We start from the raw sequence: 460,236 nt of genomic DNA on the forward strand, positions 1-460,236 counted from the left end.
AGCACGACGACGACCGCGGCGAGGACGGTGAGGCCACGGCCCCGCCAGGTGCGGGCGTTCCGCAGGCGTGGACCGGCCAGCAGCAGCCCGAGCATGCCGACGCCGATCGAGGTGTAGAGCGAGATCGGCAGGGGGTCGGGGAACGGTCGCCACACGTCCTCGACGACGTAGCGCAGCAGGAGGGTGAGCACCACGGCGAGGACGAGCACGGCGAGGACGGTGCGGAGCTGGCGGCGGTCCCGGCGCAGCAGGAGCCACCCGAGCGCGAGCACCCCCAGGACCAGGATCACCACGGGCAGCCACCCCGAGATCAACGACAGCTGACCGACCCCGTGCACCACGCGGCTCCTTCTCGACGTCCCCACCCTGGGGCCCACGGGAGCATGGACCCCGGCACCGTGACCGTGCTGAGCACACCCTGTGAACGGCGTGTGGATCCTGGCACGCGCCCTGCGGGCCTCACACCGGGGTCCGGGTGCCCACCAGCCGACCGTCGACGAGCTCGAGGACGCGGTCCACCCGGTCCAGCCCCTCGTCCCGGTGGGCCAGCAGCAGGACGGTGCGGCCGTCGGCGGCGTCCAGCACGTCGGCCAGCACGCGTCGGGCGGTGGGCGGGTCGAGGCCCTCCGTCGGCTCGTCGAGCACGAGCACGGGCGCTCCGGCGAGCAGGGCACGACCCAGGGCGAGGCGGCGTCGCTCCCCGCCCGAGAGGGTCAGCGCACCGTCACCCAGGGTCACCTCGAGGCGCCCGACCCAGGATCCGAGCCCGGCCCGGTCGAGGGCGCGGGCCAGCTCGTCCTCGGTCGCCCCCGGTCGGGCCAGCGCCAGGTTGGCCCGCAGGGAGGCGGCGAAGACGTGGTCGTCGTCGCTGACCCAGCCCACGTGCCGTCGCACCGTGTCTCCGTCGAGCTCACGGGTGTCCGTCCCACCCAGGCGCACCGATCCGGCGAGGGGGTCGAGCAGCCGCAGGAGCACGGCCGCCAGGGTCGACTTCCCGCTGCCCGACGCGCCGAGCACGGCCACCCGCTCCCCCTCGGCCAGCTCGAGGTCCAGACCGCGGACCGCCGGACGCTCACCCCAGCCCGCGTCGAGCCCCTCGACGAGCACCGTCACCGGCTGCCCGGTCGCCGGTGCCGGCACGGGGACCGCGGGCTCGGTGGCCGGAGGTGGGCTGGAGCGCAGCGCGTCCAGCCGGAGGCGGGCGGCGGCGGCCCGCAGCAGCGCGGCCACGGCCACGGGCACCTCGGCCAGCACCTCGCCCAGGGCCAGCGGGGTCAGGACGAGCACGGCCAGCAGGGTGGGGCCGATCCGTCCGGTGGCCAGGGCGGGGGCCGCGACCGCGACGACGGCCAGCGGCAGGGCGGCGAGGGCGGCCGCGCCGAGCCCGGCCCCCACCCCGAGGGCTCCTGCGCGCGAGGTCTGGCTCGTGCGCACCCGTTCGGCGGCCCGGGCGGCCCGGGCGAGCAGGGGGGCGGGCTCGGTGACGTCGCGGGGGCTGCGCAGCACCTCGACCAGCTCCTCGGCCAGCGCCGCCGTCGCCGCCGCACCCGCACGGTCCGCGCGGCGGGTGGCGCGCACGGTGAGCGCCGGCGCGAGCACCCCGGCGACCAGCAGGCCCGCGACGAGGACACCCGCGGCAGCGGGCAGCACCAGGGCGGCGGCGGCCGCGGCGAGCACGGCGACCACCGCGGCCACGGCGAGCGGCTGCACGGCCCGGACGCCGCGGTCGGCCAGCGCGTCGACGTCGTCGACCAGCCCGGTCAGCACCGAACCCGAGCGGGGAACCGCGGGTCCGGGGACGCGGGGCACGAGGGCGGCGTAGACCGAGGCGCGCAGCCGGGCCACCGAGCCCAGGGCCACCGAGTGGGTGGTGGTGCGCTCGAGCCAGCGCAGCACGGGACGGCTGACCCCGAAGAAGCGGGTCGCCACCACGGCGATGCTGAGCTCCAGCACCGGCGGGCGGTCGGCCGCGCGGACGATCAACCAGGATGCCGTGGCGGTGAGCCCGATCCCGGCCACGGCCGCCCCGACGCCGAGCAGCAGACCGAGGGCGGCGGTGGCCCGCACCCGGGGTGCCGTGGCGGGGGACGGGGGCGACTGCGCTGCCCGGGGTCCGACCGTCACTGCGCGGGGCGCGACCGTCACTGCGCGGGGCGCGACCGTCACTGCGCGGGGCGCGACCGTCACTGCGCCAGGTACCGGGTCGGCCAGGCGCACCACCCCGTCGGCCGCCGCCACCAGCGCCGGGCGGTGCGCCACGGCCAGCACCGTGCACGGCTGGTCGTGGCGGTGCGCGAGCGCGAGCAGCGCCGCGACCACCCGGGCCTCGGACACCGGGTCCAGGTGCGCGGTCGGCTCGTCGGCCACCAGCACCCGGGCCCCGCCCCGGACCGCGAGCAGGGCGCGGGCCACCGCCAGGCGCTGGCGCTGCCCGGCCGAGAGCCCTCCCCCCGCCTCGGCGAGCGGCTGCGCGAGCTCGATCTCCCCGTCCAGCCCCACGTCGGCGAGCACGGCCACCAGGTCCTCGGGGCGCGCCTGCGACCACCCGCCGCGCAGCGCACCGGCCACGGTCCGTGCGCCCGGGAAGCCCGGCCGCTGCGGCACCACGGCGACGGGTCCACCCGGCCGTGTCACGGTCCCCGAGCTCGGTCGCCGGTGGCCGAGCACCACGTCGAGCAGGGTGGACTTGCCCACCCCCGAGGTGCCGGTGAGCACCGTGAGCGCGGCGGGACCGGCATCGAGGTCGGTGGCCGCGAGCAGCTCCGCACCGTCGACCAGCACGCGCACCCCGCGCAGACGCACCCCGGCCGACTCGCCCACCCGTACCGGGACGGCACCGTCGAGCACCTCCTCCACCTCGCCGAGCACCGTGGACGCGTCGGCGGAGGCGTGGAAGCGGGCGCCCACCTCGCGCAGCGGCCGGTAGGCCTCCGGCGCCAGCAGGATCACGGTGAGCGCGGCCTGCAGACCCAGCGAGCCGGCCACCAGGCGCAGGCCCGCCGAGACGGCGACCAGCGCGACCGAGATGGTGCCGACGAGCTCGAGGGCGGCCGAGGACAGGAAGGCGAGCCTGAGCACGGGCACGGTCGTGCGCCGGTGCCGCTCGGCCACGTCGGCCACCACCCGGACCTGCCGCTGGGCCCGCCCGTAGGTCCGCAGGGTGCGCAGTCCCGCGACCGCGTCGAGGAAGTGTCCGGTGAGGTCGCCGGTGGCGCGCCACTGGGCCTGCGCCCGCTCCCGGGTGGCCCAGCCGACGAGCACCGCGAACACCGGCACCAGCGGCAGGGTGGCCACGACGATGACGGCGGACTCGACGTCGTGCACGGCGATGACGACCACGACCGCGGCCGGGAGCACGGTGGCGAGCACGAGGGCGGGCAGGTAGCGGCCGAACCACTCCTGCAGGGCGCGGACACCGGAGGTGAGCAGGGTGGCCAGCGCGCCGGCCGGCCGCCCCTCCAGCCACACCGGACCCCGCTGCAGCGCCGCGGCGAGCACGGCCACCCGCAGCTGGGCCTGCACGGCCGCGGCCGTCCGCACAGCCACGACCTCCGCCGCCCAGCCCAGCACCCCCCGGGCCACCACCACGCCGGCCAGGACCACGAGCGGGGTGTGCACCCCGGCCACGCCGGTCCCCCCTACGAGCCGCGCGACGACGGTGGCCAGGGCGAGGGCCTGCACCACCGTCGCCACCGCCGTCCCGAGCCCCACGAGGGCGGCGAGCGCGACACCACCCCGGGCGGACCGCGCGTGGCGCAGCAGCCGGGGGTCCAGCGGCCCCCGCGGGGCGGCCACGGTGCTCACGCCGGCACCGCGACACGCCCGTCGGTGAGGCGGTGGCGGAACACCCAGTAGCTCCACGCCTGGTAGGCGATCACCCCGGGCAGCACCACCACCCCCACCCCGGTGATGAGCTCCAGCGCCGCGGCCGAGGCGGAAGCCCCGCGCAGCGACAACGTGAAGGCCGGGTCCAGCGTCGAGGGCAGCACGTCCGGCAGGTGCCAGCAGAACACCGCCACCACGCCGAGCGCCACGGCCAGGCACGAGCAGGCGAAGCCCCACCCGTCGTGCACGGTGCGCGCGGCGAGCACCGCCCCGACCGCGGCCAGGGTGGCGGCGAGCAGCAGGGTGCTGCCGGTGGACACCGCCACCAGGCCCAGCGCCACGGCCACCGCCGGTCCGACCACCCGGAGCACGTGCTCCGCGCGTGCCCGCAGAGCGCCGGCGGTGCGCAGCCGCAGGAACGACGCGCCCTGCCACAGCACCGCGAGCACCCCGCCCAGTGCCCCGAGGCCCACCTGCCAGTGCCAGAGACCCTCCACCGTGCGGCCGAGACCACCGCCGGTGACCTCCCCGGTCGCTCCGATCGGCAGCCCCCGCACCAGCACCACCAGCACCGCACCCCACACGGCGGCCACCCCCACCGAGCTGATCTCGAGCACCAGCGAGGCGCGCCGCCGCCACACCACGCCCTCCTGCTTCGCCCGGAACTCCAGGGCAACCCCGCGCAGCGCGAGCAGCAGCAGGATCGCGACCATCGGCAGCGCGAGGCTGGACAGCATCCCCGCGTACCAGAGCGGGAACGCACCGAAGGTCGCCCCGATCGCGGCCACCAGCCACACCTCGTTGCCGTCCCACACCGGTCCGATGGTCCGGAGCACGGCCGAGCGGCCCTCCTCGTCGCGGCCGAGAACGCGGTGCAGCGCACCGACGCCGAAGTCGAAGCCCTCCAGGACGAAGAACAGCACCCAGCACAGCACCACGAGGCCGAACCACAGCTGGGCGAGGTCGACCCCGAACCAGGTCACCACGTCGCCAGCTCCCGCTCCGGCTGCTGCTCGGGCACCGGCGCCTCCTCGGGCGCGTCCAGGGCGCTGCGGCTCAGCCGCAGCACCAGGGTCACGTAGGCCACCGCCAGGGCGCCGTAGACCACCGTGAACGCCACCAGGGTCACGATCACCTCGGCCGCGGTGGTGCCCGGCGAGACCCCGTCGGCGGTCTTGTACAGCCCGAAGACCAGCCACGGCTGCCGCGCGGTCTCGGTGAACAGCCACCCGGTGGAGTTGGCGACCAGCGGCAGCAGCGGCAGCACGGGGACGCCGAGGGCGAGCAGCCGGCCGACGGGCAGCCGGCCCAGGCGCGTGCCCCTGGTGAGGGTGCGCCCACCCCGGGTCAGCCAGAGCACCAGCACGGCGATCCCGGCCGCGGCCATCCCGAAGCCGATCATCGCCCGGAAGCTCCAGAAGGCCACCGGCACCACCGGGACGTAGTCACCGGCGCCGTAGGTGGCGCTGTAGGTGGACTGCAGGTCGTCGATCCCCTGCACGCGCGCGGTGAACGAGTCGCTGACCAGGAACGAGAGCAGGTTCGGGACCTCCAGGCCCCACACCTTCCGGCCGCCGCTGAACCAGCTGAACACCGAGAACGGGGCCCCGCTGGTCGTCGCGTACAGCCCCTCCGCGGCGGCCATCTTCATCGGCTGCACCTCGGCGATGAGCTTGCCGAGCAGGTCTCCGGTGCCGGCCAGCGCCGCCCCGGAGGCCGCGGTGACCCACGCCCCCAGGCGCAGCAGCACCCGGGCACCGGCGGCGTCGGCCGAGCCCCGGAACGTGTGGTGCAGGCCGATCGCCAGGAACATCGCCCCGCCCACGAGGTAGGCCCCGGCCACGACGTGCGGGAACGAGTGGGTGTTCACGGGGTTCAGCAGCAGCGCGGAGAAGCTGTCGAGGCGGGCGCGGCCGGTCTCCGGGTCCAGCGTGTAGCCCTGCGGGTTCTGCAGGAACGAGTTGGCCCCGAGGATGACGAAGGCCGAGATCAGCGTCCCGGCGGCGACCACCCAGGCGCAGGCGAGGTGAACCCGTGCGGGCAGCCGGTCCCACCCGAAGAACCACAGCCCCAGGAACGTCGCCTCGAGGAAGAACGCGAGCATCCCCTCGACGGCCAGGGTGGGCCCGAACACGTCGCCGTAGAACCGGGCGAAGTCGCTCCAGGCCAGACCGAACTGGAACTCCTGGACCAACCCGGTCACGACGCCCACCACGAACGTGACCAACAGCAGCTTCCCGCTGAGCTTGGTCAGCCGCAGCAGCACCTCGCTGCCGGTGCGCCGCCACGCCGTCTGCAGCAGGGCCGTGAGCGTGGCCAGGCTGATCGAGGCGGGGACGAAGAGGTAGTGGTAGATCGTGGTGATGCCGAACTGCCAGCGCGCGAGAGCGGTTGCGTCCACGGCGGCCACCTCCAGGGAGAACTCATCTACTACGAACTGTCGTTGACCTCCCCGACGCTAGTACGACAGTTCGTAGTAGTCATCGTGCGGCGGGTCACTACGTCACGTAGTACTCACCGGCTAGAGTGGTGGGCATGGCAGGCATGGGAGAGCTCGAGCGCGCGGTGATGGAGCACCTCTGGGCGTCGACCGAGCCGCAGACCGTCCGGCAGGTGCACGAGGCGCTGGCCGATCGCGGCCTGGCCTACACCACCGTGATGACCGTGCTCCAGCGGCTGGCCAAGAAGGAGCTCGTCAGCCAGGAGCGCGACGAGCGCGCGCACCGCTACGCCCCGGCCCGCGCCCGCGAGGAGCTCGTCGCGAGCCTGATGGTCGACGCGCTGAGCCAGGCCGAGGACTCCGGGGGCCGGCGGGCGGCGCTGGTGAGCTTCGTCGAGCGGGTCACCCCCGCCGAGGCGGCGGCGCTCCGGGCGGCGCTGGCGACCCTGGAGTCCTGATGGACACCGACACCTGATGGACACCGACACCTGATGTCCGCCGGCGCCTGATGGACACCGCACCGGTGGTCGTGCTCAGCCTGCTGGCGCTCGTGCTGGCCGGGCCGGTCCCCGCCGCGCTGGCCCGGGCGCGCTGGCCGCTGCACTCCCCCCGCGCCGCGCTCGCGCTGTGGCAGTCGATCGCGGCGGCGGCCGTGCTCTCGGCCTTCGGCGCGGGCCTGGCCATCGCCAGCCGGCTGCTCGTGCCGGACACCTCCGGGCGCCCGACCACCAGGCCCACCGCCGAGATCGCCGTGATCGGGCTGCCGCTGTGGACCGTCTACGTCGTGGTGCTCGCCCTGACGCTCGTGATCGGGGCCCGGCTGCTGTTGACGCTGGTGCGGGTGGCCGTGCGCACCCGGCGGCTGCGCGAGCGGCACCGCGACCTCGTGGACCTGCTCGACACCGTGCACGTGCCCGAGCTGTGGGGTCGCGCGGCCGACCTGCGCGTGCTCACCGCCGCCGAGCCGATGGCCTACTGCCTGCCGGGTCTGCGCTCCCGGGTGGTGGTCAGCGACGCCACGCTCACCTCGCTCGAGCCGGAGGAGCTCCGCGCCGTCCTCGCCCACGAGCGGGCGCACCTGCGGGCCCGCCACGACCTGGTGCTCGAGGCCTTCCTGGTGCTGCACACCGCGTTCCCGCGCGGCGTGCGCAGCCGTTCGGCCCTGCGCGCGGTCCGGCTGCTGGTCGAGCTGCTGGCCGACGACTCGGCCGTGCGGCGGGCCGGTCCGAAACCGCTGGCCCGCGCGCTCGTCGTCTGTGCCGGTGGTGGCGCCCCGAGCGGGGCCCTGGCCGCCGGAGGGCCGGACACCCTCGCGCGGGTGCAGCGGCTGGCGCAGCCGTGCGGCCCGCGCCGGGCGACCGCGACCGCGGCCTACCTGCTCTCGGTCGCGATCCTGGTGGCGCCCACGCTCGCCGTGGCCGTGCCGTGGCTGACCGAGATCAGCCGGGTCGTCGGCCGCTGAACCGCAGCCCTACCGCGCCGGCCGACGGGAGTCGATCACCCCGGTGTCGAAGCCGGCCAGGTGCAGACCGCCGTGGAAGCGCGCGTGCTCGATCTTCACGCAGCGGTCCATCACCACGTCCATCCCGGCGTTCTCGCCCACTCGTGCGACGTCGTCGCTCCACAGGCCGAGCTGCAGCCACAAGGTCGTGGCCCCCACCGAGATCGCCTCCTGCAGCACCCCGGGGACGTCGTCGATCTTGCGGAACACCTCGACCATGTCCGGCACCACGGGCAGCGCGGCCAGGGACGGGTACACCTCGTGGCCGAGGACCTCGCTGAGCATCGGGTTCACGAAGTACACCGTGTAGTCGGTGCTGGAGAGCAGGTAGGTGGCCACGAAGTAGCTCGCGCGGCTGGGCTTGTCCGAGGCCCCCACGATCGCGATGGTCCTCGTCCGGCCGAGGATCCGCTGGCGCTGCGCAGGCCCCGGTCCGGTCCAGGCACGGTCCGCAGTGGTCATCAGGACTCCAGGGTGTCGTCGGAGGACGCGGTGGCGGTGGCCAGGGCCTGGTCGAGGTCCCACAGGATGTCCTCGACGTCCTCGAGCCCGACGCTGATGCGCACCAGGTCCTCGGGCACCCCGGCGGCCTCGAGCTGGGCTGCGCTGAGCTGCTGGTGGGTGGTGGAGCCCGGGTGGATCACGAGAGTCCGGACGTCACCGATGTTCGCGAGGTGGCTGCACAGCTGGAGCGACTCGATGAACGTCTGGCCCGCGGTTCGGCCCCCCCGCACGCCGAAGCTGAACACCGCCCCAGGCCCCTTGGGCGTGTACCGCAGGGCCCGTTCGTGGTGCGGGTGGCCCGGCAGCCCGGCCCAGTTGACGTAGGTGATGCGGTCGTCCGCCTCGAGCCACTCCGCGACGATCCTGGTGTTGACCATGTGGGCGTCCATCCGCTGGGGCAGCGTCTCGACCCCCTGCAGCAGCTGCCAGGCCGACGGGGCGGCCAGGCTCGCGCCGATGTCGCGGAGCTGCTCGCTGCGCAGCTTGGTGAGGAAGCCGTACTCGCCGAAGTTGCCCCACCAGGTGATGCCGCCGTAGGAGTCGATCGGCTCGGTCATCGTCGGGAACTTCCCGTTGCCCCAGTCGAAGGTCCCGGACTCCACCACCACTCCACCGAGGGTGGTCCCGTGCCCGCCGAGGAACTTGGTCGCCGAGTGCACCACGATGTCGGCCCCGTGCTCGATGGGCCGGCACAGCCACGGGGTGACCGTCGTCGCGTCGACCACGAGCGGCACCCCCGCGGCGTGCGCCACCTCGGCGAGCCCGGCGATGTCCGCGACCTCGCCGGAGGGGTTGCTCACCACCTCCGCGTAGACGCACCTGGTCCGCTCGGTGACGGCCGCGGCGTAGTCGGCCGGATCGGTGCCCGTGACGAAGGTCGTCTCCACGCCGAACCGGCGCAGCGTCACGTCGAGCTGGGTCAGGGTGCCGCCGTAGAGGCTGGCCGCGGCGACGACGTGGTCGCCCTGGCCGCACAGCGCGGCGAACACCAGGAACTCCGCGGCGAGCCCGCTCGCGGCCGCGACGGCCCCGATGCCCCCGTCGAGGCTGGCCATCCGCTCCTCGAAGACCGAGACCGTGGGGTTGGCGATGCGGCTGTAGATCGTGCCGTACTTCTGCAGCGCGAACAGGTTCGCGGCGTCCTCGGTGTTCTCGAACACGAACGCCGTGCTCGCGTAGATGGGCACCGCGCGGGCTCCGGTGGTGGGGTCCGGGCGGGCGCCGGCGTGCAGGGCGCGCGTGCGCATGCCCCAGGTGCGATCGGTCATGGCTGCATCATGGCCTCCCCGGCTCCCGTCCCCGCGGTGAGGGCGTCCCTCAGCCCGGTCAGCCACAGGGTCACCTCGTCCGTCCCCTGCAGCACCACCTCCGCCACCTCGAGCAGCTCCGGGTCGGTCTCCCGTCCGTGCTCGACGACCACCGCGTGGCCGCCGAGCTCACGGGCCACCCGCAGGGCGGGCAGGTCGCCGCGGTCGTCCCCGGCGTAGACCACCGTGCCGAGCCCGGCCGCGATCCGGCGCAGGGCGGTGCCCTTGTCCTGCTCGAGCGGGGGCCGCAGCTCCACCACGAGCTTGCCCGGCTCGGCCCGCAGGCCGGTGCCGGCCACGAGCTCGGCGACGACGGCCGCCACCGCCTGCTCCTGCTCGGGGGCGCGCCGCCAGTGCACGGCCACCGCGATCCCCTTGTCCTCCACGTGCACGCCGTCGGTGTCGCCGAACGCCGCGCGCAGGGCCCCGGCGGCCGTGTCCACGGCCGGCTGCCACCGCCCCACCTCCTCGAGCACGCGGTCCTCGTCGCCCTCGCGCCACTGCACCCCGTACGAGCCGTGCAGCGCCACTCCCCGGACGTCCACCCGCTGCCGGAGGAAGGCCAGCGGCCGCCCGGAGAGCACGGCCACCACCCCGAGGTGCTGCGCGAGCTCGGTGAGGACCGCCGCCGTCCCCGGCTCCAGCGCGCTGGCCGCTGGGTCGTCCCCGATGCGCGCGAGCACGCCGTCGAAGTCGAGCACGAGCGCGGCCCGGGCGGGGTCTGCGGCCAGGGCTGCGGTGAGCGCGTCACGATCCATGCCCCCGAGCGTGCCGCACGTGGCGCTCCGCGTGACCCTACTGGCGAGTAACAACGGTTCGGTGAGCACCGACAGCGACCCGACCACCGCCCGCGCGCTGCAGTCCGTCCTCGACGGTCGCTGGGCGCACGTGCGCGAGGAGGCCCGCCGCGTGCTGGCCGGCGAGAAGTGGGCCCCGGTCTACGGCGAGGACGCCGAGACCGCCCGCGCCCGGATCACCGGCCTGGCCCACGACCTCGCCGCCGCCGGTCAGACCGGGCTCGGCTTCGACACCCGGCACGGCGGCGGCGGGGACCTCGGCGGGTCGGTCGCCTCCATCGAGATGCTGGCCTTCGCCGACCTGTCCCTGATGGTGAAGGCGGGCGTGCAGTGGGGTCTGTTCGGCGGGGCCGTGCAGGCGCTGGGCACCGAGCGCCACCACGCCGCGCTCATCCCGGACATCATCTCGATGGCCGTGCCGGGCTGCTTCGCCATGACCGAGACCGGCCACGGCTCCGACGTGCAGAACCTGCGCACCACCGCGACCTACGACCCGGCCACCGAGACCTTCGACCTGCACACCCCGCACGATGGCGCGCGCAAGGACTACATCGGCAACGCCGCCCGCGACGGCCGGCTGGCGGTGGTGTTCGCCCAGCTGGTCAGCGGCGGGCGGGCCCACGGGGTGCACGCCTGGCTGGTGCCCGTCCGCGACGCGGACGGCCGGCACTGCGACGGGGTGACCATCACCGACGACGGTCCCAAGGCCGGGCTCAACGGGGTGGACAACGGGCGGCTGTCCTTCCACCACGTCTCCGTGCCGCGCGACGCCCTGCTCGACCGCTACGCCCAGGTGGCGGCGGACGGCACGTACACCTCCGCCATCGAGAACCCCTCCCGGCGGTTCTTCACCATGCTCGGCACCCTGGTGCGCGGCCGGGTCAGCGTGGGTGGTTCGGCCGGCTCGTCCAGCGGCTGCGCCGGGCCACCGGGGACCAGGCGTTCGCCGTGTTCAACGCCGCCCAGGACTACGTGCTGCGCGTCGCCCACGCCCACGTGGACCGGGTGGTGCTGGAGGCCTTCGTCGCCGGCACCGAGCGGTGCACCGACCCGAGCGCTCGCGCGCTGCTGGAGACGGTGTGCGACCTCTACGCCCTGAGCACCGTCGAGGCCGACAAGGGCTGGTTCCTCGAGCACGGCCGCCTCACCCCGGCCCGGTCCAAGGCCGTGACCGCCGCGGTGAACGAGCTGTGCGGGGAGCTCCGCCCGCACAGCCGCACCCTGGTGGACGCGTTCGCGATCCCGCAGGAGTGGCTGGCCTGCGCGATCCTCGACGAGGAGGACGTCCGGCAGGACGCGACGCTGGCCGAGGACCTCCGCGTCCACGGTTCCGCCGGGAGCCCGGGCGCGGCCGGCGAGCTGGACACCGCTGCGGCGCAGTGACCTGCGGGTGCCCCAGGACACACGCGTCCACCCGTCCCGGGGCGCCATGAGCGCGTAGTGTCGTCCTCGCCGCACTCGCGGCAGCTCGACCCCCTGGTGCACAGCCCCGGCTCTCGAGGCCGTGGTGAGCGTGCACCTGGCTCGTCTCACTGCGTGCTGCACGACAGCTCCCTCCGCGACGCGCCGATGTCCCGGAGAGGTCTCTTCCGTGCTGTCTGCTTCCACCCCTGAGCTCGACCCCACCGCCCCCGCCGAGGTGGCCGCCACTGCAGCCCCCGCCGAGGTGGCTGCCCCCACCGCCACGTTCGGCGCGCTGGGCCTGCCCGACGCCCTGGTCACCGCCCTGGCGAAGAGCGGGATCACGGTCCCGTCCGACATCCAGGCCGCGGCGGTCCCCGACGCCCTGGCCGGCAAGAACATCCTGGGCCGCGCCCAGACCGGTTCCGGCAAGACCCTCGCCTTCGGGCTGCCGATGCTGGCCCGCCTGGCCTACCACTCCCCCACCTCCGGTGGCCGTCCGCAGGCCAAGCGGCCCCGCGCCATGGTTCTGGTGCCCACCCGTGAGCTCGCGTTCCAGGTGGTCGACTCCCTGACCGGCTACGCCGACGCCCTCGGGCTCAAGGTGCGTCCGGCCGTCGGCGGCACCCCGTTCGGCCGTCAGGCCGACCAGCTGCGCCGCGGGGTCGACGTCCTCGTCGCGACCCCGGGCCGCCTCGGCGACCACCTCCGCCAGGGCACCTGCATCCTCGACGCCGTCGAGATCACCGCGCTCGACGAGGCCGACCAGATGGCCGACCTGGGCTTCCTGCCCGAGGTCAAGGCGCTGCTCGGGCAGACCCCGGCCGACGGTCAGCGGATGCTGTTCTCCGCGACCCTGGACCGCGAGGTGCAGGCGCTCGTGCGGCTGTTCCTGCCCGAGCACGTCGAGCACTCCACCCAGGACGCCACCGCCAGCGTCGACACCATGGAGCACCACGTGCTGCTGGTCGACCGTGGCCAGAAGGACGCCGTGCTCGCCGAGATCGGCGCCCGCGAGGGCCGCACGATCATGTTCGCCCGCACCAAGCTCGGCGTCGAGGGCATCACCGACCGGCTGCGGGCCCAGGGCATCGCCGCGGAGTCCCTGCACGGCGGCAAGGCGCAGAACCAGCGCACCCGCGTCCTGGACCGCTTCAAGTCCGGCCGCGCTCCCGTGCTCGTCGCCACCGACGTCGCCGCCCGAGGCATCCACGTCGACGGGGTCTCCCTCGTGGTGCACGTGGACCCGCCCGCCGACGCCAAGGACTACCTGCACCGCGCCGGCCGCACCGCCCGCGCGGGCGAGTCCGGCACGGTCGTCACGATCGTGCTCCCGAACCAGCGCCGCACGGTGCGCAGGATGACGACCACGGCGGGGATCGACCCCAAGGCCACCGTCGTCACGCCCGGCTCGGCCGAGCTGGCCACCATCACCGGGGCCCGCACCCCCAGCGGCGACGCGCTGCCGGTGCAGGTCAAGGACGTCGAGCGTCCCCGCAACGGTGGCTACCAGGGCAGCAACCCCCGCCCGCGGACCGGCGGCCCGCGTCGCGAGGGTGGCGGCTACCAGGGCAGCAACCCCCGCCCGCGCACCGAGGGTGGCGGCTACCAGGGCAGCAACCCCCGTCGCGAGGGCGGTCCCAGCCGACCGTCCTCGGCCCCCTCGGCCCGACCCGAGCGCTCCGGCGGCTTCCGCAGCCGTACCGCGGGACGGTCCTACGAGGGCTTCACCGGCCCCGCCGCCAGCCAGGCCTGACCGTCCGCGCTCGGTAGGCTCCGCCCGCACCCCATCCAGGAGGACATCGTGGCATCGTCGTTGTTCAGCAAGATCGCGAAGTTCGCGTCCAGCCCGCAGGGCAAGAAGGCGATCAGCCAGGCCAAGGACTTCGCGTCCAAGCCGGAGAACAAGGCCAAGATCGAGCAGGCCGCGCAGAAGCTCCGCGGCAAGGGCAAGGGCGGCGCGACCCCGCCCCGCTGACCGGCTCCACCCGCGCCAAGTGCGGGCTTCTGGCTCTCATTCCACCCGGAATGACGACCAGAAGCCCGCACTTGGCGGTTGTGGGGGTGCTCAGTCCAGGAAGATGTCCGGCACCAGCTGGTCGTCGGTGCCCTCGGAGTAGCCCGACAGGTCCGTGACGCCGATGGTCGCGAGCAGCTCGTCGTCGAGCAGGCTCTGGCCGGTGATCGACCGCCCGGTCGAGGTGAGCACCACGTGCGCGGCGTCGGCGACGATCTCCGGGGTGCGCGAGCGGGCCATGCTGTCGTCGCCGCCCAGGAGGTTCTGCACGGCTGCGGTCGCGATGATGGTGCGCGGCCACAAGGTGTTGGCGGCGATGCCGTCGGCCGCGAGCTCGGTGGCCCAGCCCAGGGTCAGCAGGCTCATGCCGTACTTGGCCAGCGTGTAGCCGGGGTGCGCACCGAGCCACCGAGGGTCGAGGTTCAGCGGCGGGGACAGCGTCAGGATGTGCGCGTTGTCGCTGACCAGCAGGTGCGGCAGCGCCGTCTTGGTGAGCAGCCAGGTTCCGCGCACGTTGATCTGCTGCATCAGGTCGAAGCGCTTGGTCGGCAGCTCCGCGGTGGAGGCGAGGTTGATCGCGCTCGCGTTGTTGAGCACCACGTCGATGCCGCCGAACTCCGCCACCGTCTGCTCCACGGCGCGCTGGACGTCGGCCTCCTCGCGGACGTCACCCACCACGGGCAGGGCCCGGCCGCCGGCTGCGCGGATCTCGTCGGCCGCTGTGTAGACCGTGCCGGGCAGCCGCGGGTCGGGCTCGGCCGTCTTGGCGAGCAGCGCGATGTTGGCCCCGTCCCGGGCGGCGCGCAGCGCGATCGCGAGGCCGATCCCCCGGCTCCCGCCCGACATCAGGATGGTCCTGCCCTGCAACGACCCGCTCACGTGCTCTCCCAGCGTTCGGGGCGGCCGCGTCGCCGCCCGCTCGCGACCGTAACGTCCCACTCGCATCGGGCCGCCGGACGGGCCACTGTAGGAGTCATGACGAACTCCGCCTCAGCACAGATCGGTGTCACCGGCCTCGCGGTGATGGGCGCGAACCTGGCCCGCAACCTCGCCCACCACGGGTACACCGTGGCGGTGCACAACCGCAGCATCGAGAAGACCGACAAGCTCCTCGACGAGCACGGCGACGAGGGCAGCTTCGTCCGCGCCGAGACCATGGAGGAGCTGGTCGCCGCCCTGGAGAAGCCGCGCCGGGTGCTCATCATGGTGAAGGCCGGCGAGCCGACCGACGCGGTCATCGACTCCCTCGTCCCCCTGATGGAGTCCGGCGACGTGATCATCGACGGTGGCAACGCACGCTTCACCGACACGATCCGGCGCGAGGCCGACCTCAAGGAGAAGGGGCTGAACTTCGTCGGTGCCGGCGTCTCCGGTGGCGAGGAGGGTGCCCTGAACGGCCCGTCGATCATGCCCGGGGGCTCCACGGAGGCGTACGAGAGCCTCGGCCCGATGCTCGAGAAGATCTCCGCCCAGGTCGACGGCACCCCCTGCTGCGTGCACATCGGCCCCGACGGCGCCGGGCACTTCGTGAAGATGGTGCACAACGGCATCGAGTACGCCGACATGCAGCTCATCGGCGAGGCCTACCACCTGCTGCGCACGGGCCTGGGGAAGTCCCCCGCCGAGGTCGCCGAGGTCTTCACCAGCTGGAACACCGGCGAGCTGGAGAGCTACCTGGTGGAGATCACCGCCCAGGTCCTGGCGCAGGTCGACCACACGACCGGCGAACCGATGGTCGACGTCATCAAGGACGCGGCCGAGCAGAAGGGCACCGGCCGCTGGACGGTGCAGTCGGCGCTCGACCTCGGCGTCCCGGTCAGCGGCATCGCCGAGGCCGTCTTCGCCCGCGCGCTGAGCGGGCACACCGAGCAGCGCGCTGCCGTGCAGGGCATGAGCGGCGGCTCCACCAGCTGGTCGGTCGAGGACGCCGAGAGGTTCACCGAGGACGTCCGCCAGGCGCTGTACGCGTCCAAGGTGGTGGCCTACGCGCAGGGCTTCGACCAGATCGCCGCCGGCTCCGCCGAGCACGACTGGGACGTCGACCTCGGGGACATGGCGATGATCTGGCGCGGCGGCTGCATTATCCGCGCCACGTTCCTCGACCGGATCAAGGAGGCCTACGACGCAGACGAGCGCCCCGTCAGCCTCATCGTCGCCCCGTTCTTCGCCGAGGTCGTCGAGCAGGCGCAGGACAGCTGGCGCCGCGTCGTGGTGACCGCCACCCAGGCCGGCATCCCGATCCCCGGCTTCGCCTCCGCGCTCTCCTACTACGACGCGCTGCGCGCCGAGCGCCTGCCCGCCGCGCTGACCCAGGGCCTGCGCGACTTCTTCGGCGCGCACACCTACGAGCGCGTCGACGCCGAGGGCGACTTCCACACGCTGTGGGGCGAGGACGGCCGACCCGAGGTGCAGGCCTGACCCGCACCGCCCGGCAACGGGGCCCCGCACCACGAGCTGGCGCGGGGCCCCCGTCGGTCCGGGCTCAGCCCGTGTACGACATGACGTGCTTGATGCGGGTGTAGTCCTCCAGGCCGTACATCGACAGGTCCTTGCCGTGCCCGGAGTGGCCGAACCCGCCGTGCGGCATCTCCGCGACCAGGGGGATGTGGGTGTTGATCCACACGCAGCCGAAGTTCAGCGCCGCCGAGACCCGCATCGCCCGGGAGTGGTCGCGGGTGAACACCGAGCTCGCCAGGCCGTAGGGCACCCCGTTCGCCCAGCGCAGGGCCTGCGCCTCGTCGGTGAACGACTGCACCGTGATGACGGGCCCGAACACCTCGTTCTGGACGATCTCGTCGTCCTGGCGCACCCCGCTGACCACGGTCGGCTCGTGGAAGAACCCGCTCGCCAGGGTCCCACCGATCCGCCCGCCGCCCGCCGCCACGAGTGCGTGGTCGGGCAGCCGGGACAGGAAGCCCTGCACCCGCTCCAGCTGGAGCGCGTTGTTCACCGGCCCGAGGTCGACCTCGTCGGACGGCAGGCCCACGGTGGTGGTGCGGGCGGCCGCGGCGAGCAGGGCGGTGAAGTCCTCGCGGACCTCTGCGGCCACGAGCACCCGGGTCGCGGCCGTGCAGTCCTGCCCGGCGTTGAAGTAGCCCGCTCCGGCGATGGCCGTCGCCGCCGCCTCGAGGTCGGCGTCGGCGAACACGAGCACCGGCGCCTTCCCGCCGAGCTCGAGGTGGGTGCGCTTGAGGTCGCGGGCCGCGGAGCGCGCCACCTCCATCCCGGCCCGGACCGAGCCGGTGATGCTCACCATCTGCGGCGTCGGGTGCTCGACCAGCGCGCGGCCGGTGTCCCGGTCCCCGCAGACCACGTTGAGCACGCCCGGCGGCAGGAACTCCGCGGCCAGCTGCGCCATCCGCACGGTGGTGACGGGCGTGGTGTCCGAGGGCTTGAGGACGACGGTGTTGCCCGCGGCCAGCGCCGGGGCCAGCTTCCAGATCGCCATCATCATGGGGTAGTTCCACGGGGCCACCTGGCCGCACACCCCGACCGGCTCACGCCGGACGAACGACGTGTGGTCGGCCAGGTACTCCCCCGCCGACAGCCCGTTCAGCACCCGCGCGGCGCCGGCGAAGAACCGGAGCTGGTCGACCATCGGCGGCACCTCCTCCGACGCGGTGAGCGCGACCGGCTTGCCGGTGTTCTCGCACTCCAGCGCCACGAGCTCGTCGCCGGCCGCCTCGAGGGCGTCCGCCACGTGCAGCAGCGCCCGTTGCCGCTCCCCCGGCGTGGTGCGGCCCCACCCCTGGAAGGCTCGCGACGCCGCGGCGTAGGCCACGTCCACGTCGGCCGGTCCGCTCAGGGCCGCGGTGCCGAACACCGCTCCCGTGCTCGGGTCCACCAGCTCGGTGGTGCGGCCGTCCGCGGCGGGCACGGACTCCCCGTCGATGAAGTTCTGGATGTCACGCACGGCAGGCTCCTTGCAGGGCGGTCAGCGGAGGACGGACTCGAGTGCGGCGCTGGGCAGGTCCGGGAACGCCTCGGACACCCCGGCGCAGGTCAGCCTCCCGTCGACGACGTTGACCCCGGCCGCCAGGGCGGGGTCCCCGACGGCTGCCTCGACCCACCCCTGGTCGGCCAGGCGCAGCACGTACGGGAGCGTCACGTTGGTCAGCGCGGCGGTAGAGGTGACGGGCACGGCGCCGGGCATGTTGGCCACGCAGTAGAACAGCGCCTGGTGCACGGTGAACACCGGGTCCTCGTGGGTGGTCGCGCGGGTGGACTCGAAGCAGCCGCCCTGGTCGACCGCGATGTCCACGAGCACCGCACCCGGCCGCATGGTGGCCACCATGGCGTCGGTGACCAGCATCGGCGCCTTCGCCCCGGGCACCAGCACGGCACCGATGACCACGTCGCTCTCCGGCAGCACGGTCTCGATCTCGTGCGTGCTGGAGGCGAGGGTGCGGATGCGGTTGCCGAAGATCCGGTCGGCCTCGCGCAGCCGGGCGGGGTTGAGGTCGAGCACGGTGACGTCGGCGCCCATGCCCACGGCGATGGTGGCGGCGTTCATCCCGGACACCCCCGCCCCGAGCACGGTGACCTGGGCCGGGCGCACCCCGGGAACACCGCCCATGAGGACCCCGCGCCCACCCGCGTACCGCTCGAGGAACCGCGCCGCGGCCTGCGGGGCCATCCGCCCGGCCACCTCGCTCATCGGGGCGAGCAGCGGCAGCGAGCGGTCCGGCAGCATCACCGTCTCGTAGCCGATGGCCGTGGTGCCCGAGGCCAGCAGCGCCTCGGCGCACGCCCGGCCTGCCGCCAGGTGCAGGTAGGTGAACAGCACCTGGTCCGCGCGCATGCGGCCGTGCTCCTGCTCGATCGGCTCCTTGACCTTCAGCAGGAGGTCCGCCTGCCCCCACACCTCGTCCGCGGTGTCGACCAGCGTGGCTCCGACGGCCTCGTAGGCCTCGTCGGTGATACCCGAGCCGACCCCGGCGCCGCGCTGCACCAGGACGGTGTGGTCGTGGGCGCGGAGCTCTCGGACCCCGGCGGCCGTGAGCGCCACCCGGAACTCGTTCGGCTTGACCTCGGTGGGGACGCCGATCTTCACGTGGTGCTCCTCTGATGGGCGGTGCCGGGGTCGCCGGTGCCGCGCGTCGACCACCGCGTGTGGTGGCGGTGATCACATGATGGACTCCGTCCGCCTCGGCACCGCACGCAGGACCGGCTCCACCTCGCCGTGCTCGGCCGGGAACAGCCGCCCGGGCTGTAGGGTTGACCTAGGCGGGACCGCGAGGTCCGCCACCGGCGGCACCAGCCGCCCACCCGGGGCCTTCAGCCCCGGACCACCCCGCTGCCGGGCCCCGACCACGGTTGTTTCTCGGCGCGACGTCTCGACGCCACAGTGTTGTGTGCCACCGGGACGTGACCACGTACCGGAGGTACAGCTGTGTCATCCCCCACGTCCAACCCCCGCGGCGGCGGCGCGTCCGCGCCGCGTCGACGCCGCTCCGGCGGCTCCCGCCCGGCCGGCGCCCCCCGCACCACCCCGACCGCCCCCGCCGCCTCGCCGAACGACTCCATCCCGCTGAGCGTCGTTCGCGAGGGCGCCACGTTCGCCGACATCGGCCTGCCGACCGCCCTGGTCAGCGCTCTGCACGACAAGGGCCTCATGGCGCCCTTCGCGATCCAGACCGTGACCATCCCCGACTCCCTCGCCGGGCGCGACGTGCTCGGTCGGGCGCAGACCGGCTCCGGCAAGACGCTGGCGTTCGGGCTGCCGATGCTGGCCAAGCTGGCCGGGGCGAGGTCCGCCCCCAGGGCCCCGCGTGGACTGGTCCTGGTTCCGACCCGCGAGCTCGCCTCCCAGGTGGACGACGCGCTGGCCCCCCTGGCCCACGCCCTCAACCTGCGCGTGGCCACCGTCGTCGGCGGGGTGTCCATGAACCGGCAGATCGACGAGCTCGGCCGCGGCGTGGACGTGCTGGTGGCCACCCCGGGCCGCCTCGCCGACCACGTCCAGCAGCGCACCGTGGACCTCGGCCAGGTCGTCGTCACCGCGCTCGACGAGGCCGACCACATGGCCGACATGGGCTTCCTGCCCCAGGTGACCCGCCTGCTCGACAAGACGCCCAAGGGCCAGCGGCTGCTGTTCTCCGCGACCCTGGACGGCGAGGTCGACAAGATCGTCCAGCGCTACATGACCAACCCCGTCGTGCACTCCACCGCACCGATGGCCGCCAGCATCACCACGATGGAGCACCACCTGCTGCTCATCGACCCCGACGACAAGAAGAACGTCGTCGCCCACGTCGCCGCCCGCGAGGGCCGCACCATCATGTTCGTGCGCACCAAGCACGGGGTGGACCGCCTGGCCAAGCAGCTGCGGGCCACCGGGGCCAACGCCGGCGCCCTGCACGGCGGCAAGGCCCAGAACAACCGCACCCGCACGCTGGACGCGTTCAAGAACGGCACCACGCCCGTCCTCGTGGCCACCGACGTCGCGGCCCGCGGGATCCACGTCGACGACGTCTCCCTCGTGGTGCACGTCGACCCGCCGGCCGACCCCAAGGACTACCTGCACCGCGCCGGCCGCACGGCCCGTGCCGGGGACGACGGCATCGTGGTGACCCTGGTGACCCACCCGGAGCGCCGCGAGGTCGAGGCGATGACGAAGAAGGCCGGTGTCAAGGCCATCAGCACCTCGGTCACCGCCGGTGACACCGAGCTGGCCCGGATCACCGGGGCCCGCACCCCCAGCGGCGCCCCCATCCACGAGCCGGTGGCGCAGGTGCAGGGCACGCCCCGACGCTCCGGCGGGGGCGGTCGCTCCGGCGGCGGACGCAGCACGGCCGGCGCCGCAGCAGCAGGCCGCGGCCGTGGTGGCGGCGGCGCCCGCTCCGGCGGCGGCAGCACCGGTCGTCCCACCGGCGGCCGTGGCCGCAGCTCAGGCTCCGGTGGCGGCTCCGGGGCCACGGTGAAGTGGTCCTCGGGCGGGTCGACCAGCCGCTGATCCCGGACACGGACCCAGCAGGGTCCACCGCAGACGAGCGCCCCGTGGAGATCCTCCACGGGGCGCTCGTCGGCGTCGGTCCGGGTCAGGCGCTGACCGGGTCCTTCGCCCCGTCCGGACTGCTCAGGGCGTCGCCCTCGATGTCCACGTGCGGGACCGCGCGGTCCAGCCAGCGCGGGAACCACCACGCGCGCTCGCCGAACAGCGCCATCACGGCGGGCACGAGGGTCATCCGGACCACGAACGCGTCGATCAGCACCCCCAGGGCCAGCGCGAACCCGATCGGCTTGATGATCGTGTCGTCGGCCAGCACGAACCCGGCGAAGACCGACGTCATGATCAGCGCGGCCGCCGTGACGACGCGGGCAGCGGCGCGGAACCCGGTCCCGACCGCCTCGCGGGCCGGGGTGCCGTGCACCCAGTCCTCCCGCATCCGGGAGACCAGGAACACCTGGTAGTCCATGGCGAGGCCGAACAGGATGCCGACCATGAGCACGGGCAGGAAGCTGATGATCGGCCCGGTGGTGCTCACCCCGAGCGGTCCCGCGAGCCAGCCCCACTGGAAGACCGCGACCACGGCCCCGAGCGAGGCCCCGACGGTGAGCAGGAAGCCCAGCGCAGCCTTGACCGGCACCACGATCGAGCGGAACACCAGGCCGAGCAGAAGCAGGGCCAGTCCCACCACGACCAGCACGAACACCGGCAGGGCCCCGGACAGCGCGCCCGAGACGTCGATGCCCAGCGCCGTGGGCCCGGTCACCGAGATCTGCGAGCCGGTGGCGAGCTCGATGCCGGGCGCGAGGTCGCGGATGCGCCGCACCAGGTCGGAGGTCTCCCGCGAGTCCGGGGCGCTCGCGGGCACCACGGACACGACCGCCAGGGTGTCGCCCGGGATGGGCCGCGGTGGGGTGGCGGCGGCGACGTCCTGCGTGCCGGTCAGCGCCTGGACCAGCGCCTGGCCCGCCGTCGCCGCCGACGAGCCGGAGCCCGCGGTGTCGACGACCAGGGTCAGCGGACCGTTGACCCCGGGGCCGACGCGCTCGGCGATCAGGTCGTAGGCCTTGCGCTGGGTGCTGTCCGGCGCCGCAGTGCCGGCCGAGGGGAGGCCCAGCTGCAGGTCGAGGGCAGGGATGGCCATCAACCCGAGCCCGATCACGCAGGCCAGCAGGGCAGCGACCGGACGACGCGTGACGCCGGCGACCCAGCGGGAGCCCACCGTGGCCCCGCCGGTCTCCCGCCGGGCGGCCCGGGAGCCCGGCTTCGGACGCAGCCGCTCCCCGGCGAAGCCGAGCATGGCCGGGACCAGGGTCAGCGCCACGACCACGGTGACGAGCACCGTGCCGGCCGCCCCGAGTCCCATGACGGTGAGGAACGGGATCCCGACCACGGCGAAGCCGGAGAGCGCGATGATGACGGTGAGCCCGGCGAAGACGACGGCGCCACCGGCCGTGCCCACCGCCCGGGCCGCCGACTCCTCGAGGCCCATGCCCTGGGCGAGCTGGGCGCGGTGGCGGGAGACGATGAACAGGGAGTAGTCGATGCCGACGGCGAGGCCCAGCATCAGCGCGAGCACAGGAGCCGTGGAGGACAGGGTGATGACTCCGGAGAGCCCGGTGAGCCCGGCCAGCCCGATGCCCACGCCCATCAGGCCGGTCAGCAGCGGCATCCCGGCGGCGGCCAGCGAGCCGAAGGTGACGATGAGGACGACGAAGGCGATCGCGATGCCGGCGACCTCCAGCACCGAGATGGCGGTCGAGCCGCCCTGGAACACCTGCCCGCCGAACTCCACCTGCACGCCGCCGGCCCGGGCGGTGTCGGCGGTGGCCTCGAGGGTGGCGCGGTCCGCCGGGGTGACCTGGTCGATGGTCTTGGCCAGGGTCACCTGGGCGACGGCCAGGCTCCCGTCCGGGGCGCCGAGGCCGGTCTTGTCCGGTGGCACCACGGTGGCCCCCGGGATCTGCGCGGCCCTGGCCAGCACGTCGGTGATCACGGCCTGCACCGCGGGGCTCGTGACCGTCTGTCCGGCGGGCGGGGCGAAGACCAGGTCCGCGCCGGCGGTGGTGGCCGCGGGCAGCCGCTGGTGGAGCACGTCCAGGGCCAGCTGGCTCTCGGTGCCGGGGATGGTGAACTGGTTGTCCGTGGTCCCGCGGAAGGCCAGCGCAGCCGACCCGGCGAGCACGAGCAGCAGCAGCCAGGTGGCCAGCACGGCGCGGCGGCGGCGGAACGCGGAACGGCCCAGGCGGGCGAGCAGGGTGGCCATGCGAACTTCTCTCGTCGGGCGGTCGGGGTCAGCGGGCGGTCGGGGTCAGCGGGCGGTCGGGGCGGGCGCAGCGAGGCCCAGGGTTCGGGCGGCCACGGCGAGCAGCGGTCCGCGCAGCTGCGCCGGGTCGGTGTCGGGGAAGCACCGGGCGGCATCGGCGATCCCGGCGAGGGCCAGGTGGACGGCCACCTGGCGCTCCAGCGAGGGTTCCCCGCCCAGCAGCCCCTCGACGAGCTGCTCCACCACCTCGGTCGCGCCCGCCACCTCCTGCAGCAGCTCGCTCTGGCGGACCAGCAGCGCGGCCTCGTGGCGGTGGGCGAGGACCAGGTCCACCAGGCCGGCGAGCCGGGTCTGCAGGTCGGCGTCCGCGGTGGCGGCGACGTGCTCCCGGAGCCGTTGCACCGGGTCGACCAGGGCGGCGGCGAGCAGCGCCTCCTTCGACGCGAAGTGGTAGAGCATCGCCGACTTCGAGTAGCCGACGCTGGCCCCCACCTGGGCGAGGGTCGTGGCGTCGTAGCCCTGCTCCACGAACAGCCGCAGCGCCGCCCCACGGATCTCGGTGAGCACCTGCTCTCGGGTCGGACGGGGCACGTCACCGATCTTCGCTGACCCACGGGTCAGGTTCAACCCGAGCGGTCAGGATGGTGGGATGGCTCACGTGGCCACCACCTCGATCACCGTCGTCGACGCCTTCACCACGACCGCGTTCCGCGGCAACCCGGCGGCGGTGTGCCTGCTGGACGCTCCGGCCGACGTGCGCTGGATGCAGTCCGTCGCGGCTGAGCTGAACCTGTCGGAGACGGCGTTCGCGGTCCTCCGGCCGGACGGGGACACCGACCTGCGGTGGTTCACGCCCGCCGTCGAGGTCGACCTGTGCGGACACGCCACCCTCGCCACCACGCACGTGCTGGGCCGTGGCGCGACCTTCCACACCCGCAGTGGCCTCCTGCGGTGCACGGTGCCCGAGCCCGGCCGGGTGGAGATGGACTTCCCGGCTGCAGCGCCCACCGAGGTGTCGGTACCGGCCGGGCTGGCCACCGCCCTGGGCACCGCGGTGCTCTCGGTGCACGAGGGCGGTGCCGACCTGCTCGTGGAGCTGGGCTCGGTCGAGGAGGTGCGCGGGCTCACCCCGGACCTGGGCGCGCTGGGGCGCCTGCCGCACCGCGGGATCGTGGTGACGGCGGCGGGCGGCGCGGACGGCGTCGACTGCACCAGCCGCTGGTTCGGACCCGCCGTCGGGGTGGCCGAGGACCCGGTGACCGGCTCGGCGCACTGCGCGCTCGCCCCGTTCTGGTCCGTGCGCACCGGGCGGACCACCCTGCGGGGGCACCAGGCGAGTGCCCGGGGCGGCGTGGTGGACATGCGCCTCGAGCTCGACGGTCCCCACGGGGACCGCGTGCACCTCGGTGGCGGCGCGGTCACCGTGTGGCGGGGCGAGCTGCTGGTGGCACCCCCGCCCGGACCGCCGGGGCAGTGACGCTCCACCACACGCCCGACCTCAGTGGTGCCCCGCGCCGCCCACCCCGGCGCGCGGGCGCGCGCGGCTACACGTCGGCGATCACCGAGAAGTCCTCGTCGCCGCGGCCGTCCTCGATGGCGGCCTCCAGCGCGTCGTGGGCGGCCTGGACGGCGTGCAGGCCCAGCGTCGCCGACAGCACCAGGTCCATGTCCTTGATCAGCGCGTTCGCGGTGAACTCGGCGTCGTCGAAGTCCCGCTCGGCGAGCTTGTCCTTCTTGGCGGCCACCACGGGCGCCAGCACCGACCCGGCAAGGATCGACAGCGTGGTGTCGCGGTCGAGCCCGACGTCGGAGGCGAAGGTCAGCGCCTCGGCCACGCCCTGCAGCGCCACCCCGAGGGCGAGGTTCGCCACCAGCTTGCCGGCAGCGGCGTCCCGGGCGGTGGGCAGCTCTCGCACCTTGGCCTCGTCACCCCACAGCAGCACCACGTCCTTGACCGCCGCGACGTCCTCGGGTGCCCCGCCGAGCAGCACGCCCAGCGCACCCTTCTGCGCGGGCGCCATGGATCCGAGCACCGGCCCCGCCACGTACCGGACGCCCTTGGTGGAGGACCACGCCGCCTGGAAGTCCGCGTCCTCGGGGCCCACGGTCGTGACGTCGAGCCACAGGGACCCCTCGCCGAGCAGGTCCGCGTTGATGACGGTCTCGCGGACCGACGGCGGACCGAACAGCACGGTGACCACCAGCTCCGCCTCCGCCACGGCCTCGGCAGGTGAGGCCGCGGCCGCAGCCCCGGCCTCGACCAGCGGCGCGGTGCGGTCGGCGGTGCGGTTCCAGACGGTGAGCTCGTGGCCGGCGTTGATCAGGTGCCGGCCGAGGTGGGTGGCCATGCGGCCCGTGCCGAGGAGTGCGATGCGCATGGCGACGATCCTGCCCGTCACGGCGGTGGCGGTGCGACTCAGGCCGTCCCGGGCTCAGGACGTCAGGGTCACCAGCTTCTCGACGGTGTTCCAGCTCCGGCCGGTCACCCCGACACCCCAGCGCCTCACCAGCAGCCCGCTGACGTCCGGCGCAGCCAGCACCCCGTCCGGGCACCACTGGTAGACCACCCGCTCCCCCAGCACCACGTGGTCGGGGTCGAGCAGACGGGGGTCGTCCGTCGCCAGCTGCTCGGGCGTGGGGTCGGCGGAGGTGAACAGCGCGATCATCCGCGAGCCGTTCGTGGCCAGCGCGGGGAACGGGTGCCCGTCGCGCACGACGGCCAGCTCGGCGCCCGTGCGCACCAGGCAGCGGGCGCGCACGCCCAGCCCGTCGGCCAGGGCGGACTCGAGAACCGGCTCCAGCTCGGCCGGAGTGCGCCCCGTGGTGAACACGGCGTTGCCGCTGTTCAGCACGGTCCGGACGTCGGTGAGCCCCAGTCCGGCCAGCAGCTCGCGCAGCTCGGCCATCACCAGCTTCCTCCCGCCCACGTTGACGCCGCGGACGAGCAGGGCGCACCGCGTCATGGGCCGATGGTCCCACCGCGGCCGAGGGTGCGGGGTCCGAGCGGGCCGTATCGTGGCCGAGCGTGCGCTTCCTCGACGGCCGGACCCCGCCCCACGACCTCACCTACGACGACGTCTTCCTGGTGCCCAACCGCACCGCGGTGACCTCGCGCTTCGACGTCGACCTCGCCACCACCGACGGATCGGGCACCACCATCCCCGTGGTCGTGGCGAACATGACGGCGGTGGCGGGCAAGCGGATGGCCGAGACGGTGGCCCGGCGGGGCGGACTGGTCGTGCTCCCCCAGGACCTGCCGCCCGAGACCGTGGCCGACACGGTCGCGTTCGTGAAGTCCCGCGACCTGGTGGCCGACACCCCGGTGGTGCTGCACCCGGACGACGCGGTCTCCGACGCGGTGGCCCTGCTGCCCAAGCGGTCGCACGGGGCGGCGGTGGTCCTGCTCGACGGACGACCGGTGGGGGTGGTGACCGAGGCCTCGTGCACGGGCGTCGACCGCTTCGCCCGGCTCGCCGACGTGATGGACACCGGGTTCGTGCGGCTGCCGGCCGACACCAGCCCGCGCGAGGTGTTCGACGCGCTGCACGCCGCGCACGCGCGGGTGGCTGTCCTGGTGGCCCCGGACGGCTCGCTGGCCGGGGTGCTCACCGGCACCGGGGCCCTGCGCGCCGGGATCTACGCCCCGGCCCTGGACGCCGCCGGGAAGCTGCGGGTGGCCGCGGCCGTCGGGGTCAACGGGGACGTGGCGGCCAAGTCCCGCGCCCTGGTCGAGGCCGGCGCCGACCTGCTGGTCCTGGACACCGCGCACGGGCACCAGGAGAAGATGCTGCAGGCCCTGGCCGCCGTGCGGGCCCTCGACCTCGGGGTGCCGCTGGTGGCGGGCAACGTCGTCAGCGCGGAGGGCACCCGGGACCTGATCGCGGCGGGCGCCGACATCGTCAAGGTCGGAGTGGGGCCCGGAGCCATGTGCACCACCCGGATGATGACCGGTGTGGGCCGCCCGCAGCTCTCCGCGGTGGCCGAGTGCGCCGCCGCCGCCACCGAGCTCGGTGGCCACGTGTGGGCCGACGGCGGGGTGCGCCACCCGCGCGACGTCGCTCTCGCCATCGCCGCCGGCGCGTCCAACGTGATGATCGGCTCGTGGTTCGCCGGTACCCACGAGTCGCCCGGGGACCTGCAGCGCGACGAGCACGGCAACCAGTACAAGGAGAGCTTCGGGATGGCGTCCAAGCGGGCCGTCGCTGCCCGGACCAGCGCGGACAGCGCCTTCGACCGCGCCCGCAAGGGCCTGTTCGAGGAGGGCATCTCCACCTCCCGCATGCGGCTGGACCCGGAGCGGCCCGGGGTGGAGGACCTCATCGACCACATCTGCTCCGGGGTGCGCAGCACGTGCACCTACGCCGGCGCCCGCACCCTGGCCGAGCTGCACGCCAAGGCCGTGCTGGGGGTGCAGTCCGCCGCCGGGTTCGCCGAGGGACGTCCGCTGCCGTCGGGGTGGTGAGCCCCGGCCCCGGTAGCGTCGACGGCATGCCCAAGGTTGCCACCGCCGACGCCGTGTCCCGCGACGAGCTGCTGGAGTTCGTCCGCCCCCGCCACCACGCGGTCCTCGTGACGGCCCGCAGGGACGGTCGACCCCAGCTGTCGCCGGTCAGCTGCGGGGTGGACCCGCAGGGCCGCATCGTCATCTCCACCTACCCGGGTCGCGCCAAGACGGCCAACGCCCGGCGCACCCCCGAGGTGAGCGTCTGCGTCCTCAGCGAGGACTGGGACGACGCCTGGGTCCAGGTGGACGGCACCGCCGAGGTGCTGGACATGCCGGAGGCGGCCGAGCCGTTCGTGGACTACTTCCGCTCCATCTCCGGCGAGCACCCGGACTGGGACGAGTACAAGGCCGCCATGGAGTCCCAGGGCAAGAGCCTGCTGCGCATCACCCCCACCCGCTGGGGCCCCATCGCCACCGGCGGCTTCCCGCCGGAGGTCGCCGCGCGGATGGGCTGAGCACGAGCGGGGCGCCGCTGCTGCCGTAGGATCGGCCGCGTCGTTGACCCCTGAGGAAGGACCGTGGTGCCTGAGGCACCCTCTCCCGCCGCCCCTGCACCCGCACCGGCGAGCACGCCCGACCACCCGTCCGACGCGGAGTCCGCGAGTACCGGGCCGGGAGGACCTCCCGGCCGCACCGCTGCTCGCCCGACGGGGGCCACCCCGTGAACGTCCTGATCCCGGTCCTCGGTGTGCTCGGCGTGCTCGCGCTCACCGCCGGCACCGCCCTGTTCGTGGCGGCCGAGTTCTCGTTGACCGCGCTCGAGCGCTCGACCGTCGACGCGCACGCCGAGAACGGTGACGCACGGGCGCTGCAGGTGCAGAGCGCGCACCGCACGCTCTCGTTCCAGCTCAGCGGCGCCCAGCTCGGCATCACCATCACGACCTTGGTGACCGGCTACATCGCCGAGCCCGTCCTGGCGGGGTTCCTCCGTCCGGCGTTCGACGCGGCCGGGCTCAGCACGGCGGTGTCGGGCGGCATCTCGCTCGTGCTCGCCCTGGTCATCGCGACCTCGCTGTCCATGATCTTCGGCGAGCTCGTGGCCAAGAACCTCGCCATCGCCCGTCCGCTGGCCACCGCACGGCTCACGGCCGGGCCGCAGGCCAGGTTCTCCCGGGTGTTCCGCTGGGTCATCTCCGGGCTCAACGGGGCCGCCAACGGCATCGTGCGGCGCCTGGGCATCGAGCCGGCCGAGGAGCTCCGCTCGGCGCGATCCCCGCAGGAGCTGGGCTCCCTGGTGCGCACGTCGGCGCGGCAGGGCTCGCTGGACGCCGGCACCGCCGCGCTGCTGGACCGCTCGCTGCGCTTCGGCGAGCGGTCCGCCGACGAGCTCATGACGCCCCGGGTGCGCATCGAGACCCTCGGTGCCGAGGACACGGTCGACGACCTCCTGGCCGCCGCCCGACGCACCGGCTTCTCCCGGTTCCCCGTGGTGCAGGGCGACCTCGACGACCCGCTCGGCGTGGTGCACGTCAAGCAGGCCTTCGCCATCCCGGACGCCCAGCGCGCGAGCACCACCCTCGAGCGCATCGTCCGACGGGTGCCCACCGTGCCCGCGACCCTCGACGGCGACGCCCTGATGGACCGGGTCCGCGGCGACGGGCTGCAGGTGGCGCTGGTGGTCGACGAGTACGGCGGCACCGCCGGGATGGTGACCATGGAGGACCTCATCGAGGAGATCGTCGGTGACGTCCGCGACGAGCACGACGCCGCGGACGTCGACGTGCGACGGCTGGAGGGCGGGTGGGAGCTCTCCGGGCTGCTGCGGGTGGACGAGGTGGCCGAGGCGACCGGGTTCACCGCCCCCGAAGGTGAGTACGAGACGCTCGGCGGGACCGTCCAGGCACACCTGGGCCACGTTCCCGAGGTCGGCGACCAGCTCGAGCTGCACGGCTGGAACCTGACCGTGCAGCGGATGGACGGCCGCCGGGTCGAGTCGGTGCTGCTGCGCCCGGTCCCCGAGCACGCCACCGCCGAGGACACCGACGACACCGGGGGCGGTGAGCACCGTGGGTGACGTCCTCGCAGTCCTGCTCGCGGTGCTGCTGCTGGCCGGCAACGCCTTCTTCGTCGGCGCGGAGTTCTCCCTGATCACCGCGCGGCGCGACCGGCTGGAGACCCTCGAGGCCCAGGGCCGCCGCGGAGCCCGCACCGTCATCGAGGCCGGCGAACAGCTCTCGCTCATGCTGGCCGGGGCCCAGCTGGGCATCACCATCTGCTCGATCCTGCTGGGCCGGGTCGGCGAGCCCGCGGTCGCGAACCTGATCGGGGCGCCGATGGAGCTGGTCGGCGTCCCGGCGGGTCTGCTGCACCCCGTCGCCTTCACCCTGGCGCTGGCGCTCGTGGTGGTGCTGCACATCCTGCTCGGCGAGATGGTGCCCAAGAACATCGCCATCGCCGGTCCGGAGCGCAGCGCGCTGCTGCTGGTTCCCGCGCACCTGGCGTTCGTGCGCGCCGCCCGCCCGGTCATCGGGGTCTACAACTGGGTGGCGAACCGGATCCTGCACGGCTTCGGGGTGGAGGCCAAGGACGAGCTGGAGACGGCCCACACCCCCGGCGAGCTGGCCGGCATGATCGCCGAGTCCCGGTCGGAGGGCATGCTGGACGCCCAGGAGCACCGCCGCCTGACCCAGGCGCTGACGACGAGAGGACGCACCGTGAGCGAGGTCGCCATCCCGCTGGACCGGCTGCGGAGCCTGCCGCACGGCGAGCACGGACCCACCCTCGGCGCGCTCGAGCAGGCGGTGGCGGAGACCGGGTTCTCGCGCTACCCGGTGCAGCTGGCCGACGGTTCGCTCATCGGCTACCTGCACGTCAAGGACGTGCTCGACGCGGTGCTCGACGAGGGTGCCGGGCCGGACACGGTGATCCCCGCCTCCCGGGTTCGGGCCCTGCCGCAGGTGCCCTGCTCGGACCACCTGGACGTGGCGCTCTCCGGGCTCCGCCGGGCCTCGGCCCACCTCGGCCGGGCCGTCGACGGCAGCGGGGCCACCGTGGGCGTGGTGGCGCTGGAGGACCTCGTGGAGGAGTTCGTGGGCACCGTGCGCGACGCGACCCACCGCTCGCCGGACACGGCCCCCGGGAAGTCCTCGTGAGCGTCGCGGTGGTCGGCGCCGGGATCTCCGGCGTCGCGTGCGCCCGCGCCCTGGCCGCGGCCGGGGTGGACGTGGTGGTGCACGAGCGCTCACGGGCCGTCGGTGGTCGGATGGCCAGCCCGCGGCTGCACGAGCGCCGGGTGGACACCGGGGCGGCCTACTTCACCGTCGCGCCCGACGCAGGTTTCGCCGCGGTGGCCGCGGACTGGTCGCACCGCGGCCTCGCCCACGAGTGGACCACCACGATGGGTGTGCACTCCCCCGGGGGCGCCACCACCAAGGACGGGCCCGCGCGGTGGAGCGCACCGGGCGGGTTGCGCTCCCTGGTCGCGGATCTGGCGGACGGGCTCGACGTGCGGCTGGGCAGCGCCGTGTCCGCAGTGGGGCCAGGACTCCTGGTCGACGGCACCACGCACGACGCCGTGGTGCTGGCCATGCCCGACCCGCAGGCCCTGCGCCTGCTCGACCCGACCCACGCCGCGGCGCGGGCCCAGCTCACCGGCCGGGACTGGAAGCCGGTCATCGCGGTGGCCGTGGGCGCCCGGACGCGCACGTGGAGCGAGCTGACCGCCACCTTCGTCAACGACCACCCCGTGCTCGCCCTCGTGGTCGACGACGGCGCCCGCCGGGGGGACGGCGCACCGGTGCTGCTCGCGCACACCACGAACGCCCTGGCCGCCCAGCACCTCGAGGACCCGGACGCGGTGGTCCCTGCCGTGCTCACGGCCCTGGCCGACGTGCTCCCGGGTGAGCTCACCGTCGAGTGGACCCACGCGCACCGCTGGACGTTCGCGCAGCCCGCCGGCTCCCGGGAGGACACCCACTGGCTCACCGACGGGCTCGGACTGTGCGGTGACGGCTGGGGCGCGGCCAAGGTGGAGGCGGCGTGGACCTCGGGCACCGCCCTGGGACGGGCGATCGCAGCCCGGCGGTGACGGTGCTCGACGCCGGGACGTGGGGTGCGCTCGTCGCCGACCACGCCGCCCGGGCGGACGGGCTCACGGCCGCGCACCGGGCCCGCCGGGCGCGCGGCGAGACCCATCCCGTCGAGGACTTCCTGTTCAGCTACTACGGCACCAAGCCGTCGCTGCTGCGCCGCTGGCACCCGGGTGCGGGCGTGGTGCTGGAGCCGGGGGCCGCGGGGCCGGCGCCGAACGCGGCCTGGCGCTGGTACACCACCGACCGGCACGGCGCCGTGGCGCTCGACGCCGACGCGTACCTGGCCGACCGGGCGAGTGCCGTCGCCTTCGTGCACCGGCTGCTCGTGGCCACCGCGTCGAGACCGGCGTTCACCGGCTGCTTCGGGCTGCACGAGTGGGCCATGGTCTACCGGGCCGACGCCACCCGGCACCCGGCCCCGCTGCGGCTGGGGCCAGCCGGGACGGACGCCGTCGTGGAGTCGCACCCGCTCCGGTGCACGCACGTCGACGCCTTCCGCTTCTTCACCCCCGACGCGGTGCCGCTCAACCGTCTGCAGCCCACCCGGGAGACGCAGGTGTCGATGGAGCAGCCCGGCTGCCTGCACGCGTCGATGGACTGCCACAAGTGGGCGGCGAAGCTCGGCCCCGCGGTCCCGGGCACGCTCGCCCTGGACTGCTTCACCCTGGCCGGGGAGGTGCGCCGCCTCGACATGCAGGCCTCGCCCTACGACCTCACCGCGCACGGCCACGAGCCCGTCGCCGTCGAGACCCCGGCGGGCAAGGCGGAGTACGTGGAGCGCCAGCAGGCCCTGTCCCAGCGGGCCGGCGTGCTGCGCCAGCGGCTCGTCGCGGTGTGCGCACAGCTGCTCGAGCGGACCGGCACGCCCGCACCCTGAGCGTGCTCAGGGCCGGCACGCACCCCTGACCAGCGACCCCCGTGCTCGTCCGGCGCGAGCCCGTCCGGGCGGCCCGGGCCCGGGTCGCGCTCAGTAGTGTGGAGTCCAGGACGCCCTCCCGGGGACCGACGACGAGCAGGAGGTGCACCGTGGCACGCCACCGCGACGCAGTGGCCACTCGTGGCATCAGCCGCGGTCCTGTCATCGCCGTGGCGGTCGTGGTGGCGCTGGTCCTGCTGACCTTCGGCTGGTTCCGCCTGCGCGACAACGTCGGCGAGCAGGGCGCCCAGGCCGCCGCCGCGTGCGTCTCGGGCACGTCCGAGGTGACGGTGGTCGCCGACCCGGACGTGGCCGCCCCGCTCACCGAGCTCGCCCGGCGCTACACCGCCAGAACCCCCGTGGTTCGCGACCGGTGCGTGACGCTCACCGTCACCCCGCTGCCCTCCGGCCGGGTGCTCACCGGTCTCCAGAACGGCTGGGATCCCACGACGATGGGGCCGCCACCGGCCGGGTGGATCGCCCAGGACTCCTCGTTCCCCGCCCGGCTGGCCAGCGCCTCCGCCACTCGGCTCAGCGGTGACCCCACCTCCGTGGCGTCCAGCCCGCTGGTGCTGGCCGTGCCGCGGTCGGCGGGGACGACCGTGACCGCGTCGGGCATGCGCTGGGCGGACCTGCCCGGGCTGCAGCGATCGGCCGACGGGTGGACCCGGCTGGGCCAGCCGTCGTGGGGTGCGTTCACCGCGGCCCTGCCGTCCGGCGCCTCCGGCAGCACGCTCACCCCGTCGGCGGTCGAGGCCGTGGTGGCCGGGGTCACCGGTGCTGCCCCCACCCGGGCGGCGCTCACCGACCCCGCCGTCGGTCGGGCGCTGACCGCCCTGGGTCGCGGGCCCACCCCCCAGCCCGACGACACGGCAGCCGCCCTCACCGCCCTGGGTGCGCTCACCACCGTTGCGGGTAGCCCGTACCAGGCGGTGCCGGCCACCGAGCAGCAGGTGTTTGCCGCCGCCCAGGCATCCCCCGGCACGGTCAGCGCCGGTGTCCTCGCCGGCACCGTCCCGACCGAGGACTACCCGTTCGCCCTGCTCTCCGGCCCCGCCGTCGACGAGACGCAGTCACGCTCGGCCGCGGCCTTCGAGGAGTACCTGGCCGGCGACGAGGCCCAGCAGGTGCTCGCCGACGCAGGCTTCCGCACCCGCGGCACCCTGCCCGCAGCCTCGGACGCGGTGGCCTTCGCGCCGCCCGCCGCCACGCTCGCACCCGCGGACCCGGCCGCGACCGACGCGCTGGTCGCGGCCCTCACCACCCCCGTGGTCGCCCCCCGGACCACCGTCCTGCTCAACGTGTCGACCTCGATGGGCACCGGTGAGGGCGGCGGCACACGGCTCGCGGCGACCACCGGTGCCCTGGCGGCGCGGGTTCGGGCGCTGCCGGACGGCACCAGCATCGGGCTGTCCACCTTCGTGCGCGGGCTCGGCGGCAGCGCACCCATGAGCCCGGACGTCCCCGTCGCTGCGCTGACCGCGGACGGTGCCCAGCGCAGCGCCCTGCTGGCCGCTCTGGGAGCGCTGCAGACCCGTGGGGCGACCTCCGTGGACTCGTCGGTGGTGCGCGCCTTCGCCGATGCCGTGGCCGCCTACTCCGCCGCCGGCACCAACCGCGTCGTCGTCGTCACCGACGGACCCAACGACAACGGCGGCACCACCGAGGCGGGTGTGCTGGCGGAGGCCGGGACCGCCACCGATCCCGCGCGGCCCGTCCAGGTCGACGTCATCGCGATCGGCAGCGGCGACATCGGGGCCCTCACGGCCCTGGCCCGGTCCACGGGGGGAACCGTCACCCAGGTCCCCACCGGCGGCTCGGACGCCATGGGTGCCGCCCTGGCCGCCCTGCTCACCTGAGCAGGGCGGCCCACGACCCCTACGAGCTGTAGGCGCTGATGGGCGGGCAGCTGCAGACGAGGTTGCGGTCGCCGTGCACGCCGTCGATCCGGCGCACCGACGGCCACACCTTGGCCCGGGTGTCGAGCCCGCCGATGCCGGCGCCCGGATAGGCGGCCTCCTCGCGGGTGTAGGGGTGGTCCCACTCCCCGATCACGCTGCGTGCGGTGTGCGGCGCTCCGCGCAGCGGGTTGTCCTCCACCGGCCACTCCCCCGCTGCGACCCGGTCGATCTCACCCTTGATCGCGATCATCGCGTCGATGAACTGGTCCACCTCGCCCAGGTCCTCGCTCTCGGTGGGCTCCACCATCAGGGTGCCGGCCACCGGGAAGCTCATGGTGGGGGCGTGGAAGCCGTAGTCCGCCAGCCGCTTGGCCACGTCGTCCACGGTCACACCGGTCGCCTTGGTCATCGGGCGCAGGTCGAGGATGCACTCGTGGGCCACCATGCCGCGGTCGCCGGTGTAGAGCACCGGGAAGTGCTCGTCGAGCCGCCGGGCCACGTAGTTGGCGGTGGCCACGGCGGTGGTGGTGGCGCGACGCAGGCCGTCCGCGCCCATCATCCGCACGTAGGCCCAGCTGATCGGCAGGATCGATGCCGAGCCCCAGGGCGCCCCGGAGACCGCACCGCCGGTGCTGGGGACGTCCCCGCCGAGCCCGGGGGCGAAGGGGTGGCCGGGCAGGAAGGGCGCGAGGTGCGCCCCCACGCCGATGGGACCGACCCCGGGGCCACCACCACCGTGCGGGATGCAGAAGGTCTTGTGCAGGTTGAGGTGGCTGACGTCGGCACCGAAACGCCCCGGCCGGGCGAGGCCGACGAGCGCGTTGAGGTTCGCCCCGTCCACGTAGACCTGGCCACCCGCCTCGTGGACGAGCTGGCAGAGCTGCCCGATCTCGTGCTCGTACACCCCGTGGGTGGAGGGGTAGGTGACCATGATCGCGGCGAGGGCACCGGCATTGTCGGCGATCTTGGCCCGCAGGTCGTCCAGGTCCACGTTGCCCTGGGCGTCGCAGGCGACCACGACCACGCGCATGCCGGCCATCACGGCGGAGGCCGCGTTGGTGCCGTGCGCCGAGGACGGGATGAGGCAGACGTCGCGGTGGGCGTCACCTCGGCTGCGGTGGTAGCCCCGGATGGCGAGCAGGCCGGCGTACTCGCCCTGGCTGCCGGCGTTGGGCTGCAGGCTCACGGCGGCGTAGCCGGTGATCTCCACCAGCCACCGCTCCAGGTCGGTGATGACCTGCTGCATGCCGGCCGCGTCGGCGATCGGCGCGAACGGGTGCAGCCCGCCGAACTCCGGCCAGGTGATGGGTTCCATCTCCGCGGTGGCGTTCAGCTTCATCGTGCAGCTGCCCAGCGGGATCATGGTGCGGTCCAGTGCCAGGTCCTTGTCCGAGAGCGCGCGGAGGTAGCGCAGCATCGAGGTCTCGGACCGGTGCGCGGTGAACGCCGGAGCGGTGAGGAACTCGCTGGTGCGGGCCTGCGCGGGGGGAAGTGCGTCCGGCACGGTCTCGTCCAGGTCCGTGCCGATCCCGAACGCCGCGAGGACGGTCCGCAGGTGCTCCGGCGTCGAGGCCTCGTCGCAGGCGATCCCCACGTGGTCGGCGTCGGCCAGGCGCAGCGAGATCCCCGCGTCGTGCGCGGCGGTGACCACGGCTCCGGCCCGGCCGGGCACCCGGGCCAGCACGGTGTCGAAGAAGGCGTCGTGGACGACCTCGACGCCACCGGAGCGCAGTCCGGCGGCCAGCACGGCGGCGTGCCGGTGCACCCGGGCGGCGATCGTCCGCAGGCCGTCGGCCCCGTGGTAGCTGGCGTACATGGCGGCCACCACCGCCAGCAGCACCTGGGCCGTGCAGATGTTGGACGTGGCCTTGTCCCGGCGGATGTGCTGCTCGCGGGTCTGCAGCGCGAGCCGCAGGGCCGGGTCGCCGTCCGCGTCGACCGACAGGCCGACCAGGCGGCCCGGCAGCTGGCGGGCGGTGGCGGTGCGCACGGCCAGGTAGCCGGCGTGCGGGCCGCCGTAGCCCATGGGTACCCCGAAGCGCTGGCTGGTGCCCAGCACTGCGTCCGCGCCCTGCTCCCCGGGCGGGGTCAGCAGCGTGAGGGAGAGCAGGTCGGCCGCCACGGCGACCAGGGCGCCGCGCTCGTGGGCCTCGGCGATGAGAGCGGTGTGATCGGTGACCCGGCCCGAGGCCCCCGGGAGCTGCGCGAGCACCCCGAAGAACTCGCCGTCGGGCAACCCGTCGACGGCCAGGTCGGCGTGCACCAGCTCGATGTCCAGCGGCTCGGCCCGGGTGGCGAGCACGGCCAGGGTCTGCGGCAGCGCGTCGGAGTCCACGACGAAGCGGTTCGAGCGGGACTTCCCGGCGCGCCGCAGCAGGGTCATCGCCTCGGCCGCCGCGGTCGACTCGTCGAGCATCGAGGAGTTGGCGAGGTCCATGCCGGTGAGGTCGCTGACCATCGTCTGGAAGTTGAGCAGGGCCTCCAGCCGACCCTGGCTGATCTCCGGCTGGTACGGGGTGTACCCGGTGTACCAGGCGGGGCTCTCGAGCACGTTGCGCAGGATCACCCGTGGCGTGAGCGTGTCGTGGTAGCCGAGGCCGATCATCGAGGTGGTGACGGTGTTGCGGGCGGCCAGGGCCTGCAGCTCCGCGAGCGCCTGCGTCTCCGTGGCGGCGGGGGGCAGCGCGGCCAGCGCGCCGTGCGGGTCGAGGATCGCCGCCGGGACGGCAGCGGTGGCCAGCTCCTCCAGCGTGGCGACGCCGATGACGTCGAGCATCCGCTGGACCTGGGCGGCGTCCGGCCCCACGTGCCGGTCGGCGAAGGTGTGCTCCGTCTGGAGCAGCGAGCGGAACGGGGCGGGAGTGGAACCTGACGACATGAGACCTCCGGGGCGGGGCACGGCACGGGACGAACCGGTCCCTCCCCCTCTGTCGTCTGCCCACGATCAGGCGCCTGAGAGATTCACCCCGCCGCAGCCGAGATCACGGCGGCAGGGCTTTCCCCGTGGGCGGGTGGGTGCTCCCACCGCTTTCCAGAGGCGTCGGTGCCCGCGCGGTCCTGGGTGCCTGAGAGGTTGACGGGGAGGTGCTGCTCCTTCGGCGGCTCCGATCAGCTGGACTGTCCGGCTGTCGGAGCTCTCTCCCGCGCGACGTCGACGCACGCTCAGTGTAGGTGCTGCTCAGCCCGTCCGCCGAGACGTGCGGGCGGTGCGCCGACGGGCGAGCTCGTCCTCCGGTGCCTGCTCGACCTCGCCGTCGTCGGCCCGCTCGGACGGGAACTCCGCGATGGTGCCGGACAGCTCGCGCATGGCTCCGGAGACCGCGATGCCGAAGACCCCCTGCCCGCCCTGCAGCAGGTCGACGACCTCCTCGGCGGAGGTGCACTCGTAGACCGTGGTCCCGTCGGAGAACAGGGTGATGCGGGCGAGGTCGGCCACCCCGCGCTGGCGCAGGTGGTCCACGGCCACCCGGATGTTCTGCAACGACACCCCGGTGTCCAGCAGCCGCTTGACCACCTTGAGCACGAGGATGTCCTTGAACGAGTAGAGCCGTTGGCTACCGGAGCCCTTCGCGCCCCGGATGGAGGGCACCACGAGCGACGTCCGCGCCCAGTAGTCGAGCTGGCGGTAGGTGATGCCCGCGATCTGGCACGCCGTGGGGACCCGGTACCCGACGAGCTCGTCGGGCAGCGTGTCGTCGGGGAACAGCCCTGGCTGGACCTCACCGTGGTCCGAGCTGCTGTCCTGCGGTCGGTCGACCACGGCCGTCTCCCCTGCTCGCCACTACCCGCTCGGTGGGGGAACCCCACCGGTGTTGTTCGTCGAGGTGACGGTAGGTGCGGGTGCACACCACGGTCAACGGGACACGCGCAACACTCAACCTCGAGTTGAGGGTGAGACCAGATCGAGACCTTGGGCGGAGGTGCTCAGGAGGAGGGCCCGCCGGTCGCGCCGAAGTCCTCCGGCGAGACGGAGTCGAGGAACTCCTTGAACTTCTCGACCTCGTCCTCCTGCTCGTCGGGGATGAGCAGGCCCGCCTCGGCGAGCACGGCCTCGTCGGCGTGGATGGGCACGCCGGAGCGCAGGGCCAGCGCGATGGAGTCGGTGGGCCGGGCGGAGACGCGCAGGTCGCCGTCGAAGATCAGCTCGGCGAAGAAGGTGCCCTCGCGGAGGTCGACGATCCGCACCTGCTCCAGCTCCCGGCCGAAGGCGGAGATGACGTTCTTCATGAGGTCGTGGGTCATCGGTCGCGCCGGCTTGACCCCCTGCTGCTCCAGCGCGATCGCCGTCGCCTCACCCTGTCCGATCCAGATGGGGAGGTAGCGATCTCCGTCGGACTCCCGCAGCAGCAGGATCGGCTGGTTGTTGGGCAGCTCCACCCTGATGCCGACCACGCGCATCTCGCTCACCGTGCCTGCCTCTCCGACCGTCCTCGTGCTGGTCCACCGATCGTCTCGCAGCCCCTGCGACGCTACACGCGGGCACCCTCCCCCGCGCGGCGCGACGCCGACGGGGATCACCCGCCGAGGGCGTCCCGGAGTGCGGTCCGCACGAGGGCGGAGTGCAGCTGCACCGACAGTCCGGACAGCTCCCGCACGAGCTCCTGGGACCTCGCGTGCGCACCGGCGTCGCGCTGCCGCGCGACGGGCCCCACGATCTGGGCGAGCAGGCCGGCCTCGCGGTCGGCGGAGGCCCGGAAGGCGCGCAGGTGCCGGGGTTCCACGCCGAACTCCGCGAGCGCACCGGCCGCCCTGGCGGTGACGACGGCATCGAGGTCGAAGAAGCCTGCCTCGCCCGGACGCACCAGTCCGTGCGTGAGCAGGGCCGTCAGGAGCTCGTCGTCCACGCCGGACTCGGCCAGCAGCTCCTCCCGGGTCACCCGCACCGTGCCCGCACCGACCGGGGTGCCCGAGGAGGGCTCCGCGGCGACCGCCACCGTGAGGGAGCGGGGCAGACGTGGGAGGGGCGTGGCCGGCTCGAGCCCCCGGTCCACCGCGTCGAGCTGGTCCTTGATGACCTTCAGCGGCAGGTAGTGGTCCCGCTGCGCGGTGAGCACGAAGCGCAGCCGCTCGAGGTCCGCGGCGCTGAACTGCCGGTACCCGGCGGGCGTGCGTCCCGGGGTCACCAGCCCCTCGGACTCGAGGAAGCGGATCTTGGAGATGGTGACGTCGGGGAAGTCGGGGCGCAGGGCGTCCAGCACCGCACCGATCGAGGCGCCCCCGCGTGGTGCGCGGCCGGCGGCGGTCACTGGCCGGCCGCACCTGCCGAGCGCTCGGCGTCGGCCACGGCGCGCGGGCCGGTGAGGAAGACGAGACGGAACTTGCCGATCTGCACCTCGTCGCCGTTGGCGAGGACGGCGGAGTCGACGGGCTCGCGGTTGACGTAGGTGCCGTTGAGGCTGCCGACGTCGACGACGAGGAACTCCACGCCGTCCCGGCGGAACTCGGCGTGCCGGCGGCTGACCGTCACGTCGTCGAGGAAGATGTCGCTGTCCGGGTGCCGCCCGGCCGAGGTCATCGGCTGGTCGAGCAGGAACCGCGAGCCCGCGTTGGGCCCGCGCTTGACGACCAGGAGCGCCGAGCCCGAGGGCAGCGCCTCGACACCGGACACCGGGGCCTCGGCGCTCGCCGTGCCCTCGTTGGCCGCGCGCTCCATCTCCACGAGGAAGTCCGCGCGGAACACGGAGGTGGTCTCCACCGACGGGACGGACCCGCTCTCGTCGTTCTGGCTCACTGCACTCCTCCTCCGGGGGGACCGTCTACCGGTCCCGACACTGCCTGCGCTGTCTCCTGGGTGAACCTACCGTCACCGACGACCGTCAGTGCTCACCCGCGGTCAGGGCCTCGTAGCCCTGCGCGTCCAGCATGGCGGCGAGGGCGGCGTCGAGGGAGGCAGCATCAGGGGCCTCGATCTCGACGAGCCACCCGGCGCCGTAGGGGTCGGAGTTGACCAGCTCGGGGTCAGCGTCGAGCCCGCTGTTCACCGCCGACACGGTCCCGGCCAGCGGGGCGAAGACGTCGGAGACGCTCTTGGTCGACTCCACCTCGCCCATCGCGCCACCCGGCGCAGCCACCGCGCCGACCTCGGGGAGCTGGACGAACACCACGTCGCCGAGCTGGGCCTGCGCGTAGTCGGTGATCCCGACCCGCACGGTGGTCTCGCCGGAGCGCTGCACCCACTCGTGCTCGGCGGTGTAGCTGAGCTCGGCCGGAACCTTCTCGTCAGACACTTCCTGTGAACTCCTGCCCTGTGGTGGTCGAGCGCTGGTTCTCGGTACGACCGGGGCTCACCCCGCCGGGCGAGCGTATTGGGGCTCGCGCGGCACCCGCAAGGCGGCCACCTCCACCCGGTCCTGCTGCTGGACCACGAGCTGCCCGCCCGCCCTGCTCACCGTGTCGACCACGCCGCCGGGGATGTTCAGGGCTGCGGCCAGGGTGGGCGGGTCCCCGATCACGACGAGCGTGTACGGAGCACCGATGCGCGTGCCGTTCACCTTCACCGAGCCCGCCCGCCCGGTGAACGCGGTGTCGATGCCGATGCGAACGGGGTCGCCCGCCGAGCCGACCACCTGCATGGCCTCGGCACCGGCCGCGCGCAGCTCCTGGACCTCGTCGAGCAGCACGTCCGGGCCGACCGCACCCCCGGGGTCGCTGAGCTCCAGCGTCAGGCCGGGCCCCGTCGCGGCCGCAGTGCCCACCAGGACGGCCAGGGACTGCGCCCGCTGCTGGGCCTCGGCGAGCGCGGCCTCCGAGCCCCGGCCCGACGTCTGCAGCGATCCGAGGGTGGCCTGCAGGGTGCCGACCTCCTCGCGCAGGGAGGCCTCGCGCTGCTGGAGGTTGTCCAGCAGCACCACGAGGTCGGCGGGGCGGGCGGAGTCCAGCGAGTCTCCCGAGCCGGTGCGCTTGACCTGGGTGACGATCGCGACCCCGAGGGCGGCGCACAGCAGCGCGACCAGCGCCGTGGACGTCGCGCGCGAGCGTCGCGAGGCGCCGGTCGGGGTGGGCGGCGCCCCGGTCCCGGTCGCCGCGGTCCCGGTCGTCTCGGTCCCGGTCGCCTCGGTCCCGGTCGCCTCGGTCCAGGTCGCCTCGGTCCCGGTCGCCGCTGCGTGGCGGGGGACCGGGGAGGGTCGGTGCTCGTGGTCGGTCACGGGTCAGGCTCCGAACAGGTGTCGGCGGATGGCGGCGGCGTTGCCGAAGATGCGGATGCCCAGGACCACGACCACGGCGGTGGAGAGCTGGGTGCCGACGCCGAGCTGGTCGCCGAGCAGGACGACGAGCGCGGCGGTGACGACGTTGGACACGAACGAGACCACGAAGACCTTGGCGTCGAAGATCCCGTCGAGCCGCGCCCGGAGACCGCCGAACACGGCGTCCAGGGCCGCCACCACGGCGATGGGCAGGTAGGGCTGGAGCAGCTCGGGCACCTGGGGGCTGACGAGCAGGCCCAGGACGACCCCGGCGACGAGGGCGAGGACGGCGATCACGGGGGTCCCTCCGGGACGGCGAGGCGGACGACGGGCGTGACGGCCGCGGGCAGGTCGAGGGTGTCGGCCGCCTCGACGGTGAAACCGATGCCGTAGACCTGCGCAACGGCCGACAGCCGCAGGTAGGCGTCGCTCACCACGAACGAGGTCTGCATCCGGCCGGCCGGGCCCACGGCCTGGACCACGAACGGCGAGGGAACCGGCTGGTCGTCGACCAGCATGGCGCCACCGGCCTGCCGGATGGTGCTCGTGGGCTCCAGGCGCACGCCGCCGACCGCCACCGCCTCGGCCCCCGAGGCCCAGAGGTCGTTGACCACGAGCTGCAGGTCGCGGTCGAGCACCGTGCCGCGCTGCACCCCGGGCGTGCCCGACGGCGAGCTGTTGGTGCTCGTGTCGGTGACGGTGACCACGAGCCCCGGACCGGTGACGGCCGTGGCCCCGGCCGCGGCCTGCAACGTGCGCAGCCGCTGCAGGGCGGAGCGGCCCTGGGCGTCGCCCGCCAGGGCCTGCGACCGGACGGCGTCGGCCTGGTCGGTGAGGGCACCCCGCTGGGACACCAGGTCCTCGGCGGTGCGCTGTGCGTCCTGCACGTCGGTGAGCAGCCCGCTGCGCACCTGTTCCGCGTCGGGCGCGGCGGCGGAGGCCAGGACGGCGGCCACCCCGAGCAGGAGCCCCACGGCGAGGGCCCCGAACACGGTCCACGCACGCTCGTGCGGTCGGCGTCCGGGCAGCCGGGCAGCCGCGGCGTACCCGGGGTCGAGTTGGTCCGACAGCAGGGACGTGAGCAGCGACGGCGCGGGGTCTCGGCGGACCGGTGCGGTCGCGGGATCGGCGGGGGCGCTCACGGGGCTGCGCTCCGGGTGAGCACGGGCAGCCGCGCGTGCACGGCGCGGACCTGCAGGAGGTACAGCACCCCGGCCCACAGGTACATGCCACCGCCCCACACGGTGAAGGCGTAGGCCCACGGCCGGGCGATGGTCGCGAACGTCGAGCTGCTCTGCGCGGCCAGCAGCAGCGGGAACGCGTAGAGCAGGCAGAAGGTGGCGGCCTTGCCCAGGTAGTGCACGGGCAGCACCGTCACACCACGGCTGCGGACGCTGCGCAGGGCCACCGCGAGCACGAGGTCGCGACCCACAAGCACCCCCACCACCCACCAGGGCACCACGTCACGGACCCCGAAGGCCACGAGGGTGGCCAGCACGTAGAGCCGGTCCGCCGCGGGGTCGAGGAACGCGCCGAGCCGGCTGGACTGGTCCAGCAGTCGGGCGAGCTTCCCGTCGAGCCAGTCGGTGGCGCCGCTGACCACCAGCAGGACGATCGCCCAGCCGTCCGCCTGCGGCCCGAGCAGCAGGTAGAGGAACAGCGGGACGCCGAGCAGGCGCAGCACGCTGAGCGCGTTGGGCACGGTGAGCACGCGGTCGCTGACCACGGTGCCGGTCGAGGGTGCGTCGGAGGCGAGCTCCGTCGCATCGCGCGCGGCATCGTCGACCGCCACTGCCACCACCTCGACCTCGACCTCGCACCTGCCGGTCCCAGCCTGCCACAGCGGCACGGTGGCACCCTCGACCCCGGTCTCTCCGACGGCGGGGTCGAGGACCTGGTCCCGACGTCGTGACCGCGGCGAACGATCCTGGCCAGGACGATCGCGGAGGGGCCAAGATCTTTGTGGTGTGGCCGGACCGCGCGAGGTCCGGCCCGAAGGAGGACCAGGACGTGGTCGTGGGTGGTGTGAGGCCGTCCGCGGTGGGCTGGCCCGGCGCCCCCGCGGAGTCAGACTCCGCCCGGGTGCTGCAGCTGCTGTGGACCATCAGCGGGCTGGAGCTGCTGATGGTCACCCGAGCCGAGCCGTCCCGTGACCTGCAGCACGTGCACGCGGCCCTGCTCGAGGGTCGGCTCACGGCCCTGCGCACAAGGTCGTGGTCGGGCTCGCTCTGCGTGCACCTGGCCGCGGGCACCGGACCCGCCGTGGCCCCCGACCTCGCCTCGGTGCCCGTCTACGCCGACGCCCCCAACATCGCGGACGCCGGGCTCGCCAGCTACGTGGGTGCGCTCGTGCTCCGCGCGGACGGAAGCCTGTTCGGCACGGTGTGCGGCTTCGGCCGGACCCCTCGGGGCGAGCAGATGCACGACCTGCTGCCGAGCTTCCGCACCGCCGCAGCCCTGCTGGGCAGCACCATCGCCGCCGCCCACCTCGCCCAGGAACGCCTGACCGACGCCCGGCACGAGCACGACCAGGTGCTCAGGGACGCCCTCACCGATCCGGTCACGGGGCTGCTCAACCGCACGGGGCTGGAGCAGGCGAGCGCCACGGAGGACGCCCGCCACCGGCGCGACGGCCACGTGGTGACGGTGGTCGTCTGCGACGTGGACGGGCTCAAGCGGGTCAACGACACCTCCGGGCACCACGCGGGCGACGCCCTGCTGCACGCCGTGGCACAGCGCCTGCGCGAGACGGTCCGGGCGCGCGACGTGCTGGGCCGTTCGGGGGGTGACGAGTTCGTCGTGCTGCTGCCCGAGGTCAGCACGGACGGGGTGGAGGTGGCGCGGGTGCGGGAGGCGCTGGTCGACCTGCCCGTGAGCGTCGGGGTGGCCGACACCTCCGACGGACGCACCCTCGCCCACGCCCGCGCACAGGCCGACGCCACGATGTACCGGGCGAAGGCCGAGCGCCGACCTCCTCTCGTCCGGTGGGGACCCCGCCGTCCGGGTGCCCTGGTGCCGGGGCTCCCGGTGCTCGACGCCGACGGCTCGCCCCTCGGGACCGTGCACCACGTGTTCCGCGAGCTGGCGTCGGGCACCCCGTCGTGGGCCGCCCTGCGGACGGGGACGGACAGCCGGCTCGTGGCCGTGCCGCTCGACGGGAGCGCCGTCGTGGACAGCAGGCTGGTGGTGCCCCACCCGCGCGAGCAGGTGCTGGGCTCGCCACCGCTGCGCGCGGCACGGGTGATGACCGAGACCGAGCGGCTCGTGCTCGCCGCCTGGTACTCGGCTCCCTCCTCCGAGCACCCCGCTCGCCCCGGCGTGACGACCTGGGCGGCCGGGCTCAGCCCGGGTCGAGGATCCGGCTGAGGAACTGGCGGGTGCGGGCGTGCGCGGGCGAGCCGATGACCACGGTGGGGCTGCCCTTCTCCACCACGTGCCCGCCGTCGACGAAGAGCACCTGGTCAGCCACCTTCTCCGCCAACCGGATCTGGTGGGTGACGATGACCATGGTCCGGCCCTGCCTGGCCAGGTCCTTGATGACGGCCAGCACCTCGCTCACCAGCTCGGGGTCCAGCGCGGAGGTGGGCTCGTCGAACAGCACCTCCGCATCGGCCACCGCCTCGGCCCGGGGACGTCCCTGCACCACCACCGGACCCTCGGTGAGGTTCTCCAGCACCGTCTTGCGCGGGAAGAGGTTGTGGCTCTGGAAGACCGTGCCGCTCCGGGCCCGGTAGCGCGAGAGCACCGCGCGCGACGGCGTGCCCGCGGCGAGGTCGACCGTCTCGGTGCCGATGGAGATGGTGCCGGCGTCGGGCAGGTCGAGCGCGTTCAGCGAGCGCAGCAGGGTGGTCTTGCCCGGGCCGGGCCCAGGACCACCGTGACGGTGCCGGCGCGGACCGTGAAGTCGATTCCCTTCAGCACCCGGTTACCGACGAAGGCCTTCTCGAGACCCTGCACGCGGACCACCACGCCGGAGGTGGTCGGGGTGGTCGGTGCTGAGCTCACGTGGCCACGAACCTGTCGAGTCGGGTCTCGAGCCGCGACTGCGCGAAGCTCGGCACGAGACAGATGATCCAGTCGTACACGGCCGCGACGCCGTAGAGCTGCAGGAACTTGAAGGTGGGGGCCGCGGCCACCTGGGCCACCCGCAGGAGCTCGGTGACGAGGATGGTCGAGCCCAGCGAGGTGACCGTGGCCCGCAGCGGGTGCGTCCGCAGCAGCGCAGGCCGGGCGGGAAGGCAGCCGCGGCCACCGGGGGGGTGTGCGGATCCGCCCCGTGTGTGATGCTTCGCACGTGCACACACGGGGGGTCAGGTTGGGACCGGCGCAGCGCCGGCGGGCGGTGGGTGTCGTGGGCACTGTGCTCGGAGCCGCCCTGCTGGTGGCATCGGTCCCCGCCAGCGCGCGGACCGACCTGCCCGCGTTCGCCGGGACTGCCGGGCTGCCCACCATCGGCTACCAGGTCATCGGGGTCAGCTACCCCACCCCGCTCGGCGGCGGCGGCAGCGGCGACGCGGCCGCTCCCCCGGTCTCCGCCCCGCTCGTCCTACCGCCGGCCCCCGGAGAGCCGGCAACCGAAGCGGCCGCCGGCACGGTCGGTGCCCTCGGCATCCCCGACGTGGCCGTCGCCGCGTACCAGGCGGCAGCAGACAGGCTGACGCGCGACCAGCCGGGCTGCCGCGTGCCGTGGACCCTGATCGCCGGCATCGGTCGCGTCGAGTCCGGGCACGCCCGCGGCGGGCGGGTCGACGCCGCCGGTCGGACCGCACCACTCATCCTGGGTCCGGTGCTCGACGGCACGCTGGCCGGCAACGCGGCCATCCGCGACACCGACAAGGGACGCTACGACCAGGACACGGTCTGGGACCGTGCGGTGGGCCCGATGCAGTTCCTGCCGGGCACGTGGGAGCGGTGGGGCGCCGACGGCAACGGGGACGGGGTGGCCGACCCGCACAACATCCGCGACTCAGCTCTCGGCACCGGCCGCTACCTCTGCTCCGGAGGCGGCGACCTCAGCCAGGACGGTCCCGCGCGCGCGGCCGTCTTCAGCTACAACCACTCCTCCGCCTACGTGGACACCGTCCTCGCCTGGTCGCACGCCTACGCGACGGGTGCCGTGACGATCCCCGCCCTGCCGCCCGCCCCGGCCACCACGACACCCGGGCCGTCCGCGACCACCGCGGGCGCGGCCACCACGACACCCGGGCCGTCCGCGACCACCGCGGGCGCGGCCATCACCGCGGGCGCGACCACCACCAAGGCCACCACGACGCCGGCGGACGCCGGGACACCCGCCGCGGACGCCCCCTCGCCGACCACCGACACCACCACCACCGCCACCGCCACCGCACCGGCAGCCACCACCAGCACCGCCACGCCTCCGAGCGCCGAGCCGGTCCCGTCGAGCGGTCCGGCCCTGAGCACGGGCCCGATCAGCTCGCCCGCCGCCCCGTAGCCCGTTCGACCGGCCAGCGGGCACTCCGTGGGTGAGATAGGCCCGCCGCACCACGGCGAGGCGCCCAGGAGGTGGGACGATGGATGCGTGTCGACACCCGAGGACCTCGCCCGGGCCCGTCGCGCCGAACGTCGTGCAGCCCTGCGACGCGCGCACCCGGACCTGGGGGGATCGTCAGAGGCGCTGCGGCACGTCCTGGCGGCCGACCGTGTCCCGGTGCTCGCGGACGTCGAGGTCGTCTCCACCCGTCTGCGGTCCGTGCGACGCCGCGCCCGGGCCGCCACGACGACCTTGCGCGCACGGCTGCCGCGGCGCGTGCCGGGGGCGTTGCGTCGCTTCACGCTCTGAGGTCCGGTTGCCACCGATGAGTTCACCCCGGCAGGACCGTCCACCGTGCACGGACACACGAGACGGAGGCACGGCATGAGCGGAGCACGGGTCCTGGTCGGAACGCGCAAGGGGGCCTTCATCCTCACCTCGGACGAGCGCAGGGTCGACTGGGAGGTCAGCGGGCCCCACTTCAGCGGGTGGGAGATCTACCACGTGACGGGTTCCCCGGTGGACCCCGAGCTGCTGTACGCATCGCAGTCCGGGGGCTGGTTCGGCCAGCTGCTGCAGCGCTCGACCGACGGCGGTCGCACCTGGGAGCCGGTCGGCAACGACTTCAGCTACGCCGGGGTGCCCGGCACGCACCAGACCTTCGACGGGACCCCCGCGCCGTGGGCGTTCACCCGTGTGTGGCACCTGGAGCCGTCGCCCACCGAGCGCGACACCGTCTACGCCGGCGTGGAGGACGCTGCGCTGTTCCGCTCCACCGATGCCGGGGGCAGCTGGACCGAGGTGCGTGGGCTCCGTGAGCAGGGCTCCGGGCACCAGTGGCAGCCGGGCGCGGGTGGGATGTGCCTGCACACCATCGTGCTGGACCGCAACGACCCGCTGCGCATCCTGGTGGCCATCTCCGCAGCGGGGGTGTTCCGCACCACCGACGGCGGTGAGACCTGGGCGCCGGTGAACGCGGGCCTGCTGTCGGACGGCATCCCCTCCCCCGCGGCCGAGGTCGGGCACTGCGTGCACAACCTCGCGGTGCACCCGGCACGGCCGCGCACGGTCTACATGCAGAAGCACTGGGACGTGATGCGCAGCGACGACGGCGCGGACAGCTGGCACGAGGTGAGCGGGGACCTGCCCAGCGACTTCGGCTTCCCCATCGCCGTGCACGCCCACGAGCCGGAGACCGTCTACGTCGTCCCGATCACCAGCGACTCCGAGCACGTGCCCCCTGACGGGAGGCTGCGGGTGTACCGCAGCCGCACGGGCGGGAACACCTGGGAGCCGCTCACCGAGGGCCTGCCCCAGGAGCACTGCTACGTCAACGTGCTGCGCGACGCCCTGGCCGTGGACTCGCTGCCCTCGTGCGGGGTGTACGTCGGCACCACGGGCGGTCAGGTCTACGTCTCGCCCGACTCCGGTGACACCTGGTCGGCCATCGTCCGCGACCTGCCGCCCGTGCTCTCGGTGGAAGTGCAGACCCTGGTGTGAGTGGTGTCCGGGTCGTGCTGCCGAGGCACCTGCGCACCCTGGCGCACTGCACGGGCGAGGTGGTGGTGGAGGCTGCCCCCACGCAGCGGGCGGTCCTCGACGCGGTGGAGCTGCGCTACCCGGTGCTCCGCGGCACCCTGCGAGACCCGTCCAGCGGTCGACGACGCCCGTTCGTCCGCTTCTTCGCCTGCGATCAGGACCTGTCCCACGACGATCCTGACGCACCGCTGCCCGAACCGGTCGCGGCCGGCTCGGAGCCGTTCCGCGTGGTCGGCGCGATGGCCGGCGGCTGACGGCTCGCGGACGGGCCGGTCAGGACGCGACGAGGAGCTCGGCCAGCTCGACGACGCAGGTGCACCCGCCGTCGACCTCCTCGCACGTGAGCTCGGCAAGGGTGTGCCGGACCCGGTCGAGATCGACGCAGCCGGGCTCCGTGCACTCCACGGCCGCATCGAGGTGCGCCACGAGCGAGCCGTGGCAGTGGTCCAGCTCGGCCGTGCAGTCGGGGCAGGTGGTGACCATGGTGACCTCGCGTTCGTCGGTAATGACAAGCATGTCATTACCTGAGGGGTCCGACAAGAACGCGGACCTCAGCGCGTCGAGCCTGGTCAGGCCTGCGTCGCCGCAGCCTTCTTCGACGCCGCAGCCTTCGTGGCCGGGGCTTTCGTGCTCGCGGCCTTCGTGGCCGGGGTCTTCTTCGCAGCCGGGGTCTTCTTCGCAGCAGCCTTCGTGGCGGCGGCCTTCGCTACCGGGGCCTTCTTCGCGGCCGGGGCCGTGGTGGGCTCCGCGCCGCTGCCCTCACGGGTGCGCCGGCTGGCCTCGATGCTCGCGGTGAGCGCGGACATCAGGTCGATGACGGTGCCGCCGGTGTCGTCCGCGGTCGGTGGCGTCACGGCCTCCTTGCCGGCCACCTTGCGGTCGATCAAGGCTTCCAGCTGGAGCCGGTAGGTGTCCTGGTACTGGCGCGGGTCGAACACCTCGTCGGACATCGAGTCGATGAGCGAGCCCGCCATGGCCAGCTCGGCGTCGCGCACCGGGGGTGCGTCCTCCCGCAGGAACGCGAAGTCCGGCGCCCGCACCTCGTCGGGCCACAGCATGGTCGAGAGGACCAGGCAGTCTGCGTGCACGCGCAGCAGGGCAAGCGACTCCCGCTGCCGCAGCGCGATCTTGGCCACGGCCACGTGCCCGGACTTGTGCAGGGCGTCGCGCAGCAGCAGGTAGGGCTTGATCCCGCCCTTCTGCGGCTCCAGGAAGTAGGTCTTGTCGAAGTAGATGGGGTCCACGGCCTCCAGCGGCACGAACTCCAGCACGTCCACGGCCTTGGTGCTGGGCACCTGCAGGGTGGCGAAGTCCTCGTCGGTCAGCACCACCACCGTCCCGTCGGCGGTCTCGTGTCCCTTCGCGATGTCGTGGTAGGGCACCTCGGCGCCGTCCACGGAGCAGACCCGCTTCGTCTGCACCCGGCCACCGTCCTCGGCGTGCACCTGGTGGAAGGTGACGCTCCGGCTCTCGGTCGCCACGTAGAGGTTCACCGGGATCGAGACCAGGCCGAAGGAGACCGCGCCCTTCCACATGGACCGCATGGGCATGGTGCGCACCTCCTCCGACCACGGCGCGTCGCCGTAGACCAGGGAATCTACGACAGAACCGCTCCGGCGCGCGGAGTCGGCGCGCGGCGGGTCGGCAGCGGGTCCACGCCGGGGTCGCTGGCGAGGGGCACCAGGTATTCCCAGGTCAGGATGCCTCCAACGCCACACCGTCCGAGCCTGCGGAGCTCCTGCTGGCGGCCGACAATCATCCTGTGTCCGTCACCAGCACCCTCCACCGCAACCACCACCACACCGCCGCAGACCGTGACACCGTCCTCATCACCGACGCTCCCGTGTCCTTCACCGAGCAGCACGACGCCCGGGTCCGCAAGTACGTCCTGCTCATGTCGCTGCGCATCCCGGCCCTCGTGCTCGCGGCCGTGCTCTACGCCGCGACCGGGCTGTGGTGGCTGCCGCTGATCGTCGTCGCCGCATCCCTGCCGCTGCCGTGGGTGGCCGTGCTCATCGCCAACGACGGCCCGCCCCGTGCGCGCGAGGACGTCGACCGCTACATCTGGGGCACCGAGGTCCAGGCACCGGCGATCGCGGCGCCCGCACGTCGTGAGCTCGACGCCGCCAAGCACCAGGACTGAGCCCGACGCTGGTGGGTGGGCGCCAGGGCCCTGAGGATCGCTGACGCCCACCCCGGTGAGCGGCGCACGTCGCGTGGCCACCAGGTCCGGAGGACGCCCGCGAGCAGGTCGAGCCGCACCGCGGCGTCCGGGGACCACCAGACCACGTCCGACCCTGCCCGTGCAGAACGAGCTCGCCCGGCCCCGACCCATCCCGAGCGGGGGCCCGTCCGGGACAGGGCTAGCGTGCGACCACGCAGTGCTGCCCCGGACCACTGGCCGGCTGTCGAACACCCCGTGTGGACGACGAGAGGCCGGTGCGAGCGTGGAGCCGTTCCCCGCGGCGGTGCCCGACCACCTGCGCGAGCTGTACCTCGACGCGCTGTCGGGGCGCACGGTGTCCCCGTCGGCCCTGTGCGTGGCGTGCACCCTCGTCCTGCCCGTGCAGGACGCGTCCGTCGTCTCCGTGCTCGGCCACGGCTCCCTCGAGCTGGCCGGTGCGAGCGACGGCGCGGCCGCAGGGCTGGTGGAGCACCAGCTCGGTGCCGGGGACGGACCGACGCTCGAGGCCCTCTCCCGAGGCGGCCCCGTCCTGCTGGCCGACCAGGGCCGTGGCGTGGGCACCACCCGGTGGCCGCTGCTGGCGGCGGCGCACCCCGAGGCGCTGGCCGGAGCCGTCTACGCCCTCCCCCTGCAGCGCGGCGCCATCCGGCTGGGGGTGCTGACCCTGCGCCGCCCGGACACCACGCCGCTGGCGGCGGCCGAGTTCGCCGCCGTGGTCGACGCCGCCGAGACCGTGACGACCGTGCTGCTGCTCGACGGGGTGGCCGCCGCGCCCGGACCACCCCAGGAGCACGGCGGGTGGCCGCACGACAACCCGCTGACCGCCGAGGTGCACCAGGCGACGGGCATGGTGCTGGCCCAGCTCGACGTGGGGGTGCGCGAGGCCTACCTCCGCCTGCGCGCGCACGCCTTCGCCGAGGGGCTCCCGCTCTCGGAGGTGGCGCACGCGGTGGTCGCCCGCACGCTGCGCTTCACCCCCGAGCTCGACCACCCCCGTCCCGACGGCCGGTGACGGTCGTCCTCCGGGCCGGGTCGGTCTCGAGGACGTTGGTGAGCTCCTCGGAGAGGGTGGCAGGGCCGAGCGGACCCGGGGGGAACGGGACCTCCGGCCTGCCGCCCGGGCCCGGTTGGTGGGTGGGTTCAGCCCAGCCGCACCCGCAGGTCGGTGAGCTCGTCGCGCAGCGCACCGGGCAGCCGGTCGCCGATGGTCGCGAACCACTCCTCCAGCAGCGGGAGCTCGTCCCGCCACTGCTCCCGGTCCACGGCCAGCGCCGCGGCCAGGTCGGCCGGGTCGACGTCGAGGCCGTCCAGGTCCAGCGACCCGGGGGTGGGCACGACGCCCAGCGGAGTCTGCACCCCGGACGCCGTGCCCTCGATGCGCTCGACCGCCCACTTCAGCACGCGGCTGTTCTCGCCGAACCCGGGCCACAGGAACTGCCCCTCCGGGCCGCGCCGGAACCAGTTGACGTAGAAGATCTTCGGTGCCGCCGACCCGGCGCGGGCACCCACGTCGAGCCAGTGCTGCAGGTAGTCGCCCACGTGGTAGCCGAGGAACGGCAGCATGGCCATCGGGTCGCGGCGCACCACGCCCACCGCACCGGTGGCCGCGGCCGTCGTCTCGCTGGACAGCGTCGCGCCGAGGAACGTCCCGTGGGCCCAGCTGCGGGACTCGAGGACCAGCGGCACGGTGCTGCGGCGCCGGCCGCCGAAGAAGATGGCCGAGATCGGCACGCCCGCCGGGTCGTCCCACTCCGGGGCGAGGATCGGGCACTGCGCCATGGGTGTGCAGTAGCGGGAGTTGGGGTGCGCTGCCGGGGTGCCTGTCTCCGGGGTCCAGCTCTGCCCGTGCCAGTCGGTGAGGTGGGCGGGCGGCACGTCCGTGGCCCCCTCCCACCACACGTCGCCGCCGTCGGTGAGCGCGACGTTGGTGAAGATCGTGTGCCCGCGCTCGAGGGTGGTCATCGCGTGCGGGTTGGTGTGCGGACCGGTGCCCGGGGCGACGCCGAAGAAGCCGAGCTCGGGGTTGACGGCGTAGAGCCGACCGTCGGCGCCCGGCCGCATCCAGGCGATGTCGTCGCCGAGGGTCTGCACCGTCCAGCCCGGGATGGTGGGCGAGAGCATCGCGAGGTTGGTCTTGCCGCAGGCGGACGGGAACGCCGCCGCGACGAAGTGCACGGCGCCCGCGGGCGAGGTGAGCTTGAGGATGAGCATGTGCTCGGCGAGCCAGCCCTCGTCGCGCCCCATCACCGACGCGATCCGCAGCGAGAAGCACTTCTTGCCCAGCAGCGCGTTGCCGCCGTAGCCCGAGCCGTAGCTGCGGATCTCGCGGGTCTCCGGGAAGTGGCAGATGAACTTGGTCTCGTTGCAGGGCCACGCGACGTCGGCCTGGCCGGGTGCGAGCGGAGCCCCCACCGAGTGCAGGGCCTTGACGAACGGGGCGTCGGACCCCAACGCCTTCAGCACGCGCGCGCCCATCCGGGTCATCACCTGCATGCTCACCGCGACGTAGGCGGAGTCGGTGATCTGCACCCCGAGCTTCGGGTCGGCCGCGCCGAGGGGGCCCATGCAGAACGGGACGACGTAGAGGGTCCGTCCGACCATGGCCCCGCGGTAGAGGTCGTCCAGCACCGCGGTCATCTCCGCCGGGTGCATCCAGTGGTTGGTGGGGCCGGCGTCGAGCTCCAGCTCGGAGCAGATGAAGGTGCGGTCCTCCACCCGCGCGACGTCCGCAGGGTCGGAGACGCACCAGAACGAGCTGGGCTTGGCCTTCTCGTCGAGCCGGACGAACGTGCCGGCGTCCACGAGCTGGGTGGTCAGGCGGTCCCACTCGGCCCGGGAGCCGTCGCACCACACCACGTCGTCGGGCCTGGTGAGCGCGACGACCTCCGCCACCCAGCGCAGCAGCTCGCCGTGCTCGGTGGGAGCGGGGGCGCGGGCGGCGAGATCGGTGGTCACGGTCACGGTGTCTCCTCGGGGTGGGCGGCTGGAGCGGGGGGTTCGGGTGCGGTGCGGCGGTGGCTCACGCACGGGCGGGGTGGAGCTGGGCCTCGACGAGCTGCCGGGCCGCGGTGATCGCCGAGGGGGTGTCGGCGAAGACGAGCCCGTCGGCGCGGAGCTGGGCCCCTACGCCGAGGGTGGCGAGCACCGCGTCGTGGTCGGGGGTGATGCCCGAGATCAGCACGGTGGTGCCGCGGCGCTCGAGGGTGGTGATGGTGTCGCCCAGCACGTGGGCGCCGGTGGCGTCGAGCGCGCTGACCCGCGACATCCGCAGGATGACCACCCGCACGTCGGCGATGTCGGCCAGCTCGAGCAGGACGCGGTGGGCGGCGGCGAAGAACAGCGGACCCTCGAGCCGGTAGGCGACCACGTGCTCGTCGAGCAGGGCGCGCTCCTCGTCGGAGTGGTCACCGCCGTCCACGGGCACCTGGTCCAGCCGTGCGCTGCGGGCCACGGCGCGCAGCGCCAGCACCACTGCCGCGGCGATGCCGACCCCGACCGCGGTCACCAGGTCCACGGCCACCGTGACCCCGAACGTCAGGGTGACGATGACGGCGTCGGTGCGGGTCGAGCGGAGCAGGGCCCGCAGGGAGCTCACCTCGACCATCCGCACGCAGGTGGCGAACAGGACGCCGGCCAGCGCCGCCAGGGGGATCGAGGAGACCAGCGGTGCGGCGAGGAGGACCACGACGAGCAGGACCACGGCGTGGGTCACTGCTGCCAACCGCGACCGTGCGCCGGCCCGGACGTTGACCGCGGTCCGGGCGATGGCTGCGGTGGCCGGGACGCCCCCGAACACGGGGACCACCAGGTTCGCCAGGCCCTGGCCGAACAGCTCGCGGTCCGGGTCGTGCCGCTCCCCCACGGTCATGCCGTCGGCCACGGTGGCGCACAGCAGGCTCTCCAGGGCGGCCAGCGCGGCGATGGCCAGCGCCGAGGTGAGCAGCGCGCCGGCCGCCGAGGGGTGCAGGAACGCGAGGGAGGGCGTGGGCAGACCGGACGGCAGTGCACCGAGCGTGGTGAGCCCCAGCGGAAGCACGGTCGCGAGCAGGGCGGCGAGCGCGACGCCCACCAGCGAGAACGGCACCCCCGGTCGCCACCGCGCCCCGAGCAGCATCACCGCCGCGACACCGAGCGCGGTGAGCGGCGCGGCGGGGTGCAGGTGGGCCAGCGACTGCCGCACCGCGTCGGCGGCCCGCGCCCACACCTTCTCCCCCGCCGGGTCTGCCACCCCGAGCGCGGCCGGGACCTGCTGCAGGGCGATGACGACCGCGATGCCTGCGGTGAAGCCCTCGACGAGCGAGATGGGCAGCAGGCGCACGTAGCGACCCAGGCGGGCCAGCGCCATGGCGATCAGGACCAGCCCGGCCATCGCCCCCACCATGAGCACCCCGGACGCCCCGTAGGTGTGCACGATCGGGATGAGCACGACCGTCATGGCCCCGGTGGGTCCGGAGACCTGCAGGTTGGAGCCCCCGAAGACGGCCGCGACGATGCCGGCGACCACGGCGGTGGCGAGCCCGGCCTGGGCGCCGAGCCCCGAGGCCACCCCGAAGGCCAGCGCCAGGGGCAGCGCGACGACGGCAACCGTCAGTCCGGCGACCAGGTCGCGGCGCGGGTCGCGGCGCACCGCGGTGAGGTCGGCCCGCGCCGGCAGCAGGTTGCGGACCCGGGACGCGTGCTCCAGGAGGAACGTGGCCGCGGGTCCCCTGGCCGTCGTCGCTGGGTCCATGTCCGGACCGTAACCTAATTGACTAGTTCTTCATGTTGTCATGTGACGTGGGGATCACCGGGTGAGGACCTTCGTCCCGACCACGCGGCCCGAGGACCTCGGGGGGACCGGTCGCTCAGTCGGAGGCGGACCGGAGCTCGGTGAGCAGCTCGTCCTGGCCGGTGAGGACCGCGGCGAGGATCTGGCGGGCCGAGCGCAGCAGGTCCGCCACGTCCGGGGTGGCCAGGGTGTAGAGCACGGTCGATCCCCGCCGGGAGGACGACACCAGGCCGGAGCGGCGCAGCACCGCGAGCTGCTGGGACATGTTGGACGCCTCGACGCCCGTGTCTACCAGCAGCTCGCGCACCGGCCGTGGTCCGTCCTGCAGGAGCTCGAGCACCCGGATGCGGACCGGGTGGCCCAGGGTCCGGAACAGCTCGGCCTTGGCCTGGTAGAGCGGCACCGTCCCGCCCGCCCCGCTCACGAGGTGGACGCTACGCGAGGTTCAGGGCGCCGGCGGCAGCCGGAGGGTGCTGCGCACCGACCGCTCGACGAACAGGGGGACGTACGTGCGCAGCCGGCAGCCGTCGAAGCGGCGGTGCGCGCGCAGGACCAGCTCTGCCACCACCTCCGGCCGGACGTCCGGGAACTCCGCGGTCAGCCGGGCGAGGACCCGGTCCAGCTCGTGCTGCTCGAGCTCGTCCGGCCCCGGGGCGAGGAGGGTGTGGGTGGCCAGGTCGGTCAGCGTGCTCATGGCGCCTCCTCGTCGTCACGGGCGCGGCGTGCGCCCGTGGCTGAGCCTGTGCGCTGCCCGCTCGTCGCGGCAGGACCGGGCGACCCCGGCGCCCGGGACGTTGGTCGCTGCGGCCACCGTGGCCCGGCCCGGCCCGGCCCGGCACGGCACGGCACGGCGCGCGGGTGCGGGACGTAGGGCTCTGCCCGTTCCGCCGCGCAGCGGGCAGGATCGGGTGAGCGGCGCCCACCAGGGGGCCGATCACCGTCGGAGGTCCCGTGCAGAAGATGTCGCTCACCGCCCTGTCCCGCAGCCAGCTCGCCCTGGCCAGGGCCGCCACCAGCGGGCGCAGCGCCCACACCGTGATCGGCGGGCACGAGCACACGCTCCGCCAGACGATGATCGCCCTGGCCGCCGGGCACAGCCTCGACGAGCACGAGAACCCCGGCGAGGCCACCGTGCACGTCCTGCTCGGTCGCGTGGTGCTGAAGGCGGGACAGGACAGCTGGGAGGGCTCCCCCGGGGACCTGCTGACCGTCCCCGACGCCCGCCACTCGCTGACCGCGGTGGAGGACTCCACCGTGCTGCTCACCGTGGCCACCCGCTCCTGAGCGGGGTTCAGCGGCGCCCGCGTGGGGTCGGGACCTGGACGTGCTCCCAGCCAGGCCGCTCCGCGCGGGCGCCGAGCGCGACGTCCTTGCTGCGGTAGACGACGTAGGGCCGCCACAGGTAGCCCACCGGAGCGCTGAAGACGTGCACGAGGCGGGTGAAGGGCCACAGCGCGAACAGCGCCAGCGCGGCCAGCCCGTGGGCCTGGAACCCGATCGGCGCCGCACCCATGAGCTCGGGGTGCGGCTGGAGCACGAAGATCCCGCGGAACCAGACCGAGACGCCCAGGCGGTAGTCGTAGCCACCGACGAAGGTGGCCAGCACGGTGTTGGCCAGGCCCAGGGTGATCACCGTGCCGAGCACCAGGTACATCACCTTGTCCATCCGGGTGGTGGCGCTGAACACCGGGCCGACGGTGCGGCGGCGGTAGATCAGGATCGCCATGCCCACGATGGTCGCGGCGCCGGCCAGCGCCCCGAGGCTGAGGGCGAGGAAGTGGTACAGCCCCTCGGAGACACCGACGGCACTGGTCCAGCTCTCCGGGACGCCGAGGCCGACGACGTGACCGAGGAACACCCCCAGGATGCCGAAGTGGAACAGCGGCGAGCCGAGGCGCAGCAGCCGGCGCTCGTAGAGCTGCGACGAGCGGGTGGTCCAGCCGAACTTGTCGTAGCGGTAGCGCCAGAGGTGCCCGACGACGAACACCGCCAGGCACACGTAGGGCACGACGACCCAGAGGACGACGTCGGTGGTGCTGGTCATGGCCGGGCTCCTGCCAGGTCGGGGGGTGCGAAGGGCTCGATGCCGACGTCCTCGCCCGGTGGACCCTCGGCGGCCAGCCGGGCCACCGCGTCGCGCTCGTCCCCGGCCAGCGGCGGCAGGGTCTGGCTGACGGCGGTCAGGGCGAGCGCGTAGGGGGACCCGCTGTCGCGCAGCGCGATCCGGAGCATCTCCAGGCCGGCCCGGTGCTCGAGCAGCAGCCTGCGGCCCTGCTGCAGGTGGGCGGTGGCGGCGAACTCGAGGACCACGCACAGGTGGTCGGGCAGCTCGTTGCCGAGGAGCTCGACCTTCCCGCGCCGGAAGGTCTGCTTGAACGCCAGCAGGGCCATCCCCCGCTTGCGGGTGTCACCGTGGGCGTAGTAGCTCAGGTAGAGGCAGCACCGGCGGCGCAGGTCGAAGGTGGCCACGTAGTCGGCGGCCAGGGTGACCAGCGGAACCGACCCGAGGTGGTCGAGCAGCGCGTCGAGCTCTCCCCGGTGCGCGGCCGGCACTGTCGACAGCGCCGCGCGCAGCAGCGGGAGGTCGGACACGAGCCGGGGGTCGGGGTAGTCCAGCGTCCGGGAGGCGACCAGGTAGACCACGGCGGTCGCCTCGGGGTCGAGGGTGCTCACGGGCCGGCCGGCGGGTCGGCGGGGAACATCCCGCTGGGGCGGCCGTTGCCGTCCCAGTTGAGCAGGTTCACCCGGCTGCTCTTGTCGGCCGGGTCGGCGATCGTGTCGGAGGTCTGCCGCTGCTTGAGGGCGTGGAAGTTCTCCACCGACAGGGCCACGGGGCCGCCGGACCCCTCGCCGAACGGGCCCGACCCGCCCATGCCGGGGCCGCCGTCACGGTCGAGGCTGCACTCGGTGGCCAGCTCCTCCAGGTTGTGCGCGGTCTCGGCGTGGGCGGGGGGGATGACGTAGCGCTCGTCGTAGGCGGCGATGGCGAGCAGCCGGTACATCTCGTACATCTGCTCCTCGGTCATCCCCACCGAGGCGGGGATGCCGGGCTGCGGCTCGCGGCCGAGGTTGATGTCGCGCATGTAGCTGCGCATCGCGGCGAGCTTGCGCAGCACGTCCGAGACGGGCTTCGGGTCGCCGGCGGTGAAGAGCTCGGCGAGGTACTCCACCGGGATGCGCAGCGACTCGATGGCCGCGAACAGGGTGTCCACCTGCTCGGCGTCGACCCCGGTCTCGGCGACCGCGTCGACCACCGGGGACAGCGGCGGGATGTACCAGACCATCGGCATGGTTCGGTACTCCGGGTGCAGCGGAAGAGCCACCTGGTAGGTGGTGATGAGCGCCCAGATCGGGGACTTCTGGGCGGCGGTGATCCAGTCGCGCGCGATGCCCGCGGCCTCGGCCGCAGCGATGACCTCGGGGTCGTTCGGGTCGAGGAACACCGCCCGCTGGGAGGCCAGCAGGTCGGCCTCGTCCTCGACGGAGGCGGCCTCGAGGACCTTGTCGGCGTCGTAGAGGACCAGCCCGATGTAGCGCAGGCGCCCGACGCACGTCTCGGAGCAGATCGTGGGCGTGCCGACCTCGATGCGGGGGAAGCAGAACGTGCACTTCTCCGCCTTGCCGGTCTTGTGGTTGAAGAAGATCTTCTTGTAGGGACAGCCGGTGACGCACTTGCGCCAGCCCCGGCACTTGTCCTGGTCGACCAGGACGATGCCGTCCTCGGTGCGCTTGTAGATCGCCCCCGAGGGACACGACGCGGCGCACGAGGGGTTGAGGCAGTGCTCGCAGATCCGGGGCAGGTGGAACATGAAGGTCTGCTCGTAGCTGAGGGTGATCTCCTCCGAGACCTTCTTGAGGATGGGGTCGTTCTTGGTGAGCGTCGGCGAGCCCCCCAGGTCGTCGTCCCAGTTGGCGCTCCACTCGATCTTCATCGGCTCGCCACTGATCAGGGAGTACGGCCGGGCGACGGGCACGTGCTCCTGCAGCGGCGAGCTCAGCAGGGTGTCGTAGTCGTAGGTCCAGGGCTCGTAGTAGTCGCCGATGCTGGGCATCTTGGGGCTGGAGAAGATCGAGAGCAGGTTCTTCAGCCGGCCCCCGGCCTTGAGCACGAGCCCCCCGCGGCGGGACAGCGCCCAGCCGCCCTGCCACACCTCCTGGTCCTCGTAGGTGCGGGGGTAGCCCTGGCCGGGCCGGGTCTCGACGTTGTTCCACCACATGTACTCGGTGCCCGTGCGGTTGGTCCACGCCTGCTTGCACGTCACGCTGCAGGTGTGGCAGCCGATGCACTTGTCCAGGTTCATCACCATCGCCATCTGCGCCATGACCCTCATCGGAGCACTCCGGACGTCTCGGTCGGCTGCATCAGTACTGAACCTCCTGGGAACGTCGGCGGATGACGGTGACCTCGTCGCGCTGGTTGCCGGTGGGGCCGAGGTAGTTGAAGGCGAAGGACAGCTGGGCGTAGCCCCCGACGAGGTGGGTGGGCTTCACCAGCAGCCGGGTCACCGCGTTGTGGGTACCGCCGCGCTTGCCGCTGGTCTCGCTGCGCGGAACGTCGATCACCCGGTCCTGTGCGTGGTACATGTACACCGTCCCGGCCGGCATCCTCGTCGAGACCACGGCGCGGGCGACGACGACGCCGTTGCGGTTGACCGCCTCGATCCAGTCGTTGTCGCTGATCCCCAGCGACTCCGCGTCCGGCGTGCTCATCCAGATGTTCGGACCCCCGCGGGACAGGCTGAGCATGAGCAGGTTGTCCTGGTACTCGGAGTGGATGGACCACTTGGAGTGCGGCGTCAGGTAGCGGACGGTGAGCTCGGCGGCGCCCCCCTCGCCCAGGCGCGGCTCCCCGAACAGCCGGTGCATGTCCAGCGGGGGACGGAAGATGGGCAACCCCTCCCCGAGCTCGTGCACCCAGTCGTGGTCGAGGAAGAAGTGCATGCGCCCGGTGAGGGTGTGCCAGGGCTTGAGGCGCTCGGTGTTGATGGTGAACGGGGAGTAGCGGCGCCCGCCGTGCTCGCTGCCCGACCACTCCGGCGAGGTGAGCACCGGCACCGGGCGGGACTGGGTGTCGGCGAAGGTGATCCGTCGCCCCTCGTTGTCGGCGGCGAGGTCGGCCAGGGTCACCCCAGTGCGCTCCTCCAGGGCACGGAAGCCCTGGGTGCCCAGGCGGCCGTTGGTGGTCCCGGACAGGGTGAGGATGGCCTCGCACACGTCGGTGTCCCTGGCCAGGGAGGGGCGCCCAGCACCGGGCCCACCGTGCACGGTGCCGTTCGCGTGGCGCAGCAGCTCCACCTCCGGCTCCGGGTGGTACGTGACGCCCTTGGTGGTCATGCCCAGGGTCTCCACGAGCGGGCCCAGTGCGGTCATCTTCGCCGCGACGGCTCCGTAGTCGCGCTCGACCACTACGATCTTCGGCATGGTCACCCCGGGGACGGGTTCGCACTCCCCGGAGCGCCAGTCGCGCACGACGCCGCCCGGGGTGGCGAGCTCGTCGGGGGTGTCGTGCAGCAGGGGAACGGCCACCACGTCGCGCCGGGTGCCCAGGCGCTTCGCGGCCATGGTGGAGAACACCTCGGCCAGGCTGGTGAAGGCGTCGAAGTCGGTGCGGGTCTGCCACGGTGGTGCGATCGCCGGGTTGAAGGCGTGCACGAAGGGGTGCATGTCGGTGCTGGAGAGGTCGTGCTTCTCGTACCAGGTGGCCGCGGGCAGCACGATGTCGGAGAACAGGGTCGTGCTGGTCATCCGGAAGTCCAGCGACAGCAGCAGCTCCAGCTTCCCGCTGGGTGCCTCGTCCCGCCAGCGCACGTGCTTCGGCCGCAGCTCCGGGGGTGTCTGCTGCGCGCGCAGCGAGCTGTCGGCGCCGAGCAGGTGCTTCAGGAAGTACTCGTTGCCCTTGGCGGAGGAGCCGATCAGGTTCGACCGCCACACGGTGAGGATCGTGGGGGCGTTGCCGGGGCCGTCGGGGTCCTCCGCGGCGAAGTGCAGGCGGTCGGCCCGCAGCTCGGCCACGACGTGCTCGGCGGCGCTCACGCCCGCACGGTCGGCCTCGTCGGCGAGGTCGAGGGGGTTGCGGTCGAAGGTGGGGTAGGACGGCATCCACCCCAGCCGGGCGGACTGCGCGATGAGATCGGCGGTGGAGAGCCCGGCGAACCGGCCGGTGGCCAGTGGCGAGGACAGCACGTCGGCCTGGAACCCGTCGTAGCGCCACTGCGCCGTGTGCAGGTAGAAGAACGCCGTGGCGATCATCTGACGGGGCGGCCGCGACCAGTCCAGCGCGTTCGCGACCTGGTTGTAGCCGGTCAGCGGGCGGACCTTCTCCTGGCCGACGTAGTGCGCCCACCCGCCGCCGTTGCGGCCCTGGCACCCGGTCAGCGTGGTCAGGGTGAGGAACGCCCGGTAGATGGTGTCGGAGTGGAACCAGTGGTTGGTGCCGGCGCCCATGAGGATCATCGATCGGCCGCCGGACTCCTCGGCGTTGCGCGCGAACTCGCGGGCGATCTTGGCGCACGTCGCCGCCGGCACCGAGGTGATGCCCTCCTGCCACGCCGGCGTGTACGGCTCGTCGTCGTCGTAGCCGGTGGGCCACTGCCCGGGCAGCCCGTCGCGGGACACCCCGTACTGGGCCAGGAGCAGGTCGAAGACGGTGGTCACGAGGTGGCCACCGACCTCCCGGACCGGGACCCCGCGGTGCAGCACCGCCCCGGTGCCGTCGGCGGCGTCGAAGCGGGGCAGGTCCACCGTCGCGGTGGCGCAGCCGGCGGCGTGCACGGTGAGCAGGGGCTCGACGTCGCCCAGGTCGAGGTTCCAGCGGCCCTTGCCGGCCTCGCCGAAGCGGAAGCCGAGCGAGCCGTTGGGCACCACCGGTGTCCCGTCGGCGTCGAGCAGGACGGTCTTGGCCCCCGACCCCTCGGAGGTGTCCCCCAGGTCGGCGGCCGTGAGGAACTTGCCCGGCACGTGGGCACCGTCGCGCTCGGTCAGGGTGACCAGGAAGGGCAGGTCCGTGTACCGGGTGACGTAGTCGTGGAAGGGCGCCGTCGTCGTGTCGACGAAGAACTCCTTGAGGATGACGTGGCCCATGGCCATCGCCAGCGCCCCGTCGGTGCCCGGGTGCGGGGCGAGCCACTCGTCGGCGAACTTCGTGTTGTCGGCGTAGTCCGGGGACACGACGACCACCTTCTGGCCGCGGTAGCGGGCCTCGGTCATGAAGTGCGCGTCCGGGGTGCGGGTCACCGGCACGTTGGAGCCCCACATGACCAGGTAGGCGGCGTCCCACCAGTCGGCGGACTCGGGCACGTCGGTCTGGTCGCCGAACACCTGGGGGGAGGCGACGGGCAGGTCGGCGTACCAGTCGTAGAAGCTCAGCATCGTGGCGCCGATGAGCGCGTGGAACCGGGCGCCGGTCGCCTGGGAGACCATCGACATGGCGGGGATCGGCGAGAAGCCGGCGATGCGGTCGGGGCCCTCGGTCTCGATGGTGTGCACGTGGGCGGCGGCGATCATCTCCAGCGCCTCGTCCCAGCTCGCCCGGACCAGACCACCCTTGCCCCGGGCGGACTTGTACGCGCTCGCGCGCACCGGGTCGGAGACGATCTCGGCCCACGCGTCCACCGGGTCGCCCAGCCGGGCCCGGGCCTCCCGGTACATGTCCAGCAGCACCCCGCGCACGTAGGGGTATCGGACCCGGGTGGGTGAGTAGGTGTACCAGGAGAACGCCGCCCCGCGGGGGCAGCCCCGGGGCTCGTACTCGGGACGGTCGGGGCCGATGGAGGGGTAGTCGGTCTGCTGCGCCTCCCAGGTGATGATCCCGTCCTTGACGTAGACCTTCCACGAGCACGAGCCGGTGCAGTTCACCCCGTGCGTGGAGCGCACCACCTTGTCGTGCGCCCACCGGTCCCGGTAGAACGTGTCCGCCCCACGACCACCGATCTGGTGCAGCGTGCGCAGGTCCTCGGCGACCTTCAACGGCTGGAAGTACCGGCGGGCCTTCAGCAGTGCCTCCACGGCGGCGCTGTTCACGTGCGGTCCCGGGACGGGCGCCGGGGCGGGGGTGCGGCGGGCTCGGCGCAGGCTCACGCAGGACTCTCTTCCGTGGTCGGGGCGGAGGGGGACGCGTGGGCTGCGGCGGTGCGCCGCACCGGTCCCCAGGTGAGCACCGCGGCGGCGACGGCCACCGCGACGAGGAGGAGGAACCCCACGGTGTAGCTGGCGAACGCGCCGTAGAGCAGGCCCATCACCAGCGGGGGGACGAAGCCGCCGAGACCGCCTGCGGCGCCCACGATCCCGGTGACAGCACCCACCTGGGGTGCGGGCACCACGGCCGCGACCAGGGCGAAGCACGCCCCCGACGCCGCGCCCAGCCCCGCGGCGAGACCGAGGAAGCCGATCGTGCCCACCGGTAGCAGCGGCAGCTCGAGGGCCGCCACCAGCGCGAACACGGCCGTGGTCGCGAAGGAGGCGGTGAGCACCCGCACCGGCCCGACCTTGTCCGAGAGCCACCCCCCCACCGGCCGCGCCACCACCGCCAGCACCACGAACCCCGCGGTGCGGACCGCCGCGTCACCGATCGAGAGATCGTAGACGTTGCGGAGGTAGGTGGGCAGGTACACGCTGAACGCGACGAACCCGCCGAACCCGACCGCGTAGAGCAGGGACAGCTGCACCGTCGACGGCAGCCGCACCGTGGCGACCGTGCGGGCCACGAACGAGCCGTCGGCACGGACACGGTCGGCCGGCGACCGGATCAGTGCGGCCGAGACGACGGCGAACACCGCGAGCAGGACCGCGACCAGGACGAAGGGGGCGCTGCGGCCGAGGTGGTCGGCCAGCCGGACCGTGGTGAAGGCCGAGATCGCCGTCCCACCCATGCCGACACCGAAGACGCCCAGGGCCGCGCCGCGGCGGGCCGGGGGGAACCACGAGTTCACCATCGGCACACCGACCGCGAAGGCCGTGCCGCCGATGCCGAGGAAGAAGCCACCGACCAGCAGCCGTGCGTACGAGGATCCGGCGAGGCCGACGAACAGCACCGGGAGCACGGTCAGCGCGGTGACGACGGTGAACAGCACCCGCGGGCCGTACCGGTCGGTCAGCGCGCCCACCGGGATCCGGCCCAGCGAACCCACGACGACGGGGACGGCCACCAGCAGCGCCTGCTGGAACGACGTCAGCCGCAGCTCGCTCCCGAAGGTGGGTCCCAGCGGGCTGATCAGCGCCCACGCCCAGAAGTTGATGCCGAAGCCGACCGTGGCCAGGACGAGCATGCGGTTCGCGGACGTCGGCGTCGTGACCGGGCTGGGCGGGCGGGGACGGTCGTCGACGTGCATGGGGCCCTTCGGTGCGGTGTCGCAGCGCGCGTCGTCCGGGGTCGGGGACGACGGCCCCCACGTCGAGAAGCAGTCCCGACCACCCTCGGGCAGCCGCGGTCGGGGCGACAGTGCCGTTGGTCCCTGGCGGGAACACGAGCGGTGTGCCCGGTCTGTCGAGCGCGGGCGGCGGACGGACCGGCCGGCACTGCGCAGGGGGACCTTGGGCCCTGCCCGCACGGGCTGCGCGCGACCACGCTGGCGCCATGACCTCGACCACGCGCCGCACCGACGCCGAGCCGAGGCCCGCCGTGACCCAGGAGCTCGACCGGGTGTCCGACCTCGACGCGAACCACGTGGGCGTCTCGGTGACCGACAGGGCCGACACCGTCTCCGCCGAGGTGGGGACCCACCCGGAGAAGGGGCTGGTCGGTGACCGGCCCGGGTGGGGCAGCACGGCATGAGCGACCAGGCCCGCGCCGGGGAGCCCGAGGAGAGGTCGGACGCCGCGCGGGTGCTCCGGCAGGCGGCGGACGAGCGCACCCTGCACGAGGCCCTGGGGCTCGTGAGCGCCCTGGAGCACACCACCGCCGCCCGCGCGAGCGCGAGCCTGCGGGCCGTCGGCCTGTCCACCGGGCACACACCGCTCTGCGTGGCCCGCGAGCTGCTGCACCTGGTCTTCCCCGCGTCCCACCCGCTCCTGCCCGCCGCCCACGCCACCGGGTCGGCGACGCTCACCGAGGCGGTCCAGCGGCGCTGGCGGTGGCCGCTGCACCAGCTCCGCAGCCCCGACCCGACCGCCGGCCCCCGCGTGTGGGACCGCGTCCGCACCCCCGGCGCCGTGGTCGCGAGCCCGCACCCCCGGCTGAACTGACGCCCGCCCGTGAACCCCCTGCCCGTGAACCTCCTGCCCGTGACCCCAAGGAGAAGAACCGTGAACGACCCCCGACCCGCCCAGTACCCGAGCACCGCGCTGCAGGTCCCCACCCCGGCCGACCTGGTGGTGGCCCCCACCCCGCAGGACCGTGCCCTCGTCGTCGCCGAGCACCTCTCCTGCGACTGCCTCCCGGCGGCCGTCCCCGTCGTCGGCCACCTCGACGGCTGCCCCTCCCGAGGCACCCCGTGACCCCGCGCGCCGTCGCCACGACGTCCGCCGGAACCCTCGGCGCGCTGACCGTCCTGGTCCTCTGGGGTGCGAGCGCGTTCCTCGCCGTGCTCCTGGTGTTGGTGACCGTCGCCGTGGTGCACCACGAGCTGCGCCTCACCTCCCCCGCGCAGCAGGAACCGGCCGACCTCGAAGCGCCGCCACCCTCCTCCGAGGTGGTGCTGGCCGGGGGCCCGAGCGGGCTCCCGGTGTCCGGGTGGAGCGACGCAGAGCTCTGCCGCGCCTGGCGGGTCAGCTACGCCCAGCTGCAGACCCACGGTGGCGCGGCCTGGGCCGAGCACCTCGCCGAGCAGCGCCGCACCTACCTCGACGAGCTGCAGCGCCGTTCCCCGGCCGGCTTCGCGGCCTGGATCGCCAGCGGGGCCCGTGCCGGTGGCGACCCCGCGCGCTACCTCTCGCCCGCGCCGCCCGTGGCCCCCTGAGGCCCGTCTCCAGCGGAGCAGCCGCTGGGCCGGGTCCGGTGCAGCGGTCGCACGCCGGCGTCGGCCACGGCGTGCGAGGGAACTACGCGTGGGGTGGTCAGCCCGGCGATGCTGCGCGGGTCGTCACCGACGGCAGGCGGTAGCGACTCCTACTGCGCCAGCACGTCAGGATCGAGGGACGGGGCGCGCAGGCGCCACGGCCAACGTGGGATCGCAGATCACCCTTGGCGTCCGGCGGTGGCCCGCGCCAGCAGCTCGGCCAGGTCACGCACCACCACGTCGGCCCCGGCGGCCTGCAGCGCCGCCCCGGACCGGCCACGACCGATGCCGACCACGTAGCCGAACCCGCCCGTGCGACCGGCACGCACCCCGACCACGGCGTCCTCGAACACGGCCGCGGCTGCGGGTCGGACCCCCAGATCAGCGGCGGCGGCGAGGAAGCCGTCCGGCGCGGGCTTGCCCCGCAGGTGCCGCTCGGCGGCCACCACCCCGTCGATCCTGACCTCGACCAGGGCCGCGAGACCCGCCGCCGCCAGGACCGTCCGGGCGTTGGTGCTGGAGGAGACCACGGCGCAGCGCAGCCCCGCAGCCCGCACCGCACGGACGTAGCCGATGGCCCCGGCGACGACGTGCACGCCGTCGCGGTGCAGCAGTCGGTCCACCTCGGCGCCCTTGGCCGCCCCGACCGCGGCGACGCTGCTCGTGCCCGCGGGCTCTCCGGCGGCACCCTCCGCCAGCACGATCCCGCGGGCCGCCAGGAAGGACCGGGCACCATCGTCGCGTGGTCGGCCGTCGACGAGCGCGCGGTAGTCGAGGACCGGGTCGAAGGCGACGAACGGGGTCCCGTCCCGCTCCGCCCGGGCGCGCAGCACCGCGTCGAGGGCCACCGCCCAGGCGGCGGCGTGCACGCTCGCGGTGCTGGTGAGCACGCCGTCGAGGTCGAACAGGCAGGCCGTCACCGCCGCGGGCAGCCCCAGCGTGCTCAGCCGGGCGGGTGTGGTCTCGCGAGTGGTCACCGGTGGTTCCTCCAACCGCGGGCCGGCACCGGCACCGCACCGGGGCAAGCCTGGCCGGGCCGGGCGCGGCGGGGCAGAGGAGAAGGTCCCGGCCGACCGCGCCACCCCGTCGTCCACCGCGGTGCACCCCTACCTCGGCCGGGCGCGCAGACACCCGGGCGACGGGGACCCGCCCGGACGGGCCGTCGTGGTGGTGGTCGGGTCGGTCGTGGTCACGGTGGTCTCCTCGTCCGCACCCCGGACGGGCCCCGGCCCCCCCGGTGTGGTCGCGGACCCGGGCGGTCGGCCGGGGCACAACGCCCCCGGTCGCCGGGCCGGGGACCTTCGGCCCGGGACAACCGGCCCGCGCGCTGCCACCGTCAGCCGGGTGCGGGCCACCCGTCCGGACGCCCTCGTCCCCAGGAGCAGCCGTGACCTCCACGCCCGCCTCGATCCGGTTCCGACGGCTGTTCGCCGAGTGTCTCGGCACCTACCTGCTGGTCCTGGTCGCGGCCGGAGCGGGGGTGGTCGACGCGGTGTCCCACGGAGCGGTGGGGCGGGTGGCCGCCGTGACGGCCCCCGGACTGGTCGTGCTGACCGTCATCCTGTTCATGGGATCGGTCTCCGGCGCCCACCTCAACCCCGTGGTCACCCTGGCCTTCGCCGCGCGCGGGGACTTCGGCTGGGCCAGGGTCCCGGGCTACGTCACCGCGCAGCTCGTCGGCGCCCTGCTCGCCGCGGCCACGCTGCGCGGGCTGTTCGGGGACGCGGCCGGTGCCGGCACCTCCGTCGTCGGCCCCGGGTTCACCGTCGGCCAGGCCCTGGCCGTGGAGGTGCTCACCACGCTGGCGCTGGTCAGCACGATCCTGGGCTCGTCCTCCAGCGCGCAGAACGTCGGCCCGCTGTCCGCCCTGGCCGTCGGGTCGGCGATCGCCATCGGGGGGCTGTGGGCAGGACCGGTCAGCGGGGCGTCGATGAACCCCGTCCGCTCGGCCGGACCCGCCCTGGTCGAGGGGGACGTGAACGTGCTCTGGATCTACCTGCTCGGCCCGCTGCTGGGGGCGGCTCTCGCCGTGCTGGGCGCCCAGGTGCTGCGCGGACCGGGCGGGGGACCGGTGGGCACGCGCTCGGCCCAGGGTGACCTCGGTCCGCTGCACGGTGGCCGCGGACCCGGTCTGCACGGGCCCGGCGAGAGAGGGCCTGGCGAGCACGGACCGGACGGTCGTTGAGCCGGAGGGCTCAGACCAGCTCCGGACGCGGGCGCTCCAGGGCGGCGTGCTGCACGCCGTGGGGCTCCTGGCCACCTCCTGACGTGGGTACGGCTCAGCGGGGGGCGCCCAGCAGCTCGCGGGCGTCGGCTCCGAGGACCGCGGCCTGGGTGCGCCGCTGCACCCCGAGCTTGGCCAGCACGCCGCTGACGTAGTTCTTCACCGTCTTCTCGGAGAGGAACAGCACGGCCCCGATCTGGCGGTTCGTCAGCCCGTCGGTGATCAACCGCAGCACGGCCGCCTCCCGCTCGGTCAACGACGCCACGAGCAGCGTGAGCTCGGAGACGGCGGTGGCGGCCACCCCGTCGCGCGCGGCGTCCCAGGTGCCGCCCGCCGCGGCCCGCACGAGGGCCCGGACCAGCTCGGGGGGGTGGACGTCCTTGCGGAGGTGCCCGGCCGCCCCAGCGGACGCCGCGTCGGCCAGCCCGTCGCCGTCGGCGGTGAGGAACAGCCAGTGCGTGGACGGCGCCGTCTGCTGCGACCGTCGGCACAGGTCCACCCCGCTGCCGTCGGGCAGGCGCGAGTCCAGCAGGACCACGTCCGGGCACAGCGACCCGACGAGCTGGTCGGCCTGGGCCACCGTGCCCGTCTGGCCGACGACGTCGACAGCGAGGTCTCCGGCGAGGGCGCGGACGATGCCGCGTCGGTAGATCTCCTGGGCGTCGACGAGGAGGACTCGGACGGGGGCGGTCTGCGAGGTGGTGCTCATGGTGACTCCGTGGAGAGGTCACCGGACGTGCCCGGCTAAGAGCAGGCGCTCCCACGGTGTCCGCACCAGGGCGGACGCGGCCGTGGCCCGGGTCTGGCTGGGGTCCCAACGATCTTCACCCTACTGGGTGAGTCCAGCCCTCCCGCACGGGCGCGACCCCGGACCCTGCCCGCGGGCGGCCGCGACGGCCACGGCGGTGCTCACGCCCCTTCGGGCGTCGCCGACCCGAGGCACCCCGTGTCCGCGGGTGATGGCGTCACGTCCGGCAGGGCCAGGTGGGCCACCGTGGGCGGGGTCAGGCCGTCGTCGGTCGGGGGTGACGCACGGTCTCCCCGCCCTTGTCGTCGCGCAGCTTCCCGTCGTGGCTGGTCAGGAGCCGCACGAGCTGGTGCAGCGCCCCCCGGACGGAACCCTCCACCGTGCTCGCGTCCTCGGTGACCACGAGCGGGGAGCGGCCGGCCGGGACGGCCTCCAGGACGCACCGCAGCGCAGCGGGACCCGTCGGCCCGGACTCCGAGCTGAGGTGGGCCACCACCCTGGTCAGCTCGTGGGCGAACCGGTCGAGGCCGGCCCGGAGCTCGTCCTCCCACCCCTGCTGCTCGGGGGCGGACTGCCGGGTGGCGGTGTCGGTGGTCATCATGATGAGCACAGGATCTCCTCGTCGTCAGGGGCCAGGAGCACCCACTCTGGTCCTCCGGCCGGTCGGTCGGCCAGAGTCCTTCGGCCCCAGGGCTCCCCGGTCCGCCTGCGGTGCTCGGACCAGGTCCGGCGGGGTGTCCCGTTCGGATCCACCGCCCGTGGTCCACCGGGCCAGGGCGCTGCGCCGTAGCGAGGTCGGCAGCACCGCACCCAGCCCGGCCACCCGCGCACGACCCGGCCGACGGGGGTCGCGACCCGGGTCTGGCTGGGGGTCCAACCCGGTCGACGCGCCGGCGCCGGCGGCGGGGCGAAGGTCCCCACCGGTCGGGGTCGAGGGTCGCCCGCTCAGTCCGGGTGGGGGCCGCTCCGGACGAGCGAGGCCAGCAGGGCCCGGCCACCGCGAGATCGACGTCCAGGACGACGTCGGCGGGCGGGACCCCCAGGGCCACCGCGAGGTCGGCGGCGAGGTCCACCAGGGCACCTGGCACCCCTGCGAGCAGCACCACCGAACCCTGGGCGCCCAAGGGGATCCGTACGGCTGTCCGCACCTGGTCCTGGGCCGTGCCGTCCTCGACCAGCACGGCCGTGAACGAGTCCTCCGGGGTGGACACCGTGGCGCTGACCCCCAGGAACGACTCGACCGCCACCGCCGCGGCGTCGGCCAGCCCACCGAGGAGCTCGTCGAGGCCGCTCTCGGCGGGCTCACCGCCCTCGGCGAGCCGGAGGAGGTCGGCGGCGAGCGCCGGGGGGATGTTCACGGGTGCCTCAGGGCGTCCCGATCGCCGGGTCGTGGATCCTGGTGCCGCACACGGCGGGGCGCGGAGGCAGGTACGGGGTCGGGTCCCGCTCGCCTGCGCCGCTGTGGAGGACGCTACGCACCGGCGGGTTCGCACGGGTGGGCCAGAGGTCCCGTTTCGTCCCCTGTCGTCAGGCCCGGGCGTGTCGCGCCCGGGCCCGCCGCACGGCGTCGTCGACCAGGCGCTGCGCCACGACGGCCAGCTTGCGGTTCTCCCGCTGGCTCAGCGTGGTCAGCGTGACGAACGCCTCGTCCGCACCCGCCCCGCTCCGACTCATCAGGATCCCCAGGGCCTGGTCGATCACCGCGCGGGTGCCCAGGGCCCGCTGCAGCTGCCCGGCCAGCTCCAGCGCCTGCGCCAGCACGGTCGCGTTCTGCACGGAGACGGCGGCCGGGACGGCGAACAGCTCGCCGAGCTCCACCGCCCGGTCGTCGAAGGCGTGCTCGGCGTGGGCGTAGACGTTCATGGCACCCAGGATGCCCAGCGGCGTCACCAGGGGCAGCGACAGCGCGGAGTGCACACCCATCTTCCGCACGCGCGCCCCGAACCGCGGCCAGGTGGCGTCGGTGCCCAGCGCCCCGGAGCGCACCGTGACGCCCTCCGCGGCCGCGGTGATGCAGGGGCCTTCGCCGATGCCGTACTGCACCGCGTCGACCTCCCGGACGAAGTCGGCGCTCGCGACGATGGTGTCGGCCCGACCCCGCTGCATCAGCGTGACCCCCGCTCCGTCGGCCCCCGGGATGGCGGCCACGGCGAACTCCGCGACGTGCGTCAGCATCGCCGACAGCGTCATCTCCCCGGTCGCCAGGCTCGCGAGCCCGGCCAGGCTCACCCGGAGGTCGGCGTCCTCCTCCGCGGTCGCATCCAGCGCCTCGTCCTGCCCTGATCCCTCGTCCATGATCGTCATCCCCACCGTTGTCGATCACGACCCCTACGAAGGATAGTAGGCGCGTGGCGCGTGCGGGTGATCACCGTCGACGTCGCGGCACGGTCACGCCGTCCCCCGTGCTCGCCCGGCCGCGAGACGGGTGGGCAGGACCGACCCGACCAGGAGCAGCGCGATCTCCAGCCCCGCTGCCCCGGACCCAGGCGCTGCCCCCACCGGGGGACCGGGGACGCTCACCCAGGGTCGACGGCACTGCGCGGGACCACGACGGTCACCGGGTGCGGCGGTGGGACCACGGCGACCGGACACGGCGGATGACCGACCACGGCGAGGCTGACCGACCCCAGCAGGCGGCTGTGGTGCCGGGCGCCGAGCACGAGCAGAGACGCGCCGCGGGCCACTGAGTGCAGGGTGCGCGCGTCGACCCCCTCCACCACCTCGGCGGTGATGACGACGACGGGTTCACCCGCGGCAGCCCGCTCGGCCAGCACCAGCTCCACCGACGCCTGCAGGGCCGCGAGGATGTGCCGGGCCGGCTCGCCGTCGGGCAGGCGCACCCCGGCGTAGCCCCAGGTGGTCGCGGAGATGCCCCAGCTGGCCGGGTGGTGCCACACGTGCACCGCGAGGACGTCGCCGCCGCGGTGCGCGGCCTCCACCGCGGCGAAGCGGAGGGCCGCCAGACCGGCAGGGTCCCCGTCCACCCCCACCACCACCCGCCGACCGAGCTCGACGGGCGCGGGGAACCGGGGGCTGTGCACGAGCTCGGGCACCCGCGTGCTCACGGCTCCCACGTCTCCACCGGCAGGCCCCGCGCACCCCTCGGGACCGGAAACCCCTCCCGCGCGACGCCTTCCGGCCACCAGGGCGTCACGGCGCGCACGGGATCGGACCGCTCGAGCAGCAGCCGCTCCAGCGCCAGCACCAGCACGTGCGACATGCTGACGTCCTCGTCGACGCACAGCTGTTCCAGGCGGGCCCGGTGCTCGCGGTCGAGCAGGACCGTCACCGGCGTCGGTGGGCGACCGGGCACCGGGCCGAAGGCGGCGTCCGCCGCCTCGTCCAGGCCCTGGCTCCGCAGCCACTCCTCGGCGAGCGCCGGCGACACCCAGCGCCACCGGTCGGCGTCCAGACCGCTCGAACCCGCTCCCCCGCTGTCCAGGCCCACCACGTGCTCACCGGAGCCCGTGCGCCACAGCGACTCCCGCCAGGGCGTCGCCGTGGCCCGGCTCGTCCGGAGCCCGCCAGCGCAGTCGAGCACGTCCGGGGAGACCAGCACCGCGGTGTCGAGGTCAAAACCCGCGGGACCCGTCGCGGAGCAGGGCGTCCAGCTCGTCATCGGATGTCGCCGCCGAGCCTGGTGACCGGGGTGCTCACAGCTCGAACACCGCCACGGTCTCGGCCGGTCGACACGGCCGACCTTGATCGAGGGGGACGCGGAAGGCGGTGACGGTGGCTCTCATGGGCACCAGTGGACGCCGGGCGCGCCCGCCGCAGCAGGGCCGGAGGTCCCCCCGGGGCGGGCCCTCGGGCTCTGGGTCGGGCGGGCCCCGGCCGCGACGCTGGGTGCACAGCCCCCGAGCGCAGGAGACCCGCATGAGCACCCAGCCCACCCCCGCCAACGAGCCGGGCCGCGTCGTCGTGGGGGTGGACGGCTCACCCTCCTCGCTGGCGGCGCTGCGCTGGGCCGCCCGGGTCGGCGGGGCGCTCGGACTCGAGCTCGACGCCGTCACGTCCTGGGAGTTCCCGGCGAGCTACGGGATGGCCGGCGGGATCGGTGGCTGGGACCCCGAGGTGGACGCCGGAGCCATCCTCGCGAGCGCCGTGGACACCGCCTTCGGCGGTCCGGGCCCGGCGGGTCTGCGCACCCACGTCCGCCGCGGCCGTCCCGCGCCCGTGCTCATAGCGGCCAGCCACCACGCCGAGCTGCTCGTGGTCGGCAGCCGCGGTCACGGTGGGTTCGCGGGCCTGCTGCTGGGCTCGGTCAGCGCGCAGTGCGCCGAGCACTCCGCGTGCCCGGTGGTCGTGGTGCACGGGGACGAGACCGACGCGGCGGGACCGGCGCCGCGGTGACCTTCGCCCCTACCGTGAGCCCTCACGACCGGTGGACGATCGGAGGTGACCGAGCACGACGGTCCGTGCGCGCGGTGGGGGTTCAGCAGCGAGCCGTCCGCCGCGCCGTGCGTCACGGCGTCCTGCCCGACGGACGGACCGACGAGCAGAGGAGCACGCCGTGATCGACGAGCTGATCGACCGCAACACCCTGCACGCCGCCCTCGAGCTGGCATGCCGCGCACCGTCGGTGCACAACACCCAACCCTGGACCTGGGAGCTGACCGACCACAGCATCTCCCTGCACGCCGACCTGCACCGCTGGCTGCCGGCCACCGATCCCGACGGGCGCGACCTCGTGGTCAGCTGCGGAGCAGCGCTGCACCACCTCGTGGTCGCCCTCGCCTCGGTCGGGGTGCGCGCCTCGGTGCACCGGCTGCCGAACCCCGACGAGCCCGACCACCTCGCGTCGGTGGAGCTGCGCCACGGCCGCGGCACCGACGAGGAAGTGGTGCGGGGTGCCGATGTGGGCCGGCGGTGCAGCGACCGCCGTCCGTTCCGCGCGTGGCCGGTGCCGGCGGAGACGCTGGCCGCGCTGCGGGAGGCCGCCGAGAACCAGGGGGCTCTGGTCCGCGTGCTGGGACGCACCGGGGACCGGACGCGGATGCTGGCCGATGCCCGCGCCGCCGACGTCGCCCAGGCCGCCACCCCCGGCTACGAGGGCGAGCTGGCGCTGTGGAGCGGTCGGACCGCGGACTCAGAGGGCGTGCCCGCGGCCAACCTCACCGGGACGTCGGGGCACCCCCACGGGGTCGGTCGTCGGTTCGCGGCAGGAACCCTGCAGGACACCGAGCACGACGTCGACGGGGCAGAGCTGCTGGTCATCGGCACCAGCTCCGACGACCGCCTCGCCCAGCTCCGGGCGGGCGAGGCCCTGAGCGCCGTCCTGCTCGCCGCCACCCACGCCGGCCTCGCCTCCTGCCCCCTCAGCCAGGTGCTCGAGGTCCCGACGACCCGACGAGCGCTGCGCGACGGTGTCCTCGGCGGCAGCGTCGAACCGCAGGTGGTCGTCCGGGTGGGCTGGGCCAGCAGCGGTCCGGAGCTCCCGACCACCCCCCGCCGGCCCCTCCACGAGGTGCTGACCACGGTCTGAGCCGCGCTCCCCGGACGTCACGGCCGTCGGGGGGCTCCTTCCTCGCGGCGGGTGGGCTCTCGGTCCGAGCTTCGTGGTCCCGTGCAGGGTCGCCAGGCGCCGGGTGAGCTCACCTCGTCGATCTCGCCGCGGGCCAGCCGCTCGGCGAGCACCTGCTGCGCGGAGCGGTTGGGCGGGGACCGGTGCCCCGGTGCGGCTGCCGCAGGAGCATGGTGATCCCGGCGATCACCGGCGCCCAGCCGACGTCGTGCTCAACGACGCCGACGTCACGTTCCTGACCGACACGGACCCGCACCACGCGCAGGCCGTGGACGTGTCCGGGACACCGACGTGAAGGCCCTCGCCACGTCCGTCGTCGCCGCCCAGAACGCGGAGGTCGCGACGATGAACCGCCTGCTCGCCCAGCTCTGAGCCGCCGCGCGGGAACGCGCCCCGTCTCAGCCCCACCAGCCGCTGCACGCCTCCCCCACACCGAGCAGGGGCCTGGCCGTCACCCGGCGCCCGGTGACGTCCTCGGCGCACACGGCCAGCACCTGGTTCTTCAGTCCCGGAGCCCAGGGGTGGGGCGCGGCGCCGTCCGCGGACTCCACCACGGGATCGAGCAGCCGAGCCGTCCCCGTCACGGTCACCGACCACCCCGTGCGGTTGACCTCGTCCATCGCGCTGACACCGATGGTCATCACCAGTCCGTTCTCGGCCGCCAGCACCGCCTCACCAGGACCCGTGCGCACCAGCACGTCCTCGCCGTGCAGCGCCACGTTGACCAGCGTCATCCGCGGTCGCAGCGGTGTGCTGAACACCAACCACCCCGTCGGCGCGCCGGCGAGCATGCGCAGGCACTCCGCCCTCGTCAGGACCTCGAGGCCTGGCACCGTCTCGGTCGTCATCGTCTCTCCTCCTCAGAACTTCCCGAGCTCCGCGAGCCGGATCGGCTCGTGGAGGTGCCCGTTGTCGTGCGTCCCTGTCTCCGGCACCACCGGTGCGGCCGGGGTCACCGGGAGCGCAGCCACCGCGGCCGCCGTCTCGTGGGTCAGGAAGGTGCCGAGCTCGGCGATGGTGCTCATCAGCGGGGCGGGGAACACGACGGTGGTGTTCTTGTCGACGCCGATCTCGACCAGGGACTGCAGGGTGCGCAGCTGCAGGGCCAGCGGGTGGGCCGCCATGATGTCGGAGGCGTCGCCCAGGGCCGCGGCGGCGAGGTGCTCGCCCTCGGCGCTGATGATCTTGGCGCGCTTCTCCCGCTCGGCCTCGGCCTGGCGCGCCATGGCGCGCTTCATGCTGTCGGGCAGCTGGATGTCCTTGAGCTCCACCAAGGTCACCTCGACGCCCCACTCGACGGTGGCGACGTCGAGGATCTGCCGGATGTCGGTGTTGATGCGGTCGGTCTCGGACAGGGTCTCGTCCAGGGTGTGCTGGCCGACGACCTTGCGCAGCGTGGTCTGGGCGATCTGGTCGATGGCGGAGTAGACGTTCTCGATGGCGACCACGGACTTCACGGCGTCGACGACGCGGAAGTAGGCGACGGCGGAGACGTCGACGCTCACGTTGTCCCGGGTGATGATCCCCTGGGACTGGATGGGCATGGTGACGATCCGCAGCGAGACACGGTGCAGCACGTCGACGAACGGGATCATGATCCGCAGCCCGGGGTCGCGCTCGCCGATGACGCGGCCGAGCCGGAACAACACGCCCTGCTCGTACTGCTGGACGATCCGCACGGCCAGCGCCAGGCCGACGAGGACCACCACGAGCACCACCGCGAGGACGGCGAGCACGGTGGTCATCAGCGCTCGACGTGCAGGTGGTCGGTGACCCCGAGGACGCCAGGAGCCGACCAGCACGCCTGCTCGGCCTGGCGGCGCTCGCCCCAGGAGCGCACGGTGCCGGTGAGGGTGACCATGCCGGCGGAGTCCGCGGTGACGGTGACGGTGCGGCCGTCCACCTGGGCGTTGCGCACGAGGGCCTCGCCGATCTCGGCCCGGATGCCGGCCGTCGCGATCCCCGGGCTGATGGTGATGAGGTTGAACACGTCGCGCACACCCTTGAGGTAGTGCACGGCGCGGCCGGCCGCCACCCGCTGGTACTGCCAGGTGACGGCTCCGCTCAGGGTCACCACGTGGTCGTGCACGGCCACCCGCACGGTGGGCGGGACGTTGACGGCCCGCTCGATCGCCTCGCCCGCCTCCCGGGCCACGTCGGTGTCGTTGGCCGCGCCGGAGGTGGTGCGCACGGTCATCTGGTCGGCCACGCCGTTCGCGCCGCGGACCCGCTGGGCGGCCTTCACCGCGAGCCGCTTCTCGGGGAAGCTGCCGACCTCCCCGGAGAGCGTGACGGCGCCCTCGGACGCCGCGACCCCGATGTGGGTGGCGTCGACGTCCTTGACCCAGATCAGCTCGGAGACGACGGCCGCCTGCAGCTCGGCGTCGGTGGGGACGGGAGGGGAGGTGGACTGCGCGGCGGTGGTCATGGGTCGAGCCTGCTCGGCACGCCCGGTGTGCAGCAGGGCCCAAGGTCCCGTGCCAGGGGGTCCTGGGCCTCCCCCGCGGTGCGGGCCGTTCGCCTCCCCCGCGGTGCGGGCCGTTCGCCTCCCCCGCGGTGCGGGCCGTTCGCCTCTGCCGCGGGGCCGTCGCCGCGCCCAGGCTCGGTGCGTGACGAGCACAGAGCAGGACCGGGCCGTGGTGGTGGGCGTCGACGGCGCGGAGAGCGCGGACCTGGCGGTGCACTGGGGTGCGGCCGAGGCCGTCCGGCGCGAGGTGCCGCTCCGGCTGGTCACGGCCTTCCCCTGGCGGCCGGGCGAGAGCGGGCACCTGCAGCACGGTGACGCCTACCGCCGTGAGCTTCTGCACGAGCGTGAGCTCCACCTCGCCCGGGTCGCGCAGGAGGTGGGCGAGGTCGTCCCCGACGTGGACGTGAGCCACCGGGTGGTGGTGGGCGAGCCGATCGCCGTCCTCGGGGCGGAGTCCCGCCGGGCGGGGACGCTCGTGATCGGCGACCGTGGGCTCGGCGCCCTGGCCGGGGTGCTGGTGGGTTCGAGCGCGGTGGCCCTGGCCCGGGGTGCGGGCTGCCCGGTGGTCGTGGTGCGGGGCGACGGTGCTCCGGCGGCCGACCTGCCCGTGGTGGTCGGCGTGGACGGCACCCCGACCAGCGAGGACGCGCTGGCCTTCGCCTTCGACGCCGCCTCCTCCCGCCGGGTGCCGCTGGTGGCCGTGCACGCGTGGTGGGCGGACCTCCACCCCACGCTGCAGCGGCAGTCGGACCTGCGCGCGACCCTGGAGACCGAGGGGGAGCTGCTCGCCGAGCGGCTGGCGGGGTGGTCGGAAAAGTACCCCGCGGTGACCGTCTCGCGCGTGCTGTCGCGACGGCCCGCCACCGAGGTCCTGCTGGCCCAGGGCGCCCACGCCCAGCTCGTGGTGGTCGGCTGCGGCGGCCGGGGTGCGCTGGCCGGCCTGGTGCTGGGCTCGGTGAGCCAGGCGCTGCTGCACCACTGCGCGTGTCCCGTCGCCGTGGTCCGGCCCAGGGGCTGAGCCGTGGTCCGGCCCAGGGGCTGAGCCGTTCAGGTCCGCCGCAGGTCCGCCCCGTAGACGGCGGCCTGCGTGCGGCGCTGCATGCCGAGCTTGGCGAAAAGCCCCGACACGTAGTTCTTGACGGTCTTCTCCGACAGGAACAGGGCGCTGCCGATCTCGCGGTTGGTGAGGCCGTCGGCGATGAGGTTGAGCACCTCCCGCTCGCGGTCGGTCAGGGAGGCGAGGCGGGGATCGCTGGGCTCGCCCTCGCGCAGCCGGGTGAGCAGCCGCTCGGTGACGGCAGGGTCCAGCAGGGACTTGCCCGCGGCCACCTGGCGGATCGCGTCCACCAGCGAGGTCCCGCGGATCTCCTTGAGCAGGTAGCCCGCGGCGCCGGCCATCACGGCGGCGAAGATCGCGTCGTCGTCGTCGTAGGAGGTGAGGATGAGGCAGCGCACCGCCGGGGCGGAGGCACGCAGGTCCCGGCACACGTCGATGCCGGAGCCGTCGGGCAGGCGGGCGTCCAGCAGCGCGACGTCCGGCTGTGCGGCGGGGATGCGGCGGACGGCCTCGGCCGCGGTCGCCGCCTCCCCCACGATGGTGATGCCAGGTTCCTCGGTGAGCAGGTCTGCGATGCCGCGGCGCACCATCTCGTGGTCGTCGAGGAGGAAGACGCCGATGGTCTTCTCGGTGGCGGCGGTCAGGCGAGCGGGATCGTCCACGTCAGCCGGGTCCCTTCGTGGTGCGGTCGGGTGGGGGTCTCGGTGCCGGGCTCCAGCAGGAGGGTGCCGCCGTGCTGCTCGGCGCGACACCGCAGGTTGGCCAGACCGCTGCGGCGGGTCGCACCGCCGAGCCCGGTGCCGTCGTCGAGCACCACGAGGCTGAGCCTGGTGGTGCTGGCGAGCAGGTCGACCTCGACGTGCTCGGCGCCGGCGTGCCGGGCGGCGTTGGTGAGGGCCTCCCGGAGCACGGCGACGAGGTCGTCGACCACCGGCTCGGGGACCACGGCGTCGATCGGCCCCCGGAAGCGCAGGTGCGGCTCGCACCCCAGCAGCGGGCCCACCTCGGCCGCCACGGTCAGCAGGCGGGTGCGCACCGTGCTCGTCGCCGGCCCGAGCGAGCCGCGCAGCGCGAAGATGGACGTGCGGGTCTGCCGGATGGTGTCGTCGATGTCGGTGACCACGCGGTGCAGCCGCTGGGCCCGGGGGTCGTCGTCGAGGCCGGAGGCGACGCTCTGCACGGTGAGCCCCAGGGCGAACAGTCGCTGGATGACGTGGTCGTGCAGGTCCCGGGCGATCCGGTCACGGTCGGTGAGCAGCGCGATGCGCTGCTGGTCGGTGCGGGCATCGGCGAGCTCGAGGGCCACGGCGGCGTGGTCGGCGAAGGTGCTGGCCATCTCGAGGTCCGCGGGGGTGAACAGGTGCCGACCGCGGCGCCGTCCGATGGACAGCACGCCCCGTGCCCGGGCCGGTCCCCCGAGCGGCAGGCACATGCCCGGCCCGACGGTCACCGCGTCGACCACCTGGGCGGTGAAGCGCTCGTCGGTCTGGGCGTCCTCCACCAGCACGGGCGCCCCGGACTCCAGCGTCAGTCCCACCACGCTGCCCTCCAGAGGGAACGTGCGGGCGGTCAGCTCGGCGGCGCCGTCCCCTGCGGCCACCTCGATGATGACCCGCCGCCCGTCGGGGGTCGGCAGCAGCACGGTGACCACGTCCGCGTCGGCGATGTCCCGCGCGAGCCGGGCGATGACCTCCAGCGGGTCCTCCCCGTCCACCGAGAGGAGCTGACGGGTCACCTCGGTGGACGCCTGCAGCCAGGCCTGGCGGCGCTGGGCGTCGGCGTAGAGCCGCGCGTTCTCGATGGCCACCCCGGCGGTGGCCGCGAGCGCGGAGACCAGCTCGGTGTCCTCGGCGGTGAAGTCCCCGTCCAAGCGCTCGGCCAGGTAGAGGTGGCCGAAGACGACGTCGCGGACCCGGACGGGCACCCCGAGGAACGTGCTCATCGGCGGGTGGTGCTCCGGGAAGCCCACCGAGCGGATGTCGTCGGACATCTCGTGCAGCCGGATCGGGCGCGGGTCGTCGATGAGGGCGCCGAGCAGTCCCTTCCCCTCCGGCAGGTGACCGATCCGCGCGACGGTGGCCTCGTCCATGCCGACGGTGACGAACTCCGCCAGCCCGCCGGACGCGTCGAGCACGCCCAGGGCGCCGTACCGGGCCTGCGAGAGCTCGCAGGCGGCCGCGACCACGTGCCGCAGCAGCACCGGCAGGGACAGGTCGGCCACCACGGCCTGGTTGGCCTTGAGCAGGCCACGCAGCCGCCCCTGGGTGGCCTGCACGTCCTGGGCACGGTCGATCAGCTGCACCAGAAGCTCGTCGAGGCCGAGCTTGGACCCGTCTGCGGCCGCGGTCACGCCGTCTCGCTCAGCACGTCGACGAGGCGGCGCCGACGCGTGGCGGGGACCTCACCGGCGCGGCCCACGCGCACCAGCGTCTGCGGGTGCATCACCAGCCCGAGCCCGGCACGCAGCGCGGCGTTGGTCTCCGCCACCTCGATGACCTGCATGAGCGTGCTGGCCGCGAAGCCGGCGACCGTCAGCTCGAGCAGCACCCGCTCCAGCGCCTCACCGGCGCGCAGCCACTCCAGCTGCGACTCGTGCCGCGTCCCCAGCACCATCAGCGCGCCGGTCGTCGGGTCGTCCTGGCCGGTCAGCAGACCCATCCCGCGGGTGTCGGGCCCTCGTCCGGTCCGGGGCGGCAGCGCCGAGACCGGTACACCGTCGGTGCGGCCGACGTCGCCGCCGGTCCACGCCGCGAGCTCGTGGCGGTAGCCGGGCACCGCGTCCTGCACCTCGTCAGCCCGTCGGCTCAGCCGGGAGGCGGTCCGGCCCTGGGCCGCGTCCAGGACCCGGAGCTCGGCCCCCTCGTCCGCGGCCGCGCCCACCAGGCGCACCAGCAGGGCGGCGGGCGGCGGATCACCGGTGAACGGCGTCCGGGTGGTGCGGCGTGCGTCCACGGCGACGTCCAGCCGCGCCAGCGCGTCGGTGGACGGCGCGGACCCGGCCGGCGGCTCGTCGAGCAGCACGACCCGGGCGAGCAGGTCCGGGCGGGCGGGATCGGGCACCCGTTCCACCCGGCACGTCCGACCGGCCGCGGCGATGGCGACCTGGGCGTTGAGCAGGGCGCAGCCGCAGCTCATCAGCACCTGGCGGCCGTGCCCGTCGAGCACGGACAGTCGCCTGCTCCAGTCGGCGTGCACCTCGAGGCTGTCCGGCGTGAGGCGCAGGCGCCACGGCTGGGTGTTGTGCACCGACGGCGCGCGCACCGCCTGCACGGCAGCGCGACGCAGCGCGGTGGTGCGGGCGAGCTGGGGCACCGCGGCCCTCCTGTCGTCCTCGAGTGGTCGGGCACGAGTGGGTCGAGTGTGCGCTCGCCCGGTCAGGCGCCGACAGGGGCGAAGGTCCCGCCCCTGCGGTGGGACCTCCCTCCCGGCCGGCGGGACGAAGGATCCCTGGTCCGGTCGGGCGCGCCCCCAGACAGTAGGCGTCACGGACACCCTCCCGAACCTGCTGGCCGCGGGCTCGCACCGCACCACCGTGCTGGTCGCCCGGTCACCAGGGATCAGCGCGCGGGGCCGAGCACCGCCCGCAGCGCTTCCCGGACGGTGGCGGGCAGCGGCGCGGTCGTGTCGAGCGCCACCGCCTCAGGCCAGGGGTCTGCCGACCGCGCCATGGCCGCCGCGATCTCCGGGGTGGCCTCGGAAGGACCCCGCGGCCGCTGGTGGATCCGCTGCGCCGCCACCTCCGCGGGGACCACGCAGCGCAGCTCGGTCACGTCGGAGGAGCCCTGGAGGGCCAGCGACACCACCCGGGTCCGGTCGGCGGCGGAGGTCCACGAGGCATCCAGCACCACCGAGCGCCCCAGCCCCAGCTCTGACCGGGCGCGGTCCAGCAGCGCGGCGAGCACCCGCTCCTTGGCCCCGGCCGAGTACGCACCGCCGTCCACCGTGCCGCCCTCGCCCGCGATCTCCCCGGCCGCCCGGAGCTCGACGCGGAGCACGTCGCTGGCCAGCACCACCGCCCCCAGCTCGGCCGCGAGCGCGGCGGCCACGGTCGACTTGCCTGTGCCGGGCAGCCCGCCGACCAGCACCAGCCGCACCGTGGCCGCCCGGAGGTGCCGCAGGGCCAGGTCGGCGTAGCCCGCCGCCTGCTCGGCCGCCCCGGCCCGGCCCTGGGTGTGCTGCAGGCCCTCGACCTTGGCGCGGACGAACGCGCGGTAGGCGGTGTAGTGGTGGACGAGGGAGTCCGGTGCCGCCACCGTCTCGCCGGAGGCCAGCGCGTAGTCGTGCAGGAAGTCCGCGGCGAGCCCGGGGCGGCCGAGGTGCTCCAGGTCCATGGCGAGGAAGGCGGCATCGTCGAGGCGGTCGACGAAGCGGAGCCGGTCGTCGAAGTCGAGGCAGTCGAGCACCCGGGGGCCGTCCGGCAGGCAGAACACGTCCTCGGCGATGAGGTCGGCGTGCCCGTCGACGATGCACCCCTGGGCCACCCGCAGGGCCAGCAGCGGACCGCGGCCGTCGAGGAACTGCGCGACCAGCTCCGCGACCTCGTCCAGGACCCCTGCGTCGAGCACCCCCATCTCGCGGGCCTGGTCGACGTTGTCGCCCCAGCGCTCCCGCAGGGCGTCCGCCCCGCCCTCGGCGTCGACCTCGGGCCCTCGGCGGGCGGTGCCGTGGAAGTCCGCCACCAGGTGCGCCAGGGCCACCAGGTGGGCATCGACGGCGCGCCCCTGCGTGACCATCGTGGACAGCCGCAGCTCGTCCGGCATCCGGCGCATCACCAGCACGGGCTCGGCCGCCCCCCCGAGCGGGTCCTCGACGGTCACCACCCCCAGGTAGACGTCGGGCGCGAGGCGTCGGTTCAGCTCGAGCTCGCGGTCCAGGGCCGCCCGGCGGCGGGCCGGGGTGCTGAAGTCCAGGAACGCGGTGCGCACGGGCTTCTTCATCTTGTGGGCGCGGTCGGCCGAGAGGACCAGCACCCCCGAGTGCGTCTCGGCCACGGTGAGGAACGGGGTGCTCCAGGCGCTGCTCACGACTCCCGGACGACCACCAGCGGGCAGTCGACGGACTGCAGCAGCGCGCGGCTCGTGGAGCCCAGCAGCATGCTCGCGAACCCGCCGCGGCCGTGGCTGCCGACCACGACCAGCGCGGCCCCCTCGGCCTCGGCGAGCAGGGTGCGCACCGGCCGGTCCTCCACCACCACCTCGCGGACGACCACCCCGGGGTGCCGCGCGGCCGGGGCGGCCAGCGCCAGGGCGAGGACTTCGGTGTGCCCGGCCTGCAGCAGCGCGGGGTCCAGCACCGCGGCGGAGCTGTCCAGCGCGTAGACCGCCGCCAGGTCGAGGTCGGTCCACGCGTGCACGGCCACCAGGTCGGCACCGCGCAGCGCGGCCTCCGCGAACGCCAGCTCCACGGCCCGGTCGCTGGTGGGCGAGCCGTCCACCCCGACCACGACGGGCCCCTGCTCGGGCGTGGCCACCGCGGCGTGCACCACCACGACGGGGCAGCGGGCGTGGCCGACCACCGAGGAGCTCACCGAGTGCGCCAGCCCACCGGAGCGCTCGCCGACGCCGCGGGAACCGACCACGAGCAGGCCGGCGTCGAGGGAGTGGGCGAGCAGGGCGGTCACCGGCGGGCCCGGGTGCAGCTCGGCGCGCACGTCGGTGGCGCCCAGGGCGCGGGCCTGCGCGGCCGCAGCTGTGAGCACCTCGCTGGTGCGGAACCGGTGGCTGACCGCAGCGTCGGTGAGCACGGTGCTCAGCTCGCCGATCCCGGGACCGGGCAGCGCGGCCACCACCAGCAGCGGCACGTCGCGCAGGCGGGCCTCGGTGGCGGCCCAGGCCACCGCGCTCCCGGCGGCCGGTGATCCGTCGACCCCGACGACGACCGGAGCCGGGGCGGTCGGTGTGCTCACGCCGCGACGACGGCGGCCGCGGGCACGACGACGACCGGGCAGGACAGGCCGTGCGCGGAGTGGTTCAGAACCGTCGAGCTGACCGAGCCCAGGACGCGGCTGTGGTGGCGCGCCCCGAGCACGAGCAGGGCCACCCCGGCCGCCGCGCGGCGCAGCTCGTCGGCGTTGATGCCCTCCACGACCAGGGCCGTGATCTCGACCGCCGGCTCGCCGGCGGCGACCCGCTCGGCGAGGACGCCGTCCACCGTCTCCTGCAGCCCGGCGCCGATGAACGCGGCGGGCTGACCCTCCTCCGGCCACACGGGGAACACGCCCCAGATGCTCGGGTAGTGGAACACGTGCAGCGCCACCACGTCCCCACCACGGTAGGCGGCCTCGGTGGCCGCGAAGCGCAGCGCCGCCACCGAGGCCGGGTCGTCGTCCATGCCGACCACGACACGGGCGGCCAGCGCGGTCGGGTCGGTCGGCAGCGGGGCGGGACCAGCGGTGGTCTCCGGTGCGGTGGTCTCCGGTGCGGTGGTCTCCGGTGCGGTGGTGGGAGCAGCGGTGGTGGTCATGGGTCGACCCTCCCGCGCCCGCACGCCGCGGGACAGGACCGGCGGTCCCGACGTTCTCGGGACCTTGGTCGCTGGCCGGGACAGCGCGGACCGACCACCGTGGCGGGGTGACCGCCCTCCTGCCCCCGCCCGTGCCGGTCGACCTCCGGTGCGAGCCCGCACCGGTGGTGCCCTGACGTGCACGCCGACCGGGTGCTGGTCGTCAACGCGGGCTCGTCCAGCCTGAAGCTGCGGCTGCTCGAGGGGGTCGAGGTGGTGCGCAGCGCGGACCTGCCGGCCGGCGGCGACGCGGGCGCGGCGCTGCGGGACTGGCCGACCCCGGACGTGGTCGGCCACCGCGTGGTGCACGGTGGCACCGAGTTCACCGGTCCGGTGCGGGTCGACGCCGGTGTGCGCCGGGCGCTGGGCGAGCTCACCGACCTGGCGCCGCTGCACCAGCCGACGTCCCTCGCCGCGCTGGACGCGGTGTCCGCGATGCTGCCCGGGGTCCCGGCCGTGACCTGCTTCGACACCGCCTTCCACGCCGACATCCCGGACGCGGCCGCCACCTGCGCCGTCCCGCTGGAGTGGCGCCAGCGCTGGGGGATCCGCCGCTACGGCTTCCACGGTTTGTCGCACGCCTGGGCCGCCCGGCGCGCGGCGGAGCTCGTCGGTCGTCCCGTGGAGCAGCTGCGGGTGGTGAGCTGCCACCTCGGGGCCGGGGCCTCCGTGACGGCGGTGCTCGGTGGCCGCAGCGTCGACACCACGATGGGGTTCACGCCGCTGGACGGCCTGGTGATGGCGACCCGCTCCGGCTCGGTCGACCCGGGGCTGGTGCTGTGGCTGCTGGAGCACGAGCACCTGGCCGCGCACGAGGTGGCCGCTTCGCTGGAGCAGCGCTCGGGGCTGCTCGCCCTCGCCGGGACCGCGGACCTGGAGGAGGTCGTTCGGCGCTCCCGCGTGCGGGACCCGCGGGCCGTGCTCGCGCTGGAGGTCTACCTGCACGCCCTCGTCGCCGGGGTCGCTGCCATGACCGCCGCGACGGGCGGGCTCGACGTCCTCGTGCTGACCGGCGGGGTGGGCGAGCACTCGGCCGTGGTGCGCGCCCGCGCGGCGGCGGCCCTGGCCTTCCTCGGCGTGGTCCTCGACGGCCCGGCCAACGACCGTGCCCATGCCGACGCCGACGTGTCCGCGCCGGGCTCGTCGGTGCGCACGCTCGTGGTCACCGCCCGCGAGGACCTGCAGATCGCCCACGAGGTGCGCACGCTGCCGGGGTGAGCTCAGGCGGTCACCGTGGTCCCGGCCGTCCCGGCGACCACGGCGGCGGCGTCGTCGAGGGCGCCGATCACCGCGGGACGTCCGGTCGCGACCACGAACCGCCGGCACGCCTCCACCTTCGGTCCCATCGACCCCGCCGCCAGCTCCAGAGCGTCGACGTCGACGGTGCGCACCGTCGGCAGCAGGGCCGCCGCCGGGGTGCCGAACCCGCTCAGCACGCCGGCCACGTCGGTCAGCAGCACCAGCCGGTCGGCGTCGAGGGCCTGCGCGAGCAGCGCCGCGGTGAGGTCCTTGTCGACCACGGCCTCGACACCGCGCAGCCCACCGTCGGCGCCCTCCACCACCGGCACCCCACCCCCTCCCCCGCAGACCACGACCGTCCGGGCGTCGACCAGCGCGGCGATGCTCGCGAGCTCCACCACGCGCAGGGGCTCCGGGGAGGCCACCACGCGGCGCCACTGCTCGCCGTCGGAGCGCACGGTCCACCGGTGCTCGTGGGCCTGGCGCACCGCGTGCTCGCGCGTCATCACCGCGCCCACGGGCTTCGTCGGCGCGGCGAACGCCGGATCCTGCGCGGAGACCACGGTCTGGGTCACCACCACGAGCACCGGGCGGCGCACCCCCGCGTCGTGCAGCGCCTGCGCGAACCAGTAGCCGATCATGCCCTGGGTCTGTGCCCCCAGGACGTCCAGCGGGTAGGGCTCGCTCAGCGACGGGTCGGCGGAGCTCTGCACCGCGAGCAGTCCCACCTGGGGCCCGTTGCCGTGCACGAGGACCAGCTCGTGGGACTCGGCCAGCGGGGCCAGGGCGGCCGCCGCGGCCTGCACGTGGTGACGCTGCACGGCGGCGTCGGGCGGCTCGCCCCGGCGCAGCAGCGCGTTTCCGCCGACCGCGACGACGATGCGCACCGTCAGCGACCCAGGGCAGCGACCAGGACCGCCTTGATGGTGTGCAGCCGGTTCTCGGCCTGGTCGAACACGAGGGAGGCGGCCGAGCGGAACACCGCGTCGGTGACCTCGGCCCCGTCCAGCCCGAACGTCGCGTGCACCTTCTCCCCGAGCACCGTGGTGCGGTCGTGCACCGCGGGCAGGCAGTGCAGGAAGGCGACGTCCGGGTTGTGCGTGGCCGCCACCAGCTCGGCGGTCACCCGGTACGGCGTCAGCAGCGGCACCCGGGTGCTCCAGGCGCTCTCCGGCTCGCCCATGCTCACCCACACGTCGGTGTAGAGGAAGTCCGCGTTGGCCACCCCGAGCTCGGGGTCCTCGGTCACCAGGACCCGGGCACCGCTGGTCTCGGCCAGGGCGTGCGCGGTGGCCACGACGTCGTCGGGCGGCCACAGCGCGCGCGGCGCGGCGATGCGGACGTCCATGCCCAGCAGCGCCCCGGCCACCAGCAGGGAGCGACCGACGTTGCCGTGGCCGTCGCCGAGGAAGCAGAGGCTGATCCCGTCGACCGGGCCGGGGTGGTGCTCGAGCATCGTCATCACGTCGGCGAGCACCTGGGTGGGGTGCCAGGAGTCGGTGAGGCCGTTCCACACGGGGACCCCGGCGTGCTCGGCGAGCTGCTCCACGGTCTCCTGGGCGAACCCCCGGAACTCGATGCCGTCGAACATCCGGCCCAGCACCTGTGCGGTGTCCTCGACCGACTCCTCCCGGCCCATGTGCGAGCCGGCCGTGTCGAGGTAGGTCACGTGGGCGCCCTGCTCGTGCGCAGCCACCTCGAACGCGCACCGGGTCCGGGTGGAGCTCTTCTCGAACACCAGCGCGATGTTGCGTCCGGTCAGCCGGGGGACCTCGGTGCCGGCGGCCCGCTCGCGCTTGAGCTCGCCGGCGGTGCGGACGAGCTCCAGCAGCCCGTGGGCGTCCAGGTCGAGGGTGCGCAGCAGCGAGCCCGGGTGGCGCCCGGTGGCCCGGGTGGTCGTCGGCGCGCTCACCGGAGGCCGTCGCGCTCGATCGGCAGGGTCATGCACCGGGAGCCGCCCCGGCCACGGCCGAGCTCGTTGCCCGGGATGGAGAGGACCTCGATGCCGTGCTCCCGCAGCATGGAGTTGGTGACGGTGTTGCGCTCGTAGCCGACCACCACCCCCGGGGCCAGGGCCAGGAAGTTGTTGGCGTCGTCCCACTGCTCGCGCTCGGCGGCGCGGGCGTCCTCGGTGGCCGAGAGCACCCGCACGGGCACGCCCAGGGCGTCGGAGATGGTGTCGACCAGGTCGGTGCGCGCCTCCACGCGCAGCCCGGCGGTGGCGCGCTCCACCACCTCCTCCGGGTCGGCCGCGGTGACCACCCACGTGCGCATCGCCCGCGGGTCCAGGCCCGGGTAGCAGACGAAGGTGTCGAGGTCGATCATCGTGAGGATGGTGTCCAGGTGCATCAGCGCGTGGCTCCGGGGCATCTCGACCGCGATGACCGTGTGCGCCTGCGACGTGCGGAACAGCTCGCGGGCCAGGATCTCCACCGCCATCGGCGTGGTCCGCTCCCCCATCCCGATCAGCACCACCCCACGGCCGAGGACGTGGATGTCTCCGCCCTCCAGGGTCGCCGGCTGGTGGTCGACGTCGTCCGCCCCGTAGTAGACGGGGAACGTGGCGGCGGTGAACAGCGGGTGGAAGCGGTACACGGCCTGGCAGTGCAGCTGCTCGCGGCGCCGCGCCGCCTTGGCCATCGGGTTGATGCTCACCCCGCCGTACACCCAGGCCGAGCTGTCCCGGGGGAACAGGGTGTTGGGCAGCGGGGCGAGCACGAGGTCGTCGAGGTCCAGGGTGGCCAAGCGCAGGCTGTGCACGTGCAGCGGCGAGAGGTCGGCGCGGGTGACGCCCCCGACGAGCAGCTCGGCGAGCGACGCGGCGTCGACCTTCTCGAACAGCTCGCGCAGCGGCGCCACCAGCGTCGGGCCCACCCGCTCCGGGGTGCACACCCGGTCCAGCACGAACGCCCGTGCGTCGGGGAGCTCCATGGTCTCGGCGAGCAGGGTGTCCCAGTGGTGCACGGTCACCCCCTGCTCGCGCAGCACCTGAGCGAACGTGTCGTGCTCCTCGCGGGCCTTCGCCGCCCAGAGGACGTCGTCGAACAGCAGGTCGCGGCAGGTGCTGGGCGTGAGGCGGCTGAGCTCCAGCCCCGGGCGGTGCAGGACGGCCTGGCGCAGGACGCCGACCTCCGAGTGGACTCCGAGCGTGCGGTGCACAGCAGTTCCCTTCCTCGAGCAGGTGCGGGTGGGGCGGGGGTGGGCGGGGATCAGTACTCGATGCGCAGGTGGTCGAGCACCCCGGTGACGCCCGGCGCGGACCAGCTCGCGTGCTCGGCGGCGCGGCGCTCGGCCCAGGAGCGGACGGTGCCCTCCAGGGTGACGACGCCGTCGGCGTCCTCGGTGACGGTGATGTGCTTGCCCTCGAGCTGGGCGCTGCGGACCAGCGCTGCCCCGATGGCGGCCTTGATCCCCGTCGCCGTCGCGGTGGGCCGCAGCGTGATCGTGTTCAGGACCCCGCTGACGCCCCGGACGTAGCGGACGGCGCGGCCGGCGGCCTCGCGCTCGTGCTGCCAGGCGACGGTGCCGGAGAGGGTGACGACGTGGCTGCGCACGGCGACGTGCACCGTGTCCGGGACGTCGACGGCGCGGTGCACGGCCTCTCCCGCCTCGCGGGCGATGTCGGTGTCGTTCGCCGCCCCCCAGCGGGAGCGGACGGTGATCTCCTGGGCGATGGCCTGCACACCGCGCACCCGCGCCACGGCCTTCCCGGCGAGCAGCTTCTCCGGGAAGCTGTCCACCTCGCCGGAGAGGGTCACCGCGCCGTCGGCCACGGCCACCCCGATGTGGGTGGAGCTGACGCTGGGGATCCAGCTGAGCTCGGCCAGGACGGCGCTCTTCAGCTCGGCGTCGGAGACGGGCACCCTGTCGCTCGCGGTCTGTGTCATGTTCCCAGCCTGGTCAGCGCCGACCCGTCCGGGCAGGGCCCAAGGTCCCCCTCGGACGGGGCGGACGCACCGTTGCCGCACACCGGGTGGGGCCGGGCGGTGGCCGGTCCGCGGGTCAGCAACCAGTGGACCTGCGCCCGCGACGGGTGCGGCTGCCGGTCACGACGCGGTGGGCCCTAGGTCCCGACATCCCCGCAGGCCCTGCCCGACTCGGCTCCGGCGGCGCACAGTGGGTCCATGACCACGCCGGAGCCCGTACCGACCACCCCGGAGACCGAGCCGGACGCCGCGCCCACGCCGCTCGCGCACCCGCTGAGCCGTTGTCCACGACCGACGCTCAGGACGGCTGCGGCTGCGCGCCCCCGCGGCTCAGTGGCTGCCGGCGAGGTGCCCGGCCAGGCGGGCGTGACGGTCCTCGCTGAGGGCGTTCATCCCGGTGATCGTCACGGCCGTGCCGCGGGCGGCGTACTTGGTGGTGATCGCGTCCAGCGCCGCCACCGTGGAGGCGTCCCACACGTGGGCACCGCTGAGGTCGATGACGACGGTGGTGGGGTCGTCGGCGTAGTCGAAGCGGAAGACGAGGTCGTTGGAGGAGGCGAAGAACAGGTTGCCGGTGACGGCGTAGACCACGGTCGTGCCGTCGGGGTCCACCACGCGGGCCACGTCGACGACGTGGGCGACGCGACGCGCGAAGGCGATCATCGCGACGAGCACGCCGACCCCGACCCCGTAGGCGAGGTTGTGGGTGGCCACGGTGACCAGGACCGTCGAGAGCATCACGAGGGTCTCCGAGAGCGGCATCCGCCGCAGGGTGGACAGGCGCACCGAGTGCCAGTCGAAGGTGCCGGCGGCGACCATGACCATCACCGCCACCAGCGCGGCCATCGGGATCACGGCGACGACGTCACCCAGGACCACCACCAGGATGAGCAGGAACACCCCGGCGAGGAAGGTCGATAGCCGGGTCCGAGCGCCGCTGCGCACGTTGATCATGGTCTGGCCGATCATCGCGCAGCCCCCCATGCCGCCGAAGAACCCGGTCACCAGGTTCGCCACACCCTGCCCCCAGGACTCCCGTGTCTTGTCCGAGTGGGTGTCGGTGATCCCGTCGACGAGCTTGGCCGTCATCAGCGACTCGATCAGCCCCACCAGGGCGATGGCCAGCGCGAAGGGCGCGACGATCCGCAGGGTCTCCAGCGTCATCGGCACCGCCGGCACGCCGAGCACGGGCAGCGAGTCGGGCAGCGCGCCCTCGTCCCCCACCGTCGGCACGGCCACGGCGGCCAGCACGGTGAACCCGGTCAGCGCGACGATCGCGACGAGCGGGGCGGGCACGGCGGTGGTCAGCCGGGGCAGCAGGACCATCACCGCGACACCGACCGCCGCCAGCACGTACACCGGCCAGGGCACGTCCCGCAGGTAGGGCAGCTGCGAGGAGAAGATGAGGATGGCCAGGGCGTTGACGAAGCCGACCATCACGCTGCGCGGCAGGAACCGCATGAGCCTGGCCACCCCGAGCCCGGCCAGCACCACCTGCATCGCGCCACCCAGCAGCACCGCCGCGACGAGGTACTCCAGCCCGTGCTCGCGGGCGAGCGGGGCGACCACCAGCGCGACCGACCCGGTGGCCGCGGAGATCATCGCCGGACGGCCTCCCACGATGCTGATGGTCACGGCCATCGTGAACGACGCGAACAGGCCCACCCGCGGGTCGACCCCGGCGATGATGGAGAAGCTGATGGCCTCGGGGATCAGGGCCAGGGCCACGACGAGCCCGGCGAGCACCTCCACCCTCGCCACCCGGGGGCTCAACCAGGCGGGGCGGCGCAGCACGGGACGCGGCACGGTCGGACGGGCGCGGGGTGCGCGCACGGCTGAGGTCACGGTGGGGCCATCTCTCCGGGGGTAGCGGGGGTCGACGGGGCCGCACCAGCGGGGCCGCGCGTCAAGTGGGACACTACTCTCACGACAGAGGAGAGTTCGTCCCGCTGTGACCGGTCGGACAGCCGCCGGGACACCCTGGCTCAGAGACACCCCTCCCGCACGCGCTCCCGCGCCCTCGACCCCAGGAGCTCCCACGGCCAGCTCGTCCCCCCGCACCGGCGTCCGGTCCCCCACCGGCTTCTACGGCTGGTGGGTGGTCGCCCTCGCCGCGACGGCCACCATCGCCACCGCACCGGGGCAGACCGCGGCGGTCTCGGCCTTCCTCGACCCCATGATCGCCGAGCTCGGCCTGAGCCGGTCGACGGTCTCCACCGCCTACCTCGTGGGCACGCTGGCCGGCGCGGCGGCCATGCCGTTCGTCGGTCGCACGCTGGACCGGGTCGGCCCACGCCGCACCATGGCCGTCGTCGGGCTCCTGTTCGGGTTGGTGCTGCTGGCGATGTCGGCGGTCAGCGGCGTGGTCGGCCTCACGGCGGGGTTCGTGGGCATCCGCCTCGCCGGTCAGGGCGCGCTGGGCCTGGTGGCCACCACCGTCACCGCCCTGTGGTTCACCCGCCGTCGCGGGCTGGCCATCGGCATCGTCACGGCGACGGGATCGGCCGGCATCTCCCTGGCCCCGGTGCTGCTGGAGCGGGTCATCGCCGGCGTCGGCTGGCGCACGACGTGGGCGCTGGAGGGCCTCGTGGTGCTGGCGGTGGTGCTGCCCGTCGCGGTGCTCGGGCTGCGCGACCGGCCCGCCGACCTCGGCCAGCACCCCGACGGCCGGGTCCCCACCGACGAGGAGACCCGCGCGGCCGGCTCAGGGCTGACCCGCGCCCAGGCCGTGCGCACCCCGTTCTTCTGGACGGTGCTGGCCGGGGTCGCCGCCTCGGGGATGCTCTGCACCGCAGTGGCGTTCCACCAGGTCGCGCTGCTGGGTGAGCGCGGGTTCTCCACCGCGGCCGCGGCCGCCAACTTCCTGCCGCAGACCGCGGCGTCGCTCGTCGCCACCCTCGCCGTCGGGGCGCTCGTCGACCGGGTGTCCCCCCGCTGGCTCACGACCGCGGCGATGACGAGCCTGGTGCTCGGGCTGGTCTGGGGCTCCGTCGTGGCGCCGGGGTGGTCCTCGATCGGGTTCGCCGCGGCCATCGGGGCCGCCGGCGGCAGCATCCGCTCGCTGGAGTCCGCATCGTTCCCCCGGTACTTCGGCACCACCCACATCGGCTCCATCCGCGGCCTCGTGGCGGCGGTGAGCGTGGGGTCCACCGCGTTCGGACCGGTGCTGTTCGCACTGGTCCGTGACGCGACCGGCAGCTTCGCCCCGGCGCTGCTCGGCGGTGCGGTGCTGCCCGCGGCCGTCGCCGTCGTCGCCCTGTTCGTGACCCCGCCCCCGGTGCACGGGTCGCCCGACCCCGGTGAGGACACGTCCGGTCCCCCCGGCGGCCTCGCCCCGGCCGGCGGGGACGTCCAGGTCGGGCTGCCCTCGGCCGGGCGTTGACACCACGTCCCCGTCGGCGCTGCGTAGCATCGGACCGTCCGAGCCGCAGCTCGCCCGCACGGCAGGGCAGGAGCACGGCGGGGCAGGAGCACGACAGGTCGGAGCACGGTGGGCAGGGAGGTGGCGGGTCGTCGTGGGTGAGCTGGTGCAGATCGGCGACGTCGCCGAGGCGGTCGGGCTGAGCCTGCGCACCATCCGCTACTACGAGGAGATGGGCCTCGTCCGGCCCTCCTCCCGCAGCAAGGGCGGGTTCCGGCTCTACACCGACGCCGACGTCGCCCGACTGCTGGTGATCAAGCGGATGAAGCCCCTCGGGTTCTCCGTGGACGACATGCGCGACCTGCTCGCCGTCCGCGATCAGCTCGACACCCCGGCCACCACGGCGGCCGAGCGGGCCGCGCTGCACGAGCGCCTGCAGGTCTTCCGCAGCGCGACCGCGGCACGAATCCTGGCCCTGCAGGACGAGCTGGTCAACGCCCACCGCTTCGCCGACGAGCTGCTCCACGCTGCCGAGGAGCACACCGCGGCCGGAGGGTGACCCGGGACGCTCACAGCCGAGGCTCAGGAGCGCGGGCATACGGTCGTCCCGTGAACCGCTCCCTGCCCCGCCGGACCCTGCTCGCCGTCGCGGTGGCAGCGGTCGCGGCGGCCTGCTCCCGCGCCACCCGCCCCGGTGCTGCCGCACCCGCCACCACTACCGGTACACCGACCGTCCCCGCGCCGACCGCGACGACCCCGCCACCGACCACCCCGGCGGCGGCGACGGGACCAGCCGTGGAGGTGGGCAACGGCCCCCGCGGCAGCACCCAGGTCGCGCTGACCTTCCACGCCTCCGGCGCCGCCTCGACCGCGACGCAGGTGCTGGCCGCCCTCGCCGCGACAGGTGCCCAGGTCACCGTGTTCGTCGTCGGGACCTGGCTGCGGGACAACCCCGCGATGGCCGCCACGATCACCGCCGCCGGGCACGAGCTGGCCAACCACACCTGGTCGCACCCCACGCTGGAGAACCTCGACGAGGCCGGCATCCGCGACGAGCTGCTGCGCTGCCGCGACGAGCTCGCCGCCGCCGGGACCCCACCGCGGTACGCCCGCCAGTCCGGGGCGCAGCACTCCACGCCACTGATCAGGAAGGTCGCCGGTGAGCTCGGCTACCCCACTGTGGTCTCCTACGACGTGGACTCGCTCGACTTCACCGATCCCGGGGCGGCCACCGTCCGCGCCCAGGTCGCCACCGCCACCGGAGGATCCATCGTGAGCATGCACTTCGGCCACGCCGACACCGTGTCCGCCCTGCCCGGGGTGCTGGGCGACCTCGCCGCCCGTGGGCTCACCCCCGTCACGCTCTCGACCATGCTCGGTGCGGCGTGAGGACGCGTCAGCTCCTGGTCGTCGTCCTGGCCGCCACGACCGCGCTCAGCGCCTGCAGCTCCTCGACCACCGCGGCCCCGCCGGCCACCACCACCGACCCGCCGCCCAGCAGCACCACCACCACCAGCGCCCCGGCGAGCACCACCGACGCGCCCAGCACCCTGCTGCCCGGCATGCCCGCGCCCCAGTCACCGACCGACGTCTACGCCGCCGACCGGACGATGAGCCCGGCGGTCGCCGACGCGAAGCCGCTGGTCTACGTGCCCAACACCAAGGACAACACAGTCACGGTGATCGACCAGGCGACGATGGCCGTCACCGGGACGTTCCCGGTGGGACCGGAGCCGCAGCACGTGGTCCCGTCCTACGACCTGAAGACCCTCTACGTCGCCTCGGACCTGGTCTCCGCCGGGGGCAGCCTCACCCCGATCGACCCGACCACCGGCACGCCCGGGGCCCGCATCAAGGTGGCGGACCCCTACAACCTGTACTTCACCCCCGACGGCGGCTCGGCGATCGTGGTCGCCGAGGAGCTCAAGCGGCTGGACTTCTACGACCCCCACACCTTCGTGCTCCAGCAGTCGGTCCCCGTGCCCGAGTGCGCCGGGGTCGACCACATGGACTTCACCGCCGACGGCCGCACCGCGCTGTTCAGCTGCGAGTTCGCGTCGAAGATGATCGTGCTGGACGTCGCCAGCCGCACCGTCGTGCGTTCCATCGCGCTGACCCAGGTGCCCAACGGCAAGCCCCAGGACGTCAAGCTCTCCCCCGACGGCCAGACCTTCTACGTCGCGGACATGAACGCCAACGGGGTCTACCTCATCGACGGGCAGGCCGAGGGTGTCCAGACCTTCGTGCCCACCGGCTCCATGGCTCACGGGCTCTACGTCAGCCGCGACTCGTCCCGCCTGTTCGTGACCAACCGGGGCGAGGGCAGCGTCTCGGTCATCGACCTCGCCACCCGGCAGGTGTCGACGAAGTGGCAGATCCCCGGCGGCGGCAGCCCGGACATGGGCAACCTCTCCGCCGACGGCAGCCAGTTCTGGATCTCCGGGCGCTACGACGGTGTGGTCTACGTCCTCAGCACCGACGACGGGCACCTGATCAAGAAGATCAAGGTGGGCAACGGACCGCACGGGCTCACCGTGTGGCCGCAGCCCGGCCGGTACTCCCTCGGCCACACCGGCATCATGCGCTGAGCCCGGGCGCGCGCGGGCAGGGCACCGGGCGCGCGACCGACGGTGCGCCGCCCTATCGTCGTGGCGTGGGAGGCACCGGGGGAACGGCTGCGGGGGCGGCGGGCGGGGAGCAGGCCGACTGGTACCGGTCCGTGTTCGAGCACAGCCCCGTGGGCATGGCGCTGTCCGACGAGCACGGGCGCTACGTGCTGGTCAACGACGCCTACTGCACCCTGGTCGGCCGACGCCGCGAGGACGTGCTGGGCCACTCTGCGCGGGACTTCCTGCACCCCGACGGCGCGAAGGAGCACGACGAGCTCGAGCACGTCATCGGCGGGACGGCCCTGGGTGCGGGCGGACCCCGGGCCGAGGAGCGCTACGTCCGGCCCGACGGGGAGATCCGGTGGGGGTGGGTCTCGGCCGCCCCCGTCCCCGGTCCGCAGGGGCAGCGCTGGACCATGGCCGCCGTCCAGGACATCACCCTCCGCCGCGACACGGAGAGAGCCCTGCAGGCGGCGGCCGCGCACGACGCGCTGACGGGCGCGCTCAACCGGCGGGGCTGGCACGACGGCCTGCTCGAGCTCGCGGCCACGCGGGCAGCCGTCGAGCCCCTCACGCTCGCCATCCTCGACATCGACCACTTCAAGGCCTACAACGACGTCCGGGGCCACGACGCCGGGGACGCCCTGCTGGTCGACTTCTGCCGCCGCGCAGGGGACGTGCTGCGCACCGGCGACCTGTTCGCCCGCTGGGGTGGCGACGAGTTCGCGCTCGCCCTGCCGCGCTGCACCGCCGAGAACGCCGAGGGACTGCTGGCCCGGCTCGCGACGCTCGTCCCGGGCGGTCAGACCCTCTCCGCCGGTCACGACACGGTGCACGCGGACGAGACCATCGCGAGCTGCTGGAGGCGGGTGGACGCCCTGCTGTTCCACGCCAAGCGCAGCGGGCGCGACCGCGTGGTGCGGCCCGAGCAGTAGCGCGACCGACGACGACCGGCCGACCGCACCGAGCGGTGGTGGTGGCGGCTCAGATGCCGGCAGCACCGACGAGCTGGCCGATGCCGTAGGTCACCGCCATCGCCAGCGCACCGCCCACGACCAGGCGCAGCACGGCCGTCCGCCTCGGCGCACTGCCCAGCGCGGCGCTCAGCAGCCCGGTCAGGGCCAGCGCGACCAGCACCACCACGAAGGTCACCGCCACGCGCGCCCCGGCGGGGGGCAGCATGATCGCCAGCAGCGGCAACAGGGACCCCAGGGTGAACGCGACGGCGGAGGCACCGGCGGCGTGCCACGGGTTGGTGAGCTCGTCGGGGTCGATCCCGAGCTCGGCGTCCACGTGGGCGGCGAACGCGTCGTGCTCGGTCAGCTCCTCGGCGACCTTCTGCGCGGTCTCCTCGCTCAGCCCCTTGGCCCGGTACATCCCGGCCAGCTCCGCGAGCTCCTCCTCCGGGTACTCCTCCAGCTCGGCCCGCTCCTTGTCCAGCATCGCCTTCTCCGTGTCGCGCTGGCTGCTCACCGACACGTACTCCCCCAGCGCCATGGACACTGCGCCCGCGACGAGCCCCGCGATCCCGGCGGTGAGGATGGGCCCCCGCTCCACCGTGGCCCCCGCCACGCCGACGACGAGCCCGGCGGTGGAGACGATCCCGTCGTTGGCCCCGAGCACCCCGGCCCGCAGCCAGTTCAGCCGGGCGGCGAGCCCCTTCGCGTGCGGCTCGGAGCCGTGCGCACCGTCCTGGTCCCGGTGGCCGGTCGGCTCGTCGCTGGTGGTCTCCGGAGTGGTGGTCACGGACGGAGCGTAAGCACGTCGCCGCCCGGCCGCCACGAAGGTGAGGCTGCACTGATAGCGCAGGTCAGAGGCCCGGACACCCCGGTCGCACGCGCCCGTCAGGTCGTCCTCGTCCGCTCGCCCGGCGCGCGGAACGGGGTGGACCGGCCGGGACGGCACGCCTGCGGGAGGCTGGGTGCCGAGGTCCAGGACCGCAGGGTCCCGCCGCACCACCGAGAGGAAGGCCACACCGACATGACCGACTACACGACCTACCAGGGGGTCCTCGAGGGGACGTGCCCCGCCGGCGGCGACACCATCGGCGGCGTCTTCACCTCGAAGCCCACGCTCTCGGACTGGTACCCCGACCGGCTCCGGGTCGAGCAGCTGCACCGCGACGGCGCCGCGGCCAACCCCCTCGCGGACCTCGACTACCCGGCTGCCTTCGCGACCATCGACCTCGCCGAGCTCAAGGCCGACATCAAGAGGTTCCTCACGACCTCCGTGTCGTGGTGGCCCTCGGACTACGGCAGCTACGCGCCGCAGATGGTCCGGATGGCCTGGCACGCGGCGGGCACCTACCGCATCGCCGACGGCCGCGGCGGCGCCGGGCAGGCGATGCAGCGCTTCGCCCCGATCAGCAGCTGGTGGGACAACGGCAACACCGACAAGTCGCGCCGCCTGCTCTGGCCGATCAAGCAGAAGCACGGCAACGCCCTCTCCTGGGCCGACCTCATGATCCTCACCGGCAACTGTGCCCTCGAGGTCATGGGTTTCCCGACCTACGGCTTCGGCGGTGGCCGCCGCGACGCCTGGGAGGCCGACGACGCCACCTACTGGGGCCCCGAGCACATCGACATGACCCACCCGGACTCCTACGACGGGATGGTGACGCGCGAGCAGCGCTGGACCGGCGAGCCCGGCAGCGCCGACTACGAGCTCGAGCAGCCCCTCGCGGCCTCGCACCAGGCCCTGATCTACGTCAATCCCGAGGGTCCGAACGCCGACGGGGACCCGGCCGGCTCCGCCGTGGACATCCGCATCACGTTCGGCCGCATGGCCATGAACGACGAGGAGACGGTCGCGCTCATCGCCGGCGGCCACGCCTTCGGCAAGAGCCACGGCCAGGTCGCGGCCGCCCGGATCGGTGCGCCGCCGGAGATCGCCCCGATGGAGCAGATGGGGCTCGGGTGGCACAACCCCGAGGGCACCGGCAACGCGCAGCACACGATGACCAACGGCATCGAGGGCTCTTGGACGCCCAACCCGACCCAGTGGGACAACAGCTACCTGGAGAACCTGTTCGGCCACGAGTGGGAGCAGACCCGGAGCCCGGCCGGCGCGCTGCAGTGGACGCCGGTCGACCCCACCGCGCCGAGGACCCCCGACGCGCACCTCGCGGGCGTCGAGCACCCGCTGATGATGATGACCAGCGACATCGCGCTGAAGGTCGACCCCGTCTACCGCGCGATCTGCGAGGGCTTCCTGGCCGACTTCGACGCGTTCACCCTGGCGTTCTCCAAGGCCTGGTACAAGCTGACCCACCGCGACATGGGTCCCAAGTCGCGCTACCTCGGACCCGAGGTCGCCGCCGAGGACCTGCCCTGGCAGGACCCGCTGCCCGCCGCGGAGGGCACCGTCGTCAGCGACGCCGAGATCGGCGCGCTCAAGCAGGCGGTCCTGGCCTCCGGGCTCGCCGTCTCCGACCTCGCCTTCACCGCCTTCTCCTCGGCCTCGACCTACCGCGACACCGACAAGCGCGGCGGGGCCAACGGCGCACGCGTGGCGCTGGCTCCGCAGAAGGACTGGGCGGTCAACGCCCGCACCGTCGCCGTCGTGGCCGCCCTGCGCCAGGTGCAGGAGAGGTTCAACGGTGGTTCCGCGAGCGCCGAGGTCAGCCTGGCCGACCTCATCGTGCTCGGCGGCTGCGTCGCGGTCGAGCAGGCCGCCCGGGCAGCGGGCCAGGAGCTCGAGGTCCCGTTCACTCCCGGCCGGGTCGACGCCACCGCCGAGCAGACCGACGTCCCCACCTTCGAGTGGCTGCGGCCGGTCGTCGACGGCTTCCGCAACTTCGTGCAGCAGGGCTACCCGCTCACGTCACGCGTGGCACCGGAGCAGGCGTTCCTCGACGAGGCGGCGCTGCTGAAGCTCACCGCCCCGGAGTGGGTCGCGCTCACCGGTGGTCTCCGGGTCCTGGGCTGCAACCACGACTCCTCCGGCAGCGGCGTCTTCACCGACCGGGTCGGCGTGCTCAGCACCGACTTCTTCACGACGCTGACCAGCATGGACTACGAGTGGCACAAGCAGGACGAGGCCGGCACCTCGTTCACCCTCGACGACCGCGACACCGGCACGACGGCCTACCGCGCCTCCCGCAACGACCTGCTGTTCGGCTCGAACTCCCAGCTGCGCGCCATCGCCGAGGTGTACGCCGGCAGCGACGGTCACCCCCGCTTCGTGCGTGACTTCGTCGCGGTGTGGGACAAGGTGATGATGGCCGACCGGTACGACGTCGCGGGCCGGCAGGCCGACCGCGGCTGACCACTCGGTGAGACGCCCCCGGGTCCGGGGTCCGGGGTCCTCCCAGCCAACCCACAGCCAGGTCCTCAGCACCACCACAGCGCCGAGGCCGACACTCGTGCTCAGCGTCGTCGAGCCGAGGAGGACCCGGATGAACCACCCCGAGCACGGACGGCGCCGCGCCGCGCTCACCACGCGGGGCCTCGTCGTCGCGAGCGTCGCCGCCACGGCCGGCCTGACCAGCTTCGTGCTCGCCGGCACCCACGCCTCGGCGACGGCGGGCACGAGCACCGTCCCCGGTGCCCCGACCACCGCCCCCTCGGCGAGGACCGCACCGGGGGCGACCACCGTGGCGCCGGCACCGCTCGTGGCTCCCGGTCGGCAGGCCGACCCCACCCACGCGACCACGGCCGGCAGCTGATGTCGGAGGCGTTGTGGGCGCTGGGCCGTGGTGCGGGGACGGTGACCCTGGTGCTCATGACCATCTCGGTGCTGCTGGGCGTCCTGACCCGCTCCGGCCGACCGGCTCTGGGCCTGCCCCGGTTCGCGGTCGCCCGGGTGCACCGCGACGCCGGCCTGCTCGTCGTGGCCATGCTGACGATCCACGTGGTGTCGCTGTTCCTCGACCCTTACGCACAGCTGCACCTGGTCGACGTGGTGGTGCCGTTCCTGGCCCGCTACAGCCCGTTCTGGCAGGGTCTGGGCACCGTTGGTCTCGACCTGCTCCTCGCCGTCGTCGTCACCAGCCTGCTCCGCCGCCGCATCGGCCTGCGCACCTGGAGGGGCGTGCACTGGGCCACCTACGCCCTCTGGCCCGTCGCCGTCGCGCACGGGCTCGGGAACGGCACCGACGCCTTCACCACGTGGTTCCTCGCCGTCACGGGGATCTGCGTGCTCAGCGTGGTCGCCGCCCTCACCTGGCGGGTGCAGACCGGTTTCGTCGAGCACCGGCGCCACCGGGTCGAGCCGCTCGCCCCCCGCGTTCCCGAGCGGGCCCGATGACCACCAGCACCGCCCCGGTGGGGGTCACCCCGGTCCGGGGGCGCTCCCCCACGGCCAGGCTGCTCGCAGCCCCCGCCGCCGACCTCGCTGCCCACGTCACCACGCACGGTCCGCTGCCCGTCCTGGGCGGACCGCAGCTGGTCGCCCTGCTGGAGGCGTCCGGGCTCGCCGGGCGGGGCGGGGCCGGGTTCCCCACCTGGCGCAAGCTCGCCGACGTCCCCGCCACCGCGACCGGGAGCACCGTCGTCGTCGCCAACGGGGCCGAGGGTGAACCCGCCAGCAGCAAGGACGCCGTGCTGCTGGCCGACGCCCCGCACCTGGTCCTCGACGGGCTCGTGCTCGCAGGCACGGCCCTCGGTGCCCGCGAGCTGCACCTCTACGCCGGCGCCCACGCCCTGCACGCGGTGCGGACAGCACTGACCGAGCGACCCGGGCTCCGGGTGACCCTGACCGAGGCACCCGACACCTTCATCTCCGGGGAGGAGTCCGCCGTGGTGCGGGCCCTGGCCGGTGGGCCGGCCGTGCCCCACGACCGCACCACCCGCATCACCCGCAGGGGCCTCGGCGGGGCTCCCACGCTGGTGCAGAACGTCGAGACCCTCGCCCACCTGGCGCTCGCCGCCCGACACGGTGCCGCGTGGTTCCGGACCGTGGGTCCTACCGACGACCCCGGTACCCGCCTGGTCACCCTCTCCGGCGACGTGGCCCACCCCGGGGTGCTCGAGGTGGCCTCCGGCACCAACCTCGCCGCGCTGCTCCGCGACGCCGGCACCGATCCCACCACGGTCCGCGCCGTCCTCGTCGGCGGGTACCACGGCGCGTGGGTCCCCGGCCCCGAGCTCTCGCGCACCGAGCTGTCGGTCGCCTCGCTGCACCGGTTCGGGGCCACCCCCGGAGCCGGGGTCGTGCACGTGCTCGGCGTCCACCGCTGCGGGCTCACCGCCGCCGCGGAGATCGCCACCTGGCTCGGGGAGCAGTCCGCCCGCCAGTGCGGGCCCTGCGTCAACGGCCTGCCCACCATGGCCGCCACCCTCACCCGGCTCGCGCGCCGCAGCCCCGACCCGGAGCTCCCCCGCGAGATCACCCGCCTCGCCGCACTGGTCACCGGGCGCGGCTCCTGCCGTCATCCCGACGGCACCGCCCGCATGGTGGCCAGCACCCTGCGCGCCTTCGGCCACGACGTCAGCCTGCACCGGCAGGGTCGCTGCGAGGCCACCCCGGGGCAGCGCCGATGAGTGCACGCCGCACCAGCACGACCCGCCTGCACGTCGACTGGACCCGGTGCGACGGTCGGGGCCTCTGCACCGAGCTGCTGCCCCGCGTCCTCACCCGTGACCAGTGGGGCTATCCCCTGCCCCGCGACGGCGGGCGCGAGCCTGCCCTGCACCGTGCCGAGCTCACCGACGCCCGCGAGGCCGTCGACCTCTGCCCCCGACTCGCGCTGAGCCTGCTCGCCGACTGAGCCCGACGGCGCCGGCGACGGGCTCGGAGTCAGCGCCCGGGGCGCTGCGGCAGGTAGGTGGCCTCGTAGGCGTCGCGGTCGGCGATCCGGGTGGCCTGCGCCTTGGCCGACTCGAGATCACCCGGCAGCCCGTGCGCCTGCAGCCGACGCACACGGTTCTGCTCCATGTAGATCACGGCGTAGGTCAGGCTGAGCAGCAGGGCCAGCAGGAAGGACAGGAACGCCAGCCAGAACGGACCCGGCAGCAGCAGGAGCAGCACGAACACCGGGACGTAGATCACCTGGCTCCGGAGGAGGTGCCGCACGAAGGCGTGCGGCCCCACCAGGTCGTTGCGGACCCAGTCGACCATCGACGCGGGAAGCCGCCGCCCGTAGGCGTACGCGATCCACCGCACCGGACCGGGCCTGCTCGCGCCGTGCGCCACGTCCGTCTCCCTCGTTCTCGTCGGCCCCCTTCGTGTCCGTACAATACGACGGGAGAGATCGGCCGGGCAGAGCAGCTGGTCCTACCTCGCCGCGGCCGTGCCCGAGTATCGTCCGCAGGTGTTCGACGGAAGGGCGGAACCGGTGGTGACCCTCTGGGACGAGCACGTGCTGCCCCGGTTGACCTACCGGCTGCTGAGCAGCAGAGACGTCACGCGGCGCCGGCGACAAGCCGTGGTGGGGCTGCGCGGACACGTCGTCGAGATCGGGTTCGGCGCGGGTCCCAACGTGCCCCACTACCCCGCTGCCGTGACCGCCGTCTCCGCCGTGGAGCCCTCCGTCGTCGCCCGCAGGCTGGCGGCAGGGCGCATCGCGGCCTCGTCCGTGGCGATCAGCCTCGTCGGCCTGGACGGGCAGGACCTGCCGCTGGCCGACGCCTCCTGCGACAGCGCGCTGAGCACCTTCACCCTGTGCACCGTGCCCGACCCGGACCGGGCGCTGCGCGAGCTCCGCCGGGTCCTGCGGCCGGGCGGCGTGCTGCACGTCCTGGAGCACGGGCTCTCCCCGGACCCCCGGACGGCCCGCTGGCAGCACCGCCTCGACCCGCTCGAGCAGGCCCTCGTCGGCGGCTGCCACCTGGTCCGACCCGTCGAGGACATGCTGACCCGCGCCGGCTTCACCCTGGACCGGGTGAGCACCCACGAGCTGCGCGGACCCCGGGTGTCCCGGCCCTGGGGACACCTCACCGTCGCCCACGCCCGCAGCCCAGCAGCACCCGTCGATCCCGAGGAGTCCCCGTGACCACCGGGGACCAGTGCTCGCGCGCCACGGCCTGCCCGCCCCCTGCTGGAACGCGATCCTGTCCGGGCGGGCGTGAGGGGTCCCGTGCTCAGCCGCCGGCGGCCGTGTTGAGGGAGTAGCCCTGCGGGGACCACTCCGCGACCAGGGAGAAGGCGCCGGCCCGGACGAGGGAGCGACGGTGCTCCACCGTGCTCCGGCGCGTCCGGCCGGTGCGCTCGATGGCGAAGCACGCCTCGTGCCGCGGCACGGTCAGCTGCGTGCGCTCCGCGGCGGTGGGGACCACCGCGGAGATCCGTTCGCGACCCTGGGTGATGTGCACGGCGCAGCGGGTGGCGAGCTCGTCGTAGAGGGCGGCATGGGTGAAGTCCGCCTCCATCAGGGGGCTCGCGAGCGCCCAGGGCAGCCACACCTGGTCGTGGGCCAGGGGCGCTCCGTCGGCGCACCGGATCCGCTCGAGGTGGAACAGCTCCGCGTCGTCCGGGAGGCCGAGGGCCACGGCGGACTCAGGCCGCACGGCCCTCTCCTGGGCCAGCACGATGCTCTGCTGGGTCATGCCCTGCTCCTCCACCTGCCGGAACAGGCTGTAGATGCTGCCCAGCGGCTGGACGATGGGCGTGCGGCGAACGGTGGTGCCCCGCCCCCGGGAGGAGTCCAGGACCCCCTCCTCGCGCAAGTGGCGCAGCGCCTCGCGCACGGTGTGGCGGGAGACGTCGTACTCGGCGACCAGCTCCATCTCGCCCGGGAACGCGTCGTGGAAGGCGCCGGCCCGCAGCCTGCGGCGCAGCTCGTCGAGCAGCTGGGCCCAGAGTGGGAGCGCGCTGCCGCGGTCGAGGGGCGCCGGACCGGTCGAGCGGGCCATGGTTCTCCGGACACTCGGCAAGTGTTGTCTTGTTGACCGTACAGGCTGCCGTGACCACCGGCCGGCCGGGCGCCACTTCAGCGGTCGGGTTCCGCACTCGACGGTGAGCCCGGCGGCGACGACCTCGGCGGAGCCGGCGGCGATGCACCGGGCGGCGACCGGTGCGGTCGAGGATGCTCGCCCCGGTCGAGGCCCGGGAGCCGGACTGGCAGTGCACCCGCCCCTCGCCGTCGAGCACCTCGCCGATCCGGTCGACCAGCTCCGGGAGGGGGATGTCCAGCGCCTCGGGGAGTTGCTCGCCGGCGAGCTCGTCGGTCAGCGGGACGGGCACGCCCAGTCAGCCCGACCGAGGCCTGCGGCCTCCGCCGGGCCCACGTGGGCGGAGCAGGTCGGGTAGCCGGCCAGGTCGGCCACGAGGTCGGCGACGAGGGTGTGGCGGCGACCTGCACCGGCCCTGGGTATGTGTACGGTCATTCGGACATTATCGGGTTGACACGATCGGTGATCTCCACGAGAGTTTCATTATCTAGGCCGACCGTTCCGCATCATGGAGTTTGGCTACGATCCATCGAATGGAGTGACATGGAGCAGCGTGTTCAGGTCGGCGGGCTCAGCGTCGCCGAGGTGTTGCACCGGTTCGTCGAGCAGGAGGCCCTCCCCGGCACGGGGTTGGAACCGGCCGCCTTCTGGGACGGTCTCGCCGGCATCATCGACGACCTGGCCCCGCGCAACGCCGCACTGCTGGCCCGGCGCGAGGAGATCCAGGGCTCGCTGGACCGCTGGCACCGTGAGCACCCCGGCACGCCCGATCCCGCGGCGTACGCCGCGTTCCTGCGCGAGCTCGGCTACCTGCTCGACGAGCCGGCCGACGTCACCGTCACCACCTCCGACGTCGACGACGAGGTCGCGCGCACCGCCGGGCCGCAGCTGGTGGTGCCGCTGCTCAACGCGCGCTTCGCCACCAACGCCGTCAACGCCCGCTGGGGCTCGCTCTACGACGCCCTCTACGGAACCGACGTCATCCCCCGCGAGGGCGACCTCGCCCCGGGCGAGGGCTACAACACGGTCCGCGGCGACGAGGCCGTCCGCCAGGGCCGGGCCTTCCTCGACGAGCACTTCCCGCTCGTCTCCGGGTCGCACGCCGGCGCCACCGGCTACGCGGTGGACGACGAGGGCGTCGCCGTCATCGTCGACGGCGCGGTGCACCGGCTCGCCGACCCCACCCAGCTGGTCGGCTTCCGAGGTCCGCGGGACAACCCCGAGGCCGTCCTGCTGGTCCACCACCAGCTGCACGTGGAGATCCAGGTCGACCCGCAGGACCCGATCGGCCGGACCGACGCAGCGGGGGTCAAGGACCTGCTGCTCGAGTCCGCCGTGTCCACGATCATGGACCTCGAGGACTCGGTCGCCGCCGTCGACGCCGAGGACAAGGTGCTCGGCTACCGCAACTGGAAGCGGCTGATGGACGGCACCCTGGCCGAGGAGGTGACCAAGGGGGGGAAGACGTTCACCCGGGCGATGAACCCCGACCGGACCTACTCGACGGTCTCCGGGCAGGACGTGACCCTGCGGGGTCGCTCGCTGCTGTTCATCCGCCAGGTCGGCCACCTGATGACCACCGACGCGGTGCTCGACCGCAACGGCGACGAGGTGCCCGAGGGCATCCTCGACGCGGTGATGACCGCGCTCGGCAGCGTCGGGGACCTGCGGGGGGAGTCGACGCTGGCCAACTCCACCCAGGGCTCGATGTACGTGGTCAAGCCCAAGATGCACGGCCCCGAGGAGGTCGCCTTCGCCGTCGAGCTGTTCGGCCGGGTCGAGGAGCTGCTCGGCCTGCCGCGGCTGACGATCAAGGTCGGCATCATGGACGAGGAGCGTCGGACGACGCTCAACCTCAAGGCCTGCATCAACGAGGCCCGCGAGCGCCTCGCCTTCATCAACACCGGCTTCCTCGACCGCACCGGCGACGAGATCCACACCTCGATGCAGGCCGGCCCGGTGGTCCGGAAGAACGACATGAGGTCGGAGACCTGGATCTCGGCCTACGAGGACCTCAACGTCGACATCGGGCTGGAGTGCGGGCTGCTCGGTCACGCGCAGATCGGCAAGGGCATGTGGGCTGCGCCCGACAGCCTCGCCGCGATGCTCGAGGCGAAGATCGGCCACCCGAGGGCCGGTGCGAGCTGCGCCTGGGTGCCCTCCCCCACCGCCGCCACCGTGCACGCGCTGCACTACCACCAGGTCGACGTGCGGGCCCGCCAGGAGGAGCTGCTGGCCGGCGGCCGGCGGCGCGGCCGGGAGGACCTGCTGCAGGTGCCCCTGGGCAATCCCGCCGACTGGTCCGACGAGGACCGCCAGGACGAGATCCAGAACAACCTGCAGAGCCTGCTCGGCTACGTGGTCCGCTGGGTCGACGACGGTATCGGCTGCTCCAAGGTCCCCGACATCACCGGCGAGCCGCTGATGGAGGACCGCGCCACCTGCCGCATCTCCGCGCAGCACGTCGCCAACTGGATGCACCACGGCGTGGTCAGCGCCGAGCAGGTCGAGCAGACCCTGCGCCGGATGGCCGCGGTCGTCGACGAGCAGAACGCCGGGGACCCCTCCTACACACCGATGTCGCCCGGCTTCGACGGGGAGGCGTTCGCCGCCGCCCACGACCTCGTCTTCGAGGGCCTGAGCCAGCCCAGCGGCTACACCGAGCCGATCCTCCACCGCCGCAGGGCCGTCCAGAAGTCCTCCACCACAGCGAAGAAGGAGACCGCCTCGTGAGCACCCTCGACCTCAAGACCGCCCGGACCGTCATCGCGGCCGCACGCACGCACGGCCGCAGCGCCGAGCTGAAGCCGCTGACCGTCGTCGTGCTCGACGCCGGGGGTCACGTCGTCGCGGCCGAGCGGGAGGACGGCGCGTCGATCAAGCGGTTCGAGATCGCCGTCGGCAAGGCCCACGGCGCCCTCGCGCTGGGGATGGGCTCGCGGGCGATCATGGCCCGCGCGGAGCAGCAGGCGTTCTTCGTCGCCGCGGTCACCGCGGCCGTGGGCGGCTCGCTGATCCCCGTGCCCGGCGGTGTCCTGGTCCGCGACGGCGCGGGCACGCTGCTCGGTGCCGTCGGGGTCACCGGTGACACGTCCGACCACGACGAGGCCGCGGCCGTGGCCGGCATCGAGGCCGCCGGGCTCACCGCCCAGGTCGACTGACCGCGACAAGGCTGGTTCGACCGCTCACCGCTCAGGATGAGCTGGTGCAGCACGACGACGGCGCCCCGCGGTCGGGCATCCCCGTCCCGGGTGGGAATGAGCGCGGAGGACGCACCTGTCGCTCGACCCGCTGTGGTCTTCTCCTCGACCGGGGGTCGTTCCCGCTGGTGCTGCAACCGAGCTCGCACGGGGAGGCCTTGCCCGAGCGGGACGCCGTGACCCTGACCCCGGCCAGCCCGGGGCCCAGGTCAGCGGTCGCAGCACCGACGTCGAGGAGGCGCTGAGCCAGCTGTCCGCACCCGGTGACGCCGCGGTCCGGGCACTCGTCGCCCTCGGCGCCCCGCTCGAGGACGCCCGAACCGTGCCGAGGGCCTGCGGACCGCCGTGCGGCAGGGGTCCACCGAGGACATCACCACTGCGGTGCAGTCGATGATCGCCCCGCGGGCGGCCGGCGTCAGTCCCGGTCGAGCCCCACGGGGTACGCATAGGCCCGGGCCTCGGCGAACGCCTCGCGGATGTCGTCGCGCTGACCGTTGTTGGTGCGCAGCGGGCTCCGCGACTTGACCACCTTGATGTTGGTGCCGACCGCCTTCACCACCTCCTGGGCCACGCTCCCCACCGCGATGATGACGAACAGCCGATCGTGCAGGGCGACGGCGCGCTTGACGTACGCGCGGGCCTTGGCCTTGTCCTGCACCGTGTCCGCCCGTTCCAGGCCGACGGGAATCGCGTTCCACCAGGAGTACATGCCGGGCTCGAGCCCTGCCCCGTCCAGGATGCCGGCCCACTTGCCTGTCCCGGCGTCGTCGGGGGCGCCGATGTTGTCGCCGTGGGGAAACGCCTTCCCACCCTGCTCGACCACCAGGATGCGGGCACGGAGTGCGTCGAGGGCGTTGTACGTGTACGCGATCCCACCGGGGTAGTCGTCGACGGCCGTGGCGGCCAAGGCGTTGATCAGCTCAGACATGGCCCCAGCCTGCCACCCGGCGCCCTGCGCACCTGCCACCGCGATGAGCTGGTCCCGCACACCTAGCACCCTCCAGACCGCGGACACGGTGTCAGTGGTCGCTCCCGCGTCGTCGAACGGTCCGCTCGCGCCGGTGAGCCCGTCGGGCCCCGACAGCCCCCGCCCGCGATCCGGGGACCACCGCCCACAGGGAAGTCGCCTCGACGGCCGGGGTGGGAACGAAAAGTTCTCCCCCGTGCACGGCGGAAATCTGTCGAGAAGCTCGACGCCCAGCGGCCCCGAGACCATCCGGACGGCCCCAGACATGGGAAGACCCGAGGGCGGACACCACATGACGTGGCGCTCACCCTCGGGTTCCTCGACAGCTTCTGTCGGGCTGACAGGATTTGAACCTGCGACCCCTTGACCCCCAGTCAAGTGCGCTACCAAGCTGCGCCACAGCCCGAGAACGCCCGTCTCCAGGCGCTCGCAGAGGTTACCCCAGCGTTCTCCCCGGGGACGAACCGCCTGGTCAGTGTCGGAACCCCGCCCTGGCCACGCCACGGCGCCCCGCGTGTGGGATCGTCGTGCGTACTGACGTCGGACGGCCGTGGTGGCCGTCAGGAAGAGAGAGTCATGCAGCTGGAGCTGTCCCCCGAGGACCAGACGTTCCGGGACGAGATGCGCCTGTTCTTCACCACCAAGGTCCCGCAGTCCATCCGCGACACCGTCGCGGCCCGGCACGAGGTCAAGAAGGACCAGCTGGTGGAGACCCAGCGGATCCTGAACGACGCCGGCCTCGCCGTGCCGCACTGGCCCGCGGAGTGGGGCGGCCGGGGCTGGACCCCGCTGCAGCGCCACATCTGGCACGAGGAGATGCAGCTGGCCTGCGTCCCCGCGCCGCTGGCGTTCAACGCCACCATGGTCGGACCCGTCATCGCGGCGTTCGGCAACGAGGAGCAGAAGAAGCGCTTCCTGCCCGCGACGGCGAACCTCGACATCTGGTGGTGCCAGGGCTTCTCCGAGCCCGAGGCCGGCTCCGACCTGGCCTCGCTGCGCACCACCGCCGTCCGCGACGGGGACGACTGGATCGTCAACGGCCAGAAGACGTGGACCACGCTCGGCCAGCACGCCGACTGGATCTTCTGCCTGGTCCGTACGGACCCGGGCGCGGCCAAGCGTCAGCGCGGCATCTCCTTCCTCGTCTTCCCCATGGACTCCCCCGGTGTCTCGCTGCGACCGATCGAGCTGATCGACGGTGGCCACGAGGTCAACGAGGTGTTCTTCACCGACGTGCGCGTGCCGGCCGAGAACCTCATCGGCGAGGAGAACAAGGGCTGGGACTACGCCAAGTTCCTGCTCGGCAACGAGCGGGTCGGCGTCGCCCCCGTGGGCTGGACCAAGCGCCTCATCGCCCAGGCCAAGCAGCACGCGGCCGAGGTCACCTCTGACGGCGTGCCGCTCCTGGAGGACCCGCGCATGGCGGCCCGCATCGCCGAGCTGGAGAACGACCTGCTGGCCCTGGAGCTCACCGCGCTGCGCGTGGTCGCCAACTCCACCGACGGCAAGCCGCACCCCGCGTCCTCCGTGCTCAAGCTCCGCGGCACGGAGCTGCAGCAGGCCGCGACCGAGCTGGTCGTCGACATCGCGGGGCCGGACTCGGTGGCCTCGTTCGCCGGGGAGGGCTCCGACGTGCCCGACTGGGCGCGGGTGGCCACCCCGTCCTACCTGAACTTCCGCAAGGCCTCCATCTACGGCGGATCCAACGAGGTGCAGCGCACCATCATCGCCGGCTCGATCCTGGGATTGTGAGCTGACCATGGACTTCAACCACGATTCCGAGCAGAACGCCCTCCGTGAGGCCGTTGCTGCCCTGCTGAACCGCTCCTACGGCGACGACCAGCGTCGCAGCGTCACCGCCACCGAGCCGGGCTTCGACGAGAAGACCTGGGCGCAGCTCGCCGAGATGGGCGTGCTCGGCCTGCCGTTCGCCGAGGCGGACGGGGGCATGGGCGCCGGACCGGTCGAGGTGGCCCTGGTGGCCGGCGAGATCGGCAAGGTGCTCGCCCCCGAGCCCTTCGTCGAGACCGTGGTGCTCGCCGGCGGGCTCGTCGCCGACGTCGGCACCGCCACCCAGCGCGCGGAGGTCCTCGGTGCGATCGCCGAGGGCACCTCCGTCGTCGTGCTGGCGCACGCCGAGCCCAAGGTCCGCTGGAGCGCCTCGGCGCACGGCGTCACCGCCACGCCGGCCGGCGACGGCTGGACGCTGACCGGTGTCAAGGAGCCGGTCCAGCACGGCGCCCGCGCGAACCTGCTCGTGGTCAGCGCGGTCGTCGACGGAACCACCCGGCTGTTCATGGTGGCCGGCGATGCCGAGGGCCTCACCCGCACCGGGTACCGCACGCACGACTCCGGCCGGGCCGCGAAGATCGACCTCGCCGGCACTCCTGCCACCCTGCTCGGTGAGGGTGACGACGACCGGACCGGCGCCATCGCGCTCGCCCTGGCCCGCGCCCAGATCGCCTACTGCCACGAGGCGGTGGGTGCGATGGACACGGCGCTGACCATGACGAGCGAGTACCTCAAGGCGCGCAAGCAGTTCGGCGTCACGCTGAACAAGTTCCAGGCGCTGACCTTCCGGGCGGCCGACATGTACGTCTCGCTCGAGCTCGTCCGCAGCGTGGCGCTGTGGGCGACCATGGTGCTCGAGGCCGGCGGCGACGTGCTCGCGGCGGCCGACCGTGCGAGTCTGCAGACGTCCAAGGCCGGTCGCCACATCGGCAAGGAGGCCATCCAGCTGCACGGCGGCATCGGCATGACCGCGGAGTACAAGGTGGGCCACTACACCAGCCGACTCACCGCGCTGGACCACCTGCTCGGCGACGGTGACCGCGCCCTCGGCCACCTGGCGAAGGGCGTCGGCAGCTACGAGACGGTCGAGGCCCTGCGCTGATCGTCACGGCGTGAACGACAGGGGAGCCCCCGACCGCACCTGCGGTCGGGGGCTCCCTGCTCGGGACCTACTTCTTGCGCTCGCGCTTCTCCCGCACCCGCACGTTCACCCGCACCGGGGACCCGGTGAAGTCGAAGGTCTCGCGCAGCCGACGCTCGAGGAACCGCCGGTAGCCGGCCTCGAGGAACCCGGTGGTGAACAGCACGAACGTCGGCGGACGTGTCGCGGCCTGCGTCGCGAACAGCACCCGGGGCAGCCGCCCCCCACGCATGGGCGGCGGCGTGGCGGACACCACCTCGGTCAGCCAGGTGTTGAGCTGGCCGGTCGGGATGCGCTTGTCCCACGACGCGAGCGAGGTGCGCAGCGCCGGCACGAGCTTGGCCACGCTGCGGCCGGTGTGGGCGGAGATGTTCACGCGCTGCGCCCACGGCACCCGGGCCAGGTCGCGGTCGATCTCCTTCTCGAGCTGGTAGCGGCGGTCCTCGTCGACCAGGTCCCACTTGTTGAACGCGAGCACCAGCGCGCGGCCGGCGTCGGCGACCATGCCCAGCACCCGCAGGTCCTGCTCGCTGATCACCTCGGAGGCGTCGATGAGCAGGACGGCGACCTCGGCGGCCTCGATGGCCGAGCGGGTGCGCAGCGAGGCGTAGAACTCGGCGCCCGAGGCGTGGCTGACCCGCTTGCGCAGCCCCGCGGTGTCCACGAAGCGCCACACCTCGCCGCCGAGCTCCACGAGGGAGTCCACCGGGTCGACCGTTGTGCCGGCGACGTCGTGGACCACGGAGCGCTCGTCGCCGGAGAGCCGGTTGATCAGGCTGGACTTGCCGACGTTCGGCTTGCCCACCAGGGCCACCCGTCGCGGTCCGCCACCGGTGTCGTCCTTCTCGCGCGGGGTGTGCGGCAGTGCGGCGAGCACCTCGTCGAGCAGGTCACCGGTGCCGCGGCCGTGGGTGGCGCTCACCGAGTACGGCTGGCCCAGGCCCAGCGACCACAGCGCGGCGGCCTCGGCCTCGGCCCGCTCGTCGTCGACCTTGTTGGCGGCCAGCAGCACGGGGATCTTGCCGCGGCGCAGCACCTTGGCCACCGCGTAGTCGGTGGCCGTCGCACCGACGACGGCGTCCACCACGAGCAGCACCACGTCGGCCTGCTTCATGGCCAGCTCGGCCTGCGCGGCCACGGACTTCTGCAGGCCGCGGGCGTCGGGCTCCCAGCCACCGGTGTCCTGCACGGTGAAGCGTCGCCCGTTCCAGTTGGCGTCGTAGGACACCCGGTCGCGGGTCACCCCGGGCACGTCCTGCACCACGGCCTCGCGGCGACCGATGATGCGGTTGACCAGGGTGGACTTGCCCACGTTGGGCCGGCCCACCACGGCCAGCACGGGGACGTTCTCGGCGGGACCCTCGTCCTCGGCGAGCAGCTCCTCGCCGGCGTTCTCCCAGTCGCTCTCGTCGAGCCAGATGCCGTCGCCGGACACCACGTCGTGGTCGTTCTCGCTCACTGCCGCACTCCTTCCACCTGCTGGACCAGGGCGTGCAGGCGGTCCAGCACCCCGTCCAGGTCGATCTCCGAGGTGTCGACGGTCACGGCGTCGTCGGCCGGGCGCAGCGGTGAGGCCACACGGGTGGAGTCCAGGTGGTCCCGGCGCTGCACGTCGGCCAGGACGGCGGCCCGGTCGGCGCTGCCGTCCTGGTCGGCGCGACGGGCGGCCCGGGCCTGCGCCGAGGCGGTCAGGTACACCTTGAGGTCCGCCGCCGGCAGCACCACGGTGCCGATGTCGCGGCCCTCGACGACGATCCGTCCGGCCTGCTCCACCAGCGCGCGCTGGGCCGCGACCAGCCGCTCGCGCACGGCGGGCACCGCGGACACGGCGGAGACCGCCCCGGTGACGGCCGCACCGCGGATCTCGACCCGCACGTCCTCCCCGGCCAGCTCGACGAGCTCGTGGGTGGGGTCGGTGCCGATCACCAGCGGCAGCTCGCGCGTGGCGTGGTCGACGGCACCGGCGTCGGTGAGGTCGACCCCGGCCCGCAGCGCGTGGAGCGTGGCCACCCGGTACATCGCGCCGGTGTCCAGGTAGGCCGCCCCGAGGGAGCCGGCCAGCCGGCGCGCCGCGCTCGACTTGCCGGTGCCCGAGGGGCCGTCCATGGCGATGACCAGCGGCGCGTCGGTGCTCACGAGGTGGCGTGGCGGGAGGGTCACAGGTCCACCGCCGCGTACAGGCTGGCGACCTCGCCGCGGTTGAGCACCCGGATGGAACCGGGGCGCTGCTCGCCGAGCTTGAGCGGGCCGATATCGGTGCGGACGAGCTTGCGCACCGGGTGACCGACCTCCTCGAGCAGGCGCCGCACCACGTGCTTGCGGCCCTCGTGCAGCACGAGCTTGACCAGCGCCTCGCCCTCCCACACGTCGACCACGCCGAAGCTGTCGACCTTGACGATGCCGTCCTCGAGCTGGACGCCGGCGCGCAGCCGCTTGCCCAGGTCCCGCGGGATCGGCGCGTCCACCGTGGCCAGGTAGGTCTTGGGCACCTCGTAGGAAGGGTGCATGAGCCGGTGGGCCAGGTCGCCGTCGTTGGTCAGCATCAGCAGGCCCTCGGTGTCGGCGTCGAGACGGCCGACGTGGAACAGCCGCTGACCGGCCGCCACGCGCTCGGCCACCAGGTCGCCCACACAGGGACGGCCCAGGTCGTCGCTCATCGTGGAGTGCATGCCCTTGGGCTTGTTCAGCGCCAGGTGCACCAGGTCCTGGGTGATGACGATGCGCTCGCCGTCCACCTTGACCACCGCGGTCTCCGGGTCGACCCGACGGCCCTGCTCGCGCACGACCTTGCCGTCCACCTCCACGCGGCCCTCGTCGATGAGCTCCTCGGAGGCACGGCGGGAGGCGATGCCGGCCTGGGCCAGCACCTTCTGCAGCCGCACCCCCTCGGCGTTCGCGGGGTTGGCGCTGCCCGTGCGCGGCGCCCGGGCGGGCTTCGCCCCGTCACCCTCGGAGGCGGGCTTGGTCGGTGACGGCGAGTTCCGCCAGTCCTTGTCCGGGCGGGGGCGCTCGCGCCGGGCCTTCTCCGCGGCCCGGAACCGGTTGCCGGCGGGCGTCTTCTTGTCAGGCATTCTCGTCCATGTCGATCAGGTCCACCTCGGGCAGGAGCGGGGCCAGCGAGGGCAGGTCCGCCAGTGACGACAACCCGAGGCGCTCCAGGAACAGCTCGGTCGTCGAGTACAGGGTCGCGTGGGTGTCGGGGTCGCTGCCGGCCTCCGCGAGCAGGCCGCGAGCCAGCAGCGTGCGCACCACACCGTCCACGTTCACGCCGCGCACCGCAGCGATGCGGGCACGCGTGACGGGTTGACGGTAGGCCACCACGGCCAGTGTCTCCAACGCGGCCCTGGTCAGGCGGCTGCGGACCCCGTCCAGCAGCAGCTTCTCGACGTAGGGCGCGTGCACGTCGCGGGTGGTCATCCGCCACCCGTCCCCCACCCGGCGGAGGTCGATCCCGCTGCCCCGGGCGGTGTAGCCGACGCTGAGGCGCTCGAGCCCGGACCGCACCCGCGCGACCGGCTGGTCGACCGCGCCGGCCAGCACCTCCTCGCCCACCGGGGCGTCCACCACGAGCATGAGGGCCTCCAGCGCGGCGTCGAGCTCGGTGTCGGCGTGCAGGTCGGGCACCGGCGTCGGCTGCAGCTCCAGCTCGGCGGGCCCGGCGACGTCCGCCGGCCCCTCGCTCACGCCCACTCCTCGTCCGCCACCGCACCCGACACCGCCACCGCACCCGACACCGCCACGGCGCCGGCGTCGCCGCTCACCCGCACCCGGAGAGGGGCCAGCGCCTCCGCCTGGTCGAGGTCGATCGCGGCGTCGCGGAACAGCTCGAGCAGGGCCAGGAACCGTGCGACCACCTCGACGGTGCGAGCGCAGTCGGCCACCAGCTCGGCGAACGACGTCCACTCCCCCGCCGCCCGGTTCCGCAGCGCGGCGAGCACCACCTGCGCCTGCTCGGCGACCGACACCCGCGGGGCGTGCAGGTGGGCCAGGCTCACCTGCGGCGGGGGCGGGGCCGGCCGGAACACCGCGGCGGCAACCTCGGCGAAGCGCTGCACGTCGACCCCGAGCAGCACCTCGGGCAGCAGCGCGGCGAACCGGGCCTCCAGGGACACCGAGCGCGGGTAGCGGTGCAGCGCCGCTGCCTCGAGCTCGGTGAACAGCGTCGCCACCTGCTGGTAGGCCCGGTGCTGCAGCAGCCGGGCGAACAGCAGGTCCCGGGCCTCGAGCAGGGCGAGGTCCTCGGCGTCCTCCACCTCACCCTGCGGCAGCAGCCGCGCGGCCTTGAGGTCGAGCAGGGTCGCCGCGACCACCAGGAACTCGGTGGTCTCCTCCAGGCCCACCGAGTCGCCCATCGCCCGCATGTGTGCCACGAAGTCGTCGGTCACCTGGTGCAGCGCCACCTCGGTGACGTCCAGGCGCCGCGAGCTGATGAGCTGGAGCAGCAGGTCGAACGGTCCCTCGAAGTTGCGCAGCCGCACCGGGAAGCCGGTGTGGGTCCGCTCGTCCTGCGCCTGGGCCGCGACCTGGACGGTCACCGCGCGATGACCTCGCGGGCCAGCGCCCGGTAGGCCGTGGCGCCCGCCGACTTCGGCGCCCAGGTGATGATCGACTCTCCCGCCACCGAGGTCTCGGGGAACTTGACGGTGCGGTTGATGACGGTGTCGTACACCGTGTCGCCGAACACCTCGACCACCCGGGCCATCACCTCGCGGGCGTGCAGGGTTCGGGCGTCGAACATCGTCACCAGGATCCCGGCCAGGCGCAGCCGTGGGTTCAGCCGGTCGCGCACCTTCTCCAGGGTGTCGTTGAGCAGCGCGAGCCCACGCAGGCTGAAGTACTCGCACTCCATCGGGATGATCACGGCGTCAGCGCAGGTCAGGGCGTTGACGGTGAGCAGGCCGAGCGAGGGCTGGCAGTCGATGAGCACGTAGTCGTAGCGGTCGAGCACGGGGTGCAGGACCCGCCCGAGGGTCTGCTCGCGGCCCACCTCGGTGACGAGCTGGATCTCCGCGGCGGAGAGGTCGATGTTGCTGGGCAGCAGGTCCATGCCGTCGACGTGGGTGCGCATGAGCACGTCGTCGATTGAGACCTTCCGCTCGACCAGCAGGTTGTGCACCGTGAGCTCGAGCTCGTGGTGGGCGACCCCGAGACCCGCGGAGAGCGCACCCTGCGGGTCGAGGTCCACCAGCAGCACGCGCCGACCGGCCTCCGCCAGCGCCGCGCCGAGGTTGATGGTCGACGTGGTCTTGCCGACGCCGCCCTTCTGGTTGCACATGGCGATGACCCGGGCCGGGCCGTGGCTGGTGAGCACGGGCGGTTCGGGCACCGGGCGGGGGGCGCGGCCGGTGGGGCCCAAGCCGTCGGCGTCGACCGGGGGTGCGGGCACCTGCGGTGTCGGCAGGCCCTCGAGCGCGCCCTGGCCGCCCGAGGATCCCGACGCGGACGGCGGGGCTGACGACACGTGGGTGCCTCTCTGCTGGGTGCTCGTGCGGTACGGCGGGAACGTCACGAGGGTGCTGGTGTCGAGACTAGGAGTCCGCCCGACCGGGGACCAACGCGCCTCGCCGACACACGCTCGCGCTCACCGCGCTCGGTCACACGCTCGCGCTCACCGCGCTCGCGCTCACCGCGCTCGGGGGTGCGCGCCCGCCCACACCTCGCGCAGGCCCTCCACGGTGACCAGCGTGTACACCTGGGTCGTCGTCACCGAGGCGTGCCCGAGCAGCTCCTGCACCACCCGCACGTCCGCCCCACCGTCGAGCAGGTGCGTGGCGAAGCTGTGCCGCAGGGTGTGCGGGGAGACCGCGACCGTCAGCCCCGCCCCCGTGGCGGCCTGCTGCAGCACCTGCCAGGCGCTCTGCCGCGACAGCCGCCCACCCCGCGCGTTGAGGAACACCGCCGGCGTGCCCCGGGTGAGCAGGGCGGGCCGGCCCCGCACCAGCCACGCGTCCAGTGCCGCGAGGGCCGGACGGCCCACGGGGACCAGTCGCTGCTTGCCCCCCTTGCCGTCCAGCAGCACCGAGCGGGTCACGGCGTCCACGTCGTCGACGTCCAGGCCCACCGCCTCCGAGATCCTCGCCCCGGTCGAGTACAGCAGCTCCAGCAGCGCCCGGTCCCGCAGCTGGCGCGGCCCCGCCGTCCCGGCAGCGCCGCCCGTGGCCTCCAGCAGCGCGAGGACGTCGTGCACGGGCAGCGCCCTGGGCAGCCGCTGGGCCGCCCGGGGCGGCCGGACCTCGTGCGCGACGTCCTCGGCCACCAGCCCCTCCTCGAGCGCGAAGCGGTGCAGGCCACGCGCGGCGACCAGCGCCCGTCCGGCGGAGGTGGCCGCGAGCGGCGCGACCCCCGCCTCCGGGTCCCCCGTGCGCAGGGCCACCACGAACTCCTGCACGTCGGCCTCGGCCACCCCCGCCAGCTGGTGCACCCCGCGTCCGTGCAGGTGCGCGACGTAGCGGCGCAGGTCCCGCCGGTAGGAGTCCAGCGTGTTCCGGGCGGTGCCGCGCTCGACGGTGAGGTGGTCGAGGTAGCCGCGCACCTGCTCCTCGAGCACCCCTGCCCCGGGGTCAGGCGCCGCGAGGTCCACGGGCCACGAACCGCTGGGGCCGGTCGATCCACTCGGCGTCGACCGCGCGGGGCTGCGCCCCGGTGGAGCGCAGGGCCGCCAGGCCGAGCAGCCCGGCGACAGCGGTGCAGCTCCCGATCTCGCCGGACAGCACCCGGGCGACGGCGTCGGCCAGCGGCACCCAGGCGCTGGTGAGGTCGGACTCCTCGTCGTCGGTACCCGTCCCGGAGGCCACGGCGGACAGCCCCTGCGCCAGGAAAACCCGCACGGCCTCGTCGGTGAACCCGGGGGACGAGGCCACGTCCACCAGCACCGACCACCGCTGAGCAGCCAGCCCGGCCTCCTCGGCGAGCTCGCGGGCCGCAGCCAGCACGGGCTCCTCGCCGGCCACGTCCAGCAGTCCCGCGGGCAGCTCCCACAGCCGCCGCGCCACCGGGTGGCGGTACTGGTGCAGCAGCAGCACCCGCCCCTGCTCGTCCAGGGCCACCACCGCCACGGCCCCCTGCTTCTCCACCACCTCGCGGTTCGCGACCCGGCCGCCGGGCATCCGCACCTCGTCCACCCGCAGCGCCAGGACCGCGCCACGGTGCACCAGCTCGGTGCCGACGACCGGGAAGTCGTGGGCGCCGGGAGTGCTCACGAGCTGCGGACCGAGACCGGCAGGCGTTCGGCGGACTCGTAGTCGATGGCGGCCCGGACGAAAGCCGAGAAGAGCGGGTGCGGGCGGGTGGGACGGCTCTTGAGCTCGGGGTGCGCCTGGGTGGAGACGTAGAACGGGTGGACCTCGGCCGGCAGCTCGACGAACTCCACCAGGGTGCCGTCCGGGGACGTGCCACTGATGACGAGCCCGGCTCCGGTGAGCTGGTCGCGGTAGGAGTTGTTGACCTCGTAGCGGTGACGGTGCCGCTCGGAGACGTCGGTGCTGCCGTAGGCGCGGGCCACCACCGAGCCCGGGGTGAGCACCGCGGGATAGGCGCCCAGCCGCATGGTGCCGCCCAGGTCGGCCTCACCGGAGACGGCCGCCACCTGCTCGGCCATCGTGGAGATCACCGGGTACGGGGTCTGCGGGTCGAACTCGCTCGAGCTCGCCCCCTCGAGGCCGGCCAGGGAACGCGCCGCCTCGATGACCATGCACTGCAGCCCGAGGCACAGGCCCAGGGTGGGGATGCCGCGCAGCCGGGCGTGCTTGAGGGCACCGACCTTGCCCTCGATGCCGCGGATGCCGAAGCCTCCGGGCACGAGCACGCCGTCGACACCGCGCAGCGCGGCTGCCGCCCCCGCGTCGCTCTCGCAGGAGTCCGACGGCACCCACACGATCTCCACCTTGGCCTCGTGCGCGAAACCGCCCGCCCGCAGCGCCTCTGTGACGGAGAGGTAGGCGTCCGGGAGGTCCACGTACTTGCCGACGACCGCTATGCGCACGTGCTCCTGCGGGGAGTGCACCCGCTCCAGCAGGTCGCCCCACACCGTCCAGTCGACGTCGCGGAAGGGCAGCCCCAGCCGTCGCACCACGTAGGCGTCGAGGCCCTCCCCGTGCAGCACCTTGGGGATGTCGTAGATGGAGGGCGCGTCCGGGGTGGACACCACACCGTCGTAGTCGACGTCGCACATCAGGGCGATCTTGCGCTTGAGGCCGTCGGGCACGTCACGGTCGGCGCGCAGGACCAGCGCGTCCGGCTGGATGCCGATGTTGCGCAGCGCGGCCACCGAGTGCTGGGTGGGCTTGGTCTTCAGCTCGCCGGAGGGGGCCAGGAACGGCACCAGGGAGACGTGCAGGAAGAACACGTTGTCGCGGCCCACGTCGTGGCGGACCTGGCGGGCGGCCTCCAGGAACGGCTGGCTCTCGATGTCACCGACGGTGCCGCCGATCTCGGTGATGACGACGTCGGGCTCCACGCCCTGGAGGTCGGCGGAGTCCATCGCGATGATGCGGGACTTGATCTCGTCGGTGATGTGCGGGATGACCTGGACCGTGTCGCCGAGGTACTCGCCGCGGCGCTCCTTGGCGATGACGGTCGAGTACACCTGCCCGGTCGTCACGTTCGCCCAGCTGGGCAGGTCGCGGTCGAGGAAGCGCTCGTAGTGCCCGATGTCGAGATCGGTCTCGGCCCCGTCCTCGGTGACGAACACCTCCCCGTGCTGGAAGGGGTTCATCGTCCCCGGGTCCACGTTGAGGTACGGGTCCAGCTTCTGCATGGTCACCCGGAGCCCCCGCGCGGTGAGCAGCTGGCCCAGGCTCGAGGCCGTGAGGCCCTTGCCGAGCGAGGAGGCCACCCCGCCGGTGACGAAGACGTGCTTGGTGGGGGTGGACCGGTCGTGCTGCCGTGACTGCGGCAAGGAGGCTCCCGTGAGGTGCGAAGGGGTTCGAGGTGCTCGACCCACGGGATGTCAGCCTAACAGCGGCCACACCCCACCGAGCTCTCCCGGCGGGGCGCGTCGAGCCCGGCTCAGCCGGCCTGCGGTCCGGACACGGTGATCCCCTGGGCCGAGCTCGCCGTGCCGTACCGCCCAGCAGCACCGTTGAGCTGCTCCTGGAGTCCGAGGACCGTGGTGATCTGGCCGGCTGCGGTGTCGACGTTGTCCACCGTGGTGAGGGCCGCCGTGATGTCGGTGTCGGCCCGGGCCACGCCCACCGGTCCGTTGCCCTCGGCGGACCCCGCGCGCCCGGCCAGCACGGCCCCCGCACCCGCGCGGTCCAGGGCTGCCGCGAAGCGCGCCACCGAGGCGGCCCGGTCGCCCGCACCGGCGCCGGTGACCGCCCCCCCGGTGAGCACCACGGCGAGCTGCCCGGGCGTGACCTTGCCCTGGCTCTGCCCGACGAAGCCACCGGCCTGGAGGGCCTGCAGGGCGACGCTGAGCTCCTCGGGTGTGCTCTGGGGCTGTGCGGTGGTGCCGTTCAGCAGCAGCACCGAGCCCAGCAGCGCTCCGGCGAGGCTGCCCGCGTCCACGGTGCCGGTGGGCAGCTGCACGCCGGCCGGGATCACGTTCGTGACGGTGGAGCGCAGCTGGTCGGCGTTGGAGGGATCCACGAACGCCGCCGTCAGCGACACCTGGCCCGTCACGGTCGCCCCGGCCTGTCCGATCAGGGAGATGATCGCGTCCCGGTCGGCGGAGTCCGCCTCCGGGCCCGTCACCACGACGACGGAGCGCTGCGCGAGGGAGCCGCGCAGCGCGAGCGGTGCGAGCGCCAGGTCGAAGCCGTCCGCGCTCCTGAGCTGGCCGCGCAGGGTGTTGAGCTCGGCCTGCTGGCCGTCGTTCGTGCTCCGCAGGTCGGTGTTGTCCGATCGGAGCCCGGAGAGCAACCCGTCGGAGAGCGAGGTGGAGCCGAGCACGACCCCCAGGGCCAGCGCCAGGAACACGGCGGCGATGGAGATGACGTGGTGGCGCAGCGAGATCACTGGAGAAGGCCTCCGGCCCAGTCGTAGAAGGAGTCCCACAGCTGGCGGCCGCGGTCGAGGTACTCCGGCCCGGCGCCGGAGACGGCCAGCGCGACGGCGATGGCCACGAAGGCGGCCAGCACCAGGAGCAGCACCACCCCGCCGGAGACCCGGCTGCGGTACAGCGTGGCCACGGCCTTCGCGTCCACCAGCTTGGAACCGACCTTGAGCCGGGTGAGGAACGTGGACGGGTTGGAGTCCCGACGTCCTCGGTCGAGGAACTCGTCCAAGGTCGCAGCCGACCCAACGCTGACGATCAACGAGGCACCGTGGTGGTCGGCGAGCAGCAGGGCCAGGTCCTCGCTCGAGCCCGAGGCGGGGAAGGTCATCGCGCCGACGCCGAGGTCCTGGATCCGCTCCAGGCCGGGGGCGTGCCCGTCGGAGTGAGCGGGCAGGACCACTTGGGCGCCGCACTTGAGGGTGTCGGTCTCGATCGCCTCCGGGTCGCCCACCACGAGGTCGGGCTTGTAGCCGAGCCGCCGCAGCGTGTCCGCACCGGAGTCCACCCCGATGAGCACGGGCCGGTACTCCTTGATGAAGGGCTTGAGGCTCTTGAGCTCCTCCTCGTGCCCGGAACCGCCGCTCACGACGACGACGTGACGGCCGTCCATGTCGACGTCCACGTCGGGGACGCCCACCCCGTCCAGCAGCAGCGGGCTCTCGCGGCGGATGAACTCGATGGTGTTGCCCGAGAAGGCCTCGAGGTGGTCGACGAGCCCGGTCTTGGCCTCCACCATCTGGTCGGCGACCGACTCCGGGGACTGCTCGGAGCCCTGGGCCACCTGACGGTCACCGGCGAACACGACCCCCTCGTGCACCCGCAGCCGAGCACCGTCCTTGACCGCCCGGAACACCTCGGTGCCCACCGAGTCCACCAGGGGGATGCCGGCACCCACGAGGATCTCGGGGCCGAGGTTGGGGTAGCGCCCGGAGATCGAGGGCGCTGCGTTCACCACGGCGGAGACCTCGGCGGCCACCAGGGCGTCCGCGGTGGCCCGATCGAGATCGACCTCGTCGAGCACGGCGATGTCGCCGTGGCCGACGCGGCGCAGCAGACGTGGCGTGTTGCGGTCGACCCGGGCGACCCCGCTCACACCGGGCAGGGTCTCCTGGGAGCGGGAGAGCAGGGCGGGCAGCTTCATGGCTCCCATGGTGACCGGCGCGCGAGCCGGTCCGGGGTAGGCGCGCCGACGGCGTGCTACCGGGCGCGGTCCGCCGAGGCCGTCTGCAGCAGCTCCTCCGCGTGCGCCCGACCGGTGTCGGTGTCGTCGAGCCCGGCCAGCATCCGGGCCAGCTCGGCCACCCGTTCCTCGCTGGTCAGCCTGCGGACGCCGCTCGCCGTCACGGCACCGTCAGCCGCCGCCTTGTCGACGACGAGGTGGGTGTCGGCGAAGGCCGCGACCTGCGGCAGGTGGGTGACCACGATGACCTGGTGGGTGCGGGCGAGCCGGGCCAGCCGGCGCCCCACCTCGACGGCTGCGCGACCGCCGACGCCCGCGTCGACCTCGTCGAACACCAGGGTCGCCGTGGTGTCGGCGGTGGCCAGCACCACCTCCAGCGCCAGCATGACGCGGGAGAGCTCGCCGCCGGAGGCACTGCGCCCGACCGGCAGCGCGGGCGCACCGGCGTGGGCGACCAGCCGCAGCTCCACCTCGTCCACCCCGTGGGCACCGGCGTGCAGCAGCACCCCGTCCACCAGCAGCGCCGCGGTGTCCCCGTCCGCTGCCGGCCGGTCGGTCACCGCCACCTCCAGCTGGGCCTGGCCCATCGCCAGACCGGACAGCTCGGTGCTCACGGCGGCGGCCAGCACGGTCGCGGCCGCCTGGCGCGCGGCCCGCAGCGCGCCCGCCGTGGCGGCGGCGTTCTCCGCGAGGGCGTCACGGCGCTGGGCGAGGGCATCGAGGGTGTCCCCGGAGACGTCCACCTCGACCAGCCGCGCACGGGCGTGCTGGGCCCACTCGAGCACCCCGTCGACGTCGGTGGCGTGCTGGCGCACGAGCGTCTTGAGCTCGGACTGCCGGGTGAGCACGGAGTCGAGCGCAGCGCCGTCCGCGGGGAGGTCCGCCAGGTACGCGCTGAGCTCGGCCCCGACGTCGGTGAGCACGGCCACCACCTCGCCGAGACGCTCCTGCTGAGCGGTGAGCGCGTCGTCACCGGCGGCCAGCATCCGGGCCCGGGCCTGCGCCACCAGCCCCAGCGCTCCCCCGGACTCGTCGTCGTCGGAGCCCATCAGGGCGGCCTGCGCCTGGGCCGCCCCGGACCGGAGCGCGTCCAGGTCCCCGAGCCGGTTCACGGTGCGGGAGAGCTCGACGTCCTCGCCGGGCTGCGGGTCCACCGCCGCCACCTCCTCGAGCCCGGCGCGCAGCGACTCGGCCTCCCTCGCGAGCTCGGCCGATCGGGCGGTGCGCTCGGCGAGGTCCCGCGCGGCGGTCTGCCACCGCGCCCGCGCGTCCCGGTAGGCGGCCAGCAGCGGGGCGACCTGCTCGGCCGAGCGGTCGAGGGCGGCGCGCTGCTCGGCCGGCCGCAGCAGGCGCAGCTGGTCGTTCTGGCCGTGCACGGTCAGCAGCGGACCGGTGAACTCGGCCAGGGTGCCGGCGGGAACGCTGCGCCCACCGAGGTGGGCTCGGCTGGGGCCGTCGGCAGAGACGGTGCGCACGGCGATGACCGTGCCGTCCTCGTCGGCGTCCGCACCCGCGGCCTCCACCACCGCCGCTGCCGCCGCACCGGCGGGTCCGTCCAGGGTGAACCGCCCCTCGACGACGGCGCGTCGCGCGTCGGTGCGCACCCGGCTCGGATCGGCGCGGGCTCCGCTGAGCAGGTGCAGACCGGTGACGACCATGGTCTTGCCTGCGCCGGTCTCCCCGGTCAGCACGGTCAGCCCCGCGCCGAGCTCGACGTCGGCCTCGGCGATCACTCCGAGACCCTGGATCCGCATCTCGGACAGCACGGTGGGAACCCTAGCCGGGCCGGCGGACGGTTCCCGCGCGCCAGCGTCAGTGGTGCTTGCCCCGCCAGCCCTGCACCGGCAGGTTGAACTTGCCCACCAGGCGGTCGGTGAACGGCGCGTTGTCGAAGCGGACCAGGCGCACCGGGGTCTCGCCGCGGACCACCTCCACCCGGGCACCGGCCGGTACGGCGACGGTGCGGCGGCTGTCGCAGCTGAGCACGGCGCCCGGCCCGTTGGCGTCGATCTCCACCGCCACCACCGAGTGCGGGCTGACCACGAGCGGCCCGGCGAACAGCGCGTGGGCGTTGCTCGGCACCACGAGCAGCGCCTCGGTGTCCGGCCACATCACGGGACCGCCGGCGGAGAACGCGTAGGCGGTGGAGCCGGTGGGCGTGGAGACGAGCACCCCGTCGCAGCCGAAGCCGGACAGCGGGCGGCCGTCGACCTCCAGCACGACCTCGAGGATCCCCCCGCGGGACCGCTTCTCGACGCTGGCCTCGTTCAGCGCCCAGCTTCGGCCGAGAACCACGTCGTCCAGGGTCACCACCGCGTCCAGGGTCATCCGCTCCTCGACCCGGTACTCGGTGTTCACCACCGCGTCCAGCGCGGCCTCGAGGTCGTCGGGGTCGGCCTCGGCGAGGAACCCCACCCGTCCGAGGTTGATGCCCAGCACGGGTACCCGCGCGGGACGCGCGATCTCGGCCGCGCGCAGCAGGGTGCCGTCGCCGCCGAGCACCAGGACGAGCTCCGCGCCGGCCGCGGCCGCCGGGCTGGCGTCCACCGGGTGCGCCCCGAGCACGCTGGGCAGGGCGAGGTCCTCGTTCTCCTCGACCAGCACCCGCAGCCCGATGCCGGCCGCGGTGAGCCGCGCGGCCACCCGCTTGGCGGGCTCGGCGTTCTCGGCCCGTCCGGTGTGCACCACGAGGAGCACCTCGCGCGGGGGCCCCGACGGGGTGGGAGTGCTCACTGGGGGCCTTCCTGGACGGCGGTGCCGATCATCGACCGGACCTCGTCGAGATCCTGTGCGGCGGCGGTGGCGGGGTCGTGGGTGAGCCAGAGGAAGAACTCGACGTTGCCGGACGGGCCCGGCAGCGGGCTGGCCACGGCACCCCGGGTGCACAGCCCCAGGGCGGCGGCCACGGCGGCCACGTCGAGCACGGCGGAGGCACGCAGCTCGGGGTCGCGGACCACCCCGCCGTGACCGACCCGCTCCCGGCCCACCTCGAACTGCGGCTTCACCATGGGCACCAGGTCCGCACCCGGTGTGGTGCAGGCCGCCAGGGCGGGCAGCACGAGCCGCAGCGAGATGAACGACAGGTCGCCGACCACGAGGTCCACGGCGCCCCCCACGGCCTCGGCGTCGAGCGCACGGGCGTTGGTGCGGTCCAGCACGTGCACACGATCGTCGCTCTGCAGCCGCCACACGAGCTGGCCGTAGCCGACGTCGACAGCCACCACCTCCCGAGCCCCGCGCTGCAGGAGCACGTCGGTGAACCCGCCGGTCGAGGCGCCCGCGTCGAGGCAGCGGCGCCCCTTCACCGCGAGGCCGCCGGGCCCGAACGCGGCCAGCGCACCGAGCAGCTTGTGCGCCCCGCGCGAGGCCCACTGATGCTCGCCGGACTGCTGGGTGACCCGCACCGGGGTACCGGCCTCGACCGCGGTGGCCGGCTTCGTGGCCACCGACCCGTTGATCAGCACCCGGCCGGCCGCCACGAGCTCGGTCGCGTGCTCCCGGGAGCGGGCCAGGCCCCGACGGACGAGCTCGGCGTCGACCCTCGCGCGGCGCGCCACCTCAGACCCTGTCGATGGTGGCGAGCGCGGCGGCCAGGCGCCGGTGCACGCCGTCGAGGGCCGTGGCCTCCTCGGCGAGGTCGCCCACCGGGCGGTCGAGGACGTGGTCGACCTCCGCGAGGACAGCGGCAGGGTCGAGCCTGGTGGGTGCGGCCGGGAGTGGGCCGGGAGTGGGCGTGCTCATCGGGGCGAACGCTAGCCGATGCTGTGGACCCCACCGGGTGGGATGACCGCGGTGCCGCGGTACGCGCGGCGACGACGTCCTCAGCCCGGGTCGATCCCCCACGACCGCAGGGCCGACTCGGCCCCGGCTCCCTCGGCCCGCAGGACGGTCCACCCCGGGTCGTCCCACGCCGGTCGGCAGGCGGCACGCAGACCGGCCACGGGATCCGCGGCCCCGTCATCGCACGCGAGCACCAGGGTCGATCCGTCGACGTGCACGCTCCAGCCGTCCACGTGATCGATCGCGAGCTCCTGCGCCGCACGGTCGAGGCCGCCCAGGTCGGCCGCGACGAGATCAGGTCGCTGCTCCTCGGGCGCGCGCAGCAGCTCCATCGGTGTGCTCACCCCGGTCAGGACGAGCAGCGAGCGGGCACCGACGGCGCGAGCCCCCGCGATGTCGGTGTCGAGCCGGTCGCCCACGACCAGCGGGGCCGTCGCGCCGGACCGGTCCAGCGCGTCCTCCATGAGGGGCCTGGCCGGCTTCCCCGCCACCAGCGGTTCCTGACCGGTGGCGCAGCGAACGGCCGCCACCAGGGATCCGTTGCCCGGCAGCAGCCCGCGCGCGCTCGGCAGCGTGAGGTCGGTGTTCGTCGCCACCCAGACCGCACCCGCCCGGATGGCCACCGTCGCCTCCGCCAGCGCCGTCCACCCGGTGTCCGGGGAGTGGCCCTGCACGACGGCTGCCGGCGTTGGCTCGGACCCGCGGACCGGCACGAGCCCCACCGCGCTGATCTCCTCGACCAGCGCAGGTGCCCCCACCACGAGCACGGCCGCCCTCGGTTCGAGCCGCTCACCCAGCAGCCGGGCCGCGGACTGAGCGCTGGTCACCACGTCCGCGGCGGTGGTCGGGAGGCCGAGCTCGGTCAGGTGTGCGGCCACGGCGCTCGGTGTGCGGCTGGCGTTGTTCGTGACGTACAGCAGCCGCTGGGCGGATCCCGTCAGAGCGGCCAGTGCCCCGGGCACGACGTCCTGGCCCGCGTACACCGTGCCGTCGAGGTCGAGCAGCAGCGCGTCGTGCTCCTCGCGCAGCGTGCCGCTCACGCCTCGACGCCCCCGCCGAGCTCCTCGACGCGCTCCTCCGCGTCGGTCTCCCCGTCGACGTCGGCCTGGGCCGCGTTGAGGAACCACCGCAGCGCGTCGTCCCGCCGGCCCGCCACGACGAGAGCGTCGGCGTAGGCGTAGAACAACCGCGCGGCCGGAGTCCCGGTGCGGGTCGCGTCCAGCTCAGGGGTCTGCAGCATGACCACGGCGGCATCCAGCTGCCCCATGTCCTGGCGAGCACCCGACAGCACCATGCGCAGCTCGGCGGCCTCGTCCGGGCCGAGCGCCCGCGCCTCCTCGGAGCGACCCAGCTCGAGTGCTCGCTCCGGCCGGCCCAGTGCGCGCTCGCAGTCGGCCAGGACGGCCACCAAGCCAGGTCCACCCGCCATCCGCCGTGCCGCACGCAGCTCGGCGATAGCCTCGGCCCACTCACCCGCGTGGTAGGCCGTGATCCCGACCGCCTCCCGGACGGCAGCGATCCGGCCCGCACGGTTGCGGGCGGCGCGCGCGTGCGCGAGGGCGAGCTGGGGCTCCTCGTCGACCAGGGCACCGGCCATGACCAGGTGGCGGGCGACGGCCTCGGCGTTGGACTTGTCCAGGCTCAGCAGGTCACGTCGCACGTCCTTGTCGAGCGCACCCGCCTGCACCTCGTCGGGCAGGTCCGGCTCGTCGGGACGGACACGACGGGGTGCGTCCTCGCCCGAGGGCACCCGCCGCACGTCGTTGCGAGGCCCGTCGGGACGCCAACCACCGCGACCGGCACCACCTCGTGAGGGCGCACCCCGACCGGATCGACGATCGTCCTCAGCCACGATGCACACCTCTCTGACGCTTCTTGCTGTGAACGCAGAAAAGGGGACCCCAACGTGTGGGGTCCCCTTTCTGGGAATGGTGTTCGGCGGTGTCCTACTCTCCCACACCCTGGCGAGTGCAGTACCATCGGCGCTGGAGGGCTTAGCTTCCGGGTTCGGAATGGGACCGGGCGTTTCCTCCGCTATGACCACCGTAACAAGGCGGGACAACACTTCACCCTCCCGACCCGGTGGCCCCTGGGAAGGGTGGGTGGTGCGGTGTGTTGTCTCAGATACCGCACAGTGGACGCGTAGCAGCTTTGTGGTAAGTCCTCGGCCTATTAGTACCGGTCACCTGCACACCTTGCGGTGCTTCCAGTTCCGGCCTATCAACCCAGTGGTCTGCTGGGGGCCTTACCCCCTCAAGGGGGTGGGAAACCTCATCTTGGAACGAGCTTCCCGCTTAGATGCTTTCAGCGGTTATCCCTTCCGAACGTAGCCAACCAGCCGTGCCCTCTGGCGGGACAACTGGCACACCAGAGGTTCGTCCGTCCCGGTCCTCTCGTACTAGGGACAGCCTTCCTCAAGTTTCCTGCGCGCGCGGCGGATAGGGGACCGAACTGTCTCACGACGTTCTAAAACCCAGCTCGCGTGCCGCTTTAATGGGCGAACAGCCCAACCCCTTGGGACCTACTCCAGCCCCAGGATGCGACGAGCCGACATCGAGGTGCCAAACCATCCCGTCGATATGGACTCTTGGGGAAGATCAGCCTGTTATCCCCGGGGTACCTTTTTATCCGTTGAGCGACACCGCTTCCACTTGCCGATGCCGGATCACTAGTCCCGACTTTTCGTCCCTGCTCGACCTGTCAGTCTCACAGTCAAGCTCCCTTGTGCACTTGCACTCAACACCTGATTGCTGACCAGGCTGAGGGGAACCTTTGGGCGCCTCCGTTACATTTTTGGGAGGCAACCGCCCCAGTTAAACTACCCACCAGGCACTGTCCCTGATCCGGATCACGGACCGAGGTTAGACATCCACTCGACCAGAGTGGTATTTCAACGGCGACTCCACCACCACTAGCGTGGCCGCTTCACAGTCTCCCACCTATCCTACACAAGCCGAACCGAACACCAATACCAAGCTGTAGTGAAGGTCCCGGGGTCTTTCCGTCCTGCCGCGCGTAACGAGCATCTTTACTCGTACTGCAATTTCGCCGAGTCTATGGTTGAGACAGCTGGGAAGTCGTTACGCCATTCGTGCAGGTCGGAACTTACCCGACAAGGAATTTTCGCTACCTTAGGATGGTTATAGTTACCACCGCCGTTTACTGGGGCTTAAATTCTCAGCTTCACCACCGAAGTGATTGACCGGTCCTCTTAACCTTCCAGCACTGGGCAGGCGTCAGTCCGTATACATCGTCTTACGACTTCGCACGGACCTGTGTTTTTTTAGTAAACAGTCGCTTCCCACTGGTCTCTGCGGCCACAACACGCTCAGCCCGAGAAGAGCGTCACATGCCATGGCCCCCCTTCTCCCGAAGTTACGGGGGCATTTTGCCGAGTTCCTTAACCATAGTTATCTCGATCGCCTTGGTATTCTCTACCTGACCACCTGTGTCGGTTTGGGGTACGGGCCGTGTGAAAGCTCGCTAGAGGCTTTTCTCGGCAGCATAGGATCACCACATTCGCCTCAGTCGGCTATGCATCAGATCTCAGGCTTCGTGGGACACGGATTTGCCTGTGTCCCGCCCCTACGTCCTTACACCAGTACTACCACTCACTGGCGCGGCTACCTTCCTGCGTCACCCCATCGCTTGGCTACTACCCGGTCGGTTCCCGCGCTCCACACCCCACGCAACCGGCTCGAAAGCCGGCGCTACGAGGCGCTTCGGGCGGTTAGCATCACGGGGTTCGCCATGGGCGCGTTCACACGGGTACGGGAATATCAACCCGTTGTCCATCGACTACGCCTGTCGGCCTCGCCTTAGGTCCCGACTCACCCTGGGCGGATTAACCTGGCCCAGGAACCCTTGGTCATTCGGCGGGGAGTTTCTCACCCCCTTTCGCTACTCATGCCTGCATTCTCACTCGTGCAGCCTCCACCCCTGGATCACTCCGGAGCTTCCCTGGCTGCACGACGCTCCCCTACCCATCCACACGACTGCACCCCACCCCGCAGGGAGAAGTGAATCACAAGTGTGAATGCCACGGCTTCGGCGGTGTGCTTGAGCCCCGCTACATTGTCGGCGCAGGATCACTTGACCAGTGAGCTATTACGCACTCTTTCAAGGGTGGCTGCTTCTAAGCCAACCTCCTGGTTGTCTTCGCGACCCCACATCCTTTCCCACTTAGCACACGCTTAGGGGCCTTAGCCGGTGATCTGGGCTGTTTCCCTCTCGACTACGAACCTTATCGCCCGCAGTCTCACTGCCGCGCTCTCACTCACCGGCATTCGGAGTTTGGCTGGTTTCGATAAGCTTGTTGGCCCTCTAGACCATCCAGTAGCTCTACCTCCGGTGAGAAACACGCGACGCTGCACCTAAATGCATTTCGGGGAGAACCAGCTATCACGGAGTTTGATTGGCCTTTCACCCCTACCCACAGCTCATCCCCTCAGTTTCAACCTAAGTGGGTTCGGGCCTCCACGACGTCTTACCGTCGCTTCACCCTGGCCATGGGTAGATCACTCCGCTTCGGGTCTAGAGCACGCGACTGATTCGCCCTGTTCGGACTCGCTTTCGCTACGGCTACCCCACGACGGGTTAACCTCGCCACGTACCACTAACTCGCAGGCTCATTCTTCAAAAGGCACGCCGTCACCCCCCACACACAAGGTGTGCGAAAGCTCCGACGGATTGTAAGCGCACGGTTTCAGGTACTATTTCACTCCCCTCCCGGGGTACTTTTCACCTTTCCCTCACGGTACTAGTCCGCTATCGGTCACCAGGGAGTATTCAGGCTTATCGGGTGGTCCCGACAGATTCACAGCGAATTTCACGGGCTCGCTGCTACTTGGGTGCTCAACAAGAGAGGTGACAGGTTTTCGCGTACGGGAGTCTCACCCTCTACGCCACGCCATCCCAGGCGACTTCCGCTAACCACATCACTTTCTTACTCTCCACCGGTACAGCAGTCCCGGTACGTTGAGTCCCACAACCCCACGAGTGCAACGCCTGCCAGCTATCACACACCCATGGTTTGGCCTCTTCCGCTTTCGCTCGCCACTACTCACGGAATCACTGTTGTTTTCTCTTCCTGTGGGTACTGAGATGTTTCACTTCCCCACGTTCCCTCCACTCACCCTATGTGTTCAGGTGAGGGTGACCCCACATCACTGGGGCCGGGTTTCCCCATTCGGACATCCTCGGATCACAGCTCGGTTGACAGCTCCCCGAGGCTTATCGCAGCCTCCTACGTCCTTCATCGGCTCCTGGTGCCAAGGCATCCACCGTGCGCCCTTACAAACTTGGCCACAAAGATGCTCGCGTCCACTGTGCAGTTCTCAAACAACACACGGGAAACCCCCACACACACCGCCACCAACACCCACCACACCCACACCACCACCCGAAGGCGACACGCGGGAGACGACAAGCTGATGTGGCCGGCTGCAGGAGCCCGCAACCAAGAGACACACCCAACCAAGCGTGTGTTCTCTCAGGACCCAACAGTGCACCGATGCCCACCACCACCCCCCGACCACACAGGGCCAGAAGACGATGCCGGGACGTGTCAGCGTTCCACCCATGAGCGAACCCCGCGCAAGACGAACGCCTGCGAACGGGGCCACATCCTGCACTCAAGCCCACCACCCGTTCCCTGCCACCACCCACCCCGAGAGGTGAGCACAGCTGGTACTGGACGCGATGGACACCGACAGGCGCTGTGAGCTCCTTAGAAAGGAGGTGATCCAGCCGCACCTTCCGGTACGGCTACCTTGTTACGACTTCGTCCCAATCGCCGATCCCACCTTCGACAGCTCCCTCCACAAGGGTTGGGCCACTGGCTTCGGGTGTTACCGACTTTCGTGACGTGACGGGCGGTGTGTACAAGGCCCGGGAACGTATTCACCGCAGCGTTGCTGATCTGCGATTACTAGCGACTCCGACTTCACGGGGTCGAGTTGCAGACCCCGATCCGAACTGAGACCGGCTTTAAGGGATTCGCTCCACCTCGCGGCTTAGCAGCCCTCTGTACCGGCCATTGTAGCATGTGTGAAGCCCTGGACATAAGGGGCATGATGACTTGACGTCGTCCCCACCTTCCTCCGAGTTGACCCCGGCAGTCTCCTGCGAGTCCCCACCATAACGTGCTGGCAACACAGGACAGGGGTTGCGCTCGTTGCGGGACTTAACCCAACATCTCACGACACGAGCTGACGACAGCCATGCACCACCTGTACACCGACCTTGCGGGGCACCCATCTCTGAGTGTTTCCGGTGTATGTCAAACCCAGGTAAGGTTCTTCGCGTTGCATCGAATTAATCCACATGCTCCGCCGCTTGTGCGGGCCCCCGTCAATTCCTTTGAGTTTTTTAGCCTTGCGGCCGTACTCCCCAGGCGGGGTGCTTAATGCGTTAGCTACGGCACGGATCCCGTGGAAGGAAACCCACACCTAGCACCCACCGTTTACGGCGTGGACTACCAGGGTATCTAATCCCTGTTCGCTACCCACGCTTTCGCTCCTCAGCGTCAGTTACTGCCCAGAGACCCGCCTTCGCCACCGGTGTTCCTCCTGATATCTGCGCATTTCACCGCTACACCAGGAATTCCAGTCTCCCCTGCAGTACTCAAGTCAGCCCGTATCGACTGCAAGCCCACCGTTGAGCGATGGGTTTTCACAGCCGACGTGACAAACCGCCTACGAGCTCTTTACGCCCAGTAATTCCGGACAACGCTCGCACCCTACGTATTACCGCGGCTGCTGGCACGTAGTTGGCCGGTGCTTCTTCTGCAGGTACCGTCACTCTCGCTTCGTCCCTGCTGAAAGAGGTTTACAACCCGAAGGCCGTCATCCCTCACGCGGCGTCGCTGCATCAGGCTTTCGCCCATTGTGCAATATTCCCCACTGCTGCCTCCCGTAGGAGTCTGGGCCGTGTCTCAGTCCCAGTGTGGCCGGTCGCCCTCTCAGGCCGGCTACCCGTCGTCGCCTTGGTAGGCCATTACCCCACCAACAAGCTGATAGGCCGCGGGTCCATCCCCCACCACGTAAAGCTTTCCACCACACACCATGCGACATGTGGTCATATCCGGTATTAGACCCAGTTTCCCAGGCTTATCCCAGAGTGGAGGGCAGGTCACCCACGTGTTACTCACCCGTTCGCCGCTCGTGTACCCCGAAGGGCCTTACCGCTCGACTTGCATGTGTTAAGCACGCCGCCAGCGTTCGTCCTGAGCCAGGATCAAACTCTCCGTAAGTTCTCGAAGAGAACAATCACTGCACTTAAAACTCAACTAGCAACCCCCACACACCCCAAAAGATGCGCAAGAGCCAAATCCAAACAATTGGCACTGACAATCATCGGCACACTGTTGAGTTCTCAAAGAACACACGCACACCAGAAGACCCAGGCCTTGTGGCCCGAACTTCGGGGGCTTGTCGCGCTCTGCTCACTGTACGCGCTCACAACCGAAGTTGCGACCATCGTGTGGAGCAGGTGTCAGGCGGTCCAACCTCGTGACCGTCGTGGTGACCGGTTCGGCGTCCCGCCCTGGCGACAAGGAGAAAGTTACGCAGGTGAGTCCTGGGAGTCAAATCCCCTGCACAGCGCAGGCCACCCGTCGTCTCCACCCCGTGAACCCGCAGGTCGGACGCCGTTCACCTCCGCGCCCCGGGGTCCACGACCTCGGTCTCAGCGGTGCAGGAGCTCCACACCGGTCATGTGACGCCGACCACGTCGGACCACCAGGAGACTGCCGTGCAGAGCGCCCGTCGCCTCGCCGACCCAGTCCTCGCTGGTCACCTTGGTGTTGTTCACCGAGACGCTGCCCTCGGCCACGGCACGGCGGGCAGCGCTGCGGCTGTCGACCAGACCGGTGGCCACGAGCAGGTCCACGATCCCCCGAGGGTCCTCCGGCCCGACCCGCACCAGGGAGGCCTCCGTCAGCGCGGACCGCAGGGTCGTCTCGTCCAGCTCCTCGAGGTCGCCGCGCCCGAACAGCGCGCCGGCGGCGAGCTCGGCCGCCCGGGCCTGCTCGGCCCCGTGCACGAGCGTGGTCACCTCTCTGGCGAGGGTGCGCTGCGCGCCCCGGGCCTGCGGACGCTCGGCGGTCTCCTGCTCCAGCTCCGCGAGGACGGCGCGGTCGAGGAAGGTGAACAGGCGCAGGTACTCACCGACCTTGCTGTCCTCGGCGTTCACCCAGAACTGGAAGAAGGCGTACGGCGAGGTCATGTCCGGATCGAGCCAGACCGTGCCCGCCTCGGTCTTGCCGAACTTGGTGCCGTCCGCCCGGGTCACCAGGGGTGTTGCCAACGCGTGCACACGCACACCGTCGGCCCGGCGGACCAGCTCCACACCGGCGGTGATGTTGCCCCACTGGTCGCTGCCCCCGGTCTGCAGCACGCACCCGTGACGGCGGTGCAGCTCGAGGTAGTCCATGGACTGCAGCAGGACGTAGCTGAACTCCGTGTAGCTGATGCCGGCCTCGAGCCGGGTGCTCACCACCTGACGGTCCAGCATCCGGTTGACCGGGAAGTGCTTGCCCACGTCGCGGAGGAAGTCCAGCGTGCTCAGCCCGGCGGTCCAGTCGAGGTTGTTGACCATCGTCGCCGCGTGCGGTCCGTCGAAGTCGAGGAACCGGGCGACCTGCGCCTGGATGCGGGACACCCATCCCGCGACGACCTCGGCACTGTTCAGGGTGCGCTCCCCGGTCTCCTTGGGGTCGCCGATCATCCCGGTGGACCCGCCCACCAGCGCAAGCGGGCGGTGCCCGGCCAGCTGGAGCCTGCGCACCGTCAGCAGCTGCAGCAGGTTGCCGACGTGAAGGCTCGCAGCGGTGGGGTCGAAGCCGCAGTAGAGGGTGATCGGGCCCGCGTCGAGCTCCTCCCGCAGCGCGTCGGGGTCGGTGGTGTGGGCGAGGAGTCCCCGCCAGGTCAGCTCGTCGAGGATGTGGTCTGGCACGCCGTTGACCCTCCCCCACCGTGGCGATCACCGGCAACCGCAGTGCGGGAGGATGAGGCACGTGACCACCGAGGACGGGATCCACCCCGACGACCTGGCCCGCGTGCTCGAGGTGATGCGTGCCGCAGAGTCGCTGCCCCCCGAGCACCCGGACGTCCTGGCCCTGCGCCGGGCGACCGCGAAGATGTTCAAGGCGGTCAAGGTCAACCGCCGGGTGGTCCGTCGCGACGCCGTGAGCGCCGCCGACCGTGCGGTCGTGGCGGCGACGGCCACCGGATCCCCCGATCGGATCGACGACGAGACCCAAGGCATCCCGCTGGTCTCCAACGCCCCCGGCGCCTCGGCCGGAACGCTGCTGCGGCCCCGACCCTGCTACCAGTGCAAGCAGAAGTACACCCAGGTCGACGCGTTCTACCACCAGCTCTGCCCGACCTGCGCGACGGTGAACCGCGCCCGGCGGGACGCCCGCACCGACCTCACCGGCAAGCGCGCCCTGCTCACCGGCGGGCGGGCGAAGATCGGCATGTACATCGCGCTGCGGCTGCTCCGCGACGGCGCGCACACCACCATCACCACGCGGTTCCCGCACGACGCCGTGCGCCGCTTCACGGCCATGGAGGACAGCCACGACTGGCTGCACCGCCTCCGCGTGGTGGGCATCGACCTCCGCGACCCCGCCCAGGCCGTCGCGCTGGCCGACACCGTGGCCGAGCAGGGCCCGCTGGACATCCTCATCAACAACGCGGCGCAGACGGTGCGTCGCTCGCCGGGTTCCTACGCACCGCTCGTGGCGGCCGAGTCCGCCCCGCTGCCCGCCGGACCGCTGCCCGAGCTGATCACCTTCGACCACGTCAGCGACGCGCACCCCGCCGCGCTGGCCGGCTCGCTGGCGGCGCACCCCACCCCGCACGCCGTGACCGAGCTCGCGATGCGGGCCGGGTCGGCCTCGATGGACCGGGTCGCCGCCGGCACCGCGATCGACGCGGGCGGCCTGGTACCGGACCTGCACGACGTGAACAGCTGGACCCAGCGGGTGGACGAGGTCGACGCGATGGAGCTGCTCGAGGTGCAGCTGTGCAACTCCACGTCGCCGTTCATCCTCATCAGCAGGCTGCGGCCGGCGATGGCCGCCTCGTCGGCCCGGCGCACCTACGTCGTCAACGTCTCGGCGATGGAGGGCGTGTTCAACCGCGGCTACAAGGGCCCGGGACACCCGCACACCAACATGGCCAAGGCTGCGCTGAACATGCTCACCCGCACCAGCTCCACGGAGATGCTGACCGACGGCATCCTGATGACCAGCGTCGACACCGGGTGGATCACCGACGAGCGGCCGCACCCGACCAAGCTGCGCCTCGCCGAGGAGGGTTTCCACGCACCGCTGGACCTCGTGGACGGGGCGGCACGGGTGTACGACCCGATCGTGCGCGGCGAGGCCGGCGAGGACGTGCACGGTGTGTTTCTCAAGGACTACGTCCCCGGGCCCTGGTAGGCCAGCCCCCGGGCCCTGCTGGACCAGGGGCGTGACAACGGCCACCTGCGTGCACCGCGGTGTCGGGGTCCCGTCGTAGGGTCGCAGCCGATCTCCTCCCGTCACCGCAGCCTGGAACGGAGCTCCATGCACTCCCCGAGAGACTTCTATCGCCCGCTCGCCGTCGGCGCCCCGGACCCCGTGCGCGAGATCCCGTTCCGACCGTCGCGAATGATCCACTTCTTCGACCCGAGCAACCCGAAGATGGTGGCCAAGGCGCCCCAGATCGCGGCCGGCGTCGACATCCTGCTCGGCAACCTCGAGGACGCGGTCAAGTCGGAGAACAAGGAGGCCGCTCGCGCCGGTCTGGTGCAGGTGGCGAAGGAGAACGACTTCGGCGAGACCCAGCTGTGGACCCGGGTGAACAGCCTGGACTCCCCGTGGGGCCTGGACGACCTGACGACGCTGGTCACCGAGATCGGCGACAAGCTCGACGTGATCATGGTGCCGAAGGTCGAGGGGCCCGAGGACATCCACTACGTGGACCGCCTGCTCGCCCAGCTGGAGGCCAAGGCCGGCCTCCAGCGGCCGATCCTGGTCCACGCCATCCTCGAGACCGCCCGTGGCATGACCAACGTCGAGGACATCTGCACCGCCAGCCCGCGCATGCAGGGACTGTCGCTGGGCCCGGCCGACCTGGCCGCCAACCGGCGGATGAAGACGACCCGCGTCGGCGGGGGCCACCCGGGCTACCTGGTCCGCCAGGACCCGACCGACGGCGCCATCGACGGGCCGCGGTCGGTGTACCAGCAGGACCTGTGGCACTACACGATCGGGCGGATGGTGGACGCCTGCGCCGCCGCCGGGATCCTGCCGTTCTACGGGCCGTTCGGGGACATCAAGGACGTCGTGGCGTGCGAGGACCAGTTCCGCAACGCCTTCCTGCTCGGCTGCGTGGGCGCGTGGAGCCTGCACCCGGTGCAGATCGAGATCGCGAAGCGGGTGTTCTCCCCGGACCCCGCGGACGTGCTGCACGCGCAGGCCGTCATCGAGGCCATGGGTGACGGCTCGGGCGCGCTGATGATCGACGGGAAGATGGAGGACGACGCCTCGGTGAAGCAGTGCCAGGTGATGGTGTCCCTCGCCCACCAGCTGGCCGAGCGCGATCCCGAGCTGTCGCAGCGGTACGGGTTCACCGCGTGAGCACGCCGGTGATCGTGCCGCGGCGATCGGTTCTCTACATGCCGGGCGCGAACGAGCGGGCGCTGGAGAAGGCCAAGACCATCCCCGCGGACGCCCTCATCCTCGACCTCGAGGACGCGGTGGCACCCGACGCCAAGGCCGCTGCGCGCGAACGGGTCTGCGCGGCCGCGTCGTCCGGCGACTACGGCCGTCGCGAGGTGACCATCCGGGTCAACGGCATCGGGACCCCGTGGCACGACGACGACCTGCGCGCCGCAGCGGCAGCCGGTCCCGCCGCCGTGGTGGTGCCCAAGGTGAACTCCGTCGCCGACGTGCACGCCCTGGAGGCGGCGCTGGAAGCCGGTGGAGCCCCGGACCACACCACCATCTGGGCGATGCTCGAGACCCCGGTGGCGATCCTGCGCGCGCACGAGATCTGCGCGGCCTCCCAGCGGCTGTCGGTGCTGGTGATGGGCACCAACGACCTGGCCAAGGAGCTGCGGGCAGAGCACGTCCCCGGTCGGGCGCCGCTGCTCACCGCGCTGTCGACGGCCGTGCTGGCCGCCCGGTACGCCGGCAAGGAGATCCTCGACGGCGTGTTCAACGACGTCTCGGACCTGGAGGCGTTCACCGTGGAGGCGCAGCAGGCCAAGGAGTTCGGCTTCGACGGCAAGACCCTCATCCACCCCGGGCAGGTGGAGCCGTGCAACACCACCTTCGCCCCCACGCCGGACGAGATCGCACTGGCCCAGGAGGTCATCGCGGCCTTCGAGGCAGCCCAGCGCGAGGGCCGCGGCGTGGTCACGGTGAACGGCCGGATGATCGAGAACCTGCACGTCGAGCAGGCGCAACGGGTGCTGGCGGTGGCCGAGGCGATCGGAGCGCTGCGGTAGGCCTCAGCGGGCGGTGAGGATCTCCGGGCCGTCGTCGGTGACGGCGACGGTGTGCTCCCAGTGCGCCGCGCGGCGACCGTCGGCCGTGGCGATCGACCAGCAGTCCCTCTTGGTCCGGTAACGGCTGGTGCCCTGGTGGAACATCGGCGCGATCGCGATGGCGTTGCCCGCCCGCAGCCGGTGGCGACCAGCCGGGCGTCATCCTCGCTCATCGGCCCCACCGCCACGGTCACGGCCTTGTCGCCGTGCCAGCCGTAGATGATCGCGCGCAGTCGACCGACAGCAGGTCCCCACCGTGCAGGCGACGACCGCTGCACTCGGCGCCCTGCTCCGGCAGGCACGGGGCGAGCGGACCGTGCGCGAGGTGGCGGCCCGGGCCGGGCTGGCGGAGGAGACCCTGCGCAAGATCGAGCGGGGCGCGGTGCCCACCCCCAACCTGTTCGCCGTCGCCGCGCTGGCCCTGGTCCTGGACGTGGAGCTGTCGCATATGGTGCAGGAGAGCACCCTGCGCGCGGGCGACGCTGCCACCCCGCTGACCCGGCCCCGCTGACCCCGCGCCGCTGACCCGGTCGAACCCGGTCGAACCCGGTCGAACCCGGTCGACGATCAGGGGGCCCGGGGTGAGCGGCGGTAGGCCGACACGGCCGGGCTGCCCGGGAGCCAGAACCGCCACGGGACGTCCGCTGCCGTGCTGACCCCGACCCGGGGGCCGAGGGCCACCTCGACCACGGGCTCGTGCAGCTCCAGGCGCACCTCTCCCCCGGCGAGCAGGTCGGTGCCACCGTCGGCGAGGGTGATCCCCAGGGCCAGCGCCAGGTTGGCCGGACCCCGGGCGAGGTCGGGCGGGCGGCGCGCCGTGGGACGACGGGCGGTCGCCGTGTCGACTCCGGTGAGCACCTCCGCGGCCCGCAGGAGCACCGCCGCGGCCTGCCCGTCCGGACCCGCACTGACGTTGAGGCAGGTGTGCATGCCGTAGACGAAGTACGCGTACAGGCGCCCGGCGGGCCCGAACATCACCGCCGTGCGGGCCGTCCTCCCCCGGAAGGCGTGCGAGGCCGGGTCCTGGACCCCGGCGTAGGCCTCCACCTCGACGATGCGGGCACTGACCCCCCGGCCGTGCAGGGTCGCGCCGAGCAGCGCCCGGGCCGCAGCCTCCGCAGTGCCCTCGAGCGCGCTCACCCCGTCCGGGTGGCCCACTCGAGGTGGTCGGCCGCGGTGCGCCGCACGCCCCCGAGCTGCTCGGCCACCCGGACCCCGGCCGTGCCACCCCGGGCGTCGCGGGAGGCGATCGACCCGGTGACGGTGAGCACCCCGCGGACCTCGGGCGTCAGGTGGACGTCCACGGAGGCGAGCTCGGCGTCGGTCAGCTCCGCCAGGCCCACGCCCCGGGCCTCGGCCGCACGCACGCAGCCGCCGGCGGCCTCGTGCGCCACCCGGAAGGGCACCCCCTGCTTGACCAGCCACTCCGCCACGTCGGTGGCCAGGGTGAACCCGGCCGGAGCCAGCTCGGCCATCCGCTCGGTGTGGAAGTCCAAGGTGGCCACCAGCCCGGTGATCGCCGGCAGCAGCAGCTGCAGCTGGGCCACCGAGTCGAACAGCGGCTCCTTGTCCTCCTGCAGGTCCCGGTTGTAGGCCAGCGGCTGAGCCTTGAGCGTGGCCAGCAGACCCGTGAGGTTGCCGATGAGGCGGCCGGACTTGCCGCGGGTGAGCTCGGCGACGTCGGGGTTCTTCTTCTGCGGCATGATCGAGGACCCGGTGGACCAGGCGTCGGCCAGCGTCACGTAGCTGAACTCGGCGGTGGACCAGAGGATGACCTCCTCGGCGAGCCGGGACAGGTCGACCCCGATCATGGCCAGCACGAACGCGGCCTCGGCGGCGAAGTCGCGCGAGCTGGTCGCGTCGATGGAGTTCTCCGCCGAGGAGTCGAAGCCCAGCTCCGTGGCCACCGCCTCCGGGTCCAGCCCGAGCGAGGATCCGGCGAGCGCCCCGGACCCGTAGGGCGAGACCGCGGCGCGGACGTCGAAGTCGCGCAGCCGGGCCACGTCGCGCAGCAGCGGGTGGGTGTGGGCCAGCAGGTGGTGGGCCAGCAGCACCGGCTGGGCGTGCTGCAGGTGCGTGCGTCCGGGCATCACCGCCTCCGGGTGCGCCGCGGCCTGGGTGGCCAGGGCGTCCACGACGTCGAGCACCCCGACAGCAACCACGCGCACAGCGTCGCGCAGCCACATCCGGAACAGGGTCGCCACCTGGTCGTTGCGCGAGCGCCCGGCGCGCAGCCGGCCACCGACCTCGGGACCGACCCGCTCGATGAGCCCGCGCTCCAGGGCCGAGTGCACGTCCTCGTCAGCGAGCTCGGGGGTGAACGCGCCGCTGTCCACGTCCGCTGCGAGCCGGGCCAGACCCTCGAGCATGGTGGCGAGCGCGTCGTCGGTGAGCAGGCCCGCCGCGTGCAGCACCCGCGCGTGGGCCTTGGAGGCCCGCACGTCGTGCGGTGCCAGCACCCAGTCGAAGTGGGTCGACTTGCTCAGCGCTGCCATCGCCTCGGCGGGCCCGCTCGCGAAGCGCCCGCCCCAGAGCGCGCTCACAGCCCGAGGTCGCGCTTGGCCGCCATCTTCGAGGAGAGCCCGTGCAGCGTCACGAAGCCCTTGGCCATGCTCTGGTCGAACGAGTCGCCCTCGTCGTAGGTCGCCAGGTTGAAGTCGTAGAGGCTCTCCGTGCTCCGTCGCCCGTTGACGACCACGTTGCCGCCGTGCAGGACGAGCCGGATCTCGCCGGTCACCCGCTCCTGGGTCTTGGCCAGGAACACGTCCAGGGCGTCCTTGAGGGGCGAGAACCACAGGCCGTCGTAGACCAGCTCGCCCCAGCGCTGCTCGACCTGGCGCTTGTAGCGGGCCAGCTCGCGCTCGACGGTGACGTTCTCCAGCTCCTGGTGGGCGGTGATCAGCGTCATCGCGCCCGGCGCCTCGTAGATCTCGCGGCTCTTGATGCCGACGAGACGGTCCTCGACCATGTCGAGACGGCCCACGCCCTGGGCGCCCGCCCGGGTGTTGAGCTCCTGGATGACCTGCAGGACCGAGAGCTTCCGGCCGTCGATGCTCACCGGCACGCCGGCCTCGAAGGCGAGCACGAGCTCGTCGGGGGCGAGGAAGTTGACGGTGGGATCCTCGGTGTAGCTGTAGACGTCCTTGGTGGGGGCGTTCCACAGGTCCTCGAGGAACCCGGTCTCCACCGCACGGCCCCACACGTTCTGGTCGATGGAGAACGGGGACTTCTTGGAGACGTTGATGGGGATCGCGTTCTCCTCGGCGAAGGCGATGGCCTTCTCCCGGGTCCACGCGTAGTCGCGGACGGGCGCGATGACCTCCAGGTCCGGGCCCAGCGCGCCGATGCCGACCTCGAAGCGCACCTGGTCGTTGCCCTTGCCGGTGCAGCCGTGGGCGACGGTGGTGCCACCGAAGGTCTTCGCCGCCGCCACGAGGTGCTTGACGATGAGCGGGCGGCTGATCGCCGAGACCAGCGGGTAGCGATCCATGTACAGGGCGTTGGCCTGGACCGTCGGCAGGCAGTACTGCTCCGCGAACTCGTCGCGGGCGTCGACGACGACGGACTCCACGGCGCCGCAGTCCAGGGCGCGCTGGCGGATGTCCTCCATGTCCTCGCCACCCTGGCCGAGGTCGATGGCCACGGCAACGACCTCCTTGCCGGTCTCCCTGCCGATCCAGCTGATGGCGACGGAGGTGTCCAGCCCGCCCGAGTAGGCGAGTACGACGCGGTCAGCCATGAGTGCTGTGCTCCTTCTGCTGCAGGTGGGTGATGCGGGTGGCGAGCTCGGCGCCGGTCAACGGTTCCCGGGCGACGACGACGATCGTGTCATCCCCCGCGATCGTGCCGACGACGTCGTGCAGGGCCGCGCGGTCCAGGGCGCTGGCCAGGAAGCTGGCCGCCCCGGGCGGGGTGCGCAGGACGGCGAGGTTGCCGCTGGAGTCGGTGGACACCAGCAGCTCGGCGAGCAGGCGGGCCAGGCGGTCGGTGCCGCCCCCGACGACGCCGTTCACGACCCGCTGCACCGGGCTGCCGTCCTCGGGGACGACGTAGACCCCGGCAGAGCCGTCGACGCCGCGGAGCTTGACCGCACCGAGCTCGTCGAGGTCCCGGGAGAGGGTGCCCTGGGTGGTCTCGACGCCCTCGGCGGCCAGCAGCGCGGCGAGCTCGGGCTGGTTGTGCACCGGGTGGGCGGCCAGCAGCGCGAGGATCCGCCCCTGCCGGGCGACCCGGCTGACGGGACTGCTCGACGGGCCGGCGGTCACGGGTGCTCCAGCAGCCAGGTCAGCAGGGCTTTCTGCGCGTGCAGGCGGTTCTCGGCCTCGTCCCACACCGCGCTGTGCGGGCCGTCGAGCACCTCGTCGGTGATCTCCATCCCGCGGTGGGCGGGAAGGCAGTGCAGCACGACGGGGTCCGCCGCGGCCCGGGCCAGCAGCTCGGCGTTCACCTGGAACGGGCGGAACGGCCGCACCCGGTCGAGCCCGTCGTCCTCCTGGCCCATGGAGGTCCAGGTGTCGGTGACCAGGACGTCCGCGCCGTCGGCCCCGGCGTGCGGGTCGGTGGTGGTGCGCACGCTGCCGCCGGTCAGCTCCGCGCGCGCCCGGGCTGCGTCGAGCACGCCCGGATCGGGGTCGAAGCCCCGCGGAGCGGCGACGGTGACGTGCATGCCGGCGGTGGCGCCCCCGAGGAGCAGCGAGTGCGCCATGTTGTTGGCCCCGTCGCCGAAGTAGGTCATCCGCAGGCCCGCCAGGGAGCCCTTGCGCTCGGCGATCGTCTGCAGGTCGGCCAGCACCTGGCACGGGTGGAAGGTGTCCGACAGCGCGTTCACGACCGGCACCGTCGAGCCCTCGACCATGAGCTCGAGGCGCTTCTGGGCGAAGGTCCGCCACACGATGGCGCTGACGTAGCGGCTCAGCACCCGCCCGGTGTCGTCGATGGTCTCCTCGCGACCCAGCTGCATGGTGCGTCCGTCGACCACCACGGCGTGCCCGCCGAGCTGGGCGATGCCGACCTCGAAGGAGAACCGGGTGCGGGTGGAGGCCTTCTCGAAGATGACGCCCACGCCCTGGGGTCCGGCCAGCGGCGTGTGGCTGCACGGCGCGGCCTTGAGCTCGGCGGCCAGGGCGAGCACCTCCGCCTGCTCGGCCGGGGCGAGGTCGTCGTCGCGGAGGAAGTGGCGGGTCATGCGAGGGCTCCCTGGGCTGAGGTCTCGGCGGCACGGTCGAGGATGGCGGGCAGGGCGTCGACGAACGACTGCGCCTGCTCCGAGGTCAGCACCAGCGGCGGGGCGAGCCGGAGCACCGCCGGACCGGGGGCGTTGAGCAGGAACCCGGCGTCCTCGGCCGCGGCCACGACGGCGGGACCGACCGGCGCGGTGAGCACGATGCCGAGCAGCAGCCCGGTGCCCCGGACGTGGCTGACGAGCGGGTGCCCGAGCGCCTCGATGCCCGCGGAGAGCTCCTTGCCCAGCGCCGCGACGTGGGCCAGGAGGTCGTCGGCGGCCAGGGTGTGCAGGACGGCCAGCGCCGCGGCGCAGCACACGGGGTTGCCGCCGAACGTGGTGCCGTGCTGGCCGGGCTGCAGGAGCTCCCCGGCCGCGCCGATCCCGATGCACGCCCCGATGGGCAGACCGCCGCCGAGCCCCTTGGCCATCGTCACCACGTCCGGGGTGACCCCGTCGGCCTGGTGGGCGAAGAACGTGCCGGTGCGGCCGACCCCGGTCTGCACCTCGTCGAGCACCAGCAGCGCGCCGTGGCGGGTGGTGATCTCCCGGGCTGCGGCCAGGTAGCCGGCCGGCGGCACGACCACGCCCCCCTCCCCCTGCACGGGCTCGAGGAACACCGCGGCCGTGTCGGCGTCCACCGCGGCCTCGAGCGCGGCGACGTCGCCGAAGGGCACGAACTCCACCCCGGCGGGCATCGGCTCGAACGGGGTGCGCTTGCCGGGCTGCCCGGTGAGGGCGAGAGCACCCATCGTGCGGCCGTGGAAGCCGTTCTCCGCGGCGATGATCGTGGGGCGGCCGGTGCGGCGGGCGATCTTGAACGCGGCCTCGTTGGCCTCCGCCCCGGAGTTGCACAGCAGCACCCGGCCCGGGTGGCCCAGGTGCGCCAGGAGCTCCTCGGCGAGCTGGAGCGCGGGTTCGGAGACGTAGAGGTTGGACACGTGCCCGAGGGTGGAGAGCTGGCGGGTGACGGCCTCGACGACCGCCGGGTGGGCGTGGCCGAGGGCGTTGACGGCGATCCCGCCGAGCAGGTCCAGGTAGGTGCGCCCGTCCTCGGCGGTGAGCACCGCTCCGGAGCCGGAGACCAGCCCCAGCGGCGGGGTCCCGTAGTTGTCCATCATCGAGGCCGCCCAGCGCTGCTGGAGGGGAGTGGTCATGAGCGGGTCACCATCGTTCCTATGCCGTCGGAGGTGAACACTTCCAGGAGCACCGAGTGGGCCAGGCGCCCGTCGATGACGTGGGCGCTGGGCACGCCCCCGGTGACCGCGCGCAGGCAGGCCTCCATCTTCGGAGCCATGCCGGAGTCCAGGCGTGGGAGCAGCCCGGCGAGCTCGTCGCTGCCGATCGTGGAGCGCAGCGAGCCGCGGTCGGGCCAGCTGTCGTAGAGGCCCTCCACGTCGGTGAGCACCACGAGCTTTTCCGCCCCCAGCGCCACGGCGAGCGCAGCCGCGGCGGTGTCGGCGTTGACGTTGTGCACCACGCCGTCCACGTCGGGGGCGATGGAGCTGACCACCGGGATGCGGCCGGCACGGACGAGGTCGAGCACCGCGTCGGCGTTGACGTCCACCACGTCGCCGACGAGGCCCACGTCCACCGGCTGCCCGTCGACGGTGGCGGTGCGCCGGGCGGCGGTGAACAGCTGGGCGTCCTCGCCGGACAGGCCCACCGCGTGCGGGCCGTGGGCGTTGATGAGCCCGACGAGCTCACGACCGACCTGGCCGAAGAGCACCATGCGGACGACGTCCATCACCTCGGGCGTCGTGACCCGCAGGCCACCCCGGAACTCCCCCGCGAGACCGAGCCGGGTGAGCATGGCGGTGATCTGCGGACCACCGCCGTGCACGACCACGGGGTGGATGCCGGCGGTGCGCAGGAACACCATGTCCTCGGCGAACGCCCGCTTGAGCCCGTCGTCGACCATGGCGTTGCCGCCGTACTTCACGACGACGACCTTGCCGTGGAAGCGCTGCAGCCAGGGCAGGGCCTCGACGAGGACCCCGGCCTTCTGGGCGGCGGTGACCAGCCGCTGGCTGGCGGTCACGAGCTGTACGCCGAGTTCTCCTCGACGTACCCGTGGCTGAGGTCCGTGGTGCGGATGCTCGCCGTGGCGTCGCCGAGGCCGAGGGCGATCTCCAGGCTGATGCGCTCCGCGGAGAGGTCGGCCTCGCGGGCGCCGGGTGCGCCGACCCCGCCGAGGCAGACCGGGTGGCCGTCGAAGGAGACGTCGATGCGGTCGGGCTCGAGGGCCACGGGCGCCATGCCGACGGCGGCGAGCACCCGGCCCCAGTTCGGGTCGGAGCCGAACAGCGCGGTCTTCACCAGGCTGTCCCGGGCCACCGTGCGGGCGACGGCCACCGCCTCGTCCTCGGTGCGGGCCCCGGAGACGGTGATGGTGACGTGCTTGGTGGCGCCCTCGGCGTCGGCCATGAGCTGGGCGGCCAGGTCGTCGCAGACCGCGGTGACGGCCGCGGTCAGCTCGCCGGCCGTGGGCGTGTGCTCGCTGGCGCCGGAGCCGAGCAGGAGCACCGTGTCGTTGGTCGAGGTGGCCCCGTCGACGTCGAGCCGGTCGAAGGTGGTGCGGCACGCCTCGCGCAGCGCCGCGTCCAGCACGGCCGCGTCGGCCACGGCGTCGGTGGTCAGCACCACGAGCATGGTGGCCAGGCTGGGTGCGAGCATCCCGGCACCCTTGGCGAAACCGCCCACCGTGAAGCCGTCGGCCTGCACCGCAGCCTGCTTGGGCACGGTGTCGGTGGTCATCACGGCGCGAGCGGCGTCGAACCCGCCCCCGAGTCCGCCGGCGAGCTCGTGCACCGCCTCGGACACGCCGGGCAGCAGCTTGTCCATGGGCAGCCGGTCGCCGATGAGACCGGTGGAGCACACCGCGACCTCTGCTGCGCCGGTCCCGGTGCCCCAGCCGCTCAACGTCGCCGCGGTGTGCTCGGCGGTGGCGTGGGTGTCCTGGAACCCGCCGGGCCCGGTGCAGGCGTTGGCCCCGCCGGAGTTCAGCACCACCGCGCGCAGCCGGCCGGTGGTGAGCACCTGCTGGCTCCACAGCACGGGGGCGGCCTTGACCTGGTTGCGGGTGAAGACCCCGGCGGCGGCGTGGTCGGGCCCCTCGTTGACCACGAGGGCGACGTCGAGGTTGCCCGAGGCCTTGAGCCCGGCGGCGACCCCGGAGGCCTTGAACCCCGCGGCGGCGGTGACGCCCTGGTTGCGGACGAGGTCGTCCCGGGCTGGGGCGGGCGGTGTCACGGTGCGACTCCGATCGTGGACAGGCCTGCGGTCTCGGGGAGTCCGAGGGCGAGGTTCATGCACTGGACGGCCGCACCGGCGGTGCCCTTGGTCAGGTTGTCCACGGCCGCCACGACGACGAGGCGCTGGGCGTCGGCGTCCACCGCCACCTGGAGCTGGAGGGCGTTGGACCCGAGCACGGCCCCGGTGGTGGGGAAGCGTCCGGCCGGCAGCAGGTGCACGAAGGGCTCGTCGGCGTAGGCCTGCTCGTAGACCGCCCGTGCCTGCGGCCCGGTCGCCGACGTGCGCGCCGAGCAGGTGGCGAGGATGCCGCGGGGCAGCGGGGCGAGCACGGGGGTGAAGGACACCGTGACCGGTGCGCCGGCGGCGGCGGTGAGGTTCTGCCGGATCTCCGGGGTGTGCCGGTGGGTACCGCCCACGCCGTAGGCGCTCAGCGAGCCCATCACCTCCGAGCCCAGCAGGGTGGTCTTCGCCGCCCTCCCCGCGCCGGAGGTGCCGCTGACCGCCACCACGGTGACGTCGTGGTCGACGATCCCGGCGGCCAGGGCCGGGGCGAGGGCGAGGCTGGCGGCCGTGGGGTAGCAGCCGGGCACCGCGATCCGCCGCGCCCCCACGAGCGGCTCGCGCGCCCCGGGCAGCTCGGGCATCCCGTACGGCCAGGTGCCGGCGTGCGGGCTGCCGTAGTAGCGGGTCCAGGCCTCGGGATCGACCAGCCGGAAGTCGGCCCCGCAGTCGATGACGACGACGTCCTCGCCCAGCTGCCCGGCGATCTCGGCCGAGCGGCCGTGCGGCAGGGCCAGGAAGACCACGTCGTGACCACCGAGGACGTCGGGGGTGGTCTCCTGCAGCACCCGGCCGGACAGCGGCAGCAGGTGCGGCTGGTGCTCTCCCAGGGCCGATCCGGCGTTGCCCCCCGCGGTCACCGCACCGATCTCCACGTCCGGGTGGCCCAGCAGCAGGCGCAGGAGCTCTCCCCCTGCGTACCCGCTGGCCCCGGCGACCGCGATCCGCACTGTCATGACAACATCATGCACTACTCTGCAACTTCATGCGAATGTCTCGAGCCTGACCGGCAGCGCGCGCCACGCCCAGGGGCGGGCGGGCCCAGGCACGGGACGTGCGTCCGGCGCGGACCCGGGAGGGGCTCGCGCAGCCACCGCGACTGTGATGCAGGGCACTGCTACGGTGCCGGTGATCGCGACGCCGTCCTGCGGGTGCCGTCCCTCCTCCGGGGGTCGGATCCCACCCCGGGCCGGAAAGCCGTGAGGTGTGCAGCGGGGTCTCGGCCGACCTCGTCCCGCCCACCCGTACCCGGTGCGGTCACCCACCTACGGAAGGAACAGCCATGGCTGGAGTCCAGTACCTCGAGGCCTCACGGATCTACGCGGGCAACCCCACCCCGGCGGTGAACAAGCTCGACCTGGAGGTCGTCGAGGGCGAGTTCATGGTCCTCGTGGGTCCGTCGGGATCCGGGAAGTCGACCGCCCTGCGCATGCTCGCGGGCCTGGAGGACGTCGACCAGGGCGCGATCCACATCGGCGGCCGGGACGTCTCCCAGATGCCGCCCAAGGACCGCGACATCGCGATGGTCTTCCAGAACTACGCCCTGTACCCACACATGTCGGTGGCCGAGAACATGGGTTTCGCGCTCAAGCTCAAGGGCGTCAGCAAGGAGGACCGTCGCGCCAAGGTCGTCGAGGCCGCCAAGCTGCTGGACCTCGAGGCCTACCTCGACCGCAAGCCCAAGGCGCTCTCCGGTGGCCAGCGCCAGCGTGTCGCCATGGGTCGGGCCATCGTCCGCGAACCCAGCGTGTTCCTGATGGACGAACCGCTGTCGAACCTCGACGCCAAGCTGCGGGTGGAGACCCGCGCCAACATCGCCGCGCTGCAGTCCCGCCTGGGCACCACCACCCTCTACGTCACCCACGACCAGGTCGAGGCCATGACCATGGGCCACCGCGTGGCCGTCCTCAAGGACGGCATCCTGCAGCAGGTGGACACGCCGCGGAACCTCTACGACGCTCCCCGGAACGCCTTCGTCGCGGCGTTCATCGGCTCGCCCGGCATGAACCTGCGCACCGCCCGGCTCGTCGACGGCGGCGCCCAGCTCGGCAGCTCGGTGGTCCCGCTGCGCCGTGAGGTCGTCGAGGCGGCGTCGAGGGCGAACCTGCAGGAGATCACGCTCGGGATCCGCCCCGAGGCGTTCTCGGTCGCCACGGACGGCGAGGGCATCACCGTCGACGTCCAGCTGGTGGAGGAGCTCGGCGCCGACGCCTACGTGTACGGCAAGGTGGTGGGCACCGACGACGACTCGGTCACCAAGCACTTCGTCGTCCGCTTCGACGGTCGGGTCCCGCCCCGCAACGGCGACACGATCCAGGTGGTCTCGCGCCACGGCGACGAGCACGCCTTCCACCCGGAGACGGGCGAGCGACTGGGCTGAGCGACACCCGTGCGGCACGACGGCCGCGGTTCCCTCAGGGGTGCCGCGGCCGTTGCGCGTCCCGGTTCTCGCGCTCCCACTCCGGGTGCTCGTTCCGGGCCCACGCGCGGTGCACCCGACCCGACCTGATGCCCCGCATCGCCTCGGGGTCGCGGAGGGCGTGGTGGAGGTGACCCAGCACGAGCACCCAGACGGCGAGGGCCGACCAGTCGTGCACGAACGTCGCGCCGGTGCGGTAGGCCAGCGGCGCCAGCCCGGTGAAGTACATGATCGTCCCGGTGCCGAGCAGCACGAGGATGGCACCGGTGCTCAGCGCCCCGTTGAGCTTCTGGCCGGCGTTGAACTTGCCCACGCCATCCGCGTCCCGCCTGCCCCGACCCGCCCGCAGCCACGCGCCGTCGGCCGGGGTGAACCGCCCGAGCCGGCGCAGGTCGCTGCGGTAGGCCTTCGACACCGCCCCCGCCACCAGCGGCACGGGCAGCGCGAACCCCGACCACACGTGCACCAGGACCACGATCCGTCGGTTGCCCACCAGCACCGACAGCGGGCCGAGGTAGAGCACCGCCGCGGTGAGGGCGCAGGCAGCGAACAGCACCCCCACCGACCAGTGCACCCAGCGCTCCACCCGGTCGAAGCGGTCGAGCTCGTCACGGGGCGGGGCGGGGTCAGCTGGTCGGCTCATCGCTGCGCCCGTTCGTCGTCCCCACCGTGCCGTCGAGGTCGTAGCCGCGGGTCTCCCAGTAGCCGGGGACCTCGGCGCGGGTGAGCTCGATGCCGGAGAGCCACTTCAGGCTCTTGTAGCCGTACTGCGAGGCGGCGAAGAGCCGAACGGGTCCGCCGTGGTCGTGGGTGACGTCACCGTCGAGCATCTGCAGCGCCACGAGGACGTCGTCGCGCCGCGCGACCTCCAGCGGCAGGCTCTCGGTGTAGGTCCCGTCGAAGGAGGTGAACCGCACTGCCGTGGCGCCGGCTCCCACCCCGGCGGCGTCGAGCACCTCGGACAGGCGCACGCCGCTCCAGCGCACCTCGGGCACCCGCCACCCCGTCACGCACTGGAAGTCGCGGACGATCGTGGTCTGCGCCATGCCTTGGAGGTCGGCCAGGCCCAGGGTCACCGGGGCGTCCACCATCCCGGACACGGCCAGCGAGTAGCTGGTCGCGTCCTCGCGCGGTGCGCCCCGGGTGACGGAGTAGAAGCGGAAGGTGTTGCCCACGGGGATGAGGCCGACCAGCCCCGTCGGGTCGTGGTTGCCGATGGGCCCGAGCACGGCCGCGAGACCCCGCTGGATCGGGCCGCCGGCCAGCACCCCCGCCGCCCCAAGGCCGACGAGCCCCAGGACCAGCCGCCGGCCGACCGGCGCACCGGCCGGTCGTGGGGTGGTCGGGGTCATGCCCCCAGTGTGCCCGTGCACCGGAGCGGTGCTGCCTGGGCCCGCCTGGTGTCACCGGCGTCACCGAACGCGGAACGGATCCGGAGGCCACCCCCGTGGTGGACCCCGACGTCCTCGTCGTCGCCTGCGGGTCGCCCGGCGATCCGGCTACCCGCGCAGCACGGCCCCCACCCGCTCGGTGGCCAGCGCGACCGCGGCATCGCGGGCCGCCGACGCCTCGTCCTCGGTGAGAGTGCGGTCGGTGGCGCGGAAGCGCAGCGAGAAGGCCAGCGAGCGCTTGCCCTGCGCCACCTGGGACCCGGTGTAGACGTCGAACAGCCGGACGTCCTCGACCAGGTCACCGGCCCCGGTGAGCAGGGCCGACCGCACGTCCTGCGCCGGCACGCCCTCGTCGACCACGAGCGCCACGTCCTGCAGCACGGGCGGGAACGGCGACACGGCCGGTGCCGGTCGTGGCTCGACCAGCGGCAGCGCGTCGAGCTCGAGCTCCACCGCACAGGTGCGCGCCGGCAGTCCGAGCCGCTCCACGACGCGCGGGTGCAGCTCGCCCGCGTGACCCACCACGACGCCGGCCACCGACAGCTCGGCGCAGCGACCGGGGTGCCAGGGTGCACGCCGGCCAGCGCGGACGGTGAGCTCCACCCCCGCGGCGGACGCCACGGCCTGGGCGGCCGCGATGGCGTCGGCGGCCTCGGCCGCCCGGCCCGGACCCCACCAGCCGGCGAGCTCGCGCTGCCCCGCGAGCACCGCGGCGACGTGAACGGGCTGGGGCGGCAGGGATGCCTCGATGGCGGCCACCTGCTCGACGGTGGGCCGGCGGTCGACCGGCAGCGCGGCCACCGGCTCGGGGACGTCCCTGCCCGGGAGCACGACCTGGGCCATCCCGTAGAGCGAGACGGTGCGGGCTCCTCGGGAGACGTTGCGGACCAGCGCCTCGAGCAGAGCGGGCAGCAGAGTGGTGGCCAGCTCCCCGCGGTCGGCGTCGAGCGGGTTCAGCACCCGGGCGGTGTGCCGCCTCGGGTCCTCGGCGTCGAGGCCGAAGGCGTCGAACACCCCCGGGGGCAGGAACACCGTGGGCAGCACCTCGACGTACCCGGTGGCGGCGAGCGCGCGGGAGACGGCCCGACGGCGGCGCTGGGCGGGGGTGAGTCCGCGGCCGGCCGGGGCGGCCGGGAGCACCGACGGGATCACGTCGAGCCCCTCCAGCCGGAGCACCTCCTCCACCAGGTCGGCGGGCTGGACGAGGTCGGGCCGCCAGCTGGGCGGGGTCACCGCGAGGCCGCCGTCGACGTCGACGACCGTGCAGCCCACCTCCTCGAGCCGGTGACGGGTGGTCCCCGGGGCGTAGCCGGTTCCGGCCACCCGGTCGGGCAGGTCGACGGCGATCGTGATGGCCGGCCGCACGCCGACGGAGCCGAGCACGGTGCGTCCGGGTGCCACGGAGCCGCCGGCGATCTCGGCGAGCAGGGTGGCGGCGCGCTCGAGGGCGACCTCGGCCAGCGCCGGGTCCACGGTGCGCTCGAAGCGACGGCTGGCCTCGCTGGGCAGCTTGTGCCTGCGCGCGGTGCGGAACACCGACAGCGGGTCCCAGGTGGCGGCCTCGAGGAGCACGTCCGTGGTGGTGGTGGTGACCTCTGTGCCGGCCCCGCCCATCACTCCGGCCAGGGAGACCACGCCGGAGTCGTCGGCGATGACCACGTCCTGGGGGTCGAGGGTGCGGACGGTGTCGTCCAGGGTGCGCAGGCTCTCCCCCGGCTGCGCCCGCCGGACGTGCAGCGCGCCCCGGACCCGCGCGGCGTCGAAGGCGTGCAGCGGCTGGCCGAGCTCGAGCATGACGTAGTTGGTGACGTCCACGGCCGCGGAGATCGGCCGCAGGCCCGAGAGCAGGAGCCGACGCTGTAGCCACCACGGGCTCGCGGCCGAGGCGTCCACCCCGGTGACCCGACGTGCGGTGAAGCGGCTGCACCCGGCGTCGGGGTCCACCGTGACGGGCCACGCGTCCCCCTCGGTGTCCGGCACGGCGACGGCAGCGGGGTCGGTGAAGGGCACCCCCAGGGCAGCGGCCATCTCCCGCCCCAGTCCCCGCATCGAGAAGCAGTAGCCACGGTCGGGGGTGACGGCCAGGTCGAGCACGGCGTCGGTGAGCCCGAGCACGTCGGCGGCCACGGCGCCGGGCTCCGCCGTGCCCGGGGGGAGCACGACGATCCCGGAGTGCTCGGCCCCCAGGCCCAGCTCCCGCGCGGAGCAGATCATGCCGTCGGAGACCTCGCCGTAGGTCGTGCGGGCAGCGATGGCGAACCCACCGGGCAGCTCCGAGCCGGGCAGCGCCGCGACGACCAGGTCACCCACCGCGAAGTTCCGTGCTCCGCAGACGATCCCGCGCGGCTCCGGCTCGCCCACCTCGACCCGGCAGGACCGGATGGGCTTCTTGAACCCGCTGAGCTCGGTGATCTCCAGGACCCGTCCGACGACGACCGGTCCGGCGACCCCGGGCAGCACGTCGATCTCCTCGAGCTCGAGACCCACGCGGACGAAGGCGTCGCCCACGGCCGCGGGATCGGCCGGGAGCACGCCCGCGGGGAGTCCGGAGTCGGCGAGCCAGGTCAGGGGGGTGCGCACGGGAGCCTCGCTTCTGGGGTGTGGAGCTAGAGGGACAGGCCGAAGGGCAGCGTGAAGCGCACGTCGCCCTCCACCATGTCGCGCATGTCGGAGATGCCGTTGCGGAACATCAGGGTGCGGTCCACGCCCATGCCGAAGGCGAAGCCCGAGTACCGCTCCGGGTCGATGCCGCTGGCCCGGAGCACGTTCGGGTTGACCATCCCGCAGCCACCCCACTCCACCCAGCCCGCGCCACCCTTCTTCTCCGGGAACCACACGTCGGGCTCGACGGAGGGCTCGGTGAAGGGGAAGTAGCTGGGCCGGAAGCGGATCCGGGAGTCCGGCCCGAACATCGCCCGGGCGAAGGCGTCGAGGGTGCCCTTGAGGTGGGCCATGGTGAGGCCCTCGGCGATGGCGAGGCCCTCGATCTGGTGGAAGACCGGGGTGTGCGTGGCGTCGAGCTCGTCGGTGCGGAACGTGCGGCCCGGGCACACGACGAACAGCGGCAGGTCGCGGCTGAGCATGGAGCGGACCTGCACCGGCGAGGTGTGCGTGCGCAGCACCTGACGGGATCCCTCCGGGGCGACGTGGAAGGTGTCCTGCATGGTGCGCGCGGGATGGTCGGGCAGGAAGTTCAGCGCGTCGAAGTTGAAGTGCTCGCTCTCCAGCTCCGGGCCCTCGGCAACCTCCCAGCCCATGGCCACGAACACGTCGGCGGCCTGCTCCAGCAGCACGGTGATGGGGTGGCGTGCGCCCGGAGGCACCCGGTTCGCGGGCAGCGTCACGTCGACGGACTCCGCGACGAGGACGGCGGCGTCACGCTCGGCGGAGAGCACGGTGCGCCGGTCGTCGTGCGCGAGCTGGGCGGCCTGGCGGACCTGGTTGACCCGCTTGCCGGCGTCCGAGCGTGCGGCCGGTGGCAGGGCGCCGAGCTCGCGGCGGGCCAGCATCACCGGGGCGCGGTCCCCGAGGTGCGCGGTGCGGGCCGCGGCCAGCGCGTCGAGGTCCCCCGCCGCCGCGAACGCCGCCAGGGCCTGCTCCCCGGCGGCCTCGAGCGCGGCGGGTTGGAGCGTGGCGACCTGCTTGGGGTCGTAGGGGTCGTTGGTCGCGGACACTCTCGCGTGCACCTCTTCCGGTCTGGGTTCGGTCAGGAGCGTAGGCGAGCGCGCTGCACGCGAGCGCTGGCGTACAGGCACACCGCCGCCGCCGTGGCGACGTTCAGGCTCTCCGCCCGCCCGTGGATGGGCACGCGCACCCGGTGGTCGGCCGCGGCGGCGAGCACGGGGTCGAGCCCGTGCGCCTCGTTGCCGAACAGCCACGCGGTGGGAGCGGCGAGGAGCTGGTCGGCGTCGTCGAGGTCGACCTCGCCGTCGGCCGCGGTGGCCAGCACCTGCAGTCCGGCCTCGTGCAGCCGTGCGACCAGCGCGGTGGTGTCACGGTGCCGGGCGACGGGCAGGTGGAACACGCTGCCGGTGGAGGCGCGCACGCACTTGCCGTTGTGCACGTCGACGCTGTCCCCGGCCAGCAGCACCGCGTCGGCCCCGGCGGCGTCGGCCACCCTGACCACGGTGCCGGCGTTGCCCGGCTCCCCCGCGTCCACGAGCACCGCGACCAGGCGGGGTTCGTCGCTCAGCGCGCTGGGCACGTCCACGTCGACGAGCGCACAGACGGCCACGATGCCCTGGGGGGTCACGGTCTCGGCGAGCGCGGCGGCCGCACGGGGCGTGACGGTGCTGACGGTGACGCCGGCGGCCCGCGCCCCGGCCACGAGGACGGTGTGCCTCGCGGCGGCCTCGTCGGTGGCGAAGAGCTCGTGGACCACCCCGTGGGCCAGGGCCTCGGTCACGGCCTGGGACCCCTCGACGAGGAACCGCCCCGCCGCCCGACGGGCAGCAGGGCGGTGCAGCTTGACCGCGGCCACGACCCGGGGGGTGCGCTCGGTGAGCTCCCCCCCGGGCACGGCCACCGGCCCGCGGGCTGCAGTGCTCAGGCGGCGGCCACGGCGACAGGGGCGTTCACGTCAGCCGGCAGGCTCGCCCTGGACAGCTCGACCAGGGTCGCGAACGTGGCAGCGTCGTGCACGGCCAGGTCGGCCAGCACCTTGCGGTCGACCTCCAGGCCGGAGAGCTTGATGCCCTGCATGAACCGGTTGTAGGTCATGCCGTTCGCGCGGGCCGCAGCGTTGATGCGCTGGATCCACAGCTTGCGGAACTCGCCCTTGCGCGCCCGGCGGTCCCGGTACGCGTAGGTCATCGAGTGGAGCATCTGCTCCTTGGCCTTGCGGTAGAGCCGCGAGCGCTGGCCCCGGTAGCCGGCCGCCGAGGCGAGAACGGTCCGGCGCTTCTTCTGGGCGTTGACTGCCCTCTTGACGCGTGCCACTGGTGGGTCCTGTTCGGTGTCAGGGGCGGAGGTCCGCCCGGGTGTTCAGGGGAGCGGCGCGGGCGGTGGCCCACGCGGCCGGGTCGCTCAGATGCCGAGCAGGCGCTTGATGCGGCCGGCGTCGCGCTTGTCGACCTCGGTGGTGCCCTCCAGGCGACGGGTGCGCTTGGAGGCCTTGTGCTCCAGGAGGTGGCGACGGCCGGCCTTCTCGCGGAGCAGCTTGCCGCTGCCGGTCACCTTGATGCGCTTGGCGGTGCCCTTGTGCGTCTTCATCTTCGGCATGAGTGATCCTCTGTGCTGCGTGTCGTGCTCCGGCCCGGCGGGGCGCGGAGCTACTGCTGGGGTGCGGGCGCGGCGGCCGCGGCGGCGGGTGTCGCCTCCACGGCAGCGGGCTCGCTCGCGGGTGCCACGGGCTCGGCGGCCACCGGAGCGGGCTGGTTGCCGGCCTCGACGCCCTGCTGGGCCTTGACCCTGGTCTTCGCACCCTTGTGCGGGGCCAGGACCATCGTCATGTTGCGGCCGTCCTGCTTGGCGGAGGTCTCCACGTAGCCCAGGTCCACCACGTCGGCGCCGAGGCGCTGCAGCAGGCGGAAGCCGAGCTCGGGGCGGGACTGCTCCCGGCCGCGGAACATGATGGTGACCTTGACCTTGTGGCCTGCCTTGAGGAACCGCTCGACGTGACCCTTCTTGGTCTCGTAGTCGTGCGAGTCGATCTTCGGCCGGAGCTTCTGCTCCTTGACCACGGTCATCTGCTGGTTCTTGCGCGACTCGCGCAGCTTCTGCGCGTTCTCGTACTTGAACTTGCCGTAGTCCATGAGCTTGCAGACCGGGGGGCGGGCCTCCGGTGCCACCTCGACGAGATCGAGGTCGGCCTCCACGGCCAGCCGGAGGGCGTCTTCCACGCGAACGATGCCCACCTGTTCCCCGTTGGGTCCGACGAGCCGGACCTCGGGAACTCGGATGCGGTCGTTGATGCGGGTCTCGGCGCTGATGGATCCTCCTCGGTTCGACGGTGCTGTCGTGACCGGTGGAGGGACTCCCACGACGAAGGCCCCTGCCCGCCTTGAGGCGTGCCGGGGCCCGTTGCCGACCGGTCCTGCGCTGCCCGGCTCTCGCCGCGAGCACCCCGGCGCGAGCCGGGCGGACCGGACCTCGAGGACACCGTGTGCCCTGAGGTGGGAGCGGACTCCACTTGCTGCCCCCGTGCATGACGGGGGCGGTCGTGGTGAAAGGGTACCAGGCATGTCGGACGCCCCGGAACTCGCCGCAGATCAATCCTCCCCGGAGCCCGTGTCCCACGGGCTCCCGTCCCGCGAGCTCTCGGACGTGCCCGCCATCGAGGTCATCAGCCGGGCTGCCGTGATGCTCATGAGCTCGGCTGCCGAGAAGCTCGGCCTGGCCGATGCCGACCCCGCGGAGAGCCCGCACCGGGACCTGGACGAGGCCCGGCGGGTCATCACCGCACTCGCAGGTCTGGTCACGGCCTCGACGGAGTACCTCGGGCTGCACGCCGGACCGCTGCGCGAGGGCCTCCAGGCGCTGCAGCGGGCCTTCCGCGAGGAGTCCACCCACCCCGACGAGCCCGGGATGGGCCCCGGCGAGAAGTACACCGGCCCGGTCCACTGACCGGCGGCCAGCCCCTCCCCCGGGCGCGCGCCGGTGACGGTGGCCCCGGCGACGGTCAGTGTGCGGCGGCGGGCTCCTTGGCCCGACGCGGCGCGGGCTTCCTCGCCGGTCCCTTCCGCGGGGCGGCGGACACGCCGGGCGCACCCGGGGCGAGCACGTCCTTGAGGAACGACCCCGTGTAGCTGGCCGACACCGAGGCGATGTGCTCGGGCGTGCCCTCCGCCACCAGCGTGCCGCCGCCGGCCCCACCCTCCGGGCCCATGTCCAGCACCCAGTCCGCGGTCTTGATGACGTCGAGGTTGTGCTCGATCACGATGACCGAGTTCCCCTTGTCCACGAGACCGTTGACCACGAGCAGCAGCTTGCGGATGTCGTCGAAGTGCAGCCCGGTGGTCGGCTCGTCGAGCACGTACACCGCGCGGCCGCTGGTCCGCTTCTGCAGCTCCGAGGCCAGCTTCACCCGCTGCGCCTCTCCGCCGGAGAGCGTGGTGGCAGGCTGGCCCAGCCGGACGTAGCCCAGGCCGACCTCCACCAGCGTCGCGAGGTAGCGGTGGATGGAGCTGATCGCCTGGAAGAAGTCCGCCGCCTCCTCGATGGGCATGTCCAGCACCTCGGCGATGGTCTTGCCCTTGTAGTGGACCTCCAGGGTCTCCCGGTTGTACCGGGCCCCATGGCAGACCTCGCAGGGGACGTAGACGTCGGGCAGGAAGTTCATCTCGATCTTCAGGGTGCCGTCGCCGGAGCACGCCTCGCAGCGGCCGCCCTTGACGTTGAAGGAGAACCGGCCGGGCTGGTAGCCGCGCACCTTGGCCTCGGTGGTGGAGGCGAACAGGGTGCGGATCTTGTCGAACACGCCGGTGTAGGTGGCGGCGTTCGACCGGGGCGTGCGGCCGATGGGCGACTGGTCCACCCGCACGAGCTTGTCCAGCTGGTCCAGGCCGTTGACCCGGGTGTGCCGGCCCGGGACCTGACGGGCACCGTTGAGCTTGTTGGCCATGACGGTGGCGAGGATGTCGTTGACCATCGTCGACTTGCCCGAGCCCGACACCCCGGTGACTGCCACCAGCAGTCCCAGCGGGAAGGCGACGTCGATGCCCTGGAGGTTGTGCTCGCGAGCCCCCACCACGGTGACCATCCGCTTGCGGTCGACCTTGCGGCGGGTGGTCGGCACCGGGATGCTCTCGCGCCCGGAGAGGTACGCGCCGGTGACCGACTCGGGGTTGGTGAGCAGGTCGGCGTAGCTGCCGCTGTGCACCACGCGGCCGCCGTGCTCACCGGCACGGGGGCCGATGTCCACCACCCAGTCCGCGGCCCGGATGGTGTCCTCGTCGTGCTCGACGACGATGAGCGTGTTGCCCAGGTCGCGCAGGCGGGTCAGCGTCTCGATGAGGCGCCGGTTGTCGCGCTGGTGCAGCCCGATGGACGGCTCGTCCAGCACGTAGAGAACGCCGACCAGCCCGGAGCCGATCTGGGTGGCCAGCCGGATGCGCTGGGCCTCGCCGCCGGACAGGGTCCCCGCCGCACGGTCCAGGGACAGGTACTCCAGGCCGACGTCGAGGAGGAACCCGAGCCGCGCCTGCACCTCCTTGAGCACCGAACCTGCGATGACCTCCTCGCGGGGGCCGAGCGTGAGCCCGTTCAGGAACCCCGCGCAGTCGGCGATGGACAGGGCGCACACCTGTGCGATGGACATCTCGCCGCGGTCGTCGTGGGCCATGGTGACCGCGAGGATCTCCGGCTTGAGCCGGGTGCCCCCGCAGGCGGGGCAGGGCACCTCGCGCATGTACCCGTCGTAGCGCTCCTTCATCTGCTCGGACTCGGTCTGCTCCATGCGGCGCTCGAGGAACGGCATGACGCCCTCGAACGCGGCGTAGTAGGACCGGGTCCGGCCGTAGCGGTTGCGGTAGCTGACGTGGACCTGGTCGTCGGAGCCCTCCAGCACCGCCGCGCGGGCCTTCGCCGGGAGTTCGCGCCACGGGGTGCGGACGTCGAAGCCCATGGCCTCCGCCAGACCGGCGAGCAGCCGGGCGAAGTACTCCGCCGTCTGGCCGCTGGACCAGGGGGCGATGGCGCCGTCGGCCAGGCTCAGCTCGTCGTCGGGGACCACGAGCTCCGGGTCCACCTCCTTCCGGATGCCGAGCCCCGTGCACGTGGGACAGGCGCCGTAGGGGGAGTTGAAGGAGAAGGAGCGGGGCTCGAGGTCGTCGATGGACAGCGGGTGGTTGTTGGGGCAGGCCATCTTCTCCGAGAACCGGCGCTCGCGGTCCGGGTCGGACTCCGCACGGTCGACGAAGTCCAGCACCAGGACGCCGTCGGCCAGGCGCAGCGCGGTCTCGACCGAGTCCGTCAGCCGCTGCTTCGCCGTGGCCTTGACCTGGAGGCGGTCCACGACCACCTCGATGTCGTGCTTCTCCTGCTTCTTGAGCTTGGGCGGGTCCGACAGTGGGTGGACGGTGCCGTCGACCCGCACGCGGGCGTAGCCCTGCTGCTGCAGCGACTCGAAGAGGTCCACGAACTCGCCCTTGCGGGTGCGCACGACCGGGGCGAGGACCTGGAAACGGGCCCCCTCCTCCATCTCCAGCACCTGGTCGACGATCTGCTGCGGCGTCTGCTTGGAGATGAGCTCGCCGCAGACCGGGCAGTGCGGGGTGCCGGCGCGCGCGTACAGCAGGCGGAGGTAGTCGTAGACCTCGGTGATGGTGCCGACCGTGGACCGCGGGTTGCGGTTGGTGGACTTCTGGTCGATGGACACCGCGGGCGAGAGACCCTCGATGAAGTCGACGTCCGGCTTGTCCATCTGGCCGAGGAACTGCCGGGCGTAGGCCGAGAGCGACTCGACGTACCGACGCTGACCCTCGGCGAAGATGGTGTCGAAGGCCAGGCTGGACTTGCCGGAGCCCGAGAGCCCGGTGAACGCGATGAGGCTGTCCCGCGGGAGGTCGAGGTCGACACCCCGGAGGTTGTGCTCGCGGGCGCCACGCACGACGAGACGGTCAGCCACGGAAATTCCTCTCCCAGAACACGGTGGGTCCTTCACAGGACACGGTCGAACGGTCCGCGGCAGCACTCTCGAGGCGCGCCCACGCCATGCTAGGTGCGGACCCCGACAACTTCCGGGTGGGCCGGGGTGGCAGTGAGGCGGCTCATGCCGGGGGCGCCACGGTCGTGTCCGGGTGGGGCGCAGCACCCCGGCGCCGGTAGCGTGCCCGGTCATGCAGGTCGACGAGAACTACACCGGAAGCGTCACCCAGGGCGGCGCCGCCCAGCGCAAGCACGTCCCCGGCGCCACCATCACCAAGCTCTCGGTGGGCCCGATGGACAACAACGCCTACCTGGTCGTCGACGACGCCACGGGCAAGTCGGTGCTGATCGACGCGGCGGCCGAGTCCGACCGGCTCACCGAGCTCCTCGACGACCACGCCCCCGAGCTGACCCTGGTCGTCACGACCCACCAGCACGCCGACCACTGGCAGGCGCTGGCGGACGTCGTCGGCGGTACCGGCGCACCCACGGCGGCGCACGCCCTGGACGCCGGTCCGCTGCCGGTGCCCGTGGATCGCGAGCTCGCCGACGGTGACCACGTCGAGATCGGTGAGCTCGTGCTCGACGTCATCCACCTGCGCGGTCACACCCCGGGCTCGGTCGCGCTGCTGCTGCGCACCGCCGAGGGCGCGCACCTGTTCACCGGCGACAGCCTTTTTCCGGGGGGCCCGGGCAAGACCGGGAGCGCGGCGGACTTCACGTCGCTGATGGACGACCTCGAGCAGCGGGTGTTCGGTGCGCTGCCCGACGACACCGTCGTCTACCCCGGCCACGGCCGGGACACCAACCTCGGCGTGGAGCGCCCCCAGCTCGCGGAGTGGCGCTCACGCGGCTGGTGACGTCGCCGTCTCACAGCAGCTGGTGACGCTGTTCCACGCCGGTGGAAGGGATCCGCCAGCAGGTTCCGCTGCACGTCCGACAACGCCGGGCCTGCGCCGACGACGCCGGCGATGTGGTCAACGCGACTCAGGGCACTCTCGTCCCCGCGTCAGCGTCGCACGCAGCGGGACGACCCGACCCCTGGAAGGCCTGAAGGGTCGAGCTGCACGCAAGGTCGGACCTGCTGGAGTGCCGTCCGTCGGCGTTCGTCGACAGCGAGTTGCCTTCAGTGTCGCCGAGGCACCTCGTGCCGTCGCCATACGACCAGCCCGTTCGGAGCGAGGTGCCACTCCCCACCCGAGGTCGAGCACCAGCTGGCGGCCGTCGTCGTCGCGGTGGGACCGACTGGGCATGGGGCCGCCCTTCCACGGTGAGACCCACTACGTGCCGCAGGACGAACATCTGGTCTGGAGCGCGCGCTCGCCGTCGTGGTGCTGTCGGTCACGGCCTGTTCGAGCGGGAGGTTGTGGCGTGATCCAGGCGAGGTGCTCCGTCACCGTCGCCGTCGTGTTCCGGGGAGCGTCAAAGCCTTGCTGAGGGGCCTACCCGCGGAGTTCGGTCCCTGGCAGACGGCGTGGAAGCGGCACGCCCGCTTCGCCACAGACGGCGTCTGGGACCGGATGCTGAGCGTGCTGCTCACCAAGGCCGACACCCTGGACGAACTGGAATGGCTGGTTTAGGTGGACTCGACGATCGCCCCGGCTCATCAGCACGCCACGAACACCACCCAGGTCCAGAGCAGCTACCGCCGTCGACCCTCACCTCCGTCATGGCCCGGGCACCCCCACTGGCACCGCCCACACCGACCTCGCCGGGCCGGTGGCACCCGGACGTGAGCGATGAGCAGCTCCTCGCCCTCGGCGTGCTCAAGCCCTTCGATCACCACGTGCTCGATTCCCAGCAGCCCACCCCATATCCTCGCGTTGCACACGCCGTTACCCTGCCCCCCTGCGGAATCCTGTCTCGACAACCGCAACCGTCAGCTGACGACGGCGTGTCGCCCACCTGGGCCTCTCCACCACCCACGGAAGGGTCACAAGAGCCGGTTTCAGAAGGGACGTGCTGCAGGATGCAGGCCACCGTCGCGAGGTCCTACCTCTACGTCCCCGGGGACAGGCCCGAGATGCTGGCCAAAGCCCTGACCCGGGGTGCGGACGCCCTGATCGTCGATCTTGAGGACGCCGTGGCGCCGGCAGCCAAGGCTGCGGCCCGGGTCACGGTCGCCGACTGGCTCGACGGTCTGCCTGCGGAGCGGGGCACCGAGGTATGGGTCAGGACGAACCCGGGCGCTCTCGGCCGGGCGGACGCCGCGGCTCTGGTGAGCCCCCGGCTGGCCGGGCTGGTCGTGGCCAAGACGGAGTCGCCCGAAGATCTGGTCGCGCTCGACCGGGTGCTGTCCGTGGCCGAGTCAGATCGCGGGTTGTCGGTGGGAGCCCTTCCGGTTGTGCCGTTGCTCGAGTCCGCCTCCGCGGTGCTGCGTGCCGACCGGATCGCAGCTGGCCCGCGAGTCCGACGGTTGCAGCTGGGGGAGGCCGACCTGCGCGCGGACATCGGGGTCACGCCCAGTGACGACGAGCGTGAGCTGCTGTACCTGCGCAGTCACATCGTGCTGGTGAGCGCGGCGCTACGCCTGGACCCGCCGGTCGCCCCCACGTCTGTGCTGGTGCGCGACGACGGCGGCCTGAGGCTGAGCACTCTTGCGCTGGCCAGGATGGGCTTCGTGGGTCGGGCCTGCATCCATCCGGCGCAGGTGGCCGTGGTGAACGACGTCTTCACCCCTACGTCGGACGAGGTGGAGCGCGCCCGCGCCCTGGTCGCGGCCTTCGACCGCGCCGTCGCCGCCGGCGACGGCGTGATGCTCGACGCCTCGGGTCGGATGGTGGACGAGGCGGTGGTGCGTCAGTCCAGGAACATCTTGTCCAGGGTCCGCCGGTGAGCCGGTGTCAGCGCTCGAAGACGGTCGGTTCCGCGACCACGTAGAACCGGAACTTCGTGCGGCCCGCGGGGCCCCTGCCGGCAGGGATCGGATGGTCCTCCCACCAGGCTAGGTAGTCGGCGTAGGAGGCCTCGTCCGCGAAGTGCATCTCGGCGATCCGGTAGAACATCGTCGAGGCGCCGACCGAGGCCGCTCCGCCGCTGGTGGTGGTCACCGGGCGCAGCACCTTGTTGAAGATGATCCGGTCGATGTGAGGGTTGGCCATCAGGTCCGGCGCGTGCACCTCGAAGAGCCACCGTTCGTAGTCCTCGGCGCTGACGCCGGGCTCGATGTCGTAGCCCAGGATGGTCTTGATCACGGGGTGTCCTCCATGTTCCATGAGAGCGCTGCTGCGCCCTCGGCGAAGCCTTCCGCGCGGACGCGCACGGGGGTCAGCCGGACTCCGACCAGGTCGGCAGCAGCCTGTTCGGCGGTCCGGTCGGGCGCTCTCGTACCGGCCCCGCCGGCACGCAGCAGTGCGTTCTGCTCGAGGTAGCGGGCCACCGTCCACTCGGTCGGCATGAGCTCGGCCCGGCCTCGCAGGAACACCACGCGGGGTACCAGCCGGCCGTAGTCGAAGACCGCCGGGTGGTCGTTGCGCGAGCCCGGCACCGGGGTGCCCACCCAGATCAGCTCGACGGCCGGGTTCCGCCGCAGGTGGTCGATCCTCCGGTGCGCCGAGCGCTGCACCAGGTCGACCGTCCAGTCGTTGTTGACGGGGGCGCCCAGGGTCCGGCTGATCGGCTGGCCGGCCCTGCCCACGGTGACCAGCTGCGCAAAGCCTGCCTCGTGCCGGACCCAGTGCAGCACCGCCTCACGCGACAGCGGTTCGGTCATCGACTCGCCGCTGCGGGGGCGTCGGTCGCGGCCACGTGGCCCGCAGCCAGGTACGCGAGTCCCAGTGCCGGGAGCAGTCCGTTGCCGGCCAGGTAGCCACCGGCGCCGTGCCCGGAGATGCCCATCGCCGCTCCCCCGGAGGCGTACACCCCAGCGATCGGGTCGCCGGCGCTGTCGAGTACCCGGGCGCGGCCGTCGACGCGGAGGCCGCCCTGGGTGTGGAACAGCGCCGGCTGCACCTGGACGCCGGCAAAGGGGGGGTTCAGCGGAGCCTCCCAGTCAATGCGTCCGTACTGGTCGGCGACCTGTCCTCGCGCGCACGCCGCTGCCTGCACGACGGTCTCAGCCAGCCCCGAGGGGTCGACACCGAGCCGGCCGGCGAGCTCGTCGACGCTCTGGCCCCATTTCACCGCACCGGAATCGATGGTGTCCCGGAAGTCCTCGAACGCCAAGCAGGCGTCACGTACTCGTTGGTCGAAGATGATGACCGCTCGTTTGCCGGCGGCTCGGGCCAGGGTCAGGTGGGCGAACTCCGAGTAGCCGACCGTCTCGTCGGCGAACCGCTTTCCCTCGGAGTCGACGAGGTATCCGCCGTGCATGACGGTCGCCCAGCCGACCAGGGTGCCGGCGGCGCCGCAGAGTGCAGCGTGCCCCTGGTAGGCGTCGAGGTAGGCGGTGTCAGCGCCCAGTCGCGCGCCGATGCGCAGGGCATCGCCGGTCGACTCCGGCGAACCGTGGTACGTGGCGTCAGCGATCTCGGGAACGTGCTGGTGTACCAGTTCGGGGTCTGCGCCGTAGCCGTTCGTCGCCAGCAGCACCGCGCGGGCTGCGACCTGCTCGCGGGCACCGTCCGGGGTGGTGATCTCCACCGTGACCCCGTCGGGTCCGGGGACGACGTCGGTCACCCTGGCCGGGACCAGCACGGTGATGCGGTCCTGCTGGTGCACTGCGTCGACGAGGGCCTTCAGCAGGTGCTTGCCCGACCGTCCGGTCAGGCTGTGGCAGCGCAGGTTGGTGTGCCCCGGGTACTGGAAGTCGGTGACGAGCTCGAGGGGCACCCGGGCCTGGTCGACGAGCCAGGTGACCAGCTCCGCGCTGACCCCGGCGAGGGCCTCGGCCAACGGCAGGTCGACCTCCCCGTTGGTCTTGCGCACCATGTCGGCGACGAAGGCTTCGGGGCTGTCGCTGATCCCGGCCTCGTCCTGCCATCGAGTACCCGCACCGGGCAGCATCGCCGTCGACATGGCCGTGTTGTTGCCGCGCGTGTAGTGCTCGCTGGCCTCGACGACCAGGACGTGCAGGCCCAGCTCTGCGGCCCGCAGGGCGGCGACCAGCCCACCGCCCGCGCCGGCGACAATGAGGTCCGGACCGTCGGACGCTGCCCCGGCGCTCACCGGGCCGCCGCCGACAGGTGCGGGGTCAGCCGCAGGTCGCCGATCAGGCCCAGCACCTGCAGCGCTGTCGCGGTCGGGTCGAGCACCCGAGGACCGCCGCCGGCCGGTAGCACGTCGACGGCGGAGCATCCGTTGACGACCGCGCCGACCTCGAGATCAGCAACGGCGGCGGCCACCGACCGTGCCCAGGTGGCCTCGTCCTCGATGTCGGTCACGGACAGGCCCAGCACCCTCACCCGGGGGCACTGCTCGGCCATCCCGTAGAGCGCGAGCCTGCGGCCGAGCTCGTCGGCGATCGCGGTGTTGCGGGCGACCGCGGAGAACGGCCGGCCGATCCCGCCGAGCAGGTGGCTCGAGAGTCGCAGCAGGCCGAGCACGGGTACCGGTCCGGCGTGCTCGGCCCCGGGGTCGAGCACGCAGTCGGGCAGGAAGGCGTCGAAGAGGGCTGGGTCCGTCTGTTGCAACGCCTGCACCACCAGCGACTCGGACCGCCGGATGTCCTGCTCGGTCTCCAGGGCACGCGGCACCTCGGGGCCGTCGCCGAGGTCGGTCAGCTCGACGGTCACCCCGGCTGGCGCGAGCCGGTCGTAGCGTCGGCGGCGCCGTTGGAGCTCGTCGTCGTCGACGTGGATCGGGGTCACTGCACGGATCTTCACTGAGATCTCCTCACATACCGAGGTAGGCGGTGCGGACGCGCTCGTCGGCGGCGAGGTCACGGCCGGGGCCCTCCATGGCGATGGACCCGCTCTCCAGCACGTAGGCCCGGTCGGCGATGGCCAGGGTCTGGGAGGCGTTCTGCTCCACGATCAGCACGGTCACGCCGGTGTCGCGGATCGCTTGGACTGCCTGCAGCACCTGGACCACCAGGTTGGGGGCGAGCCCGATCGATGGTTCGTCGAGGGTCAGCAGTCGAGGTCGGGCCATGAGCGCACGGCCGATCGCCAGCATCTGCTGCTGACCCCCGGACATGGTGTCAGCTCGCTGTCGCCGGCGGTCGGCAAGGATCGGGAACAGCTCGTAGACCTGGTCGAGGGCGGACGTGGCGTCCTTGACCCTGGTGTAGGCCCCCATCTTCAGGTTTTCCGCGACCGACAGACGACCGAACAGGGCTCGGTCCTGCGGCACGTGGACGAGGCCCTGACGCACGAGCAGGTCGGGGCGAAGGCCACCGATGGAGGTGCCGTCGAAGAGGATCTCACCGTCGGTCGGACTGATCAGTCCGGAGATCGCACGTAGCGTGGTCGTCTTGCCTGCCCCGTTGGCGCCGATGAGGGCCACGATCTCGCCCTGCCGAACCTCCAGGTCGATGGCGTGAAGGATCTGCAGCCGCCGGTAGCCGGCCGAGAGCTTTTCAAGACTCAGCAATCTGGGACTCCTCACCGAGGTAGGCCTGCACGACCCTGGGGTTCGAGGTGACCTCGTGCGGGGTGCCCTCGGCGAGAGGCTTGCCCTCGTGGAGGACCAGGACCCGGTCCGAGAGGGTCATGACGGCGGCCATGATGTGCTCGATGAACAGCAGGGTGACCCCTTCGCTGCGCAGCGTTGCGAGCAGGTCGATGAGCGGCTTGCGCTCGGTGGGTACCAGGCCGGCAAGGACCTCGTCCAGCATCAGCACCTGCGGCTCGAGGGCGAGCGCCCGGGCCAGCTCGAGGCGCTTGAGCCCCGCCGTCGGCAGCGTGCCGGACATCCGGTCCCGGTACTCGCTCAGGCCGACCCTCTCGATGACCTCGGCGGCGCTGTCCCTGGCGACCCGTCGGGACCTGTGCCGCGAGTGCGTCGCAGCAGCGACGTTGTCCAGCACGGTCATGCTCTCAAAAGGCCGCATCAGCTGGAAGGTGCGGACCAGGCCGGCCCTGGCCACCTTCCACGCGGGCCAGCCGGTGATGTCGCGGTCGTCGAACACGACCCGGCCCGCGCTCGGCGTGATCTGGCCCGCGATGCAGGAGAAGAACGTGGTCTTGCCGGCCCCGTTCGGGCCGATGATGCCAAGGACCTCGTGCTCCTCGACGGACACCGTGACCCTGTCGAGCGCCTTCAGTCCGGCGAACGACTTGGACAACCCCTCGATCTGCAGGAGGCTCACCGGCCGAACCTTGCCTTCAGGCTGCCGTACACGCCGCGGGGCAGGAAGATCACGATGGCGATCAGCAGCACGGCGTAGGTGATGACGTCGAGCCCGGCCTTCCCCTCGAGGAACGCCAGTGCGGCGGGCGGGTTGCGCAGCAGTGTGCTGGTGAGCTCGGAGAGCGGGCCCACGATGGCGGCACCGACCAGTGGGCCCCAGATGGTCCCGACCCCGCCGATCACCGCCGGCACGATGGCCTCGATCGAGACGCTGCCGCCGAAGGCGTTGTCGGGGCCGACGAACAGGTAGTACTGCACGTAGTACACCCCGGCGACGGCGGCGATGGCCGAGCTGATGGCGACGGCGAGCAACCGGTAGCGCATCACCGGGATGCCCAGCGCCTCGGCCGCAGTGGCGTCATCGCGCGCCGCCACCACGAACTGACCGGCGCGGGAGTTGACCAGCGCGATCTTCACCGCCACCGCGATCGCGAGCAGGCCCAGCGGGATCCAGTAGTAGCGCGAGTCCCCCTGCGGGAACTGGATCTTCGACCAGGACGACTCGGACAGGATTGGCACGTTGTAGCCCTCCGTGCCGCGCAACGAGCTCAGGTTGCTGACCAGAAGCAGAAGCATCTGCGCGAAGGCGAAGGTGGCCAGGGCGAAGTAGGCGCCGGCCAGCTTGTAGCGCAGCGAGGCGTAGGCGGTGGCCACCCCGAACAGGGCCGCGGCCGCCGCACCCACCACCATGGCCACCCACGGCGAGATTCCGTGGTCGACGAGGAGGTAGGCGTCCACGTATGCGCCGATCCCGAAGAAGGCCGCGTGGCCGAAGCTGAACATGCCGCCGTAGCCGCTCATGACGTTCCACGAGACGGCAAGAATGGCGAAGATCAGGGTGCGGACGGCCACCCCCTGGCGCTCCTCGGGCAGGACCAGGGGGAGCAGGGCGAGCAGCAGCACCACCACGCCCAGCACGAGGTACTGCCGCTGCGAGCCGGTGCCGCCGGTGGTGGTCACGGTCGTGCGCCGTGCGCTCTGGTCGACGGTCACAGGTCGCTCCCGAATAGTCCCTGGGGTCGCACGAACAGCACGACCACGAACACGGCGAAGACCAGCAGGAGCGCCCCCGTGCCGGGCACGAACAACCCGCCCACGGTTTGCAGGAGCCCGATCGCCAGGCCGCCGAGCACGGCACCGGTGACGCTTCCCAGGCCACCCAGCACCACGATGACAAAGGCCAGGATGGTGAACTGCTCCCCGGTGCTCGGGGTGAGGCTGAAGAACGGCAGCACCAGGCCCCCAGCGGCGCCCACGCAGGCGGCGCCCAGCCCGAAGGTCACCGCAAACACCCGCTTGACGTTGACGCCCACCATCGCGGCACCCTGTCCGTTGGCGGCCACCGCGCGGATCGAGAGCCCCAGCCGGGTGCGCTGCAGCACCGCAGTCAGGGCCAGGGCCAGCACGATGGCGCCGACGAACGCGATGACGCGCGGCACCGAGGCCACCGCACCGAGGAAGCGCAGGTTGCCGCCGACGGGGGCGGTGATCGACTTCGGCTGGCCCCCGAAGGCCAGCAGCAGTCCGTTGGCGATCAGCAGCGACAGTCCGAGGGTGACCAGCAGCTGGCCCTCGGTCTCGCCCTCAGACATCAGCCGGTTGAGCAGCAGCAGCTGCACGAGGTACCCGAGGCCGAACAGCAGCGGGACCAGCAGCAGGGTAGCCAGGTAGACGTTGAGGCCTAACGAGGTGACCAGCACGTACGCCGCGTACATGGACAGGGTCAGCATCGTGCCCTGCGCGAAGTTGACGATGCCCAACACCCCGAAGATGAGGGTCAGCCCCATCGAGACCAGTGCGTACACGCCGCCGAGCAGGGTGCCGGTCACCACGGCCTGGTTGACCAGGGCCGCGCTCTTGTCGCCCAGCAGGTAGACCAGCGCCAGCAGCACCAGCACCACCCCTGCCAGCCCGAGCCCTCGCACCAGCGTGCTGGGCCCGACGCGGACCGCGGCCGAGGGTTCGTCGTCGGCGTCAACACTGACGGCTGCGACCGCACTCGCACCGAGCTGACTCGGGCCACCCCTACCCGAACCACCATCAGGAGGGCCGCCCTGGCTGGCGGCGGGCGGGGTCACGGCCTCATCCGACATGACGATCCTTCCATTCGGTGCGCAGCGGATGGGGTGTCGAGAGTGGGAAGTGCCGTCCTGAGCGCATCGGGGAGCGCCCTGCGGCCGGCGTCCCCCCGGGACTCAGGGACGCCGGCCCCGGGTCAGGAGGCGCCCGGCTTGGCCGGGAACTTCAGGTCGACCGTCTTGAACTTCTGCGGGTAGACCTGCTCGACCTTGCCCCCCTGGATCTGCATGACGATGACCGTGGCGTTGGTGTTCTGGCCGGTCTCGTCAAACTTGATGGGGCCGTCGAAGGCGAGCAGCGGGTCGCTGAGCTCGAGGGCCGAGATCGCGTCGCGCAACTTCTTGGGGTCCTTGCTGCCGCTCTTGTCGAGACCGGCCGCCACCACCTCGACCGCCTGGTAGGACAGCATGGCCGCCGTCTCCATCGGCTTGCCGTACTTGGCCTCGAAGCGGGTGCGGATGTCCTTGACCCGGGCACTGGTCGCGTCGTAGTGGTAGTTCGCGCTGAGCAGCCCGTTGCCGGCGGCCCCCGCGGCGCCGGGGAACGAGTCGTCGTCGAACCCACCGTTGGCGATCCCGTAGACGGCCTTGACATCAGGCTTGAGGGCAGCGATCGACTTGGCGATCAACAGGCTGTCGGGGTAGTAGCCGGTGACCACGATGGCGTCGGGCTTGGGCGCGGCCGCCTGGGCCACCTGGGTGGCGGCGTCGTTGAGGCTGCCGCTGTCGTACGCGACCTCCTTGGCGATGGTGATCCCCTTGGCCTCGGCCTCCTTCTTGAAGGCCGTGAACACGCTGTCGCCGAAGGCACCCTGGATGTGGATGTAGGACACCGTCTTGATCGGCGACCCGCCCTGCTCGCCGATGCCGGCAAGGTCGTCGGCGCCCGACGTCCCCATGCCGGTTGCATTCGGCTGGATGCGGAAGGAGTACTTGTAGCCTTGGGCGAGGATGCTGTCGTCGACGGCCACATCGATGACCAGCGGGACCTGTGAGCGCTCAGCGACCGAGGCCACGTTCTTGGTCACGTCGCTCTGGTAGGTGCCGACCAGCGCTACCGCACCGGACTGGGTGAGCCTCTGCGCCTCGCTCTGCCCGGTCTCGGCCTTGCCCTGGCTGTCGCCGGAGGCGATCTTCAGCTGCGCGCCGCTCAGGCCCTTGATGCCGCCCGCGGCGTTGATGTCGGCTGCGGCCATCTCGGTGGCGTCCTGCATCAGCTGGCCGGCCCCGGCAAGCGCCCCGGTGAGCGGGTGGATGGACCCGACAGTGATGGTCTCGCCGGAGGCCCCGCCCGAACCGCTGCCGGAGGTGCTGTTGCTGGTGCCGCCCGAGCTGCTGCAGCCGGCCAGGGCCAGCCCAGCGACGGCCAGCACCGCCAGTGTCTTTCGTCGTGAACTCATACGTGGGGCCTTCCGTCGGGGTCCGGTCTCCCCCGCCGGTCGTTCCTTGCACCGGAACGGGAGGGTAACGTCATGTGGTGTCTAACACTCAGGCCCGAGCCGGTCAACGACTCTGCGGAACCGAAACATGCTTGTCATGCTTGACCACGGGTTCTTCGAGCCCCATGATCAGCCTCTTCTCTTCATTCCGCTAGGAGGAACGATGGCGCATGGCCAGGCTCGTGGCGGAGGAACCGCTCCCCGTTCGCCCCATCCTGACGGGGAGCGCGGCCAGTTCGAGCTGGGCGGTACCGAGGCCGCCGGCCGGGTGGCGGACGTGCTGCTGCTGTTCGCAACCGGTCCGTTGCACCTGGGGGTCAGCGAGATCGCCCGCGAGCTGGGGCTCAGCAAGGCGGTGGTGCACCGCATCCTTCAGTCGCTGGTCTCGCGCTCGCTGCTGCGGGCCGACCCAGGAACTCGCGAGTACCGGCTGGGGCCGGGTGCCATCGCGCTGGGCTCGCGGGCACTGCACGACCTCGACCTGCGGCAGCTGGCCGGGCCGACGCTGCGGCGCCTGCGGGACGTGACCCGCGAGACGACCACCCTGTCCGGCCGGGTGCAGGACAGCCGGATGTACCTCGACCAGTACGAGAGCCCGCAGGAGATCAAGATGACCGTGCGGTTGGGCCACCCCTACCCTCTGCACGCTGGTGCTTCGAGCCGGGCGATGTTGGCCTTCCTGCCTCCCGCGGTGGTCGACCGGGTCGTGGCGCAGGGGATGGACCGATTGACACCGGAGACCATCCGGGACGAGGCGGTGCTACGGGCAACCCTGGCCGAGATCCGACGGTCGGGGTATGGCACCTCCCTCGGGGAGCGACAGCACGGGGCAGGCTCCGTGGCCGCGCCGCTGTTCGGGGTGGGCGGCGAGGTGATCGGGTCGCTCAGTGTGTGCGGCCCGGTGTCGCGCTTCGACCCAGCGAGCGTGCGGCTGCTCATGCCGCAGGTGCTGGCGGCGGCGGACGAGATCTCTCGCCAGGCCGGCTGGGACGGCGGCAGCGCAGTGGATGGCATCGCCTGAGGCTGGCGAGAACATGCCGGCGGTCCATGGACCGATCAGCCGGCTGTCGCGAGGGCGCCTGCGGCTCCCAGTGCGCCGGCCACCGGACCCGGCCCGTCCTCGGTGAGCCGGTGCACAGCGCCCAGCAGGGCGTCGGTGGCCGTCGGTCCGACCAGCGCGGTCAGCCGGTTCCGCGGTCCCGACACCACGTCCGGCACCGTGAGGGCGTCTGGGCCATCGCCGCGGGGCCGGCCGGCGTGGGCGGTGCGGATGCTGCCGTCGGTCAGAGTGACCACGACCGTCGCGGGCCGCCCGTCGGGGTAGCCCGCTTCCAGTGACGGGTCGGCCCACACCTGGACCCTCTGGGCGAGCGACCGCAGCAGGGGGTCGGCCAGAGCAGCAGGGGTGAAGCCCCCGGCCTCGAGATCGCCGCGCAGCAGCCCGACGGCCACAGTCCACGGGATGCTGAAGCGGGCCGACAGATCGTCGAGGGGCTGTACCTCGGCGAAGGCGGCGGCCGCGCGGTAGGTGCGCACCTCGACCCCGGCCACGTCCGAGGCGACGAGCGGCGCTTCTGCCAGCAGGTCCTCGACCGCATCGTTGACTCCGTGCAGGTGCGCGCAGGTCGGGTGCCTCTTGAGGTAGCCCTCCATCACCGCCCAAGGCTGCGGCCCGTCGGCCAGGGCGGGGTCCCAGCGGGCGGCGCTGAAGCGGGAGTAGTGGTGTTCCAGGGCGCCGGGCTCGGGTCGCAGCCCGGCGGCGGCGGTCTGACCCCACACCACTCCCAGCTGGGCCCCGAGCGCCAGCAGCAGGTGTTGGCCGGTCGCCCCGTGGAACACCATGTCCGCCGAGGGCAGGACGGGCACCGACGCCGCCAGGTCGAGGGCGGCTGCCACCACCTCGGCGTTTCCGCCGCTGAGCAGGTGCGCCACGCCCGCGGCGGTGGCGGGCAGGGCCCAGGTGGCGAGGTCGTGCACCCCGGCCGGGGTTCCCCCCTGGGCCGCGCCGAGGCGGGCGCCCACCTCGTAACCGGCCAGGATCGCCGAACCCGTGGCGCGGCCGGTCGAACCGGCTGCCTCAGCCACGGCGAGCACGGCCGGCACCAGGTGCGAGGCGGGGTGACCGCGCGCCTTGCGGTGCCCGTCCTGGCGCTGTTCGGCGGCGACCGGCAAGGCGTTGGCGAGCGCCGCCATGGCGGGGGCGGCCCCTTGCGGGTAGCCCATCACGGTGCTGGGCCCGGCCCCGGACAGCAGTGCCCGCCGCGCCGCGGTGACGTCCGGGCGGCCCACGGCCGCGAGGCCCGCCGAGAGGACGTGGATCACCACCTGGGTCAGCCGCTCGCGCACCGGCTCCGGCGCGGCAGCTACATCGATCGCTGCCGCCCGGGCCGCCAGTCGGAGGGCGAGCACCGGGGTCGCTCGCCGAGCCGGGCTGGTGTTCACGGCAGTTTCCGCAGCAGGGGGCGCACGTCCGGGGTGTCGGCCAGCGCCTCGACGGTGCGACGCACCCGCCGGGCGTCGTCCGCCCCGACCAGGGCGGCCACCTTGGCGTGCACCTGCTCGGCGGTGAAGGGGTGGTGGCCGACATCGCCCACCGGGTTCGGCACCTCCTCGACGAGCTCACGGCCGTCGCGCAGGACCAGGGTCACCCGGGCCGCGCGCTCGTCGGGCAGCCTGGCGTCGAGGGCCGGATCGTGGACCACCTGGACCCGGTGGGCCGCGGCGATCACCTCGGGGTCGGTGCGCCAGGCGTCGGAGAGCTCGCCCGGGCCCACCACCCCGGCCCGCAGAGCGACGGCCATGACGTAGGGCAGGGAGAACATGGCGGCGAGCCGGCTGCCGGTGGACACGGCAGCCAGCGGCATGCTGAGCCGGTGGGTGGCCACCACCATGCGGTCGACCGCGTCCGGGCGGAGCTCGTGACGCTCCAGCAGCGTGAGCACGGCGTCGGCAGCCGGGTGCGTGTAGCTGCACGACGAGTGCCGCTTCACGTATCCGCCTGTCAAGTCCCACCGCTGCCCGAGCCCGTCCGCCAGCGGCGAGACGTCCAGGCCGCCGACCACCTCGCCCAGGGTGCGGCCCACCGTGCCCTCGACCCCGGACAGGCCCGCCTCCGCCAGCCGGCCGCCGACCAGCCCGCTCACGTTCGACCCGGCCGCCCACAGGTTGCGCACGAAGCTGCCCGCCAGGACGACGCTCCAGGGGGTGGCGTAGACCAGCCCGGCGGCTGCGTCCGTCGAGGCCGCAACCTGCTCGGCGGTCAGCCCGCGCAACCGCCCGACGGCGGCCCCGGCCCCGGTCGCCCCCCAGTGGCCATGGGTGTGCAGGTCGGCCCGGCGCCGGGTCGCCCGACCGAAGCGGGAGGCGATCTCGTACCCGGCCACCACGGCGGCCAGCAGCTCGACCCCAGGGACGGGCTGCTCGGACGCACCCGCCTGCGCCAGCGCGGCGAACACCACGTGAGCGGCAGGGTGTCCGGCCGCGTGCTTGTTGCCCTCGTCGAGCTCGAGACAGCATGCAGCCGCGCCGTTGAGCCACGCCGCCGTGTCGGGCTGGGTGGACCGACCGGTCCCCAGCAGAACAGCCGGACCCTCGACCACCGGCCAGGCCCGCTGCAGCGCCTTCAGCTCGGCGGTGCGCGCCCCGGCGACCGTCACGCCCAACAGGTCCACGAGCATCAGTCCGGTGCGCGCCTGCACCTCGGCAGGCAGGTCCGACCAGCGCAGGTCGGCGGCGAACCGGCCCGCAGTGCGCAACGCCTGCAGCAGCTCCGGGTCAGGGACGGACGCGGGGACGGAAATGGAATCGGTCACGACGCGACCGTAGGCCCGCCGTACGTGCAGACCCACCTTCGTTCCGCTGACAGGAACATAGCGATGGGTCGCATATCGAGGAGGACCAAGCCCACTTCCACACGACACGGGGGACCTCACGTGATTTTTGGATGATGGTTGGCCTGAGGGCCCTACGGAGCTAGGGTTCGGAACAATTCGTGTTTCACCAAGCGGAACGGACTCCTGACGATGATGCCGCTCGAAGGACTCCGGGTGCTCGACGTGTCGACCATCCTGGCCGGCCCGCTGGCGTGCCAGATCCTGGGCGACTTCGGCGCCGACGTGGTCAAGATCGAGCACCCCGTGGCCGGCGACAGCATGCGCGGCCACGGCGAGAGCAAGGACGGCGTGCCCCTGTGGTGGAAGGAGATCTCCCGCAACAAGCGCACCGTCGGACTGAGCCTCAGCGCGCCGGAGGGCGCCGCCCTGTTCCGCCGCTTGGCTGCCACCGCAGACGTCGTCGTCGAGAACTTCCGCCCCGGCACGCTCGAGCGCTGGGGGGTGGGGCCGGACGTGCTGCTCACCGACAACCCGGGACTGGTGATCGTGCGGCTCACCGGCTTCGGACAGACCGGGCCCTACTCCGAGCGACCGGGTTTCGGCACGCTGGCCGAGGCGATGAGCGGGTTCGCCTTCATGACCGGTGATGTCGACGGGCCGCCGACGCTCCCCTCCTTCGGACTGGCCGACAGCATCTGCGGGATCGCCGCGAGCTCGGCGACGATGATGGCGCTGCGCCACCGCGACGCCACGGGCGAGGGGCAGGTCGTCGACGTGAGCATCCTTGAGCCGATCATGGCGGCGGTGGGGCCGGCGCCCACGATCTACCAGCAGCTGGGCGTGGTGCCGCAGCGGCACGGCAACAGGTCGACCAACAATGCCCCTCGCAACCTCTACCGCGCCCGCGACGGGCGCTGGGTGGCCGTCAGCTCCAGCGCGCAGAGCATCGCCGACCGGCTCCTGACCCTGGTGGGCCACCCCGAGGTGCTCGACGAGCCCTGGTTCTCCTCCGGCCGGGGCCGTTACGAGCATGTCGAACTGCTCGACCGCTACGTGGGCGGCTGGGTTGCTGAGCGCGACCGGGACGAGGTGATCGCCGCCTTCACCGACGCGGGCGCCGCAGTGGCCGGTGTCTACGACGCGCAGGACCTGGTCAACGACCCGCACGTGCGAGCTACTCAGATGCTCACCGAGGTGCCCGACGACGAGCTTGGCCCGGTGCTCATGCACAACGTGATGTGGCGGATGAGCCGCACGCCTGGCGAGATCCGGTTCACCGGCCGCGCCAAGGGTGCGGACACCGACGAGGTGCTCACCGACCTGGGGTGCACCGCGCAGGAGCTTGCCGAGCTCCGTGAGAAGGGGGTCGTCGCATGACCGATGCGCTGCTGGCCGTAATTCAGGAGGGCGTGCGAGCCTACGACCTGGGCCGCCCGATGAGCATCGGCATGCCGCAGTCGCCCAACCACCCGGCCTACTGGCACACCCTGCCGCGCCGCCACGGCGACATGGTCCGCTCCGACGGCGGCTCAGCGGCCAACGACATGATCACCACGGGCACCCACGTCGGAACCCACATCGACGCGCTGGCCCACGTCTCTCACGACGGCAAGCTGCACGGCGGGGTCGAGGTCGCCGACGCCATGCGAGGCGGCGGCTTCCCCGATCACGGGGTGCACACCATCGCCCCGATGGTGCGCCGGGCTCTGCTGCTCGACGTGCCGGCCGCGCTGGGCACCGATGCGTGCGAGCCTGCCTACGAGATCACTCCCGCGGACCTGCAGCAGGCCGAGGCGCTCACCGGCACGACCGTGCAGCCGGGCGACGTGGTGCTGGTGCGCAGCGGCTGGGGGCGCCGGTTCGACGACGGAGCAAAGGCCTACCTGGGCCAGGTCGAGGGCGTGCCCGGGGTGGGCGAGGCCGGCGCACAGTGGCTGGCCGACCACCGGGTGCACGCCGCCGGCGCGGACACCATCGCCTTCGAACGGCTCGCGCCGGGCGGTGGCCACAGCGTGCTGCCGGCCCACCGGGTGCTGCTCGTGGAGTCCGGCATCTACATCGTCGAGGCACTGGCCCTCGAGGAGATCGCGGCCGACCAGGTGCGCGAGTTCACCCTGGTGCTGGTCCCGATGAACCTCGTCGGCGCCACCGGCTCGCCGGTCCGCCCACTCGCCGTGATCAGCGACAGGTCCCCCGATGCCTGACGCCACGCCGAACCAGCCCGACACCCCAGCTCCGGACGCCGCCGCGCGCACCCTGGCCCAGCAGCTGGGCGCATTCGCCGCAGCCGCCACCTACGACGCGTTGCCCACCGACGTCATCGACAGCGTCCGTCAACGGGTGCTCGACACGGTGGGCATCATGATCGCCGCCAGCCCGCTGGAGACGTCCCGCGGCGCGCGGCGCTGGGTCGCTGCGCAAGGCGGCTCCCCCCGTGCCAGCGTCGTGGGCGTGGAAGAGCGGCTGCCAGCCACGCTTGCCGCATTCAGCAACGGAGTGCTCGCGCACTCGCTCGACTACGACGACACCCACCTGCCTTCGGTGCTGCACCCCAGCGCCTGCGTGGTCCCGGCCGCCCTGGCGGCCGCTCAGGACGCCGGCGCCGACGGGCGGATGACGGTCGCGGCCATCGCCGTGGGCCTGGAGATCACGGTGCGCCTGGGCATGGCCGGCTACGACGAGCAGGCCGGCAACTCCACGTTCTTCGAGCACGGCCAGCACGCCACCAGCATCTGCGGAGCAATGGGCGCCTCGGCGGCCGCCGCCCTGCTCTACGGCCTCGGTGCCGACGGGGTGACGCATTCGTTGGGCCTCACCGCGTCGATGGCATCGGGGGTGATCGAGGCCAACCGAACGGGCGGCACCGTGAAGCGGATGCACTGCGGGTGGGCCGCGCAGTCCGGGGTGAGCGCCGCCCAGCTCGTCGGCCACGGCTTCACCGGCCCCCCCACCGTGCTCGAGGGAAGGTTCGGCTTCTTCCAGGCCTGGCTGCACGGTCAGTTCGACCCGGCCGCCATCACCGACGGTCTCGGCGAGACGTGGGCCGTGCCCGGCATCTTCGTCAAGCCCTACCCGGCCAACCACTTCACCCACGCCGGTATCGACGCTGCCCGCGCCCTCGTGGCCAAGGGCCTCGACATCGACACGATCGCCGCCATCGAGCTGGGCGTGCCGTCGGCGAACCGGCGCACCATCGGCGAGCCGATCGAGGTCAAGCGCGCGCCCGAGACCGGCTACATGGCCCAGTTCAGCGGCCCCTACACCGTGGTCGCCGGGCTGCTCGGCGGCCACGGGCTCGGGGTGGGCCTCGACGACTTCACCGACGAGCTGGCCACCGACCACCAGCGGCGACGGCTGATGGCCCTGGTCGACGTGGTGGACGACGACGAGTGCTCGGCGATCTTCCCGCGGCAGTTCCCCGCCGTGCTGAGGGTGCGCACCACCGACGGCCGGGAGCTGGTCGAGAAGGTGCTGACCACCCGCGGCGGCCCGCAGCGCCCGCTGAGCCTCGACGAGCTGGCCACCAAGTTCGCCGACAACGCGGGCCGCCTGCTCGACGACGACCAGGTGAGGACGGTGCGTGCCGCGTGCGTTGGCCTGGACACCCTGGACCAGGTGGACGCCGTGCTCGACCCGCTCCGGGCGTTGGACCCCCTCGCTCCCCGCTGACAACCACAACCCACCCAGACCACCGCAACCCTGGAGGCCGTCGTGTCGTCGTTGGACCTGCTCATCAAGAACGTGCGTGTCGTGCGCCCCGACCACGACGAGGTGTCCTGGGTCGACCTGGGCATCAAGGACGGGGTCTTCACCCGCATCGAGGCCGACATCCCCGTCGAGGAGGCCACCGAGGTGGTCGACGGCGGAGGCAAGCTTGCCTACCCCGGCGTCGTGGACGCCCACCAGCACTGGGGCATCTACAACCCGTTGTCGGAGGACGCGGTCACCGAGAGCCGGGCCGCCGCCCAGGGCGGGGTCACCAGCGGACTGACCTACATGCGCACCGGCGCCTATTACATGAACACCAGCGGTCCGTACGCCGACGTCTTCCCGAAGGTGCTCGAGGCCACCGAGAACCGGGCCTACGTCGACTACGCCTTCCACCTGGCACCGATCGAGGGACAGCACATCGACGAGATCCCGAACCTGATTGCCGAGCACGGCGTCACCTCGTTCAAGATCTTCATGTTCTACGGCACCCACGGGCTGCACGGCCGCTCCTCCGACCAGAGCTCGTTCCTGATGCTCGACGAGGACGAGAGCTACGACTACGCCCACTTCGAGTTCATCATGCGCGGGCTGCAGAAGGCCCGTGAGGACGAACGCTTCGCCGACATCGCCGACAGCCTGTCGCTGTCGTTGCACTGCGAGACGGCCGAGATCATGCGGGCCTACACCAAGATCGTGGAGGCCGACGGCAGCCTCAGCGGCCTCGAGGCCTACAGCGCCTCACGCCCCCCCCACTCCGAGGGCCTGGCCATCACGATCGCCAGCTACCTCGCGCACGAGACTTCGATGCCAAACATCAACCTGCTGCACCTGTCATCGCGCAAGGCGATGGAGGCAGCGATGCTCATGCAGGGCACGTTCCCCCACATCAACTTCCGCCGCGAAGTGACGATCGGCCACCTGCTGGCCGACATCCACACCGCCAGCGGGATCGGCGGCAAGGTGAACCCGCCGCTGCGCCCGCGCGACGACGTCGAAGCGCTGTGGGAGCACCTGCTGGCAGGAGACGTCTCCTGGGTCGTCAGTGACCACGCCTGCTGCAAGGAGGAAACCAAGTTCGGCGAGCCCCGGGATGACGTCTTCCTGGCCAAGTCGGGCTTCGGCGGAACCGAATACCTGCTCGCCGGACTGATCAGCGAGGGCCGCAAGCGCGGTCTCTCCGACTCCACCATCGCCCAGCTGACCTCGTTCAACCCCGCCCAGCGCTTCGGCCTGCACACCAAAGGCAACATCGCACTGGGCTACGACGCCGACCTGTGTCTCGTCGACGACGCGGTGTCCTACGTCGTGGCGGCGGCGGACTCGGAGTCGGCCCAGGAGTACACCCCGTTCGAAGGCTTCGAGCTCACCGCCAAGGTGACCGACACGTTCCTGCGCGGCGGCGCTGTGCTCACCGACGGTCAGGTCGTGGGCGAGCCCCGCGGGCAGTACCTGCGCCGACCGACCACGCGGGCCTGACCCGGACGCACCCCGTGGCCCACAGCCACGCAGCACGGCCCTCGATCGCCCACCGGTCGGGGGCAGTGCTGCGTGCCGGGACGTCGTTAGAGCTCCCGGGTTCGTGATACTCCGGGTCCTCCAAAACCGGCCCTTGTGACCTTTCCGCGGGTGGTCGAGGGGGCCAGGTGGGCGACACGCCGTCCCCCGCTCACGGTTCGGTTTGGCGAGACAGAGCAGTGCCAGCCACCACCACGCGAGAGGTGTCACCACCCACGAGACTTACCTGCGGGTGAGGACTGCGGGGCCCGCCGACGGGCCCCGCGGACCGACGGCGGGGGCGCCCCGGTCGAGCTGGGGCGCCCCCGTCGGGACGAGCGTGCGGACGCAGCTACCGCACCAGTCGCTAGATCACCGAGGTGGTCAGCCTCGCGCTGTCAGGCCTTGGGCGGGGTGAGCACGGTGCCGATGGCGAACACGGTGGCGTTCGCGGTCGGGATGTTGCCGCAGAGGACCTCGTTGCCGTTGATGAGGGGAGCGGCGGCGGTGCCGGTGATCTTGACCTCGCCACCCTGCACGGACTTGACGGAACCGGCGGCGACCAGGCCGGCGGCGTCGTAGCGCTTGGGGATGACGTGGTAGGTCAGGATCGTGGTGAGCTGGCCCGACGGGTCGGCCAGGAGCTTGTCGAGGGTGCCGGCCGGCAGCGCCGTGAAGGCGGAGTCGATCGGGCCGAAGACCGTGTAGGCCGCCTTGGTGTCGTTCAGGGTCGGGACCAGGCCGGCCGCGGTGACCGCTGCGGTGAGGGTCTTGAACAGCGGGTTGTTGCTGGCGGCGGTGCCGACGGCCGCGTCGACCATGCCGGCCGCGGAGCCGGGGCCCGTGGTGGGGACCTGCGAGCAGGCCGGGCCGAAGATCTGGTCGATCTTGGTGACGCCGTCGGCCGAGCCGGCGGTGGCGGCCTTCGAGGAGGAGGGCGCCGCGGTGGTGGTCTTGGCGGCAGATGCGGTGGTGGAGCTCGACGTCGTGGACGCCGTCTCGCCGCTGCTGCAGGCCGAGATGGTGAGGGTGAGGGCGGCGAGGGCGCCGACTGCCGCGAGGCGCTGGGTCTTCTTCACGAGGAGAACCTCCATGTTGCGGGCCCAGCACGTCCGGGCCGTCGTGTGTACCTACGCACAGCACCCCCCGCCCGGTTCGATCAAGACAGCGCCACCGGCAGGACAACGCAGCCCGCCGCCGTCTCCGCACCGAGGTCCCCGACACCCTCGTCCCCGGTGACAGCCCGGGCTACCATCGCCCGGGGCTGCCGAGGTCCTTCGCTGGGTCACCACGGCAGCCCTTCCCCCTGCCCGCCCCACCAGAGACCACCCGGCTCTCATCCCAACGGCGCCAGCATGTCCCTGGTCGACAACGACGACGCCGAGTGAGACGACCGGCCTTCACGAGGGGAACACCACCTGTGCACCGTTCCGCCAGGGATCTCCCGCCCCGTTCCGGCCAGCCCCGGACAACGACCTCCCACCGCGCCGGGGGTGGGCACGGCGGGCCCCAGCGCGAGGCCCGTCACCGTTGGCGCCCCCTTCCAGGCCTGGTGCTCGTCCTGACGATGGTCATCTCCTGCGGGACGACGAACCCCGACCCCACCACCGCCCTCGACCCCGCGAGCACGTCCACAGCACCCCCGACGACCGGTCCTCCCCCCGAGGTGTCCACCCCGACCGGCCCGTCGACCGCCCCGGTCAACGTCTACGGCGCCGCCGGGGCGAACATGCTCGACCCGCTCGTGGCGTCGGTGCCACCCCGGGTCTACGTCCCCAACAGCGACGGCAACACCGTGACCGTCATCGACCCGACGACCTTCACCGTCCTGTTCAGCTACCCCACGGGCAAGGGCCCCCAGCACGTGGTGCCCAGCCACGACCTCAAGAGCCTGTGGGTCAACAACGACGGGGCCAACACCCTCACCCAGATCGATCCGACGACGGCCAAGCCCACCCGCACCATCCCCACCGCCCAGCCCTACAACCTGTACTGGACCCCCGACGGGCAGTACGGGATCGTCATGGCGGAGGCAAGCCAGCAGATGACGTTCCTCGACGCCACCACCATGGACAAGAAGTTCGCCATCACCACCGACTGCAAGGGACTCAACCACCTCGACTTCTCCGCCGATGGCCGGTACGCCCTCGTCAGCTGCGAGTTCGCCGGCAAGGTCATCAAGGTGGACATGCTCACCCACCAGCAGGTCGGGACGCTGCCGCTGGGTCCCGCCACCAACATGCCCCAGGACGTGCGCCTGGCCCCCGACGGGTCCGTGTTCTACGTGGCCGACATGATGGCCGGCGGGGTCTGGGTCGTGAACGGTGCCACCCTCACCGAGGAAGGGTTCATCCCTACCGGCACCGGCGCCCACGGGATCTACTTCGACCGCCCCGCCCACCGCATGTTCGTCACCAACCGCGGCTCGAACCAGGTGTACGGCAAACCTCACGGCCCCGGCAGCATCAGCGTCCTGGACTGGGCCACCCGCACCGTCACCGCCACCTGGCCCATTCCCGGCGGCGGCAGCCCCGACATGGGCAACCTCTCCCCCGACGGCACCCAGCTCTGGCTCTCCGGCCGCTTCGACAACGAGGTCTACGCCCTGGACACCACCAACGGGGCCCTCCTGGCTCGCATCCCCTCCGGCCCCGCACCGCACGGGCTGACCTACTGGCCCCAACCAGGCAAATACTCCCTCGGCCACACCGGCATCATGCGATGACACGACACCCGGGTCCGAAAGCGCAGCGGCGGGGGTGGGGACAGCAGGGCGACTACGCTGTTGGCTGGATGCAACGCCAGCCGTAGACGGACCCTCGTGCTGACGGGATCCAGATCGGCATCCCTGGCACCCGACCCGGGATCCTCTTTCTCAGGCTCACCGCGGTGGGACTGCGCACCCCGCTGGACCCCGCTGCACGAAGTGCCTACCCCCGTCTCCAGGAGCTGACGTCATGCCCCCGTCCCGCCGCCGCCACCGCCGCCACGCCTCGCTGCTGGTCGTCGCCCTCGCGGGCGTGGTGGCAACCGTCGTGGTCACCGGTCGGGTGCCGATGGCCAGCACCCCGTCGGCAGCGGTCACCAGCGCCCCCACCACGACCACCCCCACCACCCCCGCCCCGACGACCGTCCCCGCACGCCCCGCCGCGGTGTCGGTCACCCCCGGGTGGGATGCATCCGGGGTGGATGTCCTCGCCCCCGTCGCGGTCACCGCGACGAACGGTGTGCTGTCCCGGGTGACCCTCATCGACGACACCGGTGCTGCCGTCGACGGGACCATGACGCCTAACGGGCTCAGCTGGAACCCGACAGGCCCCCTGGCCTACACGCGCACGTACACCGTCACCGCCCAGAGCACCGGTGTCGACGGCACCGCCGCCACCACCACCAGCACCTTCAGCACCCTCGCACCGGCCAACCAGACCAAGGTCTACTTCCGCACCACCGGCGGTGGCGTCATCGGTGACGACCGCACCTATGGCGTCGGAATGATCGTCGTCGCCCACTTCGACGAGCACGTCCCCGACCGGGCGGCCGCGCAGAAGCTGCTGACGGTCACGACGAACCCCCCGGTGACCGGGGCGTGGAACTGGGTCTCCGACACCGACGCCCACTGGCGACCCGAGAAGTACTACGCGCCCGACACGACGGTGCGTGCCAGCGCCACCGTGTTCGGCAAGGCTGTCGGCGGCGGGCTCTACGGCCAGGAGGACACCAGCGCCTCCTTCACCGTCGGCGCCTCGCACGTCTCGATCGCAGACGACACCACCAAGCAGGTCGAGGTCTACGACAACGGCACCCTCGTGCGCACCATGCCCACCTCCATGGGCATGGGCGGCAGCGAGGTCATCGACGGCCAGACCATCTCCTTCTGGACCCAACGCGGCACCTACACCGTGCTGGACAAGGCCAACCCGGTCGTCATGGACTCCTCGACCTTCGGGCTGCCGGTCAACTCCCGACTGGGCTACAAGGAGTCGATCAACTGGGCGACCCGCATCAGCAACGACGGCATCTACCTGCACCAGCTCGACGCCACCGTCCCCTACCAGGGCAACACCGACACCTCCCACGGCTGCCTCAACCTCAACCAGGCCAACGCCCAGTGGTTCTTCGACTACTCCATCCCCGGCGACATCGTGCAGGTCAAGAACACCGGCGGCTCACCGCTGACGGTCGCCCAGAACGGCGACTGGTCGCTGTCCTGGGCCGACTGGCAAGCCGGCAGCGCGTACTGACCGCACACCCCAACCAGACCGGGCACCATCACTGGCCCACGCCCAGCGGCCCTGCACCGTGGCAACCTGACACGAACGAGGACGAGGTGGGATGAACTCGCCGATGCCCCGGAGCGCGTGGGTTGGCCTCGTCCGCCACGACAACCTCAGCGCCGCCGTCGGCCTCATCGCCACCGACGGACTCGCACTCGCGGCGGCGACGACCTCGCACGCTGCGCAGCGTCAGTTGACGCAGGGGATGCCGCCGCCGTCGACGGGGTTGCCCTGCGGGCCGACGGTGGTCGTCGGTGCGGCACCGCCGGACGTGGCCGCCGGGGGTGGTGTCCGAAGCGTGGCCGCGTCGGACTGCAGGGTGGGCGAGGCGGTGAACCCGGCGCCGAGGACCACCCGGACCGTGTCGGGGGCCACGGTGCCGTCGGCGCTCGACCTGGGCGCCTGAATCAGCCCGGCGATCGCGTCGGCCTGGGCCTTGGCACCGGGCCCGTAGCTGACCGCGGTGTCCCCGGAGCTGGTGTTGCTCACGGTGCCTCGCGACCACGTTCCCCCGGAGAGGGCCTTGGCGACGTTGCTGGCGACACCGGCCGCGGCACCGGCGTTCACGACGTCGATGGTCAGGGGCCCCGTCGGTAGCGGCGCGGGTGGTGCCGGTGCCGGACGCAGCCCGAAGGCGACCTGCACCTGCTCGGCGAGCGCGGGCTGGTCGACGACGTTCACCGACTGACCGTCGATGGTGTCGAAGCGCAGGATCGGCAGCGTGTTGAACTGGACGTTGCCGCCGGTGAGGTTGCTCGCGCGTGGGATGAAGGCACCGATGTCCCACCCGCTGTCGACCACCACGTCCCTGGCTGCCACGTCGATGAGCGCCTGCAGCTGCCCCACGTTGGTGAACGTGCCTGCGCTGCCGAGCTTGTGGGTGACGGAGGCGAGGAAGGCCTGCTGGCGGTGGGTGCGGTCGAGGTCACCGTTGTCCAGGCCGTGGCGCTGACGGACGAACGCCAGGGACTGGGCCCCGTTGAGGGTCTGCACCCCCGCCGGGAAGTCCGCCCCCGAGTACGGGTCGTTCACCGCCTGGTTCAGGCACACCTGCACCCCGTTCAGCGCGGTCGCGAGGTCGTAGAACCCCGCCAGGCTGACCTCGGCGAAGTGGTCGATGTGCACCCCCAGGAAGTCCTGCACCGTCTGCAGCGCTTCCTTGCGGCCGGCTTCCCGACCGAGGGCCTCCAGCTGGTGGCGGTCGGTGGTCCCGGCCTTCACCAGCGCGTCCTCGGTCGCCGCCTTCTTCAGCCCGTACGCCTCCTTGATCTTCACGTGGTCGTTGCCGGGGATGTCCCGGACCGCCACGTAGTCATCACGCGGGATGGAGAACGCCGTCACCATGCCCCCGTTGGCGGGGACGTGCATCAGGATGAGGGTGTTGGTGTTGTAGCCACCCTCCGAACCGTCACCGGCGTGCAGCTGATCCAGCACCGCGGCCGGCAGCGGGTCCCCGTTCTGGTCCAACCTCGTGTCCAGACCCATCAGCAGGATGTTCACGTCCGAACCCAGTCGCGCCGCCCCCGCCCCGGCCGGGTCCACCAGCCCGGCCAACGCGTTCGACGTGGTCAGCCCCGACGTCAGGCTGTGCAGCGCCGTCCACGCGTACCCCGTCCCGGCCAGCACCAGGGCCGACACCACCCCGACCGCCACCCGACGAACCACCACCGACCGGGCGCCCGCCACCATCGTGGCGACTCTGCTACCGCCGCGTGAACCGCCCTGCTCGGACGAGCCCACAGGACGACGGGAGCCGGCGGCCCCGCGGGGACCAACCGGCGGAACGCCCCCACCCCGACCCACCCCCGGCTCACTACTGCCCGAGGGCCCGCGACGGGAGCCCCGCGCCGCATCAGGGCGCTGTGTCCCAGGCCGCTGGACGCCGGGCCGCGGCGTGCGAGGCGGCGGCGTGCGAGGCGGCTGAGCCGCTTGGCGTCCTCCCACTGGACGGCCGCCGTCCCACGGACCAGGCCCTGGACCTCGGTCGTCCGGGGCCCGAACCGACCGGTCATCACTCTGCACCCCACGAGTTTGCCTGACCTGCGCAGCTGCGTCGTCGCGGCGGCCGCGAGCAGCACCACCAGGATCACGGCCTCGACTTAGGGCAGCAGGAGCCGGGAGGCCACGCTGAGCCCGCTTCGTCCCACCAGAGCACCTTCGGCACACCTCAATCTGGCGCATTGCGCTGCGAACGCTGCGTACGTCTCAGTGACCGATCCTGCACCGGCGCGTCCACCGACTGCTGGTCTGGCGGAGGTTCATGTTGGTGCGCAGCCCCGTCAGCTCGTGCTGAGCTCATCTCGACATGGCCGTCGGCCCGATGACATGGTCAGACTCGAGGACGAGACTGATGAGATTCTCGGCGCCCCCGCCGAGGTCCCCGTCCGGGTTCTCTGACTACTGAGGAGGTCACCACATGGCACGACTCATCTCGCTGGAGCAGGCCGAGGCCATCGTCCGGGCGTGCAAGGCGGAGGCGGACCGCATCGGGCAGCCGATGAACATCGCGGTGGTGGACGACGGCGCGAACCTGGTGACGTTCAGCTCGATGGACGGCACGAAGCTCGTCGGTGTCGACATCGCCCAGCGCAAGGCCCTGACAGCGGTCTACTTCCAAGCCGACACGAAGGACCTGGCCGCACTCGTCCAGCCGGGCCAGCCCCTGTTCGGCATCGAGTCCACCTCGGGCGGGCGGCTGGTCGTCTTCGGTGGCGGCGTCCTGCTTCGGGACGCCTCCGGTGAGGTAGCCGGTGGGGTCGGGGTCAGCGCCGGCAGTGTCGAGCAGGACCACCAGGTCGCCGACGCCGGACGGGCGGTGTTCGCGCCGTAGCCGGGACCGGCGGGGCCGAACCCCGCTGGCCACACCACGCGACGAGCTGCACGACCCCTGGGACGTGATCGTTTCGCAGCCACTTCCGGTGTGTCCGTGGCGGGCTTAGCGTGTGCAGCATGATCCGCAACGTCGTCGTTGGCCGGCTCCGTCACGCTGACGACCCCCTCCCGAGCTGCTGCCGACTCCGCGCAGCTCGACGCCGCCCTGGCCGCTGTCGAGGCGCTGCCCTGCGTCGGACGCGTGTCCAGCCGGGTCGGCCGCGATGCCGGGCTGCGCGAGGGTGGTTGGGACTTCGCCATCACCAACGACTGGGTCGATGAGGACGCCTACCGCGTCTACGACCTCGACCCCGAGCACAACCGGCTGCGCGCCGAGGGCTTCGGTCCTGTGTGCACCGACATCGCCCGCGTGCAGCTGGTCCTGCCCGACGTCTGAGCTCGGCCCGGACGAGCCCGACCAGCACTCCAACACCCCGCCCGGGTGCTCACGGTGCCGGGCCACCAGGGCCGGGGCCCGGCTGTCGCCGGCGACCCAGGTGCGCAGGGCCGGCTCGACGGCCCCGACGATGGCCAGGACGTCGGCGTGCACCGCGGCCGGGTCCTGGGCAACGACGGGCGTGTGGTGGGCGACCGGGCGGTTCGACCAGGACCACTCAAGGCCGTCGTGACTTTCCAGCGATGCTGCGCCGAGTGCCGTGGTCTGCGGACGTCCGCAGACCTCCGCGGCCCGTCGGTACCGTCGAGCGGATGACCACCCCCGGTGCCGAGCCGGCCGCCGCCCCGCCGTGGGCGCGCAGGTCGTGGTCCCGGCGTGCTCGCTGCTCGCCGGGGCGCTGATCTGGGTGGTGCTGTCGTGGGCCGGTGTCCTCGTCGTCGTCGTCGTCGTGGCGATGGTCGTCTGGTCAACGGTCGACGGGTCGACGGGTCGACGGGTCGACGGTCGTACCGGCGGATTTTGACGGTCGACGAAACAACAAGGGTTTTCGGTGGGTGAAAAGGGGCATCACTCAGGACCCCTGAGGTCGTGAGGGCGCTGCCCACGAGGCGTTTGCCGCTGCGCGGAACCGTCGAGCGGGAGTCTGGTGGTCCAACAGCTCTCGTGGGTGCGCGTTCCGCAGCTCCGTGATGGCATTGACGTGTTCGTGGCTGTGACGTGAGAGGTCGGTGTTCTTGGTAGAGAACTGTCGGGCACCCAACGGCGTGCCGCCTCCTTACCCGCTCCGGCTGCCCTGGCGGACACGTGGAGACTTCACCCGTTCGCAAGGAGGACAACACGCGCACACCCGTGGGCGAACTTCTCTGCAGGCACATCAACACCACCCCCGATCGGACGTCGCGTCGATCGCTGGAACCCAGGGGGCGGCGAGTGGGCAACCGATCGAGACGTCGTCCCGCGAAAGCTCGCTCGCCGCGCCCACACGACCTCGATCGCGCTGCCCGACGGCACCGTCGTCCACCCCCGCCACGGTCGGGACACCAACCTCGGCGTGGAGCGCCCCCAGCTCGCGGAGTGGCGCGTGCGAATGGTGACTGCGGCGCCGTGCCGGCTCCGAGCGGGCTACGTTCGCACGGCCCACGACCGGAACCCACGTCAGGAGCCCATCATGTCGAACGACCCCGCAGCCGTCCCGTCCGGCACGCTCGTCGGCAAGGTCGTCGTGGTGACCGGCGGCAACAGCGGCATCGGTGCGGCGATCGTGCGGGCCGCCGCCGCGGAGGGGGCCAGCGTGGTCATCGACTACGTCACTCACGCCGACGACACCACGGATCTCGTCGCCGAGGTCGAGGCGGCCGGCGGCCGTGCGGTCGGGGTGCAGGCCGACGTGTCCAAGGTAGCCGACCTGCAGACCATGATCGCGACGGCGGTCGAGACGTACGGGCGCCTGGACGTGCTGGTCAACAACGCCGGCATCGAGACCCGTACCGCTCTGCTCGACACCTCCGAGGACGACTTCGACGAGGTCGTGGCGGTGAACCTGAAGAGCGCGTTCTTCGGCACGAAGCTCGCCGCCCAGCAGTTCGTCGCCCAGGGCGGCGGCGGCCTCGTCCTGAACATCTCCTCCGTCCACGAGGACTGGCCCATGCCGGGCAACATCGCCTACTGCGTGTCCAAGGGCGGCATCCGCATGCTGACCCGCACGGCCGGGGTCGAGCTCGGCGAGCACGGCATCCGCGTCGTGAACATCGCCCCAGGCGCCGTCAGCACCCCCATCAACACCAGCACCGAGAACGACCCGGCCAAGAAGGCGAAGCTCGACGCCGCGATCCCTCTCGGCCGGATGGCACAGGCCTCCGAGATCGCCGACGTCGTGGTCTTCCTGGCCTCCGGCAAGGCGGGCTACATGACCGCCACCACCGTGGTCGTCGACGGCGGGATCATGCAGGGCAGCGTCGGGCTGTAGGTGTCGGCGCAGCGCCACCCCGCGCCCGTCGACGATCGGTCAGCCCCGCCCGAGCCACCGTCGCAGGCGTGACGGTGCAGCCGCGGTGCGGTCGCAGGTGCAGCGTTGCGCGGCCGGGACGCGGGCCATGACGGTGTCGACGTGTTGGCCGCAGCCGGCCCAGGTGGTCTTGCCGCACGTCGTGCAGGGGGTAGCTCGGCACATGGTGGTGGTCCTCTCGTGGGTTCAGGTGTGGGAGAAGCGGATGGTGGGCAGGACGCGGCGCAGCCAGGGCGGGGACCACCAGGCGGCGTGCCCGGTCAGGCGCAGCAGCACCGGCAGCAGGATGAGCCGGACGAGTCCGGCGTCGAGCAGGACGGCGACGCCGAGGATGACGCCCATCTCCTTGGGGGGCAGCGGGTCGGCCAGGGCGAAGGAGAAGAACACCGCGACCATCACGGCGGCGGCGGCGAGGATGACCCGCCCGGAGTGGGCGAGCCCGTCGACTCCGGCGACCTCGGGGTCCCCGGTGCGCTCGTAGTGCTCCTTGGCGGTGGAGAGCAGGAACACGGTGTAGTCCATGGCGATCGCGAAGATCATCGCGAAGAAGAACACCGGGCCCCAGCCGTCGAGGAAGCCCTGCGGGGTGAACCCGAGCAGCCCGGAACCGTGCCCGTCCTGGAACACGAGCTTGGCGACGCCGAACGCGGCACCGGTGGAGAGCAGGCTGACCAGGGTGCCCAGCAGGGCGATGAGCGGGGCCTGCAGGGCCACGAGCAGCAGCAGGAACCCGAGCACGAGGATCACGGTGACCACGATCGGCAGGTAGGTGTTCAGGGCGGACTGCAGGTCGAGGTTCTCCGCCGGCGCCCCACCGACCAGCGCATCGGTGGGCAGGTCGGCCCTGAGCTGGTCGAGGATGCCCCCCATGGCGGGGGCGGAGGGGTCGACGTTGGGGACTGCGGAGAGCAGCACGAGCCCGGACCCGTCCTGTGCGGCCTGGGCGGGGCCGACCATCGCGATGCCCGGGACCGCCCGTGCGGCCGCCGCGACGGCGTCGGCCTGGGTGGCGGGGGCGATGATCTGCAGCTGGCCGGGTGCCCCCTGGCCGAAGCCGGCCTGGACGAGGTCGTAGCCCTGGCGGACCGCGGAGTCCGCGGGCACCACCTGGATCGAGGGCATGGCGACCTTGAGGCCGAACACCGGGACGGTCAGGGCGACGAGGACCCCGAGCGCGCCGAGGGCGAAGGGCCACGGGTGGGCGTGCAGCAGCCGGCCCCAGGAGGCGAACCGCGGGGAGCGGTGGACCTGACGCTTGGCGTGCGGCAGGGACCCGGCGTTGACCTTCTCCCCCAGCCGACCCAGGGCGGCCGGGAGCAGCGTCAGCGTCGCCAGCAGCACGAAGGCGACTGCGAGCATGATGCCGACGGCCATGGTCCGGACGGCCGGGGCGGGCACGAGCAGCACGGCCGAGAGGCTGACCAGCACGGTGAGCCCGGAGAGCACGACGGCCTTGCCCGCGGTGTCCATCGTCTCGGCCACGGCCTGCTCCCGGTCGCCGGAGCGGCTCAGGGCGTCGCGGAAGCGGGCCACCAGGAACAGGGCGTAGTCGATGCCCAGGGCGAGGGCGAACATCATCGCGAAGTTCATCGCCCACACCGAGATCGGGGTGACGGTGTTGAGCAGCACCAGCCCACCGGCGGAGGCGACGAGCCCGGCCAGGGTGAGCAGCAGCGGCAGGCCCGCGGCCACCAGGGAGCCGAAGGCGACCACCATGATCGCCAGGGTCACCGGCCAGGAGAACAGCTCGGCGGTGATCATCGCGTCGTGGTTGGCGGCGTTGAAGTCCGACCACAGTGCGGAGGCGCCCGTGGGGTAGACGTCGATCCCGTTGCCCGACAGTGCGGTGAGGCGGTCCTTCACGTCGTCGACGGCCTTCACCATGTCGTCGGTGGTGCCCGTGGCCCCGGCCATCAGGATCCCGGTGTGACCGTCGGCGGAGATCGTGGCCCCGGGCTGCGGCGCCACGACCTGCCCGAAGCGGGGGTCGGCGGCGAACACCGCCGTCGCCCGGGTCAGCACGTCCTGCACGGCGGGGTCGGTCACCACTGCGGTGTCGGAGTGCACCACCAGCTGCACGGCGGCCGAGGACGCCCCACCGAAGTGGGCCTGGGCCAGCTCCCGCACGGCGACGGACTCCGAACCGTTCGCCTGCCACCCCGCCCCCGCCAGCGAGCTGAACACCGACGGGGCCAGCGCACCCAGCGCCACCAGGGCGATCAGCCACACGCTGAACACCCACCGCGCCCGCAGCGCCATGGTCCGCCCGAGCCGGGCCAGCACACCCTCGGTGCGCACGCCCGGCCCCGACGGATCGGGGCCGGGCGACGGGTCCGTCACCAGGGTGGTTGCGCTGCTCACGACGTTCTCCTCCACGATCGGGATACGGGTGGGGGTACCCGCTGCCGACGAAGGTAGCACTACCCCCAGGGGTATCAAGCTGGGGGTGGTGGTGGCCGGACCTCGGCGCTACAGTGACCGCGAGAGGTACCCGTGGGGGTACTGGGGACGGAGCGGACCGTGGACATCGACACCGACCAGCTGACCGACGTGCTGGCCCGCCTCAAGCGGGTCCAGGGTCAGGTCGGCGGGGTGATCCGCATGATCGAGGAGGGCCAGGACTGCTCCAAGGTCGTCACCCAGCTCGCCGCCGCCTCCAAGGCCCTGGACAAGGCCGGGTTCAAGATCATCGCTACCGGTCTGCAGCAGTGCCTGCTCGAGGACGTGGGCACCCGCGCCGTCGACCAGGCCGAGCTCGAGCGCCTCTTCCTCTCCCTCGCCTGAGCACGAACCCGAGCACGCCCACCACACCGAGAGGCCCCACCGTGACCAGCTACCAGAACAGCGTCTCCGTCGAGCTCCCGTTCGCCGAGGCCGTCGCCGCCACCACCGCCGCCCTCGCCGAGCAGGGCTTCGGGATCCTCACCGAGATCGACGTGCAGGCCGTCATGAAGGCCAAGCGCGACAAGGACATGGAGCCCTACGTCATCCTCGGTGCCTGCAACCCCGCGCTGGCCGAGCAGGCCATCGACGCCGACCGCTCCACCGGGGTCCTGCTGCCCTGCAACGTCGTCGTCCGCGGGGACGGCGAGGGCTCCATCGTCTCCTTCCTCGACCCGCAGCTGATGGCCACCGTGACCGACCTGCCCGCCATGACCGCCCTCGCCGACGAGGCCACCACCCGCCTCGACGCCGCCCTCGCCACCCTCGCCGGCTGACCAGCCGCCCGGGTGAACCGTTGCCGGCAGCTGGGCGGACCCCGGCTTACCGCAGCCCGGACACGAGCTCGGGAGACGTCATGAGCCGCAACATGATCGTCGGCTCCAGTCCCGGTGGACGGTCGCCACTCCGGCACGCGGTGACTCCAGCGGCCAGGCCGTGAACCGGACGAGCAGGTCGTCACCGCTCTGCACCACGAGCGCTCCGCGAGGGGGCACACCGACACCCTCGTCGTCCGGGCCGACCCGGTCCGAGGGTCCGTCACCGGACGGTCACCGCCCTGTCCCCGCAATCCTGGAATGGTCGAGCGCATGTCCCGTGTGCGCCTGACCGCCCGGATCGTCCCCGCCGCCCTGGTGCTCGCCGTCGGGCTCACCGCCTGCACCGGCACGACGGCCCCACCGTCCACCTCCGGCACGTCCGGCACGTCCGGCACGTCCGGGGCCGAGCAGCTCTACCCGGACGTCGTCGCCGTGGACCCCGCGTCGCTGGACACCACCACGTCGAGCGTCGCCGTGACCGTCAGCTCCCCCTACGACACCGAGGCCCGCTACGCCGACGCCGTCCGGGTCCGCTCCGCCGACGGGGCTGCGGTGTACGGCACCCTCGAGCTGGCCCACGACCACGCAGCCGAGCAGCCCTTCACCCGCACCCTCACCGGTCTCGCGATCCCCGCCGGCACCACCTCGGTCGTCGTGGAGGGCCACGACCAGGTCAACGGGTGGGGTGGCGCGACTCTCACCGTGCCGGTCACGGGCTGAGCCACCGTCCCAGTGGCTGCTACGGTCCGCCGCACCGGACGTGGGGTGGTGACCTGCCGCCGGCAACCCGCCCGAGGCCGCCCTCCCGGAGGTGCCGCATGGAACGCGATCCCGACTACCGTTTCACCTTGGCCAACGAGCGGACCTTCCTGGCGTGGCTGCGCACCGCCCTGTCGCTGCTCGCCGCCGGGGTGGCGGTCGTGCAGCTCGTACCGGCGTTCTCGATCACCGGAGCCAGGACGGCGCTGGGTGTCACCCTCGGCCTGCTCAGCGTCGTGGCGTCGGTGGGTGGCGTGGTCCGCTGGCGCCGGGTCGAGCTCGCGATGCGACGCGGCGAGACGCTCCCTCCCGTGCGGAGCACGGTGGTCCTCGCCGCGGGTCTCACGGTGGTGGCCGTGGCGGTCTGCGTGTTGCTGGTCCTCGGCGCTTCCTGAGATGACCGCCGGCAGCGTGGCTGAGCCGCCGCCCACCCTGCCGGCGGAGCGCACGGCCCTGGCGTGGAGCCGCACAAGCCTGGCCCTGCTCGGGAACGGGGCACTGGTGCTGCTGCGCCACCTGCACGTCGACGGACGGCCGGTGGAGGTGGTGCTCGCGGCCCTCGCGGTGGCGCTCGCCGTGGCCGTCGCGCTGGTCGGCCGACACCGCAACCGCCTGCTGCTGCGCGGCGACACCCCGACAGTCTCCCGCGCTCTGCTCCCGATGGGGTGGTTGATCGCCGGGTTCTGCGTGTTCGCCACCGTCGCGCTCGTGCTCTGACGCCCGGGCACAGCACGGCACCCTCACGCCGGCATACAAGTCGAACTTGGCAGCGGAGCACGGGTCGCACGCCCTACGTTCCGGTCATGTCCACCGTGGAGGAACGGCCCACCCGCTGGCTGAAGGTTCTGGACCAGACGCGCTGCATCGGCTGCCACGCGTGCACGGTCGCGTGCAAGAGTGAGAACGAGGTACCGCTCGGCGTCACCCGGACCTACGTGAAGTCGGCGGACGTCGGGGTCTTTCCCCAGGTGCGCAGGGCGTTCCAGGTCACCCGGTGCAACCAGTGCACCGACGCGCCCTGCGTCGCCGCGTGTCCCACCGAGGCCATGTACAAGCGACCTGACGGCATCGTCGACTTCGACAAGGAGATCTGCATCGGCTGCAAGGCCTGCATCGCGGCCTGCCCCTACGACGCGATCTTCATCAATCCCGAGGACCACTCGGCGGAGAAGTGCAACATGTGTGCCCACCGCCTCGACGTGGGCCTGGAGCCGGCGTGCGTCTCGGTGTGTCCCACCGAGGCAATCCTCGTCGGCGACGGCAACGACCCCACCTCGAAGGTCGCCCAGCTGGTCGCACGCAAGCCCGCCCTCGTTCGCCGCCCGGAGAAGGAGACCGGGCCCGGGGTGTTCTACCTCGGTGCCCACCAGGCCACCCTCGACCCGCTCGGTGCGGCCCGGCCCGAGGGCGGGCTGTACGCGTGGGCCACGCAGGGCGCCCCGGACCCCCAGCTCGTCGTCTCCGGTCACCCCGACGGGGCGAGGTCCTCGGCGGCGGCGCTGCTCTCCTACGACGTGCCCCACCACGCCCCCTGGGGCTGGCGGGTGAGCCTGTACACGTGGACGAAGTCGATCGCGGCGGGTGCGTTCCTGCTCGGCGTCGTCCTCGCCCTCACCGGGCTGCTCGACTTCGGTGACGCGACCGTGCGCTTCGCCGCCCCCCTGCTGGCGCTGGTCTTCCTCGGCGTCACCGGGGTGCTGCTCATCTGGGACCTCAAGCACCCCTTCCGCTTCTACCTGATCTTCACCCGCCACCACTGGGGCAGCTGGCTCGTGCGGGGCTCGTTCATCATCGGCGGGTACGGCGGTGTCGTGGTGCTGTACCTCGGCGCGGCCCTGCTCGACCTCCGGCTGGTGCAGCAGGTCACCGGTGTGCTGGGCGTCCTGCTGGGGCTGGGCACCGCCTGCTACACCGCCTACCTGTTCGCCCAGGCCAAGGCCCGGGACCTGTGGCAGAGCCCGCTGCTGCCGGCGCACCTCGCCGTCCAGGCCGTCCTCGCCGGGGCCGCCTCGCTGCTGCCCTTCGCGGTGTGGCTCTCGCCCGAGCGCGGGGTGCACGCCGTCGAGGTCGTGCTCGCGGTTGCTGCCGCGACCCACCTGGTGCTCGTGTGGTCCGAGATCACGCTGCCCCACGTCACCGCCCACGCCCACCTCGCGACGAAGGAGATGGTCCGCGGGCGCTTCGCGGTGTTCTTCCGGGTCGGCGTGGTGGCCACCGCGGTCGCGGTCGCGGCCCCCTGGATCGGCGTCGTCGCCGTTCCCTTCGCCCTCGTCGGGCTGCTGGCGCACGAGCACGCCTACGTGCAGGCCGGCCAGTCCGTCCCCCTGGCCTGAGGAGATCACCATGTCGGAGAACCCGTCCCGCCGCTCCCGACTCGCGAGCACCCTCCGTGGCCGCGCCGAGCTCGTCTCGGCCGCCCGTCAGGACACCGAGTCCCGGGGCGAGACCTTCTACCAGGGGCCCAGCGGGGTGCACCTCGCGGCGTTCCCCCCGAAGGAGCGCTGGGACGACTGGGTGGAGCTCGACTCCCGGGCGTGGCCGCGCCGCGAGGAGCACCACTACATGCTGGTGCCGACCACCTGCTTCAACTGCGAGTCCGCGTGCGGGCTGCTGGCCTACGTCGACCGCGACGACCTGCACGTGCGCAAGTTCGAGGGCAACCCCGAGCACCCCGGGTCCCGGGGCCGCAACTGCGCCAAGGGCCCGGCCACCATCAACCAGGTCACCGACCCCGACCGCATCCTCTACCCGCTGCGGCGGGTGGGCGAGCGCGGGTCGGGCCAGTGGGAGCGGGTCAGCTGGGACGACGCGCTGGACGCCCTGGGGGCGCGGCTGCGCGCCGCCATCACCGAGCAGCGCCAGAACGAGATCATGGTGCACCTGGGCCGCCCCGGCGAGGACGGCTACACCGAGCGCGTGCTGGCCAGCTGGGGGGTGGACGGGCACAACTCGCACACCAACGTCTGCTCCAGCGGCGGCCGCACCGGCTACCAGTTCTGGATGGGCGCCGACCGTCCGAGCCCGGACCACGCCCACGCGAAGGTCATCTACCTGATCAGCTCGCACCTGGAGACCGGCCACTACTTCAACCCGCACGCCCAGCGGATCACCGAGGCCCGCGCGAACGGGGCCAAGGTGATCGTGCTCGACACCCGCCTGTCCAACACCTCCACCCACGCCGACCACTGGCTCTCGCCCCAGCCGGGCAGCGAGGCCGCGATCAACCTGTCGATCTGCCGGCACCTCATCACCACCGGCCGTTACGACCGGGAGTTCGTGCGGCAGTGGTGGAACTGGCAGGAGTACCTGGAGACGTGCCGGCCCGACCTGCCCGCCACCTTCGAGGCCTTCGAGGCCGACCTCGCCACGCTCTACGACGAGTTCACCTTCGACTACGCCGCCCAGGAGTCCGGGATCGACGCGGCGACCCTGGAGGAGGTGGCCGAGACCGTCGCCGGGGCCGGGCACCGCTTCGCGGCGCACTGCTGGCGCTCGGCCGCGGCCTCGAACCTCGGCGGCTGGCAGGTCACCCGCACGGTCATCCTCATCTCGGCCCTGCTGGGCGCGATCGGCACCGAGGGCGGGCTGTTCGCCAACGCCTGGAACAAGTTCATCCCCAAGCCCATCCACACCCCGCCACACCCCGGTGTGTGGCAGGAGCTCACGTGGCCGATGGAGTTCCCGCTCGCCCAGAACGAGCTCAGCTTCCTGCTGCCGCACTTCCTCAAGGACGGCCGCGGCAAGCTCGACACGTACTTCATCCGCGTCTACAACCCGGTGTGGACCAACCCCGACGGACTGTCGTGGATGGAGGTGCTCACCGACGAGGAGAAGGTGGGCTGCTTCGTCTCGCTCACCCCCACCTGGAACGAGTCGGCCTACCTCGCCGACTGGGTGCTTCCTATGGGGCACAGCTCCGAGCGCCACGACACCCACTCCTACGAGCAGTACGACGGGCAGTGGCTGGGCTTCCGCCAGCCCGTGCTGCGAGCGGCGCGGGAGCGCCTCGGCGAGACCATCACCGACACCCGCCAGGTCAACCCCGGTGAGGTGTGGGAGGAGAACGAGTTCTGGATCGACCTGTCGTGGCGCATCGATCCCGACGGATCCCTCGGCATCCGGCAGCACCACGAGTCCCGCGCGACCCCGGGGACGAAGCTCACCGTCGACGAGTACTACGGCTGGATGTTCGAGAACTCGGTCCCCGGGCTCCCCGAGCGGGCCGCGCAGGAGGACCTGACCCCGCTGGAGTACATGCGCCGCTACGGTGCGTTCGAGATCGCCAAGGGCATGGGCGCCCAGCACGCGTTCGAGGTACCCGCCGAGGAGCTCGCGGACGTGCACGTCACCCCGCGGGGGCGGGTGTACACGTCGACCCCCAAGCCTGCCAACCCCAACCTTTCTCCCGTGGGGGCGCCCGTCCCGGACGAGCAGGGTCGGCGTCCGGTCGGCATCGAGGTCGACGGGGTGGTCCGCGCCGGGTTCCCGACCCCCTCGGGCAAGCTCGAGTTCTACTCGTCCACGCTCGCGGGCTGGGGCTGGCCCGAGCACGCCCTGCCCGGCTACATCAAGAGCCACGTGCACCCGGACAACCTGGCCCCCGACCAGGTGGTGCTGCTGTCGACCTTCCGCCTGCCCACCCAGATCCACACCCGCTCGGCGAACTCGAAGTGGCTCGACGAGCTGGCCCACACCAACCCGGTGTGGGTGCACCCCAGCGACGCCGCCCGCCTCGGCGTCGAGCACACCGGTGACCTGCTGCGGGTGAGCACCGACATCGGGCACTTCGTGGCCAAGGCATGGATCACCGAAGGCATCCGACCGGGCGTGGTCGCCTGCAGCCACCACATGGGTCGCTGGCGCCCGAGCAACCAGCAGGGCGGGGTCGGGGCGATGATGGCCACGGTCGACCTGCGCCACGACGGGGACGACTGGTCGATGCACAAGGTCCGCAACGTCGGACCGCACCAGAGCAGCGACCCCGACACCCAGCGCATCTGGTGGAGCGACACCGGGGTGCACCAGAACCTCACCTTCCCGGTGCACCCCGACCCGATCTCGGGCATGCACTGCTGGCACCAGGCGGTCCGGGTCACCCCCGCGCGGCCCGGGGACAAGGCCGGCGACATCGCGGTGGACACGGCCAGGGCCCGCGAGATCTACGCGGAGTGGATGGAGAAGACCCGACCGGCCGGGCAGGTGTCCCCGGACGGGCTGCGCCGGCCCACCTGGCTCATGCGGCCCCTCAAGCCGCACCCGGACACCTTCGTCATCCCGAGGACCTGAGCGGTGACGACAACGGTCGACACCACCGTGGTGGACTCCCCGGCACGCTGGGAGCTGCTCCGGGCCCTGGGAGCCGTCGTCCTCACCCCGCCGCCGGCCAGCACCTCCTTGTGCGAGGCGCTGGAGCTGCCGGTGCAGACGGGGGTGGAGCACACCGACGCCTTCGTCCTCACCGCCCCGCCGCACGCAGCCATCCACCTCGGCCCCGAGGGTCAGCTCGGTGGGGAGGGTCTCGACCGGGTGGCCGGCTTCTGGCGGGCGCTGGGCCTGAGCGCGCCCACCGACGCCGACCACCTCGGCACGCTGCTGATGCTGTACGCCGAGCTCGGGGAGGCCGAGCGCGGCGCGAACCAGGAGCGCACCCGCACCCAGGTGCGCACCGCGCGCGCGGCCCTGTTCCACGAGCACGTCGACAGCTGGGCGCCGGGCTACCTCACCGCCGTGGCCGGTCTCGGGATCGCCTCCGTCGCCGAGTGGGCCGTGCTGACGGCACAGGTGCTGGCGGCCGAGCGCGTCGAGCTGGGGCCTCCCGCCCTGCTCCCGCTCGCCCTTCGGGTCGCCCCGGCGGGGCCCCGAGGCGCCGACTCCTTCGACGAGACCCTCGACGCCCTCGTCTCCCCCGTCCGCTCCGGGATGATCCTGACCCACCGCGACCTGCTCGCCGGCGCCGCCCGCGCCGGGGTCGGGGTGCGGCGCGGGGAACGACGGTTCGCGCTGCGCGCCATGCTCACCCAGGACGCGGACGCCACCCTCGGGTGGCTGGCCGAACACGCCCTGACGTGGGCGGGTCGGCACCGCGGCGAGCGTGCCCCGGAGTCCACCAGCGCCAGCTCGTGGTGGTCCGCACGCGCAGCCCAGACGGCGCAGACCCTGGCCGAGCTCCGGCGCGATGCGGCCGAGACGAGGTGAGCACCGCAACCCCGGTGTCCACCGGAGGTGTGGCGTCCGCACCGCACTGTCCGGGGTGTGCTCCGGCGACGCACCGGGATCACGGGCCACCTGCCCGCGACCCTGCACCGGACCCGCGGTCTCCCGGTGGCCACCGTCGTCGGTGACGGACACCGGCTCTCGGACGTGGCGACCGCCCACGGGGTGCTCCGCACCGAACCCGGACCAGCAGGTGAGGTCGCGGGCATCGTGAGGTCCGCCGAGATGTAGGTGTTCCGCTGACCCGCTGCACGACCCGATGTTCGACAGGAGGAGTGACCGTGCTGGGACTGGGTGCGAGCTGGACGACCGTGGACCTGGAGCAGGTGCGCCGGGCGGTGGAGGCTGTCCGCGACCCCGAGCTCGGCCAGGGGCTGGGTGAGCTCGGCATGGTGCGCGAGATCCGCGGTGGCCGTGGCGGCTCGGTCCGGGTGGAGCTCGCCCTGACCACCGCCGGCTGCCCGATGACCGCGGAGCTGACCCGGGACGTGCACGCCGCCGTGGCCCCGTTCAGCGGCGAGGTCACGGTCGAGCTCACCGTCATGTCCGAGCCCGACCGCCGCCGCCTGGCCGAGCGCTTCCTGGCCTCCCGACCCCGCTCGGGCGCCGCCGACGCACGTGCGATCTACGCCGTGGCCAGCGGAAAGGGTGGGGTCGGCAAGTCGAGCGTCGCGGCCAACCTCGCGGTCGCCCTGGCCCGGCAGGGCCGATCGGTGGGGCTGCTCGACGCCGACGTGTGGGGCTACTCCGTGCCCCAGCTGTTCGGGGTGCACCGCCCCCCTGTCGCCCTCTACGAGACGATGCTGCCCGTCCAGGCCCACGGTGTGCGCCTCATGTCGCTGGGATTCCTCGTCGAGGAGGGCGAGCCCATCGTGTGGCGCGGGCCGATGCTGCACAAGGCGCTCACCCAGTTCGTCCACGACGTGCACTGGGGTGACCTGGACGTGATGATCCTCGATCTCCCCCCGGGTACCGGGGACGTGACCCTCTCCGTCCTCGAGCTGCTGCCGGAGGCGTCGCTGCTCGTGGTGACCACCCCCCAGCAGGCGGCTCGCACGGTCGCCAGCCGGGTGGGCGTGATGGCGAGGGACGTCGGGATGCCCGTCGCAGGCGTGGTGGAGAACATGTCGGAGCTGGTGTGCGCGGGGTGCGGCGAGCACACCGCGCTCTTCGGCTCAGGCGGCGGCGCCCAGCTCTCCGAGGAGCTCGGGGCACCGCTGCTGGGGCGGGTGCCGCTGGACTCCGCGCTCCGCGAGGCCGGTGACGCCGGAGTACCGGTGGTCGTCTCCGACCCTGCCAGCGCCTCGGCCCGGGAGCTGGTGGCCGTCGCCGGCGCGCTGCGTCCGGTGCGCCGCTCCCTGGTGGGCCGTCAGCTCGGGGTGGACCCGGTCCCGCAGCGCTGACGAGTGCGGGGCCGCTCGGCGGCGAGCACCCGCCACGCCGCGAGCCCGGCGGCCTCGAGCCGGGCGACGGCTCGGGTCACCGCGCTCTCGGACGTACCACTGACGAGCACCGGGTGTCGTCCCCCGACCGCGGCGTCGGGCAGGACGACGCCCCGTCCCTCGCGCGTCGCCTCTCCGGTGTCGGCGTCCAGGCAGACCGCCCCCTCCGCGACCAGCTGGGCCGCACTCGCGCTGTCGATGGTGACCACTGCTCCTCCTCCGAACCGGGAGTCCTTCCCGGGTCTCCCCCAGTGAGCCGGGCTCGGGAGCTGCGGGGAAGACAGCGCGGACTTGTCCACTCACAAGGCAGTCTTGTAGGTTGGACAAGTGCCTCTCGGTCCGCGGGTTCCCGAGCTGGGGGCGCTCGAGCTGCTCCTGGCCATCGCCCGGACGGGCAGCCTGAACGCGGCCGCCCGGGAGGTGGGGGTCACCCAGCAGGGTGCCTCCTCGCGGTTGTCGGCCATGGAGGCACAGACCGGCGTCCAGCTGGTGCTCAGGACCGCCCGCGGGTCGTCGCTGACTCCCGCCGGAGTCGTGGTGGCGGAGTGGGCGGCCCGGCTGGTGGACGTCGCCGAGCAGCTCGACGCGGGCCTGGCCGCCCTGCGTGACGACCGTCGCAGCCGGGTGCGGGTCAGCGCGAGCCTCACCGTCGCCGAGCACCTGCTACCCGGGTGGCTGGTCTCGCTGCAGACCGAGGGCCGCCGCCGCGGAACCCCGATCGCAGAGGTGGTGCTCACCGCGACCAACAGCGAGCACGTCCTGGCGCAGGTGCTCGCCGGTGCGGCGGACCTGGGCTTCGTCGAGGCCCCGGGGTCGCTGCGCGGGGTCCGCTCCCGGGTCGTGGGGCACGACGAGCTGGTCGTGGTCGTCCGGGTCGACCACCCGTGGGTGCGGCGGCGGCGCCCCGTGAGCGCCGTGGAGCTGAGCACCACGGGGCTGGTCAGCCGCGAGGAGGGCTCAGGCACCCGGGAGGCACTCAGCCGGGCGCTCACGGCAACGCTGGGGACCGGCACGGTGCAGGTGCTCCCCGCACTGGTGCTGTCCACCACGTCCGCCGTGCGCAGTGCCGTGCAGGCCGGTGCCGGACCTGCGGTGCTCAGCGAGCTCTCCGTCGCCGACGACCTCGCCAGCGGTCGGCTCGCTCGCGTCACCGTCGCCGACCTGGACCTGCGCCGGCAGCTGCGGGCGGTCTGGGTCGGCCCCCCCCAGCCGCCGGCCGGGGCGGTCCGGGACCTCGTCACCCACGTCGTGAGCCAGAAGCCGAAGGCATACAACCGAAGGTTGTAACGCTACAAGGCCTGGGGGGATGGTCCCCGCGGCCGGGCGCAGCGAGGCTCGTGGACATGACCACGACTGCCGCTCGTCCCCGCGTGCGCTCCGCTGCACCTCGATCCGCCGTCGTGCCGGCGCAACGACTCCTGGGGCGCCTGGAGCACCCCGGCCAGGTCCTGGAGAACATCACCCCCAACTGGTTCGCCTCCGTCATGGGCACCGGCATCGTGGCCAACGCCGCCGCCACCCTGCCCTGGCAGCCCCCCGGCCTGCACACCTTCGCCATCGGGGTGTGGATCCTCGCCTCGGTCGCCCTGGTGGCGCTGTCGACCGCGTTCAGCCTGCACTGGACCCGGCACCGCGGCACCGCCCGCGCCCACGCGGCCCACCCCGTGATGAGCCAGTTCTACGGGGCACCCCCCATGGCCATGCTCACCGTCGGAGCGGGCACCCTGCTGGTCGGCAAGGACCTCATCGGTACCGGACCCGCACTGGCCGTCGACACCGTGCTCTGGACCGCCGGCACCCTCACCGGCCTCGCCACCAGCCTGTGGGTGCCCTACCGGATGATCACCACCCATCCCAAGGAGACCGCGACCGCCCTGCCCGCCTGGCTCATGCCCATCGTTCCCCCCATGGTCTCCGCCACCACCGGGGCCCTGCTGCTGCCCCACGTCCCCGCCGGCCAGGCCCGGCTGACCCTGCTGCTGGCCTGCTACGCGATGTTCGGGCTCAGCCTCGTCATCGGCATGATCACCATGACCCTCATCTACTCCCGTCTCGTCCACGGCGGCATGCCCGCGGTCAACGCCGGCCCCACCGTGTGGATCACCCTCGGCATGATCGGTCAGTCCATCACCGCCGTGAACGTCCTCGGCGCCCAGGGCGGGCTCGTCTTCACCGGCGACCAGGCCTCCCTCGCCACCGGGCTGCACGTGTTCGGGCTCGTCTACGGGGTGTCCATGGGCGGGTTCGGGGTGCTGTTCTTCAGCCTGGCGACCCTGCTCACCGTGCACGCCGCCCGCTCCGGGCTCGGCTTCAGCCTCACCTGGTGGAGCTTCACCTTCCCCGTCGGCACCTGCGTCACCGGCGCCACCGCACTCGGCACCACCGCCGGCTCCACCGTCGTCCACGGGCTGGCGATCTTCCTCTACGTGGTGCTCCTCGGGGCCTGGGCCACCGTCGCCACCCACACCCTCCGCGGCAGCCTCACCGGGCGGATCTTCCTGCCCGCCTGAGAACACCACACCCCCTCCGAGACCGGAGACCGCCGTGAACCCTGTCCCCCGCCCCTCCCCCGTCCAGTGGCTGGCCTATACCGTCGGGCGTCCGATGCCCGTCGAGCTGCGCGAGTGGGTGCGCCACGACCTCACCGGACCCCGAGCAGGGATCCGGCACGTCCTGCGGGGCGAGCTCGTGTACAGCCCGGTCTTCGTGGCTCTCGTCCTGTTCCCCGGACCGCTGTGGCTGCGTGGGCTCATGGTCCTCATGGCCCTGCTGCTGCCCTGCTAGCGCCGCGCGATCGCCGCACCGCACGCGAGCGCGTTGCCGATCCGCAGCAGAGCTTCCTGCCGCGCACGGGTGTTGCGCTGGGAGGGGTGCGGTGCGGCGAGCAGGGGCAGCACGTGGGCGGGGCGGCCGAGGGTGGCGTGCCGGGTCCAGCCGGCGAGGGCACGCTGCCCCAGGACCACCACCAGCTCCAGGTCTCCCAGCGCGTGGAGCAGGGACGACAGGGCGGGGCGGGCGTCCTCCAGGTCGGTCGCGGCGGGTGCGGACCACGAGCCGGTCGCGTCGTGCACCGCCCACGGCACGATGTTCCAGCGCACGTAGTCCCGCCTCTCCAACCCGGCTCCGGCCCGCAGGGAGGCGAACGTTCGCGCCGTGCCGTCAGGGTTGTCCTCGGAGCAGAACCCGGAGCCACCAGGGCGCACGGTGCCCGGTCCCGGCGCCTCCATGAGCACCAGCACCCGGGCGCCCGTCCCCCCGTCGTCGGGGTCGAACCACGGCACCTGCCGCGCCGGGTCCTCGCTCCGCCAGGCCCGCACCAGGGCGTTGAGGGGGGCCACGTGGGCGACGTCGAGGCGGGCACGCTTGTCCTGCCACGTCGCCGCCTCCACCGGGGGGGTCCTCACGGCACGGGGACGACGGGCGGGTCCCGCTCGTCGACGGCGTCGGGCGGCACGTGAGGTCGGTCGGTGACGGGACGGCGGTCGGGCACCGGGACACCGGCCCTTCGGTCGGGGCAGGAACCATCAGCCGTGGGTGGCGGTTCGGGCGGGACCAGCCTCCCCGGCGGGACCCATCGCCGTCGTCGACGCTACTCCCGGGCGGGGTCCGCACGAGGACGGCCCGCGTCCCGCAACCCTCCACGACGGGGCTCGCAGCACGTGCTGGCGGTGGACCTGCTCGGCAGCGTCCTGCTCGGACGGCTGTCAGAGGCGATCGGTCGCTGCGGTCCGGAGGGTCCTCGCCGCCGGCACGGGTCTGGCCCTGGCGACGGTGGGCCGGAGCGTCGGGAGCTCAGCGCCGACGCAGGGCGTGCTCGAGGTCCTCCTGCAGGTCGGCCACGTCCTCCAGGCCCACCGACAGCCGCACCACCCCGTCGGTGATCCCCACCCGGGCCCGCCCCTCGACGCCGAGCCGGCGGTGCGTGGTCGTCGCGGGGTGCGTGACGAGGGACTTGGAGTCGCCGAGGTTGTTGGAGATGTCCACGACCTGCAGGGCGTCGAGCACCGCGAAGGCGCGGTCCTTGCCGCCGTCGAGCTCGAACGTCAGCACCGTGCCGCCGCCGGTCATCTGCCGACGGGCCAGCCCGGCCTGCGGGTGGGAGTCCAGGAACGGGTACCGCACCCACCGCACACCGGGCTGCTGCTCCAGCCAGGTGGCCAGCGCCAGCGCCGAGGCCGTCGCGTGGCGCACCCGCATGGCCATCGTCTCCAGGCCCTTGGTGAGCACCCAGGCGTTGAACGGGGCCATGGCGGGCCCGGTGTGACGCATGAGGTTCTCCACCGGGCCGCGGACGTACTCCCGGCTGCCCAGCACCGCACCACCGAGGACGCGCCCCTGCCCGTCGATGTGCTTGGTGGCGGAGTAGACCACGACGTCTGCGCCCAGGTCACCCGCCCGTTGCAGAACAGGGGTGGCGAACACGTTGTCCACCACGACCTTCGCGCCGGCGGCGTGGGCCAGCTCGACGACCGCGGCGACGTCCACGATCTCCTGCATCGGGTTCGACGGGGTCTCGAAGAACACGGCCCGCGCCGGAGTGGACAGGGCCGCCTCCCACTGCTGCAGGTCCGCGCCGTCCACGAGGTCGGTGGTCACCCCGAACTTCGGCAGGATCTCGGACAGGACCACCGAGCACGAGCCGAACAGGCTGCGCGCGGCCACCACCCGGTCCCCCGCACCGAGCAGCGCGGCCAGGCTCACCCACACCGCGGCCATGCCGCTGGCCGTCGCGAAGCAGTCCTCGGTGCCTTCGAGGAGCCGGAGCCGCTCCTCGAAGGTGGCGACCGTGGGGTTGCCGTAGCGGGAGTACACGAACCGGTCCACACCACCACCCGCACCACCGACGAAGGCCGCTTCGGCGTCGGCCGCGGTGTCGTAGACGAACCCGGACGTGAGGTACAGCGCCTCGGACGTCTCCTGGAACCCGGAGCGGGACAGGCCTCCGCGGACGGCGAGGGTGTCGGGCCGCAGCCGGCGGGGCTCGCTCATCCCTGGGTCCACGGCAGGCCCACGGCCCGCCAACCGGCCGCACCCCGGTGCCCGTGCTCGTCGAGACCACCCTCGAAGCCGTCGAGCACGTTCCACGCCGGCCCGGCCCCCGCCGCCGTCAGGGCCTCCGCGGCCGCGACCGAGCGCTGCCCCGACCGGCACAGCAGCACCACGGCGCGCTGCCCGGCGAGCCGGCGGACCTGCTCGACGAAGCCGGCGTTGCGCTGCCCCGCCGTGTCGACCCACTCCACCCGGCCGAGCCGCTCCAGCGCAGGCACGCCGACGAAGCGCCACTCGGCCTCGGTGCGGACGTCGACGAGCACCGCGTCGGTGTCGTGCACCAGGTCCCAGGCCTGCTGCGGCGTGAGGTCTCCTGCGTAGTCCCCGCTCATGTCGTCTCCCTGGTCGTGGCGTGCACTCCTCAGGCCGTGGTGCGGCCCGCCGTCGCGGAGAACGTACCGGCCGGGAACACCCCGGCCGCCTGGATCGTGCGCGTCAGGGCGGTGCCGATCGCGGCCAGCCGGGTGCCGCCCACGGTGCCGAGGTGCTCCCAGGGTGCGGTGGAGGCCCGGCTGGTCACGTCCTCGACGGCCGCTCGCTGGGCGGTGCCCTCCTCGGTGAGACCTCCCTCGGCGTCCAGCAGACCACGCTCGCGGAGCCCGTCCTCGGCGGCCGCCCACTGCTGCTCGGTCCAGCCACGGGTGAGCTGGGCGGCCTGGGGGGTGAACCCACGCCCGGTCGCCGTGTGCGTGACCAGTGCCTCCAGCCCGCTGAGCCCGGCCCCGAGCAGCGCGGCCACGTGGGCGTCACCGCGGTGCTCGCGCAGCAAGGAGGTGGCGTGCCAGAGGTCCAGCAGCGGCTCACCGGGCCAGCCGAGGTCCGCGTGGCCCGCGTAGAGCGCACGTCCCTCCGGGGTGCAGGCCTCCGACGCGGTGCGGGCCAGCGCGGCGGCCTCGGCGATCTCCGGCCCGGTGGCCGTCTCCTCGCCCAGCACCCTGCGCAGCGCAGCATCGACGGAGCGGAAGCGGGCCGCGACGACGGCCTCCGGCGTGGCGAGGGTCCACGCCCGCGGCAGGTGCCGGGCCACGAGCTCGGGGTTGAAGTTGTAGAAGGTGGCCGCGACCACGCCCGGGCCCACCGCCCCCATGGGCGCCGCCCGCCCCGCGAAGTAGCACATGCGACCGGGGCGGAGCCCGGCCGCGACGAGGTGCTCCTCGGTCTCGGGCACGAAGTACGTCATCGAGTGCACGACGTCGATCGAGCGCTGGAGCTTGGCCGCGTCCTTGGGGTCCATGAGCTCGACACTATCGAGACGGCGGGTGCACCCGCGAACGTCGGGTTCCGTGCGATCATCGAACACGTGTTCGAACCCCCCGAGCGCATGCAGGCGATCCGCGACACCGGCCGACCCCGCGGGCCACGGTGGCGCCACGTGCGGCCGCCCGTGCGCGTGTCCCTCGACCTCGGGGCGCTGTTCGCGGTGCCCCCGCACCTGCCGCACCGGCGGGTCCCGGACGGGCTGCGGCTGCGCCGCGTGCTGGAGGGTCGGCTGACCATGTGGGCGCTGTCGGAGGAGGGCGACTGGTTCGGGCTCGTGGTCTACGAGGCGGCCGCGGCGGACGGGAGCACCGGTGCGACCATCTCGCACTGGGTGCCCGCGCACGTGGTCCTGCCGGTGGACGGGGCTCGAGGACGGCGGCCAGGTCCTGGGCGCACCTAGACCGGCGTCACGGCGGGGACGCTGCGCCCGGTCAGCGCGATCGCCGCCACCACCAGCACGATCCCGACCACCTCCGGCAGCGACGGCACCTGCCGCAGCACCACCAGCCCCACGATCACCGCGGTCGCGGGCAGCAGGGCCAGCAGCAGCGCGAACCGGGCCCGACCCACCCGGCGCAGCACCACCTGGTCCAGTGCGTAGGGCACCACCGACGACAGCACACCCACCCCGATCCCGAGCACCAGCAGACGGGGCGAGCCCCACACCGCGCCCGTGGTGAGCACCAGCGGGGCGAGCACCACGGTCGCGACGGCCAGGCCGACGCCCAGGTCGTCGAGCCCCGACCCGCCGTCGGACACCCGCTTGCCCAGCACGATGTAGCCGGCCCACAGCGCGGCAGCAGCCAGCACGAAGGCCAGTCCGGCCGGGCTGGCCCCGAGCTGGACGTCCGCGATGAGCAGCACGCCGGCGACCACCAGCGCCAGGGCCCCGACGTCCCGCCGGCTGCGCGAGCCCACCGCGGCCACGGCCACCGGGCCGAGGAACTCCACGGCGACCGCGGTGCCGAGCGGGATGCGGTCGATGGCCTCGTAGAAGGCGACGTTCATGCCCGCGGTCACCACGCCGAACACCGCGGCGAGCAGCAACCGGCGCCCCCGGAACGCCGCGGCCCCCGGGCGGCGCCAGGCCAGCAGCACCACCGCCGCACCCAGCGTGCGCAACCAGGCCACGCCGGCGGGATCGACGACGTCGAACAGCCCCACCCCGATCGCGGCGCCCAGGTAGAGCGAGGTTCCGCCGAGAGCGAACAGCACGGGGGGTGGCAGCCGTTCCAGCACCCCGCCGCCGCCCGCCACACGGCAATTCTAGGGCCGCCGCGGCCAAGATGTTTCGAGTGGGTGACGACACGGGACGCACGCACGGGGAACAGAGCAGGCCCGCCGAACGTCTGACAGAGTGCATCCACGGAGTCGTCATGACTGCGGTGGAGCGAAGCACCACTGATGGCGTCCGCTGCGAGCGGGCGTCAGGACGGAGGAGTCATGACCGGGACACTCACCATCCCCGAGATCACCGCCGCCGACCGCTGCGACCGCTGCGGTGCGGCCGCCCGCGTGCGCGTGCTGCTGCCCTCGGGCGGCGAGCTGCTGTTCTGCGCGCACCACGGGCACGAGCACGAAGCACGCCTCCGGGACCTCGACGCCACGATCGTGGAGGGTGCGCCGGTCGGCTGAGGCTGACCGACACCCCTGGAGGGCGACCACCGACCCGGTGGTCGCCCTCCGGCGTTCGTGGGGGCGCCTGCACGGCACTCGCCCCGATGCGCCCCCGATGCGCACCCCCAGGCCGACCGGCGTCGAGGCGCTGTGCGGCCTGCCCCTGGGACCGGGTGTGGTGTACCGTTCGTCGCAGCAGTCCACCTCGAGGCTGTCCGAGAGCGCCCCGCACTGTCCCCAGACACGTGCAGCGCCCGGTTCTCGCAGTAGGAACACCTCCCGCCGTAGAGAAGAACCCCCTGCCCCAGCAGGGATCACGCACTGTGCCCGTCTCCGTGGTCACCACGTCGAGACGGGCGCGAGAGAAGAAGGAAGTACCAGGCATGAGCCTGTCCACGATCGATCTCGTCCGGCCCACCACGCGGCACGGTCGCTCCGCCGCCCCCACCACCCGCCGGCGGCTCCGCAACGCCCGTCGCGCGCTGTCGCTCGTCGCCCAGGACGGGACCGTCCCGGCCCCCCGCGACCACGGCGTGCGCCTGCACCCCGTGGAGCTGGGTCCCTGGGACGACTGACCCCTCGACCACGCGAGCGCCCCGACCGGACGGTCGGGGCGCTCGCGCGTCACCGGGGGTGGTCACCAGGCGCGCAGCGTCGCGATCCGATCCGTGAGCTGGTCGGCGGTGGCCATCGGCGTGGGCGGTCCTCCGCACGTGCGGCGCAGCTCGCCGTGGATGATCCCGTGCGCCTGCCCGGTGCGGTGGTGCCGCATGGCCACGAGCGTGTTGAGCTCGCGCCGCAGGGCGGCGAGGCCGGCCGAGACGCCGGCCTGCTCGGAGCGCGGGGCGGCCGGCGCGTCGGCCACCGCCTCGCCCGGACCGTCGAGCTGCTCGGACTGGCGCCTGCGCAGCAGCGCGCGCATCTGCTCGGCATCCAGCAGCCCCGGCAGGCCGAGGTAGTCCTCCTCCTCGGCGGTGCCGGAGAACGCGGCCGTGCCGTAGGTCGCGCCGTCGTAGATGAGGTGGTCGAGCTCGGCGTCGGCCCCCAGCGAGGTGAAGGCCTTCTCCTCCTCCCCCGGCTCGTCCTCCTGCTTGTTCGCACCGGCCATGAGCAGCTCGGCGAAGTCCTGGGCCTCGCGGTGCGGCTTGCCCAGCACGTGGTCGCGCTGGGCCTCGAGCTGGCTCGCGAGGTCCAGCAGCACGGGCACCGACGGCAGGAACACGCTGGCCGTCTCGCCCGGGCGACGCGAGCGCACGAAGCGGCCGATGGCCTGGGCGAAGTACAGCGGCGTCGACGCGCTCGTCGCGTACACGCCGACGGCCAGCCGGGGCACGTCCACGCCCTCGCTCACCATCCGCACCGCGACCATCCAGCGGTCCGAGCTCGTGCGGAACGCCTCGATGTTCACCGACGAGCCGGGATCGTCGGAGAGCACGAGCACCGGGGGTCGGCCGGTGATGGCCTCCAGCAGCTCGGCGTACGCGCGCGCGGTGGTCTGGTCGGTGGCGATGACGAGCCCGCCGGCATCGGGCACCCCGCCCGCGCGCAGCTGGGTCAACCGCGTGTCGGCCGCGTGCAGGACCGCGGGCACCCAGTCCCCGTTCGGGTCCAGGGCCGTGCGCCAGGCACGACCGGTCTGCTCGGCCGTCAACGGTTCGCCGAGGCGGGCGGTGAACTCCTCCCCCGCGCTGTCGCGCCAGCGGGCCTCACCGGAGTAGGCCAGGAACACCACGGGCCTCACCACGCCGTCGGCCAGCGCGTCGGCGTAGCCGTAGGAGTGGTCCGGCTTCGACCGGGCGAAGCCGTCGGAGCCGGGCTCGTAGGTGACGAAGGGGATGGGGCTGTCGTCGGAGCGGAAGGGTGTGCCGGTCAGCGCCAGGCGTCGCGTGGCGGGCTCGAAGGCCTCCCGGATCGCGTCGCCCCAGCTCTTGGCGTCACCGCCGTGGTGGATCTCGTCGAGGATGACCAGGGTCCGGCGGGCGTCGGTGCGGGCCCGGTGCCGCGCCGGGTGGGACGCCACCTGGGCGTAGGTGACGACCACCCCGACGTAGTCCTTGGACGTCTGCCCGGTGGAGTTGCTGAACCGGGAGTCCAGGGCGATGCCCACGGCGGCCGCGGCGGCCGCCCACTGGTGCTTCAGGTGCTCGGTGGGGGCCACCACCGTGAGCTGGTCGACCGTCCGGTCGCGCAGCAGCTCCGCCGCCACCCGGAGCCCGAACGTGGTCTTGCCCGCCCCCGGCGTGGCCACGGCCAGGAAGTCCTGCGGCCGGGTCGCCAGGTAGCGGGTCAGCGCCCGGCGCTGCCACGCCCGCAGCGGAGCCGCGGCGGGCTGGGCCGCGACCACGTCGCCCAGCTCCTCGGTCACCGCCGTCAGCTGGTCCCCGCCCGCCCGTCCCACGCTGTCCGACTCACCCACGGGGGCCAGGGTATCGGCGCGCGCCGACCGCGACCTCTTCCTGCGACACGAGCGGTCGCTGCCCGCGAGATCGGCCCAGGTGGGGCACGCTGGCTGTGACATGAACGACGACGCCAGCGCCCCGACGCTCCCCACCGACCCCGGGAGCCCCCGTCGCGGGCCGCTGCGCCTGCTCGGGCGCACGAACAGCAAGGCGTGGGGCGACTCCATCTTCGGCATGGCCGCCCAGGCCGCCTTCTGGGCCACGCTGTCGCTCCCACCGCTGCTGCTGGGCCTGCTCGGCAGCATCGGCTACGTCGGGGCGTGGTTCGGCCCCGACACCCCGGCCGTGGTCGAGTCGAAGATCCTCTCGTTCTGCCGCACCGTGTTCAGCCCGTCGGTGGTCGACGAGATCATCGCGCCGACGGTGAGCGACGTGCTGCAGGAGGGGCGCGGGGAGATCGTCTCGGTGGGTTTCCTGCTGTCGCTGTGGGCGGGCTCCTCGGCGATCAGCTCGTTCGTCGACTCCATCGTCAAGGCGCACGGCCAGGAGAACCTCCGTCACCCGGTGTGGCAGCGGATCTTCGCCCTGCTGCTCTACGCGGTGGCCCTCGTGCTCGCCGTGTTCACCCTGCCCCTGGTGGCCATCGGTCCCGGGCTGCTCACCAGGCTGTTCCCGGTGTCGTGGCAGGGCACCGCCGACACGCTCGTGCACGCCTTCTACTACCCCGGTACCGGAGTTCTCCTGCTGGTCGGGCTGACGTGCCTGTACAAGCTCGCCCTGCCGCGGCCGCTCCCGTGGCACCGGCTGGCCGGCGGGGCGGTGCTGGCGGGGGTGTTCTTCGTGGCCGCGAGCGCCCTGCTGCGGGTCTACCTCACCTGGGTGACGAGCACCGGGTACTCCTACGGCGCGCTGGCCGCCCCCATCGCCTACCTGCTGTTCACGTTCTTCCTGGGCTTCGCGATCGTCCTCGGCGCCGAGCTGAACGCCACCGTCCAGGAGATGTGGCCGGCGCGGGCGACCCGCCTGGAGATCCTCCGTGAACGGGTCGTCGAGGAGTCGAGCGGGACCGTGCCCCTGGTGGCCCGGACGGGTCCGATGACCGGACCGCTCAGCACGCGGGTGGTGCGGCTGGGCGCCAAGGTGCCCGCGCTGCGCACCCCGTCGGCGAACGGCGGTCCGTCTCCCGCTGCGCCTCAGTCGCCGCCGGGGCGCAGTCCCTCGTAGATCTTCTTGCAGTCCGGGCACACCGGGGAGCCCGGCTTGGCCGACTTCGTCACCGGGAACACCTCGCCGCACAGGGCCACCACGTGCGTTCCCATCACGGCGCTCTCGGCGATCTTGTTCTTCTTGACGTAGTGGAAGACCTTCGGGGTGTCGTCTCTCGTGGAGGTCCGCTCGTCGGTGTCCGGCTTCTCGATCGTCTGCGTGCTCACCCCGTCATGATGCCCGAGGCGAGCGACGGACGGGAGGTCTCAGCCCTCGATGACGTTCTTCTGCGACGGGGCGATCGCCGTGCGCTCGGGCTGGTCCGCGTAGTGGTAGCGGTTGACCTCCTCCGCGGTGCGCGGCGGGCGGTCGTTGGCGATGAGCACGGCCATCCACGGCAGCGGGATCGACGCCGCGACGATGAGCAGCGGGATCCACCACGTGCCGGTGGCGCTGTACACGACAGCAGCGATGACCAGCGCCGGGATGCGGAAGGCCATCAGGATCGAGTACTTCTTCACCCGGGCGCGGTGCTGCTCGTCGTAGGAGGCCTGCGCCTCGGTGATGAGGACGGGCGCGTCGTGCTGGGCGGACCTGCGGTCGCTGAACTTGGGCCCCTCGGCCACGAACCGTCGCCGTGGAGCCTTGGGCGCGTCGTGGTACGGGCTCTTGCGCGTGGTGCCGTCAACCGCCATGGGACCAGTGTGCGCTCCCCCGGGAGCACGCGCAGGGTCCGCTGGGACACTGCGGGGGTGCCCGCCCCGAGCCCCGCCCCCGTGCCCGACCTGCTCCCGATCACCGCGGCCCTGCGCGCCTGCTTCCTGCGGGTGGGCTACGACGCCGACTCGGTGCTTTCGCTGCTGGGGGCCGACGCCCACGCCGCGATGGGGCGGGGCGAGGCGGTGCCGGCCCGGCGGGCAGCGCGCGGCGGCGGCGAGCTCGGGACCCTCGTGCGGCTGTTCCTGCTCGGCGATCCTGCAGGTGCCGAGGAGGTGGCGGCCGCGCTGGCCCCCGTGGACCTGGCCGACGCGCTCGCGACCGGGCTGCTGGAGGCCCACCACGACGACGTCCTGGGCGACGGGGTGCGCACCGCCCTGGACGTGCGCCCGCTGGACACCGGCACGGGCACCCGGTGGCTGGTCAGCGATCTCGACGGTGACCTGCGACCGCGCGAGACCGACCGCGAGCACGTGCCCGGCCTCGGGCAGGCCTCGCTGTCGCTGCTGCGTGCCATCCCGACCGCCCCCGTCGGCACGGTGCTCGACCTGGGCACCGGCTGCGGGGTGCAGGCCGTGCACGTCGCCGCGCACGCCGAGCACGTCACGGGTACCGACCTCTCCGACCGCGCCCTGGCGCTGGCCCGGGCCTCGTGCGCCCTCAACGAGCTGGACGTCGAGCTGCTCCGGGGCTCCTGGTTCGAACCGGTCGCCGGGCGGACCTTCGACCAGGTGGTGGCCAACCCGCCGTTCGTGGTGGGGCCGCCCCGGGTGCAGCACACCTACCGCGACTCGGGCCTGGACCTCGACGGGGCGAGCGAGCTCGTGGTGCGCGGGGCGCCGGACCACCTCGTGCCCGGGGGCACCGCGACCGTGCTCGCGTCGTGGGTGCACCTGGCCGGGCAGGACTGGCGGGCCCGGGTCGCCTCCTGGGTGCCCCCGCACGGGGTCGACGCCTGGGTGGTGCAGCGCGACGTGGCCGACCCGGCGCTCTACGTCGGCACCTGGTTGCGCGACGCGGGCCTCGACCCCCGCTCGGCCGACGGTGCGGCCCGCTCGCAGGAGTGGCTGGAGCACTTCGACCGCTCCGGCGTGGTCGGCATCGGCTTCGGCTACGTCACGCTGCGCCGGACCGACGAGCCGTCGGACGTGCTGTGCGAGGACCTCACCCACGGCTTCGACGACCCGCTGGGGCCCGAGGCGCTGGCCTACCTGGCCCGGTTGGAGTGGTTGCGCAGCCACGACCTGCTGGGCTCAACGTTCGTGGTCGCACCCGGCACGGCCCTGCAGCGGGTGTCGGTGGCGGCGGCGGGCGGCGGCTGGGAGCAGGTGGTGGTGCGGCTGCACCGCGGGGACGGGCCGGCGTGGCAGCACGAGACCGACGACCTGGGGGCGGCGCTGCTCGCCGGGATGCGTGCCGGCGGGCTGCCGCTGGGCGAGCTCGTGGCGCTGCTCGAGGTTGCGCACGACGAGCCCGAGGACGCCCTGCTCGCCGGGGCGGTGGAGCTGGTGGACGGCCTCGTGCGGCACGGGCTGGTGCTGCCGGCGGAGCTGGCGTGATCGCCCGTCGGCCGGGGAGGCCGCAGTGATCGCCCGTCGGCCGGGGAGGCCGCAGTGATCGCCCGTCGGCCGGGGAGGCCGCAGTGATCGCCCGTCGGCCGGGGAGGCCGCAGTGATCGCCCGTCGGCCGGAGAGGCCGCAGTGATTGCCGTGCTGTCGCGGGTGGCGAGCGCCAGCGTGACCGTGGCCGGGGAGGTGGTCGGTCGGCTGGACGGTCCCGGGCTGCTGGTGCTGCTCGGCGTGCACGCCGTGGACGGTGCGCACCAGGTGGAGACGGTGGTGCGCAAGATCGCCGAGCTGCGGGTGCTGCGCGAGGAGGAGTCGGTGGCGGGCACGGGGTGCGGAGTGCTGGTGGTCAGCCAGTTCACCCTGTGCGGCGACACGTCGAGGGGCCGTCGCCCGTCGTGGTCGGCCGCGGCGCGTCCCGAGGCGGCACGGCCCCTGGTCGACGCCGTGGTGGCCGGGTTGCGCGATCGTGGCGTCCCGGTCGCCACCGGCGTGTTCGGGGCCGACATGGCGGTCGCCTCGATCGGCGACGGACCGTTCACGGTGATCGTGCGGGCCTGACCGCCACCGGGCTCCACCTGGGAACCGTTCTCAGCAACTTCTCAGCCTCCTGCACCCGTAACCCCTGCTCAGAGCCGGTTCTCCCCACCTGGGCACGGGAACTCCCGAGGGTGCCCCGGACGTTGAACTGAGTGAGACCCACGAACCAGGAGGCACGCACCATGAGCACCGCCACCACCGAACGTCCGGCCGTGACCGACGCGGACCTGGACGCCCAGAGCCCCGCCGCCGACCTGGTCCGCGTCTACCTCAACGGCATCGGCCGCACGGCCCTGCTCACGGCGGCCGACGAGGTGGAGCTGGCCAAGCGCATCGAGGCCGGCCTCTACGCCGTGACCGTGCTCGCCAGCGGAGTGCGACTCACCCCGGCCCGCAAGCGCGACCTGGCCACGGTCGTCCGCGAGGGCCACTCGGCCCGTCAGCACCTGCTCGAGGCGAACCTCCGCCTCGTGGTGTCGCTGGCCAAGCGCTACACCGGGCGCGGCATGCCCCTGCTCGACCTCATCCAGGAGGGCAACCTCGGGCTGATCCGAGCCATGGAGAAGTTCGACTACGCCAAGGGCTTCAAGTTCTCCACCTACGCGACGTGGTGGATCCGGCAGGCCATCACCCGGGGCATGGCCGACCAGTCCCGCACCATCCGGCTGCCCGTCCACCTCGTCGAGCAGGTCAACAAGCTGGCCCGGATCAAGCGGGAGCTGCACCAGCAGATGGGCCGTGAGGCCACCGACGAGGAGCTGGCGCTGGAGTCCGGCATCCCCGAGCACAAGATCGCCGACCTGCTGGACCACAGCCGGGACCCGGTGAGCCTGGACATGCCGGTCGGCAGCGACGAGGAGGCACCCCTGGGTGACTTCATCGAGGACGCCGACGCGACCGACGCCGAGAGCGCGGTCATCTCCGGGTTCCTGCACTCCGACGTCCGCTCGGTGCTCGGCACCCTGGACGAGCGGGAGCAGCAGGTCATCCGGCTGCGCTACGGCCTCGACGACGGCCAGCCCCGCACCCTCGACCAGATCGGCAAGATCTTCGGGCTCTCCCGCGAGCGGGTCCGGCAGATCGAGCGCGAGGTGATGGGCAAGCTGCGCCAGGGCGAGCGGGCCGACCGTCTGCGGTCCTACGCGAGCTGAGCACCACCTGAGCCGGTGGCCGCGCGGTGCCCCTCGCCTGCGCGTCACCACCGCGCGAGGCCGGACCCACTCCCCCCGGGGTCCGGTCTCGCCGCACGTGCGGATGCCGATCTACCGGTGGACCTCGCTGAGCACGATCGTGCGGTCGGCCAGCGGCGCGGCCAGGTGCACCGTGAGCGGCACCAGCTCCGCGATCGCGGTGCACACGCCGTCGCTGGTCCTCGTCACGACCAGCTGCACGGACACGCTGGTCTCGTCCTCGCCCAGCAGGTTCGCCGTCACGGTGCTGCAGCTGCCCTCGGTTCCGGTGACGGTGAGCGCCGTGCCCTCGAGGTCCACCGTGACCGGGCCGGCCTGACCGCCCGGCAGCGCGCGGGCGTCGATCTGGGCCGGGCCGACCGGCGCAGGTCCGCCGGGGGCGACCGGCGCGATGTTGGTCGGCCGCACGGCGGTGCCGGACGAGCCCGTCGGTCCGTCGCTCGGCGCCCCTGGTGCGCTGGTGGTCGCCGACCCCGGTGGTGGTGCCGCCCCGGGCCCGGTCGGCGTGGCCGTCTGCGCGCACCCGGCGAGCAGGACGGCAGCGGCCACGGCAGGGACCACGATCGGTCGTCTCATGCACCACGGACGGAGGGGCGCCCACCCGGGGTTGCACGAGCCGAGCACGCCGGGCCCCCGCGGCCGGCTCGACCCGCCCCACGGCCGGCTCACCGCAGCCGGCGTGGACCCAGGTCCGCCCGGCTCGGCGGCGGGCCCAGCCGCACCCGCGCCCCCGTGACGGCCGCGCCGGTCGCCGAGGCCAACACCGGCTCGCAGGAGACCTCGCGCAGCTCGTGCACGTCGTCGGCCAGGGTGGCCACCCGCAGGACCACATCCTCCAGCGCCGCGAGGTCGCAGGGCTCGCTGCCCCGGTACCCGGCCAGCAGCGGCGCCGCCCTGGGTGCACGCACCAGGTCGTGGGCGTCGGTCGGGGTCACCGGCAGCACGCGGTAGGCGCGGTCGCCGAGCAGGTCGCTGATCACCCCGGCCAGGCCGAACGAGACGAGCGAGCCGAACGACGGGTCGTCCTGCACGCCGACCGTGCAGGAGATGCCCTTGACCGCCATCCGCTGCACGTGCACCTCGTCGCTGCCGGTCACCGCGGCCAGCTCGGCGGCGGCCACGCCGACGGCCTCGGCCGACGACAGGTCCAGCCGCACCCCCGCGAAGTCCGTCCGGTGGCGCCACTGCTCGCCGGTCGCCTTGACGGCCACGGGGAACCCCAGCTCGGCCGCCGCGACCGCCGCCTCGGCCGGCCCGCGCGTGGTGCGGAACTCCGTCACGGTCACGCCGTAGGCCCCCAGCAGCTGCACGGCCTCGGCGTCGGTGAGCCACCGCCCGTCCGGGTCGACCGCCAGCCAGCCGTCCACCAGCGCGCGGGCCGCCTCGGCATCCGCACCCTCCGGGCGCACCACCTCCGGCAGCGGCCGCTCCCGCCAGGCCGCGTAGCGCACGGCCCGCGACAGGGCGAGTGCAGCCCGCTCCGGTCCGGGGTAGGAGGGCACCGAGCCGCGGGCCGGCACGCCGGCGGCGTCGCGCACGGCCAGCGAGTCGGGAATGCCCTCCGCGGCCAGGAACGTCGTCACCACGGGCTTGCCCGCGTCGGCCACGGCCTCGCGCAGCGCGGTGGCGTACTCCGCCCCGGGGGTGGCCACGGGCGGCACGAACACCGCGATGAGCGCGTCCACCGCGTCCGAGGCCAGGGCGGTGGCGACGGCGGCCGCGAACTCAGCGGGGGTGGCGGTGGCCCCCACGTCCACGGCGTCGCCCACCACCACGAGGTCCTGGCTCCGCGCGGCGTCCACCGCGAGCACCCCGAGCGCGCTCGAGTTCCCCACCACCGCGACCCGGGGGCCGGCGGGCAACGGCTGGTAGCCCAGCAGCAGCGCCGCGTCGAAGAGCTGGGCGATGGACTCCACCCTGATGACCCCGGCCTGCTCGAACAGGGCCTGCACGCTTGCCTCGTCGACGTCGACGCTGGTGGCGGCGAGCCCCGGGCGCACCGAGTGCCGCCCGCTCTTCACCGCGATCACCGGCTTCGTCCGGGCGAGGTTGCGGGCCAGGCGGCTGAACTTGCGCGGGTTGCCGAAGCTCTCCAGGTACAGCAGGACGACGTCGGTGGCGGGGTCGGAGTCCCAGTACTGCATGAGGTCGTTGCCCGAGACGTCCGCACGGTTGCCGGCGGAGACGAAGGTCGACAGTCCCAGCCCACGCTCGGCCGCGGCGGCGAGGATCGCGATGCCCAGCGCCCCGGACTGGCAGAAGAACCCGACGCGGCCGCGGCCGGGCAGCACCGGGGCCAGGGTGGCGTTGAGGTTGACCTCCGGGTCGGTGTTGGCCACCCCCAGCGCGCTCGGGCCCACCACCCGCATGCCGTGCGCCCGGGCGGCGCGGACCATCCGGCGCTCGGCGTCCAGGCCGTCCTCGCTGCGCTCGCCGAACCCGGCCGAGACCACCACCAGCGCCTTGACCCCCTTGGCCAGGCAGTCGTCCAGCACGCCCTCCACCCCGCCGGCGGGCACCGCGACCACGGCGAGGTCCACCGGGTCGGGGATCTCGCGCACCGACGCGTAGGCGCGCACCCCCTGGACCGAGCGGTGCTCGGCGTTGACGGGGTAGACCGGCCCGGTGAAACCGCCGTGCAGCAGGTTGACCAGCACGGCGTGGCCGACCTTGGACGGGTCGGTCGACGCCCCGATCACGGCCACCGAGCGTGGTGCCAGCACGTTGCGCACGCTGCGGGCCTCCGACGCGCGCTCGCGGGAGGTGCGCACCGAGAACAGGACCTGCTGCACGTCGGCGCTGTCGGGGTCCACGGCGAACTCCAGGTGCAGCACACCGCCCTCGAAGCTGCGGCTGATCTGGTAGCCGGCGTCGCGGAAGACGCGGACCATGCCCTGGTTCTCGGCCAGCACCTCGGCCACGAAGCGGGTGACGCCGGTGTCGACCGCGGCCGCGGAGAGGTGCTCGAGCAGCACCGAGCCCAGCCCCCTGCCCTGGTGGGCGTCGGCGACCACGAAGGCGACCTCGGCGGAGTGCCCGTCGCCCACCGTGGGCAGCCGGTCGTAGCGGCCGACGGCGATGATCTCGTCGCCCAGCACCGCCACGATCGCGACCCGGTCGTGGTGGTCGACGGTGGTGAAGTAGGTGACGTCGCGGGCGGGCATCGTCGGGTACGGCCCGAAGTAGCGCAGGTACCTGGTGCGCTCGGAGAGCTTGCCGTGGAAGGCGACGAGGCCGACCGCATCGTCGGGGGTGATGGGCCGCAGGTGCACGGTGCCGCCGTCGGAGGCGAGCACGTCGGCCTCCCAGTGCCGGGGCGGCTGGCGGACGGTGGGGGCGGCGGGGGCCGGGTCGGTCACGTCAGTCCCTCGGATCGTCGGGGTCCAGGCCGAGCAGGGGGAACACCGCGCGCCGGACGTCGCGGATGGCGGTGTCGACCTTGGCCGCGGCCGGGCTGGCCGCCTCGCCTACCCCACCGCCCCAGGGCTCGTGGGCGGTGTCGCCGTCGTCCCCCATGGTGGTGGGCAGGACGATCTCGGGCCACCTCTCGTGGGCGTGGGAGGTCCAGCCGGGCGGCACGGCCGTGCTGGGGTCGACGTCACGGTCGAGCACGGCGGCCAGCAGGTGGGTCCAGGAGCGCGGCACCACCCGCACCAGGCCGTAACCACCGCCGCCGAGGGCGAGCCAGCGGCCCTCGGCGGTCTCCTCGGCGAGGTCGCGCAGGGCGGCGAAGGCGGCACGGTGGCCGTCCACGGTCAGCCGCAGGTCGGCCAGGGGGTCCTCCCGGTGGGTGTCCACCCCGCACTGCGTGACCAGCAGCTGCGGCCGGAACGCGCGCACCACGCTGGGCACCACGGCGTGGAAGGCACGCAGCCACGCCGCATCGGAGGTTCCCGGCATGAGCGGGAGGTTCACCACCGAGCCCGCCGCGGCACCGGTGCCCGTCTCGTGCGCCCACCCCGTGCTGGGCCACAGCGTGGCGGGGTGCTGGTGCACCGACACCGTCAGCACCCGGGGGTCGTGCAGGAACGCCGCCTGCACGCCGTCCCCGTGGTGCACGTCCACGTCGACGTAGGCGATCCGGTCGAACCCGTGGTCGAGCAGCCAGGAGATGGCGACGGCGGCGTCGTTGTACACGCAGAAACCCGACGCGGAGTCCGCCATGGCGTGGTGCAGGCCGCCGCCGATGGTGATCGCGCGCCGGGTGCGGCCCTCGGCGATCTCCCGGGCTGCCGCCAGGGTGCCACCGGTGAGCAGGGCGCTCGCCTCGTGCATCCGCTCGAAGATCGGGTTGTCCTCGGACCCGAGCCCGTGCCCCACGGCCTGGAGCTGGCCCGGTGCGCCCTTGACGGCGTTGAGGTAGCCGGGAGTGTGGATGCGGAGGAGCTCGGCGTCCGGCGCCACTGCCGGGGTGAGGGTCTCCACGCCCTCGAGCACCCCCAGCTCGCGGCTCAGCCGCATGGTGAGGTCCAGGCGCACCGGGTCCAGCGGGTGGTCGGGCGAGAGCTGGTAGGAGAGGTAGTCCGGGGTCCACACGACCGACGGCGGGGACGGCGACGGTGCAGGCGCGCTCATGACGGCGAACCTACTGCGGCCCACCGACCACGGGAGGTGTCGAAGGTCGCGCAGCGGGCGGGCACAGGTCCCGCCGTCACCGGTGTTGTCGTCGGTGGACGATACGATCAGCGGCGACGAAGGGGTGTGAGCGTGAACGACCTGGTCGACACCACCGAGATGTACCTGCGCACGGTGTACGAGCTCGAGGAGGAGGGCCTGGTCCCGCTCCGCGCGCGGATCGCCGAGCGTCTCGAGCAGAGCGGACCCACCGTCAGCCAGACCGTGGCCCGGATGGAGCGCGACGGGCTGCTGTCGGTCGCGGGCGACCGGCACCTGGAGCTCACCGCGCAGGGACGCGCCCTCGCCGTGGCCGTCATGCGCAAGCACCGCCTCGCCGAGCGGCTGCTGGTCGACGTGATCGGCCTGGACTGGGCGCAGGTGCACGCGGAGGCCTGCCGCTGGGAGCACGTGATGAGCGAGGCAGTCGAGCGTCGCCTCGTCGAGGTGCTCGACCACCCGACCACCTCGCCCTACGGCAACCCCATCCCCGGCCTCGCCGAGCTGGGGCTGGACCGGGTCGCGGCCGAGCACGGCCCGCTGCTGCGCCTGTCCGAGGTCGGCGGGTCCGGCCCGGTGGCCGTGGTCGTCCGCCGCATCGCCGAGCACGTGCAGACCGACACCGACCTGATGGCACGCCTGCGCGACGCGGGCGTGGTGCCCGACGCCCGGGTGACCGTCGAGAAGGGGGCCGACGGCGTGCTCATCAGCGTGCCCGGCCACGCCGGGGCCAGCCTCTCCCAGCAGATGGCCCACGCCGTGCAGGTCGAGAAGGTCTGAACCCCCACCCAGCGCCACCCCAGGAGAGGACTGCGACGTGAAGCTGCTCGTGACCGGAGGTGCCGGCTACGTCGGCAGCGTCACCGCCGCCCTGCTCCTCGAGCGCGGTCACGAGGTGACGGTGCTCGACGACCTGTCCACCGGCCACGCCGACGCGGTCCCGGTGGGCGCGACCCTGGTGGAGGGCGACGTCGCCACCACCGCGCCCGCGGTGCTCATGGGGGCGGACTTCGACGGGGTGCTGCACTTCGCCGCCCGCTCGCTCGTCGGGGAGTCCGTCGTGGAGCCGGAGAAGTACTGGTACGGCAACGTGGTCACCTCGCTGCAGCTGCTCGAGGCGATCCGGGTGACCGGCACACCCCGGCTGGTGTTCTCCTCCACCGCCGCCACCTACGGGGAGCCCGAGGTGATCCCCATCACCGAGGACGCCCCCACCCGGCCGACCAACCCCTACGGGGCCTCGAAGCTGGCCATCGACCACGCCATCACCTCCTACGCCGCCGCGCACGGCCTGGCGGCGGTGAGCCTGCGGTACTTCAACGTCGCCGGGGCGCACGGGGCGCAGGGGGAGCGGCACACCACCGAGACCCACCTGATCCCCCTGGTGCTGCAGGTCGCGCAGGGCCGCCGCGAGCACGTCACCGTCTTCGGCGACGACTGGCCCACGGCCGACGGCACCTGCGTCCGCGACTACGTGCACGTCCTCGACCTCGCCGAGGCGCACCTGCTCGCGCTGGAGCACGCCAGCAGCGGCGCGCACCAGGTCTACAACCTCGGCAGCGGCAGCGGGTTCTCGGTGCTCGAGGTCGTCGAGGCCTGCCGCCGGGTCACCGGCCACCCCGTCCCCGCGCGGACCGCCGCCCGCCGTGCCGGCGACCCCGCGGTGCTGGTCGCCTCGAGCGACCGGGCCGTGGCCGAGCTGGGCTGGAAGCCCGAGCGCACCGCGATCGACCAGATCGTCGCCGACGCCTGGACGTTCACCCAGCAGGTGGCGGCGCGCGCGTGAGCGGGGACACCACCCCGAGCAGCACGTTCGCCGATCTCGCGGCCTTCGTCGCCGTGCCGCGGCTGGCGGGGCTGGCGATCTCCCCCGACGGCACCCGCCTGGTCACCGTCGTGTCCGAGCTGGACCCCAAGGGCACCCGGTGGCGCGGGGCCCTGTGGCAGGTCGACCCCACCGGGAGCACGGCCGCCGTCCGGCTCACCCGCTCCGCCGAGGCCGAGTCGGCCCCCGCGTTCGCCGCCGACGGCGACCTGCTGTTCCTCTCCCGGCGCGCCGACCCGTTGGACACCGAGCCCGACACCGCACCGTCCTCGACGCTGTGGTGCCTGCCCCGCACCGGTGAGGCGCGACCGGTGGTCACCCTGCCCGGCGGGGTGTCCTCCGTGGTCGCGGCGCACGCGGCGGACGCGCTCCTGCTGGGCACCGCCGTCCACCCCGGCCGGACCCTCGGCGAGGACGACGCGGAGCAGCGCAGCCACCGCAAGGACACGGGCGTGAGCGCCGTGCTGCACGAGAGCTACCCCGTCCGCCACTGGGACCACGACCTCGGCCCCGACCTCCCCCGGATGGTCGTCCGCGCCGCTGACGGCACGCTGAGCGACCTCACCCCGGACCTCGACGACCGGGTGGGCAGCGCGGTGCTGAGCCCGGACGGAGCGACGGTGGTGCTGGCCGTGCAGGTGGAGCGCGGCCGCGGGCTCGGACGCCGCCAGCAGCTCCAGGTCGCCGCCGCCGACGGCTCCGGGCGCCGGGTGCTGCTGGACTCCGGGGAGCACGACCTGACCCCCGAGCTCGTGCTCGCCGACGGATCCGCGGTGATCTGCACGGCCGAGCGGCTCGCCACGCGCGCAGACCCCCCACGGATCGACCTGTGGCGGGTAGAGCTCTCCGGTGGCGCCGTCACCGAGCTGACCAGCGCCTTCGAGCACTGGGCAACAACCCCGGTGGAGTCCGCCGACGGTGGCGCCCTGTACGTGGTGGCCGACTGCGGTGGGCGGGCCCCGGTGTGGCGGGTCGACCTCGCCGCTCCGGGCACGGTCCCGGAGAGGCTCACGGCCGACGGTGCGTTCGCCGACCTCGTGGTCGCCCCGGACGGCCGTGCCCTCTACGCGCTGCGCTCCGCGGTGGACAGCCCGCCCCGGCCCGTGCGGCTGGACCTCGGCACCGGCGTGGTCACCGCGCTCGCAGCGCCCGGTGCGCTCGAGGTGCCCGGGCGGCTCGACGAGGTGGACGTCGTGGTCGCCGACGGCCGCACCGTGCGCGGCTTCCTGGCCGTGCCCGAGCTGGCGCCGGGCGCGCGGGCGCCGCTGCTGGTGTGGGTGCACGGCGGACCGCTGGGCAGCTGGAACGCCTGGACCTGGCGCTGGAACCCGTGGACGGCCACCGCCCGCGGGTACGCGGTGCTGCTGCCCGATCCCGCGCTGTCCACCGGGTACGGGCCGGACTTCCTCACCGCGGGGTGGCCGGCCTGGGGCGGGGCGCCGTACACCGACGTCCTCGCGCTCACCGACACCGCCCTGCTCCGGGACGACCTCGACCCGGGGCGCACCGCGCTCATGGGGGGCAGCTTCGGGGGTTACATGGCGAACTGGGTGGCCACGCAGACCGACCGCTTCGACGCCATCGTCACCCACGCCTCGCTGTGGGACCTCGACTCCTTCACCGGCGCCACCGACGGCTCCTTCTCGTGGCTGGCCGAGATGGGCGACCCGCTCACCGACCGCGGCCGAATCGAGGCCAACAGCCCCCACCTGCGGGTGGCCGACATCCGCACGCCGGTGCTGGTCATCCACGGGGACAAGGACTACCGGGTGCCCATCGGCGAGGGCCTGCGGCTGTGGTTCGACCTGGTGCGGCACGAGGTGCCGGCCAAGTTCCTCTACTTCCCGGACGAGAACCACTGGGTGCTCACCCCGGGCAACGCGCAGGTCTGGTACTCCACGGTGTTCGCGTTCCTGGCCGAGCACGTGCTGGGTCAGGACTGGGAGCGCCCCGGCCTGCTGTGATCCCGGATCACTGCCAGTCCACCGGAGGCAGGGTCACCCCGAGCTCGGCCGCGATCCCGTGCGCGGTGATCGACAGCGCGCGCACCGAGCCCGGTGGCAGACCGGCCCCCAACGAGGCGGACAGCAGGCCGGCCATCCGGTGGGCGGGGTCCGCGTCGAGCGCGACCTGCAGCGCCACCCCGGCCACCGGGCCCTCCCCGCGCGCGTACGCGCTGTGCGCGAGCAGCACCGCGGGTTCGGCGAGCTCCGGGGCGGGTAGGGCCCGCACCAGCTCCGTCCACAGGCGCTCGGCGGCATCGGCGTGCTCTCCCCCGGCCAGGGCGATGCAAGCGTCGCGCACGGGGAGGTCGGACAGAGCGGCCCCGAGCGCCGCGATCTCGGGCGCCCCCAGGGGCTCGGCCGAGTCCTCGCCGGCCCGCGCCACGGCGGCCACCACCCGCTCCAGCAGCTCGTGGGAGCAGTGCGCGGGCCCGGAGGCGCGCCGCTGCTGCACCCGTGCGAGCTCCTCGTCCAGGGCCAGACCCACGCGCCCGGTGCGCTCAGGCCCGTCAGGGGCGAGGAGCTCGTCCACCTCGGCCCGGGAGCCGCGGATCACGCGACCGCGCAGCACGTGCTCGGTGGCCACCGGCGAGGAGCGCGGGTCCGGGAGCAGACCGGTCCGGGAGCTGCCGTAGCTCGACCAGGCCACCCCGGCGGCGGTGCGGGGCACGTGGTGGGCGGCGACGAGATCGGTGCCGACCGCCTCGCACGCCGTCCTGAGCGAACGGACCAGGTGCCGCCGGGGGTCCGGTGGCTCGGCGTCGTCGACCACCACCGCCACGGCCGCGGGGACCGCGCGACGGGCGCAGAGCACGGAGAGCTGCTCGACCACGGCCGCGGCACCCGCCCGGTCGGAGCGGGCCGGCAGGTCCACCCGAGCGACGAGGCCGACGGACCCGGCCCGCTCCCCCTCGAGGCAGAGCAGGACGAGCGAGTGCTCGGGGTGGAACCCGAGCAGGGCGGGCAGGGCGGCGAGCAGCGCGCCGGGGTCGCCGAGGTGGACGGTGGCCGGTGGGTTCGGGTGTGTCGTCATGGCCCGCACGCTGCCCCGCGGCACACTGCTCCCACGGCGCCCGGGCACGGCCTGTGGACAGCTGGACCTGCTGTGGACAGCCCCCCTCCCACGGCCTCCGGACCCGCCGGAGTGACGGTGCCGCGTGCCGCACGGGCCCCACCTCTGCCCCCCACCGACGAAGGGCCCCCCATGAGCCACCCGACCCACCCGGACAGCCTGCTGGACGCCACCCCGGAAGGGTCCGACCCACGGCTGGCCGCCGCCTTCCCCACCGACTTCACCTGGGGTGCTGCCACGGCGTCGTTCCAGATCGAGGGGGCCACCCACGAGGGTGGTCGCGGACCGTCCATCTGGGACACCTTCTGCGCCGAGCCGGGCCGGGTGGTCAACGGCGACAACGGCGACGTTGCCGTGGACCACTACCACCGCTACCCCGAGGACGTCGCCCTCATGGCCCGGCTGGGCCTGGGGGCCTACCGCTTCTCCTTCGCCTGGCCCCGCCTGCTGCCCACCGGCTCCGGCGCCCTGAACCCCGCCGGCGTCGACTTCTACGACCGTCTGGTGGACACGCTGCTCGAGGCGGGGATCACTCCGTGCGCCACGCTGTACCACTGGGACCTGCCGCAGGCCCTGCAGGACGCCGGGGGTTGGCCGGCCCGCGACACCGTGGCGCGCTTCACCGACCACGCGGTGGCCGTGCACGCCCACTTCAGCGACCGGATCCGCCAGTGGGCCACGTTCAACGAGCCCTGGTGCTCGGCGTTCCTCGGCCACCAGGCCGGGGTGCACGCCCCCGGGGCCACCGACGCCCGGCTGTCCGTCCCCGCGGCGCACCACCTGCTGCTCGCCCACGGCAGCGCGCTGCAGGCCATCCGGGCCACCTCTGCGGACCCGGGGCAGCTGGGGATCGTTCTCAACCTGCAGCACGTGTCCCCGGAGACCGACGATCCCGCCGACGTCGACGCCGCTCGACGGGTGGACGCGGTGCACAACCGGCTGTGGCTGGGGGCCCTGTTCGCCGGTGCCTACCCGCAGGACCTGCTCGACGACGTGGCCCCGCTCTCCGGGCTCGACCACGTGCACGACGGCGACCTGCAGACCATCGCGCAGCCCGTGGACTGGGTCGGGCTCAACTACTACTGCCCCGCCGTGGTCACCGGGAGGCCCGGTCAGTCCGAGCGCGGGGAGGCCGCCGCCGCCTACCCCGGCTGTGAGGACGTGCGGATGGTCGACCGCGGGCGCCCGACGACCGACATGGGCTGGGAGGTGGACCCGCAGGGCTTCCGGGACACCCTCGCGATGCTCGGCACCGCCGCCCCGGAGGTCCCGATCCACATCACCGAGAACGGCGCGGCGTACCCCGACCAGCTCGTCGACGGGACGGTGCACGACGCTGACCGGGTGGCCTACCTCCGCACCCACCTGGAGGCCCTCGCCCTGGCGCGGGCGGACGGGATCGACGTGCGCGGCTACTTCGTCTGGTCGCTGCTGGACAACTTCGAGTGGGCCTGGGGCTACGGCAAGCGCTTCGGGGTGGTGCACGTGGACTACGACACCCAGGTGCGCACGCCCAAGGACAGCGCCCTCTGGTACGCGGGCCTGCTCGCCCACCACCGGGCGCGCTGGGGCCGACGGCCGTGACGGGGCCCGGCGCTGGTCGGTCGTCCTCGACCCAGAGGTCACCTTCACCGTCCCGCGTCGAAGCCGTGTCCGGATCGTGACCCGCGGTGTGCCCGGGGAGCACCTCGCCCAGACCGGCCCGGAGGGCGCGGGGACCCGGCCGGGACACCAGGCACCGTCCACGGTGGACTGATCGACTCCGCTCCGATCGTTCTGCGCACCAGCGTGTTTCCCGTGTTGCGCGAGCCTCCGCGAACAGGAACCGCGGCGGCGGACGGCGCTCGGGGCGCCTCGGTGCGCACGCGACACGGTGATCACCGGGATGGTTGTGAGCGCGGTCACCTCTGTGTACCGTCCGGCCTGAGCAAAAACGCTTTTACACACTCTCCACCCGGTCACGACGAAGTGGCCCCGAACGCTGCGCGTGCCCACGCGACCAGCCGGGGCGGACGAGAAAGGCATGGGGCATGGCTCTCCGCTCCCGAACTCCCCGACGCACGATGGCCATCGCGGGCGTGCTCAGCGTCGGGCTGCTCGCCAGCGCGTGCGGCGGCAGCAGCAGCGACACCAGCAGCACCGCCTCGGGCGCCTCGAGCGGCGACTGCTCGGCGTACACCCAGTACGGGGACCTGTCCGGCAAGACCATCAGCGTCTCCGCCGGCATCGTGACCCCCGAGGACACCGCTTACATCGACTCCTACAAGCCGTTCGAGGACTGCACCGGCGCCAAGGTCACCTACGACGGCAACAAGGACTTCGAGACCCAGATCCTGGTCCGGGCGCGGGCCGGAAACCCCCCGGACATCGCCATCGTCCCGCAGCCCGGCCTGGTCAAGCAGCTCGTGGCCACCGGGGCCGCCAAGCCCGCCCCCAAGGCCGTCGCCGACAACGTCGACAAGTTCTGGAGCCCCGAGTGGAAGGCGTACACCACGGTCGACGGCAAGTACTACGGCGCACCGTCGGGCGCCAGCGTGAAGTCGCTCGTCTGGTACTCCCCCAGCGAGTTCAAGGACAGCGGGTACGCGGTGCCCACCACCCTCGACGAGCTGAAGACGCTGTCGGACAAGATGGTCTCCGACGGCAAGAAGCCCTGGTGCGCCGGCATCTCGAGCGGTGAGGCCACCGGTTGGCCGATCACCGACTGGATGGAGGACATGATGCTCCGCTCGGCCGGACCGGCCGAGTACGACAAGTGGGTCAACCACCAGATCGCGTTCAACTCCGCGGAGCCCACCAAGGCCCTGGACATGGTCGGTGAGTACCTGAAGAACCCGGCCTACGTGAACGGTGGCCTCGGCGACGTCACCTCCATCGCCACCACCACGTTCCAGGACGGCGGGCTGCCGATCCTCGACGGCACGTGCTCCCTGCACCGCCAGGCCAGCTTCTACGCGGCCAACTGGCCCAAGGGCACCACGGTGGCCGAGGACGGCGACGTCTTCGCCTTCTACCTGCCCGGCAAGACCGCCGGCGACAAGCCGGTCCTCGGTGGTGGCGAGTTCAACGTCGCCTTCTCCGACCGTCCGGAGGTCCAGGCTTTCCAGACCTACCTGTCCACCGACACGTGGGCCAACAACAAGGTGGCCGCCACCCCCAACGGCGGCTGGATCAGCGCCAACAAGGGCTTGGACGCGTCCAAGCTGAGCAGCCCGATCGACAAGCTGTCGGCCGACCTGCTGCAGGACCCGAAGACGGTGTTCCGCTTCGACGGCTCGGACCAGATGCCGGCCGCCGTGGGCTCCAACTCGTTCTGGAAGCAGGCCACCGCCTGGATCACCGGCCAGAGCACCAAGGACACGGTCGACAACATCGAGGCCTCCTGGCCGACGTCCTGACCTGATCTCCGCCGCGGGAGGTGGTCCGGCACCCGCCGGACCACCTTCCGCTCCCCGCACCCCGAGTCCACTCCGCAGCACGGTCCACCCAGGAGGTGAAGAGCTCCCGTGACCACCCTCGAGAAGCTCACCAGCATGGCCGGCGCACTCCTGCTGTTCGGGGCGGTGATGGGGTTGATCCTCTACATCGCCGGACGGTTCGGCGAGCGCCGGGCCGGCAAGCCCGTCGCGTTCCTGTTCCTGCTGCCCACCGCGCTGCTGGTGGCGGTCGGGCTGGTCTACCCCGCGCTGCGGACGATCTACCAGTCGTTCTTCGACGCCGGGGGCACCTCGTTCGTCGGGCTCGACAACTTCGCCACCATCTTCACCAGCTCCGACGAGCTCACCGTGCTGCGCAACACGGTGCTCTGGGTGGTGGTCACCCCGTTCATCGCCACCGCCGTCGGTCTGCTCTACGCGATCCTGGTCGACGGGGCCCGCATGGAGGCCTTCGCCAAGGCTCTGATCTTCCTGCCCATGGCCATCTCCTTCGTCGGCGCCTCCATCATCTGGAAGTTCATCTACGCCTACCGCCCCGACCAGGCCAACGTGAAGCAGATCGGCGTGCTGAACCAGATCGTCGTGTGGCTGGGCGGCACACCGGTGAACTGGCTGGTGGGCTCGCCGCTGAACACCCTGCTGCTCATCGTCATCCTGATCTGGATCCAGGCCGGCTTCGCCATGACGATCCTCTCGGCGGCGATCAAGGCCATCCCCGGCGACATCGTGGAGGCCGCCCGCCTCGACGGCGTGACGACGCTCGGCATGTTCCGCTTCGTCACCCTGCCGAGCATCCGGCCGGCGGTGGTCGTCGTGCTCACCACCATCGGCATCGCCACCCTCAAGGTGTTCGACATCGTCCGCACCGTCACCGGCGGCTCGTTCAACACCAGCGTGGTGGCCTACGAGTTCTACAGCCAGACGTTCTCGTCGTCGAACCAGGGCCTCGGCTCCGCGCTCGCCGTGCTGCTGTTCGTGCTCGTCATCCCCATCGTCGCCTACAACATCCGCCAGATGCGCGCCACGGAGGCTCGATGACCACCTTCACGCCGCCCCCCGTCCTCGAGAAGAAGAACGACCCCCCGGTCCCGCCCCCGCCCCTGTCGGGCAGCGAGGTCGCCGAGAGCGCGGCCAAGCGGCTCTCCCGGCCGTGGGCCACCGCCGCCGCGCTGATCATCGCGGTGCTGTGGACCATCCCGACGTTCGGGCTGCTGGTGTCCTCGTTCCGCCCCGAGAAGCTGACGAAGACCACCGGCTGGTGGACGTTCTTCAGCAACCCCACCGTCACCCTGGACAACTACCGGGCGGTGCTCACCACCGAGGGGTCCTCCGGGCTGGGCAAGTACGTCATCAACTCCTTCATCATCGTGATCCCCTCGGTGGTGATCCCGCTGGTGCTGGCCACGCTCGCGGCGTACGCGTTCGCCTGGGTGAAGTTCCCGGGCCGCAACGTGCTGTTCATCGCCGTCTTCGCGCTGCAGATCGTGCCCATCCAGGTCACCCTGCTGCCGCTGCTCAAGCTCTACGTCAAGGGTGACCTGGTCGGTTTCCCCGCCATCTGGATCTCGCACTCCATCTTCGCGCTGCCGCTGGCCATCTTCTTGCTGCACAACTTCATGCGGGAGATCCCCGCGGAGCTCATCGAGGCGGCCCGGGTCGACGGTGCCGGGCACGTCAAGATCCTCACGGCGGTGCTGCTGCCCCTGCTCAAGCCGGCCATCGCGGCCTTCGGGATCTTCCAGTTCCTGTGGGTCTGGAACGACCTCCTGGTCGCCCTCGTGTTCGCCGGGGGCGGCAGCGACGTCGCCCCGATCACGAAGGGCCTCGCCGACCTCTCCGGCACCCGCGACTCGGCCTGGCACCTGCTCTCGGCCGGCGCGCTGGTCGCCATCATCGTGCCGGTGGTCGTGTTCCTCTCGCTGCAGCGGTACTTCGTGCGCGGCTTGCTGGCGGGCGGGCTCAAGGGCTGACCCCCGCCGGCCGCGCCCCGCGCCGGCCTCCACCCAGGGGCCCGGTCCCCCGGTCGGCGCGACCCAGGAGGAACCATCCCCACCATCCACGACGTTGCCCGGGAGGCCGGCGTCTCCATCGGCACGGTGTCCCGGGCGCTGCGTGGGCTCGACCGCGTCAACGCCGACACCCGGGCGCGGGTGCTGCTGGCGGCCAGCACCCTGGGCTACGTCGCCTCGCCCGCCGCCTCGAGCCTGGCCACCGGCCGGACCATGACCATCGGGGTGGTCGTCCCGTACGTGACCCGGTGGTACTTCGCGAACGTGGTCGAGGGTGCGGAGGCGCTGTGCCGGTCGCACGGGTACGACCTGCTGCTCTACGGCCTCGGTGAGCAGGTGGACGTGGCTCGTCGGCTCACCGCCATCGCGACCCTGCACAAGCGGGTCGACGCGGTGCTGGTGCTCAACCTCGCCCTCGACGGCCCCGAGGTCGACGTGCTGCGCAACCTCTCGGTGCCGGTGGCCCTGGTGGGTTCCACGGTCACCGGGCTGGGCAGCGTGAGCGTGGACGACGTGCAGGTCGCCCGCACCGCCACCGAGCACCTGATCGGCCTCGGCCACACCCGCATCGCGCACATGGGCGGGCTCGCCGAGGACGCGTTCCACTTCCCCACCCCGCACGACCGCTTCGCCGGCTACCTCGGAGCCCTCGCCGACGCCGGGCTGCCCGCGGACCCGGCCCTGGACGTCTACGGCGGCTGGTCGGTCCAAGGTGGGTCCGCGGCCATGGACGTGCTGCTCGCGCTGCCCGCACGTCGACGGCCGACCGCGGTGTTCGCCAGCTCGGACGAGATGGCCATGGGGGCGCTGTCCTCGGCCCGGCGCCACGGTGTGCGGGTGCCCGCCGACCTCTCGGTTGTCGGGGTCGACGACCACGAGATGGCCGAGTACCTGGACCTCACGACCGTGCGCCAGCCGGTCCCCGAGCAGGGGCGGATCGCCGCCCAGCTGCTGCTCGACGAGCTGGAGGGACGAACCCCTCGCGGGGGGTCGTCCGCGCGGACGGTCTCCACCGAGCTGGTCGTCCGGGGCACGACGGGTCCGGCTCCGACGCCGGCGGACCCCCGGCTCACGCGGTCGCACCGGAGCTCGCCGACCTAGGCCTCAGCCGTTCGCGCGGACCCACTCCTCGAGGTGCGGGGCCTCGGTGCCGATCGTGGTGCCGTCGCCGTGCCCGGTGTGCACGGCCGTCTCGACGGGCAGGGCGAACAGGCGGTCACGGATCGAGCCGATGATGGTGCCGAAGTCGGAGTAGGAGCGTCCGGTGGCGCCGGGTCCGCCCTGGAACAGGGTGTCCCCGGTGAACAGCAGGCCGGCCTCGGGAACGTGCAGGCAGGTGCTGCCGGGCGAGTGGCCCGGGGTGTGCAGCGCGTGGACCTCGGTGCCGCCCACGGTGATCCGCTGGCCGTCGGTGAGCGCGGCGTGGGCGACGCCCGGGTGGGTCATCTCCCACAGCACGTCGTCGGCGGGGTTCAGCAGCACGGGCGCGTCGAGGGTGCGGCCGAGCTCGGGGGCCACCGTGACGTGGTCGTCGTGGCCGTGCGTGCACACCACCGCGACCACGGTGCGCCCCGCGACGGCCGCCACGATCGGCTGGGCGGCGTGGGCGGCGTCGACCACCAGCACCTCGTCGTCGTCCCCGAGCAGCCAGACGTTGTTGTCCACCTCCCAGGTCCCGCCGTCGAGGCTGAAGGTGCCGGAGGTGACCACGCGGTCGACCCGGAAGGTGCCGGCCATCAGAGCGCCGGGCCCGAGAGCTCGACGACCGAGCGCAGCACGCCCCCGCTGTGCATGGTCCGGAAGGCCTGCTCCACCGCGTCCAGCGCGATCCGCTCGGTGACGAACTTCTCCAGCGGCAGCCGGCCCTGCTTCCACAGGTCGACCAGCATCGGGAAGTCCCGCTCGGGCAGGCAGTCGCCGTACCAGGAGGACTTGAGCGCGCCACCGCGGCCGAAGATGTCGATCATCGGGACGTCGACCACCAGGTCGGGGGTGGGCACGCCCACGAGGACGACGGTGCCGGCGAGGTCGCGGGCGTAGAAGGCGGCCTTCCACGTCTCCGGGCGGCCCACGGCGTCGATGACCACGTCGGCCCCGAAGCCACCGGTGAGCTCCTGCACGGCCTCGACGAGGCCGTCGTGGTCGAGGTCGGTGCTGTTGACCGTGTGGGTGGCCCCGAAGTCGGTGGCCCACGCCAGCTTCTGGTCGTCCCGGTCGATCGCGATGATGGTGCTCGCCCCGGCCAGGCGGGCCCCGGCGATGGCCGCGTCGCCCACACCGCCGCAGCCGATGACGGCGACGGAGTCACCGCGACCCACACCGCCGGTGTTCACCGCAGCGCCGAGGCCGGCCATCACGCCGCAGCCGAGCAGCCCGACGACGGCCGGGTCGGAGGACGGGTCGACCTTGGTGCACTGCCCCTCGTGGACCAGCGTCTTGTCCGCGAACGCCCCGATGCCCAGCGCCGCGGTCAGCTCGGTGCCGTCCTCCAGCGTCATCTTCTGCGCCGCGTTGTGGGTGGTGAAGCAGAACCAGGGCTCACCGCGCCGGCAGGCCCGACAGTCCCCGCACACCGCGCGCCAGTTGAGGACCACGAAGTCGCCGACCTCGACGTGCGTGACGCCCTCGCCGACGGTCTCCACCACGCCCGCGGCCTCGTGTCCCAGCAGGAAGGGGAAATCGTCGTTGATGCCGCCCTCGCGGTAGGTCAGGTCCGTGTGGCACACCCCGCACGACTGCACCGCCACGACCACCTCGCCGGGACCGGGGTCGGGGACGACCACCGTCACGAGCTCCACCGGGGCACCCTTGCTGCGGGCGATCACTCCACGAACCTGCTGCGGCACTGCGGTCTCCCTCGTCGGTCTGCTGGGTTGTGCGCAGCCTATCTGTGCACAGCTGCGCACGTCAGGATCTGTGGACCCGTTCGGACCCCGCGTGCGCGCGCGCCGCCCGGACCTGCCCGCGGGAGTGCCCACCTGTCGGCGACGCGCGCCCGATTGCCCCCCGCCCCCCGGCCCCGCTCCCGACAGGCTGGACCCGTGACCGACAGCACGAGCGACTACGACCTGGTGGTGCTGGGCTCGGGGCCCGGCGGGCAGAAGGCCGCCATCGCCGCGGCCAAGCTCGGCAGGACGGTGGCCATCGTCGAGAAGGGCCAGATGATCGGGGGGGGTGTGCACCAACACCGGCACCATCCCCTCCAAGACGCTGCGCGAGGCGGTGCTCTACCTGACCGGGATGAACCAGCGCGAGCTGTACGGCGCCAGCTACCGGGTGAAGTCCGACATCACCGTGGCCGACCTGCTCTCGCGCACCACCCACGTCATCGGCAAGGAGATCGAGGTGGTCCGCGCCCAGCTGCTGCGCAACCGCATCGACATCCTCACCGGCACCGCCCGGTTCCTCGACGCCCACACCATCGCCGTCGACGGGCTGCAGCGCAGCGAGCGGGTGACCGTGCGCGCCCGGCACGTCGTCATCGCCACCGGCACCTCCCCAGCCCGCCCGGCCAACGTCGCCTTCGACGAGGAGCGGGTGCTGGACTCCGACGGGATCCTCAACCTCGGGTCCATCCCCTCCTCGATGGTGGTGGTGGGCGCCGGGGTCATCGGCATCGAGTACGCCTCCATGTTCGCTGCCCTGGGCACCCGGGTCACGGTCGTCGAGAAGCGCGACACCATGCTCGACTTCTGCGATTCCGAGATCGTGGAGAGCCTGAAGTTCCACCTGCGCGACTCCTCGGTCACCTTCCGCTTCGGCGAGGAGGTCACCGTGGGAGCCAGGGGCACGGTGACGACCCTGGCCAGCGGCAAGCGCATCCCCGCCGAGACCGTCATGTACTCCGCCGGACGCCAGGGCACGACCGACGAGCCCGACCTGGCCGCCGCCGGCCTGGAGACCGACAAGCGGGGTCGCATCGCCGTCGACGAGCACTACCGGACCGCCGTGCAGCACATCTACGCGGTCGGCGACGTCATCGGCTTCCCGGCTCTCGCGGCCACCGCCATGGACCAGGGCCGGCTCGCGGCCTACCACGCGTTCGGCGAGAAGACCGAGTCCATGATGGACCTGCAGCCCATCGGCATCTACTCCATCCCCGAGGTCTCCTACGTCGGCAAGACGGAGGTGGAGCTGACCTCGAGCTCGGTCCCCTACGAGGTGGGCACGTCCCGCTACCGCGAGCTCGCCCGCGGCCAGATCGCCGGCGACTCCTACGGCATGCTCAAGCTGCTGGTGTCCACGGTGGACCGCACCCTCCTCGGCGTGCACATCTTCGGCACCTCGGCCACCGACCTCGTGCACATCGGGCAGGCGGTGATGGGCTGCGGCGGCACGGTCGACTACCTGGTGAACGCCGTCTTCAACTACCCCACGCTCTCCGAGGCCTACAAGGTGGCCGCCCTGGACGCGACGAACAAGATCCGCTCGCTGGACTCGTTCACGGTCTGACCCGGGCGCTGCACCCCCTCGGCCCTCCCGCCGGGTGGGGCACCGGCCGTGGTCTACTGCGCCGTGGACGGGACCGGGGCACCCCCGACCCGGCGCCGGGTCCTGGTGGCTGCGGTGACCCCGCTGGCCTCGATCCTCGGGTCCGGTCTGCTCATCATCGTGCCGGTGCTCGAGCGCACCCTCGGCGGGCTCGCGGTGCTCGGCGCCGTCGCGGTGTGCGCGGTCGCGTGGCTGGTCGGCACGGCCGTGCGGCACTGCGTGCGGGTGGTGGAGCCGCTGGCCGCCGACGGCCGCCTCGACGCCGTGACGCGTCGGATCGACCGCTGGGCCGACGCGGTCATCGTGGTCGCCTACGTGATCTCGGTGGCGCTCTACCTGCGGATCATGGCGCAGTACGTCGTGGCGTACACCACCGGCGGCGACGGCCAGCTCCTCGAGCGCACCATAGCCTGCACCACCGTGGTGCTGATCGTCGGCCTCGGCGTGCTGCGGGGGTTCCGGGGCCTGGACCGCCTCGACCGGGTCAGCCTGGTCGCGGTCCTGGTCCTGACCACCGTCCTGGGCGTCACCCTCGCCGTCGGAGACGGACGGGGCCTGCTCGGCGGCGGGCTGGCGCTGCCACCGGTCCCGGACACGGGGGTGGTCACCGTGCTGCTCGTGCTGGGCGGGATCGTCATCACGGTGCAGGGCTTCGAGACCGTCCGCTACCTGGGTGACCAGTTCGACGCCGAGACCCGGATCCGGGCCTCCCGGACGGCCCAGCTGGTGGCCGCGTCGATCTACGTGGGCTTCGTCGCCGTGGCCACCCCGGTGATGGGCCTCGGCACGCCCGCCGGAGCCGACGACACCCTGCTCGACATCACCGGCCGGGTGGCCCCGCTGCTCGCGCTGCCGCTGGCCCTGTCGGCGGTGCTCAGCCAGCTCAGCGCCGCCATCGCCGACACCGCCGCGGCCGAGGGCAACCTGCGCTCCCTCTCGGGATGGATGAGCGGACACCGGCCCTACCTCGTCAGCGGAGCGGCCGCGGTGGTCCTGGCGGCCACCGTCCCGACGTTCACCATCGTGGCCGTCGCCTCCCGCGCGTTCGCGGCCTACTACGCCCTGCAGGCGGTGGTGGCGCTGCGCACCTCGTCCGGGGCGGCGCGCAAGCTCGCCTACGCCGCCCTGGCCGTCCTCATGACCGCCGTCGCGCTGCTGGCCCGGCCGGCCGGCTGAGGGCCGACCCGGGAGGCGACCCGTCGCCCGCCCCTACGGTCGGCCACGGCGGAGGGCCTCGCGCAGGGGCGGGACGCGCACGCCCTCGGAGGCCAGCAGCGTGCGGGCCTTGCGACGGGTGGCCAGGATCCCCACCACGGCGAACACCCACACGGGGTACTGCACGAGCCAGGCCAGCCGGAACGCCTCCCCGGTGTAGCCGCCGGCCGCACCGAGCACGATCCCCATGGCCTGCACCACGAGCAGCGAGGCCAGGAAGCCCCCCACGTTGACCATGCCCTGCGCGGTGCCCATCCGGTGGCTGGGGTTGAACGTGCGGGCGTAGTCGAAGCCGATCAGCGAACCGGGTCCGCCCACGGCGAGCACGAGCACCAGGACCACGAGCAGCCACAGCGGCGCGCGGCCGGGCTGGGCGAGCACGACCGTCCACACCGTGGCCGTGACGGTGATGATCGTGAGCACCAGCCACGAGCGCCGCAGCGGGTGCCGGGCGGTGAGCTCGCCGATGACGGGCCCGGCGACGATGCCGGCGAGGACCAGCACCGTGAGCAGCACGCTCGCCTCGCCGGTGCTGAGCCCCTGGCCGTTGACGAGGTACGGCACGCCCCAGAGCAGGGCGAACACGGTGCCGGAGAACTGGGTGCCGACGTGGGTGAAGAAGCCCAGCCGGGTGCCGGGGTGCGACCACGCCGCCCTGACGAGCGCGGGGACCGCGGAGGGTCGCAGGTCCACCCCCGACGCGACGGCGCCCGGCGGGGCATCCCGGACGGCCACCAGCACGAGCACCACCACGAGCGCTCCGAGCGCTGCGCAGGAGCCGAAGGCGGTGCTCCACCCCGGTCCGTGCAGCAGCGCGACGAGCGGCACGGCCGACAGCACCTGGCCGAGCTGGCCGACGATGCCGGTGAGCTGGGTGACCACTGGGACCCGTCGCACGGGGAACCACGCCCCCACCAGGCGCAGCACGGAGATGAAGGTCAGCGCGTCGCCCGCCCCCACCAGCACCCGCGCGGCGTAGGCGAGCGGGAGCGCGGTGCTGAGCGCGAGCAGCAGCTGCCCGCCGGCCATCACCAGGGCGCCGGTGGCGATGAGCCGCCGCGGGCCGAAGCGGTCCAGCAGCAGCCCCACCGGCACCTGCAGGGCGGCGTAGACCACGAGCTGCAGCACGATGAAGCCGCCGAGGGTGCCGGGGCTGGCACCGAAGCGGGCGGCCGCGTCCAGCCCGGACACCCCGAACGAGGTGCGCTGCAGCACGGCGGTCACGTAGGCGAGCACTCCCACGCCCCACACGACCCACGCGCGCGCCACCGGGGTCGAGGTCGTCACGGGAGCACGTCCAGACCCGCCGTGGACTCGGCGGTCAGCGCGCGCATGGCGGCCTCGGCCGCCACCGGCTCCCCCGCACGGACGGCGCGCGCCACCTCGACGTGCAGCGCCAGGGCCCGCGGCTCGGGGTTGGCCGGCACGAGACCGTGCTCGGTGCGCCCGGTCAGCACGGCAGCCACCGCGCCGTCGAGCGCCGCGAACATCTCGTTGCCGCTGTGCGCCAGGACCGCGCGGTGGAAGGCGAGGTCGAGGGCGAGGAAGGCGACGAGGTCGCCCTCCCGGCCCGTGGACTCCAGGGCGGCCGCGGTGTCCACGAGCTCGTCCGCGTGCACCGGGTCGATGTGGGTGGCCGCACCGGAGGCGGCCAGCGGCTCCACCGCCGAGCGCAGCGCCGTGAGGGAGCGGAGCTGGTCGGCCCGTCCGGAGCCGGCCAGTCGCCAGCGGATCACCTTGGGGTCGTAGACCGACCAGCACCGGCTGGGCTGCACGGTGAGCCCCACCCGACGGCGGCTGGTCACCATGCCCAGGGACTCCAGCACCCTGACCGCCTCGCGGACGACGGTGCGCGAGAGGCAGAAGCGGGCCTCGAGGTCCTCGATCCGCAGCACGCTGCCGGCGGGGGTGCGGCCCTCCGCGATCGCGGTGCCGAGATCGTCCAGCAGGCGTGCGTGGAGCCCTCCCGCCCGCTGCGCAGACCCCCGCTCGACCACCACGGATCGGAGCCTAACCCCGCGCGTTCGGATGCGGACCAAGAAAGGTAGTATGATTGGGTGCTCCGGAGCGGGAGTGCTGCCGGTCGACGAAGGGGCCAGACGTGGGTGCCACCGCACTGCAGGTCGTCGTCACGGGGGTGTCGGGCTCCGGCAAGACCACCGTCGCCCGGCTGCTCGCCGAGGAGGTGGGCGCGCGCTTAGCCGAGGCGGACGAGTTCCACTCCCGGGCGAACATCGACAAGATGAGCGCCGGTCACCCGCTGGACGACCAGGACCGCGCGCCGTGGCTCGCGGACATCGCCTCCTGGCTCGGGGAGCGCGCCACGGCCGGTGAGACGGCCGTGATCACCTGCTCCGCCCTCAAGCGCGCCTACCGCGACGTGCTGCGCACCGCCGGTCCCGGCGTGCGGTTCGTCCACCTCGCCGGCCCCCAGCAGGTCGTCGCGGACCGGCTGGGCGGTCGCTCCGGGCACTTCATGCCGCCGGAGCTGCTCGACTCCCAGTACGCGGACCTCGAACCGCTGGGCGAGGACGAGGCCGGCGTCACCCTCGACCTCACGCTGGACGCGACGACCCTGACCGCGCGGGCGTGCGCCGCGCTCGGGCTCCGCCCGTGACCACGCTGCTGCGGCCCTAGCCCGGCTCGCGCAGCCCGAACGGCGCGACCTTCGCGAACCCCCGCACCCGCAGCGAGCGCATCGGCTTCAGGACGCACGCGGGGTCGTCGGCCAGCACCGCAGCCAGCTCCCGGTCCACCAGGACCGTGTCCGGCTTGGCCGCCGCGGTCAGCCGGGACGCGAGGTTCACCACGGAGCCGTAGGCGTCGCCGAACCGCACGAGCACCTCGCCGTGGGCCATCCCGATGCGGATGCCGGGCAGGTCGTCCTCGGCCAGGACCCGGCGACGCAGGTCCAGTGCGATCGCCGCGGCTCGCACGGGGTCGCTCGCAGCGAACATCACCTCGTCGCCCACGGTCTTCACCACCCAGCCGTGCCCCTGGGCCACCGCGCTCATGGCGGTGGACTCGAAGCGCTCCAGCAGGCGGGTGAGCTCGGTGGCGTCCAGCGACCGGGTCAGGGTGGTGTAGCCGACCATGTCCGCGAAGCCGATCACGAGCGTGCGCCTGGTCAGCTCCTCCCCGGGCCCGACCAGCGCCCGCCCGGCCGCGGCCGCGAGGTGGCGTCGCCAGACGTAGGACTGCAGCGCCTCCATGGTCGGCACCAGGTCGACCGAGGCCCGGGCGACCTCCGCACGCACCGCGTCCAGGTCGAGCTCACCCTCGGCGGCGGAGGAGGCGGCCTTCTCCACCAACCAGGTGTTCATCAGCGTCACCTGCCACTCGGCGAGCCGGCTCAACGACTGGCCGAGGGCCCGGGTCACCGACACCTCGTCGTCGGGATCGATGACGCCCTCGTCCACGAGCCCGGCGATGGTCTGCAGCGCCTGCACGTCCCCGTCGGTGAACGACACCGCGTCCGGGTCCTCGCTCTCCGCGAAGCCCATCGCCACCCAGAGTCGTCGCGCTCGGTCCAGCGGCACGCCGGACCGTTCCGCCACCTGGACGCGGTCGTAGCGACGGCGACCCCCGAGCAGACCCCGCTCGAGCTCGGACTGCAGCGAGGCCAGCAGCTCGTCGCCCGCGGGGTCGACCACTGCCGTCAGCGCACGGTGTGGACGATGAGCACGTCGCACGTGGCCTTGCGCGCGGTGTCCGAGGGCACCGAGCCGAGCAGGCGGCCGGTCAGCGTGTTCAGACCCCGGTTCCCGACCACCAGCAGGTCCGCGGCGTGCTCGTCGACCAGGGTGAGCAGGGCCTCCACGGGCGCGCCGGTCACGGGGACCTTCACGATGTCGTGGGCGCCGGCCGCCACGGCGCGGTCGTGGGCGGTCTGCAGGGTGTCTTCCGCCGGAGCGGACCCCACCACCTGGTAGGCCTCCTCGCGGAGCACCTCCGAGGCGCGCTGCACCTCGCGGTCGGTGGCCGGGTAGTAGGCGCACGCGATGACGAGGCGGGCGCCGGCGTCACCGGCGATGGCCGCGGCGCGGTCGACCGCGCGCAAGGACGAGTCGGAACCGTCCGTTCCGACGACGACGGTGCGGTAGGCGCTCACCGGGGGACCTCCATGTGCTCGGGCCGCACGGCCGTGTGCGGGTGGAGGCGACCGTAACGGGTATCGGTCCACCTCGGAGGGTGAACAGTGACGCCGCCCACCCCCGGGGCGTGCGTGCCGGGCCCGCCACCCCCTGCTCACCTACCGTGGGGGCGTGCCTTCGCGACTCCCCCGCCGCTTCCTCGCCCTGATCGTCGTGCTCGTGGTGGCGGTGGTGGGTGTGGTGGTCGCCGTGGCGGTCCAGGGCTCCGGATCGAGCACCGGGGCGGCGGCCGAGCGCCGGCTGACCCTGGACGTGCCGGCCGCCCCCGGCAGCGCCGACACCGTCACCCTCGACGCCACGATGTACACCCCCGCCACCACCCCGGCCCCCGCCGTGCTGCTGGCCCACGGCTTCGGCGGCAGCAAGGACTCCGTGTCCGCCCAGGCCCGCCAGCTCGCCGCCGACGGCTTCGTGGTGCTGGCGTGGAGCGCCCGGGGCTTCGGAGCGAGCACCGGGCAGATCGGCGTCAACGCACCCGACGCGGAGGTGGCCGACGGCCGTGCGCTGGTCGACTACCTCGCCACCCAGCCCGAGGTGCAGCTCGACGGACCGGGGGACCCGCGCGTCGGCGTGGCCGGTGCCTCCTACGGTGGAGCCCTCGCCCTGTCGCTGGCCGGCACGGACCCGCGGATCGACGCCGACGTCGCCGCCATCACGTGGAACGACCTCGGCCAGGCCCTGCTGCCCGACCTCGCTGCGGCCGCACCCGTGGACGCCACCACCCCCGCGGCCGGGGCCACCGGCTCCGACGGGGTGCTCAAGCGCAGCTGGGCCGGCATCTTCTTCGCCAGCGGCGCCTCCGCCGCCGGGGTGTGCGGGCGGTTCACCCAGCAGGTCTGCGCCGGCTACCTCGACGCCTCGCAGTCGGGTCGCCCCTCGGCCGCGCTGCTGGCCCTGCTGCGAGCGAACTCCCCCACCAGCACGAACGCCGGGGTGCGCGCACCGACCCTGCTCCTGCAGGGCGAGCAGGACACCCTGTTCGGCCTCGACCAGGCCGATGCCAACGCCCGGCAGATCGCCGCCGCCGGCGCCCCGGTGACGGTGAGCTGGTTCGCGGGCGGGCACGACGCCGGTGGCACCAACCCCGACGCGGACGCCCAGGTCGAGGCCTTCCTCCGCTTCCACCTCCTCGGCCAGGGCACCGATCCCGGCACCGGGTTCCGCTACGAGGTCGCCGGATCGGTGAGCAGCCGGGGACAGGTGCGCACCCGCTCGGTGCAGGCTGCGGCGTACCCCGGGCTCGACGGATCCGCGACGAGGACCCGCACGGTCCAGCTCGACGGGGCGAGCCGGCCGGTACTGCGGCCGCCCGGCGCCTCCCCCTCCGCCATCAGCACGATCCCCGGCCTGGGCAGCGCGCTGGGGGCACTGGCCTCCTCGGGTCTCGGTGGCCTCGCGAACCTCGACATCCCTGGTCAGGTGGCCACGTTCAGCACCGCGCCCCTGACCGAGCGGTTCACGGTCACCGGCAGCCCCCGGGTCGCCATCACGATCACGGACCTGACCGGTGGGGGCGAGGCGGTGCTGTTCGCCAAGCTCTACGACGTCGCCGCCGACGGGACGAAGACGCTGCCCGGCGGGGGGGTCTCGGCCTTCCGGGTCACCGGGCTCACGGCGGCGACACCGACCACCGTCGAGGTGACGCTGCCGGGGATCGTCCGGCCGGTCGAGGCCGGGCACACCCTGCAGCTGGCGGTGTCGACCACCGACCAGGCCTACGCCGTGCCCCTGACCCCGGCCGCGTTCACCCTCGGGCTGGCCCGGGACGGGCTGGTGCTGCCGGTGGTCGACGGCACCGCGGCGACCTCCTCGACCGTGCCGCTGGCACCGCTGCTGGGCATCGGCGCGCTGGTGCTCGTGGTGGCGGGCCTCGCACTGGGGCTGCGTCTGCGGCGGCGCGGGAGCGACGAGGTGGACCCGGCGCTGGTCGACACCCCGCTCGTGGTCCGCGGGCTCGCCAAGTCCTACGCGGACGGCTTCCGGGCCGTGGACGGCGTCGACCTCGAGGTGCTCCACGGCCAGGTGCTCGGCCTGCTCGGGCCCAACGGAGCCGGCAAGACGACGACGCTGCGCATGCTGATGGGTCTGATCTCCCCCACCGAGGGCGAGATCCGGGTGTTCGGCCACCGGATCAGCGCGGGCTCACCGGTGCTGTCCCGACTGGGCTCGTTCGTCGAGGGGTCCGGCTTCCTGCCGCACCTCACCGGGACCGCGAACCTGGAGCTGTACTGGGCGGCCACCGGGCGCCCGCACGAGGACGCGCACCTCGAGGAGGCCCTGGCCATCGCCGGGCTGGGCTCCGCGGTCGAGCGCAAGGTGCGCAGCTACAGCCAGGGGATGCGCCAGCGTCTCGCCATCGCCCAGGCCATGCTCGGGCTGCCGGACCTGCTCGTGCTCGACGAACCCACCAACGGCCTCGACCCGCCGCAGATCCGGGCCATGCGGGGGGTGCTGCGGGACTACGCGGCCACCGGGCGCACGGTGCTGGTGTCGAGCCACCTGCTCTCGGAGGTGGAGCAGACCTGCAGCCACGTGGTGGTGATGCACAAGGGGAAGGTGGTCGCCGCCGGGACCGTGGCCGACATCGTCTCCGCCGACGGCCGGGTGGTGCTGCGCGTCAGCGACCCCGACCGGGCCGTCGAGGTGCTGCGCGCGCTGGACGGGGTGGGTGAGGTGTCGCTGGCCGAGCCCGGCGACGGCTCCCCCTCGGGCGCGGTCCAGGCCGACCTGGCGGACGTCCCCGCGGCCGAGGCCGTCCGGGTGCTGGTGGGCGCCGGGTTCGCAGTGAGCGCGGTGGCGCCGCGCAACCGCCTGGAAGACGTCTTCCTGGCGCTGGTGGACAACGACACGACCGGGAGCGGGACGCGCGATGAGTGAGCCAGGTGCTGGGACCGCCGCCGTCCCCGAGGTCGACAACTCGCGGGCCGACACCCCGCGGGCCGACACCCCGCGGGCCGGTACCCCGCAGGCCGACGGTCGGGCGGCGGGCTACCGGGCCGGACGGACGCTGTCCGTGCGCACCGAGCTCCGCCGCCAGCTGACCCGGCGACGCACGCAGATCAGCCTGGGGTTCCTGGTGCTGCTGCCCTTCCTGCTGGCTCTCGCGTTCACGTTCGGCAACAGCTCGGGCTCCACCTCGGGCGGGTTCGTCGACCTGGCCACCAGCGGCGGGCTGAACTTCACGGTCTTCACCCTGTTCGTGTCGACGGGGTTCCTGCTGGTCGTCGTCGTGTCGCTGTTCTTCGGCGACTCCGTGGCCAGCGAAGCCTCGTGGTCGAGCCTGCGGTACCTGCTCGCGATGCCCGTCCCCCGGGCGCGGCTGCTGCGGCAGAAGGCCGTCGTGGCCGGCGGGGTGTCGCTGTTCGGGCTGGTCCTGCTGCCCGCGGTCGCCCTGGCGCTGGGCACGGCCGTCTACGGGGCGAACCCTGTGCTGAACCCCCTGGGCGAGGCGCTCGGCTACGGGCGGGGTGTGGGGCGGCTGGTGCTGATCGTGGTGTTCGTGGCCCTGCAGCTGAGCTGGGTGGCCGGTCTGGCGATGGCCATGTCGGTCCTCACCGACGCTCCGCTGGGCGCGGTGGGCGGGGCCGTGATGATCACGATCCTGAGCCAGATCCTCGACGCGATCCCCGCACTGGGCGGCCTGCGGGTCTGGCTCCCCACGCACTACGCCAACGCGTGGACGGCGCTGCTCAGCGTCGACGTCGACTGGGACGGGATGGTGCGCGGCACGTTCTCCTCGCTCGCCTACGCGACGGTCTTCGGGCTGGTGGCGTGGCGCCGCTTCGCCACCAAGGACATCACCAGCTGAGCCGTTCCCGTCCGGGGCTCGGCCCCTTCGGTCCTGTCCGCGCCCGAGCCGTCGACGTGTCCCCCGTGCACGCGGCCGGGTCAGCTGACGCCCGCCGCGTCCATCCCGCGCAGCTCCTTCTTCAGGTCGTGGATCTCGTCGCGCAGCCGCCCGGCGAGCTCGAACTGCAGGTCCCGTGCGGCCCCCATCATCTGGTCGGTCAGCTGCTGCACCAGGTCGGCGAGCTCGGCACGCGGCATGGAACTCACGTCCCGTCCGTCCACCACGCCCGAGCTGGACGCCCGGCCCGGCTCCCCCGTGGCCCGCTTGCCCCGGCTGGAGTTGCGGCCGGATCCCCCGATCCCGATACCTGCGGTGTCGTCGGCCTCCGCGTAGACCACGTCGAGAATGTCCGCGATCTTCTTGCGCAGCGGCTGCGGGTCGAGCCCGCGCTCGAGGTTGTAGGCCACCTGCTTCTCGCGACGGCGGTCGGTCTCCTCGATGGCCTGGGCCATGGAGGCCGTGATCTTGTCGGCGTACATGTGCACCTCGCCCGAGACGTTGCGGGCCGCACGTCCGATGGTCTGGATCAGCGAGGTCGCGCTGCGGAGGAACCCCTCCTTGTCCGCGTCGAGGATCGCCACCAACGACACCTCCGGGAGGTCCAGGCCCTCCCGCAGCAGGTTGATCCCCACCAGCACGTCGTACTCGCCCTGCCGCAGCTGGCGCAGCAGCTCCACCCGGCGCAACGTGTCGACCTCGGAGTGCAGGTAGCGCACCTTGATCCCGAGCTCGAGGAGGTAGTCGGTGAGGTCCTCGGACATCTTCTTGGTCAGCGTGGTCACCAGCACCCGCTCGTTCCGCTCGGCCCGCAGCCGGATCTCGTGGACCAGGTCGTCGATCTGGCCCTTGGTCGGCTTCACCACCACCTGCGGGTCCACCAGCCCCGTCGGTCGGATGACCTGCTCCACGTACTCGCCACCGGCCTGGGCCATCTCGTACTTGCCGGGGGTGGCCGACAGGTACACGGTCTGGCCGATCCGATCGGTGAACTCCTCCCAGCGCAGCGGACGGTTGTCCATGGCGCTGGGGAGGCGGAACCCGTGCTCGACCAGGGTCCGCTTGCGGCTCATGTCGCCCTCGTACATGCCGCCGACCTGGGGCACCGTCACGTGCGACTCGTCGATGACGAGCAGGAAGTCGTCGGGGAAGTAGTCGAGCAGCGTGGCACCCGCGGAACCGGGCGCGCGGCCGTCGACGTGCCGGGAGTAGTTCTCGATGCCGGAGCAGAAGCCGACCTGACGCATCATCTCCAGGTCGTAGGTGGTGCGCATGCGCAGCCGCTGGGCCTCCAGGAGCTTGCCCGAGCCCTCCATCTTGGCCAGCTGCTCGGCGAGCTCGGCCTCGATGTCCCGGGTGGCGCGCTCCATCCGCTCCGGACCGGCCACGTAGTGGGTGGCCGGGAACACGCGGGTCTCGGCCACGTCGCGCACCACGTCCCCGGTGAGCGGGTGCAGGTAGTAGAGCGCCTCCACCTCGTCCCCGAAGAACTCGATGCGCACCGCGAGCTCCTCGTAGGCGGGGATGACCTCCACCGTGTCCCCCCGCACCCGGAACGTGCCGCGGGCGAAGGCGAGGTCGTTGCGGGTGTACTGCACGTCGACGAGCGCACGCAGCAGCGTCTCCCGGTCGAGGGTGTCGCCGACGCGGACGCCGATGGATCGGTCGAGGTACTCCTGCGGGGTGCCCAGGCCGTAGATGCAGCTGACGGAGGCGACGACGATGACGTCGCGGCGGGTCAGCAGGCTCATCGTGGCCGAGTGCCGCAGCCTCTCGACCTCGTCGTTGGTCGAGGAGTCCTTCTCGATGTACGTGTCCGTCTGCGGGACGTACGCCTCCGGCTGGTAGTAGTCGTAGTAGGAGACGAAGTACTCGACGGCGTTGTGCGGGAAGTAGCCGCGCAGCTCGTTGGCGAGCTGGGCGGCGAGGGTCTTGTTCGGGGCCAGGACGAGCGTGGGGCGCTGCAGCCGCTCCACCAGCCACGCCGTGGTGGCCGACTTGCCGGTGCCGGTGGCGCCGAGCAGGACCACGTCCGGCTCACCCGCCTTGAGCCGCTTCTCCAGCTCGTCGATGGCCGCCGGCTGGTCGCCGGCGGGCTGGTAGTCGCTGACCACCTGGAACTCCCCCCGCTTGCGGGGCACGTCGCTGACCGGCCGGAACTCCGAGTGGGACAGCACCCCGTGCTCGGGGACGACGGGCGCGCTCACGGGGGACTTCTCGGTCTTCTGGGCCACGGGACCAGGGTAGGCGCGGGGTCCGACACGAACCGGGTGACCGAGGGCCCAGGACGACGTCCAGTTGTGGTGCCGCTCACAGCACGGGCATCATCGCCACCATGCACACACTCGTCGTCAGCTACCACGCCCCCACCGACCCGGCCGCCTTCGACGCCCACTACAGCGGCACGCACGCCCCCCTCGCGGCGAAGATCCCGGGCCTGCGCGCCTTCACCACCGGCCACGCCCACGCCATGGACTCCGGCGATCCCGCCTTCTACATGGTCGCGGAGCTGGTGTTCGACTCGGCCGCCGACATGGCCGCCGGGATGGGGTCGCCCGAGGGCACCGCGGCCGTCGCGGACCTGCCGAACTTCGCCGGCGCCGGCACCACGATGTTCCACTACGAGGTCGCCGACAGGATGTGACCACCCGCTGCGGCTAGGTTTCCCCGCATGGGGATGCACCGGCCGAAGGTGGAGCGCTTCGACGTCAGCGGCCGCACCAACACCGATCCCAAGGGTGTGGTGCGGCCGGTCGACGTCTACACCGAGCACCCGTGGGGGCTGTACGTCGCCCGCTCGGCCGACCACCCGTCCTTCCACTACCTCGAGTCGTGGCTGCTGCCGAGCCTCGGCCTGCGCGCCACCGTCTTCCACTTCACCGCCGGTCACGAGCGCGACCAGGACCACTACGTCGACGTCGGCGAGTTCACCCGCGACGGCTCCGTGTGGCACTCGGTGGACCACTACCTGGACCTGGTGGTCCGGACCGGCCGCGACACCGAGCTGCTGGACGCCGACGAGCTGCTCGCGGCCACCGGGGAGGGCCTGCTCGACGCGGCCACCGCCCAGCTCGCCGTGCACCGGATGACGGCGGCGGTGGACGGCATCGCCAGCCACCGCCACGACCTCGACCAGTGGCTCGCGAGCCTCGGAATGCCGATCAGCTGGCTCCCGGCGGGCCCGGCTCCCACCCGGTGAGCTCCGCCCACGCGAGCGCCCGCGGGGACGCCGCGTCGAACCAGGGCTGCTCGGCCGCCGCACGGGGCAGCACCTCGGTGTCCCGCACCGCAGCGGTCCGCTCCGCCACCACCTCGGGCTGGTCGCGCAGCCAGTCACGGAGCACCAGGGCGAGGCGCTGCCCCGGGGACCCGTCGAGCCGCAGGTGCACGTTCGCGGGGCGGCCCGGATCAGCGTGCACGTGCAGCCGCTCCGCCCGGCCGGCCGGGTCGGGGTGCTCGGCCTTCGGGTCGTCGTGGGTGCCGCCGTGCCGAGGGAACCCGCCGTCGGCGAGTGCATCGGCGAGACCGTCCACCGCCGCCGGCGAGCGAACGGTCACCTGCAGGTCCAGCACGTCCTCGGCGTCCAGGCCCGCCACCGCGGTGGGGCCGACGTGGTCCACGCGCAGCGCCGCCTCACCGAGCACCAGCCGCAGCCGGGAGGCGAGACGCCGAGCCTGCGCGGGCCACGTCGGGTCGGCCGGCACCAGCACGGGCCGGGGGCGGTCCCAGGTCCGCTCGCGGACGTGGCGCTCGTAGGGGACCAGCCGCGCCTGCCACAGCTGCTCCACCAGCGGCCGCAGCGCGTCCGGGGCCCCGCTGTTGTCGAGCCAGACGTCGGCAGCGGCCCGCCGATCGTCGTCCGACGCCTGGGCCGCGATCCTCGCGCGCGCATCGGCCTCGGTCATCCCCCGCTGGGAGACCAGCCGGTCCACGCGCTCGTCCTCGGGGGTGTGCACCACGACGACGAGGTGGAACACGGCGCCCATCCGGTTCTCGACGAGAAGCGGGACGTCGTGCAGCAGAACGGCATCCGCGGGCGCAGCGGCTACCAGCTCTGCCGTTCGCGCACCGATGAGCGGGTGCAGCACCCCGTTGAGCACGCGCCGGGCCTCGTCGTCGCCGAACACGCGGGAGCCCAGCGCGGGCCGGTCCAGGGTGCCGTCGGGGCTGAGCACGCCCTCCCCGAAGGCCTCGACCACCGCAGCCAGACCTGGCGTTCCTGGCTGCACCACCTCACGGGCGATGCGATCGGCGTCCACGACCAGCGCACCCAGCTCGGACAGCGTCGAGGACACCGTCGACTTCCCCGCCCCGATTCCCCCGGTCAGGCCCACCCTCAGCACGAGCCTCAGTGTGGCACAGGGTCACCGGCGCGCGGCGTCACGAACGCGCAGGGTCACGGCGCGCCTCCACCCTCACCACCCGCCCCGTGCGTACCTTCCGTCACGAACACCACGAACACGGAGGAAGCCATGCCCAGCCGTCCCCGCAGCCCCGGTCGCCACCGCCTCGGCGCGGACGCCCTGGTGCACTGCACCGAGTTCTCGCCCGTCGCCGCCGCCCTGGCCGAGCACCGCCGCTCCTGGCTCACCGCCCTGCTCGTCCCGGCCCGGCACAGCCTCGCCGGACTGCGTCGGCGGTCGATCGCCCCCGAGCTGTGGTGGGCCCCGGCGACGCTGGCCTGACCCCGCGCGCGTCCCAGCCCCGTCCGCCCCGCGCGGCCGGGGCTGGTCTGCGTCCGGGGTGGGTCAGACCCCCGCCGCGGCGAGCACGATCCCGGCCAGCGCGCCGGTCTTCGCCGCGACCTGGTCAGCAGGGACCAGCGTCGGCGCCATCGTCACGGCCACCGAGTAGATGCCCGAGGAGGCCACGACCAGCCCACCCGCCGGGAACGGGATGAAGCTGCCGTCCACCCCTCCCGCAGGCACGGTGGTCGAGCCGACCCCCTGCTGCTCGGCGTCGGTGACGGTCACGGTGACGCGGTGCGCGGCCTGCTGTGCGCTGGCGTAGCTGGTGAGGCTGATCTCCAGCGGGTACGAGTTCCCCGCGGGAGCGCCGTAGCGGCAGGTGATGCGCCCGGTGCGACCGATGTCGGCCAGCGCCTCGCCGTTCACGACGTCGACCACGCTCGAGACCGGTACGCCCACGGTGGCGTCGAGCTGGTTGCCGGGGATCATCGCCGCGCAGTTCGCCGGCAGGACCGGGGCGGCCGCGGTCGTCGGCGCCACCGTGGTGCTCGGGGCCGCCACGGTGGGAACGATGACCGGCTGCGGCGCGGGCTCGGGAGAGCAGGAGCCAGCCACGACGAGCAGGCCGCCCAGCACGACGACCACCGGCGGGAACGACCTCCTGATCACGGGGTCGACGCTAGACCGTGGACACCCCGCAGCGGTGGAGCCACACGCGCGTCGGCGCCCCGCCCCCACTCGGGGGACGGGGCGCCGACGTCGTTCAGGTGGAGCGGTCGATCAGGTGGAGCTCACGCTCCGGTCGTTCACGCTCCGCCGGAGAGCTTCTCCCGCAGGGCAGCCAGCTGGGCGTCGCTGGCGAGCGAGCCACCGCTGGCCGCGGGCGCACCCTGGCCGGGGTCGCCGGCCGCGTCGTCGTCGCCGTCCTCGTCGTTGCTGACGCCGGTCTCGGAGGAGTAGTTCGTCTCGGTCGCGGCCTCGGCCTCGTCCTTGATCGACTTCTCGACCTGCACCTTGTGGGCGGCGTGGCGACGCTCGGCCTCGGCGTAGCGACGCTCCCAGTCCTCGCGCTGGGAGTCGAAGCCCTCGAGCCACTCGTTCGTCTCGGAGTCGAAGCCCTCCGGGAAGATGTAGTTGCCGCCGTCGTCGTACTGGTCGGCCATGCCGTACTTGGACGGGTCGAACTCGGCGAGGAAGTCCTCGTTGGCCTGCTTCAGGCTCAGCGAGATGCGACGACGCTCGAGGTCGATGTCGATGACCTTGACCATGACGTCGTCGCCGACGCCCACGACCTGGTCGGGGATCTCCACGTGGCGCTCGGCCAGCTCGGAGATGTGCACCAGGCCCTCGATGCCCTCGTCCACGCGGACGAACGCACCGAACGGCACCAGCTTGGTGACCTTGCCCGGGACGATCTGGCCGATCGCGTGGGTCCGGGCGAACTGGCGCCACGGGTCCTCCTGCGTGGCCTTGAGCGACAGGGAGACGCGCTCGCGGTCCAGGTCGACGTCCAGCACCTCGACGGTGACCTCGGTGCCGACCTCGACGACCTCGGACGGGTGGTCGATGTGCTTCCAGGACAGCTCGGAGACGTGCACCAGGCCGTCGACGCCACCCAGGTCCACGAAGGCACCGAAGTTGACGATGGAGGACACGACGCCCTTGCGGACCTGGCCCTTCTGCAGCTGGTTGAGGAACTCGCTGCGCACCGCCGACTGCGTCTGCTCGAGCCACGCCCGGCGCGACAGGACCACGTTGTTGCGGTTCTTGTCGAGCTCGATGATCTTGGCCTCGATCTCCTGGCCGACGTAGGGCTGCAGGTCGCGCACGCGGCGCATCTCCACCAGCGACGCCGGGAGGAAGCCACGCAGGCCGATGTCCAGGATGAGACCACCCTTGACGACCTCGATGACGGTGCCCTTGACGGGCTCGTCCGCCTCCTTGAGCGCCTCGATCGTGCCCCACGCGCGCTCGTACTGCGCCCGCTTCTTGGACAGGATCAGCCGGCCCTCCTTGTCCTCCTTGGTGAGGACGAGGGCCTCGACGACGTCGCCGACGGAGACGACCTCGTTGGGGTCGACGTCGTGCTTGATCGAGAGCTCGCGCGAGGGGATGACACCCTCTGTCTTGTAGCCGATGTCGAGCAGGACCTCGTCGCGGTCGACCTTGACGATGGTTCCCTCGACGATGTCACCATCGTTGAAGTACTTGATCGTGGCGTCGATAGCCGCCATGAAGTCCTCAGCCGAGCCGATGTCGTTGATCGCGACCTGGGGGCTCGTCGAGGTGAGGGTGGTAGAGGCCATGGGGTGGAGTGCTCCGGAGGGGTGGGTGTCGGTCGGCGGACTTCTTCTGGACGCGCGAGGACCTCAGCTGCTCCAGCCGTGGGAACCTGCTCAGCGCTCGGGGCACTCGCGGGTGTGAGACTACGGGGCGGCCGTGGACCGCGGCAAACCGGTCACCCCCTCTGACGTGGAGAGATGATGCCCGCCGACACGACCGAACCCCAGCCCGACCGGCACGCCGGGGCCACCGCCGTCCTCGGCACGGTCGGACCCGCTCGCGGGCACCTCTCGGCCGCCGACAGCGTGCGCGCGAACCGGGCCTGGTGGGACGCCGACACCGAGGACTACCACCGTGAGCACGCCGACTTCCTGGGCGTGGACCACCCCGACGGCGAGTTCGTCTGGTGCCCCGAGGGCCTGCACGAGGGTGACGTGCACCTGCTGGGCGACGTGGCCGGTCGCGACGTGCTGGAGGTGGGCTGCGGATCCGCGCCGTGCGCGCGGTGGCTCGCCGGGCAGGGGGCGCGGGTGGTCGGGCTCGACCTGTCGCTGGGGATGCTGCGGCGGGGCCGGGTGCCGGGGGCGCTCGAGGTGCCGCTGGTGCAGGCCACCGCGGACGCGCTGCCCTTCGCCGACGGCAGCTTCGACGTGGCCTGCTCGGCGTTCGGTGCCGTCCCGTTCGTGGCCGACTCCGGGGTGGTCATGACCGAGGTGGCCCGGGTGCTGCGGTCCGGTGGGCTGTGGGTGTTCTCGGTGAACCACCCGATGCGCTGGGTGTTCCCCGACGACCCCGGACCCAAGGGGCTCACCGCGACCATCCCGTACTTCGACCGCACCCCGTACGTGGAGGTCGACGGGAACGGGGTGGCCACCTACGCCGAGCACCACCGCACCCTGGGCGACCGGGTCCGGGAGATCGTGGCGGCCGGGCTCGTGCTCGTCGACCTCGTCGAGCCCCAGTGGCCGGAGGGCCTGGAGCGCGAGTGGGGCCAGTGGAGCCCGCTGCGGGGGGAGATCTTCCCGGGCACGGCGATCTTCAGCTGCCGCAAGCCCGGCTGAGCCGACCCCGGGTCAGTGGGCGGCGGCGTCCCACGAACGGCCGGTGCCGACGGAGACGTCCATCGGCACACCGAGGTCGTAGGCCGCGCCCATCTCCCGGCGGACGAGGGCCTCGACGGCCTCGTGCTCGCCGACGGCCACCTCGAGCACGAGCTCGTCGTGCACCTGCAGCAGCGTGCGCGAGCGCAGGCCCTGCTCCGCGAGCGCCTTCTGCACGCCGAGCATGGCCACCTTGATGATGTCGGCGGCCGAGCCCTGGATGGGGGCGTTGAGGGCGGCCCGCTCCGCCACCTCGCGACGCTGGCGGTTGTCGGAGTTCAGGTCCGGGAGGTAGCGCCGTCGGCCGAAGATCGTCGAGGTGTACCCGTCCTTGCGGGCCTGCTCCACCACGGCGCGCAGGTAGTCGCGCACCCCGCCGAAGCGGCTGAAGTAGGCCTCCATCTGCTCGCGGGCCTCCTCGGTGGAGATGTTCAGCTGCGCGGCGAGGCCGAACGCGCTCAGGCCGTAGGCCAGGCCGTAGCTCATCGCCTTGACCCGCCGGCGCAGCTCCGGGGTCACCTCCTCCAGCGGGACCCCGAACGCGCGGGCGCCGACGAAGGTGTGCAGGTCCTCGCCGGTGTTGAAGGCCTCGATGAGACCCTCGTCGCCGGAGAGGTGGGCCATGATCCGCATCTCGATCTGGCTGTAGTCGGCCGTCATCAGGCTCTCGTAGCCCTCGCCCACCACGAAGCTCTGCCTGATGCGGCGACCCGCGTCGTTGCGCACCGGGATGTTCTGCAGGTTGGGCTCGGTGGAGCTCAGCCGTCCGGTGGCCGCGATGGTCTGGTTGAACGTGGTGTGGATGCGGCCGTCCTCGGCGACGGACTTCAGCAGCCCGTCCACGGTGACCTTCAGGCGGGTGGCGTCGCGGTGGGCCAGCAGGTGCTCCAGGAACGGGTGCCCGGTGGCCTCGAACAGGTTCTCCAGCGCTGCCGCGTCGGTGGTGTAGCCGGTCTTGGTGCGCTTGGTCTTCGGCATCTCCAGCTCGTCGAACAGCACCACCTGCAGCTGCTTGGGCGAACCGAGGTTGATCTCCTTGCCGATCACCTCGAACGCCTTGGCCGCCGCGTCGGCCACCTGGGCCGCGAAGTCGGACTGCAGATCGGTGAGGTGGGCCGAGTCGACCGCTATCCCGGCGTGCTCGAGCTCGGCGAGCACCTCCAGCAGCGGGAGCTCCATCTCCGTGAGCAGCGCGGTCTCCTCGATCTGCTCGAGCTCCAGGTCCAGCGCGGCGGCGACGTCCACCACCGCGCGGGCCCGGACGATCTCGGTGGTCGCGGCGCGGGCGGTGTCGGCGTCCGCGTCGTCCAGCAGCGAGAGCTGCCCGTCGTCGGCCCCGTCGTCGGCACGCAGCTCCCGGTGCAGGTGCCGCAGCGCCAGGTCGGCCAGGTCGAAGCTGCGCTGGCCGGGCCGCACGAGGTAGGCGGCCAGGGCGGTGTCGCTGGTGGTGCCGTTGAGCAGCCACCCCCGCCCGCCGAGGGCGTGCAGGGCGCGCTTGAGCTCGTGAGCCGCCTTCGGGACGGCCGCATCCGCCAGCCACTCCCCCAGCGCCGCGTCGTCGTCGGGGTCCAGCTCGGCCGTCGCGACGAACGCACCCTCGCCGTCCCCGGCCGCCAGGGCCACGCCGGTGGCGTCACCCCCGGTGGGCGTGCCCGGACCGGTGACCGACAACCCCACCCGCAGCCCGTCGCGGGCGTGGGCGGACAGCCACGCGCGCACCTGACCGGGCTCGAGCACGGTGCCCCGCACGTCGAAGCCCTCCTCGGCCTCCGGCTCCGCAGAGCTCAGGGTCGCGAAGAGGCGGTCGCGCAGCACCCGGAACTCCAGGTCGTCGAACAGGCCGTGGATGCGCTCGCGGTCCCACGCGGCCAGCGCCAGCTGCTCGGGGGCGTAGGGCAGCTCCACGTCGCGCACGAGCTCGGTGAGCTGGCGGTTGCGCAGCACCGAGGAGAGGTTCTCCCGCAGCGCGTCGCCGGTCTTGCCCTTCACCTGGTCGACCCGCTCGACGAGACCGTCCAGCGAGCCGTACTCGTTGATCCACTTCGCCGCGGTCTTCTCCCCCACCCCGGGGATGCCCGGCAGGTTGTCGCTGGGGTCCCCCCGCAGCGCCGCGAAGTCCGGGTACTGGGCCGGGCTGAGACCGTACTTGGACTGCACCTCCTCCGGCGTGAACCGGGTCAGCTCGGAGACGCCCTTACGGGGGTAGAGCACCGTCACGTGCTCGGTGACGAGCTGCAGCGCGTCCCGGTCCCCGGTGCACACGAGCACCCGGAACCCCTCCGCTGTGGCCCGGGTGGTCAGCGTCGCGATGATGTCGTCGGCCTCGAAGCCAGGGATGGCCATGACGGGGATGCCCATGGCCGCGAGGACGTCCTTGGTGATGTCGACCTGGCCGCGGAACTCGTCCGGGGTGGCGCTGCGGCCGGCCTTGTACTCCGGGTAGGCCTCCGCGCGGAAGGTCTGCCGCGAGACGTCGAAGGCGGCCGCGACGTGCGTGGGTGCCTCGTCGCGCAACAGGTTGATGAGCATGGAGGTGAAGCCGTAGACGGCGTTGGTGGTCTGCCCGCTGGTGGTCCGGAAGTTCTCCGCCGGCAGCGCGAAGAACGCCCGGTAGGCCAGCGAGTGGCCGTCCAGCAGGAGCAGGGTCTTCGCACCGGGATCAGCCACGGACGGGAGTCTAGGGACACCGCCCGACGCGACCTGACCGTGCCGAGCACCGCTGCGCCGAAACCCAAACGTTACCAAGCAAACCGTTTCAGCCCCGTCACGGAGTGATCTAGGCCGCTATGTTGCCTCCAGTCTTGACCTACCCGGTCACCCGACCGGAGGAACGACGGAGGACCCGAGTGCCGCCTGTCACACCTGTCCCACGGGGCGCCCACGCCGGAACACGCCTCGCGCGGGCTGTCGTCGTGCTCGCCCTGGGGTTGTTCTCGCTGCTCGCGCTCGCCGGCCCGGCGCTCGCCCAGTCCAGCACCCCCGCCCCGCCGCCGTCATCCGCGGCGACGCCCACCTCGGGTGCGGCGTCCACCAGCACGCCGCCGGCGGACGGCATCTCCGTCAAGGGGACCCTGCGCAACGCCGCCGGCGTCATCGCTGGTGCGCAGGTGCAGGCAGCCGATTCCGGCGGGGCGGTGGTGGCCACCAGCACGACCGGCGACCGCGGGACCTGGGAGCTGGTCGTCTCCCCCGGCACCTACACGTTCTCCGTCGTGGAGTCGTCGCTGCCCGACGGGGTCAGCGTGCAGGGCACGGTCAGCCGCTCGATCGTGCAGGGCCAGCTCTCCACGGTGGTGTTCTCCTTCGGTGAGGTCCGCTCGAGCACCGAGATCCCCTTCGCCGAGCGGTTCCTCCGGGTCGCGGTGGACGGCTTGCGCTTCGGGCTGGTCATCGCGATCACCGCGGTCGGCCTCAGCCTGATCTACGGCACCACCGGGCTCACCAACTTCGCCCACGGCGAGCTCGTCACGATCGGCGCGGTGGTCGCCTGGGTCGTCAACGTCAAGTTCGGGGTACAGCTCATCCCGGCCACCATCATCGCCATCGTCGTCGGCATAGGTGTGGGCATGCTCAACGACCTCGCCGTCTGGCGGCCCCTGCGGCGTCGCCGGTCCGGCCTGATCGCCCAGCTGGTGGTCTCGATCGGGCTGTCCATCGGCATTCGCTACCTCATCCTCATCCTGTTCGGTGGACGGTCGCAGGCCTTCACCGACTACCAGTCCCAGGTGCAGCACGACTACGGACCCATCCAGCTCACCGACGTCAACCTGGCCACGATGGTGATCAGCCTGGTCGTGCTCATCGGGGTGGCACTGGTGCTCCAGCGGACCCGGATCGGCAAGGCCATGCGCGCCGTGGCGGACAACCGCGACCTGGCGGCCTCCTCCGGCATCAACGTCGAGCGGGTGGTGCTGTTCGTCTGGGCCCTCGGCGGCGGCCTGGCCTCGCTGGGCGGGGTGCTGTTCGCCCTCTCCGAGCTGGCCGGGACCGTGCAGTGGGAGATGGGCTTCAAGCTGCTGCTGCTCATGTTCGCCGGCATCACCCTCGGCGGCCTCGGCACCGCCTACGGAGCCCTGCTGGGCTGCGTCATCGTCGGCCTCATCGTTCAGCTGTCCACGTTGGTGATCGATCCCGACCTGAAGTACACCGGAGGTCTGCTGGTGCTCATCGTCATCCTCGTCCTGCGTCCGCAGGGCATCCTCGGCTCCCGCTCGCGGATCGGCTGAGGCCGTGATCGACATCCTCGCGCTGCTGCGCGACGCCGTGGCCCAGCTGGTCGGGCCGAGCGCCATCTTCTACGCGCTGCTGGCGATCGGGCTGAACCTGCACTTCGGCTACACCGGTCTGCTCAACTTCGGTCAGATCGGCTTCGCCCTGGTCGGTGGCTACGGCGTGGGCATCATGGTCATCACCTACAACCAGCCGCTGTGGGTGGGGGTGCTGGTGGGTCTCGCCCTCGCCGCACTGCTGGCGCTGCTGCTCGGAATCCCGACGCTGCGCCTGCGGGCGGACTACCTCGCCATCGTCACGATCGCCTCGTCGGAGATCCTCCGGCTGGTGTTCCGGTCGACGGCGTCGAGCTCCATCACCGGCTCGACCCGGGGGCTGTTCGGCTACACCGAGAGCTTCGCCAAGCTGAACCCGTTCGACCCCGGCAAGCGCTACACCCTCCTCGGCGTCGGCTTCCAGGGGACCACGCTGTTCTCCATGCTGTGGGGCTGGACGCTGGTGCTGCTGCTCTGCCTGCTGGTGTTCGCCCTCGTGCGCAGCCCCTGGGGCCGGGTGCTCAAGGCTGTTCGCGAGGACGAGGACGCGGCGCGCTCGCTGGGCAAGAACGTCTTCGTCTACAAGATGCAGGCGCTGGTGCTCGGTGGCGTCATCGGCGGCGCGGGCGGGGTGTTCAACGCGCTGGACACCCAGTCGCTGAACCCCGACTTCTACTCGACGGCCCAGACCTTCTACGCCTACGCCGCGCTGATCCTGGGGGGTGCGGCCACCGTGCTCGGACCCGTCGCCGGCGCCATGCTGTTCTGGTTCCTGCTCTCGCTCTCCGACGGGCTGCTGCGCCAGCTCACCAGCGGTGACAACCCCGTCATCGGATTCATCTCCGACCAGCAGGTCGGTGCCGTGCGCTTCATCCTGGTGGGGATCTTCCTGGCCCTGCTGATGGTCTTCCGCCCCCAGGGAGTCTTCGGCAACAAGCGAGAGGTTCAGCTGGATGCCTGACGTCACGAGCGAGGACACGACCGCCACCCACGCGCTCGCCGCGGAGACCCGCCGAGCCCTGTTCGCGGACGTGGCCCGCGTGCCCGGATCCGCCAAGCCGGACCCGGCCGTGGTCGCCCACGGCATCACCCGGACCTTCGGCGGGCTCACCGCCGTCGACGTCGAGCACGTCGAGTTCCAGCGGGGCTGCATCACCGGGCTGATCGGGCCCAACGGCGCCGGCAAGACCACGCTGTTCAACCTCCTCACGGGCTTCGACCAGCCGAACACCGGGACGTGGTCCCTCGACGGGGTCTCGCTGGGCAAGCAGCAGCCGCACCAGGTGGCCCGCAAGGGTGTCGTGCGCACCTTCCAGCTCACGAAGGCCCTGTCGAAGATGACGGTGCTGGACAACGTGAAGCTGGGGGCCACCGGGCAGAGTGGAGAGCGGATGCTCTCCGCCCTCCTGCCCTGGACGTGGCGCAAGCAGGAGCGCGAGGTCACCGAGCGGGCCCACGAGCTGCTGGCGCGGTTCAAGCTCGACGCCAAGGCCGACGACTTCGCCGGCTCGCTGTCCGGGGGCCAGCGCAAGCTGCTGGAGATGGCCCGAGCGCTCATGATGAACCCCCGCGTGGTGATGCTCGACGAACCGATGGCCGGGGTGAACCCTGCCCTGACCCAGAGCCTGCTCGGACACGTCAAGAGCCTGCGGGACGAGGGCATGACCGTCGTGTTCGTCGAGCACGACATGGACGTCATCCGCGACATCAGCGACTGGGTGGTGGTGATGGCCCAGGGCAGCATCATCGCCGAGGGGCCGCCCGAGGAGCTCTCCAGCAACCAGGCCGTCGTCGACGCCTACCTCGGTGGACACCACGACCAGGCCCTCGAGTTCGACGACGAGGGCAACCCCGTGGGCGAGACGGCCGTGATGGTCAAGCAGATGGAGCACGACATGAACGCCAGCGAGGGCATCCCCGATCCCGCACCGACCGCCACCAACGACAAGGAGGTCGGCCGTTGACCGGCACCGAGCTCACCCCGGCCGAGCTCGCCGCCCTGCCCGAGGAGCACGACCGCCTCGCGGTGGGCGCGCTGGTCCGCGCCGACGACATCACCGCGGGGTACCTGCCCGGCGTCGACATCCTCTCCGGCTGCAACTTCTTCCTGCGCCGCGGCGAGATCGTCGGCATCATCGGGCCGAACGGAGCCGGCAAGTCGACTCTGCTCAAGACGATGTTCGGGCTCATCCCCGTCCGCAAGGGCACGGTCACCCTCGACGGTGAGTCGATCACCTCGGCCAAGGCACACGTGCTGGTGACCAAGGGCGTCGGCTACGTCCCGCAGACCCAGAACGTGTTCCCCTCGCTCACCATCGAGGAGAACATGCAGATGGGGATCTACCTGCGGCCGAAGAAGTTCGACCAGCAGTTCGACGTCGTCGCCGACATGTTCCCGCTGCTCGGGGCACGTCGGAAGATCAAGGCGGGTGCGCTCTCCGGCGGTGAGCGCCAGATGGTGGCCATGGGCCGAGCACTGATGATGGAACCCTCCGTGCTGCTGCTCGACGAGCCCTCGGCGGGACTGTCACCGATGTTCCAGGACGAGGTCTTCGTGCGCTGCAAGAAGATCAACGCCGCAGGGGTGTCGATCATCATGGTGGAGCAGAACGCCCGTCGCTGCCTGCAGATCTGCGACCGTGGCTACGTGCTGGACCAGGGGCGCAACGCGTACACCGACTCCGGCCCCAACCTGATGAACGACCCCAAGGTGGTCGAGCTCTACCTCGGCACCCTGGCCGGCAAGGACGAGAAGAAGAAGGAGCTCTAGACACCGCTGCTCCACGCAGAACGGCCCGACCACCCCCGGGGGTGGTCGGGCCGTTCTGCGTGCGGGTGCAGCACGCAGGAGTGCGGGTCCGCCGGAAGGCGTCCAACGATGTCGGACGCCTCCGGTCCGACTGGCCGCACGGTCTCACCAGGGCCGCACAGGGCGCGCGGGGCGCCATCCCCCCGTCCTGTGGTGGCCGCTCAGGGGGACGGCGCCCCGCGCCGTGGGTGAGCACTCGCCCTGGTGGCGCCCCGGCACGCCAGCGGACGCCGACCCGCGGTGGAACCCCGGCCCGGACCAGCGTCCCGGACGCCAGAGCGCCCCGGACGCTGGTGCGTCCGGGGCGCTCGGCCGAGCAGTGGAGGGGTTGTGATCAGCCAGCGATCACGAAGGTCGGGTCGCCGAGCTTGTTGTCGGCCCCGAACGTCAGGACCCCGTAGGAGCCCTTGCCCGGCTCACCGGCGGCGGTGAAGTCGAGCGTGCCGGTGACACCGTCGTAGTCGATGTCCGTGCCCGCCGAGATCAGCTTCAGGCAGTCGGCGTAGGTGGTGCACTTGGTGCCGTCCTTGGTCACCCCGTTGATCGCGGAGGCGATGTCGGTACCTGCGGTGGACTTGGCCACGTCGGCCGCCAGCGCGGAGATGATCACGGCGTCGTAGGACTCGCCCGAGTAGTTGAAGTCCACCAGCGCGGGGTTCAGGGCCTTCAGCTTGGCCTTGAAGCCGTCGCTGGTCGCGGTGAGCGGCGTGGTGCCCTTCATTCCGGCCAGCAGACCGGCGGGGAGTCCCTCACCGAGGGCGTTGCCCATGTTGCCGTCGCTGCCGTAGACCATCTTCTTGTCCGGGCCGATGCCGACCTCGTTCATCCGGGTGATGATGCGCTTGGACTCGTCGAAGCCGATGACCGCGATGCCGTCCGGGTTGAACTGCGCCACCTTGTCGACCTCGGCGTTGAAGGACTGCGCGTTGGGGTCGTAGATGGTGGTCTGGATCTGGTCGGCCGCGAGGCCGGCGCTCTCCAGGTCCTTGGCCAGGTTCGCGGCGAGGCCGGTGCCGTAGGGGTCGTTCAGCGCCAGGATCGACAGCCGCTGGATGCCGTCCTGACCCATCACCTGGGCCAGGGCCTGGGCCTGCAGGACGTCGGCCGGGGCGGTGCGGAAGTACTGCCCCTTGTCCTTGTAGCAGGTGAACTGGTCGGAGGTGTTGGCCGGGGAGAACTCGACCACGCCCGCGTTCGCGATCTTGTCGATGACCTTCAGCGAGACCGAGGAGGAGGCCGCGCCGACGATCACCTGGCTGCCGCCGGCGATCAGGCGGTCGACGGTCTGGTTCGCGGTGTCGGTGGTGGTGTCGCCCGAGTCGCCCGGGTCGAGCTGGACGGGCTGGGAGAGCACTCCACCGGCGGCGTTGATCTCGTTGACGGCCAGCTGGACGCCCGCGATCTCGGGCGGTCCGAGGAAGGCGAGGCTGCCGGTCTCGGGCAGCAGCGTGCCGACCCTGAGCGGGCCGGTGGCGGGCTTCGCACCCTTGGTGGCCTGGTCCGGCGTGCACGCAGCGGTCTTGGCCGCAGCACTGCTGGACGGGGCGCCCGAGCTCGCGGTGTCGGTCGACGCGGACCCCCCCGAGCTGCCGCTGGAGCCACAACCGGCGAGCACGAGCGAGAGGGCACCGGCGGCGGCGGCCACGCGGATGAGGGTGCGGTCAGCCATGCATCACTCCTGAGTTCTGCACGGAGGAACCACCGGCCGGCAGCCGGTACCACCCGTGCGGGCTTGGCAAAACCGTAGACGGCTCAGGGGTGATCTTGACCCGACGACCAGGGTCGTGACGAGACTGTGATCGTCTGGAGACATGCACGTGGCGTTGCGTCAGCGCTTGATCACGCAGCGTGATGGGACTCAGGCGCCGACGTCGCCGGAGGCCGGCTCGAGGCTGTCGAGCACGGCCTGCGACACAGCCTTCATCGTCGTCCGCCGGTCCATGGCCGCACGCTGGATCCACCGGAAGGCCTCGGGCTCGCTCAGCGACTGCGACTCCATCAGCGCACCCTTGGCGCGCTCGACCACCTTGCGGGTCTCCAGGCGGTCGCTGAGGTCGGCCACCTCACCCTCGAGCGCCACCATCTCGGCGAAGCGGCTGGCCGCGAGCTCGATCGCGGGCACGAGGTCGGCCTTGGAGAACGGCTTGACGAGGTAGGCCATGGCGCCGGCGTCGCGGGCACGCTCCACGAGCTCGCGCTGGCTGAAGGCGGTCAGGATGACGACGGGGGCGAGGCGCTTCGCCGCGATCTCCTGGGCTGCGTCGATGCCGTCGCGCCGGGGCATCTTGACGTCCATGATCACCATGTCCGGGCGGTGCTCGGTGGTCAGCTCCACCGCCTCCTGGCCGTCCCTGGCCTCGGCGACCACGTCGTAGCCCTCCTCGCGGAGCATCTCCACGAGGTCGAGCCGGATCAGCGCCTCGTCCTCGGCCACCAGGACCCGCCGGGTGGGTGTGCCTGCGTCGTTGGTGCTCACCTGGGGTCCTCCGTGGCGTGGATGAAGACCCAACCTACCGGGGTCGGCCGGCCGGTCTCCGCTTCTCTAGAGTGAACCGGCACGCCCTCGTGGCCCAACTGGCAGAGGCAACGGACTCAAAACCCGTACGGTGTCGGTTCGAATCCGACCGGGGGCACGCTCACCAGCGCCGGAAGCTCCGGTCGCGACCGGGTTTTTCCGCCGCGCGGCGCAGGCTCAGCTCCGCCCCGCGCACGAGCTCGCGGTGGTCGCGGCGCTCGGCGTCGGCGCGGGTCCCCACCTCGGCGGGGATCCCGTGCTTGAGCAGACGGTGCGCGCGGGTCTCCTCGAGGTAGGAGACCGAGACGTACAGGCACCCCACGAGCACCAGGAAGGGCAGCGACGCCCTCAGCAGGAGAGGACCCGGCAGGGCGAGCAGCAGCAGCGTGGGCGCCCACTGGGCGAGGGTGCGAACGAGGTGGCGCAGCACCCACCGGTCACCGGTGAGGTCCTCGAGCACCCACGGGCGCAGCTCGGCGGGCAGGCCGCGGCCGAAGGCGTAGCCGAGCCACTGCCACGGGGTCGGTCGCAGGCGCTCGCTCACTGCGACCACGCTAGGACACCCGGGCGGGCTCCGCTGGACCAGCGACGTGCAGCAGGCCCTCCTGGACCACGGTGGCGAGCAGCTCGCCCGTGACGGAGAAGAAGCGACCGGTGGCCAACCCGCGGGAGCCCGAGGCCGTGGGCGACTCGCAGTCGTAGAGCACCCACTCGTCGGCCCGGAACGGGCGGTGGAACCACATCGCGTGGTCCAGGCTCGCCCCGCGCACCCGGTCCAGCCCCCAGGCGACCCCGTGCGCGGAGAGCACCGAGTCCAGCAGCGTCATGTCGGAGGCGTAGGCCAGCACGCACACCTGCAGCAGCGGGTCGTCGGGCAGCGCACCGTCAGCGCGCATCCACACCTGGTTGCGGGCCGTCCGCGCACCGGACTCCCGCGCCACCCACGGCGGGTCGTTGACGTAGCGCACGTCGATGGGCCGCGGGCCGGTCGCCACCGGCCCGATCCGCTCCTCGTAGCCCGCCACCCGCTCGGCGAAGCGTGGCAGGTCCTCGGGGCCCGGAACGTCCGGCGCGGCCGTGGTGTGCTCGATGCCGGCCTGCACCAGCTGGAACGACGCCGACAGCGTGAAGATCGCCTTCCCGTGCTGCACGGCGGTGACCCGTCGGGTGGCGAAGGACCGCCCGTCGCGAACCCTGTCCACCATGTAGACGATGGGCACGCGGGGATCCCCGGCCCGGATGAAGTAGGCGTGCAGGGAGTGCACGTGGCGGTCGTCGGGCACGGTGCGCCCGGCCGCGACCAGGGCCTGTCCGGCCACCTGGCCGCCGAACACCCGGGTCGAGCGGTGCTCCGGGCTCACGCCGCGGTAGATGTCGTCCTCGATGCGTTCGAGGTCGAGCAGCGCGACGAGCTGGTCGAGCACCTCCTGGGCGGCGGGAGCACTCACGCGACCGGCCCCACGGTGGCGGCTCTCACGCCACCGTCCTCACGCATGGTCCTCCTCGCCGAGGCGGTGCACGTGGATGAGGTTGGTCGAGCCCACCGTGTTGGGGGGCGAGCCCGCGACGATGACGACCAGGTCACCACGGGAGTAGCGGCCCATCTCCAGCATGGACTCGTCGACCTGGCGGACCATCTCGTCGGTGGACTCCACCATGGGCACCAGGAAGGTCTCGGTGCCCCAGGTCATGGAGAGCTGGCTGCGCACCTCGGGCAGGGGGGTGAAGGCGAGCAGCGGCAGGTTGGTGTGCAGCCGGGCGAGCCGGCGCACCGTGTCCCCCGACTGGGTGAAGGCCACCAGGGCGGCCGCGTCGAGCCGCTCCCCGATGTCGCGCGCCGCGTAGGAGAGCACGCCGCGCTTGGTGCGGGGCACGTGGTTCAGCGGCGGCACCACGGTGGACTCGGTCTCCACCGCGGTGACGATGCGGGCCATGGTGCGGACGGTCTCGAAGGGGAACGCCCCGACCGAGGTCTCGCCGGAGAGCATCACGGCATCGGCCCCGTCCAGCACCGCGTTGGCGACGTCGGAGGCCTCCGCGCGGGTGGGTCGGGAGTTCGTGATCATCGACTCGAGCATCTGGGTCGCGACGATGACGGGCTTCGCGTTCTCGCGGGCGATCTGGATGGCCCGCTTCTGCACGATCGGGACCTGCTCGAGCGGCAGCTCCACCCCGAGGTCACCCCGGGCGACCATGACGGCGTCGAAGGCCAGCACGATGGCCTCGAGGTTCTCGACGGCCTCCGGCTTCTCCAGCTTGGCGATGACCGGCAGGCGGCGGCTGCCGACCCGGTCCATCACCTGGTGGACGAGGTCGATGTCGGCGGGGGAGCGCACGAAGGACAGCGCGATGAAGTCCACGCCGAGGCTCAGCGCGAACTCCAGGTCGGCGATGTCCTTCTCGCTCATGGCCGGGACCGAGACGTTCATGCCCGGCAGCGAGAGCCCCTTGTTGTTGCTCACCGGGCCGCCCTCGACCACCTCGCACACCACGTCGTCACCATCGATGGCCGTGACGACGAGCGCGACCTTGCCGTCGTCGACGAGCAGCCGGTCGCCGGGACGGGCATCGGCGGCGAGCTGGTCGTAGGTGGTCGAGACACGGTCGTGGGTGCCCTCGCAGGGGGCGACGGTGACCCGCACGGTCTCCCCGTTGGCCCACACCACCGGTCCGTCGACGAAGCGGCCGAGACGGATCTTGGGGCCCTGCAGGTCGGCCAGGACGCCCACGGCACGCCCGGTCTCGTCGGCCGCGGCACGGACCATCCGGTACATGGCCTCGTGGTCGGCGTGGCTGCCGTGGCTGAAGTTGAGCCGCGCCACGTCCATCCCGCTCTCGACGAGCTCGCGGACCTTCTCGGGGGTCCCGACAGCAGGACCCATGGTGCAGACGATCTTCGCGCGACGGCTCACGTCTGCACACCCTAGTCCTGCGGTCGGGGTCCCGTCATGACCGATCCAGAAGGATCGCCCGGGTGGCGAGGTCGGAGCCCTCCGGCGCTCAGATCACCGCGAGCGGGAGCGCCGTGGGGTGCACGGGGGACGGCAGGTCGGAGGTGCCGGTGAGGAACGTGTCGACCGCGTGCGCCACCGATCGACCCTCGGCGATCGCCCACACCACCAGCGAGGCGCCGCGGTGGGCGTCCCCGCAGACGAACACCCCGGGTGCGGTGGTCTGCCAGTCCGGGCCGCAGCTCAGCGAGCCTCGCCCGTTGAGCTCCAGGCCCAGCTCGTCCAGCAGGACCATCGGCTGCACCCCGGCGAAGCCGATGGCCAGCAGCGCCAGGTCGCACGGCAGCTCGACGCGCTCGCCCACCGCCGAGGTGACCCGTCGGCCGTCGACGTCCCTGCTGACCTCCACCTCGCTCAGCACCATCGCCCGCACGTGGCCCCGGTCGTCGCCGAGGAACTCCTGCACCGCCACCGCGAACCGGCGCGATCCGCCCTCCGCGTGCGCGGGGTAGCTGCGCAGGAGCACGGGCCACGATGGCCACGGGGAGCGGTCGTCGTCCCGCTCGGCCGGGGGCTGCGGGTAGATGTCCAGCTGGGTGACCGATGCGGCCCCCTGCCGGTGGGCGGTGCCCAGGCAGTCCGCCGCGGTGTCGCCGCCACCGATGATGACGACGTGCTTGCCGGCGGCCGAGAGGGTGGTGCGCCCGTCACCCTCCAGCTCGTGGTTGGACGGCACCAGGTGCTCCATCGCCAGGTGGACCCCCTCGAGGTGGCGCCCGGCGAGCTCGTCGTCGTCCCGACCACGCAGGGCCCCCAGGGCCAGGACCACGGCGCCGTGCCGCGCGCGGAGCTGCTCGACCGTCAGGTCGACGCCCACCTCGCAGTCGGTCACGAACCGGGTGCCCTCGGCCCGCATCTGGAGCAGGCGCTGGTCGAGCACCGCCTTCTCCATCTTGAACTCGGGGATGCCGTAGCGCAGCAGTCCCCCGATCCGGTCGTCGCGCTCGTACACCGTGACGTCGTGCCCGGCACGGGTGAGCTGCTGGGCGGCGGCGAGGCCGGCGGGTCCCGATCCCACCACCGCGACGCTGCGACCCGAGCTGACCGTGGGCGGCTGCGGCTCGACGATGCCGGCCCGCCACGCCTCGTCGGCGATGGACTGCTCGATCCGCTTGATGGCCACGGCTCCGCCGGAGACCGGCGAGATGGCCAGCACGCAGGCGGCCTCGCACGGGGCGGGGCACAGCCGGCCGGTGAACTCCGGGAAGTTGTTGGTGGCGTGCAGCCGCTCGCTGGCGGCGGCCCACCGACCACGGCGGGCCAGGTCGTTCCACTCGGGGATGAGGTTTCCCAGCGGGCAGCCCGCGGACCCGCTGTGGCAGAACGGGATCCCGCAGTCCATGCACCGGCTGGCCTGCTCGGCCACCTCGGCGCGCAGCTCGGCCCGGGGCAGGTCCACGTACACCTCGGACCAGTCGCCGACCCGCTCCTGGGCCGGCCGCTTGGCCGCCTCCGTGCGAGCGGCGGTGAGGAAGCCGAAGGGATCAGCCACGAGCTGCCTCCATGATCGCTGCGTCCACGTCGCGGCCCTGCGCCCGCGCCGCGCGGGTGGCGTCGAGCACCCGCTGGTAGTCCACCGGCATCACCTTGGTGAAGGCGGCGCTGCGCCGCGGCCAGTCGGCGAGCAGGGAGCCCGCCACGGTGGAGCCCGTCCAGCGCTGGTGCGCCGAGACGGTGTCGAACAGCCACGCCAGGTCCTCGGTGCCGGGCTCCTGCAGGCGCACCATCGCCGGGTTCACCTTCCCGCCGTCGAGGTCGAGCACGAACGCCGTGCCTCCGCTCATGCCCGCCGCGAGGTTGCGCCCCGTCGGGCCCAGGACCACCACGCGCCCGCCCGTCATGTACTCGCACGCGTGGTCGCCGACACCCTCGACCACGAGGTCGGCACCGGAGTTGCGCACCCCGAAGCGCTCCCCCGCCGTGCCGCACAGGAACATCTCCCCCGAGGTGGCGCCGTAGCCGATGGTGTTGCCCGCGATCACCTGTGCCTGCTCGGCGAAGGCCGAGTCGGCGTGCGGCCGCACCACGATCCGACCCCCGGACAGTCCCTTGCCCACGTAGTCGTTGGCGTCGCCGGTCAGCTCGATGGTGATGCCCGGCGGCAGGAACGCCCCGAGGGACTGCCCGGCCGAGCCGGTGAGCTCGACGGTGACCGTGCCCTCGGGCAGGCCGGCCGCGCCGTAGCGCCGGGTGACCTCCGCGCCGAGCAGGGTGCCGACGGTGCGGTTGACGTTGCGCACCGGCAGCTGGAGCCGCACCTGGTGGGCGTCCTCCAGCGCTGCGTCGGCGAGCTGGATCAGCGTGCGGTCCAGCGCGTGCTCGAGGCCGTGCTCCTGGCCCCGGGTGCGCCGGCGCTGCGGCAGGGGCCCACCGTCCGGGCCGGTGGGCACGGCGAAGATCGGGGTGAGGTCCAGGCCCTGGCTCTTCCAGTGCGCCACGGCCGGATCGGTGTCCAGCACGTCGGCGCGACCCACGGCCTCGTCGATGCTCCGGAATCCGAGCTCGGACAGCAGCACCCGCACCTCGTCGGCGATGAACCGGAAGAACTCGACGACGAACTCGGGCTTGCCGGTGTACCGCTTGCGCAGCTCGGGGTTCTGGGTGGCCACCCCCACGGGGCAGGTGTCCAGGTGGCAGACGCGCATCATGATGCAGCCGGCCACGATGAGCGGGGCGGTGGAGAAGCCGAACTCCTCCGCGCCGAGCAGGGCGGCCACCACCACGTCGCGGCCGGTGCGCAGCGCGCCGTCCACCTGCACGGTGATCCGGTCGCGCAGGCCGTTGAGCACCAGCGTCTGCTGGGTGTCGGCCAGGCCGATCTCCCAGGGCGCCCCGGCGTGCTTGAGCGAGGTCAGCGGGGAAGCCCCCGTGCCGCCGTCGTGACCGGAGACCAGCACCACGTCCGCGTGCGCCTTGCTGACCCCGGCGGCCACCGTGCCCACGCCCAGCGAGCTCACCAGCTTGACGTGCACACGGGCGGCGTCGTTGGCGTTCTTCAGGTCGTGGATCAGCTGGGCCAGGTCCTCGATGGAGTAGATGTCGTGGTGCGGCGGCGGCGAGATCAGCCCCACCCCCGGCGTCGAGTGCCGGGTGCGCGCGATCGACGGGCTCACCTTGTACGCGGGCAGCTGACCACCCTCGCCGGGCTTCGCGCCCTGCGCCATCTTGATCTGGATGTCGCTGGCGTTGACGAGGTAGTCGCTGGTGACGCCGAAGCGGCCCGAGGCGACCTGCTTGACCGCGCTGCGGCGCGCGGGGTCGTGCAGGCGGTCGGCGTCCTCGCCGCCCTCGCCGCTGTTGGAGCGCGCACCGAGGGAGTTCATCGCCACGGCCATCGTCTCGTGGGCCTCCGCGGAGATGGACCCGTAGCTCATCGCCCCCGTGCTGAAGCGGGTGACGATCGACGCCACGGACTCCACCTCGTCCAGCGGCACCGCAGGACGCACGCCCTCCCGGAGCCGGAACAACCCGCGCAGGGTGCCGCCCTCCCGGGAGAGCTCGTCGACGGCGGCGGAGTACTTCGCGAACACCTCGCGCTGGCCGGTGCGGGTGGCGTGCTGGAGCAGGAACACCGTCTCCGGGGTGAACAGGTGCAGCTCACCCTCGCGGCGGTAGGCGTACTCGCCGCCGACCTCGAGCGTGCGGTGCACCCGGTCGGTCGGGTTGTCCGGGTACGCGCGGCGGTGGCGCAGCCGCACCTCGGTGGCCAGCACGTCCAGGCCCACACCCCCCAGCTTGCTGGTGGTGCCGGTGAAGTACTCCGCCACCAGGTCCCGGTCCAGGCCGACCGCCTCGAACACCTGGGCCGCGGTGTAGGAGCCCACGGTCGAGATGCCCATCTTGCTCATCACCTTGAGCACGCCCTTGCCGAGCGCGGTGAGGTACTGGCGCACCGCCGTGCCGGCCTCGATGCCGTCGAGCTCACCGGTGTGCACCAGGTCCTCGATGGTCTCGAAGGCCAGGTAGGGGTTGACCGCCGCCGCACCGAAGCTGATGAGCAGCGCCACGTGGTGCACCTCGCGCGCGTCGCCGCTCTCCACCACGAGCGCGACACGGGTCCGCTCCCGGGTGCGCACCAGGTGGTGGTGCACCGCGGACACGGCGAGCAGCGACGGGATCGGCGCCCGGGTGTGGTCGGAGTGCCGGTCGGAGATGACCAGGGTGCGGGCGCCCGCGGCGATGGCCGTGCTGGCCGCTCGGCGCAGGTCGGCGAGGGCCTCGGCCAGACCCTCGCCGCCGCGCTCCACGTCGAACAGTCCCTCGAGCACCTGCGCGGCGAGCCCGGGCTGGTCGTGGTCGTCGTTGATGTGCACGAGCCTGGCGAGCTCGTCGTTGTCCAGCACCGGCCAGGGCAGCACGATCTGCCGGCAGGAGGCCGGCCCCGGGGACAGCAGGTTCTGCTCCGGACCCATGACGCGGGCCACCGAGGTCACGATCTCCTCCCGGATGGCGTCCAGCGGCGGGTTGGTGACCTGGGCGAACAGCTGGGCGAAGTAGTCGTAGAGCAACCGGGACCGCTGGGAGAGCACCGCCACCGGGGTGTCGGTGCCCATCGACCCGATGGGCTCCGCGCCGCTGGCTGCCATCGGTCCGAGCAGCAGCTTCAGCTCCTCCTCGGTGTAGCCGAAGGCCACCTGCCGCCGCACCACCGACTCGTGGGTGTTCTGCACGTGCCCGCGGTCGGGCAGGGCGGCGATCTCGAGCAGCCCGGCGTGCAGCCACTCCGCGTAGGGCTCCGCGGCGGCGAGGGAACCCTTCAGCTCGTCGTCGGAGACGACCCGACCGGCGGCGGTGTCCACCAGGAACATCCGGCCGGGCTGCAGGCGGCCCTTGGCCACCACCTGGTCGGCGGGGATGTCGAGCACGCCCGTCTCGCTGGCCAGCACGACCCTGTCGTCGACGGTCTGCCACCAGCGCGCCGGACGGAGCCCGTTGCGGTCGAGCACCGCACCCACCACCGTGCCGTCGGTGAACGTCACGCAGGCGGGACCGTCCCAGGCCTCCATGACCGAGGCGTGGAACCGGTAGAACGCCCGCCGCTCGGGGTCCATGGTCGCGTGGTTCTCCCAGGCCTCCGGGATCATCATCATCACCGCGTGCGGCAGGCTCCGGCCGCCCAGGTGCAGCAGCTCGAGCACCTCGTCGAAGGAGGCGGAGTCCGACGCGTCCGGGGTCACGACGGGGTACAGCCGCTGGAGCTCGCCGGGGATGACGTCGCTGGCCAGCAGGGCCTCACGGGCCCGCATCCGGTTGCGGTTGCCCCGGATGGTGTTGATCTCACCGTTGTGCGCGACGAACCGGAAGGGGTGCGCCAGCGGCCACGACGGGAACGTGTTGGTCGAGAAGCGGCTGTGCACGATCGCGATGGCACTGGTGAGCCGCTCGTCGTGCAGGTCGGCGAAGTACCGGCCGAGCTGGGCGGTGGTGAGCATGCCCTTGTAGACGAGGGTGCGCGCCGAGAGCGAGGGGAAGTAGACCCCGGTGCCGTCGCGCTCGGTCGCCTCGGTGGCCTGCTCGGCCCGCTTGCGCAGGCAGAAGGCCAGTCGGTCCAGGGCGATCCCGTGCACGCCGGGAGCCTCGGCGGCCACGAACAGCTGGCTCATGTGGGGCATGCAGGACACTGCGGTGGGTCCGACGTCCGCCCCGACGGGGTCGACGGGCACCGCACGCCAGCCGAGCACGCGCAGACCCTCCTCGGCGGCGATCGACTCCACCCGGGCCACGGCGGCAGCACGGGACGAGGCCTCGGCGGGCAGGAAGCAGGTTCCCGCGGCGTAGGCGTGCTCCCCGTCCGGGGCGTCGGCGGGCAGCGGGAAGTCCACCACCGCCCGGAACATCGCGTCGGGCAGCTGCAGCAGGATGCCGGCGCCGTCACCGCTGGTGGGCTCGGAGCCGGCCGCGCCGCGGTGGGTGAGGTTCTCCAGGGCCTGCAGCCCGTCGGAGACGATCGCGTGCGAGCGGCGGCCCTTGACGTCGGCGACCATCGCGACGCCGCAGGAGTCGGCCTCCTGTGCGGGGTCGTACAGGCCCTGCGGGGCCGGGAGGGAGGAGAACAGCACGTCGGAACCTCCGCGTCGGCGTGGGCCACGCCGCCGGCGGGGGCGGGCGGGGCCCGTGGACGCCGGGCGGCCGGAGGGCCGGGCCGACGTCAGGGATCGGTCGGGACGACGCTGGTCGCGGAAGTGGACGGGCTCTGCGCCCAGCGGAGGCGTGCGACGCTGCACGCGGTTCGTCACCTGATCCTAACAGCCGTCACCTCGGGCCTGCTCGGCGAGACCGCCCCCGCACGACCGCCGGTCGCCGGGGAGCGCGCGGGGTCCGGGGATCCTCAGGGGGTGCGGTCGGGCGGGCCGAGCGGGACGGCGGCGGGCTCGTCGTCCGCCGCCGTCTCGCGGCCCGCCGGACCGTCGTCGACCACCTCCGGGGCAACCGCACCGCCGGCCACGACAGCGCCGCCCACCGCGCCGTGGCCTGCCGCCGGCTCGGGCGCACCGACCGGTCCGCCCTCGGCCGCTGCCGGGCCCAGGCTGGCCGGGTCCTCCCGGCCCTTGGGCGCCAGCACGATGTAGGCGACGGCCGCGAGGAACACGATCACCGCGGTGAACACGTTGATCCGGATGCCGAGCACCATGGTCGCCGGGTCCGAGCGCAACAGCTCGACGCCGAGGCGCCCCACGCAGTAGCCGGCCACGTAGAGCGCGAACGCCCGCCCGTGACCCAGCCGGAAGCGCCGGTCGGCCCACACCACGACGGCGGCGACCACCAGGTCCCAGAGCAGCTCGTAGAGGAAGGTCGGCTGCACCACGGCCACCGCGGCCGCGCCGTCGGGGACGGTGCCGTTGAGCTCGTCGGGTCGGCCGAGGCCGTCCACCCGCGGGAAGATCTCCAGCCCCCACGGCAGGGTCGTCGCCCGGCCGTAGAGCTCCTGGTTGAAGTAGTTGCCGATGCGCCCGATGGCCTGGGCCACCACGATCGGGGCGCCGATGGCGTCGGCGAGCGCCGGGAGGGGGATCCCCTTGCGGCGGCACGCGATCCACGCACCCACACCCCCGAGCAGCACCGCACCCCAGATGCCGAGGCCACCGTCCCAGATGCGCAGTGCGTTGACGGGGTTCTTGCCGGGACCGAAGTACTTCTCGTTGTCGGTGGCGACGTGGTAGAGCCGTCCACCGACGAGGCCGAAGGGGACCGCCCAGATGGCGATGTCGGAGATGGTTCCGTGCGCGCCGCCGCGTGCGGCCCACCGCTTCTCACCCCACCAGACGGCCACGACGATGCCGATGATGATGAAGATGGCGTAGGCGCGCAACGGGAACGGGCCCAGCTGCCAGACCCCCTGGGGCGGGCTCGGGATGTAGGCCAGGACGGTGCTCGTGGTGCTCACGCCTCCACGGTAGCGGGGTGCCCCCCGCGCACGCCCTCGGCCAGCTCGCCGACGAGGTCACGGACGGCCTGCTCGCCCTCCGCGGCCGCGGTGACGATGGCCGAGCCCACGATCACCGCGTCCGCGAAGCCGGCCACCTCGGCCGCCTGGGCCCGAGAGCGCACCCCGAGCCCGACGCCCACCGGGATGGCGGAGTGCGTGCGCACCCGGGCGACCAGGGCGGGCGCGGCCGAGGACACCGCATCCCGCGCGCCGGTGACACCCATGGTGGACGCGGCGTAGAGGAACCCGCTGCTCGCGGCGGCGGTGCTGGCCACCCGCTCCTCCGTGGAGGAGGGCGCGAGCAGGAAGATCCGGTCGAGGTCGTGGTCCTGCGAGGCCGCGATCCAGGCCGCGGCCTCGTCGGGCACCAGGTCCGGGGTGATGATCCCGAGCCCGCCCGCCGAGGCCAGGTCGCGGGCGAAGGCGTCGACCCCGTAGCGACGGACCGGGTTGTAGTAGGTCATCACCACCGCCCGGCCCCCGGCCGCGGTGACCTGCTCCACCACGTCGATGACGTCGCGTAGCCGGACCCCGGCCCGCAGCGCGGTGTCGGCCGCCGCCTGGATGGTCGGACCGTCCATGACGGGATCGGAGTACGGCACGCCGACCTCGAGGAGGTCGCAGCCCGCCTCGACCATGGCCTTGAGGGTGCCGACCGAGCCGGCGACCGTGGGGTAGCCGGCGGGCAGGTAGCCCACCAGCGCGGCGCGGCCCTCGGCGCGGCAGCTGTCGAACATCGGCTGCAGGCGGCTCACAGCTGCTCGCCCGTGCCCGAGCCCGGCCCGTCCGCGCGGTTCGGCTCGGGGTGGTCCAGCGACGCGGGGTCCACGACCGGCTCACCGTGGTCGGCGAACCAGCGGGCCGCGGTGTCCACGTCCTTGTCACCGCGGCCGGAGAGGTTGACCAGGATGATCGCCCCGGGACCGAGCTCGCGGCCCAGCCGCACGGCACCGGAGATGGCGTGCGCGCTCTCGATGGCCGGGATGATGCCCTCGGTGCGGCACAGCAGCCGGAAGGCGTCCATCGCCTCGGTGTCGGTGACCGGGTGGTACTCGGCGCGCCCGAGGTCCTTGAGCAGCGCGTGCTCCGGGCCCACGCCCGGGTAGTCCAGCCCCGCGGAGATGGAGTGCGACTCGCTCGTCTGCCCGTCCTCGTCCTGCAGCAGGTAGCTCATGGCCCCGTGCAGCGAGCCCGGGCTGCCCGCGGTCAGGGTCGCGCCGTGCCGACCGGTCTCGACGCCGTCGCCCCCGGGCTCGTAGCCCACCAGCCGCACGTCCGGGTCGTCGAGGAAGGCGTGGAAGATGCCGATCGCGTTCGATCCCCCGCCGACGCAGGCGACCACCGCGTCGGGCAGCCGGCCGTGGCTGCTGAGCACCTGGGCCCGGGCCTCCATGCCGATGATCCGGTGGAAGTCGCGCACCATCAGCGGGAACGGGTGCGGTCCGGCCACGGTGCCGAGGCAGTAGTGGGTGTCGTCCACCCGCGTGACCCACTCGCGCAGGGCCTCGTTGATGGCGTCCTTGAGCGTCGCCGATCCGGAGCTCACGGCGATGACCTCGGCGCCCAGCAGTCGCATCCGGGCGACGTTCAGCGCCTGGCGCTCGGTGTCGACCCTGCCCATGTAGACCACGCACTCGAGGCCGAGCAGGGCGCACGCCGTGGCCGTGGCCACGCCGTGCTGCCCGGCCCCGGTCTCCGCGATGACCCGGGTCTTGCCCATCTTCTTGGCCAGGAGCACCTGGCCGAGGACGTTGTTGATCTTGTGCGAGCCGGTGTGGTTCAGGTCCTCGCGCTTGAGCAGGATCCGGGCCCCGCCCGCGTGCTCGGAGAGCCGGCGCGCCTCGAACACCGGCGACGGGCGCCCGGTGTAGTCGCGCTGCAGGTCGTCCAGCGTCTGCAGGAACTCCGGGTCGCTGCGCGCCTTCTCGTAGGCCGCGGCCAGCTCCTCCAGCGCCCCGATGAGGGCCTCGGGGACGAAGCGACCGCCGTAGTCGCCGAAGTGCCCGGTCGCGTCCGGGTCGTGGCTGCTGCGGTCGGTGAGCCCGTCGCTGGCCTTCGGCAGGCCCGCTCTCGCCGGGGTCACGGTCGGGGAGGTGGTCGTCACCCGACCATCATCCCCCACCGCCGCACCACCTACCCGGCCACCCGGGGACCGCTCAGCGTGCGGGCTTGGGGCAGGACGGGTGCGAACCGGCGGCCACCAGGTCGGACACGGCACTGCGCGGGTTCTTGGCGGTGACGAGGCCCTCACCGACGAGGACGGCGTCCGCCCCCGCACCGGCGTAGGCGAGCAGGTCGGCGGTGCCCCGCACCCCGGACGCGGCGATCTTGAGGACGTCGCTGGGCAGACCGGGAGCGATGCGGGCGAAGTTGTCCCGGTCCACCTCGAGGGTGTGCAGGTTGCGCGCGTTGACCCCGATGACCCGGGCACCGGCCTGCAGCGCGCGGTCGGCCTCGGCCTCGTTGTTCACCTCGACCAGCGCGGTCATCCCGAGGGACTCCACCCGGTCGAGCAGCGCGCTGAGGGTGTTCTGCTCCAGCGCGGCCACGATGAGCAGCACCACGTCCGCCCCGTGCGCCCGCGCCTCGTGCACCTGGTACGGGCCGACGATGAAGTCCTTGCGCAGCACGGGGACGTCCACCGCCGCGCGCACGGCGTCGAGATCGGCCAGCGAGCCGCCGAAGCGGCGCTCCTCGGTGAGCACGCTGATGATCCGCGCGCCGCCGTCGGCGTAGGAGCCGGCGAGGCTCGCCGGATCGCCGATGTCGGCCAGCGCGCCCTTGGCCGGGCTCTTCCGCTTGACCTCGGCGATGACGGCGATGCCGGGCTCGCGCAGGGCGGCCACGGCGTCCCGCGCCGGGGGTGCGGCGGCGGCGGCGGCCTTCACGGTCGCGAGGTCGGTGGCGCTCTCGCGCGCCGCGACGTCGCCTCGGACGCCGTCGAGAATGGACTCGAGGACACTCGTCACTGGGTACCGCCCCCCTCTCGCCCACCGGTGCTGGGGTCACCGGGAAGGGTAGACGGAGAGTGATGTGGGTCTCGACCCGCCCCAGGACCGGGCCCGGCGGTGGGGTCCTCGCCGGCGTCCAGGGCGTCCCAGATCCGCCGCTCGGTGAGCTCGCCGTCCGCCTCGCCCTCGTCCACCCCGCCCTCGGCCACCGCGCTCGCGCGCTCCCGCCGCACGGCGGGGGTCTGGTAGCGGTCGGACAGTCCCCGAGCCCGTCCGGGCGCCCGCAGCAGCAGTCCCCCGCTGAGCACCATGAGCAGCCCCCCCAGCCCGACCAGGAGGGCGCCGGGGGCCGAGGTCGAGGTGCTGACCTGGGCGCTCGCGCTGTCCAGCAGTGCCCGCGCCCGGTCGGGGGACGCACTGCCCGCGAGCAGCCGCACGGCCGGCACCACCGACGCCACGCCGACGAGGACCACGAGCGCTGCGACCACCCTGAGCACCCACCCCCGCACGGCGAGCACGGCGGCGACGGCGGCCAGTGCCACCAGGGCCAGCGGGACGAGCTCGGCGGCCCAGGTGGAGCCCTTGAGCCCCGTGGTCCGGGTGCCGCGCAGGTCGTCGACGGTGGTGGCGGAGACCCAGGTGAAGCGCGAGCCCGCCCAGATCAGCGCCGACGCGACCAGCAGGCCGACGACGACCTCCCGCGTCCCGGCTCGCCGCGGCCCCGTGCCCTCACCCACGGTGCACCCCGGCGGCCGGGCGCATGGTCTCCGTCCCGGCGGCGGCCGGGCGCATCGTGTCCGTCCCGGCGGCGGCCGGGCGCATGGTCTCCGCCGCAGCGACGGCGGCGAGCACGGCCATCGCCTTGTTGCGCGTCTCCAGGTCCTCGGCGGCCGGGTCCGAGTCGGCCACCACACCACCGCCGGCCTGCACGTAGGCGGTGCCGTCCTTGATCACGGCGGTGCGGATGGTGATCGCGGTGTCGGCGTCACCGGCGAAGTCCAGGTAGCCCAGGATCCCGCCGTACACCCCGCGCCGGGTGGGCTCGGCCGCCTCGATGAGCTCCAGCGCCCGGGGCTTGGGAGCGCCGGAGAGCGTGCCCGCCGGGAAGCACGCCGTCACGGCGTCCAGGGCGGTGCGCCCGGCCGCGAGACGGCCGACGACGGTGGACACCAGGTGCATGACGTGGCTGTAGCGCTCGACGTGGCGGTACTCGGTGACGTGCACCGAGCCGGGCTCGCAGACACGCCCCAGGTCGTTGCGGCCGAGGTCGACGAGCATGAGGTGCTCGGCGTTCTCCTTCTCGTCGGCGCACAGCTCCTTCTCCAGCAGCAGGTCGTCCTCCGCGGTGGCGCCGCGCCATCGGGTCCCCGCGATGGGGTGCGTGGTGGCGGTGCCGTCCACCACCGTGACCAGCGCCTCGGGGCTCGAGCCGACGATGTCGAACGCGGTGCCGCCCGCGCCGTCCGGCACCCGCATCAGGTACATGTACGGGCTGGGGTTGGAGGCGCGCAGCACCCGGTAGACGTCGAGCGGGTCCGCGGAGGTGTCCATCTCGAAGCGCTGGCTGAGCACCACCTGGAAGGCCTCGCCCGCCTCGATCTCGGCCACCAGGGCGCGCACGCCCGCCTCGTGCTCGGCGCTGCTGCGCGCACGGCGGTACTGCGGCTCGGGCCGGTCGAAGGTGGTGACCGTGGAGGCCGAGGGCGCGGCCAGCGCGAAGGCCATGGCGTCGAGGCGGGACACCGCGTCCGCGTGCGCCTGGTCCACCCGCTCGTCGGAGCCGTCCCAGTTCACGGCGTTGGCGATGAGGGTGATGGTGCCCTCGTGGTGGTCGACGGCGGCGAGGTCGGTGGCCAGCAGCATCACCATCTCGGGGACCTGCAGGTCGTCGGTGGCCGTGCTGGGCAGCCGCTCGAGCCGGCGCACCACGTCGTAGCCCAGGTAGCCCACCATGCCGCCGGTCAGCGGGGGCAGCCCGGGCAGGCGTTCCGAGCGCAGCAGCTCGCAGGTCTCCCGCAGCACCGCCAGGGGGTCACCGCCGCTGGGTGCACCCGTCGGGACGGTGCCCTGCCACACGGCCTCGCCGCCGACGACGGTGAGCGCTGCGGGGGCGCCGACGCCGATGAAGCTCCACCGCGACCAGCTGCGACCGTTCTCCGCCGACTCCAGCAGGAAGGTGCCGGGGCGGTCGCCGGCGAGCTTGCGGTACGCCGAGACCGGGGTCTCGGAGTCGGCCAGGACGCGGCGGGTGACGGGCACCACGCGGTGCTCCGCGGCGAGGGCGCGGAACTCCTCCAGCGAGGGCGTGGTCTGGCCGAGCGGGACACCGGGCATGGGCCACAGTCTCTCAGGCGCGGGTGCGGGTCCGCGCCGCAGCACGGCCTCAGGACGAGCGCGCGCCCCTCGAGCCCGGCGGCAGCGGGAGGAAGCCGCTGGTGCGCTCGACGTACTCCGCGTAGCCCTCGCGCGTGCTCAGGTGCTTCTCCATGAGCTCCTTGCCGGTGGTCTTGGTCAGCAGGCGGGTCATCAGCAGCAGCCCCACCACGGTCACCAGCACCCACGGGCTCGCGAGGCTGACCAGGAAGATGCCCCACCACACGCACACGTCGCCGAAGTAGTTGGGGTGCCGCGTGTAGCGCCACAGCCCGGAGTCCATCACCGTGCCCTTGTTCGCGGGGTCGGCCTTGAAGCGGGTGAGCTGGGCGTCGCCCACGGTCTCGAAGACGAAGCCGACCAGCCACAGCAGCACTCCGAGCCCGACGAGGGTGGCCACCAGCGCGCCGCCGCCCGTTGCCGACATGCCCACCTGCACGGGCAGGGACACCACCCACATGACGACGGCCTGGGTCAGGTACACCTTCCGGAAGGCGTGCAGGCGCGGGTCCCCGGTGGCCTCGGCCATGATCGCCTCGTAGCGCGGGTCCTCGCCGGCCCCGCGGCTGCGCGCGAAGATGTGCCCACCCAGGCGCAGGCCCCACGCCACCACCAGCACGAGCAGCACGGTGGGTCGTCCGCCGACACCGGCGTCCGTGCCGGCCGCGACGAGGTAGGCCACCAGCGCGACGACCGCGAACCCCGGCCCCCAGACGATGTCGACCACGGCCTGCTTGCCCGCGGCCAGCGCCCACCCGAAGGTCGCCAGGAACACGACGAGGATGGCGACGGCGGAGAGCAGCAGGGTCAGCAGCACGGTTCCCGGGGAGATCACCCGCTCATCCTCCCCGACCGGCGACCCGTCACCGGACGACGCCGACCGACCACTCGTCCCGGGTGCGCGGGATGCCGCTGACCCCCTCGACGTCGGGCTTCACGGCCAGGAACTGGTCCACGCCCATGCGGTTCTCCTCGAAGGCCAGTGCGCTGCCCACGATGTAGAGCCGCCACACCCGCGACTGGCCCACACCGATCATCGCGACCACCTCGTCGATGCGGGACTCGAAGGTGTCCAGCCACGCCCGGATGGTGTGCACGTAGTGCTCCCGCATCACGTGCACGTCGCGGATCTCGAAACCCGCCTTCTCGATGTTGTTGGCCGTGGTGCCCAGCGGGACCATCGTCATGTCCGGTGCGATGTAGCTCTCGATGAAGGCACCGCCGCCGGGGTTGTCCACCCGGGACATCTGCTGCAGCAGCAGCCGGCCCCTCGGCTTGAGCAGGCGGTACAGGGTGGCGGTGTAGACGTCGTAGTTCTCGGCCCCGACGTGCTCGCCCATCTCGATGGTGCTGATGGCGTCGTAGGGCCCGTCCGACACCTCGCGGTAGTCCTGCAGGCGCACGGTCACCTTGCCCTGCAGCCCGCGCTCGGCCACCCGCTTCTCGATGAAGTCGCGCTGCTCGCTGGAGATGGTGACACCGGTGGCGTGCACCCCGTAGTGCTCGGCGGCGTGCAGGATCATCGACCCCCAGCCGCACCCCACGTCGAGCAGGCGCTGGCCGGGCTGCAGGCCGAGCTTGCGGCACACCAGGTCCAGCTTGTCGGTCTGCGCGTCGTGCAGGGTGTAGCCGGCCGAGCCCGGAGCCTGCGTGTAGTAGGCGCACGAGTAGGCCATGTGCTCGTCCAGCAGCAGGTGGTAGAAGTCGTTGCTCAGGTCGTAGTGGTGGCTGATGGCGTCACGGTCGCGGGTCTTGCTGTGCAGCAGGCCCTTCAGCCTCGCCTCCTCCCCCGGCGCGGTCGGCCTCGGCCCCACCGCCCCCAGGCGCAGCAACAGCGACGCCGCGCGCAGCCGGGTGCGGACGCCGATCTCGGGCTTGGCCACGCCGAGCTCGCGGATGGCGCCCCAGAAGTGCTGCAGAGCAGTGGTCATGTCGCCCTCGATGTCCAGCTCACCGGCCACGTAGGCCTGGGAGAAGCCGAGCTCGTCGGGCTGCCACAGCAGCCGGCGCAGTGCCGTGCGGGAGCGGATGACCAGGACGGGCGCGCCGGTCGGACCGGACTCGCTGCCGTCCCAGCAGCGGATGCGGACGGGCAGCGCCGCACCCGTCACCTCGTTGAGCAGGGCGGTCAGCTTGGGGGCGGCTCCGGCCACGGGGGCACTCCTGACGGTCGTTCTGACGGGGCGGGGTGGAACGTGGTCGGACGGTGCCGACGGTGGTGTGATCGTTGCCGGGGACCTCTGCGGTTCGGCGGCACGATCATGACCCCGTGGAGCTACGCTCGCCGCCATGAAGCAGGGAGACACCGCGCCGGACTTCGAGCTGGCCGACGACAAGGGCACCACCACCACCCTGGGTGCGCACCTCGCGAAGGGTCCGGTGGTGCTCTTCTTCTACCCGATCGCCTCGTCCTCGGGGTGCACCACGGAGGCGTGCCACTTCCGCGACCTCGCCGCGGAGTTCGAGGCCGTGGGCGCCCAGCGCCTGGGCATCAGCCCCGACTCGGTAGCCGCGCAGGCCGCCTTCGTCCGAGGTGAGAACCTGGACTACCCCCTGCTGGCCGACGTGGGCGGCACCGTGGCCGAGCAGTTCGGCGTCAGGCGCAGCGGCCTGCTGGCCAAGATCGGACCGGTCAAGCGCAAGACCTTCGTGATCGGCGCCGACCGGGAGGTCCTGGCCGTGATCGGTGGCGAGCTGAAGTTCGAGAACCACGCCGACGAGGCGCTCACGGTGCTCAGGGGTGCCAGCGCCTGACCGCCGGCACTCGACCGGCCCGCCCGCGCTCAGTCCTGGGCGGGCAGCAGGACGTCGGCGTCGAAGCACGTCCGGTCGCCGGTGTGGCAGGCCGCGCCCACCTGGTCGACCACGAGCAGCAGGGTGTCCCCGTCGCAGTCCAGCCGCACCTCGTGCACGTGCTGGGTGTGCCCGGACGTCGCGCCCTTGACCCAGTACTCCTGCCGCGAGCGCGACCAGTAGGTGGCCCGGCGCGTGGTGAGCGTGCGGTGCAGCGCCTCGTCGTCCATCCACGCGACCATCAGCACCTCGCCCGTGCCGCGCTGCTGCGCGACGGCGCACACCAACCCGTCGGCGTTGCGCCGCAGGCGGTCCGCGACCGCGGGATCGAGCCCGCTCACCGGACCACCACCCCCGCGGCCCGCAGCGCGTCCTTGACGCCCGGGATGGTCAGCTCGCCGAAGTGGAACACCGTCGCCGCGAGCACGGCGTCCGCCCCGGCGGCCACCGCCGGCGGGAAGTGCTCCAGCGCACCGGCTCCCCCGCTCGCGATCACCGGGACGTCCACCGCCGCACGGACGGCCACGATCATCGCCAGGTCGAAGCCGGCCTTGGTGCCGTCGGCATCCATCGAGTTCAGCAGGATCTCCCCCACGCCGAGCTCCGCGCCACGCGTGGCCCACTCCACCGCGTCGATCCCGGTGCCGCGCTTGCCCCCGTGGGTGGTGACCTCCCAGCCCGACGGCGTCGGAGCGCTGCCGGCGGGCACGGTGCGGGCGTCCACGGAGAGCACGATGCACTGGGAGCCGAAGCGCCGGCTCAGCTCGGTGAGCAGCTCCGGCCTCGCGATCGCCGCGGTGTTCACGCTCGCCTTGTCCGCCCCCGCCCGCAGCAGCGCGTCGACGTCGGCCACGGCGCGGACGCCCCCGCCCACCGTCAGGGGGATGAACACCTGCTCGGCCGTGCGCCGCACCACGTCCAGCATGGTCGCCCGCTCCCCGGAGGACGCCGTGACGTCGAGGAACGTCAGCTCGTCGGCGCCCTGGGCGTCGTAGGCCGCAGCCAGCTCCACCGGGTCCCCGGCGTCGCGCAGGTCGGCGAAGCGCACGCCCTTCACCACCCGCCCGGCGTCCACGTCCAGGCAGGGGATCACCCGCACCGCGACACTCACGCCGGCACCGCCAGCGGGTCACCGAGAGCGAGCACCAGCTCCAGCATCTCCTCGTGCACCCCGGGGGCGGCGGCGAGCACCGACGGCGAGTCGATCCGCCAGTCCCGGCCCGCCAGGTCGGTGACCACACCCCCGGCCGCGCGCACGAGGCACACGCCGGCGGCGTTGTCCCAGGGGTGGTGGCCGAAGGTGACCGAGCCGCCGAGCACCCCGGCCGCGGTCCACGCCAGGTCGATCCCCGTCGCTCCGACCAGCCGGACCCGCTGGCACGCATCCGTCAGCTCGCCGAGGGCCCGCAGCCGGTACTCCCCGGGGTAGCGCCCGCCACCGCTGCGGGTCAGCGAGCCGACGCACGTGGTGGCCGAGCGGAGATCACCGCGGGCCAGCGGCGGAAGGGCCACCCCGTTGCGCAGCAGCGGGCCGCCGTCGAGCGCCGCGTACCGCTCGCCGAGCAGCGGCAGCCACGTCAGGCCCACCACCGGCACCCCGTCCTGCAGCAGCGCCAGCAGCATGCCGGCCAGCGGGAGCCCCGCCGAGTAGTTGGCGGTGCCGTCGATGGGGTCCAGCACCCACACCGGACCGACACCCACGTCGGGACCGCCGAACTCCTCCCCGTGCACCGCGATCCCCGTTCGGGCGGTCAGCTCGGCGGACAGGCGGCGCTCGAGCTCGAGGTCGACGGCGGTCGCGAAGTCGGCCGGGCCCTTCTCGACCGCGCTGGGTGCTCCGAGACCGGCGACGAACCGGCCGGTCACCGACTCCAGCAGGCCCGAGGCCTCCGCGAGCAGCCCGGGCAGGTCCAGGCTCACGCGCGCACCGCCGCCAGCGCCTCCGGCAGGGTGAACCGACCTGCGTACAGCGCCTTGCCGACGATGGAGCCCTCGACGCCCAGCGGCACCAGCGCGGCGATCGCCTCCAGGTCGGCCACCGTGGACACCCCGCCCGAGGCGATGACGGGGGCGTCGGTGGCCGAGCACACGTCGCGCAGCAGCTGCAGGTTGGGACCGCCCAGGGTGCCGTCCTTGCTCACGTCGGTCACGACGTAGCGGGAGCACCCGTCGCGGTCCAGGCGGGCGAGGGTCTCGAACAGCTCGCCGCCGTCGCTGACCCAGCCGCGGGCCTTGAGCCGGTGCACCCCGTCCACCACCTGCACGTCCAGGCCCACGGCCACCTTGTCGCCGAACCGGGCGATGGCGCTCGCGCACCAGGCCGGGTCCTCCAGCGCCGCGGTGCCCAGGTTCACCCGGGCGCAGCCGGTGGCCAGCGCGGCCTCCAGCGAGGCGTCGTCGCGGATGCCACCGGACAGCTCCACGGCGACGTCGAGCTCACCCACCACCGCGGCGAGCAGCTCGCGGTTGGAACCCCGACCGAAGGCGGCGTCCAGGTCGACCAGGTGCACCCACTGCGCCCCGTCGGACTGCCAGGCCAGGGCGGCGTCCCGCGGGGAGCCGTAGCGGGTCTCGGACCCGGCCTCCCCCTGGACCAGGCGCACGGCCTGTCCGTCGGCGACGTCGACAGCGGGCAGCAGGACGAGGCTCACGTCGCCGAACTCTAGTCGGGCGCCGGGCCGGGCTCGGACCGGCGCAGAACCCGGGTGGACCACCGCGCGGCCACCGCCATGGCGGCGATGCACCCCACCACCCCCGAACCGACGACGAGCAGGGCCCCTGTGGGTCCCGGCTGCAGGACCCCCAGCAGGACGGTCGTGAGCAGCAGCACAGCCGTCGCCGAGCCCAGCACGAGGAGGGCGTGCCGGGCGAGCGAGAGCTCCGGCCCGCCGCTCACAGGGAGCGGACCCAGTTCTCCAGCAGCGCCGCACCCGCGTCACCGGACTTCTCGGGGTGGAACTGGGTGGCGCACAGCGGCCCGTTCTCCACCGCGGCCACGAACCGGGAGCCGTGCGTCGCCCACGTCACCAGGGGCGGCCGCAGCGGGCCGTCGGCGTCGAGCTCCCAGCGCTGCACACCGTAGGAGTGCACGAAGTAGTAGCGGGTGTCGGTGTCCATCCCGGCGAACAGGGTGCTGCCGGCGGGCGGATCGACCGTGTTCCACCCCATGTGCGGCAGCACGTCGGCCTGCAGCCGCTCCACCACCCCCGGCCACTCCCCGCACCCCTCGGCGGCCTCGTCGTGGCCCTCGGACGGGCTGAGCTCCACGCCACGCTCGAACAACACCTGCATGCCCACGCACACCCCGAGCACCGGACGGCCGCCGGCCAGGCGCTGACCGATGACCCGGTCACCCTGGGCCGCGCGCAGCCCGGCCATGCAGGCGGCGAACGCTCCCACCCCGGGGACGAAGAGGCCGTCGGCGCGCAGCGCGGCGTGGGGATCGGCGGTGACCTCGACCTGCGCCCCCACCCGCTGCAGCGCCCGCTCGGCGGAGCGGATGTTGCCGGAGCCGTAGTCGAGCACCACGACGGACGGAGCAGCCATGGGTGGAACACTAGAGGCAGACCCGGACGCTGCCCGGGTCCGGCAGGAGGACAGGTGGATCCGGACGCGGTGCGGGCCGTCGCCGAGGGGGCGGCCGACGACGCGGGAGGGGTCGACCCCGGTCTGCTGGGGGACTTCCTGCCCATCGTCGTCGAGGCGGCGTCCTCGGGTCGGCGGCTGCGTCGTGGCGAGCTCACCGCGTGCGGCGAGCGCGGGTCGGCCGCAGCCCTGGCCGGGGTGCCGCTGCGCGCGTTGATCGACCTCTACCTCTCGGCGTGCTGGCGGCTGTGGGAGGTGCTCGACGTCGTGGCCGAGGGCGATGCCGTCCGGGTCCGGGCCGCGGGGCTCGCGGTGCTGCGGGCGGCCGACGACGCCGTGGCTGCGCTCGCCGAGGGCTTCCAGCTCGCCCGCAACGACCTCTCCCGCCAGCAGGAGTCCACCCGGCGCGAGCTGTTCGACACCCTGCTCGCCGGCGGGCCCGACGCTGCTGCGGTGACCGGTCGCGCCGCCGACCTCGGCCTGGACCTCACCAGTCCGCACGCGGTGCTCGTGGCCCGGCACGAGCGGACCTTCGACGACCCCTCCACCACCTCGGTACCGAGACGGCTCGAGCGCGCCCTGGCGGGGGGCCACGGGGACGCGAACCCTGTGGTGGCGGTGAAGAACGGCCTGCTGGTGTGCATCTTCGCCGCCCCCGACACCGCCGCCGTCGCGCTCGTCGGGCAGCGGCTGGCGCGCGTGCTGCTCCAGGCCCTGCCGGGCGGTGCGGCGGGGCGGACCTGGCAGGCGGCGGTGGGGCGCACCCTGGCCGGGGCCACCTCGGTGCGGGTGTCCTACGAGCAGGCCTGCAGCGCGCTCGACCTCGCGGAGCGCCTGCGGCTGGAGACGCCGGTGGTGGATGCCGCCGAGCTGGTCGTCTACCAGGTGCTGCTGCGCGACCGGGCCGCGGTCGACGAGCTCGTCACCACCGTGCTCGGCCCGCTGGCCACCGCCCGCGGCGGGGCCGGCCCCCTGCTGGAGACCCTCGACGCCTACTACGCCACGGGCGGGGTGTCCACGGCGACCGCGGCGCGCCTGCACCTCTCGGTGCGCGCGGTGACCTACCGGCTGCAGCGGGTGCGCGAGCTCCTGGGCGCCGATCCCACCGACCCGGCCCAGCGCTTCACGATGCACGCCGCGGTGCTCGCGGCGCGCCTGCTGCGCTGGCCGGACGTACCGCTGGAGCAGGCCTGACCGCTCGGCGTTGCCGACCGTCGGCAACGCGACGGGACTGACTCGTCCGGTCGTCGACGCAGCCGTGGAGCGCGCGGCCGGTCAGCCTTGAGGGGAGCAGAAACCCCTTCGACCGAGGAGATCCCCGTGTTCGACGTCCCGACCTGGTTGTGGGTGGCCTTCGTGGTCACCGTCGCCGTCGCCCTGGCCATCGACCTGCTGGCCCACCGCGACGACCACGTCATCGGCTTCGCCGAGGCCGCGCGCTGGAGCGCCGGCTGGGTCGGCCTGGCCGTCGTCTTCGGCGTCGTGGTCTGGATCGTGGTCGATCCCGCGATGGTCACCGACGCGACGGGCGCCCTGGTCCCCGTGACGACCGAGAGCGCCGGGGTCCAGTACTTCACCGCGTGGCTGCTCGAGAAGAGCCTGTCGGTGGACAACCTGTTCGTCTTCGCGCTGATCTTCGCCTACTTCAAGGTGCCCGGGAAGTACCAGCACCGCGTGCTGTTCTTCGGCGTCATCGGTGCCCTCGTCTTCCGCGCCGTCTTCCTGGCGCTGGGCGTCCAGATCGTCGAGCGCTTCTCGCCGGTGCTGTTCCTGTTCGCCGCGGTCCTGCTCTACAGCGCCTGGAAGCTCGTCCAGGGCGAGGACGACGACTACGACCCGTCGACCTCGATGGCGCTGCGCGCGATGCGCAGGGTCGTCCCGATGAAGGACGAGTACCACGGCACCAGGTTCTTCATCACCGAGGCCGGAAAGCGCTACGGAACCCCGCTGCTCGCCGTCGTCGTCGCCATCGAGGCCGCCGACCTCGTCTTCGCCGTCGACAGCGTCCCCGCCGTGCTGGCGGTCAGCTCGGACTCCTTCATCGTCTACACGTCCAACGCCTTCGCGATCCTGGGTCTGCGGGCCCTGTACTTCCTGCTCGCCGGGCTGCTCGACCGCTTCCACTACCTGGGCAAGGGCCTCGCGCTCATCCTCGCCTTCATCGGCGTGAAGCTCATCCTGCAGGCCAGCCACGAGAACTTCTCGACCGCCATTCCCGAGATCCCGTCGCTGGCGAGCCTCGCGGTCATCGTGGTGGTGCTGGCGGCCTCGATCGTCCTGAGCCTGGCCAGGCCGCTGCCGGCACCGACCACCCCGGACCGCACCCGCACGCCGGCCGACGACGCCACGGACGTCCACGACGGAGGTGGGACGGAGGCCGGGCTCCGCTAGACGTGCGGCAGGGACCCGCGAGGGCCCCCGGTGACCACCTGGTCACCGGGGGCCGTCCCACGGGTCCGGCCCACCACCAGCGCGACCCCGACCAGCCCGACCGCCGCAGCCGTCACCCCGAACGCCCACGGGTACCCGGCCACAGCCACCACGACGCCGAGGACCACCGCGCCCAGCCCGGTGCCGGCGTCGTAGGCCACGTTCCAGGCGGCGCTCGCCGGACCCCTGCGCGCCGGTCCCGCCCGGACGAACAGCAGCACCAGGCTGTCGTTCTGCACCACGCCGAACCCCGCTCCGAACAGTGCCGCGCCCACCAGCAGAGCACCTTCGCCCCCGGCCGCGACCCCGAGCGCGAGGACAGCGGCCCCCGCGGCGGCCAGCAGCACACCGGCGGGCAGGACCCGTCCCGGCTGCCCCGCCAGCGCCGCCAGCGGACCGGCCAGCCCCCGGCCCACGAGCATGGCCGCGGTGAGGACCGCGAGGGCGAGCCCGACAGCGGCCGGTCGCTCCGGGGCGGCGATCGGCAGGAAGGTCAGGGTGGCCCCGAAGGAGAGCGCGACCACGGTGAGGGCGACCACCGGGACGGCCACCTCGTTCGGGGCGAGCCGCGCGGTGCCGGCTGCCGGTGGTGGCGCTCCCAGGGGGCCGGCCGGCAGCGTCCGGGCCAGCACCGTCGCGGCCAGTCCGAGCCCACCGCCCGCGAGCAGCACCGGGGAGGTGCCGTGCGATGCCACCACGGCCAGACCCACCGGCAGGGTGACCAGCTGGGGCAGGCCCACGGCCACCCCGTACAGCGACGAGGCCCGCCCGAGCCTCGACGGCTCCACGAGCTCGGCGACCAGCGCGCCCGAGGCCACCGTCAGCAGCCCGAAGCCGCAGCCGCGCACGGCCGTCACCGCGAGCACGCCGAGCACGCCGAACCCCGCACCCACCAGCGGCAGCACCAGCGCCGGTACCCCGAGCAGCGCGCACCCGGTCACCAGCACCCAGCGGTGCCCCCGGGTGCGCAGCAGGCTCGGTGTGCGCAGCTGCACGGCCACGGTGGCCGCCATGAACACCGCGGTGCACGCGCCCACGGCCACCGACCCGCCGCCGAGCTCGCTCACCTGCAGCGGCACCACCGGCAGCAGCAGCGTGAAGCTGCCGAACGAGAGCACGGTGGTGCCCATCAGGAGCAGGAACGCCCGGCTCAGCACGGGTCCGGCGCGCTCAGACGAGACGGAGCACGGCCGACGCGAGCGCGAGCAGGCACGCGAGGGCCGCGGCGACGGCCAGCGGCACGGAGGTCTTCCGGGCCGACCACGCACCGCCGGCGAAGAACCCGGCCAGCACGAGCAGCCCGACGACGACGACGTCGTTGCCGACCACGGCTACCGCGCGCCGTTCCGGTCGGTGCCCGCCATCACAGCGATCCCTTGGTGGACGGGACACCGGTCACCCGGGGGTCCGGCTCCACGGCCTGGCGCAGCGCCCGGGCCACGGCCTTGTACTCGGCCTCGGTGACGTGGTGCTGGTCGCGGCCGTGCAGCACCCGCACGTGCAGCGCGATCCGGGCGTGCGCGGCCAGCGCCTCGAACACGTGCCGGTTGATGACGGTCGCGTAGGGGGGCTCGCCGCCGCCACCGATGAGCGCGCCGAGCATGTGCTCCGGCTCCCCGGTGTGCACGCAGTAGGGCCGGCCGGACACGTCCACGGCGGCGTGCGCGAGGGCCTCGTCCATGGGGATGTAGGCGTCGCCGAAGCGGCGGATGCCGACCTTGTCCCCCAGCGCGGTGTGCAGCGCCTGGCCGAGCACGATGGCGGTGTCCTCGACGGTGTGGTGCGCCTCCACGTGGGTGTCCCCGGTGGCGGCCACCGTGAGGTCGAAGCAGCCGTGCACCCCGAACGCGGTGAGCATGTGGTCGAAGAACGGCACCCCGGTGCGCACGTCGACCACACCGGTGCCGTCCAGGTCGAGGGTGACGACGATGCTCGACTCGCGGGTCGTGCGCTCCACCCGGGCGGTGCGGGTCACTGGGGTCCTCCCTGGGGTTGCGTGGTCGTGCGCGGGGTGTCGAGCTCGGTGACGAGGTCGGCGGACGCTGCGAGGAAGGTGTCGTTCTCCCCGCGGAGGCCGATCGTCGCACGGAGGTGCCCGGCGATGCCCACGTCCCGGATGAGCACGCCGCGCTCCAGGTAGCCCCGCCACGCCGCGGGCGCATCGGTGAAGCGGCCGAGCAGCACGAAGTTCGCGTCGCTGGGCACCACCTGGAACCCCATGCCGGACAGCTCCTCCGACACCCGTTCGCGCTCGGCGGCGAGCTCGGCGACGGTGCCCAGGGTCTCGCTCGCGTGCCGGAGCGCCGCCCGGGCCGCCGCCTGGGTGACCACCGAGAGGTGGTAGGGCAGCCGCACCAGCAGCATCGCCTCCACCAGGGCAGGTGCGGCCACGAGGTACCCCAGCCGTCCGCCGGCGAACGCGAACGCCTTGCTCATGGTGCGGCTGACGACCACCCGGGACGGGAGCTCGGCGATCAGCTCGAGCGCGCTCGGGGCCGGGGAGAACTCCGCGTACGCCTCGTCCACCACGACGATGCCGGTTGCTGCGGTGGCGATGCGGCGCAGGTCGTCGAGGCTGGTCGACTGCCCCGTGGGGTTGTTGGGGCTGGTCACGAACAGGACGTCCGGACGGTGCTCGGCGATCGCGGCGACGGCGGCGTCGACGTCGAGGGAGAAGTCGGCCCGGCGCGGTGCGGGCAGCCACCTGGTGCGGGTGCCGCCGGAGATGACGGGGTGCATGGAGTAGCTCGGCTCGAAGCCCAGCGCGGTGCGCCCGGGCCCGCCGAAGGCCTGCAGCAGCTGCTGGAGGATCTCGTTGGAGCCGTTGGCCGCCCACACGTTGTCCACGGTGACGGCCACCCCCGTCTGGCGCACCAGGTACTCGGCGAGCTCGGTGCGCAGTCCCACGGCGTCGCGGTCGGGGTAGCGGTGCAGCCCGGAGGCCGCCACGCGCACCGCCTCGGCGACGTCGTCGACCAGGGCGGCAGAGGGCGGGTGCGGGTTCTCGTTGGTGTTGAGCCGCACGGCCACGTCCAGCTGTGGGGCGCCGTACGGGCTCGCGCCCACCAGCTCCGGACGGAGGGGGAGATCGGCGAGGGTGACGCGCTCCCCGATCGTCACGACCGGAACCGGGCGGTCACGGCCTCGCCGTGGGCGGGCAGGTCCTCCGCGTCGGCCAGGACCACCACGTGCCGGGCCACGTCGGCCAGGGCGGCCTCGGTGTACTCGACGAGGTGGATGCCGCGCAGGAAGGTCTGCACGCTGAGCCCGGAGCTGTGCCGCGCGCAACCCGCGGTGGGCAGCACGTGGTTGGACCCGGCGCAGTAGTCACCCAGGCTCACCGGCGACCACGGTCCGACGAAGATGGCGCCGGCGTTGCGGACGCGGCGGGCCACGACCGAGGCGTCCCGGGTCTGGATCTCCAGGTGCTCGGCGGCGTAGGCGTCCACGACCCGCAGCCCCTGCTCCACGTCGTCGACGAGCACGGTGCCGGACTGCCGGCCCGCCAGCGCCTCGCGGATGCGCTCGGTGTGCTTGGTGGCCGCCACCATCTCCACCAGCGCGGCGTCCACCGCGTCGGCCAGCTCGGGGCTGGTGGTGACCAGGACGCTCGCGGCGAGCACGTCGTGCTCGGCCTGGCTGACCAGGTCCGCGGCCACGTGCACCGCGTCGGCGGTGTCGTCGGCGAGCACGGCGATCTCGGTGGGCCCGGCCTCGGAGTCGATGCCGACCATGCCGCGCAGGATGCGCTTGGCCGCGGTGACGTAGATGTTGCCCGGGCCGGTGATGAGGTCGACGGGCTCCAGCACGTCGCCGGTGGTGTCGGTGCCACCCAGCGCCAGCAGCGAGATCCCCTGCGCCCCACCGACGGACCAGACCTCCTCGACGCCGAGCAGCGCGCACGCCGCGAGGATCGCGGGGTGCGGCCACCCGCCGTGGTCGGCCTGCGGCGGGGAGCAGACCACCAGCGAGCCGACCTCGGCCGCCTGGGCCGGCACCACGTTCATGACGACGCTGGAGGGGTAGACCGCGTTGCCCCCGGGGACGTAGAGCCCCACCCGCTCGACCGGCACCCAGCGCTCGGTGACCGTGCCCCCGGCGACGACCTGGGTGACGGTCTCGCTGCGTCGCTGGTCGGCGTGGACCGTGCGGCTGCGGGCGATGGACTCCTCGAGCGCGGCCCGCACGTCGGCGTCCAGGTGCTCCAGCGCCGCCGCGACAACGGGCCCCGGCACGCGCACGCTCGCCGGCCGGACCTTGTCGAAGCGCTCGCCGATCTCCAGCGCGGCGTCGACGCCGCGCGCCCGGACGTCGTCGACGATCGGGCGCACCGCGTGCAGCACGGCGTCCACGTCGACCTCGCCGCGCGGCAGGGTCGCGCGGAGCTCGGCGGTGGACGGGGTGGAGCCACGCAGGTCGGTGCGGGCGAGCACAGGAGCCTCCAGGGGGTGGGTCGAGCGGGGCCGAACGGCGATCTCAGTCTAGGTCGAGACCCAGATCCAGCACGGTCACCGAGTGGGTCAGGGCACCGACGGCGACGAAGTCCACCCCGGTGCGGGCGTAGTCCCCGGCCGCGGCCAGGGTCAGCCCGCCGGAGGACTCCAGGCCGGTCCGCGGGGCCACGGCGTCGCGCCGGCGCACGGCCTCGGCCGTGGTGGGGACGTCGAAGTTGTCCAGCAGGACGAGCTCGGCGCCCTCGGCGAGCACCGCGTCGAGCTGGTCGAGGGAGTCGACCTCGACCTCGCAGTGCAGCCCGGGAGCGGCGGCACGCACGAGCCTCATGGCCTCGACGACCCCGCCGGCGGCCACCACGTGGTTGTCCTTGATCAGCGCCGCGTCGCCGAGAGCCATCCGGTGGTTCACCCCGCCCCCGGTGCGGACGGCGTACTTCTGCAGCTGACGCAGCCCCGGCAAGGTCTTGCGGGTGTCCCGGATGCGGCAGTGCGTGCCGGCCACCGCGCGCACCCACGCGTCCGTGGCGGTGGCCACGCCCGACAGGTGGCAGAGCAGGTTCAGCATGGTGCGCTCGGCGGTGAGCAGCCCGGCCGCGGGTGCGGTGACGACCAGGGTGGGCTCGCCCGGCACGGCGGGGTCGCCGTCGGCCCCGAGGTGCACGAGCTCGCGATCCTCACCCAGCACCAGGTCCAGCACCGCCACGGCCACCCCGAGCCCGGCGAGCACCCCGCGCTCGCGCGGAACCACGGACCCGGTGGCACGGGCCGTCGGGCCGACCGTCGACAGCGTGGTCACGTCCGGGCCCAGGCGCAGGTCCTCCTCGAGCGCGGTCGCCACCACGCGGACGACGTCGTCGACGTCCAGGCCCTGGCGCTCGAGCAGCTCGACGGTGGACGGGGCGAGGGTGCGGCCTCCCGGCACGGTCATGCCGCCGCCCCCACGGTCTCGACGAGCACGGGTGTCCCCTCGGGGTCCAGCCGCAGGGTGGTGCTGCGGCGCAGAGCTTCCCGTGCGGCGGGGTGATCGGTGCGCAGGTGGCAGCCGCGGCTCTCCGTGCGGGCCGTCGCGGCCGCGACCAGCGCACGGGCGACGGTGGTGAGGGTGGCATCCTCCACGCCCCGTCGGTCCACCGGGGTGCGGTGCGGAGCACCGGCCAGCACCCCGGCGGCGTGGGCGAGCCCGTCGGCGTCACGGCCGAGGCTGGCCCGGTCGGTCATCAGCTCCTGCAGCGCGGCGCGGTCTGCGGTCGGCACCGCCGGTGCACCCGGGTCGCCGGCCTCGACCCGGCCGACCTCCACCACTCTGCCGAGGGCGACCACGGCGGCACGCTCCCCCAGCACGAGCCCCTCCAGCAGGCTGTTCGAGGCGAGACGGTTGGCCCCGTGCAGGCCGGTGCGGGCCACCTCCCCGGCCGCGAGCAACCCGACGACGGTGGTGCGGCCGTGGAGGTCGGTGACCACGCCGCCGCAGGAGTAGTGGGCGGCCGGGGCAACGGGAACGAGGTCGGTGGAGGGATCGAGGCCGACCTCGGCGCAGGCGGCGTGCACGGTCGGGAAGCGCCCTGCGAAGCCGGTCAGCGCGCGGGCGTCCAGCAGCACGTGGTCGGTGCCGGCTGCCCGCATGCGGGCGGTGATGGCACCGGCGACCACGTCGCGGGGGGCCAGGTCGCCCAGGGGGTGCACGCCCGCGGTCACCGAGCGTCCGTCGAGGTCCACGAGCACCGCACCCTCGCCGCGGACTGCCTCGGTGACCAGCGGTCGCTGGCCCGCTCCCCCGGTGGCGAACAGCACCGTCGGGTGGAACTGGACGAACTCCAGGTCGCTGACGAGCGCTCCGGCGGCCAGCGCCAGGGCGACGCCGTCCCCGGTCGCGACGTCGGGGTTCGTGGTGGCCGAGTAGAGGTGCCCGAGCCCACCGGTGGCCAGCAGCACCACCGGTGCGTGGAGCACGCCCGTCGCGCCGCCCGCGTCGAGGACCGCGAGCCCGTGCACCGACCCGTCCGGCCCGAGCAGCACCCGGGTGGCGGTGTGCCGTTCCAGCACGGCGAGCCCGGCGCCGGCCGTCGCGGCGACCCTGCCCACGGCGCCGGCCGTCGCGGCGACCCTGCCCACGGCGCCGGCCGTCGCGGCGACCAGTGCCCGCTGCACCTCCGCCCCCGTCGCGTCACCCCCTGCGTGCACGACGCGGCGGAAGGAGTGCCCACCCTCCCGGGTGCGCGCGCTGGTGCCGTCCGGGTTGGTGTCGAAGTGCGCGCCGCGAACGACGAGCCGCTCCACGGCAGCTCCACCCGCGGCCACGACCGAGCGCACGGCCGCCTCGTCGCACAGCCCGCCGCCGGCCGCCAGGGTGTCGCGCACGTGGTCCTCAACGGTGTCCCCGGCGGCCAGCGCCTCGGCACCGACCACCGCGATCCCGCCCTGCGCCCAGGCCGTCGACGAGTCGTCCACGTCACCCTTGCTGACCACCAGCACACGCAGACCAGCGGCCTGCGCGGCGAGCGCCGCCGTCAGCCCGGCGACGCCGCTGCCCACGACGACGAGGTCGGCGTGTGCCTCCCACGACCGGCTCACTCCCCACGCCCCGGGGTGCCGATCGCGATCATCCGCTCGACGGCACCGCGCGCGGCCGCCGCGGTGGCCTCGTCGACGTGCACCTCGTCGCGACCCTCGACCAGGCACCGCAGCAGGGCCGCGGGAGTGATCATCTTCATGTACCGGCAGGAGGCCTTGTCGTTGACCGCCTGGAAGTCGATCTCCGGAGCGGCCTTGCGCAGCTGGTGCAGCATGCCGACCTCCGTCGCCACGAGGACCTGCCGCGCGCTGGACGCTCGTGCTGCCGTGAGCATCCCGCCCGTGGACAGGATGCGCACCTTCTCGTCGGGCACGATGCCCTCGCCGGCCAGGTACAGCGCAGACGTGGCGCAGCCGCACTCGGGGTGCACGTAGAGCTCGGCGCCCGGGTGGCTGCGGACCTGGGCCGCCAGCTCGTCACCGTTGATGCCGGCGTGCACGTGGCACTCGCCCGCCCACACCTGGATGTTGGTGCGTCCGGTCCGGCGCTGGACGTGCGCGCCGAGGAACTGGTCGGGCAGGAACAGCACCGGCGTGTCCGGTGAGATGCTCTCGATGACCTCGACGGCGTTGGAGGACGTGCAGCAGATGTCGGTGAGCGCCTTGACCTCTGCCGTCGTGTTCACGTAGCTGACGACCACGGACCCCGGGTTCTCGGCCTTCCACGCGCGCAGCTGGGCGGCGTCGATGGAGTCGGCCAGCGAGCAGCCGGCGCGCTCGTCGGGGATGAGCACCGTCTTGGCGGGGCTGAGGATCTTCGCGGTCTCGGCCATGAAGTGCACACCGCAGAAGACGATGGTGCCGGCGTCGGACTCGGCCGCGATCCGCGACAGCGCGAGCGAGTCCCCCACGTGGTCGGCGACGTCCTGGATGGCCGGCAGCTGGTAGTTGTGGGCCAGGAGCACCGCTCCCCGCCGGGCGGCGAGCTCGCGCACCTGGGCGGCCCACGCTGCGTCGGGCTCCACCCCGGTGTAGCCCGCCTCGGTGTTGCGGACGCCGTCGAGAACGGACGCTGCAGTCATCACGCACTCCTCCTGCCGGTCTGCCGGACTGGACGTCCGGCAGGTTTTCGACTTACGATCGAAAACATGACAGATGGTAGCACCGCACACGAGGTCCTCGCCGTGGTGCTCCAGGTGCGGGCGGTCCCGGGCGCCTCCGGGCAGGACACCACGGCGCACGAGCTGTGCGTGCTGCTGTGGCAGCGCGCCCAGGAACCCGGGGCCGGGCTGTGGGCGCTTCCCGGGGGGCGGCTGCGCGGTGACGAGGACGTCGAGACCTCCGCCCACCGCCAGCTGGCCGAGAAGGTCGACGTGCGGGAGGTGGCCCACCTGGAGCAGCTCGCGGTGTTCTCGCAGCCCGACCGGGTGCCCGGGCCGCGCACCGTCGCCTCCACCTTCCTGGGGCTCGTCCCCTCCCCCGCCGACCCGCAGCTGCCGGCGGACACCGCCTGGCACCCGGTGGACCGGCTGCCCCCCATGGCCTTCGACCACGGCACCGTCGTGGAGCGCGGCACCAGCCGGCTGCGGCACAAGCTGTCCTACACCAACATCGGCTTCGCGCTCGCGCCGGCGGAGTTCACCGTGTCCACCCTCCGGGAGATCTACGAGACGACGCTGGGCCACCCGGTGGACCCCACGAACCTGCAGCGGGTGCTCGGCCGCCGAGGGGTGCTGACCCCCACCGGCACCACGACCCGGCCAGGCCCGCACGGCGGGCGGCCGGCGGCGCTGCACCGCTTCGCGGAGTCCACGCTGCGCGTCACCGACGCCTTCGCCGCCCTGCGCCCGCCCGCCTGAGCACCACGCGGGCACCCAGCGGGGCACCCAGCGGGGCACCCCGACCGGACGTACGGTTGCCCCGTGTTCGAGACGATTCCACTGTTCCCGCTGGGGACGGTGCTGCTGCCGGGAGCGCAGCTCCCCCTCCACATCTTCGAGCCCCGCTACCGGGCGCTGACCACCGACCTCGTCACGGGCGCCCGCCCGGGACGGAGCTTCGGGGTGGTCGCTGTTCGGCCCGGCTGGACCGCGTCGGAGGGCGACCAGGACGCGCTGCACGCCGTGGGCTGCACCGCCCGGCTCAAGGAGGTCCAGCGCCTCCCGGACGGCCGCTTCGACGTGGTCACGACCGGCGAGCGGCGCTTCCGCGTCCTGTCCGTCGACACCACCACGGCGCCCTACCTCCTGGCCTCCGTCGACTGGCTGCCGGACACGCCGCCCAGTGGCGCCGAGGAGCAGGACCTCGTCCCGGCGCTGGTCCACGCCGCCCGCGGGGCCCACCACACGTACTGCCGGGTCGCGTGGAAGCGTGACGACTGGGACGCACCCGACCACGACGTCGACCCCTCGGTGCTCTCGCACCTGCTGGCCGCCGACTGCCTGCTCCCCCTCGACGACCGGCAGGAGCTGCTCGAGGAGACCTCGAGCCTGGGTCGTCTCCGGCTGGTGCGCCGACTGGTGGTCCGCGAGACCGAGATCCTGCGCCAGCTCCGCGCGGTTCCGGTGCCGCTGGAGCAGATCCTGCAGCCGGTGACGTTGAACTGATCCTGGCCTGCCGCGGCGGGGTGCGCACCCGCCAGACCGGGTGACCGCCGGGCGGACGTCAGCTCGCAACCCGACGGCGGGGGCGGTCGGTCAGGCGGCGGGTGCGGAGCCCTGCGCGTCAGCACCTGCTGGTACCGGGCCCACCCGGCGGTCCGCGGCTGCAGGACCCAGGTCGTCGTCGTGGGTGAAGGCCAGCAGCACGGTGTGGGCCAGCGCCGCACCGAAGGGCTGGACGAGGACGAAGGCCCAGCTGCCCAGCTCGGGCGCTGACTCCGTGGTCGACCCGGTCGCGGCTGCGGCGACCCGGCCGCTGTAGCGCAGGTGGCCGACGCCGAGACCGACCAGCTCGGCGACGACCGCGGCCAGCAGCGAGCCCAGGACCACGGTCAGCAGCAGCGGCACCCCGCGGTGGCGCCGCAGGACGAACCACGACATCCCCCCCGCGAGCAGACCCACCACCAGGCTGCCCAGCGCGAACACCACCGCCGCGTCGAACCGGCTGCGGGCCTCGGGGTCCAGCGGGGTCGCGGAACCGTCCCGGAGGATCCCGACCGGCAGAGAGGGGGACAGCAGGGCCCACGCCGCACCGAGCACCGCTGCCAGCACCACGAGGACCAGCACCACGAGGACCAGCACCCGCCGGACGTGTGCACCGGGCTCCGACCGGGACATCACCGGCCCGCGCCCACGTCGGTCGAGTCGGTGACCCCGTGCCGGGAGCACCGGGACCACCAGCCGTCGGGGCGCACCTGCACCACCATCCGGCGGCCGCACGCCGCGCAGAACCGCGGCGGCTCCAGCGAGAGCACGGCCTCGCACGCCGGGTGCGGACCGTCGGCCCCGCCGCACGCGGTGCAGAAGCCCGCCCCCACGTCCACCGTCACAGGGTGTCGTTGAGGGCCTTGATCGGCATCTTGAGCTCGCCGAGCAGGTCGATGTCGCTCTCGGCCGGGCGGCCCAGGGTGGTGAGGTAGTTGCCGACGATGACGGCGTTGATGCCGCCGAGCATCCCCTTCCGCGCGCCGAGGTCGCCCAGCGTGATCTCCCGACCGCCCGCGAACCGGAGCACGGTCCGCGGCAGCGCGAGCCGGAACGCGGCCACCGCGCGCAGGGCGTCGACCGCCGGCAGCACCTCGAGATCGCCGAACGGGGTGCCCGGGCGCGGGTTGAGGAAGTTCAGCGGCACCTCGTCCGGGACGAGCGCGGCGAGGTCGGCGGCGAACTCCGCGCGCTGCTCCAGGGTCTCCCCCATGCCGAGGATGCCGCCGCAGCAGACCTCCATGCCGGCCTCGCGGACCATGCGCAGGGTCTCCGAGCGCTCCTCCCACGAGTGGGTGGTGACCACGTTCGGGAAGTGGCTGCGGGCGGTCTCCAGGTTGTGGTTGTAGCGGTGCACGCCCATTGCGGCGAGCTCGTCCACCTGCTCCTGGGTGAGCATGCCCAGCGAGCAGGCGATGTTGATGTCGACCTCGTTGCGGATGGCCTCGATGCCCGCAGCCACCTGGGCCATCAGCCGGGCGTCCGGACCGCGCACCGCGGCGACGATGCAGAACTCCGTGGCGCCGGACTTCGCGGTCTGCTTGGCCGCCTCGACCAGGCTCGGCACGTCCAGCCACGCCGAGCGCACCGGCGAGGTGAACAGCCCCGACTGGGAGCAGAAGTGGCAGTCCTCTGGGCAGCCGCCGGTCTTCAGGCTGATGATCCCCTCGACCTCGACCTCGGGACCGCACCAGCGCATCCGCACGTCGTGGGCCAGCGCCAGCAGGTCGTCGAGCTCGGAGTCGGGCAGCCGGAGCACGGCCAGCACCTGCTCCTGGGTCAACGGCTCACCGCGCTCCAGCACCTGCTCGCGGGCCACACCGAGGATCCCGGTCAGCTCGGCCACGGAGGTCTCGGAAGTTGCGGTCACAGGTGTTCTCCTCGCCAGAGCTGGTCTCACGGGACACCGCTCACGGGGCCCGTCGCACGTCCCCCGCAGTCTGCCTCATGTCCCGGGAGCCCCCGTCCGCACCCACGTGCCGCCGAGCGAGGGGGCGAGCCACTGCCCGGCGAGCGCCCGGAACTCCACCCCGCCCATCCGGCCCACCCCCGCCGGGACCACGCCGAGCAGCGGCACGCCCGTCACCAGGGGCAGGTCGTCGAGGTTGCAGCGCTCGGCCAGACCGGGCGTCGCGGGCCAGCTGCCCACCACCACGCCTCGGCAGTCCACCCCTCGCGCGGCCAGCGCGGCCACGGTGAGCTCGGCGTGGTTCAGCGTGCCCAGGCCGGCCGCGGCGACCACGACCACGGGGGCGCCCAGCGCGACGGCCACGTCGAGCAGGGTGAACGCCCCGAGGCGCACGAGCAGCCCGCCGGCACCCTCGACGATGGTCGTGGCGTGCGCGTCGTCCAGCGCCCGCACGGCCCCGGTGAGCACGTCCTGCTCCAGCAGCGGCAGTCCGGCCCGGCGCGCAGCGGTGTCCGGGGCGAGCGGATCCGGGTAGCGGGCCAGCTCACGGGTGGTCACCGGTCCGGCCAGCCGCTCGACCTCCGCGAGATCACCCGGCTCGCCCGGCCCCACCCCGGTCTGGGCGGGCTTGCACACCGCGACGGGTCCCGGGGCGAGCGCGGCCAGCGCGGCGGTGACCACCGTCTTGCCCACGTCGGTGGACGTGCCGGTCACCACCAGGATGCTCACAGGACCTCCGCCAGCACGGCAGCCACCAGGTCGAGCTCGGTGTCGGTGAGGTCGGCCCGGGCGGTCAGCCGCAGCCGCGAGGTCCCCTCCGGCACCGAGGGCGGGCGGAAGCAGCCCACCCGCAGGCCGAGCTCGGCGCACCGGCGCGCCGCGGCCAGGGCCACGTGCGGGTCGCCCAGCACCACCGACACCACCGCCGAGGTCGGCACGGGGACCCCTGCGGCGGAGGCGATCCGCGCCGCCCGGTCGAGCACGGCGGTGGCCAGCTCCGGCTCGGCCCGCAGGACGTCCAGCGCCGCGTGCGCGGCCCCCACCGCGGCGGGGGCGAGCGCGGTGTCGAAGATGAAGCTGCGCGCGGAGTCCACCAGGTGCGCCACCACCGGCGCCGCCCCGAGGACCGCACCGCCCTGGCTGCCGAGGGACTTGGACAGCGTCAGGGTGAGCACCACGTCCGGCTCCCCCGCCAGGCCCACCTCCTCGACCAGCCCGCGCCCACCGCGGCCGCGCACGCCGAGCCCGTGCGCCTCGTCGGCCACCAGCACCGCACCGTGCGCCCGGCACACGTCGTGCAGCTCGCGCAGCGGGGCGAGGGTCCCGTCCACGCTGGAGACCGAGTCGCACAGCACGAGGGCGCGCGGCTCGGTGCGCCCGGCCAGCGCGGCCCGCACCGCCTCCACGCCGTCGGTGACCACGACCCGGGCCCGGGACAGCCGGCAGGCGTCGACCAGCGAGGCGTGGCTGCCCGCGTCGGAGACCACGAGCGAGCCCGGCCCGCTCAGCGCGGTGACCACCCCGAGGTTGGCGGTGTAGCCGGAGGAGAACACCAGCGCGGCCTCGGACCCGACGAACTCCGCCAGCGCGGCCTCCAGCGCGGTGTGCGCCGCCGTGGTCCCGGTGACCAGGCGCGACCCGGTGGAGCCGGCGCCCCAGGTGCGCAGCGCCGCCACCGCGGCCTCCACCACCCGGGGGTCGTGGTGCAGACCCAGGTAGTCGTTGGACGCGAGGTCGAGCAGCGGGCTCACCGGCGCCCGGTCCACGAGCTCGCGCCGCACCCCCCCGGCCCGCCGCGCGGCCTCGTGGGGCACCAACCACTGCAACGACTCGGGCAGGTCCACGAGGGTGGAGACTACGGCGGCCGCGACTCAGCCCGCCGAGGCCGCCGCCAGGACGCCCCGGGAGATCTGCGCCACGTCCGCGGGGGTGCAGACGAACGGCGGCATCACGTAGACCAGGTCCCGGAACGGCCGCAGCCACACGCCCTCGGCGACCGCTGCCGCCGTCGCCGCGGCCACGTCCACGGGGTGGTCGAGCTGCACCACGCCGATCGCCCCGAGCACGCGCACGTCGGTCACCCCCGGCAGCGACCGGGCCGGGGCGAGACCGGTGCGCAGCCCGGCCGACACCGCCGCCACCTCGGCCCGCCAGTCCCGCGAGAGCAGCAGCGACACCGATGCCGAGGCCACCGCACAGGCCAACGGGTTGCCCATGAACGTCGGGCCGTGCAGGAGCCCGCCGGCCTCCCCGGAGCTGATCGACGCCGCGAGCTCGGGGGTGCACAGGGTGGCCGCGAGGGAGAGGTAGCCCCCGGTCAGCGCCTTGCCCACGCACAGCACGTCCGGGCTGATCCCGGCGTGGTCGGCGGCGAACAGCTCCCCGGTGCGACCGAAGCCGGTGGCGATCTCGTCGAGGACCAGCAGGACGTCGTGGGTCAGGCACAGCTCGCGGAGCACGTGCAGGTAGCGCGGGTCGTGGAAGCGCATCCCCCCGGCGCCCTGGACGACCGGCTCGACGATGACGGCCGCCAGGGTGTCCGCGTGCTCGGCGATGACGTCCGAGAGGTGCTGCACGTAGGCGGTGGACATCTCGGCCGGCGGGGCGTCGGCGAAGACCTGCGGCACCAGCACGTCGGTCCACTGGGAGTGCATGCCACCGTCGGGGTCGCACACGCTCATCGGGGTGAACGTGTCCCCGTGGTACCCACCCCGCCACGTCATCAGCCGGTGCTTCTCACCCCGTCCGCGGGAGCGCCAGTGCTGCAGGCACATCTTGACCGCGACCTCCACGGCCACCGAGCCGGAGTCGGAGAGGAACACGTGCTCCAGCCCGGCCGGGGTGATCTCCACGAGCTGCCGGGCCAGGCGCACGGCGGGCTCGTGGGTGAGGCCGCCGAACATCACGTGGCTCATCCGGCCCAGCTGGTCGGTGACCGCGGCGTCCAGCACCGGGTGGCGGTAGCCGTGCACCGCGGCCCACCAGCTGCTCATGCCGTCCACCAGCTCGGTGCCGTCGGCCATGGTCAGCCGGACCCCCTGGGCGGAGGCCACCACCCGGGGTGCCGTTGCGGCCGGCACCGCACCGTAGGGGTGCCACACGTGCGCGGCGTCCAGCGCGAGGATCTGCTCGGTGCTCAGGTGCGGGGTGTTCACGAGGGTGACGCTAGGACCTCCAGCTGGAGCACCACCGGCCGGTGGTCGCCGACGTCCACGGTCACGGCCCGCTGCGCGGCGGCGCCCCAGCCCGCCCCGTGCACGAGCGCGTGGTCCAGCGCCACCTTCGGGTTCGACGCCGGGTAGGTGGGCCCGGCCGAGAGCCGCCGCCAGCCCCGGGCGGCCAGGTCCACCACGGGTGCGGGCAGGTTGAGGTCCCCGAGCAGCACCACCGGCCGGCCGGGCAGGGCGAGCCAGCGCAGCGCCCGACGCAGCTGCAGCACGTTCCACCCGGGCACGAAGGACAGGTGCGCGGTGGCCACGGTGACCACCGTGCCGTCCACGTCGACGTCGGCGGCCAGCACCACCCGGGGCTCGTCGCGCAGGGGCACGGGAACCGGGACCCCGGGCACCACCACCAGCCCGGGCACCGGGGACCCGCGCAGCACGAGCACCCGGGAGGCGAGGACCGGTCGGCGGCTGAGCATCGACACCCCGAACCGTGGACCCGCGTCACCGGCGCGCACCGGGCGCCACGCCCCGCCCGGCGTGCCGCTCACCGTCGGGGCGAACCGGTGCCACACCGCACCGGTCGCCGCCGCGAGCACCGCGGTCTGGTCGGCTCCCCCGCTGCGGGGCTGGGCGTCGTCCACCTCCTGCACCCCGAGGACGTCCGCGTCCAGGACCCGGGCGGCCGCGGCGAGGTCTCCACCGCGCCCGCTCTGGACGTTCCACGATGCGACGGTGAGCTGGGGGTGGGACACCCGGTGATGGTGCGACACGACGGCCACGGGCGCCCGGTGGCCGCCTCCCCGCCCCCTGAGGGCGCGTGCGGGTCGGTTGCGCCCACTATTGTTCCTCCCCATGGCTGACTCCCCCGACCTCGTCGAGCACCCCGTGTGGCCCGGTACCGCCTACCCGCTGGGAGCCACCTACGACGGCACCGGGACCAACTTCGCGATCTTCTCCGAGGTCGCGGACGCCGTGGAGCTCTGCCTCGTCGCCGACGACGGCACCGAGACGCGGGTGCCGCTGGAGGAGGTCGACGGCTTCGTCTGGCACGGCTACCTCCCGCTCGTGCAGCCCGGCCAGCGCTACGGCTACCGGGTGCACGGCCCGTACGACCCGCTCGCCGGTCAGCGCTGCGATCCCAGCAAGCTCCTGCTCGACCCCTACGGGAAGGCGTTCGACGGGGCCTTCGACGGGGACCCGTCGCTGCACTCCTACGACTTCGACGACCCGACCCGTCGCAACACCGAGGACTCGTCCGCCCACACGATGACGACCGTCGTGATCAACCCGTTCTTCGACTGGGACTCCGACCGCCACCCGAGGCGGCCCTACAGCGAGACCGTGATCTACGAGGCCCACGTCAAGGGCATGACCATGACCCACCCGGACGTCCCGGAGGGCATGCGGGGCACCTACGCGGGCCTGGCCCACCCGGCCGTGCTCGCCCACCTCAAGGGTCTGGGCATCACGGCCATCGAGCTCATGCCGGTGCACCAGTTCCTGCAGGACCAGACCCTGCTGGACAAGGGTCTGCGGAACTACTGGGGCTACAACAGCTTCGGCTTCCTGGCCCCGCACCACGAGTACACCTCGAACCCGCTGCCCGGCGCGGCCGTCAGCGAGTTCAAGGCGATGGTGCGCACGTTCCACGAGGCGGGCATCGAGGTCATCCTCGACGTGGTCTACAACCACACCGCCGAGGGCAACCACATGGGGCCCACCATCATGTTCCGCGGCATCGACAACCAGGCCTACTACCGCCTCGTCGAGGGTGACGAGCAGCACTACATGGACTACACGGGCACCGGCAACAGCCTCAACGTCCGCCACCCGCACGCCCTGCAGCTGATCATGGACTCGCTGCGCTACTGGGTCACCGAGATGCACGTGGACGGCTTCCGGTTCGACCTCGCCTCGGCCCTGGCCCGCGAGCTGCACGACGTCGACAAGCTCAGCGCGTTCTTCGACCTCGTCCAGCAGGACCCGATCGTCAGCCAGGTCAAGCTCATCGCCGAGCCGTGGGACGTGGGCGAGGGCGGCTACCAGGTGGGCAACTTCCCGTCGCTGTGGACGGAGTGGAACGGCAAGTACCGCGACACCGTGCGGGACTACTGGCGGGGCGAGGACTCCACCATCGGCGAGTTCGCCGCGCGGCTGACCGGCTCGGCCGACCTCTACGAGGACTCCAGCCGCCGCCCCGGCGCGAGCATCAACTTCGTCATCGCCCACGACGGCTTCACCCTGGCCGACCTCGTGTCCTACAACGACAAGCACAACGAGGCCAACGGCGAGGGCTCCCAGGACGGCGAGAGCCACAACCGCTCCTGGAACTGCGGGGTGGAGGGCCCCACCGACGACCCCGAGGTGCTCGAGCTCCGCGCCCGCCAGCAGCGCAACGTGCTGACCACGCTGCTGCTGAGCCAGGGCACTCCGATGATCGCCCACGGCGACGAGCTCGGCCGGACCCAGCAGGGCAACAACAACGTGTACTGCCAGGACTCCGAGCTGGCCTGGATGGACTGGGAGGCCGCCGCCACGCAGCCGAACCTGGACCTGACCGCGTTCACCGCACGGGTCATCGCCCTGCGCGCGGCGCACCCGGTGTTCCGGCGCCGGCGCTTCTTCGAGGGTCGCCCGGTGAGCTCGGCGGACAAGATGCGCGACATCACCTGGCTCACCCCCGCGGGCACGTACATGGCCGAGGAGGACTGGGACTCCGGCTTCGGCAAGTCGATCGCGGTGTTCCTCAACGGTGAGGGCATCCCCGACAAGGACGTCCGCGGCGAGCGCGTGGTCGACGACTCGTTCCTGCTGTGCTTCAACGCACACCACGAGGACCTGGAGTTCCAGACCCCCGACGGCCGCTTCGCCCAGGAGTGGACGGTGGTGCTGGACACCACGGCTCGTACGGGCGAGCGGGACGACGAGACCGCCGTCGTCGAGGCCGGCACCGGCACCACCGTGGCCGCGCGCTCGGTGCTCGTCCTGCGCAAGACGGCCTAGGACCGGTAGGCAGGACCCGTGAGCCCCCACACCCCGTCCACGCCCGTGCTGTCCACCTACCGCCTCCAGCTGCACGGCCCGGACGCGGCGGGCGCCGGGCCCTCGCTGTCCCTGACCGACGCCACCGCGCTCGTGCCGCACCTCGACGCGCTGGGGGTCAGCCACCTGTACGCCTCGCCCATCCTCACCCCGGCCGTCGGCTCCCAGCACGGGTACGACGTGGTCGACCCGACCACGGTCTCGGCGGCCATCGGCGGTCCGGCGGCCCTGGACGAGCTGGTGGCGGCACTGCGGGCCCGGGGCATGGGCCTGGTGGTGGACATCGTCCCCAACCACGTCGGCGTGGAGACCCCCGCCGAGAACGCGTGGTGGTGGGACGTCCTGCGGCAGGGACGGGACTCCCCGCTCTCGGAGTACTTCGACATCGACTGGAGCCCGGACAACGGCGCGGACGGCAAGATCGCGCTGCCGGTGCTGGGCTCGGCCGAGGACGTCGCCGAGCTCACGGTGGTCGCCTCGGGGGACGAGACCGAGCTGCACTTCTACGACCACCGCTTCCCCGTCGCCCCCGGCACCGGCGACGGCACCCCGCAGGAGGTGCACGAGCGGCAGGCCTACCGGCTGGTGCCCTGGCAGGCCGGGCTGGTCGGCTACCGCCGCTTCTTCCACGTCAACGGCCTCGCCGCGCTGCGGCAGGAGGACCCGGCGGTGTTCGACGCCACCCACGTCGAGATCGCCCGCTGGGCGGCGGAGGACCTGGTCGACGGCATCCGGGTGGACCACCCCGACGGCCTCGCGGACCCCGTCGGCTACCTGGGTCGCCTGCGCGACGTGCTCGGCCCCGACCGCTGGCTCGTGGTGGAGAAGATCCTGGCCACCGACGAGGCGCTGGACGCCGCCCTGCCCGTTGCCGGCACCACCGGCTACGACGCGCTGCGCGAGATCGGCGGGGTGTTCGTGGACCCCGCCGGGGCGGCGGTCCTCGGGGCGATGTCGGCCGAGCGCACCGGTTCCGCCGGGGACGCCGCAGACCTGCGGGCCCAGGAGCACGTGCTCAAGCGCAGCGTGGCCCGGGAGGGCCTGCGACCCGAGCTGGAGCGCTGCGTGCGGGCGATCGGGTCCGGCGACGTGGCGCACGAGCTCCTGGTGGACGCGGTGGTGGAGCTGGTCGCCTCCGTGCCGGTGTACCGCGCCGACTACCCGTCCCTGGCGGGGCTGCTGCCCGGGGTGGTCGCCCGGGTCGCGGCCGAGCACCCCGGGCTGGCTCCTGCCCTGGACCGGGTGGCCGCGGCCCTCATCGCCGGTGGCGAGGCGGCGACGCGCTTCCAGCAGGTGTGCGGTGCGGTCACGGCCAAGGGCGTGGAGGACTGCCTGTTCTACCGGACGACCCGGCTGACCAGCCTGCAGGAGGTGGGCGGGGACCCCGGGCGCTTCGGCGCGAGCCCCGCGGAGATGCACCTCGCCGCGGCGGAGCGCGCCCGGCTGTGGCCGGCGGCCATGACCACCCTGAGCACGCACGACACCAAGCGTGGCGAGGACGTGCGCGCCCGGATCACCGTGCTCTCGGAGGTGCCCGAGCTGTGGGCGGCCGCCGTGGCCCGCTGGGAGGAGGTGGCCCCGTCCCCGGACGGCGCGATGGGTTCCCTGCTGTGGCAGGCACTGCTGGGGGTGTGGCCGGCCGACGGACGCACCGCCGCCGACGTGCCCGAGCTGCGCGTGCGGGTGCACGCCTACGCCGAGAAGGCCGTCCGCGAGGCGGGCACGCGCACCGGGTGGAACGCCGTGGACGAGGCGTGGGAGGCCGAGCTGCACGCCTGGCTCGACGCGGTGCTGGACGGGCCCGTCGCGGCCTCGGTCACCCAGCTGGTGGCTGATCTCGCCCCCGCGGGCTGGTCGAACGCGCTGGGCCAGAAGCTCCTCCAGCTCGCGGGCCCCGGGGTGCCGGACGTCTACCAGGGCACCGAGCTCTGGGAGGACTCCCTGGTGGATCCGGACAACCGGCGCGAGGTCGACCACGTGCACCGCGCCGAGCTGCTGGCCGGGCTCGAGGGCTCCGCGCAGGAGAACCGGGTTCCCGCCGTGGACGCCACGGGCGCGGCCAAGCTGCTGGTGGTCAGCCGGGTGCTGCGGCTGCGCCGGGAGCAGCCGCAGCACTTCGTGGGCGGCACGTACTCCCCCGTGCTCGCGGAGGGCCCCGCGGCCGCGCACCTCGTCGGCTTCCTGCGCGGCGACGGTGTGGTGGCTCTGGCCACCCGCCTCCCGCGCAGCCTCGACACGTGGGCGGGCACCACGCTGGACCTGCCCGAGGGCAGGTGGACCGACCACCTGACCGGCGCGGTGCACACCGGGACCGTCGAGGTGGGCGGGGTGCTCGACGCCCTGCCCGTGGCCCTGCTCGTCCGCGGCTGACCAGGAGGTCCGGCTGGGCGGCTGGGCGGCTGGGCGGCTGGGCGGCTGGGCGGCTGGGCGGCTGGGCGCCACGGTTCGCGTCCGGCCGTCCCAGCCGCCAGGATCGTCCGGGTGAGCCACCACTTCGCCGTCTGGGCCCCCACCCCGTCCGCCGTGCGCGTGCTCGTCGACGGGACCGCGCACCCGATGTCCGCCGCCGAGGACGGTTGGTGGCACGCCGACGTCGACGCGGCGGGACCGGGCAGCCGCTACGGGTTCCTGCTCGACGAGAGCACCGTCCCCCTGCCGGACCCCCGCTCGCCGCGCCAGCCGGACGGGGTGCACGAGCTCTCCCAGGTCCACGAGCTGGACCCGGCTGCGTGGACCGACCAGTCGTGGACGGGCCGTCCGCTGGCCGGCAGCAGCGTCTACGAGCTGCACGTGGGCACCTTCACCACCGAGGGCACCTTCGACGCGGCGATCGCCCGGCTCGACCACCTGGTGGACCTCGGGGTCGACCTGGTGGAGCTCATGCCGGTCAACGGGTTCAACGGCACCCACAACTGGGGCTACGACGGCGTGCTCTGGTACACCGTCCACGAGGGCTACGGCGGCCCGGACGGCCTGCAGCGGTTCGTGGATGCCGCCCACGGCAAGGGCTTGGGCGTGCTGCTGGACGTGGTCTACAACCACCTCGGTCCCTCGGGGAACTACCTGGAGCGCTTCGGTCCGTACCTCTCCGAGGCCGGCGGCAACACCTGGGGCCGCAGCATCAACCTCTCCGGGCCCAGCTCGGGCGAGGTGCGCAGCTACGTCCTGGAGAACGCGCTGGGGTGGATGGAGCGCTTCCACGTCGACGGGCTGCGGCTGGACGCGGTGCACGCCCTGGTCGACGAGACGGCCACCCACCTGCTGGAGGAGCTCGCCGTGCGCACCGAGTCGCTGTCGGCGCACGTGGGTCGTCCGCTCACGCTCATCGCCGAGAGCGACCTCAACGACCCGCGGCTGGTCACCCCGCGGGAGGCGGGCGGCTACGGGCTCACCGCGCAGTGGTGCGACGACCTGCACCACGCCATCCACACCGCCGTCACCGGCGAGCGCCAGGGCTACTACGCCGACTTCGGCTCGATGGAGACCCTGGCGACCACCCTGCGCCGGGCCTACTTCCACGCCGGCACGTGGTCGAGCTTCCGGCAGCGGGTGCACGGACGGCCGATCGACCCGCGGGTCACGCCCGCCTCGCGGTTCCTCGCCTACACCAGCGACCACGACCAGGTCGGCAACCGGGCCGTCGGCGACCGCCCCTCGGCGTACCTCTCCCCCGGGCTGCAGGCCGTGCAGGCGGCCCTGGTGCTCACCTCGCCGTACACCCCGATGCTGTTCATGGGCGAGGAGTGGGGTGCGTCCACGCCGTTCCAGTTCTTTACCTCGCACCCGGAGCCCGAGCTCGGCGAGGCCACCGCCCGGGGACGCAAGGCGGAGTTCGCCGAGCACGGCTGGGACGCCGACGACGTGCCGGACCCCCAGGACCCCGAGACCTTCACCCGCTCCAAGCTGGACTGGTCGGAGAGGGACACCGGTGACCACGCGAGGATGCTGGAGGTCTACCGCGCGCTGCTCGCGCTGCGACGGGCGCGCCCCGAGCTCACCGACCCGTGGCTGTCCGCCACCGAGGTCACCGTGGACGAGGACGCACGCTGGATCGTGCTGGACCGGAAGGGACCCGGCGGCGGCAGCGTGCGGATCGCCTGCAACCTGTCCGAGGTCACGGTCGAGGTGCCGATCACCGGGGACGTGCTGCTGGCCTGGGGCACCCCCGCGGTGGGCGCCACGTCCACCTCGCTGCCGGGCGAGTCGTTCGTGGTGCTCGCCGGCTGAGCTCCCGGTCTCACCTCTGCAGGGCGCCCGGAAGCACGCTGAAGGGCCTCACCACTCACCGCGTCCTCCGAGATCCGGGCGCAGGGCGCGCGTCCACCGTGCAGATCGATACCCGATCAGAGCTTCTTGTCCGGGAGCCTCTCGCGGTGCAGAAAACCGGATCGGGGACTGATGTGCACGCCAGAGTCACTGTGTGCTCCCCGATCCCAGAGCGCGCCGGCCGCAACACCCACCCCGGCGGGACCCGGGTCACACCGTCCTCATCAGGTCCGTGCAACGACTCCTTGGCGACACGGCCCAGCGGTAGGACGAGCTGGGGGTCGTCCACCTCCCAGCGCCACCCCCCTCCCGGACCCGGCTCGAGGCTCGCGCTGAGGTCCAGCTCGAGCCGGGGCAGGACCAGCACCGCGACCGGCGGGTGGCGGGTGCCTACTGGCGGGACGGCGCTGAGGGCCCGGAGGAGGCTGGGGCGCCAACCCATCGGGAAGGTCCGGTGCCCTACAACCTCAGCTGAGGCAGTTCGGCCCGAGCAGCGCCTTGAGGTCGCCCATCAGGGCCGAGGTGGGGGCCACGCGCAGGGCGTCGTCCAGCTGCAGCACCATCGGCTCCTTGCGGTCGCTGACCAGCTTGAGGTGGACGTCGGAGGTGCCGGGGTGGCTGGCCAGCACCCTCTTGAGGGACTCGACCTTGGTCGCCGTGCACTGCCGGCTCTGCATGCTCAGCTGCAGCGGCTTGTCCACCCCGATGGCGGAGAGCTCCGGGACGGCGAGGTCGTTCGCGATCAGCGAGATCTTGTCGTCGCGCACGGCAACCCGGCCCTTCACCAGCACGATCGCGTCCTCGGAGACGTCCGTGCCCAGCACCGAGTAGCTCTTCGGGAAGAACAGCACCTCGATCCCGCCGACCATGTCCTCCAGCTGTGCCGACGCCCACGGCTCGCCGTTCTTGTTCACCCGGCGGGTGACGCTGGCGAGGATGCCGCCCACGGTCACCTGGGCGCCGTCCTTGACCGTGCCGTCGAGGATGTTCGGGATGGGGGTGTCGGCCTGGGCGTTGAGCGCGTGCTCGACACCCTTGAGGGGGTGCCCGGACACGTAGAGCCCCAGCATCTCCCGCTCCAGGGCGAGGCGGTGCTTGGTCTCCCACTCCTCGGCGGGGACCTTGACGTCGAACACGCTCGCGATGCCGGCGTCGGCGCCGTCCCCACCGAAGAGGTCGAACTGGCCGATGGCCTCGGCCTTCTTGGTGCTCATCACCGCGTCGATGGCGTCGGCGTGCACGAGCAGCAGGCCCTTGCGGGGGTGACCGAGGGAGTCGTAGGCGCCGGCCTTGATGAGCGACTCGACGACCTTCTTGCCGCAGCCGACCTGGTCGACCTTGGCGAGGTAGTCGGAGAAGTCGGCGAAGGGTCCCTTCTGGGTGCGCGAGGCCACGATCGAGGCGATCACGTTGGTGCCGACGTTGCGCACACCACCGAGGCCGAAGCGGATGTCCTCGCCGACGGAGACGAAGTTGTGCTGGGAGGAGTTGACGTCCGGCGGCAGCACCGTGATGCCGAGGCGGCGGCAGTCGGCCAGGTAGATCGCGGCCTTGTCCTTGTCGTCCCCGGTGCTGGTGAGCAGCCCGGCCATGTACTCGGCGGGGTAGTTGGCCTTGAGGTACGCCGTCCAGAAGCTCACCAGCCCGTAGCCCGCGGCGTGGGACTTGTTGAACGCGTACCCGGCGAACGGGAGGATGGTGTCCCACAGGGCCTTCACGGCAGGGTCGGAGAACCCGTTGGCGTGCATGCCTTCCCGGAAGCCCTCGTACTCCTTCTGCAGGACCTCAAGCTTCTTCTTGCCCATGGCCTTGCGCAGCACGTCGGCACGGCCCATGGAGTACCCGGCGACCACCTGCGCGATGCGCATGATCTGCTCCTGGTACACGATCAGCCCGTAGGTCTCGGCGAGGACCTCCCGCAGCGGCTCCTCCAGCTCGGGGTGGATGGGCGTGATGTCCTGGCGGCCGTTCTTGCGGTCGGCGTAGTCGTTGTGCGCGTTCATGCCCATGGGCCCGGGGCGGTACAGCGCGAGCACCGCGACGATGTCGTTGAACCCGGTGGGCTGCATGCGGCGCAGCAGGTCCCGCATGGGTCCACCGTCCAGCTGGAACACCCCCAGGGTGTCGCCCTTGCTCAGCAGCTCGTAGGTGGCGTCGTCCTCCAGCGGCAGCGTGTCCAGGTCGAGGTCGGTGCCGCGGTTGGTCCGGATGTTGTCGATGGCGTCGCCGATGACGGTGAGGTTGCGCAGGCCGAGGAAGTCCATCTTCAGCAGGCCGATGGACTCGCAGTCCGGGTAGGCCCACCCGGTGATCAGCGCACCGTCCTGCGGGCGCCGCCACATGGGGATGGCGTCCATCAGGGGCTCCGAGGACATGATCACCGCACAGGCGTGCACACCGGCGTTGCGGATCAGCCCCTCCAGGCCACGGGCGGTCTGGTAGATCTTGGCGACGTCGGGGTCGGTCTCGATGAGCGCGCGGACCTCGGCGGCCTCCTTGTAGCGCTCGTGGGTGGGGTCGGTGATGCCCTGGAGCGAGATGTCCTTGGCCATGACGGGCGGGGGCAGGGCCTTGGAGATGCGGTCGGCCATGGAGAACCCCGGCTGGCCGAACGTGACCCGCGCCGAGTCCTTGATGGCGGCCTTGGTCTTGATGGTGCCGAAGGTGATGACCTGGGCGACCTTGTCCACACCCCACCGCTCGGTGGCGTAGCGGACCATCTCCCCGCGGCGACGGTCGTCGAAGTCGATGTCGATGTCCGGGTCCGACGGTCGCTCCGGGTTGAGGAACCGCTCGAAGAGCAGCCCGTGCGGGATGGGGTCGATGTTGGTGATGCCCAGCGAGTACGCGACCAGGGAGCCGGCGGCCGAACCACGGCCGGGGCCGACCCGGATGCCCACCTCCCTGGCGTGGGTGATGAGGTCGGCGACGATGAGGAAGTACGCGGGGAAGCCCTTGTCCCGGATGACGCCGAGCTCGAACTCCGCGCGCGGGCGGTAGCCGTCGGGCACCCCGTCCGGGAAGCGTCGGTCCAGCCCGGCGAGGACCTCGTCGCGGAGGAACTCGTCCTGCGTCGAGCCGTCGGGGACCGGGAAGACGGGCATGCGGTCGCGCTTGGACCACACCTCGTCGTAGGGCTGCACGCGCTCGGCGATCGCGAGGGTGTTGTCGCAGGCGCCCTCGACGTCCGCGAACAGCTCGCGCATCTCCTCGGCCGACTTGAGGTAGTAGCCGTCGCCGTCGAACTTGAAGCGGGTGGGGTCCGAGAGCGTCTTGCCCGTCTGGATGCAGAGCAGCGCCTCGTGGTTGCTCGCCGCGTCCTTGGTGACGTAGTGGCAGTCGTTGGTGGCCAGCGCGGGGATGCCGAGCGCGCGGCCCACCTCGAGCAGCCCCTCGCGGACGCGGCGCTCGATGGACAGGCCGTGGTCCATCAGCTCGAGGAAGAAGTTCTCCTTGCCGAAGATGTCCTGCCACCGGGCGGCGGCCTCCAGCGCCTGCTTCTCCTGGCCCAGCCTCAGCCGCGTCTGCACCTCGCCCGACGGGCAGCCGGTGGTCGCGATGATCCCCGCGGCGTGCTCGGCGATGATCTCGGCGTCCATCCGCGGCCACTTGCCCAGCTGGCCCTCGATGGAGGCTCGGCTGGAGAGCGCGAACAGGTTGCGCAGGCCGGTGGCGTTCTCCGCGACCATGGTCAGGTGGGTGTACGCGCCGGAGCCGGACACGTCGTCGGACTTCTGGCTCGCGTCGCCCCAGAGCACGCGCTTGGTGCTCAGCCGCGACTCCGGCGCCACGTAGGCCTCGATGCCGATGACGGGCGTGATGCCGTGCGCGGTGGCCTGGGTGTAGAACTCGCTCGCCCCGTACATGTTGCCGTGGTCGGTCATCCCGACCGCCGGCATCCCGAGGCGCTGGGCCTCGTCGAACAGGGGGCCGATCTTGGCCGCACCGTCGAGCATGGAGTACTCGGTGTGGGTGTGCAGGTGCACGAACGAGCCGGCCACGCGAACCCTCTTCCTGCCGAGCTGTGAGGCACCGAGTCTAGGCCCCGGCAGCGACAGGAACGGCGACGCCGCGGCCGCACCGGTGGCGGCCCGGGCGGTACGTTCGACCCCGTGACCGCACCCGATCCCGCTGACCTGCGGCTCGTCGCGGCGCTGGCCGACCTGGGCCGCGCGAGCGTGCTCGAGCTCGCCGCGCACGCCCGCATGGCGCCCGAGGACGCCGCGCTGCGGCTGCTCCGGCTCGGGGCGTCGGGGATGCGCCTGGTGCTCGGTGTCGAGAGCGACCAGCAGGCCCTCCGCGCCTGGGTCTTCGCCCAGCAGCACGCCCAGCAGCCGCCACCCCCACCGCAGGCCCCCCCGACGTGGAGCCCGCCCGGCGCACCGCAGGGCCACCCGGCGGCCGCGGCCGCCCCGCCCCCGCCCCGGTGCCGCTCGCCCCGGTGCCACCGGTCCCGTCCGGCTGGGGCGCCCCGCCGTCGGCCGGCTGGGTCCGTCCGGAGGCGGTGGCCCGGCCCGCCGCACCCGGCCCCCCGCCCACCGCGCGGGCGGTGCCCCTGCCACCCGCCGTCCTGGGCACCCGCCAGTCCGGGACCGGTCCGCACGGGGAGCCCCTGTGGGTCACCCCGCTCGAGGTCGTGGACACCGCGGACGCGCTCTTCGCCGCCGCGGGGCACACCCTCGCCGCCGGGTCCCGCGCGTCGGTGGTGCACACCGAGGTCACCGCCGGTCCACCCGGCTACCCCAGCGCACCCGACGCCGGGCTGGTGCTCGTGCTCTCCGACGGCCGCGAGGTGCCCCGCTCCCCGGCCACGCTGACCTCGCGCCCGCCCTACCGCGGCGGGGTGGAGGCCGGGGAGACCCTGGCCGGGCACACCGTGTTCGAGCTCGACGAGGACGCCTCGATCACCGGGCTGCGCTGGCGGGCCGTGCCGGGCGGGGCCGCGCTGGACTGGCGGCTCTAGCCACCCCCGCCGGAGCCGGAGAGCCCGCTCGAGGGAAAGACCGTGTCCGGCACGGCGCCGTCGTCGGGCCCGGGCCCGATCGTGGTGGTCTGCCCGGGCAGCAGCGGGACCACCGACAGCCCCCCGTAGCCCGTCCCGGGCGGGGCGACCTGGACGGCGCGGACGCCGGCACGGGCAGCGACGGCGCGCAGCTGCTCGCCGGTGCCGTGCAGCACCAGCCCCACCACGCACGCGCAGCCCGACTCCAGACGGGTGCCCGCGAGCTGGGCGATCGCCGCCGCCCGTCCCGCACCCACCTGCGCCAGCCCCACCTGCCGGCCACCGGCCAGCCGGGCGAGCTCGGTGAGCTCGGCGGCGAGGTCGCCCTGGTCGGCCACCTCGAGGGCGTCCAGCGGGGTCTGCACCCGGTCGACGGGCACCCGCAGCAGCACGCGCGCGGTGCGCACCCCGCCCACCAGCGCCGCCGCCGCCGCCGGATCGAGCTCGGCGTCCGGGGAGAGCAGGGCCCAGAGCTCGTCGGCCGCCCCCGCGCCCGCCACGCTCTGCGCCGCGCCCGCGGTGTAGGCCGACACCTGCTCGCCCGTCTCCGGACCGAGCGCCGCGCCGGGTGCGCTGGTGCTCGGCGGGGTGCCGGCGCCCACCACGAGGACGAGCGCCAGCAGCGCCACCACCGCCACCAGCCAGGTGCGGCCCGCGGTCACGCGGCGCTCAGGGGGCGGGGCGCAGCACGTCCAGCGCGTGCTGCAGGTCGTCGGGGTACTCGCTGGTGACCTCCACCCGGTGCCCGTCGGCGGGGTGGTCGAACCCGAGGGTGCGGGCGTGCAGCCACTGCCGCCTCAGCCCCAGGCGCGCCGAGAGCGTCGGATCGGCCCCGTAGGCGGCGTCGCCGACACAAGGGTGCCGCAGGGCGGAGAAGTGCACCCGGATCTGGTGGGTGCGGCCGGTCTCGAGGTGCACGTCGAGCAGGCTCGCCGACGGGAACGCCTCGATGGTGTCGTAGTGGGTCACGCTGGGCTTGCCGTCGGCGAGCACGGCGAACCGCCAGTCGTGGCGGGGGTGGCGCCCGATCGGGGCGTCGATGGTGCCGCTGCTCGGGTCCGGGTGCCCCTGCACCACGGCGTGGTACTGCTTGGTGACGGTGCGCTCCTTGAACGCCCGCTTGAGCACCGTGTAGGCGTGCTCGGAGGCCGCGACGACCATGACCCCGGAGGTGCCCACGTCGAGGCGGTGCACGATGCCCTGGCGCTCCTCGGCCCCGGACGTCGCGACCCGGAAGCCCGCGGCGGCGAGCCCGCTGACCACCGTCGGGCCGGTCCACCCCGGGCTCGGGTGCGCGGCCACGCCCACGGGCTTGTCCACCACGATGATGTCGTCGTCGGCCAGCAGCACCCGCAGGCCGTCCACCGGCTCCGGGTCCAGCACCACGGGGGCGCGCTCGGGCTCGGGCAGCACCACCTCCAGCCAGGCGCCGGCGGGCAGGCGGTCGGACTTGCCCACGGCGTGGCCGTCCAGCGTGACGTCGCCGGCCTCGGCCAGGGCGGCGGAGACGGTGCGGGACAGGCCCAGCAGGCGGGCGAGCCCCGCGTCGACCCGCAGGCCGTCGAGACCGTCGGGCACGGGCATGGAGCGGGTGTCAGGCACCGGGGCCCTCCGTCCGGCTGTTGTCGGCGGTCGCGCTCGCGGTGCGCCGCGTGCGGGAGGCCGAGCGGGTCCCGTCGGGCTCGCGGCCGAGGAAGGCCATCAGGACCAGCAGGGCCCCGCCGGTGATGATGCAGGAGTCGGCGACGTTGAACACCGGCCAGATGCTGCGACCGTCGTGCACGAGGGCGACGAAGTCGACGACGTGGCCCTGCAGCGGACCCGGCGCACGGAACAGCCGGTCGACGAGGTTGCCCAGCGCACCCCCCAGCACCAGGCCCAGCCCCCACGCCCAGCCCGGCGACCGGAGCTTGCGGGCCATCCGGACGATGACCACCACGACGACCACGGCCACCAGGGTCAGCAGCCACGTCATGCCCGTGGCCAGGCTGAACGCGGCTCCGGGGTTGCGCAGCAGCCGCAGCTCGAGGAACCCGCCGGGCACGACCACCGGGCGCAGCGGGTCGATCTGCGCGACCGCCGCCACCTTGGTCGCCAGGTCCAGCGCCAGCACCGTCACCGCCACGCCGACCAGCAGCAGGATGCGCTTGCGGCCCGGCGGTGCAGCCGGGGCAGGGGTCGGGTCGTCGGTGCTCACCACCCCATCATCCCGCACGCGGGACCCCGCTCACCCCGCACCCGTGATCCCGCGCCAGCGCGCCAGCCGTCCGCCGGCGTCCACGGCCCTGATCCGGGCCTCGGTGGCCTCGCGCGCGTCGCGCGTGGTGACGACGAGGAGCTGGTCCCCGCGTCGCAGGCGGGTTCCCGCCTCGGGGGTGAACCCCCTGCCGTCGCGGACCACCAGGCTCACCGTGGCCCCGGCGGGCAGCCGCAGCTCGCCCAGGTACACCCCGTGCATCTGGGTGCCCTGCGAGAGCCGCACCTGCAGCAGGTCGGCCCCGGCGTCCTCCAGCGGGGCGGCGTCCACCGACACCTCGTGCAGCTCCGCCCGCACCGTCACCCGCAGCCACCGCGCCACCAGCGGCAGCGTGGTGCCCTGCACGAGGGTCAGCACCACCACCAGGACGAAGACCACGTCGAGCAGCCGCTGGGCCCCGGGCACCCCCTCCACCAGGGGGATGGTGGCCAGCACGATGGGCACGGCACCGCGCAGGCCGGCGAAGGAGAGGAACGCCTGTTCGCGCCAGGGCACCTTGAGCGGGACCGCCGCGGCCAGCACGGAGAGCGGGCGGGCCACGAGCAGCAGCACCGCCCCGATGACCACGGCGTCGAGCACGGCCGAGGGCAGCCGCTGCGGCGAGGCGTAGAGGCCCAGCAGCACGAACAGCCCGATCTGCGCGAGCCAGCCGGTGCCCTCGGCGAAGGAGAGGGTGTTCGAGCGGTGCGGCAGGTCGGCGTTGCCCAGGACCAGCGCGCAGACGTAGGTGGCGAGCAGCCCGCTGGCGTGCAGCAGCTGTCCGCTCGAGTAGCTGAGCACGCACACCGACACCGCCGCCAGCGGGTACAGCCCGGTGGCGGGCAGGGCCACCCGGCGCAGCACCCAGGCCCCACCGCGGCCCAGCGCGGCCCCCACCGCGACGCCGACCGCCAGCTCGTAGACCACCAGCGCGGGGGTCCACCACGCCACCGGGTCGGTGCCGGCGAAGAGGATGACGGCGATGACCACGGGCGCGTCGTTGAAGCCCGACTCCAGCTCGAGCGCCCCGACCAGGCGGCGGCGCACCGAGAGCCCCCGCAGCACGCTGAAGACGGCCGCGGCGTCGGTGGACGAGAGCACCGCCCCCCACAGCAGCGCGACGCGCCAGTCCAGCCCGAGCAGCAGGTGCACGGCCACCCCGAGCACGCCGATGCTCACCACCACCGACACGGTGGACAGGGCCACCCCCAGGCCCAGCGCCGGGCGGACGGTCTTCCACCGGGTGGTCATCCCGCCCTCGGTCAGGATGAGGACCAGCGCGGCCAGGCCCAGCTCCTCGGTGAGCTTCGCGTCGGAGAAGCGCAGGCCCAGCCCCGCCTCGCCGATGACCAGGCCGATCCCGAGGAACAGCAGCAGCGCGGGCAGGCCGAGGGAGGAGGACGCGCGCGCGCCGAGCACGCCCAGCAGCAGGACGACGGCACCGGCCCCCAGCACCAGCTCCAGCTGCACCCGTGGACCACCACCCGTCGCTCGTGTTCCCGCAGTGTCCCAGGCCGCAGGCCCGCTGTCTCCCACCAGCACCCGGTGCCGCTGGGCAGGACTCTCGCTACCGTGGTGCGGGTGAGACCGCCGCGCCCCGCTGCCCTGCTGACCGCTCTGCTCGTGCCCGTGGTCCTCCTGCTCGCGGGGTGCAGCTCCTCCGGTGCCGCACCCGTCTCCGGCTCCGCGCCCACGAGCACGGCGGCGATCGCCCAGCCGCCGGTGGTGGTGGCCGTGACCGATCCGGGTGCCGAGCCACGGGTGGTGCTCGGGCGGAGCACCCCCACCGGCACCACCCAGCTCGTGCAGCTCGGCACCACCTCGCAGGTGCTGCAGACCGTGGGCCCCGACCCCCAGCAGGACCTCTCGACGCCGGACCTCACGCTGCCCCTGACCGCGACCGTGCCGGCGGACGGTGCCGTGGCGCTCACCCTCGGGACCCCGACCGCGTCCGACCCCATCCTCTCGGGCGCGCTCGCCCCCGCCGAGGGGTCGACCGCCGGGCTCACCGTGCGGACCTCCGGGGCCGTGGACGAGCTGCGCATCACCCCCGCCGCCGGCCTCGACGACGCGGCCCGGGCCGCGGTCGAGCAGGGCCTGCGCCAGGCCGTGCAGCTGGCCCCGGTGCTGCCCTCCGATCCGGTGGGCACGGGTGCGGTGTGGACGACCACCCAGGTCATCGACAGCCTCGGCCTGCAGATCGACCAGGTGACCACCACGACCCTCACCGCCGTGGCGGGCAGCACCCTCACCCTCACCCTGGCCATCACGCAGACGCCGGAGACCGCGACGTGGACGCTGCCCGACGGGGGCGGCACGCTGAACGTGGACGCCTACCCCGTCACCGGCTCGGGCACGCTCACCGTGGACACCGCGCAACCGCTGCCCACCGCAGGCACCCTGCGCCTCGGCGGCGACCAGGTGTACAGCGACCCGGGCTCGGCCCTGCGGCTGCGGCAGAGCGTCCGCAGCACGGTGACCTGGACGAGCTGAGCCCTCAGCCCCCCGGTGCGTCCAGGATGGCCGCCACGGGGGTCCGGTTGGACGTGCTGTCGGCGTAGAACTGGGCCCACGCGCGGTCGGCGGCGCCCGGTCCCGCACCGTCGCAGTAGCCCAGCGCGCCGTTGAGCACGAAGTACTTGAAGACCGCCAGGCTCCGGCCGAGGTCCGCGCGCGCGGGATCGGTGTAGTCGACGCTCGGCGGGTCCTGCTGGTGCGCCATGCACGTCAGCTGGACGTCGCCCTCGGCGTTGAAGCGGGTCGGCGCAGGCGCGGGGTCGGACGTGCACCCGGCGAGGACCAGGGCGGGCACGAGCAGGGCCAGGACGGTGGTGCGCACGGTGGACTCCACGATCAGTAGGGGTTCGACAGGCCGCGGACGGCGAGGCCCAGCCCGACGAGCATGACCAGCACGGCGGTGCCGATCGGCAGGACGGTCGAGAGCGACTGCACCCGCCGACCCAAACGGGCGGTGAGCCGGTCGCTGGTGGCCGCGGCGTCGAGGCGGTGGCGGACCCGCACGAGCAGCAGGCCCACCGCGGTGAGCGTGGCCGCCATGCCCACCCCGTAGGCGAGGACCAGCACGAGGCCGAACACGGTGCGCCCCAGGCCCAGCGAGGCCACCAGCACGAGGGTGGCCGACGGGCTCGGCACGAGACCACCGGCCACGCCCATCCCGATCAGGCCCCGTCGCGAGTAGCCGTCCTCGTCCGTCCGGCCGTGCCCGTGGCCGTGTCCGTGGCCATGCCCGTGGCCGTGGCCGTGCCCCTGGGTCGCCGTGGTTGCGGGCGAGGTGTTCTCGTGCAGGGTGCCCACGGCGCCGACCAGGGCCAGCTCCTCGAGCACGGCCTCCGCGCGCTGCCGTCGGCTCTTCAGGGCCGAGCGCAGCAGGCCCACCCCGATGACGGCCACCAGCACGCCGCTGAGGATCCCCAGCCAGCGCAGGGCCTGCTCCCCCGCGAAGCTCGCACCCGCGGCGAGCGCCACCCCGATGACGATGACCCCCACGGTGTGCGTGAGCGTCACGGTGGCCCCCACGGTCAGCGCGTCGCGGCGCGAGCCGCGCTTGCCGGCGAGGTAGGCGGCCATCACGGTCTTGCCGTGCCCGGGCAGCACGGCGTGACCGGCCCCGAGCAGCAGCGAGAGCAGCACGGCCAGGATGCCCACGAGCGGTGTCAGGGTGCCGCCCACCAGGTCCTCCAGGTACCGGTCGGCCCGGGCGACCGTGCGGCTGAAGGGGTCGCCGCCGCCGGCCACCGTCGTCGCGGAGCCGAAGGTGCTGCCGCTGCCCGGGGCCACCGAGACCTGCACGGCGTCCACCTGCAGCGGAGAGGCCAGCAGGTCACCGGGATAGGTCCGCAGCTCGTTGCTGGTGCTCGCGTCGGGAACCGGCGAGTCGATCGTGCGAACGCCGTCCCCGGCGACGGTGATCTCCTTCCACCCCACCCGGTCCGACTCGTAGGTGTCGGAGAAGTCGAGCTGGGCGGGCGCGGAGAGGTCAGCCGGTGCGGAGAGCACGCAGGTCACCCGCAGGGTCGGCAGGTTGGCCGCGCCCGGCACGGTCGCGGCGCCGGAGCTCGTGACGGCGAGGCCCAGCGTCTGCGCCGCCCCCCCGTCCGGGGTGACCGACGCCCGGAGAGCTGCCGCCACCCGGGGGCACTCGGCGACGGCGAAGGTGGCCAGCTCGTCGGCCGACATCGCACCGTTCCCGTCGGTGTCGATCTGGAGCAGGAGCTGGGCGGTGGGGATCTCCGCGCGGTCCACCACCGAGCGCACGTCGACCCGGTCCGCCCGCAGGGTGAGCCCGTCGTAGTGGTTGACGGTGAAGTTGCCCAGCGGGTGCGCCTGGGCGGACGGAGCGCCCAGCAGGACACCCCCGGCCACCACCACCAGCACCCCCGCAGCCCGCACGAGCGAGCGCAGGGGGGCCCTCACTCGGGGCCGCCGAGCGCGGTCAGGGCCTGCTGAGCCTTTGGCGCGAACAGGGGGGAGAAGTACGGGTTGATGGCGAGCGCACTGGTCAGGGTGGCGCGCGCCTGCGGTGTCATGCCGAGGGACTGCTCGATGATCCCTCGGTGGTAGAGGAACGAGGCGTTTCGGGTGCCCAGCGCCGTGGCCTGCTGGGCGTAGGGCAGCGCCTCGGAGTCCCGACCGGCCGCGTGCAGGGCCCACCCGAGGGCGTCGGCCGCGTCGATGTTCTGCCGCGCGGCGTACTCCGCCCGCCCCTGGGCCACGGCGGAGTCACCTTCCCCGCGGTTGGCGTCGAGCAGGGCACCGGTCAGCGAGTCCCGCACCCCGTTGCTGGTGAACAGCTGCTGGGCGGTGCCGTACAGCGCGTACTGGACGTTCGCCTCGGCCGTGCGCCCGAGGGACTCCAGCAGCTGGCCGTACTCGACGAAGGACGCCGGCAGCGGGCGCAGGTCCACCACGTGCTGGTAGCTCGCCACCGCCGAGTCGTCCTGCCCCCGGGCGGCCTGCACCCGCGCCTGCCCGAGCAGCAGGTTTGGCTCGTCCGGGGTCAGTGCCAGTCCGGCGGTGTACTGCTTGTCGGCGCCGTCGAGATCGCCCTGGTTGAAGGCGAGCTCACCGAGGTAGGTGCGGCAGAAGGCGACGTCCAGGGCGTCGGTCGAGTCGTCGAGCGCCTTCTGCAGGACCGCACGGGCCTCGTCGGTGCGGCCGTGCAGCTCCAGGTCGTAGGAGGCGCGGGTGAACGAGGAGACCCCCGGCTTGAGGTCGAGCATCCGCTGCGCGGCCGCCGTGGCCCCGTCGTAGTCACCGAGCTGGATGAGGGCGTCGGCCAGCACCCCGTACGACGTCGAGCCGTAGCCGTTGATCGCCTGGGCCTGCCGGGCGAGGTCCGCGGCCTTGCCGAACTCGTGCCGGGCGTTGTCCAGGGCCCCCATGCCGGTGAGCGCGGCGTCGTTGCCGTCGGGGTGCAGGTCGAGGGACTTCTGCAGCGCACCCTCGGACTTCGGGTAGTACGAGGGGTCCGCGGTCACGCGCGCCTTCTGCACGTACGCCGAACCCAGCACCGCCCACGTGGCCCAGTCGTTCGGCTTGCCCTGCAGGATCTGCTGGGCCTTGGCGATGGACACGGTGAGCTGGTCGCCGGGCGCGACCGGAGCCGCGGCGACCGGGCTGGGAGCGACCGTGGTGCTCTCGTTCCCCGTGAACACCGTGGCGGCCGTGATGCCGACCAGCACCACCCCGGCCACCACCGCCGCCACCGCACCCGCTCTGCGCACGCTGGTCAGCTCGCCGGGGTGCCGCTGGAGGCCGGGTCGAGCCGTGCGGACACCACGAGGTTGTCGTCGTAGGAGCGCAGGGACTTGTCGAACGCGCCGGTGCAGGTGATGAGGACCAGCTCGGACTCCGCGCGGTTCGCGTAGACCGTGTCGGCGGGGAACTTGCTCTTGGGGTACTGCGCCGTGGCGTAGATCGTGTACACCGCGACGTTCCCGTCGGCCTGGGTCACCCGCACCTGGTCGCCCGCCTTGAGGTTGCGCAGGTCGTAAAACACCGCCGGACCCTGGTAGGAGTCGACGTGGCCCGCGATGATCGTCGGCGGGTAGTTCGTGTCCCCGGGTACCGCACCGTCGGCGTACCAACCGATCTGCTGGTAGTCCTTGGGGACCTCCAGCGTCCCGTCCGGGTTGAGGTGCAGGTCGACCAGACCACCGCTCACGCCGATGGCCGGGATCTCGACCTTGACCGGGGGCGAGGGCACCACCGGAGCGCTCTTGAGCGGTGCCACCGAGGGGAGCGGGGCAGCCGAGGTGGTCACGGGCGCCGCTGCGGCCTGCGCGGGGGCCGGGCCCCCTGCTGTGCCCAGGAGGTAGCCACCGCCCAGGGCCAGCACCACCAGCAGCACGATCGCGACGTGGGACTTCCTCACCCTCGAGGGCGGGCCGGAAGGCGTGGCGGGCTCGGGCTCGGCGGGGAAGCCACCGGGGAACTCATCGGACTGGGACACGGTGCGGAGCTCCTCCAGCAGGGGTGGTGTCAGCGACACCAGGGTACGGACACAGCACTGAGGGGGTGCGGCGGGCCGGAGCCCGCCGCACCCCCTCAGTGGTTGGTCATCACTCTGCGGTGGTGTCCTCCGCAGCCGCACGCTTGCGACGGTTGCTGACGATGGACGCGCCACCCGCGGCCAGGAGCAGCACGGCGGCCGTCCCGGTCACGAGGGGCAGAACGGCGGAGGTGGGGGTGGAGCCACCAGCGCCGGTGTCAACGCCACCCTTCGGGGTGCGAACCCCGTTGGCCGGAGGCACGGAACCCTGAGCCTTGCCCGAACCACCGTTCGCGGTGGGCGAAGGAGTGGCGGTGACAGTCGCGGTGACGGTGGTGGTCGGCCCCGCGACGGTGACGGTGCCACCCTCGGCCTTGTTCACCGAGGAGTTGTGCGGCGAGGCGATGTAGGGGAACGAAGTGCCGAACGCCTTGTCATTCACGCCGACCTGGTCGCCGCCGACCTTGGCCAGCAAGGCCGCCTGGGAGTTCTGCGGGTCCTCGGTGTCCTTGTTGTTGCCGGGGAGGAAGAAGCCGCCCAAGGTGACCAGCTCGATGTCCACGACGTCGTCGGTCAGTCGGCGACCGTTCGGGAAGCCCTGGAGGTCGTTGCCGACCACGCCCAGCGAGGACGTCATCTCAGCCTTCGGGTCGAGTTTGGTGGGCTTGTTGATGGACATGTTCAGCCGCAGCATCTCCGACGGCTGGAAGCCGGCGCCGAACTGCAGGCCGTTGGTGTTCATCGTCTGCGAGTTGAGGTCAGCCTGGATCGGAGCCTTGCCCGAACCAGAACCGAGCGCAGCGTAGAAGGCATCCAGGGACGAGTTCTTGGTCACGCCCGTCAGGAAGATCTCCGCAATGTCCGTGCGGTTGGTGGTCTGACCCGTGCCCGGGTCACCGGTCGGGGCGGGTGCACCGTAGATGCTCTTGATGAGCTGCGGGACCTCGGGGTTGGTGACACGGTCAACAACAGGCCCGAAGGTTGCGGACGGCACCTTGCCAACCGTTGCGTCCTGTGTCGGGTCGATGGCGTTGAAAGTGTCCTTCAGCGCGGCCGGGATGACGACCTCGTTGACCAGGGGCTGGCCGAGGCGGGAGACCTGGACGGGAGTGCCGTCGACGGCACCGGTGCCCAGGTTGACCGACTCACGGTTGGTGGTGCTCCACACGCCGATGACCGGGTTCGCGGTGGCGTCGCCCTTCAGCGCCAGCGTGTCTTTGGGCAGCTTCAGGGAAACGGTGTTGACGTTGTAGCCGGCCAGCGTGTCCTGACCGACCTCGTTCAAGCCCGAACCGTCAGCCTTCGCACCAGCGCCGTACAGCAGGTCGAACACGCGCAGGTCGAGGAAGAACGGGTCGTCGGCCTGGCCGGCGTAAGACTGTCCACCACCAGGCACGTCGGTGACGGCGGCCTGGAAAAGGTCCTTGTCGTAGTTCGGCATGGAAGCCGGACCGACGTTGGACGGCGCGACGGGCGCATTCTTCAGCAGGGTGGTGACGGTGCCGTCGGCTGCGATCGCGTCCAACTTGTAGGTCTGGCGGAACAGCAGGTTGTCGTCGGTCAGAGAGGTGACCGGCCCGTTGTTGTACAGGAACGTGTTGGTGCCCCGGGTGTCCTGCGAGGAGAAGGTCCACCGGTAGGTGATGTCCGGCTTCGCGTCACCGTTGCTGTCGATCTTGATGTCGTAGGTGTAGCCCTGGTTCGCCGTGGTGTCCGTCTTCGCACCGGTGCCGAACGGGTAGAAGTTGGGGCCGCCGTTGGGCTCCTCGAAGGGGATCCAGTTCGCGATGAGGGTGACGCTGTTGGAGTCGTCCGGACTGACGAACGCGTAGACGTCCGTGTTGTCCGCGAGCGGGTCGGCCGCGACGAGCGGCGCCTCGCGGTGGCTGGACGCCAGGGCGGTGCCCGGTGCGAAACCGACGGCAGTCACGGCGAGCAGCGTGACACCGGAGGCGACGAGTGCAGTCGCCTTCCGGCTCCTGCTCCGCGTGACGCGGGAAACTGACGACATCCTGTGGGCCCTTTCGTCCACCCGAGCGTGCCGGGTGCAGACATGTACCGGTGCGGGCGCACCGGACTCTCGAGAACTGAGAACTTCCTGAGGAACGGGCTGACCGTACGTCACGGTGAGGTGACCGCAAAGCGTTTCCTCGCATTTCGCCTTGTTGCTCAAAGATCGCAACAACTAGCGGGTAAACCGATCATGACCTGCGAAGATCCACTCCCGTGGCGCACGACCGTTCACCGACCAGTGGAGCCCGCGCGGTCGAGGGTGGCCCACACCCCGTCACCGAGCTCCACGGCACCGTCGCCGGCGTGGTCCACCAGGGTCAGCTCGACGGCCAGCACCTCGCGGGCGACCAGCTCGCGGTGCCGCTCCGCCCACTCCCGCCGCCCCGCGGGCACCGCGAGCAGCAGCCTGACGCGGTCGCTGACGGCCAGACCTGCGCTGCGGCGGGCCTCCTGCAGCTCGCGCACCCGGTCCTTGGCCCAGCCCTCGGCCTCCAGCTCCTCGGTGACCGCCAGGTCCAGCACCACCAGTCCGTCTCCGCCGGGCACGGCGGCCGTGGACTCCGGCTCCACGGCCACCAGGCGCTGGGTGAACTCGCCCTCGGTGAGCACCTCACCGGCGGCCAGCACGGTGCCGTCCGGGCCCGGGGACCACTCCCCCGCCTTGACGGCCGTGATGACGGCCTGCACCTGCTTGCCGAGCCGGGGCCCCAGAGCGCGCGCGTTCACGGCCAGCTCGAACCGGCCGTAAGCGTCCACGTCGGTGCTCAGCCGCACCGCCTTCACGTTCACCTCGTCCGCGATCAGCTGCTCGAACGGCCGCAGCCGCTCGGCGTCGGCGGCGGCCACCGTCACCGCGGCCAGCGGCAGCCGCACCCGCAGCCCCCGGGCCTTGCGCAGGCCCAGCACGGTCGAGCACACCCCGCGCACCTCGTCCATGGCGGCGACCAGATCGAGGTCGGAGGGCAGCTCCTCGGCGCTCGGCCAGTCCGTGAGGTGCACCGACCGACCGCCGGTGAGGCCTCGCCACACCACCTCGGTCGTCAGGGGCAGCAGCGGAGCGGCCAGGCGGCACACCACCTCGAGCACGGTGTGCAGGGTGTCCACCGCGTCGCGCTCACCGGCCCAGAACCGCGTCCGCGAGCGCCGGACGTACCAGTTGGTGAGGGCGTCGGCGAAGGTCCGCAGCTCGTCGCACGCCCCGGCGACGTCGTTGCGGCCCAGCGCCTCGGTCATCACGTCCCGGCAGGTGGCCAGCTTCGCCAGCACGTAGCGGTCCAGCACGTTCTCCGAGCTCGTGCGCCACGTGCCCGGGGTGTCGGCGTACAGCTGCAGGAAGCTCCACGCGTTCCAGATCGGCAGCAGCGCCTGGCGCACCCCCTCGCGGATGCCCTGCTCGGTGACGACGAGGTTGCCCCCGCGCAGGATCGGTGAGGACATCAGGAACCAGCGCATGGCGTCGGAGCCGTCGCGGTCGAACACCTCGTTGACGTCCGGGTAGTTGCGCAGCGACTTGCTCATCTTCGTGCCGTCGTCACCCAGCACGATGCCGTGGGCCACCACGGTCCGGAAGCTCGGCCGGTCGAACAGCGCCGTGGCCAGCACGTGCAGCGTGTAGAACCAGCCACGGGTCTGGCCGTTGTACTCGACGATGAAGTCCCCCGGGTAGTGGCTCTCGAACCACTCGCGGTTCTCCATCGGGTAGTGCACCTGGGCGTAGGGCATGGACCCGGACTCGAACCAGCAGTCCAGCACCTCGGGCACCCGCCGCATGGTGGAGCGTCCCGTCGGGTCGTCGGGGTTCGTGCGGGTCAGCTCGTCGACGAACGGGCGGTGCAGGTCGGTCGGTCGCACGCCGAAGTCCGCCTCCAGCTCGTCGAGCGAGCCGTAGACGTCCACCCGGGGGTAGGCGGGGTCGTCGGAGGTCCACACCGGGATGGGGCTGCCCCAGTAGCGGTTGCGGCTGATGGACCAGTCCCGCGCCCCTTCGAGCCACTTCCCGAACTGGCCGTCCTTGACGTGCTCGGGCACCCAGGTGATCTCCTGGTTGAGCTCGACCATGCGGTCGCGGAACTGGGTCACCGCCACGAACCAGCTGGACACGGCCTTGTAGATCAGCGGGTTCCCGCAGCGCCAGCAGTGCGGGTACGGGTGGTCGTAGGTCTCCCGCCGGAACAGCCGCCCGGCCTCCTTGAGGTCGCCGATGATGAGCGGGTTGGCGTCGAAGACCTGCACCCCCGCGTACGGCGGGACCTCCGTGGTGAACTTCCCGCCCGCGTCCACGGGCACCACGGGCACGATCCCGGCGGCGTCGGTGACGACCTTGTCCTCCTCGCCGAATGCCGGGGCGATGTGCACGATCCCGGTGCCATCGGTCGTCGTCACGTAGTCCGCGGACAGCACCCGGTGGGCGTTCTCCGCGCCGAGGAAGAAGTCGTAGGGCGGGACGTAGGACAGACCGATGAGCTCCGCGCCGGTGTGGTGGCTGAGCACCTCCGGGTCCTCGCCGAGCTCGCGGGCGTAGTGACCGAGCCGGGCGTCGGCCAGCACGTACCGGACACCGTCGACGAGCACCTGCACGTAGTCGATCCCGGGGTGCACGGCCATGGCCAGGTTGGACGGCAGGGTCCACGGCGTGGTCGTCCAGATCAGCGCGCTCGCCCCGTCCAGCGGCGACCCGGGCGCCACCAGCGGCATGGTCACCGTGACCGCCGGGTCCTGCCGGGAGCGGTACGTGTCGTCCATGCGGGTCTCGTGGTTGCTCAACGGCGTCTCGTCCTGCCAGCAGTACGGCAGCACCCGGAAGCCCTCGTAGACCAGGCCCTTGTCCCACAGCGTCTTGAACGCCCACATGACCGACTCCATGTAGTCGAGGTCCAGGGTCTTGTAGTCGTGGTCGAAGTCCACCCACCGGGCCTGCCGCGTGACGTAGGTGCGCCACTCGTCGGTGTAGCGCAGCACGGACTCCCGGCAGGCCGCGTTGAACTCGGCGACGCCCATCTCCTCGATCTCGTGCTTGTGCTTGATGCCCAGCTGCTTCTCCGCCTCGACCTCGGCGGGCAGGCCGTGGCAGTCCCAGCCGAAGCGCCGCTCGACCTTGTCCCCGAGCATCGTGCGGAAGCGCGGGACGACGTCCTTGACGTAGCCGGTGAGCAGGTGGCCGTAGTGCGGCAGCCCGTTGGCGAAGGGGGGCCCGTCGTAGAAGACGTACTCCGGCGCGCCGTCCCGGCGGTCGATGCTGGCCTGGAAGGTGCCGTCGGCCGCCCAGGCCGCGAGGACGGTCTCCTCCAGCGCGGGGAAGGAGGGTGTGCCGCCCGTGCCGTCCGTGAGATCGACGAGGGGGTAGCCAGGGGTGTCGGACATCGCGTGCGTCTCCTCCGTGCCTGCTGCGGCACGGGGACGAGGCCGGTGCACCTGCACCTGCTCCGCGGTACCACCCCGCTTGCCGGACGGGGTCCGGCCTCTCTGGTCGTGCGGCGGTGACGGGCCTGACCGTCCGGTTCTACTGGGGGTGCACGCACCCTGTTCTTCCGGAAGCTCCCCGGTGATGGCCGGATCGACGCTGGTGGATCTGCGGGCGAGTCTAGCGGTCTCTCACGCGCGGGTGAGCGAGGCCAGCATCCGCGACGGCGTGCAGCGCGAGCACGGGCTGAACCCGAGGTCCACCGCCTCGCGGGCGGGCAGGCTCATCGTCGTGCGCCCGGCCAGCCAGGTGCACCCGTCGACGTGGAACCGGGGGTGCTCGTCGACCACGAGGACGTCGCGCTCCGAGCTGGCCACGGCCAGGGCGTCCGCGGCATCCGCGTCCTCCTCGTCGGGCTCCGCCGTGTCCAGGGGCTCCGCCGTGTCCAGGGGCTCCGCCGTGTCCAGGGGCTCCGCCGTGTCCAGGGGCTCCGCCGTGTCCAGGGGCTCCGCCGTGTCCAGGGGCTCCGCCGTGTCCAGGGGCTCCGCCGTGTCCTGCGGCTCGGCCACGGGGTCGATCTCGGCGACGGGGTCGATCTCTGCGGTCACCAGCGGCGCGGCGTCCACGACCACGGGCTCCGCGACCGGCTCCGCGACGGCCACCGGTGCGGCGGCTTTCGTCAGGACCGTCGTCGGCGCCTCGTCGAGGACCCGGACGACCGGGATGACCTCCGTGGGCGCCGAGCCCTCCGGACCGTCCGCGCCACCGTCGCTCGCGGTGGCGACCGTGGAGACGGGAGCCCGCCCACCCTGTCTGCGACGACGGGCGTCGACGACAAGCACCCCACCGGCGAAGACGCAGGCGACGATGCAACCCCACGCCCAGGACGAGTTCTCGGTGACCAGCGAGACCACCAGGAACACGAATCCGACGAGGACGCCGCCGAGGGCCAGGATCAACACGGACGTGCCGCCCTCAGCTGCCCTGCTCGGCGCGGCCGGCGAACCCGGTGGCACTCGGGGTCCGCGAGGCGTCCGCCGGCGAGGCGGAACCGCGCTGGCTGAGCTCCTGCAGCTGAGACTCCAGGTATGTCTTCAGGCGCGTGCGGTACTCGCGCTCGAAGGTCCGGAGCTCATCGATCTTCTTCTCGAGCTGGGTGCGCTGGGTGTTGATCGACCCCATGAGCTCGGTGTGCTTGCGCTCGGAGTCGGCCTGGAGCGCATCGGCCTTCTCCTTGGCCTGCCGGGTCACGGTCTCGGCCCGGGTGCGCGCGTCGGTGAGCGCAGCATCAGCCTTCGCGCGGGCCTCTGACGTCATGGCCTCGGACTTGGTCCGGGCGTCCGCCGTCATGGCCTCGGACTTGGTCCGGGCGTCGGTGAGCATCTGCTCGGACTTCGCGGTGGCATCGGCCACCATCTTCTCCGACGACGCCTTGGCCGTGGAGGTCAGCGTGTCCGACTCCTCCCTGGCCTCACCGGTGAGCCGGTCGGCCATCTCCTGGGCCAGTGCCAGGACCTTGGCCGCCCGGACGTTGTGGTCCGGCGCCGTGGCAACGGCTGCGGCGGGTGCCTCGACCGGGACCGGAGCTGCCACCGGAGCGGGCTCCGGTGCCTTCTCGAGCACCGGAGCGGCCACCGGGGCCGGGGCGGGCGCACCACCGGACGAGGCGGAGGAACGGGCGTCGGAGATCTGGGCGTCGAGCTCCTGCACCCGCTGGTGCAGGTCGTTGTTCTCCTCGACCAGCCGCGCGAGCTCACCCTCCACGAGGTCCAGGAAGGCGTCCACCTCGTCCTCGTTGTAGCCACGCTTGCCGATCGGGGGCTTGCTGAACGCGACGTTGTGCACGTCAGCGGGAGTCAGCGGCATCGGACGATCACCTCACGCAATCCTCGAGAGTTCCAGACGAGCATGTGTCGCAGAGCGTGCCATCAGGAGACGAGGACGGCCCTCTGCACAGAGAACATCAGTATGTACACCACGAGCAGGAGAACCATAATCGAGACGTCGAGCCGCGCCCCACCGATGGGGACGCTGGGAATGATCTTGCGAAGACCCCGGACGGGCGGGTCGGTCACCGTGAACACGGCCTCGAGGCCGACGGCCACGGCGCCGCTCGGACGCCAGTCCCGCGCGAACGAGCGGACCGTCTCCGTGACGATCCTGGAGATGAGCAGGAGCCAGAAGACGAACAGCACGAGGTAGGCGACGTTCAGGAAGATGTACACGTCACCACTGTGCCCTATCCCGACGGTGCCCGGCCGCACCCCGCCGAGCTACCCCGTCGGGAGTGCTCGTCGGCGTCACGACTGGTTGTAGAAGCCGTTCTCCACGATGCGGCGCTTGTCCTCCGCGGAGACGTCGACGTCGGACGGGGAGAGCAGGAACACCTTGTTGGTCACCTTGTCGATGGCACCCCGCATGGCGAAGGCGAGACCCGCGGCGAAGTCGACGAGCCGCTTGGCGTCGGAGTCGCTCATCTCGGTGAGGTTCATGATCACCGGGTTGCCCTCGCGGTAGCGCTCGCCAATGGTCCGTGCCTCGTTGTAGGTGCGCGGGTGCAGCGTGGTGATCTTGGCCAGCGGGTGGCCGTCCTCCGCGAACGGGTTCGACCGCCGCTGGGGCTCGCGCAGCTCGGGTCGCTCGTCGACGGCCAGCGCCCCGCGGGTCACGGGCTGCGACGACGACGTGCTGCGGCGCACCGGGGTGCGCGTGGTGAGCGGTTCCAGGCGCGGGGCTCGGGCCTCGGGGGCGGCGCCGGCGTAGGCGGGCTCGCGGTCCTCGTGCTCCGGGGCTGCCGCGCGGGCGGCGCGGTAGCGGACCGGCCGCTCGGCCTCGGCGGGGTAGTCCTCGTAGCCGCCGTCGTAGCCGTCGGCGTAGTCGGTGTCGTACTGGTCCACGGGGACCATGCCGAAGTACGCCTTGAGCTTGTGCAGAGAGCTCATCGCAGACCTTCCTCACAGGGGTGACGGGCGGGGTGGTGCGACGGAGGAGCTCCCCGGGCGACCGTGTCTATCTCGCTCACGCTAACGGCCGTGCACCCAGCAGGGCGGTACCGACACGCACGCAGGTCGACCCGTGCTCGACGGCGCGCTCGAGGTCGCCGGACATGCCGGCGGAGAGCTCGTCGGCGCCGGGGTGGGCCGCACGGGTCCGCTCCCCCAGCACGGCCAGCCGGGCGAACGACGCGTCCGGGTCGGCCCCCAGCGGAGCCACGGCCATGAGTCCCCGGAGCCGGACGTTCGGGGCTCCGGCCGCCCGGTCGACCAGGGCGGCGAGGTCCTCGACGGGGCACCCGCCCCGGTCCGGGTCGGAGTCCAGGCTCACCTGCAGCAGCACGTCCAGCGGGTCGGTGCGCTCCCCCGCCTGCAGTGCGCTGCCGACGGCCCGGTCGAGGGCGTCGAGCAGCCGCAGGCTGTCCACCGACTGCACCTCGTGCGCCCATCGCGCGACCGACCGGGCCTTGTTCCGCTGCAGCCGACCGAGCACCGTCCACCGCGGCGCGGCGTCGGGTCGCAGGGCGGCGACCTCGGCCACCTTCGCCGTCGCCTCCTGCTCCCGGGCCTCGGCCAGGTCGGTGCAGCCGAGATCGAGCAGGACGGCGGCATCGGCCGCAGGGAAGGTCTTGGTGACGGCCAGCAGCCGCACGTCGTGCACCGGCCGACCGGCGGCGTCGCAGGCCCGCGCCAGCCGTGCCCGGACGTCCGCCAGGTTCGCGGCGATCTCCTCGGCCCGTGCGGGTGTCGCGGCCGTCGGGGTCACAGCGGCTCTGCCGTCGGGGTCACAGCGGCTCTGCCGTCGGGGTCACAGCGGCTCTGCCGTCGGGGTCACAGCGGCTCCGCCCAGACGATCCCGGCGAGGCGGCCGGTGGGGGCGCCGCGCCGGTGGCTGAACAGCTCGCGCGACTCCAGGGTGCAGCGCGGGTCCTGGGCCACCCCGGCCACGCCCGCCTCGAGCAGCTGCCGGCGCAGCCCCGCGCGGATGTCCAGCCCCGTCGTGCCGGAGCGGGTCCGGCTCGCGCTGCCCGGGGCGTGCCGCTCGACGTCGGCCTGCATGGACGGCGGCACCTCGTAGCACTTCCCGCACACGGCGGGCCCGAGCAGCACCGAGATCCGCTCGACCGCCGCCCCGGCCGCCACCATGGAGTCCAGGGCGGCCCGGACGATCCCCAGCCGCGCCCCGACCCGTCCGGCGTGCACGGCTGCGACGACCCCGGCGTGCTCGTCACCGAGCAGCACGGGCACGCAGTCCGCGGCCATCGCGACGAGGGCGAGCCCCGGGGTCGCGGTGACCAGGCCGTCGGTGACCTCGACCGGTTCGGGCAGCGGCCCGTCCACGGTGGCCACCGTCCGGCTGTGCACCTGCTCCATCCACACCAGCCGGTCGCGGCCGAGCCCGAGCTCGTCGGCCAGCCGGGCGCGGTTCGCGGCCACGGCCACGGGGTCGTCGCCCACGTGCTCACCCAGGTTGAACGAGTCGTACGGCGGCGCGGACACCCCGCCCTCCCGGGTGGTGACCACCCGTCGGACCCGGAAGCGCGGGGAGCTCACCTGCGCATGAAGGGCGGCACGTCGACCTCGTCGTCGCCGTCGTCCTCCACCGGCACGGTGCGGCCCGAGCCGAACGAGCCCGCACGAGCCCCGCTCCGCGGCGGCAGACCCCCGGGACCGTTCTGCGCCGCGCCCTGACCGGTGGACCCCGTCGCGCCGGGCTGCTGGCTGGGCGGCGGCTCGAACGCCGAGGGCCGGGTGGGTGGCAGGCCCTGGGACTGGCCGATCTGACCGGCCTGGCCGGGCGTCACGGCGGTCCGCCCCGACCCCGGCTCGAGGTTCTTGCGCGGCAGCGACTGCCCGTCGAAGCCGGCGGCGATCACGGTCACGCGGACCTCGTCGCCGAGCGAGTCGTCGATGACCGTCCCGAAGATGATGTTGGCGTCCTCGTGGGCCTCCTCCTGGACCAGGGTGGCCGCCTCGTTGATCTCGAACAGGCCGAGGTCGGACCCGCCCGCGATGGACAGCAGGACCCCGCGGGCACCCTCCATGGACGCCTCCAGCAGCGGGGAGTTGATGGCGGCCTGCGCGGCCTGCACCGCGCGCCCCTCGCCCCGGGCGGAGCCGATGCCCATCAGTGCGCTGCCCGCGCCGGACATCACGCTCTTGACGTCCGCGAAGTCGACGTTGATGAGGCCGGGGGTGGTGATGAGGTCCGTGATGCCCTGCACGCCGTTGAGCAGGACCTCGTCGGCGGAGCGGAAGGCGTCCATGAGGCTCTGGCTGGCCTCGCCCATCTGCAGCAGCCGGTCGTTCGGGATGACGATGAGCGTGTCGCAGGACTCGCGCAGCCCGCCGATGCCGTCCTCGGCCTGCCCGCCGCGGCGCTTGCCCTCGAAGGAGAAGGGCCGGGTGACGACACCGATGGTGAGGGCGCCGAGCTTGCGGGCGATGCTCGCGACGACGGGTGCGCCACCGGTGCCGGTGCCACCGCCCTCGCCGGCGGTCACGAAGACCATGTCGGCCCCCTTGAGGACCTCCTCGATCTCGTCCTTGTGGTCCTCGGCGGCTCGGCGGCCGACCTCGGGGTCGGCGCCGGCACCGAGCCCACGGGTGAGCTCGCGGCCGACGTCGAGCTTGACGTCCGCGTCGCTCATGAGCAGCGCCTGGGCGTCGGTGTTGATGGCGATGAACTCGACGCCCTTGAGGCCGACGTCGATCATGCGGTTCACGGCGTTGACCCCGCCACCGCCGATGCCGACGACCTTGATCACAGCGAGGTAGTTGTGCGGGGGCGTCATGGTGTGGACCTCACTGGCTTTCGCCTTCCATCGGGTGCAGGGGGCTGGGGTGCAGGGGTGCGTCGGGGGTCGGGCTCCGCGATCGAGAACTCTCAACCTCAACCACAGGTTCACAGTTATGTCAACCTGCGATGGGGGGACGGTAAGCAGGGGGTGCACGCTTTGCCAGCAGGCGCGCCGCGCCACGCCGGAGTTCCGGGCGAGCAGGTCAGCGGACGGTCGGCAGGTCCGGGCTGGAGACGTCGTAGGTGCTGCCGGGCTGCGTCAGGACCGCGGTGAGGACCTCGGCCTTGCGGGCGGCGCCGTCCACACCTCCCCAGACCACCGTGCGCCCGTCGGTGAGGGTGAGCTGGACGGCGGACGCGCTGGTCGCGCCGACGGTGGCGACGAGCGCGCGGACGGGGTCGGGCAGCGACGTGAGCACCCCAAGGGCGGCCCGGGTGGACGGGTCCCCCGGGCCGGGGGTGGCCACGGCGAGCCGGGGCACGCCCGGGGCCGGTGCCTCGACCGCGTAGTCCACACCGGAGGCGTCCAGCAGGTGCTGACCGTCGGCCGCCGCCACCCACGCCACGGCCGTGCGCTCCACCACCGTCACCGCCACCCGGGAGGGCAGGGTGCGGTCCACGGTGGCCGAGGCCACCCGCGGCAGGGCCGCCACCCGCGCGGCGGCCGCGGCCAGGTCCAGCCCGACCAGCCGGGTGCCGGCCGGCACGTCGAGCGCGTCGAGCACCTGCTGCTCGGTCACCACCGTCTCCCCCTGCACGGTCACCGACCGCACGGACAGCAGCGGGCTGAACCACGCGACGGCCCCGAGCACCACGACCAGCAGCGCGACCAGCACCACCAGGGTGCGCACCCGCAGGCCGAGCACCCGGCGCACCGGGGGGGCGGGACGACGGTTGGGCCGGTCCTGCGCGCGCGGGGTCGGACCTTGCGGGCCGGACGGTCGGGCCGGGCTGCGGCGGGGGCGGGCGGTGGTGCGGGTGCTCTCGCGCCCGGTGGATCCGGGGGCCCGGCCGGACGGGCTCACCGGGACCCCTCCCGGGCCCGCAGCCGGTCCAGGATCTCCGGGCCGAGCATGGTCACGTCGCCCGCACCCATGGTGATGACGACGTCGCCGGGCGCCGCGAGGGCCACCACCTGGTCCGGTGCCTCGGCGACGGAGGGCTGGAAGTGCCCGGGCACGGTCAGCGCGTCCGCCACGAGCGCACCGGACACGCCGGGCACCGGGGCCTCCCTGGCGGCGTAAACGTCGAGCACCACAACCTCGTCGGCCAGCGAGAGCGCCGTGGAGAACTCGGCGGCGAAGGTGAGCGTGCGCGAGTAGAGGTGCGGCTGGAACACCACCAGCACCCGGCCGCCGTCGGCCAGCGCCCGGGCCGCGAGCAGGTTCGCCCGCACCTCGGTGGGGTGGTGGGCGTAGTCGTCGAACACCCGCACCCCGTCCGCGCGGCCGGTCAGCTGGAAGCGGCGGTGCACCCCACCGAAGGCGGCCAGTCCTGCGAGCACGCGCTCGAGGTCCGCCCCGACCTCACCGGCCGCGAGCAGGGCGCCCAGGGAGTTCAGCGCCATGTGCTCACCGGGCACCGAGAGCCGGAGCGTGCGCGGGTGGTCCTCCCCGGCCAGCCGCACCTCGCTGACCCCGCCGGCGGCCGCCGGCGCCCAGCCGAGCAGCTGCGCCTGGCATCCCGGTGCGCGTCCGTAGCGCAGCACCCGGACACCGAGGGCCTCGGCGGTGTCGGCGAGCCGGGCCGCACCGGGGTCGTCCGCGCAGGCGACGAGCACCCCACCGGGGACGATCCGCTCGAGGAACCGGTCGAACACCGCCGCGTAGGCCTCGACGCTGCCGAAGAAGTCGAGGTGGTCGGCGTCGACGTTCGTCACGACCACGACGTCCGGCGCGTACTGCAGCAGGGAGCCGTCGCTCTCGTCCGCCTCGGCCACGAACACCCCGGCGGTCCCCTGGTGGGCGTTGGCGCCGGACTCGTTGAGCTCGCCACCGATGGCGAAGGACGGATCGACCCCCGCAGCCTGCAGCGCCACCACGAGCATGGACGTGGTCGACGTCTTGCCGTGGGTCCCGGCCACGAGCACCGCGCGCGAACCCAGCATCAGCGTGGCGAGCACGGCCGGGCGGGTCGTGACCGGGACGCCGCGGCGACGGGCCTCGACGAGCTCGGGGTTCGTGTCGGGGATCGCGCTGACCGTGGTGACCACCGTGGTGGGGCCGCCGGGCAGCAGGTCCAGCGCCGAGGAGTCGTGACCCACCCGCACCTGGGCGCCCCGTGCCCGCAGGCCCAGCACCCCCCGGGACTCCTTGGCGTCGGAGCCGGAGACCTGTCCGCCACGGGCGAGCAGGATCCGGGCGATGCCACTCATCCCGGCGCCACCGATGCCCACCATGTGCACCCGTGCGAGCTCGGCCGGCAGCGGGGACCCGGCGTCGGTCGACCCCAGCCCGGTGCTCGTCACCGCGAGACCCCGCCGGCCGCCACGGCCAGCACGATGCGCGCGATCGTGGCCGCGGCGTCGCGGTGGCCGGACCCGGCGGCGGCCGCACCCATGGCCGCCAGCCGCGCCCGGTCGGCCGCCAGCGGCAGCACGAGCTCGAGCACCCGCTCGCTGGTGAGCTCCGCGTCCGGCACCACCAGTCCCCCGCCCGCGTCCACCACGGGCCGGGCGTTGAGCTCCTGCTCCCCGTTCCCGTGCGGCAGCGGGACGTAGAGCGCGGGCAGGCCGACGGCGGACACCTCGGCCACGGTCATCGCGCCCGAGCGGCAGACGACCACGTCGGCCGCGGCGTAGGCCAGGTCCATCCGGGACAGGTAGGGCACGGCCACGTAGGCGGGGGCGCCGGGCACCTGCTGCACGGCGAGGGTGTTGCGCGGCCCGTGGGCGTGCAGCACGCCCACCCCGGCCTCGGCGAGACCCCGGGCGGCCCCCGACACGGCCCCGTTGAGGCTGCGGGCGCCCTGAGAACCGCCGAAGACCAGCAGCACCGGCCCGTCCGGGTCGAGCCCGAAGTGCGCCCGGGCGGCGGCGCGCAGCCCGGCCCGGTCCAGGCTCGTGATGGACGCGTTGACGGGCATTCCGACGACCTCCGCGCCGTCCAACCCGCAGTCCGGCACGGCGGCCAGCACCCGGGTGGCGGTGCGCGCACCGACCTTGTTGGCCAACCCGGCGCGGGCGTTGGCCTCGTGCACCACCACCGGAACCCGACCGCGGCCACCACCACGGCGGGCGGCGAGGTAGGCGGGCAGCGCGACGTAGCCGCCGAAGCCCACGACGACGTCCGCCCCCACCGCGTCGAGCACCGCACGGGTGCGGCCCACCGAGCTGCGGACGCGTCCGGGCAGCCGCAGCAGGTCGGTGGTGGGTCTGCGCGGCAGCGGCACGGGCGGGATGAGCTCGAGGGTGTAGCCGCGCTCGGGCACGAGCGTGGTCTCCAGCCCGCGGGAGGTGCCCAGGGCGGTGATGCGGACGTCCCCGTCGAGGGCGCGCAACGCGTCGGCCACGGCCATGGCGGGCTCCACGTGGCCGGCCGTGCCACCACCGGCGAGCACCACCGACACCGGACGGGTGGCGGGTGCGGTCACCGTCGGGTGCCCCGGTCCCGGGGTCCACCCGCAGGGCGCCGTGCGGGCGCGGCCCGGGTGGGGCGCGGGGCAGGAGCACGGGCGGCGCGGGGTGCCGGGGTCCGGTCGGGGCGGGGGGCAGGGGTCCGGTCGGGGCGGGGTGTCGAGGGGCGCGCGCCGCCCGTCCGCTCGGCCCGGGGTGCGCGGCGCGGACCGGGCACGGCACGCAGCCGACGCTCGACGAACGGCTGGGGGGCGGGCAGCCGGAACCGGTGCGAGAGCCGGCCCGCGTCCCCCGCACGCACCGCGGCGATGGCCTCCGGCTCGTGCCGCGCGGCGTTGGCGAGCAGGCCGAACATCAGCATGGTGAGCGCGGTGGACGTGCCGCCGGAGGAGATCATCGGCAGCTGCAGCCCGGTGACGGGCAGCAGCCCCGTCACGTAGCCGGTGTTGAGGAACGCCTGACCGACCAGCCAGACCGTGGTGGTGGCCGAGAGCAGCACCAGGAACGGGTCCACCGAGCGAGCCGAGATGCGCAGCCCGACCCAGGCCAGCACCCCGAACAGCACCAGGACCAGACCCGCGCCGAGAAAGCCCAGCTCCTCGCCGATGATGGCGAAGATGAAGTCGTTGTGGGCGTTGGGCAGGTAGTTCCACTTGGCCCGGCTCTGGCCTAGCCCCACGCCCAGCCAGCCGCCGTCGGCCAGGGAGTACCGCGCCTGCAGCGCCTGGTACCCCGACCCGGCCAGGTTCACGTCCGGGTTGAGCCAGGACTCGATGCGCGCGCTGCGCGGTCCGACGAGCAGGCCGAACACCAGGGCCCCACCGGCCGCACCCACGGAGGCGAGCGCGACGAGCTTCATCGGCAGCCCCCCGAACCACAGCAGGGCCAGCACGATGATCGCCAGCGTCACGGTCGACCCGAGGTCGGGCTGCAGCAGGATGAGCAGGGCCACGAGCGCGGCGACCGGCAGCAGCGGGACCGCCAGGTGACGCAGGGGCGGCAGGTGCGGGCGGTGGGTCGCGAGCACTCCCGCACCCCAGACGGCCAGCGCGATCTTGGCCGCCTCGGCGGGCTGGAAGGACAGGCTGCCGATGCGGAACCAGCCGCGGGTGCCGTTGATGTCCGCGCCCACCCCGGGCACGAGCACGGCCATGAGCAGCACGACCGACACGACGACGGCCGGTGTCGCGAGCTTGCGAACCACCCTGATCGGCATCCGCAGGGCCACGTAGAACAGGACGGCGCCCAGGAGCACGAAGACGAGCTGCTTCTGGAACAGGCTGTACGCCGAGCCCGCGGCGGCCGCCTGCGCGCTGGAGGCGGAGAGCACCATCACGAGCCCGAGCCCGGTGAGCAGCGCGAACACCCCGAGCACCAGGTGGAACGACGTCAGCGGCCGGGCGAGCCAGCCGCGCAGCCAGGCTCCGCCCCGCTGCGGTCCGGTACGGGTGCGTGGCGGGCGTGGCGCGGTGGTGGTCACGAGGCGTCCTCGGTCAGGGCGAGCGCGGCGTCGGCGAACGCGCGGCCGCGGTGGGCGTAGTCGGTGAACATGTCCATCGAGGCTGCGGCCGGGGCCAGGAGCACGGTGTCCCCCGGGCTGGCCATCGCGGCTGCGGCACGCACGACGTCGACCATGGCCGCATCGTCTCCCGCCGCGACCTCCACGACGGGGACCTCCGGCGCGTGTCGCGCGAGGGCCGACGCGAGCACACCGCGGTCCCGGCCGAGGAGCACCACGCCCGCCAGCCCCGGCGCGGCGGTGACCACGAGGTCCTCCACCGACGCACCCTTGAGCAGCCCACCGGCCACCCAGACCACCCGGGGGTGCGCGGCCAGGGAGGCCGCGGCCGCGTGCGGGTTGGTAGCCTTGGAGTCGTCCACGTAGCGCACCCCACGCCGGGTGGCCACCACCGCACCGCGGTGCGCCCCCGGGCGGTGGGCGCGCAGACCCGCACCGACCGCGGCCGCGGACACCCCGGCCGCGCGGGCCAGCGCGGCGGCGGCGGCCGCGTCGAGTCGCCCGGGCGGCCCGGCGGGCAGCACGTCGGCTGCCGCCACCAGGGGCTCGTCCTCGGCGAAGGCCCGGTCGGTGAGGACCCCGTCGACGTAGCCCATCTCGCCCCGGGCCGGTTCGCCGAGGCGGAAGCCCACCGTCCGGGCGGCGGTCGGGACCAGCGCCGATGCGCCGGGGTCGTCCAGCCCGAGCACGGCCACGTCGCCCGTCAGCACCCCGGCCTTCGCGGCGGCGTAGGCCTCCCGGCCGCCGTGCCAGTCCAGGTGGTCCTCCGCGACGTTGAGCACGACCCCGGCCGACGGGCGCAGCGACGGCGCCCAGTGCAGCTGGAAGGAGGAGAGCTCGACGGCCAGGTCGGTGAACCCGGCGGCGTCGGTGAGCGCGTCGAGCACGGTGAGACCGATGTTTCCGCAGGCCACGGTGCGGCGGCCGTCGGCCCGCAGCACCGCCTCGAGCATCGTCGTCGTCGTCGTCTTGCCGTTGGTCCCGGTGACGGCGAGCCAGCGCCGACTCGGGCCGAACACCTCCGCACGGTCGCAGCGCCAGGCGAGCTCGACGTCGCCCCACACCGGCAGCCCGGCCGCTGCGGCCGCCACCAGCAGCGGGGCGGTGGGCCGGAACCCGGGCACGGTCACCACGAGGTCGACCCCCTCGGGCGGGGTCCGCAGGTCGAGCGCGGTCGCAGCACCGAGGACCGCGACGGCCTCGAGCTCGGCGGGGTTGCTGTCGCTGACGGTGCAGCGCGCCCCCAGACGGGTCAGGGCCCGCACGACGGAGGTGCCGGTGACCCGGGCGCCGGCGACGAGGACGTGCGCCCCGTCGAGCTCGCTGACCTGCACCGCTCAGTCGCCGATCGCGGCGAGCCACTCGCTGTAGAACAGGGCCACGCCGAGGGCGCAGGACACCGCCGCCAGCAGCCAGAACCGGATGATGACGGTGGTCTCCGCCCACCCGGCGAGCTCGAAGTGGTGGTGGAACGGGGCCATCCGGAACACCCGCCGTCGGCTGGTCCGGAACACCGCCACCTGCACCACCACCGAGACGGCCTCCATGACGAACAGCGCGCCGAGCACGATGAGCAGCAGCTCGGTGCGGGTGACCATGCTGAGCCCGGCGAGCATCCCGCCCAGGGCGAGCGAGCCGGTGTCCCCCATGAAGATCTTCGCCGGGGCCGCGTTCCACCACAGGAACCCGATGCAGCCGCCGACCGCCGCCGCGGAGAGCACCGCGAGGTCCAGGGGGTCGCGCACCTGGTAGCACCCCGCGCTCGCCGCAGCGGTGCAGTCGTTGCGGTACTGCCAGAAGCTCACCAGCACGTAGCTGGCGAGCACCATGGCCATGGACCCCGCCGCGAGCCCGTCGAGGCCGTCGGTGAGGTTGACCGCGTTGGACCAGGCGCTGACCAGCAGGTAGCAGAAGAGCACGAAGCCGACCCCCCCGAGGGAGAGGGTGGCGATGTCGCGCGCGAAGGAGAGCTGCGTGGTGGCCGGGGTGAGGCCGTCGGCGTCGCGGAAGCGCAGGGCCAGGATGCCGAACGCGACGGCGGCCACCAGCTGACCCACGAGCTTGGAGGTCTTGTTCAGCCCGAGGTTGCGCTGCTTGCGGATCTTGATGAAGTCGTCCAGGAAGCCCACGACGGCCAGCACGGTGGTGAGCCCGAGCACCAGCAGCGCCGAGGCCGAGGGGCCGTCGGCATGGAGGAACGCCCCGACGCCGTGGGCCCCGAAGTACCCCGCCCACAGCGCGGCCACGATGGCGACACCGCCCATGGTCGGCGTGCCGCGCTTGGACTGGTGGCTGGCCGGGCCCTCCTGGCGGATCTCCTGGCCGAAGCCCTGCCGGGAGAACAGCGAGATGAGGTAGGGGGTCAGCAGGATGGAGACCACCAGCGCGACGCCCGCAGCGATGAGGATCAGCCTCACGCGGTCACCGTCCCGTCGCCGGTGTCGAGCACCGCGTCGTCACCGGGGTCCTCGTCGGCGAGCAGCCCCTCGGCCACCCGCCACAGGCCGACCGACTTCGACGCCTTCACCAGCACCACGTCACCGGGTTCGACCTCCGCGCGCAGCAGGGCCAGAGCGGCCTCCACGTCGGGCACCATCACCGTCTCCTCGCCCCACGAGCCCTCCATGTAGGCCCCGCGGTGCACGGCCTCGGTCGGGGAGCCGAGCGCACCCACCACCACCAGGCGGCTCACGTCCAGTCGGACGACGTAGCGACCGATCGCGTCGTGCTCGCGCACCGCGTCCGGCCCCAGCTCGCCCATCTCCCCCAGCACCGCCCAGCAGCGCCGGCGCGCCGTGCCACGGCCGCCCGTGCGGCTGATGGACACCAGCGCCTTGAGCGCGGCCTTCACCGAGTCGGGGTTGGCGTTGTAGGCGTCGTTGACCACGGTCACGCCGTCGGCGCGGGTGCGCACGTCCATCCGGCGCTCGGAGACCGCCGCGGCCTGGCTCAGGGACTCGGCGACCTGCGCCAGGGTGGCGCCGCGCTCCAGCCCCACGGCCGCCGCGGCCAGCGCGTTGCCCACCTGGTGCTCGCCGTGCACGGCCAGGGCCACCTCGACCTCGCCGGCCGGGGTGGTCATGCGGAAGCGGGCCCGGGCCTCGTCGTCGAGCCGGACGTCCACCGCACGCACGTCGGCCCGGGCGGAGGTCCCCACGAGCACCACCCGCGCGGTGGTGCGCGAGGCCATGGCCACGACGAGGGGGTCGTCCGCGTTGAGCACGGCCACGCCCCCGTCCGCAGCCGGGGGCAGCGCCTCGACCAGCTCGCCCTTGCCCCGGGCGATGGCCTCCCGGGAGCCGAACTCACCGAGGTGCGCGGTGCCGACGTTGAGCACCACCCCGATCCGCGGCGGTGCGACGGCGCACAGCGCGGCCACGTGGCCCACCCCGCGGGCGGAGAGCTCGAGCACGAGGTTCGCGGTGGAGGTGGTGGCGCGGAGCACGGTCCACGGGTGGCCGAGCTCGTTGTTGAAGGAACCCGGCGGCGCCACCAGCGGCCCCAGGGGGGCGAGCACCGCAGCGAGGAGGTCCTTGGTCGAGGTCTTGCCCGAGGAGCCGGTGACGCCGATGACGCAGAGCTCCGGCAGCGCGTCGATGCTCGCCCGGGCGAGGCGGCCCAGCGCGGCGAGGACGGCGGCGCCCGACCCGTCGGTGTCGCCGGCCAGGGCCATCACCCGGCTGCCGGTGCCCCCGGTCGGGCTGACCACGACGGCCGGCACGCCGACCGGCCGGGCGGCGAGGACCCCCACCGCTCCGGCGGCCACGGCCGCGGCGGCGTGGGTGTGCCCGTCCACCCGCTCCCCGGGCAGCGCCACGAACAGGCTGCCGGCACCGACCCTGCGGGAGTCGAACTCGACGGGTCCGGTGACCACCACGCCCGGGTCCGGGCAGTCGTGCAGGGTGCCGCCCACCGCCGCGGCCACCTCGGCGAGGCTCATCCCGATCACGCGCGTGCTCCGCTGGTGGTGGGGTGCGCGCCGATCGCTCGGGCGAGCTCCGCCCTGTCGTCGAACGGGTGCTTCACGCCGTGGACCTCCTGGCCGGTCTCGTGTCCCTTGCCCGCCACGAGGACGACGTCGCCCGCCCTGGCCCACGCCACGGCCGCGGCGATGGCCGCCGCCCGGTCGTCGCTCTCGCGGACCTCGCCGCGGAGGTCGGCCGGCACCGCGAGGGCACCGCCGAGCACCTCCGCACGGATGGTGGCGGGGTCCTCGGTGCGCGGGTTGTCGTCGGTGACCACGAGCAGGTCGGCCCCGCGCGCGGCCACGTCGCCCATGAGGCACCGCTTGGTGGTGTCGCGGTCACCGCCCGCCCCCACCACCACGGCGAGACGGCCGGAGCCCTGGGCGCGGAGCGCGTCGATGACGGCCTGCAGCGCGGCGGGCTTGTGGGCGTAGTCCACGACGGCCACGAAGGGCTGCCCGCGGTCCACCCGCTCCATCCGTCCGGGCACGTCCACCCCGGCGATCCCGCGGACGGCGTCGCCGGGTCCGACCCCGGCTGCGGCCAGCACGGCCACGGCGAGCGCGGCGTTGGCCACGTTGTAGGCGCCGGGCAGCCGGAGCTCGGCCGTGACCGTCACGCCGTCCGGGCCGTGCAGCGCGAACGCCTGGGCCCCGCTGGGGGCGACGGTCACCGGGCCGGTGGTCCAGCTGGCCGCAGCACCGGAGGTGGACACGGTCACGGTGCCCGGACCGGCGAGCCGGGCCATCCGCACGCCCCACACGTCGTCGGTGCAGACGACGGCGCAGGGAGTGGCCACCGGCGAGGCCGGGTCGAACAGCCGGGCCTTGGCCGCGAAGTAGGCCTCCATGCCCGGGTGGAAGTCGAGGTGCTCGTGGGAGAGGTTGGTGAACGCCCCGACGGCGAACCGGGTGCCGTCGGCGCGGCCGAGCTCGAGGGCGTGGCTGGAGACCTCCATGACCACCGAGTCCACCCCCTGCTCGAGCATGAGGGCGAGCAGGGCCTGCAGGTCCGGCGCCTCGGGCGTGGTGAAGGCACTGGGCAGGGCCCGGCCGTCCACCCTCGTCTCCACGGTGCCGATGAGCCCGGGGGTCCGCCCGCCGGACCGCAGACCGGCCTCCACGAGGTAGGCGGTCGTGGTCTTGCCGGAGGTACCGGTGATCCCGAGCACCTGCAGGCGCTGGGACGGCCGGCCGTAGACGTGGGCCGCGAGCTCGCCGAGCACGGCGCGCGGCGCCGGGTGCACGAGCAGCGGGACGCCGTCGAGCCCGGGGCGGGTGGCGCCCTCCGGGTCGGTGAGCACGGCCACGGCGCCGGCGGCCAGCGCGGCGGCCGCGAAGTCCGCGCCGTGGGCACGGGCACCGGGCAGGGCCGCGAACAGGTCGCCGGGGCGGGCGTCCTGGGCGCGGAGGGTGACTCCGGTGACGAGCAGGGCCTCGTCGGCGCCCGCCAGCTCGGCGTCGACGAGGGTGGCCAGCTCGACCAGGGCGACCGGCTGCACCCTGGCGGGCCGCAGCGGGGCGTCGGGAGAGGTCACGAGCGTCCTCTCGGTTCCGGGGCGGGCAGGCACGTGGGCAGAGGTTACCGGCGCGACGGTGGGGTCTCCGACCCGCTCCCGACGGCGCGGGGCGTGGGGGGTCAGCCGGCGACGAGGGTCAGCTTGGGCGTGGGCTCCGCCGAGAGGGGCACGTCATCGTGCTGCAGCAGCCACGAGGCGATGTCGTGGAACAGCGGGGCCGAGGAGTGTCCAGCACTGCCGTCGGAGCTGCGCACGGGGTTGTCGAGCATGATCCCGACGACGAAGCGCGGGGCGTCGGCCGGGGCCATGCCCGCGAAGGTGATGTTGTAGGCGGACTGGGAGTAGCAGCCGCAGGCGGGGTCGACCTGCTGGGCCGTGCCGGTCTTGCCGGCGATCTGGTAGCCGGCGACGGCGGCCGCCACCCCGGTTCCACGCTGCTGGCCCTTGTCGTCCTGGACCACCGCCCGGAACATGTTGCGCACGGTGACCGCCGTCTGCGCGCTGACCACCTGGATCCCGTCCGGCTGCGGGCTGGTGGTCACGGTCCCGTCCGGGGCCGTGGTGGAGGCGACGATGCGCGGTGGGATGCGGACACCGTCGTTGGCGATGGCCTGGTACATGCCCGTCATCTGGAGCAGCGTCATGGACAGCCCCTGGCCGATCGGCAGGTTGGCGAACGTGGAGCCCGACCACTGCGACTGGACCGGCACCGAGCCGGCGCTCTCCCCCGGCAGGCCGACGTCGGTGGTCGCGCCGAGGCCGAACTTGGCGAGCATCTGCGCGTAGGCGTCCGGTCCGACGCGCTGGGCCAGCTCCAGGGTGCCGACGTTGGAGGACTTGCCGAACACCCCCGTCGTGGTCAGGTCCAGCGTCCCGTGCACCCACGCGTCCTTGACGGTCACCCCGCCGAGGGCGATCTTGCCCGGGACCTGGAGCACCTCGTCCGGGGTGGTCAGGCCCATGTCGATGGCGGCCGCGGCGGCGACGATCTTGTTCACCGACCCCGGCTCGAACGGCGAGCTCACGGAGGAGTTGCCCAGGGCCCGCGCGGTGGCCGTGCCGAGCTGGGTGTTGGGGTCGAAGGTGCCGTCGTTGGCCATCGCGCGGACCTGCCCGCTCTTCACGTCCAGCACCACGGCGGAGGCGTTGCGGGCCCCGGAGAGGTCCTTGGCCCGCTGCACCGCCTGCTGCACGTACCACTGCAGCTCGGAGTCGAGGGTGAGCTGGACGGAGGTGCCGTTCACGGCGGGCACCTCGTCACGCTGGCTGCCGGGGATGACGGTGCCGTCCTCCCCGCGCTCGACGACCCGGCTGCCGTCGGCGCCCGCGAGCTGGGAGTCCATCGACGCCTCGAGACCGAGCAGCCCGCTGCCGTCGGCGCCGACGGAACCGACCATGTTCGCGGCCAGCGCGCCACCGGGGTACTCCCGGATCGCCTGGCGCTCGGCGCCGACCTCGGGAAAGGCGGTGGTGATCTCCGACGCGGTGGCGGGATTGACCTTCTTGGCCAGGTAGACGAAGGACGCGTCCCCGGCCATGGCGGTGTACAGGTCCGCCCGGGACAGCTCGGGAACCTTCTCCTTGATCAGGTCCGCGATCTGGCCGAAGCGCACCTCGGCGGTGTCGGCGCTGGGCTCGGTCTCCCGAGCCTTGTCGATGCTCGCGCGGACGAACCTCGGCTGGAAGGTCAGCGCCTTGGCCTCCATGGTGAAGGCGATGGGCGTGCCGGCGCGGTCGGTGATGGCCCCGCGGGTGGCGGGCAGCACCACCGTCGAGGTGCGCTGGGCGTCGGCGCCGGCGGCCAGCGCCGTCGCGTCGATGCCCTGCACGCGGACGAGCTGCAGCGCCGCGAGGGTCAGCGCCCCGAGCATGACCCAGCGACCGACGGTGTAGCGGCGACCGTCACCGCCGATGCGGCGCCCCGCGTGGCGGATCGTGCGCCCACGCGTGGGGGTCGCGGTGCCCGTGCGCCCACGCGTGGTGGTGCGAAGGGGCTGGCGGGGACGTCCGGCGGCCATCAGGCTCCTCCTGCGGTGGGACTGGGGTCGGCGCCGGGGACGATGCCGGGCGCCACCGCGGCGGCAGCCGCGGCCGGTGCGGTGGGAGCTACCGGTGCGGCCGGTGCGGCCGGTGCGGCGGGTGCGGCGGGGGCCACTGGCGCGGCGGGAGGCACTGGTGCGGCCGGTGCGGCCGGAGGCACTGGTGCGGCCGGTGCGGCGGCAGCAGCGGGAGCCGGGGCGACGACGGCGCCGGAGGTGGTGCTCGGCCGGGAGCTGCTCGGGCGGGGACCGGCGGCGATGAGGCTGGGCCCGGGGGTGCCGGTGGCGGGCGCCGGGGTGCCCACCACCGTGACGGTGCCGTCCGCGGCCACCACCAGGTGCGCCACGTCGCCGCTGGGCACCATCCCGAGGGCGGCCGCACTCACGGCCAGCGCCGACGGGGAGTCCGCGGTCGCCACGTCCCTGCGCAGCGCCTCAGCCTGCTCGGAGAGACGCTGGTTCTGCTCCTGCGCCGCGCCGATCGCGTACGAGCTCTCCGCCGAGTGGGTCGAGAGCCAGAGGGTGGTGACGAGGCCGGCGGCGAGCAGCGTGATGACGAGGGCGACGAACGGGATGCGCCGGGTCACCGTTCCCGGGTCACCGTCGGGCACGAGGTGCAGGAAGCGCTGCGTGCGCTCGGTCTTGCGCTCGTAGGCCCGCTGGGCGGCGGTGGTGCGCGCCACGGCCGTGCGCCCCGTCGCCGGGCGGGTGGGGGGAGTCCGCGGGGCGCGCCGGGGCGCCGCGGGACGGACCCGTACGGGTGCTGTCACTGCGACCTCCGGTGGTCTCGGGTGGATCGGTCCTGCGGGGGTCGGGACGGGTGGGCGGGATCGAGGGGGGCGATGCGCTCCACGGCGCGCAGCCGCACCGGGGCGGCCCGCGGGTTCTCCTCGACCTCGGCCGCGGTGGCCTTCTCGGCCCCGCGGGTCAGGGCCCGCATCTCGGGCCCCTGCCCGGGCAGCTCGACCGGCAGGCCCTCCGGGCTGCGCGAGCGGGTCCGGGCGACCACCTCCTGCTTGACCACCCGGTCCTCCAGCGACTGGTAGCTCATGAACACGGCCCGACCGTCCGGGGCGAGGGCGTCGAGCGCGGCCGGGACCGCCCCGGCCAGCGCGTCGAGCTCGCCGTTGACCTCGATGCGCAGCGCCTGGAAGGTCCGCTTGGCGGGGTGGCCTCCCGTGCGGCGGGTGGCGGCCGGGATGGCGGCGTAGAGCACCTCGACCAGGCGTGCGCTGGTGGTGAACGGCTCCACCTCGCGCCGTCGCAGCACCTCCGAGGCGATCCGGCCGGCGAAGCGCTCCTCGCCGTAGGTGCTCAGCACCCGGGCGAGCTCGCCGTGGGAGTAGCTGTTGAGCACCTGCGCGGCGGTGATCCCGGTGGTGGGGTCCATCCGCATGTCCAGCGGGGCGTCCTTCGCGTAGGCGAAGCCCCGCTCGGCGGCGTCGAGCTGCATGGACGAGACACCCAGGTCGAACAGCACGCCCTGCACCGAGCCGGTGGCCGCCAGCCCGATCCCGGCCAGCGCGTCGGCGATCCCGTCGTAGACGGTGTGCACGAGGGTGACCCGGTCGGCGAACGCGGCGAGCCGGTTGCCGGCGATCTCGAGGGCGTCCGGATCGCGGTCGAGGCCGACCAGGCGCAGGCCCGGGTGGGCAGCGAGCAGGTGGGCGGCGTGACCGGCGAGACCGAGGGTGGCGTCGACCAGGACGGCGCCGTCGGTGCTGATCGCGGGTCCGAGGAGCTCGCCGACGCGGCGGAGCAGCACGGGGACGTGGGAGTGACGGCCGGTCTGCTCGCTCACCGCCCCGGTACCCCCTCCTGCTCGTCGTTCGCGTGTGCGGTGCCGGTGCCCGGTACCGGCGGGGGCGGTGTTCCGGGGTCCCCGCCCGAGTGCGGTGGACCTGGCGCTGGGGAAGAGCGTCAGGGCACCGCTCGGGCGGAGGCCTCGGGACACCGGCCGGCGCCGGGTGGTGCGGGTGGTCAGAGGATGCCGAGGGACTGGTCGGTGGCGGTGGAGAAGGCCTGCTCGTTGCGCTCGACGTAGGACGCCCAGGCGCGGGAGTCCCAGATCTCGACGTAGTCGACGGCGCCGATGACGACGCACTCCTTGGCGAGCTCGGCGTAGCGGCGGTGGTCGGCGGTGAGCGTGATGCGGCCCTGGCCGTCGGGGAGCTGCTCGTCCGAGCTCGCGGCCAGGTTGCGCATGAACGCCCTCGCCTCCTCGCTGGAGCGCGAGGCCTGCGAGACGGTGCGCGCCCGCTCGGCGAACACCTCCCGCGGGTACACCGCGAGGCTGTGGTCCTGGCTCTTGGTCACCGTCACGCCTCCTGCCAGGGCCTCGCGGAACTTGGCCGGCAGGGTGAGCCGGCCCTTGTCGTCCAACCGGGGCGTGTAGGTGCCGAGGAACACCGTTCCTCACCTCCCCGACCGGCCGTGGTGCTGCGTGGAGCGCGCCCGCACTCCACGAGAGGGACGCTACCCCACTTCTCCCCACGATCAAGGCGCCGAGCCCGCCCAAGACCAGGAGATCCGCGTATCTGGCCTGGTGGCGACGGTGGGGAGATTTCCCAGAGGACTCCACACCCCCGGCGGCCCTCGTGCGGTCCCGACCTGGATCGTCGCGGTAGCAGGGCCGCTGGGCGGCACGTCACCCGTCGTGGTGGGGAGGAGTGGGGTCCTCGGGCGGACGTTGTCCCCAGGACGCCGCGCCCGACCTCTGGAACACTCGGGACGGGCCGCACTGCCCGGCCCCCCGGGGTCGGAGCTCGGCGAGGCTCTCGACGACCGACCCAGGAGGATTCGTGAGCTCACCCCGCACGAGCGAGCAGGTGGGTCCGCCACGAGCCCTGCGGTCCGAGCCCGGACCGGACGAGGACGTCGCCTGGGCGCCCGCCGCGGTGGCGGACGGAGCGGCCCGGGTCGTCGCCGCGGTGGAGCAGGTGCTGATGGGCAAGGGCGAGGTGGTCCGGACCGCGGTCATGACGTTGCTCGCCGGCGGGCACCTGCTGGTAGAGGACGTCCCCGGGGTCGGCAAGACCGTCCTGGCCAAGGCGCTGGCCCGGGCCGTGGACTGCAGCGTCTCGCGCGTGCAGTTCACGCCGGACCTGCTGCCCAGCGACGTCACGGGCGTCACCGTCTACGACCGGCGCACCGCTGAGTTCGACTTCCGGCCGGGCCCCGTCTTCGCGAACATGGTGGTGGCCGACGAGATCAACCGGGCCTCACCCAAGACGCAGTCCGCGCTGCTCGAGTGCATGGAGGAGCACCAGGTCACCGTCGACGCCACCACCTACCCGCTGGCCGAGCCGTTCATGGTGCTCGCCACCCAGAACCCGGTGGAGATGGAGGGCACCTACCCGCTGCCCGAGGCCCAGCGCGACCGCTTCACCACCCGCATCTCCCTGGGCTACCCCCACCAGGACGCCGAGCTGGCGATGATCGAGGGGCACGCCGGGTCCGACCCGGTCGACCGCATCCGACCGGTCTGCACGGCGGCCGACGTGCGGTCGATGATCGCCGGGGCCCGCGCGGTGCACGTGGCGCCGGAGCTTCGCCGCTACGTCGTCGAGCTCGTATCGGCCACCCGCAGCTCGCCGCTGGTGCGCCTGGGGGCCTCGCCCCGCGCCACCCTGCACCTCGTGCGCGCGGCGCGGGCCCGGGCCGCCATGGCCGGGCGGGACCACGTGCTGCCCGACGACGTGCACGCCGTGGCGGTCCCCGTGCTGGCCCACCGGCTGCTGCTGACGGGCGAGGCCCGGGCCGCTCGCCGCGAGGCGGGCCAGGTGGTGCACCAGCTGCTCGACCAGCTGGTGGTCCCCCGGGGCAGCCGGTCCGAGCCCTCGGCGCGCCACGGTCAGCGCTGAGCCGTGCTCCCAGACCTGACCGGGCACCCGTGATCGGCCCCCTCCGCGGACTCACCACCCGAGGCCGATGCCTGGTGGCGGCGGGCGTGGCGGCCGCGGTCTGCGCCCTGGTCCTCGACGAGCGGGACCTGCTCCGGGTGGCCGTGCTGCTGGTGGCCCTGCCCGTCCTCACCGCGCTGCTGCTCGGCCTCGCCCGTCTGCGGCTGCAGGTCTCCCGCGACGTGCTCCCCCGCACCCTCTCGGTGGGCGCCCCGGCCGAGGTCCACCTCACCCTGCACGCCGGCGGTCGGCTCCCGGTGGCGGGGCTGCTGCTCACCGACACCGTGCCCACCGTGCTGGGTGAGGAGCCCCGGTACGCGGTGGGCGCCCTGGCGACCGGCACGTCCGCGTCCGTGGTCTACGGGCTGGCGCCCAGGGTGCGCGGCCGGCACGCGCTGGGCCCGGCGGAGGTCCGGGTGGCCGACCCGCTCGGGCTGGTCGAGCTGGTGCGTCGGCTCCCCGGCACCACCACCGTGCTGGTCCGGCCCCGGCTCCTCGAGCTGACGGGTCTGCCCGGCAGCCTGCTCGACGCGGCGGAGACCGGCGGCGCACCGTCCGGATCGGGCGCTACCCGTCAGGACGTCCAGGACTCCCTGGTGCGGCCGTACCGGACCGGCGACGACCTCCGCTCGGTGCACTGGCGCAGCTCCGCGCGCCGCGACGAGCTGATGGTCCGTCCCCAGGAGCAGAGCCGCCGCACCGGGACCGTCGTCCTGCTCGACGTGCGTGGGGCCGCGCACCACGGGCTCGGAGCGCACTCGACGCTGGAACGGGCCATCTGCCTGGCCGCGAGCGCGGCGGCCCACCTGGCCCGTCACGACCGCACCGTGCGCCTGGTCACCTCCGACGGGCGCGACCTCGGCAGCGGCGAGTCCGCCCTGGACCAGCTCGCGCTGCTCACCCCCGCCGGGGGCAGCTCGCTGGCCGGCGCTGCCGAGGTGGCCGGCCACGACGAGCTGCTGGCGGTGCTGGGGACCCTCGACGTCGCCGGTGCCCAGCTCCTCGTCGGCGCCACGGCCACCGCCGGGCCGGGGCGCGCAGTGGTGCTCGGCGCCGACGGACCCGGTGCGACCCTGCTGCGCGACGCCGGGTGGGGCGTCCTGCTCGCCACCGACCGCACGCCGCTGCCGCTCGTCTGGGACCAGCTGTGCGGTGCCCGATCCGCCGTGGCGCAGCCGGTCGGGGGCGCGTGGTGAGCACCTGGGCCGAGCCGATCGGCAGCCGGGCGGGCGCCACCGCGGCCGGTTCCGGCGCACTGCTGCTCAGCACGGCCGCCCTCGGCCCGCTGTTCACCGACGCCAGCTGGGCGCCGTCGGTCCTCGCCGTCGTCGTGCTCGTGGCGCTGACCGGGGTGGGGCTGCGCTCGGTGCGCTGCCCGTTGCCCGTGGTGGTGGTGGCCCAGCTCGTGGTGGTGGCCGTGCTCGTGACCGTGCTGTTCACCAGCACGGGTCTGGCGGGGGTGCTGCCCGGCCCGGCCGCCGTGGGCCAGGTCCGTGACCTGCTCTCCGGCGCGGGCACGCAGATCCGGGACGAGAGCGTGCCGGTGCCCGTGACCCCGGAGCTGCAGCTGCTGCTGGTGCTCCTGCTCGGCGCGGCGGCGGTGGCCGTGGACGTCCTGGTCGCGGACCTCCAGGCACCCGCCGGCGCCGGCCTCGTGCTGCTCACCATGGTGGCGGTGCCCGCGTCGCTGCTCGACCAGCTGCTGCCGTGGTGGTCGTTCGTGCTGGGGGCGCTCGCCCTGGTGCTGCTGCTGGTGGCCGACGGCGCCCGGCGCGTGCCCCGGGCCGGGCCGGCGGCCGGGGCGGCCGGGCTCCGCGCGCCCGGGGTGCTCGCCGTGGTGGCGCTCGCGGTGGTCGCCGGACTGCTGGGGGGCTCGAGCGCCCTCGGCGTCGGCACCGGTGGCCGGCTGGCCGGCGGTGGGGGCGGCGGCGTGGGCCTGAACCCCTTCACCCAGCTGCGCGGCCAGCTCGACCAGCCCCAGGACGTGCCCCTGTTCACCGTGCAGGGGCTGGACGAACCGACCTACCTGCGTGCCGTCGCGCTGGACACCTACGTCGCCGACCAGGGCTGGGTGGTCGACCGGACCGCCGACGACCAGCAGGCCGAGGGCCCGCTCGACCCGGGCGCGGTCCGAGGCCCCGCCGTGTCGGTCACCATCACGCCGCAGCAGTACACCGACCGGTGGCTCCCTGCTCCCGGCACGCCGACGGCCGTGCAGGGCACGGGGGGCTCCCTGCAGAGCTACTCCTACGACCAGACCCTGGACACGCTGCACACCCGGCGCTCGCAGCCGCTGCCCAGCTACCGGGTGCAGGCCGTCGTGCCGGGCGGGACCGCCGACGAGCTCCGGGCCGCGGGCTCCCCCGGACCCGGGTCGGCGGACTCCCCCGGGCCGCGCTTCTACGCGACCACCGGCATCGATCCCCAGGTGAAGCAGATCGCCGAGACCGTCACCGGCGGTGCCACCGACTCGCTGGACGCCGCCGTCCGGCTCACCAGCTACTTCCGCGACCCGGCCAACGGGTTCACCTACACCGTGCAGACCGCGGAACCCGGGGCGGGCAAGGACGCGCTGGTCAGCTTCCTCACCGACGGCAGGACCGGGTTCTGCGAGCAGTTCGCGTCCTCCATGGCCGCCATGATGCGCAGCCTCGGGTTCCCCAGCCGGGTGTCGGTGGGCTTCACGGCCGGGACCGGCGACGGTGTGAGCCGGGAGGTCACCACGAGCGACGCGCACGCCTGGGTCGAGGTGTACTTCAGCCGGACGGGGTGGGTCCAGTTCGACCCCACCCCGCTCAGCGACGGCCGCGGCGTGGTCCCCGGCTACGTGACGCAGGCCCTGCAGAACCCGGCCGCCGGCACCGGTGCCACCACGGCCCCCAGCGCTGCGCCGACCGCGGCACCGAGCGCCGCACCGACCGCGGCCGCCCCCACCGCGGGCGCGCAGGACCCGCAGGCCGGTGCCGCCGAGAAGGGTTCCGGCACCACGGCCGCGCCGTCGCCCTGGCCCCGCCGCATCGCTGTCACCGCCGTGGTCGTGGCCGTGGTCGTGGCCGTCCTGGCGGCACCGGCCGCGGTCCGGGTGCTGCGCCGACGACGACGCTGGGCCGACGGCAGCCCGGCCGCCGCCTGGGACGAGGTACTGGACTCCGCCGCGGACCGGGGTGTCGTGCTGCGGCCGAGCGAGACCCCGCGGCAGACCGCGCTGCGGCTGGGCGACGAGCTCGCGCTCGACGCCGGTGCGGTGACGGCGCTGCACGCGCTCGTCGACACCGTGGAGCAGAGCTGGTACTCCTCCGGCGGGGTGCTGGTGCAGCAGCAGTCGCCCGCGGAGCTGGGGCGTGCGGTGGACTCTGCGCTGCGGACCGCGAGCCCCGTGGGCCTGCGCGGGCGGCTGCTGCCCCCGTCGTTGCGCGGGGCGCGCGGCGCCAGCGGCCTCTGACGGTCGCGCGGAGCCGGCCCGTCGCACGGAGCCACCGCCGACCGCAACGACGAACGGCCCCTGGTCGGAGACCGGGGGCCGTTCGGGGAGAGCGGGATCAGGGCTGGTCGAAGCGACGCTTGAAGCGCTCCTCCATGCGGGAGGAGAACCCGCCGGGCTGCTTGTCGCCGCCGCGGGAGGCCCCGGGGGCGGGACCGCTGGGTGCCACGCCGGGCGCCCCACGACCCGTGACGAGCACGACGGCGGAGCCGAACATCATCAGGAAGCCGACGACGCTGACCGCGACGACGGCGATCGTGGGCAGGCCCAGCGCCACCCCGGCGATGAGCACGACGAGGCCGAGGACGAAGAGGAAGACCGCCTGCAGGCGGCGCTTCCTCGTCGCGGTCCTGACCCGGGCACCACGGACGTTGGACGCGAACTTGGGATCATCTGCGTAGAGCGCGCTCTCGATCTGGTCCAGCAAGCGCTGCTCGTGCTCGGAGAGTGGCACGTTTTCCCTCCCCCGGCACAGAGGCATTGGGCGGCCGCCCCTTCTCCGGGGGCGACAGGCGCCCGACCCGGGCGCCTTCCCACATCGTACGAGCAGAGTTCAACTCCTACCACCCGCACGGGGATTCTCCTGTCCTCCCGAGGCTCAGCGACCACCCGGACGGGGGCCGCGGGGGGCTGCGGGGGGCTCCGGGGCACGTCGGGCACCGTCGCGTCCGCCCAGCAGGGTGGCCGGACGGACCGCTCCGTCCCCGAACTTGGAGCGCAGGGCGTCGGCGGCCCGCTCGGCGTCGCGCCAGCCGTGCTCGCGCTCGTCCAGGCGCAGCTGCTCCACCACCTGGGCGGCCCGGACGAGCTGCTCGGTCCGCACGCCGACCAGGCGGACGGCCTGCGGCAGCGGACGCAGCGCGTCGAGCAGGGTGCGCGCGGTGCCGTACACCTCCTGGGCGACGTCGGTGGGCGCCTCCAGGGTCCGCGAGCGGGTGATCGTGGTGAAGTCGGCGTAGCGCACCTTCACCGCCACGGTCCTGGCGCGCAGCCCGCGACGACGCAGCCCCGCGGTGGTCCGCTCGGACAGGCGCAGCAGCTCGCGGTGGAGCACGGCCGAGTCGTGCACGTCGACGCTGAAGGTCTCCTCGGCCCCCACCGACTTCTCCGTCGTCCCGGCCACCACCGCCCGGTCGTCGCGACCGTTGGCCAGGGCGTGCAGGTGGCTGCCGCTCGCCGTGCCGACCCACTGCTGGAGCACCCGCAGCTCCGTGCCGGCCAGCTCGCCCACCGTCCGCAGACCCACCGCGGCCAGCTGCTCCGCGGTGCGGGCACCCACGCCCCACAGCGCCGAGACGGGCAGGGCGTGCAAGATCGCGAGCTCCTCGACCAGCGGCACCACCATGACGCCGTCGGGCTTGGCCATCCCCGAGGCGATCTTCGCCATCGACTTCGTGCGGGCCAGACCCACCGAGGCGGTGATGCCCTCCGCGGCGAGCACCGCCGACCGCACGTCCTGCGCGAGGGCCAGCGGGGTGGTCCGCAGCCGGCGCAACGAGCCGGCCACGTCCAGGAACGCCTCGTCCAGGCTCAGCGGCTCCACGAGCGGGGTGACGGAGCGGAAGATGCCCATGACCGTCCGCGAGGCGGCGGTGTACAGCGGGAACTGCGGGGGGACGAACACGGCCCGGGGGCACAGCCGACGGGCCCGGACCGCGGGCATGGCCGACCGGATCCCGAAGGCCCGCGCCTCGTAGGTGGCCGAGAGCACCACGCCCCGCCCCCCGGCCCCGGCGACCACGACGGGCAGACCGGCCAGGTGCGGGGCCTCGCGCACCTCGACGGAGGCGTAGAAGGCGTCCATGTCGACGTGCAGCACCGTGCACCCCGTGTCGTCGGGCCCGACCGCCGAGGAGGCGTCCTGCTCCCGTCGCGCCTGGCGGCCCGCGTCGGCGAGCTCTCCGCTGCGTCCCACGCGTCAGTGCCCCACCGGTCAGCCGCTCACGGGCGGGGCGCGACCGTGGCCACGGCGTGCAACCGGCTGGCCATCTCGCGCAGCGGGGAGGTGCAGGAGGCGTGCAGCTCCAGCTCGGCCAGGGCCGCAGCCGAACCGGGGGCGGTCTCGAGCACGGGCCAGGGCACGAGGTCGCTCACGACGGCGTCGCCCTGCACGAGCTGGACGACGAGACCCGCGGCCACGAGCGCGGCCTCGATCCCCGCGACGTCGAAGCGGCGCAGCAGCGGGTCACGGGGGCCGACCCGACCGTCCGGGTCGGTCAGCACGTGCTGGGCGTCGGCGATGCGGCCCGCGAGCGCGCGGTGCAGGACCGCCGCCGCGCGCCCGGCCACCAGGACCGAGAGGGCGCCGGCCGGTGCGAGCGCGGCCACGAGGGCGGCGAGGGTCGCGGGGACGTCCTCGACCACCTCGAGCACGCCGTGCGCGAGCACCACGTCCGCGCTCGCGTCGGCCACCGCGTCGGCCAGGGAGTCCGCGTCGCCCTGGACCCCGGTGACGAGGTGCGACACACCGGCCTCCCGTGCGCGCCGGGCCAGCGAGGCCAGGGCGTCGGGGCTGGGCTCGACGACGGTCACGCTGCAGCCCGTGGTGGCCAGCGGCACGGCCCAGACGCCGGAGCCACCTCCGACGTCGAGCACGCGGCAGCCCTGGGCGCCGCCGTGGGCCGCCCGGCAGACGAGCTGGTGGACGGCGCGGCGCACGGCGAGGCTGCCGGCCCCGGCCTGGCTCGCGTCGGTGCCGGGCACCGGCGGCAGGCTGGCGCGCGCCGAGGGTGCTCCAGGGGTGGGTGCTCCGGGGGTGCTCACGGACTCCCACAGTAGTGGCCGACACCGGCGTTCCCCGGTGCCCTCACCGATCTGGGCGACGTGGTCCCCGGCCGCGCACGGCGTTCTCGGCCAGGGCCAGGAACTGCTCCACCTGACGGACCATGTCGTCGGCGTCCCGCACGGACACCGCAGGGGGCCGCCCCGACGGGCCCGGAGCGCACGCCGCGAAGAACTGGGCCCACTCCCCCAGCTCGGGAGCCACGGCCCGCAGCAGCTCCCACGCGCTGGTCGGCCGGCCACCGGTGGAGGGTGCCGGGGACGGCCCCGGCTCGCGCCCTGACGTCGGCACCGCACGGGCGGCCAGCACCGCGGCCGCCCCCCGGAGCGCGGCCAGGTGCGCCGCCGCGAAGCGACGGGGTGCTGCGGGCTCCGTGCACGCGGCCGCGAGACCGTCCCCCGCCTGCTGCAGCAGGTCCACCGCTGGTGCCGTCACGTCGGCCCTCCCTCCACGTCGGTACTGCGGTGCCGCTCGGCACGGCCACTGGCCGGGTGCGCCGGACCCGGGGCCGCCGCGCTTCCCTCGCGGCGGCCCCGGGAGCCGGAGCCATGGTTCGAACACCTGTTCGAACCACGGCTGGACCATAGCCGGGCGCACCCCGGTCCCGTCAACACCCGCGTCGTCGCGGGGAACGGTGGGTGGAGGTGGTGTGATGGGCGGGTGAGCGTGGACGTCGTCGAGCTGTCGCCCGAGGCGCTGCGGGAGCGGATGGGCGAGGCGCTCGGCGTCTACGTCGCCGCCATGGACTACCCCCCGGGCACCGAGGCGCACCGGGCGCCCATGTGGGCCGAGCACGCCCTGCGGCCGGGCTGGGCCGCCGTGGCCGCGATCGACGCCGGCACCCTGGTCGGCATCGGGTACGGCTACCGCAGCGCTCGCGGGCAGTGGTGGTCGGAGGAGGTCCGCACCGGGCTGCTGGCCCTGGGCCGGCCCGCCGGCGAGACGGAGCAGGTGCTGGCCGACACCTTCGAGCTCACCGAGCTCCACGTGCACCCGGCGGCCCAGGGCGACGGCCTGGGGTCCCGGCTGCTGCTGTCCTTGCTGGAGGGACGGCCGGAGGGTCGCGTGCTGCTGTCCACCCCGGAGGTCGACGCGGAGGGCAACCGGGCCTGGCGGCTGTACCGGCGCACGGGGTTCGGCGACGTCCTGCGGCACTTCCGCTTCACCGGCGACCCGCGCCCGTTCGCGGTGCTCGGCCGATCCCTCCCGCTGGGCTGAGCCGGCCGGCCGTCGCCGGGCCGGGTGGCCCCGCCGCCGCTACCGTTGGGCCCGTGCAGGACGTGGTGGTGGTGGGCGCGGGCCACAACGCGCTCGTCGCCGGGTGCTACCTGGCCCGGGCGGGCTGGGGCGTCACCGTCCTCGAGCGCGACGCGGTCGCCGGTGGCGCGGTGTCCACCGTCGAGCGCTTCCCCGGCCACCAGGTGGACCGCGGCTCCTCGGCGCACCTGATGATCCGGCACCTCGGCATCGTGGAGGAGCTGGGACTGGCCGAGCACGGGTTGCGCTACGCCGACTGCGACCCCTGGGCCTTCGCGCCCGCGCCCCCCGGGTCGGACGCCCCCGGCATCGTCTTCCACCGCGACCTCGACGCCACCTGCGCCTCCGTCGAGGCGGCCTGCGGCGCGGCCGAGGCCGACGCGTACCGGCGCTTCGTCGGCACCTGGGGGCCGCGCAGCGCCCGCGTGCTGCGCAGCTTCGCCACCCCGCCCACCCCGCGGCACCTGGCCCGCGCGTTCTGGGGGATGGACACCGGGGGCGATCCCGCCGGGCTGTCCCGGGAGTTCCTCACCTCCGGCGACGGCCTGCTCGACGCGACCTTCGACGACGAGCGCCTGCGCGCCGCCCTGGCGTGGTTCGGGGCGCAGTCGGGCCCGCCCACCTCGGCGGCGGCCACCGCCCCCATGGTCGGGTTCGCGGCCGCGATGCACGCGGTCCCACCCGGCCGGGCGATCGGCGGCAGCGGTGCGCTGAGCCGGGCGCTGGTCTCCAAGCTCGCGTCCCTGGGCGGACGCGTGGTCCTCGGCGACGCCGTCACGTCGCTGCACCGCGGCACCGACGGCTGGACGGTCCGCACGGCCGGTGGCACCGAGCACCGGGCCCGCACCGTCGTCGCCGGCTGCCACGTGCTGGACACCCTGGACCTGCTCGCCGCGGGCGGGCACCCGGAGCCGGAGCGGGTGTCGCGCTGGCGCCGCGAGGTGCGGGTGGGCCCGGGCATCGGCATGGTCGTGCGCCTGGCCACCTCCGGGCTGCCGCGCTACCCCAGCGCCCCGGCCGGGGTGGCGGTGGAGCACGGGCTGCAGCTGCTGGTGCACGACCGCCGCCAGCTGCACGGTGCGCACGGCGCGGCAATGGCCGGCGAGCTGCCCCCCACCCCCGTGGTGCTGGCCATGAGCCTGAGCTCGCTGGACCCCGGCTCGGTGCCGGCCGGGCAGCAGCAGGTGTCGCTGTGGGCCCAGTGGCACCCCTACGCGCTCTCGGGGGGACGGAGCTGGGACGGCGTCGGGGAGGCCGAGGGCGACCGGATCGTGGCCGAGATGGACGCCCACGCACCGGGCTTCGCCGACTCGGTGCTGCACCGGCTCGTGCAGACCCCGCTGGACCTGGAGCGCGAGCTCGGCCTGCGCGGCGGCAACGTGATGCACGTCGAGATGTCGCTGGAGTCGCAGATGCTGTTCCGCCCGACCCCGGAGCTCTCCGGCTACCGGGTGCCCGGGGCGGCCGGGCTCTACCTCACGGGCGCCTCCACCCACCCCGGCGGCGGGGTCAGCGGCGCCAGCGGGCGCAGCGCCGCCGCCCTCGCCCTGGCCGACGCCCGGGGCGGCATGCTGCGGCGTGCGGTCGCGGGCGGGCGCGCCGTGGTGGCCAGGCGGTGAGGACGGCCGGCGCTCTCGGGGTGGCCGCGGTCGCGGTGCAGATCACCTACCCGCTGACGGCCGGCTCGACCCGCGACGCGGTGAGCATTGCGGTGGTGCTCCTGCTCGCCGCGGCGTCGGTGGTGCACGCCGTCGTGGTCCGCGGGGTGCGCTGGGCGGGCGCGCTCGTCCTGGTGACCGCAGGGGGCGGGTTCGCCGTGGAGCTGCTCGGCACCGCCACCGCGTTCCCGTTCGGGGAGTACACCTACGCGCAGGGTCGTCTCGGGCCGGCGGTCGCCGGGGTGCCGCTGCTCATCGGGGTGGCCTGGACGGCGGGCGCCTACCCCGCCTGGTGCGCGGCGCAGCGGGTGAGCTCCGGCCGCGGGGGCCGCCTGGTCCTGGCCGCGGTGGGCCTGGCCGGCTGGGACCTGTTCCTGGACCCGCAGATGGTGGCCGACGGTCGCTGGACCTGGGTGCAGCAGGACGCGGGGCTGCCGGGTGTTCCCGCGGTCCCGGTGGGCAACTACCTCGGCTGGCTGGGGGTGGCGCTGGTGATGGCCGCGCTGCTCACCCTGCTGCCGACGACGGAGGTCCCCACCCGGCGCGACGGACTGCCCGTGGCCCTGTTCTGCTGGACGTGGCTGGGTTCGGCCCTGGCGCACGCGGTGTTCCTCGGGCTGCCCGCCTCCGCCGTGTACGGCCTGGTCGGCATGGGCGTGCTGGGGGTCCCGCTGCTGGCCGTGCTGGGGTCGGGGCGCGAGCGTTACGGGCGCGTCGCGCCGCGCGCTCACCGACCACGGACCGGGCGGCTGGCACGATGACCCGGTGCTGCCTCCGGTGACCCTGCGACCTGCCCCGCGCCCACCCCGATCCCCGCGGCGACCGCTCGCGCTGGTGGCGGTCCTGCTGCTGGCCCTGCCGCTGCTCACCGGGTGCCTGCGGGCCCAGCTGACCATGGGTGTCTCCTCCAGCGACGAGGTGACCGGGCAGCTCGTGGTCGCGGTGCCCCGGGGCGGCACCGCACCGACCCTGACCGTGCCGCCCGGACTCAGCTCGTCCGTCACCGTGGACCGGTACTCCCAGGACGGCTACAACGGCAGCGTCGTCCGCTTCACCGCCCTCAGCTTCGCCCAGCTGCAGCTGCTGTCCGGGCTCAGCGCCGACGGCGCCGGCGCGTACTCCCTGACCCTGCGGCGCTCCGGGGACATCGTGACCCTCGACGGCACCGTCGACCTCACCAACGTCACCGCGGAGGGCGCCGACGTCACCATCAAGATCAGCTTCCCGTCCCCGGTCACGACCACCAACGGCAGGCCCGACGGCACCAAGGGCATCACCTGGACCACGGCCGCGGGCGGCACCCTGAAGGTGGGCCAGAGCAACCAGCTGCAGGCCTCGGTCCGCTACGACGACCCCACCACCCGCAGCTTCACCCAGTGGGCGCTCATCCTCGGCGGCGTCGTCCTCGGGGTGGCCCTGCTCGTCGCCGTGATCGCCGTCATGGCCCGCGACCGCTCCCCCCGGCCGGGCCGGGTCCACCGCTGACCTCCCGGGTGGTGCGGGCCGGCGCGCTGCTCGCCGTCGCCGGAGCGGTGCACGCGCGGACCAACCGCAGGCTGCTGCGCCGGCCGCTCGCCGCACCGCCGCGCTGCGACGAGCAGGTGACGGTGTGCGTGCCGGCCCGCGACGAGGAGCGCACCGTGGGTCTGCTGCTCGGGGACCTCCGCCGCCAGGTCGGCGTGCCCCGGCTGCGCGTGCTCGTCCTGGACGACGACTCCACCGACGCCACGGCCGCCCGCGCCCGGGCCGGCGGCGCCCAGGTCACCTCGAGCCACGGTCCGCCCGCGCCCGGGTGGCTGGGCAAGCCGGCCGCCTGCCACCGCCTCGCCGAGCTGGCCCGGGAGGGGCGCACCCCGGACGTTCTCGTCTTCGTCGACGCGGACGTCCGGCTGGCCCCGCACGCCGTGGCTGCGTCCGTCGAGCTGCTCCGGCGGCACCGGCTGGCCCTGGTCAGCCCGTGGCCGACCCAGCTCGCCGGGTCGGTGGCCGAGCGCCTGGTGCAGCCGCTGCAGCAGTGGAGCTGGCTGACCACGCTGCCGCTGCGCGTGGCCGAGTTCTCCCGGCGCCCCTCACTGGCCGCCGCCAACGGCCAGCTCCTCGTGGTCGACGCCGCCGCCTACGCCGGTGTCGGGGGCCACGGGGCCGTCGCGGCCGAGGTGGTGGAGGACGTGGCCCTGGCCCGCGCCCTGCGGCGCGCCGGGCACCGCACCGCCCCGGCGGACGGCTCGACCCTGGCGCGCTGCCGGATGTACGACGGCGCGCGGGAGGTGCGGGACGGCTACGGCAAGTCGCTGTGGACGGCCTTCGGCTCCCCGGCCGGGTCGGCGGCCGTGCTGGCGCTGCTCGGTCTCACCCAGGTCCTGCCGGCCGTGGCGGCGCTCGCGGGCTCCGGCCGCACCCGCGCCTGGGGCCTGCTCGGCTGGGCGGCCGGGGCCGACTCGCGCGCCACCGCCGCGCGCACCGCGGGCACGCCCGGGTGGCCGGACTCGGTGGCCCAGCCCGTCTCCGTGCTGGTCCTGGCCGCGCTCACCGTGCACTCCCACCGGGGGCACCGCCGGGGCGCGCTGACCTGGAAGGGCCGTCAGCTCCCCTGACGCCGCACCGCGAGCGCCAGCTGCCCGCCGCCCACCACCGCGAGCCCCACACCCACCAGCCCGGTGACCCGGCCCAGGTCCAGCCCCGCGAAGGCCAGGCCCACCACCACCAGGATCGTGCGCGTCGGCCGCTCCCACACCGTCAGCGCACCCAGCCGACCCGTGCGGGCGCGCCAGGCCTCCGGGACGAGGGTCAGCACCGCGAGGACGGCCGCGGCCCACCACGGCACCCCGGCCCCCAGCACGAGGGCCACCCACCACGCCAGCTCGGAGACCCGGTCGCAGGCGGAGTCCAGCGCACGGCCGTAGGAGGACACCCGGTCCGTCCGCAGCGCAACGGCCCCGTCGAGCCCGTCGAGCAGCACGCTCACGAGGACCGCCGCCACGGCCCAGCCGAGCAGTCCCGCACCCGCCAGGACGGGCACGACCAGGGAGAACAGCAGCCCCGCGGCCGTCACGGCGTCCGGCGGCACCCGCAGCGCCACCAGCGGGCGGCAGGCCAGGTCGACCACCCGCAGCCACCCGCGCACGAAGGGCACCTCGTCCGGGTCGATCCCGTGGTGGCCCTGCGACCAGTCCGCCCGCTCAGGCACGGGCGGTCGCGAGCCCCAGCCTGCCGAGCACCTCGCGCGTGGCCCGGGCGAAGTTGAGCGTGTAGAAGTGCAGGCAGGGCACGCCCTCGGCGATCAGCCGCTCGGCCAGCTCGGTGGCCACCTGCACGCCCACCTCGCGCACGGCCTCACGGTCCTCGGTCTCCCCGGTCCCGGCCGCCCGCTCCAGGCGCTCGACCACCTCGGGGGGCACCTGCTGCCCGGACAGCTCGGCCATCCGGTGCACCGAGCGCAGCGAGGTCACCGGCATGATCCCGGGCACGATCGGCTTGGCGCCCTGCTCGGCGTCCACCGCCACCACGCGGTCGCGCAGCCGCAGGTAATCCTCGGCCCGGAAGAACATCTGGGTGATCGCGTAGTCGGCACCGGCGCGCAGCTTCTCCACGAAGTGCACGGCGTCGGTGTCGAGGTCCGGCGAGCGGTGGTGGCCCTCGGGGAAGGCGGCCACGCCCACGGTGAAGTCGCCCAGACCGCGCAGCAGGGCCACCAGCTCGGCCGCGTGCTCGACACCCTCGGGGTGGCGCTGCCAGCTGCCCAGCGGGTCGCCCGGCGGGTCGCCGCGCAGGGCCAGCACGTTGCGGATCCCGGCGTCGGCGTAGGCGCCGACCACGCTGCGGATCTCCTCGACGGAGTGGTTCACCGCCGTGAGGTGCGCCACCGGCAGCAGGGTGGTCTCCCGGGCGAGACGGCCGGTGATGCGCACCGTGCGGTCCCGGGTGGAACCTCCGGCGCCGTAGGTCATGGAGACGAACGCCGGGTCCAGCTGCTCCAGCTCGCGGACGGTACGCCACAGCTGGGCCTCGCCTGCCTCGTCACGGGGCGGGGAGAACTCCACCGAGAACCGGGTGCGGCCCTCACCCATCCGCTGCAGCACCGACGGGGGCTCGGTCGTCGACGGGGCTTCTCTGGTGCTGGTCACGCCGGGAGCATAAGTGCGCCACCCGGGCGGCGCCCCGTGCTGCGGCGTGCCGGTGCTCACCGTCCCGCGCCGTGCGACCGGCACCCGCCCCCCCTACGGTGGGGCCATGATCGTGCCCGCACTGCCGGAGGCCGTGGCGGCGGAGCTGTCCTCGTTCTTCGACTCCCGTCGCGCTTCCACCACCCGCGTCGACCCGCTGTTCTGCTCGGCCGTCGCCGAGCTGGAGCGCTTCGTGCTGCGCGGCGGCAAGCGCGTGCGCCCCGCCTTCGCCTGGTGGGGCTGGCGGGGGGCGGGCGGCGACCCGAGCGGTACGGACGCCCCTGCGGTGCTCCGGGCGTGCGCCGCGCTCGAGCTCATCCAGGCCTGCGCCCTGGTCCACGACGACCTCATGGACGCCTCCGCCACCCGCCGCGGCCACCCCACCGTGCACGTGGCCTTCGCCCGCCACCACCAGGAGCAGGGCTGGCGCGGCGACTCCGACCGCTTCGGGCTGGCCGCCTCGGTGCTGCTGGGCGACCTCGCGCTGGCCTGGGCCGACGACATGCTCCGGGGCGCCGGGCTGGGTGCACCGGCCCTGCAGCGGTGCGTGCCGGTGTGGGAGGCCATGCGCACCGAGGTGCTCGGCGGGCAGTACCTCGACGTGCTGACCGAGGTGCGCGGTGACGAGAGCCCCGAGGCCGCCCTGCGCACGGCCCGGTTCAAGACCGCGGCGTACACCGTCGAGCGCCCCCTGCACCTGGGGGCTGCCCTGGCCGGCGCCCCCGAGGACGTCGTGGACGCCTACCGCGCCTTCGGCACCGACGTGGGCGTGGCCTTCCAGCTCCGCGACGACCTGCTGGGCGTGTTCGGCGACCCCGCGGTGACCGGGAAGCCCGCCGGTGACGACCTGCGGGAGGGCAAGCGCACGCTGCTGCTGTCCTTCGCGCTGCGCACCGCCGACGAGAAGGACTCGCCCGCCGGGGCTGCGCTGCGGTCCGGGCTGGGTCGCGACCTGGAGCCCTCGGAGGTCGACGAGCTGCGCGAGCACCTGGTGCAGCTGGGTGCGGTCACCGCGGTGGAGCACCGCATCGCCGAGCTCACCCAGCGCGGGCTCGCGGCCCTGGACGCGGCGCCGGTGGAGCCGACGGCGCGCGCCGAGCTGCACGCCATGGCCCGCGCCGCCACCGAGAGGACCTCCTGATGGCCCGCGCCCTGCGCACCGTGTCCGGCCCCACCGACCACGTCGTCGTCGTCGGGGCAGGGCTGTCCGGGATGGCCGCGGCCCTGCACCTGCTCGGCGCCGGTCGCCGCGTCACCGTGGTCGAGCGGGGCGACCAGGTCGGCGGGCGGATGGGCCGCACGGAGGTCGACGGGTTCGCCATCGACACCGGCCCCACCGTGCTCACCATGCCGGACCTGTTCGACGAGGCCCTGGGGGCGGTGGGTCGCTCCCTCGGCGAGATGGTCACCCTCACCAAGCTCGACCCCGCCTACCGCGCGCGCTACGCCGACGGCAGCCACCTCGACGTGCACAGCGACCCCGACGCCATGGAGGCCGAGCTGCGGGAGAAGGCCGGGGCCCCGACGGCCGCGGGCTACCGCCGGCTGCGCGCCTGGCTGACCGAGCTCTACGACGTCGAGATCGGCCGCTTCATCGGCTCCAGCTTCGACTCCCCGCTGGACATGGTGTCCTCGCGCGCCGCCCTGAGCGACGTGGCCCGGCTGGCCCGCCTCGGCGGCTTCGGCCGGCTGGGGCCCAAGGTCGCGAGCTTCCTGCCCGACGAGCGCGCCCAGCGGCTGTTCTCCTTCCAGGCGCTCTACGCGGGGCTCCCCCCGCAGTCGGCGCTGGGGGCCTACGGCGTCATCGCCTACATGGACACCATCGCCGGGGTGTACTTCCCCCAGGGCGGGATGCACGCCGTGGCCCGCGCGATGGGCGAGGCCATCACCGGGGCGTCCGGCGAGATCCGGCTCGGCACCGAGGCGACCCGCCTCGAGCGCGCCGGGGACCGCGTCACCGCCGTGCACACCGCCGACGGCGAGCGGCTGGCCTGCGACACCGTCGTGCTCACCGGCGACCTGCCGCTGACCGACGCGCTCCTCGGGCACCCGCACCGCAGGCGCGCCGGCACGCGGTGGGCGCCGTCCTGCGTCGTGGTGCACGGCTCCGTGCCCAGCGACGTGGCCGCGGGCTGGCCGGAGCCGGCCCACCACACCATCGACTTCGGCGCGGCGTGGGAGCAGACGTTCGACGAGATCATCGCCAAGCCCGGCCGGGGCCGGCTGATGAGCGACCCGTCCCTGCTGGTCACCCGGCCCACGCACACCGACCCGTCCCTCGCACCGGAGGGCCAGGAGCTCTGCTACGTCCTGGCACCGTGCCCGAACCTGGAGGCTGCCCCGCTGGACTGGGAGACGGTCGGCCCGGCCTACCGCGACGAGGTGCTCCAGGTCATGGAGGGTCGCGGGTGGACCGGCATCGCCGAGCACTTCACCCCGCGCGACCTGGTGACCCCGGCGAGCTGGGCCGAGCAGGGGATGGGCGCGGGCACCCCGTTCTCCGCGGCCCACACCCTCGCCCAGACGGGTCCGTTCCGGCGCGGCAACCTGGTGCCCGGGCTGACCAACGCGGTGCTCGCCGGCTGCGGCACCACCCCCGGGGTGGGCGTGCCCACCGTGCTCATCTCCGGACGGCTGGCCGCGCAGCGGGTCACCGGGGGCTAGACCGGCGCGCGGGCTGCGACACAGGTCGGTCACGGCGGAGGTCCGCGACCCGGTCGCGCGCCCGGGGTGGGGCATGATGGAGGGTGATGTCCGCAACCACGACGGCGCCCGCCCGGGGGGCCGACACCCGCAGCAGGGCCGCCTCCTTCGTGCGCGGCCCCGCCGGTCGGCCCGCCCTGCTGGGCGTGGTGGGCAGCGCCCTCATCACCCTTGCCTCCCCGGGCGCGGGTTCGCTGCGGGTCACCGACCCGTTCCTCGAGCGGCTCAACCTGTCGTGGATGCGCTTCGGGCACGGCCAGCAGCTGTCCATGGCGCTGCTCTACCTGGGTGTCGGGCTCATGCTGCTGGCCTGGGTGCGGGTGGGGCGGCTCGTGCTCGCGGAGCGGATCAGCGCGGCCGGGCTGCGGACCACCATCGCCGCCTGGGTCGTGCCCATGCTCGTCGCCTCACCCATCTACAGCCGCGACGTCTACTCCTACCTCGCCCAGGGTGCCCTGCTGCGCGACGGGTTCGACCCCTACGCCGTGGGACCGGTGGTGAACCCCGGCCCGCTGCTGGACAACGTCAGCAGCATCTGGTCCACCACGCCCGCGCCGTACGGCCCGGTGTGGCTGCTCGTGGCGGACGGCGTCACCCGGATCACCGGGGACAGCGTGGTCTGGGGCACCGTGCTCATCCGGCTCACCATGCTGCCCGGGCTGGCCATGCTCGTCTGGGCCCTGCCGCGGCTGGCGGGCCACCTCGGCGGCAGGGCCGGTGCCGCGGTGTGGCTCGGGGCCATGAACCCCCTGGTGCTCGTGCACCTGGTGGGCGGCGTGCACAACGAGATGCTCATGGTCGGGCTGATGGCCGCCGGGGTCGCCCTCGCCCTCGACCGCGAGCACGTCGCCGGCATCGCCGTGATCGCCCTGGCCGTCGGGGTCAAGGCCTCCGCAGGACTGGCGCTGCCCTTCGTCGTGTGGATCTGGGTGGCCCACCTGCGCGAGCAGCACGCGGCCCGCGAGGGCACGTCCGGGGAGGCACCGCTGCTGCCGCTGCTGGTGCGCACCTCCGCCGCCGGGGCCGCAGTGTTCGTGGCCGTGTTCGCCGTCGCCTCGCTGGTCGCCGGGGTGGGCATCGGCTGGTTGAGCGCGCTGGCCGGCTCCAGCAAGATCGTGAACTGGCTCTCCGCCCCGACCGCGGTGGCGCAGCTCCTCGGCCCCTCCACCTCCTGGCTCACCGGCTGGGGCAGCGACCGGCTGCTCCCCGTCACCCGCCTGGTGTTCGCCGCGCTGCTGGTCGTGGTCCTCGTGGTGGTGTGGTGGCGCAGCCGTCGCACGTCCACCGACGCGGTCCGTGGCCTCGCCGTCGCCCTCATCGCCGTCGTGGTGCTCTCCCCCGCGGCGCTGCCCTGGTACTACTCGTGGCCGCTGGCCTTCCTCGCCCCGCTGGCCTGGAGCCCGCGGGCGCTCGGCGTCCTCGCGGGGGTGTCCACGTGGCTGCTGCTGATCTTCCGACCGCCGGGCAACATGGGCCTGTACAGCCCGTTCGACCTGGTCGTCGGCACCGCCGTCGCGGTGCTCGTCGCGGTCTCCCTGGTCCGGGTGGACCCGCTGCACCTGCGCGCCCGGCCCGCCGCCGCCGAGCCCGGGCGCGACGGGACCCCGGCCGCCACGTCCGCCTGAACGTCCCGCGCCACGCCCACCCCCGACCTCCCGATCCCTCGACCCAGGAGCCCCGCCGTGCCCTCGTCCACCGTCGTCGCCGACGCCCTCACCCGGGCCAGTCGCACGCGGTGGTTCCGGGTGCTGGCCGCGGTCGGCGCGCTCGCCGTGCTGGTCTCCTACCTGTTCCACCCCACGGCGTACCGGATCGACCTCGAGGTCTACCGCGCCGGCGGCCGGGCGTGGCTCGACGGCATCGACCTCTACGCCCAGCCGTTCCCCACCCAGATCGGCCACCCGCTCGCGTTCACCTACCCGCCCATCTCGGCGGTCATCCTCAGCCCGCTGGCCTGGTTGCCGCTGAGTGCCGCCAACGCCGTCTGGGCCGTGCTCACCCTGGCCCTCGTGGTCGCCACCCTGGTGGTGGTGCTGCAGCTGGTCGGGGTGCGCGCCCGGAGCCCGCAGTGGTGGTGGCTGCTCACCGCCGCCTTCGCCCTCACCGCCCGGCTGGAGCCGATCCGCTCGACCATGGGCTACGGGCAGGTCAACGTGATGATCATGGCGCTGGTCGCGGCGGACTGCCTGCTCCCGCGCACGCCGTGGCCGCGGGGCTCGCTCGTCGGCCTCGTCGCCGCCATCAAGCTCACCCCGGCCGTGTTCGTCCTCTACTTCCTCGTCCGCAAGGACTACCGGTCCGCCGCCACGGCCGCGGCCAGCGGTGCGCTGGTCACCGCCGCCGGCTTCGTCCTCGCCCCGTCGGACTCCGTGCAGTACTGGACCACCTCGATCTTCGAGACCGACCGGATCGGCCAGCTCACCTACGCCTCCAACCAGAACATCCAGGGCGTGCTGGCCCGCGCCGGGCTCACCGGCACCGCTACCTCGATCCTGTGGGTGCTGCTCTCCCTGGTCACCGTCGCCGTCGGGTTCCAGGCCATGCGGCGGGCCCAGCGCGCCGGTCTGCCCGCCCTGGTGCTGGTGCTCAACGGCGTGGTCGGCCTGCTCGTCTCCCCGGTCTCGTGGTCGCACCACTGGGTGTGGGCCATGCCGGCGCTGCTGGTCCTGGGCCTGGTCGTGCTCGCCACCCGCTCCCGCGCCGCGGCCGTGCTCGGGGTGCTCGGGTTCCTGGTGTTCGCGATCGCCCCCCAGTGGCGCCTGCCCAACGACAACACCAGCGGCGTCGAGATCAGCTGGGCGGTGTGGCAGAAGGTCGTCGGCAACGGCTACGTGTGGTGGGGCGCAGCCCTGCTCGTGGTGTGTGCCCTGGTCGCCGACCGCTGGGGCACCCCCGCCGTCGCACCGGTTCCGGCCGACGACGCCGAACCCGCCCGGGTCCGGCCCGAGTGAGCGCACTAGAGGGGGGCACCCACCCGTGAGCGCGCGGACCGAGCTCGACGCCGCCGGGGTCCACGATCCCGCCCTGCGTGTCTCCTACACCCGCTGCCGCGCGCTCAACGCCGAGCACGGGCGCACCTACTACCTCGCCACCCGGCTGCTGCCCGCCGCCCAGCGCCCGGCCGTGCACGCGTTGTACGGCTTCGCCCGCTGGGCCGACGAGATCGTCGACGACACCTCCGACCACCGGCCCTGGCCCGTGCGCGCCGCGGAGCTCGACGCCCTGGAGACCGAGCTGAGGGCCGGGCTCGCAGGCACCCCGTGCACCCACCCCGTGCTCGTCGCGCTCGTCGACACCGCACGCCGGTACGACATCCCGGCCCAGCACTTCTGGGACTTCCTCGCCGCCATGCAGATGGACGCGGTGGGCTCTTCGACCGAGGTGAGCGAGCACGCGAGCTGGGCGTCGCTGATGACCTACGTGCACGGCTCGGCCGCGGTGATCGGGCTGCAGGTGCTGCCCGTGCTGGGCACCGTCGTGCCTCGAGAGGAGGCGGAGCCGCTCGCGGCCGCGCTCGGGGTGGCCTTCCAGCTGACGAACTTCGTCCGCGACGTCGGGGAGGACCTCGACCGCGGCCGGGTGTACCTGCCCGCCGACCAGCTCGCGGCGTTCGGGGTGGACCGGGAGCTCCTCGAGCGCGGCCGCGCCACCGGCGCCACCGACCGACGGGTGCGCGCCGCCCTCGCCCACGTGGTCGCGCACACCCGGGCGGTGTACCGGCGGGCCGAGCCGGGGATCGCCATGCTCGCGCCGACCAGCCGGGCCTGCGTGCGCGCCGCCTTCGTGCTGTACGGCGACATCCTCACCGAGGTGGAGGACGTCGACTACGACGTGCTGGGTCGCCGGGTGGTGGTGCCCCGGCGGCGACGGCTCGCGGTGGCCGGGCCGGGGCTGGCGCGCACGCTCGTGGCGCGGGCCAGGGCCTGAGCGGTCACCTCGCCCCTGAGACCACCCGCCACAGGGGTCACATCGCCATGGCCTGGGCCCGGCGGGTGACCTCCTTGCCACGGTTGCCGTGCAGGGCGGCGATGGGTGAGCCCGGCAGGGTGTCGTCGTCGGTGAACAGCCACCGCACGATCTCCTCCTCGGTGTAGCCGCCGTCGCGCAGCAGGGTGATGGTCGCGGGCAGGCCCTTGAGCACCCGGCCCTCGTCCTCGACGAACACCTCGGGCACCACCGGCACCCGCTTGCGCTTGAAGGCGATGAGGTCGCGGTCGCGGACCATCTGCTCGATCCGCGTGATGGGCACACCCATGCGCTGGGCGGCCTCCTTGAGGGTGATGACGACGACATCCTCGGGCAGCACGTCCTCGAGGTACGGGATTCCACTCACCCGCACAGGCTATCGGCGGCAGGCCGCGCCGGTCGCACCGCGCCACCCGCCGGACGCTGCTGCCGGATGGGAGGAACCGAGGACGGGGTCGGCGGCGTCTGAGACGATGGCGGAGGTTCGGCAACGACGGGGGGCACCAGATGACACAGCCGCAGACCAACGCGCAGCTCGCCTACAGCCTGAGCGCAGTCTCGAGCAACCTACGTCAGATCCAGTCTGGTCTCGCGAGCGGCGAGCTGAGGATGGACGACCAGGTCGGTCCGACGTTGTCCGCCGCTCTCGAAGCTGCGGCGACCAGGACGGCGACGCTCCTCTACCAGGTGGCAACCATCTCCACCCCTGCGCATCTCGGTGCGAATGCCGTCTCGACGTCGATGACCGGGAAGTTCGTGCACAGGGCAACCGGCGACGGAGCTGCGCTGGCGCCGATGCTGAAGCAGTACCAAGGTGCTCTGGTGCAGGCGAAGAGCGCGGTGGACGCGGCCCTGGCCAACTTCAGGGCCACCGACGGATCCATCTCGTCCGACCTGGCCGGACGTTGACTCACGTCAAGGCTGCCCTGGTGGCAGGCACAGCTTGCCTGCTTCTCTCGTCCTGCACAGCCACGGAGGGTGGAACGCCAGTGGCGGCGTCACCACCGGCCAGCACGTCGGTTTCGACACCCGCCGCCACCACCACGACGGCGTCGTCGCCGGCGTCGACCTCCGTGGGTGGGTCGCTCAACGGCGTTGACCCCTGCGGGGTCCTGACTCCATCGTCGCTCCCGTCGGCGTGGGGCACCTTGACCGTCGATGCCGACCCCGCGGTCCAGCTGGGCGACGGGGCCTGCGACCTCTCGAACCAGAGGACCGCCCTAGCCGTCGGCGTCACGCTGTACCTCGGTCCTGGCCGAGGAGTCCAGTCCTTGATCACGACGATCTCCGCTCCCGTCCTGGACTCCGTCATCGCTGGGCGCCCGGTGAAGATGTACGACGACGCTGCCGCAACCGGAACGTGCGGCATCCTGTTCGACTTCGGGCCCGACCAATCAATCACCGTCGCCGCGTCGCCTCCCGTGGACAACTCGCTCAAGGCATGTGACGTAGCGACCACTGCGGCCACGGCAATGGCGCCCAACCTCCCGCCGAGCTGAGGAGAGCTCTCGTGACGAGTCCCACGCCCCCCGCCGAGACGTCCGCGCCCGCGCTCTACACGACGGTGGAGTCCGACAAGGACATCGCGGCTGCGTCGGCCGCGTACGCAGGGTCGTCCATCATCGCGCCGATCATGACGGCCATCGATCGCATCGTGCAGACCTCCCAGAACGCGGGTCTCGCGCAGTCCGTCACCATGGGTAGTGACCGGGTGCTCGAGCCCGTCAACTGGGACGGGCAGTCCCACCAGCAGATGTGGAACGGGGTGCACGATCAGAACGACCCGTCCTCAGGTGCGAACCAGGGTGCCGCCTGGGTGGAGATAGGCAACGTGCTCGCCGAGCTCAACGGTGATCTGGCCACCGCGGTGAGCGCCACGATCGGTGGCTGGCAGGGCGACGGTGGCAGTGCTGCGCGTGCGGCCGTCCTGGGGCTCGCCCAGTGGGGTGGACAGTCCGCCCAGGCTGCGCAGTACATGGGTAGCCAGCTGTCCGACCAGACGGATGGCGCGAGCACCGCCAAGAACGCCATGCCGGAGCCGGACAGCTACGACGCCCAGCAGGTGTTCACCCAGACCTACACCTCGTCCGTGCACGACACGCGCCAGCTCTACGCGGCCAACCCCACCGACGACGGCACGGTCACCGAGCCGACCGAGGCCGACGGGCTGCAGGCCGCCAGCGCCGCGAACGCTGCGGTGGCAGCACGAGCCGAGCAGTCCGAGGCCAAGCGCCAGCAGGCCATCCAGGTGATGAGGACCTACGAGACGACGTCCACCGGCGTGGACGAGAGCACGCCGGTCTTCGCACCGCCGCCGGACGAGGTCAACGGGAACAGGAACAGCGGATCGTCCTACTCGAGCACGCCCGTGAGCGTGCACAGCGCCGGTTACGTCGCGCCGACGGGAGCCACGCTTGCACCCACCGGAGGTGGGTTCGTCGCGGTGGGCACGCCCGGCGGCACCGTCTCCCCCACGGGCAGCCCGATCGCGGGGAGTGGCGGGGTGTCGACCCCCGTCGGGTCCAGCGGTCCCGCTGGCCAGCTGCTCGAGGGTGGCCGCAGCGTGGGCGCCTTCGGCGGTGCCGGTACCCCCTCCAGCGCGGCGGGATCATACGGGCCCGGCGGTGCCGGCGGTGCCGGCGCGAACGGGTTCTCCCGCGGCGGCGGAGCCCGGGCCGGCGGCGGCATCGCCGGTGCTCCCGTGCCGATGGGTGGCGTGTCCGGCGACCAGGCGCGCTCGAACCGCGCCTACGGCCCTGGCCTGCGCTACGGCGGTCAGGGCGGCACCGGCCTGGCCGGACGCAGCGGGATCGAGTCCCCCGCAGGACGCGGCGGAGCCGGTCGCGGTGCGGCGGGCGAGGGGGCGGGACCCCGTGCCGGCGGATCTGCGGCGGGCGAGGGATCCGGACCCCGCCGTGCGGGCGCCGCGGGTGCAGGAGCAGCCGGTGCGGGCGCGCCCGGCCGCGCCGGAGCGTCCGGGGCGAGCGGCGCCGGAGGCCGCGGCACGGGAGCGAAGGGCGAGGAGGACGGCGAGCACGAGACGCCGGACTACCTCAAGACCATCGACCTCTTCGGCACCACCCAGGTCGTGGCTCCGGCCGTGATCGGGGAGCAGTGAGCACCGAGCTGCTCCCGGCCCCGGAGATCACGCCGACCATCAGCCTCCTCGAGGCCGACGTGCTCAGGGAGCTCCTCGGCATCAGCGCCTTCCCCTACCCGCTGGACGTCCCCTCCCACGGGGCAACCCTGGCGAACCGGAGGGTGCTGCGCAGCGACGCCCTCGCCAGCCTCACCGCACGAGGGCTGGCCGACGGTGAGCACCCCGTGGGCGACCTGGCCGACGACCTGCACGTGCTGGGCCGCCCCGACCTTGCCGTCGACTGCGTCTACCACCCGGGCGGGGACGCGCAGATCGTGCGTGCCCTGGTGGCCAGCCGCGGCAGCCGGGCCGTCGCCGCGGTGCTGACCCCCGACGGGCTGCACCTGCACCCCTGCCGGACCACCGCCCTGGCGCACGAGGTGGTGGGCGTCCTGCCCCCGGGCACCGCCGGGACCGGGCTCGGCATGACGGTGCCCGCCGACGTGCTCGACGCCGCCGCGGGTGCTGAGGCTGCCGGTGGTCCGCGGGCAGGACTCGCGCACCTCACGGCGAACGGGGTGTCCCCCGTCGACGCCACGCTCCTGCGCACGGTGTTCACGGGCCGGCGGCGCGGCGGGCAGATCGGCTGCGTCCGCACCACCGACACCGTGGCGCGCACCAGCGTGGTCCGTTCCCCGGAGATGATCAGCTGGGTCGACTCCACCACCGGCCGCTACATGACGGTGACGGGCGTCGGGACCAACCCCGTGGTCTCCCTCGTCCCGGTGGACGACGCCCGGTTGCTGCGCCGCATCGGGGAGCTCGTCGCCGGCGCCTGAGACGGCCCCCACCGGTCCCCGCTCGGTACCCTCGGGTGTGGTCGGTCGTCGGGGGCAGGAGGTGCACGGGTGAGCGGGACAACGGACCTGCTCGGCGAGCTGCTCGAGGGCCGCTACCGGATCGACTCCCCCATCGCGCGCGGCGGCATGTCCACCGTGTACCGGGGCCTCGACACCCGCCTCGACCGTCCGGTCGCGGTCAAGGTCATGGACCCCGCCTACGCCGGTGACCCGGAGTTCCTCTCCCGCTTCGCCTTCGAGGCCCGGGCCGTGGCCCGGCTGAGCCACTCCGGTCTCGTCGCGGTGCACGACCAGGGCAGCGACCGCGGCCACGCGTTCCTCGTGATGGAGCTGGTCGAGGGCGGCACCCTGCGCGAGCTGCTCCGCGAGCGCGGTGCCATGCCCCCCGAGGTGGCGCTGTCGGTGCTCGAGCCCGTTCTCGCCGCGCTGTCCACGGCCCACCGGGCCGGGCTCGTGCACCGTGACGTCAAGCCCGAGAACGTCCTCGTCGCCGACGACGGCACGGTGAAGGTCGCCGACTTCGGGCTGGTGCGCGCGGTGGCCGCCGCCGGGCACACGGCGAGCAACGTCATCCTCGGCACCGCGGCGTACCTGTCGCCCGAGCAGGTCACCACCGGCGCGGCCGACGCCCGCAGCGACGTCTACGCCGCCGGGATCCTGCTGCACGAGCTGCTCACCGGGTCGCCGCCCTACACCGGGGACACCGCGCTGTCGGTGGCCTACCAGCACGTCAACAGCACCGTCCCCGCACCGTCCAGCACGGTGGCGGGCCTGCCCGCCGAGCTCGATGCGCTCGTGGCCACCGCCACCGACCGGGACCCGCAGCACCGCTACCGCGACGCCGGTCAGATGCTCGGGGAGGTGCTGGCCGTGCGCCGGGCCCTCGGCCTGCCCCGGGTGCGGGTGCCCACCCCGCAGCGCTCCGCAGAGCACGCCAGCCACGGGCGACCGGGCGCAGCGGCGAGCCCCGTCCAGCACACCCGGGCACTCACCGGGCTGGTGCCACGCCTGCCGGGCGCGGACACCCTGCAGCCCGAGGACACCGACCGCGTCCCCACCGTCAACGCCTACCAGGCGCAGCGGCGGCGGTCGCGGCGCGCCGGGCTCGTGTGGTTCGTGGTGGTAGTGGTCCTGGCCGCCGCCGTCGGCGTGGGCGCGTGGTGGCTCGGCAGCGGCCGGTTCACCAACGTCCCGGAGATCACCGGGCTGGACAAGGCCCAGGCGGAGCAGGTGCTCACCGCGGCCCACCTCGACGCGGTGCTGCAGAGCGGCTACGACGACGCCGGTGCGGTGGACCGGGTGCTCGACGCGCAGCCCACCGCCGGCGCGAAGGTCGAGCGGGGCTCCGACGTCGTCGTCACCGTGTCGCTCGGAAGGCCGACGGTGCCCGAGGTGGCCGTGGGCACCGCGCAGGCCGCCGTCGAGCAGCGGCTGAGCGCCTCGACCCTGCGGCCGACGGTCGGCCCCGGCGCCTACGACGACGCGGTGCCGGAGGGGACGCTGCTGGCGCTGCAGCCGCCGGCGGGCACCACGGTCACCGTGGGCTCCGGGGTCACCCTGACGCTGAGCCAGGGCCCCGCCCCCGTCGCCGTCCCCGACGTCACCGGCCGGGGCGCGGCCGACGCCAGGGCCGCGCTCACCTCGGCCGGTCTCACCGCCGGCACCACGTCCACCGCCTTCAGCCCGACCGTGGCCGGCGGCGCGGTGGTGAGCACCGCGCCCGCGGCCGGGGCCGTCTCCCGGCGGGGCACGGCCGTCGACCTCGTCCTGTCCTCCGCTCTGACCGTGCCGGACGTGACCGGTCAGAGCACCGAGCGGGCGCGGGCCACGCTCAGCGCCGCCGGGTTCACCCCGGTCGACGGGGGCAGCACCAGCGAGGGCAGCGCCGACGCGGGTGCCGTGGCCGCCACCTCTCCCGCCGCCGGCACCCTCGTCGACCCCGCGGCCGCGCGGGTGCAGGTGGTGGTCTCCGACCTCGTCACGGTGCCGGGGCTGCGGGGTCGGTCGGTGGGCTCGGCCCGGCAGGCCCTGGAGGCGCTGGGGCTGCAGGTGCGGGTGAGCCAGCTCGTGCCCACCGAAACCTCCCTGGTGCTCAGCCAGGACCCCTCCGGCGGCACCCGGGTGCGACCGGGCAGCACCGTCACCCTCTCCGCGTTCCCCTGACCCCTCCGCGGGGCCAGGTCAGTCGCGCAGCATCTCCGCGACCAGGAACGCGAGCTCGAGGGACTGCTGGGTGTTCAGCCGCGGGTCGCAGGCGGTCTCGTAGCGGCCGGCCAGGTCGGCGTCGGAGATGTCCTGCGCACCGCCCAGGCACTCCGTCACGTCGTCGCCGGTGATCTCCACGTGGATCCCGCCCGGGTGGGTGCCCAGGGCCCGGTGCACCTCGAAGAAGCCCTGCACCTCGTCGACGATGCGGTCGAAGTGCCGTGTCTTGTACCCGGTGGTCGACTCGTGGGTGTTGCCGTGCATGGGGTCGCACTGCCAGATGACCTGGTGACCGGTCGCCTCCACCTTCTCCACGATGGCCGGCAGCACGTCGCGGACCTTGCCGTTGCCCATCCGCGAGACCAGCGTGAGCCGGCCCGCGGTGTTGTCGGGGTCCAGCCGCTCCACGTACTCCACCGCCTGGTCCGGGGTGGTCGAGGGGCCGATCTTGAGGCCGATGGGGTTGCTCAGCAGCTCGGCGAAGGCGATGTGCGCGCCCTCGAGGTCCCGGGTGCGCTCCCCGATCCAGAGGAAGTGCGCGGAGAGGTCGAACAGCCGCGGCACGTCCCCGGAGGTGTCCAGGCGGAGCATGGCCCGCTCGTAGTCGAGCACCAGCGCCTCGTGGCTGGCGAAGATCTCGGCGGCGTGCAGCGAGGGGTCGCTGACCCCGCAGGCACTCATGAAGCGCAGCCCGCGGTCGATCTCCCCGGCCATCTGCTCGTAGCGGGCCCCGGCCGGGGAGCTGCTGACGAACGCTCGGTTCCAGTCGTGGACCTTGTGCAGGTCGGCCATGCCCGAGGCGGTCAGCGCCCGGACCATGTTCATCGCCGCCGAGGAGTTCGCGTAGGCGCGCACCAGCCGGGACGGGTCGTGCCCGCGGACCGAGGCATCGGCCACCAGCGAGTTGATCATGTCCCCGCGGTAGGAGCGCAGGCCCAGGGCGTCGGTGTCCGAGCTGCGGGGCTTGGCGTACTGACCGGCGATGCGGGCCACCTTCACCACGGGCACGGACGCGCCGTAGGTGAGCACCACGGCCATCTGCAGCAGGGTGCGGATGTTGCCCCGGATGTGCGGCTCGGTGTTGTCCACGAACGTCTCGGCGCAGTCCCCGCCCTGGAGCAGGAAGGCCTCGCCCCGGGCGACCTGGGCCAGCTTGGCCTGCAGCGCGTCCACCTCGGAGGAGACCGTCAGCGGCGGCACGCTCTCCAGCACGGTGCGCATGGCGGCGGCCTGGTCGGCCGGCCAGTCGGGCTGCTGCGCCGCCGGCCGGGCCAGGGCGGCGTCCAGCCGGGCGCGCATCTCCTCGGGCAGGGGCGGCAGCTCGGGCAGCGCATCGATGGGCACGTCGACGGTCCAGTTCACGCCACCAGCCTAGGTGCTGGGCGTGAACGCTCAGCCCCGGCCCGCGTGCGCCTCGACCGCCCGGAACTTCGCGAGGTTGTGGCGGGCGTCGGCGAGCGCGTCGTGCGCGTCGTCGGGGGCAGGGGGCAGCTCCGGGGAGCCGGCGTCCTCCCACCGCTGGCGCAGCTCCCGGGTGAAGCGCGGCAGCGCCCGCGGCAGGGCCGGCATCGCGCCCCACAGCTGGCACAGGGCCACGTGGTCGTAGGCCGCGACCCAGGCCCACAGCTCCACCGGGGAGCCGTCGGTGTGGGCCGTGCAGAACTCCAGCAGGTCGGTGCGGATGCGCTCGCGGCTGCGCCAGGACTGCGAGGACAGGTGCGGCAGCTTGGGCAGCACGTTGGCCCGCACCCACTTCCCGGCCCGCTCCGGGTCGAACTCGGTGGACACCGCGTACAGCTCGCGGCCGTCCTCGGCCACCACGCCGATCGAGACGAGCTCGATGGTGGTGCCGTCCTCGATGAACTCGCAGTCGTAGAAGTAGCGCACGGAGACCGACCCTAGGCGCCACGGCCGGCGCCCTGCCGTGCCACCATGGACGGCGTGGCACTCCTGGCTGGCGCCGAGCCCTTCGTTGCCGAGGGCACGCCGGACGCGCCCGGGGTGCTGCTGTGCCACGGGTTCACCGGCACCCCGCAGAGCATGCGGCCCTGGGGCGAGCACCTCGCGGCCGAGGGCTTCGCCGTGCGCTGCCCCCGGCTGCCCGGGCACGGCACCCGCTGGCAGGAGATGAACACCACCCGCTGGCCGGACTGGTACGCCACGCTCGAGGCCGAGCTCGACGTCCTCGTGGCCCGGGGTCGTCCCGTCCTGGTCTTCGGCCTGTCCATGGGCGGCACCCTGGCCCTGCGGCTGGCCCAGCAGCGCCCCGAGGTGGCCGGGCTCGTGCTGGTGAACCCCTCGCTGCGCACCGAGCGGCGCGACGCCCCGCTGCTCCCCCTGCTCTCCCGCCTGGTGGGCTCGGTGGCGGGCGTGGCCGGCGACATCGCCGCCCCCGGCGTCACCGAGGTCGGCTACGACCGGACCCCGCTGAAGGCGGCCGCCTCGCTGCTCGAGCTGTGCGGCGTGGTCCGCGCCGACCTCGGGACCGTGCGCGTGCCGGTGCTGCTCTACCGCTCGCGGGTCGACCACGTGGTGGACCCGAGCAGCGCGCTGGCCCTGCACGCCGGGCTGGGCACGGCCGACCTCACCGAGGTGGTGCTGGAGAACAGCTTCCACGTGGCCACCCTCGACGTGGACGCCCCGCTGATCTTCACGGGCAGCGTCGAGCTGGCCCGCCGGGTGGCCGGGTGACCGTCCCACCGCCGGAGCCGCCGCCCAGCGGAGAGCCCCCCGCCCGTCGCTCCCAGGAGCCCACCGACAGCGAGGTCGACGCCTCCTTCGCCGCGCTGGTGGCCGGCTGGGGTGACGCGACCCCCGAGTGGCCGGTCGTGGCCGAGCCCACCCCGCCACCCGCTCCGGCCGCGGAGCCGGAACCGGCCGCGGAGCCGGAACCCGACGCGGAGAGCGAGGACGAGGGCCACTACGACCCCCCGGAGCCACCACCGGTGCCCGCCCCGCACCGCGCGACGGTCGGCGCCCTCGCGCTCATCGCGCTCGGGGCCTTCCTGCTGGTGGCACCCGGGGTGATCGGTCTCTCGAGCGCCACGGGGTTCACCCTGGCCCTGCTCTCCATCACCGGCGGGCTCGCGTGGCTGCTCGCCCGGTTGCGCCCCGGTCCGCCCGCCGACTCCGGCTGGGACGACGGCGCGCAGATCTGAGCGCCGCGACCGGGATCGGGCTCAGCCCCGCGCGAGCTCCGCGCGGGCCAGGTCGGCTGCACCCACGAGCCCGGCTGCCGCGCCCAGCTGTGCCGTGCGGATGCGGGCGGGCGGCCGGTGCCCCGCCCCGGTGAGGCGGCGCACGTAGTGCTCACGGGCCTCGTCGAGGAACAGCGGGGCCGAGCCGCCCACCCCCCCGCCCACCACGACGAGGTCCGGGTCGTAGACGTCGCTGACCAGCGCGAGGCCCCGGCCGAGCCACAGCGCGAGGTCGGCCACCGCGGCCTGCGCCACCGGGTCGCCGTCCCGGGCCGCCCCGACGACCCGCCGCCCGGTCAGCGAGCCGGGTTCGGCGGCGTGCTCCTTGGCCAGCAGCGTCGAGCGGCTGGGGTCGGCGGCCAGCAGCTCCAGCGCGGTGGCCACCAGCGCCGTGCCGCTGCAGTAGCGCTCGAAGCAGCCGCGCTTGCCGCACGGGCAGGAGCGGCCGTCGGGGACCATCCGCAGGTGGCCGAGCTCGGGAGCCACGCCGTGCGCCCCCCGGTAGAGCCGACCGTCGACGAGCAGGGCCGCACCGATGCCGGTGCCGATGGCGACCATGACGACGACGTGGCCGCCGCGGGCGGCGCCGAAGCGGTGCTCCGCCCAGGCAGCGGCGTTGGCGTCGTGCTCGAGGACGACGGGCAGGCCGAGGCGCTGGTGCATCCGGGCGGCCACCGGCGCGTCCCGCCACGGCAGGTGCGGGGCGAAGCGGACCCCGGCCCGGTCCGGGGTCACGAACCCCGCCACGGCCAGGCCCACCGCGGCCACGGGGTGTCGCAGGGACAGCTCGGCGACGGCGCGGTGCAGACCGTCCTCCAGGGCCCGCGGCGAGCTCGGGGTGGGCGCCTCCACCGTGTCGATGACCTGGCCCTCGACGTCGACCACACCGGCGCGGATGTTCGTGCCACCGACGTCGATGCCCACCGTCAGCACGCTCACCGGGCGCCGTCTGTCCGCCGCACGGGGATGCGCAGGACCTGCACCGGTGCCGGCTCGGCCGGCGCCGGGTGTCCCGCGGCGTGCGCTCCCCCGTCGTGCTCCTCGAGCAGGGTGCGCACCGCGATGAGCACCCCGCTGCCCTGCTCGGCGAGCCGGCGGCCGAGCTCGGTGCTCTCGCCGCGCAGCCCCGCCACCAGGGCGCACACCGGACACCACCCGCAGGCGTCGGCGGCCGAGGCGGCCGGCTGCTGCGCGGCCGTCACCAGCCACGGCTGCACCTTCTCCAGCAGTGCCTCGGCCAGCGCGCGGAGCTCCGCGGTCAGCTCCGTCGCGTGGGGGCCCGGGGTGGTCACCGCGACCACAGCCCCGGGTCGGGCCGGAACCGCACGAGCAGCGCGGCTGCCGTCACCTCGGCGTCGACCACGGTGCAGCGGCGCAGCACGGGCGCCAGGGGCACCCGGCGCCGCGAACCCCCCACGGTGACGAGCAGGTCGTCCTCCACGCGGGCGAGCTCCACCGCGGCGTCGTGCACCAGGGGCAGGTCCAGGCGCCACGCGTACACCGACTCCAGGCCCGTGCCGGACTCGAGCACCACCGTGGGTGCGGGGGCGGAGCCGGGGACGTCCTCGAGCACCGGGCCGTCGCCGTAGAGGTCCGCGGCCACCGCCGAGAGCTCGGCCGTGCCCACCGGTTCCGCGGCGCGGTGGGCGACGGTGGTGCTGGTGGTGCCGGCCGGGAGCTGGGCGGCCAGCGCGGCGAGCACGGTGGCCTGCTCGGCCACCCGGGTGCGCAACCACTCCCACGCCGGGTCGGTGGAGCGCCCGCGGGACCGCGGGGCCGGCAGCACGCGGTTGGCGACCACCCCGTCCACCCGCAGGCCGTGCAGCGCCAGGGCGGTGAGCGTGCGGGTGGTCTCGGCCAGGACCACGCGCTCCGGGGTGAGCACGAGGCGGACAGTGGTGCGGCGGGGGTCGGTGAGCAGGGCGCGCACAGCGGTGGTCTCCTCCTCGAACCTGTCCACGGCCGCCGCGGCCCCGGCGAGGTCACCCCCCGGGCGGCCGAGCGCGGCGTGCACCACCCGGCGGTGCCGCGGCCACACCCGGTGCAGGTAGCCGGCGACGGCCTCGGGCAGCGCGAGCATGCGCAGCGTCTCGGCGGTGGGACCGCAGTCGAGCACGAGCACGTCCCACAGCCCGTCCTGCGCCAGGCGACGCACCTCCGACAGCGCCACCAGCTCCTCCACCCCCGGCAGGACGGTGAGCTCCTCGGCCGCGAGCCCCCCGACCCGGGCTCCCGCGGACGCCCCTGCCCCGGTGAGCCCGGCCAGCGCGCCCCGCAGGCCGTCCCACTGCCGCTCCACCAGGGCCCTCGCGTCCAGCTGGAGGCCGAACAGTCCGGGCTCGACCTCGCGCGGGGCGGGGCCGAGCGGGTGGTCGAGGGCGTCGGCGAGCGAGTGGGCCGGGTCGGTGGAGCACACGAGGACCTTCTGGCCCTGCTCGGCCAGGCGCACGGCACTCGCCGCAGCGAGGGTCGTCTTGCCCACGCCGCCCTTGCCCGTGAACAGCAGGACCCGCACGTGTCTCCCCGCACCTGGTGCTCCGGCGCCGGTCGGCGGCGGAAGGTGCGACCCTACCGCCGTGGCGCGGGCGGCGACCGGGCCGCCGTGGCTCAGCCCTCGACGCGCTTCTTCAGCTCCTTGAGCGCCGTGTCGGTGATGACCTTCTCCGCCTTGCGCTTGAACATCCCGATGAGCGGGATGTTGAGGTCCACCCGCAGCCGGTAGGTGACCTCGGTCCCGTCCCCGGACGGCGCCAGCGTGTAGGAGCCGCGCTGGGACTTCTGCATCTGCCCCTTGACCAGCTCCCAGCTGACGGCGCTGCCGTCCGGCGCCCAGGTGTAGGCCAGCTCGTAGGTGTCCTTGACCGGTCCCGCGTCCAGCACGAAGCGCACCCGCTGCCCCCGGCCGTCGGGTGCCGACTCCAGCACCTCGGCGACCTTCACCGCACCCGCCCACTCGGGGTACGCCGGGAAGTCGGCGATGACGGCCATGACGTCCACCGCCGGCGCTGCGACGACGATCGACTGGGTGGTCTCCTCTGCCATGGGCGCGACGCTACCGCTCGCGCCGCGCCGCGCCGCCTACAGGTGCAGCACGTGCGGGGTGCCGGTGCGCTGGAAGTGGCCCACGTTGACGCACTCGGTGCGGCCCACCCGCACCCTCCGGACCAGGGGCTGGTGCACGTGCCCGTGCAGCGCGAACCGGGGCGCGGTGGCTCGCACGTGCGCGAGCAGGGCGGCCGAGCCGGGCTCGCGGCGCCGGGCCCGCACGTCGAAGCACAGCTCGGCCACCGCGGGCGGACCGTGCGTCCCGAGCAGGTCCACCGGCCCCAGCGCGTCGAGGGCGGCCGCGAAGTCCTCCTCGGTGCGCAGGTAGGGCCGCCACACGCCGCTCGCCGCGGACGGCATGCCGGCGGGCAGGCACAGCCCGCCGACCAGCCCCAGCCGCGGTCCTCCCGGCCCCAGCTGCACGCTGGACCCGTCCAGCACGGTCACCCCGTCCCCGGCGAACTCCGGCCACAGGTGCGGGAGGTCCACGTTGCCCGGGGTGGCCCACACCGGGGAGCCCAGCGCCGCGAAGAGCCGGGTGTACTGCTCGCGGACGGCGTGCTCGATCTGCGCGGCGGGGTCGTCCACGGTGCCCATCACGGTGCGCACCCACGCCCCGGCCTCGCCCGGCGCCCCCGATCGGCGCAGCTCGGCGAAGTGGGCCACCCGCTCGGGGCCGAGCAGGGCGCCGAGGATCCCGCCGCCGTGGTCGTGGTAGTCCACGAGGTCGACCAGGTCGCCGAGCACGACCAGGCCGTCGGCCCCGTCCGAGGCCCGGGCCAGCGCGTCGACGTTGCCGTGCACGTCGGCGACCACGTGCAACCTCATGCCGGGTGCAACCTCATGCCGGGTGCAACCTCATGCCGGGTGCAACCTCATGCCGGGCCCGACCTCACGCGTCCACCGCGGCCGGGGGCTCCCCTGCGGGCCGGCCCGCCTCCAGGTCCGCCTTGAGCTCGAAGGCGACGGCCTTGGCCTGCCGACGCCGCCGTCCCAGCTCGCTGCCGACGTCGGCCCCGTCGGGCAGCTCCGAGCGCAGGAACAGGTGCAGCACGGTGCCGTCCAGCACCGGCTCGAGCCAGATCTCCAGGGTGCCCCGCAGGGCCCCGTCCACCGTCCACCGGACGCCCTGCGGGCCACGGTCGTGCGCCACGGTCAGCCGCAGGTCCGGCCACCACCGCCGCCACCGGCCCGGCCCGGCGATCCGGGCAGCCACGGCGGCGGGCGGCGCGGCCAGGAAGGTCTCGTCCACCACGTCCAGTGCCCTCACGGGTCCAGCGTCACACACCCGTTCCGCACCGCAGCAGGGTGCCTGCCCGCAGCGCGGCCTCGCACGCTAAGTTTCCCGTCAGTAACCCTCGTCACGCTGGGCCCCGCCCCGGGACGCGCGGTTGCCACCCTGTCACCGTCGACAGCCCCTGCGAGAGCCCGGAGGCCCCCGTGCGCGAGTACAGCGTCCCGTCCACCATCTCGGTGTCGGCCGAGGAGAACCTGACCGACTCCGTGTTCTCGCACGCCGAGCACTTCCCGTCCGGCCCGCTGTTCCGCCGCCGGGTCACGGGGCGCTGGACCGACGTCTCCGCGGCCGAGTTCGCCACCCAGGTCACCGGGGTGGCGAAGGGCCTCGTCGCGGCCGGTGTCTCCGCGGGCGACCGTGTGGGGCTGCTCTCGGCCACCCGCTACGAGTGGTGCCTGCTCGACTACGCCATCTGGTGCGCCGGCGGGGTCACCGTCCCGATCTACGAGACCTCGTCCGCGGAGCAGGTGCAGTGGATCCTCGACGACTCCGGCGCGGTGGGCGTCGTCGTCGAGAAGGACGCGCACGCCACCACGGTGGCCTCCGTCCGCGAGCGCTGCCCGTCCGTGTCACACGTGTGGCAGATCGACGGCGACGACGGTGCCGTGGCCGCCCTCACCGCAGCCGGTGCCGACCTCCCGGACTCCGCGATCGACGAGCGCAGGTCCGCGCTCGGCGCCGACGACCTGGCTACCCTGATCTACACCTCCGGCACCACGGGCCGGCCCAAGGGCTGCGAGCTCACCCACCGCAACCTGCTCACGGAGTCGCGCGCGGCGGCGGTGACGTTCGCCGACATGATCAAGCCCGGCCAGACCAACCTGTGCTTCCTGCCCATGGCCCACGTGTTCGCCCGCGTGATCAGCGTCGCCGCGCTGGACGGTCGCGTCGTGATCGGGCACACCGCGGACGTGAAGAACCTGATCGACGACCTCGGCGAGTTCCGGCCGACGTTCCTGCTGGCCGTCCCGCGAGTGTTCGAGAAGGTCTACAACAGCGCCCGGCAGAAGGCGCACGCCGACGGCAAGGGCAAGATCTTCGACGCCGCCGACGCCACCGCGGTCGCCTGGAGCGAGGCCCAGGAGACCGGCGGTGCCGGCCTGGTCCTCAGGCTCAGGCACACCGTCTTCGACAAGCTGGTCTACTCCAAGCTGCGGGCCGCCCTCGGCGGCGAGTGCACCTCGGCCGTGGCCGGCGGGGCCCCGCTCGGTGCCCGGCTGGGCCACTTCTTCCGCGGTGTCGGGATGCCGGTCTACGAGGGTTACGGGCTCACCGAGACCTCCGCCGCCGTCACCGCCAACACCCCCGCCCACCAGCGGATGGGCACCGTGGGCACCCCGTTGACCGGGTGCGGGGTGAAGATCGCCGAGGACGGCGAGATCCTGCTCTCCGGCGACGTCGTCTTCCGCGGGTACTGGAAGAACGAGAAGGCCACCGCGGAGGCCCTCTCCGGCGGCTGGTTCCACACCGGCGACATCGGCTCGCTGGACTCCGACGGCTTCCTCTCCATCACCGGGCGCAAGAAGGAGATCATCGTGACCGCGGGCGGCAAGAACGTCGCCCCGGCCGTCCTGGAGGACAAGCTCCGCTCCCACCCGCTCATCAGCCAGTGCATGGTCGTGGGCGACAAGCAGCCGTTCATCGGTGCGCTGATCACCATCGACCCCGACGCGTTCCCCGCCTGGCTCTCCCGCCACGGCAAGCCCGCCGGCACCTCCGTGGCCGACCTGCTCGAGGATCCCGAGCTGCGCGCCGAGATCGATGCCGCCGTGGCCGAGGCGAACACGGCGGTCTCCAAGGCCGAGGCAATCAGGAAGTACCGCATCCTGCCGGTGGACTTCACCGAGCAGGGCGGCGAGATGACGCCGTCGCTGAAGATCAAGCGGGCCGTGGTGGCCGACCACTTCGCGACCGACATCGACGCGATCTACGCGACGTAGGGCGCGGGGGCGGCCTCAGCCGTCGAGCAGGGTGGTCAGCCGGGCCGCGAGACGGTCCCAGCGCCACTCCCGCGCGACCCACTCCCGCCCGGCCGCACCGGTGCGGGCAGCGAGCTCGGGATCGGCGAGGTACGCGCCCACGGCGGTGACCACGGCGTCGACGTCGGTGCCGTCCACCACCGTTCCGGTCACCCCGTCCTGCACGGTCTCCGGTGCTCCCCCGGACCGCCCGGCCACCACCGGCAGCCCGGTCGCGGAGGCCTCCAGGTAGACGATGCCGAGGCCCTCCACGTCGAGGCCTGCGCCCCGGGTGCGGCAGGGCATCGCGAACACGTCGCCGACGGCGTGGTGCGCGGCGAGCTCGGAGGCGGGCACGCTGCCGGTCAGCACCACGTGGTCGGCCACCCCGTGCGCCAGCGCCAGGGCTCGGAGGGCGTCCTCGTGCGGACCGCCGCCGACCAGCAGCAGCCGGGTGCCCGGCACCCGCGCGCGCAGCGCCGGCAGCGCCCGCACGAGCACGTCCTGGCCCTTGCGCGGCACCAGCCGGGACACGCACACCACCACGGGCGCATCGCCGAGGCCGTACCGGGCACGCAGCTCGGCGCGGGCCGCCGGGTCGGGTGCGAAGACGCTGGTGTCCACCCCCGAGGGCAGGTGCTCGAGGGCGGTGCGCGGGCCGAACGCGGAGGCGAACCGTCCCCTGGTGTACCGGCTGACGAAGGTGACCACGTCAGACGACTCGCCGATGCGGCGCAGCGCCTGCCGTGCGACCGGGAGCATGGACCAGCCCACCTCGTGCCCGTGGGTGCACGCCAGCACGTGCTGCGCCCCGGCCCGGCGCAGGGCCGGCGCGAGCAGGCCCAACGGTGCGGACGCCCCGAACCAGACGCCCTCGCAGCCCCGGGAGCGCAGCAGCTCCGTCGCCCGCCGGGCGACGTCGGGCACCGGCAGCACCAGCGACCCCCGGTGGCGCACCACCTCGAACGGCTGGGCGGCGTCGAAGGCCTCGGCCCCCCGCCACGCCGGGGCGTAGACCACGATGTCCTCGGCCGGCAGGTGGGTGGCGAAGGTGTGCAGGTAGGACTGGATCCCACCGTTCCGGGGCGGGAAGTCGTTGGTCACCAGCAGGGTCCGTCGCACGCACCCACGGTAGTGCGCGCCCGGCTCAGCCCCCGTCGACCCTGGCGACCAGCCACCGCCCCCACTCCGTGACGAGCTGTGCCTGCGTGGCTCCCAGGGAGGTGGTGAGCTCGGCATCGAGCTGGGCGGGCGTCGGTGACGGCTGCGCGGCCACCGCCCGGTAGGCGGCGAGCAGCGCGTCCTCGCCCCGGGTGTCGGCGAGGAACGAGGTGAACGTCCAGGCGAGCTGGTAGGCGAGCTCGGCGCGGGACGTCTCGTCGCTCGGGGCGAAGTCCGCGTCGGTGGGCAGGCTGTCCGGGGGGCCGTTGGCGCCCACCAGAGCGGCCACCGCCGGCGCACCCCGGTCGGTGCTCGTGCCGCTGCCCCGGTACCCCGAGTAGTCGGCGAAGCCCTCGAGCATCCACAGCGGTGCCTGGTCGGCCGTCACCGGGCGCGCGGCCACGTGGGTGAGCTCGTGGCGCAGGACGATCCGCAGCGTGGCCGCGGTCAGCTGGTCGAGGGTGGCGGGGTTGACCACCACCCGGACCCCGGTGGCGGTGCGTGCTGCGCGGTCCACGGCGTCGGCGGTGGTGACGGCGGCGACGCCGACCCCGGAGAACGCGCTGCCCACCAGGGCCTCGAGCTCGGGCTGGGTGCCCGCGAGGACCACCAGGACCTTCTGCGACCAGTCCGGGCCCCAGAGGCTGGTGACGGCCGGCACCGCGGTGGCGAGCTCGGCGGCCAGCCGGTCCAGGTCCGCCTCCTGTCCGGGGTGCCCGAGGACGACCCCCTGGGCGCTGCTGCGGACCAGGACCGGGCCGAAGTCCCACGGTCCCCGCCACGTGGTGCGGCCGTAGCCGGCCAGGTCGGCGTCCCCCACGAGGCGCCAGGTGTCCCCGCGCCGTGCCACCACGAGGCCCACCGGCTTGCGGGTGGAGGTGGCGTCGGCCCCCGCCACCGCGTACCGCAGCACGACCGGTGGTGCCCACACCTCGTCGGCGCCGAGCCGCTGGACCACGTCCGGGGGCACCACGGCGGCGGGGTCCGCGGTGATCTCGTAGCCCCAGTCCGACAGCGGCACACCGGCGAGGTTCGCTGCGCGCGCGGTCTCGGCCGCCCCGAACCCGACGTCGGCGGCCGGGTCGAGCACCGTGGCGAGCGCCGTCGTGTCGTCGGTGCGCACCGCGCTCGCCCAGACGCCGAGCAGCCGCTGGACGTCCGCCGTGCGCTGGAGGTCCGCGCGCGGAACCGCCCGACCGAGCTCGGCCACGGTGCCCGGCGCCACGGTGCCCGAGGTCACGGTGCCCGAGCTCGCGGGACCAGGCTCAGCAGTGGTCGACGGAACCGCCCCGCCGCCGAGGACCAGGGCAGAGGCCACCACCCCGACCGCCACGGCTGCCGCGAGGAGCCCCCTGGTCACCTCCGTCGCCCGCACGAGCTCCAATGCTAGAGCCCCGGCCACCACGGTGAGCGGGAGAACGAGCAGGCCCTCACCCCGCGCGGGGTGAGGGCCTGCTGGTCAGGACGAGCTGGGCTGGCTCAGTAGCGACGCGCGCTGCTGTAGGGCATCTGGTCCATCGGTGCGACCTTGACGCCCTGGCCGAACGTCGGGGAGTGCACGACCATGCCGTTGCCGGCGTAGATGCCGACGTGCGAGATCGGGCTGTAGAAGAACACCAGGTCGCCGGGCTGCAGATCGGCCCGCGACACCGCGGCGCCGGACCCGGCCTGTGCGCCGCTGGAGCGGGGGATGCTCACCCCCGCCTGCGCGAACGCCCAGGAGGTCAGGCCGGAGCAGTCGAAGCTGTTCGGGCCGGTGGCGCCCCAGGAGTACGGCGAGCCGATCTTGGTCAGCGCGGCCTGCAGGGCGGCGTAGCCCTGGCCGCTGCCCGACCCGGGAGCCGGTGCGGTGTAGCCGGCCGGGACCGGGGTTCCGGCGTAGGACACCTGCTCCGGCACCGAGAGGCGGGAGAAGGCTGCCCGCACCGCGGCCGTCTGGGTCTCGAGTGCCGCCTGCTTGGCCTGGATGTCGGTCTGCACCGAGGAGGCCTGGTCCGCCGCCGTCTGGGCCGCGTCCGTGGCGACCTGCGCGTCGGACTGCGCCTGGGTGGCCGCCGACGAGGCGGACTGGAACACGGCGAGCTGCGCCGACGTGTCGCTGGCGAGCAGCTCGAGGCCCGACATCTGGTCGAGCAGGTCCTGGGGCGACCTGCTCGTCATGAGCGCGGAGAGCCGGTTCAGCCGGGCGCCCTGGTAGCTGGCGGCCGCGAGGGTGTCCACGGTTCCCTGGTACTGCTGCTGCTGGGCCTGGGCGTCGGACAGGGCGGCCTGCGCAGCCCCGAGCTGGCCCTGCGCGGTGGCCTTGTCGGCGTTGGCGGAGTCCAGGCTGATCTGCGCGTCGTGCATCTGCTCGGTGAGGACCTCCGCCTGGTGGCCGAGGTCGGAGAGCTGCTTCTCCGCCTCCGAGGCGTTGGCGGGAGGCGTGGGATCGGCGAGGGCCGGGGTGACCGGGAGCACCGTCAACCCGGCTGCGACCAGCCCGGTTGCGAGGACCCCGCGCAGGCCGCGCTTCAGTCGTTGGGACGCCACAGGGCGTTGTTCTCCTTCTTCCGCTCATCCGCCTACCGGGTTAGCTGACGGGTTCGGGCTGGGAAGAGTCAGCCCTACCTCGTGCCCGACAACAGGCACGACGATTCACCCCGGTGAGAACCTGGGTTCCCGGTTCGACTCCCCCGACGGTGTCGATTCGGCGGTGACCTCCGCCGTCGTCCGAGGTGGACGACTGGACGCCGGTAGGTCTCGGTCAGGTTACGGACCAGGAGGCCGCTGTGTCCACCGGTGCGCTCCGGCGCGCCAGCGGGCAGCGGAAGTGACCCGTGCCACACCACCCTGCTGCCGGTGCGAGGGCCCGCTGACCCCGACCCCCCGCTGACCCCGACCCCCCGCGGGCCGCCGAACCCGCCGGCGTGGTGGCCGCCGTGCTCAGCCGGCGCGGCGGGCCGAGACCGGTGCCGCGGCCGGCCGCACCCGCAGGCCCGCCACGAGACCGGCCTCCGCGAGCACCGCCAGCGCGCGGCGCTCCTCCGCGTCGAGGTCCCCCGGCAGCGGGGCCCCACCGACCAGCACGCCCTCCAGCTCGACGGACGGCCTCCCGCTCCGCACCACGGTCGGGCGGGGCCGCTGGGGCGGCGCCGGGGTGCTCGACCGGGTGCCCGGCAGCCCGAGGAGCACGGAGACCACGCAGTCCCCGCAGGCGGGGCCGCGGACCGGGCAGGTGTCGCAGTCGATGTGCAGTGGGTGCACGGAGCACTCCCTCTCACCGGTGGCCGGGGTGGTCCCGGCCGGGTTGGGGCGCACGCTAGGGACCAGCACCGACAGTTCCGGCTCGGGCACCGAGCTCAGGCCCCGCTGTACTCCCAGTGCCACGGCTCCTCGCGGTCGCCGCCCTGCCGCGCCCAGCTGGGGTGGACCCACCCGAAGGCGCCGGCGTTCGCCGTCATCCACGCGTGCTGCGCCGTGGAGTAGCTCTCGATGCCCCCGCAGAGGTCCACGGCCAGGCCCCAGCCGTGGTTGCTGGTGCCAGGCACCGCGGCCAGCGCGGGCTTGCGGCCGTAGAGGTCCACCTGCTCGGCGTAGGGCCGGTAGGAGTCGGTCATGCACAGCGGGGAGCCGAACTGGCCCTGGTACGAGGCGGACAGCTCGGCGATGGTCTGGGCGGCGTCGCAGCGCAGCCGGTGCGAGCCGATGCCCACCGCGCACAGCGCCGAGGCCGGGATGAGTCCGTTCGGGAAACCACCCCAGGCGAGCGACCCGTCGGTCGACGGCGTGGAGACCACCCCGCCGCAGCTGCGGGGCACCCGTCCGGCCGCCGGCTGCGGGACGTCCACCGCCGGTCGCAGGCCCAGCGACGGCCGCGCGGCACCGAGCACCTGGTCGGCGGCGGGCCGGTCGGCCACCACCACGGCGGTCGTGCGGGCATCGGCGGTGAGCACGGTCGCGGAGTCCAGGACGTAGGCCACCGACTGCACACCGTCCTCGGCCGGGCCGACGAAGAGCAGGTCGCCGGGCTGGGTGTCGGCGGGGTCCACCGGGACGCTGGTGGCCATGGCCTCGCCGGGGCTCGCGGGCAGCGGCAGCCCGGCCTGGGTGGACGTGGTGGACACCAGCCCGCCGCAGGACCACGAGCGGGGCCCGGTGCCCTTCGGCGAGTACGGCTGACCGAGGGTCGCGATGGCCACGGTGACGGCGCGCTGGGCCTCCGCCGACAGCACGAGGACCGTCGTGCCGCCACCCAGCGTGGCCTGGGCGACCCCGGGCTGCGTGGTGCCGGTGGACCTGCTCACCAGGGGCTGCAGACCGGTGGGCAGCACCGCGGGGTCCCGCAGCCGCGCGGCGGGCGGCGCGGCGATCCCCGCGGCGGCGAGGGTGTCGAGGTAGGTCTGCCAGTTGGCGGCGGTCTCGGTGTTGCGGGCCTGCTGGGCCTGCTGCAGGGCCACCACCTGGGCGTCGACGGCCGACAGCGCCCGACCGAGGTCCGCCGAGAGCGCCGAGGCCCGACCGCGCGCGTCGCCCTCGCGGGTGGCCAGCTCGGCCGCGGCGTCCCGGGCGGTCTGCGACCGGGCGGCGGCGGCGTCGCGGGCCGTCGTGGCCGACGCCCGCACGCCCATGGCCTCGGTGAGCACCCGGTTCTGCTGCTCGCGCACCGACGCCACGAGGTCGAGCCCGTCGAGCACCGCGTCCGGGCTGTCCGCGGTCAGCAGCACCTTGGCCGCGCTGGGTGGTCCGAGGTCGGTCCACAGGCTGCGGGTGTAGGCATCCACGGCGCCCTGGTCGGAGTCCACCCCGGACTGGGCCGCGGCCAGGTCCGCGTCCGCGGCGGCGAGGTCGGCGGCGGCGGCGTCGCTGGTGGCCTGCGCGGCGAGCACGTCGGTCTGCAGGGTGGTCAGCTCGTCCTGCACCGACGTGGCCTGGCGCTGGAGGTCGGCGACGGCCGGGCTCGCGAACGCGTCGTCCCCGCGCTGGTCGGGCTGCGCGTCGGGGCTCACGCCGAACTCGTCGGGGCTGCCGGGCGTCGTCTGCTGCTGCGCCCGCGGAACCGGCGCCGCGTGCGCGGCGGGCGCGAGGCCCACCCCGAGCACGGCGACCAGGAGGGCGGCGGCGACGCGGGTGGTCAGGGTCACACCCGGTCCAACGCGCAGGCGGCCCTGCCGTGACGGCCGGGTCACCGGGCGAGCCGCTCGACGAGGACGGCCGACGCCACGGTGTGCGCACCGGACGCCCGCACCGAGTCGACCACCTCGCGGTCGGAGCTGGCCACCACCAGGGGGCGGCCCACCGGTTCGGCGGCCACCACGTCGCGGACGACGTCGTCGGCGATCACCCCGGCCGCGCTGAACAGCACCCGCACCCCGCGGGCCCACACCTGCCCACCGCGTGCGGTGACGGCCGCGCCGTCGAAGACCACCGTCACCTCCGCGGAGGTCCGGGCCGCCAGCAGCCCGAGGTCACGGACCAGACGGTCGCGCTGGGCGACGAGCTCGAGCTGGGGGTAGCCGGTCTTGGTCACGTTGTACCCGTCGACCACGAGGTGGGTGTTCGTGAGGGCCAGCGCGCGGTCCAGGGCCGCGAGGTCGCCCAGCCGGCTGCCCGCCGGGATGGACGCGGCAGCGCCGGTGAGCCCGTCGGCCGGGCGGGCACCCGTCGTCCCGGCCCGCACCCCGAGCTCGTGGCGCAGTCCCGCCGCCACCCCGCCGAGGGTGTCCAGGAGCAGGGCCAGGCGCAGCTCGTCGGCGTCGCGCGCCGCCCGGTCGGCGCGCAGCGCGACGTCCCTGGCGCCCTCGGCCCGCTCCGCGCGCACACGCTGGGCGGCGACGTCGGCCAGGGCCTCGTCCCGCTCGACGCGCACCCGGTCCAGCTCCGCCGTCGGGACGCTCTCGACCGGCTCGGACCGGGCCAGGGCGTCGGTGGCCTCGCGGAGGCGGCGACCCTGCTCGCGCAGCCGCTGGCGCAGCTTGTCCGCCCCGTCGTCGACCACGGCGGAGACGGGCACGGCACGGGTCCGGGCGAGCTCGGCCGTGACCCGCTCCAGCTCGCCGAGGACGCGACGGGTCTCGCGTCGGGCGCCCGCGAGCTCCGCGCGCAGGCCTGCGGTCAGGTCGATCCCGGCCGCCACGGTGACCAGCTCGGCGGCCCGCGGGTCGGCCAGCAGCACGGCGGCCGCGGCCGCCCGGGCGGGTTCGGGGCCATCGAGGTCGAGCTCCCAGGACGCCTGCGCCCGGGCGTGCTCGAGAACGGCCACCCGGAACCGGGGGTGCTCGACCAGCGCGGCCACGAGCACCGCGGCACCCAGGCGCGCCCGCTTGACGGGGGTGAACCGGCCGAGGTGGGCGACCGGGGCGGGGACGTCGGCCCGCGCGAGGGTGGGCAGGGCGGCGGCGGCCAGGGCCGCGAGCCGTTCACGCACGGCGGGAGGCAGGTCCCGGGGCCCGCGCGGCGGGGGCTCGGACACGGCGCCCAGCGTAGGGGCCGCCCTGTTCTGTCGGTGCGGCTGCCTACCGTCCCGCCCCATGTCCACCGCGACCGCCCAGCTGACCTTCGACGAGCTCGGCACCCCCCTGCGCGACACCACGTTCGTGGTGGTGGACCTGGAGACCACCGGCGGCAGCGCAGGGGCGGACGCCATCACCGAGATCGGTGCGGTCAAGATCCGCGGCGGGCAGGTCATCGGCGAGCTCGCCACGCTGGTGGACAGCGGTCGCGGCGTCCCGCCGATGATCGCCGAGCTCACCGGCATCACCACCGCCATGCTCGTCGGCGCCCCCAGCGTGCGCACCGTGCTGCCGAGCTTCCTGGAGTTCGCCGCCGGGGCCGTGCTGGTGGCGCACAACGCCCCCTTCGACACCGGCTTCCTCCGCGCCGCGTGCACCGAGATGGGGATCGCCTGGCCCAGGCCGCCGGTGCTGTGCACGGTGAAGCTGGCCCGACGGGTGCTCACCCGCGACGAGGCGCCCTCGGTGCGGCTCTCCGCGCTGGCGCAGCTGTTCCACGCCACCACCACGCCCACCCACCGAGCCCTGGACGACGCGCGGGCCACGGTGGACGTCCTGCACGCGCTGCTGGAGCGGGTGGGCAACCTCGGGGTGCACAGCCTGGAGGAGCTGCTCGCGTTCCTGCCCGAGGTCACGGCCGGCCAGCGGCGCAAGCGTGGGCTCGCCGAGCACCTGCCGCACTCCCCCGGCGTGTACCTGTTCCGCGGGCCGGGCGAGGAGGTGCTCTACGTGGGAACCGCCACCGACCTGCACCGCCGGGTGCGCAGCTACTTCACCGGGTCCGAGACGCGCAGGCGCATCCGCGAGATGGTCAACCTGGCCGTGCGGGTGGACCACGTGGAGTGCGCGCACCCGCTGGAGGCCGGGGTCCGCGAGCTGCGGCTGCTCGGGGCGCACGCGCCGCCCTACAACCGCCGCTCCACCCACCCGCACCGCCGCTGGTGGGTGGTGCTCACCGACGAGGCGTTCCCCCGGCTGTCGGTGGTGCGCACCGAGCGGGAGGGTGCCCTGGGGCCCTTCCGCTCCCGGGGCGGGGCGAGCGAGGCGGCCGAGCTGCTCGCGGGGGCGAGCGGCCTGCGGACCTGCACACCCCGGATCTCTGCACGAACCCCCCGCGGCAGCCCCTGCGCCCTGCACGAGATGGGTCGCTGCGCGGCTCCGTGCGCCGGGCTGCAGTCCGCCGACGCCTACGGCGCCGGTCCCCGGGCGGTGGCCGCGGTGGTGGCGGGGACCGATGACGCCGTGCTGCACACCGTCCGCACCCGCGTCGAGGAGCTCGCCGGCGCGGGCCGGTTCGAGTCGGCCGCCACGGCCCGGGACCAGGTCGTGGCACTGGTCCAGGTGCTGCGGCGTCGGCAGCGGCTGGGCGCCCTGGCGGCGGTGGACGAGCTGGTGGCCGCACGCCGGGACGGGGCCGGGGGCTGGCACCTGGTGGTCGTGCGCGCCGGGCGGCTGGCCGCGGCCGGCCACGCCGCGCGCGGGGTGGCCCCGGTGCCGCTGGTCGAGCTGCTGGTGGCCTCGGCCGAGACCGTCGTGCCGGGCCCGGGTCCGCTGCGCGGGGCGCCCGAGGAGGAGGTGGCGCTGGTCGCCCGCTGGCTGGAGGCACCGGGCACCCGGCTGGTCCGGACGAGCGGCCCGTGGGCCGAGCCGGCGTCCGGGGCGGGCTCCTGGGGTGCGTGGGCCCAGCGGGCGGGTGCCGCGGCGCAGGAGGCGGTCCACCCCCTCGGCCGGGGCTGGCCCTAGGCTCGCGCCACGAGCCACGCCCCACCAGCGCAGGAGGTACGACGTGATCACCGCGATCGTCATGGTGCACACCGCCGCCGACCGGATCCCCGAGGTCGCCCAGCAGATCGCGGACCTCGGCGGCGTGGCCGAGGTCTACTCCTGCGCCGGCGACGTCGACCTCGTCGTGGTCGTCCGGGTGCGCGAGCACGAGCAGATCGCCGACGTCGTCACCGAGCACATCAGCAAGATCCCGGGGGTCCAGCGCACGGCCACCCACATCGCGTTCCGCTCGTACTCCAGCCAGGACGCCGAGGCCGGCTTCGAGGTCGGCGAGTAGCACACCCGTGACCAGGCGCAGCGCCACCGAGCTCCTCGACCTCGTGCTGGACGAGGGCAGCTTCACCTCCTGGGACACCCCGCCGGTGGACGTGCACCCCGGTCCCGCCTACGCCGCCGAGCTGGCCGCCGCCCGGGCGAGCAGCGGGGTGGACGAGTCGGTGCTCACCGGGCGGGGCCTGGTGCACGGGCGGCCCGTGGCGGTGGTGGTGTGCGAGTTCGCCTTCCTGGCCGGATCCATCGGGGTGGCCGCCGCCGAGCGGCTCGTCTGCGCGGTGGAGCGGGCCACGGCCGAGCGCCTGCCGCTGCTCGCGGCACCGGTCTCGGGGGGAACCCGCATGCAGGAGGGCACCCTCGCGTTCCTGCAGATGGTGAAGATCGCCGCGGCCATCACCACGCACAAGGCCGCGCGGCTGCCGTACCTGGTCTACCTGCGCCACCCCACGACCGGCGGCGTCTTCGCCTCCTGGGGGTCGCTGGGCCACGTGACGGTCGCCGAGCCCGGGGCGCTCGTGGGGTTCCTCGGTCCCCGCGTCTACCAGGCCCTCTACGACGCACCCTTCCCCGAGGGTGTCCAGACCGCGGAGAACCTGCACGCCCACGGCCTGCTCGACGCCGTGCTGCCGCCGGAGGACCTCTCCGAGATCGTCGACCGGGTGCTGCGCGTCATCACCGCACCGCGGACCGGGGCACCGACCACCACGCCGGAGCCACGGCCGACCGACGACGTGCCCGCCTGGACCTCCGTCCTCGCGAGCCGCCGCGCCGACCGCCCCGGGGTGCGGGCGCTGCTGCGGCTGGGCGCCACCGACGTGGTTCCCCTCAACGGCACCGGCCAGGGCGAGCGCGACCCCGGCCTGCTGCTGGCCCTGGCCCGCGTCGGCGGCGCGCCGTGCGTGGTGCTGGGACAGGACCGTCGCGGCCAGACCACCGACCACCCGATGGGCCCGGCCGCCCTGCGCGAGGCCCGCCGAGGGATGCGGCTGGCCACCGAGCTGGCGCTGCCACTGCTCACCGTCATCGACACCGCGGGCGCGGCGCTGTCCCGGGAGGCGGAGGAGGGAGGTCTGGCGGGCGAGATCGCCCGCTGCCTGGCCGAGCTCGTCACCCTGCCCACGCCGACGGTCTCGCTGCTGCTCGGACAGGGGGCCGGCGGCGGCGCGCTCGCCCTGGTGCCCGCGGACCGGGTGCTGGCCGCCCAGCACGGGTGGCTCGCGCCCCTCCCACCGGAGGGCGCCAGCGCGATCGTGCACCGCGACACCGCGCACGCCGCCGAGATGGCCGCCGTCCACGGGGTGCGCTCTGTCGACCTCCTGGCGGCAGGGATCGTGGACGAGGTCATCGCCGAGCACCCCGACGGGGCCGACGAGCCCACCGCCTTCTGCACCCGGGTCGCAGCCGCCGTGGCCAGCGCCCTGGACGAGCTCGGCGCGCACGACCCGCAGGACCTGCTGGTCCGGCGACTGGCCCGCTACCGACGCCTGGGCACCTGAGCCGGTCGGCCCGCTCCGCCGCTCAGACCGCGAGCTCGGTGGACCGCTGCGCCCACCGGTCGAGCAGGTCCGCCGCCGCACCGGAGTCGACGGCCGCGGCCGCGCGCGGCAGCTGGGCGGCGACGGCCCCGACCAGGCTCCCGCCCACCCCGGCGTGGGCGGCCAGCGCCCCGGCGGCGTTGAGCAGCACCGCGTCGCGCACCGGTCCCGCCTCCCCCGCGACCAGGCGCCGCACCACGGCAGCGTTCACCGTGGCGTCCCCGCCGCGCAGGGCGCTGAGCTCCACCCGCGGCAGGCCGAGCTCGCGGGCGTCCAGGCGGTCCGGGCGGACCGTGCCGCCGGCGACCACCAGGACCGTGGACGGCGCGGTGGTGGTGAGCTCGTCGAGACCGTCCTCGCCGCGCACCACCAGCACCGAGGACCCGCGCCCGGCGAACACCTCCGCCAGCACCGGCAGCATCCGGGCGTAGGCGCACCCCACGAGCCCCGCGCGCGGGCGGCCCGGGTTGGTCAGCGGTCCGAGCACGTTGAACGCGGTGGGGATGCCGATCTCCCGGCGGGGACCGGCCGCGTGGCGCAGCGACGGGTGGAACACGGGCGCGAAGCAGAAGCCGATGCCGACGTCGGCCACGCACCGGGCCACCTCGTCGGGCCCGAGCCCGATGGCCACGCCCAGCTCCTCGAGCACGTCGGCGGTGCCGCTGCGCGAGGAGGCCGCCCGGTTGCCGTGCTTGACCACCCGGACCCCGGCCGCAGCCGCCACCACCGCCGCCATGGTGGAGATGTTCACCGAGCCGGACCGGTCGCCGCCCGTCCCGACGACGTCGACGGCGTCCGGGTCCACGGGCACCGGACGGGTGTGGGCCAGCATCACGTCGGCGAGCGCGGTGACCTCGGCGGCCGTCGCACCCTTCATCTGCAGCGCCACGCCGAAACCCGCCACCTGGGCCGCGGTGGCGGCGCCGGCCATGATCTCCTCCATCGCCCACGCCGCGTCAGCAGTGCCGAGGTCCCGCCCGTCGACGAGCTGCCCGAGCACCGAGGGCCAGGTGCGCGTGCTCACCCGCGAACGGTGGGCAGCGCGGAGCCCACCAGCCGGGCGCGCAGCACCTGCGCCACGGTCTCGGCGGCCGCCAGCGGGTCCAGCGGGTGCACCAGCACGGCATCGGCCTGCGACCAGGTCGCGAGCCAGCGGTCGTCCGCACGACGCACCACCACGACCACCGGCGGGCAGTCGGTGATCTCGTTCTTGACCTGGCGACACAGGCCCATGCCCCCGGTGGGCTGGGCCTCGCCGTCGAGCACGGCGAGGTCGACCCCGCCCGCGTCGAGGTGACCGAGCACCTCGGCGATGGTGCCGGCCTCGATCCAGGTCACCCGTCCGAGATCGGCGGCGGGTCGGCGGCCCACCGCCCCGGTGATGAGCTCGCGCACCGCCGGGAGGTGGCTGAACACGAGCACGGTGCTGGCCGGTGCCGGGCGGGCGGGTGCACTCATCACGTCTCCTGCGGCGGGGGGCGGGTCCTGGCCGATGCTATCGGCCGACGGCGCCCGGACCGGGCGCGGGCGGCTGCAGCGCGTCCCACCCCAGCACGTGGCCGCCGAGGCGCTGCGCCAGCCCGGCCATCCGGGAGCGCTCCTGGGAGCAGTGCAGCGCGTCCAGCACCTGCACGCGGGCGAGCACCAGGTCGGCCCCGCTCCCGTCGGTCCGGTCGGTGGGGGCGTACCCGTCCTGCGCCGCCGTCGCGGCCGCCTGCTCCCGGCCGACCTCCGGCAGCACCAGGTGGTGGCGGAGCACCGCCTGGCCCGCGGGCACCCACGTCCTCGAGCGCTCCAGCGCCGTGGAGCAGGCCTCCACCTCGTCGAAGCCCTGCACCACCACCACCAGGTCGTCGCGAGCCGGGTCCAGCACGTCCACCTCACCCCGGGCGAACAGCTTCCGCACCGTGTCCAACAGGCCCACGAGAACCCCTTCCACCGCCTCGACCTGCGCCGTCGCCCTCGCGCGGCACGCCTGCGCACCGTGCCCCTCGACACGATCCGGCGCCACCGGGCACCCCGGGGCGCCAAGTCAACGACGACGCGTCATACTTCTCCTCGTGACGAGCGCAGCAGCGACCTCCGGGACCGCCATCACCCAACGCGTGCACTCGCTGAACCGTCCCAACATGGTCAGCGTGGGCACCATCGTGTGGCTCTCCAGCGAGCTCATGTTCTTCGCCGGACTGTTCGCGATGTACTTCACCGCGCGCGCCCAGGTCGGGCCCACGGAGGGGTGGCCGTCGCCACCGACCGAGCTGAACCTGCCCTACTCGCTGGTGTTCACGGTGATCCTGGTGGCGTCGTCGTTCACCTGCCAGCTCGGCGTGTTCGCCGCCGAGCGCGGCGACGTGTTCGGGCTGCGCAAGTGGTACGTCATCACCTTGCTGATGGGACTGACCTTCGTCCTCGGCCAGGCGAACGAGTACCGCACGCTGGTCACTGAGGGCACCACGATCTCCTCCAGCGCCTACGGCACCGTGTACTACATGACGACCGGCTTCCACGGGCTGCACGTCGTCGGCGGTCTGCTCGCCTTCATCTTCCTCATCGCGCGCACCAAGATGAGCAAGTTCACCCCGGCGCAGGCCACCGCAGCGATCGTCGTGTCCTACTACTGGCACTTCGTCGACGTCGTCTGGGTCGCCCTGTTCGCCACCATCTACTTCGTGCGGTGACACCGGTGCCCGCCCACCTTCCCGCTGCTGACAGCACCGTCCCCGAGTGCAAGGGATCACGATGAGCTCCTCCACCCCACTCACGCCCTCCGACGACGACGTCGCCGTGAGCTCCCCGCGCCTGGTCGCCTCCAGCCGCAACCGTGGCGGGCGGTCCCGGCTGCGCCGTCGCGTCAGCGGGATGCTGGTGCTGGTCATGGCGCTGCTGGGCGCGGGCTTCCTCGCCACCGCGCTGACGCCGAACGCCCAGGTCGCCGTCGCGCAGGACGATCCGACGCTGGTCCGCCAGGGCAAGCAACTCTACGCCAACGCGTGCATCACCTGCCACGGCGCGAACCTGCAGGGTGTGCAGGACCGCGGTCCCAGCCTCATCGGCGTGGGTGAGGCTGCGGTCTACTTCCAGGTCTCGAGCGGCCGGATGCCGGCCGTGCGCAACGAGGCCCAGGCCGCGCGCAAGCCGGCCAAGTTCACCGCTGCGGAGACCGACCAGCTCGGCGCGTACATCCAGGCCAACGGTGGTGGGCCGACGGTTCCCCGCAACGCCGACGGCTCGATCGCCTCCACCTCCCTGGTGGGCAGCGACGTCGCACGCGGCAGCCAGCTGTTCCGGCTGAACTGCGCGTCCTGCCACAACTTCACCGGCCGCGGCGGGGCGCTGTCCTCGGGCAAGTACGCGCCGAACCTCGACCAGGCGACCGAGGCGCAGATCTACACGGCGATGACGTCGGGCCCGCAGAACATGCCCAAGTTCTCCGACCGCCAGCTCTCCGTGGAGGAGAAGGGCGACATCATCGCCTACGTCAACGCCGCCACCCAGGACTCCGCCCCCGGCGGCTACTCCCTGGGCGGCCTCGGGCCCGTCTCCGAGGGCCTGTTCATCTGGATCGTCGGCATCGTGGCGCTCGTCGGCGCCACCCTCTGGGTGGGAGCAAAGGCATGAGCGGGCAGGACGACACACCGAGGCCCACCCCCGAGCAGCTCGCGGCCATGAGCCACGACGAGCTCGTGCGCCTGGGCTCCACGCTCGACGACGTCGAGATCGCCTACCGCCAGGAACGCTGGCCGGTTCCCGGGACGCGGGCGGAGAAGCGCGCCGAGCGGGCGGTCGCCGGGTGGTTCCTCCTCGCCGGGGTGTCCTCCCTCGCCGCCGTGGCGGTCTTCCTGTTCTGGCCGTGGGAGTACAGCGGAGCCGCCACCGCCAACCACGGCCTGTACGTGTTCTACACGCCACTCCTCGGCACCACGATCGGCCTGGCCATCCTCGGGATCGGAGTGGGCGTCATCGCCTACTCCAAGAAGTTCATCCCCGAGGAGATCTCGGTCCAGCAGCGCCACACCGGCGGATCTCCCGAGGTCGACCAGAAGACCACCGTCGCCGTCCTCAGCGACTCCCTGCAGACCTCGGGCATCATGCGGCGCACCCTCATCAAGCGCAGCCTGGGCTTCGGTGCCGGTGCCCTCGGGATCATGGCCGTCATTCCTCTCGGCGGGCTCGTCAAGAACCCCTGGGCCCAGGGCGACAGCTCCCCGCTGTGGACCTCCGGCTGGACCCCGACGAACGACGAGAAGATCTACCTCCGCCGGGACACCGGCCGCTCCGACGACGTTGTGCTGGTCCGCCCCGAGGACCTCGCCGCCGGCGCCATCGAGACCGTGTTCCCGTTCCGGGAGTCCGAGCGCGGCGACCACGAGGCCCTCCTCGCCGCACTGCACCGCTCCGACAACCCTGTCATGCTGATCCGGCTGCGACCTGACGCCGCAGCAATGGTGGTCAAGCGATCCGGGCAGGAGGACTTCAACTATGGCGACTACTACGCGTACTCGAAGATCTGCACGCACCTTGGTTGTCCCACCTCGCTGTACGAGTCGCAGACCAACCGGATCCTGTGCCCGTGCCACCAGTCACAGTTCGACGCCCTGACCTACGCCAAGCCCATCTTCGGGCCGGCAGCACGTGCCCTGCCCCAGCTCCCCATCGAGGTTGATGAGGCCGGCTACATGGTGGCGAAGGGCAACTTCATCGAATCGCTCGGCCCGGCCTTCTGGGAGCGGAAGTCATGACCACAACGATCCCCACGCAGAACCGCACGGAGCAGGCAGCCGCGGGTGCGGCCACCTGGGCCGACGACCGTTACCACCTCTCGGCGGGTCTCCGTCGCCAGGTGAACAAGGTCTTCCCGACGCACTGGTCGTTCCTGCTCGGCGAGATCGCCCTGTACAGCTTCGTCATCCTGCTCGTCTCGGGCGTGTACCTCACCATCTTCTTCGACCCGTCCCTGGCGGAGGTCACCTACAACGGTGCCTACCCCAACCTGCGCGGCATCGAGATGTCCCGGGCCTACGAGACGGCGCTGAACATCAGCTTCGAGGTCCGCGGCGGGCTGTTCGTCCGGCAGATCCACCACTGGGCTGCCCTGCTCTTCCTCGCGGCCATGGTCGTGCACCTGTTCCGGGTCTTCTTCACCGGAGCCTTCCGCAAGCCCCGCGAGGCCAACTGGGTGCTCGGTGCGCTGCTGCTCATCCTCGGCATCGTCGAGGGCTTCATGGGCTACGGCCTCCCCGACGACCTGCTCTCGGGCACGGGCCTCCGCATCACCTCGGCCATCATGCTGTCGCTTCCTGTCATCGGGACGTGGACTCACTGGCTCGTGTTCGGCGGTGAGTTCCCGGGCAACCTCATCATCGACCGGCTCTACATCGCCCACGTGCTGCTCGTCCCGGCCATCCTGCTGGCACTCATCGCGGCCCACCTCGCTCTGGTCTGGTACCAAAAGCACACGCAGTTCCCCGGCCCGGGCCGGACCGAGAAGAACGTGGTCGGCGTCCGCATCATGCCGATCTTCGCGGTCAAGGCGGGCGGATTCTTCGCGGTCACCTTCGGCGTGCTGGCCATCATGTCCGGCGTGTTCCAGATCAACCCCATCTGGACCCTCGGGCCCTACAACCCCTCGCAGATCTCCGCTGGCTCGCAGCCCGACTGGTACATGGGCTTCACCGACGGTGCAGCTCGACTGTGGCCCGCGTGGGAGATCTACCCGTTCGGCCACACCGTTCCTGCCGTGGTGCCGGTGGCCCTGCTGCTCGGTGCGATCTTCGGGGTGCTGATCGCCTACCCGTTCATCGAGCAGTGGCTCACCAAGGACAAGGCTGCGCACAACATCCTGCAGCGGCCGCGGGACGTCCCGGTGCGCACCTCGCTGGGTGCCATGGCCATCACCTTCTACCTGGTGCTGACCATCTCCGCGGCGAACGACATCATCGCCTACCACTTCGACATCTCGCTGAACGCGATGACGTGGATGGGGCGCACCCTCACGCTGCTCCTGCCGCCGATCGTCTACATGATCACCTACCGGTTCTGCCTGGGCCTGCAGCGGTCCGACCGGGACGTGCTCGAGCACGGGGTCGAGACCGGCATCATCAAGCGCCTGCCGCACGGTGAGTTCGTCGAGGTGCACCAGCCCCTCGGCGGCGTCGACGAGCACGGTCACGCCATCCCCCTGGAGTACCAGGGCGGCGTGGTGCCGAAGAAGATGAACAAGCTGGGCTCGGCCGGACGTCCGGGCCGCGGCAGCCTGCTCAAGCCCGACCCGATCGAGGAGACGCAGGCGCTCGACGCTGCGGAGCACCGCGGCGAGTCCGAGCAGCGCCGCGCGCTGGCCGGCAAGCCGGATGCAGGCAAGCCGGTCGACCCGCGCGACTAGCGTCGACCCCGCAACACGAGAGGCCTCGGACCCGAGTGGTTCGGGGCCTTTCGCGTGCGTAGGACACTCCCGCGCGGGCCGCACCCACCGCCGGGCTCGCCCCGTTCCCGGTGTGGACACCAGCAGGGTCCCGCCAGCTCGGAGCGGAGGCCTCCACGAGGTCGGGGCTCTCCCCACCTTGTTGAGCCAGCAGGGGTGGCTGAGGGCAGGGCGACTGGGCGGGCCCACGGGCGGTCCGCTACCAGCCAGTGACCTCAGCCCGAGCAGGTACCGACGGTGCGGTGGTCGAACGGTGCCCTCCCCCACCCTCCCCGACGCTCCACCACGGACTGCTCGGCATGCAGCACCGATCTCCGTGTCAGCGCTGCCGGTGCGGGCAGCGCTGCCGGTGCGGGCGGTGCTGCCGGTGCTGCCGGTGCGGGCGGTGCAGGCGGTAGGGGCGGTGGGGCGGTGCGGGCGGTGCCGGGCGGTGCGAGCGGTGCGAGCGGTGCGAGCGGTGGTCCACCGTGCCGCCCAGTGCTGCCCGCGTGCACCAGGACGCTCGCCCGGGGATCGTTGCGGCGGGCATCGTGGACTCTCGCGGCATCCCCACGCGGCGCGAAGCTGTGGCCCCGCCCGCGGGACTCCTCGGCCGCCCCCGAGCGTCCCCCCGCGACCCGTTCCTGACCGGTCCCTGACCCCGAGCCCCGCATCTCACGAAGGATCGCAGCCCTGCTGGCCGGACGACCTGGGAGGCGTCCGTCGTCGTCAGGACCTCCAGACCCTCCCGCTCCCCTGGTACAGGGCTGGCGGGTACCCGTGCGGGGGGCCTGTGCGGGGGGCCTGTGCGGGCAACCCGGTACAGGGCCGGTACAGAGCCCGTAGCGGGCCGCTCGATCCCGAGGGCACCCTGCTCACCCCGCAGCACCGCCCCGGGTGCGTGCCCGTGCTAAGCCGGTCCGCCGTCCGTGCCCTGATCGCCACTGGCGTGGCGCGACCTGGGGCTGAGGACCGGTGGTGGTGGACGTTGGTGCCGCGCGTCGAGCGCGAGCGACCGACGCGCGGCCTGCTCGTACGGGCCACCAGGTGGCCCACCACCACACGTCCTTCCGCCGGGTGGGATTGCCCGAGGCTTGACGACACCTGAGCCTTGACGACACCCGGGACGCAGCACGGCCCCCGTGCTCACCAGGAGCGCGGGGGCCGTGCGGGGCGCGACTAGTGGCGCTCGGGTCCGAGGTGGTACTCGAACACGAGACCCGCCGCCATGATGACGACCACGACCAGCGCGATGACGATGAACCACCAGGCGTAGAAGGCGATGGCCAGGGCCGTCATGCCGGCGGCCGCCGCGAGCCCGATGGGCCAGTAGCTGCCGGGGCTGAAGAAGCCGAGGTCACCGGAGCCGTCGCTGACCTCGGCGTCGCCGTAGTCCTCGGGCCGCAGCGCGAGACGCCGAGCCACGAACCGGAAGTAGGTACCGATGATGAGGGTGAAGCCGCCGGAGAGGGCGATGGCCGTGATGCCCACGGGCTCGCGGGAGAACACGCCGTAGATGATCGCGACGACGAAGAAGAAGACCGTCAGGAGCTCGAAGATCCTGGACTCGACCCTCATGTCAGCTCCTCACTGCCCTTCGGCGACGCTGGCGGACCGCGCCGTCGTGTCGGTGTTGAACGGGTGCGTGGTGGTGGCCACGGGGCTGCAGAGGTCACCGCAGTTGATCTTGGTCAGGGCCTCTGCCGCGGTGTAGGGCGCCGCGGTCGCGGGGTTCATGGTGGTCCGCAGGCTCAGGTACTGCTGGTACACGTCGTCCGGGACCGCGCGCAGCTCGAAGTTCATCATCGAGTGGTACTGGCCGCACATCTCGGTGCACCGGCCGACGAACGCACCCTGCTTCTCCACCTGGACCTGGAAGACGTTGTCGGTGTCGTTGCGCTCCGGACGGGGGAACACGTCGCGCTTGAACAGCATCTCCGGGATGTAGAAGCCGTGGATGACGTCCTGCGAGGAGAGCGTGAACTGCACCGTCTTGTTCGTGGGGACCACCAGCAGCGGGATCTCTGTGCTCGAGCCGATCGTCGAGACGTCCTGCCCGTCGGGGGTCGTGTGTCCGGGGTAGGAGAAGTCCCAGTTCCACTGGAACGCCGTCACGTTCACCTCGACGTCCGGGTTCGCGATCTTCTTGTCCACGAAGTTCTGGGTGATCACCGTGAAGTAGAACAGGACGGCCACCATCAGGAACGGGATGATCGTGTAGACGATCTCCAGAGGCAGGTTGTACTGCGTCTGGCGCGGGAACTCCGGGGCGCCCTCCTTCTTGCGGTGGAACGTGGTGGTCCAGAAGATCAGGCCCCACACGACCACGCCAACGGCCAGCGCGGTGATGACCGACCAGCTCCACAGCTCCCGCATGCGCTCGGCCTGCGGGGTGATGCCCTCCGGCCAGCCGAAGCGGACCACCTCGGCGGTGGAGCATCCGGACACCAGGACGGCCGTGAGGCCGAGCAGCGCGACGAGTCCCGCCCGCTTGGTCCTACGAGTGCGCTCCACGCCCCACGCCTTCCTCATCGACACCAGTGCTCCCACGACCGCCGTGTACTACCGGCGGTCGTTCGGAAGGGTAGCCCAGGGTGGGTGTCGCCCGCGCCCTGGGGCGGCGCGTCCGTCGCACGGGTCCCGGGACGTCGGGTGGCATGCTGGTGGTTCCCGCTGATCACCTGGCCCGCGGGTGGTCCGACCGAGATCGAGGTGCGAAGCTCCCGTGTGTGGACTGCTCGGAACCCTGACCGCGAACGCCGATGCCGCGAGCCGTGCGGAGGCCACCGAGGCGGCGATGCGCTGCCAGCGCCACCGCGGCCCCGACGACCGCGGCAGCTGGCACGACGACGACCTCGTGCTCGGGTTCAACCGGCTCGCCTTCATCGACCTGGAGCACTCCCACCAGCCACTGCTGTGGGGGCCCCCGGAGCAGCCCGACCGCTACGCGCTGACCTTCAACGGTGAGATCTACAACTACCTCGAGCTCCGGGAGGAGCTGGCACGCGAGCACGGGGCGGTGTTCGCCACCGAGGGTGACGGCGAGGCCATCTCCGCGGCCTTCCACCACTGGGGTGCGGATGCGCTGCACCGGCTCCGGGGGATGTTCGCCTTCGGCATTTGGGACACCGTCGAGCGCACCCTGTTCCTGGCCCGCGACCCCTTCGGCATCAAGCCGCTGTTCCTCACCACCACCGCGGCGGGCACGGCGTTCAGCAGCGAGAAGAAGAGCCTGCTGGAGCTCGCCCCGTCCCTGGGCGTGGGCCTGGAGCTCGACCCCCGTGCGCTGCAGCACTACCTGGTGCTGCAGTACGTGCCGGAACCGGAGACGCTGCACGCGGAGATCACCCGCCTGGAGTCCGGCTGCCACGCGGTGGTGCGGCCCGGGCACGACCCGGTGGTCACCCGCTGGTTCACCCCCGACTTCCCGGTGCAACGGTTCGTCCAGGGCGAGGAGCAGCGCCGCTACGACGAGATCTCGGAGGTGCTGCAGGACTCGGTGGCCAAGCACATGCGGGCCGACGTCACGGTGGGCTCGTTCCTCTCCGGCGGCATCGACTCCACCGCGATCGCGGCGCTGGCCAAGCGCCACAACCCCGATCTCGTCACCTTCACCACCGGGTTCGAGCGGGCCGGCTACTCCGAGGTCGACGTGGCCGCCGAGACCGCCGAGCTGCTGGGCGTGCGACACGTGGTGCGGACAGTGGGCCCCGCCGAGTTCGCGGCGGCACTGCCGGCCATCGTCTGGTACCTCGACGACCCGGTGGCCGACCCCGCCCTGGTGCCCCTGTGGTTCGTGGCCCGCGAGGCCCGCAAGCACGTGAAGGTGGTGCTCTCCGGCGAGGGCGCCGACGAGCTGTTCGGCGGCTACACCATCTACCGGGAGCCGCTCTCGCTGGCACGCCTGACGGGCCTGCCCGCTCCGCTGCGCCGCGGGCTCGGCCGGCTCTCGTCGGTCATCCCCGAGGGGACCCGTGGCAAGGACCTGCTCCGCCGGGGCTCGCTCGACCTGGAGCAGCGCTACTACGGCAACGCCCGGATCTTCCAGGACGAGCGGCTGCGCTCGGTGCTCAAGGGCTTCGAGCCGGCCTGGGGCCACACCGACGTCACCGCGTCGGTGTACGCGCAGTCGGTCGGCTGGGACCCGGTGACGCGGATGCAGCACCTGGACCTGTTCACCTGGCTGCGCGGGGACATCCTGGTCAAGGCAGACAAGATGACCATGGCGAACTCGCTGGAGCTGCGGGTTCCGTTCCTGGACCCCGAGGTGTTCCGGGTGGCCTCGCGGCTTCCGCTGGAGGAGAAGATCTCCGCCGACACGACGAAGCACGCCCTGCGCCGCGCCCTGGCCGACATCGTGCCGGCGCACGTGCTGCACCGCCGCAAGCTCGGCTTCCCCGTCCCGCTGCGGCACTGGCTGGCGGGCGAGGAGCTGGGCGGCTGGGCCCGCGAGGTGATCAGCGCCTCGCAGACCGACCACCTCGTCGACAAGACGGCCGTGCTGGCCATGCTCGACGAGCACCGGTCCGGGACCCTGGACCACAGCCGCCGCATCTGGACGGTGCTCGTGCTGATGCTGTGGCACGGGATCTTCGTCGAGCGGCGGATCCACCCCGAGATCGCCGAGCCGCACTACCCCGTCTCGATCTAGCCGCCCGGACGACCGACGCGGGAACGAGGACCGGGTCAGACCGGGAGGACGGTCGCGATCTCCGCCGCCGCGTCCGCGCCGTACGCGCTGCGCAGGCGCTCGAGGGCCGTCTCGCGGTCGAAGCTCCACTCCTGGGTGCCCACGGTCTCGAGCACCAGCACCGCGACGAGGGAACCGAGCTGCGCGGCCCGCTCCAGTCCGAGCCCGGCGCTGCGGGCGACGAGGAAGCCACCACGGAAGGCGTCACCCACCCCCGTCGGGTCCGTCTTGTCCGCCTCCGGGACCACGGGGACGTGGATGCGGGTGCCGTCCGCCCCGACGATGTCGACGCCCTTCTCCCCCAGCGTCGTGATGCGCAGCCCGACCTGGGCCAGCACCTGCTCCTCGGAGAGCCCGGTCTTGCCGAGCATGAGGTCCCACTCGTAGTCGTTGCTGAACAGGTAGGTCGCCCCACCGATGAGCTCGGCGGCCTGCTCCCCGCTCATCCGCGCGAGCTGCTGGGAGGGGTCGGCCGCGAACGGGGTGCCCGTGGCGCGGCAGCTCTCGCTGTGCCGGACCATGGCGTCCGGGTCGTCGGCCCCGATGAGAACGATCTCCACGTCGCCGTGCGCGGCGACCAGTGCGGCGAGGTCGATCTCGCGGGCCTCGGCCATGGCCCCGGAGTAGAACGAGGCGATCTGGGCCATGTCCTGGTCGGTGGTGCAGACGAACCGGGCGGTGTGCGCGGTCTCCGACACCCGGACACCGGTGCAGTCGACCCCGTGGGCCTCGAGCCACTCGCGGTACTCGGCGAAGTCCGCTCCCACCGCCCCCACCAGCACCGGCGACCCACCGAGCACACCCATCGCGAAGGTGATGTTGCCCGCGACGCCACCGCGACGGACGACGAGGTCGTCGACCAGGAAGCTCAGCGAGACGCGGTCGAGCCGGTCGGACACCAGCTGCTCGGAGAACCGGCCCGGAAAGTGCATCAGGTGGTCGGTGGCGATGGAACCGGTGACAGCGATGGTCACTGCTGGAGGCCTTCCGTGGGAGGTCGGGGTGGGTGCGTCGTGCAGCCGGGGAGGTTACGCAGGTGTGGCCGTCCAGGCGCGGCCGAGGGCCGCCACCCGGTGCGGGTGACGGCCCTCGGACTGCAGCAGTCAGATCAGTTGAACGAGTCCCCGCACGCGCACGAACCGGTGGCGTTGGGGTTGTCGATGGTGAAGCCCTGCTTCTCGATGGTGTCGACGAAGTCGATCGAGGCGCCCTCGACGTAGGGCGCGCTCATCCGGTCGACCGCGAGGCCGACACCGGCGAAGTCCTTGACCAGGTCGCCGTCAAGGCTGCGGTCGTCGAAGAAGAGCTGGTACCGCAGGCCGGCGCAGCCACCGGGCTGGACGGCGATGCGCAGGCACAGGTCGTCACGACCCTCCTGGTCCAGCAGTGCCTTGGCCTTCGCCGCCGCGGCGTCGGTCATGACGACCTTGTGGGTCTCCGCGACCGCCGTGTCGGCCGGGGTCTCGAGGGCCTGGGTGCCCGTGGCCGACTCGGTGGTGGTCTCGTCCTGGACGCTCATGCTGTCTCCCTCGCTGTGCGTGCTCCCCGTGCAGGCGGAGCCTGTGGGCACGCTGGTGCTCGTGCTGCCCGGTTCAACGGTACCCCTCGCCGCCGTGTTCCCCGCTCGGCGGGCGCTCCGTCCGGGACGGGTCGTTAGTCTGGAGCCGTGAGACTCCTCAAGCGCGGCAGCAACGACACCCCCACCGTCGTGCCCGAGGCGGTGCCCGTGTCGCTGGGCAAGGGTCGACCCACTCCCAAGCGCCGCGACGCCGAGGCCCGCAAGCGCGGCCCCGTGCCGCCGCCACCGACCACGCAGCGCCAGGCGTACAAGCGCTCCAAGGCCACCGGCGGCACCAAGCTGGACCGGAAGGCGGCCTCTGCCGATCGCCGTGAGCGGATGATGGCCGGCGACGACGCCCACGTCCTGCCCCGTGACCGCGGTCCGGCCCGCGCGCTGGCCCGCGACGTCGTCGACTCCCGCCGCAACCTCATCGGGCTGTTCATGCCGCTGGCCCTGGTGGTCGTCATCCTCTACTTCCTGGCTCCCGCCACCTCCAACGCCGTGTCGCTGGGGATGCTCGCGGCGATCGTCGTCATGGTCGTCGAGGGCGTGTTCCTGGCCCGACTGGTCTCCGGTCGGGTCCACGAGCGCTTCCCCGACGAGCCCGCCGGTGCGGTGAAGCTGGGCTGGTACTCCTTCGTCCGCGCCTCGCAGCTCCGCAGGCTGCGGGCCCCCCGCCCGCGCGTGCAGCCCGGCGACGCCGTCTGAGCAGCGCGGGTCGCCGCGTCCCGTCGGCCGTCGTCGCTAGGGTCGGTGCATGAAGTTCCGTCGCCTCGGCCGCAGCGGCCTGTCCATCAGCGAGATCTCCTACGGCAACTGGCTCACCCACGGTGGTCAGGTGGAGGAGGACGCGGCCAAGGCCTGCGTCGCCGCCGCGCTCGACGTGGGCATCACCACCTTCGACACCGCCGACGTCTACGCCGCGACCCGGGCCGAGGAGGTCCTCGGCCGCGCGCTGGCCGGTGAGCGGCGCGAGGGGCTGGAGATCTTCACCAAGGTCTACTGGCCCACGGGGGCCGGGGAGAACGACAAGGGGCTGGGCCGCAAGCACCTGCTCGAGTCGATCGAGGGCTCGCTGCGACGGCTGCAGACCGACCACGTGGACCTCTACCAGGCCCACCGGTACGACCGCACCACCCCGCTCGAGGAGACCATGACGGCCTTCGCGGACATCGTGCGCGCCGGCAAGGCCCTCTACATCGGTGTCTCGGAGTGGAACGCCGACCAGATCACCGCAGGTGCCGCGCTGGCCCGCGAGCTGAAGGTCCCCCTCGTCTCCAACCAGCCGCAGTACTCGATGCTGTGGCGGGTGCCCGAGGCGGAGGTGGTCCCGGCCAGCGAGCGCGAGGGCCTCTCCCAGATCGTCTGGTCCCCCGTGGCCCAGGGCGTGCTCAGCGGCAAGTACGTGCCCGGCGAAGCCCTGCCCGAGGGCAGCCGGGCCCAGCACGAGGACACCCAGGGCGCGATCGCCCGGTGGATGGGCGACGACGTCCTCGGCCGCGTGCAGAAGCTGAGGCCGATCGCGGACCAGGCCGGGCTCACCATGGCCCAGCTCGCGGTCGCGTGGGTCCTGCAGAACCCGAACGTCGCCTCGGCGATCATCGGGGCGAGCAAGCCCGAGCAGGTGCGCAGCAACGCCGAGGCCGCGGGCGTCGTGCTCGAGGCAGACCTCATGGCCCGGGTCGACGAGGTGCTCGGCGACGCCGTGGTGTCCGACCCGCGCAAGTACGCGGGCACGTTGTAGGACCGGCCGGGGGGGCTACGGGCTGAGCAGCATCGGTCCGTAGACCTCCCGCTCGCCCTCCAGCAGCACCACCTGCTCCACGCCGTCGTCGGCCAGGCCCTCGAACTCCGCGGTGAACCACGCCTCGGCCTCGGCCTGGTCCTCGAAGGTCAGCTCCGGTCCGTCCACCTGCGTGCCGTCAGTTCTCTCGTAGCGCCAGCGGTAGCTCATGACCGCTGACGGTAGCGTCCCGGACGTGCGAACACTGGTCCTCGGCGGCGCCCGCTCCGGCAAGTCGGCGCACGCGGAGGGCGTGGTGGACGGCACCGGCCCCGTCCGGTACGTGGCCACCGCCCGCACCCCGGACGGCGACGACGACTGGGCGCAGCGGGTGGCCGTGCACCGGGCCCGTCGTCCCCCGCACTGGGAGACCGTGGAGGACGCCGACCTCGTCGCCCTCGTCTCCGCCCCGCCCGACGGGGTCCCGGTGCTGGTCGACGACCTGGGGACCTGGCTCACCGCCGAGATCGACGACGCGGGGGCCTGGTCGCTGCCGCGGGGCACCATCGCCCACCGGTGCGACGCGCTGGCCGACGCCGTGGCCACCCACTCGGGCGACCTCGTGCTCGTCACGCCGGAGGTGGGCCTGGGCGTGGTGCCCGCGACCCGCTCGGGCAGGCTGTTCCGCGACGAGATCGGCATGCTCAACGCTCGACTCGCCCAGGAGTGCGACGTCGTCGTGCTGCTGGTCGCCGGGATCCCGCTCCGCCTGCGCTGACCCCGACCAACGCCCCGCCCCGCACATCCACCCGCCCCCGCACATCCACCCGCCCCCGCACATCCACCCGCCCTGGAAGGCCCGCCCCCGTGAGCACTGACTTCGACCCCGTCGTCCCGCCCGACGCCCAGGCGCACCGCGAGGCGGTGGCCCGCCAGCTGCAGCTGACCAAGCCGGCCGGGTCCCTGGGGCGGCTGGAGGACCTCGGCGTCTGGCTCGCGGCCTGCCAGGGCGTGTGTCCGCCGAAGCCGCTGGTCCGCCCCCGCGTCGTCGTCTTCGCCGGTGACCACGGTGTCGCCGCGCACGGGGTCTCGGCCTACCCGAGCGAGGTCACCGTGCAGATGGTGGCCAACATCCTCGCCGGCGGCGCCGCGGTGAACGTGCTCGCCGAGAACGCGGGCGCCACCGTCCGGGTGGTCGACGTGGCCGTCGACGGAGACAGCCCCGCGGTGGTGGGCCACCACAAGGTCCGCCGCAGCTCCGGGCGGATCGACCGCGAGGACGCCCTGAGCCAGCTCGAGGTGGAGGCCGCGATCGCCGCCGGACGGGCGGTGGCCGACGAGGAGGTGGACACCGGCGCGGACGTGCTCGTGGTCGGTGACCTCGGCATCGGCAACACCACGCCGTCGGCCGTGCTGGTCGCGGCGCTCACCGGTACCGAGCCGGTGGCCGTGGTCGGGCGGGGCACCGGGGTGGACGACAACGGGTGGATGCGCAAGGCCGCCGTGGTCCGCGACGCGCTGCGGCGGGGCGCCCCCCTGGTGCACGACCCGGTGGCCCTGGTGCGCACGGTGGGCGGCGCCGACCTGGCCGCGATGGCCGGCTTCCTGGCCCAGGCGGCCCAGCGACGCACCCCGGTGGTCCTCGACGGGCTCGTCGTCGGCGCGGCCGCGCTGCTGGCCGAGGACATGGCCCCGGGCTCCAAGCAGTGGTGGGTGGCCGGGCACCGTTCCGCCGAGCCCGCGCACACCCTGGCCCTGGCGCACCTGGGCCTGGTGCCGCTGCTCGAGCTGGACATGCGCCTGGGCGAGGGCTCGGGCGCGGTGGCCGCGCTGCCCCTGCTGCAGGCCGCGGTGCGGGTGCTCGCGGAGATGGCCACCTTCGCCGACGCCGGGGTGGCCGGACCGGCCGACGGGGCGGACGCCGAGGACGAGGCCGCGGGACCCGAGGCCGGGTGAACCCAGGACCGTCGGCGCACCGCGGCGGCGATGCCCTCGCCCTGGCCGTGAGCTGGCTGACGGTGGTGCCCGCCCGGGTTCGGGGCGAGGTCGACCGCACCGTCGCGGCCCGCGCGATCGGGCTGGCTCCCCTGGTGGGCCTGGCGCTGGGCGGGGTGGCCGCCGGACTGCTGCGGGTCCTGGACGCGCTCGGCGCCCCAGGGCTGCTGGCCGGGATGCTCGTGGTGGGCGCCCTGGCCGTCGGCACCCGCGGGATGCACCTGGACGGGCTGGCGGACACCGTGGACGGGCTCGGCTGCTACGGCCCGCCCGAGCGCGCGCTGGCCGTGATGCGGGACGGCAGCACGGGGCCGTTCGCGGTGGTCGCGCTGGTCGTCGTCCTCGGGGCGCAGGCAGCGGCCCTCGGGACGCTGGCCGCCGACGGTCGCTGGGGCGCCGTGGTGGTCGGGGTGGCCGCCGGACGGGTCGCGCTGGGCTGGGTGTGCCGCCGCGGGGTGCCCGCCGCTCGTCCGGACGGGCTCGGTGCGCTGGTGGCCGGCACCCAGCCGGTGGTGGTGCCCGTGGGGTGGGCCCTGCTCCTGGCGCTGGCAGCGGTGGCGGCGGTGGACGGACGGGTCTGGCAGGGACCGGCGGCCGTGCTGGCGGCCGGTGCGCTGGTGGTCGTCGGCGTCCGGCACGCGGTCCGGCGGTTCGGCGGGATGACCGGGGACGTGCTGGGCGCGTGCTCGGAGGTCGCCGTCACCACGTCGCTCGTGGTGCTGGCGCTCGGCTAGACCGGTGCGCTCAGCGCACGAGCGTGGTCATCCAGCCGTGCGGGTCGGCCACGGTGCCGCGCTGGATCCCGGTGAGCGTCTCGCGGAGCATCGTGGTGACCGGACCGGTGGCCCCGCCACCCACGGTGAAGCTGCCGTCGGCGTGCTTGACGCTGCCGACCGGGGTGATGACCGCGGCCGTCCCGCAGGCGAACACCTCGCTGATCTCCCCGGAGTCCGCCTTCTTCTCCCACTCGTCGGTGGAGATCCGCCGCTCGGCCACCGCGAGCCCGGCGTCCTGCGCGAGCTGCAGCAGCGAGTCACGGGTGATGCCGGGCAGCAGCGAGCCGGACAGCTCCGGGGTGACCAGCTGGGCGCCCTCACCCTCGCCGACGACGAAGAACAGGTTCATCCCACCCATCTCCTCGACGTAGCGGCGCTCCAGCGCGTCGAGCCACACCACCTGGTCGCAGCCCTCGTCGGCCGCCTGGGCCTGCGCGAGCAGGGAGGCCGCGTAGTTGCCGGCGAACTTGGCCGCACCGGTGCCGCCCGGAGCCGCCCGCACGTACTCCGTCGACAACCAGACGCTGACCGGCCGCACGCCACCGGTGAAGTACGCGCCTGCGGGCGAGGCGATGAGCAGGTAGCGGTACTCCGTGGCCGGGCGCACCCCCAGACCGGCCTCGGTGGAGAACAGGAACGGCCGCAGGTACAGCGACTCCTCGCCCCCGGCCGCCGGCACCCAGGCACGGTCGACGTCCACCAGCTCGGCGAGCGAGCCGAGGAACAGCTCGTCGGGCATCTCCGGCATGGCCATCCGGCGGGCCGAGCTGCGGAACCGCGCGGCGTTGGCGTGCGGGCGGAACGAGCTGATGGAGCCGTCCGCCTGCCGGTAGGCCTTGAGCCCCTCGAAGATGGCCTGCCCGTAGTGCAGAACCATCGCCGCGGGGTCCAGCTCGATCGGTCCGTAGGGCACCACGCCCGCGTCGTGCCAGCCGCGCTCGACGTCCCAGCTGATGCTCACCATGTGGTCGCTGAAGTGCTTGCCGAAGCCCGGGGCGAGCAGCAGGTCGGCGAGCGAGTCGTCCGAGGTGAGGACCGGGTTGGCGGTGCGGGAGAACAGGGGCGCGCTGGTCATGCCCAGCAGGCTAGTACGGCCTCCTGCGCTGGCCTACCGGGTGTGCGCGGGCACGAACGGCGGGGCCACCACCGCGCAGCGCAGGGTCCGCCCGCGCACGTCGAGCTCGACCTCCGCGCCGGCGGTGAGCCCGGCCGAGGCGTCGAGCACCGCGAGCGCGATCCCGGTGCGCAGCGTGGGTGAGAAGGTGCCCGAGGTGGTCTCCCCGACCGGCACCCCGTCGGCGAGGACCGTCATCCCGGCCCGGGGCACGCCCCGCTCGAGGGCCTTGAGACCCCACAGCCGCCGGCGCGGTCCGTCCTGCTTCTCCGCCGTCAGCGCCTCGCGGCCCCAGAACGCCGGCTTGGCCCACCCCACGGCCCACCCCGTGCGCGCCTGCACCGGGCTGATCTGCGCGGAGAGCTCGTGCCCGTGCAGCGGGTAACCCATCTCCGTGCGCAGGGTGTCACGGGCGCCGAGACCGCACGCCTGCCCGCCCAGCGGTGCGGCGGCGTCGAGCAGGGCGCGGAACAGCGCGTCCGCCTCGGACCACCGCGGCAGCAGCTCGTAGCCGTGCTCGCCGGTGTAGCCGGTGCGGCAGACCCGGACGGGGTGGTCTCCCCACCAGGCGTCGGCGAAGGCCATGTAGTCCATCTCGTGCGGCAGGCCGAGCGCGGCCAGCACGTCCGGCGAGCGCGGTCCCTGCACGGCGATCACCCCGTGCTCGGTGTGCCGGTCGGTGACGGAGATCCCGGACGGGGCGGCGGCGGCGAGCGCGGACACCACGGCCGCGCTGTTGGCCGCGTTGGGCACCAGGAACACCTCGTCGGGCGAGACCAGGTAGGCGATGAGGTCGTCGACCACGCCCCCGGCGGTGTCGCAGCAGAGGGTGTACTGCGCCTGGCCGGTGCTGATGCGGCCGAGGTCGTTGGTCAGGCAGTCGTTGACGTAGGCCGCCGCACCCGGGCCGACCACCAGGGCCTTGCCCAGGTGCCCCACGTCGAACACGCCGACGGCCTCCCGCACGCTGGTGTGCTCGGCGACCACGCCCGCGTAGCTGATCGGCATCTCCCAGCCGCCGAACTCGGCGAACGTGGCGCCGAGCGCGACGTGCGTGCCGTGCAGGGCGCTGCGGCGCAGGACGGGGCTGGTGGTCTCCGGCGTGGGGGTGCTCACCACCGTGACGGTATCGGTCGGAAGGTGGGGTCGTCGCGATCGCTAGGCTCGCTCACGACCGGGAGACCCCCGCACCCCGAGAACCCTGGAGCCGCCACCGTGCCCGCCACCCCGCCCGTCCTGCGCCCCGCCGCACCCGAGCTCCGCCTCGTCACCTCCGTCGGCGACGTCGACGTCCTCGTCGTCGGGATCGCGAAGGCCGACACCGACTCCTCCGGGGCGACCGGGCCGGTCCTGCTGGGCGAGGACGTGCTGGACGGCACCGATCTCCTGGCCGACCTGGCGGCCGTCGGTGCCACCGGGACCGCGGGCCAGCTGACCAGGGTGCCCACCCGGGGGGCGCTGGGGGCCACCTCGGTGCTGGCCGTGGGCCTCGGCGCACTGGACGGTGAGCCGACCGACGAGCAGGTCCGGCGGGCGGCCGGGGTCGCAGCGCGCTCCCTGGCCGGGACGACCACGGCGGCCACCACCCTCTCCGGGCTCGACCTGGGTGCAGCCGTCGAGGGGTTCGTCCTCGGCAGCTACGCGTTCACCGCCTACAAGTCCGACGCCGGCACGGCCCCGGTGGCCGCGGTCGAGCTGCTCGTGCCCGACGTGGCGGCCGGCGCCACCGCGCTCACCCGCGCGAGCGCGGTGGCCCGGGCGGTCACCACCGCGCGCGAGCTGGTCAACACCCCGTCCAACGACCTGTTCCCGGCCTCGTTCGCCGAGCGCGCATCGGCCCTGGGCACCGAGGCAGGCCTCGCGGTCGAGGTGCTCGACGAGGACGCGCTGGCCGCGGGCGGCTACGGCGGGATCCTCGGGGTCGGGCAGGGCAGCTCCCGGCCGCCGCGGCTGGTCCGCCTGTCCTACTCCGGCGGCGGCACGGCGACGGTCGGCCTGGTCGGCAAGGGCATCACCTTCGACACCGGCGGCATCTCCATCAAGCCGGCCGCGGGCATGGAGGACATGACCTCCGACATGGCCGGGGCCGCCGCCGTCATCGCCACGATGGTGCTGGTCGCCGAGCTCGGACTGCCCCTGACGGTCACCGCCACCGTGCCCATGGCGGAGAACATGCCCTCGGCCACCGCCCAGCGCCCCGGCGACGTCCTCACCCAGTACGGCGGCACCACCGTCGCGGTGCTCAACACCGACGCCGAGGGCCGGCTGATCCTGGCCGACGCGATGGTGCGCGCCTGCGAGGACGGCATCGACTACCTCATCGACACCGCGACCCTGACCGGGGCGCAGGTGGTCGCGCTGGGCAACCGCACCCCGGGCGTGCTCGGCACCGACGCCTTCCGCGACCGGGTCGCCGCCATCTCCCGGTCCGTCGGCGAGGGCGGCTGGGCGATGCCGATGCCCGACGAGCTCCGCGCGGAGCTGGACTCCCCGGTGGCCGACCTGCAGAACATCACCAACAGCCGGGCGGGCGGGATGCTCGCGGCGGCGGTGTTCCTGCGGGAGTTCGTGGCCGAGGGCGTCCAGTGGGCGCACGTCGACGTGGCGGGACCCGCGTACAACACCGGCGGGGTGCACGGCTACACCGGCAAGGGCGGTACAGGGGTGCCCGTGCGCACCATGTTCGCCGTGCTCGAGGACATCGCCGCGAACGGCTGACCCCGGCTCCACCTCCGACCTTCCGCCGCCAAGTGCGGGCTTCTGGTCGTCATTTCACCCCGGATGACAGCAACAAGCCCGCACTTGGCGGAAACGGGAGGGGGTGTTCACTCCAGGTCGGCTGCGCGCCGGGCCCGCTGGCGCAGGATCCGCTCCCGCGCGTCGTGGTCGCGCATCCGCTGGGGGTACCCGGTGCGCTGCACGTCGTAGACCGGGATCTCCAGCTCCTCGCCGAGGCGGCGCGCGCCCGTCGCCCCGGCCACGCGGCGACGCGTCCACTCCCCGTCGTGGGCCACCAGCACCACCGTGTGCGCCCGCAGCGCCTCGCTCGGCTGCTCGACGAAGGCCTCGACCCCGCGGTGCTCCGAGGACCACGTCGCCAGGTGCTGCGCGTCGTCCCGGACGGCCGCGCGGGTGGCGGCGCTGGAGCGGCGTCGCAGTCGTCCCAGCACGCCCACGGCCGTCACCTCCGCACCCGCGACCGGCCCGGCGCCGCTCGTGGCCCCCGATGCTGCCACCCCTGCCCGTGCGCGAGGTGTGGACGCGCCCGACGGACCTCGGCGCCGCGTCGAGGGCCCGAGGTGGAAGGATGGTCGGCACCCGCAGAGCACACGTCCCGCACGGCCGGCGGAGCAGACCCACGAGGTCCGCCCCGCACCCCGCCGGGGGAACACGAACAGGAGATGACGTTGACCGACAGCGACCTGGTTGTCCTCGGCGGCGGCTCGGGGGGCTACGCGGCCGCACTGCGCGCCGCCCAGCTCGGCCTGACCGTCACCATGATCGAGAGCGACAAGGTGGGCGGCACCTGCCTGCACAAGGGGTGCATCCCCACCAAGGCGCTGCTGCACGCCGCCGAGGTCGCCGACAACGCGCGCCACGGTGACCAGTTCGGGGTGAAGAGCTCCCTCGAGGGCATCGACATGAGCGGCGTCAACTCCTACAAGGACGGCGTCGTCGCGAAGCTCTACAAGGGCCTGCAGGGGCTGGTGAAGTCCCGCAAGATCACCGTCGTCGAGGGCACCGGACGCTTCGTCGGCGACCGGACCGTCGAGGTCGACGGGCAGCGCTACACCGGCAGGGCGGTCGTGCTGGCCACCGGCTCGTACGCGCGCAGCCTGCCCGGCCTGGAGATCGGCGGCCGCATCATGACCAGCGAGCAGGCGCTGACCATCGACCACGTGCCCGACCGGGTCATCGTGCTCGGCGGCGGCGTCATCGGGGTCGAGTTCGCCAGCGTGTGGCGCTCCTTCGGGGCCGAGGTCACCGTCGTCGAGGCCCTGCCCCGCCTGGTGGCCGCCGAGGACGAGTGGTGCTCCAAGCAGGTCGAGCGCGCGTTCCGCAAGCGCGGCATCGCCTTCAGCGTCGGCAAGAAGTTCACCGGCGCCGAGCAGGGCGACAAGGGTGTGACGGTCACCCTCGAGGACGGCACCACGCTGGAGGCCGACCTGCTCCTCGTCGCCGTCGGCCGCGGGCCCCGCACCACCGACGTGGGCTACGAGGAGGCGGGCATCGCGATGGACCGCGGCTTCGTCCTCACCGACGAGCGGCTGCGCACCAACGTCGAGGGCGTCTACGCCGTGGGCGACATCGTGCCCGGGCTGCAGCTCGCGCACCGCGGGTTCGCCCAGGGCATCTTCGTCGCCGAGGAGCTGGCGGGGCTGAACCCCCAGGTCATCGACGAGACCGGCATCCCCCGCGTCACCTACTCCAACCCCGAGGTCGCCTCGGTCGGGCTCACCGAGGCCCAGGCCAAGGAGAAGTACGGCGAGGTCACCACCGTCGTCTACGACCTGGCCGGCAACGGCAAGAGCCAGATCCTCAAGACCGCAGGCGGAATCAAGCTCGTCCGCTCCGGCGGGGCCGGCGAGCAGGGTCCCGTGGTGGGCATCCACATGGTCGGCGAGCGGGTCGGCGAGCTCGTCGGCGAGGCGCAGCTGGTCTACAACTGGGAGGCCTACGCCGACGACGTCGCGCAGCTCATCCACGCGCACCCCACCCAGACCGAGGCCTTCGGCGAGGCGCACCTCGCCCTGGCCGGCAAGCCGCTGCACGCGCACGGCTGAGCCGGCACGACCTTCTCGACCCAGCACTGCCGGTACGCCCCCGCACACGACCGATCAGGAGTCAGACGAATGGCCTTCTCCGTCCAGATGCCAGCCCTGGGTGAGAGCGTCACCGAGGGGACCGTCACCCGGTGGCTCAAGCAGGAGGGCGACACCGTCGCCGTCGACGAGCCTCTGGTGGAGGTGTCCACCGACAAGGTCGACACCGAGATCCCCTCCCCCGTCGCCGGCACCCTGCTGGAGATCTCGGCCGCCGAGGACGAGACCGTCGAGGTCGGCGGCCAGCTCGCCGTCATCGGCGCCAAGGGCACTGGGGCCCCCGCGGCCGCACCCACCCCGGCTCCGGAGCCGGAGGAGGCGCAGCCGGCCACCGGCGGGTCCGGCACCACGGCCGAGGGCGACGACCCCGCCTCCGGGCACAGCGCCGAGGACCAGACCGCGGCGACCCCGCTCGAGGAGGAGGCCCGCGACGACGCGGCCGCCCGCGAGCAGACGACGGCGGCCGAGGAGACGAAGGCCCCCACCCCGAGCCGGCCCGAGCAGCCCGCGACGGCGGCCGACGAGGGCCGTCACCGCGGTGAGCCCGCCCCGGCGAGCGCGCCCTACGTCACCCCGCTGGTGCGCAAGCTCGCGACCGAGAAGGGCGTCGACCTGGCGTCGCTGACCGGCACGGGCGTCGGTGGGCGCATCCGCAAGCAGGACGTGGAGGCCGCGGCCGAGGCCGCCTCCACCCCGGAGCCCACCCCGGCCGCCTCCGCACCCGCCCCGGCGGCACCCGCCCCGACGGCACCCGCCGCCGACAAGGGTGTGCGGCCCGAGCTCCAGGCGCTGCGCGGCACCACCCAGAAGGCCAGCCGCATCCGGCAGATCACGGCCACCAAGACGCGGGAGTCGCTGCAGACCACCGCGCAGCTCACCCAGACCTTCGAGGTCGACATGAGCCGGGTGGCCGCGCTGCGCACCCGGGCCAAGGCGCAGTTCAGCGCGCAGGAGGGCGTCAACCTGACGTTCCTGCCGTTCTTCGCCAAGGCCGTGGTCGAGGCGCTGAAGGCGCACCCGAACGTGAACGCCTCCTACGACGAAGGGGCGAAGGAGATCACCTACCACGGGTCCGTGCACCTGGCGATCGCCGTGGACACCCCCGCCGGCCTGCTCTCGCCGGTCATCAAGAACGCCGGTGACCTCTCGCTGGCCGGCCTGGCCCGGGCGATCGCGGACCTCGCGGCGCGCTCGCGGAGCAACGGTCTCAAGCCCGACGAGCTCTCCGGCGGCACGTTCACCATCACCAACATCGGTAGCCAGGGGGCTCTGTTCGACACCCCGATCCTGGTGCCGCCGCAGGCGGCGATGCTCGGCACGGGCGCGATCGTCAAGCGTCCCGTGGTGGTCTCCGACGCCCTGGGCGGCGACACCATCGCCGTGCGCTCCATGTGCTACCTGCCGATGACCTACGACCACCGCCTGGTGGACGGGGCCGACGCAGGCCGCTTCCTCACCACGCTGAAGCACCGCCTCGAAGAGGCGGCCTTCGAGGCGGACCTCGGCCTCTAGGCGGTCCCCGGCACCCTCGTCGGCCGACGGCGGCCGGTGACGACCAGCACCACCACGACCGGCCGGGACGAGCACTCGTCCCGGCCGGTCGGCCCTCCCGGCTCGCCCCCGCACCCGTGAAGGGACACGATCACCCCATGCGCATCGTCGTCGCCGGCTCCTCCGGCATGATCGGCACAGCCCTGGTCGCCTCGCTCCGTGCCCACGACCACGAGGTGGTGCGCCTGGTGCGCCGCGCACCGGCCGGGCCCGACGAGCGGCAGTGGGATCCCGCCAGCGGTGCCCTCGACGCCGAGGCCCTAGACGGCGCCGGCGCCGTGGTGAACCTCTGCGGGGTCGGCATCGGCGACAAGCGCTGGACCGGCGCCTACAAGCAGGCCGTGCGCGACAGCCGCATGGGTCCCACCGACGTGCTCGCTCGCGAGGTGGTCGCACGCGGCGTGCCGACCCTGGTCAACGCCAGCGCGGTGGGCTACTACGGCGACACCGGTGCCACCGAGGTCGACGAGACCGCCCCGGCCGGGTCCGGCTTCCTCGCCGAGGTGTGCCGGGACTGGGAGGCCGCCACGGCCCCGGCCAGCGAGGGCGGCGTCCGGGTGGTGACCCTGCGCACGGGCCTGGTGCTCTCCCCGGCCGGCGGACTGCTCAGCCGGCTGAAGCCGATCTACTCCCTGGCGCTGGGCGGGCGGCTCGGCTCGGGTCGCCAGTACTACCCGTGGATCTCGCTGACCGACGAGGTGGCAGCCATCCGCTTCGTCATCGAGCACGACGACATCTCCGGCCCGGTGAACCTGACCGGTCCCGCCCCGGTGACCAACGCCGAGTTCAGCCGCGCGCTCGGATCGGCCCTCGGCCGGCCGGCCCCCTGGGTGGTGCCCGGCTTCGCCATCAAGCTCGTGATCGGCGAGTTCGCCGAGGAGGGCGTCCTGGAGGGCCAGCGCGCCGTGCCCGCCAAGCTGGAGGCCCACGGGTTCACCTTCACCCACCGATCGGTGGGCGAGGCGATGAGCGCCGCCGTCGGAGGCTGAGCCCCGTGGCCGTCCTGGACGCCGACGTCCTCGTCGTGGGCGCCGGGCTCGCCGGGCTGGTGTGCGCGAAGCACCTCCAGCTCGCCGGGCACGAGGTGGTTGTCCTCGAGGCGGGCGACGTGGCCGGTGGGCGCGTCGCCACCGACACGGTGGACGGGTTCACCCTCGACCGCGGCTTCCAGGTGCTCAACACCGCCTACCCGGCGCTGCGTCGCGAGGTGCACCTGCCCGACCTCGACCTGTGCACCTTCACCCCCGGTGCGGCCGTGCGCGCCGAGGACGGGGGGCTGCACACCTTCGTCAACCCGCTGCGCCAGCCGTGGACCGCGCCCGCCACCGTGGCCGACCGGTTGCTGCCCCGCGCCGACGAGCTGCGCCTGGTCCGCTGGACGGCTGGGATCGTGCTGCGCAGCGGACGAGCTGCCCTGCGGCGCCCCGACGTCCCCACCGCGCGGGCTCTCGCGGACGCAGGTCTCGACGGCCCGGTGCTGGAGCGGTTCCTGCGGCCGTTCCTGGCCGGGGTGCTCCTGGAGCGCGACCTGGACACGGCCGCCCTCTTCACCGCGCTGGTCTGGCGCACGTTCGTGCTCGGGACGGTCGCCGTGCCCGCACGGGGGATGGCCGCTCTGCCCGCGCACCTCCTCACCCAGCTGCGGCCCGGGACCGTGCGGCTGGGGGTGGCCGCCGAGGCCGTCACCGGCACCACCGTGCGCACCACCGACGGCACGCTCACCGCCCGTTCCGTCGTGGTGGCCACCGACCCCGGCACCGCCGCCCGGCTGGTGCCCGCCGTGCCTGCGCCCCGGATGCGGGCCGTCACCACGACCTACCACGTCACCGAGGACGCCCCGGACACCCGGCCGCTGCTGCGGCTGGACGGCACCGGCGGACCGCTGCTGAACAGCGTGGTCCTCACCGCGGCCGCCCCCAGCTACTCCCCCGACCACCGGGCGCTGGTCTCCACCTCCGCGCTCGGTTCGGCCGCTGACGTGCCCGAACCGGTGGTGCGCCGCGAGCTGGCCCGGGTGTGGGGGGTGGACACCTCGCACTGGCAGCACCTGCACACCAGCGAGGTGCCCGCGGCCCTGCCCGCGCTCACCGCACCGACCGCCGCCGGGCTGCGCGCACCGGTGGACCTCGGCGACGGGCTGCACGTCGCCGGCGACCACCGCGACACCCCCTCGCTGCAGGGGGCGATGGCCAGCGGACGACGCACGGCCCGCTCGGTGGACCACGGGCTCCGGCGCTGACCCACCGCCGGCGCCGCCGTGACCGGGACCCGGGCGTAGCGTCGTGCGCCATGAGCTCCCCGACGCGCTCCGCACGACGCAGCCACGACCCGGTGCAGGTGACCGAGCTGGGGCTCACCGACTACGCCGAGGCGCTCGCCCTGCAGCGCGCCCACGCCACCGCCCGGGCCGACGGCAGCGGGCCGGACGCCTTCCTGCTGCTCGAGCACCCCCCCACCTACACCGCCGGTCGGCGCACGGCGGCCGACGAGCGGCCCACCGACGGCACACCGGTGGTCGACGTCGACCGTGGCGGCAAGATCACCTGGCACGGTCCCGGCCAGCTCGTGGGCTACCCGATCATCGCCCTCGCCGACCCGGTGGACGTCGTGGACTACGTCCGCCGCCTCGAGCAGGCGCTCATCGAGGTCTGCGACGGCCTGGGGCTGGTCACCGGACGCGTCGACGGCCGCTCCGGGGTGTGGCTCGCCGCCTCGCACGGTCGCCCCGAGCGCAAGGTGGCGGCCATCGGCGTCCGGGTGCAGCGCGGCGTCACCCTGCACGGCTTCGCGCTGAACTGCGATCCGGACCTCACCGCGTTCGACGCGATCGTGCCCTGCGGGATCGCGGACGCCGGCGTCACCTCGCTGAGCCGTGAGCTCGGTCGCGACGTCCGGACCGCCGACGTGCTGGGCACGGTGCGCTCGGCCGTGCTCGAGGCGCTGGAGGGAACCCGCCCCGTCACCGACCGCGAGCTGGTCCGCGAGGAGCTGCCGGCGGGGCTGGACCTGCGGCTCGACCCGCGCCTGACCACGGGATCCCTGCGCGGCTGAGCCCCCGCCGGCCGCACCCCGGCGGCCACCGCTCGATCCGTTCGGCGCCGCGACCTCGGGCACAGTGGACCCATGAGCTCCTGGACCGCCGCAGACATCCCCGACCAGTCCGGCCGCACCGCACTGGTCACCGGGGCCACGAGCGGCCTCGGCCTGGTCACCGCCACCGAGCTGGCCCGCCACGGAGCCCGGGTGCTGATCGGCAGCCGCAACCCCGAGAAGGGGGCCGCGGCCCTCGCGACGGTGCGGGCGTCGGCGGGCGGACCCGAGCCGGAGCTGCTCACCCTCGACCTCGCCGACCTGGTCTCGGTCCGGGCCGCCGCCACCGAGGTCCGCGAGCGCCACGGCGACCGCCTCGACCTGCTGGTGAACAACGCCGGGCTCATGGCACCCCCCCTGCGGCTGACCGTGGACGGGTTCGAGAGCCAGTGGGGCACCAACCACCTGGGCCACGCCGCGCTGACCTGGCTGCTCTACCCGGCGCTGGCCACCAGCGACGGCTCGCGGGTGGTCACCGTCTCCAGCCTCGCCCACAAGCAGGGCCAGATCGTCCCCACCGAGCTCGACGCCGCCAGCCGGGGGGCGGGGTACACCCCGTGGTCGGCCTACGGCCGCTCCAAGCTCGCGAACCTGCTGTTCGCCCACGAGCTGCACCTGCGCCTGCGCATCGACGACCCCGGCACGCTCAGCGTCGCCGCGCACCCGGGGTTGAGCTCGACCGGACTCGTCCCGGCGATGATGTCCTCGGCCCCCCCGATCGCCCGCACGGTCGCCGGGACCGCAGTGAGGGTGCTGGGGCAGTCGGCGGCCCGGGGTGCCCTGCCCCAGCTGTACGCCGCCACCGCCCCCGACGTGGTCAGCGGACGCTTCTACGGACCCTCCGGTCCCGGTCAGTGGCGCGGTGGGCCCACGGTGGTGCAGCCCAACGACCTGGCCCAGGACGAGCGGCTCGCCAAGGTCGTCTGGGCGCTCACCGCCGAGCAGACCGGGGTCGACCCGATGCCCAGCCACGTGCACCCCTCGGGGCCCTCCAACCACGTCGCCCACGGCTGAGCAGCACCGGGGACGGAGCGTAAAGTCACGGCAGTGACCATCGCACCTGAAGGACGCAAGCTCCTCCGCCTGGAGGTCCGCAACGCGGAGACCCCGATCGAGCGCAAGCCCGGCTGGATCAAGACCACGGCGAAGATGGGTCCGCAGTTCACCGAGCTGAAGGCCCTGGTCAAGCGCGAGGGCCTGCACACGGTGTGCGAGGAGGCGGGCTGCCCCAACATCTACGAGTGCTGGGAGGACCGTGAGGCCACCTTCCTCATCGGTGGCGAGCAGTGCACGCGTCGCTGCGACTTCTGCCAGATCGACACCGGCAAGCCCGACGAGCTCGACCGCGACGAGCCGCGGCGGGTGGCGGAGTCGGTCCAGGCGATGGGCCTGCGCTACTCGACGGTGACCGGGGTGGCCCGTGACGACCTCGACGACGGCGGGGCGTGGCTCTACGCGGAGACCGTGCGCCGCATCCACGACCTCAACCCGGGCACGGGTGTCGAGCTCCTCATCCCCGACTTCAACGCCGTCCCCGAGCAGCTCGCCGAGGTGTTCGCGTCCCGGCCGGAGGTGCTCGCACACAACGTGGAGACCGTGCCGCGCATCTTCAAGCGGATCCGCCCGGCCTTCCGCTACCAGCGCAGCCTCGACGTGATCACCGCAGCCCGGCAGGACGGTCTCGTCACCAAGTCCAACCTCATCCTCGGCATGGGCGAGACGCCGGAGGAGATCGGTGAGGCGCTGGCCGACCTGCACGACGCCGGCTGCGAGATCATCACCATCACCCAGTACCTGCGCCCGAGCCCCCGCCACCACCCGGTGGACCGCTGGGTCAAGCCGGAGGAGTTCGTCGCGCACAGCGACTTCGCCACCGAGCTCGGCTTCGCCGGGGTGATGGCCGGTCCCCTGGTGCGCTCCTCCTACCGTGCCGGCCGGTTGTTCACCCAGGCCCTGGCCCACCGGGGCGAGACCGTGCCGGAGAACCTGAGCCACCTGGCCCAGGCCGGTACCGCGACCCAGGAGGCCAGCTCGGTGCTGGCGCGCCTGGCTCCGTCCGTCTAGGACGTATCCTCACCAACCATGGCGAAGGTCGAGCTGAGCAAGGCGGACAAGAAGGCGGCGCGCACCGCCAAGCGGGCGGCGTCCAAGGAACGGCGCGCCCAGTTCTGGCAGGCGTTCCAGATGCAGCGCAAGGACGACAAGGCGCTCATCCCCATCCTGGTCGGCACCGTCGTCGCCACGGCCCTCGTGTTCTTCCTCCTGGGCCTGTTCTTCGGCGCGCAGTGGTACTCGCTGCCCCTCGGCGTCGTCGTCGGCGTGCTCCTGGGTGTGATCATCTTCGGCCGCCGCCTGCAGCGCAGCGTCTACTCCAAGGCCGACGGGCAGCCGGGCGCGGCCGGGTGGGCGCTGGAGAACATGCGCGGGTCCTGGCGGGTCACCCAGGCCGTGGCGGGCAACACCCAGCTCGACGCGGTGCACCGGGTGCTCGGCCGCCCCGGCGTGATCCTCGTCGCCGAAGGTGCCCCCACCCGGGTGAAGGGCCTGCTCGCGCAGGAGAAGAAGAAGGTCGCCCGTCTCGTCGGCGACACCCCCATCTACGACGTGGTGGTCGGCAACGAGGAGGGCCAGGTCACCCTGGCCAAGCTGCAGCGCCACCTCACCAAGCTGCCGCGCAACATCGACAGCAAGCGGATGGACTCCCTCGACTCCCGGCTCGCCGCCATCAGCTCGCGGTCCGGTGGGGCGGCGATGCCCAAGGGCCCCGTGCCTGCGGGGGCCAAGACGCGCAGCGTGCAGCGCAGCGTCAAGCGTCGCTGACCGCACGACGGAGGCCCACCCCGCCGTGGTCGCGCTGCCCCGCGTGGTCGTGCTGACCGCGCACCCCGACGACGTCCGCCGGGTGGAGCACCCGCCCGACGTCCGGCTGCTCGTGGTCGCGGACGCGGAGCACGTGGACCTGCTGCGCGCCGTGCACGGTGAGGTGGGCGCCGAGGTCCCCGCGCACGGCGGGGCCGTGCTCGCCGTGCGGGGTCCGGTGGGACTCGCGGCGGCGGGGTGGACCGAGGTGGAGCACGGCACGAGCGAGCTCGTGGGGGTCGTCACCGTCGGGCCCGAGCGCCGGCGCGGGCTCGGTGCACTGGTGGTGGGTGCCGCCGCCAACGCCGCGGCCCTGGCGGGCGCCGACCTGCTGTGGCTGCGCACGCAGGACGCCGGCGCACTGAAGCTCTACCGCTCGCTGGGCTTCGAACCGACCGGGGCCCGGCCCGGGCAGTGGCCCTAGCGCGAGCGGATCACGGCGGTCTGGGTGGCCCGGTCCTGCAGGCCGCGACCGTCGAGGTCCCAGATCACCGGCGGCACCACGAGGAACACCAGCACCACGCGGGCGACGGACCGCAGCACGCCCACCGGGACGGTCTCGTCGACCCGAGCGACCCCGATGCCGAGGGCGAGCTGGCCGGGCGTGGTGCCGAACACGGCCACCGCGATCGCGCCGACGACGGCCCACACCACCAGTCCCCAGCTGCCCGGGCTGGCCGGCGCGGTGACCACGCTCGCCACCACCAGGGCAAGCAACCAGTCCACCGTGATCGCGGCCACCCGACGGCCCGTACCCGCGATCGAGCCCGGTCCGTGCTGGGGGAGGCCGAGGCGCTCACCGCGGTAGCGCACCTCCGTGCCGTCGGAGTCCCGCGGCAGTGCCGCCCCGGGACCCGACAGCCACGACCCCGTCATCCTCGCCATGCCCCGAGGATAGGTGCACCCGTCGGCATCGGCCCGGGACCGGTCCGGTCGCGCCCCGGGACCAGCCCGGACGCGACCCGTGAAACACTGTCGAAACATCAGGGTGACGGCTGGGCAACACCGCCTCCCTAGGTTCGCCGACGATGACTGCGCAGCGCCCGACGCTGCCCAGGACCGGACGAAGGAGTCGATGCTGGTGTTCACCAATTCCGACGAAGCCCTGAAGTACATCGCGGACGAGGGTGTCGAGTACGTCGACATCCGCTTCTGCGACCTCCCGGGGGTCATGCAGCACTTCAGCGTGCCGGCCAAGGCCTTCACGCAGGACGTGTTCGACGACGGCCTCGCCTTCGACGGCTCGTCCGTGCGCGGCTTCCAGTCGATCCACGAGTCGGACATGATGCTGCTGCCCGACATCACCACCGCGCGCCTGGACCCGTTCCGCGCCGCGAAGACCCTGAACGTCAACTTCTTCGTGCACGACCCCTTCACCAAGGAGTCCTACAGCCGCGATCCCCGCAACGTCGCGCGCAAGGCCGAGGAGTACCTCGTCAGCACCGGTGTCGCCGACACCGCGTTCTTCGGCGCCGAGGCGGAGTTCTACATCTTCGACTCCGTCCGCTTCGGCTCCACCGCCAACGGCACGTCCTACGAGGTCGACTCCGAGGCCGGCTGGTGGAACACGAACAAGGCCTTCGAGGACGACGGCAGCCCGAACCTCGGCTACAAGGTCCGCTACAAGGGCGGGTACTTCCCCGTCGCCCCCTACGACCACTTCGTCGACCTGCGCGACGACATCGCGACCAACCTGCAGAACGCGGGCTTCGTGCTCGAGCGCGGGCACAGCGAGGTGGGTTCGGGCGGCCAGGCGGAGATCAACTACAAGTTCAACACCTTGCTGGGCGCGGCCGACGACCTGCTGCTGTTCAAGTACATCGTGAAGAACACGGCCTGGGCGGCGGGCAAGACCGTCACGTTCATGCCCAAGCCGCTGTTCGGCGACAACGGCTCGGGCATGCACTGCCACCAGTCGCTGTGGAAGGACGGCAAGCCGCTGTTCCACGACGAGGCCGGGTACGCGGGCCTGTCCGACATGGCCCGGCACTACATCGGCGGCATCCTGCACCACGCCCCGAGCCTGCTGGCCTTCACCAACCCGACGGTGAACTCCTACCACCGCCTGGTGCCGGGCTACGAGGCCCCCATCAACCTCGTGTACTCCCAGCGCAACCGCTCCGCGGCGGTCCGCATCCCGATCACGGGCAACAACCCCAAGGCCAAGCGCCTGGAGTTCCGCGCGCCGGACTCCTCCGGCAACCCCTACCTGACCTTCGCCGCCCAGCTCATGGCGGGCCTGGACGGGATCAAGAACAAGATCGAGCCGGCGGCCCCGGTGGACAAGGACCTCTACGAGCTGCCGCCCGAGGAGGCCAAGAACATCCCGCAGGCCCCGGCCTCGCTCGGTGAGGTCATCGACCGGCTCGAGGCCGACCACGACTACCTGCTCGCGGGCGGCGTGTTCACCCCGGACCTCATCGAGACCTGGATCGACATCAAGCGCAACGGGGAGATCGACCCCATCCGGCTGCGCCCGCACCCGTACGAGTTCGCCCTCTACTACGACTGCTGAGTCCCGGGTCGTCCGGCGGCCCCGCTCCCCCGCACACCACGGGGGGCGGGGCCGCCGCCGTGTGCGGGCGAGCGGGGCCTCCTGGGGTGCCGGCCCGGCGACTCCCGGGCCGCCCGGGCGCAGGCCTACGGGGACCCGGTGGTGCGGCCGTCGCTCACCCTGCTCTGCGGCGAGAGCACCGACGGGCTCGGTCCCGACCTGCAGGGACTGGCCGACGCCCACCCCTTCCACCCCACCGCGGTCGGCTCGCTGCGCATCGCCGCCGCCGTGGCGGCCGCGATGGGCTGACCCCGGGGCCGGCCTCGGCGGTCCCGGATGCTGGCGCGCTGTTGTCGGTGCACGGCCTTACGGTGTGCACGTGACCAGCACCGCGCCCGCCGCCACGCGCGACGTCGACCAGTCCGCCGGCGCCTCGTCGGGCCCCAGCACCGGTGCCTGGCTGACGCTCGTGGCCACCCTGCTCGCCGTCTTCATGCAGCTCCTCGACGTCTCCATCGTCAACGTCGCGCTGCCGAGCATCGCGGCCGACCTGGGCGCGTCGTTCTCCTCGCTCCAGCTCGTCATCACCGCCTACACCCTCGCCTTCGCCTGCACCCTCATCACCGCCGCGCGCCTGGGCGACCTGTACGGCCGTCGCAAGGTCTTCCTGCTGGCGCTGGCCTCGTTCACCGGCGCCTCCATCCTGTGCGGGGTCTCGCAGACGTCCCTCCAGCTCGAGGGCGCCCGGGTCCTGCAGGGCTTCACGGCCGGCTTCATGGCCGCGCAGACCCTCGCGATCATCGCCACCACCTTCCCGCCCGCACAGCGCGGCCGGGTGTTCGGGATCTACGGCGCCACCATCGGCATGGCGACGATCCTCGGCCCCACCCTCGGTGGCGCCCTCATCTCGTGGAACGTGCTGGGCCTGCAGTGGCGGGCCATCTTCCTCGTCAACGTCCCCATCGGGATCGTCGCGCTGGTGTTCGGGTTCCGGAACCTGATGGACAGCCGCTCGGACAAGGCCCAGCGCCTCGACGTCCCGGGCGTCGTGCTCTCGGCGGTCGGGCTCTTCCTGCTCGTCTACCCGCTCGCCGAGGGGCGCGAGCGCGGGTGGCCGCTGTGGCTGGTGGCCATGGCGGTGGCGTCCGTGCCGGTGCTGGCAGCGTTCGTGCTCTACGAGAAGCGGCGCGGTGACCGCGACGACTCGCCGCTCATCGAGCTGTCGATCTTCACCGACCGGGCGTTCGCCGTGGGCAGCCTCATGGCGCTGCTGTTCTTCTCCGTGCTCATCACGTTCTTCTTCTCGGTCTCGCTCACCCTGCAGGCGGGCTTCGGCTTCACGGCCCTGCACTCCGGGCTGACCACGCTCCCCTTCGCGGTGGGGTCGGCGGTGCTCTCGGCATCGTCCAACAAGATCGCCCAGAAGCTCGGCAGCCTCGTGCTCCTGCTGGGCGCCGGCGTCCTCGCCGTCGCGCTCACGATCTTCGCGTTCGTGCTGGGCCAGGAGGGCACCACCCCGCACTGGCTGGTCCTGGCCGGGCCCCTGGTGCTCGCCGGTGCCGGGCTCGGCCTGTTCATCGCCCCGCTGCAGACGGTGATCCTCTCCGGGGTCAAGCAGGAGAACGCAGGCTCGGCCTCGGGGGTGCTGCCCACGTTCCAGCAGCTCGGCGGCTCGGTGGGCCTGGCCGCCCTGGGCGTGCTGTTCTTCACCCTCATCGGCAACGCCGCGCCCCAGTCCGCGACCGAGGTGCGTCCGGCCCTGGTCCAGCAGCTCGCGGCGGTCCCCGGGCTCCCGGCGGGCGCCCAGGCCCAGCTGGCCGACACGTTCAGCCGCTGCAGTGCCGAGCGCCTGGCCTCCTCGGACCCCTCGGCCACGCCCGCGGGCTGCGAGCCGCAGACCGTGCCCGCGGGAACACCGCCCGAGGTCGCCCAGGCCTTCCAGACCGCCGGCGGGCTCCTGGCCACAGCCGGCCAGGAGGTGGGCGGGCGCTCGTTCCTGTCCTCCCAGCAGCGCACCCTGTGGACGATGAGCGGCCTGCTCGTGGTCGTCATGGGTCTGGCCCTGCTCCTGCCGCGCCGCACCGAGGGCCACGGCGGCGGCGCCCCGGGGGCACCCGCCGGGCGTGCGGGCGACGGGGGTTCCGGCGGGAACCCCGGCGCTGGACACGCCAGCGCTGGACACCACGGCGCTGGACACCACGGCGCTGGACATCCCGGCGCTGGACACCCCGGCGACCCCCGGGACCAGGACTCGGCCGACGGCGAGCTCGGGGGCACGACCGCGCCGGACACCTCCGTCGAGCACCAGCGCGCGCACGGCACGACCGCGGAGCACGGCACCATCACGGCACCGGCCGGCGAGCACCGCGGCCGCCACGAGGCCTGATCCCCGGCCGCCACCTCGGGCGGTGCCGTCGACGGATCAGCTGCCGAAGGTGCGCTCGGCCACCGCCCGGGCCCGGCGGGTGACCTTCAAGTAGTGGTCCAGGAACGCGCCGCCGTCGCCGCCCGGCCAGCTCGCGGCGTGCGCCACCGCGGTCAGCAGGCGTCCGGGTGCGGGCAGCTGGTCGGTCGAGGTCCCCCGCACGAGCACGAGGGCGTTGCGGGCACGTGTCGCGGTGAGCCACGCCTCCGTCAGCGTCTCCGCGTCGGCGGCGCTCAGCAGCTCCGCCGCCCCGGCCGCGGTCAGCGCCTCCACCGTCGACGTCGTCCGCAGCTGGGGCACCCGCCAGGCGTGGCGCAGCTGCAGCAGCTGGGCCGTCCACTCCACGTCGGCCAGTCCACCCCGGCCCAGCTTGGTGTGGGTGGCCGGGTCGGCCCCGCGGGGCAGCCGCTCGGCGTCCACCCGAGCCTTGATCCGCCGGATCTCCCGCACGGCGTCGGGCCCGATGCCCCCCTCGGGGTAGCGAACCCCGTCGGCCAGCGCGGTGAACCGCTCCCCCAGCCCAGGATCGCCGGCCACCGGCCGCGCCCGCAGCAGCGCCTGGACCTCCCACGGCTGCGCCCACTGCGCGTAGTAGGCCTCGTAGGCCGTCAGGGTCCGCACCATGGGACCGCTGCGCCCCTCGGGCCGCAGACCCGTGTCCACCTCCAGCGGCGGATCCACGCTCGCCGCTCCGAGCAGCCGTCGGGCGCGCTCGGCCACGGTGGTGGCCCAGCGCACCGCGTCGTTCTCGGCCACGCCCTCGGCCGGGTCGCAGACGAACAGCACGTCCGCGTCGGAGCCGTAGCCGAGCTCGGCGCCTCCCAGCCGACCCATCCCGATCACGGCCAGCCGTCCCGGAGCGCCGCCGTCCACCGCGCGCGCGACCGCACCCACGGCGGCGTCGAGCACCGCGCTCCACACCGAGGACAGCGCCGCGCACACGTCCTGGACGTCGAGCATCCCGAGCAGGTCCGCCGAGGCCACCCGCGCGAGCTCGTGGCGGCGCAGCCCGCGGGCGGCGGCCACCGCCCGCTCCGGCTCCGGGTGCCGGGAGGAGCTGGCGCACAGGCCGAGGGCCACCTCCTGCGGGCCGGTCTGCACCAGGCGCGGTCCGCTCGCGGTGTCGCCCAGCTGTCGCACCACCTCCGGGGCGCGCAGCAGGAGCTCGGTGGCGTACACCGAGGTCCCCAGCACCCGCATGAGCCGCTGGGCCACCGCCGGCTCGTCGCGCATGGCCCGCAGGAACCACGCCGCGTCGCCCAGGGACTCCGACAACCGTCGGTAGGCCAGCAGCCCACCGTCCGGGTCGGGGGTGCCGCTGAGCCAGTCGAGCATCGTCGGGAGCAGCACGGCCTGCACCCGGTAGCGACGAGCAGCCCCGTTGGTGAGCGCCCGCAGGTGCTGCAGCGCCGTCTCCGGTGACCGGTAGCCCAGGGCGGCGAGCTGGCGGCGGGCGGAGTCCTCGCTGAGGTGCAGGGCGAGGCCCTCGCCACCGGCCACGGCGTCCAGCAGCGGGCGGTAGAACAGCTTCTCGTGCAGCCGCCGCACCCGGTGGGTGTTGCGCCGCAGCTCGGCCGTCAGCACCCCGGCCGCGTCGGCGTGCCCGTCGGGCCGCACGTGCGCCGCCCGGGCCAGCCAGCGCACCGCCGCGGTGTCGGCCGGATCGGGCAGCGTGTGGGTGCGGCGGAGCTTCTGCAGCTGGAGCCGGTGCTCGAGCAGCCGCAGGAACTCGTAGGACGCGGTGAGGTTCGCGGCGTCGTCGCGCCCGACGTAGCCGCCGTGGCTGAGGGCTCCGAGCGCGTCGACGGTGCTCGCCACGTGCAGCGCGTCGTCGTCGTGCCCGTGCACCAGCTGCAGCAGCTGGACGGCGAACTCGACGTCGCGCAGCCCGCCCCAGCCCAGCTTGAGCTCCCGCTCCCGCATCTCGGCGGGCACGCTGTCCTCCACCCGTCGACGCATCCGCTGGACCTCGGGCACGAAGTCCTCGCGCTCGCTCGCCGCCCACACCATGGGGGCGACGGCGTGCAGGTACTGCCAGCCCAGCTCGAGGTCACCGGCGAGCGGGCGGGCCTTGAGCAGGGCCTGGAACTCCCACGTCCTGGCCCAGCGCCGGTAGTAGGCCAGGTGCGACTCCAGCGTGCGCACGAGCGCCCCGGAGCGCCCCTCCGGCCGCAGGTTCGCGTCCACCTCGAACAGCGCCGCCCCCGCGATCCGCATCACCGCGCCGGCGAGCCGGGTGGCCTCGGCCTCCGCCGGCTCGGCGACGAACACCACGTCGACGTCGCTGACGTAGTTGAGCTCCCGCGCCCCGCACTTGCCCATCGCGATCACGGCGAGCCGCGCCGTCACCGGGGCGTCCGGGCTCACCTCGGCCACCGCCACGGCCAGGGCGGCGGTGAGCGCGGCGCCCGCGAGCTCGGACAGGTGCGCCGCGACCTCGACGTAGGGCAGCACCGGCTCGTCCTCGACGGTGGCGGCGAGGTCGCACGCCGCCAGGAGCAGCAGCTGGTCCCGGTAGGCCTGCCGGAGCACCAGCGTCGCACCCGGGCCCGTGGTGGTGGCCCGGTGCAGCTCGGTGCCGGGCTCGGGCTCCGCGCCGACGGACGCCAGCAGCCCGGCCGTCAGCTCGGCCGGGGTCGGCAGCGGCCCCGAGCGCGTCAGCAGGCGCCACGACGCCGGCGTGGCCACGAGGTGGTCGCCGAGCGCCTCCGAGGCCCCGAGCACCCCCAGCAGCCGCCCGCGCAGGCTCGTGTCGGTGCGCAGCCGCTCGTCGAGCTCGGCCCAGCCCTCACCCGCGCTCTCGGCCATCCGCACCAGGTTGCGCAGCGCGAGGTCCGGGTCGGCGCTGCGCGAGAGCGCCCACAGCAGCGGACCGTGCTCGTCGGTGCACCACCCCAGTGCGTCGAGCCACGTCCCGGCGGGGGGCTCCACGAGGCCGAGACGGCCAGGACCGGGCACGCTCGCGCGCCCGGAGGAACGGGTCACGGCTGCCCGTCCCCCACGAGCAGGTTGCGGCGCTCGGCCGGCGGGTGCTCGCACAGGCCCACGAAGCGCCGCGCGACGGGCTCCCACGTCTGCGCGAGGTCGACGTGGGCGCGCTCGAGGACCTCGACGGACCGCTCCGAGGAGGGGTGCTGCGAGCGGGGGACGAGGGCAGCCACCGCCGGCTCGTCGTCCATCCAGGCGCGCAGCACCTCCGGCGAGGTCTCGATGTGGAACTGCAGCCCCCACGCCGAGGGCCCCACCCGGAACGCCTGGTTCGTGCAGTGCGGGCTCACCGCGAGCAGCGTGGCGCCCGCGGGCAGCCGCGACACGTCGTCGGAGTGGAACTGCACCACGTCCGGCGTGAACGGGAGTTCGGCGAGCAGCGGGTCCTGCGCGGCGGCGTCCCGCTTGGCCACCAGGCGCACCCCGGCCTCGGGGCCCTGGGGCATGGTGCGCACGCTGCCGCCGCAGGCCAGCGCCAGCATCTGGGCGCCGAGGCAGATCGCGAGCACGGGCACCCGCTGCGCGACGGCCGCAGCCAGCACGGCCCGCACCGAGGGCAGCCACGGGTGCTCCGCGTCGTCGGCGGCGCCCATCTCCCCACCGAGGCACACCACCCCGTCGACCCCGGTCAGGTCGGCCGGCACCGCGTCGCCGACGAACGGCCGCACGAGGTGCAGCTGCGCACCGGCGCCGGTCAGCCATCCCTCGAGGGGTCCGAGCGGGTCGATCGCGGAGGGCTGCAGCACCAGCAGGGTGGTCACCGGCCGAGCCTAGGGCAGCGTCGCGGCGTCCCGGACGAGGCCGTGCACGATGGCGGCGCTGGAGAGGACGAGCGGCAGGCCGCCCCCCGGGTGGGCCGAGCCGCCCACGCAGTACAGACCGCAGACCCCGGTGCGGTTGGGCGCGCGCAGGAACGCCGCGACGGGCCCGTGGGAGGACGTCCCGTAGATGCTGCCGCCCGGCGCACCGGTGTCGCGCTCGAGGTCGGCGGGGGTGCGCACCCGCCGGAGGACCACTTCCCCCAGGTCGAGGCCGCGCCGCTGCGCGACCCCGAGGACGGCGTCGCCGTAGCGCCGCGCCAGCCCCGGCGCGTCCCAGTCCACCCCGCGCGCCGGATCGTGCCGCGCGGCGTTGACCAGGACGAACACCGCACGGTGGTCGTCGTCCGGCCGGGTGGTGGGATCGTCGGGGCAGGTGAGGTAGACGGCCGGGTCGGGGATCGGGCGGGGCGGACGACGACGGGTGCCGAAGACGCTGTCGAACTCGTCGTCGTAGCCGGCCGGGTACAGGACGGTGTGGTGGCCCAGCGGGCGCCCGTCCAGGGTCGGCACCCCGCGCACCCCCAGCAGGAGCACGAACCCCGACAGCGACGGGGTCGCGCGGTGCAGACGCGCGCGCAGAGCCACGGAGTGCCGGCGCGGCAGCAGGGCGATTGTGCTGCGCGCATCGACCGCGCTCACGACCACGTCGGCGGGCAGCCGCTCCCCGCCGGCCAGCACCACCGCGCGCACGGCACCGTCCGCGACGTCGACGTGGGCCACCGGGGTGCTCGTGCGCAGGTGGACGCCGAGCTCCTGGGCCCGCGCGGCGAGCACGTCGGAGATCCGGCGCAGCCCACCGGGCACGTGGTGCGCCCCGAACGCCTGCTCCACGTGCGGCACGGTCACCAGGGGCGCGGGCACCCGGCGCGGGTCCGAGCCGGTGTAGGTGGCGTAGCGGTCGAGCACCTGCCGCAGCCGCGGGTCGGCCAGGTGGCGCTCGCCGACCTGGCGGAGGCTGCGCCAGGGCGCGACGGTGGCCAGCGCCGGCAGCCGGGTGGCCTGCGCGAGCAGCTGCAGCGGGGTCAGCGGTCGCCGCAGGAACGGCTGCTCGACGACGTCGAACACCCGGGCGGCGTAGGCGCTCAGCGCGGCCCACTCGGCCCCGGCGGCCGGGCCCAGCTGCTCGCTGATCGCCGCCACCACGCGGTCGAGGGGTCCGTCGGGGACCACGAGGGTGCTGCCGTCGGCGAAGCGGTGGGTGAACGCGGGGTCCAGCCGGGTGGTGGGCAGCGGGGGCGCGCCGATCGCGTCCAGGGTGTCGGTGAGCAGCTGCGGCCAGGTGAGCAGGCTGGGGCCGGTGTCCCAGGTGAAGCCCTGCTCCGAGGCGGTGCCCAGCTTGCCGCCGACGGTGGGGGCGGACTCGCAGAGGGTGACCTCGTGCCCGTCCGAGGCCAGTCGCGCCGCGACGGCCAGACCACCGACTCCGGCCCCGACCACCACCACGCGCGCCACCTGGGCGACCCTAGGGCCGAACGGGACGGGCTACAGGCTGAGGTAGGTCTTAAGCTCGTAGGGCGTCACGTTGCGGCGGTAGTTGTCCCACTCGGCCCGCTTGTTGCGGAGGAAGAAGTCGAAGACGTGCTCGCCGAGCGCCTCGGCCACGAGCTCGGAGCTCTCCATGATGCGCAGGGCCTGGTCGAGGTTCTGCGGCAGCTCCTCGTACCCCATGGCCCGGCGCTCGGACCCCGTCAGGGCCCAGACGTCGTCCTCGGAGGCGGGCGGCAGCTCGTAGCCCTCGGCGATGCCCTTGAGCCCCGCGGCGAGCATCACCGCGAACGCGAGGTAGGGGTTGCAGGCCGAGTCGGGGGTCCGCACCTCGACGCGCCGCGAGGACGCCTTGCCCGGGGTGTACATGGGCACGCGGATGAGCGCGGAGCGGTTGGCCGCGCCCCAGGAGACGGCGGTGGGCGCCTCCCCCCCGGTGATCAGCCGCTTGTAGGAGTTCACCCACTGGTTGGTCACGGCGCTGATCTCGCACGCGTGCCGCAGGATCCCGGCGATGAAGGCCTTGCCGGTCGGCGAGAGCTGGTTGTCGTCGTCCGGGTCGTGGAAGGCGTTGGTGTCGCCCTCGAACAGGCTGATGTGCGTGTGCATCGCCGAGCCGGCCTGGTCGCTGAACGGCTTGGGCATGAACGACGCGCGCACACCCTCGTCGATCGCGACCTCCTTGACGAGGTAGCGGAAGGTCATCACGTTGTCGGCCATGCTCAGCGCGTCCGCGTAGCGCAGGTCGATCTCCTGCTGGCCCGGGGCGGCCTCGTGGTGGCTGAACTCCACCGAGATGGACATCGACTCGAGCGCGTCGATGGCGTGACGGCGGAAGTTCGGCGCCGTGTCGTTGACCGACTGGTCGAAGTAGCCCCCGGAGTCGGCCGGCGTCGGCACCGAGCCGTCGGTGGGGGTGTCCCGCAGCAGGAAGAACTCGATCTCGGGGTGGACGTAGCAGCTGAAGCCCATCTCGTTGGCCTTGTTCAGCTGGCGCCGCAGGACGTGCCGGGGGTCGGCCCAGGAGGGTGAGCCGTCCGGCATGACCACGTCGCAGAACATCCGCGCGGAGTGCTGCTTGCCGTCGGCGTCGACGAACGGGAGGACCTGGAACGTGGAGGGGTCCGGCTTCGCCACCGTGTCGGCCTCGCTCACCCGGGAGAAGCCCTCGATGGACGAACCGTCGAATCCGATGCCCTCGGCGAACGCGCCCTCGAGCTCGGCGGGTGCGATGGCGACGGACTTCAGGAAGCCGAGGACGTCGGTGAACCAGAGTCGGACGAAGCGGATGTCGCGCTCCTCCAGGGTGCGGAGGACGAACTCCTGCTGGCGGTCCATGCCGAGACCCTAGGCAGGGCCTGTTACATCCATGTTTCGCAGCCGGGCGCGATCAACAGGTGAGGCCCTCGGCGGGGACCGTGAGGTCGACGAGGTAGGCGTCCACCGCGTCGTCGATGCACGGGACCCCGCTCAGCGCGACGGTGTGCTGGTCGCCCCGGTAGGTGACCAGGCGGGCACCCAGCTGCGTCGCCAGCTGCACACCGGCCTGGTACGGCGTGGCCGGGTCTCCCGTGGTGGAGATGACGACCACCTGGGGCAGCCCGGTGACGACCGGCGTGTGCGGGGCACCCGAGGGGGGCACGGGCCAGAACGCGCAGACGTCGAGGGGGGCGTTGCCCGAGCCACGGCCGTCGTCGAGGAAGGGCGCGGCCTGCCGGTAGCGGGTCTCGGCGGTGTCGACCACCGTGCGGTCCGTGGTGGCCGGGGCGTCGACGCAGCGCACCGCGTTGAAGCCGTCCTGCTCGTTGGAGTACTTCCCGTTCGCGTCGCGACCCTCGTAGAGGTCGGCCAGCGCCAGCAGCGTGTCCCCGCGCCCACCCCGCAGCTGGGTGAGTCCCTGGGTCAGCGGCGGCCAGAGCTGCTGGGAGTACAGCGCCTGGATGGTGCCCGTGACCGCGTCGTCGTAGCTCAGTCCGCGGGGGTCGTCGGTGCGGGCCGAGGCGTCGATGAGCGGGCGCACGAGGGCCTGGAACGCGGCCGAGGCCCCGGCTGGATCGGTCCCCAGCGGGCAGCTGGCCTTCGTGGCGCAGTCGGCGGCGAAGGCGTCGAAGGCACCCTGGAAGCCCTTGCCCTGGCGGACCAGGGTCTCGACCGGGTCGGCCGACGGGTCGAGCGCACCGTCGAGGACCAGCGCGCGGACGTTCGCGGGGAACTTCTCGGCGTAGGCGGTGCCCAGGCTGGTGCCGTAGGAGAAGCCGAGGTAGGACAGCTTCTCGTCGCCGAGCACCGACCGCAGCACGTCCATGTCCTGGGCGGCGTCCACGGTGCCCACGTGGGCGAGCACGTCGGTGCCCACCCGGGTGGCGCACTTCGCGGCGTAGCCCTTCTCCTCGGACTCGGTCGCCGCGATGCCCGACGGGGAGGTGTCGACGTCGAGGTCCTGGCGCTCGGCGTCCGCCTCCGCGTCGGTGACGCAGTCCACCGCGGGCTCGGAGGACCCGATGCCCCGGGGGTCGAACCCGACGAGGTCGAAGCGCTCGCCGAGCGGGGTGCCGGCCACCGTGGACTTCAGGTTCGCGGCCAGGCTCATCCCCGAGCCGCCCGGCCCGCCCGGGTCCACCAGCAGGGAGCCGATGTGGTCGCCACTGGCCCTGATCCGCAGCACGGCCACCGAGATCGACGTCCCCGTGGGGGCCGCGTAGTCGAGGGGGACGGAGATGCGGGCGCAGTCGAAGTCCTTGTCGGCGTACAGGCTCGTGTCGTCGGCGGTGGTGGCGTAGCTGTCGCACGGCCCCCAGGTGATCGACTGGGAGTAGAACGACGCCAGGCCGGCGGGCACGGTCCCGGTGGCGGCGCCCCCTGCCGTCGCAGCGGTGTCCCCGCCCGGGCTGCTGCCGTCCGCGGTGGCCGATCCCGTCACCGAGCTCGAGCACGCGGCGAGCACGAGCAGCGCGGCGCCTGCGACGAGAAGGGCGTCGGCACGGCACTGTCGCATGGGCCGATGCTCCCACGGGGGCCCGTCAGGAGGGCGTCACGGCGGCCCGGCCGGTCTGCGGCAGGCCGTCGTAGCGAGCGTGCGCCGGGGTGGGCCCCGAGCAGGTCCTCGTCCCCGTCGTCGTCGACGGCCCAGTACTCCTGCACCCGCTCCCCGGCGACGACCTCGCGGAACCAGTAGCGCTCGTTGTCGGCCATGTGCCGCACCAGGCCGAGCAGCGACAGCGTCGACGGTGCGACGGCCGCCTCCCGGATGCGTACCGGACCAACGCCGGAGACCTTCTGCGCCAGCGTCTCCCGGTGGTAGTCCAGCCAGGCCGCCAGCATCGTCGTCTCGTCCGCCACCAGGGGCGGCGGGACCCGTTCCACGATCTGCTGTGACATGCCGCGCACGGTATCGCCGCGCTCCGGCAGAAGTGGCACGCTCCTCCCGTCACACCCCCACGTCCCGGGGACCCGACGAGGGCCTCGAGGAAAGGACGGACGACGATGTCCGAGTCAGCCCCCTACGGGAGCGCACCCGAGACCGCACCGGCGCCGCGACCGAAGACCCGCACCCACCACCTGCTCGCGAAGAAGAACGCCGGCGAGAAGTGGGCGATGCTCACCGCCTACGACTACTCCACCGCCCGCATCTTCGACGACGCCGGCATCCCCGTGCTGCTGGTGGGTGACTCCGCGGCGAACGTCGTCTACGGGTACGACACCACCGTCCCGGTCACGGTCGACGAGCTGCTGCCCCTCGTGCGCGGCGTCGTCCGCGGCGCTCCGCACGCCCTGGTCGTCGCCGACCTGCCCTTCGGCACCTACGAGGTCAGCCCCGAGCAGGCCGTGGCCACCGCGGTGCGCTTCCTCAAGGAGGGTCTCGCGCACGCCGTGAAGCTGGAGGGCGGAGAGCGCGTCGCCCCGCAGATCCGGGCGCTGACGGCGGCGGGCATCCCCGTCATGGCGCACATCGGCTTCACCCCGCAGAGCGTGAACAACCTGGGCGGTTTCCGCGTCCAGGGTCGCGGCGACGGGGCGGAGAGGCTCGTGCTCGACGCCGAGGCCGTGCAGGACGCGGGCGCGTTCAGCGTCGTGATGGAGATGGTGCCGGCCGAGCTCGCCGCGCAGGTCACCCACAAGCTCACCATCCCCACCATCGGGATCGGGGCCGGCGTGGAGTGCGACGGCCAGGTGCTGGTGTGGCAGGACATGGCCGGGCTGAGCCAGGGCAAGGCCGCGAAGTTCGTCAAGCGGTTCGCCGACGTCGGCGGTGAGCTGCGCCGCGCGGCCACCGACTACGCCGACGAGGTCCGCCGGGGCGCCTTCCCCGGCCCCGAGCACTCCTTCTGACCCTCCCCCCCTTCTCGCCAAGTGCGGGCTACTGGTCGTCATTCCCTCCCGAATGCGCGCCACGAGCCCGCACTTGGCGTTCGAGGGGCCCTGCTCGTGAGCGCCACCACAGACCGCTTGCGAAACTCAGAGGACACGTGTGCACTGAACACCGTCGCCGCCGGGAGAGCCGCTCGTTCTCCCCGGTAGGAGCCCTGCGCACCGTCGCACGGGGCCCACCGCACGAGGAGGAGCCCGACCGTGGTCAGACAGCTCGTCCGCACCCCGATCGGCGACGCCGTGCGCAGCGCCGCCAGCCGCATGACCACGCCGCTGCTGCCCGACGACTACCTGCACCTGCTCAACCCACTCTGGTCCGCGCGGGAGCTGCGGGGCCGGGTCGTCAAGGTCGTCCGCGAGACGGAGAACGCCGCCACGCTGGTGATCAAGCCGGGCTGGGGCTTCTCCTTCGACTACCGCGCCGGACAGTACGTCGGCATCGGGACGCAGCTCGACGGCCGCTGGCACTGGCGGTCCTACTCGCTGACCTCCGCCCCCGAGGCCGAGCAGGGCCACATCGCGATCACGGTCAAGGCCATGCCCGAGGGGTTCCTCTCCGGGCACCTGGTGAACGGGCTCGCTCCCGGCACCGTGGTGCGCCTGGCCGCCCCGCGCGGGGACTTCACCCTCCCCGAACCGCCACCGGCCGCGATCCTGTTCCTCACCGCCGGCAGCGGCATCACCCCCGTCATGGCGATGCTGCGCACCCTGGACCGCCGCGGCACCATGCCCGACGTCACCCTCGTGCACTCCGCACCCACCGCGTCCGACGTGCTGTTCGCCGAGGAGCTCGCCGCCCTGGTGCGGAAGCACCCGACGCTGCGCATGCACACCCAGCTGACCGAGACCGACGGCATCCTGTCCATGGACGAGCTCGGCGGCCCGTGCGCCGACTGGGCCGAGCGCGAGACCTGGGCGTGCGGTCCGCCCGCCATGCTCGACGGTGCCGAGCGGCTGTGGAAGGCCCGTGGGATCCCCGGCGCGCTCCACCTCGAGCGCTTCTCCGTGGAGCTCGCCGGGGCCGGTGGCGAGGGCGGCGAGGTCACCTTCGCCCGCACGGAGCGCACCGTCACCGCCGACGGGGCGACGACCCTGCTCGACGCGGGCGAGTCCGTCGGCGTGCAGATGCCCTTCGGCTGCCGGATGGGGATCTGCCAGAGCTGCGTGGTGCCGCTGCTGGCCGGCAACGTCCGCGACCTGCGCTCCGGCGTCCAGCACGCCGTGGGCGACCGGATCCAGACGTGCATCTCGGCCGCGGCCGGCGACTGCACGCTGGACCTCTGACCTGCACCGCGCGAGACCGACCACCCGACACCGACCACCCCGACACCCTCAGGAGACGCCGTGGCCATCACCGACATCAAGGAGTTCGCCCACCTCACCGAGGCCGATGTGGAGGCGCTGGGCCGCGAGCTCGACGCGATCCGCCGCGACGTCGAGGAGTCCCGGGGGGCCAAGGACGCCGCCTACATCCGCAAGGCCATCCAGCTGCAGCGGGGCCTCGCCGCCGCGGGCCGGGTCACGCTGTTCGCCAGCGCGTTCCCGCCGGCCTGGGTCGCGGGCACGGCCATGCTCGGGGCCGCCAAGATCATCGAGAACATGGAGCTCGGCCACAACGTCATCCACGGCCAGTGGGACTGGATGAACGACCCCGAGATCCACTCCAGCGCCTGGGAGTGGGACACCGCGTGCCCGTCCGAGCACTGGAAGCACTCCCACAACTACGTCCACCACAAGTACACCAACGTCGTCGGCAAGGACAAGGACGTCGGCTACGGCATCCTGCGGATGACCCGCGACCAGCCGTGGAGCCCGGCCAACCTCGGCCAGCCCGTCTACAACGCGGCGCTGGCGGCGTTCTTCCAGTACGGCGTGGCCCTGCACGACCTCGACGTCGAGGCCATCCGCAAGGGCGAGAAGAGCCTCGCCGGGACGGCGGCGCAGGCCAAGGTCGTCGGTCGCAAGATCGCGCGCCAGCTGACCAAGGACTACGTGGTCTTCCCGCTGCTCACCGGCCCCGCGTTCCTGTCGACCATCACCGCCAACGCGACGGCCAACCTCGTGCGCAACCTGTGGTCCTACGGCGTGATCTTCTGCGGCCACTTCCCCGACGGCGCCGAGAAGTTCACCGAGGCCGAGCTCGAGGGCGAGACGCCACCGGAGTGGTACCTGCGCCAGATGCTGGGCTCGGCCAACTTCACCGCCGGCCTGGTGATGGCCTTCCTCGCCGGCAACCTCTGCTACCAGATCGAGCACCACCTGTTCCCGGACCTGCCCAGCAACCGCTACGCGGAGATGTCCGTGCCCGTCCGCGCGCTGTGCGAGAAGTACGAGCTGCCCTACACCACGGGCCCGCTGTGGGCCCAGCTCCTCAAGGCGCAGCGCACCATCTGGAAGCTCTCCCTGCCCGACCGCTTCCTGCGCGCGAGCGCGGACAACGCACCGGAGACCGGGTCCGAGCGGGGAACCAGCGCACGACAGCGCATCGCCGAGACCGCCGCCCGGCGCGCCAGGGGCGGCTGGCGCTCGATCGTGGCCGCGTGACGGGCAGGATCGTTCCCGTGCCCACCACCGCCACCCTCGCCGCGACCGGACTGGTGGTCGGCACGGTGGCGGTGGCGGTGTCCCGGCGCCTGCGGCCCACCCCGCGACTCGGCGTCGACCTCGCCGACCCCCTGCTCCGCCCACCCGTCACCGCCCCCGAGGTCCGCACCGTCACCTCCGCCGACGGCACCGACCTGCACGTGGAGCTGCACGGCCCGGTCGACGCCCCCGCCCTGGTCCTGTCCCACGGCTGGACGTGCTCCACCCAGTACTGGAACCCGCAGGTGCACGCCTTCGCCGGCGCCCACCGCGTCATCACCTACGACCAGCGCGGGCACGGTCGCAGCGAGGCCTGGTCGGGCCGGTTGAGCCCCGACACGCTGGCCGAGGACCTCGCGGCGGTGCTGGAGGCGACCCTGGCGCCGGGACGGCGGGCGGTTCTCGTCGGCCACAGCATGGGCGCGATGAGCGTGGTGGCCTGGGCGGGGCGCCACCCCGAGCAGGTGCGCCGGCGGGTCGGTGCCGCCCTGCTCGCGAGCACCGCGGTGGACGGCCTCGTGGCGGGGTCGATGCTGTTCCGCCTGCCCACCGGCCACCCACGCCTGCTCACGGCCATCGGCAGGGCCGTGCTCACCGCACCAACGCCGGTGCTCGCGCCGTCCCCGCTGAGCCACCGGCTGATCCGGTACGCGGCGCTCTCGCCGTCGGCCACCGAGGACCAGGTCAGCTTCTGCGAGCAGATCGTGCTGGACTGCCCGCCCCGCGTGCGATCCGGGTGGGGCGACACCCTGCGCACCCTGGACCTGCGCGCGGCCGTCGCCTCGCTCACCGTGCCGACCACCGTCCTCGTGGGCACGGCGGACCGGTTGACGCCGCCGCCGCAGGCCCGCGCGCTGGCAGCCACCCTCCGCGAGCACGGCCACCTGGAGCGGCTCGTCGAGCTGCCGGGCGTCGGACACATGTCGACCGTCGAGGCCCCGGCGGCGGCGGACGCCGAGATCCGGCACCTGCTGGAGCTGTCCTAGGCGAGCTGGGCCCGCAGCAGCCCGTGCGCCTCCAGCAGCGACGGACCCCACCACGTGAGGTGACGGCCGGAGACCAGGGCGCTCGGCGTCCCGGGGAACGCCTCCGGCCCGTCGTCGGCGGTGAACCGGTACGGCTCGTCGGGCAGCACCACGAGCCGGGCGTCCTGCAGCTGGTCCAGGGGCGGGCGCGGGTAGCGCTCCGGGTCGGTGTCGAACACGTTGCCGACCCCGAGCCGGCGCAGCACGTCCCCGGAGAACGTGTCGCGCCCGAGCACGACCCACGGCCGGCGCCACACCGGGACCACGGCCCGCACCCGCTCGGCGGGCACGTCGGCCCACAGCTGCTCCGCCTCGGGCAGCCACCTCGGAACGGGGAGGTCCAGCACGACGAACACCTCGCGCAGCACGGCCAGGGCGTCGGGCACCGTCTCCGGGGCGGCGGTGACGTGCACCCGGACCCCTGCGGCGGCGATCGCGGCCACGTCCTGCTCGCGGTTCTCCTCGACGTTGGCGAGCACGAGGTCCGGCTCGCACGCGAGCACCGCTGCGACGTCGGGGTACTTCGAGCCGCCGACCCGCGCCACGTCCAGGCCCTCGGGGTGCACGCAGTAGTCGGTGGCGCCGACCAGGAACCCGGTGTGCGCCACGCTCTCCGTCAGCGACGGGACGAGGCTGACCAGTCGCACGCTCAGCGGTTCCAGTCGCGGTCCTGCTCGTCGGCCGAGGCGTTGCGGGCCTTCACGATCTCGAGGGCGTTGCGGGCGGTGGCCTCGTCCGGGTAGGGCCCGAGGCGGTCGAGACCACGGGACTCCTTGCCCTGGCGCACCGAGCCGTCAGCCGTGCAGAAGTACCAGTCGCCGTCGCTCATCCGAGCAGTGTGCCCCACCGAGACCGCCTCACACCGGGTCGAGCAGGTCCGGGGTGTCGTTGCGGACGTTGCCGACAGCGCGACCCACCTCGCGCGGGGTGAGCTGCGGCTCCGGGACGGCCTCCAGGAGTGCGCGCACCCGCGCAGGGTCGGTGGTGGCCGGGTCGAGCCAGGCACCCTGCAGCTCCGGCGGCAGCACCACGGGGCTCCGGTCGTGGATGTGGCCCAGGGTGTCCGCGGCCGTGGTGGTCAGCACGGTCACCGACCACACCCACTCCCCCGGCTCCTCGCCGTCGACGGCCCGCGGGCGCCACAGCTCGTAGAGCCCCGCGAAGGCCAGCACCCCGTCGCCGTGCAGGAAGTGCGGGACCTTGACCCCGTCCCGCGGCTCCCACTCGAAGTAGCCGGCCGCCGGGACCAGGCAGCGGCGCCGGGCGGCGGCGGCCTTGAACGACGGCTTCTCCGTGACGGTCTCGCTACGAGCGTTGATCAGCCGCGCGCCGCCCGTGAGGTCCTTGGCCCACGACGGCACCAGGCCCCAGCGGGCGCTGCGAAGCTGGCGCACCGGCGCCGCGTCCCGGGCACCGCGCGGGACGCGCTCGAGCACCGTGCGCACCGTCTGGGTGGGGGCGACGTTGTACGAGACCGGCAGCTCGTCGCCCACCGCCTCCACCACGGAGAACAGGTCGAGCAGGTCGGCGTCGGTCGCCGTGCTCGCGTACCGGCCACACATGGGTGCCCTCCTCGGTGCCGTCGATCCTCAGCGGGGTGTGACCTCGCCCATCTCGTTCCAGCCCTCCTGCGGGGCGTCGGTGTAGATGATGGCGGGCTTGGCCGTGACCTCGGCGCCCATCCACGCGATCGCCTTCTGGAAGTGGTCGGTGGCCACGTGCGCCTCGCCCGCCTCCTGGGACGCGAAGCCCTCGACGAGGACGAACGTGCTCGGCTCGTCCACGCTGCGGGACCACTCGAAGAACAGGTTGCCCTCCTCGGCCCGGACGTCACGGGTGAACTCCGCGACGAGGTCCAGCCACGCCTCGGCGCGCTCGGGGCGGACGGGGAACTTGACGACGATGAGGATCACGAGGGTCTCCTGGGGTGGTCGGGGCTACAGGGTGCGCAGGACGGGCAGGACGTCCTCGGAGAGCTGGGTCAGGAACCGGCGCTGGTCGTGGCCGGGGCCGTGGAAGACGAGGTGGTTGAGCCCGGCGTCGACGTAGGGCCGCACCTGCTCGAGGACCTGCTCGGGGCTCGAGGCCACGATCCACCGGCTGGTGACCTGCTCGATGGGCAGCTCGTCGGCCAAGCGCTCCATCTCCACCGCGGAGTCCACGGAGTGCTTCTGCTCCGGGGTCAGCGACAACGGCGCCCAGAACCGGCAGTTCTCCTTGGCCCGCTCGGGGTCGCGGTCGTAGGACAGCTTGATCTCGATCATCTTGTCGATGCCCGCGACGTCGCGACCCGCAGCGGCCGCCCCCTCGGCGACGGCCGGCAGCAGCTTCCCGGTGTAGAGGTCCATGCCCTTGCCGGAGGTGCAGATGAAGCCGTCACCGGCCCGACCCGCGTACTTCGCGACCACCGGTCCACCGGCCGCGATGTACACCGGGACCGGGGTCTCCGGCTTGTCGTAGACGGTGGCGGCGACGGTCCGGTAGAACTCGCCGTCGAAGGTGACCTCGTCCTCGGTCCACAGCTGTCGCATGAGGCGCACGGCCTCGCGCATCCGGCCGAAGCGGCCCTTGAAGTCCGGCCACTCGGCGCCGGTGACGGCCGTCTCGTTCAGCGCCTCACCCGTGCCCAGGCCGAGCATCACCCGCTCGGGGTACAGGCAGGCCATGGTCGCGAACGCCTGCGCGACCACCGCGGGGTTGTAGCGGAACGTCGCGGTCAGCACGCTGGTGCCCAGCTGCACCCGCGACGTGCGCTCCCCCACCGCCGCCATCCAGGCCAGCGAGAACGGGGCGTGCCCCCCGGTGTGCCGCCACGGCTGGAAGTGGTCGCTGACGACCACGCTGTCCAGGCCCACCTCCTCGGCCAGCACGGAGAACTCGACCAGGTCGCGCGGGGTGAACTGCTCCGCGGAGGCCTTGTAGCCCAGGGTCAGCGTCATGGGCCCAGTCAAGCAGGCTCGGAGCTCATCGACGACAGCGCCACGGCACCCGTGCCTCCCCTCGACCGCGTGAGCACGGACCCCAGCGACACCAGGACCATGCGTGAGCGGATGGAGGCCGGCGAGCTCTACCGGGCCCAGCTGCTCACCCCCGCGCACCCGGTGCTGTGGAGCCCCGCCGACAGGGGTGGGAGGTTGCCCGGCCGATCTCCATCGGGGACAACGTGAGGATCGGCGGTGGCGCGATCGTGCTGCCGGGCGTGACGATCGGTGACCACACCGTCGTGGGCTCGGGCTCGGGCTCGGGCTCGGGCGCGGTCGTGACCCGGGACCCGCCGGCCGACGTGGCGGCCGTGGCAACCCGGCGCGGGTGGTCCGGTCGGTCGAGCCCGGGGTGTGAGCTCCCTGCCGGCCTGCGTGCCGCTTCTGGGGCCTCCGTCGTGGGCGGACGAGGTGGCCTGTAAGCCGGATCCTGTGCCCGGTGCGAGCACCGGGTGGCGACCATCCATCTGGACGCACCGTCGCCGGGCGCCTCGAGCGGTCCACCCGCAGGCTCGGGCGAGCAGCCCTCGAGCACCTGCGCAGCCGCACCCTCACGGGTTCGACCTTTGACCTTGCTCCGGGTGGGGTTTACCGAGCCGCTCCGGTCACCCGGAGCGCTGGTGCGCTCTTGCCGCACCGTTTCACCCTTGCCAGGGCACGCCCTGGCGGTCTGTTCTCTGTGGCACTGTCCCGCGGGTCACCCCGGGTTGCTGTTGGCAACCACCCTGCTCTGTGGAGTCCGGACTTTCCTCGGCGTCCAGCCCGGCAGCACGTGCTGCTGGTCCTGGTCACCGCGGTCGCCCGGCCACCTCGTCCGCGGTGACAGCGTACCGCCCGCCGGAGCGCCCACCGCCGGCCACGGCCACGGCCACGGCCACGTGGAACCTCCTGGTCGCCTACGGCCGGTCCCACCGACCACGAGGTTCCACGTGGTCACCGCCGGCCGGTCCGGGGGCCCGACGGAAACCGGGACGGGAGCGGGTCCGCCCGACCGTCTCACCAGATGGAAGTATCGTCCCACTTGATGGACACCTAGGGCACAGTGCGAGCGGTGAACGCCGGTCCCGACCCCTACCGCTGGGTCGTCCTCGGCGCCGGCACCCTCGCCCAGGGTTCGACGGCCGCGCTCTTCCTCGGCCTCGCGTCGGTGACCCCCTTGCTGCGCACCGCCTACGACGTCGACGTCGCCGGGGTCGGCGCCCTCCTGGGAGCCGTCTCCGTCGGCATCCTGGCCACCCTGCTCCCGTGGGGGGTCCTGACCGACCGGGTGGGCGAGCGACCGGTGATGGTGACCGGCCTCGTGGGCACCGCCGCCACGCTGCTCGTGCTCCCCCTGGTGCGCACCGCCGTCCCGGCCGCGCTCCTGCTGGGTCTTGCCGGCGCGTTCGGGGCGAGCGTCAACGCGGCGAGCGGGCGGGCGGTGATGACGTGGTTCCCGGCCCGGGGGCGCGGCGTGGCCATGGGGGTCCGGCAGTCCGCCACACCGCTCGGTGCTGCGCTGGCCGCCGCGCTGCTGCCGGGACTCGGCGCGGCGCAGGGGCTCCCCGGCGTGTACCGCGCGCTCGCGGGGCTCGCGGGGGCGGCGGCCGTGGTCGTGCTGGTGGCCGTCCACGAACCGGCCGGGTCCACCCGCGTCGCGCGCACGCCCGTGAGCTCCGTGCTCCGGCACCGGCCGCTGTGGCGGCTGTCGCTGGCCGCGGGCCTGCTCGTGGTGCCGCAGTTCACCGTCGGCGCCCTGCTCGTGGAGTACCTGCACGACGACCGCGGACTCACGGTGGCGGTGGCCGCGGCGGTGCTGGCGGCCGGCCAGCTGGCCTCAGCGCTGGGCCGGCTGGGGATCGGCGCCTGGTCGGACCGCACGGGCAGCCGGGTGCGACCGCTCCGGGCGGTGGGAGTGGCGACCGCGGCGGCGTTCGCGCTCGTGGCGCTGGTCGACCTCACCCTGGACGTGCGCTCGGTGTGGCTGCTCGGCCCGCTGCTCGTCGTGGCGACCGTCCTGGCCACCTGTTGGAACGGCCTGGCCTTCACCCTGGCCGGCGAGATCGCACCGCCGGGCCAGGCCGCCGCGGCCATGAGCGTGGAGAACTCGGCCAACTACCTGGCGGCGGCGCTCACGCCCGTGACCCTGGGCGCGGTGGCCACAGGGCTCGGGTGGTGGGCCACCTTCGCCCTGGCCGGGCTCGCCGCCGCGGTCTCGGCCGTGCTGCTCCGGTCGGGGGGTGCGACCGCCGAGGTGCTGCGCGCCCACGTGGTCGACGCACCCGCCCGGTAGCGTCGCCGCTCGTGCCTGCCGTGTCGGAGATCCTGCTGCTCACGCTCGCCGGGCTGGTGGCCGGCGCGGTCAACGCCGTGGCCGGCGGGGGCTCGCTCATCGTCTTCCCCGCGCTGCTCGCCGCCGGGCTGTCCCCGCTCTCCGCGAACGTCACCAACTCCATCGCCCAGTGGCCGAGCTACGTGGGGGCCACCTACGGGCAGCGTTCCGACCTCGCCGGACAGGGACCGCGGCTGCGGCTGGTGGTCCCGGTGGCCGCGGCCGGCGGGCTGGTCGGTGCACTGCTGCTGCTGGTCCTGCCGTCCTCGGTGTTCGACGCGATCGTCCCCGTCCTCGTGCTCGCGGCGAGCGCGCTCATGGCCCTCTCGCCCCAGATCAAGCGCTGGACGGGCGAGCAGCGTCCCGGCGAGGGAGACCGCACCCCAGCCCTGGTCAGCGCCGTGTTCGTCTCCGCGGTGTACGGCGGCTACTTCGGCGGAGCGCTCGGGGTGATCCTCGTGTCCCTGCTCGCCATCACGGCCAACGACACCCTGCGCCGCAACAACGCGACCAAGGCCGTGCTCTCGCTGGCGGTCGCATCGGTGACGATCGTGGTGTTCGCGATCGGCGCGCCGGTCGAGTGGACCTACGTGCTCGCCGTCGCCCCCGCCACGCTGGTCGGCGGCTTCCTCGGCGCCAAGCTCGCGCAGCGGCTGAACGAGGCCGTGCTGCGCTGGTCGGTGGTGGTGCTGGGTCTCGCGGTCGGCGTGTACCTCCTGCTCCGGTGACCACCGTCGCGCTGCTGCTGCTGGGGGCGGTGCTCGCCTTCGCGATCGCCTCCCCGCGCGGGCTGCCCGAGGCCGTGGTGGCGGTGCCGGCGGCGCTCGCGGTGCTGGTCCTGGGCATCGTCACGCCGTCGGCCGCGCTGGAGGAGGTGCGGGCGCTGGGGCCCACCGTGGGCTTCCTCGCCGCCATCCTGGTGCTCGCCCACCTCGCTGATGCCCTGGGGGTGTTCCGATGGCTCGCCACGGTGCTGGGGCGGGGCTCGGGCGGTGACCCCCGACGACTGCTCGTCCTGGTCTTCGCCGCGGCCGCCCTGTGCACCGCCGTGCTCAACCTGGACGCCACGGTGGTGCTGCTGACCCCGGCGGTCCTCGCCACCGCGGTCGCCCTGCGCCTGCCGCCGCGACCGCACGCCTACGCGAGCGTCCACCTGGCCAACTCCGCCTCGCTGCTGCTGCCCGTCTCCAACCTGACGAACCTGCTGGCGCTGCAGGCGTCCGGGCTCACCTTCCTCGGCTTCACCGCGCTGATGGCGCTGCCCTGGGCCGTGGTGGTGGTCCTCGAGCTCGCCGTGTTCGCGGTGTTCTTCCGCCGCGACCTGCGCCGACCCGCCGAGCCCGTCGTCCCGGCCGCTGCCGAGCCGGCCCCCCGGACGGCACTGGTGGTGCTGGGGCTGACCCTGACGGGCTTCGCCGGCTCCGGGCTGGTGGGCGTGGAGCCGGTCTGGGTGGCCGTGGTGGGCGCGGCCGTGCTCGCGGTGCCGGCGATCAACGCCGGCGCGACGTCGCCGCGGCAGGTCCTCCGCGAGGCCTCCCTGCTGTTCGTGGTGTTCGTGCTGGCCCTGGGCGTGGTGGTCGCCGGGGTGACGTCGGGGCCCGTCGGGAGAGCCCTGGCCGACAGCCTGCCGAGCTCCACCTCGCTGCTCGCCCTGCTCGGGACGGCGACCCTGGCGGCGGTGCTCGCCAACGTCGTGAACAACCTGCCGGCGACGCTGGTGCTGCTGGCCGCGCTGGGGGGCGGGGCGCCGGCGGGGCTGGTGCTCGCCGTGCTGCTGGGGGTGAACATCGGACCGAACCTGACCTACGTCGGCTCGCTCGCCACCCTGCTGTGGCGCCGGGTGCTCCTCGCGCGCGGGCTGGCGCCGTCGGTGGGCACGTACACGAGGCTGGGCCTGATCACGGTGCCACTGACCCTGGTGGCCGCGGTGCTCGCGCTGTGGGTGGGGCTGCGCGTCGGTGGGGTGTGAGGTGGCTCAGCGGCGGGGCTGCTGGCCCTTGCGCTGCTTGTAGGCGTTGTAGGCCTTCTTCAGCAGGGGCAGGTACGCGATCAGCTTCCACATGGGCAGCAGCGTCGCACGAACCGGAGCCCGACCGCCCAACGGCACCGGGGTCGTGAGTGCTCGTGGGGTCCCCGTTCCAGAACGTCACGCACGGGGCAGGTGGCTCGTGTCGTTGACCAGCTTCACGCTCGCGCCGCCGTCGGAGTAGAAGTCGGCCGTGCTCACCGAGGCCAGGTCCAGGTGCAGCCGCCACAGGATCCCGGGACCGGAGTCCAGGGCGATCCGCAGCAACGTCTTGATCGGCGTCACGTGGCTCACCACCAGCACGGTCGTCCCGGGGTGCGCGGCGAGGACGTCGGCCCGCGCGCGGTCGACCCGGGCGTGCACGGCGTCAAAGCTCTCGCCGTCGGGCGGGGCGACCGCGGTGTCGCCGAGCCACCGCGAGTGCAGCGCGGGGTCGAGCGACCGGGCCTCGCTGAACGTCAGGCCCTCCCAGGCCCCGAAGTCGGTCTCGGTGAGCCCCTCGTGCACCTGCACCGGCAACCCGAGCGCGTCGGCCGCGGCCTGCGCCGTCTGCCGGGCCCGGCCCAGCGGCGAGCTGACCACGGCGCTGACCCCGGAGTGGGTGGCCATCCGTGCGGCGGCGGCCGCGGCCTGCTCGAGGCCCAGCGGCGTCAGCCCGGGGTTGCCACGGCCGGAGTAGCGACGCTCGACCGACAGCGCGGTCTGCCCGTGCCGCAGCAGCAGCATCCTCGTGGGCTCCCCCACCGGCGCGGTCCAGCCCGCCCCGAGCGCGGGCGCGGCGGCCTTCGGCGTCCCCCCGGCCTGGCGGTCCATCGCCTGGTTGGCGAGCCGGTCCGCGTGGGCGTTCTGCGCGCGGGGGATCCACTCGAGGCTGACACGGGCGAACCCGCGCACCAGCGCCTGCGCCTCTCGAGCCAGCGGCACCATGTCCGGGTGCTTGACCTTCCACCGGCCGCTGACCTGCTCGACGACGAGCTTGGAGTCCATCCGCACGTCGACCTCGTCGGCGCCGAGCTCGGCGGCCGCGGTCAGCCCGGCGATGAGCCCGCCGTACTCGGCGACGTTGTTGGTGGCGCGGCCGATGCCCTCGGCCCGTTCGGCCAGCACCTCGCTGCGGTCCGCGGAGAACACCACCGCGCCGTAGCCGGCCGGCCCGGGGTTGCCCCGGGAACCCCCGTCGGCCTCGACGACGACCCTCACGACGTCACCCCCGCCGGCGCGACTCGCACCGATGTCACCCCCGCCGGTGCGACTCGCACCGATGTCACCCCCGCCGGTGCGACGGTCACAGCCCGGACTCGGCCGTCCGCACCAGGATCGCTCCGCAGCTGTCGCAGCGCACCACCTCGTCGGCGGCGACCTTGGCGATGCGGGCGATCTCGTTGCGGTCGAGCTCCAGGCGGCACGCCCCGCAGCGACGGGCCTGCAGGAGCGCGGCCCCGGCGTCGCCCTTGGCCCGCTGGCGGTCGTAGGCGGCGAGCAGCTCGGCCGGGAACTGGCTGAGCAGAGCGGAACGATCAGCAGCACAGCGGGTGTCGGCGGAGTCCAGGTCGGCGATCGCATCGTCGCGGCGGCGCTGGGCGTCCACGACCTCGTCCTCGGTCTGGCTCAGCTGCGCCCCCGCGTGGTCGTGGTCGGCGGCCGAGGCCTCGCGCCGCTCCATCACCTCGAGCAGCTCGTCCTCCAGGACGCCCTGGCGGCGGGTCAGGCTCTCCAGCTCGTGCTGCAGGTCGGTCATCTGCTTGGCGTTGACCGCTCCCCCGGCCAGCAGGGCGCGGTCCTTGTCCTCCCGGCGGCGGACGTTCTCGACCTCGGTCTCGAGCTTGCGGATGTCGCGGTCGAGGTCGTCGAGCACCATCTCCACGGCCACGGCGGCGTCCTTGCGGGCCTGGCGGTCCACCTGCAGGCGCTCGAGCTCGGCGGACTCGGGGAGGGTGCGGCGGCGGTGCGCGGTGCGGGTGAGCTCGGCGTCGACGGCGGCCAGGTCGAGCAGCCGCTTCTGGACGGTGGGGTCGACGTTCACTCGGGAGGCCTCCAGCTGCTGTTCAGGGTGTGCCGCGCTCGTGGCCCGTCCCCAGCGTCCAGGGGTCGGTCCGCCGTGTGGAGACGCGGGCCGTCACCGTACCGCCGAGCGCGGCGGTGACCACCCGCGCAGCCTGCCCGCACCAGGGTTGCTCGCTGGCCCAGTGCGCCACGTCGACCAGCGCGGGGCCGCCGCCCCGCAGGTGCTCGTCGGCCGGGTGGTGACGCAGGTCGGCGGTGACGAAGGCGTCCACCCCGAGCCGGGCGACCGTGCCCAGCAGGGAGTCCCCCGACCCGCCGCACACCGCCACCGTGCGCACCAGGGCACCGGGATCACCGGCTGCGCGCACTCCCCACGCCGTGCTCGGCAGACCGGCGGCCACCCGGGAGGTGAAGGCGCGCAACGTCTCCGGGACGTCCAGCTCGCCCACCCGTCCCAGCCCGCGGGGACCGGGGCGGGGCGCGACCTCGAGCACGTCGTAGGCCGGCTCCTCGTAGGGGTGCGCGGCCACCAGCGCCGACACCAGCGCACGCCGCAGGCCGCGGGGGGCGAGCACCTGCACCTGCTCCTCGGCCACGTGCTCCAGGGCGCCGCGCGTGCCGATGGCCGGGTTGGCGCCCGGCCCGGGCCGGAACTGGCCGCGTCCGGCGACGGTGAACGCCGCCTCGGTGTACTCGCCCAGGGTGCCGGCGCCCGCCGCGAGCAGCGCCGCCCGCACCCGCTGCACGGCCGCTCCCGAGGGGACGGTGGTGACCACCTTGTCCCACCGGACCAGCTCGGGCTCCAGCGGGCCGAGCACCCGCAGGCCCAGTGCCTCGGCCAGGGCGTCGGACACCCCGGGGGCGGCCCGGTCGGCGTTCGTGTGGGCGGTGAACAGCGCACAGCCCCCGCGGACCAGCCGGTGCACCAGCGCGCCCTTGGGGGTGTCCGCCCCGACCCCGGTGACCCCGCGCAGCAGCAGCGGGTGGTGCACCACCAGCGCCTGCGCCCCCGTGCTCAGGGCCTCCTCGACGACCGCCTCGGTGGCATCCACGGCCACCAGCACCTGCCGCACGTAGTCGTTGGGGTCGCCGCAGACCAGACCGACGGCGTCCCAGTCCTCGGCGAGCTCGGGCGGATAGGCCTGCTCCAGCACGGAGACCAGGTCGGCGAGGGTGCTCATGCGGGCCAGGCTGCCAGCAGCGCGGCCACCTCCGCCGCACCCCGCACGGCGAGGCGGAGGTGGTCGGGGCCGAGACCGGGGAAGGTGTCGCCCCGGCGGACCGCGACACCGTTGCTGCGCAGCGCGTCCCGGACCCGCGCCCCGTCGGGCACCCGGAGCAGCAGGAAGGGTCCGGCCGCCCCCGGGTCCAGGCCCAGCGCGCGCTCCATGTGCTCCCGCTCCGCGGCGATCACCCCGGCCTCGGCCTGCGACCAGGCGACCGCGGCCGGCTCGGCGCACGCCGCCACGGCCTCCAGCTGCAGCGTGCCCAGCGGCCAGTGCGGGCGGCCGTGGGACAGCCGGGCGAGGACCTCCGGTGCCCCGAGGACGTAGCCCGCCCGGAGCCCCGCCAGGGCCCACGTCTTGGTCAGGCTGCGCAGCACGAGCACGTCCGGCAGCGCCTGCGCGGCCAGCGAGCCCGTCTCCCCCACCACCGCGTCGAGGAACGCCTCGTCCACCACGAGCAGGCGCCCCGGCCGGCGCAGCGCGTGCAGCGCGGCCTCCGGGTGCAGCACCGACGTGGGGTTGGTGGGATTGCCGAGCACCACGAGATCGGCGTCCTCGGGCACCAGTGCGGGATCCAGGACGTACGGCGCCGCCAGCACCACCCGGACCACCGGCACCCCAGCCTCGCGCAGCGCCAGCTCGGGCTCGGTGAACGAGGGGTGCACCACCGCGGCCAGCCGCGAGCCGAGCCGCGGCAGCAGCGCGAAGCCCTCCGCGGCGCCGGCGAGCAGCAGCACCTCCTCCGGCGTCCGGCCGTGCCGGGTGGCTACCGCGGTGCGCGCGGCGAGGTCCTCGAGCGCGCTCGGGTAGCGGCCCAGGTCGTCCAGGCGCGCGACGAGCCGGTCGCGCAGCCACTCCGGCGGTGCGGTGCCCCGGACGTTGACGGCGAAGTCGAGCAGCCCGGGGCCCGCGTCCACGTCACCGTGGTGACCGAGCTGCTCCAGTTGCGACCGGAGCTCCACGAGGACGCAGCGTAGGTGGCGGGCGGAGCAGGTGCACCGGCGATGCCCGGCCCGGGTGCGCGAGCGCGTCCGGGCCGGCGTTGGCCTACCGTGGAGGTGTGCGGCGACTGGGTGTCTTCCTGAAGCCGGGGTGGATCGCCCTGGCGCTGGTGGTGATCGGCTTCGCCTACGTCTGCTTCACCCAGCTCGCACCCTGGCAGCTGGGCAAGAACACCGCGACCGAGGCACGCAACGCCCTCATCACGGACTCCTTCTCCACCGAACCCGTCGCGCTGACCGACCTCGTGCGCCCGGGGCAGGTCCCGGCGGCCGACCAGGAGTGGCGGGTGGTCACGGTGAGCGGCAGCTACCTGCCCCAGGAGCAGGTGCTGGCCCGGCTGCGGTCGGTCAACGGCACCGCCGCGTACGAGGTGCTCACCCCGTTCCGGCTCCGCAGCGGCGAGACGGTGCTGGTGGACCGTGGCTTCGTCCGGCCCGTGGTCGGCACCGACGCCCCGCCCGTCGACCCGGCGCCGGTCGGCGAGGTGACGCTGCAGGCCCGGCTGCGTCTCGACGAGGGCGTGGACCCCACGCGCGCCACCCAGGACGTCAGCGGCTCGACCCAGGTCTACAGCGTGAACGCCGGTGTGGTGGGCGCGGTCGCCGGCACCACCATCTCGCCGGGCTACCTCCAGCT

422 protein-coding genes, 2 tRNA genes, 3 rRNA genes, 1 other RNA gene, 6 pseudogenes and 3 riboswitches (2 of these 437 running past the window's edge) are annotated in these 460,236 nt (G+C 73.5%); of the genes and pseudogenes, 175 read left to right on the forward strand and 259 right to left on the reverse strand.

Annotation, left to right across the window (positions count from 1 at the left end):
* From RHODO2019_RS08220 to RHODO2019_RS08235, 4 genes are all read right to left on the reverse strand, one after another.
* Positions 1–338 carry the beginning of an alpha/beta hydrolase gene (locus RHODO2019_RS08220; RefSeq protein ID WP_265384476.1) on the reverse strand. Its footprint begins 961 nt before the window's first position, so 338 of the gene's 1,299 nt are visible here — the first part of the coding sequence; it begins with the start codon at positions 336–338; the stop codon falls past the left edge of the window.
* A 121-nt stretch (positions 339–459) separates the two neighbouring features.
* Complete coding sequence (cydD, locus tag RHODO2019_RS08225) at positions 460–3,804, reverse strand: thiol reductant ABC exporter subunit CydD (protein WP_265384477.1); 3,345 nt, start codon at positions 3,802–3,804, stop codon at positions 460–462.
* Complete coding sequence (cydB, locus tag RHODO2019_RS08230; protein ID WP_265384478.1) at positions 3,801–4,811, reverse strand: cytochrome d ubiquinol oxidase subunit II; 1,011 nt, start codon at positions 4,809–4,811, stop codon at positions 3,801–3,803. Before cydB ends, cydD begins: the two co-directional genes overlap by 4 nt.
* Positions 4,805–6,226, reverse strand: a complete 1,422-nt coding sequence (locus RHODO2019_RS08235) for a cytochrome ubiquinol oxidase subunit I (RefSeq protein WP_265384479.1) — start codon at positions 6,224–6,226, stop codon at positions 4,805–4,807. Before RHODO2019_RS08235 ends, cydB begins: the two co-directional genes overlap by 7 nt.
* A gap of 125 nt (positions 6,227–6,351) precedes the next feature.
* On the opposite strand from RHODO2019_RS08235, the gene RHODO2019_RS08240 reads away from it, so the two are divergent.
* The gene (locus RHODO2019_RS08240) at positions 6,352–6,723 is read left to right on the forward strand and encodes a BlaI/MecI/CopY family transcriptional regulator (protein ID WP_290428898.1); all 372 of its coding nucleotides are present in this window, start codon (positions 6,352–6,354) and stop codon (positions 6,721–6,723) included.
* 50 nt (positions 6,724–6,773) lie between these two features.
* On the forward strand, positions 6,774–7,727 hold the full coding sequence (locus tag RHODO2019_RS08245) for a M56 family metallopeptidase (RefSeq protein WP_265384481.1): 954 nt from the start codon (positions 6,774–6,776) through the stop codon (positions 7,725–7,727).
* 9 nt (positions 7,728–7,736) lie between these two features.
* Here the strand turns inward: RHODO2019_RS08245 and RHODO2019_RS08250 are convergent, their stop codons facing one another.
* From RHODO2019_RS08250 to otsB, 3 genes are read right to left on the reverse strand one after another with little or no spacing between them, the layout of a single operon-like run.
* The gene (locus RHODO2019_RS08250) at positions 7,737–8,228 is read right to left on the reverse strand and encodes a CoA-binding protein (protein ID WP_265384482.1); all 492 of its coding nucleotides are present in this window, start codon (positions 8,226–8,228) and stop codon (positions 7,737–7,739) included.
* Positions 8,228–9,538, reverse strand: a complete 1,311-nt coding sequence (locus RHODO2019_RS08255; protein ID WP_265384483.1) for an O-acetylhomoserine aminocarboxypropyltransferase/cysteine synthase family protein — start codon at positions 9,536–9,538, stop codon at positions 8,228–8,230. Before RHODO2019_RS08255 ends, RHODO2019_RS08250 begins: the two co-directional genes overlap by 1 nt.
* Entirely contained in the window at positions 9,535–10,335 is an 801-nt protein-coding gene (gene otsB, locus RHODO2019_RS08260; RefSeq protein ID WP_265384484.1) for a trehalose-phosphatase, read from the reverse strand. The genes RHODO2019_RS08255 and otsB overlap by 4 nt, the downstream gene beginning before the upstream one ends.
* Here otsB and RHODO2019_RS08265 point away from each other — a divergent pair.
* The 3 genes and pseudogenes from RHODO2019_RS08265 (at position 10,247) to RHODO2019_RS08275 (ending at position 13,753) form a co-directional block, all read left to right on the forward strand.
* A pseudogene (locus RHODO2019_RS08265) lies at positions 10,247–11,757 on the forward strand (acyl-CoA dehydrogenase). The gene otsB and the pseudogene RHODO2019_RS08265 overlap by 89 nt on opposite strands.
* 208 nt (positions 11,758–11,965) lie before the next feature.
* The gene (locus tag RHODO2019_RS08270; RefSeq protein WP_435532191.1) at positions 11,966–13,531 is read left to right on the forward strand and encodes a DEAD/DEAH box helicase; all 1,566 of its coding nucleotides are present in this window, start codon (positions 11,966–11,968) and stop codon (positions 13,529–13,531) included.
* Between the two features lie 48 nt (positions 13,532–13,579).
* Complete coding sequence (locus RHODO2019_RS08275; RefSeq protein ID WP_265384485.1) at positions 13,580–13,753, forward strand: hypothetical protein; 174 nt, start codon at positions 13,580–13,582, stop codon at positions 13,751–13,753.
* Positions 13,754–13,843: 90 nt separating this feature from the next.
* On the opposite strand, the gene RHODO2019_RS08280 is transcribed toward RHODO2019_RS08275, so the two are convergent.
* A complete protein-coding gene (locus RHODO2019_RS08280) occupies positions 13,844–14,638 on the reverse strand; it encodes an SDR family oxidoreductase (RefSeq protein WP_265384687.1) in 795 nt (264 codons plus the stop codon).
* A 129-nt stretch (positions 14,639–14,767) separates the two neighbouring features.
* Between RHODO2019_RS08280 and gnd the strand changes: the two genes are divergently transcribed.
* The gene (gene gnd / locus RHODO2019_RS08285) at positions 14,768–16,210 is read left to right on the forward strand and encodes an NADP-dependent phosphogluconate dehydrogenase (protein WP_265384486.1); all 1,443 of its coding nucleotides are present in this window, start codon (positions 14,768–14,770) and stop codon (positions 16,208–16,210) included.
* A gap of 64 nt (positions 16,211–16,274) precedes the next feature.
* Here the strand turns inward: gnd and RHODO2019_RS08290 are convergent, their stop codons facing one another.
* Together RHODO2019_RS08290 and ald are read right to left on the reverse strand one after the other, a co-directional pair.
* Positions 16,275–17,705: an aminobutyraldehyde dehydrogenase gene (locus RHODO2019_RS08290; protein ID WP_265384487.1), complete on the reverse strand. Its 1,431-nt coding sequence runs from the start codon at positions 17,703–17,705 to the stop codon at positions 16,275–16,277.
* A gap of 21 nt (positions 17,706–17,726) precedes the next feature.
* Positions 17,727–18,845: an alanine dehydrogenase gene (gene ald / locus RHODO2019_RS08295; protein ID WP_265384488.1), complete on the reverse strand. Its 1,119-nt coding sequence runs from the start codon at positions 18,843–18,845 to the stop codon at positions 17,727–17,729.
* Between the two features lie 561 nt (positions 18,846–19,406).
* Here ald and RHODO2019_RS08300 point away from each other — a divergent pair.
* The gene (locus RHODO2019_RS08300; RefSeq protein ID WP_435532211.1) at positions 19,407–20,747 is read left to right on the forward strand and encodes a DEAD/DEAH box helicase; all 1,341 of its coding nucleotides are present in this window, start codon (positions 19,407–19,409) and stop codon (positions 20,745–20,747) included.
* 85 nt (positions 20,748–20,832) lie between these two features.
* Here RHODO2019_RS08300 and RHODO2019_RS08305 read toward each other — a convergent pair whose 3' ends face one another.
* Both RHODO2019_RS08305 and RHODO2019_RS08310 read right to left on the reverse strand, forming a co-directional pair.
* On the reverse strand, positions 20,833–23,007 hold the full coding sequence (locus RHODO2019_RS08305; protein WP_265384489.1) for an MMPL family transporter: 2,175 nt from the start codon (positions 23,005–23,007) through the stop codon (positions 20,833–20,835).
* A 45-nt stretch (positions 23,008–23,052) separates the two neighbouring features.
* Positions 23,053–23,598 (reverse strand): TetR/AcrR family transcriptional regulator, encoded by a 546-nt coding sequence (locus RHODO2019_RS08310; protein ID WP_265384490.1) that lies wholly within the window; start codon positions 23,596–23,598, stop codon positions 23,053–23,055.
* Positions 23,599–23,656: 58 nt separating this feature from the next.
* Between RHODO2019_RS08310 and RHODO2019_RS08315 the strand changes: the two genes are divergently transcribed.
* The gene (locus RHODO2019_RS08315) at positions 23,657–24,484 is read left to right on the forward strand and encodes a PhzF family phenazine biosynthesis protein (RefSeq protein ID WP_265384491.1); all 828 of its coding nucleotides are present in this window, start codon (positions 23,657–23,659) and stop codon (positions 24,482–24,484) included.
* A gap of 67 nt (positions 24,485–24,551) precedes the next feature.
* Here RHODO2019_RS08315 and RHODO2019_RS08320 read toward each other — a convergent pair whose 3' ends face one another.
* Both RHODO2019_RS08320 and RHODO2019_RS08325 read right to left on the reverse strand, forming a co-directional pair.
* Positions 24,552–25,385 carry an NAD(P)-dependent oxidoreductase gene (locus tag RHODO2019_RS08320; protein ID WP_265384492.1) on the reverse strand — a complete coding sequence of 278 codons (834 nt, stop codon included), beginning with the start codon at positions 25,383–25,385 and terminating at the stop codon, positions 24,552–24,554.
* 54 nt (positions 25,386–25,439) lie between these two features.
* Positions 25,440–25,970: a DUF1697 domain-containing protein gene (locus tag RHODO2019_RS08325; protein WP_265384493.1), complete on the reverse strand. Its 531-nt coding sequence runs from the start codon at positions 25,968–25,970 to the stop codon at positions 25,440–25,442.
* A gap of 62 nt (positions 25,971–26,032) precedes the next feature.
* Between RHODO2019_RS08325 and RHODO2019_RS08330 the strand changes: the two genes are divergently transcribed.
* The 7 genes from RHODO2019_RS08330 (at position 26,033) to RHODO2019_RS08360 (ending at position 34,317) form a co-directional block, all read left to right on the forward strand.
* Positions 26,033–27,469, forward strand: coding sequence for a GuaB1 family IMP dehydrogenase-related protein (locus RHODO2019_RS08330; RefSeq protein ID WP_265384494.1), 1,437 nt, complete (start codon positions 26,033–26,035; stop codon positions 27,467–27,469).
* 26 nt (positions 27,470–27,495) lie between these two features.
* Positions 27,496–27,966 carry a PPOX class F420-dependent oxidoreductase gene (locus tag RHODO2019_RS08335; protein ID WP_265384495.1) on the forward strand — a complete coding sequence of 157 codons (471 nt, stop codon included), beginning with the start codon at positions 27,496–27,498 and terminating at the stop codon, positions 27,964–27,966.
* Positions 27,967–28,172: 206 nt separating this feature from the next.
* Positions 28,173–29,525, forward strand: coding sequence for a hemolysin family protein (locus tag RHODO2019_RS08340; protein WP_265384496.1), 1,353 nt, complete (start codon positions 28,173–28,175; stop codon positions 29,523–29,525).
* A complete protein-coding gene (locus tag RHODO2019_RS08345) occupies positions 29,518–30,603 on the forward strand; it encodes a hemolysin family protein (RefSeq protein ID WP_265384689.1) in 1,086 nt (361 codons plus the stop codon). The genes RHODO2019_RS08340 and RHODO2019_RS08345 overlap by 8 nt, the downstream gene beginning before the upstream one ends.
* On the forward strand, positions 30,600–31,538 hold the full coding sequence (locus tag RHODO2019_RS08350; RefSeq protein WP_265384497.1) for an NAD(P)/FAD-dependent oxidoreductase: 939 nt from the start codon (positions 30,600–30,602) through the stop codon (positions 31,536–31,538). Before RHODO2019_RS08345 ends, RHODO2019_RS08350 begins: the two co-directional genes overlap by 4 nt.
* Complete coding sequence (locus RHODO2019_RS08355; protein ID WP_265384498.1) at positions 31,535–32,419, forward strand: 3-methyladenine DNA glycosylase; 885 nt, start codon at positions 31,535–31,537, stop codon at positions 32,417–32,419. The genes RHODO2019_RS08350 and RHODO2019_RS08355 overlap by 4 nt, the downstream gene beginning before the upstream one ends.
* Before the next feature lie 149 nt (positions 32,420–32,568).
* Positions 32,569–34,317 (forward strand): substrate-binding and VWA domain-containing protein, encoded by a 1,749-nt coding sequence (locus RHODO2019_RS08360; RefSeq protein WP_265384499.1) that lies wholly within the window; start codon positions 32,569–32,571, stop codon positions 34,315–34,317.
* A 19-nt stretch (positions 34,318–34,336) separates the two neighbouring features.
* Here the strand turns inward: RHODO2019_RS08360 and gcvP are convergent, their stop codons facing one another.
* The 10 genes from gcvP to clsA all read right to left on the reverse strand — a co-directional run bounded on the left by gcvP (position 34,337) and on the right by clsA (position 43,335).
* A complete protein-coding gene (gcvP, locus tag RHODO2019_RS08365; RefSeq protein ID WP_265384500.1) occupies positions 34,337–37,237 on the reverse strand; it encodes an aminomethyl-transferring glycine dehydrogenase in 2,901 nt (966 codons plus the stop codon).
* A gap of 164 nt (positions 37,238–37,401) precedes the next feature.
* Positions 37,402–37,513, reverse strand: a riboswitch (glycine riboswitch).
* Positions 37,514–37,537: 24 nt separating this feature from the next.
* Positions 37,538–38,119 carry a MerR family transcriptional regulator gene (locus RHODO2019_RS08370; protein WP_290428899.1) on the reverse strand — a complete coding sequence of 194 codons (582 nt, stop codon included), beginning with the start codon at positions 38,117–38,119 and terminating at the stop codon, positions 37,538–37,540.
* A 164-nt stretch (positions 38,120–38,283) separates the two neighbouring features.
* Positions 38,284–38,766: a bifunctional nuclease family protein gene (locus RHODO2019_RS08375; protein ID WP_265384501.1), complete on the reverse strand. Its 483-nt coding sequence runs from the start codon at positions 38,764–38,766 to the stop codon at positions 38,284–38,286.
* Positions 38,767–38,873: 107 nt separating this feature from the next.
* Entirely contained in the window at positions 38,874–39,605 is a 732-nt protein-coding gene (gene ftsR / locus RHODO2019_RS08380; protein ID WP_265384502.1) for a transcriptional regulator FtsR, read from the reverse strand.
* The gene (garA, locus tag RHODO2019_RS08385) at positions 39,602–40,090 is read right to left on the reverse strand and encodes a glycogen accumulation regulator GarA (RefSeq protein ID WP_265384503.1); all 489 of its coding nucleotides are present in this window, start codon (positions 40,088–40,090) and stop codon (positions 39,602–39,604) included. Before garA ends, ftsR begins: the two co-directional genes overlap by 4 nt.
* A gap of 85 nt (positions 40,091–40,175) precedes the next feature.
* Complete coding sequence (gene gcvH / locus RHODO2019_RS08390; RefSeq protein WP_265384504.1) at positions 40,176–40,586, reverse strand: glycine cleavage system protein GcvH; 411 nt, start codon at positions 40,584–40,586, stop codon at positions 40,176–40,178.
* Between the two features lie 57 nt (positions 40,587–40,643).
* On the reverse strand, positions 40,644–41,504 hold the full coding sequence (locus tag RHODO2019_RS08395; RefSeq protein ID WP_265384505.1) for a DUF881 domain-containing protein: 861 nt from the start codon (positions 41,502–41,504) through the stop codon (positions 40,644–40,646).
* 3 nt (positions 41,505–41,507) lie between these two features.
* A complete protein-coding gene (locus RHODO2019_RS08400; RefSeq protein WP_265384506.1) occupies positions 41,508–41,840 on the reverse strand; it encodes a small basic family protein in 333 nt (110 codons plus the stop codon).
* Complete coding sequence (locus RHODO2019_RS08405) at positions 41,837–42,685, reverse strand: DUF881 domain-containing protein (RefSeq protein ID WP_265384507.1); 849 nt, start codon at positions 42,683–42,685, stop codon at positions 41,837–41,839. The genes RHODO2019_RS08400 and RHODO2019_RS08405 overlap by 4 nt, the downstream gene beginning before the upstream one ends.
* Entirely contained in the window at positions 42,682–43,335 is a 654-nt protein-coding gene (clsA, locus tag RHODO2019_RS08410) for a cardiolipin synthase ClsA (protein ID WP_265384508.1), read from the reverse strand. Before clsA ends, RHODO2019_RS08405 begins: the two co-directional genes overlap by 4 nt.
* Before the next feature lie 224 nt (positions 43,336–43,559).
* Between clsA and RHODO2019_RS08415 the strand changes: the two genes are divergently transcribed.
* Positions 43,560–44,909, forward strand: coding sequence for a diguanylate cyclase (locus RHODO2019_RS08415; RefSeq protein WP_265384509.1), 1,350 nt, complete (start codon positions 43,560–43,562; stop codon positions 44,907–44,909).
* Here RHODO2019_RS08415 and RHODO2019_RS08420 read toward each other — a convergent pair.
* A pseudogene (locus RHODO2019_RS08420) lies at positions 44,884–45,548 on the reverse strand (amino acid ABC transporter ATP-binding protein). The gene RHODO2019_RS08415 and the pseudogene RHODO2019_RS08420 overlap by 26 nt on opposite strands.
* A pseudogene (locus RHODO2019_RS08425) lies at positions 45,545–45,733 on the reverse strand (amino acid ABC transporter permease); the annotation flags it as partial. The pseudogenes RHODO2019_RS08420 and RHODO2019_RS08425, both read right to left, overlap by 4 nt.
* Positions 45,734–45,894: 161 nt before the next feature.
* On the opposite strand from RHODO2019_RS08425, the gene RHODO2019_RS08430 reads away from it, so the two are divergent.
* The 4 genes from RHODO2019_RS08430 (at position 45,895) to RHODO2019_RS08445 (ending at position 48,830) form a co-directional block, all read left to right on the forward strand.
* Positions 45,895–46,998 carry a lytic transglycosylase domain-containing protein gene (locus RHODO2019_RS08430; RefSeq protein WP_265384510.1) on the forward strand — a complete coding sequence of 368 codons (1,104 nt, stop codon included), beginning with the start codon at positions 45,895–45,897 and terminating at the stop codon, positions 46,996–46,998.
* Positions 46,999–47,085: 87 nt separating this feature from the next.
* Positions 47,086–47,346, forward strand: coding sequence for a hypothetical protein (locus RHODO2019_RS08435; protein ID WP_265384511.1), 261 nt, complete (start codon positions 47,086–47,088; stop codon positions 47,344–47,346).
* 75 nt (positions 47,347–47,421) lie between these two features.
* Positions 47,422–48,537: a WD40/YVTN/BNR-like repeat-containing protein gene (locus tag RHODO2019_RS08440; protein WP_265384512.1), complete on the forward strand. Its 1,116-nt coding sequence runs from the start codon at positions 47,422–47,424 to the stop codon at positions 48,535–48,537.
* 14 nt (positions 48,538–48,551) lie between these two features.
* The gene (locus RHODO2019_RS08445) at positions 48,552–48,830 is read left to right on the forward strand and encodes a MoaD/ThiS family protein (protein ID WP_265384513.1); all 279 of its coding nucleotides are present in this window, start codon (positions 48,552–48,554) and stop codon (positions 48,828–48,830) included.
* 19 nt (positions 48,831–48,849) lie between these two features.
* Here the strand turns inward: RHODO2019_RS08445 and RHODO2019_RS08450 are convergent, their stop codons facing one another.
* A complete protein-coding gene (locus RHODO2019_RS08450; protein WP_265384514.1) occupies positions 48,850–49,092 on the reverse strand; it encodes a hypothetical protein in 243 nt (80 codons plus the stop codon).
* Between the two features lie 53 nt (positions 49,093–49,145).
* Complete coding sequence (ku, locus tag RHODO2019_RS08455; RefSeq protein ID WP_265384515.1) at positions 49,146–50,126, reverse strand: non-homologous end joining protein Ku; 981 nt, start codon at positions 50,124–50,126, stop codon at positions 49,146–49,148.
* A 212-nt stretch (positions 50,127–50,338) separates the two neighbouring features.
* Here ku and RHODO2019_RS08460 point away from each other — a divergent pair, with 212 nt between their 5' ends.
* Complete coding sequence (locus RHODO2019_RS08460; RefSeq protein WP_265384516.1) at positions 50,339–50,719, forward strand: DUF3099 domain-containing protein; 381 nt, start codon at positions 50,339–50,341, stop codon at positions 50,717–50,719.
* 304 nt (positions 50,720–51,023) lie between these two features.
* Positions 51,024–51,773, forward strand: a complete 750-nt coding sequence (locus RHODO2019_RS08465; RefSeq protein ID WP_265384517.1) for an ANTAR domain-containing protein — start codon at positions 51,024–51,026, stop codon at positions 51,771–51,773.
* A gap of 128 nt (positions 51,774–51,901) precedes the next feature.
* Here RHODO2019_RS08465 and RHODO2019_RS08470 read toward each other — a convergent pair whose 3' ends face one another.
* The 4 genes from RHODO2019_RS08470 to RHODO2019_RS08485 all read right to left on the reverse strand — a co-directional run bounded on the left by RHODO2019_RS08470 (position 51,902) and on the right by RHODO2019_RS08485 (position 56,223).
* Complete coding sequence (locus RHODO2019_RS08470; protein ID WP_435532192.1) at positions 51,902–53,722, reverse strand: phosphoenolpyruvate carboxykinase (GTP); 1,821 nt, start codon at positions 53,720–53,722, stop codon at positions 51,902–51,904.
* A 58-nt stretch (positions 53,723–53,780) separates the two neighbouring features.
* Positions 53,781–55,490 carry a SulP family inorganic anion transporter gene (locus RHODO2019_RS08475; protein WP_265384518.1) on the reverse strand — a complete coding sequence of 570 codons (1,710 nt, stop codon included), beginning with the start codon at positions 55,488–55,490 and terminating at the stop codon, positions 53,781–53,783.
* Positions 55,491–55,605: 115 nt separating this feature from the next.
* On the reverse strand, positions 55,606–55,953 hold the full coding sequence (locus RHODO2019_RS08480) for an ArsR/SmtB family transcription factor (protein WP_265384519.1): 348 nt from the start codon (positions 55,951–55,953) through the stop codon (positions 55,606–55,608).
* Positions 55,954–55,974: 21 nt separating this feature from the next.
* Positions 55,975–56,223: a three-helix bundle dimerization domain-containing protein gene (locus RHODO2019_RS08485; protein WP_265384520.1), complete on the reverse strand. Its 249-nt coding sequence runs from the start codon at positions 56,221–56,223 to the stop codon at positions 55,975–55,977.
* Positions 56,224–56,480: 257 nt separating this feature from the next.
* Here RHODO2019_RS08485 and RHODO2019_RS08490 point away from each other — a divergent pair, with 257 nt between their 5' ends.
* The gene (locus RHODO2019_RS08490; protein WP_265384521.1) at positions 56,481–56,813 is read left to right on the forward strand and encodes a cupin domain-containing protein; all 333 of its coding nucleotides are present in this window, start codon (positions 56,481–56,483) and stop codon (positions 56,811–56,813) included.
* A gap of 7 nt (positions 56,814–56,820) precedes the next feature.
* Here RHODO2019_RS08490 and narI read toward each other — a convergent pair whose 3' ends face one another.
* The 5 genes from narI to RHODO2019_RS08515 form a co-directional block, all read right to left on the reverse strand.
* On the reverse strand, positions 56,821–57,573 hold the full coding sequence (gene narI / locus RHODO2019_RS08495; RefSeq protein WP_265384522.1) for a respiratory nitrate reductase subunit gamma: 753 nt from the start codon (positions 57,571–57,573) through the stop codon (positions 56,821–56,823).
* Positions 57,570–58,202 carry a nitrate reductase molybdenum cofactor assembly chaperone gene (narJ, locus tag RHODO2019_RS08500; protein ID WP_265384523.1) on the reverse strand — a complete coding sequence of 211 codons (633 nt, stop codon included), beginning with the start codon at positions 58,200–58,202 and terminating at the stop codon, positions 57,570–57,572. Before narJ ends, narI begins: the two co-directional genes overlap by 4 nt.
* Complete coding sequence (gene narH / locus RHODO2019_RS08505; protein ID WP_265384524.1) at positions 58,199–59,860, reverse strand: nitrate reductase subunit beta; 1,662 nt, start codon at positions 59,858–59,860, stop codon at positions 58,199–58,201. Before narH ends, narJ begins: the two co-directional genes overlap by 4 nt.
* Before the next feature lie 31 nt (positions 59,861–59,891).
* A complete protein-coding gene (locus RHODO2019_RS08510; RefSeq protein ID WP_435532212.1) occupies positions 59,892–63,533 on the reverse strand; it encodes a nitrate reductase subunit alpha in 3,642 nt (1,213 codons plus the stop codon).
* Positions 63,534–63,601: 68 nt separating this feature from the next.
* Positions 63,602–64,855, reverse strand: coding sequence for an MFS transporter (locus tag RHODO2019_RS08515; protein WP_265384525.1), 1,254 nt, complete (start codon positions 64,853–64,855; stop codon positions 63,602–63,604).
* Between the two features lie 245 nt (positions 64,856–65,100).
* Here RHODO2019_RS08515 and RHODO2019_RS08520 point away from each other — a divergent pair, with 245 nt between their 5' ends.
* From RHODO2019_RS08520 to RHODO2019_RS08535, 4 genes are read left to right on the forward strand one after another with little or no spacing between them, the layout of a single operon-like run.
* Positions 65,101–65,298: a hypothetical protein gene (locus RHODO2019_RS08520; protein WP_265384526.1), complete on the forward strand. Its 198-nt coding sequence runs from the start codon at positions 65,101–65,103 to the stop codon at positions 65,296–65,298.
* A complete protein-coding gene (locus RHODO2019_RS08525) occupies positions 65,295–65,708 on the forward strand; it encodes a hypothetical protein (RefSeq protein WP_265384527.1) in 414 nt (137 codons plus the stop codon). Before RHODO2019_RS08520 ends, RHODO2019_RS08525 begins: the two co-directional genes overlap by 4 nt.
* A 60-nt stretch (positions 65,709–65,768) precedes the next feature.
* A complete protein-coding gene (locus RHODO2019_RS08530) occupies positions 65,769–65,960 on the forward strand; it encodes a hypothetical protein (RefSeq protein ID WP_265384528.1) in 192 nt (63 codons plus the stop codon).
* On the forward strand, positions 65,957–66,421 hold the full coding sequence (locus tag RHODO2019_RS08535) for a hypothetical protein (RefSeq protein ID WP_265384529.1): 465 nt from the start codon (positions 65,957–65,959) through the stop codon (positions 66,419–66,421). Before RHODO2019_RS08530 ends, RHODO2019_RS08535 begins: the two co-directional genes overlap by 4 nt.
* A 218-nt stretch (positions 66,422–66,639) precedes the next feature.
* On the opposite strand, the gene RHODO2019_RS08540 is transcribed toward RHODO2019_RS08535, so the two are convergent.
* Positions 66,640–67,437, reverse strand: coding sequence for an HAD family hydrolase (locus tag RHODO2019_RS08540; RefSeq protein ID WP_265384530.1), 798 nt, complete (start codon positions 67,435–67,437; stop codon positions 66,640–66,642).
* A gap of 410 nt (positions 67,438–67,847) precedes the next feature.
* On the opposite strand from RHODO2019_RS08540, the gene RHODO2019_RS08545 reads away from it, so the two are divergent.
* A complete protein-coding gene (locus tag RHODO2019_RS08545; protein WP_265384531.1) occupies positions 67,848–68,645 on the forward strand; it encodes an MIP/aquaporin family protein in 798 nt (265 codons plus the stop codon).
* Positions 68,646–68,739: 94 nt separating this feature from the next.
* Here RHODO2019_RS08545 and RHODO2019_RS08550 read toward each other — a convergent pair whose 3' ends face one another.
* The 5 genes from RHODO2019_RS08550 to RHODO2019_RS08570 all read right to left on the reverse strand — a co-directional run bounded on the left by RHODO2019_RS08550 (position 68,740) and on the right by RHODO2019_RS08570 (position 73,051).
* Entirely contained in the window at positions 68,740–69,393 is a 654-nt protein-coding gene (locus RHODO2019_RS08550; RefSeq protein WP_265384532.1) for a response regulator transcription factor, read from the reverse strand.
* 295 nt (positions 69,394–69,688) lie between these two features.
* Entirely contained in the window at positions 69,689–70,042 is a 354-nt protein-coding gene (locus RHODO2019_RS08555; protein WP_265384533.1) for a ribosomal subunit interface protein, read from the reverse strand.
* 917 nt (positions 70,043–70,959) lie between these two features.
* On the reverse strand, positions 70,960–71,736 hold the full coding sequence (locus RHODO2019_RS08560) for a GAF and ANTAR domain-containing protein (protein ID WP_265384534.1): 777 nt from the start codon (positions 71,734–71,736) through the stop codon (positions 70,960–70,962).
* Between the two features lie 212 nt (positions 71,737–71,948).
* Positions 71,949–72,497, reverse strand: coding sequence for a universal stress protein (locus RHODO2019_RS08565; RefSeq protein ID WP_265384535.1), 549 nt, complete (start codon positions 72,495–72,497; stop codon positions 71,949–71,951).
* Positions 72,494–73,051 carry a hypothetical protein gene (locus tag RHODO2019_RS08570; protein WP_265384536.1) on the reverse strand — a complete coding sequence of 186 codons (558 nt, stop codon included), beginning with the start codon at positions 73,049–73,051 and terminating at the stop codon, positions 72,494–72,496. The genes RHODO2019_RS08565 and RHODO2019_RS08570 overlap by 4 nt, the downstream gene beginning before the upstream one ends.
* A 257-nt stretch (positions 73,052–73,308) precedes the next feature.
* Here RHODO2019_RS08570 and RHODO2019_RS08575 point away from each other — a divergent pair, with 257 nt between their 5' ends.
* The 3 genes from RHODO2019_RS08575 to RHODO2019_RS08585 all read left to right on the forward strand — a co-directional run bounded on the left by RHODO2019_RS08575 (position 73,309) and on the right by RHODO2019_RS08585 (position 75,251).
* Entirely contained in the window at positions 73,309–73,785 is a 477-nt protein-coding gene (locus RHODO2019_RS08575; protein ID WP_265384537.1) for a universal stress protein, read from the forward strand.
* Between the two features lie 160 nt (positions 73,786–73,945).
* Positions 73,946–74,917: an Acg family FMN-binding oxidoreductase gene (locus RHODO2019_RS08580; RefSeq protein ID WP_265384538.1), complete on the forward strand. Its 972-nt coding sequence runs from the start codon at positions 73,946–73,948 to the stop codon at positions 74,915–74,917.
* Positions 74,918–75,107: 190 nt separating this feature from the next.
* Positions 75,108–75,251 (forward strand): hypothetical protein, encoded by a 144-nt coding sequence (locus RHODO2019_RS08585; protein WP_265384539.1) that lies wholly within the window; start codon positions 75,108–75,110, stop codon positions 75,249–75,251.
* A 103-nt stretch (positions 75,252–75,354) separates the two neighbouring features.
* Here the strand turns inward: RHODO2019_RS08585 and RHODO2019_RS08590 are convergent, their stop codons facing one another.
* The 3 genes from RHODO2019_RS08590 to RHODO2019_RS08600 are packed head-to-tail and all read right to left on the reverse strand — an operon-like array spanning position 75,355 to position 77,384.
* The gene (locus RHODO2019_RS08590; RefSeq protein WP_265384540.1) at positions 75,355–75,804 is read right to left on the reverse strand and encodes a pyridoxamine 5'-phosphate oxidase family protein; all 450 of its coding nucleotides are present in this window, start codon (positions 75,802–75,804) and stop codon (positions 75,355–75,357) included.
* A gap of 12 nt (positions 75,805–75,816) precedes the next feature.
* Complete coding sequence (locus RHODO2019_RS08595) at positions 75,817–76,701, reverse strand: slipin family protein (RefSeq protein WP_265384541.1); 885 nt, start codon at positions 76,699–76,701, stop codon at positions 75,817–75,819.
* Positions 76,701–77,384 carry a BON domain-containing protein gene (locus tag RHODO2019_RS08600; protein ID WP_265384542.1) on the reverse strand — a complete coding sequence of 228 codons (684 nt, stop codon included), beginning with the start codon at positions 77,382–77,384 and terminating at the stop codon, positions 76,701–76,703. Before RHODO2019_RS08600 ends, RHODO2019_RS08595 begins: the two co-directional genes overlap by 1 nt.
* Before the next feature lie 181 nt (positions 77,385–77,565).
* Between RHODO2019_RS08600 and RHODO2019_RS08605 the strand changes: the two genes are divergently transcribed.
* Positions 77,566–78,441 carry a universal stress protein gene (locus RHODO2019_RS08605; protein WP_265384543.1) on the forward strand — a complete coding sequence of 292 codons (876 nt, stop codon included), beginning with the start codon at positions 77,566–77,568 and terminating at the stop codon, positions 78,439–78,441.
* Between the two features lie 29 nt (positions 78,442–78,470).
* On the opposite strand, the gene RHODO2019_RS08610 is transcribed toward RHODO2019_RS08605, so the two are convergent.
* The 6 genes from RHODO2019_RS08610 to RHODO2019_RS08635 all read right to left on the reverse strand — a co-directional run bounded on the left by RHODO2019_RS08610 (position 78,471) and on the right by RHODO2019_RS08635 (position 84,942).
* Positions 78,471–79,070, reverse strand: coding sequence for a response regulator (locus tag RHODO2019_RS08610; RefSeq protein WP_265384693.1), 600 nt, complete (start codon positions 79,068–79,070; stop codon positions 78,471–78,473).
* A gap of 50 nt (positions 79,071–79,120) precedes the next feature.
* Complete coding sequence (locus RHODO2019_RS08615; protein ID WP_265384544.1) at positions 79,121–80,830, reverse strand: sensor histidine kinase; 1,710 nt, start codon at positions 80,828–80,830, stop codon at positions 79,121–79,123.
* Positions 80,827–81,792: an Acg family FMN-binding oxidoreductase gene (locus tag RHODO2019_RS08620; protein ID WP_265384545.1), complete on the reverse strand. Its 966-nt coding sequence runs from the start codon at positions 81,790–81,792 to the stop codon at positions 80,827–80,829. Before RHODO2019_RS08620 ends, RHODO2019_RS08615 begins: the two co-directional genes overlap by 4 nt.
* Positions 81,793–82,037: 245 nt before the next feature.
* Positions 82,038–83,504: a bifunctional aminoglycoside phosphotransferase/ATP-binding protein gene (locus RHODO2019_RS08625; protein WP_265384546.1), complete on the reverse strand. Its 1,467-nt coding sequence runs from the start codon at positions 83,502–83,504 to the stop codon at positions 82,038–82,040.
* Positions 83,501–84,385, reverse strand: a complete 885-nt coding sequence (locus RHODO2019_RS08630) for a universal stress protein (protein WP_265384547.1) — start codon at positions 84,383–84,385, stop codon at positions 83,501–83,503. The genes RHODO2019_RS08625 and RHODO2019_RS08630 overlap by 4 nt, the downstream gene beginning before the upstream one ends.
* Positions 84,382–84,942, reverse strand: a complete 561-nt coding sequence (locus RHODO2019_RS08635; protein WP_265384548.1) for a universal stress protein — start codon at positions 84,940–84,942, stop codon at positions 84,382–84,384. Before RHODO2019_RS08635 ends, RHODO2019_RS08630 begins: the two co-directional genes overlap by 4 nt.
* A 177-nt stretch (positions 84,943–85,119) precedes the next feature.
* Here RHODO2019_RS08635 and RHODO2019_RS08640 point away from each other — a divergent pair, with 177 nt between their 5' ends.
* A complete protein-coding gene (locus RHODO2019_RS08640; RefSeq protein ID WP_265384549.1) occupies positions 85,120–86,199 on the forward strand; it encodes an acetate/propionate family kinase in 1,080 nt (359 codons plus the stop codon).
* 2 nt (positions 86,200–86,201) lie between these two features.
* Here RHODO2019_RS08640 and RHODO2019_RS08645 read toward each other — a convergent pair whose 3' ends face one another.
* From RHODO2019_RS08645 to RHODO2019_RS08665, 5 genes are all read right to left on the reverse strand, one after another.
* Positions 86,202–87,107 carry a carbamate kinase gene (locus RHODO2019_RS08645; RefSeq protein WP_265384550.1) on the reverse strand — a complete coding sequence of 302 codons (906 nt, stop codon included), beginning with the start codon at positions 87,105–87,107 and terminating at the stop codon, positions 86,202–86,204.
* Between the two features lie 2 nt (positions 87,108–87,109).
* A complete protein-coding gene (gene argF / locus RHODO2019_RS08650) occupies positions 87,110–88,132 on the reverse strand; it encodes an ornithine carbamoyltransferase (RefSeq protein WP_265384551.1) in 1,023 nt (340 codons plus the stop codon).
* Positions 88,129–89,379, reverse strand: coding sequence for an arginine deiminase (locus tag RHODO2019_RS08655; RefSeq protein ID WP_265384552.1), 1,251 nt, complete (start codon positions 89,377–89,379; stop codon positions 88,129–88,131). The genes argF (RHODO2019_RS08650) and RHODO2019_RS08655 overlap by 4 nt, the downstream gene beginning before the upstream one ends.
* Positions 89,380–89,429: 50 nt before the next feature.
* A complete protein-coding gene (locus tag RHODO2019_RS08660) occupies positions 89,430–90,107 on the reverse strand; it encodes a BON domain-containing protein (RefSeq protein WP_265384553.1) in 678 nt (225 codons plus the stop codon).
* A gap of 369 nt (positions 90,108–90,476) precedes the next feature.
* Complete coding sequence (locus RHODO2019_RS08665; RefSeq protein ID WP_265384694.1) at positions 90,477–91,952, reverse strand: SulP family inorganic anion transporter; 1,476 nt, start codon at positions 91,950–91,952, stop codon at positions 90,477–90,479.
* Between the two features lie 292 nt (positions 91,953–92,244).
* On the opposite strand from RHODO2019_RS08665, the gene RHODO2019_RS08670 reads away from it, so the two are divergent.
* From RHODO2019_RS08670 to RHODO2019_RS08680, 3 genes are all read left to right on the forward strand, one after another.
* Positions 92,245–93,528: an MFS transporter gene (locus tag RHODO2019_RS08670; protein ID WP_265384554.1), complete on the forward strand. Its 1,284-nt coding sequence runs from the start codon at positions 92,245–92,247 to the stop codon at positions 93,526–93,528.
* Between the two features lie 133 nt (positions 93,529–93,661).
* Positions 93,662–94,066, forward strand: coding sequence for a MerR family transcriptional regulator (locus RHODO2019_RS08675; RefSeq protein WP_265384555.1), 405 nt, complete (start codon positions 93,662–93,664; stop codon positions 94,064–94,066).
* Between the two features lie 50 nt (positions 94,067–94,116).
* On the forward strand, positions 94,117–94,896 hold the full coding sequence (locus tag RHODO2019_RS08680; RefSeq protein WP_265384556.1) for a polysaccharide deacetylase family protein: 780 nt from the start codon (positions 94,117–94,119) through the stop codon (positions 94,894–94,896).
* 7 nt (positions 94,897–94,903) lie between these two features.
* On the opposite strand, the gene RHODO2019_RS08685 is transcribed toward RHODO2019_RS08680, so the two are convergent.
* Entirely contained in the window at positions 94,904–95,071 is a 168-nt protein-coding gene (locus RHODO2019_RS08685) for a hypothetical protein (protein WP_265384557.1), read from the reverse strand.
* Here RHODO2019_RS08685 and RHODO2019_RS08690 point away from each other — a divergent pair.
* On the forward strand, positions 95,070–96,095 hold the full coding sequence (locus RHODO2019_RS08690) for a YVTN family beta-propeller repeat protein (protein ID WP_265384558.1): 1,026 nt from the start codon (positions 95,070–95,072) through the stop codon (positions 96,093–96,095). The genes RHODO2019_RS08685 and RHODO2019_RS08690 overlap by 2 nt on opposite strands.
* 65 nt (positions 96,096–96,160) lie before the next feature.
* Positions 96,161–97,051: a diguanylate cyclase domain-containing protein gene (locus tag RHODO2019_RS08695; protein ID WP_265384559.1), complete on the forward strand. Its 891-nt coding sequence runs from the start codon at positions 96,161–96,163 to the stop codon at positions 97,049–97,051.
* 49 nt (positions 97,052–97,100) lie between these two features.
* Here RHODO2019_RS08695 and RHODO2019_RS08700 read toward each other — a convergent pair whose 3' ends face one another.
* Positions 97,101–97,862, reverse strand: a complete 762-nt coding sequence (locus RHODO2019_RS08700) for a VIT1/CCC1 transporter family protein (RefSeq protein ID WP_435532193.1) — start codon at positions 97,860–97,862, stop codon at positions 97,101–97,103.
* Positions 97,863–98,096: 234 nt separating this feature from the next.
* Between RHODO2019_RS08700 and katG the strand changes: the two genes are divergently transcribed.
* From katG to RHODO2019_RS08725, 5 genes are all read left to right on the forward strand, one after another.
* Complete coding sequence (katG, locus tag RHODO2019_RS08705; RefSeq protein WP_265384560.1) at positions 98,097–100,382, forward strand: catalase/peroxidase HPI; 2,286 nt, start codon at positions 98,097–98,099, stop codon at positions 100,380–100,382.
* Positions 100,383–100,512: 130 nt separating this feature from the next.
* A complete protein-coding gene (locus RHODO2019_RS08710; RefSeq protein ID WP_265384561.1) occupies positions 100,513–100,782 on the forward strand; it encodes a hypothetical protein in 270 nt (89 codons plus the stop codon).
* Complete coding sequence (locus RHODO2019_RS08715; protein ID WP_265384562.1) at positions 100,782–101,363, forward strand: ferric reductase-like transmembrane domain-containing protein; 582 nt, start codon at positions 100,782–100,784, stop codon at positions 101,361–101,363. Before RHODO2019_RS08710 ends, RHODO2019_RS08715 begins: the two co-directional genes overlap by 1 nt.
* On the forward strand, positions 101,360–102,598 hold the full coding sequence (locus RHODO2019_RS08720) for an NADH-ubiquinone oxidoreductase-F iron-sulfur binding region domain-containing protein (RefSeq protein ID WP_265384563.1): 1,239 nt from the start codon (positions 101,360–101,362) through the stop codon (positions 102,596–102,598). The genes RHODO2019_RS08715 and RHODO2019_RS08720 overlap by 4 nt, the downstream gene beginning before the upstream one ends.
* Positions 102,595–102,825, forward strand: a complete 231-nt coding sequence (locus RHODO2019_RS08725; RefSeq protein ID WP_265384564.1) for a ferredoxin — start codon at positions 102,595–102,597, stop codon at positions 102,823–102,825. The genes RHODO2019_RS08720 and RHODO2019_RS08725 overlap by 4 nt, the downstream gene beginning before the upstream one ends.
* Before the next feature lie 29 nt (positions 102,826–102,854).
* On the opposite strand, the gene RHODO2019_RS08730 is transcribed toward RHODO2019_RS08725, so the two are convergent.
* Complete coding sequence (locus RHODO2019_RS08730; RefSeq protein ID WP_265384565.1) at positions 102,855–103,250, reverse strand: DUF5313 family protein; 396 nt, start codon at positions 103,248–103,250, stop codon at positions 102,855–102,857.
* Between the two features lie 118 nt (positions 103,251–103,368).
* Here RHODO2019_RS08730 and RHODO2019_RS08735 point away from each other — a divergent pair, with 118 nt between their 5' ends.
* Positions 103,369–104,049, forward strand: coding sequence for a class I SAM-dependent methyltransferase (locus RHODO2019_RS08735; protein ID WP_265384566.1), 681 nt, complete (start codon positions 103,369–103,371; stop codon positions 104,047–104,049).
* Between the two features lie 88 nt (positions 104,050–104,137).
* On the opposite strand, the gene RHODO2019_RS08740 is transcribed toward RHODO2019_RS08735, so the two are convergent.
* Together RHODO2019_RS08740 and RHODO2019_RS08745 are read right to left on the reverse strand one after the other, a co-directional pair.
* A complete protein-coding gene (locus RHODO2019_RS08740) occupies positions 104,138–104,908 on the reverse strand; it encodes a GntR family transcriptional regulator (RefSeq protein ID WP_265384567.1) in 771 nt (256 codons plus the stop codon).
* 315 nt (positions 104,909–105,223) lie between these two features.
* Positions 105,224–105,382 carry a hypothetical protein gene (locus RHODO2019_RS08745; RefSeq protein ID WP_265384568.1) on the reverse strand — a complete coding sequence of 53 codons (159 nt, stop codon included), beginning with the start codon at positions 105,380–105,382 and terminating at the stop codon, positions 105,224–105,226.
* Positions 105,383–105,490: 108 nt separating this feature from the next.
* Here RHODO2019_RS08745 and RHODO2019_RS08750 point away from each other — a divergent pair, with 108 nt between their 5' ends.
* Positions 105,491–107,680 carry a malate synthase G gene (locus RHODO2019_RS08750; RefSeq protein WP_265384569.1) on the forward strand — a complete coding sequence of 730 codons (2,190 nt, stop codon included), beginning with the start codon at positions 105,491–105,493 and terminating at the stop codon, positions 107,678–107,680.
* Positions 107,677–108,108, forward strand: coding sequence for a GlcG/HbpS family heme-binding protein (locus tag RHODO2019_RS08755; protein WP_265384570.1), 432 nt, complete (start codon positions 107,677–107,679; stop codon positions 108,106–108,108). The genes RHODO2019_RS08750 and RHODO2019_RS08755 overlap by 4 nt, the downstream gene beginning before the upstream one ends.
* Positions 108,109–108,562: 454 nt before the next feature.
* Here RHODO2019_RS08755 and RHODO2019_RS08760 read toward each other — a convergent pair whose 3' ends face one another.
* Entirely contained in the window at positions 108,563–109,075 is a 513-nt protein-coding gene (locus RHODO2019_RS08760) for a uracil-DNA glycosylase family protein (protein WP_265384571.1), read from the reverse strand.
* Positions 109,076–109,446: 371 nt separating this feature from the next.
* Positions 109,447–109,520, reverse strand: a tRNA-Pro gene (locus tag RHODO2019_RS08765).
* A gap of 170 nt (positions 109,521–109,690) precedes the next feature.
* Here RHODO2019_RS08765 and RHODO2019_RS08770 point away from each other — a divergent pair.
* Both RHODO2019_RS08770 and RHODO2019_RS08775 read left to right on the forward strand, forming a co-directional pair.
* On the forward strand, positions 109,691–110,866 hold the full coding sequence (locus RHODO2019_RS08770; protein WP_265384572.1) for an acyl-CoA dehydrogenase family protein: 1,176 nt from the start codon (positions 109,691–109,693) through the stop codon (positions 110,864–110,866).
* Positions 110,867–110,873: 7 nt separating this feature from the next.
* A complete protein-coding gene (locus RHODO2019_RS08775; RefSeq protein ID WP_265384573.1) occupies positions 110,874–112,007 on the forward strand; it encodes an acyl-CoA dehydrogenase family protein in 1,134 nt (377 codons plus the stop codon).
* 67 nt (positions 112,008–112,074) lie between these two features.
* Here the strand turns inward: RHODO2019_RS08775 and der are convergent, their stop codons facing one another.
* From der to tyrS, 21 genes and pseudogenes are all read right to left on the reverse strand, one after another.
* The gene (gene der / locus RHODO2019_RS08780; RefSeq protein WP_265384574.1) at positions 112,075–113,505 is read right to left on the reverse strand and encodes a ribosome biogenesis GTPase Der; all 1,431 of its coding nucleotides are present in this window, start codon (positions 113,503–113,505) and stop codon (positions 112,075–112,077) included.
* A complete protein-coding gene (gene cmk, locus RHODO2019_RS08785) occupies positions 113,502–114,152 on the reverse strand; it encodes a (d)CMP kinase (RefSeq protein ID WP_435532213.1) in 651 nt (216 codons plus the stop codon). The genes der and cmk overlap by 4 nt, the downstream gene beginning before the upstream one ends.
* A 50-nt stretch (positions 114,153–114,202) precedes the next feature.
* Positions 114,203–115,117 (reverse strand): pseudouridine synthase, encoded by a 915-nt coding sequence (locus RHODO2019_RS08790; RefSeq protein ID WP_265384576.1) that lies wholly within the window; start codon positions 115,115–115,117, stop codon positions 114,203–114,205.
* Positions 115,110–115,691: an SMC-Scp complex subunit ScpB gene (scpB, locus tag RHODO2019_RS08795; RefSeq protein ID WP_265384696.1), complete on the reverse strand. Its 582-nt coding sequence runs from the start codon at positions 115,689–115,691 to the stop codon at positions 115,110–115,112. The genes RHODO2019_RS08790 and scpB overlap by 8 nt, the downstream gene beginning before the upstream one ends.
* 35 nt (positions 115,692–115,726) lie before the next feature.
* Positions 115,727–116,581, reverse strand: a complete 855-nt coding sequence (locus RHODO2019_RS08800) for a segregation and condensation protein A (RefSeq protein WP_265384577.1) — start codon at positions 116,579–116,581, stop codon at positions 115,727–115,729.
* On the reverse strand, positions 116,578–117,447 hold the full coding sequence (locus RHODO2019_RS08805) for a ParA family protein (protein ID WP_265384697.1): 870 nt from the start codon (positions 117,445–117,447) through the stop codon (positions 116,578–116,580). Before RHODO2019_RS08805 ends, RHODO2019_RS08800 begins: the two co-directional genes overlap by 4 nt.
* Positions 117,448–117,669: 222 nt before the next feature.
* Positions 117,670–118,593, reverse strand: coding sequence for a site-specific tyrosine recombinase XerD (locus RHODO2019_RS08810; protein WP_265384698.1), 924 nt, complete (start codon positions 118,591–118,593; stop codon positions 117,670–117,672).
* 13 nt (positions 118,594–118,606) lie between these two features.
* Positions 118,607–119,245, reverse strand: a complete 639-nt coding sequence (locus RHODO2019_RS08815; RefSeq protein ID WP_265384578.1) for an NUDIX domain-containing protein — start codon at positions 119,243–119,245, stop codon at positions 118,607–118,609.
* Complete coding sequence (gene pyrG / locus RHODO2019_RS08820; RefSeq protein WP_265384579.1) at positions 119,242–120,942, reverse strand: CTP synthase; 1,701 nt, start codon at positions 120,940–120,942, stop codon at positions 119,242–119,244. The genes RHODO2019_RS08815 and pyrG overlap by 4 nt, the downstream gene beginning before the upstream one ends.
* Before the next feature lie 110 nt (positions 120,943–121,052).
* The gene (locus RHODO2019_RS08825; RefSeq protein ID WP_265384580.1) at positions 121,053–122,003 is read right to left on the reverse strand and encodes a copper transporter; all 951 of its coding nucleotides are present in this window, start codon (positions 122,001–122,003) and stop codon (positions 121,053–121,055) included.
* A complete protein-coding gene (steA, locus tag RHODO2019_RS08830; protein ID WP_265384581.1) occupies positions 122,000–123,184 on the reverse strand; it encodes a putative cytokinetic ring protein SteA in 1,185 nt (394 codons plus the stop codon). Before steA ends, RHODO2019_RS08825 begins: the two co-directional genes overlap by 4 nt.
* A gap of 56 nt (positions 123,185–123,240) precedes the next feature.
* Positions 123,241–124,989: a DNA repair protein RecN gene (gene recN / locus RHODO2019_RS08835; RefSeq protein WP_265384582.1), complete on the reverse strand. Its 1,749-nt coding sequence runs from the start codon at positions 124,987–124,989 to the stop codon at positions 123,241–123,243.
* A 46-nt stretch (positions 124,990–125,035) separates the two neighbouring features.
* Complete coding sequence (locus RHODO2019_RS08840; protein WP_265384583.1) at positions 125,036–125,956, reverse strand: NAD kinase; 921 nt, start codon at positions 125,954–125,956, stop codon at positions 125,036–125,038.
* The gene (locus RHODO2019_RS08845; RefSeq protein ID WP_265384584.1) at positions 125,953–126,780 is read right to left on the reverse strand and encodes a TlyA family RNA methyltransferase; all 828 of its coding nucleotides are present in this window, start codon (positions 126,778–126,780) and stop codon (positions 125,953–125,955) included. Before RHODO2019_RS08845 ends, RHODO2019_RS08840 begins: the two co-directional genes overlap by 4 nt.
* A 1-nt stretch (position 126,781) precedes the next feature.
* Positions 126,782–126,964 (reverse strand): hypothetical protein, encoded by a 183-nt coding sequence (locus RHODO2019_RS08850; RefSeq protein WP_265384585.1) that lies wholly within the window; start codon positions 126,962–126,964, stop codon positions 126,782–126,784.
* Between the two features lie 80 nt (positions 126,965–127,044).
* Entirely contained in the window at positions 127,045–128,043 is a 999-nt protein-coding gene (locus RHODO2019_RS08855; RefSeq protein ID WP_265384586.1) for an HAD-IIA family hydrolase, read from the reverse strand.
* Positions 128,040–128,843: pseudogene (locus tag RHODO2019_RS08860) on the reverse strand (hypothetical protein); the annotation flags it as partial. The pseudogene RHODO2019_RS08860 and the gene RHODO2019_RS08855, both read right to left, overlap by 4 nt.
* Positions 128,844–128,936: 93 nt before the next feature.
* Positions 128,937–129,051, reverse strand: a 5S ribosomal RNA gene (gene rrf, locus RHODO2019_RS08865).
* Between the two features lie 105 nt (positions 129,052–129,156).
* Positions 129,157–132,309, reverse strand: a 23S ribosomal RNA gene (locus tag RHODO2019_RS08870).
* Between the two features lie 426 nt (positions 132,310–132,735).
* Positions 132,736–134,255: ribosomal RNA gene (locus tag RHODO2019_RS08875) — 16S ribosomal RNA — on the reverse strand.
* Together the 16S, 23S and 5S rRNA genes form the textbook arrangement of a ribosomal RNA operon.
* A gap of 434 nt (positions 134,256–134,689) precedes the next feature.
* Complete coding sequence (tyrS, locus tag RHODO2019_RS08880; protein ID WP_265381465.1) at positions 134,690–135,958, reverse strand: tyrosine--tRNA ligase; 1,269 nt, start codon at positions 135,956–135,958, stop codon at positions 134,690–134,692.
* Positions 135,959–136,010: 52 nt separating this feature from the next.
* Here tyrS and RHODO2019_RS08885 point away from each other — a divergent pair, with 52 nt between their 5' ends.
* The 3 genes from RHODO2019_RS08885 to RHODO2019_RS08895 all read left to right on the forward strand — a co-directional run bounded on the left by RHODO2019_RS08885 (position 136,011) and on the right by RHODO2019_RS08895 (position 139,504).
* Positions 136,011–137,450 (forward strand): SDR family NAD(P)-dependent oxidoreductase, encoded by a 1,440-nt coding sequence (locus RHODO2019_RS08885; protein WP_435532097.1) that lies wholly within the window; start codon positions 136,011–136,013, stop codon positions 137,448–137,450.
* Between the two features lie 126 nt (positions 137,451–137,576).
* Positions 137,577–138,632 carry an HpcH/HpaI aldolase/citrate lyase family protein gene (locus RHODO2019_RS08890; RefSeq protein ID WP_265381466.1) on the forward strand — a complete coding sequence of 352 codons (1,056 nt, stop codon included), beginning with the start codon at positions 137,577–137,579 and terminating at the stop codon, positions 138,630–138,632.
* A gap of 38 nt (positions 138,633–138,670) precedes the next feature.
* Positions 138,671–139,504 carry an HpcH/HpaI aldolase/citrate lyase family protein gene (locus tag RHODO2019_RS08895; protein WP_265384700.1) on the forward strand — a complete coding sequence of 278 codons (834 nt, stop codon included), beginning with the start codon at positions 138,671–138,673 and terminating at the stop codon, positions 139,502–139,504.
* A gap of 3 nt (positions 139,505–139,507) precedes the next feature.
* Here RHODO2019_RS08895 and RHODO2019_RS08900 read toward each other — a convergent pair.
* Positions 139,508–139,699, reverse strand: a pseudogene (locus tag RHODO2019_RS08900) (type I methionyl aminopeptidase); the annotation flags it as partial.
* Positions 139,700–139,799: 100 nt separating this feature from the next.
* On the opposite strand from RHODO2019_RS08900, the gene RHODO2019_RS08905 reads away from it, so the two are divergent.
* Entirely contained in the window at positions 139,800–140,054 is a 255-nt protein-coding gene (locus tag RHODO2019_RS08905) for a helix-turn-helix domain-containing protein (protein ID WP_265381467.1), read from the forward strand.
* A gap of 56 nt (positions 140,055–140,110) precedes the next feature.
* Here the strand turns inward: RHODO2019_RS08905 and RHODO2019_RS08910 are convergent, their stop codons facing one another.
* The 9 genes from RHODO2019_RS08910 to argC are packed head-to-tail and all read right to left on the reverse strand — an operon-like array spanning position 140,111 to position 149,035.
* Positions 140,111–140,683: a DNA-3-methyladenine glycosylase gene (locus tag RHODO2019_RS08910; protein ID WP_265381468.1), complete on the reverse strand. Its 573-nt coding sequence runs from the start codon at positions 140,681–140,683 to the stop codon at positions 140,111–140,113.
* Positions 140,680–142,086, reverse strand: a complete 1,407-nt coding sequence (gene argH / locus RHODO2019_RS08915) for an argininosuccinate lyase (protein WP_265381469.1) — start codon at positions 142,084–142,086, stop codon at positions 140,680–140,682. The genes RHODO2019_RS08910 and argH overlap by 4 nt, the downstream gene beginning before the upstream one ends.
* Positions 142,083–143,282 carry an argininosuccinate synthase gene (locus tag RHODO2019_RS08920; RefSeq protein WP_265381470.1) on the reverse strand — a complete coding sequence of 400 codons (1,200 nt, stop codon included), beginning with the start codon at positions 143,280–143,282 and terminating at the stop codon, positions 142,083–142,085. The genes argH and RHODO2019_RS08920 overlap by 4 nt, the downstream gene beginning before the upstream one ends.
* Positions 143,275–143,808 (reverse strand): arginine repressor, encoded by a 534-nt coding sequence (locus tag RHODO2019_RS08925; RefSeq protein ID WP_265381471.1) that lies wholly within the window; start codon positions 143,806–143,808, stop codon positions 143,275–143,277. Before RHODO2019_RS08925 ends, RHODO2019_RS08920 begins: the two co-directional genes overlap by 8 nt.
* Positions 143,805–144,728, reverse strand: a complete 924-nt coding sequence (gene argF, locus RHODO2019_RS08930; protein ID WP_265381472.1) for an ornithine carbamoyltransferase — start codon at positions 144,726–144,728, stop codon at positions 143,805–143,807. The genes RHODO2019_RS08925 and argF (RHODO2019_RS08930) overlap by 4 nt, the downstream gene beginning before the upstream one ends.
* The gene (locus tag RHODO2019_RS08935; RefSeq protein ID WP_265381473.1) at positions 144,725–145,921 is read right to left on the reverse strand and encodes an acetylornithine transaminase; all 1,197 of its coding nucleotides are present in this window, start codon (positions 145,919–145,921) and stop codon (positions 144,725–144,727) included. The genes argF (RHODO2019_RS08930) and RHODO2019_RS08935 overlap by 4 nt, the downstream gene beginning before the upstream one ends.
* Positions 145,918–146,805, reverse strand: coding sequence for an acetylglutamate kinase (argB, locus tag RHODO2019_RS08940; protein WP_265381474.1), 888 nt, complete (start codon positions 146,803–146,805; stop codon positions 145,918–145,920). The genes RHODO2019_RS08935 and argB overlap by 4 nt, the downstream gene beginning before the upstream one ends.
* Positions 146,802–148,016: a bifunctional glutamate N-acetyltransferase/amino-acid acetyltransferase ArgJ gene (argJ, locus tag RHODO2019_RS08945; RefSeq protein ID WP_265381475.1), complete on the reverse strand. Its 1,215-nt coding sequence runs from the start codon at positions 148,014–148,016 to the stop codon at positions 146,802–146,804. The genes argB and argJ overlap by 4 nt, the downstream gene beginning before the upstream one ends.
* Positions 148,013–149,035, reverse strand: a complete 1,023-nt coding sequence (argC, locus tag RHODO2019_RS08950) for an N-acetyl-gamma-glutamyl-phosphate reductase (RefSeq protein WP_265381476.1) — start codon at positions 149,033–149,035, stop codon at positions 148,013–148,015. Before argC ends, argJ begins: the two co-directional genes overlap by 4 nt.
* A gap of 326 nt (positions 149,036–149,361) precedes the next feature.
* On the opposite strand from argC, the gene RHODO2019_RS08955 reads away from it, so the two are divergent.
* Complete coding sequence (locus RHODO2019_RS08955) at positions 149,362–150,459, forward strand: ABC transporter ATP-binding protein (RefSeq protein WP_265381477.1); 1,098 nt, start codon at positions 149,362–149,364, stop codon at positions 150,457–150,459.
* A gap of 34 nt (positions 150,460–150,493) precedes the next feature.
* On the opposite strand, the gene RHODO2019_RS08960 is transcribed toward RHODO2019_RS08955, so the two are convergent.
* From RHODO2019_RS08960 to infC, 8 genes are all read right to left on the reverse strand, one after another.
* Positions 150,494–151,141, reverse strand: coding sequence for a cytochrome b/b6 domain-containing protein (locus tag RHODO2019_RS08960; RefSeq protein WP_265381478.1), 648 nt, complete (start codon positions 151,139–151,141; stop codon positions 150,494–150,496).
* Complete coding sequence (locus RHODO2019_RS08965; protein ID WP_265381479.1) at positions 151,125–151,850, reverse strand: molybdopterin-dependent oxidoreductase; 726 nt, start codon at positions 151,848–151,850, stop codon at positions 151,125–151,127. Before RHODO2019_RS08965 ends, RHODO2019_RS08960 begins: the two co-directional genes overlap by 17 nt.
* A 147-nt stretch (positions 151,851–151,997) precedes the next feature.
* Positions 151,998–154,469, reverse strand: a complete 2,472-nt coding sequence (gene pheT / locus RHODO2019_RS08970) for a phenylalanine--tRNA ligase subunit beta (protein WP_435532098.1) — start codon at positions 154,467–154,469, stop codon at positions 151,998–152,000.
* Positions 154,470–154,495: 26 nt separating this feature from the next.
* Positions 154,496–155,479, reverse strand: coding sequence for a phenylalanine--tRNA ligase subunit alpha (pheS, locus tag RHODO2019_RS08975; protein WP_435532214.1), 984 nt, complete (start codon positions 155,477–155,479; stop codon positions 154,496–154,498).
* A gap of 116 nt (positions 155,480–155,595) precedes the next feature.
* Positions 155,596–156,414, reverse strand: a complete 819-nt coding sequence (locus RHODO2019_RS08980) for a TrmH family RNA methyltransferase (protein ID WP_265381481.1) — start codon at positions 156,412–156,414, stop codon at positions 155,596–155,598.
* A 20-nt stretch (positions 156,415–156,434) separates the two neighbouring features.
* Positions 156,435–156,827 (reverse strand): 50S ribosomal protein L20, encoded by a 393-nt coding sequence (gene rplT / locus RHODO2019_RS08985; RefSeq protein WP_265381482.1) that lies wholly within the window; start codon positions 156,825–156,827, stop codon positions 156,435–156,437.
* An 87-nt stretch (positions 156,828–156,914) separates the two neighbouring features.
* Positions 156,915–157,109 (reverse strand): 50S ribosomal protein L35, encoded by a 195-nt coding sequence (gene rpmI, locus RHODO2019_RS08990; RefSeq protein WP_265381483.1) that lies wholly within the window; start codon positions 157,107–157,109, stop codon positions 156,915–156,917.
* A gap of 50 nt (positions 157,110–157,159) precedes the next feature.
* Entirely contained in the window at positions 157,160–157,870 is a 711-nt protein-coding gene (gene infC, locus RHODO2019_RS08995; RefSeq protein WP_265381484.1) for a translation initiation factor IF-3, read from the reverse strand.
* Between the two features lie 199 nt (positions 157,871–158,069).
* On the opposite strand from infC, the gene RHODO2019_RS09000 reads away from it, so the two are divergent.
* Positions 158,070–158,453 carry a DUF1844 domain-containing protein gene (locus RHODO2019_RS09000; RefSeq protein ID WP_265381485.1) on the forward strand — a complete coding sequence of 128 codons (384 nt, stop codon included), beginning with the start codon at positions 158,070–158,072 and terminating at the stop codon, positions 158,451–158,453.
* 55 nt (positions 158,454–158,508) lie between these two features.
* On the opposite strand, the gene uvrA is transcribed toward RHODO2019_RS09000, so the two are convergent.
* Positions 158,509–161,454 carry an excinuclease ABC subunit UvrA gene (uvrA, locus tag RHODO2019_RS09005; protein ID WP_265381486.1) on the reverse strand — a complete coding sequence of 982 codons (2,946 nt, stop codon included), beginning with the start codon at positions 161,452–161,454 and terminating at the stop codon, positions 158,509–158,511.
* A 211-nt stretch (positions 161,455–161,665) separates the two neighbouring features.
* On the opposite strand from uvrA, the gene RHODO2019_RS09010 reads away from it, so the two are divergent.
* Entirely contained in the window at positions 161,666–162,334 is a 669-nt protein-coding gene (locus RHODO2019_RS09010; RefSeq protein WP_265381487.1) for an MBL fold metallo-hydrolase, read from the forward strand.
* 1,109 nt (positions 162,335–163,443) lie between these two features.
* A complete protein-coding gene (locus tag RHODO2019_RS09020) occupies positions 163,444–164,310 on the forward strand; it encodes an HpcH/HpaI aldolase/citrate lyase family protein (RefSeq protein ID WP_265381488.1) in 867 nt (288 codons plus the stop codon).
* A gap of 7 nt (positions 164,311–164,317) precedes the next feature.
* On the opposite strand, the gene RHODO2019_RS09025 is transcribed toward RHODO2019_RS09020, so the two are convergent.
* From RHODO2019_RS09025 to RHODO2019_RS09065, 9 genes are all read right to left on the reverse strand, one after another.
* The gene (locus tag RHODO2019_RS09025) at positions 164,318–164,668 is read right to left on the reverse strand and encodes an EthD domain-containing protein (protein WP_265381489.1); all 351 of its coding nucleotides are present in this window, start codon (positions 164,666–164,668) and stop codon (positions 164,318–164,320) included.
* On the reverse strand, positions 164,665–165,186 hold the full coding sequence (locus RHODO2019_RS09030; RefSeq protein WP_265381490.1) for a pyridoxamine 5'-phosphate oxidase family protein: 522 nt from the start codon (positions 165,184–165,186) through the stop codon (positions 164,665–164,667). The genes RHODO2019_RS09025 and RHODO2019_RS09030 overlap by 4 nt, the downstream gene beginning before the upstream one ends.
* On the reverse strand, positions 165,183–166,580 hold the full coding sequence (locus tag RHODO2019_RS09035; RefSeq protein WP_265381491.1) for an FAD-dependent oxidoreductase: 1,398 nt from the start codon (positions 166,578–166,580) through the stop codon (positions 165,183–165,185). Before RHODO2019_RS09035 ends, RHODO2019_RS09030 begins: the two co-directional genes overlap by 4 nt.
* Positions 166,577–167,236, reverse strand: a complete 660-nt coding sequence (locus RHODO2019_RS09040; RefSeq protein ID WP_265381492.1) for an aspartate/glutamate racemase family protein — start codon at positions 167,234–167,236, stop codon at positions 166,577–166,579. Before RHODO2019_RS09040 ends, RHODO2019_RS09035 begins: the two co-directional genes overlap by 4 nt.
* A gap of 10 nt (positions 167,237–167,246) precedes the next feature.
* The gene (locus tag RHODO2019_RS09045) at positions 167,247–167,945 is read right to left on the reverse strand and encodes an ABC transporter ATP-binding protein (RefSeq protein WP_265381493.1); all 699 of its coding nucleotides are present in this window, start codon (positions 167,943–167,945) and stop codon (positions 167,247–167,249) included.
* Positions 167,932–168,663 (reverse strand): ABC transporter ATP-binding protein, encoded by a 732-nt coding sequence (locus RHODO2019_RS09050; RefSeq protein WP_265381494.1) that lies wholly within the window; start codon positions 168,661–168,663, stop codon positions 167,932–167,934. The genes RHODO2019_RS09045 and RHODO2019_RS09050 overlap by 14 nt, the downstream gene beginning before the upstream one ends.
* Positions 168,660–169,697: a branched-chain amino acid ABC transporter permease gene (locus RHODO2019_RS09055; protein ID WP_265381495.1), complete on the reverse strand. Its 1,038-nt coding sequence runs from the start codon at positions 169,695–169,697 to the stop codon at positions 168,660–168,662. The genes RHODO2019_RS09050 and RHODO2019_RS09055 overlap by 4 nt, the downstream gene beginning before the upstream one ends.
* The gene (locus RHODO2019_RS09060) at positions 169,694–170,629 is read right to left on the reverse strand and encodes a branched-chain amino acid ABC transporter permease (RefSeq protein ID WP_265381496.1); all 936 of its coding nucleotides are present in this window, start codon (positions 170,627–170,629) and stop codon (positions 169,694–169,696) included. The genes RHODO2019_RS09055 and RHODO2019_RS09060 overlap by 4 nt, the downstream gene beginning before the upstream one ends.
* Before the next feature lie 290 nt (positions 170,630–170,919).
* Entirely contained in the window at positions 170,920–172,182 is a 1,263-nt protein-coding gene (locus RHODO2019_RS09065; RefSeq protein ID WP_265381497.1) for an ABC transporter substrate-binding protein, read from the reverse strand.
* Positions 172,183–172,318: 136 nt separating this feature from the next.
* Between RHODO2019_RS09065 and RHODO2019_RS09070 the strand changes: the two genes are divergently transcribed.
* Positions 172,319–173,242: an IclR family transcriptional regulator gene (locus tag RHODO2019_RS09070; RefSeq protein WP_265381498.1), complete on the forward strand. Its 924-nt coding sequence runs from the start codon at positions 172,319–172,321 to the stop codon at positions 173,240–173,242.
* Positions 173,243–173,277: 35 nt separating this feature from the next.
* On the opposite strand, the gene RHODO2019_RS09075 is transcribed toward RHODO2019_RS09070, so the two are convergent.
* Entirely contained in the window at positions 173,278–174,630 is a 1,353-nt protein-coding gene (locus RHODO2019_RS09075; RefSeq protein WP_265381499.1) for an MmgE/PrpD family protein, read from the reverse strand.
* Positions 174,631–174,659: 29 nt separating this feature from the next.
* Positions 174,660–176,033 (reverse strand): MmgE/PrpD family protein, encoded by a 1,374-nt coding sequence (locus RHODO2019_RS09080; RefSeq protein ID WP_265381500.1) that lies wholly within the window; start codon positions 176,031–176,033, stop codon positions 174,660–174,662.
* Between the two features lie 234 nt (positions 176,034–176,267).
* On the opposite strand from RHODO2019_RS09080, the gene RHODO2019_RS09085 reads away from it, so the two are divergent.
* Genes RHODO2019_RS09085 through RHODO2019_RS09100 form a run of 4 tightly spaced genes read left to right on the forward strand, consistent with a single transcriptional unit; the run spans position 176,268 to position 181,241 of the window.
* Positions 176,268–177,431 carry a CaiB/BaiF CoA transferase family protein gene (locus RHODO2019_RS09085; protein ID WP_265381501.1) on the forward strand — a complete coding sequence of 388 codons (1,164 nt, stop codon included), beginning with the start codon at positions 176,268–176,270 and terminating at the stop codon, positions 177,429–177,431.
* Complete coding sequence (locus RHODO2019_RS09090) at positions 177,428–178,258, forward strand: cyclase family protein (RefSeq protein WP_265381502.1); 831 nt, start codon at positions 177,428–177,430, stop codon at positions 178,256–178,258. The genes RHODO2019_RS09085 and RHODO2019_RS09090 overlap by 4 nt, the downstream gene beginning before the upstream one ends.
* Positions 178,251–179,723 carry an MmgE/PrpD family protein gene (locus tag RHODO2019_RS09095; protein ID WP_265381503.1) on the forward strand — a complete coding sequence of 491 codons (1,473 nt, stop codon included), beginning with the start codon at positions 178,251–178,253 and terminating at the stop codon, positions 179,721–179,723. The genes RHODO2019_RS09090 and RHODO2019_RS09095 overlap by 8 nt, the downstream gene beginning before the upstream one ends.
* A 42-nt stretch (positions 179,724–179,765) precedes the next feature.
* A complete protein-coding gene (locus RHODO2019_RS09100) occupies positions 179,766–181,241 on the forward strand; it encodes a dihydroorotase (protein ID WP_265381504.1) in 1,476 nt (491 codons plus the stop codon).
* Positions 181,242–181,657: 416 nt separating this feature from the next.
* Here the strand turns inward: RHODO2019_RS09100 and RHODO2019_RS09105 are convergent, their stop codons facing one another.
* Positions 181,658–182,338, reverse strand: coding sequence for a fasciclin domain-containing protein (locus tag RHODO2019_RS09105; RefSeq protein ID WP_265381505.1), 681 nt, complete (start codon positions 182,336–182,338; stop codon positions 181,658–181,660).
* Between the two features lie 473 nt (positions 182,339–182,811).
* Between RHODO2019_RS09105 and RHODO2019_RS09110 the strand changes: the two genes are divergently transcribed.
* Positions 182,812–183,984: a YVTN family beta-propeller repeat protein gene (locus tag RHODO2019_RS09110; RefSeq protein WP_265381506.1), complete on the forward strand. Its 1,173-nt coding sequence runs from the start codon at positions 182,812–182,814 to the stop codon at positions 183,982–183,984.
* 232 nt (positions 183,985–184,216) lie between these two features.
* Complete coding sequence (locus tag RHODO2019_RS09115; RefSeq protein WP_265381507.1) at positions 184,217–185,500, forward strand: L,D-transpeptidase; 1,284 nt, start codon at positions 184,217–184,219, stop codon at positions 185,498–185,500.
* Positions 185,501–185,722: 222 nt separating this feature from the next.
* Here the strand turns inward: RHODO2019_RS09115 and RHODO2019_RS09120 are convergent, their stop codons facing one another.
* On the reverse strand, positions 185,723–187,186 hold the full coding sequence (locus RHODO2019_RS09120) for an LCP family protein (RefSeq protein WP_265381508.1): 1,464 nt from the start codon (positions 187,184–187,186) through the stop codon (positions 185,723–185,725).
* 763 nt (positions 187,187–187,949) lie between these two features.
* On the opposite strand from RHODO2019_RS09120, the gene RHODO2019_RS09125 reads away from it, so the two are divergent.
* From RHODO2019_RS09125 to RHODO2019_RS09140, 4 genes are all read left to right on the forward strand, one after another.
* On the forward strand, positions 187,950–188,363 hold the full coding sequence (locus RHODO2019_RS09125; protein ID WP_265381509.1) for a GlcG/HbpS family heme-binding protein: 414 nt from the start codon (positions 187,950–187,952) through the stop codon (positions 188,361–188,363).
* A 138-nt stretch (positions 188,364–188,501) separates the two neighbouring features.
* Positions 188,502–188,801, forward strand: a complete 300-nt coding sequence (locus RHODO2019_RS09130; protein ID WP_265381510.1) for an antibiotic biosynthesis monooxygenase family protein — start codon at positions 188,502–188,504, stop codon at positions 188,799–188,801.
* A 349-nt stretch (positions 188,802–189,150) separates the two neighbouring features.
* The gene (locus tag RHODO2019_RS09135) at positions 189,151–189,324 is read left to right on the forward strand and encodes a hypothetical protein (RefSeq protein ID WP_265381511.1); all 174 of its coding nucleotides are present in this window, start codon (positions 189,151–189,153) and stop codon (positions 189,322–189,324) included.
* 645 nt (positions 189,325–189,969) lie between these two features.
* Positions 189,970–190,767: an SDR family NAD(P)-dependent oxidoreductase gene (locus RHODO2019_RS09140; RefSeq protein WP_265381512.1), complete on the forward strand. Its 798-nt coding sequence runs from the start codon at positions 189,970–189,972 to the stop codon at positions 190,765–190,767.
* A 39-nt stretch (positions 190,768–190,806) separates the two neighbouring features.
* On the opposite strand, the gene RHODO2019_RS19460 is transcribed toward RHODO2019_RS09140, so the two are convergent.
* Together RHODO2019_RS19460 and RHODO2019_RS09145 are read right to left on the reverse strand one after the other, a co-directional pair.
* Entirely contained in the window at positions 190,807–190,971 is a 165-nt protein-coding gene (locus RHODO2019_RS19460) for a DUF8730 family Cys-rich protein (RefSeq protein ID WP_494338165.1), read from the reverse strand.
* 21 nt (positions 190,972–190,992) lie between these two features.
* A complete protein-coding gene (locus tag RHODO2019_RS09145; protein WP_265384702.1) occupies positions 190,993–193,146 on the reverse strand; it encodes an MMPL family transporter in 2,154 nt (717 codons plus the stop codon).
* A 180-nt stretch (positions 193,147–193,326) separates the two neighbouring features.
* Between RHODO2019_RS09145 and RHODO2019_RS09150 the strand changes: the two genes are divergently transcribed.
* From RHODO2019_RS09150 to RHODO2019_RS09195, 10 genes are all read left to right on the forward strand, one after another.
* Positions 193,327–193,590 carry a metal-sensitive transcriptional regulator gene (locus tag RHODO2019_RS09150; RefSeq protein ID WP_265381513.1) on the forward strand — a complete coding sequence of 88 codons (264 nt, stop codon included), beginning with the start codon at positions 193,327–193,329 and terminating at the stop codon, positions 193,588–193,590.
* 41 nt (positions 193,591–193,631) lie between these two features.
* The gene (locus RHODO2019_RS09155) at positions 193,632–194,024 is read left to right on the forward strand and encodes a DUF302 domain-containing protein (protein WP_265381514.1); all 393 of its coding nucleotides are present in this window, start codon (positions 193,632–193,634) and stop codon (positions 194,022–194,024) included.
* A gap of 312 nt (positions 194,025–194,336) precedes the next feature.
* Entirely contained in the window at positions 194,337–194,786 is a 450-nt protein-coding gene (locus tag RHODO2019_RS09160; RefSeq protein ID WP_265381515.1) for a hypothetical protein, read from the forward strand.
* A gap of 98 nt (positions 194,787–194,884) precedes the next feature.
* Positions 194,885–195,220, forward strand: coding sequence for a YidH family protein (locus tag RHODO2019_RS09165; RefSeq protein ID WP_265381516.1), 336 nt, complete (start codon positions 194,885–194,887; stop codon positions 195,218–195,220).
* 16 nt (positions 195,221–195,236) lie between these two features.
* The gene (locus RHODO2019_RS09170; RefSeq protein WP_265381517.1) at positions 195,237–195,542 is read left to right on the forward strand and encodes a DUF202 domain-containing protein; all 306 of its coding nucleotides are present in this window, start codon (positions 195,237–195,239) and stop codon (positions 195,540–195,542) included.
* 86 nt (positions 195,543–195,628) lie between these two features.
* Complete coding sequence (locus RHODO2019_RS09175; protein ID WP_265381518.1) at positions 195,629–197,158, forward strand: 4Fe-4S dicluster domain-containing protein; 1,530 nt, start codon at positions 195,629–195,631, stop codon at positions 197,156–197,158.
* 10 nt (positions 197,159–197,168) lie between these two features.
* Entirely contained in the window at positions 197,169–200,111 is a 2,943-nt protein-coding gene (locus tag RHODO2019_RS09180; protein ID WP_265381519.1) for a molybdopterin dinucleotide binding domain-containing protein, read from the forward strand.
* 3 nt (positions 200,112–200,114) lie between these two features.
* Positions 200,115–201,020, forward strand: coding sequence for a molecular chaperone TorD family protein (locus tag RHODO2019_RS09185; RefSeq protein ID WP_265381520.1), 906 nt, complete (start codon positions 200,115–200,117; stop codon positions 201,018–201,020).
* Positions 201,021–201,077: 57 nt separating this feature from the next.
* Entirely contained in the window at positions 201,078–201,269 is a 192-nt protein-coding gene (locus RHODO2019_RS09190; RefSeq protein ID WP_265381521.1) for a hypothetical protein, read from the forward strand.
* Between the two features lie 44 nt (positions 201,270–201,313).
* Complete coding sequence (locus RHODO2019_RS09195; RefSeq protein WP_435532099.1) at positions 201,314–202,441, forward strand: Mrp/NBP35 family ATP-binding protein; 1,128 nt, start codon at positions 201,314–201,316, stop codon at positions 202,439–202,441.
* On the opposite strand, the gene RHODO2019_RS09200 is transcribed toward RHODO2019_RS09195, so the two are convergent.
* Positions 202,408–202,689: a hypothetical protein gene (locus RHODO2019_RS09200; RefSeq protein WP_265381523.1), complete on the reverse strand. Its 282-nt coding sequence runs from the start codon at positions 202,687–202,689 to the stop codon at positions 202,408–202,410. The genes RHODO2019_RS09195 and RHODO2019_RS09200 overlap by 34 nt on opposite strands.
* Positions 202,690–202,807: 118 nt before the next feature.
* On the opposite strand from RHODO2019_RS09200, the gene RHODO2019_RS09205 reads away from it, so the two are divergent.
* The 3 genes from RHODO2019_RS09205 (at position 202,808) to RHODO2019_RS09215 (ending at position 205,264) form a co-directional block, all read left to right on the forward strand.
* Positions 202,808–203,767, forward strand: a complete 960-nt coding sequence (locus RHODO2019_RS09205; protein WP_265381524.1) for a LysR family transcriptional regulator — start codon at positions 202,808–202,810, stop codon at positions 203,765–203,767.
* Positions 203,768–203,880: 113 nt separating this feature from the next.
* A complete protein-coding gene (locus tag RHODO2019_RS09210; protein ID WP_265381525.1) occupies positions 203,881–204,990 on the forward strand; it encodes a TDT family transporter in 1,110 nt (369 codons plus the stop codon).
* 94 nt (positions 204,991–205,084) lie between these two features.
* Entirely contained in the window at positions 205,085–205,264 is a 180-nt protein-coding gene (locus RHODO2019_RS09215; protein WP_265381526.1) for a DUF5313 family protein, read from the forward strand.
* Here RHODO2019_RS09215 and RHODO2019_RS09220 read toward each other — a convergent pair.
* The 4 genes from RHODO2019_RS09220 to RHODO2019_RS09235 all read right to left on the reverse strand — a co-directional run bounded on the left by RHODO2019_RS09220 (position 205,261) and on the right by RHODO2019_RS09235 (position 208,763).
* Entirely contained in the window at positions 205,261–205,884 is a 624-nt protein-coding gene (locus tag RHODO2019_RS09220; RefSeq protein ID WP_265381527.1) for a uracil-DNA glycosylase, read from the reverse strand. The two genes, RHODO2019_RS09215 and RHODO2019_RS09220, sit on opposite strands and share 4 nt — an antisense overlap.
* Before the next feature lie 104 nt (positions 205,885–205,988).
* A riboswitch (Fluoride riboswitch) is annotated at positions 205,989–206,068 on the reverse strand.
* Between the two features lie 204 nt (positions 206,069–206,272).
* The gene (locus tag RHODO2019_RS09225; RefSeq protein ID WP_265381528.1) at positions 206,273–207,469 is read right to left on the reverse strand and encodes an O-succinylhomoserine sulfhydrylase; all 1,197 of its coding nucleotides are present in this window, start codon (positions 207,467–207,469) and stop codon (positions 206,273–206,275) included.
* Positions 207,466–207,861 carry a rhodanese-like domain-containing protein gene (locus tag RHODO2019_RS09230; RefSeq protein ID WP_265381529.1) on the reverse strand — a complete coding sequence of 132 codons (396 nt, stop codon included), beginning with the start codon at positions 207,859–207,861 and terminating at the stop codon, positions 207,466–207,468. The genes RHODO2019_RS09225 and RHODO2019_RS09230 overlap by 4 nt, the downstream gene beginning before the upstream one ends.
* A gap of 29 nt (positions 207,862–207,890) precedes the next feature.
* Positions 207,891–208,763 carry an SCO6745 family protein gene (locus RHODO2019_RS09235; protein ID WP_265381530.1) on the reverse strand — a complete coding sequence of 291 codons (873 nt, stop codon included), beginning with the start codon at positions 208,761–208,763 and terminating at the stop codon, positions 207,891–207,893.
* Between the two features lie 66 nt (positions 208,764–208,829).
* Between RHODO2019_RS09235 and RHODO2019_RS09240 the strand changes: the two genes are divergently transcribed.
* On the forward strand, positions 208,830–209,189 hold the full coding sequence (locus RHODO2019_RS09240) for a hypothetical protein (RefSeq protein ID WP_265381531.1): 360 nt from the start codon (positions 208,830–208,832) through the stop codon (positions 209,187–209,189).
* Here RHODO2019_RS09240 and RHODO2019_RS09245 read toward each other — a convergent pair.
* Positions 209,186–210,046, reverse strand: a complete 861-nt coding sequence (locus RHODO2019_RS09245) for an EamA family transporter (protein ID WP_265381532.1) — start codon at positions 210,044–210,046, stop codon at positions 209,186–209,188. The two genes, RHODO2019_RS09240 and RHODO2019_RS09245, sit on opposite strands and share 4 nt — an antisense overlap.
* A 186-nt stretch (positions 210,047–210,232) precedes the next feature.
* Here RHODO2019_RS09245 and RHODO2019_RS09250 point away from each other — a divergent pair, with 186 nt between their 5' ends.
* Together RHODO2019_RS09250 and RHODO2019_RS09255 are read left to right on the forward strand one after the other, a co-directional pair.
* Complete coding sequence (locus RHODO2019_RS09250; protein ID WP_265381533.1) at positions 210,233–210,424, forward strand: DUF7455 domain-containing protein; 192 nt, start codon at positions 210,233–210,235, stop codon at positions 210,422–210,424.
* A 365-nt stretch (positions 210,425–210,789) separates the two neighbouring features.
* Positions 210,790–210,981, forward strand: coding sequence for a hypothetical protein (locus RHODO2019_RS09255; protein WP_265381534.1), 192 nt, complete (start codon positions 210,790–210,792; stop codon positions 210,979–210,981).
* Between the two features lie 62 nt (positions 210,982–211,043).
* Here RHODO2019_RS09255 and RHODO2019_RS09260 read toward each other — a convergent pair whose 3' ends face one another.
* The gene (locus RHODO2019_RS09260) at positions 211,044–212,771 is read right to left on the reverse strand and encodes a DEAD/DEAH box helicase (protein ID WP_265384703.1); all 1,728 of its coding nucleotides are present in this window, start codon (positions 212,769–212,771) and stop codon (positions 211,044–211,046) included.
* A 151-nt stretch (positions 212,772–212,922) separates the two neighbouring features.
* Here RHODO2019_RS09260 and RHODO2019_RS09265 point away from each other — a divergent pair, with 151 nt between their 5' ends.
* Entirely contained in the window at positions 212,923–214,029 is a 1,107-nt protein-coding gene (locus tag RHODO2019_RS09265; RefSeq protein ID WP_265381535.1) for a YihY/virulence factor BrkB family protein, read from the forward strand.
* On the opposite strand, the gene RHODO2019_RS09270 is transcribed toward RHODO2019_RS09265, so the two are convergent.
* Both RHODO2019_RS09270 and RHODO2019_RS09275 read right to left on the reverse strand, forming a co-directional pair.
* Positions 213,999–214,238, reverse strand: coding sequence for a DUF3039 domain-containing protein (locus RHODO2019_RS09270; protein ID WP_265381536.1), 240 nt, complete (start codon positions 214,236–214,238; stop codon positions 213,999–214,001). The genes RHODO2019_RS09265 and RHODO2019_RS09270 overlap by 31 nt on opposite strands.
* A 39-nt stretch (positions 214,239–214,277) precedes the next feature.
* Entirely contained in the window at positions 214,278–214,706 is a 429-nt protein-coding gene (locus tag RHODO2019_RS09275) for a DUF3099 domain-containing protein (RefSeq protein ID WP_265381537.1), read from the reverse strand.
* 57 nt (positions 214,707–214,763) lie between these two features.
* On the opposite strand from RHODO2019_RS09275, the gene RHODO2019_RS09280 reads away from it, so the two are divergent.
* From RHODO2019_RS09280 to RHODO2019_RS09290, 3 genes are all read left to right on the forward strand, one after another.
* Positions 214,764–216,287 (forward strand): DUF7782 domain-containing protein, encoded by a 1,524-nt coding sequence (locus RHODO2019_RS09280; RefSeq protein WP_435532100.1) that lies wholly within the window; start codon positions 214,764–214,766, stop codon positions 216,285–216,287.
* Positions 216,288–216,428: 141 nt separating this feature from the next.
* On the forward strand, positions 216,429–216,854 hold the full coding sequence (dtd, locus tag RHODO2019_RS09285; RefSeq protein ID WP_265381538.1) for a D-aminoacyl-tRNA deacylase: 426 nt from the start codon (positions 216,429–216,431) through the stop codon (positions 216,852–216,854).
* A 161-nt stretch (positions 216,855–217,015) separates the two neighbouring features.
* Entirely contained in the window at positions 217,016–217,984 is a 969-nt protein-coding gene (locus tag RHODO2019_RS09290) for a sigma-70 family RNA polymerase sigma factor (protein ID WP_265381539.1), read from the forward strand.
* A 111-nt stretch (positions 217,985–218,095) separates the two neighbouring features.
* Here the strand turns inward: RHODO2019_RS09290 and RHODO2019_RS09295 are convergent, their stop codons facing one another.
* The 3 genes from RHODO2019_RS09295 to RHODO2019_RS09305 form a co-directional block, all read right to left on the reverse strand.
* Positions 218,096–218,572 (reverse strand): hypothetical protein, encoded by a 477-nt coding sequence (locus RHODO2019_RS09295; RefSeq protein ID WP_265381540.1) that lies wholly within the window; start codon positions 218,570–218,572, stop codon positions 218,096–218,098.
* A gap of 116 nt (positions 218,573–218,688) precedes the next feature.
* Positions 218,689–221,382, reverse strand: coding sequence for a bifunctional acetate--CoA ligase family protein/GNAT family N-acetyltransferase (locus tag RHODO2019_RS09300; protein ID WP_265381541.1), 2,694 nt, complete (start codon positions 221,380–221,382; stop codon positions 218,689–218,691).
* A gap of 1 nt (position 221,383) precedes the next feature.
* On the reverse strand, positions 221,384–222,598 hold the full coding sequence (locus RHODO2019_RS09305; protein WP_265381542.1) for an acetoin utilization protein AcuC: 1,215 nt from the start codon (positions 222,596–222,598) through the stop codon (positions 221,384–221,386).
* Between the two features lie 132 nt (positions 222,599–222,730).
* Here RHODO2019_RS09305 and RHODO2019_RS09310 point away from each other — a divergent pair, with 132 nt between their 5' ends.
* From RHODO2019_RS09310 to RHODO2019_RS09320, 3 genes are read left to right on the forward strand one after another with little or no spacing between them, the layout of a single operon-like run.
* The gene (locus tag RHODO2019_RS09310) at positions 222,731–223,417 is read left to right on the forward strand and encodes an iron-dependent transcriptional repressor DtxR (protein ID WP_265381543.1); all 687 of its coding nucleotides are present in this window, start codon (positions 222,731–222,733) and stop codon (positions 223,415–223,417) included.
* Between the two features lie 37 nt (positions 223,418–223,454).
* Positions 223,455–224,423, forward strand: coding sequence for a UDP-glucose 4-epimerase GalE (gene galE, locus RHODO2019_RS09315; RefSeq protein ID WP_265381544.1), 969 nt, complete (start codon positions 223,455–223,457; stop codon positions 224,421–224,423).
* Complete coding sequence (locus RHODO2019_RS09320; protein ID WP_265381545.1) at positions 224,420–226,426, forward strand: S9 family peptidase; 2,007 nt, start codon at positions 224,420–224,422, stop codon at positions 226,424–226,426. The genes galE and RHODO2019_RS09320 overlap by 4 nt, the downstream gene beginning before the upstream one ends.
* 7 nt (positions 226,427–226,433) lie before the next feature.
* Here the strand turns inward: RHODO2019_RS09320 and RHODO2019_RS09325 are convergent, their stop codons facing one another.
* Complete coding sequence (locus tag RHODO2019_RS09325) at positions 226,434–227,498, reverse strand: DUF4192 domain-containing protein (protein ID WP_265381546.1); 1,065 nt, start codon at positions 227,496–227,498, stop codon at positions 226,434–226,436.
* 171 nt (positions 227,499–227,669) lie between these two features.
* On the opposite strand from RHODO2019_RS09325, the gene RHODO2019_RS09330 reads away from it, so the two are divergent.
* The 5 genes from RHODO2019_RS09330 (at position 227,670) to RHODO2019_RS09350 (ending at position 234,084) form a co-directional block, all read left to right on the forward strand.
* The gene (locus RHODO2019_RS09330) at positions 227,670–229,121 is read left to right on the forward strand and encodes a GH1 family beta-glucosidase (protein WP_265381547.1); all 1,452 of its coding nucleotides are present in this window, start codon (positions 227,670–227,672) and stop codon (positions 229,119–229,121) included.
* Between the two features lie 479 nt (positions 229,122–229,600).
* The gene (locus RHODO2019_RS09335; protein ID WP_265381548.1) at positions 229,601–230,935 is read left to right on the forward strand and encodes an ABC transporter substrate-binding protein; all 1,335 of its coding nucleotides are present in this window, start codon (positions 229,601–229,603) and stop codon (positions 230,933–230,935) included.
* Positions 230,936–231,043: 108 nt separating this feature from the next.
* Positions 231,044–232,012: a carbohydrate ABC transporter permease gene (locus tag RHODO2019_RS09340; protein ID WP_265381549.1), complete on the forward strand. Its 969-nt coding sequence runs from the start codon at positions 231,044–231,046 to the stop codon at positions 232,010–232,012.
* Entirely contained in the window at positions 232,009–232,944 is a 936-nt protein-coding gene (locus RHODO2019_RS09345; RefSeq protein WP_265381550.1) for a carbohydrate ABC transporter permease, read from the forward strand. The genes RHODO2019_RS09340 and RHODO2019_RS09345 overlap by 4 nt, the downstream gene beginning before the upstream one ends.
* Positions 232,945–233,070: 126 nt before the next feature.
* On the forward strand, positions 233,071–234,084 hold the full coding sequence (locus RHODO2019_RS09350) for a LacI family DNA-binding transcriptional regulator (RefSeq protein ID WP_265381551.1): 1,014 nt from the start codon (positions 233,071–233,073) through the stop codon (positions 234,082–234,084).
* A 3-nt stretch (positions 234,085–234,087) separates the two neighbouring features.
* Here RHODO2019_RS09350 and RHODO2019_RS09355 read toward each other — a convergent pair whose 3' ends face one another.
* Positions 234,088–234,720, reverse strand: coding sequence for an MBL fold metallo-hydrolase (locus RHODO2019_RS09355; protein ID WP_265381552.1), 633 nt, complete (start codon positions 234,718–234,720; stop codon positions 234,088–234,090).
* A complete protein-coding gene (locus RHODO2019_RS09360) occupies positions 234,720–235,829 on the reverse strand; it encodes an S-(hydroxymethyl)mycothiol dehydrogenase (protein ID WP_265381553.1) in 1,110 nt (369 codons plus the stop codon). Before RHODO2019_RS09360 ends, RHODO2019_RS09355 begins: the two co-directional genes overlap by 1 nt.
* 195 nt (positions 235,830–236,024) lie before the next feature.
* On the opposite strand from RHODO2019_RS09360, the pseudogene sthA reads away from it, so the two are divergent.
* Positions 236,025–237,435: pseudogene (gene sthA, locus RHODO2019_RS09365) on the forward strand (Si-specific NAD(P)(+) transhydrogenase).
* 48 nt (positions 237,436–237,483) lie between these two features.
* On the forward strand, positions 237,484–238,650 hold the full coding sequence (locus RHODO2019_RS09370) for an Aq_097 family APC-type transporter (protein ID WP_265381554.1): 1,167 nt from the start codon (positions 237,484–237,486) through the stop codon (positions 238,648–238,650).
* A 33-nt stretch (positions 238,651–238,683) separates the two neighbouring features.
* Here RHODO2019_RS09370 and RHODO2019_RS09375 read toward each other — a convergent pair whose 3' ends face one another.
* Complete coding sequence (locus RHODO2019_RS09375) at positions 238,684–239,958, reverse strand: MFS transporter (RefSeq protein WP_265384705.1); 1,275 nt, start codon at positions 239,956–239,958, stop codon at positions 238,684–238,686.
* A gap of 14 nt (positions 239,959–239,972) precedes the next feature.
* Positions 239,973–240,689, reverse strand: a complete 717-nt coding sequence (locus tag RHODO2019_RS09380) for a FadR/GntR family transcriptional regulator (RefSeq protein ID WP_265381555.1) — start codon at positions 240,687–240,689, stop codon at positions 239,973–239,975.
* 101 nt (positions 240,690–240,790) lie between these two features.
* On the opposite strand from RHODO2019_RS09380, the gene RHODO2019_RS09385 reads away from it, so the two are divergent.
* Positions 240,791–241,306, forward strand: coding sequence for a gluconokinase (locus RHODO2019_RS09385; protein ID WP_265381556.1), 516 nt, complete (start codon positions 240,791–240,793; stop codon positions 241,304–241,306).
* 16 nt (positions 241,307–241,322) lie between these two features.
* Here the strand turns inward: RHODO2019_RS09385 and RHODO2019_RS09390 are convergent, their stop codons facing one another.
* Both RHODO2019_RS09390 and RHODO2019_RS09395 read right to left on the reverse strand, forming a co-directional pair.
* Positions 241,323–242,342 (reverse strand): adenylate/guanylate cyclase domain-containing protein, encoded by a 1,020-nt coding sequence (locus RHODO2019_RS09390; protein WP_265381557.1) that lies wholly within the window; start codon positions 242,340–242,342, stop codon positions 241,323–241,325.
* Positions 242,343–242,347: 5 nt separating this feature from the next.
* Positions 242,348–242,800, reverse strand: a complete 453-nt coding sequence (locus RHODO2019_RS09395) for a universal stress protein (RefSeq protein WP_265381558.1) — start codon at positions 242,798–242,800, stop codon at positions 242,348–242,350.
* A 154-nt stretch (positions 242,801–242,954) separates the two neighbouring features.
* Between RHODO2019_RS09395 and RHODO2019_RS09400 the strand changes: the two genes are divergently transcribed.
* Positions 242,955–245,720, forward strand: coding sequence for an alpha/beta fold hydrolase (locus RHODO2019_RS09400; RefSeq protein WP_265381559.1), 2,766 nt, complete (start codon positions 242,955–242,957; stop codon positions 245,718–245,720).
* Entirely contained in the window at positions 245,713–246,651 is a 939-nt protein-coding gene (locus RHODO2019_RS09405) for an ABC transporter permease (protein ID WP_265381560.1), read from the forward strand. The genes RHODO2019_RS09400 and RHODO2019_RS09405 overlap by 8 nt, the downstream gene beginning before the upstream one ends.
* A gap of 80 nt (positions 246,652–246,731) precedes the next feature.
* Here RHODO2019_RS09405 and uvrB read toward each other — a convergent pair whose 3' ends face one another.
* Positions 246,732–248,897, reverse strand: coding sequence for an excinuclease ABC subunit UvrB (gene uvrB, locus RHODO2019_RS09410; protein ID WP_290428900.1), 2,166 nt, complete (start codon positions 248,895–248,897; stop codon positions 246,732–246,734).
* A gap of 128 nt (positions 248,898–249,025) precedes the next feature.
* On the opposite strand from uvrB, the gene RHODO2019_RS09415 reads away from it, so the two are divergent.
* Both RHODO2019_RS09415 and RHODO2019_RS09420 read left to right on the forward strand, forming a co-directional pair.
* A complete protein-coding gene (locus RHODO2019_RS09415; RefSeq protein ID WP_265381561.1) occupies positions 249,026–249,334 on the forward strand; it encodes an EthD family reductase in 309 nt (102 codons plus the stop codon).
* Between the two features lie 27 nt (positions 249,335–249,361).
* Complete coding sequence (locus RHODO2019_RS09420) at positions 249,362–249,889, forward strand: ribonuclease FAU-1 family protein (RefSeq protein ID WP_265381562.1); 528 nt, start codon at positions 249,362–249,364, stop codon at positions 249,887–249,889.
* On the opposite strand, the gene coaE is transcribed toward RHODO2019_RS09420, so the two are convergent.
* Entirely contained in the window at positions 249,852–251,033 is a 1,182-nt protein-coding gene (gene coaE, locus RHODO2019_RS09425; protein WP_265381563.1) for a dephospho-CoA kinase, read from the reverse strand. The genes RHODO2019_RS09420 and coaE overlap by 38 nt on opposite strands.
* 129 nt (positions 251,034–251,162) lie before the next feature.
* Between coaE and RHODO2019_RS09430 the strand changes: the two genes are divergently transcribed.
* The gene (locus tag RHODO2019_RS09430; protein WP_265381564.1) at positions 251,163–251,375 is read left to right on the forward strand and encodes a hypothetical protein; all 213 of its coding nucleotides are present in this window, start codon (positions 251,163–251,165) and stop codon (positions 251,373–251,375) included.
* Between the two features lie 63 nt (positions 251,376–251,438).
* Here the strand turns inward: RHODO2019_RS09430 and RHODO2019_RS09435 are convergent, their stop codons facing one another.
* Positions 251,439–252,047 (reverse strand): hypothetical protein, encoded by a 609-nt coding sequence (locus tag RHODO2019_RS09435; RefSeq protein WP_265381565.1) that lies wholly within the window; start codon positions 252,045–252,047, stop codon positions 251,439–251,441.
* A gap of 137 nt (positions 252,048–252,184) precedes the next feature.
* The gene (gene rpsA / locus RHODO2019_RS09440) at positions 252,185–253,684 is read right to left on the reverse strand and encodes a 30S ribosomal protein S1 (protein WP_265381566.1); all 1,500 of its coding nucleotides are present in this window, start codon (positions 253,682–253,684) and stop codon (positions 252,185–252,187) included.
* A 177-nt stretch (positions 253,685–253,861) separates the two neighbouring features.
* Here rpsA and RHODO2019_RS09445 point away from each other — a divergent pair, with 177 nt between their 5' ends.
* Entirely contained in the window at positions 253,862–254,722 is an 861-nt protein-coding gene (locus RHODO2019_RS09445) for a class I SAM-dependent methyltransferase (protein WP_265381567.1), read from the forward strand.
* Positions 254,723–254,734: 12 nt separating this feature from the next.
* Here the strand turns inward: RHODO2019_RS09445 and polA are convergent, their stop codons facing one another.
* Positions 254,735–257,428, reverse strand: a complete 2,694-nt coding sequence (gene polA, locus RHODO2019_RS09450) for a DNA polymerase I (protein ID WP_265381568.1) — start codon at positions 257,426–257,428, stop codon at positions 254,735–254,737.
* Positions 257,429–257,547: 119 nt separating this feature from the next.
* Here polA and RHODO2019_RS09455 point away from each other — a divergent pair, with 119 nt between their 5' ends.
* From RHODO2019_RS09455 to RHODO2019_RS09470, 4 genes are read left to right on the forward strand one after another with little or no spacing between them, the layout of a single operon-like run.
* On the forward strand, positions 257,548–258,987 hold the full coding sequence (locus RHODO2019_RS09455) for a branched-chain amino acid ABC transporter permease (RefSeq protein ID WP_435532101.1): 1,440 nt from the start codon (positions 257,548–257,550) through the stop codon (positions 258,985–258,987).
* Positions 258,988–258,994: 7 nt separating this feature from the next.
* Entirely contained in the window at positions 258,995–259,987 is a 993-nt protein-coding gene (locus RHODO2019_RS09460; RefSeq protein ID WP_265384707.1) for a branched-chain amino acid ABC transporter permease, read from the forward strand.
* Positions 259,980–260,990 carry an ABC transporter ATP-binding protein gene (locus tag RHODO2019_RS09465; protein WP_265381570.1) on the forward strand — a complete coding sequence of 337 codons (1,011 nt, stop codon included), beginning with the start codon at positions 259,980–259,982 and terminating at the stop codon, positions 260,988–260,990. Before RHODO2019_RS09460 ends, RHODO2019_RS09465 begins: the two co-directional genes overlap by 8 nt.
* On the forward strand, positions 260,987–261,796 hold the full coding sequence (locus RHODO2019_RS09470) for an ABC transporter ATP-binding protein (RefSeq protein ID WP_265381571.1): 810 nt from the start codon (positions 260,987–260,989) through the stop codon (positions 261,794–261,796). The genes RHODO2019_RS09465 and RHODO2019_RS09470 overlap by 4 nt, the downstream gene beginning before the upstream one ends.
* A 373-nt stretch (positions 261,797–262,169) precedes the next feature.
* Here the strand turns inward: RHODO2019_RS09470 and RHODO2019_RS09475 are convergent, their stop codons facing one another.
* Positions 262,170–263,504, reverse strand: a complete 1,335-nt coding sequence (locus RHODO2019_RS09475; RefSeq protein WP_265381572.1) for an ABC transporter substrate-binding protein — start codon at positions 263,502–263,504, stop codon at positions 262,170–262,172.
* A 189-nt stretch (positions 263,505–263,693) separates the two neighbouring features.
* Positions 263,694–264,311 (reverse strand): ANTAR domain-containing response regulator, encoded by a 618-nt coding sequence (locus RHODO2019_RS09480; RefSeq protein WP_265381573.1) that lies wholly within the window; start codon positions 264,309–264,311, stop codon positions 263,694–263,696.
* Between the two features lie 83 nt (positions 264,312–264,394).
* Between RHODO2019_RS09480 and RHODO2019_RS09485 the strand changes: the two genes are divergently transcribed.
* A tRNA-Leu gene (locus tag RHODO2019_RS09485) sits at positions 264,395–264,468 on the forward strand.
* 3 nt (positions 264,469–264,471) lie between these two features.
* On the opposite strand, the gene RHODO2019_RS09490 is transcribed toward RHODO2019_RS09485, so the two are convergent.
* From RHODO2019_RS09490 to RHODO2019_RS09550, 13 genes are all read right to left on the reverse strand, one after another.
* Positions 264,472–264,894 (reverse strand): DUF5313 family protein, encoded by a 423-nt coding sequence (locus RHODO2019_RS09490; RefSeq protein ID WP_265381574.1) that lies wholly within the window; start codon positions 264,892–264,894, stop codon positions 264,472–264,474.
* 10 nt (positions 264,895–264,904) lie between these two features.
* Entirely contained in the window at positions 264,905–265,798 is an 894-nt protein-coding gene (gene tesB / locus RHODO2019_RS09495; protein ID WP_265381575.1) for an acyl-CoA thioesterase II, read from the reverse strand.
* A gap of 39 nt (positions 265,799–265,837) precedes the next feature.
* A complete protein-coding gene (gene pyk, locus RHODO2019_RS09500) occupies positions 265,838–267,262 on the reverse strand; it encodes a pyruvate kinase (protein ID WP_265381576.1) in 1,425 nt (474 codons plus the stop codon).
* An 88-nt stretch (positions 267,263–267,350) separates the two neighbouring features.
* Positions 267,351–268,853 carry a glutamate synthase subunit beta gene (locus tag RHODO2019_RS09505; RefSeq protein WP_265381577.1) on the reverse strand — a complete coding sequence of 501 codons (1,503 nt, stop codon included), beginning with the start codon at positions 268,851–268,853 and terminating at the stop codon, positions 267,351–267,353.
* A complete protein-coding gene (gene gltB, locus RHODO2019_RS09510; protein ID WP_265381578.1) occupies positions 268,846–273,420 on the reverse strand; it encodes a glutamate synthase large subunit in 4,575 nt (1,524 codons plus the stop codon). The genes RHODO2019_RS09505 and gltB overlap by 8 nt, the downstream gene beginning before the upstream one ends.
* A gap of 269 nt (positions 273,421–273,689) precedes the next feature.
* Positions 273,690–274,745: a prolipoprotein diacylglyceryl transferase gene (lgt, locus tag RHODO2019_RS09515; protein ID WP_265381579.1), complete on the reverse strand. Its 1,056-nt coding sequence runs from the start codon at positions 274,743–274,745 to the stop codon at positions 273,690–273,692.
* Positions 274,742–275,524, reverse strand: a complete 783-nt coding sequence (gene trpA, locus RHODO2019_RS09520; protein WP_265384708.1) for a tryptophan synthase subunit alpha — start codon at positions 275,522–275,524, stop codon at positions 274,742–274,744. Before trpA ends, lgt begins: the two co-directional genes overlap by 4 nt.
* A 14-nt stretch (positions 275,525–275,538) precedes the next feature.
* A complete protein-coding gene (gene trpB / locus RHODO2019_RS09525; protein ID WP_265381580.1) occupies positions 275,539–276,891 on the reverse strand; it encodes a tryptophan synthase subunit beta in 1,353 nt (450 codons plus the stop codon).
* Between the two features lie 52 nt (positions 276,892–276,943).
* The gene (gene trpC, locus RHODO2019_RS09530) at positions 276,944–277,756 is read right to left on the reverse strand and encodes an indole-3-glycerol phosphate synthase TrpC (RefSeq protein ID WP_265381581.1); all 813 of its coding nucleotides are present in this window, start codon (positions 277,754–277,756) and stop codon (positions 276,944–276,946) included.
* Entirely contained in the window at positions 277,753–278,475 is a 723-nt protein-coding gene (locus tag RHODO2019_RS09535) for a TIGR02234 family membrane protein (protein ID WP_265381582.1), read from the reverse strand. The genes trpC and RHODO2019_RS09535 overlap by 4 nt, the downstream gene beginning before the upstream one ends.
* Positions 278,468–280,072 carry an anthranilate synthase component I gene (locus RHODO2019_RS09540; protein WP_265381583.1) on the reverse strand — a complete coding sequence of 535 codons (1,605 nt, stop codon included), beginning with the start codon at positions 280,070–280,072 and terminating at the stop codon, positions 278,468–278,470. The genes RHODO2019_RS09535 and RHODO2019_RS09540 overlap by 8 nt, the downstream gene beginning before the upstream one ends.
* A gap of 49 nt (positions 280,073–280,121) precedes the next feature.
* Complete coding sequence (locus RHODO2019_RS09545; protein ID WP_265381584.1) at positions 280,122–280,946, reverse strand: DUF1295 domain-containing protein; 825 nt, start codon at positions 280,944–280,946, stop codon at positions 280,122–280,124.
* Positions 280,947–280,974: 28 nt separating this feature from the next.
* Positions 280,975–282,264: an SAM-dependent methyltransferase gene (locus RHODO2019_RS09550; protein WP_265381585.1), complete on the reverse strand. Its 1,290-nt coding sequence runs from the start codon at positions 282,262–282,264 to the stop codon at positions 280,975–280,977.
* 136 nt (positions 282,265–282,400) lie between these two features.
* Between RHODO2019_RS09550 and RHODO2019_RS09555 the strand changes: the two genes are divergently transcribed.
* On the forward strand, positions 282,401–282,865 hold the full coding sequence (locus RHODO2019_RS09555; RefSeq protein ID WP_265381586.1) for a peroxiredoxin: 465 nt from the start codon (positions 282,401–282,403) through the stop codon (positions 282,863–282,865).
* A gap of 29 nt (positions 282,866–282,894) precedes the next feature.
* Here the strand turns inward: RHODO2019_RS09555 and hisI are convergent, their stop codons facing one another.
* The 6 genes from hisI to hisH are packed head-to-tail and all read right to left on the reverse strand — an operon-like array spanning position 282,895 to position 286,450.
* Positions 282,895–283,245, reverse strand: coding sequence for a phosphoribosyl-AMP cyclohydrolase (gene hisI / locus RHODO2019_RS09560; RefSeq protein WP_265381587.1), 351 nt, complete (start codon positions 283,243–283,245; stop codon positions 282,895–282,897).
* Entirely contained in the window at positions 283,242–284,015 is a 774-nt protein-coding gene (gene hisF / locus RHODO2019_RS09565) for an imidazole glycerol phosphate synthase subunit HisF (RefSeq protein WP_265381588.1), read from the reverse strand. The genes hisI and hisF overlap by 4 nt, the downstream gene beginning before the upstream one ends.
* Positions 284,012–284,824, reverse strand: a complete 813-nt coding sequence (locus RHODO2019_RS09570) for an inositol monophosphatase family protein (protein ID WP_265381589.1) — start codon at positions 284,822–284,824, stop codon at positions 284,012–284,014. The genes hisF and RHODO2019_RS09570 overlap by 4 nt, the downstream gene beginning before the upstream one ends.
* On the reverse strand, positions 284,821–285,555 hold the full coding sequence (priA, locus tag RHODO2019_RS09575) for a bifunctional 1-(5-phosphoribosyl)-5-((5-phosphoribosylamino)methylideneamino)imidazole-4-carboxamide isomerase/phosphoribosylanthranilate isomerase PriA (protein ID WP_265381590.1): 735 nt from the start codon (positions 285,553–285,555) through the stop codon (positions 284,821–284,823). The genes RHODO2019_RS09570 and priA overlap by 4 nt, the downstream gene beginning before the upstream one ends.
* An 11-nt stretch (positions 285,556–285,566) precedes the next feature.
* A complete protein-coding gene (locus RHODO2019_RS09580) occupies positions 285,567–285,800 on the reverse strand; it encodes a hypothetical protein (RefSeq protein ID WP_265381591.1) in 234 nt (77 codons plus the stop codon).
* On the reverse strand, positions 285,797–286,450 hold the full coding sequence (gene hisH, locus RHODO2019_RS09585) for an imidazole glycerol phosphate synthase subunit HisH (RefSeq protein ID WP_265381592.1): 654 nt from the start codon (positions 286,448–286,450) through the stop codon (positions 285,797–285,799). Before hisH ends, RHODO2019_RS09580 begins: the two co-directional genes overlap by 4 nt.
* A 54-nt stretch (positions 286,451–286,504) precedes the next feature.
* On the opposite strand from hisH, the gene RHODO2019_RS09590 reads away from it, so the two are divergent.
* Together RHODO2019_RS09590 and RHODO2019_RS09595 are read left to right on the forward strand one after the other, a co-directional pair.
* Positions 286,505–287,683, forward strand: a complete 1,179-nt coding sequence (locus RHODO2019_RS09590) for a PucR family transcriptional regulator (protein ID WP_265381593.1) — start codon at positions 286,505–286,507, stop codon at positions 287,681–287,683.
* 126 nt (positions 287,684–287,809) lie between these two features.
* Positions 287,810–288,880: a TerC family protein gene (locus RHODO2019_RS09595; protein WP_265381594.1), complete on the forward strand. Its 1,071-nt coding sequence runs from the start codon at positions 287,810–287,812 to the stop codon at positions 288,878–288,880.
* Here RHODO2019_RS09595 and RHODO2019_RS09600 read toward each other — a convergent pair.
* From RHODO2019_RS09600 to nadA, 8 genes are read right to left on the reverse strand one after another with little or no spacing between them, the layout of a single operon-like run.
* Positions 288,877–290,076, reverse strand: a complete 1,200-nt coding sequence (locus RHODO2019_RS09600) for an MFS transporter (protein ID WP_265381595.1) — start codon at positions 290,074–290,076, stop codon at positions 288,877–288,879. The genes RHODO2019_RS09595 and RHODO2019_RS09600 overlap by 4 nt on opposite strands.
* Before the next feature lie 13 nt (positions 290,077–290,089).
* Positions 290,090–290,248 (reverse strand): hypothetical protein, encoded by a 159-nt coding sequence (locus RHODO2019_RS09605; RefSeq protein ID WP_265381596.1) that lies wholly within the window; start codon positions 290,246–290,248, stop codon positions 290,090–290,092.
* 34 nt (positions 290,249–290,282) lie between these two features.
* On the reverse strand, positions 290,283–290,894 hold the full coding sequence (hisB, locus tag RHODO2019_RS09610; protein WP_265381597.1) for an imidazoleglycerol-phosphate dehydratase HisB: 612 nt from the start codon (positions 290,892–290,894) through the stop codon (positions 290,283–290,285).
* The gene (locus RHODO2019_RS09615) at positions 290,891–292,039 is read right to left on the reverse strand and encodes a histidinol-phosphate transaminase (protein WP_265381598.1); all 1,149 of its coding nucleotides are present in this window, start codon (positions 292,037–292,039) and stop codon (positions 290,891–290,893) included. Before RHODO2019_RS09615 ends, hisB begins: the two co-directional genes overlap by 4 nt.
* Entirely contained in the window at positions 292,036–293,352 is a 1,317-nt protein-coding gene (gene hisD / locus RHODO2019_RS09620) for a histidinol dehydrogenase (RefSeq protein WP_265381599.1), read from the reverse strand. Before hisD ends, RHODO2019_RS09615 begins: the two co-directional genes overlap by 4 nt.
* Before the next feature lie 43 nt (positions 293,353–293,395).
* Positions 293,396–294,301, reverse strand: coding sequence for a carboxylating nicotinate-nucleotide diphosphorylase (gene nadC / locus RHODO2019_RS09625; RefSeq protein WP_265381600.1), 906 nt, complete (start codon positions 294,299–294,301; stop codon positions 293,396–293,398).
* Positions 294,298–295,944, reverse strand: a complete 1,647-nt coding sequence (locus RHODO2019_RS09630; RefSeq protein WP_265381601.1) for an L-aspartate oxidase — start codon at positions 295,942–295,944, stop codon at positions 294,298–294,300. The genes nadC and RHODO2019_RS09630 overlap by 4 nt, the downstream gene beginning before the upstream one ends.
* On the reverse strand, positions 295,941–296,966 hold the full coding sequence (gene nadA, locus RHODO2019_RS09635) for a quinolinate synthase NadA (RefSeq protein ID WP_265381602.1): 1,026 nt from the start codon (positions 296,964–296,966) through the stop codon (positions 295,941–295,943). Before nadA ends, RHODO2019_RS09630 begins: the two co-directional genes overlap by 4 nt.
* Positions 296,967–297,032: 66 nt before the next feature.
* Here nadA and RHODO2019_RS09640 point away from each other — a divergent pair, with 66 nt between their 5' ends.
* Both RHODO2019_RS09640 and RHODO2019_RS09645 read left to right on the forward strand, forming a co-directional pair.
* On the forward strand, positions 297,033–297,743 hold the full coding sequence (locus RHODO2019_RS09640) for an NUDIX hydrolase (protein ID WP_265381603.1): 711 nt from the start codon (positions 297,033–297,035) through the stop codon (positions 297,741–297,743).
* A gap of 63 nt (positions 297,744–297,806) precedes the next feature.
* A complete protein-coding gene (locus RHODO2019_RS09645; RefSeq protein ID WP_265381604.1) occupies positions 297,807–298,490 on the forward strand; it encodes an LON peptidase substrate-binding domain-containing protein in 684 nt (227 codons plus the stop codon).
* Positions 298,491–298,580: 90 nt separating this feature from the next.
* Here the strand turns inward: RHODO2019_RS09645 and RHODO2019_RS09650 are convergent, their stop codons facing one another.
* From RHODO2019_RS09650 to RHODO2019_RS09680, 7 genes are all read right to left on the reverse strand, one after another.
* Positions 298,581–299,162 (reverse strand): DUF2567 domain-containing protein, encoded by a 582-nt coding sequence (locus RHODO2019_RS09650; protein ID WP_265384709.1) that lies wholly within the window; start codon positions 299,160–299,162, stop codon positions 298,581–298,583.
* The gene (bsaP, locus tag RHODO2019_RS09655; protein ID WP_435532102.1) at positions 299,162–299,374 is read right to left on the reverse strand and encodes a biotin synthase auxiliary protein BsaP; all 213 of its coding nucleotides are present in this window, start codon (positions 299,372–299,374) and stop codon (positions 299,162–299,164) included. The genes RHODO2019_RS09650 and bsaP overlap by 1 nt, the downstream gene beginning before the upstream one ends.
* Entirely contained in the window at positions 299,371–300,375 is a 1,005-nt protein-coding gene (gene bioB, locus RHODO2019_RS09660) for a biotin synthase BioB (RefSeq protein WP_435532215.1), read from the reverse strand. Before bioB ends, bsaP begins: the two co-directional genes overlap by 4 nt.
* A gap of 99 nt (positions 300,376–300,474) precedes the next feature.
* A complete protein-coding gene (bioD, locus tag RHODO2019_RS09665) occupies positions 300,475–301,167 on the reverse strand; it encodes a dethiobiotin synthase (RefSeq protein ID WP_265381606.1) in 693 nt (230 codons plus the stop codon).
* Entirely contained in the window at positions 301,164–302,282 is a 1,119-nt protein-coding gene (locus RHODO2019_RS09670) for an 8-amino-7-oxononanoate synthase (protein ID WP_265381607.1), read from the reverse strand. Before RHODO2019_RS09670 ends, bioD begins: the two co-directional genes overlap by 4 nt.
* Before the next feature lie 27 nt (positions 302,283–302,309).
* Positions 302,310–303,593, reverse strand: coding sequence for an adenosylmethionine--8-amino-7-oxononanoate transaminase (locus RHODO2019_RS09675; RefSeq protein ID WP_265381608.1), 1,284 nt, complete (start codon positions 303,591–303,593; stop codon positions 302,310–302,312).
* Positions 303,590–304,357 carry an endonuclease/exonuclease/phosphatase family protein gene (locus tag RHODO2019_RS09680; protein WP_265381609.1) on the reverse strand — a complete coding sequence of 256 codons (768 nt, stop codon included), beginning with the start codon at positions 304,355–304,357 and terminating at the stop codon, positions 303,590–303,592. Before RHODO2019_RS09680 ends, RHODO2019_RS09675 begins: the two co-directional genes overlap by 4 nt.
* A gap of 100 nt (positions 304,358–304,457) precedes the next feature.
* Between RHODO2019_RS09680 and glgX the strand changes: the two genes are divergently transcribed.
* From glgX to treZ, 3 genes are all read left to right on the forward strand, one after another.
* Positions 304,458–306,608 (forward strand): glycogen debranching protein GlgX, encoded by a 2,151-nt coding sequence (gene glgX, locus RHODO2019_RS09685; RefSeq protein ID WP_265381610.1) that lies wholly within the window; start codon positions 304,458–304,460, stop codon positions 306,606–306,608.
* An 18-nt stretch (positions 306,609–306,626) separates the two neighbouring features.
* Positions 306,627–309,017: a malto-oligosyltrehalose synthase gene (gene treY / locus RHODO2019_RS09690; protein WP_435532103.1), complete on the forward strand. Its 2,391-nt coding sequence runs from the start codon at positions 306,627–306,629 to the stop codon at positions 309,015–309,017.
* Between the two features lie 111 nt (positions 309,018–309,128).
* Positions 309,129–310,874 carry a malto-oligosyltrehalose trehalohydrolase gene (gene treZ, locus RHODO2019_RS09695; RefSeq protein WP_265381611.1) on the forward strand — a complete coding sequence of 582 codons (1,746 nt, stop codon included), beginning with the start codon at positions 309,129–309,131 and terminating at the stop codon, positions 310,872–310,874.
* Between the two features lie 506 nt (positions 310,875–311,380).
* On the opposite strand, the gene dnaE is transcribed toward treZ, so the two are convergent.
* Positions 311,381–314,914, reverse strand: a complete 3,534-nt coding sequence (dnaE, locus tag RHODO2019_RS09700) for a DNA polymerase III subunit alpha (protein WP_265384712.1) — start codon at positions 314,912–314,914, stop codon at positions 311,381–311,383.
* Positions 314,915–315,462: 548 nt separating this feature from the next.
* Here dnaE and RHODO2019_RS09705 point away from each other — a divergent pair.
* On the forward strand, positions 315,463–315,876 hold the full coding sequence (locus RHODO2019_RS09705; protein ID WP_265381612.1) for a hypothetical protein: 414 nt from the start codon (positions 315,463–315,465) through the stop codon (positions 315,874–315,876).
* Here the strand turns inward: RHODO2019_RS09705 and RHODO2019_RS09710 are convergent.
* From RHODO2019_RS09710 to RHODO2019_RS09725, 4 genes are read right to left on the reverse strand one after another with little or no spacing between them, the layout of a single operon-like run.
* Positions 315,873–316,577: a hypothetical protein gene (locus RHODO2019_RS09710; protein WP_265381613.1), complete on the reverse strand. Its 705-nt coding sequence runs from the start codon at positions 316,575–316,577 to the stop codon at positions 315,873–315,875. The genes RHODO2019_RS09705 and RHODO2019_RS09710 overlap by 4 nt on opposite strands.
* A gap of 7 nt (positions 316,578–316,584) precedes the next feature.
* Positions 316,585–317,517 carry an RluA family pseudouridine synthase gene (locus tag RHODO2019_RS09715; protein ID WP_265381614.1) on the reverse strand — a complete coding sequence of 311 codons (933 nt, stop codon included), beginning with the start codon at positions 317,515–317,517 and terminating at the stop codon, positions 316,585–316,587.
* The gene (gene lspA / locus RHODO2019_RS09720; protein ID WP_265381615.1) at positions 317,510–318,112 is read right to left on the reverse strand and encodes a signal peptidase II; all 603 of its coding nucleotides are present in this window, start codon (positions 318,110–318,112) and stop codon (positions 317,510–317,512) included. The genes RHODO2019_RS09715 and lspA overlap by 8 nt, the downstream gene beginning before the upstream one ends.
* 30 nt (positions 318,113–318,142) lie before the next feature.
* Complete coding sequence (locus tag RHODO2019_RS09725) at positions 318,143–319,621, reverse strand: potassium/proton antiporter (RefSeq protein WP_265381616.1); 1,479 nt, start codon at positions 319,619–319,621, stop codon at positions 318,143–318,145.
* Between the two features lie 111 nt (positions 319,622–319,732).
* Here RHODO2019_RS09725 and RHODO2019_RS09730 point away from each other — a divergent pair, with 111 nt between their 5' ends.
* On the forward strand, positions 319,733–320,644 hold the full coding sequence (locus tag RHODO2019_RS09730) for a hypothetical protein (protein WP_265381617.1): 912 nt from the start codon (positions 319,733–319,735) through the stop codon (positions 320,642–320,644).
* A gap of 4 nt (positions 320,645–320,648) precedes the next feature.
* Here RHODO2019_RS09730 and RHODO2019_RS09735 read toward each other — a convergent pair whose 3' ends face one another.
* The 25 genes from RHODO2019_RS09735 to mraZ form a co-directional block, all read right to left on the reverse strand.
* Positions 320,649–320,990, reverse strand: a complete 342-nt coding sequence (locus RHODO2019_RS09735) for a hypothetical protein (protein WP_265381618.1) — start codon at positions 320,988–320,990, stop codon at positions 320,649–320,651.
* Between the two features lie 14 nt (positions 320,991–321,004).
* The gene (locus tag RHODO2019_RS09740; RefSeq protein ID WP_265381619.1) at positions 321,005–322,585 is read right to left on the reverse strand and encodes a nickel/cobalt transporter; all 1,581 of its coding nucleotides are present in this window, start codon (positions 322,583–322,585) and stop codon (positions 321,005–321,007) included.
* Positions 322,582–323,895 carry a tetratricopeptide repeat protein gene (locus tag RHODO2019_RS09745; RefSeq protein WP_265381620.1) on the reverse strand — a complete coding sequence of 438 codons (1,314 nt, stop codon included), beginning with the start codon at positions 323,893–323,895 and terminating at the stop codon, positions 322,582–322,584. Before RHODO2019_RS09745 ends, RHODO2019_RS09740 begins: the two co-directional genes overlap by 4 nt.
* 5 nt (positions 323,896–323,900) lie before the next feature.
* The gene (locus RHODO2019_RS09750; RefSeq protein ID WP_265381621.1) at positions 323,901–324,623 is read right to left on the reverse strand and encodes a class F sortase; all 723 of its coding nucleotides are present in this window, start codon (positions 324,621–324,623) and stop codon (positions 323,901–323,903) included.
* 109 nt (positions 324,624–324,732) lie between these two features.
* Positions 324,733–326,592 (reverse strand): DUF4331 domain-containing protein, encoded by a 1,860-nt coding sequence (locus RHODO2019_RS09755; RefSeq protein ID WP_265381622.1) that lies wholly within the window; start codon positions 326,590–326,592, stop codon positions 324,733–324,735.
* A gap of 311 nt (positions 326,593–326,903) precedes the next feature.
* Positions 326,904–330,035, reverse strand: coding sequence for an isoleucine--tRNA ligase (gene ileS / locus RHODO2019_RS09760; RefSeq protein WP_265381623.1), 3,132 nt, complete (start codon positions 330,033–330,035; stop codon positions 326,904–326,906).
* Positions 330,036–330,266: 231 nt separating this feature from the next.
* Entirely contained in the window at positions 330,267–331,037 is a 771-nt protein-coding gene (locus RHODO2019_RS09765; RefSeq protein ID WP_265381624.1) for a hypothetical protein, read from the reverse strand.
* Between the two features lie 13 nt (positions 331,038–331,050).
* Positions 331,051–331,941: a DivIVA domain-containing protein gene (locus RHODO2019_RS09770; RefSeq protein ID WP_265381625.1), complete on the reverse strand. Its 891-nt coding sequence runs from the start codon at positions 331,939–331,941 to the stop codon at positions 331,051–331,053.
* Between the two features lie 62 nt (positions 331,942–332,003).
* Positions 332,004–332,300 (reverse strand): YggT family protein, encoded by a 297-nt coding sequence (locus RHODO2019_RS09775; protein ID WP_265381626.1) that lies wholly within the window; start codon positions 332,298–332,300, stop codon positions 332,004–332,006.
* Positions 332,301–332,375: 75 nt separating this feature from the next.
* Positions 332,376–333,017 carry a cell division protein SepF gene (locus tag RHODO2019_RS09780; protein ID WP_265381627.1) on the reverse strand — a complete coding sequence of 214 codons (642 nt, stop codon included), beginning with the start codon at positions 333,015–333,017 and terminating at the stop codon, positions 332,376–332,378.
* A gap of 76 nt (positions 333,018–333,093) precedes the next feature.
* Positions 333,094–333,834: a YggS family pyridoxal phosphate-dependent enzyme gene (locus RHODO2019_RS09785; RefSeq protein WP_265381628.1), complete on the reverse strand. Its 741-nt coding sequence runs from the start codon at positions 333,832–333,834 to the stop codon at positions 333,094–333,096.
* Positions 333,835–333,899: 65 nt separating this feature from the next.
* A complete protein-coding gene (pgeF, locus tag RHODO2019_RS09790; RefSeq protein WP_265381629.1) occupies positions 333,900–334,622 on the reverse strand; it encodes a peptidoglycan editing factor PgeF in 723 nt (240 codons plus the stop codon).
* Positions 334,619–335,863, reverse strand: a complete 1,245-nt coding sequence (gene ftsZ, locus RHODO2019_RS09795) for a cell division protein FtsZ (RefSeq protein ID WP_265381630.1) — start codon at positions 335,861–335,863, stop codon at positions 334,619–334,621. Before ftsZ ends, pgeF begins: the two co-directional genes overlap by 4 nt.
* A gap of 208 nt (positions 335,864–336,071) precedes the next feature.
* A complete protein-coding gene (locus tag RHODO2019_RS09800; RefSeq protein ID WP_265381631.1) occupies positions 336,072–336,893 on the reverse strand; it encodes a cell division protein FtsQ/DivIB in 822 nt (273 codons plus the stop codon).
* The gene (gene murC, locus RHODO2019_RS09805) at positions 336,890–338,266 is read right to left on the reverse strand and encodes a UDP-N-acetylmuramate--L-alanine ligase (protein WP_265384713.1); all 1,377 of its coding nucleotides are present in this window, start codon (positions 338,264–338,266) and stop codon (positions 336,890–336,892) included. The genes RHODO2019_RS09800 and murC overlap by 4 nt, the downstream gene beginning before the upstream one ends.
* 65 nt (positions 338,267–338,331) lie before the next feature.
* Entirely contained in the window at positions 338,332–339,384 is a 1,053-nt protein-coding gene (locus RHODO2019_RS09810) for a UDP-N-acetylglucosamine--N-acetylmuramyl-(pentapeptide) pyrophosphoryl-undecaprenol N-acetylglucosamine transferase (protein WP_265384714.1), read from the reverse strand.
* Positions 339,385–339,455: 71 nt separating this feature from the next.
* On the reverse strand, positions 339,456–340,922 hold the full coding sequence (gene ftsW / locus RHODO2019_RS09815) for a putative lipid II flippase FtsW (RefSeq protein ID WP_265381632.1): 1,467 nt from the start codon (positions 340,920–340,922) through the stop codon (positions 339,456–339,458).
* Positions 340,919–342,295 (reverse strand): UDP-N-acetylmuramoyl-L-alanine--D-glutamate ligase, encoded by a 1,377-nt coding sequence (murD, locus tag RHODO2019_RS09820; RefSeq protein WP_265381633.1) that lies wholly within the window; start codon positions 342,293–342,295, stop codon positions 340,919–340,921. Before murD ends, ftsW begins: the two co-directional genes overlap by 4 nt.
* A gap of 3 nt (positions 342,296–342,298) precedes the next feature.
* On the reverse strand, positions 342,299–343,378 hold the full coding sequence (gene mraY / locus RHODO2019_RS09825; RefSeq protein WP_265381634.1) for a phospho-N-acetylmuramoyl-pentapeptide-transferase: 1,080 nt from the start codon (positions 343,376–343,378) through the stop codon (positions 342,299–342,301).
* A complete protein-coding gene (locus RHODO2019_RS09830) occupies positions 343,375–344,910 on the reverse strand; it encodes a UDP-N-acetylmuramoyl-tripeptide--D-alanyl-D-alanine ligase (RefSeq protein WP_265381635.1) in 1,536 nt (511 codons plus the stop codon). The genes mraY and RHODO2019_RS09830 overlap by 4 nt, the downstream gene beginning before the upstream one ends.
* Positions 344,907–346,463, reverse strand: a complete 1,557-nt coding sequence (locus RHODO2019_RS09835) for a UDP-N-acetylmuramoyl-L-alanyl-D-glutamate--2,6-diaminopimelate ligase (RefSeq protein ID WP_435532104.1) — start codon at positions 346,461–346,463, stop codon at positions 344,907–344,909. The genes RHODO2019_RS09830 and RHODO2019_RS09835 overlap by 4 nt, the downstream gene beginning before the upstream one ends.
* Before the next feature lie 101 nt (positions 346,464–346,564).
* Positions 346,565–348,463: a peptidoglycan D,D-transpeptidase FtsI family protein gene (locus RHODO2019_RS09840; protein WP_265381636.1), complete on the reverse strand. Its 1,899-nt coding sequence runs from the start codon at positions 348,461–348,463 to the stop codon at positions 346,565–346,567.
* Complete coding sequence (gene ftsL / locus RHODO2019_RS09845; RefSeq protein WP_265381637.1) at positions 348,463–349,167, reverse strand: cell division protein FtsL; 705 nt, start codon at positions 349,165–349,167, stop codon at positions 348,463–348,465. Before ftsL ends, RHODO2019_RS09840 begins: the two co-directional genes overlap by 1 nt.
* A gap of 83 nt (positions 349,168–349,250) precedes the next feature.
* Positions 349,251–350,285 (reverse strand): 16S rRNA (cytosine(1402)-N(4))-methyltransferase RsmH, encoded by a 1,035-nt coding sequence (gene rsmH / locus RHODO2019_RS09850; RefSeq protein ID WP_265381638.1) that lies wholly within the window; start codon positions 350,283–350,285, stop codon positions 349,251–349,253.
* Between the two features lie 179 nt (positions 350,286–350,464).
* The gene (mraZ, locus tag RHODO2019_RS09855) at positions 350,465–350,893 is read right to left on the reverse strand and encodes a division/cell wall cluster transcriptional repressor MraZ (RefSeq protein ID WP_265381639.1); all 429 of its coding nucleotides are present in this window, start codon (positions 350,891–350,893) and stop codon (positions 350,465–350,467) included.
* A 392-nt stretch (positions 350,894–351,285) separates the two neighbouring features.
* On the opposite strand from mraZ, the gene RHODO2019_RS09860 reads away from it, so the two are divergent.
* Genes RHODO2019_RS09860 through RHODO2019_RS09870 form a run of 3 tightly spaced genes read left to right on the forward strand, consistent with a single transcriptional unit; the run spans position 351,286 to position 355,828 of the window.
* A complete protein-coding gene (locus RHODO2019_RS09860; RefSeq protein ID WP_435532105.1) occupies positions 351,286–352,347 on the forward strand; it encodes an AAA family ATPase in 1,062 nt (353 codons plus the stop codon).
* A 29-nt stretch (positions 352,348–352,376) separates the two neighbouring features.
* The gene (locus tag RHODO2019_RS09865) at positions 352,377–353,582 is read left to right on the forward strand and encodes a DUF58 domain-containing protein (protein ID WP_265381640.1); all 1,206 of its coding nucleotides are present in this window, start codon (positions 352,377–352,379) and stop codon (positions 353,580–353,582) included.
* Complete coding sequence (locus RHODO2019_RS09870) at positions 353,579–355,828, forward strand: transglutaminase TgpA family protein (RefSeq protein WP_265381641.1); 2,250 nt, start codon at positions 353,579–353,581, stop codon at positions 355,826–355,828. Before RHODO2019_RS09865 ends, RHODO2019_RS09870 begins: the two co-directional genes overlap by 4 nt.
* A gap of 97 nt (positions 355,829–355,925) precedes the next feature.
* Here the strand turns inward: RHODO2019_RS09870 and RHODO2019_RS09875 are convergent, their stop codons facing one another.
* The 4 genes from RHODO2019_RS09875 to RHODO2019_RS09890 all read right to left on the reverse strand — a co-directional run bounded on the left by RHODO2019_RS09875 (position 355,926) and on the right by RHODO2019_RS09890 (position 359,084).
* Positions 355,926–356,321, reverse strand: coding sequence for an SCO2097 family morphological protein (locus RHODO2019_RS09875; protein ID WP_265381642.1), 396 nt, complete (start codon positions 356,319–356,321; stop codon positions 355,926–355,928).
* 144 nt (positions 356,322–356,465) lie between these two features.
* A complete protein-coding gene (gene dinB, locus RHODO2019_RS09880) occupies positions 356,466–357,782 on the reverse strand; it encodes a DNA polymerase IV (RefSeq protein WP_265381643.1) in 1,317 nt (438 codons plus the stop codon).
* 26 nt (positions 357,783–357,808) lie between these two features.
* Positions 357,809–358,630 carry a class I SAM-dependent methyltransferase gene (locus RHODO2019_RS09885; protein WP_265381644.1) on the reverse strand — a complete coding sequence of 274 codons (822 nt, stop codon included), beginning with the start codon at positions 358,628–358,630 and terminating at the stop codon, positions 357,809–357,811.
* Positions 358,631–358,673: 43 nt separating this feature from the next.
* Positions 358,674–359,084, reverse strand: a complete 411-nt coding sequence (locus RHODO2019_RS09890; protein ID WP_265381645.1) for an SAV_6107 family HEPN domain-containing protein — start codon at positions 359,082–359,084, stop codon at positions 358,674–358,676.
* 273 nt (positions 359,085–359,357) lie between these two features.
* Here RHODO2019_RS09890 and RHODO2019_RS09895 point away from each other — a divergent pair, with 273 nt between their 5' ends.
* From RHODO2019_RS09895 to RHODO2019_RS09915, 5 genes are read left to right on the forward strand one after another with little or no spacing between them, the layout of a single operon-like run.
* Complete coding sequence (locus RHODO2019_RS09895) at positions 359,358–359,867, forward strand: GNAT family N-acetyltransferase (protein ID WP_265384717.1); 510 nt, start codon at positions 359,358–359,360, stop codon at positions 359,865–359,867.
* Positions 359,868–359,920: 53 nt separating this feature from the next.
* A complete protein-coding gene (locus RHODO2019_RS09900) occupies positions 359,921–361,525 on the forward strand; it encodes a phytoene desaturase family protein (RefSeq protein ID WP_265381646.1) in 1,605 nt (534 codons plus the stop codon).
* Positions 361,522–362,325 (forward strand): carotenoid biosynthesis protein, encoded by an 804-nt coding sequence (locus tag RHODO2019_RS09905; protein ID WP_265381647.1) that lies wholly within the window; start codon positions 361,522–361,524, stop codon positions 362,323–362,325. Before RHODO2019_RS09900 ends, RHODO2019_RS09905 begins: the two co-directional genes overlap by 4 nt.
* A 4-nt stretch (positions 362,326–362,329) precedes the next feature.
* Positions 362,330–363,049 (forward strand): DUF3153 domain-containing protein, encoded by a 720-nt coding sequence (locus RHODO2019_RS09910; RefSeq protein ID WP_265381648.1) that lies wholly within the window; start codon positions 362,330–362,332, stop codon positions 363,047–363,049.
* An 8-nt stretch (positions 363,050–363,057) separates the two neighbouring features.
* Entirely contained in the window at positions 363,058–364,158 is a 1,101-nt protein-coding gene (locus RHODO2019_RS09915) for a glycosyltransferase family 2 protein (RefSeq protein WP_435532106.1), read from the forward strand.
* On the opposite strand, the gene RHODO2019_RS09920 is transcribed toward RHODO2019_RS09915, so the two are convergent.
* Together RHODO2019_RS09920 and metF are read right to left on the reverse strand one after the other, a co-directional pair.
* Positions 364,146–364,751, reverse strand: a complete 606-nt coding sequence (locus tag RHODO2019_RS09920; RefSeq protein ID WP_265381650.1) for a CDP-alcohol phosphatidyltransferase family protein — start codon at positions 364,749–364,751, stop codon at positions 364,146–364,148. The two genes, RHODO2019_RS09915 and RHODO2019_RS09920, sit on opposite strands and share 13 nt — an antisense overlap.
* On the reverse strand, positions 364,744–365,631 hold the full coding sequence (metF, locus tag RHODO2019_RS09925; protein WP_265384718.1) for a methylenetetrahydrofolate reductase [NAD(P)H]: 888 nt from the start codon (positions 365,629–365,631) through the stop codon (positions 364,744–364,746). The genes RHODO2019_RS09920 and metF overlap by 8 nt, the downstream gene beginning before the upstream one ends.
* 163 nt (positions 365,632–365,794) lie before the next feature.
* Here metF and RHODO2019_RS09930 point away from each other — a divergent pair, with 163 nt between their 5' ends.
* The 5 genes from RHODO2019_RS09930 to RHODO2019_RS09950 all read left to right on the forward strand — a co-directional run bounded on the left by RHODO2019_RS09930 (position 365,795) and on the right by RHODO2019_RS09950 (position 372,357).
* Positions 365,795–366,868, forward strand: a complete 1,074-nt coding sequence (locus RHODO2019_RS09930) for a polyprenyl synthetase family protein (protein ID WP_265381651.1) — start codon at positions 365,795–365,797, stop codon at positions 366,866–366,868.
* Complete coding sequence (gene crtI / locus RHODO2019_RS09935) at positions 366,868–368,391, forward strand: phytoene desaturase family protein (RefSeq protein WP_265381652.1); 1,524 nt, start codon at positions 366,868–366,870, stop codon at positions 368,389–368,391. Before RHODO2019_RS09930 ends, crtI begins: the two co-directional genes overlap by 1 nt.
* 86 nt (positions 368,392–368,477) lie before the next feature.
* On the forward strand, positions 368,478–370,055 hold the full coding sequence (locus RHODO2019_RS09940; RefSeq protein WP_265381653.1) for an alpha-(1->6)-mannopyranosyltransferase A: 1,578 nt from the start codon (positions 368,478–368,480) through the stop codon (positions 370,053–370,055).
* Positions 370,056–370,112: 57 nt separating this feature from the next.
* Entirely contained in the window at positions 370,113–371,381 is a 1,269-nt protein-coding gene (locus tag RHODO2019_RS09945) for a glycosyltransferase 87 family protein (RefSeq protein ID WP_265381654.1), read from the forward strand.
* Positions 371,382–371,406: 25 nt separating this feature from the next.
* Positions 371,407–372,357 (forward strand): phytoene/squalene synthase family protein, encoded by a 951-nt coding sequence (locus RHODO2019_RS09950; protein WP_265381655.1) that lies wholly within the window; start codon positions 371,407–371,409, stop codon positions 372,355–372,357.
* 37 nt (positions 372,358–372,394) lie between these two features.
* On the opposite strand, the gene RHODO2019_RS09955 is transcribed toward RHODO2019_RS09950, so the two are convergent.
* The gene (locus tag RHODO2019_RS09955) at positions 372,395–372,763 is read right to left on the reverse strand and encodes an Rv2175c family DNA-binding protein (RefSeq protein ID WP_265381656.1); all 369 of its coding nucleotides are present in this window, start codon (positions 372,761–372,763) and stop codon (positions 372,395–372,397) included.
* A 140-nt stretch (positions 372,764–372,903) separates the two neighbouring features.
* Here RHODO2019_RS09955 and RHODO2019_RS09960 point away from each other — a divergent pair, with 140 nt between their 5' ends.
* The 5 genes from RHODO2019_RS09960 (at position 372,904) to pknB (ending at position 378,498) form a co-directional block, all read left to right on the forward strand.
* Positions 372,904–373,305, forward strand: a complete 402-nt coding sequence (locus RHODO2019_RS09960) for a hypothetical protein (RefSeq protein WP_265381657.1) — start codon at positions 372,904–372,906, stop codon at positions 373,303–373,305.
* Between the two features lie 80 nt (positions 373,306–373,385).
* Entirely contained in the window at positions 373,386–373,895 is a 510-nt protein-coding gene (locus tag RHODO2019_RS09965) for a DUF3558 family protein (protein WP_265381658.1), read from the forward strand.
* Positions 373,896–373,906: 11 nt separating this feature from the next.
* A complete protein-coding gene (locus RHODO2019_RS09970; protein ID WP_265381659.1) occupies positions 373,907–375,514 on the forward strand; it encodes a hypothetical protein in 1,608 nt (535 codons plus the stop codon).
* Complete coding sequence (locus RHODO2019_RS09975; protein ID WP_265381660.1) at positions 375,511–376,314, forward strand: ESX secretion-associated protein EspG; 804 nt, start codon at positions 375,511–375,513, stop codon at positions 376,312–376,314. Before RHODO2019_RS09970 ends, RHODO2019_RS09975 begins: the two co-directional genes overlap by 4 nt.
* An 87-nt stretch (positions 376,315–376,401) precedes the next feature.
* Positions 376,402–378,498 (forward strand): Stk1 family PASTA domain-containing Ser/Thr kinase, encoded by a 2,097-nt coding sequence (gene pknB, locus RHODO2019_RS09980; protein WP_435532216.1) that lies wholly within the window; start codon positions 376,402–376,404, stop codon positions 378,496–378,498.
* A gap of 18 nt (positions 378,499–378,516) precedes the next feature.
* On the opposite strand, the gene RHODO2019_RS09985 is transcribed toward pknB, so the two are convergent.
* Entirely contained in the window at positions 378,517–379,902 is a 1,386-nt protein-coding gene (locus RHODO2019_RS09985; protein WP_265381661.1) for a class II 3-deoxy-7-phosphoheptulonate synthase, read from the reverse strand.
* Positions 379,903–379,932: 30 nt separating this feature from the next.
* The gene (locus RHODO2019_RS09990) at positions 379,933–380,427 is read right to left on the reverse strand and encodes a polyadenylate-specific 3'-exoribonuclease AS (RefSeq protein WP_265381662.1); all 495 of its coding nucleotides are present in this window, start codon (positions 380,425–380,427) and stop codon (positions 379,933–379,935) included.
* A 54-nt stretch (positions 380,428–380,481) separates the two neighbouring features.
* Here RHODO2019_RS09990 and RHODO2019_RS09995 point away from each other — a divergent pair, with 54 nt between their 5' ends.
* Both RHODO2019_RS09995 and RHODO2019_RS10000 read left to right on the forward strand, forming a co-directional pair.
* On the forward strand, positions 380,482–381,231 hold the full coding sequence (locus RHODO2019_RS09995) for an alpha/beta hydrolase (protein ID WP_265381663.1): 750 nt from the start codon (positions 380,482–380,484) through the stop codon (positions 381,229–381,231).
* Positions 381,228–381,698, forward strand: a complete 471-nt coding sequence (locus RHODO2019_RS10000) for a hypothetical protein (protein ID WP_265381664.1) — start codon at positions 381,228–381,230, stop codon at positions 381,696–381,698. The genes RHODO2019_RS09995 and RHODO2019_RS10000 overlap by 4 nt, the downstream gene beginning before the upstream one ends.
* A gap of 21 nt (positions 381,699–381,719) precedes the next feature.
* Here the strand turns inward: RHODO2019_RS10000 and RHODO2019_RS10005 are convergent, their stop codons facing one another.
* From RHODO2019_RS10005 to RHODO2019_RS10030, 6 genes are all read right to left on the reverse strand, one after another.
* Positions 381,720–382,676, reverse strand: a complete 957-nt coding sequence (locus RHODO2019_RS10005; protein ID WP_265381665.1) for an ROK family protein — start codon at positions 382,674–382,676, stop codon at positions 381,720–381,722.
* Positions 382,673–383,029 (reverse strand): hypothetical protein, encoded by a 357-nt coding sequence (locus RHODO2019_RS10010; RefSeq protein ID WP_265381666.1) that lies wholly within the window; start codon positions 383,027–383,029, stop codon positions 382,673–382,675. The genes RHODO2019_RS10005 and RHODO2019_RS10010 overlap by 4 nt, the downstream gene beginning before the upstream one ends.
* The gene (locus RHODO2019_RS10015; RefSeq protein WP_265381667.1) at positions 383,026–384,252 is read right to left on the reverse strand and encodes an ArsA family ATPase; all 1,227 of its coding nucleotides are present in this window, start codon (positions 384,250–384,252) and stop codon (positions 383,026–383,028) included. The genes RHODO2019_RS10010 and RHODO2019_RS10015 overlap by 4 nt, the downstream gene beginning before the upstream one ends.
* A gap of 92 nt (positions 384,253–384,344) precedes the next feature.
* Positions 384,345–384,779: an SRPBCC family protein gene (locus RHODO2019_RS10020; protein WP_265381668.1), complete on the reverse strand. Its 435-nt coding sequence runs from the start codon at positions 384,777–384,779 to the stop codon at positions 384,345–384,347.
* A 36-nt stretch (positions 384,780–384,815) separates the two neighbouring features.
* Complete coding sequence (locus RHODO2019_RS10025) at positions 384,816–385,610, reverse strand: metallophosphoesterase family protein (protein WP_265381669.1); 795 nt, start codon at positions 385,608–385,610, stop codon at positions 384,816–384,818.
* Between the two features lie 64 nt (positions 385,611–385,674).
* Positions 385,675–386,052, reverse strand: coding sequence for a polyketide cyclase / dehydrase and lipid transport (locus RHODO2019_RS10030; RefSeq protein ID WP_265381670.1), 378 nt, complete (start codon positions 386,050–386,052; stop codon positions 385,675–385,677).
* A 170-nt stretch (positions 386,053–386,222) separates the two neighbouring features.
* Between RHODO2019_RS10030 and RHODO2019_RS10035 the strand changes: the two genes are divergently transcribed.
* Positions 386,223–388,019: an AMP-dependent synthetase/ligase gene (locus RHODO2019_RS10035; protein ID WP_265381671.1), complete on the forward strand. Its 1,797-nt coding sequence runs from the start codon at positions 386,223–386,225 to the stop codon at positions 388,017–388,019.
* 15 nt (positions 388,020–388,034) lie between these two features.
* Here RHODO2019_RS10035 and RHODO2019_RS10040 read toward each other — a convergent pair whose 3' ends face one another.
* The 6 genes from RHODO2019_RS10040 to RHODO2019_RS10065 form a co-directional block, all read right to left on the reverse strand.
* The gene (locus RHODO2019_RS10040; protein WP_265381672.1) at positions 388,035–389,159 is read right to left on the reverse strand and encodes a glycosyltransferase family 4 protein; all 1,125 of its coding nucleotides are present in this window, start codon (positions 389,157–389,159) and stop codon (positions 388,035–388,037) included.
* A 25-nt stretch (positions 389,160–389,184) separates the two neighbouring features.
* Positions 389,185–390,573, reverse strand: coding sequence for a hypothetical protein (locus RHODO2019_RS10045; protein WP_265381673.1), 1,389 nt, complete (start codon positions 390,571–390,573; stop codon positions 389,185–389,187).
* 104 nt (positions 390,574–390,677) lie between these two features.
* On the reverse strand, positions 390,678–391,727 hold the full coding sequence (locus RHODO2019_RS10050; RefSeq protein ID WP_265381674.1) for an NlpC/P60 family protein: 1,050 nt from the start codon (positions 391,725–391,727) through the stop codon (positions 390,678–390,680).
* Positions 391,728–391,743: 16 nt separating this feature from the next.
* A riboswitch (cyclic di-AMP (ydaO/yuaA leader) is annotated at positions 391,744–391,900 on the reverse strand.
* A 220-nt stretch (positions 391,901–392,120) separates the two neighbouring features.
* Positions 392,121–392,441: a hypothetical protein gene (locus RHODO2019_RS10055; RefSeq protein ID WP_265384913.1), complete on the reverse strand. Its 321-nt coding sequence runs from the start codon at positions 392,439–392,441 to the stop codon at positions 392,121–392,123.
* Between the two features lie 95 nt (positions 392,442–392,536).
* Complete coding sequence (locus RHODO2019_RS10060) at positions 392,537–394,318, reverse strand: D-alanyl-D-alanine carboxypeptidase family protein (protein ID WP_265381675.1); 1,782 nt, start codon at positions 394,316–394,318, stop codon at positions 392,537–392,539.
* A gap of 41 nt (positions 394,319–394,359) precedes the next feature.
* On the reverse strand, positions 394,360–395,646 hold the full coding sequence (locus tag RHODO2019_RS10065; protein WP_265381676.1) for an NYN domain-containing protein: 1,287 nt from the start codon (positions 395,644–395,646) through the stop codon (positions 394,360–394,362).
* A gap of 58 nt (positions 395,647–395,704) precedes the next feature.
* Between RHODO2019_RS10065 and RHODO2019_RS10070 the strand changes: the two genes are divergently transcribed.
* The 3 genes from RHODO2019_RS10070 to RHODO2019_RS10080 are packed head-to-tail and all read left to right on the forward strand — an operon-like array spanning position 395,705 to position 399,240.
* Positions 395,705–397,429 (forward strand): DEDD exonuclease domain-containing protein, encoded by a 1,725-nt coding sequence (locus RHODO2019_RS10070; RefSeq protein WP_265381677.1) that lies wholly within the window; start codon positions 395,705–395,707, stop codon positions 397,427–397,429.
* Between the two features lie 43 nt (positions 397,430–397,472).
* Complete coding sequence (locus RHODO2019_RS10075; protein WP_265381678.1) at positions 397,473–397,748, forward strand: Lrp/AsnC family transcriptional regulator; 276 nt, start codon at positions 397,473–397,475, stop codon at positions 397,746–397,748.
* 7 nt (positions 397,749–397,755) lie between these two features.
* On the forward strand, positions 397,756–399,240 hold the full coding sequence (locus tag RHODO2019_RS10080) for a carboxyl transferase domain-containing protein (RefSeq protein WP_265381679.1): 1,485 nt from the start codon (positions 397,756–397,758) through the stop codon (positions 399,238–399,240).
* Positions 399,241–399,262: 22 nt separating this feature from the next.
* Here the strand turns inward: RHODO2019_RS10080 and trpD are convergent, their stop codons facing one another.
* The 3 genes from trpD to RHODO2019_RS10095 are packed head-to-tail and all read right to left on the reverse strand — an operon-like array spanning position 399,263 to position 401,197.
* A complete protein-coding gene (gene trpD / locus RHODO2019_RS10085) occupies positions 399,263–400,303 on the reverse strand; it encodes an anthranilate phosphoribosyltransferase (protein ID WP_265381680.1) in 1,041 nt (346 codons plus the stop codon).
* Positions 400,300–400,737 carry a hypothetical protein gene (locus tag RHODO2019_RS10090; protein ID WP_265381681.1) on the reverse strand — a complete coding sequence of 146 codons (438 nt, stop codon included), beginning with the start codon at positions 400,735–400,737 and terminating at the stop codon, positions 400,300–400,302. The genes trpD and RHODO2019_RS10090 overlap by 4 nt, the downstream gene beginning before the upstream one ends.
* A 37-nt stretch (positions 400,738–400,774) precedes the next feature.
* A complete protein-coding gene (locus tag RHODO2019_RS10095; RefSeq protein ID WP_265384720.1) occupies positions 400,775–401,197 on the reverse strand; it encodes a hypothetical protein in 423 nt (140 codons plus the stop codon).
* A 142-nt stretch (positions 401,198–401,339) separates the two neighbouring features.
* Between RHODO2019_RS10095 and ctaE the strand changes: the two genes are divergently transcribed.
* From ctaE to qcrB, 4 genes are all read left to right on the forward strand, one after another.
* Positions 401,340–401,957, forward strand: coding sequence for an aa3-type cytochrome oxidase subunit III (gene ctaE / locus RHODO2019_RS10100; protein ID WP_265381682.1), 618 nt, complete (start codon positions 401,340–401,342; stop codon positions 401,955–401,957).
* A gap of 61 nt (positions 401,958–402,018) precedes the next feature.
* Positions 402,019–402,897, forward strand: coding sequence for a cytochrome bc1 complex diheme cytochrome c subunit (gene qcrC / locus RHODO2019_RS10105; RefSeq protein ID WP_265381683.1), 879 nt, complete (start codon positions 402,019–402,021; stop codon positions 402,895–402,897).
* Positions 402,894–404,018 carry a cytochrome bc1 complex Rieske iron-sulfur subunit gene (gene qcrA, locus RHODO2019_RS10110; protein ID WP_265381684.1) on the forward strand — a complete coding sequence of 375 codons (1,125 nt, stop codon included), beginning with the start codon at positions 402,894–402,896 and terminating at the stop codon, positions 404,016–404,018. The genes qcrC and qcrA overlap by 4 nt, the downstream gene beginning before the upstream one ends.
* A complete protein-coding gene (qcrB, locus tag RHODO2019_RS10115) occupies positions 404,015–405,661 on the forward strand; it encodes a cytochrome bc1 complex cytochrome b subunit (RefSeq protein ID WP_265381685.1) in 1,647 nt (548 codons plus the stop codon). The genes qcrA and qcrB overlap by 4 nt, the downstream gene beginning before the upstream one ends.
* A gap of 1,197 nt (positions 405,662–406,858) precedes the next feature.
* Here the strand turns inward: qcrB and RHODO2019_RS10120 are convergent.
* A complete protein-coding gene (locus tag RHODO2019_RS10120; protein WP_265381686.1) occupies positions 406,859–407,257 on the reverse strand; it encodes a cytochrome c oxidase subunit 4 in 399 nt (132 codons plus the stop codon).
* 9 nt (positions 407,258–407,266) lie between these two features.
* Positions 407,267–408,211, reverse strand: coding sequence for an aa3-type cytochrome oxidase subunit II (gene ctaC / locus RHODO2019_RS10125; protein WP_265384721.1), 945 nt, complete (start codon positions 408,209–408,211; stop codon positions 407,267–407,269).
* Positions 408,212–408,404: 193 nt separating this feature from the next.
* On the opposite strand from ctaC, the gene asnB reads away from it, so the two are divergent.
* Positions 408,405–410,330 (forward strand): asparagine synthase (glutamine-hydrolyzing), encoded by a 1,926-nt coding sequence (asnB, locus tag RHODO2019_RS10130; protein ID WP_435532107.1) that lies wholly within the window; start codon positions 408,405–408,407, stop codon positions 410,328–410,330.
* A 35-nt stretch (positions 410,331–410,365) separates the two neighbouring features.
* Here asnB and RHODO2019_RS10135 read toward each other — a convergent pair whose 3' ends face one another.
* Together RHODO2019_RS10135 and RHODO2019_RS10140 are read right to left on the reverse strand one after the other, a co-directional pair.
* Positions 410,366–411,343 carry a carbohydrate kinase family protein gene (locus tag RHODO2019_RS10135; RefSeq protein ID WP_265381687.1) on the reverse strand — a complete coding sequence of 326 codons (978 nt, stop codon included), beginning with the start codon at positions 411,341–411,343 and terminating at the stop codon, positions 410,366–410,368.
* Between the two features lie 134 nt (positions 411,344–411,477).
* Positions 411,478–411,888 (reverse strand): iron-sulfur cluster assembly accessory protein, encoded by a 411-nt coding sequence (locus RHODO2019_RS10140; RefSeq protein ID WP_435532108.1) that lies wholly within the window; start codon positions 411,886–411,888, stop codon positions 411,478–411,480.
* A gap of 147 nt (positions 411,889–412,035) precedes the next feature.
* Between RHODO2019_RS10140 and RHODO2019_RS10145 the strand changes: the two genes are divergently transcribed.
* Both RHODO2019_RS10145 and RHODO2019_RS10150 read left to right on the forward strand, forming a co-directional pair.
* Positions 412,036–412,638 carry a DUF3043 domain-containing protein gene (locus RHODO2019_RS10145; RefSeq protein WP_435532109.1) on the forward strand — a complete coding sequence of 201 codons (603 nt, stop codon included), beginning with the start codon at positions 412,036–412,038 and terminating at the stop codon, positions 412,636–412,638.
* A gap of 49 nt (positions 412,639–412,687) precedes the next feature.
* Positions 412,688–413,674, forward strand: a complete 987-nt coding sequence (locus RHODO2019_RS10150) for an aldo/keto reductase family protein (RefSeq protein ID WP_265381688.1) — start codon at positions 412,688–412,690, stop codon at positions 413,672–413,674.
* Positions 413,675–413,689: 15 nt separating this feature from the next.
* On the opposite strand, the gene RHODO2019_RS10155 is transcribed toward RHODO2019_RS10150, so the two are convergent.
* Positions 413,690–413,884: a hypothetical protein gene (locus tag RHODO2019_RS10155; protein ID WP_265381689.1), complete on the reverse strand. Its 195-nt coding sequence runs from the start codon at positions 413,882–413,884 to the stop codon at positions 413,690–413,692.
* Between RHODO2019_RS10155 and RHODO2019_RS10160 the strand changes: the two genes are divergently transcribed.
* The 3 genes from RHODO2019_RS10160 to RHODO2019_RS10170 all read left to right on the forward strand — a co-directional run bounded on the left by RHODO2019_RS10160 (position 413,883) and on the right by RHODO2019_RS10170 (position 416,382).
* Positions 413,883–414,431, forward strand: a complete 549-nt coding sequence (locus RHODO2019_RS10160; RefSeq protein ID WP_265381690.1) for a bifunctional adenosylcobinamide kinase/adenosylcobinamide-phosphate guanylyltransferase — start codon at positions 413,883–413,885, stop codon at positions 414,429–414,431. The two genes, RHODO2019_RS10155 and RHODO2019_RS10160, sit on opposite strands and share 2 nt — an antisense overlap.
* An 89-nt stretch (positions 414,432–414,520) precedes the next feature.
* Positions 414,521–415,609, forward strand: a complete 1,089-nt coding sequence (gene cobT / locus RHODO2019_RS10165; RefSeq protein WP_265381691.1) for a nicotinate-nucleotide--dimethylbenzimidazole phosphoribosyltransferase — start codon at positions 414,521–414,523, stop codon at positions 415,607–415,609.
* Complete coding sequence (locus RHODO2019_RS10170) at positions 415,606–416,382, forward strand: adenosylcobinamide-GDP ribazoletransferase (RefSeq protein WP_265381692.1); 777 nt, start codon at positions 415,606–415,608, stop codon at positions 416,380–416,382. The genes cobT and RHODO2019_RS10170 overlap by 4 nt, the downstream gene beginning before the upstream one ends.
* 10 nt (positions 416,383–416,392) lie before the next feature.
* Here the strand turns inward: RHODO2019_RS10170 and RHODO2019_RS10175 are convergent, their stop codons facing one another.
* Together RHODO2019_RS10175 and gcvT are read right to left on the reverse strand one after the other, a co-directional pair.
* Positions 416,393–417,499: a branched-chain amino acid aminotransferase gene (locus RHODO2019_RS10175; RefSeq protein WP_265381693.1), complete on the reverse strand. Its 1,107-nt coding sequence runs from the start codon at positions 417,497–417,499 to the stop codon at positions 416,393–416,395.
* Between the two features lie 33 nt (positions 417,500–417,532).
* Entirely contained in the window at positions 417,533–418,618 is a 1,086-nt protein-coding gene (gene gcvT, locus RHODO2019_RS10180; RefSeq protein WP_265384725.1) for a glycine cleavage system aminomethyltransferase GcvT, read from the reverse strand.
* A 135-nt stretch (positions 418,619–418,753) separates the two neighbouring features.
* Here gcvT and RHODO2019_RS10185 point away from each other — a divergent pair, with 135 nt between their 5' ends.
* The gene (locus RHODO2019_RS10185) at positions 418,754–420,256 is read left to right on the forward strand and encodes a leucyl aminopeptidase (RefSeq protein ID WP_265381694.1); all 1,503 of its coding nucleotides are present in this window, start codon (positions 418,754–418,756) and stop codon (positions 420,254–420,256) included.
* 107 nt (positions 420,257–420,363) lie between these two features.
* Here RHODO2019_RS10185 and RHODO2019_RS10190 read toward each other — a convergent pair whose 3' ends face one another.
* Entirely contained in the window at positions 420,364–420,714 is a 351-nt protein-coding gene (locus RHODO2019_RS10190; RefSeq protein ID WP_265384726.1) for an oxidoreductase, read from the reverse strand.
* A 225-nt stretch (positions 420,715–420,939) separates the two neighbouring features.
* Here RHODO2019_RS10190 and lpdA point away from each other — a divergent pair, with 225 nt between their 5' ends.
* The 9 genes from lpdA to RHODO2019_RS10235 all read left to right on the forward strand — a co-directional run bounded on the left by lpdA (position 420,940) and on the right by RHODO2019_RS10235 (position 430,285).
* Complete coding sequence (gene lpdA, locus RHODO2019_RS10195) at positions 420,940–422,322, forward strand: dihydrolipoyl dehydrogenase (RefSeq protein ID WP_265381695.1); 1,383 nt, start codon at positions 420,940–420,942, stop codon at positions 422,320–422,322.
* Between the two features lie 69 nt (positions 422,323–422,391).
* A complete protein-coding gene (gene sucB / locus RHODO2019_RS10200) occupies positions 422,392–423,873 on the forward strand; it encodes a 2-oxoglutarate dehydrogenase, E2 component, dihydrolipoamide succinyltransferase (protein ID WP_265381696.1) in 1,482 nt (493 codons plus the stop codon).
* Between the two features lie 137 nt (positions 423,874–424,010).
* Positions 424,011–424,901 (forward strand): TIGR01777 family oxidoreductase, encoded by an 891-nt coding sequence (locus RHODO2019_RS10205; protein ID WP_265381697.1) that lies wholly within the window; start codon positions 424,011–424,013, stop codon positions 424,899–424,901.
* A gap of 5 nt (positions 424,902–424,906) precedes the next feature.
* A complete protein-coding gene (locus RHODO2019_RS10210; RefSeq protein ID WP_265381698.1) occupies positions 424,907–426,151 on the forward strand; it encodes an NAD(P)/FAD-dependent oxidoreductase in 1,245 nt (414 codons plus the stop codon).
* A 50-nt stretch (positions 426,152–426,201) separates the two neighbouring features.
* Entirely contained in the window at positions 426,202–426,963 is a 762-nt protein-coding gene (lipB, locus tag RHODO2019_RS10215) for a lipoyl(octanoyl) transferase LipB (RefSeq protein WP_265381699.1), read from the forward strand.
* A 72-nt stretch (positions 426,964–427,035) separates the two neighbouring features.
* Entirely contained in the window at positions 427,036–428,016 is a 981-nt protein-coding gene (locus tag RHODO2019_RS10220; protein WP_265381700.1) for an oxidoreductase, read from the forward strand.
* Between the two features lie 33 nt (positions 428,017–428,049).
* A complete protein-coding gene (gene lipA / locus RHODO2019_RS10225) occupies positions 428,050–429,066 on the forward strand; it encodes a lipoyl synthase (protein WP_265381701.1) in 1,017 nt (338 codons plus the stop codon).
* An 18-nt stretch (positions 429,067–429,084) separates the two neighbouring features.
* A complete protein-coding gene (locus tag RHODO2019_RS10230) occupies positions 429,085–429,822 on the forward strand; it encodes a DUF4191 domain-containing protein (protein WP_265381702.1) in 738 nt (245 codons plus the stop codon).
* 25 nt (positions 429,823–429,847) lie between these two features.
* Positions 429,848–430,285, forward strand: coding sequence for a GNAT family N-acetyltransferase (locus RHODO2019_RS10235; protein ID WP_265381703.1), 438 nt, complete (start codon positions 429,848–429,850; stop codon positions 430,283–430,285).
* Here the strand turns inward: RHODO2019_RS10235 and RHODO2019_RS10240 are convergent.
* The gene (locus RHODO2019_RS10240; RefSeq protein ID WP_265381704.1) at positions 430,282–430,746 is read right to left on the reverse strand and encodes an RDD family protein; all 465 of its coding nucleotides are present in this window, start codon (positions 430,744–430,746) and stop codon (positions 430,282–430,284) included. The two genes, RHODO2019_RS10235 and RHODO2019_RS10240, sit on opposite strands and share 4 nt — an antisense overlap.
* Positions 430,747–430,936: 190 nt before the next feature.
* Between RHODO2019_RS10240 and glnA (RHODO2019_RS10245) the strand changes: the two genes are divergently transcribed.
* From glnA (RHODO2019_RS10245) to RHODO2019_RS10255, 3 genes are all read left to right on the forward strand, one after another.
* Positions 430,937–432,376 (forward strand): type I glutamate--ammonia ligase, encoded by a 1,440-nt coding sequence (gene glnA / locus RHODO2019_RS10245; protein WP_435532110.1) that lies wholly within the window; start codon positions 430,937–430,939, stop codon positions 432,374–432,376.
* A gap of 138 nt (positions 432,377–432,514) precedes the next feature.
* Positions 432,515–432,664 carry a hypothetical protein gene (locus tag RHODO2019_RS10250; protein ID WP_265381705.1) on the forward strand — a complete coding sequence of 50 codons (150 nt, stop codon included), beginning with the start codon at positions 432,515–432,517 and terminating at the stop codon, positions 432,662–432,664.
* Positions 432,665–432,734: 70 nt separating this feature from the next.
* Positions 432,735–434,741 (forward strand): DHA2 family efflux MFS transporter permease subunit, encoded by a 2,007-nt coding sequence (locus RHODO2019_RS10255; RefSeq protein WP_265381706.1) that lies wholly within the window; start codon positions 432,735–432,737, stop codon positions 434,739–434,741.
* Positions 434,742–434,777: 36 nt separating this feature from the next.
* On the opposite strand, the gene RHODO2019_RS10260 is transcribed toward RHODO2019_RS10255, so the two are convergent.
* The 6 genes from RHODO2019_RS10260 to RHODO2019_RS10285 are packed head-to-tail and all read right to left on the reverse strand — an operon-like array spanning position 434,778 to position 443,452.
* The gene (locus RHODO2019_RS10260) at positions 434,778–437,765 is read right to left on the reverse strand and encodes a bifunctional [glutamine synthetase] adenylyltransferase/[glutamine synthetase]-adenylyl-L-tyrosine phosphorylase (protein WP_265381707.1); all 2,988 of its coding nucleotides are present in this window, start codon (positions 437,763–437,765) and stop codon (positions 434,778–434,780) included.
* Complete coding sequence (locus tag RHODO2019_RS10265) at positions 437,762–438,529, reverse strand: type 1 glutamine amidotransferase (protein WP_265381708.1); 768 nt, start codon at positions 438,527–438,529, stop codon at positions 437,762–437,764. The genes RHODO2019_RS10260 and RHODO2019_RS10265 overlap by 4 nt, the downstream gene beginning before the upstream one ends.
* A gap of 9 nt (positions 438,530–438,538) precedes the next feature.
* Complete coding sequence (locus RHODO2019_RS10270) at positions 438,539–440,041, reverse strand: phytoene desaturase family protein (protein ID WP_265381709.1); 1,503 nt, start codon at positions 440,039–440,041, stop codon at positions 438,539–438,541.
* Positions 440,042–440,071: 30 nt separating this feature from the next.
* On the reverse strand, positions 440,072–441,412 hold the full coding sequence (gene glnA / locus RHODO2019_RS10275) for a type I glutamate--ammonia ligase (RefSeq protein WP_265381710.1): 1,341 nt from the start codon (positions 441,410–441,412) through the stop codon (positions 440,072–440,074).
* A gap of 52 nt (positions 441,413–441,464) precedes the next feature.
* Entirely contained in the window at positions 441,465–443,069 is a 1,605-nt protein-coding gene (locus RHODO2019_RS10280; RefSeq protein WP_265381711.1) for an alpha/beta hydrolase, read from the reverse strand.
* Positions 442,991–443,452 carry a mycothiol transferase gene (locus tag RHODO2019_RS10285; protein WP_265381712.1) on the reverse strand — a complete coding sequence of 154 codons (462 nt, stop codon included), beginning with the start codon at positions 443,450–443,452 and terminating at the stop codon, positions 442,991–442,993. Before RHODO2019_RS10285 ends, RHODO2019_RS10280 begins: the two co-directional genes overlap by 79 nt.
* Before the next feature lie 105 nt (positions 443,453–443,557).
* Here RHODO2019_RS10285 and panB point away from each other — a divergent pair, with 105 nt between their 5' ends.
* From panB to RHODO2019_RS10305, 4 genes are all read left to right on the forward strand, one after another.
* A complete protein-coding gene (gene panB / locus RHODO2019_RS10290; RefSeq protein WP_265381713.1) occupies positions 443,558–444,403 on the forward strand; it encodes a 3-methyl-2-oxobutanoate hydroxymethyltransferase in 846 nt (281 codons plus the stop codon).
* 300 nt (positions 444,404–444,703) lie between these two features.
* Positions 444,704–445,726: a ferredoxin reductase gene (locus RHODO2019_RS10295; RefSeq protein ID WP_290428901.1), complete on the forward strand. Its 1,023-nt coding sequence runs from the start codon at positions 444,704–444,706 to the stop codon at positions 445,724–445,726.
* A gap of 60 nt (positions 445,727–445,786) precedes the next feature.
* On the forward strand, positions 445,787–446,986 hold the full coding sequence (locus RHODO2019_RS10300; RefSeq protein ID WP_265381715.1) for a fatty acid desaturase family protein: 1,200 nt from the start codon (positions 445,787–445,789) through the stop codon (positions 446,984–446,986).
* Positions 446,987–447,003: 17 nt separating this feature from the next.
* Positions 447,004–448,011: an alpha/beta fold hydrolase gene (locus RHODO2019_RS10305; protein WP_265381716.1), complete on the forward strand. Its 1,008-nt coding sequence runs from the start codon at positions 447,004–447,006 to the stop codon at positions 448,009–448,011.
* Here RHODO2019_RS10305 and RHODO2019_RS10310 read toward each other — a convergent pair.
* The 5 genes from RHODO2019_RS10310 to fgd are packed head-to-tail and all read right to left on the reverse strand — an operon-like array spanning position 448,008 to position 450,989.
* Positions 448,008–448,697, reverse strand: a complete 690-nt coding sequence (locus tag RHODO2019_RS10310; protein WP_265381717.1) for a helical backbone metal receptor — start codon at positions 448,695–448,697, stop codon at positions 448,008–448,010. The genes RHODO2019_RS10305 and RHODO2019_RS10310 overlap by 4 nt on opposite strands.
* Before the next feature lie 2 nt (positions 448,698–448,699).
* The gene (locus tag RHODO2019_RS10315; protein WP_265381718.1) at positions 448,700–448,879 is read right to left on the reverse strand and encodes a hypothetical protein; all 180 of its coding nucleotides are present in this window, start codon (positions 448,877–448,879) and stop codon (positions 448,700–448,702) included.
* Between the two features lie 28 nt (positions 448,880–448,907).
* Positions 448,908–449,612: an SOS response-associated peptidase gene (locus tag RHODO2019_RS10320; RefSeq protein WP_265381719.1), complete on the reverse strand. Its 705-nt coding sequence runs from the start codon at positions 449,610–449,612 to the stop codon at positions 448,908–448,910.
* A 27-nt stretch (positions 449,613–449,639) separates the two neighbouring features.
* Positions 449,640–449,963 (reverse strand): putative quinol monooxygenase, encoded by a 324-nt coding sequence (locus RHODO2019_RS10325; protein WP_265381720.1) that lies wholly within the window; start codon positions 449,961–449,963, stop codon positions 449,640–449,642.
* Between the two features lie 24 nt (positions 449,964–449,987).
* A complete protein-coding gene (gene fgd / locus RHODO2019_RS10330; protein WP_265381721.1) occupies positions 449,988–450,989 on the reverse strand; it encodes a glucose-6-phosphate dehydrogenase (coenzyme-F420) in 1,002 nt (333 codons plus the stop codon).
* 69 nt (positions 450,990–451,058) lie between these two features.
* On the opposite strand from fgd, the gene RHODO2019_RS19335 reads away from it, so the two are divergent.
* On the forward strand, positions 451,059–451,217 hold the full coding sequence (locus RHODO2019_RS19335) for a hypothetical protein (protein WP_265381722.1): 159 nt from the start codon (positions 451,059–451,061) through the stop codon (positions 451,215–451,217).
* A gap of 217 nt (positions 451,218–451,434) precedes the next feature.
* On the opposite strand, the gene rnpB is transcribed toward RHODO2019_RS19335, so the two are convergent.
* Positions 451,435–451,844: RNase P RNA component class A (gene rnpB, locus RHODO2019_RS10345), an RNA gene on the reverse strand.
* 238 nt (positions 451,845–452,082) lie between these two features.
* On the opposite strand from rnpB, the gene RHODO2019_RS10350 reads away from it, so the two are divergent.
* Genes RHODO2019_RS10350 through RHODO2019_RS10360 form a run of 3 tightly spaced genes read left to right on the forward strand, consistent with a single transcriptional unit; the run spans position 452,083 to position 455,311 of the window.
* A complete protein-coding gene (locus RHODO2019_RS10350) occupies positions 452,083–453,303 on the forward strand; it encodes an MFS transporter (protein ID WP_265381723.1) in 1,221 nt (406 codons plus the stop codon).
* Between the two features lie 11 nt (positions 453,304–453,314).
* Complete coding sequence (locus tag RHODO2019_RS10355; RefSeq protein ID WP_265381724.1) at positions 453,315–454,070, forward strand: sulfite exporter TauE/SafE family protein; 756 nt, start codon at positions 453,315–453,317, stop codon at positions 454,068–454,070.
* The gene (locus RHODO2019_RS10360; RefSeq protein WP_265381725.1) at positions 454,067–455,311 is read left to right on the forward strand and encodes an ArsB/NhaD family transporter; all 1,245 of its coding nucleotides are present in this window, start codon (positions 454,067–454,069) and stop codon (positions 455,309–455,311) included. Before RHODO2019_RS10355 ends, RHODO2019_RS10360 begins: the two co-directional genes overlap by 4 nt.
* 6 nt (positions 455,312–455,317) lie before the next feature.
* Here RHODO2019_RS10360 and RHODO2019_RS10365 read toward each other — a convergent pair whose 3' ends face one another.
* The 5 genes from RHODO2019_RS10365 to cobC all read right to left on the reverse strand — a co-directional run bounded on the left by RHODO2019_RS10365 (position 455,318) and on the right by cobC (position 459,560).
* The gene (locus tag RHODO2019_RS10365; RefSeq protein ID WP_265381726.1) at positions 455,318–455,449 is read right to left on the reverse strand and encodes a hypothetical protein; all 132 of its coding nucleotides are present in this window, start codon (positions 455,447–455,449) and stop codon (positions 455,318–455,320) included.
* A gap of 39 nt (positions 455,450–455,488) precedes the next feature.
* Complete coding sequence (locus RHODO2019_RS10370; RefSeq protein ID WP_265381727.1) at positions 455,489–456,568, reverse strand: bifunctional RNase H/acid phosphatase; 1,080 nt, start codon at positions 456,566–456,568, stop codon at positions 455,489–455,491.
* 85 nt (positions 456,569–456,653) lie between these two features.
* Positions 456,654–457,391, reverse strand: coding sequence for a zinc ribbon domain-containing protein (locus RHODO2019_RS10375; protein ID WP_265381728.1), 738 nt, complete (start codon positions 457,389–457,391; stop codon positions 456,654–456,656).
* A 22-nt stretch (positions 457,392–457,413) separates the two neighbouring features.
* Entirely contained in the window at positions 457,414–458,553 is a 1,140-nt protein-coding gene (locus RHODO2019_RS10380) for a Nif3-like dinuclear metal center hexameric protein (protein WP_265381729.1), read from the reverse strand.
* Entirely contained in the window at positions 458,550–459,560 is a 1,011-nt protein-coding gene (gene cobC, locus RHODO2019_RS10385) for an Rv2231c family histidinol phosphate aminotransferase CobC (protein ID WP_265381730.1), read from the reverse strand. The genes RHODO2019_RS10380 and cobC overlap by 4 nt, the downstream gene beginning before the upstream one ends.
* A 98-nt stretch (positions 459,561–459,658) precedes the next feature.
* Between cobC and RHODO2019_RS10390 the strand changes: the two genes are divergently transcribed.
* Positions 459,659–460,236: the 5' portion of an SURF1 family cytochrome oxidase biogenesis protein gene (locus tag RHODO2019_RS10390; protein ID WP_265381731.1), read on the forward strand. It continues 370 nt past the right edge of the window; only the first 578 of its 948 coding nucleotides appear in the window; its start codon is at positions 459,659–459,661; its stop codon lies off the right edge, out of view.

This window comes from Rhodococcus antarcticus, from assembly GCF_026153295.1.
GTDB lineage: Bacteria > Actinomycetota > Actinomycetes > Mycobacteriales > Mycobacteriaceae > Rhodococcus_D > Rhodococcus_D antarcticus.

What these genes read in the sequence shown, in the direction of transcription:
- RHODO2019_RS08245 (WP_265384481.1), top strand. Translation starts at nt 6,774, where the DNA reads ATGGACACCGCACCGGTGGTCGTGCTCAGCCTGCTGGCGCTCGTGCTG.
- RHODO2019_RS08250 (WP_265384482.1), bottom strand. Translation starts at nt 8,228, where the DNA reads ATGACCACTGCGGACCGTGCCTGGACCGGACCGGGGCCTGCGCAGCGC.
- RHODO2019_RS08255 (WP_265384483.1), bottom strand. Translation starts at nt 9,538, where the DNA reads ATGACCGATCGCACCTGGGGCATGCGCACGCGCGCCCTGCACGCCGGC.
- otsB (WP_265384484.1), bottom strand. Translation starts at nt 10,335, where the DNA reads ATGGATCGTGACGCGCTCACCGCAGCCCTGGCCGCAGACCCCGCCCGG.
- RHODO2019_RS08280 (WP_265384687.1), bottom strand. Translation starts at nt 14,638, where the DNA reads ATGTCGGGCGGGAGCCGGGGGATCGGCCTCGCGATCGCGCTGCGCGCC.
- gnd (WP_265384486.1), top strand. Translation starts at nt 14,768, where the DNA reads ATGACGAACTCCGCCTCAGCACAGATCGGTGTCACCGGCCTCGCGGTG.
- RHODO2019_RS08300 (WP_435532211.1), top strand. Translation starts at nt 19,407, where the DNA reads ATGGCGCCCTTCGCGATCCAGACCGTGACCATCCCCGACTCCCTCGCC.
- RHODO2019_RS08305 (WP_265384489.1), bottom strand. Translation starts at nt 23,007, where the DNA reads ATGGCCACCCTGCTCGCCCGCCTGGGCCGTTCCGCGTTCCGCCGCCGC.
- RHODO2019_RS08315 (WP_265384491.1), top strand. Translation starts at nt 23,657, where the DNA reads ATGGCTCACGTGGCCACCACCTCGATCACCGTCGTCGACGCCTTCACC.
- RHODO2019_RS08320 (WP_265384492.1), bottom strand. Translation starts at nt 25,385, where the DNA reads ATGCGCATCGCACTCCTCGGCACGGGCCGCATGGCCACCCACCTCGGC.
- RHODO2019_RS08325 (WP_265384493.1), bottom strand. Translation starts at nt 25,970, where the DNA reads ATGACGCGGTGCGCCCTGCTCGTCCGCGGCGTCAACGTGGGCGGGAGG.
- RHODO2019_RS08335 (WP_265384495.1), top strand. Translation starts at nt 27,496, where the DNA reads ATGCCCAAGGTTGCCACCGCCGACGCCGTGTCCCGCGACGAGCTGCTG.
- gcvP (WP_265384500.1), bottom strand. Translation starts at nt 37,237, where the DNA reads ATGTCGTCAGGTTCCACTCCCGCCCCGTTCCGCTCGCTGCTCCAGACG.
- RHODO2019_RS08440 (WP_265384512.1), top strand. Translation starts at nt 47,422, where the DNA reads ATGAGCGGAGCACGGGTCCTGGTCGGAACGCGCAAGGGGGCCTTCATC.
- RHODO2019_RS08450 (WP_265384514.1), bottom strand. Translation starts at nt 49,092, where the DNA reads ATGCTTGTCATTACCGACGAACGCGAGGTCACCATGGTCACCACCTGC.
- ku (WP_265384515.1), bottom strand. Translation starts at nt 50,126, where the DNA reads ATGCCCATGCGGTCCATGTGGAAGGGCGCGGTCTCCTTCGGCCTGGTC.
- RHODO2019_RS08475 (WP_265384518.1), bottom strand. Translation starts at nt 55,490, where the DNA reads ATGGACCCAGCGACGACGGCCAGGGGACCCGCGGCCACGTTCCTCCTG.
- RHODO2019_RS08485 (WP_265384520.1), bottom strand. Translation starts at nt 56,223, where the DNA reads ATGAGCACGCTGACCGACCTGGCCACCCACACCCTCCTCGCCCCGGGG.
- narI (WP_265384522.1), bottom strand. Translation starts at nt 57,573, where the DNA reads ATGACCAGCACCACCGACGTCGTCCTCTGGGTCGTCGTGCCCTACGTG.
- narH (WP_265384524.1), bottom strand. Translation starts at nt 59,860, where the DNA reads ATGAGGGTCATGGCGCAGATGGCGATGGTGATGAACCTGGACAAGTGC.
- RHODO2019_RS08515 (WP_265384525.1), bottom strand. Translation starts at nt 64,855, where the DNA reads ATGCACGTCGACGACCGTCCCCGCCCGCCCAGCCCGGTCACGACGCCG.
- RHODO2019_RS08520 (WP_265384526.1), top strand. Translation starts at nt 65,101, where the DNA reads ATGACCTCGACCACGCGCCGCACCGACGCCGAGCCGAGGCCCGCCGTG.
- RHODO2019_RS08525 (WP_265384527.1), top strand. Translation starts at nt 65,295, where the DNA reads ATGAGCGACCAGGCCCGCGCCGGGGAGCCCGAGGAGAGGTCGGACGCC.
- RHODO2019_RS08550 (WP_265384532.1), bottom strand. Translation starts at nt 69,393, where the DNA reads ATGAGCACCACCTCGCAGACCGCCCCCGTCCGAGTCCTCCTCGTCGAC.
- RHODO2019_RS08560 (WP_265384534.1), bottom strand. Translation starts at nt 71,736, where the DNA reads ATGACGATCATGGACGAGGGATCAGGGCAGGACGAGGCGCTGGATGCG.
- RHODO2019_RS08570 (WP_265384536.1), bottom strand. Translation starts at nt 73,051, where the DNA reads ATGACGAGCTGGACGCCCTGCTCCGCGACGGGTCCCGCGGGTTTTGAC.
- RHODO2019_RS08575 (WP_265384537.1), top strand. Translation starts at nt 73,309, where the DNA reads ATGAGCACCCAGCCCACCCCCGCCAACGAGCCGGGCCGCGTCGTCGTG.
- RHODO2019_RS08590 (WP_265384540.1), bottom strand. Translation starts at nt 75,804, where the DNA reads ATGACGACCGAGACGGTGCCAGGCCTCGAGGTCCTGACGAGGGCGGAG.
- RHODO2019_RS08595 (WP_265384541.1), bottom strand. Translation starts at nt 76,701, where the DNA reads ATGACCACCGTGCTCGCCGTCCTCGCGGTGGTGCTCGTGGTGGTCCTC.
- RHODO2019_RS08600 (WP_265384542.1), bottom strand. Translation starts at nt 77,384, where the DNA reads ATGACCACCGCCGCGCAGTCCACCTCCCCTCCCGTCCCCACCGACGCC.
- RHODO2019_RS08610 (WP_265384693.1), bottom strand. Translation starts at nt 79,070, where the DNA reads ATGGTGCGCCGCGGCATCGCAGACCTGCTCACCGAGGAACCTGGCATC.
- RHODO2019_RS08635 (WP_265384548.1), bottom strand. Translation starts at nt 84,942, where the DNA reads ATGACCACCACCGCTGCTCCCACCACCGCACCGGAGACCACCGCACCG.
- RHODO2019_RS08660 (WP_265384553.1), bottom strand. Translation starts at nt 90,107, where the DNA reads ATGACACAGACCGCGAGCGACAGGGTGCCCGTCTCCGACGCCGAGCTG.
- RHODO2019_RS08690 (WP_265384558.1), top strand. Translation starts at nt 95,070, where the DNA reads ATGCCCGCGCCCCAGTCACCGACCGACGTCTACGCCGCCGACCGGACG.
- RHODO2019_RS08685 (WP_265384557.1), bottom strand. Translation starts at nt 95,071, where the DNA reads ATGCCGGGCAGCAGGGTGCTGGGCGCGTCGGTGGTGCTCGCCGGGGCG.
- katG (WP_265384560.1), top strand. Translation starts at nt 98,097, where the DNA reads ATGACCGACTACACGACCTACCAGGGGGTCCTCGAGGGGACGTGCCCC.
- RHODO2019_RS08710 (WP_265384561.1), top strand. Translation starts at nt 100,513, where the DNA reads ATGAACCACCCCGAGCACGGACGGCGCCGCGCCGCGCTCACCACGCGG.
- RHODO2019_RS08715 (WP_265384562.1), top strand. Translation starts at nt 100,782, where the DNA reads ATGTCGGAGGCGTTGTGGGCGCTGGGCCGTGGTGCGGGGACGGTGACC.
- RHODO2019_RS08720 (WP_265384563.1), top strand. Translation starts at nt 101,360, where the DNA reads ATGACCACCAGCACCGCCCCGGTGGGGGTCACCCCGGTCCGGGGGCGC.
- RHODO2019_RS08725 (WP_265384564.1), top strand. Translation starts at nt 102,595, where the DNA reads ATGAGTGCACGCCGCACCAGCACGACCCGCCTGCACGTCGACTGGACC.
- RHODO2019_RS08740 (WP_265384567.1), bottom strand. Translation starts at nt 104,908, where the DNA reads ATGGCCCGCTCGACCGGTCCGGCGCCCCTCGACCGCGGCAGCGCGCTC.
- RHODO2019_RS08745 (WP_265384568.1), bottom strand. Translation starts at nt 105,382, where the DNA reads ATGACCGTACACATACCCAGGGCCGGTGCAGGTCGCCGCCACACCCTC.
- RHODO2019_RS08750 (WP_265384569.1), top strand. Translation starts at nt 105,491, where the DNA reads ATGGAGCAGCGTGTTCAGGTCGGCGGGCTCAGCGTCGCCGAGGTGTTG.
- RHODO2019_RS08760 (WP_265384571.1), bottom strand. Translation starts at nt 109,075, where the DNA reads ATGTCTGAGCTGATCAACGCCTTGGCCGCCACGGCCGTCGACGACTAC.
- RHODO2019_RS08770 (WP_265384572.1), top strand. Translation starts at nt 109,691, where the DNA reads ATGCAGCTGGAGCTGTCCCCCGAGGACCAGACGTTCCGGGACGAGATG.
- RHODO2019_RS08775 (WP_265384573.1), top strand. Translation starts at nt 110,874, where the DNA reads ATGGACTTCAACCACGATTCCGAGCAGAACGCCCTCCGTGAGGCCGTT.
- cmk (WP_435532213.1), bottom strand. Translation starts at nt 114,152, where the DNA reads ATGGACGGCCCCTCGGGCACCGGCAAGTCGAGCGCGGCGCGCCGGCTG.
- RHODO2019_RS08790 (WP_265384576.1), bottom strand. Translation starts at nt 115,117, where the DNA reads ATGCCTGACAAGAAGACGCCCGCCGGCAACCGGTTCCGGGCCGCGGAG.
- steA (WP_265384581.1), bottom strand. Translation starts at nt 123,184, where the DNA reads ATGAAGCTGCCCGCCCTGCTCTCCCGCTCCCAGGAGACCCTGCCCGGT.
- RHODO2019_RS08850 (WP_265384585.1), bottom strand. Translation starts at nt 126,964, where the DNA reads ATGAGCACGCCCACTCCCGGCCCACTCCCGGCCGCACCCACCAGGCTC.
- RHODO2019_RS08885 (WP_435532097.1), top strand. Translation starts at nt 136,011, where the DNA reads ATGAGGCACGTGACCACCGAGGACGGGATCCACCCCGACGACCTGGCC.
- RHODO2019_RS08890 (WP_265381466.1), top strand. Translation starts at nt 137,577, where the DNA reads ATGCACTCCCCGAGAGACTTCTATCGCCCGCTCGCCGTCGGCGCCCCG.
- RHODO2019_RS08895 (WP_265384700.1), top strand. Translation starts at nt 138,671, where the DNA reads ATGCCGGGCGCGAACGAGCGGGCGCTGGAGAAGGCCAAGACCATCCCC.
- RHODO2019_RS08920 (WP_265381470.1), bottom strand. Translation starts at nt 143,282, where the DNA reads ATGGCTGACCGCGTCGTACTCGCCTACTCGGGCGGGCTGGACACCTCC.
- argF (WP_265381472.1), bottom strand. Translation starts at nt 144,728, where the DNA reads ATGACCCGCCACTTCCTCCGCGACGACGACCTCGCCCCGGCCGAGCAG.
- RHODO2019_RS08935 (WP_265381473.1), bottom strand. Translation starts at nt 145,921, where the DNA reads ATGACCACTCCCCTCCAGCAGCGCTGGGCGGCCTCGATGATGGACAAC.
- argC (WP_265381476.1), bottom strand. Translation starts at nt 149,035, where the DNA reads ATGACAGTGCGGATCGCGGTCGCCGGGGCCAGCGGGTACGCAGGGGGA.
- RHODO2019_RS08955 (WP_265381477.1), top strand. Translation starts at nt 149,362, where the DNA reads ATGGCTGGAGTCCAGTACCTCGAGGCCTCACGGATCTACGCGGGCAAC.
- RHODO2019_RS08960 (WP_265381478.1), bottom strand. Translation starts at nt 151,141, where the DNA reads ATGAGCCGACCAGCTGACCCCGCCCCGCCCCGTGACGAGCTCGACCGC.
- RHODO2019_RS08965 (WP_265381479.1), bottom strand. Translation starts at nt 151,850, where the DNA reads ATGACCCCGACCACCCCACGACCGGCCGGTGCGCCGGTCGGCCGGCGG.
- rpmI (WP_265381483.1), bottom strand. Translation starts at nt 157,109, where the DNA reads ATGCCGAAGATGAAGACGCACAAGGGCACCGCCAAGCGCATCAAGGTG.
- RHODO2019_RS09000 (WP_265381485.1), top strand. Translation starts at nt 158,070, where the DNA reads ATGTCGGACGCCCCGGAACTCGCCGCAGATCAATCCTCCCCGGAGCCC.
- RHODO2019_RS09010 (WP_265381487.1), top strand. Translation starts at nt 161,666, where the DNA reads ATGCAGGTCGACGAGAACTACACCGGAAGCGTCACCCAGGGCGGCGCC.
- RHODO2019_RS09020 (WP_265381488.1), top strand. Translation starts at nt 163,444, where the DNA reads ATGCAGGCCACCGTCGCGAGGTCCTACCTCTACGTCCCCGGGGACAGG.
- RHODO2019_RS09030 (WP_265381490.1), bottom strand. Translation starts at nt 165,186, where the DNA reads ATGACCGAACCGCTGTCGCGTGAGGCGGTGCTGCACTGGGTCCGGCAC.
- RHODO2019_RS09065 (WP_265381497.1), bottom strand. Translation starts at nt 172,182, where the DNA reads ATGAGTTCACGACGAAAGACACTGGCGGTGCTGGCCGTCGCTGGGCTG.
- RHODO2019_RS09070 (WP_265381498.1), top strand. Translation starts at nt 172,319, where the DNA reads ATGCTTGACCACGGGTTCTTCGAGCCCCATGATCAGCCTCTTCTCTTC.
- RHODO2019_RS09090 (WP_265381502.1), top strand. Translation starts at nt 177,428, where the DNA reads ATGACCGATGCGCTGCTGGCCGTAATTCAGGAGGGCGTGCGAGCCTAC.
- RHODO2019_RS09095 (WP_265381503.1), top strand. Translation starts at nt 178,251, where the DNA reads ATGCCTGACGCCACGCCGAACCAGCCCGACACCCCAGCTCCGGACGCC.
- RHODO2019_RS09115 (WP_265381507.1), top strand. Translation starts at nt 184,217, where the DNA reads ATGCCCCCGTCCCGCCGCCGCCACCGCCGCCACGCCTCGCTGCTGGTC.
- RHODO2019_RS09125 (WP_265381509.1), top strand. Translation starts at nt 187,950, where the DNA reads ATGGCACGACTCATCTCGCTGGAGCAGGCCGAGGCCATCGTCCGGGCG.
- RHODO2019_RS09140 (WP_265381512.1), top strand. Translation starts at nt 189,970, where the DNA reads ATGTCGAACGACCCCGCAGCCGTCCCGTCCGGCACGCTCGTCGGCAAG.
- RHODO2019_RS19460 (WP_494338165.1), bottom strand. Translation starts at nt 190,971, where the DNA reads ATGTGCCGAGCTACCCCCTGCACGACGTGCGGCAAGACCACCTGGGCC.
- RHODO2019_RS09160 (WP_265381515.1), top strand. Translation starts at nt 194,337, where the DNA reads ATGTCCCGTGTGCGCCTGACCGCCCGGATCGTCCCCGCCGCCCTGGTG.
- RHODO2019_RS09165 (WP_265381516.1), top strand. Translation starts at nt 194,885, where the DNA reads ATGGAACGCGATCCCGACTACCGTTTCACCTTGGCCAACGAGCGGACC.
- RHODO2019_RS09175 (WP_265381518.1), top strand. Translation starts at nt 195,629, where the DNA reads ATGTCCACCGTGGAGGAACGGCCCACCCGCTGGCTGAAGGTTCTGGAC.
- RHODO2019_RS09180 (WP_265381519.1), top strand. Translation starts at nt 197,169, where the DNA reads ATGTCGGAGAACCCGTCCCGCCGCTCCCGACTCGCGAGCACCCTCCGT.
- RHODO2019_RS09215 (WP_265381526.1), top strand. Translation starts at nt 205,085, where the DNA reads ATGCCCGTCGAGCTGCGCGAGTGGGTGCGCCACGACCTCACCGGACCC.
- RHODO2019_RS09225 (WP_265381528.1), bottom strand. Translation starts at nt 207,469, where the DNA reads ATGAGCGAGCCCCGCCGGCTGCGGCCCGACACCCTCGCCGTCCGCGGA.
- RHODO2019_RS09230 (WP_265381529.1), bottom strand. Translation starts at nt 207,861, where the DNA reads ATGAGCGGGGACTACGCAGGAGACCTCACGCCGCAGCAGGCCTGGGAC.
- RHODO2019_RS09235 (WP_265381530.1), bottom strand. Translation starts at nt 208,763, where the DNA reads ATGGACCCCAAGGACGCGGCCAAGCTCCAGCGCTCGATCGACGTCGTG.
- RHODO2019_RS09250 (WP_265381533.1), top strand. Translation starts at nt 210,233, where the DNA reads ATGACCGGGACACTCACCATCCCCGAGATCACCGCCGCCGACCGCTGC.
- RHODO2019_RS09255 (WP_265381534.1), top strand. Translation starts at nt 210,790, where the DNA reads ATGAGCCTGTCCACGATCGATCTCGTCCGGCCCACCACGCGGCACGGT.
- RHODO2019_RS09265 (WP_265381535.1), top strand. Translation starts at nt 212,923, where the DNA reads ATGAACGACGACGCCAGCGCCCCGACGCTCCCCACCGACCCCGGGAGC.
- RHODO2019_RS09275 (WP_265381537.1), bottom strand. Translation starts at nt 214,706, where the DNA reads ATGGCGGTTGACGGCACCACGCGCAAGAGCCCGTACCACGACGCGCCC.
- RHODO2019_RS09290 (WP_265381539.1), top strand. Translation starts at nt 217,016, where the DNA reads ATGAGCACCGCCACCACCGAACGTCCGGCCGTGACCGACGCGGACCTG.
- RHODO2019_RS09305 (WP_265381542.1), bottom strand. Translation starts at nt 222,598, where the DNA reads ATGAGCGCGCCTGCACCGTCGCCGTCCCCGCCGTCGGTCGTGTGGACC.
- RHODO2019_RS09325 (WP_265381546.1), bottom strand. Translation starts at nt 227,498, where the DNA reads ATGACGACACACCCGAACCCACCGGCCACCGTCCACCTCGGCGACCCC.
- RHODO2019_RS09330 (WP_265381547.1), top strand. Translation starts at nt 227,670, where the DNA reads ATGAGCCACCCGACCCACCCGGACAGCCTGCTGGACGCCACCCCGGAA.
- RHODO2019_RS09335 (WP_265381548.1), top strand. Translation starts at nt 229,601, where the DNA reads ATGGCCATCGCGGGCGTGCTCAGCGTCGGGCTGCTCGCCAGCGCGTGC.
- RHODO2019_RS09345 (WP_265381550.1), top strand. Translation starts at nt 232,009, where the DNA reads ATGACCACCTTCACGCCGCCCCCCGTCCTCGAGAAGAAGAACGACCCC.
- RHODO2019_RS09355 (WP_265381552.1), bottom strand. Translation starts at nt 234,720, where the DNA reads ATGGCCGGCACCTTCCGGGTCGACCGCGTGGTCACCTCCGGCACCTTC.
- RHODO2019_RS09405 (WP_265381560.1), top strand. Translation starts at nt 245,713, where the DNA reads ATGAGTGAGCCAGGTGCTGGGACCGCCGCCGTCCCCGAGGTCGACAAC.
- RHODO2019_RS09415 (WP_265381561.1), top strand. Translation starts at nt 249,026, where the DNA reads ATGCACACACTCGTCGTCAGCTACCACGCCCCCACCGACCCGGCCGCC.
- RHODO2019_RS09420 (WP_265381562.1), top strand. Translation starts at nt 249,362, where the DNA reads ATGGGGATGCACCGGCCGAAGGTGGAGCGCTTCGACGTCAGCGGCCGC.
- RHODO2019_RS09430 (WP_265381564.1), top strand. Translation starts at nt 251,163, where the DNA reads ATGCCCAGCCGTCCCCGCAGCCCCGGTCGCCACCGCCTCGGCGCGGAC.
- rpsA (WP_265381566.1), bottom strand. Translation starts at nt 253,684, where the DNA reads ATGGCCTCTACCACCCTCACCTCGACGAGCCCCCAGGTCGCGATCAAC.
- RHODO2019_RS09445 (WP_265381567.1), top strand. Translation starts at nt 253,862, where the DNA reads ATGCCCGCCGACACGACCGAACCCCAGCCCGACCGGCACGCCGGGGCC.
- RHODO2019_RS09455 (WP_435532101.1), top strand. Translation starts at nt 257,548, where the DNA reads ATGTTGCCTCCAGTCTTGACCTACCCGGTCACCCGACCGGAGGAACGA.
- RHODO2019_RS09465 (WP_265381570.1), top strand. Translation starts at nt 259,980, where the DNA reads ATGCCTGACGTCACGAGCGAGGACACGACCGCCACCCACGCGCTCGCC.
- RHODO2019_RS09475 (WP_265381572.1), bottom strand. Translation starts at nt 263,504, where the DNA reads ATGGCTGACCGCACCCTCATCCGCGTGGCCGCCGCCGCCGGTGCCCTC.
- trpA (WP_265384708.1), bottom strand. Translation starts at nt 275,524, where the DNA reads ATGTTCGACAGCTGCCGCGCCGAGGGCCGCGCCGCGCTGGTGGGCTAC.
- RHODO2019_RS09540 (WP_265381583.1), bottom strand. Translation starts at nt 280,072, where the DNA reads ATGCCCGGTGTCCCGCTCGGCCAGACCACGCCCTCGCTGGAGGAGTTC.
- RHODO2019_RS09555 (WP_265381586.1), top strand. Translation starts at nt 282,401, where the DNA reads ATGAAGCAGGGAGACACCGCGCCGGACTTCGAGCTGGCCGACGACAAG.
- hisH (WP_265381592.1), bottom strand. Translation starts at nt 286,450, where the DNA reads ATGGCTGCTCCGTCCGTCGTGGTGCTCGACTACGGCTCCGGCAACATC.
- nadC (WP_265381600.1), bottom strand. Translation starts at nt 294,301, where the DNA reads ATGACCGTGCCGGGAGGCCGCACCCTCGCCCCGTCCACCGTCGAGCTG.
- nadA (WP_265381602.1), bottom strand. Translation starts at nt 296,966, where the DNA reads ATGACTGCAGCGTCCGTTCTCGACGGCGTCCGCAACACCGAGGCGGGC.
- RHODO2019_RS09640 (WP_265381603.1), top strand. Translation starts at nt 297,033, where the DNA reads ATGACAGATGGTAGCACCGCACACGAGGTCCTCGCCGTGGTGCTCCAG.
- RHODO2019_RS09650 (WP_265384709.1), bottom strand. Translation starts at nt 299,162, where the DNA reads ATGTCCCGGTCGGAGCCCGGTGCACACGTCCGGCGGGTGCTGGTCCTC.
- glgX (WP_265381610.1), top strand. Translation starts at nt 304,458, where the DNA reads ATGGCTGACTCCCCCGACCTCGTCGAGCACCCCGTGTGGCCCGGTACC.
- ileS (WP_265381623.1), bottom strand. Translation starts at nt 330,035, where the DNA reads ATGTCCGACACCCCTGGCTACCCCCTCGTCGATCTCACGGACGGCACG.
- RHODO2019_RS09770 (WP_265381625.1), bottom strand. Translation starts at nt 331,941, where the DNA reads ATGCCGCTGACTCCCGCTGACGTGCACAACGTCGCGTTCAGCAAGCCC.
- RHODO2019_RS09780 (WP_265381627.1), bottom strand. Translation starts at nt 333,017, where the DNA reads ATGAGCTCTCTGCACAAGCTCAAGGCGTACTTCGGCATGGTCCCCGTG.
- ftsZ (WP_265381630.1), bottom strand. Translation starts at nt 335,863, where the DNA reads ATGACGCCCCCGCACAACTACCTCGCTGTGATCAAGGTCGTCGGCATC.
- murC (WP_265384713.1), bottom strand. Translation starts at nt 338,266, where the DNA reads ATGGTGGGCATCGGTGGCGCCGGGATGAGTGGCATCGCCCGGATCCTG.
- RHODO2019_RS09810 (WP_265384714.1), bottom strand. Translation starts at nt 339,384, where the DNA reads ATGGCCGTGGCCGACGCGTTGCGCGCCCTCGACGGGGACGTCCGCATC.
- RHODO2019_RS09840 (WP_265381636.1), bottom strand. Translation starts at nt 348,463, where the DNA reads ATGGCCGCCGGACGTCCCCGCCAGCCCCTTCGCACCACCACGCGTGGG.
- RHODO2019_RS09895 (WP_265384717.1), top strand. Translation starts at nt 359,358, where the DNA reads ATGGGCGAGGCGCTCGGCGTCTACGTCGCCGCCATGGACTACCCCCCG.
- metF (WP_265384718.1), bottom strand. Translation starts at nt 365,631, where the DNA reads ATGGGTGAGGGCCGCACCCGGTTCTCGGTGGAGTTCTCCCCGCCCCGT.
- RHODO2019_RS09930 (WP_265381651.1), top strand. Translation starts at nt 365,795, where the DNA reads ATGATCGTGCCCGCACTGCCGGAGGCCGTGGCGGCGGAGCTGTCCTCG.
- crtI (WP_265381652.1), top strand. Translation starts at nt 366,868, where the DNA reads ATGGCCCGCGCCCTGCGCACCGTGTCCGGCCCCACCGACCACGTCGTC.
- RHODO2019_RS09940 (WP_265381653.1), top strand. Translation starts at nt 368,478, where the DNA reads ATGTCCGCAACCACGACGGCGCCCGCCCGGGGGGCCGACACCCGCAGC.
- RHODO2019_RS09960 (WP_265381657.1), top strand. Translation starts at nt 372,904, where the DNA reads ATGACACAGCCGCAGACCAACGCGCAGCTCGCCTACAGCCTGAGCGCA.
- RHODO2019_RS10020 (WP_265381668.1), bottom strand. Translation starts at nt 384,779, where the DNA reads ATGGCAGAGGAGACCACCCAGTCGATCGTCGTCGCAGCGCCGGCGGTG.
- RHODO2019_RS10025 (WP_265381669.1), bottom strand. Translation starts at nt 385,610, where the DNA reads ATGAGGTTGCACGTGGTCGCCGACGTGCACGGCAACGTCGACGCGCTG.
- RHODO2019_RS10070 (WP_265381677.1), top strand. Translation starts at nt 395,705, where the DNA reads ATGTCCACCGCGACCGCCCAGCTGACCTTCGACGAGCTCGGCACCCCC.
- RHODO2019_RS10090 (WP_265381681.1), bottom strand. Translation starts at nt 400,737, where the DNA reads ATGAGTGCACCCGCCCGCCCGGCACCGGCCAGCACCGTGCTCGTGTTC.
- qcrC (WP_265381683.1), top strand. Translation starts at nt 402,019, where the DNA reads ATGAGCTCCTCCACCCCACTCACGCCCTCCGACGACGACGTCGCCGTG.
- qcrA (WP_265381684.1), top strand. Translation starts at nt 402,894, where the DNA reads ATGAGCGGGCAGGACGACACACCGAGGCCCACCCCCGAGCAGCTCGCG.
- qcrB (WP_265381685.1), top strand. Translation starts at nt 404,015, where the DNA reads ATGACCACAACGATCCCCACGCAGAACCGCACGGAGCAGGCAGCCGCG.
- RHODO2019_RS10120 (WP_265381686.1), bottom strand. Translation starts at nt 407,257, where the DNA reads ATGAGGGTCGAGTCCAGGATCTTCGAGCTCCTGACGGTCTTCTTCTTC.
- ctaC (WP_265384721.1), bottom strand. Translation starts at nt 408,211, where the DNA reads ATGAGGAAGGCGTGGGGCGTGGAGCGCACTCGTAGGACCAAGCGGGCG.
- RHODO2019_RS10140 (WP_435532108.1), bottom strand. Translation starts at nt 411,888, where the DNA reads ATGAGCGTCCAGGACGAGACCACCACCGAGTCGGCCACGGGCACCCAG.
- RHODO2019_RS10150 (WP_265381688.1), top strand. Translation starts at nt 412,688, where the DNA reads ATGAAGTTCCGTCGCCTCGGCCGCAGCGGCCTGTCCATCAGCGAGATC.
- RHODO2019_RS10160 (WP_265381690.1), top strand. Translation starts at nt 413,883, where the DNA reads ATGACCGCTGACGGTAGCGTCCCGGACGTGCGAACACTGGTCCTCGGC.
- RHODO2019_RS10155 (WP_265381689.1), bottom strand. Translation starts at nt 413,884, where the DNA reads ATGAGCTACCGCTGGCGCTACGAGAGAACTGACGGCACGCAGGTGGAC.
- RHODO2019_RS10175 (WP_265381693.1), bottom strand. Translation starts at nt 417,499, where the DNA reads ATGACCAGCGCGCCCCTGTTCTCCCGCACCGCCAACCCGGTCCTCACC.
- lpdA (WP_265381695.1), top strand. Translation starts at nt 420,940, where the DNA reads ATGACGTTGACCGACAGCGACCTGGTTGTCCTCGGCGGCGGCTCGGGG.
- sucB (WP_265381696.1), top strand. Translation starts at nt 422,392, where the DNA reads ATGGCCTTCTCCGTCCAGATGCCAGCCCTGGGTGAGAGCGTCACCGAG.
- RHODO2019_RS10205 (WP_265381697.1), top strand. Translation starts at nt 424,011, where the DNA reads ATGCGCATCGTCGTCGCCGGCTCCTCCGGCATGATCGGCACAGCCCTG.
- lipB (WP_265381699.1), top strand. Translation starts at nt 426,202, where the DNA reads ATGAGCTCCCCGACGCGCTCCGCACGACGCAGCCACGACCCGGTGCAG.
- RHODO2019_RS10220 (WP_265381700.1), top strand. Translation starts at nt 427,036, where the DNA reads ATGAGCTCCTGGACCGCCGCAGACATCCCCGACCAGTCCGGCCGCACC.
- RHODO2019_RS10230 (WP_265381702.1), top strand. Translation starts at nt 429,085, where the DNA reads ATGGCGAAGGTCGAGCTGAGCAAGGCGGACAAGAAGGCGGCGCGCACC.
- RHODO2019_RS10240 (WP_265381704.1), bottom strand. Translation starts at nt 430,746, where the DNA reads ATGGCGAGGATGACGGGGTCGTGGCTGTCGGGTCCCGGGGCGGCACTG.
- glnA (WP_435532110.1), top strand. Translation starts at nt 430,937, where the DNA reads ATGCTGGTGTTCACCAATTCCGACGAAGCCCTGAAGTACATCGCGGAC.
- glnA (WP_265381710.1), bottom strand. Translation starts at nt 441,412, where the DNA reads ATGGACCGCCAGCAGGAGTTCGTCCTCCGCACCCTGGAGGAGCGCGAC.
- RHODO2019_RS10280 (WP_265381711.1), bottom strand. Translation starts at nt 443,069, where the DNA reads ATGCGACAGTGCCGTGCCGACGCCCTTCTCGTCGCAGGCGCCGCGCTG.
- RHODO2019_RS10285 (WP_265381712.1), bottom strand. Translation starts at nt 443,452, where the DNA reads ATGTCACAGCAGATCGTGGAACGGGTCCCGCCGCCCCTGGTGGCGGAC.
- panB (WP_265381713.1), top strand. Translation starts at nt 443,558, where the DNA reads ATGTCCGAGTCAGCCCCCTACGGGAGCGCACCCGAGACCGCACCGGCG.
- RHODO2019_RS10295 (WP_290428901.1), top strand. Translation starts at nt 444,704, where the DNA reads ATGACCACGCCGCTGCTGCCCGACGACTACCTGCACCTGCTCAACCCA.
- RHODO2019_RS10315 (WP_265381718.1), bottom strand. Translation starts at nt 448,879, where the DNA reads ATGAGCGACGGCGACTGGTACTTCTGCACGGCTGACGGCTCGGTGCGC.
- RHODO2019_RS10320 (WP_265381719.1), bottom strand. Translation starts at nt 449,612, where the DNA reads ATGTGTGGCCGGTACGCGAGCACGGCGACCGACGCCGACCTGCTCGAC.
- fgd (WP_265381721.1), bottom strand. Translation starts at nt 450,989, where the DNA reads ATGACGCTGACCCTGGGCTACAAGGCCTCCGCGGAGCAGTTCACCCCG.
- RHODO2019_RS10380 (WP_265381729.1), bottom strand. Translation starts at nt 458,553, where the DNA reads ATGAGCACCCTCGCCGACCTGGTCTCCGTGCTGGAGCAGGCCTATCCG.